Annotated in this window: 329 protein-coding genes, 3 tRNA genes and 2 pseudogenes; 143 read left to right on the top strand and 191 right to left on the bottom strand. The window is 63.7% G+C overall.

The window, feature by feature from the left end; translation table 11 throughout:
* Positions 1-332: 332 nt before the first annotated feature.
* Positions 333-1,322: a GSU2403 family nucleotidyltransferase fold protein gene (locus VRS74_RS03610; protein WP_179406799.1), complete on the bottom strand. Its 990-nt coding sequence runs from the start codon at positions 1,320-1,322 to the stop codon at positions 333-335.
* 398 nt (positions 1,323-1,720) lie between these two features.
* Positions 1,721-1,807: transfer RNA gene (locus VRS74_RS03605), tRNA-Leu, on the bottom strand.
* A 176-nt stretch (positions 1,808-1,983) separates the two neighbouring features.
* Here VRS74_RS03605 and VRS74_RS03600 point away from each other — a divergent pair.
* Complete coding sequence (locus VRS74_RS03600; protein ID WP_354143877.1) at positions 1,984-2,937, top strand: complex I NDUFA9 subunit family protein; 954 nt, start codon at positions 1,984-1,986, stop codon at positions 2,935-2,937.
* On the opposite strand, the gene VRS74_RS03595 is transcribed toward VRS74_RS03600, so the two are convergent.
* The gene (locus VRS74_RS03595; protein WP_354143876.1) at positions 2,934-3,431 is read right to left on the bottom strand and encodes an NfeD family protein; all 498 of its coding nucleotides are present in this window, start codon (positions 3,429-3,431) and stop codon (positions 2,934-2,936) included. The genes VRS74_RS03600 and VRS74_RS03595 overlap by 4 nt on opposite strands.
* The gene (locus VRS74_RS03590; RefSeq protein ID WP_354143875.1) at positions 3,431-4,432 is read right to left on the bottom strand and encodes an SPFH domain-containing protein; all 1,002 of its coding nucleotides are present in this window, start codon (positions 4,430-4,432) and stop codon (positions 3,431-3,433) included. Before VRS74_RS03590 ends, VRS74_RS03595 begins: the two co-directional genes overlap by 1 nt.
* 592 nt (positions 4,433-5,024) lie before the next feature.
* Here VRS74_RS03590 and VRS74_RS03585 point away from each other — a divergent pair.
* Positions 5,025-5,945, top strand: coding sequence for an OmpA family protein (locus tag VRS74_RS03585; RefSeq protein ID WP_354143874.1), 921 nt, complete (start codon positions 5,025-5,027; stop codon positions 5,943-5,945).
* A gap of 75 nt (positions 5,946-6,020) precedes the next feature.
* Here VRS74_RS03585 and VRS74_RS03580 read toward each other — a convergent pair whose 3' ends face one another.
* The gene (locus VRS74_RS03580) at positions 6,021-6,920 is read right to left on the bottom strand and encodes a dienelactone hydrolase family protein (protein WP_354143873.1); all 900 of its coding nucleotides are present in this window, start codon (positions 6,918-6,920) and stop codon (positions 6,021-6,023) included.
* A gap of 112 nt (positions 6,921-7,032) precedes the next feature.
* On the opposite strand from VRS74_RS03580, the gene VRS74_RS03575 reads away from it, so the two are divergent.
* A complete protein-coding gene (locus VRS74_RS03575; RefSeq protein WP_354143872.1) occupies positions 7,033-9,150 on the top strand; it encodes a PQQ-dependent dehydrogenase, methanol/ethanol family in 2,118 nt (705 codons plus the stop codon).
* 27 nt (positions 9,151-9,177) lie between these two features.
* Here VRS74_RS03575 and purU read toward each other — a convergent pair whose 3' ends face one another.
* The 6 genes from purU to VRS74_RS03545 all read right to left on the bottom strand — a co-directional run bounded on the left by purU (position 9,178) and on the right by VRS74_RS03545 (position 15,543).
* Positions 9,178-10,032 carry a formyltetrahydrofolate deformylase gene (gene purU, locus VRS74_RS03570; protein WP_354143871.1) on the bottom strand — a complete coding sequence of 285 codons (855 nt, stop codon included), beginning with the start codon at positions 10,030-10,032 and terminating at the stop codon, positions 9,178-9,180.
* Between the two features lies 1 nt (position 10,033).
* Positions 10,034-11,053, bottom strand: a complete 1,020-nt coding sequence (locus tag VRS74_RS03565) for an NAD(P)H-dependent flavin oxidoreductase (protein WP_354143870.1) — start codon at positions 11,051-11,053, stop codon at positions 10,034-10,036.
* A 42-nt stretch (positions 11,054-11,095) separates the two neighbouring features.
* Complete coding sequence (gene purT / locus VRS74_RS03560) at positions 11,096-12,277, bottom strand: formate-dependent phosphoribosylglycinamide formyltransferase (RefSeq protein ID WP_354143869.1); 1,182 nt, start codon at positions 12,275-12,277, stop codon at positions 11,096-11,098.
* Positions 12,278-12,330: 53 nt separating this feature from the next.
* Positions 12,331-13,200, bottom strand: coding sequence for a GGDEF domain-containing protein (locus tag VRS74_RS03555; protein ID WP_354143868.1), 870 nt, complete (start codon positions 13,198-13,200; stop codon positions 12,331-12,333).
* 283 nt (positions 13,201-13,483) lie between these two features.
* Positions 13,484-14,107: a helix-turn-helix domain-containing protein gene (locus VRS74_RS03550; protein WP_354143867.1), complete on the bottom strand. Its 624-nt coding sequence runs from the start codon at positions 14,105-14,107 to the stop codon at positions 13,484-13,486.
* A 155-nt stretch (positions 14,108-14,262) separates the two neighbouring features.
* On the bottom strand, positions 14,263-15,543 hold the full coding sequence (locus VRS74_RS03545; protein ID WP_354143866.1) for an aspartate kinase: 1,281 nt from the start codon (positions 15,541-15,543) through the stop codon (positions 14,263-14,265).
* Between the two features lie 53 nt (positions 15,544-15,596).
* Between VRS74_RS03545 and ubiG the strand changes: the two genes are divergently transcribed.
* Positions 15,597-16,337 carry a bifunctional 2-polyprenyl-6-hydroxyphenol methylase/3-demethylubiquinol 3-O-methyltransferase UbiG gene (gene ubiG, locus VRS74_RS03540; protein ID WP_354143865.1) on the top strand — a complete coding sequence of 247 codons (741 nt, stop codon included), beginning with the start codon at positions 15,597-15,599 and terminating at the stop codon, positions 16,335-16,337.
* Between the two features lies 1 nt (position 16,338).
* On the opposite strand, the gene VRS74_RS03535 is transcribed toward ubiG, so the two are convergent.
* On the bottom strand, positions 16,339-17,322 hold the full coding sequence (locus VRS74_RS03535; RefSeq protein WP_354143864.1) for a glycerophosphodiester phosphodiesterase family protein: 984 nt from the start codon (positions 17,320-17,322) through the stop codon (positions 16,339-16,341).
* Between the two features lie 82 nt (positions 17,323-17,404).
* Between VRS74_RS03535 and VRS74_RS03530 the strand changes: the two genes are divergently transcribed.
* A complete protein-coding gene (locus tag VRS74_RS03530; RefSeq protein ID WP_354143863.1) occupies positions 17,405-17,578 on the top strand; it encodes a hypothetical protein in 174 nt (57 codons plus the stop codon).
* On the opposite strand, the gene VRS74_RS03525 is transcribed toward VRS74_RS03530, so the two are convergent.
* From VRS74_RS03525 to VRS74_RS03510, 4 genes are read right to left on the bottom strand one after another with little or no spacing between them, the layout of a single operon-like run.
* On the bottom strand, positions 17,575-17,919 hold the full coding sequence (locus tag VRS74_RS03525; protein ID WP_354143862.1) for an arsenate reductase: 345 nt from the start codon (positions 17,917-17,919) through the stop codon (positions 17,575-17,577). The two genes, VRS74_RS03530 and VRS74_RS03525, sit on opposite strands and share 4 nt — an antisense overlap.
* Before the next feature lie 8 nt (positions 17,920-17,927).
* The gene (ruvC, locus tag VRS74_RS03520) at positions 17,928-18,401 is read right to left on the bottom strand and encodes a crossover junction endodeoxyribonuclease RuvC (RefSeq protein WP_354143861.1); all 474 of its coding nucleotides are present in this window, start codon (positions 18,399-18,401) and stop codon (positions 17,928-17,930) included.
* Between the two features lie 7 nt (positions 18,402-18,408).
* Entirely contained in the window at positions 18,409-18,759 is a 351-nt protein-coding gene (locus VRS74_RS03515; protein ID WP_354143860.1) for a DUF3147 family protein, read from the bottom strand.
* 31 nt (positions 18,760-18,790) lie between these two features.
* Complete coding sequence (locus VRS74_RS03510; RefSeq protein WP_354143859.1) at positions 18,791-19,534, bottom strand: YebC/PmpR family DNA-binding transcriptional regulator; 744 nt, start codon at positions 19,532-19,534, stop codon at positions 18,791-18,793.
* A gap of 53 nt (positions 19,535-19,587) precedes the next feature.
* Here VRS74_RS03510 and VRS74_RS03505 point away from each other — a divergent pair, with 53 nt between their 5' ends.
* Positions 19,588-20,340: a CPBP family glutamic-type intramembrane protease gene (locus tag VRS74_RS03505; protein WP_354143858.1), complete on the top strand. Its 753-nt coding sequence runs from the start codon at positions 19,588-19,590 to the stop codon at positions 20,338-20,340.
* A 9-nt stretch (positions 20,341-20,349) separates the two neighbouring features.
* Here the strand turns inward: VRS74_RS03505 and VRS74_RS03500 are convergent, their stop codons facing one another.
* The 4 genes from VRS74_RS03500 to VRS74_RS03485 all read right to left on the bottom strand — a co-directional run bounded on the left by VRS74_RS03500 (position 20,350) and on the right by VRS74_RS03485 (position 22,212).
* The gene (locus tag VRS74_RS03500) at positions 20,350-21,201 is read right to left on the bottom strand and encodes an alpha/beta fold hydrolase (protein ID WP_354143857.1); all 852 of its coding nucleotides are present in this window, start codon (positions 21,199-21,201) and stop codon (positions 20,350-20,352) included.
* A 4-nt stretch (positions 21,202-21,205) separates the two neighbouring features.
* Positions 21,206-21,553 (bottom strand): heavy metal-binding domain-containing protein, encoded by a 348-nt coding sequence (locus tag VRS74_RS03495; RefSeq protein ID WP_354143856.1) that lies wholly within the window; start codon positions 21,551-21,553, stop codon positions 21,206-21,208.
* A gap of 25 nt (positions 21,554-21,578) precedes the next feature.
* Positions 21,579-21,815 (bottom strand): DUF2312 domain-containing protein, encoded by a 237-nt coding sequence (locus tag VRS74_RS03490; protein WP_354143855.1) that lies wholly within the window; start codon positions 21,813-21,815, stop codon positions 21,579-21,581.
* 82 nt (positions 21,816-21,897) lie between these two features.
* Entirely contained in the window at positions 21,898-22,212 is a 315-nt protein-coding gene (locus VRS74_RS03485) for a DUF1244 domain-containing protein (protein ID WP_354143854.1), read from the bottom strand.
* 48 nt (positions 22,213-22,260) lie between these two features.
* Here VRS74_RS03485 and pyk point away from each other — a divergent pair, with 48 nt between their 5' ends.
* Entirely contained in the window at positions 22,261-23,748 is a 1,488-nt protein-coding gene (pyk, locus tag VRS74_RS03480; protein WP_354143853.1) for a pyruvate kinase, read from the top strand.
* 28 nt (positions 23,749-23,776) lie between these two features.
* Here pyk and VRS74_RS03475 read toward each other — a convergent pair whose 3' ends face one another.
* From VRS74_RS03475 to rpoB, 4 genes are all read right to left on the bottom strand, one after another.
* The gene (locus VRS74_RS03475) at positions 23,777-24,064 is read right to left on the bottom strand and encodes a PilZ domain-containing protein (RefSeq protein ID WP_354143852.1); all 288 of its coding nucleotides are present in this window, start codon (positions 24,062-24,064) and stop codon (positions 23,777-23,779) included.
* Positions 24,065-24,213: 149 nt separating this feature from the next.
* Positions 24,214-25,563 carry a glutamate--tRNA ligase gene (gene gltX, locus VRS74_RS03470; RefSeq protein ID WP_354143851.1) on the bottom strand — a complete coding sequence of 450 codons (1,350 nt, stop codon included), beginning with the start codon at positions 25,561-25,563 and terminating at the stop codon, positions 24,214-24,216.
* A gap of 95 nt (positions 25,564-25,658) precedes the next feature.
* Positions 25,659-29,957: a DNA-directed RNA polymerase subunit beta' gene (gene rpoC / locus VRS74_RS03465; RefSeq protein WP_354143850.1), complete on the bottom strand. Its 4,299-nt coding sequence runs from the start codon at positions 29,955-29,957 to the stop codon at positions 25,659-25,661.
* 66 nt (positions 29,958-30,023) lie between these two features.
* Positions 30,024-34,190 carry a DNA-directed RNA polymerase subunit beta gene (gene rpoB, locus VRS74_RS03460; protein WP_354143849.1) on the bottom strand — a complete coding sequence of 1,389 codons (4,167 nt, stop codon included), beginning with the start codon at positions 34,188-34,190 and terminating at the stop codon, positions 30,024-30,026.
* Positions 34,191-34,626: 436 nt separating this feature from the next.
* Between rpoB and VRS74_RS03455 the strand changes: the two genes are divergently transcribed.
* The 8 genes from VRS74_RS03455 to groL all read left to right on the top strand — a co-directional run bounded on the left by VRS74_RS03455 (position 34,627) and on the right by groL (position 40,566).
* A complete protein-coding gene (locus tag VRS74_RS03455) occupies positions 34,627-34,755 on the top strand; it encodes a hypothetical protein (protein WP_354143848.1) in 129 nt (42 codons plus the stop codon).
* A 27-nt stretch (positions 34,756-34,782) separates the two neighbouring features.
* Positions 34,783-35,340 carry a DUF2975 domain-containing protein gene (locus VRS74_RS03450; RefSeq protein ID WP_354143847.1) on the top strand — a complete coding sequence of 186 codons (558 nt, stop codon included), beginning with the start codon at positions 34,783-34,785 and terminating at the stop codon, positions 35,338-35,340.
* The gene (locus VRS74_RS03445) at positions 35,340-35,564 is read left to right on the top strand and encodes a helix-turn-helix domain-containing protein (protein WP_354143846.1); all 225 of its coding nucleotides are present in this window, start codon (positions 35,340-35,342) and stop codon (positions 35,562-35,564) included. Before VRS74_RS03450 ends, VRS74_RS03445 begins: the two co-directional genes overlap by 1 nt.
* A 296-nt stretch (positions 35,565-35,860) precedes the next feature.
* Positions 35,861-36,376, top strand: a complete 516-nt coding sequence (gene rplJ, locus VRS74_RS03440) for a 50S ribosomal protein L10 (RefSeq protein WP_354143845.1) — start codon at positions 35,861-35,863, stop codon at positions 36,374-36,376.
* A gap of 78 nt (positions 36,377-36,454) precedes the next feature.
* Positions 36,455-36,835, top strand: coding sequence for a 50S ribosomal protein L7/L12 (gene rplL / locus VRS74_RS03435; protein WP_354143844.1), 381 nt, complete (start codon positions 36,455-36,457; stop codon positions 36,833-36,835).
* 187 nt (positions 36,836-37,022) lie between these two features.
* Positions 37,023-38,429, top strand: coding sequence for an MATE family efflux transporter (locus VRS74_RS03430; protein WP_435521364.1), 1,407 nt, complete (start codon positions 37,023-37,025; stop codon positions 38,427-38,429).
* Positions 38,430-38,575: 146 nt separating this feature from the next.
* Complete coding sequence (gene groES, locus VRS74_RS03425) at positions 38,576-38,863, top strand: co-chaperone GroES (protein WP_354143842.1); 288 nt, start codon at positions 38,576-38,578, stop codon at positions 38,861-38,863.
* Between the two features lie 53 nt (positions 38,864-38,916).
* On the top strand, positions 38,917-40,566 hold the full coding sequence (gene groL / locus VRS74_RS03420; protein WP_354143841.1) for a chaperonin GroEL: 1,650 nt from the start codon (positions 38,917-38,919) through the stop codon (positions 40,564-40,566).
* A 117-nt stretch (positions 40,567-40,683) separates the two neighbouring features.
* Here groL and VRS74_RS03415 read toward each other — a convergent pair whose 3' ends face one another.
* Positions 40,684-42,963: a DUF305 domain-containing protein gene (locus VRS74_RS03415; RefSeq protein WP_354143840.1), complete on the bottom strand. Its 2,280-nt coding sequence runs from the start codon at positions 42,961-42,963 to the stop codon at positions 40,684-40,686.
* 282 nt (positions 42,964-43,245) lie between these two features.
* Between VRS74_RS03415 and VRS74_RS03410 the strand changes: the two genes are divergently transcribed.
* A complete protein-coding gene (locus VRS74_RS03410; RefSeq protein ID WP_354143839.1) occupies positions 43,246-44,262 on the top strand; it encodes a serine hydrolase in 1,017 nt (338 codons plus the stop codon).
* A gap of 102 nt (positions 44,263-44,364) precedes the next feature.
* Here the strand turns inward: VRS74_RS03410 and VRS74_RS03405 are convergent, their stop codons facing one another.
* The gene (locus VRS74_RS03405; RefSeq protein WP_354143838.1) at positions 44,365-44,598 is read right to left on the bottom strand and encodes a hypothetical protein; all 234 of its coding nucleotides are present in this window, start codon (positions 44,596-44,598) and stop codon (positions 44,365-44,367) included.
* Positions 44,599-44,865: 267 nt separating this feature from the next.
* On the opposite strand from VRS74_RS03405, the gene polA reads away from it, so the two are divergent.
* Together polA and VRS74_RS03395 are read left to right on the top strand one after the other, a co-directional pair.
* Positions 44,866-47,700, top strand: a complete 2,835-nt coding sequence (polA, locus tag VRS74_RS03400; RefSeq protein ID WP_354143837.1) for a DNA polymerase I — start codon at positions 44,866-44,868, stop codon at positions 47,698-47,700.
* A gap of 49 nt (positions 47,701-47,749) precedes the next feature.
* Positions 47,750-48,844, top strand: a complete 1,095-nt coding sequence (locus VRS74_RS03395) for a mechanosensitive ion channel family protein (RefSeq protein ID WP_354143836.1) — start codon at positions 47,750-47,752, stop codon at positions 48,842-48,844.
* A gap of 24 nt (positions 48,845-48,868) precedes the next feature.
* On the opposite strand, the gene VRS74_RS03390 is transcribed toward VRS74_RS03395, so the two are convergent.
* Both VRS74_RS03390 and VRS74_RS03385 read right to left on the bottom strand, forming a co-directional pair.
* A complete protein-coding gene (locus VRS74_RS03390; RefSeq protein ID WP_354143835.1) occupies positions 48,869-51,211 on the bottom strand; it encodes a CDC48 family AAA ATPase in 2,343 nt (780 codons plus the stop codon).
* Between the two features lie 241 nt (positions 51,212-51,452).
* Entirely contained in the window at positions 51,453-52,199 is a 747-nt protein-coding gene (locus VRS74_RS03385; RefSeq protein ID WP_354143834.1) for a class I SAM-dependent methyltransferase, read from the bottom strand.
* A gap of 202 nt (positions 52,200-52,401) precedes the next feature.
* Between VRS74_RS03385 and VRS74_RS03380 the strand changes: the two genes are divergently transcribed.
* Genes VRS74_RS03380 through VRS74_RS03370 form a run of 3 tightly spaced genes read left to right on the top strand, consistent with a single transcriptional unit; the run spans position 52,402 to position 54,952 of the window.
* Positions 52,402-53,124, top strand: coding sequence for a CoA transferase subunit A (locus tag VRS74_RS03380; protein WP_354143833.1), 723 nt, complete (start codon positions 52,402-52,404; stop codon positions 53,122-53,124).
* Entirely contained in the window at positions 53,124-53,780 is a 657-nt protein-coding gene (locus VRS74_RS03375) for a CoA transferase subunit B (RefSeq protein WP_354143832.1), read from the top strand. Before VRS74_RS03380 ends, VRS74_RS03375 begins: the two co-directional genes overlap by 1 nt.
* A gap of 8 nt (positions 53,781-53,788) precedes the next feature.
* Positions 53,789-54,952: a CaiB/BaiF CoA transferase family protein gene (locus tag VRS74_RS03370; protein WP_354143831.1), complete on the top strand. Its 1,164-nt coding sequence runs from the start codon at positions 53,789-53,791 to the stop codon at positions 54,950-54,952.
* A gap of 13 nt (positions 54,953-54,965) precedes the next feature.
* On the opposite strand, the gene metK is transcribed toward VRS74_RS03370, so the two are convergent.
* The 6 genes from metK to hisS form a co-directional block, all read right to left on the bottom strand.
* Positions 54,966-56,186: a methionine adenosyltransferase gene (gene metK, locus VRS74_RS03365; RefSeq protein WP_354143830.1), complete on the bottom strand. Its 1,221-nt coding sequence runs from the start codon at positions 56,184-56,186 to the stop codon at positions 54,966-54,968.
* A 42-nt stretch (positions 56,187-56,228) separates the two neighbouring features.
* A complete protein-coding gene (lnt, locus tag VRS74_RS03360; RefSeq protein WP_354143829.1) occupies positions 56,229-57,821 on the bottom strand; it encodes an apolipoprotein N-acyltransferase in 1,593 nt (530 codons plus the stop codon).
* A 44-nt stretch (positions 57,822-57,865) separates the two neighbouring features.
* Positions 57,866-58,522, bottom strand: a complete 657-nt coding sequence (locus VRS74_RS03355) for a DUF4167 domain-containing protein (RefSeq protein ID WP_354143828.1) — start codon at positions 58,520-58,522, stop codon at positions 57,866-57,868.
* 232 nt (positions 58,523-58,754) lie between these two features.
* Positions 58,755-59,576: a peptide chain release factor N(5)-glutamine methyltransferase gene (gene prmC, locus VRS74_RS03350; protein WP_354143827.1), complete on the bottom strand. Its 822-nt coding sequence runs from the start codon at positions 59,574-59,576 to the stop codon at positions 58,755-58,757.
* Complete coding sequence (gene prfA, locus VRS74_RS03345; protein ID WP_354143826.1) at positions 59,573-60,643, bottom strand: peptide chain release factor 1; 1,071 nt, start codon at positions 60,641-60,643, stop codon at positions 59,573-59,575. Before prfA ends, prmC begins: the two co-directional genes overlap by 4 nt.
* Positions 60,640-61,986 carry a histidine--tRNA ligase gene (gene hisS, locus VRS74_RS03340; protein WP_354143825.1) on the bottom strand — a complete coding sequence of 449 codons (1,347 nt, stop codon included), beginning with the start codon at positions 61,984-61,986 and terminating at the stop codon, positions 60,640-60,642. The genes prfA and hisS overlap by 4 nt, the downstream gene beginning before the upstream one ends.
* Positions 61,987-62,107: 121 nt before the next feature.
* Here hisS and ppa point away from each other — a divergent pair, with 121 nt between their 5' ends.
* Positions 62,108-62,638 (top strand): inorganic diphosphatase, encoded by a 531-nt coding sequence (gene ppa / locus VRS74_RS03335; protein ID WP_354143824.1) that lies wholly within the window; start codon positions 62,108-62,110, stop codon positions 62,636-62,638.
* Here ppa and VRS74_RS03330 read toward each other — a convergent pair whose 3' ends face one another.
* Together VRS74_RS03330 and VRS74_RS03325 are read right to left on the bottom strand one after the other, a co-directional pair.
* Positions 62,639-64,027 carry a mechanosensitive ion channel domain-containing protein gene (locus VRS74_RS03330; RefSeq protein ID WP_354143823.1) on the bottom strand — a complete coding sequence of 463 codons (1,389 nt, stop codon included), beginning with the start codon at positions 64,025-64,027 and terminating at the stop codon, positions 62,639-62,641.
* Between the two features lie 54 nt (positions 64,028-64,081).
* Positions 64,082-64,462 carry a hypothetical protein gene (locus VRS74_RS03325; RefSeq protein WP_354143822.1) on the bottom strand — a complete coding sequence of 127 codons (381 nt, stop codon included), beginning with the start codon at positions 64,460-64,462 and terminating at the stop codon, positions 64,082-64,084.
* Positions 64,463-64,623: 161 nt separating this feature from the next.
* Between VRS74_RS03325 and lptB the strand changes: the two genes are divergently transcribed.
* From lptB to trmB, 6 genes are all read left to right on the top strand, one after another.
* On the top strand, positions 64,624-65,415 hold the full coding sequence (gene lptB, locus VRS74_RS03320; RefSeq protein WP_354143821.1) for an LPS export ABC transporter ATP-binding protein: 792 nt from the start codon (positions 64,624-64,626) through the stop codon (positions 65,413-65,415).
* 11 nt (positions 65,416-65,426) lie between these two features.
* On the top strand, positions 65,427-66,914 hold the full coding sequence (gene rpoN, locus VRS74_RS03315) for an RNA polymerase factor sigma-54 (protein WP_354143820.1): 1,488 nt from the start codon (positions 65,427-65,429) through the stop codon (positions 66,912-66,914).
* Between the two features lie 34 nt (positions 66,915-66,948).
* Positions 66,949-67,386 carry an ester cyclase gene (locus VRS74_RS03310; RefSeq protein ID WP_354143819.1) on the top strand — a complete coding sequence of 146 codons (438 nt, stop codon included), beginning with the start codon at positions 66,949-66,951 and terminating at the stop codon, positions 67,384-67,386.
* 180 nt (positions 67,387-67,566) lie between these two features.
* Positions 67,567-68,262 carry a response regulator transcription factor CtrA gene (gene ctrA / locus VRS74_RS03305; RefSeq protein WP_354143818.1) on the top strand — a complete coding sequence of 232 codons (696 nt, stop codon included), beginning with the start codon at positions 67,567-67,569 and terminating at the stop codon, positions 68,260-68,262.
* A gap of 191 nt (positions 68,263-68,453) precedes the next feature.
* Positions 68,454-69,218, top strand: coding sequence for a sulfite exporter TauE/SafE family protein (locus tag VRS74_RS03300; protein ID WP_354143817.1), 765 nt, complete (start codon positions 68,454-68,456; stop codon positions 69,216-69,218).
* 18 nt (positions 69,219-69,236) lie between these two features.
* The gene (gene trmB / locus VRS74_RS03295) at positions 69,237-69,938 is read left to right on the top strand and encodes a tRNA (guanine(46)-N(7))-methyltransferase TrmB (RefSeq protein ID WP_354143816.1); all 702 of its coding nucleotides are present in this window, start codon (positions 69,237-69,239) and stop codon (positions 69,936-69,938) included.
* Here the strand turns inward: trmB and VRS74_RS03290 are convergent, their stop codons facing one another.
* The 3 genes from VRS74_RS03290 to VRS74_RS03280 are packed head-to-tail and all read right to left on the bottom strand — an operon-like array spanning position 69,939 to position 73,042.
* Positions 69,939-70,253 carry an SdpI family protein gene (locus VRS74_RS03290; protein ID WP_354143815.1) on the bottom strand — a complete coding sequence of 105 codons (315 nt, stop codon included), beginning with the start codon at positions 70,251-70,253 and terminating at the stop codon, positions 69,939-69,941.
* On the bottom strand, positions 70,253-70,774 hold the full coding sequence (locus VRS74_RS03285) for a glycine cleavage system transcriptional repressor (RefSeq protein WP_354143814.1): 522 nt from the start codon (positions 70,772-70,774) through the stop codon (positions 70,253-70,255). Before VRS74_RS03285 ends, VRS74_RS03290 begins: the two co-directional genes overlap by 1 nt.
* 6 nt (positions 70,775-70,780) lie before the next feature.
* Positions 70,781-73,042, bottom strand: coding sequence for an NADP-dependent malic enzyme (locus VRS74_RS03280; protein WP_354143813.1), 2,262 nt, complete (start codon positions 73,040-73,042; stop codon positions 70,781-70,783).
* 110 nt (positions 73,043-73,152) lie between these two features.
* On the opposite strand from VRS74_RS03280, the gene mutS reads away from it, so the two are divergent.
* Positions 73,153-75,777 (top strand): DNA mismatch repair protein MutS, encoded by a 2,625-nt coding sequence (gene mutS, locus VRS74_RS03275; RefSeq protein WP_354143812.1) that lies wholly within the window; start codon positions 73,153-73,155, stop codon positions 75,775-75,777.
* 77 nt (positions 75,778-75,854) lie between these two features.
* Entirely contained in the window at positions 75,855-76,175 is a 321-nt protein-coding gene (locus VRS74_RS03270) for a hypothetical protein (RefSeq protein ID WP_354143811.1), read from the top strand.
* 15 nt (positions 76,176-76,190) lie between these two features.
* On the opposite strand, the gene VRS74_RS03265 is transcribed toward VRS74_RS03270, so the two are convergent.
* The 4 genes from VRS74_RS03265 to gluQRS form a co-directional block, all read right to left on the bottom strand.
* Complete coding sequence (locus VRS74_RS03265) at positions 76,191-77,060, bottom strand: 3-hydroxyacyl-CoA dehydrogenase family protein (RefSeq protein ID WP_354143810.1); 870 nt, start codon at positions 77,058-77,060, stop codon at positions 76,191-76,193.
* 74 nt (positions 77,061-77,134) lie between these two features.
* Positions 77,135-77,710, bottom strand: a complete 576-nt coding sequence (locus VRS74_RS03260; RefSeq protein ID WP_354143809.1) for a cob(I)yrinic acid a,c-diamide adenosyltransferase — start codon at positions 77,708-77,710, stop codon at positions 77,135-77,137.
* A gap of 24 nt (positions 77,711-77,734) precedes the next feature.
* On the bottom strand, positions 77,735-77,965 hold the full coding sequence (locus tag VRS74_RS03255) for a hypothetical protein (protein ID WP_354143808.1): 231 nt from the start codon (positions 77,963-77,965) through the stop codon (positions 77,735-77,737).
* Positions 77,966-77,974: 9 nt separating this feature from the next.
* Positions 77,975-78,805 (bottom strand): tRNA glutamyl-Q(34) synthetase GluQRS, encoded by an 831-nt coding sequence (gluQRS, locus tag VRS74_RS03250; RefSeq protein ID WP_354143807.1) that lies wholly within the window; start codon positions 78,803-78,805, stop codon positions 77,975-77,977.
* A 128-nt stretch (positions 78,806-78,933) separates the two neighbouring features.
* On the opposite strand from gluQRS, the gene VRS74_RS03245 reads away from it, so the two are divergent.
* Complete coding sequence (locus VRS74_RS03245) at positions 78,934-79,542, top strand: HNH endonuclease (RefSeq protein WP_354143806.1); 609 nt, start codon at positions 78,934-78,936, stop codon at positions 79,540-79,542.
* Positions 79,543-79,945: 403 nt separating this feature from the next.
* Here the strand turns inward: VRS74_RS03245 and VRS74_RS03240 are convergent, their stop codons facing one another.
* The 8 genes from VRS74_RS03240 to dksA all read right to left on the bottom strand — a co-directional run bounded on the left by VRS74_RS03240 (position 79,946) and on the right by dksA (position 85,939).
* Positions 79,946-80,221, bottom strand: a complete 276-nt coding sequence (locus VRS74_RS03240) for a hypothetical protein (protein ID WP_354143805.1) — start codon at positions 80,219-80,221, stop codon at positions 79,946-79,948.
* Between the two features lie 207 nt (positions 80,222-80,428).
* Positions 80,429-81,658 (bottom strand): kynureninase, encoded by a 1,230-nt coding sequence (gene kynU, locus VRS74_RS03235; RefSeq protein ID WP_354143884.1) that lies wholly within the window; start codon positions 81,656-81,658, stop codon positions 80,429-80,431.
* Positions 81,659-81,662: 4 nt separating this feature from the next.
* The gene (gene kynB / locus VRS74_RS03230; protein WP_354143804.1) at positions 81,663-82,295 is read right to left on the bottom strand and encodes an arylformamidase; all 633 of its coding nucleotides are present in this window, start codon (positions 82,293-82,295) and stop codon (positions 81,663-81,665) included.
* On the bottom strand, positions 82,295-83,089 hold the full coding sequence (locus VRS74_RS03225) for a tryptophan 2,3-dioxygenase (RefSeq protein WP_354143803.1): 795 nt from the start codon (positions 83,087-83,089) through the stop codon (positions 82,295-82,297). The genes kynB and VRS74_RS03225 overlap by 1 nt, the downstream gene beginning before the upstream one ends.
* A gap of 36 nt (positions 83,090-83,125) precedes the next feature.
* Positions 83,126-83,542: a DUF4112 domain-containing protein gene (locus tag VRS74_RS03220; protein ID WP_354143802.1), complete on the bottom strand. Its 417-nt coding sequence runs from the start codon at positions 83,540-83,542 to the stop codon at positions 83,126-83,128.
* Positions 83,543-83,559: 17 nt separating this feature from the next.
* Positions 83,560-85,026: an ABC transporter substrate-binding protein gene (locus tag VRS74_RS03215; protein ID WP_354143801.1), complete on the bottom strand. Its 1,467-nt coding sequence runs from the start codon at positions 85,024-85,026 to the stop codon at positions 83,560-83,562.
* Between the two features lie 67 nt (positions 85,027-85,093).
* Entirely contained in the window at positions 85,094-85,363 is a 270-nt protein-coding gene (locus VRS74_RS03210) for a PilZ domain-containing protein (protein ID WP_354143800.1), read from the bottom strand.
* Between the two features lie 117 nt (positions 85,364-85,480).
* A complete protein-coding gene (gene dksA / locus VRS74_RS03205) occupies positions 85,481-85,939 on the bottom strand; it encodes an RNA polymerase-binding protein DksA (protein WP_354143799.1) in 459 nt (152 codons plus the stop codon).
* Between the two features lie 304 nt (positions 85,940-86,243).
* Between dksA and VRS74_RS03200 the strand changes: the two genes are divergently transcribed.
* Complete coding sequence (locus VRS74_RS03200; protein WP_354143798.1) at positions 86,244-86,573, top strand: SEL1-like repeat protein; 330 nt, start codon at positions 86,244-86,246, stop codon at positions 86,571-86,573.
* Here the strand turns inward: VRS74_RS03200 and VRS74_RS03195 are convergent.
* Genes VRS74_RS03195 through VRS74_RS03175 form a run of 5 tightly spaced genes read right to left on the bottom strand, consistent with a single transcriptional unit; the run spans position 86,570 to position 89,786 of the window.
* Positions 86,570-87,706, bottom strand: coding sequence for a GNAT family N-acetyltransferase (locus VRS74_RS03195; protein ID WP_354143797.1), 1,137 nt, complete (start codon positions 87,704-87,706; stop codon positions 86,570-86,572). The two genes, VRS74_RS03200 and VRS74_RS03195, sit on opposite strands and share 4 nt — an antisense overlap.
* Positions 87,703-88,431, bottom strand: a complete 729-nt coding sequence (locus VRS74_RS03190; RefSeq protein WP_354143796.1) for a glycerophosphodiester phosphodiesterase family protein — start codon at positions 88,429-88,431, stop codon at positions 87,703-87,705. Before VRS74_RS03190 ends, VRS74_RS03195 begins: the two co-directional genes overlap by 4 nt.
* Entirely contained in the window at positions 88,424-88,885 is a 462-nt protein-coding gene (locus VRS74_RS03185; RefSeq protein ID WP_354143795.1) for a RidA family protein, read from the bottom strand. Before VRS74_RS03185 ends, VRS74_RS03190 begins: the two co-directional genes overlap by 8 nt.
* Positions 88,882-89,511 (bottom strand): HAD family hydrolase, encoded by a 630-nt coding sequence (locus tag VRS74_RS03180; protein ID WP_354143794.1) that lies wholly within the window; start codon positions 89,509-89,511, stop codon positions 88,882-88,884. The genes VRS74_RS03185 and VRS74_RS03180 overlap by 4 nt, the downstream gene beginning before the upstream one ends.
* Positions 89,508-89,786 (bottom strand): DUF3572 domain-containing protein, encoded by a 279-nt coding sequence (locus tag VRS74_RS03175; RefSeq protein ID WP_354143793.1) that lies wholly within the window; start codon positions 89,784-89,786, stop codon positions 89,508-89,510. Before VRS74_RS03175 ends, VRS74_RS03180 begins: the two co-directional genes overlap by 4 nt.
* Before the next feature lie 65 nt (positions 89,787-89,851).
* Here VRS74_RS03175 and VRS74_RS03170 point away from each other — a divergent pair, with 65 nt between their 5' ends.
* The 3 genes from VRS74_RS03170 (at position 89,852) to spt (ending at position 91,808) form a co-directional block, all read left to right on the top strand.
* Positions 89,852-90,220 carry a response regulator gene (locus VRS74_RS03170; protein ID WP_354143792.1) on the top strand — a complete coding sequence of 123 codons (369 nt, stop codon included), beginning with the start codon at positions 89,852-89,854 and terminating at the stop codon, positions 90,218-90,220.
* 125 nt (positions 90,221-90,345) lie between these two features.
* Positions 90,346-90,585 carry an acyl carrier protein gene (locus VRS74_RS03165; protein WP_354143791.1) on the top strand — a complete coding sequence of 80 codons (240 nt, stop codon included), beginning with the start codon at positions 90,346-90,348 and terminating at the stop codon, positions 90,583-90,585.
* 5 nt (positions 90,586-90,590) lie between these two features.
* Complete coding sequence (spt, locus tag VRS74_RS03160) at positions 90,591-91,808, top strand: serine palmitoyltransferase (protein ID WP_435521363.1); 1,218 nt, start codon at positions 90,591-90,593, stop codon at positions 91,806-91,808.
* A gap of 45 nt (positions 91,809-91,853) precedes the next feature.
* On the opposite strand, the gene VRS74_RS03155 is transcribed toward spt, so the two are convergent.
* The gene (locus tag VRS74_RS03155; protein ID WP_354143789.1) at positions 91,854-92,702 is read right to left on the bottom strand and encodes a sterol desaturase family protein; all 849 of its coding nucleotides are present in this window, start codon (positions 92,700-92,702) and stop codon (positions 91,854-91,856) included.
* Positions 92,703-92,751: 49 nt separating this feature from the next.
* On the opposite strand from VRS74_RS03155, the gene VRS74_RS03150 reads away from it, so the two are divergent.
* Positions 92,752-93,435 (top strand): Crp/Fnr family transcriptional regulator, encoded by a 684-nt coding sequence (locus VRS74_RS03150; RefSeq protein WP_354143788.1) that lies wholly within the window; start codon positions 92,752-92,754, stop codon positions 93,433-93,435.
* Here the strand turns inward: VRS74_RS03150 and VRS74_RS03145 are convergent.
* Together VRS74_RS03145 and VRS74_RS03140 are read right to left on the bottom strand one after the other, a co-directional pair.
* Positions 93,432-94,076: a YqaA family protein gene (locus VRS74_RS03145; RefSeq protein WP_354143787.1), complete on the bottom strand. Its 645-nt coding sequence runs from the start codon at positions 94,074-94,076 to the stop codon at positions 93,432-93,434. The two genes, VRS74_RS03150 and VRS74_RS03145, sit on opposite strands and share 4 nt — an antisense overlap.
* Before the next feature lie 177 nt (positions 94,077-94,253).
* Positions 94,254-94,382: a hypothetical protein gene (locus VRS74_RS03140; protein ID WP_354143786.1), complete on the bottom strand. Its 129-nt coding sequence runs from the start codon at positions 94,380-94,382 to the stop codon at positions 94,254-94,256.
* Positions 94,383-94,524: 142 nt separating this feature from the next.
* On the opposite strand from VRS74_RS03140, the gene VRS74_RS03135 reads away from it, so the two are divergent.
* Entirely contained in the window at positions 94,525-95,610 is a 1,086-nt protein-coding gene (locus VRS74_RS03135) for an OmpA family protein (RefSeq protein ID WP_354143785.1), read from the top strand.
* Positions 95,611-95,705: 95 nt separating this feature from the next.
* Positions 95,706-96,236, top strand: a complete 531-nt coding sequence (locus VRS74_RS03130) for a superoxide dismutase family protein (RefSeq protein ID WP_354143784.1) — start codon at positions 95,706-95,708, stop codon at positions 96,234-96,236.
* A gap of 20 nt (positions 96,237-96,256) precedes the next feature.
* Here the strand turns inward: VRS74_RS03130 and VRS74_RS03125 are convergent, their stop codons facing one another.
* The 8 genes from VRS74_RS03125 to VRS74_RS03090 all read right to left on the bottom strand — a co-directional run bounded on the left by VRS74_RS03125 (position 96,257) and on the right by VRS74_RS03090 (position 104,774).
* Complete coding sequence (locus tag VRS74_RS03125) at positions 96,257-97,864, bottom strand: MFS transporter (RefSeq protein ID WP_354143783.1); 1,608 nt, start codon at positions 97,862-97,864, stop codon at positions 96,257-96,259.
* Positions 97,861-98,586 (bottom strand): 7-cyano-7-deazaguanine synthase QueC, encoded by a 726-nt coding sequence (gene queC / locus VRS74_RS03120; protein ID WP_354143782.1) that lies wholly within the window; start codon positions 98,584-98,586, stop codon positions 97,861-97,863. The genes VRS74_RS03125 and queC overlap by 4 nt, the downstream gene beginning before the upstream one ends.
* A gap of 58 nt (positions 98,587-98,644) precedes the next feature.
* The gene (locus tag VRS74_RS03115; protein WP_354143781.1) at positions 98,645-99,106 is read right to left on the bottom strand and encodes a hypothetical protein; all 462 of its coding nucleotides are present in this window, start codon (positions 99,104-99,106) and stop codon (positions 98,645-98,647) included.
* A 43-nt stretch (positions 99,107-99,149) separates the two neighbouring features.
* The gene (gene hslO / locus VRS74_RS03110; RefSeq protein WP_354143780.1) at positions 99,150-100,040 is read right to left on the bottom strand and encodes an Hsp33 family molecular chaperone HslO; all 891 of its coding nucleotides are present in this window, start codon (positions 100,038-100,040) and stop codon (positions 99,150-99,152) included.
* Between the two features lie 53 nt (positions 100,041-100,093).
* Positions 100,094-101,020 carry an ornithine carbamoyltransferase gene (gene argF, locus VRS74_RS03105; RefSeq protein ID WP_354143883.1) on the bottom strand — a complete coding sequence of 309 codons (927 nt, stop codon included), beginning with the start codon at positions 101,018-101,020 and terminating at the stop codon, positions 100,094-100,096.
* Positions 101,021-101,049: 29 nt separating this feature from the next.
* On the bottom strand, positions 101,050-102,240 hold the full coding sequence (locus VRS74_RS03100) for an aspartate aminotransferase family protein (protein WP_354143779.1): 1,191 nt from the start codon (positions 102,238-102,240) through the stop codon (positions 101,050-101,052).
* A gap of 122 nt (positions 102,241-102,362) precedes the next feature.
* Positions 102,363-103,088: a cold-shock protein gene (locus tag VRS74_RS03095; protein WP_354143778.1), complete on the bottom strand. Its 726-nt coding sequence runs from the start codon at positions 103,086-103,088 to the stop codon at positions 102,363-102,365.
* A gap of 264 nt (positions 103,089-103,352) precedes the next feature.
* Complete coding sequence (locus tag VRS74_RS03090; protein WP_354143777.1) at positions 103,353-104,774, bottom strand: amidohydrolase; 1,422 nt, start codon at positions 104,772-104,774, stop codon at positions 103,353-103,355.
* A 62-nt stretch (positions 104,775-104,836) separates the two neighbouring features.
* On the opposite strand from VRS74_RS03090, the gene VRS74_RS03085 reads away from it, so the two are divergent.
* The 3 genes from VRS74_RS03085 to VRS74_RS03075 are packed head-to-tail and all read left to right on the top strand — an operon-like array spanning position 104,837 to position 107,807.
* On the top strand, positions 104,837-105,256 hold the full coding sequence (locus VRS74_RS03085; RefSeq protein WP_354143776.1) for a hypothetical protein: 420 nt from the start codon (positions 104,837-104,839) through the stop codon (positions 105,254-105,256).
* Positions 105,249-106,196, top strand: a complete 948-nt coding sequence (locus VRS74_RS03080; RefSeq protein ID WP_354143775.1) for a sterol desaturase family protein — start codon at positions 105,249-105,251, stop codon at positions 106,194-106,196. The genes VRS74_RS03085 and VRS74_RS03080 overlap by 8 nt, the downstream gene beginning before the upstream one ends.
* Positions 106,197-106,220: 24 nt before the next feature.
* Entirely contained in the window at positions 106,221-107,807 is a 1,587-nt protein-coding gene (locus VRS74_RS03075) for a GMC family oxidoreductase (protein WP_354143774.1), read from the top strand.
* Between the two features lie 3 nt (positions 107,808-107,810).
* On the opposite strand, the gene VRS74_RS03070 is transcribed toward VRS74_RS03075, so the two are convergent.
* The 14 genes from VRS74_RS03070 to VRS74_RS03005 all read right to left on the bottom strand — a co-directional run bounded on the left by VRS74_RS03070 (position 107,811) and on the right by VRS74_RS03005 (position 123,404).
* The gene (locus tag VRS74_RS03070; RefSeq protein ID WP_354143773.1) at positions 107,811-108,338 is read right to left on the bottom strand and encodes a GNAT family N-acetyltransferase; all 528 of its coding nucleotides are present in this window, start codon (positions 108,336-108,338) and stop codon (positions 107,811-107,813) included.
* 67 nt (positions 108,339-108,405) lie between these two features.
* Positions 108,406-111,087, bottom strand: coding sequence for a TonB-dependent receptor plug domain-containing protein (locus VRS74_RS03065; RefSeq protein WP_354143772.1), 2,682 nt, complete (start codon positions 111,085-111,087; stop codon positions 108,406-108,408).
* A gap of 364 nt (positions 111,088-111,451) precedes the next feature.
* Complete coding sequence (locus VRS74_RS03060) at positions 111,452-112,798, bottom strand: ammonium transporter (RefSeq protein WP_354143771.1); 1,347 nt, start codon at positions 112,796-112,798, stop codon at positions 111,452-111,454.
* Between the two features lie 22 nt (positions 112,799-112,820).
* Positions 112,821-113,159 (bottom strand): P-II family nitrogen regulator, encoded by a 339-nt coding sequence (locus VRS74_RS03055; RefSeq protein ID WP_354143770.1) that lies wholly within the window; start codon positions 113,157-113,159, stop codon positions 112,821-112,823.
* 161 nt (positions 113,160-113,320) lie between these two features.
* Positions 113,321-114,019 carry an endonuclease/exonuclease/phosphatase family protein gene (locus VRS74_RS03050; RefSeq protein ID WP_354143769.1) on the bottom strand — a complete coding sequence of 233 codons (699 nt, stop codon included), beginning with the start codon at positions 114,017-114,019 and terminating at the stop codon, positions 113,321-113,323.
* Between the two features lie 12 nt (positions 114,020-114,031).
* On the bottom strand, positions 114,032-114,589 hold the full coding sequence (locus tag VRS74_RS03045) for a pyridoxamine 5'-phosphate oxidase family protein (RefSeq protein ID WP_354143768.1): 558 nt from the start codon (positions 114,587-114,589) through the stop codon (positions 114,032-114,034).
* Positions 114,589-115,458 carry an alpha/beta fold hydrolase gene (locus VRS74_RS03040; RefSeq protein ID WP_354143767.1) on the bottom strand — a complete coding sequence of 290 codons (870 nt, stop codon included), beginning with the start codon at positions 115,456-115,458 and terminating at the stop codon, positions 114,589-114,591. The genes VRS74_RS03045 and VRS74_RS03040 overlap by 1 nt, the downstream gene beginning before the upstream one ends.
* 37 nt (positions 115,459-115,495) lie before the next feature.
* On the bottom strand, positions 115,496-117,043 hold the full coding sequence (locus VRS74_RS03035; protein ID WP_354143766.1) for a peptide chain release factor 3: 1,548 nt from the start codon (positions 117,041-117,043) through the stop codon (positions 115,496-115,498).
* A 107-nt stretch (positions 117,044-117,150) separates the two neighbouring features.
* The gene (pheT, locus tag VRS74_RS03030) at positions 117,151-119,541 is read right to left on the bottom strand and encodes a phenylalanine--tRNA ligase subunit beta (protein ID WP_354143765.1); all 2,391 of its coding nucleotides are present in this window, start codon (positions 119,539-119,541) and stop codon (positions 117,151-117,153) included.
* Positions 119,538-120,638, bottom strand: coding sequence for a phenylalanine--tRNA ligase subunit alpha (gene pheS, locus VRS74_RS03025; protein WP_354143764.1), 1,101 nt, complete (start codon positions 120,636-120,638; stop codon positions 119,538-119,540). Before pheS ends, pheT begins: the two co-directional genes overlap by 4 nt.
* Before the next feature lie 64 nt (positions 120,639-120,702).
* On the bottom strand, positions 120,703-121,605 hold the full coding sequence (locus tag VRS74_RS03020) for a helix-turn-helix domain-containing protein (protein ID WP_354143763.1): 903 nt from the start codon (positions 121,603-121,605) through the stop codon (positions 120,703-120,705).
* Between the two features lie 95 nt (positions 121,606-121,700).
* The gene (gene rplT, locus VRS74_RS03015; RefSeq protein ID WP_354143762.1) at positions 121,701-122,060 is read right to left on the bottom strand and encodes a 50S ribosomal protein L20; all 360 of its coding nucleotides are present in this window, start codon (positions 122,058-122,060) and stop codon (positions 121,701-121,703) included.
* Positions 122,061-122,086: 26 nt separating this feature from the next.
* Positions 122,087-122,290 (bottom strand): 50S ribosomal protein L35, encoded by a 204-nt coding sequence (gene rpmI / locus VRS74_RS03010; RefSeq protein WP_354143761.1) that lies wholly within the window; start codon positions 122,288-122,290, stop codon positions 122,087-122,089.
* 340 nt (positions 122,291-122,630) lie between these two features.
* Complete coding sequence (locus tag VRS74_RS03005) at positions 122,631-123,404, bottom strand: inositol monophosphatase family protein (protein ID WP_354143760.1); 774 nt, start codon at positions 123,402-123,404, stop codon at positions 122,631-122,633.
* 88 nt (positions 123,405-123,492) lie between these two features.
* On the opposite strand from VRS74_RS03005, the gene VRS74_RS03000 reads away from it, so the two are divergent.
* The 3 genes from VRS74_RS03000 to VRS74_RS02990 all read left to right on the top strand — a co-directional run bounded on the left by VRS74_RS03000 (position 123,493) and on the right by VRS74_RS02990 (position 125,466).
* The gene (locus VRS74_RS03000) at positions 123,493-124,464 is read left to right on the top strand and encodes a helix-turn-helix domain-containing protein (RefSeq protein WP_354143759.1); all 972 of its coding nucleotides are present in this window, start codon (positions 123,493-123,495) and stop codon (positions 124,462-124,464) included.
* A 74-nt stretch (positions 124,465-124,538) separates the two neighbouring features.
* The gene (locus tag VRS74_RS02995) at positions 124,539-124,895 is read left to right on the top strand and encodes a hypothetical protein (protein WP_354143758.1); all 357 of its coding nucleotides are present in this window, start codon (positions 124,539-124,541) and stop codon (positions 124,893-124,895) included.
* Positions 124,843-125,466 (top strand): helix-turn-helix transcriptional regulator, encoded by a 624-nt coding sequence (locus tag VRS74_RS02990; RefSeq protein WP_354143757.1) that lies wholly within the window; start codon positions 124,843-124,845, stop codon positions 125,464-125,466. Before VRS74_RS02995 ends, VRS74_RS02990 begins: the two co-directional genes overlap by 53 nt.
* On the opposite strand, the gene VRS74_RS02985 is transcribed toward VRS74_RS02990, so the two are convergent.
* Both VRS74_RS02985 and glpX read right to left on the bottom strand, forming a co-directional pair.
* Positions 125,463-126,398 (bottom strand): ribose-phosphate pyrophosphokinase, encoded by a 936-nt coding sequence (locus VRS74_RS02985; RefSeq protein ID WP_354143756.1) that lies wholly within the window; start codon positions 126,396-126,398, stop codon positions 125,463-125,465. The genes VRS74_RS02990 and VRS74_RS02985 overlap by 4 nt on opposite strands.
* A gap of 126 nt (positions 126,399-126,524) precedes the next feature.
* Complete coding sequence (gene glpX, locus VRS74_RS02980) at positions 126,525-127,520, bottom strand: class II fructose-bisphosphatase (protein ID WP_354143755.1); 996 nt, start codon at positions 127,518-127,520, stop codon at positions 126,525-126,527.
* Positions 127,521-127,578: 58 nt separating this feature from the next.
* Here glpX and VRS74_RS02975 point away from each other — a divergent pair, with 58 nt between their 5' ends.
* On the top strand, positions 127,579-128,241 hold the full coding sequence (locus tag VRS74_RS02975) for a hypothetical protein (RefSeq protein WP_354143754.1): 663 nt from the start codon (positions 127,579-127,581) through the stop codon (positions 128,239-128,241).
* Here the strand turns inward: VRS74_RS02975 and VRS74_RS02970 are convergent.
* From VRS74_RS02970 to VRS74_RS02960, 3 genes are all read right to left on the bottom strand, one after another.
* Positions 128,201-129,511 (bottom strand): homoserine dehydrogenase, encoded by a 1,311-nt coding sequence (locus VRS74_RS02970; protein WP_354143753.1) that lies wholly within the window; start codon positions 129,509-129,511, stop codon positions 128,201-128,203. The two genes, VRS74_RS02975 and VRS74_RS02970, sit on opposite strands and share 41 nt — an antisense overlap.
* Positions 129,504-129,923 (bottom strand): acyl-CoA thioesterase, encoded by a 420-nt coding sequence (locus VRS74_RS02965; RefSeq protein WP_354143752.1) that lies wholly within the window; start codon positions 129,921-129,923, stop codon positions 129,504-129,506. Before VRS74_RS02965 ends, VRS74_RS02970 begins: the two co-directional genes overlap by 8 nt.
* A gap of 82 nt (positions 129,924-130,005) precedes the next feature.
* Positions 130,006-130,839 (bottom strand): hypothetical protein, encoded by an 834-nt coding sequence (locus VRS74_RS02960; RefSeq protein ID WP_354143751.1) that lies wholly within the window; start codon positions 130,837-130,839, stop codon positions 130,006-130,008.
* Between the two features lie 364 nt (positions 130,840-131,203).
* Between VRS74_RS02960 and VRS74_RS02955 the strand changes: the two genes are divergently transcribed.
* The 5 genes from VRS74_RS02955 (at position 131,204) to VRS74_RS02935 (ending at position 134,391) form a co-directional block, all read left to right on the top strand.
* The gene (locus VRS74_RS02955) at positions 131,204-131,854 is read left to right on the top strand and encodes an energy transducer TonB (protein ID WP_354143750.1); all 651 of its coding nucleotides are present in this window, start codon (positions 131,204-131,206) and stop codon (positions 131,852-131,854) included.
* 64 nt (positions 131,855-131,918) lie between these two features.
* Positions 131,919-132,674, top strand: coding sequence for a MotA/TolQ/ExbB proton channel family protein (locus VRS74_RS02950; protein WP_354143749.1), 756 nt, complete (start codon positions 131,919-131,921; stop codon positions 132,672-132,674).
* Positions 132,675-132,757: 83 nt separating this feature from the next.
* Positions 132,758-133,288 (top strand): ExbD/TolR family protein, encoded by a 531-nt coding sequence (locus tag VRS74_RS02945; protein WP_354143748.1) that lies wholly within the window; start codon positions 132,758-132,760, stop codon positions 133,286-133,288.
* A gap of 32 nt (positions 133,289-133,320) precedes the next feature.
* On the top strand, positions 133,321-133,782 hold the full coding sequence (locus VRS74_RS02940; protein ID WP_354143747.1) for an ExbD/TolR family protein: 462 nt from the start codon (positions 133,321-133,323) through the stop codon (positions 133,780-133,782).
* Between the two features lie 231 nt (positions 133,783-134,013).
* Positions 134,014-134,391 (top strand): ExbD/TolR family protein, encoded by a 378-nt coding sequence (locus tag VRS74_RS02935; protein WP_354143746.1) that lies wholly within the window; start codon positions 134,014-134,016, stop codon positions 134,389-134,391.
* A gap of 17 nt (positions 134,392-134,408) precedes the next feature.
* Here the strand turns inward: VRS74_RS02935 and VRS74_RS02930 are convergent, their stop codons facing one another.
* The 4 genes from VRS74_RS02930 to VRS74_RS02915 form a co-directional block, all read right to left on the bottom strand.
* Positions 134,409-136,868 (bottom strand): ligase-associated DNA damage response DEXH box helicase, encoded by a 2,460-nt coding sequence (locus VRS74_RS02930; RefSeq protein ID WP_354143745.1) that lies wholly within the window; start codon positions 136,866-136,868, stop codon positions 134,409-134,411.
* A 52-nt stretch (positions 136,869-136,920) separates the two neighbouring features.
* Positions 136,921-138,324 (bottom strand): phosphoglucomutase/phosphomannomutase PgmG, encoded by a 1,404-nt coding sequence (pgmG, locus tag VRS74_RS02925; RefSeq protein WP_354143744.1) that lies wholly within the window; start codon positions 138,322-138,324, stop codon positions 136,921-136,923.
* 70 nt (positions 138,325-138,394) lie between these two features.
* Positions 138,395-138,688 (bottom strand): molecular chaperone DnaJ, encoded by a 294-nt coding sequence (locus tag VRS74_RS02920; RefSeq protein WP_354143743.1) that lies wholly within the window; start codon positions 138,686-138,688, stop codon positions 138,395-138,397.
* Entirely contained in the window at positions 138,688-139,497 is an 810-nt protein-coding gene (locus VRS74_RS02915) for a division plane positioning ATPase MipZ (protein WP_354143742.1), read from the bottom strand. Before VRS74_RS02915 ends, VRS74_RS02920 begins: the two co-directional genes overlap by 1 nt.
* Before the next feature lie 85 nt (positions 139,498-139,582).
* Between VRS74_RS02915 and panC the strand changes: the two genes are divergently transcribed.
* Positions 139,583-140,437, top strand: coding sequence for a pantoate--beta-alanine ligase (gene panC, locus VRS74_RS02910; RefSeq protein ID WP_354143741.1), 855 nt, complete (start codon positions 139,583-139,585; stop codon positions 140,435-140,437).
* Between the two features lie 143 nt (positions 140,438-140,580).
* Positions 140,581-141,318 carry a helix-turn-helix transcriptional regulator gene (locus tag VRS74_RS02905; protein ID WP_354143740.1) on the top strand — a complete coding sequence of 246 codons (738 nt, stop codon included), beginning with the start codon at positions 140,581-140,583 and terminating at the stop codon, positions 141,316-141,318.
* A gap of 193 nt (positions 141,319-141,511) precedes the next feature.
* On the opposite strand, the gene VRS74_RS02900 is transcribed toward VRS74_RS02905, so the two are convergent.
* Positions 141,512-141,585, bottom strand: a tRNA-Gly gene (locus VRS74_RS02900).
* A 151-nt stretch (positions 141,586-141,736) separates the two neighbouring features.
* On the opposite strand from VRS74_RS02900, the gene VRS74_RS02895 reads away from it, so the two are divergent.
* From VRS74_RS02895 to VRS74_RS02865, 7 genes are all read left to right on the top strand, one after another.
* Positions 141,737-143,233 carry a CoA-acylating methylmalonate-semialdehyde dehydrogenase gene (locus VRS74_RS02895; RefSeq protein ID WP_354143739.1) on the top strand — a complete coding sequence of 499 codons (1,497 nt, stop codon included), beginning with the start codon at positions 141,737-141,739 and terminating at the stop codon, positions 143,231-143,233.
* A gap of 6 nt (positions 143,234-143,239) precedes the next feature.
* Complete coding sequence (locus VRS74_RS02890) at positions 143,240-143,839, top strand: DUF1214 domain-containing protein (RefSeq protein WP_354143738.1); 600 nt, start codon at positions 143,240-143,242, stop codon at positions 143,837-143,839.
* Positions 143,836-144,354: a DUF1254 domain-containing protein gene (locus tag VRS74_RS02885; protein ID WP_354143737.1), complete on the top strand. Its 519-nt coding sequence runs from the start codon at positions 143,836-143,838 to the stop codon at positions 144,352-144,354. Before VRS74_RS02890 ends, VRS74_RS02885 begins: the two co-directional genes overlap by 4 nt.
* Positions 144,355-144,372: 18 nt before the next feature.
* Entirely contained in the window at positions 144,373-144,651 is a 279-nt protein-coding gene (locus VRS74_RS02880; RefSeq protein ID WP_354143736.1) for an I78 family peptidase inhibitor, read from the top strand.
* 72 nt (positions 144,652-144,723) lie between these two features.
* Positions 144,724-145,236, top strand: a complete 513-nt coding sequence (locus VRS74_RS02875; protein WP_354143735.1) for a c-type cytochrome — start codon at positions 144,724-144,726, stop codon at positions 145,234-145,236.
* 359 nt (positions 145,237-145,595) lie between these two features.
* Positions 145,596-147,092 carry a glycerol-3-phosphate dehydrogenase gene (locus tag VRS74_RS02870; protein ID WP_354143734.1) on the top strand — a complete coding sequence of 499 codons (1,497 nt, stop codon included), beginning with the start codon at positions 145,596-145,598 and terminating at the stop codon, positions 147,090-147,092.
* A complete protein-coding gene (locus tag VRS74_RS02865; RefSeq protein WP_354143733.1) occupies positions 147,089-147,664 on the top strand; it encodes an NADPH-dependent FMN reductase in 576 nt (191 codons plus the stop codon). Before VRS74_RS02870 ends, VRS74_RS02865 begins: the two co-directional genes overlap by 4 nt.
* A gap of 3 nt (positions 147,665-147,667) precedes the next feature.
* On the opposite strand, the gene VRS74_RS02860 is transcribed toward VRS74_RS02865, so the two are convergent.
* Positions 147,668-147,898, bottom strand: a complete 231-nt coding sequence (locus VRS74_RS02860; RefSeq protein ID WP_354143885.1) for a M14 family metallopeptidase — start codon at positions 147,896-147,898, stop codon at positions 147,668-147,670.
* Here VRS74_RS02860 and VRS74_RS02855 point away from each other — a divergent pair.
* Positions 147,818-148,102 (top strand): annotated as a pseudogene (locus VRS74_RS02855) (transglutaminase-like domain-containing protein); the annotation flags it as partial. The gene VRS74_RS02860 and the pseudogene VRS74_RS02855 overlap by 81 nt on opposite strands.
* A gap of 27 nt (positions 148,103-148,129) precedes the next feature.
* On the top strand, positions 148,130-148,864 hold the full coding sequence (locus VRS74_RS02850) for a proteasome-type protease (protein ID WP_354143732.1): 735 nt from the start codon (positions 148,130-148,132) through the stop codon (positions 148,862-148,864).
* A 36-nt stretch (positions 148,865-148,900) separates the two neighbouring features.
* On the opposite strand, the gene VRS74_RS02845 is transcribed toward VRS74_RS02850, so the two are convergent.
* Positions 148,901-149,374 (bottom strand): baeRF12 domain-containing protein, encoded by a 474-nt coding sequence (locus VRS74_RS02845; protein ID WP_354143731.1) that lies wholly within the window; start codon positions 149,372-149,374, stop codon positions 148,901-148,903.
* A gap of 336 nt (positions 149,375-149,710) precedes the next feature.
* On the opposite strand from VRS74_RS02845, the gene ligD reads away from it, so the two are divergent.
* Positions 149,711-150,589, top strand: coding sequence for a non-homologous end-joining DNA ligase (gene ligD, locus VRS74_RS02840; RefSeq protein ID WP_354143730.1), 879 nt, complete (start codon positions 149,711-149,713; stop codon positions 150,587-150,589).
* A gap of 17 nt (positions 150,590-150,606) precedes the next feature.
* Here ligD and VRS74_RS02835 read toward each other — a convergent pair whose 3' ends face one another.
* The 5 genes from VRS74_RS02835 to argB form a co-directional block, all read right to left on the bottom strand.
* A complete protein-coding gene (locus VRS74_RS02835; RefSeq protein ID WP_354143729.1) occupies positions 150,607-151,230 on the bottom strand; it encodes a MarC family protein in 624 nt (207 codons plus the stop codon).
* Positions 151,227-151,937 carry a Cif family virulence factor gene (locus VRS74_RS02830; protein WP_354143728.1) on the bottom strand — a complete coding sequence of 237 codons (711 nt, stop codon included), beginning with the start codon at positions 151,935-151,937 and terminating at the stop codon, positions 151,227-151,229. The genes VRS74_RS02835 and VRS74_RS02830 overlap by 4 nt, the downstream gene beginning before the upstream one ends.
* The gene (folD, locus tag VRS74_RS02825; RefSeq protein WP_354143727.1) at positions 151,934-152,827 is read right to left on the bottom strand and encodes a bifunctional methylenetetrahydrofolate dehydrogenase/methenyltetrahydrofolate cyclohydrolase FolD; all 894 of its coding nucleotides are present in this window, start codon (positions 152,825-152,827) and stop codon (positions 151,934-151,936) included. Before folD ends, VRS74_RS02830 begins: the two co-directional genes overlap by 4 nt.
* A complete protein-coding gene (locus VRS74_RS02820) occupies positions 152,827-153,120 on the bottom strand; it encodes a YggT family protein (RefSeq protein ID WP_354143726.1) in 294 nt (97 codons plus the stop codon). Before VRS74_RS02820 ends, folD begins: the two co-directional genes overlap by 1 nt.
* A gap of 106 nt (positions 153,121-153,226) precedes the next feature.
* Entirely contained in the window at positions 153,227-154,123 is an 897-nt protein-coding gene (gene argB / locus VRS74_RS02815; protein WP_354143725.1) for an acetylglutamate kinase, read from the bottom strand.
* Between the two features lie 213 nt (positions 154,124-154,336).
* Between argB and VRS74_RS02810 the strand changes: the two genes are divergently transcribed.
* Positions 154,337-154,561 (top strand): hypothetical protein, encoded by a 225-nt coding sequence (locus VRS74_RS02810; protein WP_354143724.1) that lies wholly within the window; start codon positions 154,337-154,339, stop codon positions 154,559-154,561.
* Complete coding sequence (locus VRS74_RS02805) at positions 154,527-155,078, top strand: hypothetical protein (RefSeq protein WP_354143723.1); 552 nt, start codon at positions 154,527-154,529, stop codon at positions 155,076-155,078. The genes VRS74_RS02810 and VRS74_RS02805 overlap by 35 nt, the downstream gene beginning before the upstream one ends.
* 15 nt (positions 155,079-155,093) lie before the next feature.
* Here the strand turns inward: VRS74_RS02805 and VRS74_RS02800 are convergent, their stop codons facing one another.
* The 3 genes from VRS74_RS02800 to VRS74_RS02790 all read right to left on the bottom strand — a co-directional run bounded on the left by VRS74_RS02800 (position 155,094) and on the right by VRS74_RS02790 (position 156,932).
* Entirely contained in the window at positions 155,094-155,996 is a 903-nt protein-coding gene (locus VRS74_RS02800) for a sulfotransferase domain-containing protein (RefSeq protein ID WP_354143722.1), read from the bottom strand.
* A 73-nt stretch (positions 155,997-156,069) separates the two neighbouring features.
* On the bottom strand, positions 156,070-156,594 hold the full coding sequence (locus VRS74_RS02795) for a DsrE family protein (protein WP_354143721.1): 525 nt from the start codon (positions 156,592-156,594) through the stop codon (positions 156,070-156,072).
* An 83-nt stretch (positions 156,595-156,677) separates the two neighbouring features.
* Positions 156,678-156,932: an HP1242/YdcH family protein gene (locus VRS74_RS02790; RefSeq protein ID WP_354143720.1), complete on the bottom strand. Its 255-nt coding sequence runs from the start codon at positions 156,930-156,932 to the stop codon at positions 156,678-156,680.
* A 91-nt stretch (positions 156,933-157,023) separates the two neighbouring features.
* Here VRS74_RS02790 and VRS74_RS02785 point away from each other — a divergent pair, with 91 nt between their 5' ends.
* The gene (locus VRS74_RS02785) at positions 157,024-157,653 is read left to right on the top strand and encodes a hypothetical protein (protein ID WP_354143719.1); all 630 of its coding nucleotides are present in this window, start codon (positions 157,024-157,026) and stop codon (positions 157,651-157,653) included.
* 12 nt (positions 157,654-157,665) lie between these two features.
* Here the strand turns inward: VRS74_RS02785 and VRS74_RS02780 are convergent, their stop codons facing one another.
* From VRS74_RS02780 to VRS74_RS02770, 3 genes are all read right to left on the bottom strand, one after another.
* Positions 157,666-157,920 (bottom strand): HP1242/YdcH family protein, encoded by a 255-nt coding sequence (locus VRS74_RS02780; RefSeq protein ID WP_354143718.1) that lies wholly within the window; start codon positions 157,918-157,920, stop codon positions 157,666-157,668.
* A 107-nt stretch (positions 157,921-158,027) separates the two neighbouring features.
* On the bottom strand, positions 158,028-158,207 hold the full coding sequence (locus tag VRS74_RS02775; protein ID WP_354143717.1) for a hypothetical protein: 180 nt from the start codon (positions 158,205-158,207) through the stop codon (positions 158,028-158,030).
* Between the two features lie 202 nt (positions 158,208-158,409).
* Positions 158,410-159,474: a ribonucleotide-diphosphate reductase subunit beta gene (locus tag VRS74_RS02770; protein WP_354143716.1), complete on the bottom strand. Its 1,065-nt coding sequence runs from the start codon at positions 159,472-159,474 to the stop codon at positions 158,410-158,412.
* 301 nt (positions 159,475-159,775) lie between these two features.
* On the opposite strand from VRS74_RS02770, the gene VRS74_RS02765 reads away from it, so the two are divergent.
* Complete coding sequence (locus tag VRS74_RS02765) at positions 159,776-161,062, top strand: GGDEF domain-containing protein (protein WP_354143715.1); 1,287 nt, start codon at positions 159,776-159,778, stop codon at positions 161,060-161,062.
* 16 nt (positions 161,063-161,078) lie between these two features.
* Here the strand turns inward: VRS74_RS02765 and VRS74_RS02760 are convergent, their stop codons facing one another.
* From VRS74_RS02760 to VRS74_RS02720, 9 genes are all read right to left on the bottom strand, one after another.
* Positions 161,079-161,378, bottom strand: coding sequence for an LPXTG cell wall anchor domain-containing protein (locus VRS74_RS02760; RefSeq protein WP_354143714.1), 300 nt, complete (start codon positions 161,376-161,378; stop codon positions 161,079-161,081).
* A gap of 126 nt (positions 161,379-161,504) precedes the next feature.
* Positions 161,505-163,574: a ribonucleoside-diphosphate reductase subunit alpha gene (locus VRS74_RS02755; protein ID WP_354143713.1), complete on the bottom strand. Its 2,070-nt coding sequence runs from the start codon at positions 163,572-163,574 to the stop codon at positions 161,505-161,507.
* A gap of 617 nt (positions 163,575-164,191) precedes the next feature.
* Positions 164,192-164,701 carry an energy transducer TonB family protein gene (locus VRS74_RS02750; RefSeq protein ID WP_354143712.1) on the bottom strand — a complete coding sequence of 170 codons (510 nt, stop codon included), beginning with the start codon at positions 164,699-164,701 and terminating at the stop codon, positions 164,192-164,194.
* 327 nt (positions 164,702-165,028) lie between these two features.
* Positions 165,029-165,922, bottom strand: a complete 894-nt coding sequence (locus VRS74_RS02745) for an alpha/beta fold hydrolase (RefSeq protein WP_354143711.1) — start codon at positions 165,920-165,922, stop codon at positions 165,029-165,031.
* A gap of 158 nt (positions 165,923-166,080) precedes the next feature.
* A complete protein-coding gene (locus VRS74_RS02740) occupies positions 166,081-166,566 on the bottom strand; it encodes an energy transducer TonB (protein ID WP_354143710.1) in 486 nt (161 codons plus the stop codon).
* A gap of 300 nt (positions 166,567-166,866) precedes the next feature.
* Positions 166,867-167,565 carry a VIT1/CCC1 transporter family protein gene (locus VRS74_RS02735; RefSeq protein WP_354143709.1) on the bottom strand — a complete coding sequence of 233 codons (699 nt, stop codon included), beginning with the start codon at positions 167,563-167,565 and terminating at the stop codon, positions 166,867-166,869.
* 16 nt (positions 167,566-167,581) lie between these two features.
* Positions 167,582-169,261: a flavin-containing monooxygenase gene (locus tag VRS74_RS02730; RefSeq protein WP_354143708.1), complete on the bottom strand. Its 1,680-nt coding sequence runs from the start codon at positions 169,259-169,261 to the stop codon at positions 167,582-167,584.
* Between the two features lie 64 nt (positions 169,262-169,325).
* On the bottom strand, positions 169,326-170,912 hold the full coding sequence (nadB, locus tag VRS74_RS02725; protein WP_354143707.1) for an L-aspartate oxidase: 1,587 nt from the start codon (positions 170,910-170,912) through the stop codon (positions 169,326-169,328).
* Positions 170,912-171,847, bottom strand: coding sequence for an ABC transporter ATP-binding protein (locus VRS74_RS02720; protein ID WP_354143706.1), 936 nt, complete (start codon positions 171,845-171,847; stop codon positions 170,912-170,914). Before VRS74_RS02720 ends, nadB begins: the two co-directional genes overlap by 1 nt.
* Positions 171,848-171,934: 87 nt before the next feature.
* On the opposite strand from VRS74_RS02720, the gene VRS74_RS02715 reads away from it, so the two are divergent.
* A complete protein-coding gene (locus tag VRS74_RS02715; protein WP_354143705.1) occupies positions 171,935-172,189 on the top strand; it encodes a zinc-finger domain-containing protein in 255 nt (84 codons plus the stop codon).
* 91 nt (positions 172,190-172,280) lie between these two features.
* A complete protein-coding gene (locus VRS74_RS02710; RefSeq protein WP_354143704.1) occupies positions 172,281-172,745 on the top strand; it encodes a hypothetical protein in 465 nt (154 codons plus the stop codon).
* Between the two features lie 80 nt (positions 172,746-172,825).
* Here the strand turns inward: VRS74_RS02710 and VRS74_RS02705 are convergent, their stop codons facing one another.
* The gene (locus tag VRS74_RS02705; protein WP_354143703.1) at positions 172,826-173,800 is read right to left on the bottom strand and encodes an NAD(P)H-dependent flavin oxidoreductase; all 975 of its coding nucleotides are present in this window, start codon (positions 173,798-173,800) and stop codon (positions 172,826-172,828) included.
* Positions 173,801-173,973: 173 nt separating this feature from the next.
* Between VRS74_RS02705 and VRS74_RS02700 the strand changes: the two genes are divergently transcribed.
* Positions 173,974-175,224: a cytochrome P450 gene (locus tag VRS74_RS02700; RefSeq protein WP_354143702.1), complete on the top strand. Its 1,251-nt coding sequence runs from the start codon at positions 173,974-173,976 to the stop codon at positions 175,222-175,224.
* Complete coding sequence (locus tag VRS74_RS02695) at positions 175,224-175,856, top strand: TetR/AcrR family transcriptional regulator (RefSeq protein WP_354143701.1); 633 nt, start codon at positions 175,224-175,226, stop codon at positions 175,854-175,856. Before VRS74_RS02700 ends, VRS74_RS02695 begins: the two co-directional genes overlap by 1 nt.
* A 4-nt stretch (positions 175,857-175,860) precedes the next feature.
* On the opposite strand, the gene guaA is transcribed toward VRS74_RS02695, so the two are convergent.
* Positions 175,861-177,435 carry a glutamine-hydrolyzing GMP synthase gene (guaA, locus tag VRS74_RS02690; protein ID WP_354143700.1) on the bottom strand — a complete coding sequence of 525 codons (1,575 nt, stop codon included), beginning with the start codon at positions 177,433-177,435 and terminating at the stop codon, positions 175,861-175,863.
* A 425-nt stretch (positions 177,436-177,860) separates the two neighbouring features.
* On the opposite strand from guaA, the gene VRS74_RS02685 reads away from it, so the two are divergent.
* Both VRS74_RS02685 and VRS74_RS02680 read left to right on the top strand, forming a co-directional pair.
* Positions 177,861-178,025: a hypothetical protein gene (locus tag VRS74_RS02685; RefSeq protein ID WP_354143699.1), complete on the top strand. Its 165-nt coding sequence runs from the start codon at positions 177,861-177,863 to the stop codon at positions 178,023-178,025.
* Positions 178,026-178,154: 129 nt separating this feature from the next.
* On the top strand, positions 178,155-178,580 hold the full coding sequence (locus VRS74_RS02680; RefSeq protein WP_354143698.1) for a hypothetical protein: 426 nt from the start codon (positions 178,155-178,157) through the stop codon (positions 178,578-178,580).
* A gap of 13 nt (positions 178,581-178,593) precedes the next feature.
* Here VRS74_RS02680 and VRS74_RS02675 read toward each other — a convergent pair whose 3' ends face one another.
* Positions 178,594-180,132 carry a class I adenylate-forming enzyme family protein gene (locus VRS74_RS02675; protein WP_354143697.1) on the bottom strand — a complete coding sequence of 513 codons (1,539 nt, stop codon included), beginning with the start codon at positions 180,130-180,132 and terminating at the stop codon, positions 178,594-178,596.
* An 86-nt stretch (positions 180,133-180,218) separates the two neighbouring features.
* Between VRS74_RS02675 and VRS74_RS02670 the strand changes: the two genes are divergently transcribed.
* Positions 180,219-181,058: a PIG-L family deacetylase gene (locus tag VRS74_RS02670; protein WP_354143696.1), complete on the top strand. Its 840-nt coding sequence runs from the start codon at positions 180,219-180,221 to the stop codon at positions 181,056-181,058.
* Positions 181,059-181,065: 7 nt separating this feature from the next.
* On the opposite strand, the gene VRS74_RS02665 is transcribed toward VRS74_RS02670, so the two are convergent.
* A complete protein-coding gene (locus tag VRS74_RS02665; RefSeq protein ID WP_354143695.1) occupies positions 181,066-182,451 on the bottom strand; it encodes an L-serine ammonia-lyase in 1,386 nt (461 codons plus the stop codon).
* Positions 182,452-182,579: 128 nt separating this feature from the next.
* On the opposite strand from VRS74_RS02665, the gene gyrB reads away from it, so the two are divergent.
* Genes gyrB through VRS74_RS02650 form a run of 3 tightly spaced genes read left to right on the top strand, consistent with a single transcriptional unit; the run spans position 182,580 to position 186,952 of the window.
* The gene (gene gyrB, locus VRS74_RS02660) at positions 182,580-185,081 is read left to right on the top strand and encodes a DNA topoisomerase (ATP-hydrolyzing) subunit B (protein WP_354143694.1); all 2,502 of its coding nucleotides are present in this window, start codon (positions 182,580-182,582) and stop codon (positions 185,079-185,081) included.
* A gap of 37 nt (positions 185,082-185,118) precedes the next feature.
* Positions 185,119-186,204, top strand: a complete 1,086-nt coding sequence (locus VRS74_RS02655; protein WP_354143693.1) for an AI-2E family transporter — start codon at positions 185,119-185,121, stop codon at positions 186,202-186,204.
* A gap of 10 nt (positions 186,205-186,214) precedes the next feature.
* Entirely contained in the window at positions 186,215-186,952 is a 738-nt protein-coding gene (locus VRS74_RS02650) for a M50 family metallopeptidase (protein WP_354143692.1), read from the top strand.
* Positions 186,953-186,961: 9 nt separating this feature from the next.
* Here VRS74_RS02650 and VRS74_RS02645 read toward each other — a convergent pair whose 3' ends face one another.
* From VRS74_RS02645 to VRS74_RS02615, 7 genes are all read right to left on the bottom strand, one after another.
* Positions 186,962-187,591 (bottom strand): hypothetical protein, encoded by a 630-nt coding sequence (locus tag VRS74_RS02645; protein WP_354143691.1) that lies wholly within the window; start codon positions 187,589-187,591, stop codon positions 186,962-186,964.
* A gap of 123 nt (positions 187,592-187,714) precedes the next feature.
* Positions 187,715-188,512, bottom strand: a complete 798-nt coding sequence (locus tag VRS74_RS02640) for a DUF1295 domain-containing protein (protein ID WP_354143690.1) — start codon at positions 188,510-188,512, stop codon at positions 187,715-187,717.
* Positions 188,505-189,131: a 1-acyl-sn-glycerol-3-phosphate acyltransferase gene (locus VRS74_RS02635; RefSeq protein WP_354143689.1), complete on the bottom strand. Its 627-nt coding sequence runs from the start codon at positions 189,129-189,131 to the stop codon at positions 188,505-188,507. Before VRS74_RS02635 ends, VRS74_RS02640 begins: the two co-directional genes overlap by 8 nt.
* A gap of 74 nt (positions 189,132-189,205) precedes the next feature.
* The gene (locus tag VRS74_RS02630; RefSeq protein ID WP_354143688.1) at positions 189,206-189,664 is read right to left on the bottom strand and encodes a hypothetical protein; all 459 of its coding nucleotides are present in this window, start codon (positions 189,662-189,664) and stop codon (positions 189,206-189,208) included.
* A 352-nt stretch (positions 189,665-190,016) separates the two neighbouring features.
* Entirely contained in the window at positions 190,017-191,624 is a 1,608-nt protein-coding gene (locus VRS74_RS02625; RefSeq protein WP_354143687.1) for a carboxyl transferase domain-containing protein, read from the bottom strand.
* Positions 191,621-192,025 carry a barstar family protein gene (locus VRS74_RS02620; protein WP_354143686.1) on the bottom strand — a complete coding sequence of 135 codons (405 nt, stop codon included), beginning with the start codon at positions 192,023-192,025 and terminating at the stop codon, positions 191,621-191,623. Before VRS74_RS02620 ends, VRS74_RS02625 begins: the two co-directional genes overlap by 4 nt.
* Positions 192,022-193,188, bottom strand: a complete 1,167-nt coding sequence (locus tag VRS74_RS02615; protein ID WP_354143685.1) for an isovaleryl-CoA dehydrogenase — start codon at positions 193,186-193,188, stop codon at positions 192,022-192,024. The genes VRS74_RS02620 and VRS74_RS02615 overlap by 4 nt, the downstream gene beginning before the upstream one ends.
* A 149-nt stretch (positions 193,189-193,337) precedes the next feature.
* On the opposite strand from VRS74_RS02615, the gene VRS74_RS02610 reads away from it, so the two are divergent.
* From VRS74_RS02610 to VRS74_RS02600, 3 genes are read left to right on the top strand one after another with little or no spacing between them, the layout of a single operon-like run.
* Positions 193,338-193,811: a hypothetical protein gene (locus tag VRS74_RS02610; RefSeq protein WP_354143684.1), complete on the top strand. Its 474-nt coding sequence runs from the start codon at positions 193,338-193,340 to the stop codon at positions 193,809-193,811.
* A 37-nt stretch (positions 193,812-193,848) separates the two neighbouring features.
* Complete coding sequence (locus VRS74_RS02605) at positions 193,849-194,610, top strand: ATP-binding cassette domain-containing protein (RefSeq protein ID WP_354143683.1); 762 nt, start codon at positions 193,849-193,851, stop codon at positions 194,608-194,610.
* Positions 194,607-196,142 (top strand): ABC transporter permease/substrate-binding protein, encoded by a 1,536-nt coding sequence (locus VRS74_RS02600; protein ID WP_354143682.1) that lies wholly within the window; start codon positions 194,607-194,609, stop codon positions 196,140-196,142. The genes VRS74_RS02605 and VRS74_RS02600 overlap by 4 nt, the downstream gene beginning before the upstream one ends.
* Here the strand turns inward: VRS74_RS02600 and VRS74_RS02595 are convergent.
* Complete coding sequence (locus VRS74_RS02595) at positions 196,139-197,203, bottom strand: class I SAM-dependent methyltransferase (RefSeq protein WP_354143681.1); 1,065 nt, start codon at positions 197,201-197,203, stop codon at positions 196,139-196,141. The two genes, VRS74_RS02600 and VRS74_RS02595, sit on opposite strands and share 4 nt — an antisense overlap.
* Positions 197,200-198,123 carry a prolipoprotein diacylglyceryl transferase gene (gene lgt / locus VRS74_RS02590; protein WP_354143680.1) on the bottom strand — a complete coding sequence of 308 codons (924 nt, stop codon included), beginning with the start codon at positions 198,121-198,123 and terminating at the stop codon, positions 197,200-197,202. The genes VRS74_RS02595 and lgt overlap by 4 nt, the downstream gene beginning before the upstream one ends.
* A gap of 166 nt (positions 198,124-198,289) precedes the next feature.
* Between lgt and VRS74_RS02585 the strand changes: the two genes are divergently transcribed.
* From VRS74_RS02585 to VRS74_RS02575, 3 genes are all read left to right on the top strand, one after another.
* Positions 198,290-199,987 (top strand): class I adenylate-forming enzyme family protein, encoded by a 1,698-nt coding sequence (locus tag VRS74_RS02585; RefSeq protein WP_354143679.1) that lies wholly within the window; start codon positions 198,290-198,292, stop codon positions 199,985-199,987.
* Positions 199,988-199,996: 9 nt separating this feature from the next.
* Positions 199,997-202,756, top strand: coding sequence for a [protein-PII] uridylyltransferase (locus VRS74_RS02580; protein ID WP_354143678.1), 2,760 nt, complete (start codon positions 199,997-199,999; stop codon positions 202,754-202,756).
* A gap of 317 nt (positions 202,757-203,073) precedes the next feature.
* Positions 203,074-205,968: a TonB-dependent receptor gene (locus tag VRS74_RS02575; RefSeq protein ID WP_354143677.1), complete on the top strand. Its 2,895-nt coding sequence runs from the start codon at positions 203,074-203,076 to the stop codon at positions 205,966-205,968.
* Between the two features lie 75 nt (positions 205,969-206,043).
* On the opposite strand, the gene VRS74_RS02570 is transcribed toward VRS74_RS02575, so the two are convergent.
* Entirely contained in the window at positions 206,044-206,715 is a 672-nt protein-coding gene (locus VRS74_RS02570) for a YggS family pyridoxal phosphate-dependent enzyme (RefSeq protein WP_354143676.1), read from the bottom strand.
* 22 nt (positions 206,716-206,737) lie between these two features.
* Between VRS74_RS02570 and VRS74_RS02565 the strand changes: the two genes are divergently transcribed.
* Both VRS74_RS02565 and VRS74_RS02560 read left to right on the top strand, forming a co-directional pair.
* Entirely contained in the window at positions 206,738-207,274 is a 537-nt protein-coding gene (locus tag VRS74_RS02565) for a thiamine phosphate synthase (RefSeq protein WP_354143675.1), read from the top strand.
* Between the two features lie 185 nt (positions 207,275-207,459).
* On the top strand, positions 207,460-209,811 hold the full coding sequence (locus VRS74_RS02560; protein WP_354143674.1) for an FtsK/SpoIIIE family DNA translocase: 2,352 nt from the start codon (positions 207,460-207,462) through the stop codon (positions 209,809-209,811).
* A 445-nt stretch (positions 209,812-210,256) separates the two neighbouring features.
* On the opposite strand, the gene VRS74_RS02555 is transcribed toward VRS74_RS02560, so the two are convergent.
* From VRS74_RS02555 to VRS74_RS02545, 3 genes are all read right to left on the bottom strand, one after another.
* A complete protein-coding gene (locus VRS74_RS02555; RefSeq protein WP_354143673.1) occupies positions 210,257-212,941 on the bottom strand; it encodes a TonB-dependent receptor plug domain-containing protein in 2,685 nt (894 codons plus the stop codon).
* Between the two features lie 247 nt (positions 212,942-213,188).
* Complete coding sequence (locus VRS74_RS02550; RefSeq protein ID WP_354143672.1) at positions 213,189-214,232, bottom strand: substrate-binding domain-containing protein; 1,044 nt, start codon at positions 214,230-214,232, stop codon at positions 213,189-213,191.
* A gap of 119 nt (positions 214,233-214,351) precedes the next feature.
* Positions 214,352-215,731, bottom strand: coding sequence for an OprO/OprP family phosphate-selective porin (locus VRS74_RS02545; protein WP_354143671.1), 1,380 nt, complete (start codon positions 215,729-215,731; stop codon positions 214,352-214,354).
* 326 nt (positions 215,732-216,057) lie between these two features.
* Here VRS74_RS02545 and VRS74_RS02540 point away from each other — a divergent pair.
* Together VRS74_RS02540 and VRS74_RS02535 are read left to right on the top strand one after the other, a co-directional pair.
* Positions 216,058-216,944 (top strand): IS630 family transposase gene (locus VRS74_RS02540; protein WP_354143670.1). Its coding sequence is split into 2 segments (ribosomal slippage): positions 216,058-216,349 and positions 216,349-216,944, totalling 888 coding nucleotides; the frame shifts between segments, so codons are not numbered across the junction.
* 40 nt (positions 216,945-216,984) lie between these two features.
* On the top strand, positions 216,985-218,742 hold the full coding sequence (locus tag VRS74_RS02535; protein WP_354143669.1) for a GGDEF domain-containing protein: 1,758 nt from the start codon (positions 216,985-216,987) through the stop codon (positions 218,740-218,742).
* Between the two features lie 12 nt (positions 218,743-218,754).
* Here the strand turns inward: VRS74_RS02535 and VRS74_RS02530 are convergent, their stop codons facing one another.
* Genes VRS74_RS02530 through VRS74_RS02520 form a run of 3 tightly spaced genes read right to left on the bottom strand, consistent with a single transcriptional unit; the run spans position 218,755 to position 222,595 of the window.
* Positions 218,755-220,011, bottom strand: a complete 1,257-nt coding sequence (locus tag VRS74_RS02530) for an NADH:flavin oxidoreductase/NADH oxidase family protein (protein ID WP_354143668.1) — start codon at positions 220,009-220,011, stop codon at positions 218,755-218,757.
* A complete protein-coding gene (locus VRS74_RS02525) occupies positions 220,008-220,415 on the bottom strand; it encodes an acyl-CoA thioesterase (RefSeq protein ID WP_354143667.1) in 408 nt (135 codons plus the stop codon). The genes VRS74_RS02530 and VRS74_RS02525 overlap by 4 nt, the downstream gene beginning before the upstream one ends.
* The gene (locus VRS74_RS02520) at positions 220,415-222,595 is read right to left on the bottom strand and encodes a S9 family peptidase (RefSeq protein ID WP_354143666.1); all 2,181 of its coding nucleotides are present in this window, start codon (positions 222,593-222,595) and stop codon (positions 220,415-220,417) included. Before VRS74_RS02520 ends, VRS74_RS02525 begins: the two co-directional genes overlap by 1 nt.
* A gap of 131 nt (positions 222,596-222,726) precedes the next feature.
* On the opposite strand from VRS74_RS02520, the gene VRS74_RS02515 reads away from it, so the two are divergent.
* The 5 genes from VRS74_RS02515 to VRS74_RS02495 all read left to right on the top strand — a co-directional run bounded on the left by VRS74_RS02515 (position 222,727) and on the right by VRS74_RS02495 (position 228,058).
* A complete protein-coding gene (locus tag VRS74_RS02515; protein ID WP_354143665.1) occupies positions 222,727-224,532 on the top strand; it encodes an aminopeptidase P family protein in 1,806 nt (601 codons plus the stop codon).
* Between the two features lie 99 nt (positions 224,533-224,631).
* Complete coding sequence (locus tag VRS74_RS02510) at positions 224,632-225,024, top strand: VOC family protein (protein WP_354143664.1); 393 nt, start codon at positions 224,632-224,634, stop codon at positions 225,022-225,024.
* A 217-nt stretch (positions 225,025-225,241) separates the two neighbouring features.
* Positions 225,242-225,850, top strand: coding sequence for an EF-hand domain-containing protein (locus tag VRS74_RS02505; RefSeq protein ID WP_354143663.1), 609 nt, complete (start codon positions 225,242-225,244; stop codon positions 225,848-225,850).
* 55 nt (positions 225,851-225,905) lie between these two features.
* A complete protein-coding gene (locus VRS74_RS02500; protein WP_354143662.1) occupies positions 225,906-226,640 on the top strand; it encodes a response regulator in 735 nt (244 codons plus the stop codon).
* Positions 226,637-228,058 carry an ATP-binding protein gene (locus tag VRS74_RS02495; RefSeq protein WP_354143661.1) on the top strand — a complete coding sequence of 474 codons (1,422 nt, stop codon included), beginning with the start codon at positions 226,637-226,639 and terminating at the stop codon, positions 228,056-228,058. Before VRS74_RS02500 ends, VRS74_RS02495 begins: the two co-directional genes overlap by 4 nt.
* Here the strand turns inward: VRS74_RS02495 and VRS74_RS02490 are convergent.
* Genes VRS74_RS02490 through VRS74_RS02475 form a run of 4 tightly spaced genes read right to left on the bottom strand, consistent with a single transcriptional unit; the run spans position 228,055 to position 230,723 of the window.
* A complete protein-coding gene (locus tag VRS74_RS02490) occupies positions 228,055-228,234 on the bottom strand; it encodes a hypothetical protein (protein ID WP_354143660.1) in 180 nt (59 codons plus the stop codon). The two genes, VRS74_RS02495 and VRS74_RS02490, sit on opposite strands and share 4 nt — an antisense overlap.
* Positions 228,235-228,444 (bottom strand): hypothetical protein, encoded by a 210-nt coding sequence (locus tag VRS74_RS02485; RefSeq protein WP_354143659.1) that lies wholly within the window; start codon positions 228,442-228,444, stop codon positions 228,235-228,237.
* Positions 228,445-228,460: 16 nt separating this feature from the next.
* On the bottom strand, positions 228,461-229,135 hold the full coding sequence (locus tag VRS74_RS02480) for a glutathione S-transferase family protein (protein ID WP_354143658.1): 675 nt from the start codon (positions 229,133-229,135) through the stop codon (positions 228,461-228,463).
* 13 nt (positions 229,136-229,148) lie between these two features.
* Positions 229,149-230,723 (bottom strand): helicase HerA-like domain-containing protein, encoded by a 1,575-nt coding sequence (locus VRS74_RS02475; RefSeq protein WP_354143657.1) that lies wholly within the window; start codon positions 230,721-230,723, stop codon positions 229,149-229,151.
* Between the two features lie 109 nt (positions 230,724-230,832).
* Between VRS74_RS02475 and pabB the strand changes: the two genes are divergently transcribed.
* The 5 genes from pabB (at position 230,833) to VRS74_RS02450 (ending at position 234,745) form a co-directional block, all read left to right on the top strand.
* Positions 230,833-232,641, top strand: a complete 1,809-nt coding sequence (gene pabB / locus VRS74_RS02470; RefSeq protein ID WP_354143882.1) for an aminodeoxychorismate synthase component I — start codon at positions 230,833-230,835, stop codon at positions 232,639-232,641.
* The gene (locus VRS74_RS02465; RefSeq protein WP_354143656.1) at positions 232,638-233,315 is read left to right on the top strand and encodes an RluA family pseudouridine synthase; all 678 of its coding nucleotides are present in this window, start codon (positions 232,638-232,640) and stop codon (positions 233,313-233,315) included. Before pabB ends, VRS74_RS02465 begins: the two co-directional genes overlap by 4 nt.
* Complete coding sequence (gene arfB / locus VRS74_RS02460) at positions 233,297-233,716, top strand: alternative ribosome rescue aminoacyl-tRNA hydrolase ArfB (protein ID WP_354143655.1); 420 nt, start codon at positions 233,297-233,299, stop codon at positions 233,714-233,716. Before VRS74_RS02465 ends, arfB begins: the two co-directional genes overlap by 19 nt.
* A 123-nt stretch (positions 233,717-233,839) precedes the next feature.
* Positions 233,840-234,007 (top strand): 50S ribosomal protein L33, encoded by a 168-nt coding sequence (gene rpmG / locus VRS74_RS02455; protein WP_034961594.1) that lies wholly within the window; start codon positions 233,840-233,842, stop codon positions 234,005-234,007.
* Between the two features lie 72 nt (positions 234,008-234,079).
* Positions 234,080-234,745: a LolA family protein gene (locus tag VRS74_RS02450; RefSeq protein WP_435521362.1), complete on the top strand. Its 666-nt coding sequence runs from the start codon at positions 234,080-234,082 to the stop codon at positions 234,743-234,745.
* A 345-nt stretch (positions 234,746-235,090) separates the two neighbouring features.
* On the opposite strand, the gene VRS74_RS02445 is transcribed toward VRS74_RS02450, so the two are convergent.
* Complete coding sequence (locus VRS74_RS02445; protein WP_354143653.1) at positions 235,091-236,533, bottom strand: alkaline phosphatase; 1,443 nt, start codon at positions 236,531-236,533, stop codon at positions 235,091-235,093.
* A 105-nt stretch (positions 236,534-236,638) separates the two neighbouring features.
* Between VRS74_RS02445 and VRS74_RS02440 the strand changes: the two genes are divergently transcribed.
* A complete protein-coding gene (locus VRS74_RS02440) occupies positions 236,639-237,433 on the top strand; it encodes an exodeoxyribonuclease III (RefSeq protein ID WP_354143652.1) in 795 nt (264 codons plus the stop codon).
* Here VRS74_RS02440 and VRS74_RS02435 read toward each other — a convergent pair.
* A complete protein-coding gene (locus VRS74_RS02435; protein WP_354143651.1) occupies positions 237,423-237,581 on the bottom strand; it encodes a hypothetical protein in 159 nt (52 codons plus the stop codon). The genes VRS74_RS02440 and VRS74_RS02435 overlap by 11 nt on opposite strands.
* On the opposite strand from VRS74_RS02435, the gene ribA reads away from it, so the two are divergent.
* Positions 237,574-238,500, top strand: coding sequence for a GTP cyclohydrolase II (gene ribA / locus VRS74_RS02430; protein ID WP_354143650.1), 927 nt, complete (start codon positions 237,574-237,576; stop codon positions 238,498-238,500). The two genes, VRS74_RS02435 and ribA, sit on opposite strands and share 8 nt — an antisense overlap.
* On the top strand, positions 238,497-238,997 hold the full coding sequence (locus VRS74_RS02425; protein WP_354143649.1) for a GNAT family N-acetyltransferase: 501 nt from the start codon (positions 238,497-238,499) through the stop codon (positions 238,995-238,997). Before ribA ends, VRS74_RS02425 begins: the two co-directional genes overlap by 4 nt.
* 159 nt (positions 238,998-239,156) lie before the next feature.
* Here VRS74_RS02425 and VRS74_RS02420 read toward each other — a convergent pair whose 3' ends face one another.
* Both VRS74_RS02420 and VRS74_RS02415 read right to left on the bottom strand, forming a co-directional pair.
* The gene (locus tag VRS74_RS02420; RefSeq protein ID WP_354143648.1) at positions 239,157-239,357 is read right to left on the bottom strand and encodes a type II toxin-antitoxin system antitoxin; all 201 of its coding nucleotides are present in this window, start codon (positions 239,355-239,357) and stop codon (positions 239,157-239,159) included.
* A 24-nt stretch (positions 239,358-239,381) separates the two neighbouring features.
* A complete protein-coding gene (locus VRS74_RS02415; RefSeq protein WP_354143647.1) occupies positions 239,382-240,275 on the bottom strand; it encodes an SPFH domain-containing protein in 894 nt (297 codons plus the stop codon).
* Positions 240,276-240,433: 158 nt separating this feature from the next.
* On the opposite strand from VRS74_RS02415, the gene VRS74_RS02410 reads away from it, so the two are divergent.
* The 5 genes from VRS74_RS02410 (at position 240,434) to VRS74_RS02390 (ending at position 245,442) form a co-directional block, all read left to right on the top strand.
* Positions 240,434-240,715, top strand: a complete 282-nt coding sequence (locus VRS74_RS02410) for a hypothetical protein (protein ID WP_354143646.1) — start codon at positions 240,434-240,436, stop codon at positions 240,713-240,715.
* A gap of 213 nt (positions 240,716-240,928) precedes the next feature.
* Positions 240,929-242,107 (top strand): acyl-CoA dehydrogenase family protein, encoded by a 1,179-nt coding sequence (locus VRS74_RS02405; RefSeq protein ID WP_354143645.1) that lies wholly within the window; start codon positions 240,929-240,931, stop codon positions 242,105-242,107.
* Positions 242,108-242,117: 10 nt separating this feature from the next.
* Positions 242,118-243,341: a CoA transferase gene (locus VRS74_RS02400; protein WP_354143644.1), complete on the top strand. Its 1,224-nt coding sequence runs from the start codon at positions 242,118-242,120 to the stop codon at positions 243,339-243,341.
* A 17-nt stretch (positions 243,342-243,358) separates the two neighbouring features.
* Positions 243,359-244,588 carry an acetyl-CoA C-acetyltransferase gene (locus VRS74_RS02395; protein WP_354143643.1) on the top strand — a complete coding sequence of 410 codons (1,230 nt, stop codon included), beginning with the start codon at positions 243,359-243,361 and terminating at the stop codon, positions 244,586-244,588.
* 2 nt (positions 244,589-244,590) lie between these two features.
* On the top strand, positions 244,591-245,442 hold the full coding sequence (locus VRS74_RS02390) for an HTD2 family dehydratase (RefSeq protein ID WP_354143642.1): 852 nt from the start codon (positions 244,591-244,593) through the stop codon (positions 245,440-245,442).
* On the opposite strand, the gene ppk2 is transcribed toward VRS74_RS02390, so the two are convergent.
* Complete coding sequence (gene ppk2 / locus VRS74_RS02385) at positions 245,439-246,266, bottom strand: polyphosphate kinase 2 (protein ID WP_354143641.1); 828 nt, start codon at positions 246,264-246,266, stop codon at positions 245,439-245,441. The two genes, VRS74_RS02390 and ppk2, sit on opposite strands and share 4 nt — an antisense overlap.
* Before the next feature lie 34 nt (positions 246,267-246,300).
* Between ppk2 and phhA the strand changes: the two genes are divergently transcribed.
* Complete coding sequence (gene phhA, locus VRS74_RS02380) at positions 246,301-247,242, top strand: phenylalanine 4-monooxygenase (RefSeq protein ID WP_354143640.1); 942 nt, start codon at positions 246,301-246,303, stop codon at positions 247,240-247,242.
* A gap of 22 nt (positions 247,243-247,264) precedes the next feature.
* Here the strand turns inward: phhA and VRS74_RS02375 are convergent, their stop codons facing one another.
* The 4 genes from VRS74_RS02375 to VRS74_RS02360 all read right to left on the bottom strand — a co-directional run bounded on the left by VRS74_RS02375 (position 247,265) and on the right by VRS74_RS02360 (position 252,654).
* Entirely contained in the window at positions 247,265-247,498 is a 234-nt protein-coding gene (locus tag VRS74_RS02375) for a hypothetical protein (protein WP_354143639.1), read from the bottom strand.
* A gap of 107 nt (positions 247,499-247,605) precedes the next feature.
* Complete coding sequence (locus VRS74_RS02370) at positions 247,606-248,418, bottom strand: undecaprenyl-diphosphate phosphatase (protein WP_354143638.1); 813 nt, start codon at positions 248,416-248,418, stop codon at positions 247,606-247,608.
* A 115-nt stretch (positions 248,419-248,533) separates the two neighbouring features.
* The gene (locus VRS74_RS02365) at positions 248,534-250,666 is read right to left on the bottom strand and encodes a M13 family metallopeptidase (RefSeq protein ID WP_354143637.1); all 2,133 of its coding nucleotides are present in this window, start codon (positions 250,664-250,666) and stop codon (positions 248,534-248,536) included.
* A gap of 143 nt (positions 250,667-250,809) precedes the next feature.
* A complete protein-coding gene (locus tag VRS74_RS02360) occupies positions 250,810-252,654 on the bottom strand; it encodes an ABC transporter transmembrane domain-containing protein (RefSeq protein WP_354143881.1) in 1,845 nt (614 codons plus the stop codon).
* A 175-nt stretch (positions 252,655-252,829) separates the two neighbouring features.
* Between VRS74_RS02360 and VRS74_RS02355 the strand changes: the two genes are divergently transcribed.
* Positions 252,830-254,089 carry a polyhydroxyalkanoate depolymerase gene (locus tag VRS74_RS02355; RefSeq protein ID WP_354143636.1) on the top strand — a complete coding sequence of 420 codons (1,260 nt, stop codon included), beginning with the start codon at positions 252,830-252,832 and terminating at the stop codon, positions 254,087-254,089.
* Positions 254,090-254,119: 30 nt separating this feature from the next.
* Here VRS74_RS02355 and VRS74_RS02350 read toward each other — a convergent pair whose 3' ends face one another.
* From VRS74_RS02350 to VRS74_RS02335, 4 genes are all read right to left on the bottom strand, one after another.
* Complete coding sequence (locus tag VRS74_RS02350; protein WP_354143635.1) at positions 254,120-254,494, bottom strand: hypothetical protein; 375 nt, start codon at positions 254,492-254,494, stop codon at positions 254,120-254,122.
* A 98-nt stretch (positions 254,495-254,592) separates the two neighbouring features.
* Positions 254,593-255,174, bottom strand: coding sequence for a carboxymuconolactone decarboxylase family protein (locus VRS74_RS02345; RefSeq protein WP_354143634.1), 582 nt, complete (start codon positions 255,172-255,174; stop codon positions 254,593-254,595).
* Position 255,175: 1 nt separating this feature from the next.
* Positions 255,176-256,357, bottom strand: a complete 1,182-nt coding sequence (locus VRS74_RS02340) for an acetyl-CoA C-acyltransferase (RefSeq protein ID WP_354143633.1) — start codon at positions 256,355-256,357, stop codon at positions 255,176-255,178.
* Positions 256,358-256,414: 57 nt separating this feature from the next.
* A complete protein-coding gene (locus tag VRS74_RS02335) occupies positions 256,415-256,864 on the bottom strand; it encodes a MaoC family dehydratase (RefSeq protein WP_354143632.1) in 450 nt (149 codons plus the stop codon).
* A 271-nt stretch (positions 256,865-257,135) separates the two neighbouring features.
* On the opposite strand from VRS74_RS02335, the gene VRS74_RS02330 reads away from it, so the two are divergent.
* The 4 genes from VRS74_RS02330 (at position 257,136) to VRS74_RS02315 (ending at position 265,622) form a co-directional block, all read left to right on the top strand.
* Positions 257,136-257,720 (top strand): hypothetical protein, encoded by a 585-nt coding sequence (locus VRS74_RS02330; RefSeq protein WP_354143631.1) that lies wholly within the window; start codon positions 257,136-257,138, stop codon positions 257,718-257,720.
* A gap of 242 nt (positions 257,721-257,962) precedes the next feature.
* The gene (gene gltB / locus VRS74_RS02325) at positions 257,963-262,603 is read left to right on the top strand and encodes a glutamate synthase large subunit (protein WP_354143630.1); all 4,641 of its coding nucleotides are present in this window, start codon (positions 257,963-257,965) and stop codon (positions 262,601-262,603) included.
* An 18-nt stretch (positions 262,604-262,621) separates the two neighbouring features.
* Complete coding sequence (locus VRS74_RS02320) at positions 262,622-264,058, top strand: glutamate synthase subunit beta (RefSeq protein ID WP_354143629.1); 1,437 nt, start codon at positions 262,622-262,624, stop codon at positions 264,056-264,058.
* Positions 264,059-264,269: 211 nt separating this feature from the next.
* Positions 264,270-265,622 (top strand): carbohydrate porin, encoded by a 1,353-nt coding sequence (locus VRS74_RS02315; RefSeq protein WP_354143628.1) that lies wholly within the window; start codon positions 264,270-264,272, stop codon positions 265,620-265,622.
* 1 nt (position 265,623) lies between these two features.
* Here VRS74_RS02315 and VRS74_RS02310 read toward each other — a convergent pair whose 3' ends face one another.
* The 3 genes from VRS74_RS02310 to ung are packed head-to-tail and all read right to left on the bottom strand — an operon-like array spanning position 265,624 to position 267,959.
* Positions 265,624-266,409: an enoyl-CoA hydratase gene (locus tag VRS74_RS02310; RefSeq protein ID WP_354143627.1), complete on the bottom strand. Its 786-nt coding sequence runs from the start codon at positions 266,407-266,409 to the stop codon at positions 265,624-265,626.
* A 9-nt stretch (positions 266,410-266,418) separates the two neighbouring features.
* Entirely contained in the window at positions 266,419-267,261 is an 843-nt protein-coding gene (locus VRS74_RS02305) for an acid phosphatase (RefSeq protein WP_354143626.1), read from the bottom strand.
* A complete protein-coding gene (gene ung / locus VRS74_RS02300; protein WP_354143625.1) occupies positions 267,258-267,959 on the bottom strand; it encodes a uracil-DNA glycosylase in 702 nt (233 codons plus the stop codon). The genes VRS74_RS02305 and ung overlap by 4 nt, the downstream gene beginning before the upstream one ends.
* Before the next feature lie 78 nt (positions 267,960-268,037).
* Here ung and VRS74_RS02295 point away from each other — a divergent pair, with 78 nt between their 5' ends.
* The 3 genes from VRS74_RS02295 to VRS74_RS02285 are packed head-to-tail and all read left to right on the top strand — an operon-like array spanning position 268,038 to position 269,913.
* Positions 268,038-268,655, top strand: a complete 618-nt coding sequence (locus VRS74_RS02295; RefSeq protein ID WP_354143624.1) for a ribonuclease D — start codon at positions 268,038-268,040, stop codon at positions 268,653-268,655.
* A gap of 26 nt (positions 268,656-268,681) precedes the next feature.
* Positions 268,682-269,347: an LPS export ABC transporter periplasmic protein LptC gene (locus VRS74_RS02290; protein ID WP_354143623.1), complete on the top strand. Its 666-nt coding sequence runs from the start codon at positions 268,682-268,684 to the stop codon at positions 269,345-269,347.
* Positions 269,347-269,913 carry an LptA/OstA family protein gene (locus VRS74_RS02285; protein ID WP_354143622.1) on the top strand — a complete coding sequence of 189 codons (567 nt, stop codon included), beginning with the start codon at positions 269,347-269,349 and terminating at the stop codon, positions 269,911-269,913. Before VRS74_RS02290 ends, VRS74_RS02285 begins: the two co-directional genes overlap by 1 nt.
* 6 nt (positions 269,914-269,919) lie before the next feature.
* Here the strand turns inward: VRS74_RS02285 and holA are convergent, their stop codons facing one another.
* The 4 genes from holA to VRS74_RS02265 form a co-directional block, all read right to left on the bottom strand.
* Entirely contained in the window at positions 269,920-270,960 is a 1,041-nt protein-coding gene (gene holA, locus VRS74_RS02280) for a DNA polymerase III subunit delta (RefSeq protein WP_354143621.1), read from the bottom strand.
* A 7-nt stretch (positions 270,961-270,967) separates the two neighbouring features.
* Complete coding sequence (gene lptE / locus VRS74_RS02275; protein WP_354143620.1) at positions 270,968-271,468, bottom strand: LPS assembly lipoprotein LptE; 501 nt, start codon at positions 271,466-271,468, stop codon at positions 270,968-270,970.
* Complete coding sequence (leuS, locus tag VRS74_RS02270) at positions 271,468-274,002, bottom strand: leucine--tRNA ligase (protein WP_354143619.1); 2,535 nt, start codon at positions 274,000-274,002, stop codon at positions 271,468-271,470. The genes lptE and leuS overlap by 1 nt, the downstream gene beginning before the upstream one ends.
* Before the next feature lie 120 nt (positions 274,003-274,122).
* Positions 274,123-274,575 (bottom strand): DUF3576 domain-containing protein, encoded by a 453-nt coding sequence (locus VRS74_RS02265; RefSeq protein ID WP_354143618.1) that lies wholly within the window; start codon positions 274,573-274,575, stop codon positions 274,123-274,125.
* Positions 274,576-275,038: 463 nt separating this feature from the next.
* On the opposite strand from VRS74_RS02265, the gene VRS74_RS02260 reads away from it, so the two are divergent.
* Positions 275,039-275,818, top strand: coding sequence for a hypothetical protein (locus tag VRS74_RS02260; RefSeq protein ID WP_354143880.1), 780 nt, complete (start codon positions 275,039-275,041; stop codon positions 275,816-275,818).
* 172 nt (positions 275,819-275,990) lie between these two features.
* The gene (phbB, locus tag VRS74_RS02255) at positions 275,991-276,713 is read left to right on the top strand and encodes an acetoacetyl-CoA reductase (protein WP_354143617.1); all 723 of its coding nucleotides are present in this window, start codon (positions 275,991-275,993) and stop codon (positions 276,711-276,713) included.
* Between the two features lie 41 nt (positions 276,714-276,754).
* On the opposite strand, the gene VRS74_RS02250 is transcribed toward phbB, so the two are convergent.
* Complete coding sequence (locus VRS74_RS02250; protein ID WP_354143616.1) at positions 276,755-277,525, bottom strand: DUF4019 domain-containing protein; 771 nt, start codon at positions 277,523-277,525, stop codon at positions 276,755-276,757.
* 208 nt (positions 277,526-277,733) lie between these two features.
* Here VRS74_RS02250 and VRS74_RS02245 point away from each other — a divergent pair, with 208 nt between their 5' ends.
* From VRS74_RS02245 to VRS74_RS02235, 3 genes are all read left to right on the top strand, one after another.
* A complete protein-coding gene (locus VRS74_RS02245; RefSeq protein ID WP_354143615.1) occupies positions 277,734-278,678 on the top strand; it encodes an oligopeptide:H+ symporter in 945 nt (314 codons plus the stop codon).
* 54 nt (positions 278,679-278,732) lie between these two features.
* Entirely contained in the window at positions 278,733-279,158 is a 426-nt protein-coding gene (locus VRS74_RS02240) for an MFS transporter (RefSeq protein WP_354143614.1), read from the top strand.
* Positions 279,159-279,245: 87 nt separating this feature from the next.
* Positions 279,246-279,485, top strand: a complete 240-nt coding sequence (locus VRS74_RS02235; protein WP_354143613.1) for a ribbon-helix-helix domain-containing protein — start codon at positions 279,246-279,248, stop codon at positions 279,483-279,485.
* A 46-nt stretch (positions 279,486-279,531) separates the two neighbouring features.
* Here the strand turns inward: VRS74_RS02235 and murA are convergent, their stop codons facing one another.
* Complete coding sequence (gene murA / locus VRS74_RS02230; protein WP_354143612.1) at positions 279,532-280,815, bottom strand: UDP-N-acetylglucosamine 1-carboxyvinyltransferase; 1,284 nt, start codon at positions 280,813-280,815, stop codon at positions 279,532-279,534.
* A gap of 101 nt (positions 280,816-280,916) precedes the next feature.
* Here murA and galU point away from each other — a divergent pair, with 101 nt between their 5' ends.
* Complete coding sequence (gene galU / locus VRS74_RS02225) at positions 280,917-281,804, top strand: UTP--glucose-1-phosphate uridylyltransferase GalU (RefSeq protein ID WP_354143611.1); 888 nt, start codon at positions 280,917-280,919, stop codon at positions 281,802-281,804.
* Here galU and VRS74_RS02220 read toward each other — a convergent pair.
* The 6 genes from VRS74_RS02220 to glnE form a co-directional block, all read right to left on the bottom strand.
* Positions 281,801-283,096 carry a cytochrome P450 gene (locus VRS74_RS02220; protein WP_354143610.1) on the bottom strand — a complete coding sequence of 432 codons (1,296 nt, stop codon included), beginning with the start codon at positions 283,094-283,096 and terminating at the stop codon, positions 281,801-281,803. The genes galU and VRS74_RS02220 overlap by 4 nt on opposite strands.
* A gap of 1 nt (position 283,097) precedes the next feature.
* The gene (locus tag VRS74_RS02215; RefSeq protein ID WP_354143609.1) at positions 283,098-284,648 is read right to left on the bottom strand and encodes an acyl-CoA synthetase; all 1,551 of its coding nucleotides are present in this window, start codon (positions 284,646-284,648) and stop codon (positions 283,098-283,100) included.
* A 167-nt stretch (positions 284,649-284,815) separates the two neighbouring features.
* Entirely contained in the window at positions 284,816-285,517 is a 702-nt protein-coding gene (locus VRS74_RS02210) for a M23 family metallopeptidase (RefSeq protein WP_354143608.1), read from the bottom strand.
* 141 nt (positions 285,518-285,658) lie between these two features.
* Positions 285,659-286,450: a ferritin-like domain-containing protein gene (locus VRS74_RS02205; protein ID WP_354143607.1), complete on the bottom strand. Its 792-nt coding sequence runs from the start codon at positions 286,448-286,450 to the stop codon at positions 285,659-285,661.
* A gap of 22 nt (positions 286,451-286,472) precedes the next feature.
* The gene (locus VRS74_RS02200) at positions 286,473-286,946 is read right to left on the bottom strand and encodes a peroxiredoxin (protein ID WP_354143606.1); all 474 of its coding nucleotides are present in this window, start codon (positions 286,944-286,946) and stop codon (positions 286,473-286,475) included.
* On the bottom strand, positions 286,943-289,639 hold the full coding sequence (glnE, locus tag VRS74_RS02195) for a bifunctional [glutamate--ammonia ligase]-adenylyl-L-tyrosine phosphorylase/[glutamate--ammonia-ligase] adenylyltransferase (protein ID WP_354143605.1): 2,697 nt from the start codon (positions 289,637-289,639) through the stop codon (positions 286,943-286,945). The genes VRS74_RS02200 and glnE overlap by 4 nt, the downstream gene beginning before the upstream one ends.
* Before the next feature lie 110 nt (positions 289,640-289,749).
* Between glnE and VRS74_RS02190 the strand changes: the two genes are divergently transcribed.
* Genes VRS74_RS02190 through VRS74_RS02180 form a run of 3 tightly spaced genes read left to right on the top strand, consistent with a single transcriptional unit; the run spans position 289,750 to position 292,627 of the window.
* On the top strand, positions 289,750-291,438 hold the full coding sequence (locus VRS74_RS02190; RefSeq protein WP_354143604.1) for a M28 family metallopeptidase: 1,689 nt from the start codon (positions 289,750-289,752) through the stop codon (positions 291,436-291,438).
* Between the two features lie 32 nt (positions 291,439-291,470).
* Positions 291,471-292,451, top strand: coding sequence for an agmatine deiminase family protein (locus VRS74_RS02185; RefSeq protein WP_354143603.1), 981 nt, complete (start codon positions 291,471-291,473; stop codon positions 292,449-292,451).
* Between the two features lie 35 nt (positions 292,452-292,486).
* Positions 292,487-292,627 carry a hypothetical protein gene (locus VRS74_RS02180; protein ID WP_354143602.1) on the top strand — a complete coding sequence of 47 codons (141 nt, stop codon included), beginning with the start codon at positions 292,487-292,489 and terminating at the stop codon, positions 292,625-292,627.
* A gap of 4 nt (positions 292,628-292,631) precedes the next feature.
* On the opposite strand, the gene VRS74_RS02175 is transcribed toward VRS74_RS02180, so the two are convergent.
* The 3 genes from VRS74_RS02175 to VRS74_RS02165 form a co-directional block, all read right to left on the bottom strand.
* On the bottom strand, positions 292,632-293,375 hold the full coding sequence (locus tag VRS74_RS02175; protein ID WP_354143601.1) for a TSUP family transporter: 744 nt from the start codon (positions 293,373-293,375) through the stop codon (positions 292,632-292,634).
* Between the two features lie 7 nt (positions 293,376-293,382).
* Positions 293,383-295,386 carry a threonine--tRNA ligase gene (gene thrS / locus VRS74_RS02170; RefSeq protein WP_354143600.1) on the bottom strand — a complete coding sequence of 668 codons (2,004 nt, stop codon included), beginning with the start codon at positions 295,384-295,386 and terminating at the stop codon, positions 293,383-293,385.
* Between the two features lie 314 nt (positions 295,387-295,700).
* Positions 295,701-297,365: an alkaline phosphatase D family protein gene (locus VRS74_RS02165; RefSeq protein ID WP_354143599.1), complete on the bottom strand. Its 1,665-nt coding sequence runs from the start codon at positions 297,363-297,365 to the stop codon at positions 295,701-295,703.
* Between the two features lie 95 nt (positions 297,366-297,460).
* Between VRS74_RS02165 and VRS74_RS02160 the strand changes: the two genes are divergently transcribed.
* The 5 genes from VRS74_RS02160 (at position 297,461) to VRS74_RS02140 (ending at position 306,222) form a co-directional block, all read left to right on the top strand.
* The gene (locus VRS74_RS02160) at positions 297,461-298,195 is read left to right on the top strand and encodes an alpha/beta fold hydrolase (RefSeq protein WP_354143598.1); all 735 of its coding nucleotides are present in this window, start codon (positions 297,461-297,463) and stop codon (positions 298,193-298,195) included.
* Positions 298,196-298,207: 12 nt separating this feature from the next.
* Positions 298,208-299,062, top strand: a complete 855-nt coding sequence (locus VRS74_RS02155) for a tetratricopeptide repeat protein (protein ID WP_354143597.1) — start codon at positions 298,208-298,210, stop codon at positions 299,060-299,062.
* On the top strand, positions 299,059-300,042 hold the full coding sequence (locus VRS74_RS02150; RefSeq protein ID WP_354143596.1) for an LLM class flavin-dependent oxidoreductase: 984 nt from the start codon (positions 299,059-299,061) through the stop codon (positions 300,040-300,042). The genes VRS74_RS02155 and VRS74_RS02150 overlap by 4 nt, the downstream gene beginning before the upstream one ends.
* Positions 300,043-300,222: 180 nt before the next feature.
* A complete protein-coding gene (locus tag VRS74_RS02145; protein WP_354143595.1) occupies positions 300,223-304,935 on the top strand; it encodes an NAD-glutamate dehydrogenase in 4,713 nt (1,570 codons plus the stop codon).
* Positions 304,936-304,992: 57 nt separating this feature from the next.
* The gene (locus VRS74_RS02140) at positions 304,993-306,222 is read left to right on the top strand and encodes an NAD(P)/FAD-dependent oxidoreductase (RefSeq protein ID WP_354143594.1); all 1,230 of its coding nucleotides are present in this window, start codon (positions 304,993-304,995) and stop codon (positions 306,220-306,222) included.
* Here the strand turns inward: VRS74_RS02140 and queG are convergent.
* Complete coding sequence (gene queG, locus VRS74_RS02135; RefSeq protein ID WP_354143593.1) at positions 306,206-307,267, bottom strand: tRNA epoxyqueuosine(34) reductase QueG; 1,062 nt, start codon at positions 307,265-307,267, stop codon at positions 306,206-306,208. The two genes, VRS74_RS02140 and queG, sit on opposite strands and share 17 nt — an antisense overlap.
* A gap of 65 nt (positions 307,268-307,332) precedes the next feature.
* Here queG and VRS74_RS02130 point away from each other — a divergent pair, with 65 nt between their 5' ends.
* From VRS74_RS02130 to msrB, 4 genes are all read left to right on the top strand, one after another.
* Positions 307,333-308,328 carry an ABC transporter ATP-binding protein gene (locus tag VRS74_RS02130; protein WP_354143879.1) on the top strand — a complete coding sequence of 332 codons (996 nt, stop codon included), beginning with the start codon at positions 307,333-307,335 and terminating at the stop codon, positions 308,326-308,328.
* A complete protein-coding gene (locus VRS74_RS02125; protein ID WP_354143592.1) occupies positions 308,325-309,608 on the top strand; it encodes an ABC transporter permease in 1,284 nt (427 codons plus the stop codon). The genes VRS74_RS02130 and VRS74_RS02125 overlap by 4 nt, the downstream gene beginning before the upstream one ends.
* A 98-nt stretch (positions 309,609-309,706) precedes the next feature.
* Positions 309,707-311,041 carry a cytochrome P450 gene (locus tag VRS74_RS02120; protein ID WP_354143591.1) on the top strand — a complete coding sequence of 445 codons (1,335 nt, stop codon included), beginning with the start codon at positions 309,707-309,709 and terminating at the stop codon, positions 311,039-311,041.
* Positions 311,042-311,109: 68 nt separating this feature from the next.
* Positions 311,110-311,607: a peptide-methionine (R)-S-oxide reductase MsrB gene (gene msrB / locus VRS74_RS02115; protein WP_354143590.1), complete on the top strand. Its 498-nt coding sequence runs from the start codon at positions 311,110-311,112 to the stop codon at positions 311,605-311,607.
* Here the strand turns inward: msrB and VRS74_RS02110 are convergent.
* The 4 genes from VRS74_RS02110 to VRS74_RS02095 form a co-directional block, all read right to left on the bottom strand.
* Positions 311,573-312,094, bottom strand: coding sequence for a hypothetical protein (locus VRS74_RS02110; RefSeq protein WP_354143589.1), 522 nt, complete (start codon positions 312,092-312,094; stop codon positions 311,573-311,575). The genes msrB and VRS74_RS02110 overlap by 35 nt on opposite strands.
* Positions 312,095-312,574: 480 nt before the next feature.
* A tRNA-Leu gene (locus VRS74_RS02105) sits at positions 312,575-312,657 on the bottom strand.
* 103 nt (positions 312,658-312,760) lie between these two features.
* Positions 312,761-313,042 carry an integration host factor subunit beta gene (locus VRS74_RS02100; RefSeq protein WP_354143588.1) on the bottom strand — a complete coding sequence of 94 codons (282 nt, stop codon included), beginning with the start codon at positions 313,040-313,042 and terminating at the stop codon, positions 312,761-312,763.
* 195 nt (positions 313,043-313,237) lie between these two features.
* Positions 313,238-313,576 (bottom strand): GntR family transcriptional regulator, encoded by a 339-nt coding sequence (locus VRS74_RS02095; protein WP_354143587.1) that lies wholly within the window; start codon positions 313,574-313,576, stop codon positions 313,238-313,240.
* A 335-nt stretch (positions 313,577-313,911) separates the two neighbouring features.
* On the opposite strand from VRS74_RS02095, the gene VRS74_RS02090 reads away from it, so the two are divergent.
* From VRS74_RS02090 to VRS74_RS02070, 5 genes are all read left to right on the top strand, one after another.
* The gene (locus VRS74_RS02090) at positions 313,912-315,414 is read left to right on the top strand and encodes a peptide MFS transporter (RefSeq protein ID WP_435521365.1); all 1,503 of its coding nucleotides are present in this window, start codon (positions 313,912-313,914) and stop codon (positions 315,412-315,414) included.
* Positions 315,415-315,486: 72 nt separating this feature from the next.
* Positions 315,487-316,878: an amidohydrolase gene (locus VRS74_RS02085; protein WP_354143586.1), complete on the top strand. Its 1,392-nt coding sequence runs from the start codon at positions 315,487-315,489 to the stop codon at positions 316,876-316,878.
* Positions 316,875-318,164 carry an amidohydrolase family protein gene (locus VRS74_RS02080; protein ID WP_354143585.1) on the top strand — a complete coding sequence of 430 codons (1,290 nt, stop codon included), beginning with the start codon at positions 316,875-316,877 and terminating at the stop codon, positions 318,162-318,164. The genes VRS74_RS02085 and VRS74_RS02080 overlap by 4 nt, the downstream gene beginning before the upstream one ends.
* A gap of 77 nt (positions 318,165-318,241) precedes the next feature.
* Positions 318,242-318,916 (top strand): NnrU family protein, encoded by a 675-nt coding sequence (locus tag VRS74_RS02075; RefSeq protein WP_354143584.1) that lies wholly within the window; start codon positions 318,242-318,244, stop codon positions 318,914-318,916.
* A gap of 143 nt (positions 318,917-319,059) precedes the next feature.
* Positions 319,060-320,097, top strand: a complete 1,038-nt coding sequence (locus VRS74_RS02070; protein WP_354143583.1) for an MlaA family lipoprotein — start codon at positions 319,060-319,062, stop codon at positions 320,095-320,097.
* Between the two features lie 9 nt (positions 320,098-320,106).
* Here the strand turns inward: VRS74_RS02070 and VRS74_RS02065 are convergent, their stop codons facing one another.
* From VRS74_RS02065 to VRS74_RS02045, 5 genes are all read right to left on the bottom strand, one after another.
* Positions 320,107-320,904 carry a crotonase/enoyl-CoA hydratase family protein gene (locus VRS74_RS02065; protein ID WP_354143582.1) on the bottom strand — a complete coding sequence of 266 codons (798 nt, stop codon included), beginning with the start codon at positions 320,902-320,904 and terminating at the stop codon, positions 320,107-320,109.
* A 3-nt stretch (positions 320,905-320,907) separates the two neighbouring features.
* On the bottom strand, positions 320,908-322,842 hold the full coding sequence (dxs, locus tag VRS74_RS02060) for a 1-deoxy-D-xylulose-5-phosphate synthase (RefSeq protein WP_354143581.1): 1,935 nt from the start codon (positions 322,840-322,842) through the stop codon (positions 320,908-320,910).
* A 67-nt stretch (positions 322,843-322,909) separates the two neighbouring features.
* A complete protein-coding gene (locus VRS74_RS02055) occupies positions 322,910-323,377 on the bottom strand; it encodes a Fur family transcriptional regulator (protein WP_354143580.1) in 468 nt (155 codons plus the stop codon).
* 56 nt (positions 323,378-323,433) lie between these two features.
* On the bottom strand, positions 323,434-324,120 hold the full coding sequence (msrA, locus tag VRS74_RS02050) for a peptide-methionine (S)-S-oxide reductase MsrA (RefSeq protein ID WP_354143579.1): 687 nt from the start codon (positions 324,118-324,120) through the stop codon (positions 323,434-323,436).
* On the bottom strand, positions 324,120-324,290 hold the full coding sequence (locus VRS74_RS02045; protein ID WP_354143578.1) for a hypothetical protein: 171 nt from the start codon (positions 324,288-324,290) through the stop codon (positions 324,120-324,122). The genes msrA and VRS74_RS02045 overlap by 1 nt, the downstream gene beginning before the upstream one ends.
* 133 nt (positions 324,291-324,423) lie before the next feature.
* Between VRS74_RS02045 and VRS74_RS02040 the strand changes: the two genes are divergently transcribed.
* Positions 324,424-325,992: a phytoene desaturase family protein gene (locus VRS74_RS02040; RefSeq protein WP_354143577.1), complete on the top strand. Its 1,569-nt coding sequence runs from the start codon at positions 324,424-324,426 to the stop codon at positions 325,990-325,992.
* A 143-nt stretch (positions 325,993-326,135) separates the two neighbouring features.
* Here VRS74_RS02040 and purH read toward each other — a convergent pair whose 3' ends face one another.
* From purH to rpe, 3 genes are read right to left on the bottom strand one after another with little or no spacing between them, the layout of a single operon-like run.
* The gene (purH, locus tag VRS74_RS02035) at positions 326,136-327,725 is read right to left on the bottom strand and encodes a bifunctional phosphoribosylaminoimidazolecarboxamide formyltransferase/IMP cyclohydrolase (RefSeq protein WP_354143576.1); all 1,590 of its coding nucleotides are present in this window, start codon (positions 327,723-327,725) and stop codon (positions 326,136-326,138) included.
* Positions 327,726-327,733: 8 nt separating this feature from the next.
* Positions 327,734-329,608, bottom strand: coding sequence for a heparinase II/III family protein (locus VRS74_RS02030; protein ID WP_354143575.1), 1,875 nt, complete (start codon positions 329,606-329,608; stop codon positions 327,734-327,736).
* Positions 329,608-330,270, bottom strand: a complete 663-nt coding sequence (gene rpe, locus VRS74_RS02025; protein ID WP_354143574.1) for a ribulose-phosphate 3-epimerase — start codon at positions 330,268-330,270, stop codon at positions 329,608-329,610. Before rpe ends, VRS74_RS02030 begins: the two co-directional genes overlap by 1 nt.
* Before the next feature lie 255 nt (positions 330,271-330,525).
* Between rpe and VRS74_RS02020 the strand changes: the two genes are divergently transcribed.
* Positions 330,526-331,029 carry a DUF2141 domain-containing protein gene (locus VRS74_RS02020; protein WP_354143573.1) on the top strand — a complete coding sequence of 168 codons (504 nt, stop codon included), beginning with the start codon at positions 330,526-330,528 and terminating at the stop codon, positions 331,027-331,029.
* 25 nt (positions 331,030-331,054) lie between these two features.
* Here the strand turns inward: VRS74_RS02020 and VRS74_RS02015 are convergent, their stop codons facing one another.
* Together VRS74_RS02015 and VRS74_RS02010 are read right to left on the bottom strand one after the other, a co-directional pair.
* Complete coding sequence (locus VRS74_RS02015; RefSeq protein ID WP_354143572.1) at positions 331,055-331,948, bottom strand: hypothetical protein; 894 nt, start codon at positions 331,946-331,948, stop codon at positions 331,055-331,057.
* Positions 331,948-332,985: a diacylglycerol/lipid kinase family protein gene (locus tag VRS74_RS02010; RefSeq protein WP_354143571.1), complete on the bottom strand. Its 1,038-nt coding sequence runs from the start codon at positions 332,983-332,985 to the stop codon at positions 331,948-331,950. Before VRS74_RS02010 ends, VRS74_RS02015 begins: the two co-directional genes overlap by 1 nt.
* A gap of 152 nt (positions 332,986-333,137) precedes the next feature.
* Between VRS74_RS02010 and VRS74_RS02005 the strand changes: the two genes are divergently transcribed.
* Positions 333,138-334,349, top strand: coding sequence for a M20 metallopeptidase family protein (locus VRS74_RS02005; RefSeq protein ID WP_354143570.1), 1,212 nt, complete (start codon positions 333,138-333,140; stop codon positions 334,347-334,349).
* A 104-nt stretch (positions 334,350-334,453) separates the two neighbouring features.
* Here the strand turns inward: VRS74_RS02005 and VRS74_RS02000 are convergent, their stop codons facing one another.
* The 6 genes from VRS74_RS02000 to VRS74_RS01975 form a co-directional block, all read right to left on the bottom strand.
* Positions 334,454-335,743 carry a sugar MFS transporter gene (locus tag VRS74_RS02000; protein WP_354143569.1) on the bottom strand — a complete coding sequence of 430 codons (1,290 nt, stop codon included), beginning with the start codon at positions 335,741-335,743 and terminating at the stop codon, positions 334,454-334,456.
* Positions 335,744-335,855: 112 nt separating this feature from the next.
* Positions 335,856-338,237: a glycoside hydrolase family 3 protein gene (locus VRS74_RS01995; protein WP_354143568.1), complete on the bottom strand. Its 2,382-nt coding sequence runs from the start codon at positions 338,235-338,237 to the stop codon at positions 335,856-335,858.
* Between the two features lie 111 nt (positions 338,238-338,348).
* The gene (locus VRS74_RS01990) at positions 338,349-339,551 is read right to left on the bottom strand and encodes an MFS transporter (protein WP_354143567.1); all 1,203 of its coding nucleotides are present in this window, start codon (positions 339,549-339,551) and stop codon (positions 338,349-338,351) included.
* Positions 339,541-340,605 carry a LacI family DNA-binding transcriptional regulator gene (locus VRS74_RS01985; RefSeq protein WP_354143566.1) on the bottom strand — a complete coding sequence of 355 codons (1,065 nt, stop codon included), beginning with the start codon at positions 340,603-340,605 and terminating at the stop codon, positions 339,541-339,543. The genes VRS74_RS01990 and VRS74_RS01985 overlap by 11 nt, the downstream gene beginning before the upstream one ends.
* A 3-nt stretch (positions 340,606-340,608) precedes the next feature.
* Positions 340,609-341,577 carry a glycoside hydrolase family 16 protein gene (locus VRS74_RS01980; RefSeq protein ID WP_354143565.1) on the bottom strand — a complete coding sequence of 323 codons (969 nt, stop codon included), beginning with the start codon at positions 341,575-341,577 and terminating at the stop codon, positions 340,609-340,611.
* A gap of 123 nt (positions 341,578-341,700) precedes the next feature.
* Positions 341,701-345,036: a TonB-dependent receptor gene (locus tag VRS74_RS01975; protein WP_354143564.1), complete on the bottom strand. Its 3,336-nt coding sequence runs from the start codon at positions 345,034-345,036 to the stop codon at positions 341,701-341,703.
* A gap of 187 nt (positions 345,037-345,223) precedes the next feature.
* Here VRS74_RS01975 and VRS74_RS01970 point away from each other — a divergent pair, with 187 nt between their 5' ends.
* The gene (locus tag VRS74_RS01970) at positions 345,224-346,744 is read left to right on the top strand and encodes a tryptophan halogenase family protein (protein WP_354143563.1); all 1,521 of its coding nucleotides are present in this window, start codon (positions 345,224-345,226) and stop codon (positions 346,742-346,744) included.
* 297 nt (positions 346,745-347,041) lie between these two features.
* Here the strand turns inward: VRS74_RS01970 and VRS74_RS01965 are convergent, their stop codons facing one another.
* Positions 347,042-348,169, bottom strand: a complete 1,128-nt coding sequence (locus tag VRS74_RS01965) for a hypothetical protein (RefSeq protein ID WP_354143562.1) — start codon at positions 348,167-348,169, stop codon at positions 347,042-347,044.
* 304 nt (positions 348,170-348,473) lie between these two features.
* Positions 348,474-349,564, bottom strand: a pseudogene (locus VRS74_RS01960) (IS3 family transposase); the annotation flags it as partial.
* A 28-nt stretch (positions 349,565-349,592) separates the two neighbouring features.
* Between VRS74_RS01960 and VRS74_RS01955 the strand changes: the two are divergent.
* The 3 genes from VRS74_RS01955 (at position 349,593) to VRS74_RS01945 (ending at position 351,958) form a co-directional block, all read left to right on the top strand.
* Positions 349,593-350,288, top strand: a complete 696-nt coding sequence (locus tag VRS74_RS01955) for a tryptophan 7-halogenase (protein ID WP_354143561.1) — start codon at positions 349,593-349,595, stop codon at positions 350,286-350,288.
* Positions 350,289-350,757: 469 nt separating this feature from the next.
* Positions 350,758-351,291: a response regulator gene (locus tag VRS74_RS01950; protein WP_354143560.1), complete on the top strand. Its 534-nt coding sequence runs from the start codon at positions 350,758-350,760 to the stop codon at positions 351,289-351,291.
* 277 nt (positions 351,292-351,568) lie between these two features.
* A complete protein-coding gene (locus VRS74_RS01945) occupies positions 351,569-351,958 on the top strand; it encodes a PAS domain S-box protein (RefSeq protein ID WP_354143559.1) in 390 nt (129 codons plus the stop codon).
* The last annotated feature ends 463 nt before the right edge of the window (positions 351,959-352,421 follow it).

Genomic DNA, 352,421 nt, shown 5'->3' with positions numbered 1-352,421 from the left:
AATTAGCTTTCCCCATCGTCGCCTCCTGTCCTCAAATTTAGGAAAGAAGGCGTCCACAAATCTAGGGGCTATTCAACTGGAGAGCGACGGCGCAATAACCCACCCCGCTCACAACGCATGTCGGAAGACAAAATTCAGCGCGAGACTCTCGCTCCGACCAGCCTCGCGCCGCTACATGTAATATCCGTACAAATTTCCCAAAAAGCCGACAGTCCGCAATCGGCCCAGTTTCTGTCACCATCGCTACGACAGTGATCCCGGAAAGCTTAGTACGGCGACACCTACCGATGACCTGAAAGCAACCGATAACAAGGGAGCCGGCGTCGGATCGCTTAATCGCGCTGCGGTTTCTTGGCATCCCATCGTTCAAAATGCGGCTTCAATACTTCGGGCAGCTCTTTGCAGAATTCTTCATCCAATGGGTAATGCCGCATGGCAACCCAGACTGCATCAAGCACGGCATTTCCTTGCTTGCGATCCTTGGGCTTCTTTTGCGGATCGCGCTCACGCTTTTCTGCCATCCACAGTTTCTGCAAGGCGAACCATCGCGGATCGGGAACAACCATGCGCGCAGCTTCGCCGTCGCGTACACCAACGACGCGGTCGACCGGTCGTCCATTCAACAGCCATTCCTGTTCGGGTAGCGGTATGGGCCGAGGTCGGTCCTGCAAAACTTGTCCGCTAATGCGGCTAGGGGCCGAAAGAATTTCCACCTCGTATGCCTTGGCGTTGCGTGCCTGGAAAGGCCGCTCGGTGTTCACCGAGTAGGTCAAGTCGGCTTCTTTAAGCACTTTCCATAAGGTTGGTCGGTCCTCATCAGCCTCGATTCCGGTCAACGCCATGTCAAAATCCAGTGTTGTGTCGGGCGCATCTCGAATGAATCCATTTGCCTCCAAGGCATATGCAATCAGAGCGTTGGTGCCGACTACCATGGCCTGATCTCCAAGAAAACGAAGGCGGTCAGCTTCGCGCAGGATCTTGCCCGCCTCCGCCGGGAGCATTGGGAGACGCAGCGCGCGGTACAGGCTCGCTTGTTCCTTGAGCGCGTCCTTGCTTCCTGAAAGACGTTCCTTGAGCTCTGCCTTCTCAGCCTTGTAATCGTCGAATTCAGCCTGCTTTTCCTGATCGAGCGGGCCCTTGCTCTTCATCGATCCGCGCCGATCTGTAACCTCATAAAGATATTCTCGACCAGAAACCTCCTTGATGCGCATGTTGTAGGGCATCTCATTCAGCGCACGCAGGGCCTCCATCCAGACCTGGTAGGTCTGCTCGAGATTGACGATCACCCTTGCCTGTTCGTCGGAAAACGGTTTGAAGTTCATGTATTACCCTGCAATCTGCGATTTCACGAAAATGCAGGGTAAAGACCGGAAATGCAAGATTTACGCAGCATCTCCTCAATTCATACGAATTGCAGGGTAAGTTGCCTAGACCGCTCCCCAAACTTCCCCAAGCGTGGCAATCGCTCAAGAGACAGGAAAGAGGCGTTCCTCACGGGAATGACGATGCGGGCCTCCGAATTCGGATTTTCAGAAGGCCCACAGAAAGGCCCGCAAGAATTTCAAGCCAGAATGATCCGGGACTATCGATGATTCGAACGCTGGAGACCGATAGGCATTGAAAGAGAAGGGAAAAGACAAGCCGAGACAAGAATTTGGAGAACCAATGTGAGTCCTCAAAGTATCCCATTTTTTCTATGTATTTCAATGCTTTAAGCTAATGGTGCCCAGAAGAGGACTCGAACCTCCACGGGGTTGCCCCCGCCGCCACCTGAAGACGGTGCGTCTACCAATTCCGCCATCTGGGCACTCAATCGGGCCGGTCGTCTAAGTCCGGCTCGCGGTAGGCGCGGGCCAATAGCGAGTGGCGGCGCACTCTGTCAACGCAAGAAAGCACTTCTTCCAGCCTGCAACGCTTGCGGCGCACGGCGCATTGCGGCAATGCGCCCTCACACCAAGCAGAGCATTCAACAACGGACCCCCGATGGCCAAGACCAATCCTCTCGCGAACAAGCTCGTCACCATCTTCGGCGGCAGTGGATTCCTGGGCAATTATGTCGCGCAAGCGCTGCTAGAGCGCGGCGTCCGGCTACGCATAGCGAGTCGCAATCCCGAGCGGTCGTTCAACCTCAAGCCGCTCGCCAATCTCGGCCAACTGCAATTCCTGCGCTGCGACATCACCAACGAAGGCAGCCTCGCGGCAGCGATCGAGGGATCGGACGCGGTGGTGAACTTGGTCGGCGCCTTCGGAGGTGACCTGCGGCAGTTGATGGGCGAGGCGCCTGGCGCAATGGCGCGGCTGGCGAAGGCGGCTGGCGTGCAGTCATTCGTGCATGTGAGCGCAATCGGGAGCGATGCCGAATCGGAAGTCGAGTATGCGCGCGCCAAAGGCCTCGGTGAAAAGGCTGTTCTGGCGAACTTCCCCAAGGCCACGATCATTCGTCCTTCAGTGATTTTCGGGGAAGACGATAATTTCATCAACATGTTTGCCGGGCTGATCCAGATGCTGCCCGTTCTGCCTGTTTTCGGGCCCGATGCGCAATTGCAGGCGACCTTTGTTGATGATGTCGCCGAAACGATCGCCGTCGCTTTGGAAAACCCTGTCCGGCATGGTGGCAAGACCTTCGAACTGGGCGGCCCTGAAACGCTCACCATGCTTGAAATCAACCGTCGCATTGCCGCCGCGCAAGGTCGCAAGCGGCATTTCATCCCCATGCCCGATGGCGCATCCTCGTTCTTCGCCGCACTTCCCGGCACTCTCATGAGCCGCGACCAATGGGCGCTGCTCCGGCAGGGGAACGTGGCCTCAGGCGAGTGTCCGGGCTACAAGCAGTTGGGGATCGAACCGCGCCCGCTGGGCCTGTTCCTCGACAAGTGGATGATGCGCTACCGCAAGCACGGGCGCTTCACACCGGTCGCAGGCGCCGGCGCGGCCTAATCTCCGCCTCCGCCCTCACCGCTCGGGGATTCCCCGGGCGGAGGCAGCATCACAGCCGGCTCGACGATCAGGATCGCACCATCATTGCCGGTAATGCGCACGCGGGTGCCGATCCCGAGATCGGGGCCCTTTGCCAGCCATTCGCTGTCACCGTGCTTTATCCGGCCCGAGCCGCCGTCGAATGCCTGCGTCACGACTGCCGTGTCCCCGATCAGGCGAGTTCCGCGCTGGTTGAGCAAGGGGTCCGAACTTTCGATCGGCGAATCCTTCAGGAATCGGCGAGCGCTGAAGGCAGCGATCAGCGAAGCCGAAACGAAAACCACGATCTGCGAGGGAAGCGCAAGATCAAGCCCGAAAGTCAGGACACCGGTGATGATCGCCGCCACTGCCAGCCAAATCAGGTAGACCCCCGGCAAAAGCATTTCGAGTACGGCGAGGATCAGCCCGATGGCGATCCACATCCAATGCGCGTCGAGGCCTTCGAAGAGGTTCATCAGCTGTCACCAGCCCGGGGTACGCTGGTGCGCGGACGCACCGGCGGCAGCGGCTGGCCGGAAGCGGAGCTACCCGGCACGGTCACATCGCCATCCCTAGTCCCGATCGCCTCCTTCACCAGTTCGCCGATCCCGCCGAGCGAGCCGATCAACTGCGTCGCCTCGACCGGGAACAGGATGGTCTTGGCATTCGGGCTGGTGGCGAACTTGCCCACCGCTTTGGTGTATTCCTGCGCGATGAAGTAGTTGATCGCGGCGCTGCCGCTTTGCGCGATTGCATCCGACACCATCTGGGTGGCGCGCGCCTCGGCCTCGGCGGCGCGTTCGCGCGCTTCAGCGTCGCGGAAAGCGGCTTCCTTCTTGCCCTCGGCGGAAAGGATTGCCGACTGCTTCTCACCCTCGGCGCGCAGGATGCGGCTGGCGCGTTCACCCTCGGCTTCGAGGATTTCGGCGCGCTTGAGGCGTTCCGCCTTCATCTGCCGAGCCATCGCTTCGGAAATGTCATGCGGCGGGCGGATATCCTTGATCTCGACGCGCGTGATCTTAACGCCCCAGGGCGAAGTCGCATGATCGACCACGCTCAGCAGCCGCGCGTTGATCTCGTCGCGCTTCGACAGCGTCTCATCGAGATCCATGCTGCCCATCACCGTGCGCAGATTGGTCGTCGTCAGCGCCATGATCGCGGCGTAGAGATTGTGCACCTCATAGGCCGCCTTGCCCGCATCAAGCACCTGGAAGAACACGACAGCGTCCACGCCGACCATGGCGTTGTCGCGCGTGATGATCTCCTGGCCCGGGATGTCGAGCACCTGCTCCATCATGTTCACCTTCTGCCCGACGCGGTCGATGAAGGGGATGATCAGGTGCAGGCCCGGATCGGCGGCGATGGTGAACTTGCCGAGCCGCTCGATGGTATAGACAAAGCCCTGCCGCACTACGCGCACCGCCATGATAAGGAAAGTGACGAGCAGGAACAACAGCGCAAGCAGCACGAATTCCATCGAATTTTCTCCTCTGAACACCGATTGGCGACAGACTACATGGCAAGCCCGCCGCTTCCAAGGGAAACCGGACCGGCCAGGCTCCGAACTCCCATGGCGCGTTGCGCGCCACGCAAGTTGATGAAACACCTGCGATCCGCATGCCAATCAACGAACAAGACACGAGGGTTCCGCAAAGCGCCGATGGGCCGCCGCATCATCGCCCAAACCGCCCGAATGCCACGTAGGAAAACGGCGCGAGCAGGCTCCAAACCGCCCGCGGACTCGGTCAGCACACAATATCCTGCGTTACCTGGCAATGGCGCCCACAAGCTGGTGTTTGCTTGCCTGAGCGCCCCGCCCTGCACCGGTTCGCCGCACGGACGGCCCGAACCACCCCCGCAAAGGGTGCAATCAGGCCGGTTGTTAATCTGGCAGAAAGGTTGGTCTGCACACCGAGCGGCTTCATGTCGTCAATGTGTGGCCCATGTGCCGCACACGCTATGGAACGAGATGAGGGGGTCTGGCAGCCGGACACGCCATCCCGAGAACCGGCCGAACGAATGGCCGCGGACGCGCAGAGCCGGCTGAAGTAGTTTTAAGGAGTAGCGTAATGAGTGTCATTTCCACTAGGTCGGGAGCCCTGTTCCTGCTCGCCGCGCTTGCCGTGCCCGCAACGGGTGGCCTGTCGGCGCAGGAGAACGAGTCCGCGAACGCCGAGAACATCAACGTCTATGGTTCGCTTCCGACGGACCTGTCCGGCTTGCTCGAGGGGCCCGATCTCGACGGCTTCATTTCGGCGCGCAACGGCAATCGGGTGCAGATCACTGTAGCCGGCGACATCAAGGCCGTGGTCAATGTCGGCCCGGCGACCGAGATCAGGACCAGCGGCGGCTTCCTGGGCCTTGGCCGCGAAAAGCTCACCTCCAGCTCGCTGATGAACGGCCTGCCAGTCAGCGTGGAAACGGTACAATGGGAAGGCGGCCTGGTCGCCAGCAGGATCGCGCTCAAAGGCAAGGACCTGAAGACTGCGGCGATGATCCGCAACGCCACCGACCAGCGCTTTGGCGAGAATGAAGCGGCGATCTCCGAGAATCAAACCGCGATTGCCGAAAACGTCGCCGCCACCGAGGCGCTGCGCGGTCGCATGGGCGACATCGACAAGTACAACATCAAGGGCACCACCAACGTCTATTTCGACACCGGCAAGTGGAACCTTTCGCCGGCCGCCCAGCGCGACCTGTGCGATGCGGCCGCCAATGCCAAGTCGATCGACAACGCACTGCTGCTCGTGGTCGGATACACCGATTCCACCGGCAGCTATGAAGTCAACCAGACGCTCAGCGAAAAGCGGGCGGGTCGCGTCGTGAATTTCCTGCAGCAGGAATGCAAGTGGGAACCCTGGCGCATGCTTTCGCCCACCGGGATGGCCGCGTCCGACCCGCTGGCGGACAACAGCACCCCCGAAGGCAAGGCGCAGAACCGCCGCGTTTCGGTTAACATCCTCGTCAGCAAGAGCGTTGACGATATCTGAGGCTAGCGGGGTGGGCCCGGCTCACCCCCTTCCCTTTCAGCTGGCAGGGCGCGCTCCGGCAGCCCGCGAGCTTCGCTACAAGGCGTCCCCGTAAAGCTTGAGCATTTCGGCCCAGGCGCGCTCCGCCTCGGGCTCCTTGTATGCGGGGCTGTCAGGCACGCACCAGCCGTGATCTCCGGCGAAAACCTCGATCACCGCCTTGCGCCCCGCAGCGGAGGCCGCTTCGCGCAACACATCCTTTTCACCCGGCGCCTTGGCGTCGTCATCCTGCGCGATCGCGATCAGCAACGAAGCTTCCATCCGGTCGAACAGTTTGTGCGGGCTCATCGGATAGTCGGGCCGCACCAGCCCGCCGCCGTGGAAGCTGGCCGCAACTTTCACGCGCGCAGGGACTGCAGCGGCCGTCCACATGGTGAAGGGCCCGCCCATGCAATAGCCTTGCGTGCCGATGCCGCGCTTGCTGTCAACCTCGTCACGGCAATCGAGGAAGGCGACCGCCGCCGTGGCATCGCGCATGATCGCTTCGGCATCCAGCCTGGCGCGCATTTCGCGCGCGCGGGGCCAGCCGCCATTCCCGGCGAAATCGGCAAAATCCTGCCAGATCGGGGCAGGCGTATCGCGGTAATACTGGTTCACCACCAGCGCGGCATAGCCGCGATCGGCCAGCCGCCGCGCCATCGCCTTCTTGCTATCGCGCAGTCCCGCAATATCGGGCCAGATCACCACAGCAGGCGCCGGGCCGGACGTTGGCGCGACCAGCCAGCCATCCATCGTGCCGTCAGGCGTTTCGAAGGCGACTGACTGCTCGGTCCATGCCGGGAAGCCCGGCGAAGTAACCACCTGCGCGCCGCTATCCGCCTGGCCCGATTTGGGCGTGCAGGCAGCGGCGATCGCGGCCATTCCTGTGGCGAGGCCGAACTGCCGACGCGTCAGCCCCTCGCGCGCCCATTTCTCCAGATTTGCTTCGTCGCACATTTTTCCAGCTCCCATTCCCTGTCGCCGATCCTGCCCGCACTGTCATAAATGCACAATGGACAGCGCAAGCGCCAAGGGGCACTCTGTCTATCAAGGGAGAGAACTGACGATGATGGCGAAAGGTTTCATGAGCGCAGCGATCGGCGCAGTGGCACTGCTGCTGGCGGGCTGCGGAGAACGCGGCGCGGAACGCTCGCCCCTGGCGACCGAAGGCGTAACCGATTCGATGATCGCAGCGGGCGTGGGCGACGAATGGCTGACCTATGGGGGCGGCTATGACGAAAAGCGCTTTTCGCCGCTCGACCAGATCAATGCCGACAATGTGTCGCAGCTCGGTCTTGCATGGTTTGCCGATCTCGACACTGCGCGCGGGCAGGAAGCCACTCCGCTGATGCATGACGGCACGCTCTACATCTCCACCGCGTGGAGCATGGTGAAAGCCTATGACGCGAAGACCGGCGCGCTCAAATGGGAATACGACCCCCAGGTCCCGCGCTCCAAGCTGGTCGAAGTGTGCTGCGATGCGGTGAACCGCGGCGTCGCGCTCTATGGCGACAAGGTTTATGTCGCGACGCTCGACGGGCGACTGGTCGCGCTCAACCAGAAAACCGGCAAGGTGGTGTGGGACAAGCTCACCATCCCCAAGGGCTCGCACATGGCGATCACCGGCGCGCCGCGTATCGTGAAGGGCATGGTCCTGATCGGATCGGCCGGCGCGGAATATTTCACCCGCGGCTACATCGCTTCGTTCGACGCGCAGACCGGCGAGGAGCTGTGGCGCTTCTATACCGTCCCGGGGAACCCGGCCGATGGCTTCGAGAACGAAGCGATGGAAAAGGCCGCCAAGACCTGGAACGGCGAATGGTGGAAGCTCGGCGGCGGCGGCACGGTGTGGGATTCGATCACTTACGATCCCCAGACCGACCTCGTCTATTTCGGCACCGCCAATGCCGAACCGTGGAACCCGGCCTATCGCAATACCGATGGCGCGGGGGACAGCCTCTACACGGCGTCGATCGTGGCGGTGAAGCCCGATACCGGCGAATACGCCTGGCACTTCCAGGAAACGCCCGAGGATCGCTGGGATTTCGATTCCAACCAGCAGATCACCGTCACCGACCTCGAAATCGGCGGGAAGTCGCGCCGGGTGGTGATGCATGCGCCCAAGAACGGGTTTTTCTACGTTCTCGATGCGGTGACCGGCCAGTTCATCTCCGGCAAGCCCTTTGTCGATGGGATCAACTGGGCTTTCGGGCTCGATCCCGTGACCGGCAAGCCCGACGTCAATCCGGAAGCCAAGTACGAATTGACCGGCAAGCCGTGGATCGGCGTGCCCGGCGCAGTCGGCGCGCATAGCTGGTCGCCGATGAGCTACAGCCCGATGACCGGGCTGGTCTATATCCCGACCAACAACACACCGCAGTATTATGCCCACGATCCGAACTGGGAGCCGGGCGAAACCGGCTTCCAGCTGGGCATCGACGTGAGCGGCGGCAACATCCCGGCGGACAAGGCCGTGCGCGAAGCGACGAAAGAAGCGCTCAACGGCGCATTGGTCGCTTTCGACCCGGTGGCCGGCGAAGTGCGCTGGAAGGTGCCGCAGCCGAGCCCGACCAATGGCGGGACGCTGGCGACTGCGGGGAACCTCGTGTTCCAGGGCACCTCGACCGGGGAGTTCCGTGCCTACACTGCCGATACCGGCAAGCAGTTGTGGTCGTTCGAGACCCAGAGCGGCGTGCTCGCCGCGCCGATGACCTATGCCATCGACGGCGAGCAATATGTCGCCGTGCTGGTGGGCTGGGGCGGCGTGTGGGACGTGTCCGCAGGCAAGCTCGCCGGCGGCATCACGCCCAACATCAGCCGCCTGATGGTGTTCAAGCTGGGCGCCGATGGCAAGCTGCCGCCGCTCAAGCCGACGCCCGCACTTGTGCTCGATCCGCCGGCTCCAACAGGTACGCCCGAGCAGATCGCCCTCGGCGAAAAGCTCTACAGCAACAGCTGCAGTGTCTGCCACGGTATCTCTGCGGTGGCGGGCAGCCTCAATCCGGACCTGCGCCATTCAGCCACGCTCGGTCGGAAGGACCTGTGGCAGCAAGTCGTCCATGACGGGCTGCTGTCGGAAAACGGCATGGTTGCGTGGAAGGACCAGTTCAACCGCGACCAGATCGAAGCGATGCGGCTCTACGTGCTCAAGCGCGCCAATGAGGACAAGGCGCTCGAAGGGAAATAAGGGATCGAGCGGCGCATCCGGCGCCGCCTAACCCCTGAACATCACTGTGCGGGTGCCGTTGAGCAGCACCCGTTCTTCGAGGTGCAGCCGCACCGCTTCGGCGAGCACGCGACGCTCGATATCGCGGCCCTTGCGCACCAGCTCTTCAGGGCTGTCGGCATGGGTGATCGTTTCGACGTCCTGATGGATGATCGGCCCTTCGTCGAGATCGCGCGTCACGTAATGCGCAGTCGCACCGATCATCTTCACCCCGCGGGCATGCGCCTGGTGATAGGGCTTGGCGCCCTTGAAGCCGGGCAGGAAGCTGTGGTGGATATTGATGCAGCGACCGGAAAAATGCGCCGCCTGCTCGTCCGAGAGGATCTGCATGTAGCGCGCCAGCACCACCAGCTCGGCGCCGGTTTCCGCCGCAATCGCGCGCACCTGCGCTTCCTGCTCGGCCTTGTTCGCACTTGTGACCGGCAAATGGTGGAACGGCACGTCGCCAACATCAGTATGCTGGATGCTTTCACGCGGATGGTTCGAAACGATTGCGACGGGCTCCATCGGCAATTCGCCGATGCGCCAACGATAGAGCAGGTCGGCCAGGCAGTGGTCGAACTTGCTGACCATGATCAGCACCCGGCGCGCCCGGTCGCGCAGCGCCAGCTTCCACTCCATACCGTGCTCGGCCGCCAGCGGGGCGAACCCTTCGCGGATCGCTTCACGCGGGAGTACGCCCGGATCGAATTCGACGCGCATGAAGAAACGGTCGCTTTCGCGGTCATTGAACTGCTGCGCCTCGAGCACGTTGCCGCCGCGCTCGAACAGGAAGGAGGTCACCCTTGCGGTGATACCCGGCCGGTCGGCGCAACTGAGCGTGAGGACGAGCGGCTCGGCCATGTCAGCGGCGCGTCAGCGCTTCCTCGCTTTCGGCCATCAGCGCCTGGATGATGTCCACCACCGGCTCTTCTGCCTTGACCATGCCGACCGATTGCCCGGCCATGATCGATCCGTTCTCGACGTCGCCGTCGATCACCGCACGGCGCAGTGCGCCTGCCCAGAAATGCTCGATCTGCAGCTGGGCTTCGCCCATCTCGACTTCGCCGCGATCCAGCAAGCCGGCGACTTCGATCTGCTTTGCGGTGAATTCCTCGGTGCCCTTGTTCTTGAGCGCGCGGACCGGGATCACCGGCAGGCGCTGATCGACCTGCACGCTGGCCACTGCATCGCGGGCCGAAGCGCGGAAGAAGGCCTTCTTGAAATCGGGATGCGCGATGCTTTCGGTCGCGCAGGCGAAGCGCGTGCCGAGCTGCACCCCGGCGGCGCCCATCTCCAGATAGCCCGCAATCGCCTGGCCCTTGCCGATCCCGCCCGCGACGAAGATCAGGTGCTCGTCGGCCAGTTCAGGCAGCATTTCCTGCGCCAACACGCTGGTCGAGACCGGGCCGATATGCCCGCCCGCTTCCATCCCTTCGATCACCAGCGCATCCGCGCCCGAACGCAGCAGCTTCTTGGCGAGCGCGAGCGTGGGGGCGAAGCAGATCACCTTGGCGTCATTCCCGCTCTCGCCCTTGATCGCCTCGACGCTCCCCTTGGGCGGAATGCCGCCCGCGAGCACGACATGGCTCACGCCATGCTTGCGGCAAACTTCGATCAGATCGAACAGCTGCGGGTGCATGGTGATGAGGTTCACGCCGAAGGGCTTGTCGGTCAGCGCCTTCGTCGCGGCGATCTCGGTGTCGAGCAGTTCGGGCGTCATCGCGCCGCAGGCGATCACGCCGAAGCCCCCGGCATTGCTGATGGCCGAAACGAGGTTGCGTTCGGACACCCAGCTCATCGCGCCGCACAGGATCGCATATTCGCAGCCGAGGAAGTCTTTGCCGCGCTGCATCAGGCGGCTGGTCTTGGGAAAATTGCTCATGGCGCGGGCGATTAAGGCCGATGCGCGCTTACGGCAAGCTTATCAATCGCGATACTCGATCCGCACCTTGCCCGCCGCCTCGGCGGCGATCCGCCGTGCATGGTCGGTATCGCCTGCCGCCGCCAGCGCCACGCCCATGCGGCGATAGGGCCGCGTAGTCGGCTTGCCGAACAGCCTCAAATCGACCGCACCGCCCTGCACCGCCAGCGCGTCTGCCACGCCATGGAACTCGAAATCGGCACTGTCGCGATCGGCCAAGATCACCGCCGAAGCCGAAGGGCGTGCATGGATTTCGTCCGGGATCGGCAGGCCCATGATCGCGCGAGCATGCAAGTCGAACTCGGTCAGGTCCTGCGAGATCAGCGTCACCATGCCAGTATCGTGCGGGCGCGGCGACAGCTCGGAGAAGATCACTTTCTCGCCCTTTACGAAAAACTCGACCCCGAACAGGCCCCAGCCGCGGCCCGCGCCGCCAAGGTTCTCGACCACTTTGCGCGCCATGTCCTGCGCCCTGGCGATCGCGGCGTCGGTCATCGCAGTGGGCTGCCAGCTTTCCTGGTAGTCGCCACGCTCCTGGCGGTGGCCGATCGGCGAGCAGAAGGTCACGCCGCCTGCGTGGCGCACGGTGAGCAAGGTGATCTCGTAATCGAAGTCGATGAACTGCTCGACGATCACCCGCTGGCGGTCGCCGCGCATATTGGCCACGGCATAGTCCCACGCCGCTTCCAGCCCGGTTTCGTCATCGACCTTGCTCTGCCCCTTGCCCGAAGAGGACATGACCGGCTTGATCACGCAGGGAAAGCCCGTGCGCTGCGCCGCCGCGCGCACTTCCTCGAGGTTCTCGGCATAGCGATAGAGCGAAGTGGCGAGGCCAAGCTCGTCCGCCGCTACGTCGCGGATGCGGTCGCGGTTCATGGTCAGCTGGGCTGCGCGCGCCGAAGGGACGACGTTGAAGCCTTCCGCTTCGAGTTCGCCCAGCACTTCGGTGCGGATCGCTTCAATCTCGGGCACGATCAAATCGGGCCGGTGCTTATCCGCCACCGCGCGCAGTGCCGCGCCATCGAGCATCGAAAAGACCTCGCTGGCATCGGCGACCTGCATCGCAGGCGCGCCGGCATAGGAATCGCAAGCGATGACGCAGGCGCCCAACCGCTTGGCCGAGATGGTGAATTCGCGGCCCAGTTCGCCCGAGCCCAGCAGAAGGATCTTTGCAGTAAATGGCATGCCGCTGCCTTAGCGCCAGATTGCCGCGCCTCCAAGCGCCAGCGGGCCTAGGTTCAAGTGCGCCGTCCATGCCATGGCGAAGACGGGTCGCGGATTTCTGCGCGCCTCCCGCCCAGCGCGCGCGCCACCACCAGCGCACGTTCGGCATTGATCATTACCGCGTCGATCGAACCCGCGATCGTGGCGATACCGGCAGAGGCGCTGAGCCGCGTTTCGGCGCGCTGCGTGTCGCTCGACAGCCCGGCGAACGTGGCGAGAATGTCGCGCGTGATTTCGTCTGCGGCCGCACCGGTGCAGCCTGGCATGAGCACGGCGAAGCGATCGCCGTCGAGCCGCGCAAGGATGAAATCCTCAGGCAGGACGTTCGAAAGGAAGCGCCCGAAGGCCCACAGCATCTCTTGCGCTATAGCATGGCCGAAGTTGAGCTTGAGCGCGGCAAAGCGATCGATCTCGAAGATCGCCAGCGCCCCCGGCGCGCCATGCGCGAGCAGAGGCGCCAGCATGGCCTGGAAGGCGCGCCCGTTTGCGAGCCCGGTGACATTGTCGGTCATCGCGGCGGCGGCCAGCTCTTCCTCCAGCGAGCGACGCCCTTCGACCGAACGCAGCAGGCCCAGCGTGCAGTTGATCCGGCCATCCTCGTCGGGCGCAGGGCGCAGGCTGAGCGAATACCATGCCGCCTCGCCCGAAGCGGTCGACACAGGGAATTCGAGCCGGCCTGCAGTCGGGGTTCGCCCATGCAGCGCACCATCATGGAAGTCACGCACTGCGGCGGCATGAGCGCTTACCGTCAGATCGGCGATATGCGGCTTGAACAACATTTCCGCGAGGTTTAGCCCCAATGCCTCGATCCCGCGAGAGGCTTCCTCGATGAAACCTTCCGCATCGGTGCGGATGAAAATGCTGCCGACCGTTTCGGCCAGCATATCCTGCAAGATATCCCCGTATCTTGCGGAGAAACTTCCTGTCATTGCCGCTTGCCCCCGGCTCTGGCGACCAACCCCCGCCAATCCGTTCCAAACCAAGCAAATGAAGTTAACTAACTATCAGCATTATTTTACGCCAAAAACGTATATATCAGGCAATATCAATATAGACTGTTAGTTTGTTCATTTAACTTGACTAAAAAACGAATCAACTTATGGCATTGTTTACCATAATATTAGAATTTCGTAGCGATTCTATTGGGGCAATTACCTATCGCGCCGGTCAGATCTCGATCAGGATGCGGACTTGCCTGGCGTCGATCCCCAGCGCCTGGGCGATCTGTTCGCGGCTCGATTGCAGTAGTTCGGAAACGCCTTCGGGGCGCTGCGCTTCGAGCAATTCCTCCGCATCGAGGCCGAGCACATCTGCAATCGCGGGAAAGCGCTCATCCACCGGGCGCGCCTTGCCCTTTTCCCAGGCCCAGACGGTCGGCTTGCTCACGCCCAGCCGGTCGGCGACCTGCGCCAGTGTGAGCCCGCGCGCCTTGCGGCTTTGTTCGAGCCTCTTGCCCAGCGCCACTCCGCGTGCCGGTGCGCCTTCGGCATGCCCGAACAGCGGCGGAAGGGGGGCATCGGCCTTGAGCTGCACCGCGCTCAGTGCCGCCGCGCCGATCGGGCGGAGGAAGCGGCAACCGAACAGGCTGCCGCTGGTCCAGACCACTTGCGCCGCCGCCGCACCTTCGTGCGGCAGTTCGACTGTGAGTTCCACACCGCTTGCCAGTTCCAGCGCGGTTTCGATCAGCATCCCGCCTTCGGAGATATTGTGGATCGCGACATTGGCCTGCTCGCCCGAGGCAAGCCCGCCATTGGCCTCGAGGTAGAGGTGGCGCCGGTCATGGCGCCACACATCGCCCTGCGGCGCGTGCTGTTCAAGATGTCCCCTGATCGGAATCGCCTGTGCTCCTAGCTACAGGCCATGGGTGCGGGGAATACCCTTAAGTTTTGGTTAGTGGCTCGGCTTAACGGAGGGCAATACGCGGTGACGCGAAGGGGCCCGCGCGATCAGGCCGCTTCGTCCTGCGCGTCGAGCCCGTAAGCCGTGTGCAGCACGCGCACCGCCAGTTCGGTCTCGTCCTCGTCGATCATCACGCTGACCTTGATTTCGGAGGTCGAAATCGCCTGGATGTTGATCCCGCGATCCGACAGCGCGCGGAACATCGTGCTGGCGACGCCTGCATGGCTCTTCATCCCCACGCCGACCACGCTGATCTTGGCTATCTTGCTGTCGGTGATGATGCGATTATAGCCGATCACTTCGCGCTTGTCCTCGAGCAGCGCCTGCGCGCGCGCGAGATCGGCCTGAGGCACGGTGAAGGTCACGTCGGTCTCGCCCTTGTCGCGGCCCACGTTCTGGATGATCATGTCGACATTGATCGCGGCCTGCGCCAGCGGCTCGAAGATGTTGGCCACCGCACCGGGCCGGTCAGGCACCCGGGTGAGGATCACCTTGGCTTCGTTCTTGTCATGCGCGATACCGGTGACGAGCTGGCGTTCCATATCGCCGTTCTCCACTAATTGATCCATTTCTTCGTCCGACACGATCAGCGTGCCGGGCAATTGGTCGGCTGGCACGGCGTCATCGCCGAGGAAGCTCGAGAGCACCTGAACGCGCACGCCTTCCTTCATTGCCAGCCCAACCGAGCGGGTTTGCAGCACCTTGGCCCCTACCGAAGCCAGCTCGAGCATTTCCTCGTAGGTGACTGCCTTGAGCTTTCGCGCCTTGGCCACGATGCGTGGGTCGGTGGTGTAGACCCCGTCGACATCGGTGTAGATGTCGCAGCGGTCCGCATCGATCGCTGCAGCCACCGCCACTGCCGAAGTGTCCGACCCGCCGCGGCCCAACGTGGTCACGCGGCCATCGCTGCCGACACCCTGGAAGCCCGGGATCACTGCTATCTCGCCCGCTCCCATCGACGCGACCAGCGCGTCCGAATCGATCGAATCGATCCGTGCCTTTGCATGCGCCTCGATCGTATGCACCTGCAATTGCCAGCCGAGCCAGCTACGCGCCTTGCAGCCGAGCGATTGCAGCGTCAGCGCCAGCAGGCCCGATGTGACCTGCTCGCCGCTGGCAACGACCACATCGTATTCGGCCGGATCGTACAGCGCATTGGCTTCGCGGCAGAAGTTCACCAGCCGGTCGGTCTCGCCCGCCATGGCCGAAACCACCACCGCAACTTCGTGCCCGGCGGCCTGCTGCTTGCGCACGATATTCGCCACGCGACGAATGCGCTCGGTCCCCGCCATCGAGGTGCCGCCGAATTTCATCACGATACGTGCCAAGGCTTCCGTGCTCCTAGCTGGTCCGAATCCCCGCGCGCTGTTAGGGATGCCTCATGGCAAAGGCAAATGTCACAAATGTAACTATCCGCCCAGAGGAAGAAGCACATTTTTCCGGGCTGGCGCGCGAATGGTGGAACGCCAAGGGGCCGATGGCCTCGCTGCACCAGGTAAATCCGGTGCGGCTCACCTTCCTGCGCGAAGCGGTGGACCGGCATTGGAGCGGCGATGTTCGCGCCGCGCAACCGCTCGCGAGCAAGAGCGCGCTCGACGTGGGCTGCGGCGCGGGGCTGGTGTGCGAACCGCTAGCGCGCTGGGGTGCGGAGGTGACGGGGGTCGATGCTTCGGCGGAGAATGTGGGCGTCGCCAGCGCGCATGCGGCGGGCGGCGGGCTCGATATCCGCTACATGGCAGGCGAATTGGCAAGCCTCGATCTCGGCGCATTCGATCTCGTCACTTCGTTCGAAGTGGTGGAGCATGTCGCCGACAAGCGCGCCTTCGTCGCGGCGCTGGCGGAAAGCCTGGCCCCGGGCGGCCTGCTGGCCCTTTCCACCCCCAACCGCACCACCGCGAGCCGGCTGTTGCTGGTCGAGGCGGCCGAGCGGGTCGGCTATGTCCCGCGCGGCACGCATCACTGGGAAGATTTCGTCACGCCCGAGGAGCTGGACGAACTGTTGTCCGAAGCGGGGCTGGCGACGGGGGCTCCATGCGGGATCGCCTGGCGCCCGGGCAAGGGGCTGCATTTGTCGCCGAGCGACCTCTCGCTCAACTACCTGGTCACCGCGACACGCGCCTGAGCTATTCGAACAGGTCGGGCGCGTCGGTCAAGATTCCGGCGACGCCTGCACGCACGAGCATGTCCTTCAGCGCCGCGGCATTGCCGTGCGCGGCATCGCCACCTGCCCCGCGCAATGGCGCCGGCAGAAAGGCATTCTCTGGCCGCAGGGTCCACGCATGTACCTCCAGCCCCGTCGCCTTTGCGTCCGCAACCAGCGAGGTGGGCGCTCCGTCGGCTCCGAGGATCAGGCCGATATGCGCTCCCAGCACGTCGGCATATTTCGCGATTTCGGCAAGGCCCGAAGGCGCGATCATCTCGGCATAGCGCATCGCGGGCTCGTCTGCCGGGCCGTCCTCGGGCTTGACCAGCTGCACCAGTTTGAAGTCGCTGCGCCGGTCGAGCCGTTGCAGCACGCCGACTTCGAAGCTCTGGATGAACACCGGATCGGCTTCGCTCACGCCCAGCCGCCGCAATTCGCGCAGCAGCAGGTCGACCATGTCGATCCCCGCTTCCTGCAGCAGGAAATTGGGATGCTTGAGCTCGGGATAGAGGCCGATCCGTCGCCCGGTCTCGGCTTCCTTCGCGCGCACCAGCTTCACGATGTCTTCCAGCGTGGGCACCTGGTAGAGCCCGTCGAACCGCGCATTGGCCGGGCGCACCAGCGGTATCCGCTCTTTCGTACGCAGCGTGCGCAGTTCCGCCAGAGTGAAATCCTCGACGAACCAGCCCGCCACGCGCTGCCCGTCGACGGTCTTGTCGCGGCGGCGATCCTCGAATTCCTCGCGGCTGGCGACGTCGGTTGTGTCGGACAATTCGTTATCGTGCCGCGCCACCAGCACAAGGTCCTTGGTCGCGACCAGATCGGGCTCGATATAGTCCACACCCTGATCGATCGCCATTTCATAGGCCGCCAGAGTATGCTCGGGCCGCTCGGCACTCGCGCCGCGATGCGCGATGACCAGCACGTCCCCTTCCGCCGCGAGCAAGGGCGCGGGCGCACTCATTGCGAGGCCGATCAGGGTAAACAGGCCAGTCAGGCGGGATTTTAACCTGCGGTTAGGGCTGATCGCGCTAGATTCGCTAGCTATGTTCAAGAAGCTGCTCCTGGCTACTCTGATCGTCATTATCGGCCTGTGGGGGGCCGGCTATGACGTTATGGCGATCAAGGATGACATTTTGGGTGCCGCCAACAAGCAGGCCGGCAACATGAGCGGTCGCGCGCAAATCGAAGGCGGCGACTGGGGCCCCGACGCGACCTAGAAACTCGCGTCCCACTCGCTTTCCTTGAAACCGACCAGGATCGCGCCCTCGCGCTCGACCACCGGGCGCTTGATCAGCGACGGCTGTTCCACCATCACCCGCACTGCATCGCCCGCGTCGATCGCGGCCTTTTCGGCATCGGAAAGATTGCGAAAGGTGGTGCCGCGACGGTTGAGCACCGTATCAAGCCCCTTCGCCTCCACCCAGCTGGCAACGCGCGCAGGATCGGCGCCTTCCTTCTTGAAGTCGTGGAATGTGTAGGCGAGCCCCTTCGCTTCGAGCCACACGCGCGCCTTCTTCACCGTGTCGCAATTGGGAATGCCGTAAAACTCTATGGCCATTTTCTCTCCTATACCCTGGGGACCAGATGCGCGTCCGCGATCGCAACCGCCAGCGCGTCGGCGGCGTCGGCCCCGGCGATCTGCGCGCCCGGCAACAACACCTTGAGCATCGCCTGGACCTGCGCCTTGTCCGCACCGCCAGTGCCGACCACCGATTTCTTGACCAGGCGCGCGGCATGCTCGTTCACCAACAGCCCGCCCGCCGCGCAGGCCACCAGCACGGCGCCGCGCGCCTGCGCCAGCTTGAGCGTCGATTGCGGGTTCTTGTTGAGGAATATCTCTTCCGCTGCGGCGCGATCGGGCGCGTGAGCGCCGATCACCGCGCGGATCGCGTCGTGAAGATGATGCAGCCGCTCGGCGATCGGAGCCTTGGCATCGGTCTTCACTTCACCATTGGCGACGTGCGCGATGCGCGAACCTTCGGCCCGCACCACGCCCCATCCGGTGCAGCTGAGCGAAGGGTCGAGGCCGAGGATGATCACGGCGCTATCAGAACCTGATGCCGATGCGCGGCCCGAACTGAACCATCGCCAGATAGAGCACCAGCGTAAGCACACATCCGACCGCGAGCGCGACCCAGAAGCTGAAGCCCTGCCGCAGCATCATCGGGATCAGCAGGAACATTGGCAGGCTCGGCAGCACGAACCAGAAGGTCGATTGCGCATGCACCGCCATGTTCTCCGCGTCGGGCCGCGCGTGCCACAGGAAGATCATTCCCAGGATCGAGACCAAGGGGAGCGACGCGATCAGCGCCGCCATGGCCGGAAGCCGCCGTCCGACTTCCGCAATCGCCGCGATCATCACGCCGGCCAGCAGCGCCTTCGCGACGAAGCTCCACATCAGCCCACCGCTCCGCTCGTCGGGGCGGACATCAAGCCAGCTTCTCCATGATCTCGTCGCTGATCTCGTAATTGCCCCACACGGTCTGGACGTCGTCGTCATCGTCGAGCGTGTCGACCAGCTTGAGCAAGGTCGTGGCGCCCGCCTCGTCCATCGCCACGGTGATGTTGGGCTTCCACGCCAGCTTGACGTTCTCTGCCTCGCCCAGAACCGCTTCGAGCGCGGTAGCGACTGCATGGAGATCGTCCGAAGCGGTCCAGATCGTGTGGCCGTCGTCAGAGCTTTCGACATCGTCCGCGCCCGCTTCGATCGCGGCTTCGAGCACCGTTTCCTCATCGCCCGCGCTGGCGGGATATTCGATCAGCCCCTTGCGCTCGAACCCGTGCTGGACCGAGCCTTCGCTGCCCAGGTTTCCGCCGTTCTTGCTGAAGGCGGTGCGCACATTGGTGGCGGTGCGGTTGCGATTGTCAGTCAGCGCCTCGACGATCAGCGCGACGCCGCCGGGGCCATAGCCCTCGTAGCGCACTTCTTCGTAATCCTCGCCGCCGGCCATGCTGGCCTTGTCGATCGCGCGCTGGATATTGTCCTTAGGCATGGACTGCGCCTTGGCCGCGTTGACCGCCAGTCGCAGGCGCGGGTTCATGTCCGGATCGGGCATGCCCATCTTGGCCGCGACAGTGATTTCACGCGAAAGCTTTGAGAACATCGCCGAGCGCTTCTTGTCCTGCGCGCCCTTGCGATGCATGATGTTCTTGAATTTGGAATGGCCTGCCATGGGTTTTCACTTCGAAAATCTGGATGGTGGGAATCGGGGGTCGCATTAGCCGCATGATTGGTGAAACCACAAGCCTTCCCGCGCTTCCCGATGCTCGTGCGGAGTGGAAGAACTATTTCGCTTTCGTGAAGCGCCCCGCATTGCCGGAGCGTGCCGCGCCAATCGGAGCGCCCGGATTGCGCGCGTTGGGGCGCATGCTGGTGCTGGACCTCGCTATCATGCTGGTGCTGGTTTCGGCGGCGCTGGCAGCGCTGGTGGTGGGCGTCGATCTGCCCGAAACCGCGCTGGCCGGGCTCGATATAAACCTGCAACTGGCGCTGATGGTGGTGGTGGTGGCTCCACTGGCGGAAGAGACGATCTTTCGCGGCTGGCTTTCAGGCCGCCCAGGGCATGTATTGGCGCTGCTAGCGCTCCTCATGGCTGGGACAACCGCGGCAGTATTGGCTGAATCGGCAGTAGGGCACCAGGCTGCCAGCTCTGTTGCCCTAGCTTTCGCGGGAGGCATTGTGCTTGGCGCTATCGCTCTGTTCGCATTTCGCCGACACAATGCGATCGGCTGGTTCCGCGCGATCTTCCCGCTTCTGTTCTGGCTCAGCGCGATGGGCTTCGCTTCGATCCATCTGCTCAATTACGAAGAAGGTAGCCTTGCGATCCTGCTGCCGCTGGTGCTGCCGCAATTCGTGCTGGGCACGATCCTCGCCTATCTGCGGGTCAATTACGGGCTGTGGAGCTGCATCCTGCTCCATGCCGCGCACAACGGGCTGATCCTGGGGATCGTGGCGCTGGCGGCCGGTTTCGAAGCCTGACGCCCGGCGCTACACCGGCATGTGAGCCGTCAGAAAGCCGATCACCGCCGCATTGAAGGCGTCGTTCTTGTCGCCCGCCACCATGTGGCCCGCTTCGCTCACGTCGACGCATTCGGCATGCGGCACCTTGGCGCGAAACGAAGCGATGCTCGACTCCGACACAATGTCGCTCAGCTTGCCGCGCACCACCAGCACCGGCACTTCGGCCCGCTGGCCCAGCTTTTTGGTCGAACGCGCGAGCGGCTCGCGGAACTGGCTCGGGTCTTCGACCTGGAACATCACCGGATCCCAATGCCAGTACAGCCGCCCGTCATCGCGCAGCCGCAAATTCTTCATCAGCCCGCTGGGGTCTTTGGGGCGTGGCCGCTCAGGGTAATAGGCAGCAACGGCATCGGCCGCTTCGTCGAGCGAGGCAAAACCGCCGTGATGCGCGTTCATGAAACCGACGATTCGTTCGACCCCCTTGGGCTCCATGTCGGGCACGATATCGACCAGCACCAGCGCCGCGGGCGCCAGCCCTTGCCCCACCGCATGGATCGACGTGAGCCCGCCCATCGATGCGCCGACCAGCGCGAAGGGCGTGCCGAAGCCGTCGACCACGGCATCGATGTCCTTGATCCGGTCGTTGATCGTATAGGCGCGCGCGGCAGACCATTCGCTTTCGCCGTGGCCGCGCGCGTCGAGGTTCACCACGCGGTAACCCGCCGCAATGAGCGCGCGCATCGCCCCGGCCCAGCTGTGCCGCGTCTGCCCGCCGCCATGCATCAGCAGCACTAGCGGCGCGCCTTCGGGCCCGCCGATATCGCCAGCCAGCGTCAGCCCGTCGGAAGCGGTGAACTTGCGGGGCGTCGGCTCGCTCAAGCCGTCAGATCCTGACCGCAGTGCCGCTGGCGCTGACCATAAGCATCGAACCGGTGTCGCCGATCACTTCATAGTCGAGATCGACGCCGACAACGGCATTGCCGCCGCGCGCGCCGCATTCGGCCTGCAGTTCCTGGATCGCCTGTTCGCGCGCTTCGGCCAGGATGCGCTCGTAGCTGCCCGAACGGCCGCCCACGATGTCACGGATATTGGCGAAGAGGTCGCGGAAGATGTTCGCCCCCACGATCACTTCGCCGGTCACAATGCCGAGATATTGCTGGATCGGCTGCCCTTCGATCGTGGGCGTGGTGGTGACGATGATCCCGCGAGCGTCCTTCCAGGGTCCGGCCATGCTTTATCTCCCGTTACGTGTCGGATCAGGCGAACCCGAGCGCCGCCTTGTAGGTATCGAGCACCATTTCCATTTCGGCGCGGTCGTCTGGCTTCATTTTGCGCAGGCGCACGATCTGGCGCATGATCTTGGTGTCATAGCCGACCGTCTTGGCTTCGGAATAAACGTCGCGGATATCGTCGGCGATGCCCTTCTTCTCTTCCTCGAGGCGTTCGATACGCTCGATCAGCAGGCGCAGGCGGTCGTCTGTGGCTTCGGCCATGATTGTATTAGCTCCGGTGAATTGAGAATCGGTTGGCCCGTCGATAGCCAGCCGGTCGCGGGGCGTGAACCCGCTGCGGCGATTAATGCTGTGCGTTTCTTGCCAGGCTCGCCTCCATCGCTGCCAGCTGCTCCGGGGTCGCTTCGCGCTGGTGCTTCGCCTTCCACTCGTCCATCGGCATGCCGTGGACAAGTTCGCGCGCTGCGCCTTTGTCCCCGGCATAGCCTGCATCGCGGATCCAGTCGGCCAGGCAATTGCGGCAAAACCCGGCCAGCCCCATCAGCTCGATATTCTGCGCATCATGCCGGTGGCGCAAATGGCGCACCAGCCGGCGAAATGCCGCGGCGGCCACGCGATCGTCCAGATCGTCGAGCGGATCGGGCGCATTCGTATCCATTGAGACTATTCCTTGAGTTGCCACACAGCTGTGCCATAGCATCGCGCCATGTCGAGACGCGAAACTGCCAGTACCATCGCCGCCCGCAAGGTCGACCCGCGCGGTCGCAAGGTCAAGATTCTTGCCACTGTGGGGCCGGCGAGCAGCTCGCCTGACATGCTCGAGCGGCTGTTCAAGGCCGGGGCCGACGCGTTCCGCGTCAACATGAGCCACGGCGAGCATTCGGTGCATGGCGGCACGATCAAGGCGATCCGCGCGCTTGAGAAGAAATACGGTCGCCCGATCGCCATCCTGGCCGATTTGCAGGGGCCGAAGCTGCGCGTCGGCACTTTCAAGGACGGGCAGGCGGTGATCCGCCATTCGGGCCATTTCACGCTCGACCGCAATCCAGAGCCGGGCGACGAAACGCGCGTGTGCCTGCCGCATCCCGAACTGTTCGGCATCCTCGAAAAGGGCCAGCGGCTGCTGATCAATGACGGCAAGATCCGGCTCAAGTTGATCCGCGCGAGCGAAGACGAAATCCTGTGTTCGGCCGAAGTCGGCGGAGTGATTTCGGACCGCAAGGGCGTCAACGTTCCCGATGCCGAAGTGCCGATCCCGGCGCTGACCGAGAAGGACCGCCGCGATCTTGCCTTCGCGGTGGAACAGGGGGTCGACTGGATCGGCCTCAGCTTCGTCCAGCGCCCGGAAGACCTGGCCGAAGCGCGCAAGCTGATCGGTGCCAGGGCCGCGCTTTGCGCCAAGATCGAAAAGCCGATGGCGATCCGCCGCCTGCACGAGATCATCGAGATGTCCGACGGGATCATGGTGGCGCGCGGCGACCTGGGTGTCGAACTCGAACCCTATGAAGTTCCGCCGCTACAAAAGAAGATCGTCAACGCCGCGCGCACCGCGGGCAAGCCGGTGATCGTGGCGACGCAAATGCTCGAATCGATGATCGAGAACCCGACACCGACCCGCGCCGAAGTGTCTGACGTCGCGAATGCCGTTTACGACGGGGCCGACGCGGTGATGCTGAGCGCCGAGAGCGCGGCAGGCGAATGGCCCGAGGACTCGGTCGACATGATGGACAAGATCGCGACGCAGGTCGAACGCAGCGAAGACTATCGCGCGCGTGTGCGCTTCCTCGATACACCGCCCGATGCCACCACCGCCGACGCACTCAGCCATGCTTGCATGACGATCGCCGACACGGTTTCGATCAGCGCGATCACCGTGTTCACCTCATCGGGTTCGACCGCGCGCCGCGTCGCGCGCGAGCGGCCCGACACGCCGATGCTGGTGCTGACACCGTCAAGCAAAACTGCCCGGCGCGTGGCGCTGCTGTGGGGCGCGCATGCGGTGGTGACCAAGGATATCGGCAGCTTCGAAGAGATGATCGCCAAGGGCAAGCGGATGGCGTTGCGCCATGGCTATGGCAAGGCGGGAAGCAAGCTGATCGCGCTGGCGGGCGTGCCCTTCGGCACCCCGGGCGCGACCAACCTGCTGCATGTGGTGACGCTGACCGGCGACGAGCTGGAAAAGCACGGCGCCTAGGCCGCACGCGTTCGACTTTCGGGAGGCCTCAGGCCGCGAGGCGGCTGAGGTGTTCGAGCGTCGGCTCGTATAGCGGCTCTTCGAAAGCAATCCCGGCGCGCTGGTCTTCGATCCAGATCACTTCGGCAGGCTGGAAGCCCAGGCCAGGCAGCTTGACCGACACCAATTCGCCGGGGCGGATGGACCAGGAACGTGCATCGACCATGCAGCCGCCCAGGCTGATGTCGAGCACCGGCAGCTGTAGCTTCATGCCCGAACGATAGCGCACTTCGGCACTGTAGTTCGCAGCAAAGCGATCGTTCTGTCTGCGCTCCATCGCAAGGTTCCCTTAGCTTCAAACACGCTGAATTGCTTTGCCTGGAGTAACGCAACGCAATTGCCAATCCGATGACGATCATGCCCTCTAATTGGTTAACAAAGAGCGTTTCGCGGAGGTGAAGATCGGGCCGTGCGACCCGCGCAGGCTCAACCGTGCGCTGCCTTTTCCAGTCGCGCGCGCGCTTCCGCCTCGCCGATCAGCGGCAGCAGTTCGCCCATGTCCGGCCCATGGTCCATGCCGGTGAGCGCCTGGCGCAGCGGCAGGAACAGGGGCTTGCCCTTGCGCCCGGTGCTGTTCTTCAGCGCGGCGGTGAGCGCATGCCACGGATCATCGCTCCAATGGAGCTGGCGCGCGGCCTCCGCCAGATAGGCGCGATCCTCGGCGGAGAATTCCACCTGGTCGATCGGGCCGGTTACGAGCCGCCACAGCTCGATGGCCTCATGGACGGTCGATAGGTTCGGCCTCACCGCATGCCAGCCTGCCTCGTCCATTCCGGCGGGCAGGCGATCTTTGACAGTATCGAATTCCATCTGGTGGACGATAGCGGTGTTGAGGCGCTCGAGTTCGGCATCGTCGAACCGGGCCGGGGCGCGGCCGAAGGTCGAAAGGTCGAAGCTCTCGATGAGCTTCGCACGGTCGGTGATCGGCTCGACCGGCTGCGACGTGCCGAGCCGCGCAAGCAGGCCGATAAGCGCTTCGGGCTCGATCCCCTTCTCGCGAAAGGCGTCGCAGCCGAGCGATCCGAGCCGCTTCGAGAGCTTGCCTTCATTGCCCACCAGCAACGCTTCATGCGCAAACTCGAGCAGCGGTTTTGCTGCAGCAAAACCTGCAGCATAAAGTGCGGTAAAGATTTGAATTTGAACAGCTGTGTTCGAAACGTGGTCTTCGCCGCGAAGCACGTGCGTCACATCCATGTCGACATCGTCGACCGCTGAAGGAAGCATATAGAGCCAGCTGCCGTCGGCGCGGCGCACGACCGGGTCGGACAGCTGGGCAGCGTCGAATTTCTGCGCGCCGCGGATGCCGTCAGTCCATTCGATCGGTTCGTCATGGTCGAGCTTGAATCGCCAGTGCGGTGCGATGCCTTCGGCTTCCTTGGCTGCGCGCTGCGCGTCGCTCAGGTCCAGAGCACCGCGGTCGTAGATCGGCGGCAGGCCGCGCCCGAGCAGCACCTTGCGCTTGAGGTCGAGTTCCTGCGCGGTCTCGTAACAGGGATAGACCCGGCCAGCGGCCTTCAGCACCGCAAACGCTGCCTCGTAGCGGTCAAGCCGTGCCGACTGGCGCCCCTCGCCCTCAGGCTCGATGCCCAGCCAGGCGAGATCGGCGCGGATCGCCTCGACATATTCCTCGCGCGAACGCTCGGCGTCGGTGTCGTCGATCCGCAGCAGGAAGCGCCCGCCATGCTTCTTCGCGAGCATCCAGTTATGGAGCGCTGTGCGGATATTGCCGACATGCAGCCGGCCGGTTGGAGAAGGCGCGAAGCGGGTAGTTGTCATGGCAAGAGCCGTTAGCCGTATTGCTTGGAAAAACGAAGCCCCGCCGGATCGCTCCGGCGGGGCTCTTGTCCGTTAGCCGAAAGGCCAGGCGAGGATTACTCTTCGCCGTCTTCCGCAGGCGCCGCGGGCGCCATCGCTGCCATTGCCGCCTTCATCGCTTCTTCCGAAGGGATGGCGTCGGCTTCGGGCTCGGGCTCCGACTGGCCGGATGCGGTTAGCGCATCCTGCTGCTTCTTCCACGCGGCGCGCAGAGCGGCGTCGCGGCTCGAAGCGGTGACCCGCATGCGGTTCATGCCCGCGCCGGTACCTGCAGGGATCAGGCGGCCCACGATCACGTTCTCCTTGAGACCGATCAGCGTGTCCTTCTTTCCTTCGACCGCCGCCTGCGTGAGCACGCGGGTGGTTTCCTGGAACGACGCGGCCGAGATGAAGCTGCGAGTCTGGAGCGAGGCCTTGGTGATGCCCAGCAGCACCGGATTGCCGGTGGCCGGCTGCTTGCCCTTGGCCAGCTTCGCGTTGATCGCATTCATCTCTTCGAGGTCGACCTGTTCGCCCGGCAGCAGGGTGGTGTCGCCACCATCGGTGATCTCGACCTTCTGCAGCATCTGGCGAACGATCACCTCGATGTGCTTGTCGTTGATCTTCACGCCCTGCAAGCGATAGACTTCCTGGATCTCGTTGACGAGATATTCGGCCAGCGCCTCCACGCCGAGCACTTCCAGGATGTCATGCGGGTTGGGCGAACCGGAGATGAGCGTATCGCCCTTCTTCACATAGTCGCCTTCCTGCACGTCGATCACCTTGGTCTTGGGGATCAGGTATTCCACTGCATCCCCTTCCTCCGGCACAATCGCGATCTTGCGCTTGGCCTTGTATTCGCGGACGAATTCGATCTTGCCCGAAATCTTGGCGATGATCGCATTGTCCTTGGGCAGGCGCGCTTCGAACAGCTCGGCAACACGCGGCAGACCGCCGGTGATGTCGCGCGTCTTGGCGGCTTCACGCGAAGCACGGGCAAGGATGTCACCCGCCTGCACTTCCTGGCCGTCTTCGACCGAGAGCGTGGTGCCCGGAGCGAGCATGTAGCGCTGCGCTTCGGTTTCCTCGCCCTTCTTGCCCTTCTCTTCGCCGAGCAGGGTAAGGCGCGGACGCAGGTCTTCCTTCTTCTTGCGGCCGATCGCCCGGTTTTCGGTGACGACGCGCTGGGCAATGCCGGTCGCTTCGTCGACCCGCTCTTCCAGCGTCGTGCCTTCGACCAGGTCCTGGTATTTCACGATGCCCGACTGTTCGGTGATGATCGGCAGGGTGAACGGGTCCCACTCGGCCAGGCGATCGCCTTCCTTCACCTTGCCGCCATCCTTGTGCATCAGCACGGTGCCGTAAGGAACCTTGTGGATTTCGCGTTCGCGGCCTTCGGCGTCGATCACCGCGATCTCGCCGTTGCGGGCGAGCGAGAGGATCCGGCCACGCTTGTCGGTGATGGTCGGCATGTCGCGATAGACCACGGTGCCGTCCGAAATCGCCTCAAGGTGCGAGGTTTCGTTCAGCTGCGCCGCACCGCCGATGTGGAAGGTACGCATGGTCAGCTGCGTGCCCGGTTCACCGATCGACTGCGCGGCGATCACGCCGACAGCCTCGCCGATGTTGACCGGCGTACCGCGAGCGAGATCGCGGCCATAGCAGGTCCCGCACACGCCCTGTTCGGCTTCGCAGATCAGCGGCGAGCGGATCTTGGCCGACTGCACTTCGGCTTCCTCGATCGCCTTGACCATCGGCTCGTCGAGCAGCGTACCGGCCTTGACGATGACTTCGCCGGTCTTCGCGTTGACGAGGTCTTCGGCCACGGTGCGGCCGAGGATACGTTCGCCGAGCGAAGCGATCACCGAACCGCCCTGCACGATCGCACGCATTTCGAGCGCGTTCTCGGTGCCACAATCGTTTTCGACGATCACGCAGTCCTGCGACACGTCGACAAGGCGGCGGGTCAGGTAGCCCGAGTTCGCCGTCTTGAGCGCAGTGTCGGCCAGGCCCTTGCGGGCGCCGTGGGTCGAGTTGAAGTATTCAAGGACGGTCAGGCCTTCCTTGAAGTTCGAGATAATCGGCGTTTCGATGATCTCGCCCGAAGGCTTGGCCATCAGGCCGCGCATGCCGGCGAGCTGCTTCATCTGCGCCGGCGAACCGCGCGCACCCGAGTGGCTCATCATGTAGATCGAGTTGATCTGCGCTTCCTTGCCGTCGTCGCCGATCGGGCGGGCCTTGATCTTGTCCATCATGGCGTCTGCCACCTGGTCGCCGCAACGGCTCCAGGCGTCGATCACCTTGTTGTACTTTTCCTGCTGGGTGATCAGGCCGTCCTGGTACTGCTGCTCATAGTCAGCCACCAGCGCCTTGGTCTGCTCGACCAGTTCGACCTTTTCGGCAGGAATGATCATGTCGTCCTTGCCGAAGGAGATGCCGGCGCGGAATGCGTGGCGGAAGCCTAGCGCCATGATGGCGTCGGCGAACAGCACGGTGTCCTTCTGGCCGGTGTGGCGATAGACCTCGTCGATCACGTCGCCGATGTCCTTCTTGGTGAGGAGGCGATTAACGATATCGAACGGAACCTTGTGGTTCTTCGGCAGGCATTCGCCGATCAGCATACGGCCCGGCGTGGTGACGAAGCGCTTCATCGACACATTGCCGGTTTCGTCCGCCTGCGGCACGCGCGCGATGATGCGGGTGTGTAGTGTGACCGACTTGACCTCGAGCGCCTGGTGCACTTCGGCCATGTCGGAGAAGCGCGGCAGCTTTTCGATCTTCTCGCCGCCCTTTTCCTCGATGAATTCGGGCGTCTTTTCCTGGCGTTCCATCGACAGGTAATAGAGGCCCAGCACCATGTCCTGCGAAGGCACGATGATCGGCTTGCCGTTGGCGGGCGAGAGGATGTTGTTGGTGCTCATCATGAGCACGCGCGCTTCCAGCTGCGCCTCGAGGCTCAGCGGGACGTGCACGGCCATCTGGTCACCGTCGAAGTCGGCGTTGAAGGCGGCGCAGACCAGCGGGTGCAGCTGGATCGCCTTGCCTTCGATCAGCACGGGCTCGAACGCCTGGATGCCGAGGCGGTGGAGCGTCGGCGCGCGGTTGAGCAGCACCGGATGCTCGCGGATCACCTCGTCGAGGATGTCCCAGACTTCCTTGCGTTCCTTTTCGACCCACTTCTTCGCCTGCTTCAGGGTCATCGAAAGACCCTTCGCGTCGAGGCGCGCGTAGATGAACGGCTTGAACAGTTCGAGCGCCATCTTCTTGGGCAGGCCGCACTGGTGCAGCTTGAGTTCGGGACCGGTCACGATCACCGAACGGCCCGAATAGTCGACGCGCTTGCCGAGCAGGTTCTGGCGGAAGCGGCCCTGCTTGCCCTTCAGCATGTCGCTGAGCGACTTGAGGGGACGCTTGTTGGCGCCGGTGATCACGCGGCCGCGGCGGCCGTTGTCGAACAGCGCGTCAACGGCTTCCTGCAGCATGCGCTTTTCGTTGCGCACGATGATGTCGGGCGCGCGCAGCTCGATCAGGCGCTTCAGGCGGTTGTTGCGGTTGATCACGCGGCGATAGAGATCGTTGAGGTCCGACGTCGCGAAGCGGCCACCGTCCAGCGGCACCAGCGGGCGCAGTTCGGGCGGAATGACCGGGATCACTTCGAGGATCATCCATTCGGGGCGATTGCCCGATTCGATGAAGCTTTCGACGACCTTGAGGCGCTTGATGATCTTCTTGGGCTTGAGCGCGGACGTGGTGGTCGCGAGTTCTTCCAGCAGCGCTTCACGCTCGGATTCGAGGTCGAGGTCCATCAGCATGTGCTTGACCGCTTCGGCGCCGATGCCGGCGCTGAACGCGTCTTCGCCATACTCGTCCTGGTATTCGAGCAGCTCGTCTTCCGACAGCAGCTGGTACTTGTCGAGCGGGGTCAGGCCCGGCTCGATCACCACGTAGTTCTCGAAGTAGAGGATCCGCTCAAGCTGCTTGAGCTGCATGTCGAGCAGCAGGCCGATGCGCGACGGCAGCGACTTGAGGAACCAGATGTGCGCGACTGGCGCGGCCAGTTCGATATGGCCCATGCGTTCGCGGCGGACCTTGGTCACGGTCACTTCCACGCCGCACTTTTCGCAGACGACACCCTTGTACTTCATGCGCTTGTACTTGCCGCACAGGCACTCGTAATCCTTCACGGGGCCGAAGATGCGCGCGCAGAACAAGCCGTCACGCTCGGGCTTGAACGTGCGGTAATTGATCGTTTCCGGCTTCTTGATCTCGCCGAACGACCAGCTGCGGATGCGCTCGGGCGAGGCAATGCCGATCTGGATCTGGTCGAAGGTTTCCGGCTTGGCCAGGTGGTTGGTGAATTTGGTCAGTTCGTTCATTTTTCGTGTTCCCTTACGGGTGAAATCTAGGAGCGGAAGCGGAGGGGCCGAGGAGGCCCGCTCCGATTATTCCGCCGCCTCCGGCCATTCGTCCTGGTCTTCCTCGTCCTCGCCAAGCGACTTGAGTTCGACGTTGAGGCCGAGCGAGCGCATTTCCTTCACAAGCACGTTGAAGCTTTCCGGAATGCCCGCTTCGAAGGTGTCGTCGCCCTTGACGATCGCTTCGTAGACCTTGGTACGGCCGACCACGTCGTCCGACTTGACGGTGAGCATTTCCTGCAGGGTGTAGGCAGCGCCATATGCCTGCAGCGCCCAGACCTCCATTTCGCCGAAGCGCTGGCCGCCAAACTGCGCCTTGCCGCCCAGCGGCTGCTGGGTGACGAGCGAGTAGGGGCCGATCGAACGGGCGTGGATCTTGTCGTCGACCAGGTGGTGGAGCTTCAACATGTAGATGTAGCCCACGGTCACCTTGCGGTCGAACGGCTCGCCGGTGCGCCCGTCATAGAGCGTGACCTGGCCCGAAGTGTCAAGCCCGGCCTTTGCGAGCATGTCGGAAACGTCCGCTTCGCGCGCACCGTCGAACACCGGGGTGCCCATCGGGACACCAGCGGTGAGATTGCCGGCGAGTTCGATGATCTCGTCGTCCGAACGGGCCTTGATCTCGGATTCGTGGGTCTCGCCATAGACGTCCACGAGCTTCTCGCGGACCGCCTTGGGCGGCTTGGCGGCTTGCGGATCGGGGTTGGCGTCGCGCCATTCCTCGAGCGCCGCGGCAACCTGCTGGCCAAGGCCGCGCGCGGCCATGCCGAGGTGCGTTTCGAAGATCTGACCGACGTTCATGCGCGAAGGCACGCCCAGCGGGTTGAGCACGATGTCGACCGGGGTCCCGTCTTCGAGGAAAGGCATGTCTTCCTGCGGAAGGATCCGCGAGATGACGCCCTTGTTCCCGTGGCGGCCAGCCATCTTGTCGCCCGGCTGCAGCTTGCGCTTCACCGCAACGAAGACCTTGACCATCTTGAGCACGCCCGGAGCGAGTTCGTCGCCACGTTCGAGCTTCTCCTTGCGGTCCTCGAACTTGTCGTCGATGCCCTTGGCGGCTTCGTCATACTGGCTCTTGACCGCTTCGATCTGAGCCTGCCGGTTGTCGTCGGCCACCGCGAACTTGAACCATTCGTGGCGTTCGATTTCCTCGAGCAGTTCCTCGGTGATCACCACGCCCTTCTTCACGCCCTTGGGCGCTGCCGAGGCGGTCTGACCCATCAGCATGTCCTTGAGGCGGTTGTAGGTCGCACGGTTGAGGATCGCGCGTTCGTCCTTCGCATCCTTGCGCAGGCGCTCGATTTCCTCGTGCTGGATCGCACGCGTACGGTCGTCGATCTCGATACCGTGGCGGTTGAACACGCGCACTTCCACGATCGTGCCGGCCACGCCCGGGGGCAGGCGAAGCGACGTGTCGCGCACGTCGCTGGCCTTTTCGCCAAAGATCGCCCGAAGCAGCTTTTCTTCCGGTGTCATCGGGCTTTCGCCCTTCGGCGTGATCTTGCCGACCAGGATATCGCCCGGGTGCACTTCGGCGCCGATATAGACGATACCTGCTTCGTCGAGGTTGCGCAGCGCTTCCTCGCCGACGTTCGGGATGTCGCGGGTGATGTCTTCCGGCCCCAGCTTGGTGTCGCGGGCCATCACTTCGAATTCCTCGATGTGGATCGAAGTGAACACGTCGTCCTTCACGATGCGTTCGGAGATCAGGATCGAGTCTTCGTAGTTGTAGCCGTTCCACGGCATGAACGCGACGAGGCTGTTCTTGCCGAGCGCCAGTTCGCCGAGATCGGTCGACGGACCGTCAGCGATGATGTCGCCTTCCTCGATCACGTCACCAACCTTCACCAGCGGACGCTGGTTGATGCAAGTGTTCTGGTTCGAGCGCTGGAACTTCTGCAGCGTGTAGATGTCGACGCCCGACTGGCCGGGTTCGACATCGCCGATCGCGCGGATCACGATGCGGGTCGCGTCAACCTGGTCGACGATACCGCCGCGGGTCGCGGTGATCGCAGCGCCCGAATCGCGCGCCACGGTTTCTTCCATGCCGGTGCCGACAAACGGCGCTTCGGCGCGAACCAGCGGCACTGCCTGGCGCTGCATGTTCGAGCCCATCAGCGCGCGGTTGGCGTCGTCGTTCTCAAGGAACGGAATCAGCGAGGCCGCAACCGAAACGAGCTGCTTCGGGCTGACGTCCATCAGCGTGATCTGCTCGCGCGGAGCCATGAAGTAGTCGCCGTTCTGGCGCGCCGAGACGAATTCCTCTGCGAAGCTGCCGTCCTCATTGAGTTCGGCAGAAGCCTGCGCGACGGTGTGCTTCTGCTCTTCCATGGCCGAAAGGTAGATCACTTCGCTGGTGACCTTGCCGTCGACGACGGTGCGATACGGCGTCTCGATGAAGCCGTACTTGTTGACGCGGCTGAAGCTCGCGAGCGAGTTGATCAGGCCGATGTTCGGGCCTTCCGGCGTTTCGATCGGGCAGATGCGGCCATAATGCGTCGGGTGAACGTCGCGCACTTCGAAGCCGGCGCGCTCGCGGGTAAGGCCGCCCGGGCCAAGCGCCGAAACGCGGCGCTTATGGGTGACTTCCGACAGCGGGTTGGTCTGGTCCATGAACTGCGAAAGCTGCGAGGAACCGAAGAACTCGCGCACCGCGGCAACCGCGGGCTTGGCGTTGATCAGGTCGTTCGGCATCACGGTCGACACGTCGACCGAGCTCATGCGTTCCTTCACCGCGCGTTCCATGCGCAGCAGGCCGACGCGGTACTGGTTTTCGAGCAGCTCGCCGACCGAGCGGACGCGGCGGTTGCCGAGGTTGTCGATGTCATCGACTTCGCCCTTGCCGTCCTTCAGGCCGACCAGTTCCTTCACCACCGCCAGGATGTCTTCCTTGCGCAGCGTAGTGACGGTGTCTTCGGCGTCGAGGCCGAGGCGCATGTTGAGCTTGACGCGGCCGACCGCAGAAAGGTCGTAGCGCTCGCCGTCGAAGAACAGGCCTTCGAACAGCGCTTCGGCGGTTTCAAGCGTCGGCGGTTCGCCCGGGCGCATGACCTTGTAGATCGCTTCGAGGCCTTCGTCGCGGTTCTCGGCCTTGTCGACCTTCAGCGTGTTGCGGATCCACGGGCCGGTGTTGACTTCGTCGATGTCGAGCAGGTCGACCTGGTCGATGCCTGCCTTGTCGAGCATGTCGAGGTTCTCAGGCGCCACTTCGTCGCCCGCTTCGATGTAGATGCGGCCGGTCTTCTCGTCGATCATGTCGCTGGCAGCATAGCGGCCGAAGATTTCCTCGGTCGGCAGCAGCAGTTCTTCGAGACCGTCCTTGGCGGCCTTGTTGGCGGCGCGCGGGCTGATCTTCTGGCCGGCGGGGAACACTTCCTCACCGGTCTTTGCATCGACCAGCGGGAAAGCCGGCTTCTGGCCGCGCCATGCTTCAGCAACGAACGGAATCTTCCAGCCGTCCTTGGCGCGCTGCCAGGTCACGGTCTGGTAGAAATAATGCAGGATGTCTTCGCTATCGAGGCCCAGCGCGTAAAGCAGCGAGGTCACCGGAAGCTTGCGCTTGCGGTCGATACGGACGTTCACGATGTCCTTGGCGTCGAATTCGAAATCGAGCCACGAACCGCGGTAGGGGATCACGCGAGCAGCGAACAGCAGCTTGCCCGAGCTGTGGGTCTTGCCGCGGTCATGGTCGAACAGCACACCCGGCGAACGGTGCATCTGCGACACGATCACGCGCTCGGTGCCGTTGATGATGAAGGTGCCGTTCTCGGTCATGAGCGGCATGTCGCCCATGTACACGTCCTGCTCCTTGATATCGAGCACGGAGCGGGTTTCGGTTTCCTGGTCCACCTCGAACACGATCAGGCGCAGCGTCACCTTCATCGGGGCGGCATAGGTGATGCCGCGCTGGCGACACTCGGTGGTGTCGTACTTGGGCTCTTCCAGCTCGTAATGCACGAAGTCCAGTTCGGCAGTGCCGGCGAAATCGCGGATCGGGAACACGCTGCGCAGCGTCTTCTCGAGACCCGACACATAACCGGTCTGCTTGTCGGAACGCAGGAACTGCTCGTAGCTTTCGCGCTGAACCTCGATCAGGTTCGGCATCTGCACCACTTCGTGGATGTCGCCGAAGATCTTGCGGATGCGCTTCTTTGCAGTGCCCTGTGCCTTAGGGGACTTCGCCTTGGTAGCCATGGAGAGGAACGCCTCTTTATCTGTTAGGCCGACACCGCGTGGAGCCGGCGGCCGTGAACTCAATCGGTCACGCGTAGGGAAGTTCCGAATCCGGGACGCGAAAAGGCCGCAGCGAATGACACGCCTTCCCCGGCGCGCTGCTGCAGCACATCAAACGTCGCGAATATGGAACCTGCCGCTTCCATTCCTTGGTCGATTCCCGCGCATGAATCGGCCTTGCTCGAAGCGGGCTGGGAGTGGCGAAATAGGGAGCCGACTGCGCTTTGTCAAACCGCATGCGCCCTTCGCGGCCCGGCGAGAGCACCCCGATCCACTCGCGGTTTGAGCCGTTTCTCGCCAAACGATAAGCGAAATATCGTTTTTCAATATTATTGATTGACAATAAACCCGACCCGGATTATTGACTATCGATATCGCCGATCAAGGAGATCGATAAATGACTACCCCCTTGGAAAATCTCGCCGCTGCGGTTGCAGCCGTCCTCATCGTGATCGCCAGCTGGACTCCGCTGATCAACGTGCCGCCTGCCCAGGCCGCCGTGGTCACCGCTCCGGAACTGGCCTGATCGCAGAATAACTGGGAGCACCGGAACATGGACACTCACAAACGCGACCCGCTGCTGACCGCAGCGCAGTTGCTGCTCTATTTCTTCATCGGCGTGCTTTGCTTCGCCGTCGTGATGGTCGGCATCGGCATTCCAGCTGCGGTCATCTTTCAGGACCGTATCGTCGCCGAGGCTGCAGCGCATGGCGTTACCGCCGGGCCTGAACTGGTCGGGGCAATCCTTGTATTGCTCGTGGCCACCGCCGCTTTCCTCGCTCTCGCCGCCTATTTCCTGATCCTGCTGCTGCGCATCGTCGACAGCGTGAAGCAGGGCGACCCCTTCGTCGCAATCAATGCGGAAAGGCTCTCGCACATGGGCTGGGTCGCGCTGGTGGGCCAGTTGGCAGCCATTCCGCTTGGCGGGATGATCCTGTGGATCGCCGATGTGACCAAGGACGCCAAGGGTCTCGGTATGGAAGGGTTGCACCTCAGGGGCGACGTCGGGATCGACGGCTCCGGCATCCTGCTCGTGTTGATCCTGTTCATCCTCGCCCGTGTCTTCCGCAAAGGCGCCGAAATGCGCGAAGAGCTGGAAGGGACCGTGTGATGCCAGCCGAAGAAGGAGCAAACATCGTGGTCAAACTGGACGACCTGCTGCACGCGCGGCGCATGACCCTGACCGAGCTGGCCGATCGCGTCGGCCTCACCCTGGCCAATCTGTCGATCCTCAAGACCGGCAAAGCCAAGGCGATCCGTTTCTCGACGCTCGAAGCGATTTGCCGCGAGCTCGAATGCCAGCCGGGCGACCTGCTTGGTTATGAGGCGAAATAACGCCTTTTCCTTGACAGCAGCCGGAAAACCCGTAGAGGCCCGCCACCGATTGGCGGGTCTCTTCGATTCCGCCGGTCGTCCGTCCGAGACAGTTGGTGACCGGAATCTGCCGGTCTTAATTTCCAGCCTAGACGGGGAAACGAGATTTTCCGGCCTCCTCCATGGCGGCCTGTCCGATGCCTGTGCGGCATCCTCCTTCCCTTGTCACGGACTCGCCCGTGTCGCTTCGGCGGCATGGACAAACGTAGCCGGCCGCAGCGGAGCCATTCGATGCGGTCATAGTGAAGGAGTATGGCATGGATCGTTCGCAGAAAGCCGATGCGGTCGCCCAGCTCAATGCGGTCTTCAACGAGGTCGGCGTGGTGGTTGTCACCCGCAACCTCGGCCTGACGGTGGCTCAGTCCACCGAACTGCGCTCGAAGATGCGTGAAGCCGGTGCGTCCTACAAGGTTGCGAAGAACCGTCTCGCCAAGCTCGCCCTGAAGGACACCGACTACGTCGGGCTCGAGGATTTCCTCAACGGCCCGACCGCGCTGGCCTGGTCGACCGACCCGGTCGCAGCCGCCAAGGCTGCTGTCGATTTCGCAAAGTCGAACGACAAGCTGGAAATCGTCGGTGGATCGATGGGTACGCAGGTGCTCGACGAAGCAGGGGTCAAGGCGCTCGCCTCGATGCCCAGCCTCGACGAACTGCGTGGCAAGATCGTGGGTCTCATCAACGCCCCGGCGACCAAGGTCGCTCAGGTCGTCAATGCCCCGGCTGCCAAGCTGGCCCGTGTCTTTGGTGCCTATGGCGCCAAGGAAGCGGCATAAGGTTCATCGCACACAGCGATTTTTTCCGGGGCCGAGGAATGGACCGACGCCCCAGCCGAATTTTTGGAGTGAAACATCATGGCCGATATTGCCAAGCTTGTTGAAGAACTGTCGAAGCTGACCGTCCTCGAGGCGGCCGAACTTGCCAAGGCGCTGGAAGAAGAGTGGGGCGTTAGCGCCGCTGCTGCCGTCGCCGTTGCTGGCCCCGCTGCTGGCGGTGGCGATGCTGGCGCAGCTGCTGAAGAGAAGACCGAATTCGACGTCATCCTGACCGGTGACGGCGGCAAGAAGATCCAGGTGATCAAGGAAGTCCGCGCCATCACCGGCCTGGGCCTGACCGAAGCCAAGGCGCTGGTCGAAAGCGCTCCGAAGGCGCTCAAGGAAGGCGTGAACAAGGCTGAAGCCGAAGACATCAAGGGCAAGATCGAAGCAGCCGGCGGCACCGTCGAGCTGAAGTAAGCTTCGTTCAGCTCTAGCTGAATTCACGGAAGGGCGGTGCCGCAAGGCGCCGCCCTTCTTGCATGTGTGGCACGGAAACCGCAGCCACGCGCGCTTGCTGCGGCAAAGCCAACAAGGCGCTTTCCCCGCCCCTGCGACGCGCCTATCCGATCCGGCTGTCCGCCGGATTCGGGCAGCGACCCGAACGATGCATGACGGACATGCCTTGAAGCCCCTGCCCCTGCGCAGCGAAGGCTGGCGCGGCGAAATTGCCGCGACCTTCCGGCTCGCTTGGCCGCTGGCGCTCGCCAATCTGCTGCAGATGCTGGTCCATGCGGTCGACGTGATCTTCGTGGCGCGGCTGGGCGAAGTGGAACTTGCCGCTTCGGCGCTGGGCATCGCGCTGTTCGGCCTGCTGATGTGGGCTTTCTCGGGCCTCACCGGCATTGTCGCCGCGCTGATCGCGGAAGAGCTTGGCCGCCGCCGCCATGCCGTGCGCGAAGTGCGCCGCTCGGTGCGGATGGGGCTGTGGCTCGCACTCGCTTCGGGCATCGTCGGCATGGCAATCTGCTGGCATGGCGAAGCGCTGATGCTGGCGGCCGGGCAAGACGCGCATCTTTCTTCGCGGGCAGGCGATTTCCTGCGCATCATCATGTGGGCGATGGTGCCGATGATCATGGCGAACGTGCTGCGCAATTTCGTTTCGGCGCTGGGCCGGCCGGTCTTCGCTACCGCGATCACAGGGCTGGCCTTGGGCACCAGTGTGCTGGCCAACTACACCTTCGTGTTCGGCAATCTCGGCGCGCCCGCATTGGGCCTCGAAGGCTCGGCGCTTGCCAGCGTCGTGACATCGCTTTCCATCCTTGCAAGCTACCTTGTGGCGATCGCCGCGGACCGGCGGCTGCGGCGCTATCACGTGCTGGGCAATTGGTGGCGCCCCGAATGGGAAAGGCTACGCCTGCTGCTGAAGCTCGGCTCGCCGGTTATGGTCATCATCATCGCGGAGGCTGGGCTGTTCAGCGGCGCGGCGCTGCTGATGGGCCGCATCGGCGCATCCGAACTGGCTGGGCATACCGTCGCGCTGCAAGTGGCAGCGCTCGCCTTCCAGGTACCTTTCGGCATCGGCCAGGCCGCGACGATCCGCGTCGGCTACCATTTCGGCGCGGGCGACCGTGAAGCGATCGGCCGCGCAGGCTGGGTCGGGATCGTAATGGGCGGCGGCTTCATGTGCTTCACCGCCGCGCTGATGATCCTTGCGCCCGAACTGCTGCTGCGCATCTATGTCGACCCGCTCGACCCCGCCAACGCCGCGATGGTCGGCTTTGCCGTTAGCTACATGGTGGTGGCCGCCGCGTTCCAGCTGTTCGACGGGGTGCAGGCGGTGGCGGCCGGCGCGCTGCGCGGTGTGCAGGATACGCGCGTACCGATGCTCATCGCGATCTTCAGCTATTGGGTGCCCGGCTATGGCGTCGCCATATGGCTCGGCTTCTATACCCCGCTCGAAGGGACCGGGGTGTGGATCGGGCTCGCGACAGGCCTGGTCTTCTCCGCCGGGCTGCTGACTCGCCGCTGGTCGCGGCGCGAGCAGCTGGACCTGACCATCCGCACCGCCTGACCTGCCCGACCGCTGCAACCGGGTGCAAAATTTTTGCGCCCGCGCGTATTGACTCGCCGGCCAACCATCCCCAAATGCGCCGCGCTGGCACTCTCGAGGGGAGAGTGCCAAGCCAGATATTCACTCAAGCAAGAAAGGTCATCCACATGGCATTTCGTCCGCTGCACGACCGCGTTCTGGTCCGTCGCATCGAAGCCGAAGAAAAGACGGCCGGTGGCATCATCATCCCTGACAGCGCCAAGGAAAAGCCGAGCGAAGGCGAAGTCATCGCCGTCGGCGAAGGCAATCGCGACGACGATGGCGAGCGTATCCCGCTCGACGTCAAGGCCGGCGATCGCATCCTGTTCGGCAAGTGGTCGGGCACCGAAGTCAAGATCGACGGCGAAGAGCTGCTGATCATGAAGGAAAGCGACATCATGGGGATCATTTCCTGATCGCCTGAACGCAACGCTTCCGTTCCAACAATTCTAATCCAGGAGAAACACCAATGGCTGCCAAGGACGTAAAGTTCGGCCGCGACGCGCGCGAACGCATCCTGAAGGGCGTCGATACGCTCGCCAACGCGGTGAAGGTCACGCTGGGGCCCAAGGGCCGCAACGTCGTGATCGACAAGAGCTTCGGCGCACCGCGCATCACCAAGGACGGCGTTACCGTCGCCAAGGAAATCGAACTCAAAGACAAGTTCGAAAACATGGGCGCGCAGATGCTGCGCGAAGTCGCTTCGAAGACCAACGATCTCGCCGGTGACGGCACCACCACCGCCACCGTGCTGGGTCAGGCGATCGTGCGCGAAGGCATGAAGTCGGTTGCGGCCGGCATGAACCCGATGGATCTCAAGCGCGGTATCGACCTCGCGGTCGACAAGGTGGTCGAGAACCTCAAGGGCCGTTCGAAGGAAGTGGCCGGCTCGAACGAGATTGCCCAAGTCGGCATCATCTCGGCCAATGGCGACCGTGAAGTCGGCGAGAAGATCGCCGAAGCCATGGAAAAGGTCGGCAAGGAAGGCGTCATCACCGTCGAGGAAGCCAAGGGCCTCGAGTTCGAACTCGACGTCGTCGAAGGCATGCAGTTTGACCGCGGTTACCTGAGCCCGTACTTCATCACCAACCCCGAGAAGATGACGGTCGAGCTCGACAACCCCTACATCCTGATCCACGAAAAGAAGCTGTCGAACCTGCAGCCGATGCTGCCGATCCTCGAAGCCGTGGTGCAGAGCGGCCGCCCGCTGCTGATCATCGCTGAAGACATCGAAGGCGAAGCGCTGGCGACCCTCGTGGTGAACAAGCTGCGCGGCGGCCTGAAGGTTGCAGCGGTCAAGGCACCGGGCTTCGGCGATCGCCGCAAGGCCATGCTGCAGGACATCGCGATCCTCACCAAGGGCGAGATGGTCAGCGAAGACCTCGGCATCAAGCTCGAAAGCGTGACCGTGGGCATGCTCGGCGAAGCCAAGCGCGTCAGCATCGATAAGGACAACACCACCATCGTCGATGGTGCCGGTGCAGCGGAAGACATCAAGGCCCGGGTCGAACAGATCCGCGCGCAGATCGAAACCACCACCAGCGACTATGACCGTGAAAAGCTGCAGGAGCGTCTGGCGAAGCTCGCCGGCGGCGTAGCCGTGATCAAGGTCGGCGGCGCTTCGGAAGTCGAAGTTAAGGAACGCAAGGATCGCGTCGACGACGCGCTGCATGCGACCCGTGCGGCGGTCGAAGAAGGCATCGTTCCGGGCGGCGGCACCGCTCTGCTTTATGCCACTAAGGTGCTGGAAGGCCTCAAGGGCGCCAATGACGACCAGACCCGCGGTGTGGACATCGTGCGCAAGGCGATCATGGCGCCTGTGCGCCAGATCGCGGAAAACGCCGGCCATGATGGTGCTGTCGTATCGGGCAATTTGCTGCGCGAAGGCGACGAAACGCAGGGCTTCAACGCTGCGACCGACACCTACGAAAACCTCGTGGAAGCCGGCGTGATCGACCCGACCAAGGTCGTTCGCACCGCGCTGCAGGACGCAGCTTCGGTTGCCGGCCTGCTGATAACCACCGAAGCAGCGATCACCGATGCTCCGGAAGACAAGTCATCTGCCCCGGCGATGCCCGACATGGGCGGCATGGGCGGAATGGGGGGCATGGGCTTCTGAGCCCTTCCCGGCCAAACAGGCACAAAGAGGCCCGGCGGAGCGATCCGCCGGGCCTTTTCCTTGCCGGTCAAAGCGAAGACCAGGCCGCCGGTTCAAAGGCGGCCAAACGCACCTTCGTCAACCGCCCTTGCGGCTTGCCTCCAGCCGGTCGAGCGCTTCCTTCGGCCAGATCACCTGCGTCTGCGCTTGCGGGTTGAAGATGTCGCCCGGATAGATCGCCGCTTCCGCCGCCGCGATTTCCTCGGCCGATAGGAATTCGCTCGGCTCAAGCGCGAAGATATCGATGCCGCGCGTAATCTCCGTGCCGTAAATCCGGCCCTTGTACCAATAGGCAGACCAGTATCCGCCCACGACCATCTGGTCCTTGTCGACCGGCCCGCGGTCAAAATAGGCGATCTCGTGGATATTGTCCGGATCGGTGAAGTCGATCACGCTGATCCCGCCCTGGTACCATGCCTGGACGAAGATATCGCGCCCGGGCACCGGGATGATCGAGCCATTGTGCGCAACGCAGTTTTCCTTGTCGCTCTGCGGCGCGGGCAGTTTGTAGCTGCCATGATGAACCAGCTTGCCGTCCTCGATCGCGTAAAAGGCATTGGCCCCCCAGTTCATCGGATCCCCGGCCTGGCAGCGCGGTCGCCCGCCCCCACCCCACTCGTCGGTAAACAGCACCTTGGTGCCATCATTGTTGAAGGTGGCGGAGTGCCAATAGGCAAAACCCTTGTCGGTCACGTCGTCAATCCGCTTCGGCTTGAGCGGATCGCTGATGTCGAGAATGATGCCGTTGCCCGAGCATGCGCCTGCGGCAAGGTTCTTCGCCGGGAATACTGTGATGTCGTGGCACTGGTTCGTATCGCTAGTGTCCTGCGTGCCTTCGCCATGGTCGCCGCCGCGCCATAGCCCTGCAATCTGGCCGTCCTTGGCGAAAACGCGCGGACGGTCGACGATGCGCGCGGCCGCCGGATTGGCGACCGGGATCTCGATCACATCGATGCTGAACAGCGCGGTTTCGTCGCCCGCATTGCTGAAGCAACCTGCCAGTTCCTCCGCCCCGCGCACGTAAGAGGTGCCCGAATTGTAGATCACGATCCGGTTGCTGTCGGCACTGACGACCGAATGGGTATGGCTGCCACGGCAGGTCTGGACCTGGCCCACCTGGCGCGGACGGGTGATGTCCGAAATGTCGAAAATGCGTACGCCGCGGAAACGCTCGCTATCGACCTTGCCGTCGGTGCCTTCGAGCCCGCAATCGATCCGCCCGCGCTGTTCCTCGACGCTCATGATCAACAGATCGCCGACGATCGAGACGTCACCCTGCCCTCCGGGGCAAACGATCGAGCTGACCAGCTGCGGCATGCCGTCTGCGCCCAGCCGGTAAGCGTTGAAGCCGTGGTAATTGCCCGCCACCAGCAGGTCGCCGGAGAAGGCCATGTCGGTATTAGCGAAATCGAGCAGCGAACCGCGTTCGCCGAACTGCGGCTTTTCCTCTTCCTTCTCCTCGTCGCGCGGATCGGGCGGCGGCGCGCCCTTGGCGGCTTCTGCCTTGGCAGGCATGGCATGGCCGGCATGCGGATCGGCGGCGTCTACCTTCGCCGCTTCCTTCTTGGGCTTGAGCGGCTGCAGCCCAGCAGGGTTGGCCGGATCGAAGAATCCGGCCGGCTTGGGCAGCGCGGCGAGATGGCGCAAATTGCTGATCGCTTCGCCTGCGTCGCGGAAACCCGCCGCCAGCGTGGCGCGCGGATCGCTTGAAAGCCCGGCCAGAAGCTTGTTCATCCGCTCGATCTCAGCGCGCTGGTCGCTCACGACATCATTGGTGAACTGGAACATCACCGGGTCGTAGGCAGTGCCCGGCGTTCGGTGAAGATCGCTCACCATGTCGAGCGCGCCGCGGTGGTGCGCGATCATCAGCTGCAGGAACAGCCGGTCGAAGGCTGTGCTGCTGGCAGCGGCAAGTTCGGCCATCTGCGCCGGACTCGCCATTCCCATCATGCTGTGGTGCGCGTGGCCCATTCCGGCCATCTCCAGCGGCTCGCCCCGCGCTTCGAGCCATTCGCGCATGAACTTCATCTCGTCAGCCTGGCCGGCGTTGATCCGCCCGGCGACAGCGACAACGTCAGGATTGTTGGTACGCCCCTTAACCAGTGCAGCCATGTCGACCGCCTGCTGGTGGTGCACGATCATGCCCTGCATGAAGCTGACGTCGCCCGGAGCGTAAGACGTTGCAGCGAGCCTGGTCGCTTCCTCAGCGGTCAGCACCCGAGTCGGCTTGCCAGGTGCGCCGGGCTTCACGATCGGCGCGCCCTGAGCGGTGGCGATTGTGGCCGAAGTGCTCGCCAGCAGGCTGGCGGTCGCGAGTGCGATCCCGCGGAATGCGGAGAGCGAAATTTTCGAAGTCATGCAAAGCCTCATTTGCAAAGATTGAACGGGCGTAGTCCTGCCATGGACACAATCGAGGTCAAGCCGGATCGCCCGCTGAGCTATCAAAGCGCCGAATTCTTCGACGAACGACACGGCTGAGCGAAGGGAAACCATGCCCCTCGCACGCCGAATCATCGGGCCCAACATGTTGATTCTAGCGCAAGCATGGAACTTTTCATCGCAGCAAGGCATTTTCGGGCTTGCGGCGAAAAATCGCTACCCGTTAACCCTGCGCAAACCACGAACGGGTAGGGTTGGGGTATGAAACGGCCAGTCACAGCATTGTTGGCCCTGGTGCTAGGATTTGGCGGCGCATCCGCTGCGCTGGCGCAAACTCAGGACTTTGAAGCTGCTTTCGACCGCGCGCTCGGCACTGAGCTGCGCGCGCCGCAGACTTTCGAAGCCGTCTATGAAACCTCGTTTGAGCGCCGCATCGCGCAACTGGCCGATGGCAGCCGCGGCCGCATCGGCGTCGCCGCTATCGACCTGACCACCGGTGAACGGATCGGCGTGCTCGACGACCAGTTGTTCCCGATGGCTTCGACCAGCAAGGTCGCGGTCGCCGCAACTTTTCTCGAAATGGTCGAGCAGGGCAAATACTCGCTCACAAGCGAATTCCCGCTGCTGCTCCCGGTCGCATCGGCGCGCTTCTCCTCGCCCGTCGCTCCGGTGCGCGCAGGTGAATACATGCCTGCAAGCCAACTGATCGAGATCATGATCTCGCGCTCGAGCAATCCTGCAACCGACGCGTTGCTGGCGGCCGTTGGTGGACCAGCCAAGGTGAACGACTGGATGCGTCGCCACGGCTTCAAGGAATTCAGCATCAATCGCGACATCGCCACGCTGGTGCGCGACGATGGCGAATTCAATCCCGCTTCGCATATCGACAAGCGCGATGCGGCCACGCCGCGCGCCATGCTCGAATTCCTCGCCGGATTATACCAGGGCAAGTTCCTGAAGCCGGAAAGCCGCCGCGTGCTGCTCGATGCGATGTCGAAGACCCGCACCGGCAAGCGCCGCATCCCTGCGCTGATGCCCGAATTCGTCGAAGTCAGCCACAAGACGGGCTCGCTCAACAACACGTCGAGCGATATCGGCATCATCGAAGGGCCCGATGGCCGAGCGATTGCGGTGGCAATTTACGTGACCGGCCAAGGTACGCGCGCCGCGCGGGAAGACCGGATCGCCTCGATCGCCCGGGCGCTTTACGACGGCTTTGCCGAACGTGCCAAGCGACGCCAGCCCAATTGGACCAGCGCCGAGCACACCGGCGGCTGATCCATCGCGGCGGATCGAACCGCCGGATGTCCTGCAGACAAACGAAAAGGGCGGCGCCTTGCGGCACCGCCCTTCGCAAATCGAAAAATCGATTCTGCCGAATTACTCAGCCGGTGCTTCTTCAGCAGCAGCTTCAGCAGTGTCGGTAGCTTCAGCGGCAGCTTCAGCGGTCGCGTCAGCAGCTTCTTCGGTCGCTTCAACAGCGGCGTCAGCATTGGCTTCAGCGTCAGCAGCCATTGCGTCAGCGGTTTCGCCAGCTTCGTCAGCGGTTTCCGAGCAAGCAGCGAGGCCAAGAGCCGAAACGGCAACAGCGGCAGCAAGAACGATCTTACGCATAGGTTCAATTCCTTGATCAGCGAGTGTTTCTGCGCGACCCCCAAAGCAGGATCTCACACAAAGCGAACCCGGAGGATCGCTTCGAGGGCGTAAATAATGGCCATTTTGTGACCACGCAAGCGAATTTGCGTGATCCTTGCCATTTTCCTGCCTCATTTCGTCCCGAGCGGGATATGCCCTGCCCGCGCGCTGCCCTCGGTGCAAACCCTGCGCATAGCTGCCCCAAAGCAGCTTACCAGCGTGGCCCCGCGCTGCTAGCAAGGCGGCATGGCCGAGCAGCAGCATCTCTATCTCGTCGACGGTTCTTCCTACATCTTCCGGGCCTATCACCGGCTGCCGCCGCTGACCGATCCCGAGGGAACGCCGGTCGGTGCCGTCTATGGCTACACCACCATGCTGTGGAAGCTGGCGGAGGATCTCGAGAAGGCGGAAGGGCCGACTCACCTTGCGGTGATCCTCGACAAGGATTCGAAGAGCTTCCGCAACGAGATCTACGACCAGTACAAGGCCAACCGCCCGCCCGCGCCCGAAGACCTCGTGCCGCAATTCCCGCTGATCCGCGACGCCACTCGCGCCTTCAGCCTGCCCTGTATCGAGATGGCGGGATACGAAGCCGACGATCTGATCGCGTCGTATGCCCGCGCTGCGCAGGCCCGCGGCTGGAACGTCACGATCGTCTCGTCCGACAAGGATCTGATGCAGCTGGTTGGCGAGCAAAATGGCGCGCGCATCGACATGCTCGACACGATGAAGAACCAGCGCATCTTCCGCGAGGAGGTGAAAGAGAAGTTCGGCGTCGGGCCTGAGCTGGTCGGCGACGTGCTGGCGCTGATGGGCGATTCGGTCGACAATGTACCGGGCATTTTCGGGATCGGCCCCAAGACTGCTTCGAAGCTGATCGCCGAACACGGATCGCTCACCGCCGCGCTCGATGCCGCGCCCGAGATGAAGCCATCCAAGCTCAAGGACCGGTTGACCGAAGGTCGCTTTGATGCCGAGCTGAGCAAGGTGCTGGTCACGCTGAAAGAGGATTGCGAGCTGCCGGAGCCACTCGACGACTTCAAGCTCGACGGCGTGCCGGCAGCACCGCTCGCCGCTTTCCTCGGCAAGCACGGTTTCACTTCGCTGCTGCGCCGGCTCGACGGCGGACATGGCAGCCCTTCGCGCGCGACAGACCTCAACCCGCCCAAGCAGCAGGCCCAGTCGGATAAGGGCGCGCCCGAGGGCAACCGCCAGCCGCTGCCCGAGATGCCGCCAATCGACCGAAACGCCTATGAAACGGTGCAGACCATCGAACGGCTCGAACACTGGGTCGAGCGCGCCTTTGCCGCGCGGCAAGTGGCGGTCGACACCGAAACCTCGTCGCTCGATTCGGTCGCGGCGGACATCGTCGGGGTGAGCCTGGCGCTGGGCCCCAACGATGCGTGCTACATCCCTCTTGCCCACGGCGGCAGCGACATGTTCGCCGAAAAGCCGCAGCAGGTGCCGCTGGCGGATGCGATCGCCGCGCTCAAGCCGCTGCTAGAAAGCGACGCAGTGCTCAAGATCGGGCAGAACATCAAATACGACATCAACGTGCTGGCGCGGCAAGGCATCGCGGTGGCCCCGGTCGACGACACGATGATCCTCAGCTTCACGCTCGATGCCGGGCGCTCGCATGACGGGATCGGCGGCGGGCACGGCATGGACGAGCTGTCTGAACGCCACCTCGGCCACACGCCGCTCGCCTTCAAGGATGTGTGCGGCACGGGCAAGAAGCAGATTCCCTTTGGCGAAGTGCCGCTGGACAAGGCGACCGAATATGCGGCGGAGGATGCCGACGTCACCTGGCGCCTTCATCAGCACCTCAAGCCGCGCCTGTCGGTCGAGGGCGGCACGCGTATCTATGAGCGGGTCGATCGCCCGTTGATTCCGGTCGTCGCGCAGATGGAGCGCCATGGGATCAAGGTCGATCGCGCGCAGCTGGCGAGGCTATCGGAGGAGTTCGCCAGCGAAACGGGGCGGCTCGAAAAGGAAATCCACGCTCTGGCGGGCGAGGAATTCACGGTCGGCAGCCCCAAGCAGCTGGGCGACATCCTGTTCGACAAGCTCGGCTACAAGGGTGGCAAGAAGGGCAAGAGCGGCCAGTATTCAACCGACCAGAGCGTGCTCGAAGGGCTAGCCGCGCAAGGCGCGGAGATCGCGCGCAAAGTGCTCGAATGGCGCCATCTGGCGAAGCTCAAATCGACCTATACCGACGCCTTGCAGGAACAGATCAATCCTGCAACCGGGCGGGTCCACACAAGCTACAGCCTGGTCGGCGCGCAGACCGGGCGGCTGTCCTCGACCGACCCGAACCTGCAGAACATCCCGGTTCGCACGCCGATCGGGCGCCAGATCCGCGAGGCTTTCGTGCCGGAAGCGGGCAATTTGCTGCTCGCCGCCGACTATTCGCAAATCGAACTGCGGCTCGCGGCGCATATGGCCGACGTGCCCACGCTGAAGGAAGCGTTCGCCAATGGCGAGGACATCCACGCCCGCACTGCGCAGGAGATGTTCGGCGAAGTGACGCGCGACACGCGCGCGCGCGCGAAAACGATCAACTTCGCGATCCTTTACGGCATTTCGCGCTGGGGGCTCGCGGCGCGGCTCGAAGTCGAGCCGGACGAAGCGCAGGCGATGATCGACACCTATTTCCAGCGCTTCCCCGGCATCCAACGCTATATCCACGAGACGCTCGAGTCCGTGCGCGAGCGCGGCTATTCGGAAACGCTGTTCGGCCGCAAGACGTGGTTCCCGCGGATCAATTCGAAGAACCAGGCCGAACGGCAGGGCAGCGAGCGAGCCGCGATCAACGCGCCAATCCAGGGCACCAGCGCGGATATCATCAAGCGCGCGATGGCGCGGATGATGCCCGCGCTGAACGAGGCGGGCCTGGGCCATGTGCGCATGCTGCTGCAAGTGCATGACGAACTGGTGTTCGAACTGCCCGAAGGCGACGTCAGCAAAGCCTCGCCGATGATCGAGCGGGTGATGGCCGAAGCGGCCCGCCCGGCGGTCGAACTCTCGGTGCCACTGGGAGTCGATATCGGCACCGGAACCAGCTGGGACGCAGCGCATTGATTTTGCGCAGGCTTTGCAACGCCGGGCATTTCGGCATAGGTCTGGTGTGATGCTGGACAGATACAATCCATTAAATTGGGAAATCGACTGGATCGCCATCGGCGAGGGAGCGCTGCTCGTCTCCGTCGCCGTAACCGTCGCTTATCTGCTTTATCGGGCAGTCTTCGCGGTCGTTCGGCGCCTTACTTCTCTTTCCGAAACCCATGTCGACGAGATGGTGGTCGAGCGCGTCCGCCGTCCGGTCAAATGGTCATTCATTGCCATCGGCGTTACCGTGGTGGCGCAATCGGACCCTCACCTCCAGGGCGTTTGGGAACCGATCGCACGCTTCGTCCGCCCGGCGCTGCTCGGCTGGATCGCCTACACGCTGGTCAAGGCGTTCACCGCGGCCCTCGAATACCGGCTCGAGATTTCCGATGATCCTGTCGCGATGCGCAGTCGAAGAACGCGCATCGCTATCCTTTCCCGCACGGCTACCTTCGCGATCATCTTCATCACTGTCGGCCTGATGCTGATGGGCATTCCCGGCGTGCGTGACATCGGCACAACCCTGCTCGCATCGGCGGGCCTTGCCGCACTGGCCGTGGGCGCCGCCGCCCAGCCTGCGCTCAAGTCGCTGATCGCCGGGCTACAGATGGCGGTAACCGAACCCTTGCGGATCGGCGATCTTGTGAAGGTGGACGGCCAGGCGGGGCGGGTCGAGGAAATCAAGATGAGCTTCGTAACCGTGCGCACCTGGGACGAACGCGTTCTTATCGTGCCAACCAGCCGGTTTCTGGATGATGGCTTCGAGAACTGGTCGCGCAAGAGCGAAGCCCTGACCGGGCCGGTGATGCTGCACCTAGATCCGATCGCAGATGTCGGCCCGATCCGTGCGGAATTCGAACGCTACGTGCAGGAGCACGATCTGTTTGACAAACGCAACATGGCGCTGGTGATGACCGAAGCCTATCCCGAGAGCGTGGAACTGCGCATGTCGGTGAGCGCGAAGACCATCGGCGAGCTGTTCCAGCTGCGCTGCGACCTGCGCGAGCACATGCTTAAATGGCTGCGCGAGAACCAGCCCGAAGCGCTGATCCGCCACCGGCTGGAATTGCCGGGCGGCCATACCAAGGCGGGCGAGCCGGACGGTCCAAAAGCCTGACGCAGCCGGGCGGAACCGTTCCGCCTATTCGATCCCGCTTTCTTCCGGCGAGGTGCCGTGCTTTCGCCCGCGGCTCGGCTCGACCATGCCTTCATGGATGAAGCCGATCGGGCGGACCTCGGCCGCGCGCTTCTTCAACTCGCCGCGCATATTCTTGTACTCTTCTTCCATCGCTTCGGTCACGGTGGCGCGCGAATCCTCGAGTGCTTCGTCGAAATCCTGCGCCGCGACCTGCTCGACTTCACTACCCATTCGACGCATCGCATTCAGCCCGGCGCGGCGCACCACATCTTCCAGGTCGGCACCGGTGAAGCGGTCGGTCTTCGCCGCGATCGCAGCAAGGTCCACGTCGCTCGCCAGCGGCATGTCCTTGGTGTGGATCTGCAGGATGTGCTCGCGCCCGCCCTTGTCGGGCGTGCCGACATAGACCAGCTCGTCGAAACGACCGGGCCGGAGCAAGGCCGGATCGACCAGCGCCGGGCGATTGGTCGCGCCGATCACCACCACCGATTGCAGCTCTTCCAGCCCGTCCATTTCAGCCAGGATCGTGTTGACCACGCGGCCGGTCACTTGCGGCTCGCCCTGCCCGCTGCCGCGCGCGGGCACCAGGCTGTCGATCTCGTCGATGAAGATCACGCAAGGCGCGACTGACCGCGCTCGCTGGAACATGCGCGCGATCTGCTGCTCGCTTTCGCCATACCATTTGCTGAGCAGGTCCGAACTCTTCATCGAAATGAAGTTGGCTTCGGCTTCCTTCGCCACCGCCTTCGCCAGCAGCGTCTTGCCGGTGCCCGGCGGTCCATAGAGCAGGAAACCCTTGGCAGGGCGGATCCCGAGCCGGTCAAACGCCGCGCGGTTCTTCAGCGGCAGTTCGATCCCTTCCTTGAGCTTGTCGACGGCATCGGCGACCCCGCCGATGTCGCTCCAGCTGACATTGGGGATCTGCACCATGACTTCGCGCATCGCCGAAGGCTGGATGCGCTTGAGCGCCGCGAGGAAATCGTCGCGTTCGACCCGCAGGTCCTCGAGCACTTCTGGCGGGATGGTTCGTTCGTCCAGATCGAGCTTGGGCATGATCCGTCGCACCGCCTCGATCGCCGCTTCGCGCGCCAAGGCGGCAAGATCCGCACCCACAAAGCCATGCGTGGTGCGCGCGAGCTCCTGCAGGTCCACCTTTTCACCGAGCGGCATGCCGCGGGTGTGGATCGCGAGGATTTCGCGCCGCCCGCTTTCGTCGGGCACGCCGAGCACGATCTCGCGGTCGAAGCGACCGGGGCGCCGCAGCGCCTCGTCGATCGCGTCGGGCCGGTTGGTGGCGGCGATGACGACCAGGTTCGAACGCGCTTCGAGTCCGTCCATCAGCGTCAGCAGCTGTGCGACCAGCCGTTTTTCCGCTTCGCCCGGAACCTGCGTGCGTTTGGGTGCGATCGAATCGATCTCGTCGATAAAGATGATCGAAGGCGCGGCGCGCGCAGCCTCCTCGAACACTTCGCGCAGCCGCTTTTCGCTCTCGCCATAGCCCGAGCCCATGATTTCCGGACCGTTGATGGTGAAGAATTCGGCTTCGCTTTCATTGGCGACCGCCTGCGCCAGCCGTGTCTTGCCGGTGCCCGGGGGGCCATGCAGCAATACGCCCTTGGGCGGATCGACCCCCAGCCGGGTGAACAGTTCGGGATAGCGCAGCGGCAGCTCGACCATTTCGCGCAGCTGGCGGATCGTGTCGCCCATGCCACCGACATCGTCGTAATTGACCACCGCGCGCGCATCGCGCGGCTCCTCGAACTCGGCGCGCAGCTCGACTTCGGTATCCTCGTCGATATGGACGATTCCCTTGGGCGCGGTCGAGACAACCGAAAGGCGAATCTGGGTCAGCGCATAGGCGGGCGCGCGCAGAAGCTGGCGCACATCGGGCGGCATGTTCTGAACCGGTTGCTGGCCGGTGGTCGCGACGAGGTCGCCCGCCACCAGCGGGCGGCGGAAGAAGTTGCGCTTGAGCGCCTGGCCCGGCCCCTGCAGCCGCATTTCGCGCTGCGCCGGAGCGAACACCACGCGCGTCGCCGGGCGCGATTGCGCTACCGCGATGGTGACATGCTCGCCCGACCCAACCTCGGCATTGCCGCGCTGCAGCCCGTCGAGCCGCACAACATCGAGCGCTTCGTCTTCACTATAAGCTGCCATGGCGATCGCAGGCGTGCTGCGCTTGCCGGTGACTTCGATCACATCGCCTTCGGTGATGCCCAGCGCCTGGAAGGCCGAACGCGGAATGCGCGCAATACCCTGGCCCGATTCCTCCTGCCGCGCTGCGGCGACTTGGAGCCGGACTGTTTTGGGTTCCGTCTTTTTGCTGCTGGCTGGCGCATCGGCCATGGGGAACTCCCGATTACCTGGACAAACCCAAGCTAGGGAGCCGGAGGCCAATGTTCAAACGGGGATCGCGATTGCGGTGTCCTGGCCGCAGGCAAAGAAAAAGGCCCGACCAAGAGGCCGGGCCGGAAAGTCTTTGGGAGAGGATGCCTAAAAGGCCTGTTCGATATGCGGAAAACCCGATTTTTGTGCAAGTGCGAAAAGGTCATGGATAGTTGCAAGAAACGCAACTATATGCCGGTTTTCATGGAACAGGTTTCTGAAATTTCATCATAAACCTGTCAGTCTTTCCGCGCACCGACTCGTCGAACACATTCTTCGACAGGTCGTCATTGCTGCGCCGCAACACATCACTTTGCGCTTCAAGCACAAACCCCACTTGCGTCATCGCGGCCACCACATTCTCGGGCGCTATGCGATGCACGGCCTCGGTGACTTCGCGCGGATCGCCCGCCGGGCCGACATGGTCGATCACGATCACATGGCCGCCGGGCTTCACTGCGGCGAACCAGTTGGCGAGCACCCCGTCGACGTCGAGCCGCGGAAAGCCGAACCTCTCTGACTCCCAATAAAGGTCATGGAAATTGAGGTGAGTGAAGATCATGTCGACGCTGCCCGGCGCCAGCAACATGGCGCGCGGATCGACCGCCATGGTGCGGATATTGCCATGCGCGGCGACCCGTTGCGCCCATTCCTCGGCATTGTAGAATCGCGTGGGATTGATCGCGTAGACCGCACCCTTCTTGCCGGCCAGATCGGCCAGAAGCGCCGAGTAATAGCCGCCGCCCGCCATGAAATCGGCCACCGTGTCACCCGGCGCTACCCCGACAAAGCGCAATACATCGGCGGGATGGCGGCCTTCGTCGAGCGCGCGATCGGACCCGCTGCGGCTTTTCGCGGCAAGTGCGTCGTCCACTTCATCGGCCCAGGCCGGCGCAGCCTGCGCCAGCGCAAGCGCCGCCAATGCGGAGCCAAACATAATCCTGATCATATTCCCCCTCCTCTTTCCCCGAACAGGCAAACAGGATCGCTGACAGAAGCCTCGCATGCAAGCGGCCTCCGACCAAGCCGAAGCCTCAGTCGACGAGCGGCCTGCGCAGCGGTTTCTCCCAAGACAGCGGATGACAGCCCTCCGACGAGACGCTATGCGCGCCCACGGGCCACCCTCCAGCCCAGCCAGACCTGAGGATCCGATGCAGAAACTCTATCCGGATGCCGCCGCCGCGCTCGAAGGAGTGCTTCGCGACGACATGCTTATCGCCAGCGGAGGTTTCGGCCTGTGCGGCATTCCCGAACGGCTACTCGACACGATCCGCGACAGTGGCGTGAAGGGCCTCACTTTCGCCAGCAACAATGCCGGGATCGACAATGAAGGCATCGGCAAGCTGCTGCGTACGCGGCAGGTGAAGAAGATGATCTCGTCCTATGTCGGCGAGAACAAGGAGTTCGAACGGCAATTCCTTTCGGGCGAGCTCAAAGTCGAATTCTGCCCGCAGGGCACGCTGGCCGAGCGTATGCGCGCCGGCGGCGCGGGCATCCCGGGCTTCTACACCAAGACCGGCGTCGGCACTCAGGTCGCCGAGGGCAAGGAGCACAAGGACTTTCCCAATCGCGACGGAGCGATGGAAACCTATATCCTCGAGCACGGAATCTTCGCCGACCTCTCGATCGTCAAGGCATGGAAGGCCGACGAAACCGGCAATGTGATGTTCCGCAAGACCGCGCGCAATTTCAACGTGCCTGCCGCCACTTGCGGCAAGGTGTGCGTAGTCGAGGTCGAGGAAGTGGTGCCCGCAGGCAGCCTCGATCCCGACTGCATTCACCTTCCCGGCGTCTATGTGAACCGGATGATCGTGGGCGCGCCCTACGACAAGAAGATTGAATTCCGCACCACCCGTGAAAGGGAGACCGTCTGATGGCCCAGGAAAACACGGGGTGGGATCGCAACCAGATGGCCGCACGTGCGGCGCAGGAACTGGAAGACGGCTATTACGTCAACCTCGGCATCGGCATCCCCACGCTGGTCGCCAACCACATTCCCGCAGGGATGCATGTGACGCTGCAGAGCGAGAACGGCATGCTGGGGATCGGCCCCTTTCCGTATGACGACGAGGTCGACCCGGACCTTATCAATGCCGGGAAGCAGACCATCAGCGAGCTGCCGCACAGCGCTTATTTCGACAGCGCACAGAGCTTTGCGATGATCCGCGGCGGTCATATCGACCTGACCGTGCTGGGCGCGATGGAGGTGGCCGAGAATGGCGACATTGCCAACTGGATGATCCCGGGCAAGATGATAAAGGGCATGGGCGGCGCGATGGACCTCGTCGCGGGCGTCAAGAAAATCATCGTGGTGATGGAACATACCGCCAAGGACGGCAGCCCCAAGTTCATCCCCACCTGCACCCTGCCGCTGACCGGCAAGAACGTGGTCGACATGATCATCACCGACCTCGCCGTGTTCCAGCGCAAGGACCACGCCAGCCCGTTCCGCCTGATCGAACTGGCGCCCGCCGTGACCGCGGAGGAAATCGCCGCCAAGACGACGGCACATTACGAGGTGGCGCTTTAGGCTCGACGATGTGGCTAGATAAACCGCGCAACCCGAACGCTCCGCTCGCCGGCCTCAAGGTGGTCGAGTTGGCGCGCGTGCTCGCAGGGCCGTGGGCGGGGCAGATCCTGGCCGACCTCGGTGCGGACGTGATCAAGGTCGAAAGCCCCGATGGCGACGGTACGCGCAAATGGGGCCCGCCGTGGGTCGAACGCGAAGGACCAGATGGCGAAGTGCGGCGCGAGGCAGCCTATTACCACGCCACCAATCGCGGCAAGCGCTCGATCGTCGCGGATTTCGGCGATGCGGGTAACCTGGCGCGCGTGAAGGCGATGATTTCGGGTGCCGACGTCGTGCTGGAGAACTTCAAGACCGGCTCGCTCGCCAAGTTCGATCTCGACTACGCTTCGCTCTCGGCCTCCAACCCGCGACTGGTCTATTGCTCGATCACCGGCTTCGGCCAGACCGGGCCGCGCGCGCACGAAGCGGGGTACGACTTCGTGATCCAGGGCATGAGCGGCTTCATGGCGCTGACCGGCGAACCCGCAGGCCAGCCGATGAAGATGGGCATCTCCATCTCGGACCTCACCTGCGGGCTATATGGCGTGATCGGCATCCAGGCCGCGCTGGCGATGCGCGAGCGCACCGGACGCGGCCAGCATGTCGACATGGCTCTGCTCGATTGCTCGGTCGGGCTGCTGGCGAGCCAGGCGCTGCATTACCTCACCACTGGCACCAACCCGCCGCGCATGGGCAATGAGCACGCGCAAGTGAGCGCCTATGGCGTGTTCCCGACGCGGGACGATCCGGTGATCCTGGCGCCCGCCAATGACGGGCTCTTCCGCAAGCTGCTCAAGGTGCTGGGCCGCGACGATTTGCTGGGTGAACCCCGTTTCGCGACCAATGAAGCGCGGATCGCCAACCGCGCCGAGCTCGACGCGATGATCGCTGCGGAAACCGCCAAGCACGACCGCGCGCAACTGCTCGAGCAGTGCCACGAGCACGGCATACCCGCCGGGCCGATCCACGCGATCGACCAGGTATTCGCCGACCCTCAGGTGGTGGCGCGCGGGATGCAGGTGGAACTGGGCGAGCTGCCCGGCGTGCGCAGCCCGTTCACATTCTCCGAAGCCGAACTGGCGCTCGACCGTCCTTCGCCGATGCTGGGCGAGGATGATCCTGCCCGCGGCTAGGCCGCGGGGATCATCAGCCTACCGCCGCATTCAGCGCATCGACCAGATCGGTGCGTTCCCACGGGAAGAAATCGCCTTCGGGCGTGCGGCCGAAATGGCCATAGGCCGCGGTCCGGCGATAGATCGGCTTGTTGAGGCCCAAATGCGTGCGGATGCCGCGCGGGTTCAGGCGCACCAGTTCGGGCAGGATTTTTTCCAGCTGCGCCTCGCACACGCCTTTGCCGGTGCCGTGCAGGTCGACATAGATCGACAGCGGCTCCGCCACGCCGATCGCGTAGGAAAGCTGGATCGTGCAGCGCCGGGCAAGTCCCGCCGACACGATGTTCTTGGCGAGATAGCGGGTGATGTAGGCAGCCGAGCGATCGACCTTGGTCGGGTCCTTGCCGCTGAAGGCGCCGCCGCCATGCGGCGCGGCACCGCCATAGGTGTCGACGATGATCTTGCGGCCCGTCATGCCTGCGTCGCCATCGGGCCCGCCGATCTCGAAACGGCCAGTCGGGTTGATGTGATAGACGGTGTTCTCGGTCAGCAGTTCGGCCGGGAGAACATCGGCGATCACGCCCTTCACATACTCGCGCAGCTCGGCGTATTTCGCTTCGTCTCCTTCGCCGCCATGGAAGAAATACCCCGGCGCATGCTGGGTCGAAACCACGATCGCGGCAGCTTCAGCAGGGCGCTCGTTGTGATAGCGCAGCGTCACCTGGCTCTTCGCATCAGGCTCGAGGAAAGGCGCAACTCCACTCTTGCGATCGGCCGCCAAGCGCTCGAGAATCTTGTGGCTGTAGTCGAGCGTCGCGGGCATCAGGTCAGGCGTCTCGTCGCTGGCATAGCCGAACATGATGCCCTGGTCGCCCGCGCCTTCATCCTTGTTGCCGCTGGCATCGACGCCCTGCGCAATATGCGCCGACTGGCCGTGCAAGTGGTTCTGGAAGACCAGCGTTTTCCAATGGAAGCCCGACTGCTCGTAGCCGATTTCCTTCACCGTGCGGCGCACCGTCGCTTCGATTTCCTCGAGCGCACCGGGTGCCCATTCGCCGTTCTCATACACGCCCTTGCAGCGGATTTCGCCTGCCAGCACGACCAGCTGGGTGGTGGTCAGGGTTTCGCAGGCAACGCGCGCTTCGGGGTCTTTCGACAGGAACAGGTCGACGATAGCGTCTGAAATCTGGTCGGAAACCTTGTCGGGGTGCCCTTCGGAGACACTTTCGGAAGTGAACAGGAATTCGCTGCGCATGATGCCTCGATATAAAGAGTTCTTTATGTGTGAAAACGCTCCCTAGACCCGGCGGCGGCGCATGGCAACCAGCGATGCAGCGAGAATCAGCAGCGCCCAGCCAAGCGGCAACCAATTGCCCAGCCGTGCGAACAGTGTCGGCGCTTTGGCGGGCGGGATCAAGCCGTCGAGCCGCCCGGTCACTCCGGTCGGCACATGCTGGCGCACCACGCCATTGGCGTCGATCACCGCGCTGATCCCGGTAGTGGTCGAGCGCAGCACCGGCAGGCCTTCCTCGATTGCTCGCAGCCGCGCCTGCGCCACATGCTGCGGCGGTCCCCAGCTACCGAACCAGCCGTCGTTCGATGGATTGAAGATATAGTCCGGCCGGTTTGAGCGATCGACCACTTGGCCCGAGAAGACGATTTCATAGCAGATTTGGATTCCGGCCATGCCGAAACGCCCGAGATTGAACGTGCGTGGCCCGGGCCCGGGCAGATAGTCGATCGATCCGGCCACCAGCCGCGAAAGCCCGATAGGCTCGAGGATCTCGCGCATCGGCAGATATTCGCCATAGGGCACCAGATGCGCCTTGGCATAATCGCCCACGATCTCGCCGCGCCCGTCGATCGCGCTCACCGAATTGCGCGCGCTGACTGCCGTGGTACGCCCTTCAAGCTGGCCGATATCGAGATGGACGAGGCCGGTGAGCAACATCGATTGCTGCCCGATGAGCACGCCAATGCGCTGCCGCGCGAAGTCGGGATCGGCCCCGGTGGTGCGTGCGCTGTAATAGCGCTGCGGATAGCCGTTCTCGAGATAGTCGGGGATCGCCGCTTCAGGCCACAGCACCAGCCGCTCGCTGTCACTACCAGGCATGGTCAGCTGCGCGATGCGGATGAACTGATCCTCGAACTTGCCCGGATCCTCCCGCTCGGCCTGCGGAATGAGCGGTTGGACCAGCGCATAGCGGATCGAGCCTTCTGCCTGCGTCAGGCTGCCGAAGGGAAATGTCATCGCCCCGATGACGAGCAATGCCAGCACCAGCTGGCCAATGCGGCGCCCCTGCTGCACCAGCGCCGCGAAGCCGGCCGCGATCAGGATCGCCAGCCCCGAAAGCGCATAGGTGCCGAGCCAGGGCAGCAGCAATGGGATGCCCGGGCTGTCGAAATCGCCCAGCAGCATCAGGCCCAGCGGTGGCCACGGATAGCCGGTAAAGACCCAGCTGCGCAGCCATTCGGTGATTATCCACGCCGCCGCGAAAATCGCGGAGAAGGTAAAAGTCCCGGCATTTCGGCCAAGCCGGTTTGCGGTGATGGCGGCGAGCGCGGGATAGACCGCGAGGTAAAGGCACAGCAGCGGCACCGCCAGCCAGCCGAGGAACTGCGGCATTTCCGCCTGGTAGGTAAAGGCAGTCGCGATCCAGTTGTTGGCGACGGTCAGGTGCGCAAGGCCGAACAGCCAGCCCATCAATGTGGCGTGCTTCCAGCAGTTCGCCTTTCGCAGCAAGGTGATGAACAGCGCAAGCGCCGCGAGGCCGACCGGCCAGAGGCGAAGCGGGGGAAAGCCGCAAGCGGAGATTGCGCCAAGCAGCGCGGAAGCGAGGAGCGGCCGCGCCGCCATCGCTTGCCAGATCCGATCGAGCCGCGAGGTCATGCTCTTTACGTGCCCCTGCCCGATCCCGGGAATTGCGTTTGCGATCAGCCTACGGCGCGCAGTGCGTCGCCATCGTCATCCTTGGTGCGGCGGCGGCGGCGCGGCTTGCTTTCCGCGCTTTCGTCATCGCTGCTGGCGGAGATCGAAGGAGGAAGAACTGCAGCATCGAATTCGCCCGAGCCGCCCTCATCGCGCGGCGCGCGCTCCTTGCGGCGCGGTTTTTTGTTCGAACCGGCATTGCGGCGGCGCGGCTGGTAATCGCCTTCGTCGTCGCTGCCTTCGATCGCTTCGCCTTCGAAGCCATGCTCGCCTTCGTTCATGCCGTCGTTCTGATCGTCGCGGCCCTGATCGTCGCGATAGTCGCGCGATTGGCGCGAACGGCGGCGGTCGTCGCCATTGTCCTCGTAATCGTAATCGTCCTGTTGCTGGCCACGTTCGTCGGGCCGGCGACCGCGCGCTTCGTCCTGCCGCGCCTTGTTATCGGCAATCACGCGGAAATAGTGGTCGGCGAACTGGAGGTAGTATTCGGCCTGCACCCGGTCGCCATTGTGCTGGGCGTCCTGAGCGAGCTTCTTGTACTTTTCGAGCAGCTGCGGGGCGTTGCCGCGCGCGCGGCTGTCGATACGGTTGAGCTGCTGGCCGCCCCCGCCCTGATTGCGATTGCCGCGTCCGCGGCGACGATTGCTGCGATTGTTGTTCAAGGAAAAACCGTCCTCTTTGGAGGGCCCACGCGACCATTCGCTGGCGCGGGGTCAACTCACCCCTGTTCTTCACCCCGCCCAACCGGACGGAGCAACCCTATCCGCATGCCCCGGCAGGCGAGTTCGCGCTGCCCAAAAACCTTCAAATGCGGAGCTTGGCGCAATGATTTGCGGCTTTGGCAAACCAGAGACCGATTCGAAGTTAGTGCCTCAATGGCGGTTTGCCAAGTCTTTATGTCAGGATGAGCGCACGCGGCCGCTCGGCAAGGTCGCGCCGCAACGTAACAGAAAACCCAGCTTCCTCAGCAATTTGCGCCACCTTTTCCGCTTGCTCCGCCCCGATCTCCAACACCGCAGTGCCGGTTTCTGTCAACAGGCTGCGCAATTGCGGGATGATGATCCGATAGTCGTCAAGCCCCTCGGGCCCGGCGAAGAGCGCGCTGGCGGGCTCGAATTCGCGCACCGAGGGGTCAAGCCCTGCCGTGGTTTCGACATAGGGAGGGTTCGCGATAACATGGTCGAAGCGGCCCAGATCGTCCGCCCAACCGGCTTCGCGCCAGTCGCCTCGCTGCATCCGCGCCCTCTCGCCCAGACCCAGTCGCCCCGCATTCGCCGCTGCCACCGCAAGCGCGCCGAGCGACGCGTCGATCCCCACGCCGGTGAGACGCGGGCGTTCGGCCAGGATGGTCAGGAGCAAGGCGCCCGAACCGGTGCCGAGATCGAGCACCCGCCCGTCAATCGGCGCCACCTCCAGCGCCGCCTCGACCACGCTTTCGCTATCGCCGCGCGGGATCAGCACTGCCGGGTTGACGATGAAGCTGCGCCCGTAGAACTCGGCCTCGCCGAGGATATAGGCGACCGGCTCGTGCCGCGCCCGGCGCTCGACCAGTGCCGCAAAGCAGGTCGGCACGTTCGCATCCATGTGGCGCAGCAACATGTCAGACCGGCTGGCACCCAGAGCATGTACCATCAGCAATTCGGCGTCGAGCCGCGCGGTGTCGCTGGTTTCAGAGAGTTTCTGCGTCGCCGCGCGCAAGGCGTCAGCTACGGTCACTCACCCATCGCGGCGAGGCGCTTGGCCTCGTCCTCTGCGATCAGAGCATCGATCAACTCGCCCAGCCCGGTCCCGGCGAGCACTTCGTCGAGCTTGTGCAGGGTCAGGCCGATGCGGTGATCGGTCACGCGGCCTTGCGGGAAATTGTAGGTGCGGATGCGCTCGGACCGGTCGCCGCTGCCGACCATCGCCTTGCGCGCTTCGGCTTCGGCCCCCTGCGCCTGGTCGCGCATCTGCTCGTAGAGGCGCGCACGCAGCACCTGCATCGCCTTGGCGCGGTTCTTGTGCTGGCTGCGCTCGTCCTGGCAGGTCACGACGATCCCGCTCGGCAAATGGGTGATGCGCACAGCGGAATCGGTGGTGTTGACGTGCTGCCCCCCCGCGCCGCTGGCGCGGTAAATGTCGATCTTGAGGTCCTTGTCCTCGATATGGACGTCGACCTCGTCAGGCTCGGGCAGGACCGCCACGGTCGCCGCCGATGTGTGGATGCGCCCGCCGCTTTCGGTCACGGGCACGCGCTGCACACGGTGGACGCCGCTTTCGAACTTGAGCTTGGCGAACACGCCCGTGCCGCTGACATTGGCGACGATTTCCTTGAAGCCGCCGATATCGCTGGCGTTCATGCTGATCGGTTCGACCTTCCATCCCTGTTCAGCGGCATAGCGCTCATACATGCGGTAAAGGTCAGCCGCGAACAGCGCCGCTTCATCTCCCCCGGTACCGGCGCGGATTTCGAGCATGGCGGGCTTGCTGTCGGCGCTGTCCTTGGGGAGCATGGCCACGGCGAGCTGGCGTTCGAGCTCGGGCAATTCCTCCCTGATCTTGGCCAGCTCTTCTTCGGCCATGGCCTTGAACTCGGGGTCTTCCTTCATAGCGTTGAGCGCCAGCACTTCCTCGCGCATGGCGGCGACCAAGCCTGCAGCCTTCGCCACCGGCTCAAGCTCGGCATAGTCGCGGCTGGCCTTTACGAAAGCCTCGCCTTCGAGCGTGCCCGAGGCCATACGCGCTTCGAGCTCGGCGAAACGGTGCGCAATCTGGTCCAGACGTTCGGCAGGGATGGCGGTCAATCTTCGTCTCCCAACGAATTCACCGCGTCCTCCAGGTTGGTCATATAAGAATCAAATTTTTCAACGTCGCGGTCACATCGCAATTCCCAAGCGCGCTCGCGGGCCTCGTCCAAAGTTAAAGTCGACTGCTCACCCGTTCCAAGATGCTTGAACTGGAGCTGGCCAGAGGCAATTTCATCCTCGCCAATGATGATCGCGGCCATGGCTCCAGCCTGGTCTGCGCGGGCAAAGCGCTTCTTGATATTGCCGCGAGCAAAAATCTCAGCCGAGAAGCGGGAGTTGCGCAAGTCCTGCGCCACCTCGATCGCTCGCACATTGCCGACTTCACTGATCGGTATGACAGCAATCTCGACCGGTTCCTCAGCCTTGTCCCCAACCAGCATCGCCAGCCGCTCGATCCCCGCCGCCCAGCCGACCGCGGGCGTGGGTGCGCCGCCAAGCGATTCCATCAGCCCGTCATAGCGCCCGCCGCCCAGGATCGTGCTTTGTGAGCCGAGCTTGCCCGCGGCCTCGCTGCCCTCGTCCGGGATGAACTCGAACGCGGTGTGGCGATAATAGTCGAGCCCGCGCACGAGGCTTTCGGCCCGCACCCACTCCACACCAGCCGCATCGAGCCCCGAAGTCACCGTTTCGAAAAACGACTTCGCCTCGTCTGACAAAAACGCGTCGATCTTCGGAGCGGTGCCCACAAACTTGCGGTCGCGCGGGTCCTTGCTGTCGAGGATGCGGAGCGGGTTCTTCTCGAGCCGTTCCTGCGATTCCTCGCTCAATTCGTCCTTCACGGCGCGGAAGTGCTCGACCAGCGCCGCGCGCCACGCCTCGCGGCTCTCGGCATCGCCCAGAGTATTGAGGTGCAGCGTCACGCCGGTGATGCCCAGTTCGCGGATGATCTGGTCCGCCATCGCGAGCAGCTCGACATCGGCCTGTGGTTCCGCCGCGCCGATGATCTCCGCGTCGATCTGGTGGAACTGGCGATAGCGGCCCTTTTGCGGGCGCTCGTAGCGGAACAGCGAGCCGTGGGTCGCGACCTTCAGCGGCGCGTGCTGCTGCCAGCCATTGGTGAGATAGGCGCGCGCGATGCCCGCAGTGAATTCCGGGCGCAGCGTGAGCGATTCCCCGCCGCGATCCTCGAAGGAATACATTTCCTTGCTGACCACGTCGGTCGTCTCGCCGATCGCGCGGCTGAACACTTCGGTCTTCTCGAACACCGGCATTTCCACCCGGCGGAAGCGATAGAGCTTGCGCACGCGCTCGAAGGTTTCGACCACGAATGCGAAAGCTTCGGCATCGGCGCCGAAAATATCCTGGGTGCCTCTGATGGCTTGCGGGGTGTTCTTACTCATGCGGGGGCGATTACGACCAAGGAAGGGCTTTCGCAATGGCGGTCGCGCCGCTAAAGGCCGCTCCGAAACAAACCCGTGCGGCTCAGGGGGAGAGGGACCGCACCGCTTACACGAGACTGAAATGCGCATCGACAAGATCCCCACCGGCACCAACCCGCCCGAAGACCTCAACGTCATCATCGAAGTTCCCACCGGCGGCGAACCGGTGAAGTACGAGTTCGACAAGGAATCAGGCGCGCTGTTTGTCGACCGCATCCTGCACACGCCGATGCGCTATCCCGCCAATTACGGCTTTGTCCCGCACACTCTTTCGCCCGATGGCGATCCGCTCGATGCGCTGGTGATCTCGCGCAGCCCCTTCATCCCGGGTTGTGTCGTGCGGGCGCGCCCGATCGGCGTGCTCAACCTCGAAGACGAACATGGCGGCGACGAGAAGCTGATCTGCGTGCCGGTCGACACGACTTTCCCGTACTATTCGGATGTCGGGGAAACCAAGGACTTGCCTTCAATCATCTTCCAGCAGATCGAACACTTCTTCACCCACTACAAGGATCTCGAAGCCGAAAAGTGGGTGCGCGTGGGCAGCTGGGGCGACGCGCAGGAAGCACGCCGCATCGTGGTGGAAGCGATCGAGCGCGCCAAGAACGGCTGATCATTCCACCGGGCGGCTGGGATCGAGCAGGTCCTTGGCCCGCTTGCCGCTGCTGCGACGCTCAGCCTCGACCATTTGTTCGATTTCGCCTTCGGGGCGGACATCCTGGCTGAACTGCTCGGGCTGTTGCGCCGCAACACGGTCGACCCCTGCCTCGCCTTCTGCTGCAGCAGCCGCACGCCCGATCGGCAAGGCATCGCTGCGTGAATCAACCCGCAAGCGGTAGATCGGCTCGGGAATGGCAAAGCCGGCCTGTTCGAGCGCATCCTTGACCGCTCCAATGGCCAGGCTACGCGACTTGAACCAGTCCGCCTCGCGCTGATCAATCCAGCCGAGGTAAAGTACCACGATATTCGAATCGCCGACCTTCTGGACCCGCGCCGAGGGTTCTGGATCGGCGAGCACGAAATCGAGCTTTGCCAGCGCTTCGATTCCGCAAGCCATCGCCGCACGCGGGTCATCGTCGGCATCGATCCCCAGCTCGAATTCGAAGCGGCGCTGCGGGTTGCGCGTGTAGTTGAGGATAACCGCCTTGAAGACCTGCGCATTGGGGATGCGCAAATGGTTCCCGTCGAGCGTCATCAGGATCGTGGCCCTACTGGTGAGCCGGATCACGCGGCCTTCATAATGGTCGATCAAAACCCAGTCGTTGGCGCGGAACGGCTGGCGGATACTCAGCATCAGCGAAGCGACATAGTTCTCGATTGTGTCGCGCATGGCAAATCCCAGCGCGATCCCCATCACGCCCGCGCCGCCTAGCACCGCCCCCATCAACGTGCCGGCCCCGAGCATGTCGAGCGCAATGATCACGCCACCGACAACGAATACGAAGCGGATGGCGCTTCGGATCAGTTCGGCGAGGAATATGTTGGGCGCGATCCGGCTCCATAATCCCCTGATGCCGGCGATCAGATAGCCTAGCCCGCCGATCAGTATCGCGGCCAGCAGCGATACCAGGATAAGCGGCAGGGCTTTGACGAAATTCTGGGCAAGCCCCGACATCTGGCCCAGCACGGAGAGGTTTTCTTCGACCGAAAGATCGCGCTCGAGAAGGTTCTCTACCGTTACGACGCCGGAAACCCGCGCAGCGATATTGCCCGCACGATCGATTGCCGCCGGGTCCGCCACCTTGCCCGAAAGCGTTACAACCCCCTCATTCACCTCGACGCCTGCGCCCGAAAATGCGGGGAGCTCGGCGAATATGCCCTCGATCCGTTCAGCGATCAGGGCATCCTGGCCCTCGTCACGCGTCGCCTCGATTATCTGTTCGGGAACCTCTGCACTTGGCGAGGTCGTTGGAATCGATGTGGGTAGGACGGCTGATGCAGGCGCGCCAAGCGAAAGCAGCAGAACCGCCAGCAAAACCCTCAGCCAGGAATTTTCACGCATGTGGCACTCCCGCCCCGCCAGCCTACAGCGGTTCGGCGGCAGCGCAAAATTAAGTCAGAGCAGTGCGCCGATCGCCATAAACAGCGCGGTGAGCGCAAAGGGCAAGCCAATCGCCAGTGCCCAGAGCATCAGCCGATCGTGCCGGAATGCTGCGACATAGGCTAGATCGACAGCCTGCTCGTCCGAAAGATTGACCCAGCGCTTCTCGAACCAGCGGCACGCCGGGATGATCCCTGCCACCAGCACTACCAGCGCGAGATAGGGCAGCATGCTGTGCGAGCCGCCCTTGATCGCGTTCACCGTCACGAAAATCTGCAGGCCGGTATAGACCAGCAATGCGTATGCGACATGGTCGCTCATCGATTTGCGCCAGTCGCGCGCGTGACCCCCAGCGCGCGGTGACGATGCCTCGGCATGCGAGACTGCGTCATTCATCGAGGTTCTCCCCACAATGCCTCTCCGACTCCGGAGTATCACAGAGCATGGCGACTTGTGCAAGCCCGCTAACCATGAGGCCAACGCCGCCATGCACAAATCCTGCCAATTCGGCGATGACAGGGGTTTTCTGGCCCACGCGGAATGCTAAAGCAGGCGTGATGGAGCATAGCGAAACCCTGAGCGAAGCGGCCCACTCCCCGGTAAAGAGTGCGAGCGCGCCCTTGCCCAATGGCGGCCTTGAGGTGATCTCGATCGCCAAGAGCTATGAAAAGCGCAGCGTACTGAGCGACATCTCGCTGACTGTGGCCAAGGGCGAAGTGCTTGGCCTGCTCGGCCCCAATGGCGCCGGCAAGACCACCTGCTTCTATTCGATCATGGGCCTTGTGCGGCCGGATTCGGGCCGCATCCTGATGGATGGCGAGGACGTCACCAATCTTCCGATGTATCGCCGCGCGATCCTGGGCCTGGGCTACCTGCCGCAGGAAACCAGCATCTTCCGCGGGATGACCGTGGAACAGAACATCAATTGCGTGCTCGAAATGGTCGAGCCTGATGCGGATACGCGCGCACAGGAACTCGAGCGGCTGCTCGAAGAATTCGGCCTCACCCGACTGCGCGAGTCCCCGGCCATGGCGCTTTCGGGCGGTGAGCGGCGGCGCTGCGAAATCGCCCGCGCGCTGGCGGCCAAGCCTTCGATCATGCTGCTCGACGAGCCATTCGCCGGGATCGACCCGCTTTCGATCAGCGACATCCGCGACCTGGTGAAAGACCTCAAGGAACGTGGCATCGGCGTGCTGATCACCGATCACAATGTGCGCGAGACGCTCGATATCGTCGATCGCGCCTGCATTATCTATGGCGGCCAGGTGCTGTTTGCAGGCTCGCCGCAAGACCTTGTGGCCGACGAGAACGTGCGGCGCCTTTACCTTGGCGAGGGCTTCACGCTCTAGAGGTTTGGCAGATGGCGCTCGGACCGAGACTGGACCTCCGCCAATCGCAGTCATTGGTGATGACGCCACAGTTGCAGCAGGCGATCAAGCTGCTGGCGCTGTCCAATCTCGAAATCGAAGCCTTTATCGGAGAAGCGCTCGAAGCCAACCCGTTGCTCGAAGCTGGCGAGGTCAGCCGCGAGGCGGGCGAAGAGCTGCCAGCTGATGACATACCGCGCGAGGAATTTACCGCCGACGTCCTGATCGCCGAAGGCCTCGGCGAGGCCGAAGCTCCGCTCGACCTCGATCCGGCATCGCTCGATCGCGACTTCGACACCGGCGATGCCGATTGGGGTGCAGCCGCCAGCCATGGCGCCTCCGACAATGAATATTCGTCATTCGAGGAGCGCTCCAGCGCGGAGTTGAGCCTGGCCGACCATCTGCATGAGCAGGTGGGCGCGCTGAGTTCCGATGCGCGCGAGCAATTCATCGCAAGGCACATCATCGGCCTGCTCGACGAGGCCGGCTATCTCAGCTTCGACCTGCGCGAGATTGCAGCGGATCTTGGCGTCACTTTGCCCGAAGCCGAAGCCGGGCTGGCGCTGGTCCAGAGCATGGACCCCAGCGGAGTGGGGGCGCGCTCGCTTGCCGAATGCCTGGCGATCCAGGCGCGCGAAGCCGATCGCTACGATCCCTGCATGGCAAGGCTGATCGACAATCTCGACCTGCTGGCGCGCGGCGAAATCCCCCGGCTGAAGCGAATGTGCGGCGTCGACAAAGAGGATTTCGCCGAAATGCTGAGCGAGCTGCGCGGTTACGATCCCAAGCCCGGCCTCGCTTTCGGCAACCCGGGCGCGCAGGCGGTGGTCCCTGACATACTGATCGCAGCGACTGCGGACGGCGGGTGGGACATCCGGCTCAACGAAGACACATTGCCGCGCCTTGTGTTCAATCGCGGCTATTACCTCGAATTGCGACGCGGCGGCGGGGCGGACAAGGAAGCGCGCCGCTGGCTCAAGGAGAAGCTGGCCGACGCCAACTGGCTGATCCGCGCGCTCGACCAGCGGCAGAAGACCATTCTCAAGACCGCGGCGGAGATCGTTAAACGGCAGGACGGCTTCTTCCGCCGCGGCGTTTCCGAGCTGCGCCCGCTGACCTTGCGCGAAGTGGCCGAAGCGATCGAAATGCACGAAAGCACCGTCAGTCGCGTGACCAGCAACAAGTTCCTCAGCTGCGAGCGCGGTACGTTCGAACTGAAGTATTTTTTCACCAGCGGCGTGGGCAGAGTCGGGGGTGCTGGCGATGGCGAAGGCGCGTCCTCCGAAGCGGTGAAGGCGCGGATCAAGGCGCTGATCGATGCCGAGGAACCCGCGAAGATCCTCTCCGACGACACTCTGGTCGACCTGCTCAAGGCGGAAGGTTTCGACCTCGCGCGGCGGACAGTGGCGAAATATCGTGAGGCCATGGGGATCGGCTCGTCGGTCCAGAGGCGACGCGCGAAGAAGCTGCGGGGCTTGTAAGCGCCGGTTTGAATTCGGGAGAGGGAGAAGGAAGATGAGCGACGATCTGGCCGAGAGGCGCATCCAGCGCGTGCGCGACCACATGGCGCTGGAAATGGAATATGACTGGGACGCGGTGATCGCGACCTTCGACGGCCACCCGCGCTATGAAATGGCGACCGGCCAACTGTTCGACGGGGAAGAATCCGTGCGCGGCTATTTCGCCGGATCGCGCTCGGTCTTTCCCGACCAGGGCAATGAAATCATCGAGATTGCGCATGCGGGGAACACGGTGCTGGTCGAATTCTGGCTCACCGGCACACATCTGGGCGAAATCCGCGTGGGCGACCGCGCGATCCCGCCGACCGGCCGCAAGCTCAAGGCGCGAATGGCGGCGACATTCGAATTCGCTCCGGGCAGCGACCTGATCCTGTGCGAGCGGCCCTATTTCGACCAGCTGGGCATGCTGCGTTCGATCGGGATCGAGCTGTAGCTGGCGACTGGCAGCACCTAAGTAGCTGTTGCCTAATAGACTCACTGCCTGACCCAATCCGCACAGCCACCCGCTTTACGCTAAATTAACCTTTTTCGTTGAGACCTCGTGTGGTTAATTCCTGGCAACCCCTCTTGATGAGAGGTTACCGCGAGCTCTGGGGCAAAGGGGGAACCACCCATGCGCGTGCTGTTGATTGAGGACGAACCGACAACCGCCAAGGCGATCGAGCTGATGCTCACGACCGAAGGCTTCAATGTCTATTCGACCGATCTGGGCGAGGAAGGCCTGGATCTGGGCAAGCTGTATGACTACGACATCATCCTGCTCGACCTGAACCTGCCGGACATGCACGGTTATGACGTGCTCAAGAAGCTGCGCGTCGCCAAGGTGCAGACGCCGGTGCTGATCCTTTCGGGCATTTCGGAAATGGACAGCAAGATCCGCAGCTTCGGGTTCGGCGCCGACGATTACGTGACGAAGCCCTTCCACCGCGAAGAGCTGGTCGCCCGCATCCATGCCGTGGTGCGCCGTTCGAAGGGCCACAGCCAGTCGATCATCCGCACCGGCAAGCTGGCAGTGAACCTCGACGCCAAGACCATCGAAGTCGACGGCGCCCGCGTCCACCTGACCGGCAAGGAATATGCGATGCTTGAGCTGCTTTCGCTGCGCAAGGGCACCACGCTGACCAAGGAAATGTTCCTCAACCACCTCTATGGCGGGATAGACGAGCCCGAACTCAAGATCATCGACGTCTTCATCTGCAAGCTGCGCAAGAAGCTCAGCCATGCATGCAGCGGCGAGAACTACATCGAAACCGTGTGGGGCCGCGGCTATGTGCTGCGCGACGCGGACGAGGCTGCCGAAGCGGCCTGAACCAGTTCCTTTCACGAAGGAAAAGAAACTGCGCCCGGAGCTTAGGCCCCGGGCGTTTTTCTTTTCGGGCACACATTGCCATGTCCACGGCTGCGGAATTTCATTTCCACCCCGCGAGTTAAATCTATCTCGCTGGCGCCCATGCAAGCGTCTAGAAGCCTGTCGAAATCACCCAGGCAGGAAACCGCGGGATGGAATGGTTCGGCATTGATCTCGCGGCCATCGCGCCGTTCATTACGGTCGGCTTCGCCGCGCAGCTGGTCGACGGCGCGCTCGGAATGGCCTTCGGGGTGATCTCCAACACTTTGCTTGTCGGCGTGCTCAGCCTCCCTCCAGCGCAGGCATCGCAGCGGGTGCATGTCGTCGAATGCTTCACCACCGCCACTTCGGGCCTCAGCCACCTGTTCCACGGCAATATCGACAAGCGCCTGTTCGCGAGGCTGGTGATCCCCGGAGTGATCGGGGGCGTGACCGGCGCCTATCTCCTGACATCGATCGACGGCGAAGCGATCAAGCCCTTCGTCCTGCTCTACCTTGCAGCAATGGGCCTCTACCTGCTCGCACGCGGCCTGCTTTACCCGCCCAAGCTCCGCCCAGCGCGCCATATCGCGCCGCTGGGCCTTGTCGGCGGCTTCCTCGACGCGGCAGGCGGAGGTGGCTGGGGCCCGATCGTCACATCCAACCTGCTCGTGCAAGGCGCGGAGCCGCGCAAGGTGGTCGGATCGGTCAATGCCGCCGAATTCTTCGTGACGGTCGCGATCTCCGCCACATTCATCCTGCATATCGGCATTGCGGACCTCGCCGGAGCGACTCTCGGCCTGCTGATCGGCGGCATGGCAGCGGCCCCCTTCGCGGCCTTTGCTGCCAAGCATTTCAGCCCCAAGCTGATGCTGATTCTGGTGGGTGGCGCGCTGACGGTCACCAGCAGCTACGGCATCTGGACGGCATGGAGTTGAGCGCCTAGGGCGCGGACCATGTCTGCATTCAAGGAAGGCGATCCCACCACGCTCAACCGACTCTATGGCCGCAGCCAGGGCAAGCCCCTGCGCGCGCGCCAGCAGGGTCTGGTCGACAATTTGTTGCCGCAGATTGCCGTGCCCGCCGAAGGTCCGGTGACGGCGCAATCGCTTTTCGGCGACGATCGCCCACTTCATTTCGAGATCGGCTTCGGCGGCGGCGAACACCTGGCCCATCGTGCCGATCTGCTGCCCGACCACGGGTTCATCGGGGCGGAGCCGTTCGTCAACGGCGTGGCGCAGGCGCTCACTCATATCGAAGAGCAGAAGCTGGCCAATGTCCGGCTGCGTATGGGTGATGCGCTGGATGTGCTGGCCCGTGCGCCCGACGGGTCGCTGACCATGATCTACCTGCTCCATCCCGATCCCTGGCCCAAGGCCAAGCACGCCAAGCGGCGCATGATGAATGATGGGCCGGTCAAAATGTTTGCCGACAAGCTCAAGCCGGGCGGCGAATTCCGCTTCGGCACCGATCATCCCGTCTATCTGCGCCATGCGCTGATGGTGATGCAGCGCCACACCGATGCGTTCGAATGGCAGGTCAAGAACCGCTCAAGCTGGGAGGTGCGGCCTTCGGGCTGGCCCGAAACGCGCTATGAACACAAGGCGCGCACCGTCTATGGGCATGAGGTGTGGTACTTCCGCTATCGGCGCAAATAGTTACGCGGCGAGCAGGCCGGGAATGGTCATCGCTGCGGCAACCACAAGCACCACGACTAATCCTCTGCGTTTCGACTGCTTATCGTCGACCGGATTGCGCGAGAGCCGCCAATTGAATGCAAACCCCGCAAGTCCTGCGACAAGGCCACACCATCCGCTGATGGAGTTGGCACGGTACCACGCGTCTTCGGACGCGAAGGTTGCTGAAGTCCGCACGCCATAGACGCCGTTCGGCTCAATCAGTGACAGAGCAAGCGGCAGGCACACTGCCGCGAGGAACAGGGGCACGAAGTCGAGGATAGTCAGGCCGCGCATCAGCCGCCGAATGTGAAGTCGACCATGATTTCGCCCGAGATCGATTCGAGTGCTTCCTGCACCGCTTCGGGGGCTACGCCTTCGGGCAGCGTCACGAGCAGCTCAGCGCGGAACAGCCGCTCGCCGCCCCAAGCGGCGGTTTCCTCGCCGCTCGACAGGCTCTCGATGTTGACGCCCAGCCGGGCGAGGATCGCGGACACCTCACGGATAATCCCGGGCCGGTCCTGCCCGACCAGTTCGAACAACAGCGCGGTTGGCGCGATGGCGGGTTCGTCGCCTGCCGGGTTGATAACCACATTCAGGCCCGCGGTGTCGATCGCCTGCACCTGGCGCTGCAATTCACCGACGTTGGCGTCGGGCAATTCGACCAGCACCGAGCCGACATAGAGCCCGCCCAATCGGCTGAGGTGTCCCTCCTGCCAATTGCCGCCCGCCGCCAGCACGGCTTCCGCCAGTGCCGAGGTGAGGCCCGGGCGGTCGCTGCCGGTTACCGAGAGCACGATGCGAGTGGTATCGCTCATGGCGGCCTAACCCGTCACGCCTGCGGCAGCGAGCACTGCCAGAGTAAGCACATCGGGCGCGATCGCGGTCATCGGCGCAATCTGCACAGGCTTCTGCATGCCGCTCAGCATCGGCCCGATGGTCGAAGCCCCCGCGAGTTCGCGCAGCAGCTTGGCCGAGAGGTTCGCCGATTGCAGGCCGGGCATCACCAGCACGTTCGCCGGCGCCGACAGGCGGCTGAAGGGATAGCGTTCCATAACCTTCGGATTGAGCGCGGCGTCGGGCGCCATCTCGCCTTCATATTCGAAGCCCGGGTCTTCCTGGTCGAGGATCGCCACTGCGCCGCGAATGTTGTCGAGCCATTTGCCCGAGGGATTGCCGAAGGTCGAATAGGACAGGAAGGCGACCCGCGGTTCATGCCCCAGCCGCCGCGCGACTGCCGCCGTCTCCTTGGCGATATGCGCCAGTTCCGCCGCGCCGGGGCGCTCGTTGATCGTCGTGTCGGCAAGGAACACGGTGTAGTTCTTGCCGATCATCAGATGGATGCCGAAGGAAATTTCGCCGGGCTTGGGATCGAGCACCAGGTTCACTTCGCGCGCGGACTGCGCAAACGGGCGGGTGAGGCCGGTGATCATCGCATCGCCCACGTCCAGCGCCACCAGCAGCGCGGCGAAGACGTTGCGCTCCTGGTTGACCATGCGCGCCACGTCACGCTCGGTGAAGCCTTTGCGCTGCAGCCGGTTGTAGAGATACTCGTTCATCGCCGGAACGTGTTCGCTGATCTTCGAGTTGTGGATCTCGAAGCTTTCCGGATCCTCGACCGCCAGCTCGACCAGCTTTTCGCGCACCTTTTCGGTCCGGCCGACCAGCACCGGCGTGCCATAGCCGAAATCGCGGAACTGGATCGCGGCGCGCAGCACCACTTCCTCTTCCGCTTCGGCGAACACCACACGCTTGGGATTGGCCTTGGCGGTTTCATAGACCTGCGTCAGCACCGAAGTGGTCGGGTTGAGCCGCGCCTTGAGCGAATGGCGATAGGCGTCGAAATCCTCGATCGGCGCGAGCGCTACGCCCGAATCCATCGCAGCCTTTGCCACTGCCGAGGAAACGACTTCCATCAGGCGGGGGTCGAACGGAGCGGGAATGATATATTCCTCTCCGAACTGATGCGACACGCCATAGGCTGCTGCCACTTCGTCCGGCACGCGCTCGCGCGCCAGTTCGGCGATCGCCCGCGCAGCCGCGATCTTCATTTCTTCATTGATCGTAGTGGCCTGCACGTCGAGTGCGCCACGGAAGATGAAGGGGAAGCCCAGCACGTTGTTGACCTGGTTCGGGAAGTCCGAACGGCCGGTCGCGATGATCGCATCGGGACGCACTGCCTTGGCTTCGTCGGGCATGATCTCAGGAGTCGGGTTGGCCATGGCGAAGATGATCGGCTTGTCCGCCATCTTGGCGACCCACTCGGGCTTGAGCGCGCCCGCAGCGGATAGGCCGAGGAAGATATCCGCACCCACCAGCGCTTCCTCAAGGCTGCGCGCCTTGGTCGACACGGCATGCGCGCTCTTCCATTGGTCGACATCTTCGCGGCCGGGATAGATCGGGCCAGAGCGGTCGCACACGATCACGTTCTCATGCGGGATGCCCATCGCCTTGATCAGCGCGGTACAGGCCAGTGCCGAGGCGCCCGCGCCGTTCACCACCATGCGGCAATTCTTGAGCTTGCGACCGGTCAGCAGGCAGGCGTTGATCAGGCCAGCTGCCGCGATGATCGCAGTGCCGTGCTGGTCATCATGCATCACCGGAATCTTCATGCGGTCGCGCAGGGCTTGCTCAATGATGAAACACTCGGGCGCCTTGATGTCCTCGAGGTTGATCCCGCCGAAGCTCGGTTCCATCAGCGCCACCGCATTGATGAAGGCCTCGGGATCTTCGGTGTCGAGCTCGATATCGATCGAGTCGACATCAGCGAAGCGCTTGAACAGCACCGCCTTGCCTTCCATCACCGGCTTCGAAGCAAGCGCGCCAAGATTTCCCAGGCCAAGGATCGCTGTGCCGTTCGAGATCACTGCGACAAGGTTCGAGCGTGCGGTATATTTCGCCGCCAGCTGCGGATTTTCCGCAATCGCTTCAACGGGCGCGGCAACCCCCGGCGAATAGGCCAGGCTCAGGTCGCGCTGCGTCGCCATCGGCTTCGAGGGGATGATCTCGATCTTACCCGGGCGGATCGTCTCGTGATAGAATAGGGCTTCGCGGGTCGTAAAACTGACTTTGTTCTTATCGGCCAAGGCTTACCTCCTGTCTGCCGCCTCCCCTAAACGAGCCAAAGCGCGAGCGATAGGGGAAAGCTCGGCCAAGGCCGTTCCGAATCGCACCATGCAACGCTACGGCTTGGCCAATGTCCGGCCAGCCCACTCCCATGATGCAGCAATATCACGCGCTCAAGCGTGAGGCGGGTGGCAGCCTACTGTTCTACCGCATGGGCGACTTCTTCGAGCTGTTCTTCGACGACGCGCGGCAGGCGGCCGCAATCCTCGATATCGCGCTGACCAGCCGCGGCGAACATGGCGGGGAACCGGTCCCGATGTGCGGCGTGCCGGTGCATGCGGCAGAGAACTATCTCGCGCGACTAATCAAGGCCGGATGCAGGGTTGCGATCGCCGAACAGGTCGAAACGCCCGAAGAGGCGAAGGTGCGCGCCAAGCGCGAAGGGACGCCTTCGTCGAAGGCCCTCGTCAAGCGCGACATAGTGCGTTTCGTCACTGCTGGCACATTGACCGAGGAGGCGCTGCTCGAACCGCGCCGCGCGAACCTGCTGGTGGCGCTGGCAGAGGTGCGTGGCACGATCGGCATCGCCAGCTGCGATATTTCGACCGGCGAAATGGTGCTGGAAGAGTGCGAGCATGCGCTGGTCGATGCCGCACTGGCGCGGCTGACCTTCAGCGAATGCGTGGTGCCCGAAGGCTGGGAACTGGGTCCCGAAGGCGCGGTCGAGCGCGCGAAGTCGGAATTCGGCAGCGACGGAGGAGCAGCAGCATTGCAGCGCATCCATGGCGTCGCGACGCTTGACGGCTTTGGCGATTTCTCGCGCGCCATGCTGGGCGCGGCAGGCGGGCTGATCTCCTACCTTGAGCATGTCGGGCGCGGCAGCCTGCCGCTGCTGCTGCCGCCGCGCCTTCGCGATGCCGGGCAGGCGATGGCGATGGATGAAGCGACGCGCAGCAGCCTTGAAATCCTCGCCAGCCAGTCGGGCTCGCGCGAGGGAAGCCTGATCGCCGCGATCGACCGCTGCGTGACGGGCGCCGGTGCACGCCTGCTGGCCGAAGACCTCGCGGCACCGCTGCTCAACCGCGCTGCGATCGAACAGCGCCTGTCGCTGGTGCAATGGTTTCATGCCGATCCGCTCAACCGGGCCGATCTGCGCGAGGCGATGCGCAATTTGCCCGATCTCGGTCGCGCGCTGGGAAGGATCGTCGCCGGGCGCGGCAGCCCGCGCGACCTGGGCCAAATCCGCGACGGTCTCAACGACGCGCGCCGAATCCGCGACTTTCTCGCCCGTCTGCCCGACACGCCCGATCTGCTGGCAGGGCTTCTGCCTGCCCTAAGCGGACACGGCGCGCTCACCGACTTGCTCGACCGCGCACTTGTTCCCTCTCCGCCTACCGAGCGTTCGAGCGGCGGCTACATCGCCGAAGGATATGACGCCGCGCTCGACGAATTGCGCGCGATATCGGGCAATTCGCGCCGCGCCATCGCCGCAATGGAAGCGCGCTATCGCGACGAAACCGGGGTCGCCGCGCTCAAGATCAGGCACAATGGCGTGCTCGGCTATTTCATCGAAGTGCCAGCGCGCCATGCCGATGCGCTGATGGCGCCGGATAGCGGGTTTACTCACCGCCAGACCATGGCGGGCGCGGTCCGCTTCAACTCGCTCGCGCTGCACGAGGAAGCGAGCCGGATTGCAGAAGCGGGCGGCCACGCGCTCGCCGCGGAAGAAGCGCATTTCGAGGAGCTGATGGCGGAAATCGTCAGGGCGCGAGAAGCGATTGCGCGCACGGCGGCGGCGCTCGCACGGATCGATGTCAGCGCGGGTCAGGCCGAGCGTGCAGCCGAAGGCGGCTGGTGCAGGCCCGAAATCGAAGACGCTGCGCTGCTCGACATCACGGGCGGCCGCCATCCGGTGGTCGAGGCCGCGCTGGCGCGCAGCGGCGAACGCTTTGTCGCCAATGATTGCCGCCTCATGCCCGATGACCGGCTGTGGCTGATCGGCGGGCCGAACATGGGCGGCAAATCAACCTTCCTGCGGCAGAACGCGCTGATCGTGCTGCTGGCGCAGGCGGGCGGCTTCGTGCCTGCCGAAAGCGCCCGTATCGGCCTCGTCGACCGGCTGTTCAGCCGCGTCGGCGCATCGGACAATCTTGCGCGAGGGCGCTCGACCTTCATGGTCGAAATGGTCGAAACCGCTGCGATTCTGGCGCAAGCTACTTCGCGCAGCTTCGTGATCCTCGACGAAGTCGGGCGCGGCACATCGACCTATGACGGGCTGGCGCTGGCTTGGGCGGTGGTCGAAGCGGTGCACTCAACGATCGCGTGCCGCTGCCTCTTCGCGACGCACTACCACGAGCTCGCCCGCCTCGCAGAAAGCTGCGAGGCGCTCTCGCTGCACCATGTCCGCGCGCGCGAGTACAAGGGCGATCTGGTGTTGCTGCACGAATTGTCGAGCGGCCCTGCCGACCGCTCCTATGGCTTGGCCGTCGCGCGCCTTGCCGGCGTGCCCGCGCTGGTCGTCGCGCGCGCGAAGCAGGTGCTCGACAGGCTGGAGAAGAACCGTACCGAAACCGGCGGCCTGGCCGCGGGGCTCGGCGATCTGCCGCTGTTCGCTGCGATCCACGAAGAGGAAGAGCCACCGCGCGATTCGCTGGCGGAAAGGCTAAACGCCATCGACGTCGATGCGCTTTCCCCGCGCGAAGCGCTCGACCTGCTCTACGAACTGGCCGCCGAAGCCAAAGCTACGAAAAGTTAACGGCGCGGCGACTATAATCCCGACCCATGGCCAAGGGATTGTTCGAAAGTCCAAAGAAAGCTTTGCTGTTCGTCGGCATGACGCTGTTCAGCGTGGCGATGCTCGTCGGTTCGGAAGATGACCAGGGTGCACTGGTCCAGGCGGCCTCAAGCCTTTCGGAGCCTGAACCGGGAGCGTTCGATGCCCCTCCACAGGGCCAGTTCGGCTCACGGATCGACAATGATCGCGACCCCTATCGCGATGATGCTGGCGATGCCGATTTCTTCGCAGACGAAGAACTGATCGATAGTGCGGCGGGACTTGACCCAACACCGCTCAGCACCGACCCGGACATGTCCGATCCGGCCGATGGCGACACCTACATCATTTCCGACGACAGCGATCATTTCGGCGACTGACCGCCGCCTTACTCCTCAGCGCGTGGGAACCGGGGCCTCGCTCGAATAGTCGTAGAAGCCGCGGCCGGTCTTGCGGCCAAGCCAACCCGCCTCGACATATTTCACAAGCAATGGCGCCGGGCGATACTTGCTGTCGCCGGTCGTGGCGTAGAGCACCTTGATGATCTCGAAGCAGGTGTCGAGGCCCACAAAATCGGCCAGTTCGAGCGGGCCCATCGGGTGGTTGAGGCCCAGCCGGCAGCCTTTGTCGATATCCTGGATGCTGGCGGTCGACTGGCCCAGCACGAAGATCGCTTCATTGATCATCGGCAGCAGGATGCGGTTCACCACAAAGCCTGGCTCGTCCTGGCTCAGCACGACCTGCTTGCCCAGGCCTTCGGCGAACGCGGTGATCCGGTCGGTGGTGGACTTTGCGGTGGCAAGCCCGGGGATCACTTCGATCAGGCCCATCACCGGCACGGGGTTGAAGAAGTGCAGCCCGATGAAGCGGGCCGCGTCGGGCGCATAGTTCGCCATGCGGGTGATCGGGATCGAGCTGGTGTTGCTCGCCATGATGGCATCGGCGTCCAGCACCTTGCCCGCTGCTTCGAAGATCGCCTTCTTGATCTCCTCACGCTCGGTCGCGGCTTCGACGATCAGCTCAGCATCGGCCATCGGCGCATAGTCGCCAACCGCGGTGATCCGGCCCAGCAGCGCTTCGGCTTCGGCGATCTCCATCTTGCCGCGGCCCACCAGCCGGCCCAGCGCCTTGTCGATCGCGGCCTTGCCGGCTTCGGCACACGTCTGGTCGACATCGGCCAGCAGCACCTGCATGCCATGTTGCGCCACGGTCTGGGCGATACCCGTGCCCATCTGACCCGCCCCGATAACCGCAACCCTCTGCATAAACCGATCCCTTCGCAACTGCAGCAAAGGGCGCCTATTAGCGGCGCGGATGCGGCTTGGCTAGCGGCTTGCTGTCAGCGGTTGGCGCCCGGCACCCAGCGGACGTCATCGGCGCCATTCGCATTGCAGACACGCGCCAACACGAAGAGATAGTCCGACAGCCGGTTGATATAGGCCAGCGCCGCCGGATTGACCGGTTCCGCCGCGGCCAGAGCCACTACCGCCCGTTCTGCGCTTCGAGCCGTCGCCCGCGCCACATGGGTGCGCGCGGCGGCTTCGCTGCCACCGGGCAGCACGAAGCTGGTGAGCGGTTCGAGTGCCTCGTTGAGCCCGTCGATCGCCCGCTCGAGCCATTCGACCTGTGCGGGCACGATCCGCAGCACCATTTCGGACGGCGCGAAGTCGCCATCGGCCGCCGGAGTTGCCAGATCGGCGCCAAGATCGAACATGTCGTTCTGGATGCGATAGAGCGCCGCCGCGTGCGGCCCTTGCGGGTCCGCCGCCGCGGCCAGCCCGATCGCGCTGTTGGCTTCGTCCACCTTGCCGATCGCTTCGATGCGCAGCGAGGTCTTGGCTACGCGCGAGCCGTCTACAAGCCCGGTCGACCCGTCATCGCCGGTGCGGGTGTAGATCTTGTTGAGCTTGACCATAGGCGACGATGCGCGATGCGGCGCTTACTGGCTGATCGCGAGGATCACGGCGATCACCGCCACCGCCAGCGCCTGGTACTTGATGCGGGCGAACATTGCGCGGTTCTGCATCAGCTGCATTTCCTTGACGTTCTCGCCATCGCCCGATTCCAGGTCGATCTTGGTCGTCTTGAGGAAAGCCACGATGCCGCGCACCAGCGAAAAGACCACCAGCGCCATGAACACGAGCAGTACAAGGATAAGAAGAGCCGTCATGCCGCCAATCTAGGCCTTCGAAAGCGAGATACCAACCGGAAATCTATGCAACCGCAGTTGCTCTGCAAGCAACAGCCCGTCCTCCGCCACCATGCGCCGGTCGGCGAGCGAAGCGCTGTCGCGCCGCTTGGCGAGCTTTTCGCCGCTTTCGTCGAGCAGCAGCGCATGGTGGTGCCAGGTCGGCACCGACAGGCCGAGCAGCGCCTGCAGCAAGCGGTGGATATGCGTGGCGGCGAAGAGATCCTGCCCGCGTGTGACGAGCGTGACCCCGTCGGCGCCATCATCGAGCGTGGCGGCGAGGTGATAGCTCGCGGGCTCGTCCTTGCGCACCAGCACGACATCGCCGAACGCGCCCGGATCGGCCGCGATAGTCCCGGCAAGTTCGTCTTCCCACACAAGCTCCCCCGCCCGGGCGAGCGCATTTTCCATATCGAGCCGCCACGCCGCGGGCCGCGCGGGATCGAGCGGCTTGCCCTTGCAGGTGCCGGGATAGACCGGCCCGTCGGGCCCGATGCGCGGGCTGAGCGCGGCGATTTCCTTGCGCGTGCAGGTGCAGGGATAGAGCAGCCCAGCATCGCGCAGGCGCTGCGCCGCCGCTTCATAACTCGCCAGCCGGGACGATTGCGCGGGCACTTCTTCCCATTCGAGGCCGAGCCATGCGAGATCGCGGCGGAACTCGTCCGCAAGCTCGGGCCGGCTGCGCGCGCCATCGATATCCTCGATCCTGAGCAGGAAGCGCCCGCCCCGCGCCTTCGCAAGGTCATGCGCCACGATCGCGGAAAAAGCATGGCCCAGATGCAGCATGCCATTGGGGCTGGGGGCGAATCGCGTGACGATCATGCTTGACTCGAAATCCCGTTTCTCCGGCGCCTTCGTCAAACCATGCTTGTGGAAAGACATTTTGTCATGGGGTTGACGCTTTAGCCCGCAAATGATTCTTTCGCATCAATCAGGGAGGAACGCGAGCAGTGTTCAGAACCGATCTGATCGAGAAGGCAGCGCGCTTTCGCAATGCGGACGAGGACCCGACGCGCAATCTGTCGGCGTGTCCCTCGCTCGTGCTCAATGCGGACTACACGCCGCTGTCCTATTACCCGCTGAGCCTGTGGCCATGGCAGACCGCGATCAAGGCGGTGTTCCTTGACCGGGTGGACATCGTCGCGAGCTATGACCGCGAGGTGCATTCGCCTTCGCTCGACATGAAGATCCCCAGCGTGATCGCGCTGCGGCAATATGTGAAGCAGAGCGAGTTTCCCGCCTTCACCCGCTTCAACCTGTTCCTGCGCGACAGTTTCCAGTGCCAATATTGCGGCAGCCACGATCATTTGACCTTCGACCATGTGATCCCGCGGCGGCTGGGCGGGCGCACGACGTGGGAGAACATCGTCACCGCCTGCGCGCCGTGCAACATGAAGAAGGGCGGGCGCACGCCGGGCCAGGCGCAGATGCATCTCTATGAGAAGCCGATCCGGCCGACGAGCTGGCACTTGCAGCAGCGCGGGCGGCTGTTCCCGCCGAACTACCTCCACGAAACCTGGCGCGACTATCTCTACTGGGACATCGAACTGGAAGAGTAAGCGGCCTTTGGGTTGACGGCCCTAAACCCGTCATTCCTGCGCGTCACATTCCTCACCGATGCGACACATGCGACATAGTCCTAGAAGAGAAAAACCTTCTCCCTCATTGGGCCGCGAGGACTCGCGCTTGGGTGGTACGACAATGGCAAAGAGCGGCATGTTCTTGCCAGAACGCAGCCATGTAGGAAAATCGGAATGTCCGCTAACGACCCAATTCCGGATGTCACCATAATCCGCTGCCACGCGCGGTCTTTGCACACCAATTTGTTGCTGCGGATAGCGGAGGAATAACTCGAACCCCCGACACGCGGATTATGAACCCAACGAGGCGGGCCAGGAGTGTCGCACAAAATGAGAAGGGAGGCGCGGCGCCTCCCCTCCCAATTTTCAGATCGTTCGCGGGTTATTCGGCATATTCGCAGAAAGTTGCCCCGTATTCTGCCCTATCCAGACCTGCCGCTTCGGCATCAGCCTCCGAGGGGTAGCGATTGCCGTCTTCATCGCACACTTCAAACACTTCGGTGCTTGCCGTGACTGCTACATCGCTCGTAGCTTCTGTAGGGGCTGTCTCCTCCACCACTTCTTCCTCGGTGGTCTCTTCTTCCGCCGCGCCGGAACAGGCCACAACGGACAGTGCGCACACGACAGCAAAAACACTCTTCGCTGATGCTCTCATCATTCTCTCTCCTAAAAAACAGGAGAGTTATGCCGGGATTGGGCGCCGCGCAAGACAGCACGCGAGGGTGCTTCTCTCGACTGGTTTGCCAAATCGTTTGGAATGGTAGCGGAGGAGGGACATGAACCCTCGACGCTCGGACTGTGATTCTGCTGTTCGCTAGAGTTTGCTTTCGGCGTGAAAGTCCGCTTTCCACCCAATTCCGGCCAATCACGTCACCGTGGCGCGTTCCCTGAATTCCGGCCTTTTCCATTCGTCCATATGGAGCACTTCGCGCAGGTGCCCCGCGGCTTCGGCCATGTCCTCGAACCGCAAATAGGCGGGCGCAAAGCCCAGCCGCAGAATGTCCGGATCGCGGAAGTCGCCGATCACCCCGCGCGCGATCAGCGCCTGGCAGATCGCATAGGCTTCGGGATGGCGGAAGGACAGCTGGCTGCCGCGCGCATCGCCGTCGATCGGGCTGGCGAGTTCGATATCGAGGCCCCATTCGCCGAGGCAATGCAGGAAGAATGCGGATAGCGCCTGCGATTTGGCATAGAGCCGCCTGACACCGATCTCTGCGATCAAATCCACTCCCACCTCAAGCGCGGCGAGCCCGAGGATAGGCGAAGTGCCGCATTGCAGCCGGTCGATCCCCTCAGCCGGGGCATAATCGTCCGAGAATGCGAATGGCGCGGCGTGGCCGAACCAGCCCGTCAGCGGCTGGTGGAGCGCGGCGTGGTGCCGCTCGGCGACGAAAGCATAGGCCGGAGCGCCCGGCCCGCCGTTCAAATATTTATACCCGCAGCCGACCGCGAAATCTGCGTTCGCGGCATTGAGGTCGACCGGCAGCGCGCCGCAACTATGCGACAGGTCCCACAGCACCAGCGCGCCTGCCGCATGCGCAGCCTTGGTGAGTTCGACCATGTCGTGCAGCGCGCCGGTCTTGTAATGGACGTGGGTGAGCATCAGCAGAGCGACATCGCCATCCAGCGCATTGATCAAACGGTCGCGATCCGCCAGCCGACGGGCCGCCAGCCCTTGCCGCTCCAGCCCCGCGATCATGTAGAGATCGGTCGGGAAATTGCCGGGTTCGCTGAGGATCACCTTGCGCGCCCCTTGCCCCTCGCGCTGCATGTCGAGCGCGGCGGCGATCAGCTTGAACAGGTTTACGCTGGTGCTGTCAGCGGCGACGACTTCGTGCGGCTGCGCACCGATCAGCGGCGCAATTTTGCCGCCGACGCGCCGCGCGGCGCCGATCCAGTCGGCGCTATTCCATGAACGGATCAGCCCTTCGCCCCATTCGCCGCGGATCACCTGCTCCAGCCGCGCCGGAGTCGCGGCGGGCAGCGCGCCGAGCGAATTGCCGTCGAGATAAATCACGCCTTCGGGCAGCTCGAAAAGCGCGCGAAAGGCGCGCAACGGATCGGCGGCGTCGAGTTCGCGCGCGCGGGCGATCATGGCGTCACGCATCGGGCAGCTCCCGCAGGATGGCGCGCACCGGCGAAGCATCGCCACGCTCGATCGCGAGCGGCAAGGCGATCAGCTCGTATTGGCCGGGCGGGACGTCATTGAGCACCAGCCCTTCGAGCACCCGCATGTCCGCCGCAAGCACCTCGAGATGCGCCTCCATCGCCTTCGAATCCTGCGGATCGAGCGAGGGGCCGTCCATCCCGATCAGGATCACGCCGGCATCGGCCAGCGCGCGGATGGTCGCGGGCGCGATGGCGGTGTGCTGCGCATCCCACGCCTCATGCGGAAAGCGGTCATAGGTGCGGAACAGCACGCGGCGCGCACCCGCGAGGTCGGGCAGGTGTCCAGGCTCGACCAGTGCCCCGCAATTGCGCGCGTCGACCACCAGGCAGGGGCCGAGATAGGGCTCGAGCGCGACCGAAGCGATGTCGGGCGCATCGGCGGCGTAATGCAGCGGCGCATCGGCATGCGCGCCCGAATGGGTCGACATGGTGAGCGCCGAGACATTGACCGGCGAGCCTTGCTCCATCTGCCAGGTGCCGACTTGCGCGAAGGCCGTGTCGCCCGGCCACACCGGCAGATCCGGGCGCAGAACCTGCGAAATGTCCCAGATCCGGCGCGGCATCAGATCGCTGTCCTGACGCTCAGCAGCTCGGGGAAGAAGGCCTGTTTCAGCACACCGGCGAGATAGGGCACGCCCGGCGTCCCGCCGGTGCCGCGCTTGAAGCCGATGATGCGCTCGACCGTTTTCAGATGGCCGAAGCGCCAGCGCTGGAAGTGGTATTCGAGATCGACCAGCTTTTCGGCGAGCTCGTAGAGGTCCCAATGTTCCTGCGGCGCGCGGTAGATTTCCGCCCAGGCGTCCTCGACGCTTTGCGAATGCGCGTAAGGCGCTTCGATGTCGCGATTCAGCACAGCCTCGTCGATCGCGAAGCCGCGCCGTGCGAGCAGGCGCACCGTCTCGTCATAGATGCTGGGGCTCGCCGCCTCCCTGGCCAGCATGGCGGCGGCTTCGGGCAGGCGCTCGTGCAGGCTGATCATCTCCGGATTCCGGCCACCCAGCATGAATTCCATCATGCGGTATTGCCACGACTGGAAGCCGGAGGAATTGCCCAGATGCGGGCGGATGGTGGAATAGTCGTGCGGGGTCATGGTGCTGAGCACGTCCCAGCTCTGGATCAACTGCCCCTGCGCCCGCGCCACCCGCGCCAGCATCTTGAAGGCCGGGCGCAGATTGTCCGCAGCGATGTGCCGCCGCGCTTCGGTCAATTCGTGCAGGCACAGCTTGAGCCATAGCTCGCTCGCTTGGTGGACGATGATGAACAACATCTCGTCATGCGCGCCCGAAGCAGGGTGCTGCGCCGCAAGCACGCGGTCGAGATCGAGATAGCTGGTGTAGGTAACGTCGGTTTTCGCCATGAGCCGAGCCCTAGCGCGAGATTGTCACAAATGAAACTAGCCGTCGATCATCCGCGCGGCGGGATGGTGCTTGTCGAGATGGCGCTTGATGATCTTGAGGTTCATCGTGTTCGACCGGAACAGGAAGTCCGCCGCATCGCCCACCACGGGCACCAGCCCCAGCGCCGTGTCCAGCGCCACATTCGCGCCCATGCGCCACAGCTTCCACCGGGGCATGTTGAGGTTGCGCGCTTCCCATACGAGATAGGCGCCCATCACCGTGGTCACGACATCGCCCAGCACGGGGACCAGTCCGACCACGGCGTCGAGCCCGACCGGATAGTTGATTCCGGGGATGCGAAAGCTGCGTTCGAGCAGCATTTCGAGCGCTTCGACCCTTTGCCGGACCGATTGCGGATCGCCGCCCATCGGCACGACGAAACCCATCGGGCGGGGGCGCTGGTCATCGGGCATGCGTATCTCCTCCGTCTTTATCTGGTCGGCTCGACCAGCGGAAACAAGGGATGCATGCCCCATAGATTCGCTTCGAAACCCGAGATGTCTCCGCGCACGAGCGACCAGCGCACCGGTGCGCCCAGCGGGATATAGACATTGGCCGAAGCGATTTCGCGATTGGCGGCGTCAAGCAATTGCGCCTTGGCCACCGGATCGGTCTCGGTCACCGAAAGTGCGACGAGCCGGTCGGCCTCTGACGAGCACAGGCCCACCCGCAATCCGCAATTGAGCTGGTTGAGATACCAGCGCGGCGATTCATAGCGCGCCAGCCGGTCGAACAGCTCAAGATCGGCGGCATCGCCGGGCTTCGCCTGCACAGCCGTGACCCCCACCAGTCCGAAGTCGCCCGCGATCTGCGCGAACAGGCGGTCGCTGCCCGGGCCTGGCGGCATGGCGATCCGCACCACCGCATCCTTGCCTTGAGCCGCTTCCCAGGCCCGCACTCGCCCGCGCGCAATCTCGCGCCTTTGCTGCAGCGACAGGTTTTCCCAACGCTCCGCCTGAGGCCCTGAATTGCCGAACAGGCCGACGGGAACGACCCAGGTCGAACTTTGCCAGCCACCGATATTGAGCGGCTGCATCAACCCGTCGCGGTCGATCGACATCGCCAATGCCTCGCGCCGCGCCGGATCGGCCAAGAAGCCGTCATTGCTGCGCACAATCAGGCCGAACAGGCCGCGCGCGCCATCGATCCGCACGGCTCCGCGGCTGAGCGGCCCGGTGTCGGCCAGCGGCAGGCTGTCGATCTGGCCGTTGAGGACAAGGTCGACCTCACCTCCCCTGAACGCTTCGACGGCAGCTCTCGCGGGCAGCGCACGCAGGATCAGCGGGCGGACCAGGTCTTCCCAGTTCTCGCGTGCGGGCAGGCCGCGCCGTTCGGGCGGCAACGCGGTGAGACTGGCTACGCCCGACTCTTCGTCGAAGGCCAGGGTCATCGGCCCAGCGCCGGCATCATTGCGCGCGATGCCCAGTTCGGGCTGGGCCAGCAGGCGCAGGAAATCGGGCATCGGGCTGGTCAGCCGGATCTCGACCACACGCCCGGTCATGGCGCGGATTTCGGAAACCTTGCCCAGATCGAGCCCAAGCGATGTGCCGCGCAACTGTCGGATGCTTTCCCGCAGCGACTGGCGCACATCATTGGCGCCGATCTGCCGCCCGTCCGGCCAGTCGCTGTTGCGCAGGCGGAAGATATAGCTGAGCCCGTCATCGGTAACGATCCAGCGTTCCGCCAGCGCGGGAATGACTTGCCCCGTCTCGTCGAGCCCGACCAGGCCTTCGATGGTCGCCGCACGCAAGTGCTGGCCTGCGGGCGACAGGCGGACGCCTTCCTCGGTCAGGCTGCCGGGATCGCCGATGATGGCGACCTGCACCGGCCCGTCGGGGCCTGATGGCCCGCATCCACCGAGCAGCGCAAGAAGCAGGCAGGAAAACAAGAATCGCATTGCACACCGACTAGCAGCTTGTGCGCCGCCGGTCAGCGTCGATCAGTCCAATGCTTTGAAAACCCGCTCAGGCGAGCAGTTCGACCTCGTCGTCGAAAGCCACGCCAAAGCGCGGTTCCTGTACCCACACGACCGTACCCGGGACCGGCCCCACCTCGGGCAAATCGATCGTCAGCCTGGTGCCGCTGGAAACGTGGAGCGCGCCTTCGCCCATAAGGCCGCGCGCCGAGACATTGCGAACCTTGATGCGGTGCTGCGCGGGATCGCGGCCGATTTGTACATCGGCCAGCTGAACGACGTCATGGCGTTCGAGACTGCGTCGCTGGTGCCCAGTCACTGTTCGTCCTACCCTCGCGATAGCCGTTAACCACCGGCACTCCGGTATTAGCGGTCTTACCGGCAGAACTAGCCGCCGAGTGCTAAGGAACCTTTAACCTCAACCGGCGGCAGGGGCTCAATCGTCGCGCGAAATCTTTTCGCGGCGTTCGTGGGCTTCCTGCGCCTCGACGGTCATCGTCGCGACCGGGCGGGCGATCAGGCGCCGCAATCCGATCGGATCGCCAGTGACTTCGCAATAGCCATATTCGCCCGCATCGATCCGGCGCAGGGCCGAGTCGATCTTGGCGATCAGCTTGCGCTGGCGATCACGCGTGCGCAGTTCGATACCCCAATCGGTCTCGCTCGATGCGCGGTCGTTGAGGTCGGGCTCGCGGATCGGGCCGTCCTGCAGCGCGTGAAGCGTCTGGTCGGCAGCGTGGTGAATCGAGCGCTTCCATTCGAGCAGCAGCATACGGAAATAATTCTGCTGCTTCTCGTTCATATAGGGCTCGTCTTCGCTGGGCGTGTAGTCCGGGCCCAAGACACGTTTCGCCTTTTCAAGAATGTCGATTTCTTCAGATGCCGCAGTGGCCATGTATGCCTCTCACCCCAGTCAGACCCAATCAGACTGTTCCAAGTCCTGCTGCCCCGGTTTTCCGGTAGCGAGGGAGTGACCCTCTGCGCGGGCCTATAGGCTCGGGCCTTGGCACGCACAAGCCGTTTCCCGAAGCCCGCGAATAAAGCCTGAGGATTAATGTCTGGCGAACGGGAATCGGGGTGCCAGGCGACACCGAAATGAAAAAGTTGATGGTCGCGTTAACCAATTGTTGACCATGTTCTGGCGAATTCACCTTGTAGCGGACAGGCGGGGGCCATGTTCGCCAAACAGGGGACCGAACATGGAACTGAAACCGATCGATGGAATGGCGGCGAAAGAGTTGAAGCCGACCGAAGCCAACCGCATCATTGCACAATTCCTTGCGGCTGCATCGCAAGGCGAAATTGCCGCCTATTTCGATCTTGGTGTCGCCTTTTCGACCGGCATCCACGGCCTCGATTGCGATCTGGTGGAAGCGCACAAGTGGTTCAACCTCGCCGCATCGAAGGGGCATGAGGAAGCCGCCTACTGCCGCGCCGACATCTCCGAAGAGATGACTGCACGCGAAATCGCCGAAGCCCAGCGCCAGGCGCGCGAATGGCTGGCGAGCGAGCGTCGCCGGGCAGCCTAAGCCTTCCTGAAGGGAGTGCGCTGGTCGAGGTAGTTCTGATCCAGCGCGACGCCTGCGCGCTCGCGCTCGAGGAAATCGGCCACGGCAGCGCGAAAGCCCGGATCGGCGATCCAATGTGCCGACCAGGTCCTGACTGGCTCATAGCCCCGGGCGAGCTTGTGCCCGCCTTGCGCGCCAGCCTCGACCCGCTTCAACCCGCGCTCGATCGCGAGATCGATCGCCTGGTAATAGCACAGCTCGAAATGCAGGAAGCGCTTGTCGAGCGTGCAGCCCCAATAGCGCCCGTAAAGCGCCTCATCGCCGATGAAATTGAGTGCTCCGGCAATCGGCTCCCCATCCATCAGCGCCAGTATCATGACGATCCGATTGGCCATTCGTTCGCCGAACAGCGTGAAGGCCTCGCGCGTCAAATAGGGCCGGCCCCATTTCCGCGCGCCTGTGTCCTGGTAGAAAATCCAGAACGCATCCCAATGTTCGGGGCGGATATCTTCGCCTGACAATCGCAGGATTTCGACGCCCTCTTGAGCAGCCGCGCGTTCCTTGCGCAGCGTCCGGCGTTTGCGCGAGGCCAGTTCGCCAAGGAAATCGTCGAAGCTGGAATAGCCGCGGTTCTCCCAGTGGAACTGGATGTCGCTGCGCATCAGCCAGCCGGCGTCTTCGAAGAAATGCCGCTGCCCCTCCTCGATGAAGGTCGCGTGGGCCGAGGAGAGCCCGCTTTGCTGGCACACCATCTCGGCCGCCTTGAGCAAATGCGGCGCGAGGCTTTCGTCGCGCATCAGCAGGCGCGGGCCGCTGGCCGGAGTGAAAGGCGCGGCGATCTGCAGCTTGGGATAGTAATGCCTGCCCGCCCGCTGCCAGGCATCGGCCCAGGAATGATCGAACACATATTCGCCCTGGCTGTGCCCCTTGGCATAGCTGGGCATGGCGGCGAGCAATTGCCCGGCGGCATCGGTGATGACGATCGGCACCGGGTCCCAGCCCGTGCCTTCGCCCACGCTGCCCGAATCTTCGAGCGCGGTCAGGAATTCGTGGCTGACGAAAGGATAGCGATTGCCCCCGAGCGCATTCCACTCCTCTGCGGCAAAGGAGCCCACCGAAGGGGCAATGCTGACGGTGAGTTCTTCCGAACTCATGCCAGGCCATCTCCCTCCGCAATCAGGGCATCGGTGTTCGCCAGCGCGCGGGCGCGCGTTTCGGGCGAATTGACCGTCCATGTCAGGATCGGGAGCCCGCGCTGGCGCAGGCCCGCAACCCATCGGCTGGGCAGCGCGGCGATGTGGTAAGCGAGGAAATCGGGCTTCGCGATCCACAGCGCCAGCCGCCGCTGCCACGCCTGTTGCGTATAGCCGTGTTCGTCTTCGCGCATCACCAGCCCGGCGCAGGTCTGCGGCGAGTGGTGGCGGAACCAGCGCGCCACGCGCGGGTCGAAGCTCATCACGGCGTGGTGGCCCGAATAGTCGCGCAAATGGTCGGCAACGACCTCGCAGGTCCGCGCGACATTGTAACCGCGCTTCGACTTGATCTCGATCAGCAGCGGGACGCGCCCGGCCACGGCATCGAGCAATTGGTCGAGCGTGGCGGGCCTCTCCTCGCTCCCCAGGTAATGGAGCTGCTGCAGCTCAGCCGCCGTGCGGCCATCCGTTTCGCCCTCGGCACCTGTCAGCCGCTTGAGGTCCCAATCGTGGAACACCATCGGGCGATCGTCGAGGCTGCGCTGGATGTCGCATTCGATCCCCAGCCCGGCTTCGACCGCCAGCCGCGCGCCTTGCAGCGAGTTTTCCGGTACGTTGGCCCCATGCAGCCCCCGATGGGCATATTCCCATTCGGTGAGCCACGATGGGGCGTGCCGCTTAGTCACCTTTGATCGCGACCACCGCATCGACTTCGACCGCGACGCCCAGCGGCAGTGCCGGAACGCCGACTGCGGCGCGTGCGTGCTTGCCTGCCTCGCCGAACACTTCGAGCATCAGGTCGGAAGCGCCGTTGACCACCTTGGGCTGGTCGGTGAAATCGGGCGTCGAATTGACGAACCCGCCGAGCTTCACCACCCGCTCCACGCGGTCGAGCGAACCGAGCGCCGCCTTGAGCTGCGCCAGGATCATCAGGCCGCAACCGCGTGCGGCCTTGATCCCATCCTCAAGCGACATATCTTCGCCCAGCCGGCCATTGATCCGCTCTCCATCAAGGATCGACACCTGGCCTGAGACAAATGCCAGCCCGTTGTGGATCACCACCGGGACATAGCTTGCAACCGGGGCTGCCGCCTGCGGCAAGGTGATGCCCAGTTCCTGCAGGCGCGTTTCGATACTCATCTTGGATCCCTTTCCAGTTCTTCGAGCAGCCAAGGCAGCGCCTCGGCCCAATTGTCTATCCGCGCATGGGCGTGGCCCGCTTCGTGCGCGCAATCGATATGTCCGGCAATCATCGGCTCGCCGCACAGGTGCAGGCGGCTGACGCCCGGCACGATTTCGGAAACCGATTTGTGATGTTGCGCCAGATCGTCGATGAAGATCGCCTTCGAAGGCGCGAATTCTTCGACGATCGCTTTCAGCGCGGGGCCCTTTGGCCCCTGGTTGGTGAAGACGCGGGCATGCACGCCATAGGCTGCAAGCTGCTGCGCGCGCCGTTCCTGCCGTTCGTCATTGAGGTTGGTGAGGATCACGACATCGGCGTCTTCCGCCAGCCGGTTGATCCCCGCGACAGCGCCCTCGATCGGCAGCTGGCGGTGCATTTCGGTGTCGAAGAAGCCGCCCAGCATGCGCCAGATATCGTGCTGCTCCAGCGGCTTGCCGGTCGATTGCCAGCGCATCGCCGTGCCGAAATTATTGCCCTGGAGCTTGAAGGTGACGCCCTGGCTTTCTTCCAGCCATTCCTTGAAATGCGCCACCATGTGCAGCAGCACTTCGTCGCAATCGCTGATTACAAGCGGCCTGCTCATCGTGCCAACTCCTGCGCAACACCCACCAGTTCTTCGGGCGTGACCGCCAGCGCTTCCGAGCAGCGCAGCAGGTCGGGCTCATGGTTGGCGAGGAATTCCATCACAGCGCCAAGCACCGAAACATCGCCCAGCCCGGCCCGCAGCGTGTCAGGATCGAGCCCCGTCAGCGAGAGGAATCGCTGGGCGCGATCGCCGTCTTCCAGGATCCAGCCAAGCGCCGCCAATGCCAGCACCTGGGGTTCGGCGGACGTCACACTGGGGGATGAAGCTATCATACGAATTGTCAGCCGCCTTTCAGCTCGACTATTTGGGTATCCGGACAAGGGAGCACCAGAGGGCAGTGGCAAAGAGAATCCTGGTTGTCGAGGATAACGACCTCAACCGGAAATTGTTCTGCGACGTTTTGCGTGCAAACGGCTTCGAAGTGGAGCCGCTTGCCGATGGCGCTCGCGCGCTCGACACAGCACGCCGGCTTTCGCCCGACCTGATCATCATGGATATCCAGCTGCCGCATGTCTCCGGGGTTGACCTGATCGAGCAGGCGAAGCGCGACCTGCATTTGCAGGCGATCCCGGTGCTGGCTGTCACCGCCTATGCCGCCAAGGGCGACGAAGAGAAGATTCGCTCCGCCGGGGCGGCGGGCTATCTCGCCAAGCCGGTCTCGATCATGCCCTTCATGAATGCCGTGAGGGAGCTGTTGCCCGATTGAACTGGAGCCCGCCCGATCGCGCCGCTATGAGCGAGGACGCTTGACAAGCGGGCGGAAGAGCCGCTTTTCCGCCGCAACCGCATGGCACATGCCGCGCGACAGATTCTAAGGAAGGTTTTCCCCGCATGGACCGCGCCGAAGTCGATACCACGATCCGCTCGTTGATCGATCCCTTCAACAAGAAGGGTGTCGAGATCACGGATGCGACGACCTTTGCCAACGATCTCGAATTCGACAGCCTGACGGTGATGGATTTCGTCGCCGAGATCGAAGACGCGTTCGACATCATCATCAGCATGAACCAGCAGGCCGAGATCGAGAATTTCGGCCAGCTGATCGATGCCGTCACCAAGCTGCAGGGCTAATAATGATGGCAGACGGTCCGGCCACGGGAGATCTCTTCTCCAAGTTTGACGAGCTCATCGCCATGCGCGAGGGCCTGCTGGCGGGCGGGCAGGAAGATCCCTTCAGCCTGGTGATGGAAAAGGTGTTGAGCCCGACGCAGGCGATCTGCAACGGGCGCGACACGATCCTGCTCGGCACCTACAATTACATGGGCATGACCTTCGACGACGATGTGATCGCCGCGGGCAAGCAGGCCTATGACGAATTCGGTGCCGGCACCACCGGCAGCCGCGTGCTCAACGGCACATTCTACCATCACCGCGATGTCGAGAATGCGCTGAAGGAATTCTACGCCATGGATCATGCCATGGTGTTTTCGACCGGCTACCAGGCCAATCTCGGCATCATCAGCACCATCGCCGGGAAAGGTGATTACATCATCCTCGACATCGACAGCCACGCCAGCATCTGGGACGGCTGCAAGATGGGCGATGCGGAGGTCGTACCGTTCAAGCACAATGACCTCGATGCGCTGGAAAAGCGCTTGCGCCGCGTGCCCGAAGGTGCGGGCAAGCTGGTGGTGCTCGAAGGCGTCTATTCGATGCTGGGCGACATCGCGCCGCTCAAGGAAATGGTCTCCATCGCCAAGAAATACGGCGCCATGGTGCTGGTCGACGAAGCGCATTCGATGGGCTTCATCGGCGAGCATGGCCGCGGCGTGTGCGAGGCGGCGGGCGTCATCGACGATTGCGACTTCATCATCGGCACCTTCTCGAAGAGCGTCGGCACGGTCGGCGGCTTCTGCGTGTCGAACCATCCCAAGTTCGAGATCATGCGACTGGTGTGCCGCCCCTATGTCTTCACCGCAGCGCTGCCGCCTGCCGTGATGGCCTCGAGCGCCACTTCGATCCGCAAGCTCATGCACAATGGCAATAAGCGGGCGCATCTGTGGGAGAATTCGCGCACGCTGCATTCGGGGCTTCGCGCGCTCGGCTTCCAGCTCGGCACCGACGAACCGCAGAGCGCGATCATCGCGGTGGTCATGCCCGATCTCGAGCGCGGCGCCGCAATGTGGGAAGCGCTGCTGAAGGAAGGGCTTTACGTCAACCTCGCGCGCCCGCCGGCGACCCCTGCGAACATGACGCTGCTGCGCTGTTCGCTGTGCGCCGAGCATTCGTCCGAGCAGGTGCAGACCATCCTCGGCATGTTCGAACGCGCGGGCAAGGCAGTCGGCATCATCTGATCGCGGGGACGGACGGCCAAGTCCTGCCCCTGTCCATCGAAGCGATCAGGCGCCCTCGCCGGCCATTGCTCCGTCAATCTCGTCGCGGGCGAATTCCTTGTTCTCGGGGAAGATCGGCCACAACAATTGCTGGCCCAGCGTCGCCGGCGCGAGGTTCTCGACGCCGTAGCTGCGCGGATAGAGGCGGGTGATCCTGGCGGTGCCGAACAGGACATCCCAGAAGAACAGCAGGTTGCCGTAATTGCCCTTATAGTGGACCGCGGGATCGTCCGCGTGTCGGCCATGGTGGGCATGATGCGTCGCGGGGGTCGAAATGGTCCGCTCGACCACCCACATGACCGCCGAGAGCCACTTGATGCGATAGAGCGGCTTGTCCCAGGCGACGTCGGAATGCGCGCCGATGATCACCGCCATCTTGACCACGAGATAGCCGGCGTAAACCCAGCCGAGCCCCATGTAGAGCAGCGCCCCCGCGAACCACAGTCCGGGCATCATCGCGTAATATATGATGTTGTTCCGGTAGACGAGGCGCACGCTCATGTAGCGGGCATCGTGATGCGCGCGGTGGAGGTTGTAGAGCCAGGCGAAGCTGTGGCTGGCACGGTGCCACCAATATTGCGTCATGTCATCGAGGATCAGGAACAGCAGTATTGCGGCGAACACGTTCAGGCCCGCCAGCGCGCCCTGCAGGCCTGGCGCGATCAGGCCCATCAGCGCCGAAGAGGCGAAGACGATCGCCGGCTGGGTGAATCCGATCAGGACGACCATGCTGACGCCTTCGACGATTCCGTCATCGCGCGTCTGTTCGTCCTTCGCGAACAGGTTCGAGCGCCACAGTTCGAGCAGCGCAAATCCGATATAGATTCCGAGAACCGCAATCATGTAGCCGGGCATAATCCTCTCCTTTGACGGCCCTGCCAATACCAGCTAATTGCACGGCAGAATGTCGAATATCTTACATTTTGCCGAACGATCGCTCGCGACCCCGCTGTTGTTCTCGACGCTTGGCGCGGAGGCGCAGGACGAGTTGCGCCGCGGTGCGAGCAGGCACCGCTTTGCCGAAGGCGGGATCATCCAGCAGCGCGGCGACGAGGCGCGCGGCTTCTGGCTGATCGAACAGGGCTCGGTCGCGGTCGGACAGTTCCTGCCCGATGGCGAGTTCCGTGCAACCGCGGTGCTGGGGGTTGGCGATTCCTTGGGCGAGATCGCCATGTTCGCGCATCGCCCGCGCGTGGTCGATGCGGTGGCGCGCATGCCAAGCGAGCTCGCCTTCATCCGCGCCGACCGTTTCGAGGATCTGCTGGCGCGCGATCCGGGCGAAATGCGCAGCCTTCTGGGAACGCTATCCGCACAACTGCAGGACATGATCGATCTCGTAGCCGGCATTCGCCAGGGCAGCGCGAGGCGCCGCATTGCCGGGCTGCTCGCCAATTTCGCCGGGGCGTCTACCTCTCCGGTTGCGGTGGCGATCACGCAGCAGGAGCTGGGCGAACTTCTCGGGCTCTCGCGCGCGACCGTGAACAGTGCCTTGCGCGAGCTCGAAGCGGCGGGATGCGTCTCGCGCTCCTATGGCAGGATCGTGATCGACCGGCCCGAGGGGCTGACGATGCTCTCGCTGGCGGACTAGGGCGCGGAAGCCGCTGCGCAGGTCGCTTCGGGAGTTTGGCCCTCATCGCCGGCGAGCTGCGTCAGCGCGACGAAGCCGCCCACAACCAGCACCACGAACAAAGTCGTGACCGTGCCGAGATATTCGTCGATCACGCGCTTGATCGGCGCACCGAACACGCGGAACAGGATCCCCACCGTCATGAAGATCAGCGCGCGGCCGGCCAGGCTGGCAAGGATGAAGGGCACCAGCGCCATTTCCATGAAGCCCGCCGTGATCGTCAGCAGCTTGAATGGCACAGGCGTGGCCGCAGCAAAGATCACCGCCGCAACGCCATATTCCTCGAAGGTGCATTGCGCCGCCGGGAAGCTCGCGGCGAGCCCCAGCATTTCGAGCATCTGCTTGCCGACCGTGTCGTAAAGCCCCCAGCCGATCGCATAGCCGAACAGCGCGCCTGCAACCGACGACAGCGTGGCGATCGCCGCGAAGCGCACCGCCTTCTTCGGCTCGGCGAGGCACATCAGGCCCAGCAACGGGTGCGGCGGGATCGGGAAGAAGCTCGCTTCGACGAAGCAGAAGAACGCCAGCCAGCCCTGCGCATGCGGATGTGCGGCCTTGTCCATCGTCCAATTGTAGAGACCGCGCAGCGGCTTCATGATCATGAGGAAAGCGATCCCTTTGAAGATGTGCGGGGATTAGGGCAGGCCGCAGATTGAGGCAAGAATTGGAAGCTTGCTTTTTCCGCCGAAGTTTCAGGCGGCGAGGCAGCCTATGATTTTTTAATGATAATGCGGACTTCGAGGTTCGTAATGTCGTCGTCAACACCGAAAGGCGGCGCATCAATCGACGCAGAAGCCCGTATCGCAATAGGCGAGATCATCTCCTCGCTCAAACTCGCTGGGATACTCCCAAAGTAGCGCGGCAAAGTTGCGAACGAACAGCGTCGGCTCGTTGGCTAGGCCGTGCATGATTGTCGGCAAATTGTTTGGCGCCTGCCATAGCGACTAAAATGCAACAGTTATCGAAGATTGTATGCTTGCCACCACTCCAGCGAAAGGATAGAAACCCCGGCAAATCCTGCAGTTCGCAAGAAAGAAGGGGAAAGTAAAAATGCGCAAATTGGTCATGGGACTGGCGCTGGCATCGACTGCGCTTGCCACGCCCGCTCTCGCCCGTGACGGCCAATGGTACATTGGCGTCGATGGCGGTGCGATGATCGTAGAGGATACCGACGTGAACGGTGGCGATGCCACTGTCGAGCACGATACCGGTTACGACTTCGGTGGCGTCATCGGTCACGATTTCGGCGCGTTCCGTCTCGAATCGGAAGTGAGCTACCGTGAAGCACAGCTCAACAAGATCAGCATCGGGTCGGATACGTTCGCGGCCAACGGCAAGGGCAACGCGCTGAGCTTCATGCTGAACGGCCTGTTCGACTTCGGTTCGGACGATGGCCTGCAAGCCTTCTTCGGCGGTGGTATTGGCGTGGCTCGCGTCGATCTGTCGAATACGCTGAACAAAACTTCACCGGACACTGGTCTTTACAACGATTCGGACACCGGCCTCGCCTGGCAGCTGCTCGCTGGTCTGCGCGCTCCGCTCAGCGGCAATTGGGATGTCGGCGTGAAGTATCGTTACTTCAACGCGCCGAACGTCAACATCGTTGCGAATGATGGCTCGGGTCTCGAAGGCGATTTCAAGTCGCACTCGCTGATGGGCTCGCTGATCTACAACTTCGGCGCTGAAGCTCCGCCGCCCCCGCCGCCTCCGCCGCCTCCGCCGCCTCCGCCGCCTCCGCCGCCGCCTCCGCCGCCCCCGCCTCCGCCGCCTCCGCCGGCTCCGGTGTGCAACACGGGCCCGTACATCGTCTTCTTCAACTGGGACGAATCGGACATCACTCCGGAAGCGGCAACGGTGCTGGACAACGCGGTTACGGCCTACGCTGACTGCGGCACGGCAAGCATCATGCTCGCTGGCCACACCGACCGTTCGGGCACCGTGACCTACAACATGGGTCTCGCTGGTCGTCGTAACGCTTCGGTCCGCGAATACCTCACTGGCCGCGGCATCCCCGATGCCCGCATCTCCAGCGAAGCATTCGGTGAATCGCAGCCGCGCGTTCCGACTGAAGACGGTGTTCGCGAACTCCAGAACCGTCGGGTCGAAGTGACCTACGGTCCGGGTTCGGGCATGTAATCTTCGGTTACATTGAACCAAAAAATGATAAGGGGCCGGAGCTTTCCGGCCCCTTTTTAGTTGAGGGCCCAAGGATCCAGATACGGAGGCTTCCTATGAACAGACCCGTCGCTGCATTGCTGCTTGGCTCTTTCCTTGCCACCGGTTGCGCCACCACCGCAGTGCCGCCCACAGTAATCGTCGCAAACGGCAGCCTGATCCGCGCGGACGAACAACAGGCAGGACGTGCCGAATTGCTCCAGGAAGGCGACCGTCTGTACCTACACCTGGCAGGCAGCGGTTTCGACGCAGGCACACGCGCGTTTCACCTTCACCAGCAGGGCAGATGCGACGGGCCTGACTTTACGTCAGCTGGCGGGCACCTCAATCCGTTCGGCAAGACACATGGCAAGCTGAGCGAGATGGGTCAGCACCTAGGGGATCTTCCCAACCTCGAAATTCCGGCGACCGGATCATTCGACGTGACCGTCGAACTCGACGGGAATGCGAGCAAAACCCTGCCGCAGATTCTCGATGCCGACGGCACGGCGGTAATGATCCACGCCGGTCCGGATGACTACAAGACCGATCCCTCGGGCGCGGCTGGCCCGCGGATCGCCTGCGCAGTGCTGTCCCCGACTTCCTGACTCGTCGCGACTGGTACGAACTAAACGCGCGTTTCGCCTGCAGCCTTGGCCCGGGCAAGCAGGCTCTCGCTCGCTGCAGGCACAAGGCGGATGGCTGCGAGGATGAGCGCGAAACCGATCGGTGTGATCCACAGGGTTGCGATCACTCCCTTTGAAAGATCGCCGTCATTGATCGAGGAGACATAGCCGGCGAGATAGGGCCCCAATGCCAGCCCGACCAGCGTCGTGGCCAGGAAGAAGGTAGCTGTTGCGACGCCGCGCATGCGTGGAAGCACCAGCGACTGACTGGTCGCCGCAGCTGCTCCAAGCGCAGAAGCGGTCAGCAATTGTGCTACGAAGGCAAGGATGAAGAACAGCGTCATGTCGTCGGTCGTGAAGAGCCAATAGGCAACGGGAACCGGAGCCAGCAGGCCGAACATAAGCACGTAGAGACGGCCCGCGGGATCGCGTTCGAACAGCAAGTCCGCCACGCGGCCACCCAGCGTTACCCCAAGAAAGCCCGCCACAGCACTGGGGCCACCAATCCAGAAGCCCAGGCTCCCCTTGTCGATATCGAAGACGCGCTCGGCATAGGGTGCGGTCCAATAGGCGCTCGCATAGGCCATGAAGGCAACCGTGCCATAACCAAGGATAGTGCACAGGAAGGCCGGCGAACCCCAGGTCAGGCGGAAGGTCGGCAGATCGCGGCTACGGAGCGCCGTCGCCCAGCAGAACACCGCGTAGTAGCCGATCGCGAGCAGCAGCCACTGATCGGTAATCGCCTCGACAATCATGCCGTTCCCCGAATCAAGCCAGCTCGTGAGAAGGACCGCCATGGCGAGTGCCCCGGCAAGAACGAGCAGGTTTAGGACCAACGCCCCCATACCCCTACGGGCCGCACCGATGATCGTGAACGGCGGGATCACCGTCAGTAACTCGGTAACAAAGCCGCGGAAAGGCGCTGGATCGGCATGGGTTTCGATGCCGTCCATCACGCCGCGCACTGGCTCTCGCAGCGTCAGCACCCACAGTGCCAGCAACAGCCCCGGCAAGCCCACTGCAATGAACGCCGCCTGCCATCCCGCGAGGCCCAGCGGGCCACCATCGGGGTAGGCCGCGTTCCATTGATCTACGATCAGCCCGCCGATCAGCAGCGACACGCCGCCGCCGATATAGAGGCCAGAGCTGTAGATCGCCAAAGCGGTCGCGCGAAGGCGGGCAGGGAACCAGTCCGAAATGAGCGAATAGGCCGAAGGGCTGGCGGTCGCCTCGCCCACGCCGACGCCGATCCGCGCAACTGTGAGTGTCGTCGCATCGCGTGCGAAGCCCGAGAACGCCGTCATGGCAGACCAGAGCGAGAGCCCGATCGTCATCAGGCGAACTCGCTTCCAGCTGTCAGCCAGCTTGCCCAACGGGATGCCGAACAGTGCGTAGAAAATCGCGAAGGCCGTGCCGTAAAGGAAGCCGAGATAAGCGTCATCGACCCCGAGGTCGGCCTTGATGTCATTGGCGAGGATCGAGAGGATCTGGCGGTCGATGAAGTTCAGAACATAGACCAGCACAAGGACGCTGAGCGCATACCAGCTGTAAGCCGGCACGCCCTGCGGCGCTTGTTCAGGTGTAACCTGTTGCGTGGTCTCTTCGCTCATGCATCTCCCCTATTTTCTTCAGTGCTTCCAGCCGCGTAGCGCGTGCTATCTTCAACGCCGGCCTCGGCAAAACCCTTTTTTCGCAATCGACAGGAATCGCACAGGCCGCAGGCCAGCCCTTCCGGGGTCGGGTCATAGCAAGACCAGCTCCACGAAGGATCGAGCCCCAGCCGCGCGCATTCGCGGGCGATATCCGCCTTGGTCATGTGCTGCAGCGGCGCGTGGATCCGAAACGGATGCCCCTCTACCCCCGCCTTGGTCCCCAGCCGCGCTGTCTCGGCAAAGCTGGCGATGAACTCGGGCCGACAATCTGGATAGCCGGAATAGTCCAAGGCATTCACACCGATGAAAACGTCGCGCGCATGGGCAGCTTCGGCTGCAGCAACCGTCAGCGACAGGAACACCAGATTCCTCGCCGGGACGTAGGTTACCGGAATCGAATCCTCGACACCCGTCTTGGGCACGTCGATATCATCGGTCAGTGCCGAACCCCCAAACGCCCTCAAGTCCAGCCCCAGCTCCACGTGCCGCTCGGCGCCAAGACGCTTGGCTATCGCTCTTGCCGCTTCGAGTTCGCGCCTGTGCCGCTGGCCATAGTCGATCGTCAGTGCATGAAGCGCATGGCCGCGTTCAATCGCGATCGCAGCCGTCACCATCGAATCGAGACCGCCCGACAGCAGGACAACTGCAGGCCCTTTTGAGGTAATTGCGTCGACAGGCATCAGGCTGGCTTAGCGGCTACCCCGACCGATGCAATCAGAACCGCTCTTCAATTGGCGACTATTTGCAGCTTCCTGTCTGGCGCGCTTCGGCGAGGAACTGGAACGGCAAACCGTTGGCGATACCCTGGCTCTCGATCTGCACCAGCGTCGCCGTTTCCCGGCGGATGTTGGTACGGCCATAGCCATTGCCGCGGCAGGTGTACTGCACGGTTACCTCGGTCGCTCCATCCTCGACGACAAACCGGCTGCAATTGCGATCATCATGCTGAAGCTGGATCAGCTCGTCGCCACTGCGAACGCAGATCTTGCGGCTGGGCGAACCGTCGCGGAAACGGATCGTCCACTCGCCCTTGCTCAGCCCGCCAAGCATGGCGAGCGCATTGGACTGGGCATGGGCAGGCATGACCAGCGCAGCACCCGCCATCGCGAGCGTCACGAGACCGCCAACCAATCCTGCCTTGCGTCCAAACACCATCTTGCCTTTCAAGCCATACCTATGCTGCGCGAGCTTGTACGCCATGGCATCTGCGCGATAAACCGTTGCCGAATAGCGACGAAACGTTTCAAATATCGACAATGAACTCGCGAGAGCAGAACGCGCAGTCGACCACAATGTCGCCGGCGTTGTTGCGCATGGCGTCGCGCTCATCTTCCGGAAACCGAGCGAGCACGTCCTTGTAATGCGCCACGGTGCATCGACAGCCCTTGGTCAGCGCAGCACCCGGATCGACCCTGATCTCGCTTTCCTCATGGAACAGGCGCCACACCAGTGCCTCCATCGAAAGGCCGCCGTCGACCAGTTCGTCATGGCTGAGCGATCCCGCGAGCACGGCAACATGCTCCCAATCGGGATGGTCGAACCGCGCATGGAGCCGTTCGCGGCCCACCTCGCCCTGCGGCAAGTGCTGCAACAGCACCCCGCCCGCGACGCAGGACTGGCCCTGTGCACGAATCCCGACCTTCAGCAGCGTGGGTATTTGCTCTGACTGGAAGAAGTAGGTCTCACACGCCGCCGCGAGCGAATGCCCCTCAAGCGGCACGATGCCCTGATAGCGCTGGCGATTCCCGGTTTCGAAGGTGATGGCCAGGAAGCCCTGCCCGAACAGCGAAGGCAAGGAAGGATTGGCGCCAAGCTGCGCCAGCCGGTCGCGATCGAAATCGGCATAGCCGCGCATCTCGCCGCCGCGATAGTCGCAGACCAGCAGGCGAACCGGCCCATCCTGCGTTTGCGCCTGCATGGTCAGCTGCGCCCCCTCTTCCTTGAGCAGGGCACCCATTAGCGCGGCGAGGACCAGCGCTTCGGCAAGCAAGTGCGTTACCGGAGCCGGATAGTCATGCGCGCCCAATATCTCGTCGAGCACAGCGTCAAGCCGCACCGCGCGCCCACGGGCATCACGGCAGGGCAGGCTGAAGCCTAGCAAGCGGTCGGCGAATATCTCGGGAGTGTCAGTCATCGCGGTGATATGGGAATGGCGGCGGCAATCGGAAGATGCCGTCGCTCATTCCGCTAGAGTTTGCCAAGGCACCACAGGAGGACCGACTTCTGTGCGTGGATGCGGTTTTCGGCCTCATCGAACACAACCGAGCGCGGCCCTTCGAACACGCTTTCGGTCACCTCTTCGCCAACATGCGCCGGAAGGCAATGCAGGAAGAGAGCATCGGGTTTCGCATGCGCCATCAAAGCATCGTTGACCTGATAGGGCGCCATCGCCGCCAGCTTGTTGTGGGTGTGCTTCTGCCCCATCGACACCCAGGTGTCGGTCACAAGCACGTCCGCGTCCTGCGCCGCCTCTGCGGCATCGCGGGTGAGCGTTACATTGGCACCGCCGGCGCGCGTCATCTCGACGAATTCGGGATCCGGATCATAACCGGCAGGTGTCGCCACGCGCACGTTAAACTTCATCAGCCCCGCCGCCTCAAGGATCGAGTGCAGCACATTGTTGCCATCGCCGAACCACGCCAGTTCGAGCCCGGGCAGCGGCTTGCCATGCTCGATCAGGGTCAGGAGATCAGCGACGATCTGGCACGGGTGCGAACGATCTGTCAGGCCGTTGATCACCGGAACATGGGCGTAATGCGCCATTTCCTCGACCTTGGCATGATCGTCGGTTCTCAGCATGATGACGTCGACCATCCGGCTGAGCACGCGCGCCGTGTCGGCAATGCTTTCGCCGCGACCGAGCTGGCTTGACGAGGAATCGAGCACCAGCGTCGATCCGCCCAGCTGGCGCATGGCGACATCGAAGCTCACCCTGGTGCGGGTCGAGTTCTTCTCGAAGATCATCCCCAGCACATGGCCGGCCAGCGGCTGGTCCGCGTCGGGTTTCCCCTTGGGCCAACCCTGCCGCGCCGCCTTGCGATCGATCGCATCGGCGAGCATCGCGGCGAGCGCATCGCCCCCTGCATCCGAGAGGTCGAGAAAGCTGCGCACCATCGGCGCCAGGTCCAGCGGCTTGTCGGCCATCAGCTTGTCTGCGGCAGCTCGAAGCTTGCCGCCCCCGCCGAAAGCTTCTCGAAGAACTCATCGAACTCGGCGTCGTCCGCCACCAGCGGCGGCAGGATGCGCAGCGTGTTGTCACCTGCGGCCACCGTCAGCAGTTGGTGGTTGTCACGCAAATGGGCATAGAAGGGCCGGCTTTCGACCTTCATCTTCAGGCCGAGCATCAGCCCCTTGCCACGCACCAGCTCGAACAGGTCCGGATAATTGCCGATGAACTGCTCGAGGCGACTGCGCAGCCGCTCTCCCTTGTCGCGCACTTGCGCGAGGAATTCATCGTTGGCGACAGCGTCCATCACCGCCATGCCAGCTGCCATCGCGAGCGGGTTGCCGCCATAGGTCGAGCCATGCGTGCCGAGCCCCATGCCGCGCGCGGCCTTTTCGGTGGCGAGGCAGGCGCCCAGCGGGAAGCCGCCGCCAATCCCCTTAGCAGTCGCCAGGATGTCGGGCTCGATCCCGTATTGCTCATAGGCATAGAAAGTGCCGGTGCGCGCCACGCCGCATTGCACTTCGTCGAGCACCAGCATCAAGTCATGCTGGTCAGCCAGTTCGCGCAGCCCCTTCATGAAGCTGTCTGATGCCGGGCGGATCCCGCCTTCGCCCTGGATCGGCTCGACAAGGAAACCCGCCGTGTGCGGCCCCATCAGCGCCTTGGCGCTTTCGAGGTTGTCGAACTCGGCATATTTGAACCCGGCCAGCAGCGGCGAGAAGCCGTGATGCATCTTCTCCTGGTTCGACGCGCTGATCGTCGCCATCGTGCGCCCGTGGAAGGCATTGGCGAAGGTGATCAGCTCGAACCGCGTCGTGTCGCCCTGATGCTGGTGATAGGCGCGCGCGGTCTTGATCGCGCATTCCACCGCTTCGGCGCCCGAATTGGTGAAGAACACCGTGTCGGCAAAGGTCTTGTCGACCAGCCGCTGCGCCAGCACTTCGCCTTGCGGGCTGCCATAGAGGTTCGAGACATGCATCAGCGTTTCGGCCTGGCGCTGGATCGCGCCGATCAGGCCTTCGTGCGAATGGCCCAAAAGGTTCACCGCAATCCCGCTGGCGAAATCGAGATATCGCGTCCCGTCCTCATCGATCAGGTGGCAATGCTCACCGCGCACCGGCCGGACGCCACAACGCGGATAGACGGGCATCAAGGGAGTGATCGACATTTCGGGACCTCTGGCAATTTTCGAATCGGATAAACGAGAAATGGCGGCCCATCAGGACCGCCATCTCCGCGTCGTTTAGATGCTGGCACCGGGTCGGTCAAACGACCGGGCCAGTAAGGTGATCAACCCTGGACGGGAACGAGGTTGACCGCCGAGTGCTTGCCTCGTCGATCGACTTCGAGGTCGAACTCATAGCGCTCGCCTTCGTTGAGCCCCGAAAGACCCGAACGTTCGACTGCGCTGATGTGAACGAACGCATCGGGCTGGCCGTCGTCACGGACGAGGAAACCAAAACCCTTCATCGAGTTGAAGAACTTGACCGTGCCGGTCGCCTTCTCACCGGTGAGTTCGCGTTGCGGTGCCGATGCAGGCGCCGAACGCTGCGCCACGGGAACGATGTCGCCGACGATCTGCAGGTCCTGGGCAGAAACTTTCCCGCCGCGATCAACCAGGTTGAACTCCAGTTCCTGCCCTTCGGCAAGCCCTTCAAGGCCGGCGCGCTCGACAGCACTGATGTGGACGAAGATGTCTTCCCCGCCAGTTTCCTGCTGGATGAAGCCGAAGCCCTTCTGGCTGTTGAAGAACTTCACCACGCCCTTGCCGGTGCCAATGACCTGTGCGGGCATGCGGCTGAAACCGCCGCCACCACCGCCGCCAGGCCCACGGCCTCCGCCGCCACCGAACCGGTCCCCGCCACCGCCGCCACGTCCGCCGCCGCCAAAGCGATCCTGTTGTCCGAAATTGTCGCGCGGAGCGAAGCTATCGCCGCCGCCGAAAGGATCGAAGCCGTCTTCGCCGAATCCATCGCGCTTGTCCCGGCCCCGGCGGCGCCCTCTGTCGTAACCCATAACCTACTAAGTACCTTGTAACTCCGCCCGAATATCCTGGCGCCGTTGCTATGGACGGACAAAAGCAACCGGCGCAGCAGGCATTGCGGCATAATGCCGAACCCCCGTCTCTAGTACCAATATAGCGCACAAAGGCGTGAGACGCGAATGATTTAACGCCTGCCGCATCTTAGGCGCATAAATGTGACATTTTCGCATTCGAATATTTGTCTCACGCCCTCGCAAACCTTCCATCTGATGCGCGAAGTCGAAGCCTGGCGATGCCTACTTGCGATAGTCGAGCGCTGGCGCGCGATCGCCCAGCAGCGAGCGATACTGGTAATCGGGCCCGCGCGAAGCGTCGAATTCGGCCTTCGCTGCCGCGCGCAGCTCCGGATTGGTGAACAACTCGACTGCCATCAATGCCATGGCCTTTGCGGCAACCTGCGCGCCCTTGTGCCCGATTGAGTTGCCGCTCGCCGCCACCGCCTGCCAACTATGCGCAGTGGTGCCCGGGACCCAGGTGGCAGTCCTCACGCCGACAGTCGGCGTCGCCCAGGACACGTCGCCCACATCGGTAGAGCCATAACCGAGGCTCTTCGAATAGGGCTGGATCTCCGCTGCACTGTCGAGCGGCTTGGCAGCATTGCCAAACGACTTCTGGATCTCGGCCGCCCATTCGCGCTCTTCCTGGGTGTAGATGACGCCGCCAACCTGTCGCAGCTTCGCATCCATCACCTTGGCCAGCGCCTCGTTCACCAGCAGCGGGTTGTTGCCGTGGATCACTTCCCATTCGACCTTGGTGCCGGTGCCAAGCGCAGCACCGCGTGCGGCATCTTCCAGCCGCGCCCAGATTTCCTCGACGCCTTCCGGGGTCGGATGACGGACGTAATAGAAGGATTCGGCAAAGTCGGGCACCACATTGGGAGCGTTGCCGCCGGAAGTGATGACATAATGCATCCGCGCCTGTTGCGGCATGTGCTCGTGCATCATGTTCGCCATCATGTTCATCGCTTCGACCCCGTCGAGCGCCGAGCGGCCACGCTCGGGTGCACCGGCGGCATGCGCCGAGATCCCGGTGAAGCGGAACTTGGCCGATCGATTCGCAAGGCTGGTCCGCGCGGCAGCGCTGTTCTCGTCATCGGCGTGCCAGTGGATCGCAATATCGACATCGTCGAACAGACCGGCGCGGGTCATGTAGACCTTGCCCGAGCCGCCTTCCTCGGCGGGTGTGCCATAAAGCCGGATGCGGCCCGGCGTGCCGGTCGCTTCGAGCCAGTTCTTCACGGCGATGGCCGCCGTGAGCGAGCCCGCGCCGAACAGATTGTGGCCGCAGGCATGGCCCGCACCCTTGCCTTCGACCGGATCGCGGGTTGAGGATGACGACTGGTTGATGCCCGGCAGCGCGTCCATTTCGGCCAGGATCGCTATCACCGGTCCACCCTTGCCCCATTCGGCGACGAAAGCGGTGGGAATTTCGGCGACACCCGATTCGATCCGGAAGCCCTCCGAAGTAAGCTCCTCCATCATCAGCGCGCTCGAGCGCTCTTCGAGAAAGCCGACTTCTGCCCAGTCCCACAGCTGATGGGCGATACGTGCGGTACGCTCTTGCTGGGCTGCGACTTCGGCGGCGGGATCGACGCCCTGAGCTGCCAGCGGGCTGGCTGCAAAGGCGGCAATGGCGATCAGGCTGGCAAATGACTTCATCGAATCTCCCCTAGATGCGTTGCGCTTGCCGCAATCCGCGCGCCGTGCCAATGCGCAAATCGATGAATGTGTCGCCACAATTGCTCCAGTTCGCAGGATCGTTGGTCGCCATACTTGCCCTGGCTGGGATTGCGCGCGCGCTGAAGCTGGGAGGCGAGCCCAAACTCCTGCAAGACGATGACGTGCGGCGCGCGGCTGGCGAAGCGGTTGAGGGTTTCAGGCCAGTGGCGATTTCGCGCGACCGCGAAGGGCGCGGCGCGATCCTGCGCGACGCCGCCGGGCGAGTGCTGGTGCTGAAGCCGCATGGCAACTTCTTCGCGGGCCGCTTGCTGGCGGCCACGGCACGGGCTCGGCTGAACAGCCCCACCGCCCTCGAAATCGACAGCGGCGAGCGGCGCTACGGCAAGGTCAGCCTGGACATTGACGATGCAGCGGCTTGGGCCGAGGTCGTAAATGCCTTAGGAAGCACCCGACATGCCTGATTTTTCGCCCGTCGATTACGCTGTTCCCGGCTTCGTGGCCTTGGTCCTGATCGAGATGATCTGGGCGCGCTTTCGCCGGCGCGAAGCCTATGAAGCGCGCGATACTCTGGTCAGCCTCGCCTTCGGCCTCGGCAGCACCGTTTCGGGCCTTTTGACCGGCGGCTTCTTTTTCCTGCTGTTCCTGTGGACCTGGCAATTCCGCCTATTCGACATCGGCTGGGCCTGGTGGGCCTGGGCGCTGTGCTTCGTGCTCGATGACCTCAAATATTACTGGGTCCATCGCGCCGGGCATCGCATTCGCTGGATGTGGGCGGCGCATGTCAACCACCATTCGAGCCAGCATTACAACTTGTCGACCGCGCTCAGGCAAACCTGGACCAATCCGTTGACCTTCGGTTTCCTGTTCGCGCTGCCGCTGGTCCTGCTCGGTTTCCACCCGGTCATGATCGCGATCTGCGGCGGGTTCAACCTGATCTACCAGTTCTGGATCCACACCGAAGCGATCGACCGGATGCCGCGCTGGTTCGAAGCGGTGATGAACACGCCGAGCCACCACCGCGTGCACCACGCCACCAACCCGCGCTATCTCGATCGCAACTATGCCGGCGTGTTCATCGTGTGGGACAAGATGTTCGGCACGTTCGAGTCCGAGAGCGACGAGGAAAAGATTCGCTACGGGATCATCAAACAGCTCGGCAGTTTTAACCTGCTCTGGGCGGTGTTCCATGAGTGGATCGGCATCGTGCAGGATATGTGGCGCGCGCCCTGGGGCAGCAAGCTGGGCTATCTCCTGCGCGAACCCGGTTGGACGCATGACGGCAGCCGCGAAACATCCGACATGATCCGCGCGCGTTGGCTGGCTGGCCGGGAAGAGGCATCGCTAGCTGAAATTCCAGTGGCCAATCAAAACCCGATTGCGGGACAGGGCGAGCCTGCCTAACACTCTCCTTCAAGAGGAGAGATGATGGATACTTTCGATTATATCGTGATCGGCGGCGGCAGCGCGGGGAGCGCAGTGACCGGGCGGCTGGCTGAAGACGGCACCACCAGCGTGTGCCTGCTCGAAGCGGGGGGCCGGAACAACAACTTCCTGGTGAAGACGCCGGGCTTCATGCCTTTCCTGCTCAAGAATGCGAACTACCGCTATGAGACGATTCCGCAAAAGGGGCTGAACGGCCGGATCGGCTACCAGCCGCGCGGCAGGGGGCTTGGTGGCTCCTCGGCGATCAACGCGATGGTCTATATCCGCGGCAACCGTTTCGATTACGACAATTGGGCCGCGCTCGGCTGCACCGGCTGGGGCTATGACGACGTGCTGCCCTATTTCAAGCGCAGCGAAGGCAATGTGCGGGGCGACGACGATTACCACGGTGCGGAGGGCCCACTGTCCGTCTCTGACCAGAAATGGCCCAACCCCACCAGCAAGGCCTTTGTCGAAAGCGCCGCGCAATTGCAGCTGCCACGCAATGCTGACTTCAATGGCGAGCGCCAGGAAGGCTTCGGACTTTACCAGGTGACGCAAAAGGATGGCGAACGCTGGTCTGCAGCGCGCGCCTATGTCGAACCGCTTCGCGGCAAGCCCAATCTCGACATTCGCACGGGATCGATGGTCGAAAAGCTTGTGATCGAGGAAGGTCGCGTCACGGGTGTGGCAATCAAGCGCGGCGGCAAGCGCGAAGTGGTGAAAGCGCGGCGCGGTGTGATCCTCTCTGCCGGCGCGTTCAATTCGCCGCAGATCCTCATGCTGTCAGGCATCGGGCCCGGCGAGCACCTGCAGCAGAACGGCATCGAAGTGCTGCTCGACAAACCTGCCGTCGGCAGCGACCTTCAGGATCATATCGACTACGTTTCGGGCTGGGCGACCCAGTCGACCGAGCCTTTCGGCAATTCGCTTGCCGGAACCTGGCGGATGATCATGGCGATCATCGAGCACCGCCGCCAGCGCACTGGCATCATGACCACCTGTTTTGCGGAGAGCGGCGGGTTCTGGAAAGTCATGCCCGACAGCCCGGCCCCCGATGTGCAGTGGCACTTCGTGCCCGCAGTGCTCGAAGACCACGGGCGCGAGAAAGTGAACGGCCATGGCTTTTCGCTCCACGCCTGCGTGCTGCGCCCGGAGAGCCGGGGAACGGTGCGGCTCAATTCGCCCAACGCGGGCGATGCGCCGCGGATCGACCCGAACTTCCTCGATGACGAGCGCGACATGGCCGTGATGCGCGCAGGCGTGCGCCTGTCTCACCGGATTGTCGATGCACCGCCGCTATCCGATTACCAGCCGGTCGATCGCCATCCGATCGACCTCAACGACGATGCGCAGCTCGACGAGTTGATCCGCAACCGCGCGGATACGGTTTACCACCCGGTAGGAACCTGCCGGATGGGCAGCGATCCCGAGAGCGTCGTCGATACGACGCTCAAGGCACACGGGATCGAAGGCCTGTGGATCGCCGATGCCTCGATCATGCCCCGGCTGGTGAGCGGCAACACCAACGCGCCGAGCATCATGATCGGCGAGCGCTGCGCCGATTTCGTAAAGGCCGCGAGCGGCTAGAGCCTAGGCAATCCGCTTCCACATCGTAGCGAGCGGCACCGGCACGGCGCCGTTCTCGTCGAACCATTCGCTTTCGACCTGGTAGCCGCAGGATTCGTAAAGCGGCTTGCCCGACATGGTTGCAGCCATTTCGAGCTCGCGGAAGCCCTCCTTCCGCGCAGCTTCCTCGGCAGTTTCGAGGATCAATCGGCCGATGCCCTTACGCGTGTGATCGGGGTGTGTGTACATCGCCCGGATGCGCGCACGCTCGGTGGCGGGATCGAGCAGGCGCGGGTCGCGCCCGGCCGAATGGTTGCCGCCATAGAGGGTCGCACGGCGCGACCAGCCGCCGCAGCCGACCAGTTCCCCCGCTTCTTCGACGCAAAAATAGGTCCCGTCTGCGATCAATTGCAGGTCCAGCCCCATTCCGGCGCGCGAGGCAGCGATCTGTTCAGGCGAAAGGAAGCCCTGCTGCAATTCGCCGATGGCGCGATCCATCAGCGCAGCGATCGCCGCAGCATCTTCCTGGGTGGCCACGCGGACTTCAAGCATCGATCAACTCCAAATGAAAAGGGGCGACCGATGGCCGCCCCTCTCCCTTATCCGAGTTTGCTCCCGATCAGAACTGGAAGCGTGCTCGCACATAATAGCTGCCGCCGCTGAAGCCGAACGGCGAGCGTTCGCCATATTTGGCGCCGACGATGCCTGCCCACGGGTTGAGCGTGGGGTAGGTGTCGAACAGGTTCTGCGCGCCAGCGGCAATTTCGAGCCCGTCGATCACTTCATAGCCCAGCTCGGCATCAACCGTCAGCTTGGCCTTGGCATTGATCGGCAGGGTGTCGTCTTCGAGGTGCGCCTCGAAGTACTTGCCGAAGTAGTTGGCGCGAAGCAGCCCGCGGACGCGGCCTTCTTCATGCGTGATGTTGAGGAAACCCTTCCAGCGGGGCAGGCCTTCCTCGAGCTGGCGTGCACGTGTGCTCGAAATGGTCGCGCCCAGATTGGTGACGTCTGTCTTGGTGTAGTTCACCGCCAGAGTCGCCTTGGTCACGCCACTTTCGGTCACGTTGAACCGCGTGTTCGCCACGAAGTCGATGCCCTGCGTGCGGGTGTCGAAATCGTTGTTGAAGAAGGCGAACGCAACCAGATCTTCGAAGCCGGTGAAATCGGCCCGGTCGATCACGCCTGCAGCATCAAGCTGGGTCAGCAGTTCCGCCGGCGGCGGAGTGTTGCCCGGTGCGCAGCTGGTCGTCACGCCTTCGCGATCTGCCAGGTAGCAAAGCGCCGCCGGGAAATCGATCGTCGAAGAACGGGAGATGCGATCTTTCAGCTTGATGTTGAAGTAGTCGATTGTGAAGCTCACCGCGCCCACGTCACCCGCGATGCCGAGCGTGAAGCTGTCGGCCTTTTCCGGGCCAAGCGTAGGACGAGCAAGGCCGAGGCCGCCATTCGCAACGCTATCCGCGATATAGTCCGAAGCGATCAGGCCGGCCGGGCTGTTGAGCGGGAAGGTGCCTTCGTCCTGCAGTGTGCCATTGGAGAACTGCGTGGTGACGTTGATCACATTCGCCTGGCCCGCCGTCGGGACGTGGAAGCCAGTCGAATAGGTACCGCGCAGGCGGAACCCATCGGAGACCCTGTACAGTGCGCCGGCCTTCCATGTGGTGGTGTTGCCGAAGCTCTTGGTGTCTTCGTAACGGACTGCACCTTGTAGCGTGAGTGCGTCGATCAGATCGGCTTCGACGTCCAGATAGACGGCGGTGTTGTCTTCCTTCCACGAACCGGCGCTGTTGTCGGCAAAGCCGGGGAAGCCGTTCGAGCTGGTCGAGAAGCCCTGGCCGAAGGGATAGGCCGCCGTAGGCTGGGCCAGCGGGCCAAGCTCGAAGGATTCAGGATCGCCTGCGGTGATCGTGAACTTCTCGTTGCGGTGCTCCGCACCGGCCGCAATGTACACGCTGCCGCTGCCGACCGGCAGTTCGTAGCCGAGGTTGAGGTTGAAGACCTGTTCGTGCTGTGCGTAGCCGCCGGGGTTGAACTCGGTCGGCGTGTTCGGGCCGAGCGATGCGTTCACCGTGTTGCGGATCGCGAAAGTCGATTTGTTGCGACCGTTGCGATAGCTCAGGTCGAAATCGAGCCCGCCAAGCAGCTGCCCCTTTACGCCGGTCGCAATCGAGTAGTCCTCGATGTCGCCGCCGAAGCGCGGAGTAAAGCCGCCCGGGAACATTTCAACGAAGGAGAAGCAGTTCGCGCTGGCCTGGACCGCGGCGAGAACCGTCGGATCGGGCAGCAACCCGCCGCCAGCGGTCAGCGGAATGCCGGCCGGGCAATCGCCTGCAGTTGTGTTCGACATGTCGCCGACCAGGATCGATGGCACGGCATTGGCTGCGGTCGATGCGGCGCCCGTCACCGGATCGACCAACGGACCGGCATAAACCCCGCCGCGGTTGGTCGGGTTGCGGAAGAAGAAGCCGCCGTCGACATTGCGTTCGGCATAGTTGCCGAATGCGTAGATCGAGATGTCCTCAGTCACGTCGAGGCCGAAATTGGCGAAGAACTTGAAATCGTCGTTGACGTTTGGCTGGCCCCAGATCTGCGCCGGATCGGCAACCGCAGTGTTGCCAGCAGCGATCAGTGCCGCGGCGTCATCGCGCTGCACCGAACGGACGGTGGCATCGGATTCGCCATATTCCATGCTGAGATTAAGGAAGCCCGCGTCAGTGATGGGCAGGCCGATGTTCGCGGCGATCTGGTAATTGTCGCCATCGCCTTCGTAGGTCGAGCCCCACTTGCCCGAGATCTCGCCACCTTCAGCACTGTCCTTCAGGATAAAGTTGAGCACGCCCGCGATCGCGTCCGAACCATATTGCGACGATGCGCCGTCGCGCAGCACTTCGAGCTGCTTGATCGCGATCGAAGGGATCACCGAGATGTCCGGCCCCTGCGAGCCGTCGGAAATGCCGCCGCCGAGGAATGCGATGACCGAAGCGCGGTGCATGCGCTTGCCGTTGACGAGAACCAGCGTGTTGTCGGGCGAAAGCCCGCGCAGATTGGCCGGGCGCACCAGCGTGGCCGCGTCCGAAATCGGCTGTGTGCTGACGTTGAACGACGGCACCGAGATGCGCAGCGCATTGCCGATGTCATTGTCGGCCTGGTTGCTGAGTTCTGCACCCGAAACGATATCGACCGGTGCGACGGTGTCGGCAGCGGAACGATCTGCCTGGCGCGTACCTGTAACGATGATCCGCGGAGCTTCCGCCCCGTCACCATTGGCATCCTGCGCCATTGCGGGGGTCGCCGCAGTCATTGCCGCCGCACCACACAAAAGGACCGAGCGGTATGCAACCCGCATGGGGTTCCTGATTTTCATCGCCTTATCTCCCTGAATTACCACCATGGATAGGAGAATCATCGAAAGCCCGCGGCGGCGCAAGGCCATTGTCGCAGGCATCCCTGCAATGAAGCCACAGTGTCACACTGCTGCAACACAGAAAAAAGGGGCCGGAGCGGCTGGCTCCGGCCCTCATAGGCTTTACGTTCGCAGGAGGAACGTGGTGAGGCGGGGGGAGGGGAGAGAGGAGAGAAGTTCCGCCCCCCGCCAAACTTGGTATTTCTCGCTGGTCACGTCGCGAAAGGCGAAGGCCGGGCCCCACCTTTCGCGCGACGCTCCCTTAGTTGTAGGCGCGCTCCCCGTGTTCGGAGATGTCGAGGCCGTTGACTTCGGATTCTTCGTCAACCCGCAGGCCGATCAGGAGCTTGACGAGGTAGCCGGCGATCAATGTGCCGATACCGGCCCAAACAATCGTCACCAGCACACCGTGGGTCTGAGTCCAGAGCTGCTCACCGAGGCCGGTCGAACCGTCTCCCGGGCCTCCGAGGAACGGCTGGTAGACCACCGCCGTACCGATTGCGCCGACGATACCGCCTACGCCGTGGATGCCGAACGCATCGAGCGAGTCGTCATATCCGAGCTTTGCCTTGATCTTGGCCACGGCGAAGTAGCAGACGGCCGACGAAACGATGCCAAGCAGGATCGCGCCGAAGGGGCCGCTATTGCCTGCCGCCGGAGTTACCGCAACCAGGCCGGCGATCACACCCGAACAGAAGCCCAGGGCCGAGCCCTTGTGCCCAGCCAGGCGCTCGATAACCATCCAGGTCAGCGCAGCAGAAGCGGTAGCGACGAAGGTATTGATCATGGCAAGGCCTGCAAAAGCATCCGCTTCCAGAGCAGAGCCCGCATTGAAGCCGAACCAACCCACCCACAGCAGACCGGTGCCGACCATGGTCAGCGTGAGGCTGTGCGGCGGCATCGGCTCTGCCGGGTAGCCGCGACGCTTGCCCAGCAGATAAGCAAGTACGAGACCCGATACGCCGGCGTTGATGTGCACCACCGTGCCACCGGCGAAGTCCAGCGCGCCTTTCTCGAAGAGATAGCCGCCACCTGCCCACACCATATGCGCGATCGGGAAGTAGACGATCGTCAGCCAGATGGGCACGAACAGCATCAATGCGTTGAACTTCAAGCGCTCAGCCGTCGATCCGAGGATCAGCGCGGCGGTGATCGCAGCGAAGGTCATCTGAAAGCTGATGAACACATATTCGCTGATCACTTCGTCGGAGAAGGTGGCAGCGGTGCTTTCATAGGTTGAAGCAGTCAGGAACAGATTGCCCCAGCTGTAGAACGCGTTGCCTTCCGGACCGAAGGCAGTCGAATAACCCCAGATCACCCAGACGATCATGGCCAGCGCAGCGGTTGCACCGACTTGAGTCATGGTCGAAAGCATATTCTTCGAACGGGTCAGGCCGCCGTAGAACAGCGCGAGGCCCGGCAGGATCATGAGCAGGACCAGCAGGGTCGAGGTCATCATCCATGCGTTGTTGCCGGGATTGGGAACAGCTGCCGCTGCTTCGGTTGCGACTTCGGCGACCACTTCGGCCACCTCCTGCGCCATGGCAGCGGTCGCGACAAACATCGTCGCCCCGATTGCACCGGCGCCCTTGAGCATTGTTCGGATCATTGTGTTGGTACCCCTCATGAGCCTAGAGCGCCGTGTCGCCGGTTTCGCCGGTGCGAATCCGGGTGGCGGAAGCAAGGTCGAGCACGAAAATCTTGCCATCTCCGATGGCATCGGTGCTGGCGGTTTGCTGGATGGTTTCGACCACTTGCGCGGCGATGTCGTCGCTCGCGGCAATTTCGATCTTCACTTTCGGCAGCATATTGGTCGAATATTCGGCCCCGCGGTAAATTTCGGTCTGGCCCTTTTGGCGGCCGAAGCCTTTCACCTCGGACACGGTCATGCCGGCGACGCCGATGTTGCCCAGCGCTTCGCGGACCTCATCGAGCTTGAACGGTTTGATTACGGCGATGATGAACTTCATCTCTGCCCCCTACTGCTTACCGGGCGCTTCCCGGCTGTGCAGGTGCAGCAAAAGCCGTGCCAACTCGGCTAACTGTCAGGAATCCGTAGCGGAGGAGGTTCCAAAAGCCTGCCGCTCATTCAGGCAGGATAGGATCTATTGCCTAATTATTAATCTCTCGATTATTTTTTAGGCAATGTCAGGCGGGCCCATACAGGCAGGTGGTCCGATGCCTGAGCCGCCATCGCGCTGTGGTGCACCCCGCTGGCGACATAGTCCCAGTCAGGCGTGGTCACGATCCGGTCGAGCGGCGCGATCGGGCGGCGCGCAGGATAGCTCGCCCCGGGGGTGATCTGCTGCCAGGCGACCCCGAAGGCGCGCATCGCGCCGGTCAGCCTGCCCCACTGGTTGAAATCGCCCATGATCACCGTCGGGAGGCGCGGGCGCGCGGCACAATGGCCAAGCATGGCATGCACCTGATCGCGCCGCCTGATGCCCGAGATGTCGAGATGCGCGCCGAGTATGCGGAGCGGCCGGCCTTCGAGCTCCAGCTCGCCCATCACTGCGCCGCGCGGCTCAAGCGTGGGGAGGTGCAGCGCTTCGGACAGGGTGCAATGAATGTCGCGCCGCACGAGCAGCGCATTCCCATGCCAGCCGAGGCTGCGCGGCCGCTCCGACACGGCAAGCGGCCGCCAATGCGTGTCGTCGAGCATGGCACGGGGCAGCACAGCCGCGCGCTGGCCGAAGCGCCGGTCGGCTTCCTGTAGCGCGATGATATCGGCATCGAGCTCGCGCAATACGGTGATGATACGGTCCGGGTCGCGGCGTCCGTCAAGGCCTACAGCCTTATGGATATTGTAGCTGGCGAACGTCAGCTCCACCCGGCGCGCCCGCTAGTCACCCGCGATGTAGCGATCGGTCGCGCGAGTCGGCAGCCCGTCGATGCTGCTGATGCGGAGCGACATCTTGGCCGCCCATTCAGCAGGGTTGGACTGCGCATGCGCCTTCTTCAGCGTTTGCCGCTCTTCCTGGAACTCCATGAAGGGGACGCCCCAGCCACAGCTCGTCTGCACGCTCTCCACATCGATCACGAAAATCTGCCGCGTACCGGGCAACAGCGTGAAATGCACCGCCAGCGCTTTCCATTCATCGTCCTGCGGCAAAACCGCGCGCCCACGCCCGTAGATGCGCAGGATCAGCGCGGGCTGCTGGAAATTGCAGAACATGATGGTGATGCGCCCATCGGCCGCAAGATGCGCATGAGTCTCATTGCCCGAGCCGCCCAGGTCGAGATAGGCCACCTGTGTGGGCGACAGCACGCGAAAGGCGTCATAACCCTTGGGGCTCAAATTGATGCGCCCGTGCGAGGCCGCGGTGGCGACGAAGAAGACGGGCTGCTGCCGGATCATCGCGACATGCTTGTCTTCCAGCGCATCGAAGAAATCCGCCATCAGAGGAAATCCCGCAGCGTCTGCATGAAGCGGTCGAACTGGTCATGATGGAGCCAGTGCCCGGCCTTCTCGAACTCGATCACCTTGGCATTGTTGAAATATTTGATGCGACCGTCCTTCTCCGGGTTCGAAGCCCAACTGTCCGCGCCATAGAGTAGCAGAGTGGGGCAAGTGATCGCGTCCCAGGTCTGCTGGAGAAACTCGTCAGCAATGTCCTCGACGCCCCAGATGTTGAGATGCGGATCGAACTTCCAACTGAAGGTGCCGTCCTCATTGCGATTGACGCCGTGGATGGTGAGATGCCGCGCCTGTTCCTCGGTGAGGTAGGAATTCTCTTCGATCATGCGCGCGAAGGCGTCTTCGATAGAAGCATATTTGCGAGGAATGCGGCCTGAAGCTGCACGCTTCTTGCCGATCCACTCTGCGAAACGTTCGGGATAGGGCCTGGCGCGCATCTCTTCCTGCCGCGCAGGGCTCGGCCCCAGCCCCTCGATCGCAACGATCTTCCTGACCATATCTGGGAACACGCCAGCATAGCGCAGGGCGACATTGCCGCCCATCGAATGGCTGACGATCGTTACCGGCCCGACATCAAGCTGGTGTATGAACTGCGCCAGGTCATACACCATGTCATTGGCCTGGTAGTTCCCGTCCGAAACCCAGTCGCTGTCGCCATGGCCACGGTGGTCCATCGCGACGACATGCCAGTCCGCGCAGAGCGCTTCGGCCGTCCAGTCCCAGCTTCGCGCATGGTCGCGCCCGCCATGCACCAGCACCAGCGGCGGCTTGCCGCGATTGCCCCAGTCGACGTAATTGAGCCGCAGCCGCTGCGAGATGAAGGTCTGGTTGGTGGGTCCGGTGCCGTTCATGCCGCATCCATGCCGTGAAGCAGGGCGGCCTGCAAGCCTACCGTTCCTTGGTCGCCGAGAAGGTAAGCTCGGGGTTCTTCTCGACCTGATAGCTCACGTCCCATGGGCTCTTGGCCATGAACACGAGATCGCCGTCGCGGTCGCGCGCCAAATTTGCGCGGTTGAAGTCCGCAAAGCCCTTCAGCGCCGCATCCGCGCCCTTGAGCCAGCGCGCAGTGGCGAAGGGCGATGCCTCGAGCACGGCTTCGACCTTATATTCGGCTTCAAGCCGGCTGATCAGCACTTCGAGCTGGAGCTGCCCGACCACGCCGACGATCCATTGCGCGCCGATCTCCGGGTAGAAGACCTGGATCACGCCCTCTTCTGAAAGGTCGTCGAGCGCCTTGCGCAGCTGCTTGGTCTTGGTCGGATCCCTCAGCACCACGCGGCGCAGGATTTCCGGCGCGAAATTGGGCAGGCCGGTGAAGCGGAGCTGGTTCTTCTCGCTCAGCGTATCGCCCACCCGCAGCGTGCCATGGTTGGGAATGCCGATGATGTCGCCCGCCTCGGCCGTATCCGCCAGCTCGCGGTCTTGCGCGAAGAAGAGGATCGGCGAATGGACCGCGATCGGCTTGCCGAGGCCCGAAGGCGTCAGCTTCATGCCGCGTTTGAACGTGCCCGAGACCATCCGCATGAAAGCGATCCGGTCGCGGTGGTTGGGGTCCATGTTGGCCTGGACCTTGAAGATGAAGCCGGTCACTTCATCGCGCGTCGGCGGGATCTGCTCATCTCCGGCGGGCTGGGGCCGCGGCGGCGGTGCAAAGCGCGCGATCGCATCGATCAGCTCGCTGACGCCGAAATTCTTCAGCGCCGATCCGAAATAGACCGGGGTCAGATCGCCATTGCGATAGGCCTCAAGGTCGAACTCCGGATATCCTGCCTGCGCCAGTTCGATCTCTTCGGCGAATTCATCCGGGATCGCGGCATTCTCGTCGCGCGTACCGAGATATTCCTTCGACGGGCCTTCGGGGCGGCTGATCGCACCGCTGGCGAAGTCGAGTATGCCTTCGAACCGTCCACCCATGCCGACCGGCCAGCTCTGCGGCGACACGTCGAGCGCCAACATGTCGGCCACTTCGTCGAGCAGCTCGAAGCATTCGCGACCTTCGCGGTCGACCTTGTTGACGAAGGTGATGATGGGGACCGAGCGCAGACGGCAGACTTCGAACAGCTTGCGCGTCTGCGGCTCGATGCCCTTGGCCGCGTCGATCACCATGATGGCGGAATCGACCGCAGTCAGCGTGCGATAGGTGTCTTCCGAGAAGTCTTCGTGCCCCGGCGTGTCGAGCAGGTTGAAAGTGATCGTCTCGCGCCCGGAGTCCGTCTCGAACTCTTTCTCGAAGGTCATCACGCTGGAGGTCACCGAGATGCCGCGCTGCTGCTCGATCTTCATCCAGTCTGAGCGTGCGCGGCGGGCCTGCCCGCGTGCCTTGACCTCGCCCGCAAGATGGATCGCGCCGCCTTGCAGCAGCAGCTTTTCGGTCAGCGTGGTCTTGCCCGCGTCGGGGTGCGAGATGATCGCGAAGGTACGTCTGTTCGAAGTCATAAAAGCCGTTCGTGCTGAGCCTGTCGAAGTATGAACGGCCCGTTCGAGCGACCCTTCGATCCTTCGACAAGCTCAGGACTTCAGGGCGAACGGGCCTCTACCGGCGATCAACCTCTCAATTCCGCTCCCTGCTTGGCCGCCGCCGCGACGATCGCTTCGGAAATCGCCTTGAGGTCGGCATCCTTATAGCTCGCCTGCTGCGGCTGCAGCGTCACTTCGATCGCGACCGATTTCTTGCCCTCGGGGACACCCTGCCCCGCGAACACGTCGAAAACGCGCGCGTCGACGATGTTCGCCTTGTCGACGCCCTTCACGGCACGCACCAGCTCGCCCGCGGGCAGTTCGGCCGGGACGAAGAAGGCAAAATCGCGCGTCACCGCTTGCAGCGCAGGCGGCGCATAGGCACTGCGCCCGAATGTTCCCCCGCCCTTCTTGGGCGGAATCGCGTCGAGGAAGATTTCAACCGCCGCGACCGGCCCGTCGATATCGAAGGCTTTACAGGTCGCGGGATGGAGCATGCCGAAACGCGCGAGCACGTTCTTGGGCCCGAGCCGCAAGGTCGCCGACTGGCCGGGATGGAACTGCGCACCAGCTCCCCCCATCACCATCAGGTTCTGGACCGGTGCCCCGGCAATCTCGAGCAGCGCCATGGCCTCGGCCTTGGCGTCATAGGCGTCGAACTTCGTTGCCTTGCCACTCGCCCAGCCGCGCGCTGTCTTCTCGCCCGCCAGCACAACCCCCAGCGTCGGCTTCTCGTCGCTCGCCCCGCCTTGCCCGCGGAAATAGCGGCGCCCGATCTCGAAGAGCAGCAAACCATCGGCCCCGCGATCGAGGTTGCGCTTGGCGGCGCTGATCAGCCCGGGCAGTAGCGAGGGGCGCATCGCCTTCATGTCTTCGCTGATCGGGTTCTCAAGCACCCAAAGCTGCGAGCCATCGGCGAAATGCGCAGCGTCATCAGTGGGCAGGAAGGACCAGGTCACCGCTTCGTTGAGGCCGCGCGCAGCGGCGGCACGGCGCAGCTTGCGCTCCATCGCCTGTTGCGGCGTTGCGGTTGGCCGGGCGACCCCGTCCGCCCGAGACAGAGCAACGCTCGCCACCTTGTCGAGCCCGTGGATCCGGACAACTTCTTCGACGAGGTCTGCCGCGCCCTCGATATCGTGGCGGCGCAGCGGACAAGTCACATGCCAATCGGCCGAAAGCTTGAAGTCGAGGCTTTCGAGAATGCGGCGCTGCTCGGCCTCGGGTATTTCGACACCTCCCAGCTGCGCGGTGAGCGCCGGATCGAACGCGACCACCTTCGGCTCAGCGGGCGGCGCACCTGCATGCACCATCTCGCTTGCAGTGCCTCCCGCATGTTCGACGATAAGCGCGGTCAGCAGATCGAGCCCGTCATCGAGGAAGGCAGGATCGACCCCGCGCTCGAAGCGCGTGCGCGCATCGGAAGTCAGCCCCAATGCCCGACCCGTCGCACCGATCCGAGCCGGATCGAAATAGGCGATCTCGAGCAGCACATCCGTGGTGTCTTCGCTCACGCCCGAATGCTCGCCGCCCATGATGCCGGCGATGTCATGCACGTCGCTGTCATCGGCGATCACCGTCATGCTGCCGTCGAGCGCGTAGGTCTTCTCGTTGAGCGCGAGCACCTGCTCGCCGTCATTGGCACGCCGGGCAACAACCGCGCCAGTCAGCTTGGCAAGGTCATATGCGTGAGCCGGGCGTCCATAGGCCAGCATCAAATAGTTCGTGAGGTCGACCAGCAGCGAGATTGGGCGCTGGCCCGCGCTGATCAGCCGCTGCTGCAGCCATTCGGGCGAGGCTCCATTGGTGACGCCCTTGACGACGCGGCCATAGAAAGCCGGGCACCCTTCCGGATCGTCGGTGCGGATTTCGACCGGGCAAGCGCCCTTTGTTTCGAAACCAGGGATCGCGATCGGCTTGAGCGCGCCCAGGCCAGCCGCGGCCAGGTCGCGCGCGATGCCGTAGACGCCCATACAATCGGGGCGGTTGGGCGTAATCGCCACGTCGATCACTGGCGAAGCGCCGTGATATTCGGCGAAGCTGGTGCCAACCGGAGCATCTTCAGGCAATTCGATGATGCCATCGTGCTCGTCGCCGAGTTCGAGCTCGCGCACCGAGCACATCATTCCGTTCGATTCGACCCCGCGGATCGCGCTCTTGCGCAATTCCATGCCGTTGGCGGGAACGACTGCGCCGGGCAGGCCCAGCACGCCCTTCATCCCCGCGCGGGCATTGGGCGCACCGCAGACCACCTGCAGCGGATCGCCCTCGCCGGTGTCGACGGTGAGCACGCGCAGCTTGTCGGCATCGGGATGCTGGACCGCAGTCAGCACCTTGGCGACGCGGAACCCGGCGAGCTTTTCGGCCGGGTCCTCGATCCCTTCGACTTCGATCCCGATCCGGTTGAGTGCAGCCGCGATCTCCTGCACCGATGCATCGGTGTCGAGATGGTCCTTGAGCCAGGTCAGCGAGAACTTCATGCGCGCGCTCCCACACCTGCGGAGAGCGTCGGCTGGTCGAGATGCGAAAAGCCGTAGTGGTTCAGCCAGCGCACATCGCCGTCGAAGAAAGCGCGCAGATCGTCCATGCCGTATTTGAGCATGGCGAGCCGGTCGACGCCTACGCCGAAAGCAAAGCCCTGCCATTCGTCGGGATCGAGCCCGGCGAATTCGATCACCCGGCGGTTCACCATGCCGCTGCCCAGCAGTTCCATCCAGCCGTGCCCCGGCGCATCGCCGTCGCCGCCCAGCACTCGCCGACCATCGACCACTTCGAAGCCGACATCGACTTCGACCGAAGGCTCGGTGAAGGGGAAATATGACGGGCGCAGGCGCAACACGATGTCGTCACGCTCGAAGAAGGCCTTGAGGAAAGTTTCCAGCGTCCACTTGAGGTGGCCCAAGTGGATGTCGCGATCGATCACGAGCCCTTCGACCTGGTGGAACATTGGCGTGTGCGTTGCGTCGCTGTCGCTGCGATAGACGCGGCCCGGCGCGATAATGCGGATCGGGGCGCCCTGGGCCACCATGCTACGGATCTGCACCGGCGATGTGTGCGTCCGCAGCAGCATAGCGCGGCCTTCGCTGTCCTTGTCAGGGAAATAGAAGGTGTCGTGCATTGCGCGCGCAGGATGACTTTCATCCATGTTGAGCGCAGTGAAATTGTGCCAGTCGTCTTCGATTTCGGGGCCGGTCGCGACTGCGAAACCCATGTCCGCAAAGATTTCGGCGAGTTCGTCCATCACCTGGCTGACCGGGTGCACCGATCCGCGCGCAGCTTCGGGCGCGGGCAGGGTGAGATCGAGCCGCTCGCTGGCCAGCTGCGCTTCGAGTTCGGCCACCTCGAGCGCATCCTTCCGGGCGGTGAGCGCGTCGGTCACTTCGGCGCGGATCGCCTGGATCGTCGGAGCGGCCTGCTGGCGCTCTTCGGGCGGCATCGCGCCAAGCGTCTTGAGCGCAAGGCTGACCCAGCCCTTCTTGCCCAGCGCCGCCACGCGCAGTTCTTCGAGCGCATCAAGCGTATGCGCATCGGCGATCGCGGCCAGCGTGGCCTCTTTCTGTGTGGTCAGTTCGGTCATGGTATCAGATTCACTATCGGAGGGCGCCCCGCTAGCGGCAAATGGCCGCCAAGGCAAAGTGCTTTCAGGCCGGGCGGTCGAGAGTCTGGGCGGGAGAACCCCACATGCGTGCCCGCGCTTCGATGAAAGATGACAGGATGGGGTGATCCTGCGCGGCATATTCACTAGGCGACATGCTCATGAAGGCGCGGAACTCGCGCGTGAACTGCGCCTGGTCGTGATAGTGTTCGTCGATCACATCGGTCCACTTGCTGCCCTTGTGCAGCATGAAGCTGGTGAGGCTTCGCATGAAGCGCTGCCGCCGCATCAGGAGCTTGGGCGTGAAGCCGAAGTGGCGCGCACAAATGCGTTCCAGGCTGCGCATCGTCAGTTCAGCCCGGTCGGCCAATTCGGCCACACTGCCCAGATCCTCATCGACTAAGGCGCGGTGCAAATTGACGATCGTAGCTTCGTCGCGATGCCGCCGCCCCAGCCGACGCATCGCCGCGCACAGAGCATCGAATTGCTCCTCCAAGCTTGCGCCGGGATTGCAAAGGACCTCGCGGAGCGTGGCGAACTTGCGAAACACCGGATGCCGGGTTCCGTCCCATACAGTGTCGGAAAGCTCCTTCGCATCCGCATCGATATAGCGCGCCCAGCCGAGCGGAAGGAAACCGACCCCCCACATGCGAACCGTTCCGAGTTCGAATTCGGTGGGATGCGAACTGGGTCCAGTCGCGGTGAAGTTCGTATCGGTGATGGGCTCGCGGCCCGCCATGCGTGACCATGGCGCTACTCCGCAAAAGAAGCGAATGTTGCCCCACTCGGGTTGCAGATAGTCGCGCAGCCTGCCGTCGCCTTCGACATCAAGCTCAAGCCGGTAGAAGGACGTGAAGCAACCTTCGAACTCTTCTGGCGGCGCAAAGAACCGACTGCGTATCACATACGCCGCATCGTCCGCCCCATTGCCATCGCCCGACCCACGCATGGGTGCATGTTTGCCGGAGCGGCATGGAATTTACAAATGGAAAGGCGCCGGAAGTTTCCTCCCGACGCCCCCAAAACTAACAGTCGGTATCGACGTCAGGCGGGCAGAGCGCCCTTGGCCTGAGCGATCACAGCCTTGAATGCGCCTTCCTCGTTCATGGCGAGGTCGGCCATTGCCTTGCGGTCGAGTTCGATGCCGGCGAGCTTGATGCCGTGCATGAACTGCGAATAGGTCAGCCCTTCGGCGCGGACAGCCGCGTTGATGCGCTGGATCCAGAGCGCGCGGAAGTTGCGCTTCTTGATCTTGCGGTCGCGGTAGGCGTACTGGCCTGCCTTTTCGACCGCCTGGCGGGCAACGCGAATGGTGTTCTTGCGGCGGCCGCGAAAGCCCTTGGCCTGTTCCAGCAGCCGCTTGTGCTTGGCGCGAGTGGTCACGCCGCGTTTGATGCGAGGCATATCAGATTCTCCTTAAACCAGCGCGCTCAGTCGAGCCCGTAGGGGGCCCATTTCTTCACCGTCTTGGTGTCGGCTTCCGACAGAACAGTGGTGCCGCGGTTGGTGCGGATATACTTCGCATTGTGGCTGATCAGGCGGTGGCGCTTGCCGGCGACACCATGCTTGATCTTGCCAGTGGCGGTGAGCTTGAAGCGCTTCTTCACACCGCTCTTGGTCTTCAGCTTGGGCATTTTCATCTCCTAGTCAGAGACACGTTCGAACCGGCCCTGGCAGCCCTTTCAGCCAGGCAGGCGACTTGATTCGTGTCGATGAAGCGCGCGCAATTAACGGATCGGGCGCAGAATGCAAGCGCGATGCCGATCCCAGCCGCTCGGTTCCAGCGGGCATGCGCTGGACGATGCGACACATGCGACACTGTCTTAAGAAGAAAAACTCGCCCGTCCTGCCCGCCCCTTCACGGAGTGCGAGTCCGGCGGATCTGGCGGGCGGCATGGCGATCATGCGGCGACATTGGCAAGCGCGCGCCAAGTAGGAAAGCCGGGATGGAACCTTGCCGCAGGTTGCGCGATATCAGGCGTGCATCGCTTCGAGCACGTCCTCGAGCCGCGCCGGATCGCCGATCGCCAGCACTTCGCCCGTGCTGTCGGCATTGAGCGGGTCGCCGTTCCAGTCGCACATGATGCAGCCCGCCCCTTCGACCACCGGCACGAGCGCGGCGAAATCGTGCAGCTTGAGCCCCGCTTCGCACACCACATCGACATGGCCCGATGCGACCAGCCCGTAATTGTAGCAATCGCCGCCCCAGATGATCTTGCGATGAGCCACCGCGCCCGCAAGCTTCATGAAAGGTTCGACCTGCTCGCCCGAGAACAAATGCGGGCTGGTGGTGGCGAGCACTGCATCGCCCAGCTCGCGGCAGGGCGAGCCATGGACCGGCGTGCCATTGAACATGGTGGCCTGCCCCGCTGCGCCGATCCAGCGTTCACCCAGGATCGGCTGGTCGATCACGCCCAGCACCGGCCAGCCATCCTCCATCAGCGCGATCAGCGTGCCGAAGATCGGGCGCCCGGCGATGAAGCTGGTGGTGCCGTCGATCGGATCGAGCACCCATTGCCGCCCCGCGCCCGGGTTGCGGTTGCCATATTCCTCGCCGATGATCCCGTCGGCCGGGAACTCGCGTTCGATGATGGCGCGCATGGCGGCCTCGGCGGCGCGGTCCGCTTCGGTCACGAAGCTGTGATCGTCCTTGCGCTCGTGCGACCATGCGCCGCGATAGAGCGGGCGGATCGCATCGCGGGCGGCTTCGGCCAGGCGCTGGGCGCATTCGATATCGGATGAGTTCATGACAATTGCCTTGGTTGGCGATATGGAGTGACGCAACGGGTCGCGCAACACCTCCTTCCGAATTGACAGGCAAGGGTCGGAAAAGAAAATGGGGCGCGAAGGCAATCGTCTGACAACAAGCCTCGGCTTGCGTTCGCTGCTGGGTCATACCGCGGCGGGTGAGCCGCTGTCATTGAACCGCGCGCCATGCGAAGAACTCTCGCCCTGGGTGGCGCGGGTTTACGCGGTGCAGGTGGAGGCCGAACCCGATCACATAATCCATTGCGGGCTGTGCGCGGATACCCCCGTGCTGCGCGTGCTGCTCGACGGCGACTGGACGGCCGAAACGCGCGACGGGTTCGGGCGCTATCGCAGCTGCGCGATGTTCTTCGGCCCTCAAACGCGCAAGATGCCGGTGACAGTGAGGGGTAGTTTCGCTGCGGTCGGCGTGGCGCTCAAGCCCGGAGCGGTCGCCGCACTCAAGGGACCAAAGGTCGCCGACATGCTCGACCGGGCGATCCTGTACGACCATATCTATGGCGACCAGGAATGGGGCACCAGCGAGAAGCTGATCGAATGGTTCGACCCGTCCAGCCCGCCCCAGCGCTGGCTGCGCGTGGCGGAGATCCTGGTCGGCGACCTGGTCGAGCGCACGGGAGGGGCTCACCCCGATCCGATCGTGGAAGCTTTCGACAAGGCGGCCTTCGCCAATCCCAACATGAATATCGGCGATTTCGCGGATGAGCACGGGATCGAGCGGCGCAGCTTCGAACGGATGATCAAGCGCGCCTATGGCCAGACTCCCAAGCGCGTGCTGCGGCGGGCACGCGTGCTCGACATTGCGGCCAATTTGCGCGGAGTGGCCGACGATGCCGAGGCCGAGGAACTGGCGCTGCGCTATTACGACCAGTCGCACATGATCCGCGAGTTCGTGGAGTTCTTCGGCATGACCCCGAGACAGTTCGTCAACACGCCGCAGCCGATCATGACCAAGACACTCGAAGCGCGACAGGCGCGGCGGCTGGAAGTGCTGGGGCGGCACGATCCGGCAGAACGCTATCCCTGGCGTCGCGGCGACTAGCCCCGCGCTTCGAATCCGATTCGACCGGCCAGTTTTTTTGCGCTAAACATCGGAAAAATGTGGGGTTGCTCTCAATGGCTGCGGATTGGGAAGGCGAACACTGGCACCATAAATACGCGCCGAAGTCGGGCACTTCGCGCGACGGCATGCCGCTGTCGATCAATCGCGCGCCGGCAGACGACCTCCAGCCGTGGGTCGCGCGACTCGTCGCCGCCAAGATCGAAGCCGTCCCGGGATCGCTGATCCGCTGCGGCATGTGCACCGACCTTGCCTATGCACGCATAATCCTGCGCGGCGACTGGGCCGCCACTTCGGCTGACGGGACCCAGCATTATCGCGACGAGGCGCTGCTGTTCGGGCCCGGTGATGGCGATAGGCGTGGGGCTAAGGCCCGGGGCGCTGCCAATACTGACCGGCCGCGCGTCGGATGAACTGGTCGACCGCATCGAGCGCACCGATCCGTTGCACCTTGTCGAGCACGACCTGTTTGCCGAATATTCGCCCAGCGACGACCCCGAGCAATGGCTCGAACGGATCGAGGAAATGCTGCGCCGCCGGATCGCGGAACTCGCGCCAGCCCATCCCGACAGGATTTCGACCGCGTTCGAACTGGCCGGCTTTTCCGATCCCAACATGGTGCTGTCGGACTTCGCCGAGCTCCAGGGGATCAGCCTCAGAAAGCTCGAACGCATGGTGAAGCGCGATTTCGGCCTCACCCCCAAGCAGGTCTTGCGGCGTGCCCGCGCGCTCGACATCGCCGCGCAAATCTGTGGCGTGGCCGACGATGCGGAAGCCGATGAGCTGGTCTTGCGCTATTTCGACCAGTCGCACCTGATCCGCGAGTTCGCGGCCTTTTTCGGAACCACGCCCAGCGCGTTCCGCGCTTCACCGCGGCCGCTAATGACGCTCAATGTCGAAATTCGCCAGGCGCGCCGGCTGGAGGAACTGGATCGCCTGAGGCCTGGGCAAACGCGCCCGTGGTTCCATGGCGACGACAGCTAGTCGAACAGCGAGCTGACCGAGCTTTCGTCGGCGATGCGGCGCACCGCTTCGCCGATCAGCGGCGCAATGGTGAGCACACGGATACGCTGCGACTGCTCAGTCGCTTCGGTCGGGCGGATCGTGTCGGTGATCACCAGCTCTTTCAGCGCCGAACCGTCGACCCGCGCCACCGCGCCGCCTGACAGCACGCCATGGGTGATATAGGCCGCGACGCTCACGGCCCCTGCGTCGAGCAGCGCCTGCGCCGCATTGCACAGCGTGCCGCCCGAATCGACGATGTCGTCGATCAGGATGCAATGGCGCCCCTTCACATCGCCGATGATGTTCATCACTTCGCTTTCGCCGGGGCGGTCGCGGCGCTTGTCGACGATGGCGAGCGGGGCATTGTCGAGCCGCTTGGCCAGCGCGCGGGCGCGCACCACGCCGCCCACGTCGGGGCTGACGACCATCAGGTCCTGGTCGCCGTAACGCGCCTGGATATCGGCGGCCATCACCGGCGCGGCATAGAGATTGTCGGTCGGGATATCGAAGAAGCCCTGGATCTGCCCGGCGTGGAGATCGACCGCCAGCACGCGGTCCGCCCCGGCGCGGGTGATAAGGTCCGCCACCAGCTTGGCCGAGATCGGCGTGCGCGGGCCGGGCTTCCGGTCCTGCCGTGCATAGCCGAAATAGGGCACCACCGCCGTGATCCGCTTGGCCGAGGCGCGCTTGAGCGCATCGATGCAGATCAGCAGTTCCATCAGATTGTCATTGGCCGGGAAGCTGGTCGGCTGGACCAGGAATACGTCTTCGCCGCGCACATTCTCGTGAATCTCGACGAACACTTCCTCGTCGGCGAAGCGCCGCACGCTGGCATCCGTCAGCGGAAGTTCGAGATAGGCGGCGACCGCGCGCGCAAGCGGCAGGTTCGAATTGCCGGACATGATCTTCATCGCGCTGTTCCCCTTTTGCCGCATGGCGAATCGGGCATGCGGGCCTGCCGCGGGCTTAGCCGAGCGTCATCACATTGCAACAGAGCGGGCCGCGGCTTTTCCATAGCCGGCCCGCCGGTCGTGCCGTCAGGCGATGCGGTGTTCGCCGCGAATCCAGCGGACCGTTCCCGAACTTGCCCGCATCACTACGCTGTGGGTCGTCATCTTGCCGCCGCGCAGCCGCTTGACGCCATCGAGCAGCGAGCCCGAAGTGACGCCGGTGGCGGCAAAGATGCAGTCGCCCTTGGCGAGGTCTTCCAGCTTGTAGATGCGGTCGAGGTCCTCGATACCCCAATTGCGCGCGCGCTTCTTCTCGTCCTCGTTGCGGAACACCAGCCGCCCGTTGAACTGGCCGCCTACGCAGCGCAGCGCCGCAGCAGCGAGCACGCCCTCGGGCGCGCCGCCCTGCCCCATATAGAGGTCGATCGTCGTTTCAGGGTCGGTCACCGCAATCACCCCGGCCACGTCGCCATCGCCGATCAGCACGACGCCGCATCCGATCGAGCGCAACTCGGCGATCAGTTCGGCATGGCGCGGGCGGTCGAGCACGCAGACGATGATCTCGTTCGGCTCCACGCCTTTGGCCGCAGCCACCGCCTTGACGTTTTCGGTCGGACTCTTGGCAAGGTCGATAATGTCGGGCGGATAGCCCGGCCCAACCGCCAGCTTGTCCATGTAGACGTCAGGCGCGTTGAGCAGGTTCCCCTCGTCCGCTGCCGCCAGCACCGCGAGTGCATTGGGCCCGGCCTTGGCGGTGATGGTCGTGCCTTCGAGCGGGTCGAGCGCGATATCGATCTTCGGGCCGCGACCGGGCGCGCCGCCCACCTTCTCGCCGATATAAAGCATCGGCGCTTCGTCGCGTTCGCCTTCGCCGATCACCACGGTGCCGTCCATATAGAGCGTGTCGAAGGCCCGGCGCATGGCCTCCACCGCGGCGGCATCGGCAGCCTTCTCGTCCCCGCGCCCCACCATTTGCGAAGCGGCGATCGCCGCGGCTTCCGTCACACGGACCATTTCGAGCACGAGAACGCGGTCGAGCACGCTGTCGCCAGCGGGCTTCTTTGCGAGGATATCGGTATTCATGTGCGATTCAGTCCCAAAGGCAAAAGGTTTGGCGGCGCTTAGACACAAGGAGTGGCGCTTGTCGAGCATTGCGCCGGTTCCAGCCTGCAATTCACCCCAGCCCTGGAGGCAGGCATGGTTTGCCGCTGCGCTAACACTGGCGCTGGCGGGCCCGGCTCAGGCGCAGCAGGCCGAAGGGGGGAATCCCCAGGGAAGCAGCGCCGATCCGCTCACTGCGGCGCGCAGCGCCTATGGCCCGCCGCCGGAAGTGGAAGATTGCTCGGCCGAGCAAGAGGCTGCGATCATTTCGGGCGAGATCATAGTGTGTCGCCGAAAGCAGGACACGAGCGAATATTTGACCGGGAGCCGAGAGGAGTCGCAGAGTCGCTACGCGCAGGAAACAATGTATGCCAACGATCCGCAGGCGCCCGATGTCGCCGGGCCGGGCATATTCCGCGGGCCAGCGACAGTCGGCAGCCTGTGTATCCCGGGACTGCAGAAGTGCCCGCCACCACCTGCGCTGATGATCGACGTGACAGCACTGCCTCAGGCTCCGCCGGGTTCGGACGCTGACCGCATCGCCAACGGGTTGCCACCCCTTGGTCGCGACACGTCGAAGCCGCCGCCCGAGCTGGTTGCCGAACTGGGCCTGCCTGTGCCCGGCGAAGCGAGCGCGGAAGCCGAGGCGGAAAGCCCAGGCGCTAGTCAGGCAGGATCGGAAGAACCAGAGGCTGGGCAGTAAGGCTGTCTGAACCTTCGAGCAGTGCGAGAGCCTGCGTCACGCAACGTTCGGGCCCTTCATGCGTGACCATCGCCACCAGCACGTCGCCGCCGTCATCCGATCGCGCCTTCTGGATCAGGCTTTCGATCGAAACCCCGGCATCGCGCATGGCCGCCGCGATCTCGGCCAGCACGCCCGGGCGATCCGCCACGGTGAACCGCAGATAGGTCCGCTCCATCCGGTGCCCCGGCTCGGCCGGCGCCATCTTGGCAAGGCTCGCGACCGGGATCGAGAAGGGCGCACCCACTTCGTCGCGAGCGATATCGATCAAATCGGCCACCACCGCGCTGGCGGTCGGCCCTTCACCTGCACCCGCGCCCTGGAACAGCAAGCGGCCCGAGAAATTACCTTCCGCCACCACGGCATTGGTCGGCCCGTCGACGCTGGCAAGCGGGTGCGATTTGGGAACGAGGCAAGGCCGCACGCGCTGCAGCAGGCGCGGCGCGCCGCTTTCGTCGGGTTCGACGTCGGTCATCGCGATGAGCCTGATCACATAGCCTAGCGTATCGGCCTGAGCGATGTCGGCTGCTTGCACCCGGGTGATGCCGGTGGTTCGCACTGCATCGAAATCGATCCGCGCGCCAAAGCCGATCGCAGCAAGAATCGCCAACTTGTGCGCCGCGTCGATCCCTTCGATGTCGAAGGTCGGATCGGCTTCGGCATAGCCCTTGGCCTGCGCTTCGCCGAGCACTTCGGCGAAGTCGGCCCCGGTATCTTCCATGGTGGAGAGGATATAATTGCAGGTGCCGTTGAGGATGCCGTAGATCCGCTCGAGCTTGTTCGCGGAAGTGCCTTCGCGCAGGCCCTTCACCACCGGGATCCCGCCCGCAACCGCGGCTTCGAACTTGAGCGCAACGTCCCGCGCTTCGGCGAGTTCGGCCAACGCCAGCCCGTGATGGGCGATCATCGCCTTGTTTGCGGTGACCAGCGGCTTGCCTGCACCCAGCGCTGCCCGCGCCAAAGTCAACGCCGGGCCGTCCGAACCGCCGACCAGTTCGACCACCACGTCGACATCGTCGCGCTGCGCCAGCGCCGCCATGTCGTCTTCCCAGCCATAGGGAGAAAGGTCGATGCCGCGTTCGCGATGGCGGTCGCGCGCGCTCACCGCGACCAATTCGATCGGTCGCCCGGCGCGGGCGGCAAGCAGGTCGCGATTGGTGTCGAGCAGCCGGATCACCCCGACGCCCACCGTGCCGAGCCCGGCCAGCCCGATGCGAAGCGGATCAGGCATGGGCCACCTCTGCGCTGGCAAATCCATAGGCGGCGCGAACTTCGTCTTCGATGCGCAGCGGCTTTCCGGTGGCGAGATCGACCCTGACCTGGACCAGGCGGATGTCGGCGCGGTGGCTGCCATCGTCCGCACCATGCAGCGATACCAGCATGGTCATGCTGGAATTGCCAATATGCTCGACCGTCAGCCGTCCTTCGATCAGTTCGTCATGACGAATCGGAACAAGGTAGTCGACTTCCGCACGGCGAACATGGAACTCAAGGTCACCGGGCAGGTCGGCGGTGCCGCGATCGCGAAAGAATTCGGTCACCAGCACATCGGCATATTCGAGATAGCGCGAGTTGAAGACGACCGACTGCGGGTCGACTTCGGCATAACGCACGCGAAAGACATGGCGGAATGGATAGCTCATCGCCGCTGCCTCTAGCGCGAGCGACGGGGGCGAGGGAACCACTTTGTCTTGGGGCGGCGCTAGTTGGGCTTGGCCCCGGCAATCACAACGTTCGTGCGCAAGGCCCCAACTCGCCCATCACCAGTGCATAGTCGCGCGCGGCCTGCGCGCGTGCAGAACCGTCGTTCGACAGGTTCGCTTCATCGGGCAGGCGGGGCGGCAGTGCACAGGCAAGCCGGTACCATGCGATCGTCTCGGGCGCGGGCGGGCGAGCGGACTGGTCGATGATCTCGCCCCACGAGACGCCCCATGCGGGCTGGCGACCGGGCCGCCGCAGCACAGTGATCGAAACCGGGGCGCCCGCTTCGGTCTTGAGGAAAATCTGCGTCTCGGATTCGCCCGCAAGATTGCCGGGCACGGACAGCGCGTCGCTGATCCCCGTAACCACCGGCGGCGAATCGGTTGCAGCGAGCGCCGAAAGGACTGGGCGCAGCCGCGCTTCGAGCTCGGGCGAATAGGCGAGCTGCGCCGATTCGCTGACCAGCTGCAATTCGCCGGGCCGCCCCTGGACCGTCCGCGCGAAAAGCAGCACCTGCTGCTTGCGCAGCTTGGGCACCTTGCCGCGCGCGTCGAGCGGCACATCCACGAGGTAACGCAGCTGCGCGCCTACCCCGCTCGTCCCCGCGATCAGGGCTAGCGTATCCGCCTCGATAAAGAGCCGCGCGAATCCCGGTGCGACTCCCGTCGCGCGCTCCGGCTCGAGCGCGATCTGGCGCCGAATCTCCGCGCGCAAGACCAGTTCGGAAGTGTCGGCGAGATCGACCAGGTCGGCATAGGTCAATTGCGCCTCGCGGGATTCGGGCGGAGCCGGAACCTGTGCCGAAACCGCCAAGGGAAGCATTGCGAGGGAAAGAGCCAGAATCTTGATTTTCAACATTTATATCGCCTCGCATGGGAGCTGGAATGCCACCGATTACCTTCGCCGCGCGCGGTTCGTCCACGCATGGCTAAAGCGCTCTAATAGCAGACAATCAGGCCTGAATCTGAAATTAACCGATAAAGCGTTTGCCTGAGCTTGGCTTGCCCGTTAAAGCGCCGGACTTGAGCCCGGCTATGTTGGGGACAAAACAAGTCAGGCTCTTATTGCGGGTCGCATCGCTGCTAGCTCGCAATGCCTCCGGGTCGGTCGACTGCCGCCCGGTCAGGGAGGAAATGGAGTTCAAGGCTCCGCAAACCGTCGTTTGCGGTCGCCTAACTGTCGGGCTTCGGCCTGACAAAGTGAATGGAGAGAAAGCGACTGGATGGCTTACGCTGACCAAACAACAAGCGGCAACCGGATAGTCTCCATCATTCTGGTGGGACTAATTCACGTAGTTGTCGGCTATATCTTCATCAGTGGCTTGGCGATTGAAGCGGTGAAGAAAGTTGCCGAACGTGTGACCACGATCGACATCGAAGAACCGCCGCCGCCCGAGCCCGAGGATGAACCGCCGCCGCCCGAGCCGCAACAGCAGGCTCCGCCGCCGCCCGTGGCTCCGCCGCCGCCGATCAATATCGCGCCGGCACCGCCCCCGATTCAGACGAGGCCCACGATTCCGCCGCCGGCTCCGCCTGCGCTGGTCGTGCCGCCGCCGGCTCCGCCCGCACCGCCTTCGAGGGCGCGCGGCGCAACCCCGGACAACCAGCGTCGCTGGGCTGCCCGCATCCAGGAAAACTATCCCTCGCGCGCCCTGCGCGAAGAGATTCAGGGTACGGTCGGCGTCAACGTGTCGATCAGCCCGGATGGACGTGTGTCCGGTTGTACCGTTGCACGGTCGAGCGGCTCGTCGATCCTCGACGAAGCGGCTTGCCAGGGGATGCAGCGCTATGCGCGGTTCAACCCTGCGCTTGACGCAGCCGGAAACCCGACCACCGGTCAGTACTCAACCAGCATTACCTACCAACTGAATTAGGCCGCGCGGCTTCGCACCAAGCCTAAGGCCCTTTGGGGACAATTTTTTAAGAGGACTATTCGCAATGACTATCGAACTTCTTGCCGCAGCTGCCGACGTGGCGCCGAACCAGTTTGGCTTCTTGGAAGCGATGGAACAGGGCGGCCCCGTCGCCTGGTTCATTCTCACGATCATGATCATCATGAGCGTCGGTTCGTTCTACATCCTGATCACCAAGCTCTTCGAGCAAAACAAGATCATGAAGCAGTACCGCACCGAAGTGGCGGCCAAGTTCTGGCAGGCCGGCTCGCTCAAGGACGGCGCGACCAAGCTCGAAAAGAACAGCGCATGGCGCCAGGTCGTCGACGACGCCCTCAAGGCTGAAGACGAGCACGGCAAGATGACCGACAAGCTCGAAGCCCATGACTGGATGCACGGTTCGCTGCAGCGTTCGCAGGACTCGATCAACGCCAAGCTCGCTGGCGGCCTGCCGTTCCTCGCCACCGTCGGCGCGACCGCACCGTTCGTCGGCCTGCTCGGCACCGTTATCGGGATCTACCGCGCGCTGATCAACATCGGCATCGCCGGTTCGGCCTCGATCGACAAGGTCGCCGGCCCGGTCGGTGAAGCACTGATCATGACCGCGATCGGTCTGTTCGTGGCTGTGCCTGCCGTGTTCGCCTACAACTGGCTGCAGGGCCGCAACCGTCGCATCGCCGAGCACCTGTCGGCTTTCTCGACCGACATTCTTGCTAACCTGAGCTCGAATGGCGCCGTTCGCCCGGCTGTGAAGGCAGCTGCTGCCAAGCCCGCAGGCGCCCCGGCGGCTCCCAAGGCCTGATCGCTGTAGATGACCGGGGGCGGCGCCAACGCTGCCCCCGCCATCCACAACCCTCGGCGAAGTTTTACGGATAGGATTTAGCAATGGCGATTTCGATGGGAGGCGGGGGCGAGACCCCGATGTCGGACATCAACACCACGCCGCTCGTGGACGTGATGCTGGTGCTTCTGATCATCTTCCTCATCGCGGTTCCGGTGGCGATCCAGACGATCGAGAAGCTCGAGATTCCGGTGATGGAATCGGTAGAGTCGAAGGATAAGGTCGAAAACCTTCTCCTTACCGTCAGCACCACCGACGCGGCCGGACGTAGTGCCGGCGAGCCAGGCTTCGAAGGTGCATCGCGCAGTGGCGAATGCCGCGTCTACTTCAACAACATCACCCCGGTGACGTCGGAGCAGCTCTACGACCAGGCATTTGCGCGTCTCGATGCAATCGTGACCCGCGCAGGTGGCCCCGAAGCAATCATGGAAGACCCCGACCAGATTCCCCAGGTGCACATTCGCGGCGACGTGAACGCACCGTGGCGCTGTGTCGCTGGTGCGATCTACAATGTGCAGGCCGCTGGTTACCCCACGGTCGGCTTCATCTCGAACCCGGTCGAGCCCGGGATCTGACGCACCTAGAAAAGAAATAGGAGACTACGCCCATGGCAATGTCAGGTGGCAAAGACGATGGCTCGCCGATGATGGAAATGAACATGACGCCGTTGATCGACGTCCTGCTCGTTCTCCTGATCATGTTCATCATCACCATCCCTGTGGCGACGCACTCGGTCGATATCGACCTTCCGCAGCCGAGCCCGATGGACAATCCTCCGCCGATCGACCCGATCAAGAACAAGCTTGTTCTGACGGCCGACAACCAGGTTCTGTGGAATGCGCAGCCCGTCACTCTCGGCGAACTGGTCACGCTGCTGCAGGACACGCTGGCGATCCAGCCTGAGCCCGAGCTGCAGTTCGAACCCGAAGCGCAGGCGAGCTACGAGCTCTCGGCCAATGTGCTGCGCATCATCAAGGCGTCGGGCGTCACCAAGTTCGGCTTCGTCGGCAACGAGAAGTACCGCTCTTTCGGCACCGGCGGCCCCGGGGCGGTTGGCGGCCAGCAGTAAGACTGCAAGCCAAACACATATCGAAGAAGGGGCGGAGCGATCCGCCCCTTTTTTATTGCCCGGTGCGGATCGGCAAACAAGCTCAAGGCCCTGATCCAACGGCCATATTGCCAAGCGAATGTGATATGTTATGTTGTTACATCGCTCGCGCAGAGCGGGCGTGCAATCGGGAGAAATGCCATGCCATACGCCTTGCGCCGCCGCCCGCCACCCTCGCGACCGCTGAGCGACATGAACGTAACCCCCTTCATCGATGTCCTGCTTGTGTTACTGATCATGCTGATCATGGCAGTGCCCATGGCAACGCATGTGACCGAGATCGACCTGCCCAGCGGCCCGGGGCCATTCATACCGAATGATATCGAGAACACCGTGGCGATCGATGCGGCCGACCAGCTCTACTGGAACGGCAATGCGGTTAACCGCGACGATTTGTCGCGCATGGTGCAGGCGGCCACTGCATTGCCGCGCGAACCCCTGCTGCGCTTCGAACCCACTGGCTCTGCCAGTTACGACGCCTCGGCGAAGACCATCGCGCTGATCAAGGATTCGGGAGCCACAAGGTTCGCCTTCGTAGGCAACCATCTGCACAAGGACTTTGGGAAATAGGTGCTGGCGGGAAGCGGCTAATCCTCTGCCGCTTCCCGCACATCCACCCGCATCGCCTCGCCCGCCAACGTTTCGGCCTCCAGCAACAGTTCCTCGTCGATCGCGCCTTGTGGCACCGCTTCGCGCCCGATCATCGTCATCACCGGCACAGCCAAAGGGCTCACCCGGTCGAGTTCGACATGAACAAGTTCGCGGGCAGAGCGTTCGAGCAAATCCGCCAATCGTCCTACGTCGGTCATTCTCGCGCGCGCATCGGCCCAGGCCGCCTCGAGCAACACATGGTCAGGCTCGTACTTGCGCAGCACATCGTAGATCAGGTCGGTCGAAAAGGTCACTTGCTTGCCGCTTTTGCGCTTGCCCGGATGTTGCCGCTCGACCAGCCCGCTGATCACCGCAACTTCGCGGAAGGCACGGCGCAGCAAATGCGATTCCTGCACCCAGTCGACGAATTCATGCTCGAGGATATCGGGCGAAAGCAGTGGGGCCGGATCGGTCACCGGCTTCAGCCCCCACACTGCGAGCGAATAGTCATTGGCAACGAATCCGCCCGGCTGCAGCCCGCGATCCTCCATCCGCCGCGTGATCAGCATGCCCAGGCTCTGGTTCGCGTTCCAGCCTTCGAACGTGTAACAGACGCTGTAGTGCTTGCGCTCGTGCGGAAAGCTCTCGACCAGCAACATGCCCGGCCCCGGCATCCGGCTGCGCCAATCCTGCACTTCCAGCCATTCGCGCACATCGTCGGGGAAGCGCGCCCAGCCCGCCCGGTCGACCAGCATCTCGCGCACCCGCGCAGAAAGATGCGTCGTCAGCGGCATTCGCGCTCCGCCATACGACGGAATGGTGGCGCTCTTCTTCGCGGCGCGCACTACCACGTCCATGTCCTTGAGCTGTTCGACCTCCAGGCTCATTCCTGCGAAGAAGAATGTATCGCCCGGCGAGAGCGTCGCGGCGAAGCGTTCTTCCACTCGCCCCAGGCTGCGCCCGTTGCGGAACCGCACGGTGAGCATTTCGCTATCGATGATGATCCCTGCGTTCATGCGGTGGCGCTGGGCATGTTCGGGATGGGTCAGCCGCCATATGCCATCCCTGTCGCGAACGATCCGCTTGAACTTGTCATAGGCCCGCAGGGCATAGCCGCCGTTCTCGACGAAGCCGAGCACACGCTGCCAGTCATCGGGCGTGACCCAGCTATAGGCCAGCGTGGAACGGACTTCGCCCAGCAGCGCATCTTCCGCGAATGGCCCCGCGCAGGCGCATGCCATCACATGCTGCGCCAACACGTCGAGCCCGCCCGGCCGGAACTCCTCGCCGTCGCGCTGGCCTTCGTCGACCGCATCCTTGGCCGCGGTCGCTTCGAGGAATTCGAAGCGGTTTCCCGGCACAAGGATCGCACGGCTGGCTTGATCGAGCCGGTGATTGGCGCGGCCGATCCTTTGAAGCAGGCGCGAAGAACCCTTGGGCGCGCCCATCTGCACCACGCAATCGATATCGCCCCAATCGACGCCAAGGTCGAGGCTAGCGGTACAGACCAGCGCCCGCAACTCGCCGCGCGCCATCGCGCCTTCGACATTGCGCCGCGCCTCTGCCGAAAGGCTGCCGTGGTGGATGCCGATAGGCAGCTTGTCCTCGTTGACGTCCCACAACAGCTGGAAAATGAACTCGGCGAGGAAGCGCGTGTTGGTGAAGACCAACGTGGTCCTGTTGCGCTTGATCGTGTCATAGAGCTGCGGGATCGCCCAACGCCCCGCATGCCCGCCCCACGGCACGCGCTCTTCGAAGGGCAGCAGGATTTCGACCTCGGGAGCGGCGCCCTGCTCGCCTTCGACCAGCTCGACCGTATCGACATCGCCCCAGGGTGCGAGCCACCCGCGAAAGCCTTCCGGATCGGCCACTGTGGCGGAGAGCGCCACCCGCTGCATATCGGGCGCGATTGCCTGCAGTCGGCTGAGCGACAGCGCGAGTAGGTCCCCTCGCTTGCCGGTGGCGAAAGCGTGCACCTCGTCGATGACGACCCGCTTCAGCCCGCGGAACATCTCGAAGCTGTCGGGATAGCTGAGGAGGAGGGAAAGGCTTTCCGGCGTGGTCAGCAAGACATGCGGCGGCTTCACCCGCTGGCGCTTCTTGCGTTCGGCTGGCGTATCGCCGCTGCGCGTTTCGACGCGGATCGGCAGGCCGATCTCTTCGATCGGCGTGAGGAGATTGCGCTGCACATCATGCGCCAGCGCCTTGAGTGGCGATACATAGAGCGTGTGCAGCCCCTCAGGCGGGGCAGCACCATCCAGCCGGGATGCACAGAAATCCGCCAGCGTCGGCAGGAAACCCGCCAGCGTCTTGCCCGCGCCGGTATCCGCCACCAGCAACGCGTGCTTGCCCGCATCCGATGCGGCGAGCATTTCCCCCTGGTGCCGCCGCACACGCCATCCCCGCCCGGCAAACCAGGCGGTGACTTCGTGTGGGACCGGGTGCAATGCGTTCACACTCCGCAAGGAAGCAAATCGTGCGACCCGTGGGAAGCGATAATGACGGGCCCTAGTGCCCCACGCTCTCGCCGCGTTCGAGCCCGCTCAATGCCAATTGCTCGTCAATCTGCGCCAGCAGGCGAGCAAGCCCTTCCTCGCTGTCGCTTTCGGCGCGGGCGACCAGCACGTCCTGCGTGTTCGATGCGCGCAGCAGCCACCAGCCGTCATTGGTGGTGACGCGCACCCCGTCGGTCGTGTCGGCCACGGCATCGCTTTCGGCGATCCGCTGCGCAATCTCGCCGATCGCGGCAAACTTGCGGCTCTCGTCGACCTGGAAGCGCAACTCCGGCGTGTTGAGCATCGCAGGCATCTCGCCGCGCAGCTGCGTGACCGACTTGCCCAGCCGCGCGCTGGCGGCAAGCAGCCGCACACCGGCATAAAGCGCATCGTCAAAGCCGTAATAGCTGTCGGCAAAGAACACGTGGCCGCTCATCTCGCCCGCCAGCGGTGAGGAAACTTCCTTCATTTTGGACTTGATCAGCGAATGGCCGGTCTTCCACATCAGCGGGCGCCCGCCGCATTCAGCGACGCGATCGAACAATGCGCGGCTGGCCTTCACATCGGCGATCACCGTCGCGCCGGGATGCGATTTCAGCACGTCCTCGGCATAGATCATCAGCAACTGGTCGCCCCAGATCACGCGGCCCTCGCCATCGATCGCACCGATCCGGTCGCCATCGCCATCGAAAGCCACTCCGAAATCGAGCTGCTTCTCCGCGACGAGCGCCTTGAGGTCGGCCAGATTGGATTCGACCGTGGGATCGGGATGATGATTGGGGAAATTGCCATCGACTTCAGTGAACAGCAGGTGATGCTCGCCCGGCAAGCGCGCGGCGAGCTTCTCGAGTGCGGGGCCGGCAGCGCCATTGCCTGCATCCCAACCGACCTTGATGCCGGACAGCGCGCCCGGATCGATCCCGGCGAGACCTTGCAGCAGACGCTCAACATATTCGTCGAGGATTTCATGCTCCTCAACGCTACCATTGCCGTTGCCCCAGGCCCCGCGCGCCGCAAGGTCGCCCAGCAGCTGGATGTCCGCCCCGAAGAACGGACGCCCCTGGAATACCATCTTGAAGCCATTGTAATTGGCGGGATTATGGCTGCCGGTTATCTGAATGCCGCCGTGCACGTCCTCGGCTGAGGCTTCGGCGTAGTAGAGCATCGGGGTCGGGCCCATGCCAACCCGCACCACGTCGCAGCCGCTGGCGGTGAGCCCTTCGACCAGCGCGTGTTCGAGCATCGGCGAACTTACCCGCCCGTCATAGCCGACCGCGACCTTGTGCCCCCCCGCTTCGCGCAGCAGCGTGGCGAAGCCGCGCCCAATCGCGCGCGCGTCATCGGGGCCGAGCGTTTCGTCGATGATCCCGCGGATATCGTATTCGCGCAGAACGGTGGGATGGAATTTATGTGCCATGTGTAACGCCTTGAAATCTTGCAGCCGGGCCTAAGCCAGCCGCATTTGCCCTGCAATCGTGCCAATCGAACTACGACGGAATTTCGGGTGGCAGTTCTGCCAGCAACAGGTCGCGCGCGGCATTGGCCTCATGCACCTGCTCATTGGTTCCGCCGCGATCCGGGTGGACCATCGCCACCAGCCTTTTGTGCGCTTCGACGATCTGCTGCCGCTTCGCGCCCGGAGCCACCCCGAGCAATTGCCGGGCCCGTTCGACCGCGCGCTGCCGCGTGGAGGCGCCGCGCAGGTATTCCCACGGCCAGCGGCCGAAGATGAGCTTGCACCCCAGCGACAGCAGCGCCGCGATGACCAGCAGGCGCAGCATCAGGCGAGCTCGAGCCTTGGCTGCGGCGGGATGAATTCGGGCAAGGCCAGCGACTTGACCAGTTCGCGCAATTCCTGCCGCGCGACGAGGTGGCTGGTGCCGAGTTCGCCCAGATGCCCCTTGTCGAGTAGCGTCAGCCCCGAAGGGAACAACTCGCGATAGATCACGCGTTCGGAAAGGCCCTGCGCCACGCGGAAGCCGACCCGCTTCGAAAGCTCTGCCAGCGCCTGTTCGATACGCGCCATGTTGCGCGCTTCGACATGGCCGGTGCGGTTGCGCACCACCACCCAGTCCATCTGGCGGCGTTGCTGTTCGATCGTTGCGCGGCTGCGCTTGAGCCGCGCTTCCCAGATCAGCTCGGCATAGAAGCTCAGCCGCTTGACCTTGAAAGTCTCGCCTTCGACCTGCCCGATCAGGTCGAAGTCGACGAAGCTGTCGTTCATCGGCGTGACCAGCGTGTCCGCCTCGGTCGCGGCATGGCGAGCAAGCGGATCGTCGCGCCCCGGCGTGTCGAACACGACATAGTCGGCGTCGGCCCCGAGTTCGGCCACCAGCGCCTCGAGCCCGTCGACATCGCCTTCGAAGACCCGGCATTCCGCACTCGGCAAAGCCACCTGGCGGCGCTGCGCCGTATCGGTCCGATTCTCGAGATAGCGCGCCATGGTGCGCTGGCGCTGGTCGAGGTCGATCGCCACCACCCGCGCCCCGCGATAGGCCAGCGCGATCGCGATATGCACCGCCGTGGTCGACTTGCCGGTGCCGCCTTTCTCATTGGCGAAGACGATCCGGTGCGGGAGCCTGGCGGACATTTCTGGCGGGGCCTTTCGATCTGCTTGTATCGCCCGGCAGTCGGGCGCTAGGGGAGGGAAAATCCATATCGGAGGGGCTGCCCGCGTGCAAACCGCCACTACGCTCGACATGTTGAGAAATGCCCAGGCCGGGCTGCGCGCCGGGGGCGGCAGCGTAGCGCTCGTCCCGACCATGGGCGCGCTCCATGAAGGGCACCTGACGCTGGTGCGCGAGGCGCGCAAGGCATGCGATCACGTCATCGCGTCGATCTTCGTCAATCCTACCCAGTTCGGCCCGAACGAGGATCTCGACGCCTATCCGCGCCAGCTGGCCGAGGATTCGGCCATGCTTGAGGCGGAAGGCGTCGCGCTGCTCTGGGCGCCCGGGGTCGAGGCGATGTATCCATCGGGCTTCGTAACTTCGATTTCAGTCAGCGGCGTAAGCGACAATTTCTGCGGAGCGGCACGCCCGGGCCATTTCGACGGCGTGGCGACAGTGGTGTGCAAGCTGTTCAACCAGGTCATGCCTGACAAGGCCTTCTTCGGCGAGAAGGACTACCAGCAACTGGCAGTGATCCGTGCGATGGCGCGCGATCTCGACCTCACCCGGCCGCATGTGCAAGACATCATCGGCGTGCCGACCGTACGCGAGGCTGACGGGCTCGCAATGTCGAGCCGCAACCGCTACCTTTCTCCAGAAGACCGCGCCAATGCGGCTGCGTTGCCGCGCGAAATGAAGGCCGCGATCGCCGCGATCGAGGCTGGAGCCGATGTCGGCAATGCGCTGGCCACGCTCGAACGCAGGCTGGTCGAGGGCGGTTTCGCTTCGGTCGATTATGCAGCGCTGGCCGATGCGCAATCGCTCGCACCGCTCACCAGCCTGCCGCCAGCTCCAGCCCGCCTGCTGGTTGCCGCCCGGATCGGCGGAACCCGCCTGATCGACAATATGGCGGTTGGCTAGCCAATCCCTGTTTGGCCCCGTCGAGATAGTTGGTAAACACCCTGTTAGGAGTTTTGAAAGCAAGGCGCATAAGCCTTGGTTCAAACCGAGGGGATTAGACGAGGCGGATGACGAACGACTCGCGCCTTGAATATTGGGAGGCCATGGCGAAGATCGCGCAGGCGCGCACGCTCGTCGCCTTCCGCCGCGCGATCTACGAAGTGCTCAAGGCGATCGAATTCGGCGGCGTCTATTTCGTCGCCCCTGTGGTGGCTGACCGGCGTGTGGGCCGCGTGTTTTGGAACGTCGGCTTTCCCAAGGAATGGGAGGCCGCCTACAAGCAGAGCGGCCGCTGGGACGATCCCTTGCCCAACCTTGCGCTTAATCGCGGCAACGCCTTCCGCTGGTCTGATGCAGGAACGATCGCTTGCCTCGACGAATGTGGATTGGCCTATCTCCAAAGACTCGACGAAGTCGGGATGGGCGAAGGCGTGGCGGTGCATTGCACCGGTCCCTATGCACGATCGGGCTTTGTCGGTGTCGGCATGCCGAGCCATCCGGAAGCGCTCGACGATGCAATGGTGCGCCAGGTCCAGGTCGCGGCGCAGTTGTGTTTTCACCGCTATTGCGACCTCGTCGGCGCCTTCAAGGAGGAAGTGCCCGACCTGTCGCAACGCGAACTCGACGTGATTCGCTGGATCGGCGAAGGAAAGAGGAATGCCGTGATCGCGGAGATCCTCGGCATCTCGAAGAACTCTGTCGACAGCTATGTGAAGCGCATTTTCGCCAAGCTCGACGTATCCGATCGCACGGCTGCGGCGGTGCGTGCGGTGTCGCTGGGATTGATCGCGCCGGGCAAGCATTATCGCGAAGCTGCGCACCGCCCGCGCTGGCTTACCTGACAATTTTCCACTGCCCCCCAATTGAGGGACAAGCCAAATCGAACCGCCCCCGCTAGAGGCGGTTAAGAAATGGCATCAGAGCCTTTCGGGTTCCAAGCCGGGCATCACCAGAAGAACTGGGCGCCCGGATTTTTCTTTTCTGAATCAGAGGCTTGGAATGATGGCTGACAGCCGGCGTGCTCGGCGCGAGAGCTGGAGCGGGTGAAGGGAATCGAACCCTCGTCGTCAGCTTGGGAAGCTGCTGCTCTACCATTGAGCTACACCCGCACGCATCGCTTGCGGCAGGGATGCGCCATTGGCACAATCGGCGCTCGCCGGTCAATCGCAATCACCCCTTGGCAGCCCGCAATCGGACAGCGCCCTTGCAAGAGGCGTGCCTGCGCGCCATTGGGTCTGCTGAAGGAGAGACTCAGGACTCATGCGTCAGATTGATCATTTTATAGTCGGCGGCGCTGGCCCGTCTTCTGGCCGCAAGCACCAGGTATGGAACCCCTCTACGGGTGAGGTGCAGGCCGAGGTTGCGCTGGGCGATGCGGCGCTGCTGCAGCGTGCGGTCGAAGCGGCGAAGGCGGTGCAGCCGGCCTGGGCCGCGACCAATCCGCAGAAGCGCGCGCGGGTGATGTTCGAGTTCAAGCGGCTGGTCGAAGCGAACAAGCAGGCGCTGGCCGAGATGCTCGCAAGCGAGCACGGCAAGGTGGTCGAGGATGCGCATGGCGACATCCAGCGCGGGCTCGAAGTGATCGAATATGCCTGCGGCATCCCGCAGGCGCTGAAGGGCGAGTATACGCCGAGCGCAGGGCCCGGGATCGACGTCTATTCGATGCGGGTGCCGCTGGGCATCGGCGCGGGGATCACTCCGTTCAACTTTCCCGCGATGATCCCGATGTGGATGTTCGGCATGGCCTGTGCTGCGGGCAATGCCTTTATCCTCAAGCCCAGCGAGCGCGATCCCAGCGTACCGGTGCGGCTGGCCGAACTGTTCCTCGAAGCAGGTTCGCCCGAAGGCGTGCTACAGGTGGTGCATGGCGACAAGGAAATGGTCGATGCGATCCTCGACCATCCCGATATCGCGGCGATCAGCTTCGTCGGCTCGTCCGACATCGCGCACTACATTTACTCGCGCGGCACCGCGAACGCGAAGCGGGTGCAGGCCTTCGGTGGCGCGAAGAACCACGGCATCGTGATGCCCGACGCCGATCTCGACCAGGTGGTGAACGATCTGGCCGGTGCGGCCTTCGGCTCGGCGGGTGAACGCTGCATGGCGCTGCCGGTGGTGGTTCCTATTGGCGAAGACACTGCCGACAAGCTGCGCGAAAAGCTGATCCCGGCGATCAACGCGCTGCGCGTGGGTGTGTCGACCGACAAGGACGCGCATTACGGCCCAGTCGTCACCCCCGAGCACAAGGCGCGGGTCGAGCAGTGGATCACCACTGCCGAGCAAGAGGGCGGCGAGATCGTGATCGACGGACGCGGCTTCAGTCTGCAGGGGCATGAGAAGGGCTTCTTCATCGGCCCCACGCTGATCGACCGCGTGACGCCGCAGATGAAGAGCTACCAGGAAGAGATCTTCGGCCCTGTGCTGCAGATCGTGCGTGCGAAGGACTTCGAGGACGCGCTCAAGCTGCCGAGCGAGCACCAGTATGGCAATGGCGTGGCGATCTTCACCCGCAACGGCCATGCCGCGCGCGAGTTCGCGAGCCGGGTCAATGTCGGCATGGTGGGGATCAACGTGCCGATCCCGGTTCCGGTGGCCTACCACAGCTTCGGCGGATGGAAGCGCTCGGGCTTCGGCGACATCGACCAATACGGCATGGAAGGCCTCAGGTTCTGGACCAAGACCAAGAAGGTCACCCAGCGCTGGCCCGACGGCGGCGGCGACGGATCCAACGCCTTCATCATCCCCACAATGGGGTGAGAATAGATGAAGCGCGCCCTTGCCTTCCTCGTCGCCGGACTGATCGGCATCGGGATCGGGGCATATAGCGCGCTTGCCATGTCGGGCCTGTTGCCGGGCGAAACGCGCAGCTTCGCCGGACTGGATATCCACGGCTGGGTCGGCGACCTAACGACCGGCTCGGCCGATGCCTCGCCCTATGTTCGCGCAAGGATCGCAAGGCATGGCTTGCTGGCACTCGCCAAGAGCGAAGCGATCTACTTCACGCGCGAACAGGATGATCATGGCGGTTTGCTCAACGAGCGCTGCCGCTATCGCCTGTCAGGCGGGCCGATGCCGTCGCAATGGTGGTCGGTTACGCTTTACAATTCCGAGAGCTACCTGCCGGACAATAGCGACGGTGCGCTCAGCTTCGACGCCAGTCGGGCAGGCGAAGGCGCATGGTCCGCCATCGTTTCGCCGAACAAGCCGGCCGAAGGCGAGAACTGGATCTCCAGCCGCAACGCCGGTCGCTTCGACCTGACGCTGCGGCTCTATGTGCCCGATGAAGGCGTGCTCGACCGGCCGGCAGAGATGATCGAGATGCCCGTGATCGAGCGGCTCGATTGCGAAGGGGATAGCGCATGAGGAAATGGCTCGCCCCCGCCATGACCGGCCTTGCCTTGGCGATCATCGCCCATATCGCGGTTCTGCATTACGCCCCGCGCATGATCATGGACCGCGCGATGGAACGGCTTTCGGAGCGCGGGACCGCGCTTCACGCTTTTAGCCGATCGCTGCGTACGACCCCGCAGACGCAGACCGTTGTGCGCCCTTCGCCCGATCTAGCCTATTCGATCTGCCTGTTCGACATGAGGCAAGCGCCGCAGGGGCTGCGCGTGCGCATGGCACCCTATGCCAATTACGCCTCGCTGTCGTTCTTCGACGCCGAGACCAACAATTTCCTGACGCTGCGCGGCGACGGCGAGGCCCGCGAAGTGCTGCTGCTGCCACCGCAAGATGGTGCGGCCGCCGCAGGAACCGCAATCGCGCCGACCGAGCGCGGCATCATCCTGGTCAGGCGCCTTGCACCGAGCGCCGAGGAATTTGCCGCGGCCGCAGAAGTGTCTGAAGGCGACGATTGTGAACCCGTCCGCAATTGAGAAGGAGCCTTGCGCGCTATGACCAGATCGATACTTCCCGCGATATTCGTGACGCTTGCCGCCTGCACCACGCCCGGCGCGGGCAGCTCTGCAGGCATTTGCAATGCGGAGGCCGCACAGGGCCACGTCGGCCATGATGCCAGCGCCGCAATGGGTGCGGCAATCCTGCGCGACAGCGGTGCGGGGACGCTGCGTTGGGGGCCGCCCAATTCCGCATGGACGATGGATTATCGCGAGGACCGGGTGAACGTCCGCTATGATCAAGCGATGAAGATCACCGAGATCACTTGTGGTTAGGCACAAAGTGGCGAGTCGGGCGTTTGAGTTGAACAGGGCTTGGTTCCGGCAAAGATGAGAAAGGGCCTCGATTTGAAGAAATCCACCTTGGGCCTCGCAACGAGCGCCGCCGCCCTGCTTCTTGCTGCTTGCGGCGGCGAGAGTGAACCCGCAGCCACTGAAGGCACCGCGAACGAGGCTACCCCTGCGGAAACAGCGCCTGTCGCAAGCGAAGCGCCTGCTGCGCCCGCTGCGGACGACGTGTCGACTGTCGACGGCACCACGCTGGCCGACTTCACCGGCGACCCCGCGGCTGGCGCAAAGGTGTTCATGCAGTGCCGCTCGTGCCACGTGGTCGAACCCGGCGTGAACCGCGTAGGGCCATCGCTGGCGGGGATCGTGGGACATGCGGCCGGAATAGCCGAAGGCTACAGCTACACTCCGGCAAATGCCAACAGCGGCATCACCTGGACGCCCGAGAAGCTCTACCAATATCTCGAGAACCCGCGGCGGGTGATCCCTGGCACCAAGATGGCCTTTGCCGGCCTCAGGAACGGCCAGGATCGCGCCGATGTGATCGCTTATTTGCAGGCGCCGGGCGAATAGGCCCGGAGCAAGGCTGAGACACAACGCCCTGATTACCCGTTCGACACCTTCGCTGCTCACCCAACCGCTTCACGGACCTTGGACAGGTCGACATCGCGGCGCGAATTGCTTGCCCGATGACGCCACGCATGTCGATACCCAAGGCCCATGCCCACCGAGCCCCAATGGGCCCGGGCGTCATATTATTCGCTGAAATTACAGGGAAGAAGCGCCGCCGATGAACTAGTAGGTCGTGCCGCGAAGCGCACCGATGAACTCCCGTCATTTCAGCCCGCGCATGCGCCAACATACGCGACATCTGCTCATCGAACGTGCTACCGATTGAAACATTGTGCCGCTCCGAAGCTGAAACCGACTGAATGACCGATACCGGAACCGACATTTTCGACCTGGCCGTAATCGGCGGCGGTGTGAACGGATGCGGCATCGCGCGCGATGCAGCGGGGCGCGGCTCAAGGGTGCTGCTGCTTGAGGCGGGCGATCTTGCGGGCGGAACTTCATCGGCTTCAACCAAGCTGATCCACGGCGGCTTGCGCTATCTTGAGCATTTCGAATTCGGCCTGGTCCGCGAGAGCCTGTCGGAGCGCGAGCGGCTGTGGGCGATAGCGCCGCACATCGCCTGGCCCCTCCGCTTCGTGCTGCCGCATGTTCCGGGCCTGCGCCCGCGTTGGCTCGTGCGGCTGGGGCTGTTGCTCTACGATCATATCGGCGGGCGCAAGCTGCTGCCGAAGACCGAGAATATCTCGCTCTCAACGCACCCAGCTGGCGCGCCGCTCAAGCCCGAATTCACCAAGGCATTCGTCTATTCGGACTGCTGGGTCGATGACGCCCGGCTGGTGGTCCTCAACGCGCGCGACGCCGCCGATCGCGGGGCGCAAGTGCATACCCGCTGCCGCGTCTCCGCGCTTGCCCGCGAAGGTGAGCATTGGCGGATCGAGGCCGATGGGCAGGTTTTCCATGCGCGCGCCGTCGTTAATGCCGCCGGCCCCGCCGTGCTGGACCTGATCGGTCTGGCGCGCGAGCCCGCTCACCGCAACATGCGGCTGGTGCGCGGCTCGCACATTGTCGTGGGCAAGCTGTTCGACCATCCATTCGCCTATTTCTTCCAGCTGCCCGACGGGAGAATATTCTTTGCGATCCCATACGAGCACGATTTCACCCTGATCGGAACGACCGATGCCGACCACCATGGCGGGCTCGAGCACATCGAAGCCAGTACCGAAGAAATCGCCTATCTTTGCGAAGGGGCGAGCCGCTTTTTCCGTGCCCCTGTCACGCCATCGGACGTAGTTTGGACTTATTCGGGGGTGCGGCCCCTGATTGACGATGGCTCGGGCAAGCCTGAAGCGGCGACGCGAGGCTACTCCCTCGACCTGTCCGAAAAGGACGAAGGCGCGCCCTTCCTGTCGGTGTATGGTGGCAAGATCACCACCTATCGTCACTTGGCGCAGGAAGCGATCGAACTGCTGGCAGAACGGTTGCCCGGGCTCGGCGGCCCCGAATGGACCGACCATGCGCCCTTGCCCGGCGGCGACTTCCCGGTGGGGGCAGCAGCGGCGCAAATCGCCGAACTGGAAGCGCGCTATCCATTCCTCGAACGGCTCTGGGCCGATCGGCTGATCCATGCCTATGGAACGCGCGCCTTCGCATTTCTGGGAGATGCGCAGGCACTGGAAGAGTGCGGCCAACATTTCGGCCACGGACTGACCCAGCGCGAGGTGGACTTCCTCGTCGACGAAGAATGGGCCATGACGGCCGAAGACATTTTGTGGCGCCGGACCAAGCTGGGCCTGCGCTTTACATCCGAAGAAACGACCCGGCTGTCGGAATATCTCAGAGAGAAGGCTCGCGCATGACCATCAGGATCGTCGGCATCGGCGGAACGGTGAACCCAGGCAACACCACCGAAATGGCGTTGCGGCTGGCCGCTGCGCAGGCCGAGGCCGAAGGGGCGGAAGTGACGATCTTCGGCGGAGAGTATTTGGGCAAGCTGCCGCATTATCGCGGCACCGGACATGATGCCGAGCACGGCGTCGAACTGGTCGAGGCGGTGCGGCGGGCGCATGGCGTGATCATCGCCGCGCCCGGATATCACGGCACGATTTCGGGCCTGGTCAAGAACGCCCTCGATTATCTCGAAGATCTGGCGAAGGACGAACGCCCCTATCTCGACGGGCGCGCGGTCGGCCTCATTTCGACCGCCTATGGCGACCAGGCCTCGGTGAGCACACTGCTGACGCTGCGCGGCATAGTCCACGCGCTGCGCGGCTGGCCCACCCCGATGGGGGCAACGATCCGCACCCATCACGGGCTGTTCTCGCCCGAAGGCGAATGCCTGGAAGAACCTGCGAGGCTCCAGCTCGAACTGGTCGGGCAACAGACCTTCCGCGGCGCCCGCGCCTTGGCTTCGCTCGACGCGGAGAAGTGACCGCTAGCGCGCGACCAGTTCCAGCGCTGACGGCAGGCTTTCGGCAAGCGCACGTGCGGCATCTCGCGTGCCCGCCCGATCGGCATTGTCGGCGATCTCATAGGTATAGGCGGGAATGCCGTAAGTATCGTGGAACCAGTTCTTGGTGGTGCCGCTGCCGGGATTGGCATCGCCGCGCGCTATGTCAGCGGCTATTTGATGATGGACGATCGCAGCGAGCAGGAAGCGGGCCACGCATGGGCCGAAGCCTTCGCGCCCGATCTCGGCTGGGTCGGCTTCGACGTTTCGAACGGCATCTGCCCCGACGAACGTTATGTGCGGGTAGCGACCGGCTGCGACTACAGGGACGCCGCGCCGATCGCCGGCATTTCCTACGGAGCTGGGGATAGCGCGCTCGAAGTGCGCCTTTCTGTTGAACAGCACACCACGGCACAGTAGCGTAGGCTTTCCGAAGAAGAATTCGCCGTGACCTATTGTGTCGGCTTGCAGATGGATCGCGGCATTGTGCTGATGAGCGACACGCGCACCAATTCGGGCGTCGACTACATCTCCTCCTTCCGCAAGCTCTACCATTGGTCGGTGCCGGGAGGCCGCCTGATCACGCTGCTTTCGTCAGGCAATCTCGCGACGACCCAGGCGGTGATCAGCAAGCTGGAGGAACGCAGGAAGGCGCCGGGCGAGCGCCACAATTCGCTGCTCGATGCGCCCACCATGTTCCAGGTGGCGACGCTGGTGGGCGAGGTCCTGCGCGAAACAATCCGCGAAAGCACGCCTTCCGATACGCCGGAGGCCAGCGGCACCTTCACCGCCTCTTTCATCCTCGCAGGGCAGATCGCGGGCATGCCCCCGCGCCTGTTCCTGGTCTATCCCGAAGGCAATTTCATCGAGGCATCGGAAGACACGCCGTTCTTCCAGATCGGCGAGACCAAATACGGTCGTCCGATCCTGATCCGCGCCTATGATCGAAGAATGAGTTTCGAGGATGCGATCAAGCTTTTGATGGTGAGCTTCGATTCGACACTCAAAGCCAATCTCTCCGTCGGCATGCCGCTCGACCTGCTGGTGATGGAAGCAGGCAAATTCGAGCCGCTGCACCTGCGCCGGATTCCCGAAGACGATCCCTATTTCAGATCGATTTCGAGCGGATGGAGCGACGCCTTGCGCCGCGCCTTCGAGGAACTGCCCGATTATTCGATCTGAGCGAGGTCGCGCGGCCGCGCCGAGCGCGGACGTGACCTAACCTTCGTCAAATGCGGTGATAATGGCCTCGATCTGGTCGAGCGGATGGTTGGTCAGGTCCTTGGCGATCTCTGCCACGACTGCAGACTTCAGGTCGGCACCATAGGCTTGGCGCAAATTGCCCAATGTGCGGGGATCGGCGACCATCACCAGCTTCTGGAACCGCCCCTGCGAAACCCCTTCGCCAAGTCGCTCGGCGACGTGTTCGGCAAAGCGCTCTTCGGCCACCTTGTGCCAATCGGTTTCCTCAAGGCTGCTCCTGCCCCATGCCTTTCCGCCACCCGCGACGAGATGCGTCGAGTCGCTTCGACGGCCGGGCCGGTCGCTTGCCAATTCATGGGCGGGCGCATTGTCGTTCCGCTCATGCTCGACGAGCTGGAGATTGATGTACTTCGTGTCGCCGGCATTGTGCAGCAACAGGAACTTCTCGCCGTCTGCGATGACCACCCAGGTGCCGTTTTCGATTTGCACGCCTTTCCTCCTTGATTGCCCTTACCCGTTCGGGCGGCACCGCTCGGGAGGGCGGGGAACCGGTCGCGTCCCGCTCATTATTGGCCGCTCAAGGCTGTATAGACGGTTTCGCATGGAAATGCATGCCGTCCCGGCTCAGGGGCGGGCGAGGCCTTCGAAGACTTGCCGTAGGAAATATTGTAGCTTCGATTGGCCGGGCGAGGATTTCTTCCACGCGGCAATCGGGGTGAGGGTAATGAAGCAGCAGCCCGCGGCAGGAACCGACAAGCGGTCTTCGGCTGTCCCGATCTCGCTGGCCGAGCTTGGGCCAAGCCATGATAAGGGGCCCGAAACTCGATGAGCCGAACCAACCTCAAGGTCGATGGCAGGACCATCGCCATCTCCCACGCCGACAGGGCGCTTTTCCCCGATGGGCTGACCAAGCGCGATCTTGCGGAATACTACCGGCGGATCGCCCCATTCGCTCTGGCGCATTATCGCGACAGGCCACTGAGCATGGAACGCTATCCCGACGGGATCGAGGCAGGCGGCTTCTTCCAGAAGGACGTTCCCGAATTCTTCCCCGACTGGATCGACCGCATCGAACTGAAGAAAGAAGGCGGCACGATCACCTATGCCATCGCCAATAATGCCGCGACGCTGGTCTACCTGGCCAATTTGGCCTGCATCACGCCGCATCTTGCGCTTGCCCGGGCCGACCAGCCGAACCGACCGGACCGGCTGGTCATCGATCTCGATCCGTCCGACAATGATTTCTCGAAGGTCCAGAGGGCAGCGGCGCATGTCCGCGAAGTGCTGGAAGAGCGGTCCCTCAAGAGCTTTGTTCAGACGACCGGCTCGCGCGGGCTGCATATCGTTGTTCCGCTCGATCGATCGCTGGATTTCGAGGCGGTCCGCGCGTGGGCGCGCAAGTTCGGCGAAGCGGTGGCGGCGCGGGACAGCGGCCTGATGACTGTGGAACATCGCAAGGCCAAGCGGGGCGACAGGGTTTTCCTCGACCTGCTCCGAAACGCCTATGGCCAGACCTCGGTCGCGCCCTATGCGGTTCGGGCACGCCCCGGCGCCCCGGTCGCAACGCCGATCCGGTGGGACGAGGCACTGTCATCTTCCATGCAGCCGCGGAAATATACTGTCCGCAACATCTTCCGCCGTCTGGCGCAGATAGAGGATCCATGGGCGAAACTGTTCGACAGTGCCCAGAGGTTGCACGACTGACGCGCGTCCAATTCCCGCTAGGTTCCGAAGCTGCCCTTCAGCCCGTCGATCACATATTGCGCGGCGAGCGCCGCCAGCAGCACGCCGAGCAGCCGCGTGATCACCGCTTCGACCCGGTCGCCGAGCAAGCGGATCAGCGGCCCTGCCGAAACCAGCGCCGCCGCCGTGATCACCAGCACCGCGCCCAGCGCCGCCAGCACCACCAGCGATTCCTCCATGCCGTCGGCTTCGTTCATCAGCAGCATCACCGCCGCGATCGCCCCCGGGCCGGCGAGCATCGGCATGGCCATGGGGAATACCGAGACATCCTCGATTTCCGGGCTGGCGGCGACCTTCTCCGCGCGCTCCTCGCGCCGCTGGGTGCGCTTTTCGAACACCATGTCGAAGGCGATGAAAAACAGCATCAGACCGCCTGCGATGCGGAAGCTGTTGAGTTCGATATGCAGCGCCGACAGCAGGTCTTCGCCGAACAGCGCGAAGATCAGCAGGATTACCGTCGCGATGAAGCTCGCCCGCAGCGCCATGTTGCGCGCCTGCAGCGCCGGCGCACCCTTGGTCAGCCCGGCATAGATCGGCGCACAGCCCGGCGGGTCGATCACCACGAACAGGGTGATAAAGGCGGAGATGAACAGCTCGGTCACTGACTGCCCGCCGGAGGCGCGACTTCGAGCTGCAGCACTTCGACCATTTCGCCATCAAGCAGCATGGTCACGCGGAAGCGGCGCGAACGATCGAGCGATACATCCCATTCATAGGCGAGGCTGCCGTCCAGCGACCTGCCCGCGCCACGAGCCGGGATTTCGAGATCGAGGCCGGTGGCGATGGCGATTTCCCTGCCCGCGCGGCAGTCGGCCACTTCCGTGCCGATGAATTCGGGTTCGACCAGCGGCTGCGCCAGCGCGTCGCCCTGGTCCATCACCCAGCGATATGTGCGATCCTTCTGCCGCTGCCACACGGTTGTGAAATAGCCATTCGATCCGTCGGGCCGCTGCCATGCGCCCTTCGTCACCGCGAGCGAGCCGTCGCAGCTCATCCACACCTGGTGCGGCTGCCACGCTACGCTTTGCGCGGGATTGGCGCGCCCCCTGAGCCAGGACTTCGCGGCAACCGGCTCCGGCACGAACATCACCCCGTCATCCGCGGCATATTCGGCAAAGGCGCTCCATTGCCCCTTCTCGCGCGCAAGCCGCGCAAAGGCGATTTCGGTCGCGACCACATCGCTCGGCTGCGCCTGCCCCGGCGCCCCGGCCAGCGCGCGGTTGATGATGCGATCGGGGAAGCTCTGGCGCGGACCCGAAGCACATGCCGCCAGCGTGGATAGCGCAGCGAGGAGCAGGAGTTTCTTCATAGCCCCTCCGGAACCTCCAGCCCTTCATTGCGATAAGCCGCGACCAGCGAATTGCGCAGCAGCACTGCGATCGTCATCGGCCCGACCCCACCCGGCACCGGCGTGATCGCGCCCGCGACCGCGCGCGCTTCGGCAAAATCGACGTCGCCCACCAGCTTGCCCTTCTCCGCACCCGGTTCGGGCGGGAGGCGGTTGATGCCCACGTCGATCACGGTAGCGCCCGGCTTGAGCCAGCTCGCCTTGACCATTTCGGGGCGACCCACGGCGGCAACCACGATATCGGCGCGGCGCACCACATCAGGCAGGTCTTTCGTGCGGCTGTGCGCGATGGTGACAGTGCAATTCTCCGCCAGCAGCAGTTGCGCCATCGGCTTGCCGACCAGGATCGAACGTCCGATCACCACCGCGTCGAGGCCCGATAGGCTGCCAAGCTGATCCTTGAGCAGCATCAGCGAACCGAGCGGCGTGCACGGCACCAGCCCGGGCAGGCCCAGCGCCAGCCGGCCGGTGCTGGTCGGCGTCAAACCGTCGACGTCCTTGTCCGGGCTGATCCGCGCCACCACCGCCTGTTCGTCTAGATGCCCCGGCAATGGCAGCTGCACCAGAATGCCGTCGACCGCGGGATCGGCATTGAGCCGGTCGACCAGCGCGATCAGCGCGTCCTGCGAAGTGTCTTGCGGCAAGCGGTGTTCGAAGCTGGCCATGCCGCAAGCGACCGTCTGCTTGGCCTTGGAAGCGACATAGACCTGGCTCGCCGGGTCTTCGCCCACCAGCACCACCGCCAGCCCGGCCTTGCGCCCCGCCCTGGCCTCGAATGCGCCGGCGAGTTCGCCCACCTGCTCGCGCAGGCTTGCTGCAAAGGCCTTGCCGTCGATCAGTGTCGCGGTCATCATGCGCTCCGGATTATGGCTTCGAGCACAATCAGCACGATGTTGAGCACGATGATCAACACCAGCGGGCTGAAGTCGATTGCGCCGGTGCTGGGCATAAGATTGCGGATCGGCCGCAGCAGCGGGTCGAGCAGCCGGTTGATCGAATTGTAGAACGACATCAGGAAGTCGTTCGAGGCGTTCACCACATTGAAGGCGAACAGCAGCCCGATCACGAACTGGATGATGATCAACATCACCAGCACGTTGCTGAGCATCGCGATGATATCGTAGATCGTGTAGAGAGCCTGCATCTAACCTGCTTCCGTTTTCTGCGTCCCGAAGTTGCGTGTTGCCCGAGTAACACGCCAAGGGCGAGCCCCCGCCGTGCTGCCCGTCCCGATTGCGCTAGCGCATCGATCAGGCGCGCACCAGCGTTCCGGCCCCGCGCGCTGTGAAGAATTCCAGCAGCATGGCATGCGGCACCCGCCCGTCGAGCACCACCGCCGCTTCGCAGCCCGATTCGACCGCGTTTACACAGGTTTCCAGCTTGGGAATCATCCCGCCCGAGATCGTTCCGTCGTCCTTGAGCCGCGCAATGTCGCCCGGCGTCAGGTCCGTCATCAGCTGCCCCTGCTTGTCGAGCACGCCCGCCACATCGGTCAGCAGGAACAGCCGCGCTGCGCCCAGCGCCGCCGCGATCGCGCCCGCCATGGTGTCGGCGTTGATGTTGTAGGTATGGCCGTCCTCGCCTGCGCCGATCGGCGCGATGATCGGGATCATGCCCGCAGCCACCGCCGTGTCGATGATCTTGGTGTCGACACGGCTCGGCTCGCCCACAAAGCCCAGGTCGATCGCGCGTTCGATATTGCTGTCGGGGTCGCGCGTGCTGCGTTCGACCTTGCGCGCCGTCACCAGCCCGCCGTCCTTGCCCGAAATGCCGATCGCCCGGCCACCCGCCCCTGCGATCCAGCCGACCAACTCCTTGTTGATCGCGCCCGACAGGACCATCTCGGCGATTTCCGCGGTGGCCTTGTCTGTGACGCGCAAGCCGTCGACAAAAGTGCTTTCGACGCCCAGCTTCTTGAGCATGGCGCCGATCTGCGGCCCACCGCCATGGACCACAACCGGGTTGATGCCCACGGCCTTGAGCAGCACGATGTCTTCGGCGAAGTCGCGCGCGGCCTCGGGATCGCCCATCGCATGGCCGCCATATTTCACCACGAAGGTGCGCCCGGCATAGCGCTGGAAATAGGGCAGCGCCTCGATCAGTACTTCGGCCTTGGCCAGCATGTTGGGATCGCTGCTCGCGCTCATCCGCTTCACTCCACTTCGCCCCTGGTGGCGCACGGCAGCGCGCTTAGCGGCTCAAGGCCGCGCTGCATAGCGCGAAGCGCTGTGGCGTCGCTACCACGATAGCGCAAATTGCGTATTGCCCGGGTCCATTGTGCCAACTCTCAGGAAAGATCGATTGACGGTTTCGAAGCCTTGTGATTGATCGTGCATCGGGTTTGGACAGGGGTAAATTCCATGAAATTGAATACGATTCGGCTCGGCCTGATGGTCGGTGCCATGGCTCTTGGCGTGCCAGCCATTGCGCAGGATGCTCCCGAACCGGCAGCGAATGCGGAAATGGAGGCGACCACTGCAGCCGAGGCCAAGCCGTGCGAACTGCACGTCTGGCCGACAGAGAACTACATTGGGATCAAGATGGGCCTGATTGTCGGGCTTCGGCCTTGTCGGCGCCGCGATTGACCAGGCTGGCCACAAGAAGGGCGTGGCCACAGTCAAGGACCTGATGCGCGAATATCTTGGCCCGGAAGTGCAGTTGAGCGAACTTGATCGGCTCGAATATGTCAGCATGTTGGGCCTCGATCCGGCGAAATATGACGTGGTGCTGCAAGCACCCACACCGTGGAACGAGGATCTCAAAAACAATCCAGAGCTGAAGGCCGAGGTCAAGGCGCTGAACAAGAAGATCAAGGCGAGTGAACGGATCACGGAGAGCACAAACCCGTGCTATGCGGAGCTGATCACCACGCACATCTTCTATCACAAGGCGATGATGTACGGTTCAAACCTGTTCACCGGCTGGGTGTTCCGTGAGTTCGACGGCAACAAGATTACTCGCGAGGGTACCGGCCAGGTCAAGAACCCGCTCGAGAATTTCCCTCCCAAGGATGAGACAATGATTGAAGCGGCGCAGATCGAGTTGCGCGACGCCTATGCCAAGGATTTCGCCGAATACGTCGAGAAGAAGGTGCCGCGTTAGAGCCCCATCCCCGAGCTAGCGGCCGAGTTCGGCCGCCAGCTCGGCGAAGTTCCGGTGCCCGGTGACGGGTGTGACCCGTTCAGCCCACATCGCGTCGATCTGCTCTACGATCGCGGGCGGAACCACTTTCGCGTCGCTGCCGACATCATGCACCTTGGTTGATTCGAAGTCAGTTATGCCAAGCCGCGCGGTCATCGAATCGCAGATCATCTGGTGGTTGAACTTGTCCTTGTGCGCATACATGAACTCTCGGCTGGTCATGTCCTCGACCAGCGCGGCAAGCTCGCCAGTAAGCTCGATGCCCATGAAATCGGCCAGCATGCGGATCATCGCCGGGCGGTTCTTCACCACCCAGCGATAGCTCGCCAGCAGCGTATCCGGCTCGTCGCGGCGGGCCCACCAGCTGAGCAGATGGGTGTAGTAATCGCACCCGCCGGGGCCGCCCATCAGCCATAGCGGCATGGATTCGTCGAGCGAGATCGAGCCGGGTTCGAACAGGTATCCTTCGAAGAAGCGATGGAACGAGGCATAGGTTTGGTGCGGATCACGCAACGTCACGACATAGCGCATGCCAGCTGGCAGGCGCTCGTATTCGCGGTGCGACTTGAAGCCTCGCGGCGAAGCGCGTTGCTCCACCGTCATGTCGAAATCGTTCTGCAGAGCGACATCTTCCCACGGCGTCATCCGGCTGATGTCGTCGAAATCCATGTCGCCCTTGCCGGTCGCGGCGCCCATGCGCAGCTGATGGAACATCTGCTGCATCATGGTGGTGCCGCTCTTGGCCCAGCTGGTGATGAACACATCGCCCGCCTGCGGCTCATAGGCCCGGTAGTTGACCGGCTCCACCGCCTGAAGCGCCATAAGGTTCTGGCCGATTTCCTCGATCGTGCGGGCGCGGCGCCCAACTCCTGCTGTCATAGCAATTCCCTCTCCCCTGCGCCCCAAGGGAAGCTTATGCACTTTCGGCCCGGCGCGGCAAGGCAGGGCGCGATCAGAACGGGTTGATGCCGAAGCCGCGGCGCTGCAGATCGGCATGCGCGGCGGTGGCGCTGGGCGCCATCTTCACGCCTTCGAGCAAATGCGCATTGCCCACGCCGTGATATTTCGCGGCGACCCCGCACACCCAGATCTCCGCCCCGCGCGCGACCAGGTCAGCGACATTGTTGTAGTTCTGGTTGCGCATCGGCGCGCCGTCGGCGTCCTGGTATTTCTCGCCATAGCGCGCGTCGTTCACCACATCGAACACTGCCGGGCCGTGCACCACGATCGCGACCTTGACCCGCGCCGGATCGACCCCCTCGGCTTCCATCGCGCGGATGAAGGCAAGCGCGCGGGCGAAGGAGCCATTCGGCTTGCCCGCTTCGGACGGGCCGGCATCGAAGCTGTGCTTCCACTCCGCATCCGCCGGGAATTCCATCTGGTTGGTCACGGTCGCTTCGCCTGCGGCATGGTGGTCGGCCAGCGCGGGCGCAGCGAGCATGGCGAAAGCGAGTGCAAGCGGTGCGATGAATTTCATTGATGCGATGTCCCTGTTTGAATCCGTTTCGCAGGCCTTAGCGCGGCCCGCCGCAAGAGACAAAGCCGGCACGCGCTACGAGATCAGGAAAATCCGCGTGCCTTCTCGAGCAGCGCCGAAATCTCGTCGAGCATCGCCAGCCTTTGCTTCTTGAGCTCCTCGGCATGTTCGTCGCTGACAGGCTCGATCTCGGCTTCGACCCGGTGGATCGTGCGGTTGAGCTCGTGATAGCGCTCGGCGATATTGGCGAAATGCGGGTCATCGACCTTGAGCCGCGTAAGCAGCGCCACATCGTCCGGAAAAGCCTCGTGAAGTTCGTGCGGGGTATGCTGCGACATGTGAAGCTCCCTTCCTTGCATCGCCGGTGCTCCCACCATAATAGCACGGCGCGCGCGGCAAAGGGCAAGCGCAGTTGCGGAGAGGCAGCAGATGAACTCGATTACGGCCACCATGCTTGGCGCGGCGGCGGCGCTGTTCGCGGCCCCGGCCGCTTCCCATGCCGAACCCGCGCCGCAGCAGGCCTTCTGGGACGCGCTGGCGAGCCATTGCGGCAAGGCCTATGCCGGCGAGCTTGCGAGCGAGGATGAGCGCGACGCCGACTGGCGCGGCCGCGCCATGGTGGCGCATTGGGCACAGTGCGACGCGGATCGCATCGCCATCGCCTTCCATGTTGCAGACGCGCAAAGAAGCGATGGCTGGGATCGCTCGCGCACCTGGCTCGTCACCCGCACCGAGGCTGGCCTGCTGCTGAAGCACGACCATCGGCATGACGATGGCGAGGCCGATGCGATGACCTTCTATGGCGGCGACACGGCGGATCATGGATCGGCCGAAGCGCAGGATTTCCCGGTCGATGCCGAAAGCATCGCGCTTTTCGAAGCGGGCGGCCTTGCCGCCTCGCTCACCAATGTGTGGCGGATCGAAGTCACGCCCGCAGGCAGCGAAGGTGCCACCTTCACCTACCAGCTGACCCGGCGCAACGATCCGACGCGGCGCTTCCGCGTGACGTTCGATGCGAGCGAAGCGGTCGAAGCCCCTCCGCCCGCCTGGGGCTGGTGATCGAGGCCTCGATCAGGCTGCCGCGCGCGCCTTCGTCACGATCGCGGTAATCTCGTCGAGCAGCGCGAGCCGCTTCTTCTTGAGCGATTCGGTGCGCTCGTCGCTGGCCGCTTCGGCCTCGCTTTCGATGCGGTGCACTTCGCGATTGATCTCGTGATACTCGTCCGCAAGCCGCGCATAATGCGCATTGTCCTGCTTGAGCCGACTGACCAGCTCGCGATCGCGGGCGAAGATCTGGGTCAGTTCGTTCGGCGTATGCTGCGACATATGGATGCCTCTCTTTGTGCAGTGGTGATGCAGCCACGCTAGCAGATGCCCGCGATGTGACGTTGAGGCAGATCAAATTTGCCGCGCCAGCGCCGATCCCCGCGCCGCTATTTGTCCTGCTGCTTGAGCGCCCAGGGATTGAGATGCTCGTCCGGTTTTGCGGCGGGCCTGGCCTGCTGGGCCTCGTCGGGCGAAGGCACCGAGCAATAGGCCGTTAGCAGCACGCCCGACGCCCACAACAGGGCGCGCCAGCGGCTGCGGAAGATGGCCTGGTGCTTCGCGAACATGGCGCATCATATAGCCAGACACTGGTTGAGCCCGGGTTCGCGGGGCGCCATGCGACACATGCGACACAGTCATAAGAGAAAAAATTCCGGCTCAGGTACAGTAAGGGCCGGCGAGGGAAGCGGGGATGATCCGGGAGGTGACGGACGGTGCGCAAGCCCCTTCGCTATCACGCGCGCGCGGCGCGCCTATCAGCTTAGCATCCTACTCCGCCGCTTGCGTTCCTTCGCCCGCATCGCCGAACAGGCCCGGCCCGTCATCCTCGGCAGCGGCGCCTTCGTTCGCGGCTTTCGCCTTCTGGCGCTTGTCGAAGCTGGCCCACACGTCGTTCCAATTGCCCTTGGTCGCGGCCTTCGAATATTCGGTCGCGCGGGTTTCGAAGAAGTTGGCGTGCTCCACCCCGTTGAGCAGCGGTGCGAGCCACGGCAGCGGGTGGTCGTCCACCATGTAGATCGGCTGCAGGCCAAGCTGGCCCAGCCGCCAGTCCGCGATGTAGCGGATGTATTTCTTGATTTCCTTCGCGCTCATCCCGCTGACCGGGCCCATCTCGAAGGCGAGATCGATGAAATTGTCTTCCAGCCGCACCGTCTTCTGGCAGATGTCGATGATGTCTTCCTTCACCGCCTTGGTGTAGCAATCGCGCTCGCGCACGAATTCGTGGAACAGCCGCACGATGCCTTCGCAGTGAAGGCTTTCGTCACGCACCGACCAGCTAACGATCTGGCCCATGCCCTTCATCTTGTTGAAGCGCGGGAAGTTCATCAGCATGGCGAAGCTGGCGAACAGCTGCATCCCTTCGGTGAAGCCGCCGAAGGCCGCCAGTGTGCGGGCGATATCCTCGTCCGTGTCCACGCCGAACTGCTGCAGGAAGTCGTGCTTGTCCTTCATTTCCTCATATTCGAGGAAGGCCGAATATTCGCTTTCGGGCATGCCGATCGTGTCGAGCAAATGCGAATAGGCGGCGATGTGTACCGTCTCCATGTTGGAGAAGGCGGTGAGCATCATCTTGATCTCGGTCGGCTTGAACACGCGGCCATACTTGTCGTGGTAGCAATCCTGCACCTCGACGTCGGCCTGGGTGAAGAAGCGGAAGATCTGCGTGAGCAAATTGCGCTCGTGCTCGGAAATCTTCTGTGCCCAGTCGCGGCAATCCTCGCCCAGGGGAACTTCCTCGGGCATCCAGTGGATCTGCTGCTGGCGTTTCCAGAACTCGTATGCCCAGGGGTATTCGAACGGCTTGTAGGTCTTGCGGGCTTCGAGCAACGACATCTGGTGGTCTCCGTGAATCAGCACAAAATTTGAATATAGGGAATCATGGCGGCAATTCGAAGGCAAGCAGGGGTGTTTTGGCGGGGATAAGCCGTGCTTTTTTTGAGTCGGGCCGAGGCAGGCAATTGCCCGCGCCCTGGCCTGGGGAGGGCGCGGAAGGCAGGTGATTCGCGCCCCTTATATCGGCGTTAACCTTTTTCGCGCGGTCGAAGGGTGGCGATAACCATCGTGACCCGCAGAAAACCGCAAAAATACTGCTTTAAGAGATACTTAATGGGCTTTCGGCTAACTTTTGGGAGTTATGTCGCAGGAACCCTCTCCTCACTCTTTCGCCCTGCGCGAAGAGATCAACCTGGCGCTCGCCACCCGCAGCGATTACGCTGCGTGGTCGCCTGCGCTCAAGGCGCTGGAGGAAGAGCATTCGCGCGAGCGCGTGTACCAGGGCCTGCAGTTCCAGATCCTCTTCGCACTCACCATCAGCCTGGGCGCGCTGCTGTTCGACGCCTTTGCGCTGCCCGAAATGCTCGACGTGGCACTGCTGTGGCGGCTGGCGACGATCGTGCCGCTGTCCGTGGCGGGCCTGTTCCTGCTGCGCAAGCACCAGCTCGGCCAGATCAAGCTGGCGGCGGCAGGCGCGCTGATCAGCATCGGAATGCTGGCGATGTATTTCGCCAGCTTCGCCACGCCCGAAGCGATGGCGCGCTATACGCTGGCCACCACTTTCCTGCTCGGCATTTCGTGCCTGGGGCTGGCGCTGCCCTTCCGCCCCGACGAGCTCAAGCGTTTCGCGCTGGCCTTCACGCTCGCCACTTCCGCAGTGGCGATGTGGCCCAATGCGTTGCCGCCGCTCGAGCTGGGGCTCTACATCGTGCTGACTTCGCTGGTGGGCATCCCCGCATGGGCGATCGCGCGGCGCAGCTGGCAGCTCAACGCGCGCAGCTTCCTGCTCGACCAGCGCGACGAGATGACGCGGATCGAGCTTGAGCGGAACAACCAGCTGCTGCGCCAGCTTTCCGAGCAGGACCCGCTGACCGGCCTGCGCAACCGCCGCAAGTTCGAGCGCGTGGTGGGCGAGCGGCTGCGCGGGCTTTCGAGCAGCCGCGCCAAGCATGGCAAGCTGGCGGTGATGATGATCGACCTCGATCACTTCAAGGCCTTCAACGATCGTCACGGCCACCAGGCGGGCGACCGCTGCCTTGCGCTCGCCGCGGCGCAGCTGCAGGCGGTGTTCCCGAGCCGCTACGGCGTGTTGGCGCGCTATGGCGGCGAGGAATTCATCGCTGCGGTGCGCGAACGCCATCCGGGCGAGGCGCGACTGCTGGCCGAGGAAATGCGCGCCGCCATCGCCGCGATGCTGGTACCGGTGCGCGACGATGCTAAGCCGCTCATCACCACCAGCATCGGTCTGGCGCTGGCCCCGGCCAACCGCCAGCTTGACCTTGAGGACCTGATCGAGATGGCCGACGTCGCGCTCTACAGCGCCAAGCGCGCAGGGCGTGACCGGGTCGAAGTGATCGAAGCCGACGAAGGCCTCGACGCGGGCAGCCACCGGAGTAGCGAAGATCCACGCGACCGCCGCCGCGCATAAGGCTCGCTCCGCTGCGCTAGTCGCGCCGCCGCTTCTTCGAGCTGAACCAGCTGCCTCCACCGAGCACGGTGATGCCTAGGAAGAAGCCGAAATCGTACCACCTGCCGGTGTTGGGCACGGCATAGACCGCGATCCCCTCGTCGAACAACGAGCCGATCCAGGCCCAGGGGAAAATGAAGCCGTGCCACAGCCCCCACCAGAAGCCGGGCACGTCCTCTCCGGTCGCAACCCCCGCGTCAATCTGCGCGGCGCAGGCTGAAAGGAGCAGCGCCAGCGCGGCGCAGGCGAGAATGCGGGTGGCTTGTTGTGGCTTCATGGCAAGGCTCCTGCCGCTGCGCGGATCGACCGCGCCAAACGCAGCCGATCCTATGCGCAGCCGAAGCCGGGTGCAAGTTGCGGTACTTGCTGGCCTTTCAGACAGAGGCGAAGGCCCGCTCCTGCATCACTGGCAGGCGAGGCATTCCTCGTAATCGGTCTGCTCGCCGCCGGCGGTCAGTTCGATCTTCGGTGCGTCGGCGGTGTTGTCCGCTTCCACCCCGCCCGCGAAACCGGCGCGCTGCACCGACTTCGAGCGGAGGTAATAGAGCGACTTGATGCCCTTCTCCCACGCCTGGAAGTGCAGCATCATCAGGTCCCACTTGTCGACGTCAGCCGGGATGAACAGGTTCAGCGACTGCGCCTGGTCGATATAGGGTGCACGGTCAGCGGCGAATTCGAGCAGCCAGCGCTGGTCGATTTCGAAGCTGGTCTTGTAGACCGCCTTTTCTTCCGGCGTCAGGAAGTCGAGGTGCTGCACCGAACCGCCACGCTCGAGGATCGTGTTCCACACCGCGACTGAATCCTTCGATTTGTCGCGCAGCAGTTTCTCGAGATAGGGATTCTTGACGATGAAGCTGCCCGACAGCGTCTTGTGGGTATAGATATTGGCCGGGATCGGCTCGATGCAGGCGCTGGTGCCGCCGCAGATGATCGAGATCGACGCGGTGGGCGCAATCGCCATCTTGCAGCTGAAGCGTTCCATCACGCCCATGTCTTCGGCATCGGGGCATGCGCCGCGTTCCTGCGCCAGCAGCATAGAGGCTTCTGAGGCCTTGGCCGCGATGTGCTTGAACATCTTGAGGTTCCACACCTTCGCCATCGGGCTTTCGAAGCCGATCTGCTTCATCTGCAAGAAGGAGTGGAAGCCCATCACGCCAAGGCCGACCGAACGTTCGCGGCTGGCGGAATATTTGGCGCGAGCCATCTCGTCGGGCGCGCGGTCGATATAGTCCTGCAGCACATTGTCGAGGAAGCGCATCACGTCCTCGACGAAGCGCTTGTCGGTGTTCCACTCGTCCCAGGTCTCAAGGTTGAGCGAGGAGAGGCAGCACACGGCGGTGCGATCATTGCCCAGGTGGTCGATGCCGGTCGGCAGGGTGATTTCCGAGCACAGGTTCGAGGTCGAGACCTTGAGCCCCAGGTCGCGGTGATGCTTGGGCATCATCCGGTTCACCGTGTCAGAGAAGACGATATAGGGCTCGCCCGTGGCGAGGCGGGTTTCGACCAGCTTCTGGAACAGGCTGCGCGCATCGACCTTGCCGCGCACGCTGCCGTCGCGCGGCGACTTGAGTTCGAACTCGTCGCCATTGCGCACCGCTTCCATGAATTCGTCGGTCACCAGCACGCCGTGGTGCAGGTTCAGCGCCTTGCGGTTGAAGTCGCCCGAGGGCTTGCGGATCTCGAGGAACTCCTCGATCTCGGGGTGGCTGATGTCGATGTAGCAGGCAGCCGAACCGCGCCGCAGCGAGCCTTGCGAAATCGCCAGCGTGAGCGAATCCATCACGCGCACGAAGGGGATGATGCCGCTGGTCTTGCCGTTGAGGCCAACCGGCTCGCCGATCCCGCGGACATTGCCCCAATAAGTGCCGATGCCGCCGCCCTTCGAAGCCAGCCAGACGTTCTCGTTCCAGGTGCCGACGATGCCTTCGAGGCTGTCAGACACCGAATTGAGGTAGCAGCTGATCGGCAGGCCGCGATTGGTGCCGCCGTTCGACAGCACCGGGGTTGCTGGCATGAACCACAGCTTCGAGATGTAGTCGTAAAGCCGCTGGGCGTGCTCCTGGTCATCGGCATAGGCATCGGCGACGCGGGCGAACAGGTCCTGGTAGTCTTCGCCGGGCAGCAGGTAGCGGTCGGTCAGGGTTTCCTTGCCGAATTCGGTCAGCAGCGCGTCGCGGCTGGAATCGGTCACGATGGTGAAGCGGCGGTCATTGACCTTCTTGCTGTCGATTTCGGCAGCCGATTTCGCCACCGCCGCCATGGCTCCGGCGAGCGCTTCCCCGGCCTTTTCGGCCACCAGCGCTTCGGTTCCCTTGTCTTCGCTTTCCATTGCAACTGCCTTGTTCGCTTCCGGGGCATCCTGTGCCTGCGGGGACTGGCGCTTGTTCTTGGGCTGCCTGGTTTCGGTTTCGACAGCGCCTTCCGCTTCGTTATCCAACCCCATTGCCGCCTCGTCGCCAGTCCTCAAATCCATTATTTGCCCCGCTTCTCGCTTTGCGTTTCTACGTTCCCCGCGGCCATCCCTTTTTCCAAGCGATGTTCCGCATGTGTTCGATTCGGCGGGTCATCCCCACCTAGCAATTCTGAAGGCCTTCTGGGGAATTAGTTTTCCCTTTTTTGCCCACAGAGAGGGCGCGGGATTGCCGTGAATCGACCGACTCTTCCCTCTAACGCAGAGATGGTGCCTGCGCTCGGAAAAACTAGGTCTTGTGGGTGCCCCCGCAGCCTCAACCACTAGATACTGAATCAGAGGAGGGTCCGGTGCAAGAGGGTAAATTCGTATTTACTGTGGGCCGGAGGGCTCGCGAGGGGTGTATTACCATGCTGCAACGCCGCGACGCGCCGGAAATCCTTGGGTCGCGGCCCGCGCAACCCCAAAAATGAATCCGTGAAAAAATTTTTGCGGGCAAAAAGGACTGCCGGGGGTTGTGAATCAATCGAATCCCGCGGCGCAATTTTCGAATCCGGAAAGGGCGCTCGGGACGCCCCATGGTCGGCCAGGAATGCTCCGCCTGACGCCACATTGGCGCCGCGCTCCCCACCCGCAGACTGGGCAGCGCGACGCCAAGGCGTCCCGACTCACGCAATGAGTCAGGAAGGGGGATTCATCGCGATCGACAGTGCCAGCACCGGCGCGCCGGGCTTGCCTGCCGCTTGGGCGATGCGGTTTGCCTCGACCCGCTTCAACTGCTTGTTGAGGCTCGCCATCTGGGACTCGCTGCGCGCCAGGATCACATTTGCCTGGATCACCTGGTCGTCCGGATATCCGACCGGCAGTTCACCGATCGAATCGAGCCGCTCGACCGCTTTCATCGCAATGCGGTCGACTTGGGGGTCACCCGACCTGCGATAGAGCGTGACGTTCTCCGCCCGCCCTTCCGGGTCCACCTGGAAGCGAACCTGGGCAAAGCCGCCGCGGAAGCGCCAATTGTCCAGATCGATGATGCCGAGTTCGCGATCGAGATCGTGTGAGACATCGGAGATGAAGTGCTGCGTGCCGTCGGCAGTGGGAACCACCCTGATTTCCTGCGAGGCAAGCGGGGATGTGAAAGCCGCGCCCGCAAAGAGGGAGGCGAGACTGAGTGAGAGAAGCTTGTTCATGGGATCATCCTTTCGAGTGTAAAAGATGATCGGCCGCAGAGAGTACCGCACTAAGTGCGACTTTTATCATTCAGCGATGACGGTCATTGGTCGATCGGGGCGCCGTAAGCCTGCGGGCACATGCGTCGTCCTGGGCGCGATTATACGCCTATTAACCATGCTGTCAAACGACCCTTCGTATCGTGTCGCTTCCATACAAAACCATGCCGGTCGTACCCGGCGCGGCTGACTTTATGGGAGACGCAGGCCCGCGATTTGCCCCTCGCCGCAACAATAGTTCGCCCGCCAGCACGCGACTCGATGCGGCCTGCGGCGAGCGTATCGGCGCTAGGCGGGATGCGCTGCGTGGGCGTGCTCGGCGATCGCATCGGCGATCGTGTCGACCAGCTCCAGCGGCAGGTCGTGGCCCCAGCCCGGGAAGGTCTTGAGCTTGGCGCCGGGGATCGCCGCGGCGGTGGCGCGGCCACCCTCTACCTTGACCAGCGGATCGTCCTCGCCATGCAGCACCAGTGTGGGCGCTTTCACCCGCTTGAGCCGTTCGGTCCGGTCGCCATCATGGATGATCGCGGCGAGCTGGCGCTGGAGCCCTTGCGGATAGACCGAGCGGCGCACGTTCTCGATCACGCGCTGGCGCTGGGCTTCGGGATCGGGCCGATAGCCCGGGCTGCCGATCGCCGCGGAAACGCGCATGCCATGCGCGACCAGATCCGCCTCTTCCATCGAAGGCGGCGGCGTGGTGAGCGGCTCGATCGCCTTCCTGTCGGCTTGCGGCAGCTTGCGATTGCCCGTGGTCGAGAAGATCGAAATGAGGCTGTGCAGCCGGTGGCCGTGCTCCACCGCCATCAGCTGCGCGATCATGCCGCCCATCGAAGCGCCAACCACATGCGCGCGCTCGATCCCCAGCGCATCGAGCAGGCCCATCCCGTCGGCCGCCATGTCCGACAGCGTGTAGGGCACGCGCGGCCGGAAGCCGAGCCGGGTGAGCAGCATCTGCCGCACCATGCCGGGAGCCTTCGCGCCTTCGAACTTGTGGCTGAGCCCGATGTCGCGATTGTCGTAACGGATCACGTGGAAGCCGCGTTGGGCGAGGCCCTGCACCAGCTCGATCGGCCACAGCGTCATCTGCGCGCCGAGCCCCATCACCAGCAGCATCGGCGGGTTCGCCGGATCGCCGTGCGTATCGTATTCAAGTTCGATCGAATTGGCTGTGATCCTGGGCATATCTCGCGCATCTCCCTTTGGTGCAAAAGCATGGGCGCCACTCGGGCCAAAGCCCGGGCGACGCCCCATGCATATCGCGAAACGCGCGCTTGTCGAGCGCCGCAACGGGAAACGGCGGGCCGGATGGCCTGCCGTCGCCCCTTCGCGGCAAGCTGCCGCTAAAGGCCGAAGCTGACGACCTTGCCCTCGCTTTCGCTGCGGGCGAGGTGCGCGCTTTCCATCTTGGCGAGCTTCGCTTGCAGCCTGTCATGCTCGCGCATGTTGTCCGCGAAGATGATGTTCGCCTGGTAGGTCTGGCCTTCGGCATTGGCGACCGGCGCGTCATCGAGATTGCCGAGCCGACGCACTGCGCGCGTCGCCACCATGTCGGTCGAACGGTCGCCCGAGCTTGTCAGCGTCTGGAAGTTTTCTGCCCGGCCATTTTCGTCGAGCGTGAAGCGCAGCTGCACGATGCCGCTCTTGGGCGTGACGTTCGTGTCGTGCTGCGCGGCTTCGAGCCGGCGGTCGAGATTGCGCGTCACATCGGCCTGCCACTGATCCATTTCGGCTTGCGAATGGACCACGATCTGCTCGTCGGCGAGCGCGGGGGAGATTGCGGCAAGGCTCAGGGCCGCCGCGAGCGAAGTCTTGATAAGGGTCTGCATTTGATCATCCTCTCGTTAGCGTGGATGACCGGCCAGTTTGACCAGGGCCAGCGAGCACCAGTCCCATCACTCGTGCCGCGGTTTGTATGGTCGATCGGGAAGCGAGGCGCTTGGGGGATTGTCCTTGGGGGCTGTTGCACCCCGCTTCCTGTCCCCCATAATGCCGATCGGGGCGAAAGCCTCAATCCCAGATCGGCGAATGGCATGGGTGCTCGGTGCAGCGACCGGAATGCCCGACGAGCGGGCGATTGCGTCCGATGAATGGCGAGCGGCCTGCCAGCGAGCTCGAATCTTCGCGCGCTAACCCACCGCAGTGCCGAACAATTTGCCGACTCCGGCAGTGACAGCCATCGCCAGCGCGCCCCAGAACACGACACGCATGACCGGCTTGGCGAGCGGAGCCCCGCCTGCATGCGCACCCATCGCGCCGAGCAGCGCAAGCGCAAGCAGCGAGACCGCGACCACCCCTGCCGTCAGCATCGCCACCGGAACCAGCAGCACGACCAGCAGCGGCAGCGCCGCGCCCACCGAGAAGGTCAGCGCGGAAGCAAACGCCGCTTGCAGCGGGCGCGCAGCGGTCGCTTCGGACAGGCCCAGCTCGTCGCGGCGATGCGCCGCCATCACGTCATGCGCGGTCAGCGCTTCGGCCACTTGCCGGGCGAGCCCTGGTTCGAGCCCGCGATCGACATAGATGCCGGTCAGCTCGTCCAGCTCGGCTTCGGGCTGGGTCGCCAGCTCGGCGGTTTCGCGGGCGATGTCGGCCGCTTCGGTATCCGCCTGCGAACTGACCGAGACATATTCGCCTGCCGCCATCGAGAGTGCGCCTGCGGCAAGCCCGGCAAAGCCCGCAAGCAGCACGGCAGGCTTGTCTGCGGCAGCGGCGGCGACGCCGACTATCAGGCTGGCGGTAGAGACGATCCCGTCATTGGCGCCGAGCACGGCGGCGCGCAGCCAGCCGATCCGGTCGATATTGTGGCGTTCGACATGCAAGCGGCTCATCGACGACTCACGCTGCCTAAGCCTCGGCAAGCTCTTCAGGCATCAACCGCATTACGTGGTCCTCGAAATCGACGTCGCAAGCAGTCGCTTGTCCGTCGATGGAGAACCCGGAGTAGCATTCAGAGGCAATCTCGTCGCAAATGTTTCGGTAGGCCGGAAAACCGCCAAAATAGGGCAACATGACACGCGGTTTGCCCGGGATGTTCGCGCCCATGTACCAGCTGTTGGCATCCGGTAAGGTCGTCGTCGCTGCGACCGAATTATTGTGCTCCACCCATGCCAGCTCACACGCTGGCAAAGGCTCGAATTCCTGCGCGCCGCGGTCGCGCATCATCACCATCACATCTGCGATGTAATCGACATGCTGCTCGATCGAGCTGACCATATTGGTCAGTACCGATGGGCTGCCAGGGCCGGTGACCAGGAAGAGGTTGGGGAAGCCCGCACTCATCAGGCCGAGGAAGGTGATCGGCCCAGCCGCCCATTTCTCCGCCAGAGTCTGGTTTCCTTTGCCGCGGATCTCGATCCTTTCGAGCGACCCCGTCATCGCGTCAAATCCGGTTGCCAGCACCAGCGCATCGGCTTCGTAAAATCGCTCGCTGGTGCGTAAGCCATGCGCTTCAATCCGTTCGATCGGCGTCGTCTTGATATCAACCAGCTCGACATTGTCGCGATTGAAATTCTCGTAATAGCCGATGTCGACGCAAAGCCGCTTGGTCATGATATGATGCGAACGCGGTATCAGCTTCTCGGCCGTCTCGGGATCATCGACCCCTTCGCGGATCTTTTCGGCGATAAAGGCCTCCATCCGTTCCGCAGCGGCGGGATCGACAGTGATGTCGGCATAGGCACCGGTAAATCCGATCAGTCCGCCGACAGCATAGCGGCGCTCCATATCTGCACGGAAAGTCTCTTCATCTAGTTTGGTGGCAAGAACGGGCGTACGTGGTAAAATCCTGCCCGATCCGACGGCGGATTCCCGAGCGGTTGCGCGCAGCTGCGCATAATTCGCCTTAATCGCCTGCTCTTCCTCGGGCGGAATGGCGTAATTGTGCGCCGGCACGACATAATTGGGCGTGCGCTGGAATATTGTCAGCCGCTCGGCCTGTTTGGCGATGATCGGAGTGGACTGGACGGAGCTTGAGCCGGTGCCGATTACCGCGACTCTCTGGCCAGTAAAATCGACCCCTTCATGCGGCCATTGGCCGGTGAGATAGACCGGCCCCGCGAAGTCATCCAATCCGGGAATGTCGGGCCGGTTGAACGAGGAAAGGCATCCGGTGCCCATGATGCAAAAACGCGCGCTGAAGCTATCGCCGCGATCGGTCTCGATCGTCCAACGCTTCGCATCGTCATTCCATACCGCCCGTTCGACCCGGGTTTCGAACTGGATATCGCGCCTGAGATCGAACCGCTCGGCCACGTGTTGGAGATAACGCAGGATCTCGGGCTGCGGCGCATAACGCTCGCTCCATGCCCATTCCTGCTGCAAGTCCTCGTCGAAGGAATAGGAATAGTCGTAGCTCTCGATATCGCAGCGCGCGCCAGGATAGCGGTTCCAGTACCACGTGCCCCCGACATCGTCGGCCGCTTCGATCACCTTGGCTGTGAAACCTAGCCCGCGCAGCTTGTGCAGCATATAGAGGCCGGAAAATCCGGCTCCGACAACAATCGCGTCAAATTCCCGTTCCGCCATAGCGCTCTCCCTTCGCTGCGACTGCAGGAGTGTGCGCGGGGAGACGCGCCGAGTCCAGCGCGTTCTAGGGCACCAGCACCGTGTCTTCCGCGGCCGGCAAGGTTTCGGGAAAATCGAGCGTATAGTGCAGCCCGCGGCTTTCCTTGCGCCGCAGCGCGCTGGTCACGATCAGCTCGGCCGATTGCAGCAGGTTCCTGAGCTCGATCAGGTCCGTGGTAACGCGGAAGTGGCCGTAATAATCGTCGACCTCGTCAGTCAGCAGCTTGATCCGGTGCGCCGCGCGCTCGAGCCGCTTGGTGGTGCGTACGATCCCGACATAGTTCCACATGAAGCGGCGGATCTCGGTCCAGTTCTGCTTGATCACCACTTCCTCGTCGGAATCGGTGACGCGGCTTTCGTCCCAATCCTTGATCGCGGGCGGAGCGTCGAGCGCGTCCCAGCTGGCGAGGATGCCCTTCGCGGCGGCTTCGCCGAACACGAAGCATTCGAGCAGGCTGTTCGAAGCAAGCCGGTTCGCGCCGTGCAGCCCGCTTTCGGTGCATTCGCCCGCCGCCCAAAGGCCGGGCAAATCGGTGCGCGCGTCGAGCCCGATCAGCACGCCGCCGCAGGTGTAATGCTGCGCCGGGACGACCGGGATCGGCTCCTTCGTCATGTCGATGCCAAGCCCGAGCAGCTTCTCGTAGATGGTCGGGAAGTGTTCGCGCACGAATTCTGGCGGCTGGTGGCTGATGTCGAGATGGACGTAGTCGAGGCCGTACCGCTTGATCTGGTCGTCATTGGCGCGCGCCACGATGTCGCGCGGGGCCAGCTCCATCCGCTCCGGGTCGTACTTCTCCATGTAGCGTTCGCCGGTGACGGGGTTGTAGAGCCGCCCGCCTTCGCCGCGCACCGCCTCGGTAATGAGGAAGTTCTTGACCTCGAGATTGTAGAGACAGGTCGGGTGGAACTGCATCATCTCCATGTTGGAGACGCGGCAGCCTGCGCGCCATGCCATGGCGATCCCGTCGCCCGTCGCGCCGCGCGGCGCAGTCGAGAACTGGTAGACGCGCCCGGCCCCGCCCGAAGCCAGCACGGTGGCGCGCGCCAGGTGCTTTTCGACCTTGCCGGTGACTTCGTTGAGCGCATAGGCGCCCCACACGCGGCCATCGCCCCGGAAACGCTCTCCATGCCGCCCGGTGACAAGGTCGATGCAGGCGCGCCCGGGCAAGAGCGTGATGTTGGGATTTTCCTCCGCCGCCTTGAGCAGCGCGGCCTGCACTGCCCAGCCGGTGGCGTCGGCCACATGGACAATGCGGCGATGCGAGTGCCCGCCTTCGCGGGTGAGGTGGAGGTCAGCGCCTTCACGGTTGAACGGCACGCCCAGTTCGATCAGCCGCTCGATCGAGCGCGGGGCGTTCTCGATCACGAATTCCACCGTCTCGCGCCGGTTGAGGCCAGCACCCGCAACCATGGTGTCGCGGATGTGGTTCTCGAACGTGTCGCCCGCGTCGAGCACCGCAGCGATTCCGCCTTGCGCCCATGCCGTGCTGCCCGAACGCAAATCGCCCTTGGCCAGCACCAGCACGCGCTTGGTTTCGGCCAGCGCCAGCGCCGCGGTAAGCCCCGCCGCGCCCGAACCGATGATCAGGACGTCGTGCTCGGTTCCGCTCATCAGCCCGAACCTGTCAGCTGCACGAACACGTCTTCGAGATCGGGCTCACGCGTCGTCACGTCCTCGATCACATAGCCGTGCTCCTGCACCTTCGCGAGCACCTGGCCCGCGCTTGCCCGGTCGCGGTTGTAGGTGATCTCGAGCGTACGTGCGTCGAGCAAATCAGCCTTAGTGAAACCTTCTTCCATGATCGGGCCGGACAGGTCCTTGTCGACCGAGACCCGCACGATCTTCTCGCGCGCCATGTCCACCAGCTCGCGGGTCGGTTTGTTCGCAATCAGCTCGCCATGGTTGATGATGGCGATCCGGTCGCACAGCTCTTCGGCCTCTTCGAGGTAATGCGTGGTGAGCACGATGGTGACGCCGTCGTCATTGAGCCTGGAGACGAGTTCCCACAGCTGCTTGCGCAGTTCGACATCGACCCCGGCGGTCGGCTCGTCGAGCACCAGGATCGGCGGCGAATGGACCATCGCCTTGGCCACCAGCAGGCGGCGCTTCATCCCGCCCGACAGCGTGCGGGCATAGGCATCGCGCTTGTCCGCCAGCCGCACCGCTTCGAGCAGCGCCTCGCTGCGCCGCAAATGCTTGGCGATGCCATAGAAGCCGCCCTGGTTCTCCAGCACTTCGAACGGCGTGAAGAAAGGATCGAACACGATTTCCTGCGGCACGATGCCGATCGACCGTTTCGCATTGCGCGTACGCGTGTCGATGTCGAAACCCCAGATTTCGGCGCTGCCGCCGGTCTTGGTGACGAGCCCGGCAAGGATGTTGATCAGCGTCGACTTGCCCGCGCCATTGGGGCCGAGCAGGCCGAAGATCTGGCCTTGCGGCACGTCGAAGCTGACGCCCTTGAGCGCTTCCTTGCCCGGCGCCCCCTTGATGCCGGCATAGGTTTTCGCAAGGTCGCGGATCGAAATGGCGGGCGGATTGGTCATGGCCTGCGCACTAAGCCTTTATGCGAAGTCTGCAAAGGGGTTGGTGACCCGTTGCGAATCCGCGCGCTTCTTACTATTCGCCTCTCCATGAGCATTGCACCGCCCGAAGTGATCACGGTCGAAACCACCCGCGTCAGCTGCGACGGCGCCAGCGGAATCCGCGGCGGCGCCAATTATCGCCCGGCCGCGCTGGGCCATCCGCGCGTCTATTTGCAGATCGACGAGCACGGCTATGTCGACTGCGGCTATTGCGACCGGCGCTTCGTGCTCAAAGGCGGCCCGGCGGACGGTGTCGACCAGTCGCAGCTGCCCGACATTTCGGAAGGCGCCAGCCCGCAATAAGCGCTGAGTGCTAGGACGCTCCACTCATCCCCAGTTCAGCAAAATATGGTATGAATCCTTTCAGGCACTTAGCCTTGTAAGGAGTAACGCCATGCCCCGTTTATTGCCTATTGCCCTGATAGCCGGCGCTGCGCTCGGCCTGCTCGCATCGCCGGTCCTCGCCGGTGACGAACCGCAGGACCATTCGCAGCACGAACACGAAATGACCAAGGGCGAGAAGGAACTCGCCAAGCTGCTCGAAGGCCGCGTCGCGGGCGAGCCGACCAGCTGCATCCGGACGACCGGAAACCAGAGTTTCCGGATCATCGACGAAACCGCGCTGGTCTATGGCTCGGGCAATACGATCTACGTCAATCGCACCAAGCACCCCGAGGACATCGACGATGACGAGATCCTGGTGATCAGGCGCTTCGGCGGCACGCAGCTTTGCCGGCTCGACAATGTCACCATGGTCGATCGTTTCAGCCACATGTATTCGGGCGTGATCTTCCTCGACGACTTCATCCCCTACACCAGGGTCAAGGACGAAAGCGCGAAGGACGACGGCGAAGGCTGATCGCCGAAATCGCAGTCACAAGAAAGGGGGGAGCGCGTGTGGCGGGCGCTCCCCCTTTTTGATTCCGGGAAGTCGAAGCGTCAGGCGGCCTGCAAGCGATCGAGCCGCGCGATGATGTCATGCGCTTCCTGCATGATCCGGTCGATCAGCTCCTTGCAGGTCGGAATATCGTGGATCAGGCCCGCGACCATGCCGCAGCTCCATGCGCCGGCATCCATGTCGCCTTCCATCATGATGCGCGGATAGACGCCCGCGACCTCGCCGATGATGTCCTCGAACTTGAGGTCGGCGCCGAGTTTGCGCTCCTTCTCGAGCAGGCGTTCAACCGCTTCATTGGTCATCACGCGTTCGGTGTTGCGCAGCGGGCGCATGACGAGGCGGGTATCGAGTTCGGAAGCGGCAACGATCGCTTTCTTCACATTCTCATGCACCGGCGCTTCCTTGGTGGCGATGAAGCGCGTGCCCATGTTCATGCCCGCGGCGCCCATGGCGAGCGAAGCGACGAGGCTGCGCCCGTCGGCCATGCCGCCGCTCGATACGAAGGGAATCTCCAGCTCGTCCGCCGCGCGCGGCAGCAGGATGAAGTTCGGCACGTCATCCTCGCCCGGATGACCGCCGCATTCGAAACCGTCGACCGACACTGCGTCGCAACCGATTTCCTGTGCCTTGAGGCTGTGGCGAACGCTGGTGCATTTGTGGATCACCTTGATCCCCGCATCCTTCAACGCGGGCATCACCTGCGCCGGGTTGCGACCTGCGGTTTCGACCGCCTTCACGCCGCCGTCGATGATCGCCTTGACCAGCCCCGGATAGTCGGGCGGGGTGAGCGAAGGCAGGAAAGTGAGGTTCACGCCAAAGGGCTTGTCGGTCATGTCCTTGCAGCGCGCGATCTCGTTCGCGAGCTTCTCGGGCGTGCCTTGGGTCAGCCCGGTGATGATGCCCAGCCCGCCGGCGTTGGACACCGCCGCCGCCATTTCGGCGAAACCGACGAAGTGCATGCCGCCCTGGATGATGGGGTGCTCGATGCCGAACATTTCGGTGATGGCGGTTTTCATGGCGAATCTCCCTGCTGCAATTGCTGATTTTGGCGCGAGCCTCGCGGAGAATGCGCAGCCGCGCAAGGCCCGCTTTTGCGAGGCCGCGAGCCGTAGCGCCAGGCACCTGCTTGTCCGGCTCCAAAAATTAGGGCATACACCCTAATCAGAGTCTGGGAGGGAGATTATTCGCTATGGCCACAGCAGCAGATTTCAGCGTCAAGCCGTCAGAAATCGATCCGATCGATGTGTCGCGCAAGGAACTCTACGTCGAGGACACCTGGCAAGAAGCCTTCCGGCAATTGCGTGAGCATGCGCCGATCCAATGGGTGCCGGAAAGCGAATTCGGCCCCTATTGGTCGGTTTCCAAGCACAAGCAGATCCAGCATATCGAAGCGCTGCCCAAGATCTTTTCGTCGGCGTGGGACAAGGGCGGCATCGCCATTTCCGGCAGCCCGGAATTGCTCGAAAAATACAATATGCGCGAACCGATGTTCATTGCGATGGACCCGCCGCAGCACACTGGCCAGCGTCGTACCGTAGCCCCCAGTTTCGGCCCGTCCGAAGTCGCCGACATGAAGGCCGAAGTGCAGCAGCGCACTGCAGAACTGCTCGACACCCTGCCGGTCGGCGAAACCTTCGACTGGGTCCAGAAGGTCTCGATCGAACTCACCACTGGCATGCTGGCCAAGCTGTTCGATTTCCCCTGGGAAGAACGCCACAAACTAACCGAATGGTCCGATTTCGGCGGCGACGTCGAACTGATCAAGGACGAGGGCAACATCGAGCTGCGCCTGGCCAAGATGCAGGAAATGGGGGCGGCCTTTGCCGCGCTGTGGCAGGAACGCCTGGCCAATCCGGGCAAGGATCTCATTTCGGTGATGCTCCAGTCCGAAGCGATGAAGGACATGAGCCCCGAAGAGTTCATCGGCAATTTGATCCTGCTGATCGTGGGCGGCAATGACACCACCCGCAATTCCATGTCGGGCTATGCCTATGGGATGAGCCAGTTCCCCGAAGAGCGCGCCAAGCTGGAAGCCGACCCCTCGCTGATCCCCAATGCCGTGCAGGAAATCATCCGCTGGCAGACTCCGCTCGCGCATATGCGCCGAACTGTGGAAGAAAATACCGACATGTTCGGCCCCCTGATGAAGAAGGGCGACAAGGTCGTGCTGTGGTACATCTCGGCCAATCGCGACGAGGAAGTTTTCGATGACCCCGATGCGATCAAGGTCGACAGGCCCAACGCCCGCCGCCACCTTTCCTTCGGATATGGCATCCACCGCTGCGTGGGTGCGCGCGTGGCCGAACTCCAGCTACACACGCTGCTCGAGGAAATGGGCAAGCGCCGCCTGCGGGTGAATGTCGTGGGCGAGCCGACCCGGGTCCCGGCCTGCTTCGTCCATGGCTACAAGCGCCTGCCGGTCCAGCTGTCGCACTATTGATGAAGACCAGGGACCGCATTGCCCTCAAGGCGAGGCTGCTGTTCAACGAGGCCGGCTATGGCGCGGTTACCACCGCCGCGCTGGCCGAGGCCTGCGGCATCGCCGAAGGCAATCTGTGGTATCACTTCAAGACCAAGCGCGACCTGCTCGCCGCGATCGCGGAGGAGTTTGCCGATAGGATCACCGCGCGCCTGGCCATGCGGCCCGATCGGGCGAACCCGGTCGGCTCCTATTGCGCCATGCTCGAAGCGCTGATGCGCGAACTGCGCGACTATCGCTTCCTCTATCGCGACCAGCCGCATTACGGCGAGCATGTCGAACCAATCGCAAGCCGGGTGGCGGGCTGGCTGGTCGAGACCGAGGACAGCATCGAAGCGCATCTGGCCGCGCTGGTCGATGCGGGATTGCTCGACTGGCCGGTCGCGCGCCTGCGCGACCTGGCGGTCAACGCCACGATCATCATGCGTTACGGGTTGGAACACCATGCCGAGCTGGGCCAGCCGCATGGCGCGGTGCGGAAGACCCTGCTCCAGCACCTGACCTTGTTCGAGGACCGGCTGGACGACGGCGCCGCTCGCACGATCCACGCGGCGGTGGAGCGGATCGGGGAGCGCGTGAAGGAAGCGGCTTAGCCGCCTATTCCCATTCGATCGTGCCCGGCGGCTTCGACGTATAGTCGTAAACCACGCGGTTGATCCCCTGCACTTCGTTGACGATGCGCGTCGCGCAGCCGGTGAGGAAGCTCGCCTCGAAGGGATAGACATCTGCCGTCATCCCGTCGGTCGATGTCACCGCGCGCAAGCCGCACACGCTGTCATAGGTGCGGTAATCGCCCATCACGCCGACGGTCTTGACCGGGAGCAGCACGGCGAAAGCCTGCCAGATCGCATCATAGAGCCCGGCCTTGCGGATCTCGTCGAGGTAGATCGCATCGGCCTTGCGCAGGATATCGCAGCGTTCCTTGGTCACTTCGCCGGGGATGCGGATCGCGAGGCCCGGGCCGGGGAAGGGATGGCGGCCGACGAAGACTTCGGGCAGGCCCAGCTCGCGGCCCAGCGCACGCACTTCATCCTTGAACAATTCGCGCAGCGGCTCGACCAGCTTCATGTTCATGCGTTCGGGCAGGCCGCCGACATTGTGGTGGCTCTTGATCGTGACCGACGGCCCGCCGGTGAAGCTGACGCTCTCGATCACGTCGGGATAGAGCGTGCCCTGCGCAAGGAAATCGGCCCCGCCGATCTTCTGCGCTTCGGCCTCGAACACGTCGATGAAGGTCTTGCCGATGAACTTGCGTTTGGCTTCGGGATCGGTGAGCCCGGCCAGCCCGCCAAGGAACATGTCCTCCGCATCAACATGCACCAGCGGGATGTTGTAGTGGTCGCGGAACAGCGTGACGACCTGTTCGGCCTCGTTCATCCGCATCAACCCGTGATCGACGAAGACACAGGTCAGCTGGTCGCCGATCGCTTCGTTGATCAGCACCGCGGCGACCGCGGAATCGACCCCGCCCGAAAGGCCGCAGATCACGCGACCGCTTCCGACCTGCGCGCGAATTTCCTCGATCTTGGTCTTGCGGAATTCGGCCATGGTCCAGTCGCCCGCCAGCCCGCAGACATGGCGCACGAAATTGGCGATCAGCCTGCCGCCATCGGGCGTGTGGACCACTTCGGGGTGGAACTGGGTGCCGTAGAACTTGCGTTCCTCGTCGGCGATCACCGCGAAGGGCGCGCCATCGGATACCGCCACGATTTCGAAACCGGGGGCAAAGCGGGTGACCTTGTCGCCATGGCTCATCCAGACCTGGTGGCGCTCGCCGATCTTCCATAGCCCGTCAAACAGCGCGCATTCCTTGGTCACGGTGAGGTAGGCGCGGCCGAACTCGCCGCCTTCACCGGTTTCATGGCCCGGTCGGACCTCGCCGCCGAGCTGGTGGCTCATCACTTGCTGGCCATAGCAGATGCCCAGGATCGGGATCCCCGCCTCGAACAGCAATTCGGGCGCGCGCGGGCTGCCTTCCTCGGGCACGCCGGCGGGCGAGCCGGACAGGATTATGCCCTTGGGCTTGAGGCGATGGAATGCCTCTTCCGCCATGGTGAAGGGCGCGATCTCGGAATAGACGCCGGCTTCGCGCACGCGGCGCGCGATCAGCTGGGTAACCTGGCTGCCGAAATCGACGATGAGGATGGAATCGGGGAGATGCTGCGGGTCCATGTCGGCGCGTTAAGGATGCGCGGGCAACCTGTCCAGCATTCGCGGCGCGCTTTGCACCGCCGGGGCGGCAGGCGGCGAATGCGGCTATCCTCACCGCCGCAGAACAGTGCGTGCAGTTGGTTGCAGTTTTCGCAACATGTCTGCGTGTTTTCTCATTTGTGTTCAATCGAGTGAAGCATTATTTCACTGCTGCATCGGTGGCAAGAACCCTCTCCCCCTCGCGCCGAAGCAAGCCAGGCCGTGCCGGAGCCCCCAAAGCCGGCACCCCCTGGCAGGTCGCCCGCACCCCCCTCTCCCTCGGGTGCCGGTGGGCAAGGCCCGAGCGACCACAGCAGCGAGCGAGGCGCGGCCGCCACCAGTCCCCCAACCCGGTGGCCGCGCCTCACTCGCGAATACCAGCAGCTTTGGGGCGCACTTCAGGCGGGATGCAATCGCGTGGTTTAGGCCGCGTCTGTTCGCCCCTGCGCGTTCCATGGCCGCCAAGAACAAGAAGAAAGGAAAAGACCATGACCAATGTTGCCGAAAAGCTCTTCTCGCTTATCGCTGCAATCAGCCTCAGCGGCCTGATGTTCAACGCCACGATCGTCTGACGTGGGAAGCCCGGGGGCCGCAAGGGCAGCACTCGGCTAGTATGTACTAGTCGCAAAGCTGGCCTTCTCGCGGCCCCTCGGAAGTGTATGGCCCCGCGACTTGAATTCGCACCCAAGGGGCCACTCAACTTGTCAAAAATCCTCAATAGCGGCGCCTTCGCGCTCGCTGCTCTGTGCCTGCCCGCAAGCGCCGCTGCGCAATCCTACGATCCGGCCCAGCCCGAAACGCAGGTCGCCGCCGCCTTCACGCTTCCGCTCGGCCACTCGACCGAACGCAGCCGCACGGCTCCACGCCTGGAGCTGGTGACGCGCACGCGGCTTCCCGACAGCGGCCTCGAAATCGCCTATCGCGACAACGACCGGCGCTGGCAGGAGCGCCGCATGGGCCTCACACTGGATGGCAGGCAGAGCCTCATGCTCAACGGGCGCGAAATGCGCGCGCCCGATCGGCAGCACGGCGTCAGCACAGGCGTGCTGATCGCGGGCGGCGTGGTGCTGGCACTGGGGATCGGGACGCTGATCGTCTACGACATGATTGACGACGCGAGCGAATAGCGGCGTCTGTCGTTCAGAAGCGCGCGCTGCTCGCCACCACCATCTCGCGCAGCTCGGTCTTGAGCAGCTTGCCGATGTGACTGCGCGGCATCTCGTCGATCGTGTAAAGCGCGGCGAGCCGCTGGGTCTTGCCCAGCCGCGAATTGACCGCCGCGCAGATCGCATCGACATCGCGCGCGCCTTCGGCCAGCCGCACGAAACCGACCGGGGTTTCGCCCCAGCGTTCGGACGGTACGCCCACCACCGCGGCCTCGAGCACGTCCGGCTCCTTGTCGAGCTCGGCTTCGAGGTCCGAGGGGAAGATGTTGAACCCGCCCGAGATGATCATGTCTTTCGCGCGGCCGACCAGTTCGACGAAGCCTTCGGCATCGACCCGGCCGATATCGCCCATGCGCTGCCACACATCCCCCGTTTCGGGATCGGTCCAATAGCCTTCGCGCGTTTTTTCGGGCTGGTTCTGGTAGCCGCTCATCATGGTCTGCGATCGTCCGACCAGATTGCCCGGCGTGCCCGGCGGAACTTCGCAATCCTCATCGTCGAGCACCTTCATTTCGCTGCCCGGCGCGGGCCGCCCCACAGTATGCAGCTTGTCGGGGAATTCATGCGCGGCGAGCAGGCACACCACTCCGCCTTCGGTCATCGAATAGATCTCGACCAACCCGCCCGGCATGCGCCGCAGCACTTCGGCCTTGAGCTCGGCGGAGAAGGGCGCCGAAGTGCAATATTTGAGCTTGAGCGCCGACAGGTCGAACTCGTCGAAGCGCGGTTCCGCCATGAGCCGCTGGTATTGCACCGGCACCAGCATGGTGACGGTCACCTGCTCGCGCTGCGCGATCTCGAGCCAGCCGACCGTGTTGAACTTGCCCATGATGTTGACGGTACCGCCCGCCAGCAGCACCGGCAGGAAGGCGACCATGGTGGTGTTCGAATAGAGCGGGGTCGACGCCAGCGAGCGCACTGGCATGCCGGATTCGAGGAAGCTCGTCCCGGTGGTGGCGAATTGCCGCCAGCGCATCAGGTGCGAATGGACGATGCCCTTCGGGATGCCGGTCGTGCCCGAGGAATAGATGATGTTGAACGGGTCTTTCCGGCCCGGAACGAATTCGGGCGCATGCGTGCCCTTGGGCGCCATCCACGCATCGATATCCTCAAGCGCAATGTGGTCGAGCTCGGGCACGAAGTCTTCGCCCAGTTCGCCGCTTTTCGCTTCATCGATAAACAGGTGCCGCGCCCCACTGTCGCGCGCCATGCCCACCAGCTGTTCCTTCGAGGCGCTGGTGGTGAGCGGCGCGGCCACCCCGCCCGCGCGCACCGCAGCAAGGAACACCAGCGCGTAATTGACCGTCGAAGTGCCGAGGATCGCCACCGACTGCCCGCGCTCGAGCCCGGTTTCGACCAGCCTTGCGGCGAGCCGCTCGACCTTGTCGCCCAGCTCGCCCCAGCTGACTTCAGCCTGGCCGTCTCGCAGCGCGACGGCATCGGGCTGGCTCGCGGCCCATTGCCCAAGGATGGCAGGGAAATTGCCGAATTCGGACTTCAATTGCTCAAGCATGTTGCGATGTACTCTCCGTTGCCCCACCCGTTGCAATACGCCGCGCATCTATGCAGTCTCGCGGGCCGAAGCCAAGGAGATCGACGATGTTGCGCCCGTTCATTGCCGCGATGCTGGCCCATATGCCGCTGGCCGTGGCTGCGCAGGCGACAGATTCGCCCAATGCGCCGCCAAGGACACTGTCCAAGGTGCTAGTCGTGGTCGCGCATCCCGATGACGAGATCGTTTTGGCTCCGGCCATTGCCCGCGCCGCCCGAGAGGGCTCCGAGCTGGCGATCGCCTATGCCACCAGCGGCGACCAGGGGCCGGGCGTCTCAGGAATGGAAGCGGGCGTAGCACTGGCCGAAAAGCGCGAAGGCGAAGCAAGCTGCGCCGCAAGCGCGCTGGGCGCAAGCGAGCCGCGCTTCCTCCGCCTTGGCGACGGCACGCTTGGCGACATGCCGCGCGCGCCCGACAGCCCGGCGCGCAGGCTGGCTGCGGAAGTCGGCCAGATCCTGCAAGCAGGGGATTACCGTTACGTACTGACCTGGGGCCCGGATGGCGGATATGGCCATGGCGACCACCGCATGGTGAGCTCAATCGTCACTCAACTGGTCCAGGCCATGCCCGAGGGCCGCCCCGTCCTGCTCTATCCGGGGATTCGCGCTGGCACCTTGCCCCCGATCCCCGAGTTGCAGCAATGGGCGGTTACCGATCCCGCGCTCCTGACCGTTTCATACGGTTACAACCAGGCCGATCTGGCCGCGGTGCGCCGTGCGGTGAATTGCCATGAAAGCCAGTTTCCGGCCGATGTCCGCAGCCAGCCTGCCGATGTGTTCGACGCCTCGATCTGGCAAGGCGCGGTGCATTTCCGCATCGGCCTGCCGGAACTCCCGATGGAGACGCCGGAGGCGCGCGCTGCGGCAGGGGCCACGCCCCAAGACTAGAGTCCGATCAGCACTCGATCACATTGACCGCCAGCCCGCCCTGGCTGGTTTCCTTATATTTGGTCGACATGTCGAGCCCGGTCTGGCGCATGGTTTCGATGACCTGGTCGAGGCTGACGCAGCTTTCCGCTGCCGTCCGGTGCAGCGCCAGCCGCGCGGCATTGACCGCTTTCACCGCGCCGATCGCATTGCGCTCGATGCAGGGCACCTGCACCAGCCCGCCGACGGGATCGCAGGTCAGCCCCAGATTGTGCTCCATCCCGATCTCGGCCGCACTGGCGACCTGTTCGGGCGTGGCGCCCCACAGCGCCGCGAGCCCGCCCGCCGCCATCGAGCAGGCAACGCCGACTTCACCCTGGCAACCCATCTCCGCGCCGGAGATCGATGCGCGCTGCTTGTAGAGCAGGCCGATCGCACCCGCGGTGAGCAGGAAGGTTCGGCGGCTGGCTTGGCAATCCTCGTCCTGCACATTCTTGCAATAGAAGCGCATGACGGCGGGGATGATCCCGGCCGCGCCATTGGTGGGTGCGGTGACCACCCGCCCCCCGGAAGCGTTCTCTTCATTCACCGCCATGGCAAAGCAGTTGAGCCAGTCGAACAATTGCTCGCGCTCGTTCGATTGCGGATTGGCAGAAAGCTTGTCCCACAAATCGGGGGCGCGGCGCTGGACCTTGAGCCCGCCCGGCAGCACGCCGCGCCGGGAGAGGCCCCGATCGATGCAGGCATCCATCGCCCGCGCGATTGCATCGAGCCCGGCGATGGTCCTGTCGCGCGGCCGCATGGCACCCTCATTGGCCAGCACCAGCTCCGCAATCGACAGGCCGGTGCCGGCACATTGCCGCAGCAATTCCTCGGCCGACCCGAAGTCGTGCGGGACACCGGCACCCGTCGCAACGCGATCCTGGCGCGGCGGCTTCTTCAATTGCGCTTCGCTCACCACAAAGCCGCCGCCGGTCGAATAATAGGTCCGCTCGAGCAGCTTCGTGCCCGCATCATCGAAAGCCGCCAGCTTCATGCCATTGGGATGGAGCGAAGGGATGACATGACCGGCAAGCTCGATATCGCGTACCGGATCGAAGCCGATTTCCCTCACCCCGCCCAGCGGCAGCAAGTGGCCCGCGCGGATCGCTTCGAGCGCGCTGGCTGCCTGTTCGAGGTCGGTCGTTTCCGGGGCAAAGCCGCACAGGCCCAGGATCGTCGCCTCGATCGTGCCGTGCCCGACACCGGTGAGCGCGAGCGAGCCCTGCAATTCGACCGCGATTCCTGCCGTGCGCTCCAGCTTGTCGCTGCGGACCAGCGCGCGCACGAACATGGCCGCGATCCGCATCGGGCCGACCGTGTGCGAGCTGGACGGGCCGATCCCTATGCGAAAGATGTCGAGCACTGAAAGCATGGCCAGCCGCATGCGTCGGTTGGCGCAGCAAATCAAGCGATTGCAGCGCCCGCAGCCCGTCCATCAATTGTGGGTAAAAACGTGCCGGAAACTTTGGTATTCGGGCGGCGCGCGCCTATATGATGGACATGTCCGAGAACACCGAAAATACTCCCGAAAAAACCGTCCAGACGGGCGAATATGGCGCAGAATCGATCAAGGTTCTGAAGGGCCTCGACGCCGTGCGCAAACGCCCCGGCATGTATATTGGCGACACCGATGACGGTTCGGGCCTGCACCACATGGTGTTCGAAGTGTCCGACAATGCGATCGACGAGGCGCTGGCGGACCATTGCGACCTCGTGCTGATCGAGCTCAATCCCGATGGCAGCGTGTCGGTGGAAGACAACGGGCGCGGCATCCCGACCGACATCCACCCCGAGGAGGGCGTGTCGGCGGCCGAGGTCATCATGACCCAGCTCCATGCGGGCGGGAAGTTCGAGAACACCAGCGATGACAATGCCTACAAGGTGTCGGGCGGCCTGCACGGCGTGGGCGTGTCGGTGGTCAACGCGCTCAGCGAATGGCTCGAGCTGACCGTGTGGCGCGATGGCAAGGAGCACTGGATGCGGTTTCGCGGCGGTGACGCGGAAGCGCCGCTGAAGATCGTCGGCGATGCACCTCCGGGCAAGAAGGGCACGCGCGTCACTTTCAAGGCTTCGACCGAAACCTTCAAGAACGTGACCGAGTTCGACTTCGACAAGCTTGAGCACCGCTACCGCGAACTGGCCTTCCTCAATTCCGGCGTACGCATCCTGCTGCGCGACAACCGTCACGAGGAAACCCGCGAGCACGACCTGTTCTACGAAGGCGGGATCGCGGCTTTCGTCAGATATCTCGACCGCAACAAGCAGGCGCTCATTGGCGCGCCGATCTCTGTCAGCGCCGAAAAGGAGGGCATCGGCATCGATGTCGCGCTGCAGTGGAACGACAGCTATTACGAAAACGTCCTGTGCTTCACCAACAACATCCCGCAGCGTGACGGCGGCACCCACCTCGCCGCGTTCCGCGCGGCGCTGACCCGCACGGTCAACAATTATGCGACCGCATCGGGTTTGATGAAGAAGGAGAAGGTGAGCCTGTCGGGCGAAGACATGCGCGAAGGGCTTACCGCGATCGTCAGCGTCAAGCTGCCCGATCCCAAGTTCAGCTCGCAGACCAAAGACAAGCTGGTCAGCTCCGAAGTTCGCCAGCCGCTCGAATCGCTGATGGGCGAGAAGATGAGCGAGTGGCTGGAGGAAAACCCGGCCGATGCGCGGGCGATCATCCAAAAGATTATCGACGCCGCCGCCGCGCGCGAAGCGGCGCGCAAGGCTCGCGAAATGAGCCGCAAGGGCGCGATGAGCGTCGCCAGCCTGCCCGGCAAGCTGGCCGATTGCCAGGAACGCGATCCCGCCAAGAGCGAACTGTTCCTGGTCGAGGGCGATTCCGCAGGTGGCTCGGCCAAGCAGGGCCGCGACCGCAAGACGCAGGCGATCCTGCCGCTCAAGGGCAAGATCCTCAATGTCGAACGCGCGCGGTTCGACCGGATCATAAGCTCGAAGGAAGTCGGCACGCTGATCCAGGCGATGGGCACCGGCATCCGCGACGAGTTCAACCTCGAGAAGCTGCGCTATCACAAGATCGTGATCATGACCGACGCCGACGTCGACGGCGCCCATATCCGCACGCTACTGCTCACCTTCTTCCATCGCCAGATGCCCGAGATCATCAAGGCCGGGCACCTCTTCATCGCGCAACCGCCGCTTTACAAGGTGGCGAAGGGCCGCAGCGAGGTCTACCTCAAGGAGCAGGCCGCGCTCGACCGCTATTTGGTCGAAGCCGGGCTGCAGGGCCGCGTGCTCGAAACCGTCAGCGGCGCGCGCTCGGGCGAAGACCTGCGCATGATGGTCGACCATGCGCTGCGCCTGCGCAGCCTGCTCGGTTTCATTCCGCGCAAATACGATCCGGCGATCATCGAGCAGATGGCGCTGTCGGGCGCGCTCGATCCCGCGCTCGCCCCGGCGATCCGCGCGCAGGCGTTGCAACTGGCGGCGCAGCGGATGGAGCTTGGCGATCCCGAAGCGCGCTGGTCGGCGCAGATCGGCGATGACGGCACCGTGCGGTTCGAGCGGGTGTGGCGCGGCGTGACCGACGTGCACGAGATCGAAGCCAAGTTCCTCGTCAGCGCCGAAGCGCACAAGCTGCACGGGCTCGCCGGCAGCCAGGCCGAAGCCTATGCCCGGCCCGGGCGGCTGGTGAAGACCGGCGCCGAGCCCGAAATCGTGCCCGATGACGATAGCGAGGCGGACGACCTGCCTCCCGCAGCCGGCGGCGAAGCGATCTCGCGCCCGAGCGAGCTGCTTGACGCGGTGCTCGCGGCAGGGCGCAAGGGGCTTTCGATCCAGCGCTACAAGGGCCTGGGCGAAATGAACGCCGAGCAGCTGTGGGAGACCACGCTCGATCCGGAAAACCGCGCGCTGCTGCAGGTCAAGGTCGAGGATGCCGACGTGACCGACGAGATCTTCACCCGGCTGATGGGCGACGTGGTCGAGCCGCGCCGCGAATTCATCCAGGACAATGCCCTGAATGTGGCAAATCTCGACGTCTGAGCGGCGCCGCCCGGCGCCTTTGGGGAGCGGATAAGGCATGGCGAAAGACCGCGAACGCGACGGCTACGAACACCTCGGTTTCGTCCTGCTTCTGGGGTTGCTCACCGCAGGCCTCGTGTTCGTGGTTTGGCCGCTCGCCACTTCGGTGCTCTGGGCCGCGCTCGCGGCGATCATGTTCCAGCCGCTCTACCAGTGGTTCCTCGCCAAGCTGAACGGGCAAGCCAATCGCGCGGCGGTTGCGACGCTGGTGTTCATCACTTTCGCAGTGCTGCTGCCCGGGCTGTTCATCGGCAGCCTGGTGGTCAAGCAAGCGGCCAATGTCGTGATCGCGTTCCAGGACGGGAACCTCGATGTATCCGACTGGTTCATCGACGTGCTCAATGCCTTGCCGGCGCAGCTGCGCGATCCGCTCGAAAAGCTCGGCCTGGCCGACTTCACTGCGCTGCAGACACGCGCGCAGGACCTGCTGACCGAAAGCGCGGGGATGATCGCGCGACAGGCAGTGGCGATCGGCGGCGGGTTGTTCGGCTTCGTGCTCTCTTTCCTGGTCGGCCTCTACGTCACCTATTTCCTGCTGCGCGACGGCAAGGCGGTCAGCAATGCGATCCTGCGCGGCCTGCCGCTCCCGTTCGAGATCGCCCAGCGGCTCGCCGAACGCTTCGTTGCGATCGTGCGCGCCACGATCAAGGGTTCGGTGGTGGTCGGGCTGGTGCAAGGCGCGCTGGGTGCGATCACCTTCTGGATCGTGGGTGTGCAGGCAGCCGTGCTGCTGGGGCTGCTGATGGCGATCTTCTCGCTGCTGCCTGCGGTCGGCACGGGCATCGTGTGGGTGCCCGCAGCGATCTATTTGCTCGCAACCGGTTCGACCTGGGAAGGCATCTTCGTGACCGTTTCGGGCCTTGCGGTGATCGGCATGGCGGACAATGTGCTGCGCCCGATCCTGGTGGGCCGCGACACCGGAATTCCCGACTGGGTTATCCTGATCACCACTCTGGGCGGAATCGCTACCATGGGACTTTCGGGCGTGGTGCTCGGCCCGCTGCTGGCCGGGCTGTTCCTGGCCGGGTGGTCGATCGCGCAGGAATATTTGCTCCACCACAAGAACGACGACAGCGAAGGTTGAGGCGGGCGACGTGAAGCGCGTTGCCCCCGGATCGCAGGCCGAACAGGTAGGGCGGCTCTTCATCGCCGGAGTGCTCGTGGTGTTCGCGCCGCTCCTTCCTCTCGGCAATTACCTGATCTATCCCTTTATGATCGTGGGCACATGGTTCCACGAAATGGGACACGGGCTGACCGCACTGGCGCTGGGCCATGACTTCCAGAGGCTGCTTATTTTCCCCGACGGATCGGGCGTGGCCGAAAGCCTGACCCCTGCCAATATCCCGGCATGGCAACGCGCAATGATCGCGGCGGGCGGGCCGCTGGGGCCGAGCGTGATGGGCATGGCGCTGATGCTGGCAAGCGCGAGGGCGCGGCTGTGGCGCCCCGCGCTGCTGGTGCTCGCGACAATCGTCATGCTGTCCACGCTGGTATGGGTGCGCACGCTCACCGGCTGGATCGTGCTGCCCGCGATCGCGGCGGGGCTTGCGCTGCTGGCGTGGCGCGGCAAGCCCGGCATGGTGCGCTTCATGCTGCAATTCCTCGGCATGCTGGCGGGGCTCAGCATGTTCCTGTCGTGGGATTACCTCTTCACCGAGAACGCGGTGATCGGCGGCCAGCTGATGCTGTCGGACACCGGCGCGATCGAAGCGAGCCTGCTTCTGCCACACTGGGTCTGGGCGCTGCTGCTGGTCGGAAGTGCGACGCTGATGATTGGCGGAAGCCTGAAATACGCGCTGCGTGGCGAGCGGGGCCGCTTGCCGCGCAGCTGAGCTTCGGGCTCAGGTCGCCAGGCGCAGCCTGTTGATCCCGCGCGCGCCGCCTTCTTCAGCGGAAAGCCCGATGAAAATCGTATCGATGATGCGCGCCAGCTTCTCCTCGCTGAGCTTCTCGTCGATATAGATCAGCGCATCGGGCAGCGTGTAATTGGCGACCATCTGGTTGATCAGCGACAGTGTCTCGTCGATCCCCAGCCCCGGGAAGAACCCGTCGACCTGCGCCTGCGCAATCACTTCGCACAAATAATGGTCAGCCAGGTCGACGAAGCTGCGCACACGCTCGAAACGAGCGGCGCCCAGTTCGCAGATCAGCGCGAAGGCCGCCGGGTTCTGGCGATAGCGTTCGCGCGTGATGCGGAAGCGCCGGACGAAGAATTCATACATCTTGCGATTGGAAGGCAGGTCGCTCGCGACCACTTCTTCCATGATCGCGACGTGCGGCTCCATCCACAGCTCCGCCACGGCTTCGAACAGGTCGCCGTCATCCTCGAACAGCTCTTCGACCCGGTGGCGCGAAATGCCTTCTTCCGCCGCAAGCAGGAGGAGCGTGATCTCATGGCCGCGCTGGATGGTCAGCTCGAGCGCACGCGCGGCCAGCCTCTGGCGTTCGGATCGTCGCGTTTCGGCGGACATCATCGCCCGTTTCCTCCCGGTGGAACGGGGGCCTATTTAGTGCCTTCCGTGCGCAGCTTAAACCGCCAAATGCGAGATATTTTTCGCCGCGAGAGGGCCGCCTGCGATGCTCCCCTCACCCGCCTATTTCGGCGGAAGCGGCAGGAAGGCCGAGGTCCTCCGCTTGTAGTCGGCATATTTGTCGCCCTTGGAGCGATCGAGCCCCTTTTCGAGCAGCGCCACGCCCGACCATTTGGTGAGCGTGAAGGTGAGGAACACCGGCCCGATCAAGGTGTAGAGCGCATAATCCCACCCGGCCGACGCACAGACCAGCCAGATGCCCCACCATGCGGCGCAATCGCCGAAGTAATTGGGGTGGCGCGTGTAGCGCCACAGGCCGGTGTCGAGCACCTGCCCATGATTGGCTGGATCGGCCTTGAACCGGGCAAGCTGCCAGTCGCCCACCCATTCGAAGAATATGCCGACGAGGTAAATCGCCACGCCCGCCCATGCCAGCGGTGCGATCGGCGCGGGCTCCGGCGATACAAGGATGCCGACTTGCGCGGGCGAGGAGACCATGAACAGCAGCACGGCCTGCATCAGCCACACCTTGGTCAGTGCGGCGAAAGCGAAATTGCCCCTCTCGCGATCCTTCTTGAGGATCATCTTGTAGCGCTTGTCCTCGCCCTCGCGCCGCCAGCGACGCAGCAGGTAAATGCCGAGCCGGAAGCCCCAGACCGCAGCCATCGCCATCAACAGCGTGGCTAGCGCGCCCGGCTGGCCGCCGGGCACATGCAGCCAGCTGGCAATCGCAAGGATGCCCATCCCCGCGCCCCAGAAGGCGTCGATGAAGGAGACATCGTCGATCCTTACCGAGATGATCCACAGCACAAACACAATCGCGACCAGGATCGCAGCATTCACCAGCAGTGCGTCAAGCATGGCCCTTCTCCTCGATAATCCGCAGCGCTTGCGCCTCCAGCACCTTGAAGCGCTCGTAATCCGGCAGTTTCGATCGCATGAAGCGCGCGATCTTCAACAAGTCAGCTCCATAATCGCCGCTGGGCCAGACAGGTTCCCCGAAGCCCAGCACTTTGCGCTCATTGCACACCCAGGCCGGCACGATCGGCACATTGGCGGCCTGCGCGATGTGGTAGAAGCCCGATTTCCAGCTGCCGTCGGTAGTGCGCGATCCTTCTGCCGCGATCACCAGCGCAAGGTGGTCGCGCCGGGCGAACGCCTCTGCCACCTGATCGACGTAATTGGCGCGCTTGCTGCGGTCGACCGGGATGCCGCCCATGTCGAACATGAAATTCCGCATGACGCCGTTGAACAGCGTGTGCTTGCCCATGAAATTGGGTTCGACGCCTTCCTTTGCGGTGGCACCGATGAAGAACACGAAATCCCAGTTGGACGTGTGCGGTGCGCCCGCGATCACGAATTTCGGCAGATCGGGCAGGTGCCCGTCGATCTTCCAGCCCTTCCAGCGATAGAGCGCCATGATGATGCGGCGCACTATGCGCGACAATATCGAGCGCTTGCGGCCCCTGGCTTGCGACATTTCCTCTCCCTTGACGCTACGGCCTAGCAGCTATGCAGCGGAAAGCGAGAGGGTTTCGACGTCTCGACGCGCGGTCACCCCTCCTGGATTTCGCACTTGTCGAAATAGGGCATGCTGGCAAGCGTGATCCGCAGAAACTCCCAACGCTGCCCGTTGCGCCATGCTTCAGCGTGGAACACCATGCATTCCTCACCCCTGCCCGGCTCCTGCGCACTGAATCTGCGAGTAACGAGACCGTAATTGCCTTCGACCCGAACCTCCGGCGCGGCCATGCGGAACTTCGCATTGTCCGGATTGAACACTGTGAGCAGGAATGTGTGCGCCTGCTCGCCTGCCAAGGCAACCGGATCGCCCGCGCGAGAGATCGCGGTCACAACCGCCTTATCATGCAGCGCGGGCGCGCCACGAAAATTGGACTTTGGGTGTCTGAGTGCCGTCATGAAAGCGCGAGCAACCAACTCCAGATCGGCCGACGAATCTTCCGGGTGTTCCGGGCTCGCCCATGACGGGAGATTGTCGGCGTCCGTCGACATCTGCGGATTTTGAGGAGGAGCCTGAGGAGCAATAGGAGCAGCGAACGCTTGAGGAGCTGCGAGTACACTGAAGCACCAGATGGTGCAGCACAAGACGCGCGGATCCAAGTTCAAGAGCGGGCCTCCTTGGTCGAGTCGCAGGCCCGACGAATATTAGGAGGAGGCACCTTCATCAGGGGTGGCAAGGTGAAGGTCCGGGTAGCGATAGAACCCGGCTAGCCCTTTTTGGTGCGACCCAGGGCTCGGCGATGGAATGCCCGGGACTGGCCTCCTCCCGCTCCCGAAATATCTTCATGGGAAGGCAAGCGAAATCCCTTCCGGCGTAGCAGTACGTCGGAAGATCGCCCTCGTCTTACATGCGGAAAACGCCGAATTGCGGTCGTTCTGCGATCTGCGCTTCGAGCGTCGCGGCGAATGCGAGGCCAAGGACGTCGCGGGTCTGGACCGGGTCGATCACGCCATCGTCCCACATCCGCGCCGTGGCGTAATAGGGATTGCCTTCGTCCTCGTATTTCTGGCGGATCGGTGCCTTGAAGGCCTCGGTCTCGCGCTCGTCCCATTTGTCGGCGTCGCGGTGGACAGTCGCGAGCACCGATGCCGCCTGCTCGCCGCCCATCACCGAGATGCGCGCATTGGGCCAGGTGAAGAGGAAGCGTGGCTGGTAGGCGCGGCCGCACATGCCGTAATTGCCCGCGCCAAAGCTGCCGCCGATCACCACGGTGACTTTGGGCACGGTGGCGGTGGCGACTGCGGTGACGAGCTTGGCGCCGTGTTTGGCAATGCCTTCTGCCTCATATTTCCCACCGACCATGAAGCCCGAGATATTCTGCAGGAACAGCAGCGGGATGCGGCGCTGGCAGGCCAGCTCAATGAAATGCGCACCCTTCTGCGCGCTTTCGGAAAACAGCACGCCATTGTTGGCGAGGATCGCCACCGGCATGCCCCAGATATGCGCAAAGCCGCAGACGAGCGTGGAGCCGTAATGCTGCTTGAACTCATGGAACTCGCTGCCGTCGACGATGCGCGCGATCACTTCGTGGACGTAATAGGGTGCGCGGACATCCTCGGGGATGAGAGCGTAGAGGTCTTGGGCGTCGAACCTGGGCGGGCGCGGATCGCGCAGCTCCACATCCTTCGCCGCGCCGGTGTTTGCACCCAAATGGCTGAAGATATCGCGCACAATGGTGAGCGCATGCTCGTCATTCTCAGCCAGGTGATCGACCACGCCGCTCTTGCGGGCATGAAGGTCGCCCCCGCCAAGGTCCTCGGCGCTGACCTCTTCGCCGGTCGCGGCCTTCACCAGCGGCGGCCCGGCAAGGAAGATCGTGCCCTGCTCGCGCACGATCACCGTCTCGTCCGACATGGCCGGGACATAAGCGCCGCCCGCGGTGCAGCTGCCCATCACGCAGGCGATCTGCGGGATGCCGAGCGCGCTCATGTTCGCCTGGTTGAAGAAGATGCGCCCGAAATGGTCGCGATCGGGGAAGACTTCGGCCTGGTGCGGCAAATTCGCCCCGCCGCTATCGACGAGATAGATGCACGGCAGGCGGTTTTCCTGCGCGATCTCTTGCGCACGCAGGTGCTTCTTGACCGTCATCGGATAGTAGGTGCCGCCCTTCACGGTGGCATCGTTGCACACGATCATCACCTGACGGCCCGAAACGCGGCCGATCCCCGCGATCATCGAAGCGCCGTTGACGTCGCCTTCATACATGCCGTTCGCGGCGAGCTGGCCCACCTCGAGGAAGGGTGAGCCCGGATCAAGCAGCCGCTCGACCCGCTCGCGCGGCAGCAGCTTGCCGCGGCTGACATGCCGCTCACGATGCTTCTCCGGCCCGCCGAGCGCGGCTTCGGCTACACGCGCGCGCAGCTCGTCGGCCAGTGCCTTGTTATGCGCAAACCGCGCCTTTGCCTCGGGGCTTTCACGGTCGAGCTTCGTGGTGAGAATGGGTGCGGTCATGCTTGCTCAGCCTTGCCGGATCGGCGCGCGCGCTCGGCTGCGTAAAAGGGTGCGGAATACATTTCGGGATAAGACCATGTATCCTCATGGGGATCGGGCTCGAATTGTAGCTTAAGCTCAACAAAACGATCAGAGTGGCGCTGCTGCTGAAACGTGAGCAAACCCAAGATTTTCGTTATCTCCGAAAACCCGCTCCAATCGGACTTGTCAGCGTTATGCCAGATGATGCGGTAAGGTCCGCAGCGTAGAGGTATCTCTGAAACTAAGTCCTCATCCAAGGCATCGAGGTTGTTGACTAGCTCTATATCGACCGCAGCGCTCAGTTCGCGAAAGAAGTCGGCCTTCGACTGAAGCTTTGCTCCATCGAGCTCAATCGTAAACGGGTCTGTATCGGTCCTCACCCCGCCGCTCCGATCAATTCGCGCCCGATCAACATCCGCCGGATCTCGTTCGTGCCCGCGCCGATATCGAGCAGCTTCGCGTCGCGCATATAGCGTTCGACCGGCCAGTCCTTGGTATAGCCCGCGCCGCCCAGCGCCTGCACGCTTTCGGCGGCGACCTTGAACGCATTTTCGCTGGCGAGCAGGATTGCGCCCGCCGCATCGAAGCGCGTCGTCTGGCCCGCATCGCAGGCCTTGGCCACGGCATAGGTATAGGCGCGGGCCGCTTGCAGCGCGACATACATGTCCGCCACCTTGGCCTGAATCAGCTGGAACGCGCCGATCGGCTTGCCGAACTGCTTGCGCTCGCGGACGTAGGGGATCACGCAATCGAGGCAGGCCTGCATGATGCCGAGCTGCAGCCCGGCGAGCACCACGCGCTCGTAGTCGAGCCCGCTCATCAGCACGCCGACCCCGCCGTTGAGCGGGCCCATCACGTTCTCTTCGGGCACTTCGCAATCGTCGAACACCAGTTCGGCGGTGGGGCTGCCGCGCATCCCCATCTTGTCGATCTTCTGCCCGATGCTGAAGCCCGGCATGTCCTTCTCAATCAGGAAGGCGGTGATCCCGCGTGACCCGGCGTGGCCGTCGGTCTTGGCATAGACCACCAGCGTATCGGCATAGGTGGCGTTGGTGATCCAGAACTTGGTGCCGTTGAGCACGTAGCCGCCCTGCACTTGCTCGGCCTTGAGCTTCATCGAGACCACGTCCGACCCGGCGCTGGCTTCGGACATGGCGAGCGAGCCGACATGTTCGCCGCTGACCAGCTTGGGGAGATATTTGGCCTTCTGCTCGTCATTGCCCCAGCGGCGGATCTGGTTGACGCAGAGGTTCGAATGCGCGCCGTAGGAAAGCCCGACCGACGCGCTTGCCCGGCTCACTTCCTCAACCGCTATAACGTGTTCGAGATAGCCCAGGCCCAGCCCGCCCCATTCCTCTTCCACGGTGATGCCATGCAGGCCCAGCTCGCCCATGGCGGGCCAGAGTTCACGCGGGAACCAGTCGTCGCGGTCGGTCTTTTCGGCGAGCGGCGCAATCTGCTCGTCGGCGAATCGGCCAACGGTCTCGTGGATCATCTCGGCACTCTCGCCGAGCTGGAAATCGAAATCGGGGGTGGCGCGCATTTGCTATTCTTCTCCTCACTTCCGCCCATAACAGCGCGCACTGCGAGCGCAAACCGGTTGCAGATGAAATCGCCATGCTTGTGCCGAGGCTTGGCCCCGCCGCCCGGGCAGCCTAGGGTGGCGTGCACATCCATTCCGGGAGCCGAACCATGCGCCATATTCCGCTGTTCGCCTGCATCTTGCTGCTGGCCGGCTGCAACCCGCCGCAAGATACAGCCGGCAATGAAGCGGCGGCTTCGCCTTCGCCTGCGGAGGAAGCCGTAGCCGATGCGGTGGGCGCTGCCGAAACCCCTGTACCCAAGCCAAGCACCGCCGATATCGCGATGGCCAATACCGCATGGCGCGTGACCGGCGAGGAAGGCGCGATCTACACCACTTTCCTCGATCCCGACGGGCGCTATCGCGATCTCAAGAACGGCGATCCGTGGCAGGAAGGGACATGGGAGCGGCTCGCCGATGGCAGGCTGTGCTTCACCCCTGAGGACGAGACCCGCTCCGGAGCCTGCTGGACGCTCGGCAAGGAAAGCGATGAAGGCACCATGCGCGTGACCAGCGACGCCGGGCGCGAAGTCGAATTGCAGCAGGTGACCTATATCGCCGCGCTGGACGAGGCCGAGGGCTGACCTGATTCCCACGCCCGACGATAGCCGCGCATCGCCGATGATCGCGTTCGAAGCGGCGACGCGGCGGTTCGGCGACGTGACCGCCGTGGACCGCGTCGGTCTTGCGATCGCGCAAGGCAGCTTCGTGGCCTTGGTCGGCGCCTCTGGTTCGGGCAAGTCGACCCTGCTCAAGCTGGTCAATGCGATCGAGGCTCCTAGTAGCGGGCGCGTGCTGGTGCAGGGCGAGGACGTCGCCACGCTCGACCCGCCCGCGCACCGACGGCGGATCGGATATGTATTCCAGTCGATCGGCCTGTTCCCACATATGAGCGTGGCGGAAAACATCGCGATCGGGCCGCGGCTCGGCGGTGACAAACTGCCAAGCGGGCGCATCGGAGAGCTGCTCGAACTGGTCGAACTCGAACCGGCGCTCGCCGCGCGCATGCCGCACGAACTTTCGGGCGGGCAACGCCAGCGGGTCGGCGTGGCGCGCGCTCTGGCCAACGGCCCGCGCTTGCTGCTGATGGACGAACCCTTCGGTGCGCTCGACCCGGTCACGCGCGACGCGCTGGGGCGGCGCGTGCGCGCCCTGCATGACCGGCTGGGCCTGACAACGGTGATGGTCACGCATGACATGGCCGAAGCGCTGCTGCTGGCCGACCGCGTGCTGGTGATGGAGGCCGGGCGGATCGTCGCCGACGAGATCCCCGCCAGCCTGCTCGCGGGCAAGGGCGGTGATGCGGCGCAAGGGCTGGTCGCGGTCCCGCGCGAACAGGCCGAACGGCTTGCCGCAATGGAACGCGAAGGAGAGGCACCATGAACGGGGTTGGCGTTGCGCTCGCCGGCCTTGTGCCGCAGCTCGCCGCGCATGTGCTGCTGTCGGCATCGGCGCTGGCGCTGGGGATCGCCGTGGCGCTGCCGCTGGCAGTGTGGGCGAGCCGGTCGCAAGCGGTGGCGCGCGTCGCGCTCGGCTTCGCCAGCCTGGTGCAGACCGTCCCCGCGCTGGCGCTGCTCGCGCTGTTCTTCCCGATCCTGCTAAGCCTGCGTGCGGTGTTCGGTGAGGGATTGCCGACGCTCGGCTTCCTGCCCGCGCTGCTCGCGCTGGGGCTCTATGCGCTGCTGCCGATCCTGCGCAACAGCGTGACCGCGCAGGCCAATCTCGACCCCGGCCTGCTCGAAGCCGCCGATGCGGTGGGGATGACGCGGTGGCAGAAGCTGCGGCTGGTCGAAGCACCGCTTGCCGCGCCCTTCGTCATGGCCGGGATCCGCACCGCCGCGGTGTGGACCATCGGCGCGGCAACGCTCGCGACCACGATCGGCCAGCCCAGCCTTGGCGATCCGATCTTCGCCGGGCTGCAGACGCAGAACTGGGCGCTGGTGCTGGCGGGCTGCCTCGCTTCCGCCGCGCTCGCGCTGGTGGCCGATGCGCTGCTGGGGCTGGTCGAGCGCGGGCTGGCGGAGCGCAGGCCCCGGCTCGCCATCGCCGGGGTGGTGGCGGTCGCACTGGGCATAGCCGCTGCGCTGGCGGTGCAGTTCGGCGGGGGCGAGCGCGACCGCGTGCTGATCGGCGCCAAGGGCTTCTCGGAACAATATGTGCTCGCCCGGCTGATCGGGCAACGGTTGGAAGCGGCCGGGTACGATGTCGAATATCGTGACGGCCTCGGCTCGGCAGTGGCGCATAGCGCAGTGGCGAGCGGCGATATCGACCTGCTGGTCGATTACACCGGGACGATCTGGACCAACCAGATGAAACGCAGCGACAACCCGCCGCGCGATGCGATGCTGGCAGAGATCGAGCAATGGGAAGCCTCCACCAGCGGCATCCGCGTGCTTGGGCGGCTCGGTTTCGAGAACGCCTATGCCTTCGCCATGCGCGGAGACCGTGCCGCCGCGCTCGGCGTAACCGACCTGGCCGATCTTGCGCGGGTAGCCCCGCAGCTGGTCGTGGGCGGCGATCCCGAATTCTTCGAGCGGCCCGAATGGGCCTCTGTGCGCGACGCCTATGGACTGCGTTTTGCCCGCCAGCGTAATTTCTCGCCCACCTTCATGTATAACGCACTGCAGTCGGGCGAGGCCGACGTGATCGGCGCCTATACCTCGGACGGACGCATCGCGGCCGACCGGCTGCGGGTGCTGGCCGATCCGCGCGGTGCCTTTCCCAATTACGATGCGATCCTGCTGGTAAGCCCGAAGCGCGCGGGCGACGAGGCAATGCTCGCGGCGCTCCACCCACTGGTTGGCGCGATCACCGTCGATGCGATGCGCGAGGCCAATTACGCGGTCGACCGCGATGCGGACAAGCTGACGCCCGACGGAGCGGCGCGATTGCTTACGAGGCGCGCGGGGCTCTAGTTGCCGAAGCCGGGCGCTTCGGCTGGCCAGCCGGGCGCCGAAATCCCCATCACCTTGAACAGCAGGCCCATCTGGCTTTCGCCGGTCAGCCGGTCCTGCTGCCGCTTGAGTTTGTCGGCCTGGTCGGGCGCGCGGCGGCGCAATGCCTCCATCCGCATGTCGATCCCCAGCGCGGTGAGCCATTCGCCCTGCATCGTCACGCCCAGCAATTGCGCGCCTTGCCGCTTCGCAACCTTTGCCAGCGTTTCGAAATCGACATGCGCGGTGAGGTCCATCTCGCCCGGCGCGGAGAACACATCGACCTTCTTATGCGCCTTGATCGCCTGCAGCGTAGACCCGGCGCGAGTTTCGCGCGGGCCGTAATCGATCACCACCGCCGCGCCGCCTTGCGCCACCAGCCGGTCAGCCAGTTCGCTCATCACCGCCGCCGAAGCCGGGCTGGTTTCGATCACCGTGCCCTGGCTCGCCTGCCGCCAGCTTTCGGGCACCGCCGCATCCATCGGCTTGCCGCCCGACACGAACACCAGCCGGTCCTCATCGAGCCCGACCATGCGCTCGCACCAGCCCTCTGCCGAACGCACCAACTGGCGCACTGGCAGCGCGTCGAAGAATTCGTTGGCGACGATCAGTAGCGGCCCGTCGTCGGGCAGGCTGGTGAGGTCGAGATGGTGCTGCACGCCGCAGATCGTACCGCGCTGGACCTGGCGCAGCGCCTCCGATCCTTCGACGAAGTGGACTTGCGGCACCAGCCCATAGCGCGCGGCGGCGCGCAGCGCGTCGGAAGCGAGCGTGCCGCGGCCCGGCCCCAGTTCAACGTAATGGACCGGATCGGGTCGCCCGGCGCGCACCCAGATATCGGCCAGCCACAGCCCGATCAGTTCGCCGAAAACCTGGCTCACTTCGGGCGCCGTGATGAAGTCGCCGTCTTCGCCCAGCGGGTCGCGGCTGGTGTAATAGCGCGCGTTGCTCTCGCCCATATACTGGGCCAGGCTGATCGGCCCGGTTTCGCGGATCAGCCGCCGGAACGTGTCCGCCAGGCTGGCTGGCGGGTTGTCGTTCATGCCGCCGGCTTGCTCCCGCCGCTCCCGATCGGCCCGCGACTTATCGCGTAAAGCGTTACAATCAATCCAAGCAGAATTAGCGGTATTGTGAGCCATTGCCCCATCGAAAGTCCGGTTGTTGCAGCGAATTGCGCCAGATGTGCATCGGGATCGCGGAAGAATTCGTTAACAAAACGCGCTGCACCAATCCCGATGGTGAAAACGCCCACCATCAGTCCCGGGCGATAGCGCGCACCGGTTTTCCAGAACAGCACCAGCAGGATCACGAGCAGCACCAGACCTTCGAGCCCGGCCTGGTAGAGTTGGCTGGGATGGCGCACGGCAAAGGTCGTCTGGCATTCGCCAGGCAGGCTGGGCAGGTCGCAGAACACCATGCCCCAGGGCACGTCGGTGGCGCGGCCCCACAGCTCGCCATTGTTGAAATTGGCGAGCCGCCCAAGCAGCATTCCCATCGGCACGTTGACCGCCACATAGTCGGCAATGCGCAGGAAATTCAGCTTGCCCCGCAGGCTGACCCAGGCGATCGCGACCAGCACGCCGATCACTCCGCCGTGAAAGCTCATCCCCCCGTCCCACAGCCGCAGCAATTCCCAGGTGACGAAGCCGTTGCCGCTGAAGCTGGTGAACAATTCGGGGCGATAGAAAGCGGCATAGCCCAGCCGCCCGCCCAGGATCACGCCCAGCGTGCAATAGAAAAACAAGTCATCGACATGCCGATGCGCCATCGGCGCGCCGGGCGCCTTGATCATCTTGGTCAGGTGCCAATAGGCGAACAGGATCCCGCCAAGATAGGCCAGCGAATAGAACCGCAGCGTGAAGAAACCGAGGTCGATTCCCTCGACCAGCCCAAGGTCTTTCCAGTAGATCGGATCGGCAGCGCCGCTGGCGGCGATCCCCGAAGCGGCGAGTAGTGACAGCACGAAGCGAACCTCTATATAGATGGGGCCTGCCGGTCCGGCATAGCGTTCGGACGGGCTTTTGGCACAGCCGAGGTTTGGGGGAAAGCCTGTTCGGCGGGGATTAGGCCCGCCAGCAGGCCAAGGACGCGGCCGGGAAACAACCTGGGACCAAGAGGAGAGGATTTTAATGCCTACAGAGCTCGACAAGACACTTGATGCAATCATGGACACGCTGACCGCGCCCGGCGCCCCCGCCGAGCTTGTTTCGGTGACACGCGGAGGCGTCGAAATGCCCATGCTCAAGAATGCCCCGCCGAGCCTGGTGCATTACTTCGCGCATTACTGCAGCCAGCACGGCGACCAGCCTTTCCTGATCGATGGCGAGACCCGCATCAGCTTTGCCGAAGCGTGGGATGCCGCGCAGCGCGTCGCCGCGGGCCTGATCGCCGATCATGGCGTCGCCAAGGGCGACCGCGTGGGCATCGCTGCGCGCAACTCCGCCAACTGGATCATCGCCTATATGGGCATCCTCGTGGCGGGCGGCTGCGCCACGCTGCTCAACGGCTTTTCGAGCGGCGAGGAACTGGCCGAGCAGATCGAACTGGTCGGCTGCCGCCTGCTGCTTGCCGACGCCCAGCGCGCCCAGCGGCTCGACGGGCAGGCCCATGGCGCGCGGATCGTGCTGTTCGGGCATGACGGCCCGCCGTCGAACGGGCTGAGCGAATTGTGGGGCGATCCCGCCACCGCGCGCTTCCCCGAAGTCGGCCCCGACGATTACGCCACCATCCTTTACACCTCCGGCTCGACCGGCAAGTCGAAGGGTGCATGGTCGGACCATCGCGGCGTCGTGAGCGGCGCGCTGAGCTATGCGATGCAGTCGCTGATGGCCTTCAACTACCTCGATTCCGGCGGCAAGGCTCCGACTTCGCAGGCCTGTGCGCTGGTGGCAGTGCCGCTGTTCCACGTGACTGGCGAAGTGCCGGTATTCCTGCAGAGCTTCGCGCTCGGCCGCAAACTGGTGCTGATGCCGCGCTGGGATGCGGGCGAAGCGCTGCGCCTGATGGAAAAGGAAAAGGTCAGCTATTTCGCGGGCGTGCCGCTGATGAGCTATGAGATCGCGACCCATCCCGATCGTGCGAAATACGATCTCAGCTCATGCACCGGCTTTGCCGCCGGCGGGGCGCCGCGCCCGGTCGAGCATGTCGGCAAGATCCGCGACGCCTTCCCCGATGGCTTCCCGTTGATGGGCTATGGCCTCACGGAAACCAACGGCGTTGGCTGCGGCAATTTCAACGAGAATTACCTTGCCAAGCCTTCGAGCACCGGCAAGCCGAGCCGCCCGCTGGTCGATCTCGCGATCCTGGACGATGCCGGCAACAAGCTGCCGCAGGGCCAGGTGGGCGAAATCTCGATCCGCTCGGTGTGCAATTTCATGGGCTATTGGAACAATGAGGAAGCCACGAAGGCGGCCTATACCAAGGACATGTATTTCCGCACCGGCGACCTCGGGAAGCTCGACGAGGACGGCTATGTCTATATCGTCGACCGCAAGAAGGACATCATCATCCGCGGCGGCGAGAACATCACCTGCCTCGAAGTTGAGGAAGCGGTCTACGCGCATGACGCGATTGCCGAATGTTCGGTGTTCGGCCTGCCCGACGACCGAATGGGCGAAGTGCCCGCAGCGGTGTTCTACCTCAAGCCGGGCCAGAGCCTGAGCCCGGGCGAACTGCGCGAATTCCTGCTGTCGCACATCGCGCCGTTCAAGGTGCCGCTGCCCGAGCACATCTGGGTGTCGGACAAGGCCTTGCCGCGGCTCGGCACACAGAAGATCGACAAGCGCACTGTGCGCAAGATGTTCGCCGGCGACCTCCTGCCAGCCTAGAGGCCTCGCTTGAAATCGCTCAATGTCCCCAACCAGCGCGCGGTGATCGACCGGCGCGCGCTCGCCGACGCGATCCACGCGCTGGTCGAGGATCAGGGCGAGAAGGCGCGCGGGCAGATCGTGCAACTGCTGCGCGAGGCGCTGGAAAATGGCCGCGCGGAAATTGCCCGGCGGCTGACGGAGAAACCATCCGCCGGGCATGAATGCACCGGCGCGCAGGCCTTCCTGATCGACCAATTGGTGCGCGTGGTGCATGACCATGTCACCGAGCATGTCTATCCCGTGGCCAACCGCAGCAGCGCCGAACGGCTCACGTTGATCGCGGTGGGCGGTTATGGCCGCGCCGAGATGGCGCCGCATTCGGATGTCGATATCGCCTTCATCACCCCCACCCGGCGCGCGCCGTGGTGCGAACAGGTGATCGAAGCGATGCTTTATTACCTTTGGGACCTCGGCCTGAAGGTCGGCCATTCGAGCCGCACGGTCGACGACACCATGCGCATGGCGCGCGAAGACCTGACGATCCGCACCGCGCTGCTTGAAGGGCGCTTCATCTGGGGCGACCGCGCGCTTTACGATGAAACGAGCCGCCGCTTCTGGGCGGAAGTCGCCAAGGGCAGCGAGCGGCAATTCCTCACCCAAAAGCTCGAAGAGCGGAACCAGCGGCACAAGCGGATGGGCGACAGCCGCTATGTGGTCGAACCCAATGTGAAGGACGGCAAGGGCGGCTTGCGCGACCTGCAGACGCTCTACTGGATCGGCAAATACATGCACCGCGTTCGCAGCGCGGCCGAACTGGTCGACGTGGGCCTGTTCACCAGGGCCGAATATCGCAGCTTTCGCCGCGCCGAAGGCTTCCTGCTGGCCGTGCGCTGCCACATGCACATCATCACAGGCAGGGCGGAGGACCGGCTGACCTTCGACCTCCAGCGCGAAGTCGCCGCGCGGATGAATTTCGCCGACCGCCCGGGCAAGAGCGCGGTCGAGCGCTTCATGCAGTTCTATTTCCTGCAGGCGCGGCGCGTCGGCAGCCTGACCGGCGTGTTCCTGTCGCATCTCGATGACGAGTTTGCCAACAAGCGCGCGCGCACCGGCTTCTTCGCTGGATGGAGCCAGAAATCGCGCATGCTCAAGGGCTATCGCGTATTTGCCGGCAAGATCGCGGCACCGTCGGACGACTGGTTCCGCAAGGACCCGGTGCGGTTGATCGAAGTCTTCCAGCTGGCCGAGGCCAACAGCCTCGAGATCCACCCCGAAACCATGCGCCTGGCTGACCGCGACAGCGCGCTGATCAAGTCCGACGTGCGCGAAGACGCGCGCGCCAATGCGCTGTTCCTTGATCTGCTGGCGGGCCGCAACGATCCCGAAACAGTGCTGCGCTGGATGAACGATGCCGGCGTGTTCGGCCGCTTCGTGCCCGATTTCGGGCGCGTCAATGCGCAGATGCAGTTTGACATGTACCACCACTATACGGTCGACGAGCACACCATCCGCGCGATCGGCCTGCTCAACCGCATCGAGAAGGGCGAGCTGGTGTCCGACCACCCGCGCTCGACCCGGCTGATCCATCGCGTCAATTCGCGCCGCGCGATCTACGTCGCGGTGCTGCTGCATGACATCGCCAAGGGCCGCGGCGGCGACCATTCGGTGCTCGGCGCCGAGGTTGCCCATGAATTGTGCCCGCGCTTCGGCCTCAATGATAACGAGACCGACCTGGTCGCCTGGCTGGTGCGCCAGCACCTGCTGATGAGCGCGACCGCGTTCAAGCGCGACCTCACCGATCCCAAGACGATCGAGGATTTCGTGAGCCAGGTGCAGAGCCTGGAACGCTTGCGCAATTTGATGATCCTGACTGCCGTCGATATCCGCGCGGTCGGCCCCGGCACATGGAACAGCTGGAAAGGCCAGCTTCTGGGCGAGCTTTATGACGCCGCACAGGAGCGCCTGCGCCTTGGCCATATGCGCCACGGCCGCGAGCAGCGGGTCGCCGCCAAGCGCGAAGCGGTGGCGGAACGGCTGGGTTCGAGGGCTCCACTGGTGGCGCAGGTCGGCAAATTGCTCGACGATTCCTACTGGATTGCCGAACCCGAAGACGTGATCGCGCGCAATCTCGTCCAATATGAAGTCGCAAGGGAGATCGAAGAGCATCTCTCGATCCATTGCGAGTTCGACGAGGAACGCGGCGCTACCCTGGTGAGCGTGATCGCGGCCGACCACCCCGGCCTGTTCTATCGCATCGCAGGCGGAATTGCGCTGGCCGGCGCGAATATCATCGACGCGCGCATCCACACCGCACGCAGTGGCTGGGCGGTCGACAATTTCCTGGTGCAGGACCCGCTGGGCAAGCCGTTCCGCGAAGGCCAGCAAATCGAGCGGCTGAAGAAGTCGATCGCCGACGCGCTGGCGAACCGGATCGAACTGGTGCCCAAGCTGGCGGCAAGACCGCTACCGCACACGCGGGCAGGTGCTTTCGACGTGGCGCCTCGCGTCACCTTTGACAACAACGCATCGAACCGCTTCACCGTGATCGAAGTCAATGCGCGCGATCGTCCGGCGCTGCTCAACCGCCTCGCGCGGGCGCTGTTCGAGAGCAATCTCGTGGTCCAGTCCGCGCACATCACCGCCTATGGCGAACGCGCTGCAGATACCTTCTATGTTACCGACCTGACGGGCGACAAGGTGACCGCCGCGGTGCGGCTGGCAGAGATAGAGGCACGCCTGCTCGATGCGGGAAGCGATAGGCGCCAGCGGCAGCTCGAAGAAGCGTGAATCCAACTTGCTGGGACGCCGGTTAAAACTCCATTGGATTGGCCAGGAAATGTGAGGAGAGCCCCGCGGCCTATCTGGGTCACCATTTTTCTACTATGAAATTTCCTTGCCAGCTTGGGAAATATGGATGCTTTTTGAAAGCAATTGGCCGTGCATCGGCAATCCAGGGTCCGCCTCCCTTGAAATTGGGGCCCTTTCAAACTTACTTGTAGGGTAGAGGGTGTGGCGCCTGCTATAGTGTGCGCCCAAAGCAGGAGAGGATTATCAGCCAGTTTAATCTACACCACAGCTGTGCCGTCGCAGCCTTGATCGCCGGGATGGCATTCGCCAGCCCCGCAATTGCGCAGGATGAGGGCTCTGCCGGGAGCGGTGAGGAAAGCGAAGGCCGCGAAATCATCGTGACCGGTTCACTCATTCGCGGTACGCCGGAAGACGCTGCCTTGCCTGTGGACGTGGTTTCAGCGGAAGAACTGCAAAACAAGGGCATCAGTTCGCCGCTTGAGTTGATCAAGGAGCTACCTTCGGTGGGCTCTGTCCTCGGGGACACCAACCAGTTTTCTACATTTGCGCAAGGGTTCCAAGGCAATGGCTCGATCAACCTGCGCGGCCTGGGGGCCACTCGTACCCTCGTCCTGATCAACGGTAAGCGCACCATCCAGGCACCGGGTGACGGTTTCAGCGATACAAACTTTATCCCTCTCTTCGCCCTTGAGCGGGTCGAAATCCTCAAGGACGGCGCGGCCGCGACATACGGCTCCGACGCCATCGGTGGCGTTGCCAACTTCATTACCCGAAAGAACTTCGACGGGTTCGAAGTCGCCGGTGACTACACGTTCATTGACGACTCGGATGGCAACTACAATATCAGCGCGCTTATTGGGAAATCCTTCGGCGACGTGAATGTGATGATCGGTGCGGGATGGCAGCACAGGTCCGAGCTTGCAACGACCGCACGCGACTACACGAGCCAGCCGTATGATCAAAACGCCTCAGGCTACTCGGCGCTAGCCACTCCCGGTCTTTTTGCCGTCACCTACCTGGGTTCGACTGGCCTCAATACGGTCCTCTCGCAGGACAAGGGGTGTAACGAGCTTGGCGGTTTCAACACGCCACCGGTTTGCCGGTTCACCTACATCCCATTCGATAACATCATCGAAGACGAGGATCGGTACCAGGTTTACGCGCAAGCAGAGGCCGACTTGTCAGACACTGCTCGCTGGCATGCCAGCGCACTTTGGGCGAAGACCGATCTCGAGAGCCTGAATTACTCGCCCGCCTTCCCGCCGACACAGGGCCCGAAGGGATCAGGCTTCGTCAGCGCATTCAGCACTTCGCCGGCAAACCCTGCCGTGGCTGCCTTCCTGACCCAGCAGGGTCTTCCGCTTTCTGGCGGCGCAAACGGCACAGTCGTTGCCGTAACCAACGTTTATTACCGGCCCTTCGGCTTCATCGGCAATCCGCGCGATGAGGAACGTGGCGCCGGCCAGGGCCTTGCCAAGAATAATGCATGGCGTGTCACCACGGGCTTCGAATTCGATGTCAGCGACAACTTGGTCTTGGACCTCGATGGGACCTACTGGCGGTCAGCCCGTACGGCCTATGCTCCGGGCATCGTCGGTTCCCGCCTCCAAGCCGCGCTGAACGGTTTGGGTGGTACCGGCTGTACAGGTACGACGCCGGGCTCGAACGGATGCCAGTGGTTCAACCCCTTCGTGCTGGCCGGGCCTTCAAATCCGACACTGGACATCACCAACCCCTACTATCAGCCGGGCTTCGAGAACGATACCGACCTTGTCGCATGGATGCAGGTGCCGAACGGAACTTTCCAGCGCGAGAAACAGTGGATTGCTGATGCTGTGCTCTCGGGCGGTACAGGGCTTGAGCTGCCGGGTGGTGAGGTCGCTTTCGCAGTCGGCGCCCAGTACCGGAAGAACAATTTCATCAGCCGGCCGCTTAACGACCTGTCCAATCTCGACATAAACCCCTGCTTCAAGGAAGGCGACCTGAGCTGTGTGGGCACGCCGACCGATGGCGTGGGGCCGTTCATCTTCCTCGGCGGTACGCGCCCCGTGAACCTCGACCAAAGCGTATACGCCATCTTCACCGAATTGCAGCTGCCGGTTCTCGACACCCTCGAGGTTTCGGCCGCCATTCGCTACGAGGATTATGGCAGCCCGATCGGATCAACGATCAACCCGAAGGCCGCGGTCCGGTTCGAAGCCACCGATTGGCTGACCCTGCGCGGTTCGATCGGCACCACTTTCCGTGGGCCTCTGGCTAGCAATATCGACCCCAACTTCGTGACTGCCCTGCAGGGCCTGACCGCTGCTGGCGGCAACTACAAGTCGGTCGACATCTACGGCAATCCCGACCTCGATCCCGAAACCGCGCTGACCTACAATATCGGTTTCATCGTCGACACGGGTGCTTTTACGTTTAGCGCAGACTTCTGGACCTATGATTTCAAGGACCAGATCGTCATCACTCCGGCTGACGCGATCGCCAGCTTCGTGGGCAATAGTCAGACAAACGGAACCTCGCCTGTCAACTGCTCCAGCTCGCTTGCCAACCTCATTACCTTCTCGGGCAATGCCTGCGTACAGGGCACGACAACGGGCCTCGACATCGCCCGCGTGCGGACCCAATACGTCAACGGTCCCGACGTGAAGGTTCGCGGTTTCGACTTCGCCGCCAACTACGACATCGAGGCCGGCTTCGGCGTGATCTCGATTGGCGGTAACGCGACCTGGAACCTCGACTATAAGACCGACGACTTCTCCGTGGACGGCGTGCTGGTCACCCCGTCCTACGACGCAGTCGGTTTTGGCAACTACTTCCGCGATCCGGGCACGCTGCCTGAATGGCGCGCCAACGGTTACGTCAACCTGGCGACGGGCGGTCTCAATGCTCGTTACTCGGTCAACTACATCGACAGCGTGTTCGACGAACGCTGCACGAGCGATCCGTGTTTCGCCATCGCGGGCGTGCCAGCTGGCAGCAATTACGGCAAGAACAGCGGAAGCTACATGCAGCATGACCTTGTGTTGAACTACACGCTGCCTGTCACCTTTGCTGATGTTCAGCTGACCGCTGCGGTCCTTAATATCTCCGACGAAGAGCCGGCCCAGGCTTACCTGCCGCTCAGCTACAACCCCTTCATCGGCAATGCCATCGGCAGGAATTTCCGCCTCGGCATCCGTACGAAGTTCTGATCCACGCGATCAACGCAAAAGGAAAAGGGCGCTCTTCGGGGCGCCCTTTTTTGGTTTTTGTGCGCTACCGCTTCGCTACGTTTGCGCGGGCCGCTCGCCGAACAGCGCCGTGCCCACGCGCACATGGGTCGCGCCCAGCATCACAGCGGTTTCATAATCCCCGCTCATGCCCATGCTGAGGCCCAGCAGGCCGTTGTCGGCGGCCAGCTTCGCCAGCAGCGCGAAGAAGGGCGCGGGCTCCATACCGGCAGGGGGAATGCACATCAGCCCGGCGACCGGGATCCCCGCTTCGCGTGACTGCGCCAGCAGCGCGGACAGGTCCGCTATCGAACAGCCGCCCTTCTGCTCCTCCTCGCCAACATTGACCTGTGCGAAGCAAGGCACGCGCTTGCCAAGCTTGTTCATAGCGCTCGCCAGCGCCTTCACGAGGCTCGGCCGGTCGAGCGCGTGGATACAGTCGAACAGCGCCACTGCATCTTCGGCCTTGTTCGATTGGAGCTGGCCAATCAGGTGCAACTCGACATCGGGAAAGCGGGTGCGCAATGCGGGCCATTTGGCCTGCGCCTCCTGCACGCGGTTTTCGCCGAAAACGCGCTGCCCCTGCTCGAGCAGCGGCAGGATCGCTTCCGCCGGATGGGTCTTGCTGACCGCGATCAGCGTGATTTCCTCGGGCTCGCGCCGCGCGGGCTTGCAGGCGCGCGCGATCCTGCCACGAACTTCCTCGAGCGGAGTATCTGCCTTTTCCATCGCGCCGCGCTATAGCGATTGCGTGACGAAGATACAGGCCTTTCCCTCGCTCTGGCTGCTGTCCGATGCGCGAAACGACGCAATGTTGGAAGGTACACTGCTGCGCCTGCCGCGCGGATCGGGCTTCGTCTATCGCCATTACCACCTTGGCGATCACGAACGCTGGGCGCGCTTTCGCGAGCTGCGTCGCCTCTGCCATGCGCGCAGGCACCTGCTGATCCTGGCCGACAGTTCGCTCACCGCGCGCGAATGGGGCGCCGACGGCATCTACGGCGCGGCGCGCGCGCTCTGTCCGACTAGCGGCGACCTCATCACCATCGCCACAGCACACGATTTGCGCGAGATCGGTGAAGCCAACCGCGCTCGCGCCGATGCGGTGATGCTGTCGCCAGCCTTCCCCACGCGCACGCATCCAGGCGCGCAAAGCCTCGGCCCGCTGCGCTTTCGCCTGCTCGCGGCGCAGGCGCAAATGCCGGTCATCGCGCTTGGCGGGATGAACCAAGGCACGGCCGACCGCCTGCGCTGGCCGCGCTGGGCCGCAATCGACGGATTGAGTTGATATTCCGCACGCCCCTCCGGGCGCGCGATTTCCTCGCTCACGCGACTTGAAAGTCGCATCACTGCGGGCGGCCGGTCGGCCTTGCGGATGCCTTGCATCCGAAGGAGGCGCACAACAGGTCACCTCAGATTTCTTGACGCGGACTCGCGCAAGATTCATGGTGTGTTCCATCAGGAGGAACAACCATGGCAACCCGCGCTATGAGCAAGAAGGGCGCGACCGACTGGCGGGCGGCGTTTCGCCGCTCGATGCGACGTGCCGCCCAGATGGCGGGCGCGGGCGCGCTGTTTGCGCTGTTGCTGTTCCTCGGCCTCGCCATGGCGAGCTATACCCAGACCGACCCCTCGGGTTCGACCGCCGCTTCGGGCGAGGACGTGCGCAACTGGATGGGCGCGAGCGGTGCATGGGCGGCCGACAAGGTCCTGGGCATTTTCGGCCTTACTGCAGTTCTGCTGCTGCCACTGATCTATATCGGCGCGCGCAAATTGTGGCGCGATGTCGAGCAGGAAGAGGATGCCGAGCCCACCAGCTGGTGGCTGCCGCTGGCGATGCTGCTGCTGGCGATGGTGCTGCTTTCGAGCGTGCTGTCGCTGACTTTCGAAGGGCCGCTCTCGACCCTGCCCGCACAGATGGGCGGCATCGCAGGCCTGCTGGGCGCAGCGGCCATCGAGGCTGTGGCCGCACGCTTCGGCGAGGGTGCATCGGGCTGGGTCACGCTAGGCCTCGCTCTCGCCAGCCTTGCCGGCGGGATCGGACTGCTGACGCGGGTCTTCGCTATCGACTGGCGCAATCTGCTGACTCTGCCCGATTTCTTGCAGGACCGGCTGCCGCAACGCAGCCGCCGCGTGATCGCGGGCGAGGATTCCCTGCCCGAACCCAGGCGCGAGCGAAGCGGCAAGCGCGCGCAGGCTGAAAGCGGATCGCGGCCCGAACCTGCGCCGCGCCGCGCACCCGAGATCAGCGATCCTTCCGCTCCGCCCAAACCGGCGGTACTGCCAAAGGCTAAGCAGCGCGACATGTTCGCGAGCTTCGACCTGCCCAGCCTCGACCTGCTGGCAGATGCCCCGGCCAACAACGCGCCCAAGCTCGACAAGATGGCGCTCGAACGCAATGCGCGCCTGCTCGAGAACGTGCTCGACGATTTCAACGTGAAAGGCGAAATCACTGCTGTGCGCACCGGCCCGGTCGTGACGATGTATGAGCTCGAACCCGCGCCCGGGATCAAGGCCAGCCGCGTGATGGGCCTGGCCGAAGACATCGCGCGCAACATGAGCGCGATCTCCGCGCGCGTCAGCCCGATCCCGGGCAAAACCGTGATGGGGATCGAACTGCCCAATGCCGACCGGCAGACGGTTGCGTTCAAGGAACTGGCGGCCTGCGCCGCCTTTGCCGAATCCAAGGGCAATCTGCCGATCATCCTGGGCAAGGATATCGCGGGCGAACCGATTGTGGCCGACCTTGCAGCCATGCCGCACCTTCTGGTGGCGGGCACTACCGGTTCGGGCAAGTCGGTCGGGCTCAACGCGATCCTGCTAAGCCTGCTCTATCGCTTCACGCCTGCCGAATGCCGCCTGATACTGATCGATCCCAAGGTGCTCGAGCTCAAGACCTATGACGATATCCCGCACCTGCTTTCGCCGGTGGTGACCGAGCCGCACAAGTCCGTGCGCGCGCTCAAATGGGCGGTTGAGGAGATGGAGCGCCGCTATCGCATGATGAGCAGCGTCAATTCGCGCAACATCAACTCCTTCAACGAGAAGATCACCGCCGCCGCAGCCAAGGGCAAGCCGCTGGGCCGCCGAGTGCAAGCCGGGTTCGATCCGGAAACGGGTGACGAGATTTACGAAGAAGAACAGCTCGATTACGAGCCGCTGCCGCAGATCGTGCTGATCGTCGACGAACTGGCCGACCTCATGGTTACAGCCGGCAAGGAAATCGAAGTGCTGATCCAGCGCCTGAGCCAGAAATCGCGGGCGGCGGGCATCCATCTGATAATGGCGACGCAGCGCCCGTCGGTCGACGTCATCACCGGCGTGATCAAGGCGAACCTGCCCACCCGCATCAGCTTCAAGGTCACGAGCCGGATCGACAGCCGTACCATCCTGGGCGAACAGGGCGCCGAACAGCTGCTGGGCAAGGGTGACATGCTCTACAAGCCCAACACCGGCGCTTTGATCCGCGTGCACGGTCCCTTCGTGGGTGACGACGAAGTCGAGCGCGTGGCCGATTTCTGGCGCGCACAGGGCAAGCCCGAATATGTCGAAGCGGTGACCGAGGAGCCCGAAGAAGGCTATTCGCCCTATGAGGACGACTTCACTGCATCCGACAACCCAGAAGAACGCAAGTACCGCCAGGCCTGCCAGATCGTGATCGAAAACCAGAAGGCATCCGGCTCGTGGCTGCAGCGCCAGATGGGCGTAGGCTACAACACTGCCGCCAAATGGATCGAGCGGATGGAGGATGAAGGGCTGGTAGGCCCCGCCAACCATGTCGGGCGGCGCGAAATCTACCGCGATCGTGAAGGAAACCCGCTTTAGCCGAGCCACTGCGCATCGCGGAGAATACCATACGCCTTGCTCAATTCTTGCGGCGGTGCCAGCAGCGAGGCAGATTAGTGTGTTTAGGCCAAGCTTCTGATGAGGGTATAATCCGCTCTCTCCAGCTATTACTTGATGGCCGCCTCACTAGGTAATCGATGATCACGAAGCGATCCGGCTCCCAACCTTTTCCTAGTTTGAGCGTCTCCAAGCCTCCGCTGTGCAAGAACAATCACCCATGATGTGTCTTATTAGCGAGAGCACTTCACCTTTGTATTCCTCGAAGACCTCGGGGTCCGTGATCTTTTTCTCGGGAACGAAACGGGCGAACATGTTGTCATCGTTCATGCTCCCGAAACCTCCCTAATCTTATCTGCGATCGAAGCTTCGTCCAATGAAAACGGGGGGCTCTCGCCCCCCGTTGGATAGTCAGATTGGATGAAGATCAGATCTTCACACGCAGGCGAGCGTACCAGAAGCCGCCATTAAGCCCAAACGGGCCGCCAGGGCGCGGGTAAATTGAACCGTTCGAGATACTACCCGTAAGATCGTATATTGGGTTGTTGACGGTCGCCTTGATTTTGTCCGGATAGGTGTTGAACAAGTTGTTCGCCCCGACCGTCAGAGTGTACGTATCGTTGAAGGTGTAGCTCACATCGAGGTCGGTGATGAACTTGGCACCAAAACGCTGTCCATCGATAATCGCGCCGGAACTCACATTGCCTTCGCGGATCGGGTAGTCGTTGGAATCCCGCCATTCGCCATAATAGCTTTCGCGCAGGTTTACTGCCCAAGACCCAGACGACCAGTTCGCTGCCAAGTTTGCTCGATGGTTAGGAGCAAGATACTTAATGTCGATGAGCTGCGTCGGGCCGATCACGCCCGGATCGAAGTCAGTGACCTTACTCTTGTTGTAATTATAAGCGAGTGTCAGGTTGAGGCTGCCGCCGGCAAGGTCCGTGCGATAAGAACCAACGATATCTACCCCTTGGGTCTTAGTGTCGAAGCCATTGGTGAAATATTGCACTGAACCGCCTTGGCCCACCCCAGCCAGTGAAGGCAGATCTGCGAGATCCTGAGCGCTAACCGTAAAGTTTTGCGAGATCCCGATACGATCCGTGACTTTGATCGAGTAGCCGTCGACTGTGAGTGTGAACCCATTGCCGGGATCAAACACGAAACCAGCTCCGAAGTTCGTCGACTCTTCCGGGCCCAGTGTAGTCGCCCCATAGAACTGTGATATATCGCTAGTCACCGGATACGTGCCGACCTGGACCTGGTTGCCCTGAATAAAGGTCGTGGTCAGCACCTGAACGTTGTTTTGGCCTGGTGACGGCGCATGGAAGCCGGTTCCCGCGGTCGCTCGGATTGCCAGTGAATCGGTTAGCTCATAGCGGGCATTGATCTTGCCGACCGTAGTGCTGCCAAAGTTTTCATAATGCTCATAACGGCCTGCGATACCCATCGAGAAACGTTCGGACAGGTCGCCTTCGAGCCCAACATAGAAGCCATAGCTCTTTTCGCTGCTCTTGCCGGCGAACGTCGGGCTGGTGCCGCCATAACCGCTAGCAGCCGGAGGCATGGTAACTGTCGAATCGAAAGCATAAACCCCGGGCGAAGTCTGCAAATAGAGGTTCTGCACCGCATAGGGGCCCGCGCCATAGGACTGCGGATCGCCTTCAGTCGCCTCATACTCTTCGCGGCGGAACTCGGCGCCGGCCGACAGGGTCAGCGGGCTGTCGAGACCGATCTCTAACGCATAGGTCATGTCCAAGTTGAGGTTTAGCTCGCGCTGAATAAGCTTACCAAATTCGAATTCAGTCTGCGTGTCCGGGCCATAAGATGGTGCAAGCGAGTTATACATCGACAAGGCGAGTGACTGGCGTGCCAGCGAGCCCGACAGGTCGTAGGTAAAGCCCGAATCCATCTCGCCCTTGACGCCAATCACACCTATCGCTTGGTCGGTTTCACCGACAAAGCGCGGGGTGAAACCGGCTGGATAGAGCTCAGAGAAATTGAAGACGTTACTGTCCTTCACCCAGCCCCCAGAGGGACAAGTAGCATTGCTTGCGGGGCAAGGCGTCAGGTAGATCGGGTGGCGGAAGGCCGAGTTAGCGCTCAAAGTGCCAGTCGATGAAGACGTGCCGTTGAACCTGACGGCAGAAGTGGTCACTGCTTCGCGATAGTTGAAGCTCTGGTCTGCATCTGAAGCGGCGAAGTTTCCGAACAGGTAGAAGGTCGCCTGCGGCGAGAAGTCGTATTCGCTGTTTACGACAAGCTTCCACCCGTCCGAGGGCGATGTGCCCCAGATCTGCACCGGCCCAGGATAGTTGGGCAACTGGTCTGCGAGGTTCGGGAACTGGTTGGCAAAATTGATTGCCGATGGGCGCGTCACGCCGCGGCTAGTCCCTTTTGTGTCGTAATATTCGCCGGCGATGCTGATGAAGCCCCGGTCGCCCAGCGCGAACCCGCCATAGCCGGAAAGCTGCCAGGTCTCGCCATCGCCGCCGTTGTCGTAGTTCTGGCCATAGAGCGCCTGCGCTTCGAAGCCGGTGTCCTTGCGCAGCCCATAGTTGAGCACACCGCCGATAGCATCCGAGCCATATTGGGCGGTCGCGCCGTCGCGAAGGACCTGAAGGTTACCAACCCCGATGGCGGGAATCGATGAGATGTCGGCACCCTGCGAGCCAAACGACAGCGCCGTGTCGCCACCGGTGTAGACCTGCACCAACGCCGAGCGGTTGAAACGCTTGCCGTTGAGCATCACCAGGATGTTGTCGGCCGGGAGGCCGCGCAGCGATGGCGCACGCACGAAGGTCGAAGCGTCGGAAATCGTGTTCTGCGGCACGAAGAAAGAAGGAACGACGTTCTTGACTACGTCGAGCATGTTGGCTGCGGGCTGCTGCTGAATTTCGGTCGCGCTGATCACATCGACCGGGGAGGCCGAATCCGTGACGCTGCGATCTGTGCGGCGCGAACCGATAACCACGATTCGTTCGCTGTCGGAGCCTTCGCTCGCCTGTGAATCATTCGATTGGGCGAATGCAGCATCCGAGCTTGCTACGGCGATCACCGCAGTAGCCGCAGCGAGCATCGCCCGGCCAGAAACTTGCTTGCAACGCATTTGCATATAGTGAAACTCCCTAAGATTACCGCGCCAAACCGGCCTGCACTCAAGAGCGAGAAATACTACCCCTACCCGCCCTCGATCAGCAGATAACCACAAGGCTCGCGATTGCCTAATATTATTACGCTTCCACCGACAAACTGACAAAACTGTGTTCGGTCCGCAACACTGCCCATGACCAATCCCCAACGAAAACGCCGCCCCGTCACGATGACGGAGCGGCGCCTTCCACTGAAGTATCAAGGGGAGATTACTTCAGGTCATCAGCCGTGATGGTGACATATTCGGTCGCGGCCTTCTCATTCTTGGCGCGCTCGTCATCGGGCGAAGGCACGAAGCCGATCTTTGAGAGCGAACCGCCCGGCCCCCAACTCTTCACCCACTCCTGAAGGTACTGGTCGAGGCCGGGGATCGCGCGCCGATGCGCCGCCTTGACGTATACGTAGAGCGGGCGGGCGCCAGGATAGGCAAAGCTCGAGATGTTGTCATAGGTCGGCTCGACTCCGTTCATCGAGAGACCCTGCAGCTTGTTCAGGTTCTCTTCGAGGTAGGAATAGCCGAACACGCCTACTGAGCGGGGGCTGTTCTCGATCTTCTGCACGATCAGGTTGTCCTGCTCACCCTGGTCGACATAGGCGCCGTCCGAACGGACTTCGGTGCAGAGCTGCGCGAACTTGTCTTCGTCGGTTTCCTTCAGCGCCTTCATCTCGTCATTGGTCTTACAACCCACTTCGAGGACCAGCTCCTTGAGCGCGTCGCGCGTGCCTGAAGTCGAAGGCGGGCCATAGACCAGGATGGGCTCGTTCGGCAGCGAGGGATCGACATCGGACCAGTTCTTGGCGGTCTGTTCCTTGCCATAGGGATTGGCGGCGAGCGCTTCGTAAACGATCTTTGGAGTGAGTTTCATCGTGATCCCGCCCATGGCCGAAGCGAAAGCGATCCCGTCAAGCCCGACCTGCAGTTCGACGATGTCGGTCACGCCGTTCTTCTGGCAGTCTTCGAACTCGCTCAGCTTCATGCGGCGCGAAGCGTTCGTCATGTCAGGGGTGGATGCGCCCACGCCCGAGCAGAACAGCTTGATGCCGCCGCCGGTGCCGGTCGATTCGATGAGCGGCGACTTGAATTCGGGGTTCGAGCGGGCGAAGCTTTCGGCCACTGCCTTGGCGAAGGGGAATACGGTCGACGAGCCGACTGCGCGGATCGAATCGCGCGTGCTCGAAGTGCCGCTTTCGCCGCAAGCGGCCAGCGCGAGGGTCGAAAGCGCAATCAGGCAGGTAGTCTTGAAGTGACGCATGGGAAAATCCTCAAATTGGTCCCGGTTGGATCAGCTGCCCGCCTAGGACCGAAGCATGACAGGAATGTGACAAAATCGGGCGTGCGGGGCAGCGGGCAAACCGCCACCCCGACACATCGTCAGAAATCGATCTGGGCGCGCACACCGACCACATCGACCGAGTATGACCGGTCGCCGCCGGCCGCGGCGTAAACCGCGTCCGAATAGTCGAGCTTGCCGTAGTTCGCGAGCAGCATGGTGTAGTCGGTCGGCTTCCATGCCAGCGAGACGAAGTATCCGTCCTGCGTGCCGCCGACGATACCCGCATCGTTGAGGTCGAGATAGTCGTAGCGCAGGTTGAGCTGGAGCGACCCCATGCCGCCCTTGCCCATGGGGTTGGCAGGCTTGGTGCGGTCGAACTTGCCGCTCTTGTAACCGCGGGTATCGCCCTTGGTCAGGAAATAGCCCACTTCGGCATAGCCACCGAAGAAGGTCGGATCGAGCGCAACGCCCGGGGTCGAAAACTTCTGCCAGAAGCCTTCCGCAGCGACATGCAGCGGGCCGGCGATGGCGGCGGCTTCGAGGCCATAGCCCAGCTCGCTGGTGGCTGCGAAATTACCGGTGTTGATGAAGCGTTCGCCGGTGAAGTGCACCAGCGGGCGCTGGCGATACCGCACCGTCGTGCCGTCTTCCTTGATGTCATTATAGTGGATCGAGCCGCCCAGGTGCAGCTGCGCACTGCCCAGCTTGGGCATCAGCACGAAGCGGCCGTCAACGCTGCGGTTGCCCGTATCGGTATCGCTCATATTGTCGGTGAAGAAGCCGGCCTGTGCAAGCGCGATGCCCTGCTTGTAGGTCAACGAGGCACCCACGCGGCGCTCAAAACCGAAGGCATCGGTGAAGGCGGCGCGTTCGATGAAGGTGGTGTGGAGGCTGCTGGTCAGCTCTTCGAGCGACTGGAAATTGTTCTGGTGACCGACCATCACTTCCACCGGACCATCGGTGTAGGAAAGGAAGGCGTCCGCCATTTCGACTTCATTGCCCGCGAAATCGGCTTCGAACTTGTAGCCGAAGCCGCCGGGGATCGTGCCTTCGACGCCGAGGCGAGCACGGCGCGCTTCGCTTCCGAAACCGTCCGAGCGGCCAGTCGAGCCGGGTACGCTGGTGAAGCCCATATCGTACATCAGGCGGCCGCGCGGCTTGAAGCTCCAGCCACCCTCGCCCTTGATTTCGGGCGCGCCCTTGAAGGCGATGGTGGGGCCCTTTCCGGCCTTTTCGGCTGCAGCCGTGGCGGCAGTGGCGGCCTCGGTCGCTGCGCCAGCTTCGGTGCTGGCGGCTTCGGCCTTGGCTTCCGCTTCGGCCAGATCGGCCCCGAGCGCGTCGATGCGGGCCGCCATGGCAGCCATGGCTGCACGCATTTCGGCTATTTCGCGAGCCGTGTCGGAGCTGTCCTGCGCATAGGCAGGCTGAGCAAAACAGATGGCGCCTGCAGTGGCAGCCAGCAGAGTCGATCGAAGCATTTGTGAAATCCCTGTTGCAGATTTCCGACCGTCCTATGTCGCTCAAGTGACATTTTTGAGACAATCGGGAATTCTCCTGAACTGAGCGAACGCGGTGAAAAGGCAGGTGGCGGGTAAGCTGCGGATTGCGTTCAATTTTCGCGCTAACGCGCAAACCATGCTTAACGGCTTTTAGAGCGTTTTCCCCACGTTCTGACTCGGCGGGGATTCCCTTGCGGGCGCAGTTCTGATTCATCCTTTTTGCTGGATGCAGGAGGCCAGCATGGATGGCACGGACGCTTTCATAGGACCTGCGGGACAGGGTTGTCGCTGCGATCGACGGCGGCATGAGTTGCCGAGCGGCTGCGGCGCATTTTGATGTCAGCATCTCGAGCGCTATTCGCTGGAGGCGCCTTGCACTTCAGCATGGCAGGGCGGTCGCCAAGCCTCGCGGTGGTGACCGGCACTCAGGCAGGATCGAGGCGCACGGAAGCTTCATCAAGGAGCTGCTCGCCGAGCAGGGCGACATCACCCTAACCGAGATCCAGGCGCGGCTTACCGAACGCGGTGTGCCGGTGGGCATCGGCACCGTGCATCGCTTCTTCGCGCGGCATGGGATCACGCGTAAAAAAAGATCGGGCACGCGGTCGAGCAAGACCGGCCCGACGTCCTGAGGCAACGGCAGCGCTGGTTCGACGGCCAGCTCGATCTCGACCCCGAGCGCTTGGTCTTCATCGACGAGACGTGGACCGCCACCAATATGACCCGCAGCCATGGCCGCTGCCGGAAAGGTGAGCGGCTGCGGATGGGCTGCCCGCACGATCACCGCAAAACCACCACACTGGTGGCCGGCCTGCGCATGACCGGCATGGTCGCGCCCATGGTCCTCGACGGCCCGATCAACGGCGACTGGTTCGAAGCCTACGTGACGCAGGTCTTGGTGCCCGAACTTCGCCCCGGTGACATCGTCGTCATGGACAAGTTCTCGAGCCACAAGCGGGCGGACGTGAAGAAGAAGACCGAAGCAGTCGGCGCCACCCTGCGCTTCCTCCCGCCCTACAGCCTTGACTTCAACCCGATTGACAAGGCGTTCTCCCGGCTCAACGCCATGCTCCGCAAGGCTGGCGAGCGCACCGTCCGCGGCCTCTGGGATCTCATCGGCAGGCTCGTCGACATCTTCCAGCCAGACGAGTGCGTCAATTACTTCAGATCATGCGGATACGAACCGGAATGAGCGGAAAACACTCTAAATCCCCCTCAGGCTAGGGGGGCGCGTGGGTAGGGTAATTTTTCTTGCCATCGCCTTTGCGGCGATGCTGGCGACCTATGCGTCTGCCTACCTTCCGTCGCGCATGGAAACGCCGCAGCTGGCAAGTTGCGTCGTCCCTGTCGAAGCACCCGTTTCAGCCGCGACACTGGCAGGGCCGGGCCTCCATTGGCAGTGCCACGGCACGAGACAGGATGCGGCCGCACAGCATATGCTGGTCCGTTTCGACCTTTCCGCCGACAGTGAAGCTGAAGCGCCGAAATATCTGCGCAGCCGGATCGACCTGTTCGACCAGGTCGAACTGACAGTGATCGATCGTGACGGAACCACGCGCCAGTCGCGCCAGACGCAGGATAGCGTTCGCCTGATCTCAGGCGAACCGATGTTCCTGGCAGAACTTCCGGAGATCACGCCTGAAAGCCGCGCGCTGTTCGTGCGGTTTGATGGTGCTCGCCACGATGTGACCGTACTGCGATCGAAGCTGTTCAAGGCCGACCCTTCGCGCACCATGCCGCATTATCACAACATGCTGTTCCTGGCGCTGGTGCTGGGCATGATGTTGATGCCGGTGGTGTTCGACCTGGCCTTCTGGAGCGCGCTGCGCAGCCCGTTCCTGCTGTGGCACGCGGCGCTCTCGCTTGCCTTTGCCAGCATGGTCCTGCTGCGATCGGGGCTCGTCGTCGAATTCGTCGAGATAAGCATGGCGACCTGGCGCCAATTGTTGATCGTAAGCCTGGGCGTGGCAATCCTGGTCGCCGCATTCTTCACCAACGCCTTCGTCGAAGGCGGGCGGCTCGACCAGCGCCTGCGCAAGCTGCTGCTGGCGGCCGGCATCTGGGGGTTTGCCGCCTCGGCGATCCATGCGCTGGGGCTGGAAGTTCTGGCTCCGCTCGGCGGGCGGTTCCACACCTATGCACTCTTGCCGGTGCTGGCGGTATTCATCTGGGCGATGGCCGACGCCTATCGCCGCAGCTCGCGCTCGATCCGGTTCCAGATTGTCGGCTGGATCCCGCTGCTGCTGGCCTATTCGATCGAGATTGCGACCAATGTATTCCCGCTGGGAATTCCGACCGAAGCCTTGCCGCTTTTCTATATCGGGGTGCTGAGCGAAACGACGATTACCGCGATTGGTGTGGCCGACCGCTTCTTCCTGCTTCGCCGCGAGCGCGACCAGGCCCGCACCAAGGCCGAGGCGCTGGAACAGTTGAGCGAGCGCGACCCGCTAACCGGCTTGCACAACCGCCGGGCGATCGATGCGCGTTTCGACGAACTGCACCGCGCCGGTTACGAGACCTTCGCGCTGATCGACCTCGACCATTTCAAGCCGGTCAACGACACCGCCGGGCATCTGGTCGGCGACGAAGTGCTCAGGGTTGTTGCCAAGGTGATTTCGGCCGACGAGGAAGCGATTGCGATGCGGATGGGCGGCGAGGAATTCCTGCTGGTAATGCGCGGCAATGATGCGCCCGCGCGGGCGGAAAAGCTACGCAACGCCATCCCGATCCGCGTGGCGCAGGAAGTGCCCGAGCTGGAGCAGCTGGTCACGGCCAGCATGGGGCTGCTGGTGGCGCCGCGGCTGGCGGTGCCGATGGCCAATTTCGCCGACATCTACAGCCGGGTCGACATGCTGCTTTATGAAGCCAAGGGGCAGGGCCGCAACCGCACCGTTAGCGAGAGGCTGCAGACCTTCGAACGCGGCAAGATCCGCCAGTCGCCAGAGTCCGATCGCCGCAAGCGCGACCGGCGCAAGCCGCGCGCGGCCTGACAGCGAGCAGGCTCATCCCGCGCGCCAGGCGCGGTAGTTCCTGGCCCGCCGCGCCGCACGCCATTGGTCTGCGAGCAGCGCGACAATCGCGGAGCCGCCATCGCCAGGCGGCTTGCCCTTCGCCATCTTGGTGATCTGCTGCTTGGTCAGCGCCATGGTCGCCAGCCCCTTGAGCGTCGGGTTGTCGAACCCGGCCTCGGGCAGGGTCACATCGGCATTGAGCCCTTCGCGCCAATGCTGCGGCAACATCGGGTCTGCCGCCATGGCGCGCGCGATTCCGAGCAATTCGACCCCGAAGCCCTGAGCATCATGCGCCAGTGCGGCCTCGGCCACTTCGAGCCTTGTGATCCCGCCGGTGACCATGATCGGCATGTCCGCGACCTTGGCGATATCGCGCGCGAAGGTGATGAAATAGGCCTCGCGCGCGCCGGTCGAGCCTTCCTGCGGATTGCCCTGCATCGCCGGGCTTTCATAGCTGCCGCCCGAAAGCTCGACGAAATCGAGCCCATAGCCATTGAGCCATTGCACCAACTGCCGCGCATCCTCGAAGGCGAAACCGCCGCGCTGGAAATCGGCCGAATTGAGCTTGATGGCGACACCGAAGCTGAGCTTCACCCGCTGGCGCACCGCTTCGACGATCCGCAGCAGGAAGCGTGCGCGGTTCTCAAGGCTGCCGCCCCATTCGTCGCTCCGCTGGTTGGTCAGCGGCGAGAGGAACTGGCTGATGAGATAACCATGCGCGCCGTGGATCTGAACCCCGTCGAACCCGGCTTCTTCGGCCGCCTGCGCGGTGTCGGCAAAGCGCGTGATGATCGCCTCGATTTCCTGCACTTCGAGCGTGCGCACCGGCGCGAAGAGCGACGAAAACTTGCCAAGATTGAGTTCCACGCCGGAAGGCGAGACCGCGACTTCGCCCAGGCTCTTGTACAGCTGGCGCCCGGGATGGCTGATCTGCAGCCAGAACTGCCCACCGCCCGCCTTGCCGATCTCGGCCCATTTGCGGAACGGCGCCAAATCGGTGCCCTTCTGCAGCACGACCCCGCCCGGCCCCGTCAGCGCGGACGGATCGACCATGATATTGCCCGAGAGAATCAGGCCGACGCCGCCTGCGGCCCATTGGCGATAGAGCGAGAACAGCTTTTCGCCCGGATACTGCCCCGGCTGCACCGCCAGGTTCTCTTCCATGGCCGCCTTGCACAGGCGGTTGGGCAGGACGCTGCGATTGGGCAGGGTGAGCGGCTGGAACAGCGGGCTGGGGTCTGGCGTCATCGATCCTCCGATAGCTGGAACGGCGCGATTACTTCAGTCCGCACGCGCACGAGGCGCTGGGTCGCACGGTCGAGCATCGCCCATGTGGTCCGCGCTGAAACGATCACCTTGCCCGCTTCATTGCGGAAATCGACCCGGCGATCGGATTTCGCACCTTGGGCAGGCCCGTCGATCCAAGTCTCGCCCGTCACGCTCTCGCCTTCGGCGATATTGCCGCGGTAGTCGATCTCGTGCCGGATAACGACCCAGAAGAACTGGGCATTGTCCTCGGGCCGCGCCGCTGCTTCCCAATGCGCGGTGGCGATATCCTGCACCCACTGCACCCACACGGTGTTGTTGACGTGCCCGAGCTCGTCGATGTGCTCGGGCAGCGCCGTGAAACTGCGGGTGAAGCGTCCGAACATTACTTCTCGCCGGCCATGCCCATCTGCCACAGGATGAAAGCGAACTCCTCGGCCACTTCGTAGATCGAATTCCAGCGGCCCGACTTGCCGCCATGGCCCGCGCCCATATTGGTCTTGAACAGCAGCTCATTGCTTTCGGTCTTGGTGTCGCGCAGCTTCGCGACCCACTTGGCCGGTTCCCAATAGGTCACGCGCGGATCGTTGAGCCCTGCCGTCACCAGCAGCGGCGGATAGGCTTGCGCCTTCACCTGGTCATAGGGCGAATAGCTGAGCATGTAGGCGAAGGCTTCCTTGTCGGTGATCGGATTGCCCCATTCCTGCCATTCGCCCGGGGTCAGCGGCAGGCTCTCGTCGAGCATGGTGTTGATCACGTCGACGAAGGGCACATGCGCCACCACGGCGCCATATTGCGCCGGATCCTGGTTCACGACAGCGCCCATCACCTCGCCGCCGGCCGAACCGCCCGATGCCGTCACCTTGCCTTCCGCCGTATAGCCCAGCGCGATCAACCCACGCCCGACATCGACGAAGTCGTTGAAGGTGTTGCGCCGCTCGAACAGCTTGCCCTGCAGATACCAGCGGCGACCGAGATCGTCGCCGCCGCGCACATGCGCGATGGCATAGGCGAAGCCGCGATCGACCAGGCTCAGTCGCGTGGTCGAGAAGCTCGGCGGCATGGCATAGCCATAGGAGCCATAGGCATAGAGATGGAGCGGCCCACCCGGCCCGCCGTTCATCTTGTCGCGATCCTTGCGCATCACCACGCTGACCGGCACCTTGGTGCCGTCGCGCGCTTCGATCATCACCCGTTCGGTGGCGTAGAGCGAGGGATCGTAGCCGCTCGGGATTTCCTGCTGCTTGAGCAATTCCAGCCTGCCGTCGGCGAGGTGGAAGTCATAGACCGAATCCGGCGTGACCATGCTTTCATAGGCCAGTCGCAGCTTCTTGACGTCATATTCGGGATTGTTGGACAGGCCCGCGGAATAGCTCGCTTCGGGGAAAGCGATCGGCTTCGCCGAGCCCGGTTGCGCGTAGGAGCGGACCTGCACCTGGTCGAGCCCGTCGAGCCGCCCTTCGGTGACGAAGAAGTCCTTGAACAGGTCGAAACCGGTCAGGTAGAATTCGTCCGATCCCGCGATCACCGTCTGCCAGTCGCCGGGCGTTTCCAGCTTCGCCTTGGCCAGGCGGAAATTGACGTGGTCGTCATTGGTCCACACCCACACCTCGCCATCTCTTACGTCGACCGAATATTCGACTCCCTTCTGGCGCGGCTTGACAAGTATCTGTTCGCCAGTGGGATTGTCGGCGCGCACCAGCCGCACTTCGCTGGTCTCATTGTCGCCTGCGCCGATGATCAGCCAGTCGTCCTGCGCCGAAAGGCCCGTGCCTACGCCGAAGCTCTGGTCCTCTTCCTTGTAGAGCGTCACGTCGCTCTCAACCGGCGTGCCGATGACGTGCAGCTTGGCCTCGAGCGTGCGCCATTCCTCGGTCGCAGGGCCATAGACCAGCGCGGTGTCCTTCGCGACCCAGGTCAGGCCGCCGCGCAGCCCGGTCAGCTCGTCGGCCAGCAGTTCGCCGGTCTGCAAATCCTTGATGCGCGCCGTGTAGCGTTCCGAGCCGTTGGTGTCGGTCGAATAGGCGAGATAGCGCCCGTTCATGCTGATCGAGGCCGCGCCGAGGCGGAAATATTCGTGTCCTTCGGCCAGCTCGTTCTCGTCGAGGATCAGCACGCCATCGCCGCCCGCCACGGGCTTGCGGTAGTGCTTGCGATATTGCGCGCCTTCATCAAACTTCGACCAGTAGATCCAGTCGCCATCCTTCTGCGGAACGGTGCTTTCATCCTGCTTGATCCGCGCCTTCATCTCTTCGAAAAGCGTGTCGGTGAGCGCCTGCTGCGGCGCCATGCGCGTTTCGAACCAGGCGTTTTCGGCCTTGATGTAATCGAGCACGTCTTCGTCATCGACTGTGGGATAGGACTGGTCCCTGAGCCAGTGATATGGATCGGCCAGCGTAATGCCGTGGTGGGTGTAGCTGTGCTCGCGCTTCTCGGCGACAGGGGGAGAGGTCGGGGCCTCGGTGGTCACGTCGTTTTTTCCCTCATTGGCAAAGGCGGAATTGGCAGCGAAAGGCAGGGCGGCGAGGCACGCAGACAGCGTGCCGACAGTAAGCATTCTGATCATCACAGAGCGATCATCCCATGTTGCGACCCGCGCGGCTGGAAAGAGGTGCACGGTAGGACTATGTGGTAAGTCATTTAGACAAAGGTGTGCGTGCCGCAAGCGCCAAGCACAGGAAATGCAGGATCGATCAAATGCTGATGCAAACCCATGAGGCGCGGCTGGACGCGCTTCGTCAGGAACTCAAGCGCCGCGGGCTCGACGGCTTCATCGTGCCGATTTCCGACGAACACATGAGCGAATATGTCGGCGCCTATGCCCAGCGGCTGCAATGGCTCACGGGCTTCGGCGGTTCGGCCGGCAGCGCGGTGGTGATGCAGGACAAGGCGGCAATCTTCGTTGACGGGCGCTACACCGTGCAAGTGCGCGACCAGGTCGACGAAAAGCTGTTCGAACACCGCTCGGTCCCGAAGGACACGATCGGTGGCTGGATCGGCGAGCAGGCACAGCAGGGGGCGCGGATAGGCTATGACCCGTGGCTGCACAGCCGCCAGTGGGCGCAAGCCACCGCCAAGGCTGCGGCTAAGGCCGGGGCCGAACTGGTCGCGGTCGACAGCAACCCGATCGACGCGGTGTGGCAGGACCAGCCCGAGCCTTCTCCCGCGCCCGCGATCGTGCAGGACAATGCGCTCGCCGGGCGCAGCTCGCCCGAAAAGCGCGCGGAAATCGCCGACTGGCTCAAGCGCGAAGGGTATGATGCGGCAGTGATCTCAGCGCTCGATTCAGTGGCGTGGCTGCTCAATATCCGCGGCGCCGACGTGTCGCATACGCCGGTGGCGCTGAGCTATGTTATCGCGCATGCCGACGGCACGGCGGAACTGTTCATCGCTTCGGAGAAGGTCACGCCCGAACTGGCGCAGCACCTTGGCAATGCGGTTTCGGTGCGCGAGCGGGGCAGCTTCGCTTCCGCGCTGGGCGCGATGAAGGGCAAAAGCGTGGCGGTCGACCCCAATTACGGCGTCGACGCAATCACGCAGCTGCTCGAAGCGGGCGGCGCGAGGGTGAGCTTCGAGCGCGACCCCACCATCCTGCCGCGCGCGATCAAGAACCCGGTCGAACAGCAGGGGCAGCGCGATGCGCAGGCGCGCGACGGCGCGGCCGTGGCCCGCTTCCTGCGCTGGATCGAGGAAACCGCCCCGTCGGGCGAAGTCGACGAGCTCGCCGCCGCCGCAAAGCTGCGCGAATTCCGCGAGGAGCTGGGCAACCTCAGGGACCTGTCGTTCGACACGATCTCGGCTGCGGGGCCGCACGCTGCGCTGCCGCATTACAAGGTGGACGAAGACAGCAATATCCCGATCCCGCCTTCGAGCATCTACCTGGTCGATTCGGGCGGGCAGTACCCGGCGGGCACCACCGACATCACCCGCACGGTGTGGGTCGGCCCCGGCGAGCCGACGGCGGAGATGAAGGACCGCTATACCCGCGTGCTCAAGGGCCATATCCAGATCGCGCGCGCGGTGTTCCCGCAGGGGACCAGCGGCGGGCAACTTGACGGTTTCGCGCGGCAATATCTGTGGGAAGCCGGGGTCGATTATGCACACGGCACCGGCCACGGCGTCGGCAGCTTCCTGTCGGTGCACGAAGGGCCGCAGCGGATCGCCAAGCCGTCGGGCGGGCAGGCCGGTACCGAGCAGGAATTGTTCGCGGGCATGATCCTTTCGAACGAGCCGGGCTACTACAAGCAGGGCCATTTCGGCATCCGGATCGAGAATCTGGTGCTGGTCGAGAAGCGCGCGATCGAGGGCGCGGAAGGCGACTATCTCGGTTTCGAGACGCTCACTTTCGTTCCGATCGACCGGACGCTGGTCGAAAAGGACCTGCTGACCGAAAGCGAAATCGCATGGTGGAACGACTACCACGCGCAGGTCCGCGCGATCCTCGCTCCGCAGCTCGAAGGCGAGGATCTGGCGTGGCTCGAACGGCATTGCGCACCGCTCTAACTCCGGCCCGCCGGGGATTCCGCTTGTAGGGATCTCCTTGTTCCCGTAATGTTCCAATCGACGGGTCGCGATCGGCGCGGCGCGAACGGGAGATGATACATGATCGGTTATGTCACGCTGGGCACCAACGACCTAGCGCAGGCGGCGCGCTTCTATGATGCGATCGCGGCTGAAATGGGCGTCGGGCGGATGATGGAATTCGACAGCTTCATCGCCTGGGGCACGTGGGACGGCGGCGCCGGGATCGCGGCGACCAAGCCGTTCGATGGGAAGGAAGCCACCGTCGGCAATGGCACGATGGTTGCGATCGAGGCGAACGACACCGCGCAGGTCCACCGGCTGTATGACATCGCGATGGCGCATGGCGGCAGCGACGAAGGCGCGCCCGGCCCGCGCGGCGAGCCCGACCCCAATGGCAAGGTGTTCTACGCCGGCTATTTCCGCGACCCCGACGGCAACAAGCTCAACGCCTTCTGCATGGCCGACGCCTAGCGACCGCTCCGGGCTTGCGCGCGGGTGAACGCCGCGCGCAGCGCAATACAAACCGCGACAAACTCGCGCAAATCCGGCATAATCCTGCGACACGGCGGGGTTAGAACGGCAGGGTGAGTTGCGAAGGGCTACTGTCCCGATTTCACGGCCTCTTCCTCCCCCTTGGTGGCCGGGCAAGCCCTTCGCAGCTCCCCTGAAAACCGCAGGAGCAAGGATTATGCGTAAGTTCACTCTCACTCTCTCGGCTGCAGCGCTCGCGCTGGGCGGCGCAACGATCGCCCATGCCGACCACCATGGCGGCAAGCGCGGCCCAAATCCCGACGCCGATGGCGACGGCATCGTGACGCTGGCCGAACACAATGCCCAGACCGGCAAGATGTTCGACCGGATGGACGTCAATGGCGATGGCGTGCTCAACCGGGCCGACCGCGAAGCGCGCCAGGCGCAGCGTTTCGCCAAGATCGATACCGACGGCAATGGCGAGCTGAGCCAGGCCGAACTCAAGGCTGCACGCGAAGCGCGCGCCGCCAGGATGGGCGAACGTCGCGCCAAGATGGCAGAACACCGTGGCAAGCGCCCCGATGGCGAAATGCGCGGCCCCGGCGGACGTCGTGGCCCGGGCGGCCCCGGCATGATGCTGCGCGGCGCTGACACCGATGGCGACAAGTCGATCACACGCGCCGAATTCGAAGCCGCGGCTGCCAAGCGTTTCGCGCGCATGGATGCGGACGGTTCGGGCGGGATCACCGCCGAAGAACGCAAGGCCGCGCACGAAGCGATGCGTGCCCGCATGCAGGAACGCCGCCAGCAGCGTCCGGCCGACTGAGCCAGCCGTCACTTCCGGTTGAGCAGGGGCGGCTAGTGCGGCAAGGTGGCGGGGCATGACGCAAGACGCGCCCATCAAACTGCTGCTGGTCGATGACGAGCTGACCCTGTGCGAACCCCTGGCCGAGTATCTCACCGGCCAGGGGTTCAGCGTTCGCCAGGCCGAAAACGCGGCGCTGGCGCGCAGCGAGCTGGCGCGCGAACATCCCGACCTGGTGTTGCTCGACATCATGATGCCGGGCGAGGACGGGCTCTCGCTCACTCGCCATTTGGTCGAAACGCGCCAGGTTCCCGTGATCCTGCTCACCGCGCGCGGAGAAGCGATGGACCGCATCGTCGGGCTCGAAATGGGCGCCGACGATTACATCGTGAAGCCCTTCGAACCGCGCGAACTGGTCGCCCGCATCCGCTCGGTACTACGCCGCGCTTCACGCGGACACGCAGCCACCGGCATCGAGGACTGGCATTACCAGTTCGAAGGTTGGCGGCTCGACCCGCTCAAGCGCCGCCTCACCGATCCGCAAGGCACGCTGGTGCCGATCTCGACTGCCGAATTCCGCATGCTTCGTTCTTTCCTCGATTTCCCGCGCGAAGTGCTCGACCGCGATCGCCTGCTCGACATGGTGCAGGGCCGCGAGGCGCATCTGTTCGATCGTGCGGTCGACAACCAGATCAGTCGCCTGCGCCGCAAGATCGAAGTCGACAGCCGCAACCCGCAGCTGATCCTGACCGTGCGCGGCGGCGGCTATCGCTTCGCCACCGACGTCGCGCGGATCGGGCCGAACGAATGACGGCAAGGCTCGATCCCCGTCGGCTCTTGCCAAGCAGCCTGCTGGGGCAGGTCATGCTGGTGCTCGCGCTAGGCCTGCTGGTGGGCCAGGCGATCTCGGGCGTGCTGCTGTACCGCGCGGCGGAACAGCGCCGCGATGTGACCGCGATCAACGAGATTGCGCTGCGCCTGATCACTGAAGACAAGCGCTCCGCCGAACGCGAGGCGATGCGCGCGGCCATGCGGGCAGAGCGCGGCCTGCCGCCGCGCCGCATGGCGCGCATGAACCGCGACGGGATCGAACGGAGCGGCGTTTCGCCCTTGCTGCCCGGCGAACAGCGCCTGCCGCGCTATGAAGAGGCGCTGGCCGAAGTGCTGGCAGGGCAGGGCCTCACCCCGCTCGACATCGTGATCACCACAAGGCTCGCGGGTCAGGATCCGCTGGTGGTGGAAAGGCCCCGGATGCAGCGACGGCTCGGCCCGCGCGACTGGCGCGAACGCCAGATCCTGGTGGCCGGGATCGAGCGCGCCGACGGCAGCGGATGGGCCGTGGTGCGCCAGCCGCTCCCGCCCCGCGCGCGCGGCATGATCGGTTCGATCCTGCTCCAGACTCTGGTCATCTTCACGGTCCTGTTCACGCTGCTGTTCCTGGTGTTGCGGCGCATGACCCGCCCGCTCGCCGAACTCACCGACCGGGTCAGCAACTTCTCGAACGGGCGCGAGCGCGCGCCGCTGCTCCAAGAGCGCGGGCCGGACGATATGCGCCGACTGATTGCCGCGCACAATGCGATGGAAACCCGCATCCTCGCACTGCTCGACGAGAAAGACGTGATGCTTGGCGCGATCGGGCACGACCTCAAGACTCCGCTTGCCGCGCTGCGCGTCCGCATCGAAAGCGTGCCGGACGAAACCCAGCGCACGCGCATGGCGCAAAGCATCGAAGACATCACCCGCACGCTGGATGACATCCTCGAACTGGCGCGACTGGGCAGGTCGGGCGAAGCCAGCGAGCGGACCGATTTGTCCGCGCTGGTCGCTTCCGTAGTCGGCGAATATGAGGATTTGGGCGAGAGGGTCGAACTGGGCGAAGCCCCGCGCATTGCGCTGCCGCTGCGCGCCACTCTGCTACGCCGTGCGATCCGCAACCTGATCGACAATGCGCTGCGTTATGGCAGCGCCGCGTGGATCGAAATCGTGCAGGGCACCGCTTCTGCCTCGATCCGCATCGATGATGACGGACCCGGCATTCCCGAGGACCGGATGGCCGCGATGATGGAGCCTTTCGCCCGCGGCGAGGCAAGCCGCAACCGCGCCACCGGCGGCGCAGGCCTGGGCCTCACGCTGGCGCGCACCATCGCCGAGCAACATGGCGGGGCGCTGGTCCTCGCCAACCGGCCCGAAGGCGGGCTCCGCGCGGAAATCCGCCTGCCGCTGCGCTAGGGCGGGATTCCCTGCCCATAGACGTTGATCGCCTTGCCGAACGGCAGGTGATTGTCTTCGTTGAAGCCCGAGGCGGCGACTTCTCCCTCCCAAAGGATCGCGGCGTCATGATGCGGCAGCAAGGCGCGGACCCGCTCCTGCGCCTGTGCATCCAGCGCGGCAAAACCCGCCCGCAACTATTCGAGGCACCACAGCCGAAAGCGCGAAACGGGCAGCTTCGCGTAGCGGACGCCTTGCACTGTCATCGCGAAATGCGTGTCGCCGCGCGCATAGGCCGCCGCATCCTCGCGATACTGGACAAGATGCGTCTCGCAGATCTCGCGAAGCAGCGCGGCAGCATCATCGGGCACCGCATCGACGAAATGCGGCTGCGACCCCCCCCGCATTCCACATCCGCGCGACCTATTCGAACACCAGCGGCGCGCGATTGCGCATGATCTCCGCCGGAGTCGGGTCCGGCCCGAAATGGCGGAACATCGGCCCCATCATCCCGAAATCCGCCAGCGACGGCGCATCGCCCAGAAGGAATGGCCGGTTGGCCAGCATCGCAGACATCGCGTCGAGCGCCGCAAGATAGGTCGCATCGACATGCACGCGAGTAGCGTCATTCACCCCGTCCTTCATGACGAAATTTGTGAACTGGCGATGCGCGATCCGCCGCCGCTTGAGCCAGCGCGGCGCCTTGCTGAAACCGCCCACTTCGTCGACCAATATGTTGGAGATCAACAGCCGGTCATAGGCATAGCTCCAGCGATAATGCATCGCGGGGCGCCACAGCCATTCGTCGCCATAATCCTCGATCAGGCGCGCCATGAAGCCGACCACCTGGTCGCCGGGCAGGATCGCTGGCTCGGGCCGCTCGCGCTCAAGCTGCAGCAGTATCGGCGTGGTGTCCGACATCCAGCGCCCGTCATCGCGCTCGACGATCGGCATCTGCACCGCGCCGACCTTTTCCACCAGCATACGGCTTTCGCCATAGGGCGTGGGCAACGACTGGTAGGGTATGCCCTTGTAGCGCAGATAGGCTTCGAGCTTGCCGGTGTAATAGGAAACCCGCGAGCCATAGACCTTCCACATCACACGGCTCCCTTCAGCGCATCAGTCCGCCGATCAAATTGCGCACGAAGCGCCCGGCGATGCCGCCGCCGAACTCGGTCGCGATCGCGCCTGCCGCCGAAGTCGCGGCCGACTTCATCGGATTGGCGCGCGATTTCTTGCCCAGAACCGCCGCCGCCGCGATCGAAGCTGCGCTGCCCGCTGCTGCACCCATCGCGCGCTTGCCTGCCTTCTCCCAGATCGAAGTGGTCTTGCGGCTGCGCTTGCCTACTTCCTCCACGCCCTTTTCCGCCACTTCGTCAGCGGTGGATGCGGCATCGAGCGCCTTCTGCGCCAGCACTTCCTCCGCGCTCTCGCGGTCGACCAGCTGGTCGTACTTGCCGTCAAGCGGGCTGACCGACTGGATGATCGCGCGTTCCTTCGGCGTCACCGGCCCCAGCCGGCTGCGGGGCGGCTTCACCAGCGTGCGCTGCACCACCGTGGGCGCACCGTCGCCATCGAGCGTCGAGACGAGCGCTTCGCCCACCTTGAGCTCGGTGATCGCTTCGGCAACGTTGAGCTTGGGGTTGATGCGGAAGGTTTCGGCGGCGGCCTTGATCGCGCGCTGGTCGCGCGGGGTGAAGGCGCGCAAGGCATGCTGCACCCTGTTGCCAAGCTGCCCCGCCACTTCTTCCGGTATGTCGATGGGGTTCTGCGTGACGAAATAGACGCCCACGCCCTTCGATCGGATCAGGCGGACCACCTGTTCGATCTTGTCCTGCAACGCCTCGGGCGCATCGTCGAACAGCAAGTGCGCCTCGTCGAAGAAGAACACCAGCTTGGGCTTCTCCGGGTCGCCCACTTCGGGCAGCGTCTCGAACAGCTCGGCGAGCAGCCACAGCAGGAAAGTGGCGTAGAGCTTGGGGCTGCGCATCAGCCGGTCGGCGGCGAGCACATTGATATAGCCGCGGCCCTGCTCGTCCACTTTCAGGAAATCGTCGATCTCGAGCGCGGGCTCGCCGAAGAACAGGTCCGCCCCCTGCGCCTCGAAGCTCAGCAGCTGGCGCTGGATCGTGCCGACCGTAGGCTTGGTGACATTGCCGTATGTGCCCGAAAGCTCCTTGGCATTCTCCGCCGCCCAGGCGAGCACCGATTGCAAGTCGCCGAAATCGAGCAGCAGCAGCCCGTTCTCGTCGGCATGACGGAACACGATCTGCAGCACGCCTTCCTGCGTTTCGTTGAGATCGAGCAGCCGGGAAAGCAGCAGTGGCCCCATTTCGGAAATGGTGGTGCGGATCGGGTGGCCCTGTTCGCCATAGAGGTCCCAGAACACCACCGGATTGTCGGAATAGGCATAGTCGTCCATGCCCAGTTCCTTAGCGCGCGATTCAAGCTTGTCGGCATGCTTGAACTTGGGCGATCCGGGCATGGCGATGCCCGACAAATCGCCCTTCACATCGGCCACGAACACCGGCACGCCTTGAGCCGAAAAGCTTTCCGCCAGCCCCTGCAGCGTCACTGTCTTGCCGGTGCCGGTGGCCCCCGCGATCAGCCCGTGGCGGTTGGCGCGCGCGAGGTCGAGATATTGCTTTTCGCCATTGTCGGCGAGACCGATGGAGATGGTGCTCATGGGCGTGGCTGGCGTCCTTGTGGTCTCGAGTTGGAGGCCATGTGTGGAGCAGCGCGGGTGGCGCGGTCAAGTGCTCGACTTGTCGCGCGAATGCGGTAAGGCAGGGCGCATGGGCCAACCCGATCCCTTCATCCTGCTCGACGACGCGCGCGCGCATGGCGCAGCGCCTGCGCACCTGTTCGAGAACCCGCGCCGGGTCTTCGTGGCGCAGCGCGCGGGGGACGTCGCCGATGCGCTCGCCGCCGCCGATGCCGCGCGGCGCGAAAGCGGCGGCACGCTGGCGGGCTATATCGCCTATGAAGCCGGGCTTGCGCTCGAACCGAAGCTGGCGGCGCTGGCCGAAGCGCGCAGCGGAGCTGCGGGCCCGCTGGTATGGCTCGGCCTGTTCGACGACCCGCAGGAAATCCCCGCCGCCGACGTGCCCGCATGGCTCGCGGAGCGCGTCGAGGGCGAAGCCTCGATCGGCCCGATGGAGCCGCAATTGTCGACCGGCGGCTATGCCGCGGCCTTCGAACATTTGCAGGAAGCGATCCGCGCTGGGGACATCTACCAGGTCAACCTGACCTACCAGCTCGCGGGTTCCTATCGCGGCGACCCGCTGGCACTTTACGCGGCGCTGCGCCCCGCGGCCGAGGCCGGCTATGGCGGGCTGCTGTTCGACGGGTCGCACTGGCTGCTGAGCCTTTCGCCCGAGCTGTTTGTCTCGCTCAGGGGCGATGAAGCGAAGGCCAAGCCGATGAAGGGCACGCGCCCGCGCGGCGCCACCGAAGAGGCCGACCGCGCGCTGGTCGAGGAACTCGCGGGTTCGGTGAAGGACAGGGCCGAGAATTTGATGATCGTGGACCTGATGCGCAACGATCTGTCGCGCGTCGCCGAAGCGGGCAGCGTCCGGGTCGATGCGCCCTTCACCGTCGAAAGCTATCCCACCGTGCACCAGATGGTCTCGACCGTGCGCGCCCGGCTGCAGTCGGGCAAGGGCGCGGTGGACCTTGTTCGCGCGATCTTCCCCTGCGGTTCGATCACCGGCGCACCCAAGATTCGCGCGATGGAACTGATCGACGCGGTCGAGCGCGACGCGCGCGGCCCCTATTGCGGGGCGATCGGCTGGATCGACCCGAATGGCGACGCCGCTTTCAACGTCGCCATCCGCACGCTGCGGCTTACCCCGGAAGAAAACAATCGCGGGCGCGCGGTGATGGGGGTTGGATCGGCCATCGTCGCCGACAGCGCAGCCATGGCCGAACGGCGCGAATGCGAAGTGAAGGCCGGCTTCCTGCGCCGCGCGACGCCCGACCAGCATGTCGCCGATTGCGATTTGATCGAGACCATGCTGTTCGATCCCGAAAGCGGGATCGACCTGCTCGAACTGCATCTGGAGCGGATCAAGGCCTCGGCGCACGAACTGGGCTTCTCCTTCGATCGCCATGCGGCGCGCAACCAGATCCAGGCGCTGTGCTTCAACCTCGAAACGCGCAGCAAGGTGCGGCTGCTCGCATCGCGCCGCGGCGCTCTGGCGCTCGAAGCCGGGCCGCCCCCCGCGCCGCCCGAAGCGCCCTTGCGCTGCATCGCCCTGCCGCTGCCGGTCGATCCGCGCGACTGGCGCCTGCGCCACAAGACCAGCGATCGCGGCTTCTATCTTGAAGCGCTCGCCGCCGCGCATGGCGAAGGCGCGGACGAAGCGCTGCTGGTGCACCCTGACGGTTTCGTCACCGAAGGCAGCTTCACCAGCGTCTTCTTGGAACGCGACGGAATGCTGCTCACCCCGCCGCTGCAGCTCGGCCTGCTCCCGGGCGTGTTGCGCCGCTCGCTGATCGAAGCGGGCAAGGCGCGCGAAGCGGAACTGACGCTGGACGACCTCGCGAACGGATTCCTGCTCGGCAACGCAGTGCGCGGGCTGGTCAAGGCACAGCTGATATGAAGATCGACATCCTTTATGAAGACGGCGAAGCGCTGGTGATCGACAAGCCCGGCGGGCTGCCGATCGAGCGCCCGCGCAAGGGCGGGCCTTCACTCGAAGACCATCTCGACCAGCTCAAGCTGGGCTTCCAGCGCGCGCCCGTGCCGGTCCACCGGCTCGACGCCGACACCAGCGGCTGCCTGCTGCTGGCGCGCAACCCGAAGGCGCTGGCGCGGTTTTCGCGCGCCTTCGAGGAGCGTGCGGTGACCAAGACCTACCTAGGCCTCGTCGCTGGCGAGCTGCAGGAGACGGAAGGCCGGATCGAGCTGTCTCTGTCCAAGATCAGCTCGAAGGAAAAGGGCTGGCGCATGATTCCGGCGAAGAAAGGCAAGGCCTCGATCACCGACTGGCGGCGGCTGTGGGTAGGCGAAGGCGTGACGCTGGTCGAGTTCCGCCCGGTGACGGGCCGCACCCACCAGATCCGGGTTCATGCCGCTTCCGGCCTGGGTTTCGCGCTGGTGGGCGACCCGGTTTACGGCAAGCCCGATCCGCGCTGCCGCCGCACCATGCTGCATGCCTCGACCCTTGAAGTGCAGCGCGCAGGCAAGACGCCGATCGTTGCGAACAGCCCGCTGCCTGCCGATTTCGCCGCTTTCGGCATTCCCCCGGTGGAACAATGGGCGATCCCGGCCTGATCGAGCGCGCGCTGGCGCTGGCCGAGGAAAGCTTCCTCGCCGGAAGCGGGCCGGGCGGGCAGAACGCCAACAAGGTCGCGACCGAAGTCCAGCTTCGGGTCAATGCCTACAAGCTGCGCCTGTCGCCCGAAGTCTTCGCTCGGTTGCGGCAGGTCGCGGGCAGCAGGTTCACCCTTTCGGGTGACCTGCTCATCACCGCCAAGGAACACCGCTCGCAGGAAGCGAATCGGGCCGAAGCGCGCGAAAAGCTGGCACAGCTGCTCGAAGAAGCGCAGCGCGTACCCAAGAAGCGCGCCAAGAGCCGGCTCAACCGCGTGGGCAAGGTCGAGCGGCTCAAGACCAAGAAAGCGCGCGGCGCGGTGAAGGCCAGTCGCGGCAAGGTGACGCGCAACGACTGGTGAGCGCTGTCCCAGCTTGACTTTTGCCCGTGAATCGGCAAAGGCGCGCCGCGAAGAGGCGGCGCTGTGCGCGTCGCCTGTTGTTTTTTGGCCCAACGGGCCCCCATTCGATCTTAGGAATACGCCATGGCGAAGCCCGCAACCGTCAAGATCCGGCTGGTCTCGACCGCCGACACCGGCTTCTTCTATGTCACGAAGAAGAACCCGCGGAACATCACCGAGAAGATGACCTTCCGCAAGTACGACCCGGTCGTGCGCAAGCACGTCGAGTTCAAGGAAGCCAAGATCAAGTGATCTGGCATGGATTTCGGGCACGCCCGAAGTTCAGTGACGGTTCAATGCTTCGCGGCTAACAGGCGAAGCATGATGACCAAATCCTTCCCGATCAAGGCACGGCCGCTGCGCACTGCGCTAGCGGCCGCTTTGCTTGTTGCCGCTCCAGCCGCCGCGCTGTTCGCCACCCAGCAAGAGCTCGAAGCCGCCGAAGGCGATCTCGACCGCGCGGTGAGCGCGCTGCGCTCGATTTCGACCATGCAGGCCGATTTCTCGCAGACCGACCGGATGGGGCAGGTCGCAAGCGGGGTGATGACGCTCAAGCAGGGCGGAAAGATTCGCTTCGAATATGAAAAGAGCATTCCACTGCTGGTCGTTTCGAACGGGCGCTCGCTCTATCTCGTCGACTACGAGGTCAACCAGGTCCAGCGCTGGCCGATTCGCAATTCGCCGCTGGGCGCGCTGCTCGACCCCACTCGCGATATCTCGCGCTTCGGCAAACTGATCCCGACCGGCAACCCCGACGTGATCAGCATCGAAGTGCGCGACCCCAAGCGGCCCGAATTCGGCATGATCACGATGATCTTCGTGCGCGACGCCAGCGCACCGGGCGGGCTCGAGCTCAATACCTGGGTGGCGCTCGATGCGCAGAACCAGCGCACCACCGTGCGGCTGCGCAACCATCGCTACGGAGTCGGAGTGGCTGACAGCGCGTTCACCTTCAAGGATCCGCGCCAGTCGTCTCGTCGCCCGCGCTGAACGGTTCGACCCCATGCGGTTGTAAGAATGCGATAAAATGTCGCGCTCTATTCATTTACGCGAAAGCTGATCGGGAGTAGCTTGCATTTGCAAGGCGAGCGAAGGCGGGTTTCCCCCCTGTTGCCCGAACCTTCCGCAAGGATGCCTTGTACAAGCGTGACGAACGCTCAAATGAACCCTCGTGCCAATGCCCCCGGCACGAGGGTTTTTTGTTTGCATATGGCTTATGCTTGCTGCGAATTGCGGTTGGCTGCGCTTCCGGTGCTCACGTACCCAAAGGACGCTCCGCTCCGGTTCTCGCCCCTCACAATTCTCGCTGGCGCCTAAACCACATGCGGCGCCCGGCTATTCCTTCCAACCAAGCGCCTTGACGATGATGTCGTAGATCAGGTTCTGCTCGATCACGCCGCGCACGCGTTCGGCGCCCGGGCCTTGCCCATACAGCGCCACGTCTTCGCCGCCATGGGTTTCGCTACCGAGCGGGATAGTCGCCTGCTGGTGCGCCTTCACCCCGGTTTCAGGCATCGGGCGTTCGGCCATTCCCGCGATCGATCCGGGACCGTTGCCATAGCCGAGCGTGGTGTAGGGCTTGCCGTCCTCGGCCAGCGCGGGGCCGTCTTCAGCGCCGCCCGCGCCTTCGCCGCCAGCGGGCGAATGGACGTAGCCGAGGATGTCGTTGCCCCGGCGCGGATAGCCCGACATGGTGAAGACATGGCTGTGGTCGGCCGTCACCAGGATCAGCGTTTCCGCGGGATCGGTGTGCTCGATCGCATATTGGATCGCATTGGCGAACTCGACCGCTTCCTCGAGCGCATACCCGGCCTGCCCGGCGTGGTGGCCGTGGTCGATCCGCCCTGATTCGACCATCAAATAATAGCCCTGCGGATCGCCATCTAGGCGCGAGATGGCCGTAGCGGTCATCTCGGTCAGCGTCGGCTCGGTCGAATCCGCGGCGCGATCGACGGTGTAGGTCATGTGGCTCGGCGAAAAGAGCCCGAGTACCGGCTTGCCTTCGGGCGCGGCAGCCAGCTGCGCCGCGGTCTCGACATAGGTGCCGCCGCTGCGCGCCGCCCACGCGGCGGGCAGGTCCGCACCGGCGTCGAGCCGCATCCCGCGCTTGTCCTTGCCGAAGAAGGCCCCGCGCCCGCCGCCCAGCGTCAGGTCGAAATCCTTCGACACCAGCTGCGAAGCGATGTCCGTGCAGCCTTGCTCACGCACCTCGGCGGGCATGGCGGCATCGGCTTCCCAATCGCGGTTGGGCACATGCGCATAGACCGCTGCCGGCGTCGCGTGGGTTATGCGCGCGGTGGTGACGATCCCCAGCGCAAGCCCGCGTTCCTTCGCCTGTTCGCCCAAAGTTGGCAGGCGATGCGCCAGCGCGGCAGGGCAATCGCTGTGCGGCGTTTCGGGGCCGACCCCGAGCATGCCGATCCGGGTCTTGACCCCGGTGTGCATGGCGCTTGCCGTGCCGGCGCTGTCGGGCACCTGCGCATTGGTGTTGTAGGTTTTGACCAGCGCAACGTTCTGGAATCGCTCGAACGGCAGGACATATTCCTCGCCGGTCTGGCCATGCTTCTGCCCGGCATAGATGCGCGCGGCGGTGATGGTGGAAATGCCCATGCCGTCGCCGATGAACAGGATCACGTTCTTCGCCTTGGGCTCGGCCTGCGCGGCGACCGGCGCGGAAGCGCTTGCAACCGGCGCTTGCGATGCGGCCGCGGTGGTGCAGGCGGCCAGCGGAAGGGCCAGCAGGGCAGCGAAAGTGAGCGTGCGACGCGCGCGGATCATGGCAGAATCTCCTGTTTGCATGCGCTCGCTATCCGCAAACAATGTGACGGGAAAGCGAAAGGTGTGGGCTGGACCCTTTGCCCGGCGCCTCCTAAGTGCTGAGCCATGGTTTCTATCGCTACCTGGAACATCAATTCGGTGCGGCTGCGGCTGCCGATCGTCGAGCGTTTTCTCAAGGAAGAGGCGCCCGATGTGCTGTGCCTGCAGGAGATCAAGTGCCAGGAGCACCAGTTCCCTGCCGAGGCGCTGGCGGCGCTGGGTTACGAACACCAGGCGGTGCACGGGCAGAAGGGTTATCACGGCGTCGCAACGGTGAGCCGGATTCCGCTGCGCGAATTCTCCCGGCACGATTGGCAGGACAATGGGGAAGCGCGCCATGTCGGGGTCGAGCTGCTCGGCCCGGGCAAGGGAATCGTGGTCGAAAACGTCTACATTCCCGCTGGCGGGGACGAGCCAGACCGCAGCATCAACCCCAAGTTCGGGCAGAAGCTCGACTTCCTCGAACGGATGACGCGCTGGGCGGAGAAGCTCGATCGCCCCACGGTGATCGTCGGCGATTTCAACATCGCTCCACTCGAAAGCGACGTGTGGAACCACAAGCAGCTGCTCAATGTCGTCAGCCACACGCCGCTGGAGGTCGATACCTTGCAGCGCTTCAAGGATGCGCATGGCTGGACCGATATCGGGCGCGAGTTCATTCGCGATCCCGAGCGCTATTACAGCTGGTGGAGCTACCGCGCGAAGGACTGGAAGGCGAACGATCGCGGGCGGCGGCTCGACCATATGTGGGCCAGCGCCGAGCTGGCGCAGCAGGCAAGCGGTCACCGGCTGCGCGAGGACGCGCGCGACTGGGAAAAGCCGAGCGATCACGTACCGCTGATCACGGAGTTCAAACTCTGACGGGCCATGCGCCTTCGCCGTCGCGGCGTGCCGCGCAAGCGATCGATGCGCTGCGCCACGGCTGGCCGCTGGCGTTCGAAGGCGGGCCGGTGCTGCTGCCCGTGGAAACCAGCGCAGCGGCGGGAGCCAGCGCCGACCATATGCTCATCTCGGCGGCGCGCGCCGCCACGCTCAAACTGGCCAACCAGCGCGAAGCCGCAGTGCCGCATGCCCCGGTGCTGATCCGCGGCGGCGAGCCTTTCAAGCTGCTCGAAGCGCGCGCAGTGGCCGATCCGGCGCTCGATCTCGCCAACCCGTTCAAGGGCCCATACCGGGCCGAAGCGCTCGACTGGCGCGAAGTGGCCGAAGCCGCGCTCGAACTCGCGCGGATCGCGGGCATATTGCCGGCCTTCCTGGTCGATCCCGATAATGCGGGCGAAGCAGTACCGGTCGTGGCAAGCGACCTTGCTGCCTGGGCCGACCGCGCGCAGCTGTCGATCGCGACCCGCGCGCATCTGCCCGTCAGCGCCAGCGATGCCGCCGAGATCATCGCTTTCCGCAGCGCCGACGACACGCGCGAACATGTCGCGCTGGTGATCGGCGCACAGCGCGGCGACGTGGTGCCGCTGGTGCGGCTCCATTCCGAATGCCTCACCGGCGACATCCTCGGCAGCCTCAAATGCGATTGCGGCCCGCAGCTCGATGCGGCGCTGGCGGCGATGGCCGAAGAGGCCGCGCGCGGCGGCTGGGGCGCGCTGCTCTACCTGCGGCAGGAAGGGCGCGGTATCGGTCTGGTCAACAAGCTGCGCGCCTATCGCCTGCAGGACCAGGGCTTCGACACCGTCGAGGCCAACCAGCGGCTGGGCCTTCCCGACGAAGCGCGCGATTTTCCCACTGCAGCGCGCATGCTCGAATTGCTCGGGGCGCGAAAGGTGCGGCTGATGACCAACAATCCGAAGAAGGTCGCTGCGCTTCAAGCCGCCGGTATCGAAGTAACCGAGCGCGTGCCGCACCAGTTGCCTGAAAACCCGCACAATGCGCGCTATCTCGCCACCAAGCGCGATCGATCGGGGCATTTGCTCAAGTGAACGCTGTGGCGATCCGGCCCGAGGCAACAGCCGATACGCGCACGATATACGAGCTCACCAAGGCCGCTTTCCGCGACATGCCCTTCAGCGACGGGGACGAACAGGAATTGGTCGATCGCTTGCGCGCCGATGGCGATCTCACTTTGTCGCTTGTGGCCGAGGAAGCGGATCGGATCGTCGGCCATATCGCGTTCTCGCCTGTCACGATCAGCGATGGCACGGTCGGCTGGTTCGGCCTGGGTCCGGTCTCAGTCTGGCCCGAATTGCACAGCCGGGGCATTGGCAGCGCGCTGGTGCGGCGCGGGATCGCGGAGTTGCGCGAGCGCGGCGCGCGGGGAATCGTATTGCTGGGCGATCCGGCCTATTATTCCCGCTTCGGATTCATCGCCGATCCGCGGCTCTCTTATCCAGGTCCACCGCCCGAATATTTCCAGAGCCTGCTGCTCGAAGACGACATGCTGCATGGCGAGGTGCGCTACGCGGTTGCCTTCGGCTAGCTAGCGCGCTTCGAGACGCGCGGCGGCAAATGCCTCTCGTATACACGTAAAGCATTGCCAATCCGGCCAGCAGCGAAAGGATGCCAAGGCCCAGCATGATCCGGGCCATGGTAGGATTTTGCGGTCTGTTCCGGGATGGCGACATTGTCACTCTCTCCTTCAACTCTTGCTCGGCGGCCTGCCGCGGCGCGGCTTGTCGCTGGGGGTTACATTGATGCCGCGGCGGGCGAGCGCTTCGCGAAGAAGGATTTCGATCTCGGCATTGGCGCTGCGCAATTCGGCCGCCGCCAGCCGCTCGACCGCGGCGTGTACCGCCGGGTCGAGCCGCAAAGCGAAGGCCTTCTTACTTGCGCCAGACATGCGCCGCAGTTCCCTCTCGTTCGCTTAGTAGAGTGATCCTGCGTTGACGACCGGCTGGACGTCGCGCTCGCCGCACAGCACCACCATCAGGTTCGAAACCATGGTCGCCTTGCGCTCGTCATCGAGCTCAACGATGCCGTCCGCAGCGAGCTTGCCCAGCGCATCCTGGACCATGCCGACTACGCCCAGGACCACTTTCTGTCGCGCCGCAATCACCGCATCGGCTTGCTGCCGGCGCAGCATGGCCCCGGCGATTTCAGGCGCATAGGCAAGGTGAGTCAGGCCCGCTTCGTCGACCACGATCCCGGCCACGCGCAGGCGGTCATTCAGTTCCTCGCACGGCTCGCGATTGACGACATCGGCGCTGCCGCGCAGCGTCGTTTCGTCCTCGTCGCTCATGTCGTCATAGGGATGGCGCGCGCCGACCGTGCGCAGCCCGGCTTCGATCTGGATGTTCACGAACTCCTTGTAGTCGTCGACATCGAAGGCTGCTTGCGCGGTGTCCGAAACGCGCCACACGACATTGCACGCAATCTCGATCGGGTTGCCGCGCAGGTCGTTGATCTTGACCCGTTCCGAATGGACGTTGTGCGCGCGCGCCGAAATCTTCTTGCGCATCATCCACGGCCAGACCCAGCGCAGGCCCTCGCGGCGTTCGGTCCCGCGATATTCGCCGAACAGAGTGATCACCGCTGCCTGGTTGGGCTGGATCATGAAGAAGCCCGATGCGACGATCAGGATACCGAAGACCGCGCCCAGCAGCCGACCGACAAACAGCAATTTGGCGCTCTTCTCTGCACCCGTGGGCGGTGCCCCGCCGCTGACCGACCAGATTATGAGCACCACGAGCAGCGTCAGCACGACCAGCATGATATAGCCATTATAGCTGTGGGCCGCGCTTTCGCTGCTCGTCTTCATCCCTTTGAGTTCCATTGTCATAGCAATCCACCTCGTAAATGATGATATCATATTTATATCATTCGACGGCGATTGCAAGCGCGATTGCACGATCGGGCCTCAGGGGTTATCGAACCGTGTGTTTGCCCGATGCCGGGAAATTTTCAGGAGAGAATGAAATGAAGAAGACCACGCTGCTGTTCGCTCTGGCCGGCACGTTCGCGCTAGCTGCATGCGGCGGATCGGACGACGCCTCGATCGATGCCGAAGCCGACACCGTCGAAATGCCGGCCGACGCCGCACTTGAAGGCGTGGCCGACGAGCCGGTCGAAGATGCCGACGCAAACAGCGACGAAACCGCCGTGAGCGAACAGACCGCAACCGAAGCCGCCGATGCCGCCGCCGATGTCGCCGCCGCTGCGGAAGCCGCCGCCGGAACCGCTACCGACACCACCGAATAAGCCGCGCAGCGCCGCTTGCGCTGACGGACGAACAAGCGGACGGATTGCCAGCCGGCGATTCGTCCGCTTTTCCTTTTCGGCACGGGCGTTATGGAGTGGGCGCACACTCCTGCCATATTGGGCAGGCGACAGTCGAACCGCACGCTTGGATGAGCAGGCCCGAACCGAGCCAACGCCACCAAAGCTGGGCAACAGCGAGAGGACACCAGATCGATGCAGCAGACCGGCATGGACCCCGAAATCTTCGAACAGTTCATCGACCAGCTCGAACGCTATGTGCGCGAGCGGCTGATCCCGGCCGAAAAGGAAGTGATCGCCAACGACCGCATCCCTGACGACATCGTCAAGGAGATGAAGGACATGGGGCTGTTCGGGCTGACGGTGCCGGAAGAATATGGCGGCGCAGGGCTCAACGTCACGCAGTATGCGCGCACGGTGAAATGCATGAGCTATGCCGCCCCGGCCTTCCGCTCGATCTTCTCGATCAATGTCGGCATGTTCAATTCGGCGATCAAGAACGGCGCGACCGAAGCGCAGAAGGCCGAATGGTGGCCGCGCATCGCCGCGGGCGAGATCGCCTGTTTCGGCCTGACCGAACCCGGCTCGGGATCGGACAGCGCCGCGATGCAGACCTTCGCCAAGCCCGATCCTTCGGGCAATGGCTGGATCCTCAACGGAACCAAGCGCTACATCACCAATGCGCCGCATGCGAATGTCGGCCTGATCATGGCGCGCACCGAAAAGGAAAACCTGCCCAAGAACGCGCATGTCAGCGCCTTCCTTGTGCCGATGGACGCGCCTGGCGTGACTGTGGGCAGCGCCGATCACAAGATGGGCCAGTCGGGCAGCCACATCGCCGACATCATCCTGGAGGACGTTCACGTCCCGGGCGAAGCGCTGCTGGGCGGCGAGACCGGCAAGGGTTTCATCTTTGCGATGAAGAGTCTCGACAACGGCCGCATCTCGGTTGGCGCAGCCTCGACCGGCTATGCTCGCCGCGCGCTCGACAGCGCGATCCGCTATGCCAATGAGCGCAAGGCGTTTGGCGAGCCCATCGCCAATTTCCAGCTGATCCAGCAGATGTTGGCCGAAAGCGAGACCGAGATCTACGCCGCCGAATGCATGATGGCCGATGTGACCGCGCGCGCCGATGCGGGCGAGAACATCCTGCGCAAGGCCGCCGCCTTCAAGGTGTTCGCTTCGGAAATGTGCGGCCGCGTGGTCGATCGCGTGGTGCAGATCTATGGCGGCGCGGGCTACCTCGCCGAATATGACGCCGAGCGCTTCTTCCGCGATGCGCGCATCTACCGCATCTACGAAGGCACCACTCAGATCCTGCAGCTGCAAATCGCCAAGCACATGCTGCGCGAGTGGGCTGCCGAGCACGGCTGAGGATCGGCGCATGTACCAGCTGCTTTCGGGCCTATCGATCATCGAGGTGTCGAGCTTCGTCGCTTCGCCAACCGCCGGGCTCTATTGCGCGCAGATGGGCGCGGAAGTGATCCGCGTCGATCACAAGGCGGGCGGGCTCGACTACAACCGCTACATGCTAACCAGCGAAGGCCGCTCGCTCAGCTGGGAAAACCTCAATCGCGCGAAGAAGTCGGTCGCGCTCGACCTGCAATCGGGCGAAGGGCGCGAACTGCTGGTCGAACTCGCGGCGAAAACCGGCCAGTGCATCACCAATTTGCCCGAGAAGAGCTTCATGAGCCATGGCGCGCTGGCGGCGCGGCGGCAGGACATGGTCAGCGTGCGGATCATGGGCTGGCACGACGGGCGGCAGGCGATGGATTTCACCGTCAATGCCGCCAGCGGATACCCGCTGATGTGCGGCCCGGAAGAGTGGGACCCGGCGACGGCCCCGCCGGTCAACCAGGTGCTGCCCGCATGGGATTTCATAACCGGCGCCTATTCCGCCTTCGCGCTGCTGGCCGCGCTGCGCCATCGCGATGCAACCGGCGAAGGCAGCGAAGTGCGCGTGGCACTGGGCGATGTCGCGATCGGGACCATGGCCAATTCGGGCTCGCTCGCCGAAATGCTCTATCGGGGTTCGGACCGCCCGCGGCTGGGCAATGCGATATGGGGCGCCTTCGGGCGCGACTTCAGGAGCCGCGACGGCCAGCGCTTCATGGTCGCCGCGCTCACGCCCAAGCAGTGGAGCGGGCTGGTCGCCGCGTTCGGTGTCGCTGGCGAGATCGCCGCGCTCGAAGCCGAGCTGGGGGTCCGCTTCGCCGATGGCGACACACCCCGCTTCGTCCATCGCCACCGTCTGTTCGACCTGTTCCAGGCCGCCTCCGAGCGGCACGATTATGCCGATCTGGCGGAGCGACTGGCCGGGCAGGGCTGCACGTTCGAGCGCTATCGCACCATGCACGAGGCCGCCAACGATCCGGTGCTGGTGGCGAACAATCCGCTTTTCGGCCCTTCGCCCGCCAACCCCTCGGGCTTCGAATATCCAGCCACGCGCAGCTTTGCGCATATGCCCGAAAAGCAGGTCGGCGATCCCAAACCCGCCCCCTATCTGGGGCAGCACAGCGAAGAAGTCCTGGCCGAGAGGCTGGGGCTGTCTTCGGGTGAGATCGGTCGGCTGATCGATGCCGGCACCGTCGCCACCAGCGACGCCTGAGAAGACAAGGACGAAAAATGAGCAAACGACGCGCCGCCATCGTATCGCCGCTCCGCACTCCGGTCGGCAGGTTCCAAGGGTCGCTCGCCCCGCTTAACGCCGGGCAATTGGGCGCCGTGATCCTCAAGGCCCTGATCGAGCGCAGCGGGATCGATCCCGCGCGGGTCGACGATGTCGTTTTCAGCCAGGGCTATGGCAGTGGCGAAGCACCCGCGATCGGCCACTGGAGCTGGCTCGCCGCGGGCCTGCCGCTCGAAGTGCCCGGCTTCCAGCTCGACCGGCGCTGCGGCTCGGGCGTGCAGGCGGTGGCGACCGCCGCAATGATGGTCGAAACCGGCATGGCCGATGTCGTGGTCGCGGGCGGCTGCGAGAGCATGTCGAATGTCGAACATTACACCACCGACCTGCGCGGCGGGGTTCGCATGGGCGACATGGTTCTGCACGACCGCCTGACACGCGGGCGGCTGATGAGCCAGCCGATCGAGCGTTTCGGCGTGATCACCGGCATGATCGAGACTGCCGAAAACCTCGCCAAGGACTACGGCATCAGCCGCGAAGCCGCGGACGCCTATGCCGTGCGCAGCCACCGCAATGCAGCGGCGGCATGGCAGGAGGGCAAATTTGCCGAGCAGCTCGTCCCGGTCGAAATCCCGCAGCGCAAGGGCGGCCCGGTGATGTTCGACCATGACGAAGGCTACCGCGCGGATGCGAGCATGGAATCGCTCGGCAGCCTGCGCGCGATCGACCTCAAGCGCGATCCTGAAGCCATCGTAACCGCAGGCAACGCCAGCCAGCAGAACGATGCGGCGGCGGCCTGCCTGGTCGTGGCCGAAGACAAGCTTGAGGAGCTCGGGCTCGAACCCATGCTGTGGTTCCACGGCTGGGCACCGGCGGGCTGCGACCCGAGCCGCATGGGGATCGGCCCGGTTCCGGCAGTCGAGCGACTGTTCGCGCGTACCGGCATGGGCTGGGACGATATCGGCCTGGTCGAACTCAACGAAGCCTTCGCCCCGCAGGTGCTGGCGGTGCTCAAGGGCTGGGGATGGTCGGACGACGACAGCCGCATGGACATGCTCAACGTCAACGGCTCGGGGATTTCGCTCGGCCACCCGATCGGCGCGACCGGCGGGCGCATCCTTGCCGACATGGCGCATGAAATGCACCGGCGCGGGGTGCGCTATGGCCTTGAGACCATGTGTATCGGCGGCGGACAGGGCATTGCCGCGATCTTCGAGCGCGCGGCGTAACGATGGGCGAGTGGGACGCCTGGCTGGGGCGCGAGCTGGTCCAGTCCGACACGCTCGACCCCGCACTGGCGCGGCGCTGGTGCGCGACATTCGACCTGTCAACCCCGGCCGATGGCATCATGCCGCAGGGCATCCATTTGTGCCTGTGCACGCCCGAAGCGCCGCAGGCTGCGCTGGGCGAAGACGGGCACCCTGCCCGCGACAGCAGCCCGGCGAGCTTCTTCCCGCCGATCCCGCTTCCGCGCCGCATGTGGGCGGCGAGCGACATCGCTTTCGTCGCGCCCATCCGGGTCGGCGCCGCGATAGAGCGCACCAGCCGCATCGCGTCGATCGCGGAGAAGGATGGTTCGAGCGGCAAGCTCGGCTTCGTCGAGGTTGAGCATATCACCAGCGCCGACGGCGCAGTTGCGATCCGCGAGAAGCAGACGCTGGTTTATCGCGACGCCATGCCCGCCGATGCGCCGCTTAGCCCACCCCCGGCAGATGAAGGGCAATTCGACCCTTCGGGCTGGGATGCACATCGCATGATCACGCCCGATCCGCGGCTGCTGTTCCGCTATTCGGCGCTGACCTTCAACACGCACCGCATCCATTACGATTTGCCCTATGCGCGCGACGTGGAGCGCTATCGCGGGCTGGTGGTCCACGGCCCGCTGATGGCGAGCCTGCTGCTGCAGATGGCGGCACGCGAACTGGGCGAGCACGCGATCGGGACCTTCGCCTTCCGCGCGGTGAGCCCGGCGATCGCCGACGAGCCGCTGCACCTCGCGATGCGCAAGACCGACGAAGGCTATGAGTTCGGGACCTTCGCAACTGACGGTAGGCAGTGCGTTAGAGCGAACGCCACCGCCTAGTCCGGGTCCGGCACCGGATAATCCGCGATCGGCTTCAGCACGCCATAGGCCTCTTCCAGCGGCGCATGCCCCAGCGGCGGGAAATCGAGCGGCGCGGGTTCGATATGCGTATCGGGTAACCGGTCGAGCAGGTCGCGGATCAGCGTCAGCCGCCCGCGTTTCTGGTCGTTGAAATCGACCAGCGTCCACGGCGCCCATTCGGTGTGGGTCGCCGCCAGCATCGCTTCGCGCGCATCGGTATATGCCTGGTATTTCTCGCGCGCGGCCAGATCGATCGGCGAGAGTTTCCAGCGCTTGAGCGGATCGTCGAGCCGTTCTTTCAGCCGCGCTTCCTGTTCAGCCTGGTCGGCTGCGAGCCAGTATTTGAACAGCAGGATGCCGTCATCGACCAGCTGCCGTTCGAATTTCGGCGCATGCTCGAGAAAACCCGCAACCTGCGCCTCCGAGGCAAAGCCCATCACCCGTTCGACGCCAGCGCGATTGTACCAGCTGCGGTCGAACAGCACGATTTCGCCCGCGCTGGGCAGGTGCGGGACATAGCGCTGGAAATACCATTGGCTCGCTTCCACCTCGGTCGGCTTGGACAGCGCGACGATCCGGCACTGGCGCGGATTGAGCGGCTCGCTCACCGCGCGGATCGCCCCGCCCTTGCCCGCGGTGTCGCGCCCTTCGAACAGCACCACGATCCGCGCGCCAGTGGCCTTGGCCCAGCGCGCCATCGCGACCAGCTCTTCCTCGAGCGGTTCGAGCAGGTCTTCATACTGCTTGCGCTTGATCGTCTCCACCCACACCCCCAATCCCGAACCCATCGGGCGTTTGCACATCGCATCCTGCCGTGATATAGTTGCAATTGTAACTATGGCTACGATCGCAGAACCCAAGCAGGACTTTTCGATCCTGCCCGAATTGCCGGCGGATGTCTTTACTGCGCCGCTCAAAAAGCCTGCGCATGTGGGGGCTGACTGGCTGGAGCCCGCGCAGACCGACTATACGTCTGAAGACCATCAGGTGTGGGACGATCTGTTCGCGCGGCAGATGCAGGTGCTGCCCGGTCGCGCCGCCACCGCTTTCATGGAAGGGCTGGAGAAGCTCGACCTCGGGCGCGGCGGAGTGCCCGAATTCGGCAAGCTGAGCGAGGAACTGGGCGCGCTGACCGGCTGGAGCGTGGTGCCCGTGCCGATGCTGATCCCCGATCACGTGTTCTTCTGGCACTTGGCCAATCGCCGTTTCCCCGCGGGCAATTTCATCCGCACGCGCGAGACTTTCGACTACATCCAGGAACCTGACGTCTTCCACGACGTGTTCGGCCATGTGCCGATGCTGACCGATCCGGTCTTCGCCGACTACATGCAGGAATATGGCCGCGCCGGGTGGAAGGCGATGCGCTACAACCACTTGAAGGCATTGGGCGCGCTCTATTGGTACACGGTGGAATTCGGGCTGATCGAGGAAGCGCCGGACGATATCCGTGCCTATGGCGCGGGCATATTGTCGGGCCCGACCGAAGCGGTGTTCTCGGTCGAGGCGGAAAGCCCCAACCGCATCATGCTCAATGTCGACCGGGTGATGCGCACCGATTACGTGATCAGCGACCTGCAGCCGACCTATTTCGTGATCGAGAGCTTCGAAGATCTCTACCGCCAGACGGTCGAGCGCGATTTCGACCGGCTCTATCGCTCGCTGCCGCCGGCCTTCACCTATGCCAATACGGCAGTGATCGATGTCGACAATGTGATCCATCGCGGCACGCAGGAATACCTGCTGCGCGGTGGGCGCGGCAGCGGGGCGAAACCGGTCTGATTGGCAGGAACGGTGGCCCGGCTTAGGCCGAGCGGCGCTTCTCGATCATCTTGTAGGCAGCCGGAACCAGCACGCCGCCGAATATCCCTGCGGCGAGCGCGAGCCAGCTGAGCCCGCCCAGCATCACTCCCTTGTTGGCAAGCAGCCCTGCTGCAAGCGCCCCGGCAACGCCCAGAAAAAGGTCGCGGCGGATGCCCGGAACGTCTTCCACGCGGGTGACGATCGCGGCCAGCCAGCCGATCAGCGCTCCAATCAAGATAAGGCAGATAACCGACATAAGGCCCTAGTCTCTGGCACGGGCACCACGCCCGCGTTTGCTTGGAAAAACAGGCAGCGAGCCGATTGGTTCCTGCCTGCCCCCATTCATCGCATCGCCAGCCATGCCAGCGCCGCGCCGCCCAGCAGGATGCGGTACCATGCGAAGGGCGCAAAACCATAGCGGCTGACATAGGCAACAAAGGCACGGATCACGACCAGCGCGACGATGAATGCGGATACGAATCCGATCGCGATATGGCCCCAGCCGATCAGCCCGCCGCCCGAAAGCAGCTTTTCCGGCTCGGCCAGGATCTTCACCGTCGCCGCGCCGAGCATGGTCGGCACCGCGAGGAAGAAGCTGAATTCGGCGGCGGTCTTGCGGCCCACGCCCATCGCCAGCGCACCCAGGATCGTCGCGCCCGAACGGCTGGTGCCGGGAATCATCGCCAGGCATTGCATGAAACCGATCCCGACCGCCTTGCTCAGCGGCACTGCAGCGACCCCGCTGTCCTCGCCCGGGCGGATGGTCTTCTCCAGCCCCAGCATCGCGATCCCGCCGATCACCAGCGCCCAGGCCACCACAGTGGGGCTTTCGAGCATCATGTCGATCGTGTCCTTAACCGCCAGCCCGATGATCGCGGCGGGCATGAAGGCGACGAGGATGTTGCGCACGAAGCGGACCGAAGTCGGGTCCCACTTCAGCAGGCCCATGCCCATCGCCCAGAAGGTGCGGAAATAGCTGACCACCACCGCCATGATCGCGCCGAGCTGGATCACGATGTTGAACTGCGCCCATTGCGCGGCGTCATAACCGAACAATTCGGTGGCAAGGATGAGGTGCCCGGTCGAAGAGACCGGCAGGAATTCGGTCAACCCTTCGAGGATGCCGAGCAGGATCGCGGTGAGAGTGATGCTCATGAGCTTCGCGTCATGGCGCAGCGCGCCGTGAAGTCAAACCCAATACGCAACCGGTACATGCAAAAAGGGCCCCGGCAGCATGCCGAGGCCCCGTTTCGCCAGCCGGAAGAGCCGCTTACCAGATCCGCACGCGCTCTTCGGGCGGCAGGTAGAGCGCATCGCCTTCGGTCACGTTGAACGCCTTGTACCAGGCGTCGTGGTTACGGACCGGGCCGTTGACGCGGAATTCGGGCAGCGAGTGCGGGCCAAGGCCCAGCCGCCGCCGGTTGTCTTCCTCGCGGCCCATCGCGCGCCACACCTGCGCCCAGGCAAGGAAGAAGCGCTGGTCGCCGGTCAGCCCGTCGATCACCGGAGCCTCCTGGCCGTTCAGCGACATGCGATAGGCGCGGTAGGCCATCGACAGGCCGCCGACGTCGCCGATGTTCTCGCCCAGCGTCAGGCGCCCGTTCGAACAGGTCTTGCCTTCGTCATAGGGGCAGAATGCGCTGTATTGCGCTGCCAGCGCATCGCCCTTGGCGTCGAACGCCGCCCGATCCTGCTCTTCCCACCAGTTGCGCAGCGTACCGGTGCCGTCATATTTCGAGCCCTGGTCGTCGAAACCGTGGCCGATTTCGTGCCCGATCACGCCGCCGATCGCGCCGTAGTTGATCGCCGGATCGTTGCTGATCGAGAAAAACGGGCGCTGCAGGATCGCGGCGGGGAACACGATCTCGTTATAGTTCGGCGAGTAATAGGCGTTGACCGTCTGCGGCAGCATGAACCAGTCGCTCTTGTCGACCGGCTGGCCGAGCTTCGCAAGGTTGTCTGCACGCCCCCATGCCCGCGCCGCCATGCGGTTGGCGAGCGGATCGTTCGACATTTCGAGCCCTTCATAGGTTTCGAAACTGTCGGGATAGCCGATCTTGGTGTTGAACGCCTCGAGCTTGCCCAGTGCGGCCTGCTTGGTCGCGTCGGTCATCCAGTTGTTCTGCGCGATCCCTTCGGCCATCGCGAGCCGGAGGTTGCCGACCAGTTCCTGCATTGCGGCCTTGCTTTCGGCGGGGAAATAGCGCGCGGCGTATTCCTTGCCGAGCAATTCGCCCAGCTGGCCTTCGACCACATCGACCGCGCGCTTCCAGCGCGGTTCCTGCTCCTGCCGCCCGCTCAGCACTTTGCCGTAGAAACCGAAATTGGCTTCGTCGAGCTCGCTCGAAAGCACTGCGGCGTTCGATGACAGGAAGCTCTTGGCCATATAGGCCTTGATCGTGGCGAGGTCGGTGCGGGCAAGCAGCTTCATCATGCCCGGCAGGCCTTCGCCGATCCCTTCGCGGATTTCCGCGCTCAGCTTCAGTTCGGCGGCTTCTTCCTCGCTCGGCGCGATCTGCGCCGCGAGATAGAATTCCTGCCCACCCAGCCCCGATGCGTCGAGCAGCGTCTGGATCGGGAAATCTCCGGCCATCGCGGCGAGTTCCTCGGGCGTCAGGCGGTTATAGGTGAGGTCGCGGTTGCGGCGCGCCACGCGCGACCATTCGATCTTCGCCACTTCTGTTTCGAAGGCATAGACCGTTTCGGCTGCCGCGACCGGATCGGCATAGCCCGCATGGCCCAGCAGCACGGCGAGATAGTCCTTATAGGCCTTGCGGATGGCCAGGTTCTGCTCGCTGTCGACCAAATAGTAATCACGCGTGGGCAGGCCCATGCCGTCGAAGCCGAGCGAAACGGCGTGCGTGTCGGGCGCCTTCGAATCGACCGTGACGCCTGCGCCAACCATGCTGGAGAAGGCCGGATCGGCGAACATCACTGTCAGTTCTTCGAGCGAGGCAGCGCCATAGATCCTGGCGAGATATGGTTGCGCGGGAGCCAGGCCCGAAGCGTCGATCGCTTCGACATCGAGGAAGGCATTATAGGCATCGACGATGCGCTGCCCGTCCGAGCCGGGCGCGTGGGTGCCGGCGAGCAATTCGTCGATCACCTTCTTCACATTGACGCGCGCGTCCTCACCCAACGCGTCGAAAGCGCCATAGCGCGACTTGTCGGCCGGAATTTCGTTTTCGGCGACCCACTTGCCATTGACGAAAGCGAAGAAGTCATCGCCCGGCTTGACCGAGTGATCGATCGTCGCGGGGTCGAAGCCCCAGGTGCCATAGGTCATCACCGGCGCGCTGGGCGCGGTTTCGGTGGCGGCCCCGGAATTGTCATCGGCAAAGGCAGGAGTGGCGAGGGCCAGCGCCATCGCGCTGGCGCTTGCAGCAAGCAAGGTCTTGATCATGTGAATGCGTCCCCAAGAAATCCGTGAAATACGGCGCCCCGGCGCCGATTCCCGCACAACGCCTTAGCGCGCGGAAATTTCCCGCGCTGTCATTGGTCGGGCAAATTTGCAGTTGGTCGATTATTCGCCTGTGGAACGGGGCCTTACGCGGCTTCACTGGCCGCGAATTGCAGCCGCGCCAGCCGCGCATAGAGCCCGCCCGCTGCGGCCAGCGCGTCATGCGTGCCCTGCTCGACGATCCTTCCGTCATCGAGCACCACGATCCGGTCCGCCGCGCGCACGGTTGCCAGCCGGTGCGCGATCACCAGCGTGGTGCGGTTGCGCATCAGTTCGTCGAGCGCCTGCTGCACCAATTGCTCGCTTTCGGCATCGAGCGCGCTGGTCGCTTCGTCGAGCAGCAGGATCGGCGCATCGCGCAGCAAGGCGCGGGCGATCGCGATGCGTTGCTGCTGGCCGCCCGAAAGGCGGGTGCCGCTTTCGCCGAGATAGGTGTCGAGCCCTTGCGGAAGGTCGCGTAGGAAGCTTTCGGCATTGGCTGCGCGCGCCGCTTCCCAGATCTCCTCGTCGCTCGCATCCCATTTGCCGTAGCGCAAATTGTCGCGCGCATTGGCGCTGAACAGCACGCCGTCCTGCGGCACTAAGGCCATCCGCGCGCGGATATCGGCGGGATCGGCTTTGGTCAGCGGCACCCCGTCGAGCCGGATCGTGCCCGCCTGCGGATCATAGAAACGCTCGGCCAGTTGGAAGATGGTCGATTTGCCCGCGCCCGAAGGACCGACGATGGCGACCGTCTCGCCCGGTTCGACTTCGAGCGTGAAATCCTTCAGCGCGGCGGCTTCGGGCCGCGTGGGATAGCGGAAGGTGACATTGCGGAACGACAGGCTGCCGCGCGGCGGCTCGGGCAGCTTCTCGGGCCGCGCGGGCGGAGCGATCGTGGGCCGCGAATTGAGCAGCTCGCTGAGTCGGCTTGCCGCACCGGCACCGCGCAGCAAGTCGCCATAGACTTCGGTCAACGCGCCAAAGGATCCCGCCACGAGTCCGCCCGTGATCACGAAAGCCGCAATCGTGCCGCCCGAAATCGCGCCTTCGGACACTGCAATTGCGCCGCGCCACATCACCATGGTGATCCCGCCGAAGATCAGCAGGATCACGATCGAAGTCATCACCGCACGCAGCAGGATGCGCTGGCGCGCGGTGGCGAAGGTGCGTTCCACCGCATCGCCGAACCGCTGCCCTTCGCGGTTTTCCTGGCCGAAAGCCTGCACCACCTTCATCGCAGAAAGCACTTCGGTGACCATCGCGCCGACATCGGCGACGCGGTCCTGGCTCGAGCGCGAGACCGAGCGGATGCGGCGTCCGAAGAACACGATAGGCGCGATCACCAGCGGGATGCCCAGCAGCAGGCCGATAGTGAGCGTGGGCGCGAGATAGAGCAGCAGCATGGTGCCGCCGATCGCCGTGAGCGTGTTGCGCAGCGCGATCGAGACGGTGGTGCCCACCACCTGTTCGATCACCGCAGTGTCGCTGGTCATCCGGCTCGAAATCTCTTTCGGGCTGTTTTCTTCGTAGAAGCCCGGCGCCAGCCGCAGCAGGTTCTGCTGCACCCGGCTGCGGATGTCCGCGACCACGCGTTCGCCAATCCAGCTGACGAAATAGAAGCGCAGCGCCGTGCCGATGCCCAGCACCAGCACGATCATCAGCAGATACTGGAAGGCATGGCCGATTTCCTGCGGGCCGGCGGTGCCGCCAAAGGCCTCGTCGATGATCACCTTGAAACGCCACGGGATCGCCAGCGTCGCCCCGGCGGTGATCAGCAATGCGACGAGCGCCAGCGCGATCTGAGCGGGATATTGCGCCGCAGCGGTGAACACCATCTTGAGCGGGCCCAGCGTGCGCGCCTTGGGCGGATCGGCCGCGCCATTCCCCTCGCCGCTGAATGCGTCATTTGGGCGGGTTTCCGCCTGTTCCGTATCGTCCTGCCCGTCCATTGCGCGTGACAGGTAGACATCCTGCACCCAAATTTCACGTGCAAAATCCGCACCGGGCCGCGCAATCGCGGCGAACCGAATAATTGTGCATTGCACAATCGCCGGGATGGGTCCAAGAAGTGCGGCCCAAGCGCCCGCCAAGAGGCGCAGGCAGGACAATCAACAGGGGAACGCCTTGCTTTACCACGCATACGAGTTGCAGAAATCCTGGCTCAACAGCGCCAGCGCCGTTGCGTCGATCAGCGCCGAGATGCTGACCAGCCCTGCCAATCCACTGTCCTATTTCGGCATTGGCCCCATGGCCGCATCGGCACTCGATGTGTTTGCTCACGCAACCGCGGCCTATGGCAAGCCGGCTTTCGGGATCCAGCATATCGACCTCGACGGCGTACGCCATCCGGTCGAAGAGGCGACAGTCGTCAACCGTCCGTTCGGCGACCTCAAGCGATTCCGCCACACCGGCCTTCCCGTATCTTCGCCGCGCCTGCTGATCGTGGCGCCGATGAGCGGGCACTATGCCACCCTGCTGCGCGGAACGGTCGAGCGCATGCTGCAAAGCTGCATCGTGTACATCACCGATTGGGCCGATGCGAAGCTGGTGCCTTTGCATGAAGGCACGTTCGACCTCGATGATTACATCGACTACCTCATCGCATTTCTCGAACAGATCCGTGTCGAAGGCCAGGGCGAACGGCCCCATATGATGGCGGTGTGCCAGCCGTCGGTCCCGGCCTTTGCCGCGACCGCGCTGATGAACCTGCACAAGGATCCGGCAACCCCCAGGACGCTGACCATGATGGGTGGGCCGATCGATACGCGCTGTTCGCCGACTTCAGTGAACAATATGGCGATGGAACGCCCGATCGAATGGTTCCGCCACTCGGTCATCGCTGACGTGCCGATGAACTATCGGGGTGCGGGCCGCAAAGTCTATCCGGGCTTCATGCAATTGGCGAGCTTCATGAGCATGAACCTCGGCAACCACATGATGAGCCATTACGAGATGTTCAAGCACCTCACCGTGGGTGACGAGGACAGCGCGAAGGCGACCAAGGATTTCTACGACGAATATCGTGCGGTGTGCGACATGACCGCCGAATTCTATCTCCAGACGGTGGAGGAAGTGTTCCAGAAGCACTCGATCCCCAATGGCGAGTTCCGCCACAAGGGCGAGATCGTCGACCTGACGAAGATCACCGACACCGCGCTGCTCGCGATCGAAGGCGAGCGCGACGACATTTCGGGGCTGGGCCAGACAAAGGCCGCGCTAGACCTCGCCACCGGCCTCCCAGGCAAGAAGAAGCGCTATTACATGGCCGAAGGCGCCGGGCATTACGGCATTTTCAACGGCAGCAAGTGGCGCCAGACTATCGCCCCGGTGGTCGAGGAATTCATCTCCAAGCATGGGAAGGCGAAGCTGAAGGCGGTCGCCTGACATCTGCTGGCGCCCGAACCGCTCAGGGCGCTAAGCCTGCCGCCTCCTGATAATGTCTGTCGCCTTGAGCGCACAAACATGCAGCGCGCGGAATGCAAGATAGATCGCGCAAGCGAAGGCAATGGGCACGAGAGGCTGGTCGAACTCCATGGCCGCTCCCGGCCAGAATATCTTCGCCCATAAGGGTCCGGACACAAGCACGTGCAATCCGACGGCGAAAGCGATCCCGGCCACATCGCACGCCAATTGCGGCAAGACTGACTTGGCGAGCAAACGAGCCGCGCCAAGCGCTGCAGCAAAGACTGTCAACGTGGAGGCGGCGGTGAAGCCGAGCCATGCGATCGGGTGTTGAGCGAAGGGTTCGCCCGGCCTGCTGACATGATCCCAATAGTCGATCGCACTCACCCCGACCAAGAGTATACCGAGCCAAACCCAGTGCGAACGCGGATCAACGGACAAAGGGCACTCTCCCCCGAGTGTCAGCCTGCGACCAGCGCCTGCCGTCAGGCGCGCAGGTCAGGATCGGCCATGTCGCCGTCTTCGAGCTGGACGCCGAAGCTGTTCAGCAGCATCGAGACCTGGGTGTACTGCCCGACAGTGAAGACGAGGTCCATCCGGCCCCGGTCGCCCAGTTCGCCCAGCGCGGCCCAGGTTTCATCCGACACGTGATGGTTCGACACCAGCTCGTCGCTGGCGCGCAGCATGGCGGCTTCGAGCGGGGTCCAGCCGGGCGCATCCGGACCTTGCTTGATCCGCTCGATCTCCTCCGCGGTCAGGCCGCAATCCTTGCCGATGCGCGTGTGCTGCGCGAATTCATAGCCTGAGCGGCAATTCCAGCCGGTGCGCAGGATCACCAGCTCGCGCTCGCGCGGGCCAAGGCTGTTGCGGCGCGACAGGATGTAATTGCCCCAGGCGAGGAACCCCTCGAGCGCCTTGGGCGCATGGGCAAGCGTACGGAAGATGTTGAGCACCCGGCCGCCCCCGACCTTGTTGTCGGGGTTGGCGAAGGGCGCCAGCACGGCCGCCTGCTCCTCGTCGAGCCGTTCCATGTCGACCGGCTCGATGCGAGGGGCAGAAAGCCTCACGTCAAAATACCTCGAACAGTCCGGCAGCGCCCTGGCCGCCGCCGATGCACATGGTCACGACGGCATATTTCACGCCGCGGCGCTTGCCTTCGATCAGCGCGTGGCCCGCGCAACGTGCGCCGGTCATGCCGAAGGGGTGGCCGATCGAGATCGACCCGCCATTGACGTTGAGCAGCTCGTCGGGAATGCCGAGCTTGTCGCGGCAATAGAGCACCTGCACCGCGAATGCTTCGTTCAGCTCCCACAGGCCGATGTCGTCCATCTTGAGGTTGAAGCGTTCGAGCAGCTTGGGGATCGCGAAGACCGGGCCGATGCCCATTTCGTCAGGCTCGGTGCCGGCGACCGCCATGCCGACATAGCGGCCAAGCGGCTGCAGCCCGCGCTTTTCGGCCACCTTGGCTTCCATCACCACGCAGGAGGACGAACCGTCGCTCAGCTGGCTGGCATTGCCCGCAGTGATGCAGTGGCCTTCACCCATCACCGGCTTGAGGCCAGCGAGCCCTTCGAGCGTGGTGTCGGGGCGGTTGCAATCGTCGCGATCTGCAGTGACTTCCTTGAACGAGACTTCCTTGGTCTCCTTGTCGACGATTGCCATGGTAGCGGTGCAGGCGACGATCTCGTCATCGAACTTGCCTGCAGCCTGTGCAGCGGCGGTGCGCTGCTGCGACTGGAGCGAATATTCGTCCTGGTATTCGCGGCTGATGTTGTAGCGCTTGGCGACGACTTCGGCGGTGCCGATCATCGGCATGTAGATGTGCGGATGCATTTCGAGCAGCTGGCGATCGGGCTCGACGAACATCTTGCCGCTGCCGACCACCTTCGAAATGCTTTCGAGCCCGCCCGCAACGCAGATGTCCATATTGTCGATGACGACCTGCTTCGCCGCAGTGGCGATGCTCATCAGGCCCGACGAGCACTGGCGGTCGATGGTCATGCCGGGAACCGACACAGGCAGGCCTGCACGCAGCGCCGCGAGGCGAGCCACATTGCCGCCGGTCGAACCCTGCTGGACAGCGCAGCCCATGACCACGTCATCGACTTCGCCGCCCTCGATCCCGGCGCGCTCGACCGCAGCCTTGATCGACATGGCACCCAACGTCGCGCCGGTGGTGTTGTTGAATGCGCCGCGCGCCGCCTTGGTCAGCGGAGTACGGGCGGTGGAGACGATGACTGCGTCACGCATGGGTAATTCCTTGGATTGCTAAGAATGTCCGATCCTCACCGGGGAGGAGGAGGGAAATCAGACGAAGAACTGCATGATCCATTCGGTGATCAGGGCGGGCTTGTCCTCACCCTCGATCTCGATCGTGATCTCGTGCGTCTGCTGCCACTGGCCGGGGCGCTTCTCGACCAGTTCGAGCAGCTTCCAGTGGCCGCGGATGCGCTTGCCGCTGCGGACGGGAGAGATGAACCGCGTCTTGTTGCCGCCGTAGTTGACGCCCATCTTCACGCCTTCGACCTTGGGCAGGTTCGAATTGGCGGACAGGTAGGGGATCATCGAGAGCGTAAGGAAGCCGTGCGCGATGGTGCCGCCGAAGGGCGTCAGCTTCGCCTTTTCCTCGTCGATATGGATGAACTGGTGGTCGCCGGTCGCCTCGGCAAACAGGTTGATGCGTTCCTGGCTCATCTCCACCCATTCGCTGGTGCCGATGTGCTCTCCGGTCTTGGCTGCGATTTCTTGCGGGGTCATGCGCCTCTCCTCTTCGCTCTGGCGACTCTCGCCGTGTCGCCCGGCTTCATGGCGCATCGCGGCGCGTATGGCAACGAGGTTTCCGTAAACGTCAACCTGCCGCTACGGCATGGCGGAACAGCGCCGCCGACCGCGTTGTCTTGGCCTGCGCCCGGGAAGACGAATCGCGATCGAGCCCCGCAATCGCGCGTTATCGAGTGCTTTACCATGAGCCTTTAGCCTGCAGGCAAGGCGCGCCATGCGCCGGTCGCACAGAAAGATTCGCATCGCCATGGCCCGAGCTGCTCGCGCCTATCCCGCCAAGCGCTTGCCGTTGAGCTGCCACCCGGCATTCGTGCCGCTGGTGTCGCTATGGCTGACAGCGCTGCTTGGCGGCAGCGTGGCGGTGCTACCGGCGGCGCAACTGGCCGCGCTGGCGGAAGGCGACGACAGGCTGGCGCTGGCAGGCATCGCGGCGCTGGTCGGCGGGGCGCTGGGCTGGATCGCCGCGCGACTGGCAACAGCGATCCAGCAGGGGCTTGGCCGCCAGCGTCCGGCACAGCCCGCAGCCTTCGTCACCCGGTTGCTGGAGGAGGCGAACGCGGCCGAACAGGCACAAGCCGCCCTCCAGCCAGCCGACGAAGCAGAAAACGACGCCGAGACCGGCCCGCGCCACGGAAAGGCAGTCCGCCTGCTCCGCACCAGCGCGCCGAGCGAGCTGGCGATGCCCCAGCTGGTCGAGCGGTTCGCGGTCGCGCTCGAAGACCGCCGCTTGGCTGAGGGCAAACAGCCCGGCAAAGCTCTGCCGCCGGACATGGCTTTCGAGCTCCTTGCATTGCGCAATCACCTGCACCGCGCGGCATTGGCCCGGGGCTGATTCGAAGCTCGCACTGGCAAATCGCGCCGCCCCCTCAATTGCGAGGGTGCACGAATAGCTATTCCTTACAATGCTGAAAGAATGCTTCGTTCTTCGCAGTTGCAAAAATCATTTCATGTCGCCATGTGGGATGTGAGCGATGGAAAAGCTGCGTAATGCGGCCTCCATAGTTGCGCTTAATTGCCGGTTGGCGTTCCAGGAACGGTCGCACCCGCCGGCATCTGACAGGATGGATTTTGTTGATGGGATACCCCGCGCCCCAGGGCTTGTATGATCCGCGCAATGAACATGACGCCTGCGGCGTCGGTTTCGTCGCACATATCAAGGGCGAGCAATCGCACGCGATCATCACCCAGGCGCTCGAAATTCTCAAGAACATCGACCACCGCGGCGCTGTCGGCGCCGACCCGCTGCTGGGCGACGGCGCTGGCATCCTGCTGCAGATTCCCGACCCGCTGTTCCGCAAGTGGGCGAAGGACAATGGCAAGCAACTGCCCGCACCGGGCGATTATGCCGTGGCGATGTGCTTCATGCCGCGCGACGAGGCCGCGCGCGCCTTTGTGACCGAACAGTTCGAAAAGTTCACCGCCAAGGAAGGCCAGCGGCTGCTCGGCTGGCGCGATGTGCCGCTAACCTTCGACGGGCTGGGAAAGGCCGTGATCGACTCGATGCCGGTGATCCAGCAGGCGATCATCGAGCGCGGCGAGAATTGCGCCGACCAGGATGCGTTCGAGCGCAAGCTGATCGTGATCCGCAAGCAGGTGCAGAACCCGCTCCAGAAGCTCGAGGAAAAGCACGGCCTGCCGGGCCTGTCGGACCTCTACATTCCGAGCTTCTCCAGCCGCACCATCGTCTACAAGGGGCTGCTGCTGGCGAACCAGGTCGGCAGCTTCTACGACGATCTGCGCGATCCCGATTGCGTCTCTGCTCTGGGTCTTGTGCACCAGCGCTTCAGCACCAACACCTTCCCCAGCTGGCGGCTCGCGCACCCCTATCGCTTCATGGCGCACAACGGCGAGATCAACACTGTGCGCGGCAACGTCAACTGGATGAACGCGCGCCGCCGCACGATGGAATCGCCGCTGCTGGGGGCCGACCTCGACAAGCTGTGGCCGATCGTGCCGCACGGCCAGTCGGACACCGCCTGCCTCGACAATGCGCTCGAACTGCTGCTGCTCGGCGGATACAGCCTCGCGCATGCGATGATGATGCTGATCCCCGAGGCATGGGCCAAGAACGAGCTGATGGACCCTGCCCGGCGCGCTTTCTACGAATATCACGCCGCGCTGATGGAACCGTGGGACGGCCCGGCCGCTGTGGCATTTACCGACGGGCGCCAGATCGGCGCGACGCTGGACCGCAACGGCCTGCGCCCGGCGCGCTTCGTTGTCACCAAGGACGATATCGTTTGCCTCGCTTCGGAAAGCGGCGTGCTGCCTTTCGCCGAGGAAGACATCGTGCGCAAATGGCGGCTGCAGCCGGGCAAGATGCTGCTGATCGACTTCGCACAGGGCCGCATCATCGAGGATGAAGAGCTCAAAGCGGAGCTGGCTAGCGCCCAGCCCTATGCCAAATGGCTCGACAAGGCGCAGTACACGCTGGCGGATATCGACCATATCGAACCCGAACTGTCCGAAGTGCCGCAACACGAAACTTCGCTGCTGCAGCGCCAGCAGGCCTTCGGCTATACGCAGGAAGACATCAGCCGCTTCCTCGAGCCGATGATGGTCAGCGGCGACGATCCGGTCGGCTCGATGGGCACCGACACGCCGATCGCGGTGCTGTCGAACCGCTCGCGCCTGCTCTACGACTATTTCAAGCAGAACTTCGCGCAGGTCACCAACCCGCCGATCGACCCGATCCGCGAAGAGCTGGTGATGAGCCTGCTGTCGATGATCGGGCCGCGCCCGAACCTGCTGGGCATGGAAGCGGGCACCCACAAGCGGCTCGAAATCAGCCAGCCGATCCTGACCAATGACGATCTGGCCAGGATCCGCTCGGTCGAGGTCGCGCTCGACGGCGCATTCCGAACCGAGACGATCGACATCACCTGGCGCGCGAGCAAGGGCGCCAAGGGCCTCAAGATGGCGCTCAAGGAAATGTGCTGGGCCGCGACCGAAGCGGTGCTGCAGGACAAGAACATCCTTGTCCTGTCGGACCGTGCGCAAGGCCCGGATCGCATCCCCATGCCTGCGCTGCTAGCCACCGCGGCGGTGCACCACCACCTCGTGCGGCAGGGCCTGCGCATGCAGACCGGGCTGGTCGTCGAAACCGGCGAAGCGCGCGAAGTGCACCATTACTGCGTGCTGGCTGGCTACGGCGCGGAAGCGATCAACCCCTATCTCGCTTTCGAGACGCTGGAAGACTTGCGCGCGCGCAAGCACCCAGAACTGACCCCTGCCGAAGTGCAGAAGAACTACATCAAGGCAGTCGGCAAGGGCATCCTCAAGGTCATGTCCAAGATGGGCATTTCGACCTACCAGTCCTATTGCGGTGCGCAGATCTTCGACGCGGTGGGCCTGTCGAGCGAGCTGATCGACCAGTATTTCACCGGCACCGCCACCACCATCGAAGGCGTCGGCCTGGCGGCCGTGGCCGAGGAAACCGTGCGCCGGCACGCGCAGGCCTATGGCGACAACCCGCTCTACAAGAACATGCTCGATGCGGGCGGGATCTACCAATACCGGCTGCGCGGCGAGGACCATGCCTGGACCCCGCAGAACATTGCGCATCTCCAGCATGCGGTGCGCGGCAACAAGCCCAAGGACTATGAAGAGTTCGCCCGGTCGATCAACGAGCAGTCCGAACGGCTGTTGACGATCCGCGGGCTGATGGAATTCAGGAAGGCCGACCAGCCGATCCCGCTGGACGAAGTCGAACCCGCCAGCGAAATCGTGAAGCGGTTCAGCACCGGAGCGATGAGCTTCGGCTCGATCAGCCACGAAGCGCATTCGACCCTGGCGATCGCGATGAACCGCATCGGCGGTCGCTCGAACACGGGCGAAGGCGGCGAGGAACCCGAACGCTTCAAGCCGCTTCCCAGTGGCGACTCGATGCGCAGCCGGATCAAGCAGGTCGCCAGCGGCCGGTTCGGCGTGACCACCGAATATCTCGTCAATGCGGACGATATCCAGATCAAGATGGCGCAGGGCGCCAAGCCCGGCGAAGGCGGCCAGCTGCCCGGCCACAAGGTCGACAAGAGGATCGGCGCGGTGCGCCATTCGACCCCCGGCGTGGGCCTGATCTCGCCGCCGCCGCACCACGACATCTATTCGATCGAGGATCTGGCGCAGCTGATACACGACCTCAAGAACGTGAACCCGGTGGCGCGCATCTCGGTCAAGCTCGTGTCCGAAGTGGGTGTAGGCACGGTCGCGGCGGGCGTTTCGAAGGCGCGCGCGGACCATGTCACGATCTCGGGCTATGAAGGCGGCACCGGCGCTTCGCCGCTGACCAGCCTGACGCATGCGGGATCGCCGTGGGAAATCGGCCTTGCCGAAACGCAGCAGACGCTGCTGCTCAACGATTTGCGTTCGCGCATCGCAGTGCAGGTCGATGGCGGCTTGCGCACCGGGCGCGACGTTGCAATCGGCGCTCTGCTGGGCGCGGACGAGTTCGGCTTCGCCACTGCGCCGCTGATCGCGGCCGGCTGCATCATGATGCGCAAGTGCCATTTGAACACCTGCCCGGTGGGCGTGGCTACGCAGGACCCGGTGCTGCGCAAGCGCTTCACCGGCCAGCCCGAGCATGTGATCAACTATTTCTTCTTCGTCGCCGAGGAACTGCGCCACATCATGGCCGAGCTGGGCTTCCGCACGGTCGAGGAAATGGTCGGCCGCGTCGACAAGCTCGACATGCGCAGGGTGGAGCGCCACTGGAAGGCCGCGGGCGTCGACCTGTCGCGCTTGCTGGCGCGGGTCGACATCCCCGCGGACGCCCCGCTGCACCACACGCAGGAGCAGGATCACGGGCTCGAAGCGGCGATGGACAATGAGCTGATCGCGGCGTGCAAGGATGCGATCGCGCAAGCCAAGCCGGTCCAGCTCGAGCGCCCGATCCGCAACGTCAACCGCACCGTGGGCGCGATGCTTTCGGGCGAGATCGCCAAGGCGCATGGCCTCGAAGGCTTGCCGCCCGACACGATCCGCATCAATCTGACCGGCGTGGCCGGGCAAAGCTTCGGCGCATGGCTCGCCCATGGCGTCACGCTCGACCTGACTGGCGACGCCAATGACTATGTCGGCAAGGGCCTCTCGGGCGGTCGCATTATCGTGCGCCAGCCCGCCGACGTGGACCGCGATCCGGGCCAGAACATCATCGTCGGCAACACCGTGCTCTATGGCGCGATCGCGGGCGAAGCCTATCTCGGCGGCGTTGCGGGCGAGCGCTTCGCGGTGCGCAATTCGGGCGCGATCGCTGTAGTCGAAGGCGCGGGCGACCATGCCTGCGAATATATGACCGGCGGCGTGGTGGTGGTGGTGGGCCAGACCGGGCGCAACTTCGCCGCGGGGATGAGCGGCGGGATCGCCTATGTCTATGACCCCGAGGGCAAGTTCGAACAGCTGGTCAACCCGGCGCAGGTCGACCTGGTGCCGATGACCGGCGCGCGCGACGAGGAAGACGGTGCGGGCCGCCCTGCGCAGCGCCCGCGCTCGGTGCATGATTTCGGCATGGGCGACATGCTGCGGCACGATGCCGAGCGGCTCAGGATCCTGCTCGAACGGCACAAGCTGCACACCGGCAGCGCCAAGGCTTCGGCGCTGCTCGACAATTGGGACACCGAAGTCACGCGCTTCGTGAAGGTGATGCCGCGCGACTACAAGCGCGCGCTCGAACAGCTCGAAGCCGAGCGCGAAGAAGCCGCTTCGGTCGCGGCGGAATAAGGGTCAGGGACGCAGACAATGGGCAAGGAAACCGGCTTCCTCGAACTCGACCGCAGGGATCGCGATTATCTCGACCCCAAGGAGCGGGTGCACAATTACCGCGAATTCGTCGTCCAGCCCGACGAGGCGACGCTGCAGGGTCAGGCGAGCCGCTGCATGAACTGCGGCATACCCTATTGTCACAACGGCTGCCCGGTGAACAACATCATCCCGGACTGGAACCACCTGGTCTATGAAGGCGACTGGAAAAGCGCGCTCGACGTGCTCCATTCGACCAACAATTTCCCCGAATTCACCGGCCGCATCTGCCCCGCCCCGTGCGAGGCAAGCTGCACGCTCAACATCGTCGACCAGCCGGTCACGATCAAATCGATCGAATGCGCGATCGTCGATCGGGGCTGGAAAGAAGGCTGGATCGCTCCGCAAGTGCCCGCCCGCAAGACCGGCAAGACGGTCGCCGTGGTCGGCTCCGGCCCGGCTGGCCTCGCCTGCGCGCAACAGCTTGCGCGTGCGGGACACACCGTCACCGTGTTCGAGAAGAACGACCGGATTGGCGGGCTGCTGCGCTATGGCATCCCTGACTTCAAGATGGAGAAACACCTCATCAACCGCCGCGCGGTGCAGATGGAGGCCGAAGGGGTCGAATTCAAAACCAGCAAGGAAGTAGGCGTCGACATCTCGTTCAAGAGCCTGGCCGAGAATTACGACGCAGTGGTGCTGGCGGGCGGAGCGGAAGACCCGCGCCAGCTGCTTATCCCCGGCGCCGAAATGCCCGGCGTGCGGCTGGCGATGGAATTCCTGACCCAGCAGAACAAGCGCAATGCGGGCGATGACGAAGTTCGCGCCGCGCCGCGCGGTTCGCTGCTCGCCACCGGCAAGCGCGTAGTGGTGATCGGCGGCGGCGACACCGGCTCGGACTGCGTCGGCACTTCCAACCGGCAAGGCGCGACCAGCGTCGTCCAGCTCGAGATCATGCCCAAGCCGCCTGAAAAGGAAGACAAGGCGCTGACCTGGCCCGACTGGCCGCTCAAGCTGCGCACTTCGTCGAGCCACGAGGAAGGCGTCGAGCGCGACTGGGCGGTGCTGGCCAAGCGTGTGCTGGGCGATGGCGAGAAAGTGACCGGGCTCGAATGCGTACGGGTCGAATGGAAAGACGGCCAGATGCAGGAAATCGTCGGCAGCGATTTCGTGATCGAAGCCGATCTGATCCTGCTGGCGATGGGCTTCGTCGGCCCCAGGAAGACCGGGCTGCTCGACCAGTCGGGGGTCGAACTCGACCCGCGCGGCAATGTTGCGGCCGATACGGTGAGCTATGCCAGCAGTGTCGACAACGTCTATGCCTGCGGCGACATGCGGCGCGGGCAATCGCTGGTGGTATGGGCGATTCGCGAAGGGCGGCAATGCGCGCGCGCAGTCGATGAAGCGCTGATGGGCGTGACCGAGCTGCCCCGCTGACGCATAATTGGCACAGCCAGAACCAATCGGCTGTTTGTCGTATCCATACAATCCAGCGGATTCCCGCTGCCTCACTTTAGAGGCGCATTGCACTTCCGCACGGCATGCCGATGATGCGCAATCATCGTTGGATTTGCCGGTAAAAGGCTGATAAGAAATGCAAAGTCTTGGGCCTTTGCCGGGAAGCAGGCTCGCAGGACAGGGGAGAAGGATGAGGGTCGCGAAACCTGCGCCACATGCGCGCAAGGGTCGGAGCAAGGCCTGGGCGGCAAGCTTCGCAATGCTTGCCCTGCCACTCACATCGCCTGCACTGGCAGGCTCCGAAACCGAACCTGCAGACGGCTCCGCCGCTTCGGTCGCGATCACCACCAGCCATGCTGCAGCCGCACCGACCCCGGTCGCGAGCGCAGTGAGCCTCGATGGCGCCTTGCTGGCGCCCGCCGCATCGGTACCGCCAGAGGCCGCACCGACCGAGAAGGTCAAGGCGCGGATCGTCGCTTCGCAATTCGTGGACATGCCGGTCGCAGGAGACGCTGCAGACACGCTGCGATACAGCGGCCGTGTCGACGGCTATTTCGACATCAAGGGCAGCGCATTCGGCATTGACGAAAGCGTGACGCTCACGATCCGGCCCGAATTCACCTGGGGCAAGGATTCGAACGGCACGATCGGGCTGATCCCCAACAATACCGCGCTGTTCCGGGGCGAAGGCGCGGACGATTTCGACCTGTCGGTGAGCATCACCAAGCGCTGGAAGTCGGGCGCGCGGCTGACCGTGGGCAAGGTCAATGTGCTCGACCTTGGCGCCAAGCTGCCCGTGGTGGGAAGCGACGGGCATTACGGTTTCCAGAACCTCAGCATGGCATTGCCGCCATCGGCGATCATTCCCAACACGATCACCGGCGCGCTGCTGGAAGTGCCGACCGAGAAAGTACTCTACCGGCTGTGGGTCTACGATCCGGATTCGCAATATGGGCGCACCGGCTTCGAAACCTCGTTCAAGAGCGGGGTCGGCTTCCTCGGCTCGGTCACTTTCCCGGTCAAGCTGGGCGGCAAGCCGGGCTATTATGCGCTCAAGCTCTCGGGTTCGACGCGCGACGACATCAATGCGGATTCGCTGCCGGCGGTGCTGGTCCCTGCGCCGGGTTCGCGCTTTGGCAATTCGCGCGGCGAATTCGCCGCCGTGCTGGCGGGCTACCAATATCTCGCGGTTTATCCCGAAGCGCCGGGCAAGGGCTGGGGCATCTTCGGCCAGGTCTATGCTTCGAAAGGCGACCCGACCTTCCTCGATCGCAGCGCCATGCTGGGCGTGTCGGGCAATCCGCGCTTCCGCCCGCAAGACCGCTTCGGCGCGGCCTGGTTCCGCTATTCGCTCACCGACAGGCTGGTGAACGTGCTTGCTCCGCGCGTCGCGCTACAGGACGAGGAAGGGGTGGAATTGTTCTACACGCTCGGCCTGTCGAAGCAGCTTGAGCTGACCGCCGATGTGCAAGTGATCGACAGCGCAGTGACCCGGCGCGACACCGGGGTGATCGCCGGGATGCGGTTGACCGTTAGCTTCTAGCTCACCCCTGCCCGCGCCCGCGTTCCTGCACCGCGGCGCGGCGCGCCTCGACTTCCTCGGGCGTGACTTCGGAATTGGCGGCGGAGGAAATCCGCGCTTCGAGCGCCATGCCTTCGCCGAAGCTCACCGCATAACCCTCGTCGATCAGCCGCTTGTATTGCGCGAGGAATCCGGGGTCGATGCTGGCCATGTCGGCGGCGAGCTTGCGCGCGAAAGGCAGCAGTTCTTCGGGCGCGACGACGTTGTTGACCAGGCCCCATGCCTTGGCCGTTTCGGCATCGAGGAAATTGCCGGTGAAGGACAGTTCCTTCGCGCGCGAAATCCCGATCATCCGGCTCAACTTCTGGCTCAGGCCCCAGCCGGGCACGATGCCGACGCGCGCATGGGTGTCGGCGAAGCGCGCATTGGTGCTTGCGACCAGCACGTCGCACGCAATCGCGACTTCGAAACCGCCGGTGATCGCTACGCCATTGATCGCGCCGATCACGGGCTTGCGGCATTGCTCGATCGCCTTGACCGGGTTCTCGTCCGCGCCGCGCGCATTGGCCGCGCCCAGCGCGCCTTGCTGGCTGCCAAGCTCCTTGAGGTCGAGCCCGGCGGTGAAGGCGCGCTCGCCCGCGCCGGTGAGGATGGCGACGCGCACGCTTTCGTCCTGGTCGACCTGCCGCATCACTTGCGCCAGCCGCGCGCGCAGCGCTTTCGACAGCGCATTCATCGCTTGCGGGCGATTGAGCGTGACCAGCGCCACGCCGTCCGAAACTTCGAGCAGGACCGTTTCTTCGCTCATCTTCGCTCCTCAATCTTCCTGTTGCGGGCCGGCAGGTGCCATGCCTTCGCTATCGCATATTTCAGTGGCGGGTGCAGGGGAAAGCCCGCTCGCCTCTTCGCGCGCCAGAGCCATGTCTGCCCGAAACGTCTCGTCCGCCTGCAGCCGCGCGTAAGTTGCGGCAGCAAAGGCGCGCGCTTCCTCGGTATCGCTGTACCAGTGAACGTTGCACACCCAGCGGCTGTTGCCATAGCCGCGCCCGCGCGCCAGCAAATCCGCTGCGCGTTCGGGGAAGAGGCTGGCGAGCACCATGCCCGTGCCATAGCCGATCGCCGAATGGCCCGAGGGATAGGAGCCGTTGCCGCGCAGGAAAGGCTCGTCCTGCGGAGTGCAGGTCGGCGCATTGTTGGTCATGAAGGGCCGCGTGCGCTGGAATTGCGCCTTCACCGCGCCGGTCGAAGCGCCGAAATCGCTCGCCGCGCGGCGCAGCACATTGGCGATGCGCGGCGTCGCCGTGGCTGAGATCCTGACGCCTGCAGCGCAGGAGAAAGCGCGGCCATACCACCCGTCGCCAAGGTCGGCGTCGCGTGCGGCAAGCTGCCAGCGCGCCGAGCCCTGCATGGAAAGCGCGCGGGCATTGGCTTCCTCGTCGATCGTCATGCGCGTGGTGCCCGGTTCCGGCGGAGGATGGATCAGCCGTTCGCCACCCGGCAGCGGGCCGCCGAGATAGGGCTGGCCGAGGGCGAACTGCGGTGGCGGCTGGGTTTGCGCCTGGGGCGCTTCGGCCCCCAGCGGGCCAACCGCGCAGGCCGCCAGCAGCATGCACGCCGCGAGCAATGCCGGCCCTGCCCGTGCGACTCGCCTTTCGCTCATCCCTTGTCTCCCTCACCGCCCCATTCGATCGTGCCACGTCCGTGCCGTTCAAGGAAGGCGTTTGCCTGGCTGAACGGGCGCGAGCCGAAAAATCCGCGATGCGCCGAAAGCGGGCTTGGGTGCGGGCTTTGCAGCACGAGGTGGTGCCCGCCTGCGCCCAGCCCCTTTACCCGGCTCGCCTTCTTCTGGGCATGGCTGCCCCACAGGATGAATACTGTCGGCAGGCCCTGCTTCACGACCGCATCGACGCAGGCGTCGGTGATCGCGTCCCAGCCGCGCCCGGCATGGCTGCCCGCCAGCCCCGATTCGACCGTGAGCGTGTTGTTGAGCAGCAGCACTCCTTGCCGCGCCCAGCGTTCGAGATTGCCGCTCGGCGGGGCATGGACGCCAAGATCGCTTTCGAGCTCCTTGTAGATATTGACCAGCGAAGGCGGCAGCCGCACCCCGTCGCGCACCGAAAAGGCGAGGCCGTGCGCCTGCCCCGGCCCGTGGTAGGGGTCCTGCCCCAGTATTACCACGCGCACCTTGTCGAGCGGAGTCATCGCCAGCGCCGCCAGCCTTTGCCCGCGCGGGGGGAACACCTGCTTGCCCGATTCTTCCTCGCTGCGCAGCCAGCCGCCCAGCCGCCGCGCTTCAGGCGCGGCCAGCACCGGATCGAGCGCATCGCGCCAGCTGTCGGGAATTGCCTCGGCCGTCATCGGGGCAACTTACCCCGGCGCGCGCGATGCAACCACCACCCCTTTCCCTCTTTCCCCAATCGGCCTAATGGCAGAGCGATGGCTATATATTTTCACGAAGAAGACCTGCCCGAAGGCGCGCTGGGCGAAGGATCGATCGCAGTCGATACCGAAACCATGGGGCTGATCACCCACCGCGACCGGCTGTGCGTGGTGCAGCTGAGCGACGGCAGCGGCAATGAGCATCTGGTGCGCTTCGGCCCGAACAGCAGTTATGACGCGCCCAATCTCAAGGCAGTGCTGGGCGACCCGAACCGGCTCAAGCTGTTCCACTATGCCCGCTTCGACTTGGCCGCGATCGAGCACTATCTCGGCGTCACGGCCGCGCCGGTGTTCTGCACCAAGATCGCAAGCAAGCTGACCCGCACCTATACCGACCGGCACGGGCTCAAGATGCTGGTCGAGGAACTGCTCGGCGAAAGCCTTTCCAAGGTCCAGCAGTCGAGCGACTGGGGCGGCCCCGTGCTTAATGACGCGCAGCGCGACTATGCGGCGAGCGACGTGCGCTTCCTCCACCGGCTGCAGGCCGAGCTGGTCAAAAGGCTCGAGCGCGAAGGCCGGATGGAAATCGCGCAGGCCTGTTTCGACTTCCTGCCCACCCGCGCGCGGCTCGACCTCGCCGGATGGCCGGACCGCGACATCTTCAGCCACGAATAGCAGCGGAGGCCCCGAGCGCGGCAATCATGACCACCAGCGAGCGGATCGAAACCAGCGAAGCGAAGGAACTGCGCAGCAAGCGCCAGCACTTCGCCGCGCCCGGCGGTTCGCATGACAAGCTGGTGCATTTCCTCGCCCGCGCACTTCCCATGGGAGTGGGGATCATCGCCGCGCTGATGGTGATCACGCCGCTTTCGCCGCGCGGCGAAGTGAGCTTCCTGCTCGATCGCAACAAGGTGGCGATGATCGACGAGCGGCTCGCGGTGAACAATGCGATGTACCGCGGCGCGGACGACAATGGCCGCCCCTTCTCGCTAACCGCAGGCGAAGCGGTGCAGCGTTCGAGCTCCGAAGGCGTCGTTCGCATGCGCGACCTGATGGCGCAGATCCTGCTGCGCGACGGCCCGGCGCGGATCAGCGCCGATGCCGGCAGCTATGACATCGAGAGCGAAGTGGTGGCGATCGACGGGCCGCTGCGCCTTTCCGCTGCCGACGGCTATTCGATGATGGCGCAAGGCGTTTCGGTCGATCTCAAGCAGCACCGCGTGGTCGGCACCGGCGGCGTAGAAGGCGCGGTTCCCGCCGCGACCTTCTCGGGCGACCAGCTAGAAGCCGATCTCGACAAGCGCACCTTTTCCGTGAAAGGCAATGTCCGGCTGAGCATGCAGCCCGGCGAATTGAGGAAGCCCTGATGAACCGCTCGTACACCGCACCAGCGATCCGCTCCGCCGCACTCGGCTTCGTCCTCACGCTTGTCGCAATGGGCGGGATCGAACTGCACGCGCAGGGGCTGGGCGGGCATGATTCGAAAGCGCGGGTCGATTACAGTGCGTCCAACCTCTACATCGACGACCGCCAGAACCGCGGCGTGCTGTCGGGCGGCGTCACGGTGACGCAGGCCGGGCTGACGGTGCGGTCACAGCGCATGATCGTCGACTACAGCGATGCCGAACGGCTTTCGATCTCGCGCATCACCGCCACTGGCGGAGTCTATGTGGCGCGCGGCGGCGAAACCGCGCGCGGCGACGCGGCGGTATACGACCTTGACCGGCGCATCATCACCATGGCCGGCAATGTCGAGCTGCGGCGCGGTGGTGACCGGCTGTCGGGCGGTCGGCTGGTAATAGACCTTGCTTCAGGCCGCGCCAGCGTCGACGGGCGCGGCGCCACCGGCGGTCAGGCCACCGGCGGGCAGGTGACGGGCAGCTTCAACGTGCCCCAGCGCGAACGCCAGGCCACCGAAGACGACGAGCGGTAGGCGAAGTCAGCGGCGCGCGGCGAAGCGCGCGATCTCGGTCAGTCCCTGCGCCAGCAGCATTTCGGCCGCCTGGCTGTTGCCGAGCAATTGGCGATGCAATTCGATCAGCCGCGGGCCGAGCCGTTCGAGCTTGCGGCGATGCCAGCTGGCGAGCTGTTCGCGGATGTCGCGCTCGTCGCGGAAGAAGATGCCAAGCCGCGCCTTGGCCCCGCGATCGAGCCCGTCGAACGAACCGCGCGGGCCCAGCGCCGCTGCGATCTGCGCCAATTGCGCCGCGCGCCGCTCCACCGCCAGCAGCACGCCAACCGGGTTCATCCCGTGTTCGCGCATGCGCCGCAGCTCGCGGTCCAGCCGCCCGGTGTCGCCCTTGAGCACTGCGTTGACCAGCGGCATGAAGCCGTCTTCCTCGGTCGCGGCGCCGACCGCTTCAAGGTCTTCCGCAGATAGCTGCCGCGGCGATTGCGGCGAAGCGTCGCAATAGGTCGCGAGCTTGGTGATCTCCGATTGCGCCAGCCGCACGTCGAGCCCGGCGGCGCGCGCGATCCGCTCGGCCAGGTCGCCGCCCAGCCGCAGCCCCGCCGCATCGGCCATTTGCCGCACCGAAGCCGAAACCGACGAGAGATCGGGCGGATAGAACATCGCCACCAGCGCGTCCTTGCGCTTTTCGAGCAGCTTGGCGGTGCGCGACTTGTCGGTCGCGGCGCTCGCCACCACCAGCACCGGCGCAGCCTGCCCCGCCCCCGCGTCGCCGGTTTCGATCAGCACCTGCAGCGCGTCATGCGCTTCATCGCCATTGGCGCGGACATAGATGTGGCGCTTGTCGCCGAATAGCGAGCCAGACCGGGCCTCGTCGCCCAGCAGCGCGGGATCCTTGCGCAAATCCGCGCCCGACAATTCGATCCGCTCGCCCGCTTCGGGCAGCAATTGCGCGATCGACTGCGCCGCCGCCGAAGCGCCGGCTTCATCGGGCCCGCAGAAGAAGAAGATGCCGCATTGTTCGGCGGCGCGGCGCGCATTGGAAGCGAAATCGCGCTGGGTCGCCTTCACGCCCGCCTCATTGCTGCTGGCCGGCTTCGCGCAGCCTCAGCGAGATCCGGCGCACCATCCGGTCGGCCACGTCACGCGCGAGATTTTCGAGCGCGGTCTGTTCGGCGGCGATGGTGGCATATTCGCTGCTGACCACGTCGATCCCGGCGTCGGAGCCAGCGGTGGAATCGAGCAGGATCTCGTCGCTGGCGATATCGACCAGCTGGAAGCGCGCGCGCAGGATGCGGCGTTCGCGGCTGATCGTATCGTCATTGAGCACGCCCAGCCCTTCGAGCGAATCGTCGAGCATCACGTCTAGCCGATAGCGCGGGGCGGCATTGCTGCCAGTGATCCTGAGCCGGTCGTTGAGCGCATTGCGCACCAGCCAGCCGTCCTGCCCCGCAATCGGGCTCACTTCGACTTCGGCCAGCCCCTGCGCCACCGCCGCTCCGCCGCTGCCGGCATACATCGGCTGCAGTCCGCAGGCCGAGAGCGCCATGCTGGCAGCGAGGAGGAACAGGACGCGCATCAGGTGACGATATTGACCAATCTGTCGGGAACCACAATCACCTTGCGGATCGCAGCGCCATCGATCGAGCGCTGCACCTTCTCGCTGGCGAGCGCCATGGCCTCGAGATCTTCCTTCGAAGCGCCCTTGGGCGCGGTCAGCGTATCGCGCAATTTGCCCATGTGCTGGACCGCGATGGTGACCTGGTCGTCGACCAGCAGCGCCGGATCGACTTCGGGCCATGCGGCATCGGCGATCAACCCTTCACCGCCCCCGCCGACCGTCGACCATGCCTCTTCGGCAAGGTGCGGCATCATCGGGGCGACAAGGTGAACCAGCGTGACGATCGCGTTCGAACGGCTGGCCGAAGGCGCGGCCTTCTCGATCGCGGCGGTCAGCTCGTAAATGCGTGCAACCGCCTTGTTGAAGCCGAGCGCTTCGATGTCCTGCGCGACTGCGGCAACCGTTTGGTGCGTCTTGCGGTCGAGCGCCTTGTCTTCACCGGCATCGGCCCCGGCACCGCCCGCGCCGACTTGCCCGAACAGCCGCCACAGCCGCTGGACGAAACGCCAGCAACCTTCGATCCCGGCTTCGGACCACGGCAGGTCGCGCTCGGGCGGGCTGTCCGACAGCATGAACCAGCGCGCCGCATCCGCGCCATAGGTGTCGATGATATTGTCGGGGTCGACCGTGTTCTTCTTCGACTTCGACATCTTGATGACGCGGCCGATCTCGACCGGCTGGCCGTCCTGCTTCAGTGTCGCGCCATTGCCGGTGCGCTCGACCTCTTCGGGCAGGAAATAGACGGTGCGCCCGTCGACCACGCGCGAATAGGTTTCGTGCGTCACCATCCCTTGCGTGAACAGCGATGCGAAAGGCTCGGCAAAATCGAGCTGGCCGATGTGCTGCAGCGCGCGAGTCCAGAAGCGGGCATAGAGCAGGTGCAGGATCGCGTGCTCGATCCCGCCGATATACTGTTCGACCGGCAGCCACTTGGCGACTTCGTCACGATCGAACGGCTTGTCCGCCGGCTGGCTGGCGAAGCGCAGGAAATACCACGAGCTGTCGACGAAAGTGTCGAGCGTGTCGGTCTCGCGCTCGGCGGCAGCGCCGCAGTTCGGGCAAGTGGTGTGCTTCCAGGTGGGGTGGCGCAGCAGCGGGTTGCCCGGGGTCTTGAAATCGACATCCTCGGGCAGGGTAACGGGCAGCTGGTCCTTGGGCACGGGCACGACGCCGCAAGTGCCGCAATGGATGAACGGGATCGGCGTGCCCCAGTAACGCTGGCGCGAAACGCCCCAGTCGCGCAGGCGCCACACAGTGGTGCCCTTGCCCCAGCCTTCGGCTTCGGCGCGCGCGTTGACTGCGGCCTTGGCCTCTTCCACGCTCATCCCGTCGAGGAAATCCGAATTGACGCAGATGCCGTCGCCGGTTTCGGCTTCACTCATCGGATCGCCTGCCGCTTCGGCGGAAGCGGCGATCACACGCAGGATCGGGCAGCCATATTTGGTGGCAAATTCGAAGTCGCGCTCGTCATGCCCGGGCACGCCCATGATCGCGCCGGTGCCGTAATCCATCAGCACGAAATTGGCGATGAACACGGGCAGCGGCGCGCCGGTGAAGGGGTGGCGCGCAGTGATGCCGGTGTCGAAACCCAGCTTCTCGGCGGTTTCGAGCTCGGCCGCAGTGGTGCCGCCGCGCTTGCACAGCTCGATGAAAGCCGCCGCGTCGGGATTGCCCGCAGCGACGCCCTGCGCCACCGGGTGGTCTGCTGCGACTGCAACGAAGCTCGCGCCGAAGATCGTATCGGGCCGGGTCGAATAAACCGGCACGCGATCTCCGTTCGACAAGTCGAAGCTGAATTCGAGCCCGGTCGACTTGCCGATCCAGTTTTCCTGCATCAGCCGGACCTTTTCGGGCCAGTTGTCGAGCGCGCCCAGCCCGTCGAGCAAATCTTCAGCGAAATCGGTGATCTTGAGGAACCACTGGTCGAGCTTGCGCTTCTCGACCTCGGCGCCCGAGCGCCAGCCCTTGCCGTCGATCACCTGCTCATTGGCGAGCACGGTCATGTCGACCGGGTCCCAATTGACCTCGCTCTGGCGGCGATAGACCAGACCCGCCTCGTAAAGGTCGAGGAACAGTGCCTGTTCGTGGCCGTAATATTCGGGATCGCAGGTCGCGAATTCGCGGCTCCAGTCGAGCGCGAAACCGATCCGCTTGAGCTGCGACTTCATGTTGGCGATGTTCTCGCGCGTCCAGCCGCCGGGGTGGACGCCCTTTTCCATCGCGGCGTTTTCCGCCGGCATGCCGAATGCGTCCCACCCCATCGGATGGAGCACTTCATAGCCGCGCATCTTCTTGTAGCGCGCCAGCACGTCGCCCATGGTGTAGTTGCGGACGTGGCCCATGTGGATGCGCCCCGAAGGATAGGGGAACATCTCGAGCACGTAGCTCTTGGGCTTCGCCGAATTGCTGTCGGCGTGGAAAGTGCCTGCCTCTTCCCAGGCGCGTTGCCAGCGGGCGTCGGCTTGGGACGGATCGAAACGCGTGTCGGTCATGGCCAACCTGTTAGGGATTTCGCGCGCGATTGGAAGATCGCACGCTGCCGGAAAGTCGATTTGAACGCTTGCCCTGCGAAGGGCAAGGCCCGCGCGCTGCGCAGGCCTGTGTCAGCGAAATCAGGACGCCATGGTCTGGCGGCGGATCTCGCGAGCCTTGGTAAGGATGATGTCCTCAAGCTTCTGCACCGTGGCCGCCTGCACCGGCGCATCGACCCAGCCGCCGCCCTGCTGCACCTGGCGGCTCGCCGCGACGCGCAGCGCATCGGCGCGCAGGTCCTGGTCGAGGATCGTCACCGTCACCTTGACCCGTTCGCCCGGGTTCGAGGGATTGGCGTACCAGTCGGTCACGATCACGCCGCCCGCACTGTCGGCCTGCAGCAGCGGCGCGAAGCTGACGGTTTCGAGCGCCGCGCGCCAGAGATAGGAATTGACCCCGATCGTGTTGACCTGCGATGCGGCAAGGTCAGCCCGCGGGCGGTCGCGCCCCGCGCATGCTCCAAGCGTGGCCAGCGCCGCACAGGCAAGCACGAGACGGGCGGGGCGGCTGGTGGCAGACACAATCAAGCTCATTGTTGCAATCGTCCTCAAACGGAAGGGGCCCTGCCGGGCCGGTTCGTCAACAGGCTCTATAGCCCTCCCTGCGCGCGCGACAAGGCGGGAAACCGGGGTGCAGCGCAGCCATGCCCGTATTTGTGAGCCGCGCGCGGCTTTATGCTTGCTGAACATGCCCGGGAGGAAGTCGCTTTGCTTGCTCCTGCAGCGTCGATGCGCCGCCAGTCCAAGCCCGATCCAAGTCTCAGTGCAACTCCCAGTTCAAGTCATTGTGTGCTCAAGGCAACACCTCGCTGCCGCAACGTCACCACCCTGTTACTCGGCATTGCAGAATCGCGGATCAGGCTCATATTGTCATAAAGTGGTGGTCCGAGTCGTTTACGCGCGGAAAGCACGGTCAGCGGCGGTTCATCATGGTTGAGTTTAGGTAAACCAGAACCTTTACAGGTTCGTTCGTTTTCAGCCGGTCACAATGGTGGCCATGGAAAAGAGGCAGGGGATCGAAGCAATGGCGAAGGGGCACTCGGCAAGTTCGGCGCGCAAGCTGCCCTTGCTGCTGGCTGCCGTCGGCCTCGCCTTCGGTGCGCCTTCGGCAGGCTTGGCGGTCGCCGCGCTGTCAGACGATGTCGGCGCGATCGAAGCTCCCTCTTTCGCGATCTTCACCCCGACGAAAGTCGATCCGCAGCTCGCCCGCCGCGTGGCGCAGCGCGCCGACAATGCGGCGATGCGTTTCACTCCCGCCGGCAGCGCGATCAAGCGCGACCGCACGGTGACGGTGGCGGTCCGCGTCGACCAGGACATCGCGCGCGCCATCTCGGTGCGCCAGGCGCTCGACATCGCGCCGGGCGCGGGCGGCGGGCTGACCGCGCTGGCGGCAAGCCGCTACAACCTCGGCACCGCGCGCGGCTATCAGAGCTTCAAGCGGCCCGACGTGCATGTCTCGCTGGCCGGTGGCGTGCGCGAAATCGCCATGGCCGATCTTTCGACCTTCGAACCGAGCCAGCCCGGCGCTGCGGACAAGCCCAGCCGGTTCCAGCCGCGTATCGCGCTGGAAGGCGAGCAGGTGGCGGGCCGTTCGCCCAACACGCTCGATTCGCTCGCTGCACAGACGGTCGACCTCGGCGGCGCCTATCGCATCACCGGCAATCTCAACGTGACCGCGGGCGTGCGCCTGTCGCAGGAACGCGACCGGTTGAGCCCGATCACCGATTCGGTGCAGGACAGCCAGGCAGTCTACGTCGGCACGCAGTTGCGCTTCTGACGTTTCTTGCGGGAACTGCCTTGGGCAATTCCCGATTGACGGCTCCAGCCCGCTCCGCAGAACCGCAAACAATGAATTCGATTTCAGGACCCCGCTTCGGCGGGGTTTTTCATTTGCTTGACGCAATGGCGTGGTTAACCTGCCTCAACTCGATAATTTGGGAGAGTGGGATATGGCGCGCGTAGCAATCGTCACCGGCGGGACCCGCGGCATCGGCCGCGCAATCTGCGAGAAGCTGCAGGCGGACGGATTCACCGTGGTGGCCAATTACGCGGGCAATGACGCCGCGGCGGACCAGCTCAAGGCCGACACCGGAATCCGCTGCTACAAATGGGACGTGGGCGACCACGAAGCCACGATCGCGGGTTGCGCGCGCGTGGCGGAGGAAGTCGGCCCGGTCGACGTGGTGGTCAACAATGCCGGGATCACCCGCGACGCCGTGCTCCACAAGATGAGCTATGATGACTGGCACGAAGTGATGCGGATCAACCTTGGCGGCTGCTTCAACATGGCCAAGGCCTGCTTCCCCGGCATGCGCGAACGCGGTTGGGGCCGGATCGTCAACATCGGCTCGATTAATGGGCAGGCCGGGCAATATGGCCAGGTCAATTATGCCGCAGCGAAGAGCGGCATCCACGGCTTCACCAAGGCACTGGCGCAGGAAGGCGCCAAGTTCGGCGTGACCGTGAACGCGATCGCGCCGGGCTATATCGATACTGACATGGTCGCCGCCGTGCCCGAACCGGTGCTGGAGAAGATCATCGCCAAGATCCCGGTCGGCCGCCTTGGCCATGCCGAGGAAATCGCGCGCGGCGTGGCGTTCCTGTGCTCGGAAGACGCGGGCTTCGTGACCGGCTCGACCATGAGCATCAACGGCGGCCAGCACATGTATTGATGCGGCGGCGCGCGCCGGCAGGCGCGCGCTCGACCGTTGGTTCAGTTGATATAGTATCCCACGACCTTCAGGCTATCGCCTTCCTTCTGGAGGGTGAGAGTTTCGACCACCCCGGCCTTCCCGGTGAAATCGGTGCGAAAGCGGACCAGCTCGAGTCCGGCAGGCGGTGCGGGGACCTCCATGAAGCTGATCGCTTCACGCGCTAGCACCGTTCCCAATGGCTTGCGCGTCTGGATCGATGCGTCTTGCCAGTTCTCGGGGGTGTTGAGGCCGCGAAACGTCGAGCCTGCCGCTTCGTAGCTGGCATCCCAATTGCCCTGGTCCACGAGGCGCAGCCAGTTGCGTGCTGCCGTTTCGACAGCCTCGTCCGAGGTTTCCACGCGGTCGGCAACGGCTTCTCCGGCACGGGGATGTTCATCGCTTACGAGCGGCGCTGTGGCGAGCATCAATGCGAATAGTGCGGACATAATCAATCCTCCGATCAGCCAGGCGGAGCGCCGCCTGACGACTCGACCGCCACTATGGCGATCGTCCAATGGACCGGATGGATCCCCGATTCTCGCTGCGCCCGCTTCCCCTATTTCCTTGTCCACGAGCATTTCGGGGGGCGCGCCTTCCTGCTCGAGCAGCAGCCGCGCGGCTTCGCGACTGCTCGTGACCGACAGTTTGCGTCGCGCTTCGCGCAGCCGCTCATTGATGGTGTGGACCGACAGGCCCAGTTCGCGCGCAGCCGACTTGGCATCGTGCCCGCGCACGATCAGGCGCAGGGTTTCCTTCTCCTTGTCGGTGAGAATGTCGATCGCGGCGCGCATTTTTGTTAGCTAGGCGCTGTACGCTGCGCCAGCCACCCCAAAAATTTGGTGCCCGAACCGGTGCTGGAGAAAATCATCGCCAAGATCCCGGTCGGCCGCCGCATGGCATATGAATTCGCCGATCACCCGCCAAGATTGTCCGCGGCATTGACCACGGCTCCAGACTCTGCGCACTCTCCACGTGGTCGCGCGGACGGGGAGTTTCCGGATGGAATCTGGCGCGGCGGCGAAGGGCGACACCTTGTGGGGGCATCCGAAGGGACTCGCCTTCCTCGCCTTTACCGAAATGTGGGAACGGTTCTCCTTCTACGGGATGCGCGGGCTGCTGATCCTGTACATGGTGCAGGAACTGCTACTGCCGGGCCGGATCGAGAATGTCGCCGGGATGGATGCGTATCGCGGCGTGGTGGAAGCGGTGTTCGGCCCGCTGTCGACGCAGGCCTTCGCCAGCCAGACCTTTGGCCTCTATTCGGGCTTCGTCTATTTCACTCCGCTGTTCGGCGGCTTGCTGGCCGACCGTTGGCTGGGCTCGCGCAAGACGGTGATGATCGGCATCGCGCTGATGACCGCGGGCCATTTCGCGATGATCTTCGACTGGAGCTTCCTGCTAGCGCTGCTGCTGCTCGTGCTCGGCTCGGGTTGCCTCAAGGGAAATATCGCCGCGCAGGTGGGGCATCTCTATCCATGCGACGAAGAAGGGCGCCGTTCGCGCGGCTTCACCATCTTCAGCACCGGGATCAATATCGGCGCGATCCTGGGGCCGCTGGTGTGCGGCCTGCTGGCGCAGGTTTATGGCTGGCATTACGGCTTCGGGCTGGCCGGGGCGATGATGCTGGTGGCGGCGGTGGTCTATTTCACCGGCCTGCCGCATTTCGCCGCCGAGCGGGTCAAGCCCGGGGCGGGTGCGCACCATGATCACCCGCCGATGACCGGGCGCGACTGGCAGATGATGGCGCTGCTGGGCGTGGTCATGCTGATCTCGGTCATGTGGTCGCTCGCCTATGACCAGCTCGCCAATGTCGGCTTGCTGTTTGTGGCCGAACGGGTGGCGCTCGACACGCCGCTGGGCTCGATACCGGTGCCTTGGTTCGCATCCGAAGATGCGCTGGCTTCGGTGCTGATCGTTCCGGTGCTGATCGTGCTGTGGCGCTGACAGGCGGACCGCGGCAGGGAGCCGGACGATCTGAGCAAGATCGCGGCCTGTTCGGTGATCCTGGCGCTGTCGACCGGCTCGCTGGCACTGGGAGACTGGCTGGCGGACGGCGGCGAGGTGTCGATCGCCTTCCCGATCATCGCCTATTTCCTTTCGGGCGCGGGCTTCATGTGGGGCTGGCCCACCCTGCTCGCGCTGGTTTCGCGCCGGGCGCCGGCACGGATCAATTCGACGATGATGGCCTGCGTCTACTTCGTCGCCTTTGCCTCCGGGATTGGATCGGGAACGATCGCCCGCTTCTACGAAGCGATGCCGGCCTGGGGGTTCTGGCTGATGAACTCAGGCATCTCGCTGGCGGGGGCTGTAGCGATTGTGGTGTTCGGCGCGGCGCCGAGGCGGCGGATGAACGAGCTCGACCGGCAGGAGCAGGTCGAGAATGGCAGCCTCGCCGGGCCCGGACCGATCGCGGCGCCGGGCTGATCGTCGCCATTTTCCTACAGGCGTTCTGGCGCCCCTCTTTGCAAATTCCCTTAGCCTGCGCTTCGCTTGTGTCTTATCAACTTACGCGTGACGCAAAACAGCCCCCCGCCCTACCATCCGCCGGTCAAGCGTTCGGTCGAGATCGCCGGGCACAAGACCTCAATCAGCCTCGAGCCGGTCTTCTGGGACATGCTGCGCGAAGCGGCAGAGGCGGAAGGCGTGCCGATCAACGCGCTGGTGGCGCGGATCGACGCCGAGCGGATCCGCGCGGCAAACCCCTGCGGGCTGGCAGGGGCTGTGCGGATCTGGTTGGTGAGCCGCCCCTAGGGCTTACCCAACTGAGGGGCCATTTGCAGCCCAGCATGAGCAAGAGCTAATCGTCGCCGACGCGCTCGATGTCCGCCCCGACCAGCTGTAGCTTTTCTTCCAGTCGCTCATAGCCGCGATCGAGGTGATAGAGCCGCCTTACGGTCGTCTCGCCTTCGGCCGCGAGCCCGGCGAGCACGAGGCTGAACGAAGCGCGCAAGTCGGTCGCCATCACTTCGGCACCGGTCAGCCGCTGGACCCCCTTGACGATGGCGGTGCGGCCTTCTGTCTCGATATCCGCGCCCATGCGCCGCAGTTCGGGCACGTGCATGTAGCGATTCTCGAAAATCGTTTCCTTGAGCACGCTGGTGCCCTCGGCCTTGCACAGCAGCGCCATCAGCTGGGCCTGCATGTCGGTCGCGAGGCCCGGATAGGGCGCGGTGGTAAGGTTTGTCGCCTTGAGCGGGCCGCTGGCGCGCACGCGGATGCCGCGCGGGTCTTCCTCGACCTCGACCCCGATATTGCGCAGCGCGTGGATAGTGGCGGCCATCTCGTCCGCCTTCGCACCTTCGAGCCGCACCTCACCACCGGTGATCGCCGCGGCACAGGCGTAGGAGCCTGCTTCGATCCGGTCGGCCATCACGCGATAGGTCGCGCCGTGCAGCCGCTTCACGCCATGGATCGTGAGGTCGGAGGTGCCGATCCCTTCGATCTCCGCGCCCATCGCCACCAGCAGGTTGCACAGGTCAACGATCTCTGGCTCGCGCGCCGCGTTGAACAGGCGGCATGTGCCGCTGGCAAGCACCGCTGCCATCAGCGCGTTCTCGGTCGCACCGACCGAGACCACGGGGAAATCGAATTCGCCGCCGGGAAGGCCGCCATCGGGCGCAATCGCACGGACATAGCCCTGCGTCAGTTCGATCGTTGCGCCGAAAGCTTCGAGCGCTTTCAAATGCAGGTCGATCGGGCGGTTGCCGATTGCACAGCCGCCCGGCATCGAAACGGTGGCTTCGCCCATGCGCGCCAGCATCGGCCCGAGCACCAGGATCGAAGCCCGCATCTTGCGCACGAGGTCGTAAGGCGCGACCGACGAAGTGATCCGCGGAGCTTCAAGGCTCATAACGCGGCCGAAATCTTCGGGCCGGGTGCCCTGAATCACCGTGGTGACGCCGAACTGGTTCATCAAATGCTGGAACCCGTCGATATCGGCGAGGCGTGGCAGGTTCCTCAGCGTCAGCGGCTCTTCGGTAAGCAGCGCGCAAGGAATGAGTGTGAGCGCGGAGTTCTTGGCGCCCGAAATAGGGATCGTGCCTTCGAGCCGGCTGCCGCCGCGGATGACGAGTTTGTCCATGAAATGCCCTTAGCCAATCCTTGCGCCCGAGCAAATGGACAAGCGCGGCAAATGCGCGGCTTACTTGCGACGGAAACCTTTGGCTTCTATCGGATAACGCCATGACCTCTCGCAAACCGATCAAGAAAGCCGTGTTCCCCGTTGCGGGGCTCGGCACGCGTTTCCTGCCCGCCACCAAGGCGATCCCAAAGGAGATGTTGGCAATCGTCGATCGGCCGCTGATCCAGTATGCAGTGGACGAAGCGCGCGAGGCCGGGATCGAGCAGATGATCTTCGTCACTGGGCGCGGGAAGACGGCGATCGTCGAGCATTTCGACATGGCGTTCGAACTCGAAACCACGATGGGAGAGCGCGGCAAGGACATGGCGGTGCTTGAACCGACCCGCGCAACGCCGGGCGACATCATCACCGTGCGCCAGCAGGTCCCGCTAGGCCTTGGCCATGCGATCTGGTGCGCGCGCGCGATCGTGGGCGACGAACCCTTCGCGATCTTCCTGCCCGACGAGTTGATGATCGCACACAAGGGCAGCACTGGCTGCATGAAGCAGATGGTCGATGCCTATGACGAGGTTGGCGGCAACCTCATCAGCGTACTCGAAGTCCCGCACGAAGAAGTCTCGAGCTATGGCGTGATCGATCCCGGCGCGCAGGTTTCGGCTGCACTCACGGAAGTGAAGGGGCTGGTCGAAAAGCCGCCTGTGGCCGAAGCGCCATCGAACAAGATCATCTCCGGCCGGTACATCCTGCAGCCCGAAGTGATGCGCGTGCTCGAAGCGCAGGAAAAGGGTGCCGGGGGCGAGATCCAACTGACCGACGCCATGGCAAAGATGATCGGCAACCAGCCCTTCCACGCCGTGACCTTCGACGGCAAGCGCTACGATTGCGGCAGCAAGACCGGCTTCGTCGAAGCAACTCTGGCACTGGCGCTCGAGCGTGAAGACATCGGCGCAGAGGTCCGCGCGATGGCTGAGCGGTTGCTGGCGGACTAACTGGCCACAAAACGAACCGGCAGCGTCTTGAGGCCGCCGACAAATGTCGAAGTCGCACGCTTGGGCTCGCCCGCCAGTTCGATGCACTCGATCCGGTCGAGCAAAGTCTCGAACAGGATCTTCATCTCCATGCGCGCCAGGTGCAGGCCAAGGCACTGGTGCGCCCCGGCACCGAAAGCCAGGTGGCGATTGGGAGAGCGCGCCGCGTCGAACTTGCGCGGGTTCTCGAACTGCGCCGGATCGTGATTGGCCGCGACATAGTTGATCATCAACCAGTCGCCCTTCTTGATCTGCTGACCGCCAAGTTCGACATCTTCGGCAGCGGTGCGCATGAAGTGTTGCACCGGCGTCGTCCAGCGGATCGCTTCTTCGACGATGCCCGGAAGCAGCGAGCGGTCGGCCTTGACCCGGGCCCATTGCTCGGGATCCTGCGCCAGCGCCATCATTGCGCCCGCTGTCGATGCCGAAGTGGTGTCATGGCCGGCAGTGGCAACGATGATGTAATAGCCTGCCATATCGCGCGCGGGCAGCGGCGCGCCATCGACCATGGCGTTGGCGATGACACTGGCGACGTCGTCCGTCGGGTTCGCGCGGCGGTCTTCCGCCAGCTTTGCGAAATAATCTTCGAAAGTCCGGACCGCGCCTGCGACGAGTTGCACCACCTGTTCGGGCGTCATCTGGTCGAGCCCAGTGCCCGACAGATCCTTGTCTTGCCCGCCGAACAGCTGCTGGGTGAGCATCTGCATGCGCGGCTCGTCTTCCTCGGGCACACCCAGGATCTGCATCACGACATGCAAAGGATAAGGCCCCGAAACGAGCTTCACGAAATCCACTTCCGGCCCGGCGGCGACCAGTCGGTCGACCGTGGCATGGGCGATCGCGCGGATTTCTTCCTCCATCTTCTGGAGGTTGCGCGGCATGAACCAGTCCTGCGTCAGCCTGCGATACTTGGGATGGATCGGTGCATCGAACACCACCAGCGAATCGACCAGCATGTCGCTGCCGGTCGCCTGGCGCGAGAATTCGATCGCGTCGCGAAAGCTGAACACCACCGGGCGCGGATTGTTGAGGAAAGTGGCGTTGTCCTTCGAAATCCGCATCACATCTTCATAGCGCGTAACCAGCCAGAACGGATCGAACAGCTTGCCGTCATCGGGTTCGATTCGTGCCACCGGCGATTCGAGGCGCAAGCGATCGAACGTGTCGAGCAAGCCGTCCCATTCAGCATAGGAATGCGGGTCGATCACTTGCCGCGCGACGTCGGGCGGAAGGGTTTTCGCCTGGTCTGCCATGTTACGCCTGCTCCTTCGCCTTCGCGGCGTATTCATCGCGCAATTCGCGCTTGTAGAGTTTGCCATTCGCTTCGCGCGGCAACTCGGCGCGGAAGTCAAACAGCCGCGGCATCTTGATCCGCGCCAGCTGCGGCGCAAGGAAATCGCGCAGCTCCTGCTCGAACGCGGCACCGCCATCGCCAGCGACAGCGGCCATGTCGACCGGCTGGACCACCGCCACGACCTTCTCGCCCAGATCGGGATCGGGAGCGCCAATCACCGCCGCATCCATCACCTTGGCATGCGTCACCAGCAGGTTCTCGATCTCCTGCGGGTAGATGTTGACCCCGCCCGAGATGATCATGTGGCTCTTGCGGTCTGTGAGGTAAAGGAAGCCCTCTGCATCGACATGGCCGATGTCGCCCAGCGTCATCCAGCCTTCGTGATGCATCGCCTCGGCCGTCTTGCCCGGATCCTTGTGATAGCTCGGCAGGATATCGTTCTCGAAATAGATGAGCCCGTCCTGCTCTGCAGGCAGCTCCTCGCCTTCAGGGCCGCAGATGTGCAGCTTGCCATAGATCGCCCGGCCAACCGTTCCCTTGTGGGTCAACCAGTCAGGGCTGTGCACCATGGTCATGCCGATACCTTCCGATCCGGCATAATATTCGATGATGATCGGCCCCCACCATTCGATCATCGCCTGCTTGACCGGGATCGGACACGGGGCTGCGGCATGGATCGCTCGCTTGTGGCTTGAAAGGTCGTGCTTGTTCCGGATCTCCTCCGGCAGGCGGAGGAAGCGCACGAAATGGGTCGGGACCCATTGGCTGTCGGTGACGCGATACTTCTCGATCGCCGCCAACGCCGCCTCGGGATCGAACTTTTCCATCATGACCACTGTGCCGCCCAGCCGGTGCACCGTCGAACACCAGCCTATCGGCGCAGCGTGATAGAGTGGCGCAGGCGAGAGGTAGACCATGCTGCCATCGCCCGGCATGCCCGCCCCCATCTGGGCCAGCGCGACCAGAGCCACCGGCGCCGCCGGATCGGGATCTTCCGGGGGCTTGGGCCGGATGCCCTTGGGGCGACCGGTCGTGCCGGAGGAATAGAGCATGACCAGGCCTGCGCTCTGGTCGGCAATCGGATCGACAGGCTGCGCGGCCAGTGCGGCTGCAAAATCCTCTTCGCCGTTTCCGTCCATCATCAGGATCGGGATTTCGGGACATTCGGCGCGCACCCCGGGCAAGACTTCGTCGAAATAATGCGACGTGATCAGCAGCTTCGCTTCGCTGTCCTTGAGGATGTAGGCGATTTCAGGCGCGGTCAGCCGGGTCGAGATAGGCACCAGCATTGTGCCCGCGCGCTGCGAGCCCCAGATCAGCGTGAAGTATTCGATTCGGTTCTCTAGCAGGACCGCAAAGGCATCGTCCGGCTTGAAACCGCGAGCGCGCAGCAGGTGTGCGAAACGATTCGATCCGGCTTCCATTTCGCCGAAGGTCATGGACGCGCCGCTGCCTGCCATGATCACGGCGGGGTGGTTCGGGCGAGTTCTTGCGTGCTCAATCGGATGCATGGGTTTCCTCTCTCCAGCGCAGCACCTTGGCCGACTGTCTGCGATTGGAAACCTAGCTAACTAGCCAAAGGCGACAAGAAAAAAGGCGGCGGGATAACCCGCCGCCATGATCGGACATCCTCTCCTCTGTCCGAATTCCGCTTCCAGGCGGAAACTGTAACTGCGGCCTAGTCGCCCCCCTGGCCGCCTTCTTCGAAATTCTCGTCCAGCACCGCCAAACGCTGCTGGACTGTCGACTCCACCATATACGGAATTGGATTTACCGCAACACCTGCGATTCGAACTTCATAGTGCAGGTGCGGGCCGGTGGAGCGGCCGGTCGATCCGACGTAGCCGATGATGTCGCCTTTCTTGACCCGCTCGCCTTCCGCAACGTCGAGTCGCGAGAGGTGCGCGTAGCGGGTTCCAAGTTCGGCGCCGTGATTGATTTCGATGAACAGCCCGTAGCTCGAGAACCATTCGGCACGATCGACGATCCCGTCAGCGGTTGCGTAGATCGGCGTGCCAGTGGGCGCTGCCAAATCGATACCCTGGTGCTTGCGGCGGCCGCCAAGGACCGGATGGGTACGCATGCCGAAATCGCTGCTCAGCCGCGCGCCATCGAGGGGCATGCGCGAAGGAACCGAAATGGCCGTGCGGACCGTGCTGGCGTCGGGGCGGGTTTCCAGCGCTTCCCAAGTCGTGAACAGCTGGCGGAAGCCCTGATCGCCGGCGATCAGCGAATCGTCCTGCGCGTCACGCACCGTGTCGGTGATTTCGACGGCAACGGCGTTGCTGTTGGCGAGCACCGGGCTGGCGGCGATCGAAAGGCAGCCGGCAACGAGCGCAAAGCCCACCCGTAAGCCGTATTGCTTGAAATGCGATCCCACCAAAACCCGTTCCTCGCGGCAGCTCCTGAAACGAAGCCGCCTTATTTCTTAGCTAACCCGAAGGGGGGTGCCCCCGCGATCCCGGCGGAGGCCCCAATGCCCAACCGCCTTTGTGTGATGATTGGTTAAGCGGCGAAGAATTTACGAAGCAATAGCGGCGTAGAAGTCGCGCGACAGACCGGCTGCAAGACGCGCCGAGTCGTTGAACGGTGGCTTAACCGCCCCCCGAAAGTGGCGCGACACCAGCTCCTGCCAGCATTTCTGCGGAGAATCGCCCGCTGCTTTGGCCAGCGCAAGAAAGTGCTTGGTGCCGATCGCGACATGGCGGATTTCGTCGTCAAGGATTCGTTCGAGAATCCTTGCGCCATGCTCGTCGCCCTGTGCGCGAACCCGCTCGAGCGTTGCCGGCGTGACGTCAAGCCCGCGCGCCTCCAGCACCATCGGTACAATCGCGAGTCGCGCACGCACGTCATCGCGCGTTTCATATGCGGCCTGCCACAGCCCGCCATGCGCGGGCAGCGCGCCATAGTGGCTGCCCAGGCTTTCGAGTTTTCGGGCGAGCAAGGCGAAGTGCATCGCTTCGTCGGCCGCGACCGAGAGGAAGTCCGACACGAATTCCTCACCCATCGCTTCCCCGAAGCGGCCCGCCATGTCCAGTGCGAGGTCGATCGCGACGAATTCGATATGTGCCAGCGAATGCCACAGGGCAATCCGCCCGCGCTCCGAGCCGCCCTTCCCGCGCTTGGGCATACGATTCGGTGGCAGAAGCTCCGGTTGGGCAGGGCGGGCCGGTTCATCCGGCATAGTGACGTCAAACCGCCAGGCCAGCCGCCCAAGCCGCCATCTCCGCGCAACGTCGCGCGTCGCCATCGCCTTGCCGCGCGGATCGGCGGTGAGCAGCGCAACGCGGATCGCACCGGCAAGCGAAGGCATTTCGGGTGACGTCAATCCCGCCTCACAGCGCCTTGGCAGCGGCGAGCACTTCCTCGGCGTGGCCCATGACCTTCACCTTGTCCCACACCCGAGCGATCTTGCCGTCGGTGCCGACCAGATAGGTAGTGCGCACCATCCCCATATAGGTTTTCCCGTACATGCTCTTCTCGGTCCAGATGCCGAGCGCGTCCGACAGGCCGCCTTCGAGCGCATCGCTCGCCAGCGGCGCGGCAAGCCCGTGCTTGGCGATGAACTTGGCATGCTTGGCTGGCGGATCCTTGCTGACGCCAAGCAGCGCCACGCCCGCTTTGGCAAAATCGCCGGCCAGCGCGGAGAAATCCTTGTTCTCGGTCGTGCAGCCCGGCGTGTCGTCCTTGGGATAGAAGAACAGGACCAGCTTCTTGCCCTTGAAGTCGGACGGCTTCACCGTGCCGCCATCGGGGGTTTCCAGCGCGATATCGGGCAGGGCGTCGCCGGTTGCGGGAAATTTGCTCATTCTTCCATCTCCAGTTCCAATCCGAACACATGCTGCCATGCGGCGGCCACCGCATGGCGTGCCTCGCCCAGACTACGCAAGAGCGCGTCATAGGTTTCGCAGCGGCAAGCTCGCGCCAATGCCCGTGCCGCAGCGGGCGGCGGTTCGGCGAGGTCGGGGGCGAGCAGCCTGGTCGATACGAGCAGCCGCGTCATGAAGTCATGCGCCTCGCGCAGCTCCGGTGGGAGCAACCCGGCTGCAACGAGCACGTCGATCGCGTCAGCCAAATTAGGCGATAGTCCCACGCCTTCGCGCAATTGCAGGAAGTGAATGATGAACTCGAGGTCGACCAACCCTCCGCGTAGCAGTTTGGCGTCGAGCGGACCGCCCGGCACCTTGTGCTGCGCCATTTCGCTGCGCATCGCGAGCACGTCTTCACGCAGCTTGTGGGGTTCGCGCTCCTTCGCGAGCACTTCCGATATGATGGCTTCAAGCTCGGCGCGCGCCTCGTACGAAGCGACCAGTACACGCGCCCGGGTGAGCGCCATATGCTCCCATGTCCAGGCATCTTCGCGTTGGTATCTGGCGAAGGCGTCGATCGTCACGCTGAGCGGGCCCTGCGCCCCCTGTGGCCGCAATCGCGTGTCGATGTCATAAAGCGCGCCATGCGCCGTCGGCACCGAAAGCGCGGCACTTAGCCGCTGCGCCAGCCGGTTATAGTAATGTGTGCCGCCAAGCGGGCGCTCGCCGTCGGACTCCGCGCCGGACTCGCCGCTGAAAAGGTAGATGATGTCGAGGTCGGAGGCGTGGGTAAGCGCGCCTCCGCCAAACCTGCCGAGCCCCAGCACCACCAGCTCGCTATTGGCAATGCGGCCATGCTTGCAGGCAAACTCCTCGCAAGCCGCGCGGTGCGCCACTTGAAGCGCCGCTTCTGCCGTGCGCGACAACGCGGCCGCGATGTCGAGCGGATCATGCACGGCCTGGATCAACTGCAGCCCCAGCGCGAAGCGCAGCTCACCCGTGACGATGCGGATCCGGTCAAGCTGCCGTTCGTAGTCGCGCGAGGCGCCCCCCGCTTCCATACGCGCCGCGATATCGTCGACATCGCCAGGCAAGTTGAGTGCGCTTGCGTCGATCAGCGTGTCCAGCAGTCCCGGCCGCCTTCCCAGGTCTTCGGCCAGCGTGGGCGCCAGCGTAAGCACCGCCATCAACTGCTCGAGCATGCCGGGGCGTGCTTCGAGCAAGCGGAAAAGGTTGATCGCGGACGATGCATTGGCCAGCACGCCTTCCCATCGCAACAGCGCCCGCTCGGGATCGTCGGCATGCGCGAAAGCCTCGACCAGCGCGGGCAGCATGGCGTCAAATGCCTCAAGCGCGGCGGGCGATCGCAGCGACTGGTAGCGGCCATCGCGCCACTCGGCGATCCGTTCCGCCACCTTTTCAGGCTCGGCAAAGCCAAGCTGGCCAAGCCGCTGCGCAAGCGGCGCCGGGGCGGCATCCACCGGCTCGGCATGGCTCCCGCCATCGAGCAGCCGGTCATAGGCCTGCGCCACGCGGGCGGTGATTGTCCGCAATTCCTCGACCAGAGCAGCGCCGTCGCTGAGCCCGTCGAGCCGGGCGACCGAATCGAGCGCCGCCCCGGCAGGCAAGGCGTGAGTCTGGTGGTCTTCCACCATCTGAAGCCGGTGCTCGATCACGCGCAGCCGGTCGTAGGCCTCACCCAGTATCACCGCCTCTTCTGCTTCGATCCGTCCCGCTGCGGCCAAGGCGTCGAGCGCGGCGCGGGTGCCACGCAGGCGCAAGGACGGATCGCGACCGCCGTGGATCAACTGGTGCGTCTGCGCGAAGAATTCGACTTCGCGGATCCCGCCGCGCCCGTGCTTGAGGTTGAAGCCGGGCCCCACGTCGCGCGGGCCCTTGTAGTTCGAGCGAATCCGCGAGGTGAGCCGCCGGATTTCATCGATCGCGCCGAAATCGAGGCTTGAGCGCCAGACGAAAGGACCGATCATGTCGAGGAAGAGCTCACCCGCGGCAATGTCGCCTGCAGCCGCGCGCGCACGGATAAAGGCCGCGCGCTCCCACGCCAGAGCAGAGCTTTCGTAATGCGTCAGCGCGGCATTGACCGAGATCGCCAGCGGGCTCACTTCGCTCGCTGGCCGGAGCCGCAAATCGACCCGGAAGACATATCCTTCCTCGGTGTTCTCCGACAGAGTCCTGACCACTTCGCGTGCATAGCGCTGCGCTGCTTCGCCCGGCTCGTCCCGCTCGCGCCGCGGCAATGTTTGCGGATCGTAGAGCAGGATCGGGTCGATGTCGGAGGAATAGTTGAGTTCGTGCGCGCCATGCTTGCCCAGCGCCAGCGCGATCATCCCCGCCGGCTCTGCCCCTTCGACCCGCCGGGTGATCGCATCGGTGATCGCGATGTCGAGCGCGCGGTCCGCGAGATCCGACAGTTCGACCATGACCATGTCGAGCGGGAATGCCTCCGCAAGGTCGCCAATCGCCAGCGCGGTCGCATAGGCGAGCCGCTCGCGCCGCAATGCCAGCCCAACCGAAGCGCAATTCTCGCCTGCCCGGCGCGCCCATTCCAGCGCCGCATCGGCGTCACCGGCCTCAAGCAGCGAAGCGAGTGCCGGCTGGCGATCGAGCGCGCGCGCAAGGAAAGGCGCCTCTGCCCGCGCCCGCGCCAGCGCATTGTGCCATTCGCTCGCCATCTGCGCTCCCTGCCCGCAGCCGCGCGGCTGCGCAAGCGCGATGGCTTGCCCCGCGCTCGCGGCTCTGCGATGGAGGCGCCGCAGCTTTCCCGAAGAGGATACACCTGACGATGATCATTCCACGCAACCGCATGGCCTCCCTTGCCGCCGTGCTGATGCTCACCGCATGCAGCGGACTCAGCGGCGATGCCGGACTGGACATTCCCGATGTTGCCGATGGCGATATTTCAGAAGCGACGATGAAGGATGTGACGCGCCAGCTGGCATCGGACGAATTCGAAGGGCGCATGCCCGGCACGGCGGGCGAGGAAAAGACTGTCGCGCTGTTGATCGAGCGCTTCAAGGCGGCCGGTCTGGAGCCGGGCAACAATGGCTCATGGGTGCAGGAAGTGCCGCTGGTCGAAATCACCGGCAAGGACTTCGCGCCGCTCACGATCAAGGGCGATGGCGTGAACCTGTCGTATGATTTCGGGACCGAATGGGTCGGCGTGACCTATCGCGAGGATGCCAAGACCGACCTCAAGGACAGCGATCTGGTGTTCGTGGGTTACGGCATCAACGCGCCCGAACGCGGCTGGAACGATTACGAAGGCGTCGACGTCAAAGGCAAGACTGTGGTCATACTGGTCAACGACCCCGATTGGGAAACGCCGGGGCTGACCGGCCCCTTCAACGGCCGCGCGATGACCTATTACGGGCGCTGGACCTACAAGTATGAGGAAGCCGCCCGGCAAGGCGCTGCCGGTGCCCTGATCGTGCATGACACCGAACCGGCGGCCTATGGCTGGAATGTGGTCGAATCCTCCTGGACCGGCCCGCAAGCCTATGCCCAGCGCGGCGAGAACGCTCCGCCGCTGACCGCAATGAACGGGTGGGTGCAGAAGGACGTCGCGCGCGCAATCCTCGGCGCCGCCGGGCAGGACCTCGATACACTGAGCGCGGCGGCGAAGCAGAAAGGCTTCAAGCCGGTCCCGCTTGGCCTGAAGGCCGGGACCAGCTTCGCCAACGACATCCGCTCCTATGCCTCGAAGAACGTGATCAGCTTGATGCGCGGCACCAAGCGGCCCGATGAATATGTCATCCACACCGCCCATTGGGATCACCTTGGCCGCTGCACACCGGCCGAGGATGGCGACGATATCTGCAATGGCGCGGTCGACAATGCCACTGGCACCGCGGCGCTCGTGGCGCTGGCCGAAGCCAATGCCAAAGCAGGCGCGCCAGCGCGCAGCCTGGTGTTCCTGGCGGTCACGGCTGAAGAACAGGGCCTGCTCGGCGCCAATTACTATGCCGAGAACCCCGTCTTCCCGCTGGCGCAGACCGTGGGCGGCCTGAACATGGACGCCTTCCAGGTGATGGGCGAAGCGCGCGACGTGACTGTTGTCGGCGGCGGCAAGTCGCAGCTCGACGATTTCCTCGCGGCGGGCCTCAAGGCAGTCGGAAAGGTCGCGACGCCGGACCCGACCCCCGAGGCGGGCTACTATTATCGCTCGGACCACTTCGCGCTGGCCAAGAAGGGCGTGCCGATGTTCTATTTGCGCGACGGGCAGGACCTGATCGACGGCGGCAAGGAAGCCGGGGCAGCAGCCAACTCAGACTATCGCGCCAACCGCTACCACGGACCGAAGGACGAGTTCGACGAGAATTGGGACTGGTCGGGCGTGATGAGCAATCTGCAGCTCGTCTATCGCTTGAGCCGGATGCTGGCCGAAAGCACCAGCTGGCCCAATTGGAACGAAGGCGATGAATTCCGCGCCACCCGCGACGCGGAATGCGCGGCGAGCAATGTCGGCTGCTGAGCCGATAACGCGCAGTTGCTGAAGACCGTCCGATGACCCGCAATGTCATGCCGCCCGAATGGGCGCCACAGGAATGGCTGTGGATCGGCTTTCCGCACCTGGCCGATGAATGGCCGGGCTGGCTTGAGCCCGCACAGGAGCAAATCGCCGCCTTTGCCAACGCCGTGGCCGAAAGCGGGCAACAGGTGCGGCTGCTGGTGCGCGACGAAGCCAATGAAGCGCGCGCGCAGGCACTGGTGTCGAGCAAGGTAACGCTCGAGCGACGGGCCTATGGCGACGTGTGGCTGCGCGACACCGGCCCGCTGGTGCTGGGTGATGGTACAGCACTGCGCTGCCGCTTCAACGGTTGGGGCGGCAAGTATCTGATGCCGGGCGATCAGACGATCGGTGCCGAGCTGGCGCACGATACAGGCCTGAAGGTCGTCGAATCCGATTGGGTCTTGGAAGGCGGCGCGGTCGACGGCGACGGGACCGGCACGGTGCTGACGACAGAGCAATGCCTGCTTAATCCCAACCGCAACCCGCAGCTTTCGCGAAGCGAGATCGAAGATCGGCTCGCGCGCGACCTCGGCTTCACCCGGACGGTGTGGCTCGGCGATGGGCTCATCAACGACCATACCGATGGCCATGTCGACAATCTCGCGCGCTTCGTGGCTCCGGGCCAAGTCGTGCTGCCGCGCGCGACCGGGAGCGACGATCCCAATGCCGCGATCTATGCCGATGCGAAGGCACGCATCCTGGAAGCAGGGCTCACGCTGCACGAAATCCCTTCACCCGGCCTGATGACCCGCGATGGAGCGATCGAACCGGCAAGCTATGTCAATTTTGCCATCACCACGCACCTCGTCATTGTACCGACCTTCGGCTCGCCGCACGATGAGGAGGGGGTTGCGGCAATCGCCGCGCTGTTCCCCGACCGGGATACGGTGGGCTTGCCCGGCGATGCCGTACTCGCAGGCGGCGGCGGCTTCCATTGCGCCAGCCAGCAGATGCCCCTTCTGACGGGAATTTAACGACCCGTTAGGATTCAGGCGCGCATACTCTGGCCATGTCCAAGGTCATTACCCTTACGCGCGCGGTCCGGTTGGCGGACAAGGTCGCAGAGGCCCGGATCGAAGTGCTCCGCTCCATGCTGGTATGCACTTGCGCCGTGGCACTCATCGCTGCCGACCGCGCGCTTCCTTTCTGACCCGTCAGGACAGGCGCGCAAGCGCGGCGATAGCCGTGCCGCCCAGAATCACAGCCACCAGGAAACGCCAGGTCGCATCGCCGATCGCGTCCGACGCCTTTTCGCCCAGCCAGTTGCCGAGCAGGATTGCCGGGAACAGCACAATCGCGAGCAAGGCGATGCTGAGGTCGAAATGGCCCAGCGCAATGCCCGCTAGCGAGCCCGACACCGACGCGATCGTGAAAACCAGCAGCATCGAGGCCTTCACCACCTCGCGCGGGAGCTCGCGCCCGACATAATAGGGCACGACTGGCGGGCCCGGCATTCCGGCGAAACCCGTCAGCAAGCCCGCAACGGTCCCCACGCCGGCTGTCGCGAACATCCCCGGCGCAGTGGATGACCTGCGCGGAAGGAAGATCGCCGCGAAGGCGAGCAGCGCTATCATTGCGATCACCAGCCTCGCCAGTGCCGGATCGGTCGCCGCCAGCAGCCACAAGCCGACAGGCGTCGCCAGCATGATGAAGCCACCGATTATCCAAGCCGACCGTTCCGAATGGCCGATCAGGCGGCGCAATTCGACCAGCCCGATCATCACCCCCAGCGCATTGGCGACCAGCACTGCATGGACGGGGTCGAGCGCCAGCGCGAGCACCGGCACCAGCAGGATCGCCATGCCGAAGCCGGCAAGCCCGCGCACCACCGCGGCTCCGAAAGCGGCGCCCAGCCCGGCGAGGAGCTGCGCCGTGCTATAGGCGTTGAGCAGCTCCAAGCGGCGTTCAGGCCTGCGCGAGGTCCGGCGGCGTCGCCGCCGCCGTCAGCATGGCAATCGCGTCATCGAGGCTCATCACCTTCTGGTGCTCGACGCCGAGCGTGCGCACTGCAACGCTGCCTTCCTCGGCCTCGCGCTTGCCCACCACCAGCAGGTGCGGAACCTTGGCGAGCGAGTGCTCGCGCACCTTGTAGTTGATCTTCTCGTTCCTGAGGTCGCTGTCGACGCGGATCCCGGACGCTTCAAGCTTGGCCACCACGTCCTTCGCATAGCCGTCAGCATCGGACACGATCGTCGCCACCACCGCTTGCACCGGCGCAAGCCACACCGGCAACCGCCCGGCGAAGTGCTCGATCAAAATGCCGATGAAGCGTTCGTAGGAACCGAAGATCGCGCGGTGCAGCATCACCGGGCGGTGGCGCTCGCCATCTTCGCCGACATAGCTTGCATCGAGCCGTTCGGGCAGCACGCGGTCGGACTGGATGGTGCCGACCTGCCAGGTGCGGCCGATCGCGTCGGTCAGGTGCCATTCGAGCTTGGGCGCATAAAAGGCGCCTTCGCCCGGCAGTTCTTCCCAGCCATACTCTTCGGTCGCCAACCCGGCGTCGATCACCGCCTGGCGCAGCTCGGCTTCGGCCTTGTCCCAATCCGCGTCCGAGCCGTAACGCTGGTCAGGGCGCAGCGCGAGCTTGATCTGGTAGGTAAAGCCGAAGTCCTTGTAGATCCGGTCGGCGAGTTCGCAGAACTTGCGCACTTCTTCGACGATCTGGTCCTCGCGGCAGAAGATATGCGCATCGTCCTGCGTGAACTGGCGCACGCGCATCAGCCCATGCAGCGCGCCATGCGGCTCGTTGCGGTGGCAGCAGCCGTTTTCATAGAGGCGCAGCGGCAGGTCGCGATAGCTCTTGATGCCCTGGCGGAAGATCAGCACATGTGCCGGGCAGTTCATCGGCTTGAGCGCCATCCACTCGGCGTCGTCCGACACCAGCGGGCCTTCATCCTCGGTATTGGGCACTTCATCGGGGATGACGAACATGTTCTCGCGATATTTGCCCCAGTGGCCGGACTGTTCCCACTGGCGCGCGTCCATCACCTGAGGCGTCTTGACCTCCTGGTAGCCGGCGGCGTCGATCGCGCGGCGCATATAGGCTTCGAGCGCGCGCCACACCTTGTAGCCATGCGGGTGCCAGAAGACCGAGCCGTGCGCCTCTTCCTGCAAATGGAACAGGTCCATCTCGCGGCCTAGCTTGCGGTGGTCGCGCTTGGCGGCCTCTTCAAGGCGCGTCAGATGCTCGTCGAGTTGCTTCTTGTTGAGCCAGCCGGTGCCGTAGATGCGCGTGAGCTGCGCATTGCGCTGGTCGCCGCGCCAATAGGCGCCCGCGACACGCATCAGCTTAAAGGCCTGCGGATCGAGCTTGCCGGTGCTGGCGAGGTGCGGGCCGCGGCACATGTCGAGCCAGTCGTCACCCGACCAATAGACCGTCAGTTCCTCGCCTTCGGGAAGTTCGGCGGCCCATTCGGCCTTGAAGCTTTCGCCATCTGCCTTCCACTTGGCGATCAGGTCTTCCCGGCTCCACACTTCGCGGCGCAGCGGCTTGTCGGCGCGGATGATCTCGCGCATCTTTTCCTCGATCGCGGGCAGGTCATCCATCGAGAAGGGATCGCGGCTGGCGGGCGCCATCACGTCATAATAGAAACCGTCGTCGGTCGCCGGGCCGAAGGTGATCTGCGTACCGGGCCACAGCGCCTGCACCGCTTCGGCGAGCACATGGGCATAGTCGTGGCGAACCAGCTCGAGCGCATCGGCCTCGTCGCGCGCGGTGATCAGCGCCAGCTCGGCATCGCCATCGAAGGGACGGCCGATATCGCGCACTTCGCCGTTCACGCGCGCTGCCAGCGCCGCCTTGGCCAGGCCTGGGCCGATCGCAGCCGCGACGTCCGCCGGGGTCGAACCCCGTTCCATTTCGCGCACCGAACCATCGGGCAGGCTGATCTTGAGCATTTCCGTCATCGAACTCGTCCGTTTCCTTGTCGCGCGGCGCTTGTTGCGGCTCGCACTTGGCGGCGCCATGGCACAGAGGCGCGCGCGCTTGAAGAGCGGTGTCGGTCAATTTGCAAATTTTCGGGAGGCTGACACCCAGGCCACCCGAAACCGGGTGGCGGGATCTGCGATTAACGCGCGACCATCCGCCCCCGGGCATCCGAGGTGGTAGTGGTCACTGTAGTGGTCAGCAGCTTGGCCATGCGCGCCCATTAGCAGGGTAATGGTTGCGAGTCACTTACTTCGGCAACCGACCCTTGTTGCTTTCGCCTCCCGCTGGAAAGCTAGCCAGAAAAGGACTGCGAGCCGGCATTGCTCACCATGCGATGCGTTCCCGCAAGCCGCGTGGAGCGCTGGCGGATAGTGTCCACAAAGCGAAACTCGTTGCTCGCAGCCCCGGGCGTCAATTCGAGCACCATATAGCCACGCTGCGAAGTGTCCGCCCATTTGAGCTGCGGGCTCGCGGCAACGACCATTTTCGCGAAATCATCCGGCTTCAGCATGGGCAGCGAGCTTTCGAGGCCCGGTGAGGCAACCGACTGCACGCCGAACTCGACGCCCGCTTTCGTGCCGTCATGTTCAAGCTCGAAGGCCCAGGCATTATGTGTATCGCCAGCGAGCACTACCAAATTCGCGTCTGCGGCGAGCGAAGCTTCAAGCAGCCGCTCCCGCGCCGCCGGATAGCCGTCCCACGCATCCATGTTGGAGGGTAGGCCCACCTTGCTGGCAAGCCCCGCGAGCGCCACCCGGCGGCGGGCATAGTCGGGCACGCCATCGCCAAGCCCTTCGGCGAGGCCCGGCGGGCTCAACAGCGGGCCCATCAGCACTTGCTGGACCAGCACCTGCCATTGCTTGCCCGCGCCGCGCGACGCCTTGAGCCCTTCACCCAGCCATGCCTCCTGCGCCGCGCCGAGCAATTGCCGCTTGGGATCGCCATAGGGGCCGTCGCGAAACGCCGTCAGCGCTGCCGCCACCTGTTCGGGCGACCTTGCACCGGCAACGACAGCGCCAAGATCGAACTGCTGCTCGCGCCCTTCCAGCCGCGTATCGAGCCGGAACAGAGTGGCGAGATCGCCCACCTCATATTGCGTATAGGTCTCGTCGGACACCGGCAGCCACTCGCGCCAGGCGCGCTTGGCGGCGGCCTTGCGCATTTCCCAATCGCCTTCAATGTCGCTCTGGTGATTCTGCGCGCCATCCTTCCAGCTGTCATTGGCGGTTTCGTGATCGTCCCAGATGCAGATCATCGGCAGCGACTGGTGGATGCGCCGCAGATCGGGATCGCTGCGATAGGTGGCGTAGCGCAGCCGGTAGTCCGCCAGCGCAACGATCTCGCCTTCGGGCCAGAGCAATCGGTCCGGGTGCGCTTCCTGCGCGGACGGATAGGTGCCGCGCCCATATTCGTAGATATAGTCGCCGAGGTGCAGCGCCAGCTCGACATCGTTCGCTTCGGCGGCGTGGGCATAGGCGTTGAACCAGCCGAATCCGTAATTCGAGCAGGAGAACACGGCCATGCGGAAGCGATCGAGCTTGCCTTCGGGCAGAGTGCGGGTGCGGCCGACGTCGGACATCGACCCATCCGCCGCGATGAAGCGGTAATAATACCATTGCCCGCTGCGGAGGCTGTCAGCCCAGGACTTTGCGCACCAGTCGCTCTCAGCTCGGGCCAGCGCACTGCCTTCTGCCACCACATTGGCGAAATCGGCATCCTCGCTGACTTGCCATTCGAGCGCCACGTCCTGCTGACCGACATAGCGGGTCCACAGCAGCACCTTGTCCGGACCGGGCTCGCCGCTGGCGACGCCATGGGTGAAACCCGTGCCGAAACTCTGCGCGGCGAGCGGCGCAGCAGCGCTTGCAGCTGCCAGCCCGCCGAGCCTGAACAGATTGCGCCGGGTGAGTTGTGCGGCGGGAAGCATAGGCGAAGCGGGGGTGTCATTCTTGATCATTGGATGGCGATACGCCGCGGGAATGGCGCGTCAATGACAATCGCAAGCGCGCAGCCCCTTGCGCTGGAGCCAGGGGCGCGGGCATGAAGCGCGGCATGAACGACATCCAGTTCCACTCGATGCTCGATGGGCGCCGCATCGCCTATCGCTTCACGCCCGGCACCGGCCCCGCGCTGGTGTTCCTGCCCGGCTATATGTCGGACATGGAAGGCGGCAAGGCGACCGCAGTGTTCGATAAGGCACGCAGCGAAGGGCGTGCCTGCCTGCTGCTCGATTATTCGGGCTGCGGCGCGAGCGACGGGGACTTTGCCGATGGCACATTGTCGCGCTGGCGCGACGAGGTTGTGGAGCTGGTCGGTGCGATCGTCGATGGCCCGGTGGTCCTGATCGGATCGTCGATGGGTGGCTGGCTCATGCTGCTCGCGGGCAAGAAACTGGGCGAAAGGCTGGCCGGCCTGGTCGGGATCGCCGCCGCGCCCGACTTCACCGATTGGGGGCGCAGCGAGGCCGACAAACAGCGTCTGGCTGTCGGCGAGACCGTGCTCGACGACAATCCCTATGGCCCCGAGCCCACGCCGATGCACCCGGGCTTCTTCGCCGACGGGCAGGGCCAATTGCTGCTCGACAGCGAGATTCCGCTCGATTGCCCGGTGCGGCTACTCCACGGCCAGCGCGACGAGGTTGTGCCGTGGGAAATCAGCATGCGGCTGGCGCAGGCGCTCCGTTCGGACGATATACAGGTAACGCTCGTCAAGGACGGCGACCACCGCCTGTCGCGCGACAAGGACATCGCCTTGCTGCTGCGCCAGGCATGGAGCCTGTTCGATTAGGAAATGCCCGCAATGCCCCTAACCACCGTGCTGTTGCCGCTGCTCATGCAAGTCGGGTTCGATCCGACCCAGGGCGCGATTCCCGACTATTCGGCCGAAGTGCAGGATCGCCCGCCGCGCGCCTCGTCGGTGATCGATGCCCCGCAACCAACCAGCTGGCTCGGCCAATGCCTCGCTCAACTGGACGAAGATCCGGCACGCGCGCATGTGCAGGCGCAGATTCGCCGCGACACGACTTCCGGCGACGAGCGCGTCTACGCCAATCACTGCCTGGGGCTGGCTTCGACCGAGCTTGGCCGCTGGGAAGAGGCGCGCGCCGCTTTCACCGCTGCCCGGCAGGAAACCCCGGATGACGATCCGCGGCTGCGCGCCCGCTTCGGCGCGATGGCGGGCAATGCCGCGCTGGTAACCGGCGACATGGCGGGCGCACTCGACCTGCTCGGCGCCGCGCGCACCGATGCCATCGCCGCCCAGGCCGGTACTTTGCAGGCGCTGATCGCGCTCGACCGAGCGCGGGCACTGGTCGGCGCGGGCGAGCTCGAAGCCGCTGAAGCGAGCCTTGCCGAAGCACGCCAATTGCAACCCGAAGACAGCGAGACACGGCTGCTTTCAGCCACGCTGCTGCGCCGGATGGACCTGCTCGAAGAAGCCCAGGCGCAGATCGAGGAGGCCGCGCGGCTCGCTCCGCTCGACCCGTCGATCGGGCTCGAGGCAGGCGTGATCGCCATGCTGTCGGGACGCGAAGCGGCGGCGCGCACAAGCTGGCAGTCGGTGATCGATATCGACCCGCAAGGCGAGGAGGCCGGCACTGCGAAGCGCTATCTCGAACAGCTTGGGCCACCCGCCGCGCAGGAACCGCAGCCATGACTGCGCTTTCGGTACTCGACCTCGTCCCCGTACGCGAAGGCGGCACCGTGGCCGAGGCCCTTCAAGCCGCGACCGAGCTGGCAAAGGCGGCCGAGCGCTGCGGCTACAAGCGGTTCTGGGTGGCCGAGCACCATGCGATAGACGGCATCGCGGGCGGCGCGACCTCGGTCGTGCTGGCGCATCTCGGCAATGCCACCAGCACGATCCGGATCGGTTCGGGCGGAATCATGTTGCCCAATCATACTCCGTTCCAGATTGCCGAACAGTTCGGCACGCTGGACGCGCTGTTTCCGGGCCGCATCGATCTGGGCCTGGGCCGCGCGCCTGGCGCCGGGCCGGAACTGCAGCGCGCGCTGCGCAAGAATTTGCACCAGGCCGCCGAGATGTTCCCGCAGGACGTGCTGGAACTGCGCGCACTCATCACCGGCGATGTCGAACTGCCGATCCATGCCACCCCGGGGCACGGCGCCAATGTCGAATTCTGGATGCTCGGATCGAGCCTGTTCGGCGCGCAGCTAGCGGCACGGCTGGGGATGCCCTATGCTTTCGCGGCGCATTTCGCACCCGACCAGCTTGATGACGCGCTGGCGCTCTATCGCCGCGATTTCCAGCCGTCCCAACAGCTCGATCGCCCGCATGTGATGGTGGCGATGAATGTTTTTGCGGCGGAAACCGATGCTGAGGCCGAACTGCTCGCCACCAGCCAGCAGCAGAGCTTCGTGCGCTTGCGGACCGGCAATCCCGGCAAGCTGCCGCCGCCGATCGAAGGATATCGCGAAGCCCTGCCTGCAAATGCGCAGGCGATGCTCGACCATCTGGGGCAAGCTGCGGCAGTTGGCAGCGTCAGCACCGTGCGCGCGAAAGTGGCGGCTTTCATCGAACGCACCGGGGCCGACGAAATCATCGTTTCGGGTGCGACTTTCGATCCCGCAGCGCGGATCCGCTCGCTCGAGCTGACCATGGAGGCGATGCGTCGCTGATCTCACACGCTTCGCGCCGGCGCCGTAAGGGAAAGGCCATGCAGATCGGGCCATTCTGTTGTACGGATGAGCACGCCTGCAGGGCGATTTTGTCGCTTGCGGGTGCGCAGCCATGAGCCTATCGGCGCATGATTGCTACACGAGAAGAGAATAAAATTTCTCTCGCAGGGGAGCAGGACGATGGCTTCGAAGACCAGTGGTGTTCCCGGGAAAACTGCCAAGGCGAGCGCCGCGCCTCCCGACTCACCCATGGCGGCAGAACTGGCGCGATGCATGCGCGACTCGATCCTGCCCGGCGACACGCCCTTCTCGCCAACATCGCTGAAGCGAGCGGCGCAATTCGTACTCGATGCCGCGAGCGTGCGCGAGGCCGGACGCTCGGCGCTGTCGATGGTCTCTATCGCGGGTGACCGGCGCTTCCTGCGGATCGCTGTCATCAATGATGACATGCCTTTCCTGGTCGATTCGGTTGCAGCCGCGATTTCGGCGCAAGGCCTTGCGATCGACCGTCTGGTTCATCCGGTGATCCCGGTGGAGCGCGATGCGTCCGGAAAGCTGGTTGCGCTGCCCAAGGGCAAGGACGCCGAAGGCGCAGCGCGCGAATCGATGATCTATCTCGAGACCGAGCGGGTCGACGCGCGCCAGCGCCGCGAGCTTGAGAAGCGGTTGCGCATCACCCTCACCGATGTTCGTGCCGCTGTGCAGGACTGGGGGAAGATGCAGGCAGCAATGGCCGAGGACAAGGAGCAGCTGGCCGATCCGGAGAACGTCGCGCTGCTCGAATGGTTCAACTCGGGCATGCTTACCCAGCTTGGCCATCTCACTCGCAAGCGCGATGGCAGCAATTCCAACCTGCTCGGCATATGCCGCAAGAGCGCAAAGGAACTTCTGGCAGACAATTCCTTTGAGCGCGCCTTCGCCTGGTTCGAGCAGGGCCGCCGCGACGGCAGGCTGTGCGATCTTCTGATCGTCAAGTCCAACCGCGTGGCGAATGTCCATCGCCGGGTGCCGCTTGACCTCTTAATCGTGCCCATCCGCGAGAATGGAAAAATCACGGCACTTTCGGTCCACGCCGGATTGTGGACCAGCGCCGCGCTCGCCAGCCCGCCGGACAAGATACCGCATTTGCGCCATGCGCTGGGCGAAGTCGGCACCAAACTCGGTTTCCATGCGGGCGGCCATGCCGACAAGGCATTGGTGCATGCCTTCACCGCGCTGCCGCACGACCTCCTGATCGGCTTCAAACCTACCGATCTAGAACGCATCGTCACCACCATGATGAGCCTGGTCGATCGGCCGCGACCGCGCCTGGCGCTGGTCGAAGCGCCGCTGGCCCGCCACTTGTTCGCTTTCGTATGGTTCCCGCGCGACATGGTTTCGACGCAGGTTCGCCAGCAGATCGAAGGCATGCTGGCTCATCACGAAGGCGTCGAACTGCTCGACTGGAGCCTTGAGGTCGAAGGCGGCAATCTGGCGATGCTGCGCTTCGTGCTCGACATTCGCGGTTCGACGTCGCCGCTCGACGAAGCTATGCTCGAAACGCATCTGCAGGACATGCTGCGCGGCTGGCGCGAAGCGGTCGAACAGCACCTTGCCGAAATCGACGATCCTTCGCGCGCCGCGGCGATCGCAGCGCGCTATGCGCCGGCATTCCCTGTCAGCTACCGGACCGAGCATGGTGCAGTCGAAGCGGCGATCGACATCTGCCGGTTGCGCAGGCTGATCGCCAACGAAACGCGCACGCGCGACGCGCGGCTGTGCCACTTGCCCGGCGATCCGTCAGGCCAGCTGCGGCTCAAGGTGTACCAGCAGCAGGGCGCTCTTCCTCTGTCCGATGCGGTCCCCGCGCTCGAGAATTTCGGATTCCGCGTGCTTACCGAAGTGCCGACCTCGCTCGACCGTGGCGAGCTCGGCACGATCCATGACTTCACGCTTGGCCTGCCCGAGGGCGAAGACGGTGACGCGTTGCTCGAGCGCTCAGCGATCATCGAGGAAGCGATCGCTGGCGTACTGAGCGGCGAGAACGAGAACGATCCGTTCAACCGGCTGGTCATCGGCACCGGTCTGTTCGCGCATGAGGCGGACTGGCTGCGTGCCTTCTATCGCTATTTGCGGCAGGCCGGGATCAGCTACACGATCTATACTGTGGTTGATGCGCTGGCGCATGCCCCGCAAGTGACGCGGGAGATGATCGCGCTGTTCCGCGCGCGCCACGATCCCAATTTTGGACCCGACCGCGAAAAGGCCGCGCAATTCGCGCGCGATGGCATCCGCCGTGGCCTTGCCAAGGTCAATGCGATCAATGACGACCGGTTGCTGCGGTTGTACCATGCATTGGTCGAAGCGATCCTGCGCACCAATGCCTTCGCCCCCGCGGCCGAAGAGGCACTGGCGTTCAAGATCGATTCCTCGCTCGTCCCGAACCTGCCCAAGCCCGTGCCATGGCGCGAGATCTGGGTCTATTCGCGGCGAGTCGAAGGCATCCATTTGCGGGCCGGCCCGATTGCCCGCGGCGGCCTGCGCTGGTCCGACCGGCGCGACGACTTCCGCACCGAAATCCTAGGGCTGTTGAAGGCGCAGAAGGTCAAGAACGCCGTGATCGTGCCTTCGGGCGCGAAGGGCGGCTTCTATCCCAAGCTGCTGCCTTCGCCGCAAAAGGACCGGGCGGGCTGGGCCGCTGAAGGCCAGGCCAGCTACGAAGTGTTCATCCGTACGCTGCTGTCGGTCACCGACAATCTGGTGCGCGGCAACGTCGTGCACCCCGAGCGCGTTCAAGTGCTCGACGGCGAAGACCCCTATTTCGTGGTCGCGGCCGACAAGGGCACCGCACGCTTTTCGGATGTCGCCAACGGCATCGCGCAATCGCGTAATTTCTGGCTGGGCGACGCTTTCGCCAGCGGCGGCTCGAACGGCTACGACCACAAGGCGATGGGCATCACCGCCAAGGGCGCGTGGGTGTCGGTGCAACGCCACTTCCTCGAAATGGGCGTCGACGTGCAGCGCGATCCGGTCCGCGTGGTCGGCTGCGGCGACATGTCGGGCGACGTGTTCGGCAACGGCATGCTGCTGTCGAAGGCAATCAAGCTGGTGGCCGCATTCGACCACCGCCACATCTTCATCGATCCCGATCCGGATCCGGCGAAGAGCTGGAAGGAACGCCAGCGGCTTTACGACCTGCCGGCTTCGAGCTGGGAAGACTACAAGGCTGAACTGATCTCGAAAGGCGGCGGGGTCTATCCGCGCAGCGCCAAGAGCATCAAGCTGTCGAAACAGGCGCGCGAGGCACTCGATATCGAAGCGACCGAGCTCGATCCCGATGCGCTGATCAATGCGATCCTGAAGAGCCCGGTGGACCTGATCTGGTTCGGCGGCATCGGCACCTACATCAAGGCCGAAAGCGAAAACAATGTCCAGGTCGGCGATCCGGCCAATGACGCGCTGCGGGTCGATGCGGGGCAGCTGCGCGCACGGGTGATCGGCGAAGGCGCGAACCTCGGCGTGACGCAGGCAGGCCGCATCGCCTTCTCGCTAAAGGGCGGGCGCATCAATACCGACTTCATCGACAATTCGGCAGGCGTCGATTGCTCGGACAATGAAGTCAACATCAAGATCGCGCTGGCTGCCGCCGAACAGGCCGGGAAGCTGACGCCGAAGAAGCGCAACAAGCTGCTCGAAGACATGACCGACGAGGTCGCGGCGATCGTGCTCGAAGACAACCGGCTGCAAGCGCTGGCGCTGTCGATCGCCGAAATGGGCGGGGTGCAGGCAACCGCCTCGCACGTCCGTCTGATCGAGAAGCTCGAGGAGATGGGCGCGCTCGATCGCAAGACCGAAGGGCTGGCCGATCACGAAACCTTCTCGCGCCGCGCGAGCGAAGGAAAGGGGCTGACTCGCCCCGAGCTGGCGATCCTGCTGTCCTCGGCGAAACTGGTGCTGCAGGATGCGATCGAGCAGAGCGAACTGGTGCGCGACAAGGCACTGGAGCCGCTCCTGATCGGCGCTTTCCCGCAAGCTCTCCAGCATTCCTACCGCAAGGAAATCCTCAGCCACCGGCTGCGCAATGAATTGATCGCAACCAAGCTGGCCAATCGCATCGTCAACCGCATGGGGCTGATCCACCCGTTCGAACTGGCCGAGGAGGAAGGCGTAAGCCTGGCGCAGGTCGCGTCTGCCTTTGTGGCGGTCGAAGACCTGCTTGGCCTTGGAGAGATCTGGCCGGCGATCGAACGCGCCGACATGTCCGAAACCGCACGACTGACGCTGCTCGAACGCGCCGCCGCCGCGATGAGTTCGCATATGGCAGACCTTATTCGCCATAGCAGCGCGAGTGTAGCTCCCAGCGAACAGGTCAAGGCGCTGGGCAAGGGCATGGCCTTGCTTGAACAGCATTCGGAGCAATTGCTCTCGCCTGCGATCCGCAAGCGCTCGGCGCAGTCGTGCGAGCATTTCGTCGACCTTGGTTCGCCGCGCACGCTTGCGAACAAGGTGGTCCACCTGTTCGAGATCGACGGCTCGATCGGCCTCGCCGGGCTGGCGCGCGACAGCGGCATCGCGCCGCATGTGCTGACGCATGCCTTTATCGAACTCGGCGCCAGGCTGGGGCTCGACTGGGCGCAGCAGACCGCCGAAGACATGGCCCCGTCCGATCCGTGGGAGCGCCTGCTGGTCAACGGGCTGGCGCGTGATTTCCAGCACATGCGGCTCGATTTCCTGCGGCGGCGGGCCAATCGCAAGGCCGGCCCGGCGGCTGCGGTGCAGCAATGGCTCGAACAGCATGAGTCGTCCGTGTCGCAATTCCGTTCGATGATCGGACGGGCGCAATTGCACACGCCGGTGGCTCCGGCGGTACTGGCGCAGATCTCGATCCAGGCACGCAACCTGCTCGACCGCTGACCGCGCGCCACATCGCAGACTTGACGGCGCGGGCTTTTGCAGCGAGCCAGTGTCGCCATGGATAAAGCAGACGTCGTAATCGTGGGTACGGGCCACGGTGCAGCGCAGGCGGCGATCGCGCTGCGCCAGCAGGGGCATGATGGAACGATCATCATGGTGGGGCGCGATTCCGAGGCGCCTTACGAGCGCCCGCCGCTCTCCAAGGAATACCTTGCCGGGGAGAAACCGTTCGAGCGGATCATAATCCGCCCGGCGCAGTTCTGGGCGGACAAGAACATCGAGCTGAGGTTGGGTCACGCGGTCACCGAAATCGACCCGGCGGCGCATGAAATCGGGCTCAGCGACGGGTCGCGGATCGGCTACCGCAAGTTGATCTGGGCTGGCGGGGGCGACCCGCGCCGCCTTTCCTGCGCCGGAGCGACCCTTAAAGGCGTGCATGCAGTTCGCGACAAGCGCGATGTCGATGCGATCATGGCGCAGCTTGAAGGCGGCGCGAAACGCTTCGTGGTGATCGGCGGCGGCTATATCGGGCTGGAAGCGGCTGCCGTGCTGCGCAAGCTCGACTGCGAAGTGACGCTGCTCGAAGCCCTGCCGCGCGTGCTCGCAAGGGTTGCGGGCGAAGAACTGTCGCGCTTCATCGAAGGCGAACACCGCGCGCATGGCGTCGACCTGCGGCTGGGGGCCATGGTCGAAGCGATCGAGGGCGAGGATGGCCATGTCACGGGAGTCCGCATCGGCAGCGGCGAGACGATCCCCTGCGATGCGGTGATTGTGGGGATCGGCATCGTTCCGGCGGTCGGCCCGCTGATCGCCGCCGGTGCCGCGGGATCGAACGGGGTCGACGTCGACATGTATTGCCGCACTACGCTCGATGACGTTTTCGCCATCGGGGACTGTGCCGCGCACGCCAATCCCTTTGCCGACCAGGCCGTGATCCGGCTGGAATCGGTGCAGAACGCCAATGACATGGCGAACACCGTCGCGCGTGCGATCATGGGCGACAAGCAGCCCTATCATGCGTTGCCATGGTTCTGGTCGAACCAGTACGACCTCAAGCTGCAGACCGCCGGCCTGTCGATCGACCATGACCAGACAATCGTCCGCGGCGATCCGGCGGAGCGGAAGTTCAGTGTGGTCTATCTCAAGGAAGGCCGCCCGATCGCCTTCGACTGCGTCAACAACACCAGGGATTACGTCCAGGGCCGCAAGCTGATCGAAAGCGATGTGCGCGAAGTCGATCTGGCTTTGTTGGCGGACCCCGAAGCTCAGCTCAAGGAACTGCTCTGAGCCTCTCGGCGGCCCAACCGGCGGCCTCCGCCACCACCGGATCGGGATCGTCCAGCAAGGGTTCCACCTGCGCCAACAGCGCAGGGTCGGCGCTGTTCCCCGCCGCATAGAGGCAATTGCGGACGAAGCGATTGCGCCCGATCCGCTTGATCGGCGAGCCCGAGAAAAACGCACGAAAGCCCGCATCGTCGAAGGCCAGGAAGTCGGCAAGCCGCGGCGCGACAAGTTCCGCGCGCGGCAGGAAATCGCGGTGGGCATGCGCCGTCGAAGCGAACTTGTTCCACGGGCAAACGCTGAGGCAATCGTCGCAGCCATAGATGCGATTGCCCAGTGCGGCCCTGAATTCTTCCGGAATCGGCCCCTTGTGCTCGATCGTGAGGTAGGAAATGCAGCGCCGCGCATCTAGCCGGTAAGGCGCGGGAAATGCCGCTGTGGGGCACGCCATCTGGCAGGCGTTGCAGGAGCCGCAACGGTCGCCATGCGGCGCATCGGCTTCCAGTTCGAGCGTGGTGTAGATCGCCCCCAGGAACAGCCAGCTGCCATGGGTGCGGCTGACCAGATTGGTATGCTTGCCTTGCCAGCCGAGGCCCGCCGCCTGCCCCAGCGGCTTTTCCATCACCGGCGCGGTGTCGACGAAGACCTTGAGCTCGGAGCCGGGCGCTTGATCCACCAGCCAGCGCGCCAGCGCCTTGAGCCGCTTCTTTACGGTGTCGTGATAGTCTTTCCCCCGCGCATAGACCGATATGCGCGCTTTTTCCGGATGGGCTTCGAGCGCCAGGGGGTCATCGGCAGGGGCATAGCTCATGCCCAAGGCAATCACGCTTTTGGCTTCGGGCCAGAGCGATTGCGGCCCGCGCCGAACATCCGGCCGGCTTTCCATCCACTCCATCGTGCCGTGGAAGCCTTCGCCCAGCCACTCGTCAAGCCGGCGTGCGGCAAGCGGATCGTCGCGGGCCGGGGCAATGCCGATCGCCGCGAAGCCGAGTGCTCTGGCTTCCGCCTTCAACCTTTCCGTCAGATCGGCATTTGTTGCGGCGTTAACCACGCTTGGGGTTGCTCCCGTTTAGCCCTCACAGTTAACAGGGCTCAATGGACAATGCGTTTGGCGACATGGCGGTAGGCGATCAGGCAGAGCTGGGCAATCGTGCCGATGCGGCGCGTCCGCTGGCGATCGAGGCGCGCGGGCTGGTGAAGCGGTTCGACGGCACGGTGGCGGTGGACGGGGTCGACATCTCAGTGCCCGAAGGCGCGATCTATGGCGTTCTGGGCCCGAATGGCGCGGGCAAGACCACGACCCTGCGCATGCTGCTGGGCATCATCGACCCCGACGAAGGGGTGCGCCGCGTGTTCGGGCATGACCGGCCGCACGATATTGCGCGCATGATCGGCTATCTGCCCGAGGAGCGCGGGCTCTATCCCTCAATGAAGGCGATCGACGCAATCGCCTTCATGGGCGCGCTGCGCGGCTTGCCGCTGGCCGAAGGGCGCCAGCGCGGCCGCGAGCTGCTCGAACGGCACGAGCTTGGCCATGCTGCCGAGCGCCAGATCCGCCAGCTGTCGAAAGGCATGGCGCAGACCGTCCAGCTGCTCGGTACGCTGGTACACCAGCCACGGCTGGTAGTGCTCGACGAGCCATTCAGCGGGCTCGACGCGATCAACCAGGGCAAGCTCGAGCGAATGATCCGCGCCCTGGCCGAGGACGGGGTGACGGTAATCTTCTCGACCCATGTGATTCACCATGCGGAGCGGCTGTGCGAAGGCGTGGCGATCATTGCCGGGGGCAAGGTGCCCTATGCCGGTTCGGTCGAAGCGGCGCGCGACCGGATCCCGGCGCAGGTGCGGCTGGAAACTCGGGCCCGCGAAGGCGCCTGGCTGAATGCGCTTCCGTCGGAAGCCCGCCGCGAAGGCGATTTCTTCATGTTCGCACTGCCCGAAAGCGGGATCGAGCCGCTGCTGCGCCAGCTGATCGAAGGCAATGCGGGCATATTGTCGCTTTCGATCGAACGCGCCGGACTGCACGACGCGTTCGTGCACATCGCGGGCGAAGCGGCAGCGCGTGCACTCGAAGAAGAATCGACCGCCGATCTGGCAGGAGGGCGCCGATGAGCGACGCCACACACCCAAAGTCGCGCCTGTCCGCGCTGCAAGCCGCCTGGGTAATCGCACGCCGCGATTTCGTGGCGGTGCTGTTCAGCCGGGCGTTCTTCTTCTTCCTGCTCGGGCCGCTGTTCCCGGTGATCGTGGGCGGGCTCGCTGGCGGAATCGGCGGGCAAGTGCAGCGCGAAGCGATGAGCAGCGAAGTCGGCCTAGCCATGAGCGCCGAGGATAACGCCGCCATGCTTGCAGCAAGGGCCCACCTCCGTCCGCAGTTGGGCGGGGCCTTGCCCGACCTGGTCGAGATCGAAACTGCGCGAGGAGATCCGGATTTCGACGCGCGCGCATTCCTGCAGGAAAAGCGCGGCAATTACGCCGCCATCGTCGCGGGTTCGCTCGACGAGCCGGAACTTTTCGGCACGCCCGGGCAGGTCGCGCGCTGGGAAGGGCCGGTAGCGCTGCTTGCTGCCAATGCCGCCGCACCCGAACCCGCCAGCCTGCCGACGGTAAAATCGCAGCTGGTTACCACGACCGCAGTGGCGGTGCGGAGCGACCGGATTCGCACCGCGCAGGCTGCCCAGATGATGCTGTTCCTGCTCACCATGCTGCTGGCCGGCATGGTTCTGTCGAACCTCGTCGAGGAAAAGGCCAACAAGATCATCGAAATCCTTGCCGCCGCGATCCCGATGGATGCGGTGTTCCTGGGCAAGCTCTTCGCCATGCTGGCGGTCTCGCTGGTCGGGATCGGCGTATGGGGTGCGGTCGGCTTCGGCCTGTGGAGCGTAGGAGGAGACGCGATCACCGCCGCGACCGGCTTCAACCCCGCCAATCTGCCTGCGCCCGCGGTTGGCTGGCCAATGTTCGTCCTGCTGGGCGTGCTCTATTTCGCGATGGCCTATCTGCTGCTCGGGGTGCTGTTCCTGACCATCGGGGCAATGGCGGCGACGGTGCGCGAGGTCCAGACTCTGTCGATGCCGGTCACCATGATGCAGCTGATGGTGTTTTTCCTTGCTGCCTATGTGATCACTCAGCCCGGTTCGGCGCTGGAGATGCTGGCCATCGTCTTCCCGCTTAGCTCCCCTTTCGCCATGCTTGCGCGTGCGGCGCTGCAGGAGACGTTGTGGGTCCATGCCGCGGCGCTTGCCTGGCAAGGGCTGATGGTGGCGCTGATCGTCAAGGGCGGCTCGACCCTGTTCCGCCGCCGCGTGATGAAATCGGGCGCTGCGGGGCGCGACAAGCCGGCCCGGCGCCGCTTCGCATTCGGGAAGCGAGCGGCCGATGCCGCAAAATAGGTTCCGAATCGCAACTCACTATTGACATTGCTGTCAATAGCGGCAGGATGGAGCCAGAAACGCAGCGACCGCCAGAGTCGCTCAGCACGGAGAGAAGAATGGCCACGATCGCCCCCGAACGCCCGCAAGTGCGTCGCTCGCCCACCGCCTTCGAGGCTTTGCGCGAACATTTGAAGACGCATCCTGACGACAGGCTGGTGCACACGCACAAATGGGACGTGAGCCGCTCCGACATCTATTTCGAGGACACCTGGCAGCCGATCTTCAAGGAAATGCGCGAAGCCGGCCCGCTGCATTACATCCCCGAAAGCCCTTTCGGCCCCTATTGGGCGGTGGTGCAGCACAAGGCGATCCAGCATATCGAAGCCTTGCCTGAAATCTTCTCGTCGAGCTGGGAGCATGGCGGGATCACCATCCTTGAGCGGCTGAGCGACGAAGAGCTTGCGGCGCGTGGTGCCGAGCGCCGCGAACTGCCGATGTTCATCGCGATGGACCGGCCGCAGCACACCGGCCAGCGCCGCACCGTTGCGCCCAAATTCACCCCCAGCTCGATCACCGACATGGAAGCGGAAATTCGCCAGCGCACCGGCGAATTGCTCGACACGCTTCCGCGCGGCGAAGTGTTCGATTGGGTCGACAAGGTCTCGATCGAACTGACCACCGGCATGCTGGCGATCCTGTTCGGCTTCCCCTGGGAAGACCGCCGCCTTCTGACTTTCTGGTCGGACTGGTCGGGCGACACCGAACTCGCCACCGTGCGCGAGCTCGACGAAATGCGCTGGGGAATCCTGCAGGAGATGCTGGCCTATTTCCAGTCGCTGTGGATCGAACGGACCCATCAGGACGGCGGCGAAGACCTGATCTCGATGATGATCCATTCCGACGCTATGAACCAGATGAGCCCGCAGGAATTCATGGGCAATCTGATCTTGCTGATCGTGGGTGGCAACGACACCACCCGCAACACTATGAGCGGGATCATCCATGCCTTCGACAAGTTCCCCGACCAGCGCAAGCTGTTCGAGGAGAACCCCGACCTCATCCCCAATGCGGTGCAGGAATGCATCCGCTACCAGACGCCGCTCGCGCACATGCGCCGCACCTGCACCGAAGACACCGAAGTGTTCGGCCAGCATGTGAAAAAGGGTGACAAGGTGGTGCTGTGGTATCTCTCGGCCAATCGCGACGAGGAAGTGTTCGACAATGCGGACAAGCTCGACATCACGCGCGAGAATGCCCGCCGCCACATCGCCTTCGGCTATGGCATCCACCGCTGCGTCGGGGCTCGCCTTGCCGAACTGCAGCTGCGGGTTCTGCTTGAGGAAATGCACAAGCGCCGCATGCGAGTGCATGTAGCAGGCGACGTAGAGCGGGTCCGCGCCAACTTCGTGCACGGCTTCCGCAAGCTCGAAGTCGAGATCACCAGCTTCTGATAATTTGAAACCATTCCGGCGTCCGGTTCGTATATACTGTCATGAGACCTCTATACGGACCGCATGCCATGAACGCATTCGTCACCCATCGCCGCCAGTTTCTCGCCGCGCTCGGCATAGGGGCCGCGCTGCCGGTTCTGGCCGCTTGCGGATCGTCGCGCGCCGAAGCCAAGAGCTATCGGGTCCAGCTGAGCGATGCCGAATGGCGCAGGAAACTGACCAAGGACCAGTACTGGATCCTGCGCGAAGCCGGGACCGAGCGCCCCTACAGCTCTCCGCTCAACAAGGAAAAGCGGGCGGGGACTTTCCACTGTGTCGGCTGCGGCAACGCGCTTTATTCCTCGCGCACCAAATATGACAGCAAGACGGGCTGGCCCAGCTTCTGGGCGGCGATCGACAAGGGCGCGGTGGGCACTTCGACCGACTACAAGATCGGCTATCCGCGGACCGAAGTGCACTGCGCCGATTGCGGCGGGCATCTGGGGCACATCTTCAGCGACGGGCCCGAACCGACGGGCCAAAGGCACTGCATCAACGGGCTGGCGCTGGATTTCCGCCCGGCGTAGCTTCAGGGGCGGCCACATCGGCTGCGCGCGCTTCGGCAGGAGTGACGACACGCCAGACCTTGAGCGTATCCGGACCGCCCACATCGACCGGTTCGAGCCATGAGGGAATGTCGCCCTCGTAAAGCCTGTTCATCAACCCGCCGTTCCCGCCACCCCTGCGGAAGTTCGCCACCTCCGCCAGGTCGAGGCACGCCACGACATATCCGGCACGATAGGCTTCGACATATTTGCGCGCATCATCGGGGCTGTGCGTGAAGGCGTAGATCACATCGTGCATCGCCTTTGCCGCGCGGTGGTGGTTCGATGCCGCCACCGAGTGATGCGTGTCCAACAACAGCGCCGGGCCAAGGTCGAGTGGTGCGAAGAGTGTGGAAGGCGGCAGTCGGTCAAGCAACTGCGCGTTCTTGCTCAGCTCGCAGCTGGATTCGGCGATCTTGAATGTCCGGGATACAGGCTCAGGCTCCACGAATTTCTGAAGCGGGAGCATCAGCGCGCCCGGCAGGAAAACGACCTAGAGCACGATTGCGAGCGCGGCCTTGGGCAGCAGGTGCTCGTAGCTGCGCCAGCGCTTGATTATCCGCGCCACGAACCAGCCCATCGGAATCGCGGCAAGCACACCCGCAAACGCCATCGAGCGTATAGGTCGCGCAGGCGGGCAGGCTGTGGAACAGCCTGGTGCTGACGCCGGTGCTGGAAACATCGCGCAGGATGCAAACGAACTCGCCTTGCGGGGACAGCAGCTTGGCAGGGCGAATCAGCAGCGAATAGCGTTGCGCATTGCGCTGGTCCGCCGGTTCGGCATGATCCGTCTGCACATCTCGCGGAAAAACCGCATGATCCATCGCTGGAAACCCCTGTCCTATACGCCCCGAACTGGCCGCATGCAGTCGTTACCACGGCCTTGCTTATCGGATTCGATCTAGGGGCATAGGGGTTAAAACGGAGCTAATTGTGCTCCGGAACCGCGTGCGGGTGGTGGGACTCGAACCCACACGAGGGAAACCTCAGGGGATTTTAAGTCCCCGGCGTCTACCATTCCGCCACACCCGCGCGTCGAGCCTCCTAGCGACAGCGGGCGGGCGCGACAACGCATCAGCGCAATCGCTACATATTTTGCATTGGCAGTGAGCGGTTTTGCCGTTGCCGCTTTCGCTCAGGCGTCGTTGATGCGCTTGCGCATCTCCTTGCCGGGCTTGAAATAGGGAACGCGCTTCGAAGGCACGTCCACCGTTTCGCCAGTGCGCGGGTTGCGCCCCTGGCGCGACTCGCGTTGCCGCGTGGAGAAGGCACCGAAGCCGCGCAGCTCCACCCTTCCGCCTTCGGCAAGCCGTTCGGCGATCTCTTCGAAGAAGATGTCGACCACCTGCTCGACTTCTTCCGCGCGCAATTCAGGATTGTCCCTGTGAAGCGCCTGCAGCAATTCGGATCTGATCATGTGCACCTCCCGCCTGCGTACCCTCGCCGATCAAAAAACCGGCGAGCCTATCCTGTGGCAATCCTGACGGCACTGCTTCGACCCAAAAGCAGCTCCGACCCCCATTGTTATCGTGCCAGATAACAGGCGCGGTCGCAAGGTCGGCAGGCGATTTTTTGCTTTTTCAATAGGTGCTTGGCATAAGCCGCAGAATTGTCAGGCTTCCTCGAGGAGCTCAGCCAGGTCGATTCCGAGGCGTTCCATCCGGGCCCGGATTTCGGGCCATTCATTGCGCAGGAAGCTGTCGCGTTCGCGATTACGCAGCCGGTCGGCCGCGCCGGCGACCACATACATGCCGACGCCGCGCTGGACTTCTACCAGGCCGTCGTTCTGGAACTGCTGGTAGGCCTTGGCCACGGTCAACGGATTGGCGCCCTCCTCGGCTGCAAGCGCCCGCACCGACGGCAGCATGTCGCCTTCGGCATAGCGCCCTTCGATGATGGCAGCCGCGATCTGGTCGCGCAGCTTCAGGTAAACGGGTCGGTTCTGGCTCATAGTTCCCTCGCGATAAGTGCTTCAGTGCCATAATACAGCCATGCGCGTCAAGTTTCCGGTCTTTCGACGAACGACATTCGCAGAGGTGGTTTCGCCTGCAACTAAGGCTTCACATGAGCGATTGAGGCGTTAGGGTGCCGCCCGAAGGGGAGGCATGCCGCGCGCTGCCTTAAGGACTATCGGGGAGGGCCTTCGTGTCGCTTGAAGAAATCATCGTCGCCATTGCGGCGTCGTTCCTGCTGCTGCTGCTGATCGGCGGCGCAACCATCGTTACTTCGTCGAAAGCAGAATTTGCCGGGCACCCCAAAGGGCTGTTCGTGCTGTTCTTCGCGGAGATGTGGGAGCGCTTTTCCTATTACGGCATGCGCGCGCTGCTGATTTTCTACCTGACGCAGCACTGGCTTTTCAACGACGAGAAGGCCTCGGTCATCTACGGCGCTTATACGGCGCTGGTCTATATCGCGCCGGTGCTCGGCGGCTATCTCGCGGACAAATATCTCGGCCAGCGCAAGGCAGTGCTGTTTGGCGCGGTCCTGCTGACGATCGGCCACTTCCTGATGGCCTTCGAAGGCGAAGGCACGCTGGGCCAGAACAACCCGATGATCGACATCTTCTGGGCGGCGCTGGCCTTCATCATCGTCGGCTCGGGCTTCCTCAAGGCCAATATCTCGGTGATCGTGGGCCAGCTCTACCCGCGCACCGACATCCGCCGCGACGGCGCCTACACCATCTTCTACATGGGGATTAACGTCGGCGCCGCAGTCGGCACGATCATCGCCGGCTATCTCGGCCAGACCTATGGCTGGGCCTATGGCTTCGGCGCGGCGGGCATCGGCATGCTGCTCGGCCTGGTCGTGTTCGTTGTGTTCAAGCCGCTGCTGCTGGGCAAGGGCGAAAGCACCGTTCCGGAAAAGCTTGCGGCGCCGTTCATGGGCATGAAGTTCGAATGGTTCCTCTACCTCGTCGGCTTCGCTGCGGTGGCAGTGACCTGGTGGCTGGTGCAGAATCAGGCAATCGTCGGGACCATCCTCGGCGTGTTCGGCCTTGCGCTGGTCGCTTTCGTGGTCTGGGAGGCGATCAAGATCGGCGGGCACGACCGTGACCGCATCTTTGCCGCAATGTTCCTGATCATCGGTTCGGTCCTGTTCTGGGCGCTGTTCGAACAGGCTGGTTCTTCGCTCAACCTGTTCACCGATCGCTATGTCGACCGGCAGGGCGTCTCAGCCTCGATCTTCCAGTCGATCAACCCGATCTACATCATCATGCTGGCGCCGCTGTTCGCGGGCCTTTGGACCTGGCTTGGCAAGAAGGGGCTCGAACCCTCGACCCCGGCCAAGTTCGGCCTGGCACTGATCCAGCTTGGCGCAGGCTTCCTGGTTCTGGTGCTGGGCGCCAACACGGTCGGCATGGAGAATATGACCCCGGTCATCTTCATCTTCCTGATCTACCTGCTGCACACCACGGGCGAGCTCTGCCTCAGCCCGGTCGGCCTATCGGCGATGAACCGACTGGCCCCCGCGCATATGGCCTCGCTCATCATGGGCACCTGGTTCTTCGCTTCGGCAACCGGCAATTTCGTAGCCGGGCTGATCGCAGCGGCGACCGGTTCGGAAGCGGCATCGGGCGAAGGCGCAGCGAAGGAAACGGTGCTCGCGGTCTATAGCCAGATCGGCTGGATCACGGTTGGCGTGGGTATTGCGGTGATCGTGATAAGCCCGCTGATCAAGAAGCTGATGCACCTCGATACGCTGAGGGACGACACGCTGGAAGGCGCTGCGGAAGCGGGCCTCGAAGCGCAGGAAGCCGGGGTTCACCCCACTTCGCGCCCTTCATCCTGATAGTATGAATGCAATGCGGAGCCCGGTACGCCGGGCTCCGCAAATCTGGTCGCAATCTTCAAGGGGACGCACATGCCACGCGTGACGCGCGCACTCGCAGGCCTCGGGAGCGCACTCGCGCTCGCCGCCTGCGCTACAACTTCAGGGGCCGAAGCCGGCGCGGAGACAGCCTCTGCATCGAAGCCGGTTTCGCCGCAATTCGACAAGAATCCCTACCCCTCTACCTATCGCCCCTACCCCGGCGTGCCGACCGCGCTGGTCGGCGCGACGGTGTTCGACGGGACCGGGGCACAGCTCGACAATGCCACCGTGCTGCTGCGCGACGGCAAGGTCGAAGCGGTGGGCGCGGGGCTCAACACGTCGGGCTATGCGGTGATCGACGCGCGCGGCAAGTTCGTGACGCCCGGGGTGATCGACATCCACTCGCACCTTGGCGACTATCCGACCCCGTCGGTACCCGCGCATTCGGACGGCAATGAAGCGACTTCGCCGAGTACGCCCGACGTCTGGTCTGAACATTCGGTGTGGCCGCAGGATCCGGGCTTCACTCGCGCGCTCGCCAATGGCGGTGTCACTTCGCTGCAGATCCTGCCCGGCTCGGCCAACCTTGTCGGCGGCCGTACGGTCACGCTCAAGAACGTGCCCAGCCGCACGGTGCAGGGAATGAAGTTCCCCGGCGCGCCCTATGGCATGAAGATGGCATGCGGCGAGAATCCCAAGCGCGTCTATGGCTCGCGCAACCGCATGCCTTCCACACGGATGGGCAATTTCGCGGTCAATCGCCAGACCTGGCTCGACGCCAAGGCCTATGCCAAGGATGATAAGAAGAAGCGCGACCTCGCCAAGGAGACGCTGCAGGGCGTGCTCGAGGGCGAAATCCTGGTCCACAACCATTGCTACCGCGCCGACGAAATGGCGCTAGTGATGGATATGGCCAAGGAGATGGGATACCGCGTCACCGCTTTCCACCACGCGGTCGAAAGCTACAAGATCGGCGACCTGCTGCGCGAAAACGACGTATGCAGCGCGATCTGGGCCGATTGGTACGGCTTCAAAATGGAAAGCTATGACGGGATTCCCGAAAACGCCGCTTTGCTGCAGCAGGCGGGCGCTTGCGTGGTGATCCATTCGGATGACGAGAACGGCATCCAGCGCCTCAACCAGGAAGCCGCCAAGGCGCAGGCTGCGGGTGCCCGCATGGGCATCGCCATTCCTGATGGCCAGGTGGTCCGCTGGTTCACGCTCAACGCCGCCAAGGCGATGGGGATCGATTCCATGACCGGCAGCCTCGAACCCGGCAAGATGGGCGATGTGGTGCTGTGGAACGGCGACCCGCTGAGCGTCTATTCGCGACCCGAAAAGGTGTGGGTCGACGGCGCGCTGCTGTTCGATGCGGACGATCCGGAGCGACGCCCGGTGAGCGACTTCGAGCTCGGCCAGCAAGGCGAAGGAGACGTGAAATGATCCGCGCTTCGCTTCTAGCAGCCAGTGCTACCGCAATCGCTCTCGCAGCGCCTGCCATGGCGCAGGACTTCGCGATCACCAACGCCACTGTCGCCACCGGTGACGGCAGCGCACCGATCGCCAACGCCACCGTAGTGGTGCGCGGCGGCAAGATCGCGGCTGTTGGCGCCGACGTGCGACCCGATCCTTCGCTCCCGACAATCGACGGGACAGGCCGCTGGGTCACGCCCGGACTGGTCGCGGCCGTCACCACGCTTGGCCTGGTTGACGTGAACGGCGTGGAATCGAGCAATGACACCAGTGCGAGCCGGGCGCGCTTCAATGCCGCGCTCGACGTGACGCCCGCGATCAATCCCGCCTCGCAGCACATCAAGGTCGGGCGCGCCAACGGTATCACCCGCGCGGTGGTCTCTGGCGGTGCGTCGAACTCGATCTTCGCGGGCCAGGGTGCGGTGATCGACCTGGGTGACGATCCTTCGCCGGTGACGAAGGCAAAAGCGTTCCAGATGGTGACCCTGTCCGAAAGCGGCGCGCGGATCGCCGGCGGCAGCCGCAAGGCGAGCCATGCCGAACTGCGCAACGCGCTTCGCGAAGCGCAGGATTTTGCCGCCGGGCGCTGGAGCGGCGATGGCAACCTCCTTACCCGCGCAGATGCCGAAGCGCTGGGTCCGGTCGTCGCGGGCACGCAGCAGCTCTTCATCGAGGCGCATCGCGCTTCCGACATCCGTACGGTCATCGCGCTGGGCAAGGAATTCCCGCGGCTTCGCCTCGTGCTGGTTGGCGCGACCGAAGGCTGGCTGGTGGCGCAGGAACTGGCGGCTTCGGGCATTCCGGTGATGGCCGAAAGCCTGCAGGACTTGCCCGAACGGTTCGAACAGATCGCCGCCACGCAGAGCAATATCGGCCGCATGCGCGCTGCCGGGGTCAATGTGTCGATCAATGCGGATTCGATCCGCTTCACCGACCATCTGAAGCAGCACGCGGGCAATCTGGTCGCGCTTGGGCGCATGTCCGGCGCTGCCGGGCTGAGCTGGGGCGAAGCGCTCGCCACGATTAGCTCGCGGCCAGCCGAAGCGGTTGGCATGGGCGGCAAGATCGGCGTGCTCAAGCCGGGCGCGGCCGGCGACGTCGTGATCTGGGACGGCGATCCGCTTGAAGTGTCGAGCGGGGCTGTGCAGGTGTTCATCGATGGCGTCGAACAACCGCTCGACAACCATCGTACTCGCCTGCGCGACCGCTATCGCGACCTCGATGAGAGCGACTTGCCCAAGGCCTTCGACTGGTAGCATCCACGGTGAGCCGGCAGCGCCGGCTTGCCTTTTGCGGCTCCATGTGACCAATTCCCTGCAAGGGGGAATTGGTCATGGACAATGCCTTGGTCGAAGTGGTCGCAGCCAATGTGGCTTTTGTCGGTTCGCATTTCGCGATGTCGCACCCGCTGCGCGCGCCGATGGTGAAGCTGCTGCGCGAGGGCGGCTTCAGCTTCGCCTACACGCTGGTCAGTTTCGCCACGCTCTATTGGGTCTATGCCGCCTTCACCAAGGCTCCGGCGGGCGATCTTGGTGGCTCGGGCGAAGCGGGATGGATCATCGCAACTGTGCTGACCTTGCCGGCAATGGTGCTGTTCGCCGGATCGATGGCGGGTAATCCTGCACTGCCGACGCCTGCCGCCGCCAAGCAGGCGATGGCTGAGCCCAAAGGCGTGTTCCGCGTCACCCGGCACCCGATGATGTGGGGCTTCGGCCTGTGGGCGCTGTCGCACATCGTGCTGTGGTGGAGCTGGCGCGGAGTGATCACCGCGCTTGCGATGGGCATATTGGCGCTGGTCGGGGCGCATCTGCAGGATCGCAAGAAACGCGAGCAGATGGGTGACGCCTGGGCAAGTTGGGAAAGCCAGACCAGCTATTGGCCGAAGCTGGACAAGCTGTTTTCGGTCGGCCTGCTGTGGTGGGCGATCGGGCTGGGCCTGTGGCTGGCGATAAGCTGGGCGCACGGCCCGCTGGGCGGCATCGAAGGCGGGATCTGGCGCTGGTTCTGACATCCCGGAAGTGCGACTTCGCCAGCGGCAAGGTGTCTCCCCTGCGCCAGCGGTAATCGTATTCAGATAACGGATACTAACCTTTTATTTGTCTTAGCAGCCAATAGCCTACAGATAGGCCGCCGGGGGCAGAAAGGTTAGGCATGACAATTTCGCTCGCATCCGTGGCCCTGATGGCATCGTCGGCCCCGCTTGCGTCTGCACTCCCCCAGCCGGTTTTGGTACAGGCGGTGCAGGAAGTTCCCCCCGAGGAGCTGCCCGAGGAGGCGCCCGCCGAGGAACGGCCCGCCACAGCCGAGCCCCAGGCGGAGGCTCAGGACCCGACCCAGGGCAATGTCATCGTGGTCAGCGCCGAAGCGCGCGACCCGCTCAAGGACCCGCTCGAGAACGTCAACGCTGCAACCTTCGAACTTACGCAGAAGGTGGACCAGGCCGTGGTCGCGCCGATTGCCGAGGTTTACGAGGAAGATCTGCCCAGCCCGTTGCGCAAGGGCCTGCGGAATTTCTTTCGCAACCTGATGGAGCCGGTCAACGCGCTCAACTTCCTGCTGCAGCTGAAGCCGGGCAAGGCCGTTGAGACTGTCGGTCGCTTCGCGATCAACACCACCGTCGGGGTGGGCGGGCTGTTCGACGTCGCAAAGAAGGAACCGTTCAAGCTTCCCCATCGCCGCAACGGCTTCGGCAATACGCTGGGCTATTACGGGGTCGGGCCGGGGCCATTCCTGGTGGTACCGCTGGTGGGCGCGACCACGCTGCGCGACCTGATCGGCACCGGGATCGACCAGTCGATCCTGCCCTTCGCAGTCGGCAAGCCGTTCAACACGCCCTATTACGCGATCCCCGCCTTCACGGTGAATTCGCTCGAATACCGGATCAACTTCGACGACCAGATCACGCAGATCAACACGAGCGACGATCCCTATTACGCGATGCGCGAGACCTATCTGTGCCAGCGCGAAGCCGAGATCGCCGCACTCAAGAACCGCCCGCCGCCGCGCGATTGCAGCATCGAGGCGATCATGGCGGGCCCGCCGCTTCCCGAAGGGCCGCTGGCCGAGACCGTCGAAACGATCATCGCAGAGCCGGTCGAGCAAGTGGAGCCCGAAACTGTAGCCGAGCCGGAACCGCCAGCGATCGTCTATATCAGCAAGGAAGTGGTGCAGCCTCTGCCCGAGAGCTGATCTGCCGGGCTATTTGCCTTTGAAATCGGGTGCGCGCTTCTCGATCAGCGCGTCGACCCCTTCCATATGGTCTTCGGTCAAATGCATCAGCGCCTGCGCATTGGCGGCGAGTTCGAGCGCGGTGTCGTAACTCACCTCGCGCCCTTGCCGCATCAAGTTCTTGGCGTGGCGCAGCGCATGCGGCGGCATAGCGGCGACCTTGGCGGCGAGCGCCTGCGCCTCGTCCATCAGCGCTTCGGGCGGCACCACCCGGCTAACGAGACCCCAGTCGAGCGCGGTTGCCGCATCGATCACATCGCCGGTGTAGAACAGCTCTGCCGCGCGCGCCTCGCCGATGATGCGCGGCAGGGTCCATGTGCCGCCATCGCCGGGGACCAGCCCGAGCTTGAGGAAAGTGACGCCGAATTTTGCCTTGTCCGACGCGATCCGGAGATCGCCGAGGCAGGCGACATCGCAGCCGAGCCCGATCGCGGGCCCGTTGACCGCCGAGATCAGCGGCACGCGCAGACCATACAGCGCGCGGAGCATGCGATGGATATTGTCGCGATAGCTGTCTGAAATGCCCGGCGGAGTGCCGCCGAAGCTGCCGCTGCGCGATTTCATCGCCTTGATGTCACCGCCAGCGCTGAAGGCTTGCCCCGCGCCGGTGAGGATCACGCAGCGCACATCGAGATCGCGATTGATCGCATCGCAGGCTGCTGCGAATTCGTCCCCATCGCCTGCCTGCCCGAGCGGGTTCATGATTTCCGCACGGTCGATCGTGAGGGTGGTGACGTGATTGGCGGTTTCGATCTGGAGGAGCGCCACCCCTTAAGCCCGCGCTTCTTCCACGCGTTCGTCTTCTCCGGCCGAATTGTGCCGCAGTGCGCGTAGCACGGTCGCGACGATATCGGGCGCGTTGAGCCCCGCTTCGTCATATTGCCGCTGGGGATCGTCATGGTCCTGGAAGATGTCGGGCAAGCGCATGGTGCGCACCTTCAGCCCGGCATCGGTCAGCCCTTCGTCCGAAGCGAAGGTCAGCACATGCGCGCCGAGCCCGCCGATCGCGCCTTCCTCGACCGTAACCACCACTTCGTGGCTGCGCATCAGGCGTTCGATCAGTTCGGTATCGAGCGGCTTGGCAAAACGCATGTCGGCAACGGTGGTCGGCAAGCCCTTGGCCTCGAGCTGGTCTGCCGCTTTGAGCGCTTCGGCCAGCCGCGTGCCGAGCGACAGGATCGCCACCTTGCTGCCTTCGCGTACCACGCGCCCCTTGCCGATTTCCAGCTTCTGGGGAACCTCAGGCAGCGGCACGCCCACGCCATTGCCGCGCGGATAGCGGAAGGCGATCGGGCCGTGATCATATTCGGCAGCGGTATAGGTCATGTGGACGAGTTCGGCCTCGTCCGCCGCGGCCATCACCACCATGTTGGGCAGCGTCGCTAGATAGGCGATGTCGAACGCGCCCGCATGGGTGCAACCATCGGCCCCGACCAGCCCGGCGCGGTCGATCGCGAAGCGGACCGGCAGGTTCTGGATCGCAACATCGTGCACCACCTGGTCATAGGCGCGCTGGAGGAAGGTGGAGTAGATCGCAGCAAAGGGCCGCATGCCCTGCGCGGCAAGGCCCGCAGCGAAAGTCACGCCGTGTTGCTCGGCAATGCCGACGTCGAAGCTGCGTTCCGGATGCGCCTTGGCAAAACGATCGACCCCGGTGCCCGAAGGCATGGCGGCGGTGATCGCGCAGATCCTTTTGTCGGTTTCCGCCAGCTTGGCCAGAGTCTCGCCGAACACGTTCTGATAGGCCGGCGGACCGCCCGCGCTCTTCTTCTGCTCGCCGGTGATCACGTCGAACTTGGCGACGCCATGGTACTTGTCGGCGCTGTTCTCGGCCGGGGCATAGCCCTTGCCCTTCTGCGTCACGACATGCACCAGCACAGGGCCCTGGTCGGAATCGCGCACGTTCTCGAGAACCGGAATCAGATGATCGAGATTGTGCCCGTCGATCGGGCCGACGTAGTAAAAGCCGAGCTCTTCGAACAGCGTGCCGCCGGTCACCATGCCGCGCGCATATTCCTCGGCCTTTTCCAGCCCATGGTGGACGCGGCGGCTGAGCTTGCGCGAAATGCGCGAAGCGAGGTTGCGCAGGCCGAGGTATTCGCTCGAGGAAACCATCCGCGCGAGATAGGCCGAAAGCCCGCCCACCGGCGGTGCGATCGACATGTCATTGTCATTGAGGATCACGATCAGGCGATTGCCTGCCTGTTCGGCGTTGTTCATCGCCTCATAGGCCATGCCCGCGCTCATCGCGCCGTCGCCGATCACGGCAATACCGCGGCCGGGCTTGTCGTTGAGCTTGTTTGCGACAGCAAAGCCCAGCGCGGCCGAGATCGAGGTCGAGCTGTGCGCCGCGCCAAAGGGATCGTATTCGCTTTCGGCACGCTTGGTGAAACCCGACAGGCCACCACCTTGGCGCAAGGTGCGAATGCGGTCGCGCCGGCCTGTGAGGATCTTGTGCGGATAGCACTGATGGCCCACGTCCCACACCAGCCTGTCTTCAGGCGTGTTGAACACATAGTGGATCGCCACGGTCAGCTCGACCACGCCCAGACCCGAGCCCAGATGCCCGCCGGTGGTGCCGACGGCGTCGATCGTTTCGGCCCGCAACTCATCGGCAAGTTGGCGCAGCTCGGACTTGTCGAGCTTGCGCAGGTCCGAGGGGTAGGTAACCGTATCGAGCAGTAGAGTATTCGGTGATTGACTCATGGATCAGGGGCTTACACGCGAATTGGGGAAGTGTCGATCAAGGCTTGGCCGTCCAGCAGGCGGAGTTTCAGGCCTGGCAAGCAGAGCAGACGCCGCGGATTTCGATCACCGGCCGGCGCGCCTGGAAACCGCGCGCCTTGGCCAGTTCGCGCACCCGGCGCGACACGTCATCATCGTCGACATGCGTCGCCTCTCCGCATTCGTCGCAGACCAGGAAGATGCAGTCGTGCTCGCAACCCGGGTGAGTGTTGGCGAGGAAGGCGTTGGCGCTTTCGACCCGTAGCGCGAGGTTGTTCGTCACGAACAGGTCGAGGATGCGATAGACGCTGTTGGGCGCCACTCTTTTGCCGCGGCTGCGCGAGAGATTGTCGGCAATGTCATAGGCTGAGACGGGGCAGTCGTGCCGCGCCAGCTCTGCGAAGACCGCTTCGCGCATGCCGGTCCATTGTTCGCCCGCATCGGTCAGCGCCGCGCGCGCCGCACCGAGAAGGTCCGGGCCCGAATGTTCGTGATGTGCATGATCGTGTCTGGCCATGGCGCACATATAGTCGCGCTGCACGGCGAGCGCCACTCCTGCAGCTTCGCTAAAAATTAGCTGTGGTCGCGCAGGAAGCTGGTTCGATAGTGCTCCGGAAAGAGCCGGGCGAGTGCTTCGACCTTGGGCTTGTCCCAGCGCACGATGTAGCCATGGCGCGGATTGCGGGCCATGAAATCCTGATGGTAGTCCTCGGCCTCGTAGAACGCGCGATAGGGTTCGATCCTGGTCGCCACCGGCTTGTCCCACAGCCCCGAAGCGCCGAGCTGCTTGAGATAGGCACGCGCCACCCGCGCCTGCTCCTTGTTCATCGGAACGATCGCACTGCGATATTGCGTGCCGACATCGGGCCCCTGCCGGTTCTTCAGCGTGGGATCGGCCACCACCGAAAACAGGATCTGCAGCAGCTCGTCATAGCGCACTTCGCGCGGGTCATAGACGATCCGCACCGCTTCGGCGTGATCGGTCAGCCCGGTGACGATCTTGTCGTAACTCGCGGTGGCTGCCGTGCCACCGTGAAACCCCGAAACCGCCGCTTTCACGCCCTTCACATGGCTGAAGACGCCTTCGACGCCCCAGAAGCACCCGCCCGCGAATATCGCGACCCGCAGCTTATCGGGCTCCTGCGCCTTCACGCTCGCCTCCGGCGCTTCGACCACTTTCTCGCCCGCTGCGGACGCGACCTGGCAGCCGCTCAGCGCCAACGCGCCGGCAGCAGCCAGAAAGGCGAAACGAATATTCATCAGGGGGTAGGGGCGGAAACGCCTTCGTCCTGGGTGTCCGCCGTCGCAGCCTTGGCCGGCGTTGCGAGGTCGGCTTCGAAATGCGGAGCAAGGCTGGCGCCAACCAGAAGCGCACCGATGCCGAAGCCGATGCCGAAGTTGCGGTAGAGGTCAGGTTTGAAGAGGCGCATGGCTTGATTGCTCACGAATCGAAACAATTTGTCGTCGGGGTCTTGTTAGCCCCGATTGATTGAGGCGCGGTGAACACGGTTTACAGCAAAAGTCTATTCGCGCTGCGGCAGGATGTGTTTACAGCCTGACAGAATGATTGATGCAGTGATTATCGGCGGTGGGCACAATGGCCTCACCTGCGCTTTCTACCTCGCCCGGGCCGGGCTCAAGGTGACCGTGTGCGAAGCGCGCGACGTGTTGGGCGGCGCGGCCGTGACGGAGGAATTCGCCCCGGGCTTCCGCAATTCTACCGCCAGCTACACCGTCAGCCTGCTCCAGCCGAAGGTGATCGCGGACATGCGGTTGCCCGAACGCGGATACCGCGTGATCGAGCGGCCAGTGTCGAACTACCTTCCGCTCGACGGCGACTATTTGCTGATGGGCGGCGGACTTGAGGCCTCGCAGGCCCAGGTTGCGCGCTTCTCGAAATCCGATGCCGAACGGCTATCCGCCTATTTCGACATGCTCGAAGATGCAGCCGAAGTGCTGCGCACCCTTGCGCTCAAAGCTCCGCCCGATCCCAAGGGCGGGCTGCGTTCGCTGGTCGATGCGGCCATGCAGGCGCGCGGCCTCGCCCGACTCAGCGTCGAGCGCCAGCGGCAAGTGCTGCAATTGTTCACCCGCTCGGCGCGCGAAGTGCTCGACGACTGGTTCGAGAGCGAGCCGGTCAAGGCGGCGTTCGGCTTCGATGCCTGTGTCGGCCATTACGCCTCGCCCGACGAGCCGGGCAGCGCCTATGTGCTGCTCCACCACGTGTTCGGCGAAGTGAACGGCAAGAAGGGCGCGTGGGGCCATGTGATCGGCGGCATGGGCGCGATCACCCAGATGATGGCGGCCGCCGCGCGCGAGCAGGGCGTCGAGATCCGCACCGGCGCGCCGGTGAGCGGAGTACTCGTCGAGCGTGGCAAGGCGGTCGGCGCGCGTCTGGCGAATGGCGAAGAACTGCGCACCAGGCGTGTCATTTCGAACATGGGCCCCAAGCCATTGTTCGACCGGCTGGTGCCGCGCGACGCGCTGCCGGATGATTTCGCGCGCGCGATGGATGGCTATCGCGGAGGTTCGGGAAGCCTGCGCATGAATGTCGCGCTGAGCGGCCTGCCGCGTTTCCGCCATGCGCCCGAAGGCGATGCGCATTTGCGCTCAGGCATCATCATGGCGCCTTCGGTCGATTACATGGACCGCGCCTGGCTCGATGCGCGCGTGCAAGGCTTCAGCGGCAAGCCGATCGTCGAGATGCTGATCCCGAGCCTGGTGGATGACAGCCTTGCACCCGAAGGCCAGCACGTCGCGAGCCTGTTCTGCCAGCATGTCGATCCGGATATGCCCGAGGAGCAGGAGGCCGCTGCGGTGGAACCGGTGTTTGACGTGATCGAACATCACGCCCCCGGGTTCCGCGAACTGGTTCTGCATCGGCAAATCCACACGCCGCGCGCGCTCGAAGCCAAGTTCGGCCTGTGGCGCGGCGACATCTTCCACGGAAGGATGAGCCTCGACCAGCTGTGGGCGGCGCGCCCGGCGCTAGGTGCGGGCAGCTATCGCACCCCGCTCGAAGGGCTGTGGCTATGTGGGGCGGGCACGCATCCGGGCGGCGGTGTGACCGGTGCGCCGGGGCATAACGCGGCTCATGCGATACTGAAATCGAAGCGTTTCTGGGCGAAATAGTGCTGTAACGGCGCAAAGCGCCGCAAGCCCGACCGGGCGCCCGCAGGTACTCGAGCGCAGCGAGAAACAGCACCGAGGGCGAGCGCGCGGAGGCGCGCTCGCAAAAAGGTCACGTCCTCAAGTAGCGAAGAGGTAGGACAGAATTAATGCCGGAAATGCCGCATTCCGGTGAAGGCCATCGCCAGCCCGGCCTCGTCGGCCGCCGCGATCACTTCGTCGTCGCGGATCGAACCGCCTGGCTGGATCACCGCGGTTGCGCCCGCTTCGGCCGCCGCCAGCAAACCATCGGCGAACGGGAAGAAGGCGTCCGACGCAACCGCGCTTCCTACGGTGCGCGGCGCGCCCCAGCCATAGGTCTCGGCGGCTTCGGCAGCCTTCATCGCGGCGATGCGCGAGCTGTCGCGGCGGTTCATCTGCCCCGCGCCGATGCCTGCGGTTGCGCCATCCTTCGCATAGACGATCGCGTTCGACTTCACATGCCGCGCCACGGTCCAGGCGAACATGCAATCCTTCAATTCCTGCTGCGTCGGCGCGCGTTTGGTCACGACCTTGAGATCGGCTTCGGTGATCGCGCCATTGTCGCGCGTCTGCACCAGCAAGCCGCCGGTGATCGGCTTGACCAGCAAACCGCCGCGCCGCGGATTGGGCAGGTCGCCCACAGTCAGCAACCGCAGGTTCTTCTTCTTGGCGAAGACCTCGCGCGCCTCGTCGCTCACTGAAGGGGCGATCACCACTTCGGTGAAGATCTTCGCGATCTCCTCCGCAGTCGCGCCATCGAGTTCCTGGTTGACCGCCACGATCCCGCCAAAGGCGGATACGCTGTCGCATTGCAGCGCCGCTTCCCATGCTTCGCTGAGCGATGCCGCCTGCGCCACGCCGCATGGGTTGGCGTGCTTGACGATCACCACTGCCGGATCGCCGCCGCCGAATTCGGCAACCAGCTCAAGCGCGGCATCGGCATCGTTGTAATTGTTGTAGCTGAGCTCCTTGCCCTGCAGCTGCTCGGCCTGTGCGATCCCGCGGCCATGCGGCCCGACCGGGGTGTAGAGCGCGGCCTGCTGGTGCGGGTTCTCGCCATAACGCAAGATCACCAGCGAACGGCCGTTGATCGCCAGCATGTCGGGGAACAGCTGCTGCTGGTCGGCAAAGGCGAACCACTGGCTGATCATGCTGTCATAGGATGCGGTGGCGGCGAAGGCCTTGGTCGCGCATTTGCGGCGGAAGTCGAACGAGGTCGCGCCGCCATGCGCATCGAGTTCGCCCAACAGTTCGGCATAGTCCGCCGGGTCGGTCACGATTGTGACGAAGGCGTGGTTCTTGGCCGAGCTGCGCACCATCGACGGCCCGCCGATATCGATATTCTCGATGATCTCGTCACGGTCCGCGCCTCGCATCACGGTCGCTTCGAACGGGTAAAGGTTCACCACCACCAGGTCGATAGCGCCGATATCGTGTTCCGTCATCGCCGCGGCGTGCTCGGGATTGTCGCGCACAGCCAGCAAGCCGCCATGGACCTTGGGATGGAGCGTCTTGACCCGCCCGTCCATCATCTCGGGGAAGCCGGTGAGGTCCGAAATGTCGCGCACGTCCAGCCCCGCATCGCGCAGCGCCTTGGCTGTGCCGCCGGTCGAAACCAGCTCCACTCCGCGCGCGGCCAGCGCCTGGCCCAGTTCCACCAATCCGCTCTTGTCGGACACTGACAGCAGTGCCCGCTTGATCGTCACGTCCGTCACTTTGGAACCTACCCCATTTTCTTGAGCAGCCAGGAGAATTGCCCCCCGCCGCGCGATGCCATGCCCTGGATCACCAATTGCTCGATCGCATGCGGCCGTCCGTCGCCGTCGACCCACATGCTGTCCTCGATTTCGACTCCAGCGCCGGCGTCATTGCCGCCAAGCCGGAATTGCCACAAGCCCCCATCGGGTAGAACCAGGCTGGCGCCGCGCCGGTCTTCGGCCAGCCGTGCCTCGACCCCGCGCCCGAGATGGAAGCGGATCGCAAAGCCGACCTTGCCGCGCTGTCCCTTCTTCGCGGGCGGCAGCAATATGTCTTCGCCGAGCAATTCGGTGCCGTCACCGCGCAGCATCAGTATGCGGCGATGGATCAGCCCATAGCGCGCGAGATAGCCGTCATGGCTGGCTTCGATCCGCTGGACTTCGCCGCTGGCGCGCGCGATCTCTCCGCGTTCGACCTCGACCTGCTCCACGCCCTTGCCGAGCTTGCCGCCCAGCAGCACTGCGGTCGAATTGGCATTGTCGAGCACCAGCGCCGAATGTGCTGCCGTAGCGCGCAGCCCCTGTTCGATCCGCGCGGGAACCTGCCCGCCAGCCAGCGCAGCGCCGCCGCAATTGACGATCAGGCGGTGCGGCCCGTCCGACATTTCGAAGGCCAGTGTCGAAGCGCAGCCCCAGCGCGCGTGGCGCGCGCGCGGCGGCGGCGCGGCATCGATCTGCACCACGGTCTTGCCGCCAGCCAGCCGGTGATAGCCCCAGTGCCGCACATCCTTGAGCGGTCGCGTCCGCACGCCGCTGGCGTCGAGCAGCGCGGCCAGCCGGTCGGCCCGCGTCGCGCCATTGCCCTGCCAGCTGCCCAAGCCGCCATCGCCGTGGCGCATCGCCAGGAGCGGCGGCACCAGCAATTCGCGCATCAGGCCGAGCGACGCGGGAAGGTCGCGCCCGGTAGCCTTGTAGCAGGCCTCGAGGTCGGTCAGCATGGCGATCGCGTCCATCTGTGCCATCGGGCTGCGCGACAGCGCGCCGCCATCTTCGCCGACGAAATCGCCCAATGCGGCGATCAGGCCCGCCTCGCCATAGAGCCGGCGCGGCTTGCCTTGCGGCATCAGCAGGCCGGCGGCAGTGATTGCGCCCCAGCCGAGAACCTCGCTCAAGGGGTCGGGCGCGCGGCGGACTTCGTGGTCGAGCCAGCGCGCAGTGTCGTCGATCGCGGCAAGCAGGCGCGGGCGCAATTTCTCGTTCTGGCCCGACAGCACAAGCGGCGCATGAACCAGCCAGGCGATCAGGCGGTGCGCCGCATGTTCGACCTGCCAGGCGGCGCATTTGCCCGGCTTCGGATTGGCGTCGAGCCACAGCCTTGTGATCCGCTCCGCCGTGTCCACGCATTGCTCGCGCTGGCCCGCAGCGGCAAGGTCGCGCAGCCACGCAAAGCCATGAATCACCCGCTCGAATGGCGGGGCCATGCGCGAGGACGAAGCATAGTCGACCTCGCCGATCGGCGCCTTGACCCCGTGGATGAGGAAATGGCCCGCGCGCAGCGCCATGCCCGCCGTGCGGTCGCCCGCTAGCGGGCTCTCGACCGTAGCCAGAAGCCGCGGGCGCGCAGGCTTGCGGAACGGCGCGGTCAGCGTGGCCCCGCCGACACCGAAGCGATAGGCAAAGCGCACCAGCTTCTCGGTGAAATCGGCCTTGGGCGGCACGAAATCGCTCAGTACCAGCGCGCGCACCTCAGTCACCGGCGGGGCCGCAGCCTCATCCGTTACCCTCGCAACCGGCTGCGCATCGCGGCGCTTCAGCGGCAGCGCGGGCGCATCGGCGTGGATCTCGCCGAACAGGTCCTCCTCCGGCTTGTGCTCGCTTTGGCCAGAGAGCAGCGCGTCCATCAGCCGAGCCCCTTCAGCGCGGCGATATTGGCTGCGTAGTGATCGGGCCCGCCCTTGAATGTGGCCGAACCCGCCACCAGCACATCGGCCCCCGCCTCGACGCACAGCTTGGCCGTTTCGGCATTGACCCCGCCATCGACTTCGAGGTGGATGTCGCGACCGCTGGCGTCGATCATCGCGCGCACGCGGCGGATCTTGTCCAGCTGCGAATGGATGAAGCTCTGCCCGCCGAAGCCGGGGTTCACGCTCATCACCAGCACCAGGTCGATATCCCCGATCAGGTAATCGAGCACTTCGACCGGAGTCGACGGATTGAGCGAAATGCCCGCCTTCTTGCCCAGTGCCTTGATCGCCTGGACCGTGCGATGCGCATGCGGCCCGGCCTCAGGGTGGATCGTGATGATGTCCGCCCCCGCCTCTGCGAATTCCTCGAGGTAGGGATCGACCGGCGAGATCATCAAATGGACGTCAAACACCTTAGCGCTGTGCGGCCTGAGCGCCTTCACCACCATCGGGCCGATGGTGATATTGGGCACATAATGCCCGTCCATCACGTCGACATGGATCCAGTCCGCACCGGCCGCGTCGATCGCGCGCACTTCCTCGCCCAGCCGGGCAAAATCGGCCGAGAGGATCGAAGGTGAAATGAGCGGTGCCGCCATGGTGTGCTTTCGGATCGCGCGAATTCCTCCAGTAACGAAGCGCACACCCAACTCACAAGCGGCGCGCCGTCCTTTTCCACACGCGCAGAGCGCCGTTGCACCCCGACCAGAGGGCGGCGCGCATTAAGCCAAGCCGACAGCGCAATTCAGCGGCAATTCAGCCCCTCTCGTGCAATTGCTTGGCCGAATTTCCAGTGCCGCCTATATGGCGGCCGTAAGGGGCTCACCGGAACGAAGATGATTATGCGATCGGAAATGGCGAAGACGAGCGCAATGCTTGCCAGCCTGGCGCTTGCCCCGCTGGGCGCGGCCGGCTGGGCGCAGGCCGCTGAAAGCGCGGTCGACTATCGCCAGGAAATCACCAACGACATGCGCAAATGCGCGCCCGGAGGCGGGCCAGCGGTGCGGGTGACCGTGCACGGGGTCAAGGCCGCCGAGGGCCTTGTACGCGTACAAAGCTATCGCGGCACCAAGGCCGAATGGCTCGAGAAGGGCAAGTGGATCAACCGCATCGAAACCCCGGCCCGCGCGGGCACGATGACCTTCTGCCTGCCCGTGCCGCAGGCAGGCACCTATGGCATCGCGGTGCGGCACGATGCCAATGGCAATGGCAAGACCGATATCAGCAAGGATGGCGGGGGCATGTCGAACAACCCCTCGATCAACATCTTCAATCTCGGCAAGCCGAGCTACAGGAAGACTGCATTCGAAGTTGGCCCCGGGGTCACTTCGATCACCATCAACATGAAGTACCTGTAAGTCGGCCTGGGCCGGTTGAGGCTCGTCAGCGCTCCTGCTTCTGCGCCCGCCATACGCGCCACAGCACCCCCGGCGCAGCGAGCACGGGATGCTTCTCGCGCCATGGCGTCAGTTCCACCCGTACCCCTGTGTGGCGCTCGATCTTCCACGCGGCATAGCCCGCGGCGCCATCGAAGGTCGTGCTCGCCTTCACCAGCCGCAGGATGTTGAGCGGCTTGCCCAGTCGCCGCCGCTTGCGCCACCAGCCTTCGATCCTGCTGCGCTCGCTCGCCGCCATCTCAGGAGTGAGCACCGGGCCATCCTGCGCGAAACCGATCCCCTGCGCTTCGAGCGCCAGCGGCAACAGCCCGTCGAAATGCGCAGCATTGACCGTCAGGATGCTGTCTTCACGCCCCGGTTGTTCGACGCGAAATTCGGCCTGGTAAGTGGCGCGGAACAGCGCCCGCCAATAATCTTCGACAATGCCGCGATCGGGGCCGAGCGCAACCGCCAGCCGCGCCGCCGTTTGCGCTGCATCGGCCAGCGCGCCCAGCACCGCTTGCGCTGCCTGCTCGTCCCGCTTCCAAACCAATGCACAGGGCTGGACGAAGCGCGCCCAGATCGTCGTGTCGATCAACTCGCCGCGGGCCGCCTCACCGAATGTCGCCAGCGCCATGGTCGCAATCTTGGCGCGCAGCACTTCGCCACCATGCTCCCATTCGCGATAGCTTACCCGCGGCCAGATTTTCTCGCGCTGCGCCCCCGGCAGCAGCACATAATAGTCGAGCACGCCTTCGCGCGAACCGGTGCGCAGGTTCGAACCGTAGAACAGCACCGCCAGCGCGCCGCTTTCCTGCGCCAGCCGCGCCGCGAAATCGGCCACCGCCGGGTCGACCAGCGCGGCACAACGGGCGGCAATGCGCGCAGCGAGCGCGCCCATCAGGGAGCGACGAATTCGAGCTCGGGCCCCGGCTCGATGCGGTAGCGGCCGGCCGGAAAAGCTTCGCCGTCGAGGATGAACTGGTCGTCCAGTTCCATCTCGAACTGTGCGGCGCTGACCTGGTGGAACCCGCGATCGCGCAGCTTGGGATTGGTCCAGCCCATCATCACAATCGGCACAAGCAGCGTGGTGCGCCGATCGAGCTGGTCGAGCACGGCGAGCTTGAGCCCCTTGCGCAAGGCGCCGAAAGGCTTGAGCCGGGCGGGCAAGCGCTCGAGCGTCGAAGCCAGCAGGAATTGGCGCCGCGCCACATCGCCCTTGCCGCTGTGCTGGAACGGCGCGCGCGCCTGGCCCAGCAGCAGCTCCATCCTCACGCCGCTGCGCCAGGGGTTGCGGCGCGTGCCGAATACGGTCTGCAACACGCCCCACAGCGTCGTGACGCCAACCGCGAGGCTGTTGAACGCGCCCAGCCGGTGCGCGCTTTGCCCGGCGCGCGTTCCGATGGTGAAGGCGCCCGCGCCAAGGATGAAGCCAAGCACGCGATTGCCGGGCTGGTCGAGCGGAGTGATGGCGATCGGGCTGCGCACGATCCTGCGACCGTTCTCGAAAGCATCGATCGCGCCCTGCAGCGTCCAGTCCCCCGGTGCGTCGAGATCGACCGTCAAGGCATTGGTCTTGCCCTTGGGCAAAACCGCGATCGCGGGCCAGTCGTCACCGAAAATCGCATCGCCGCAGGTCAGCACGTCGCGCACGGTGCCGTCGCCGCCATTGATCACCAGCAGGTCGATCCCGCGTTCTGCCAGACGCGCCAGCGCTTCGGGCAATTGCGAGCGGTCGCCCGGCTGCGCCACGATCACATCGGGCGCGACGCGGCTGTCGAGGTCCTGCCCTTTGTTGCGGTGGCTGCGCGGGTTGTAAATCAGGCCGACCGTGGGCGCCGCGCCTTCGCCGCGCGCAGCAGTGCGTTCGCGCCAGGCCGGCGCGCCTTCCGCCCGCTTGCGCGGCAAATTTGCGAATTCATGGATCGGACTGGCCATCGCGCCCCGCCTTTAACTCCAAACGACCGGTGACCACTAGGGTTTTCTTGGAATGCGGGGGATTTCGCGAAGCTGGCGTGACCCGGAAACACCGCTGCCATGCAGCTTGTGAAATCGCTGTTCAACGCGGCCTGATCGGATAGATTGCACGCATGCTGACAGAAAACCTGCTCGATTCCGCCCTTGGCCTCAGCGACGGCATCGTCGCCCTGCGCCGCGCCATCCACGCCGAGCCCGAACTGGGCCTGCATACGCCAAAGACCATGGCAAAGGTCCGCGCGGCGCTGGCGGACTTGCCGCTGACATGGCGCGAAGGCCCTTCCACCACAGGGCAAGTGGCTACGCTCGAAGGCGGCAAGCCCAGCGACGGACAGCGCCGTCGTGTCTTGCTGCGCGGCGACATGGATGCGCTGCAGATGGATGAGAAGACCAATCTCGACTTCGCTTCGACCATCGAAGGGAGGATGCACGCCTGCGGCCATGACACGCACACCGCCATGCTGGCGGGCGCGGCACGGCTTTTGTGCGCGCGACGCGACGAGATCGCGGGCACGATCGATTTCATGTTCCAGCCGGGCGAAGAGGGCTATCACGGCGCGCGCTTCATGCTCGAGGACGGGCTGATCGATCCGCTGCCCGATGCCGCCTTTGCGCTGCACATCATGCCCAATGCGCCCTTCGGCGTGCTGGCCGGGCGCGCCGGGCCGCTGCTGGCGGCGGCGGACCAGTTCACCATCACGCTGAGCGGGCAAGGTGGCCATGCCTCGATGCCGCATGACTGCGTCGATCCGATCCCCGGCGCGGCGGCGCTGGTTGGCGCGATCCAGGCGATGGTGACGCGCCGCTTCAATGCCGCGAGCGCGGTGGTTGTCACCGTGACGCAGGTTCATGCGGGGACTGCGTTCAACGTCATCCCCGACGATGTGATGCTGGCGGGCACGATCCGCACTCTCAGCCCCGAACACCGGCAAAAGGCCGAAGCGCTCCTGCGCGAAACTTCCGATCATGTCGCGCGTGCTTATGGCCTCACCGCCGAATGCACGGTGAACCGGGGCTTCCCGGTGACGATCTGCGACCAGCGAGCAGTGGCATTGGGCAAATCGGTAGCGACCGAGATCGGCGGCGAGGCTGGCTGGCGCGACCTTGCCGACCCGATCATGGGAGCGGAAGATTTCTCCTACGTGCTGGAGAAAGTGCCCGGCGCGATGTTCTTCCTTGGCGTCGCCAATGAAGGCGAGGATTGGCGGCAATGCTGCGCAATCCATTCGCCGCGTATGCATGTCGACGAGAAGGCGCTGCCGAAAGGGACCGCAATGCTGGCAGGCTGCGCGCTCAAATTCCTAGAGAGCGGCTGGGAAGGCTAAGCCCCCAGGCCAATTTGCGCAGATAAGCGAAGACCGGGGCCACCCTTGGGCGGCCCCGGTCGAGGGTACTTGCGCTCCCCCCGAAGCGCAAGCAGGAGAAATTGTCAGGCCGGCTTGCGGGCGAATATCCCGAATCCGGCGATGATCGCATAGCATAATGCCGGCAAAGCCAGTGCAGTTGCAAGGCTCGTAGCGTCTGCAAGCGCACCGTAGATGGTCGGGATCACTGCGCCGCCTGCAATCGCGACATTGATGATGCCCGATCCGTCGGCAGCGCGCGGCCCCAGCTTCTCGCAAGCGAGCGAGAAGATCGTGGGGAACATGATCGAGTTCATCAGGCCTACCGCCAGCAGCGAATAGCCTGCCACTTCGCCGGTCGAATTGGCGGAGATCGCGATCAGCGTGATCGCGCCGGTTGCCACGGCCGCCAGCAGCAGGCCGGGGCTGACCATGCGCAAGAGGCCCGAGCCGATGAACCGGCCGACCAGCGCACCGCCCCAGTAGAGCGAAATGAGCTTGCCCGCTTCCTGCTCCGGAATGTTCAGCACCTCGGCCTGCATCAGATAGTTCACGATGAAGCTGCCGATCGCCACTTCCGCGCCGACATAGAGGAAGATGCACGCCGCGCCGTAACCGAAGCGCGGGCGCTTGAGCAGAGTCAGCCCTTCGCTGAAGCTGGTTTCCTCATGCCGTTCGCCCTTGAGCCGGTTGCGGAACATCCACACGACCCCCGCAACCACAGCCAGCGCTGCGGCAAGACCGAGGTAGCCATTCACGATCGCTTGCGTTTCGGCGGTGCGATAGGCGTCGAGCTCAGCCCCGGACAGCTCGGCAGCAGTGATGGAGGCAAGGCTGCCAAGGATGAGGATCGACCCGAAATAGGGGAAGATCGTAGTGCCCAGCGAGTTGAACGCCTGCGCGAAGGTCAGGCGGCTGTGGGTCGTCTTGACCGGGCCGAGCAGGCTGATCAGCGGATTGGCCACGATCTGGACCAGCACAACGCCGGTCGCGAGGATGAAATAGGCGAACAGGAACACGCCGAACACGGCCGACTGGCTCGCCGGAATGAACAGCAGGCACCCCACCAGCATCGTCAGCAGCCCGGCCACTGCCCCGCGCATATAGCCGATCTTCTTCACGAAACGCGCGCCCGGAATGCCCACCACCGCATAGGCGATGAAGAAGCAGAACTGGACGAGGCTCGCTTCAAAGAAGCTCAGCGTGAACAGCTCTTTCAGCTTGGGGATGATCACGTCGTTGAGCGAAGTTATCCCACCGAAGATGAAGAACAGGCCGAAGACGAAGTAATTCAGGCCGGGCGCGTCGATCGGAGTGCCGTGTTCCTCGACAGGAACCGGATCCGTACTCGACGCGACGTCAGGTACCAATGCCATTCAGATTCTCCCCCAAAGACCGGTCGTTGCCGGCCTTGATCTATTGGTCCGGCAAACTAGCGGCGCCGGTGCCGCAGTCTACCTGTATACGAATGCACCACTGTTTCCCTGTTCAGAACGAACATTCGGTCCCTTCGGGCATATCCTGCCGCGCAATCGCTGCCACGCTCAAGGTCACAGCGCCTTCAGAGGCGATCGTGATGCCGTCGCCCAGGCCCGGAGCGCATTTCGCGGTGATCACCATCTCGCGCCAGTCCTTGCCCTCGGCATGGGCAAGCTGGCTGGTGATGTCGATTGCAGTTTCGCCGATCTTCAGCGTGACAGCCACGCGCGGGCGCTCGGCAATCGCATAGAGTATGCGGAAGCCGCCCACTCCTTCGCCATCCTGCGCGATGGTGAGCTCGGCACCCGGCTCGAACGCGATTTCGCGGGCATCCTCCTGCCGATCCTTGTCGATGCCGCGCGCGGTTATGCCGCCGCCCTGGCCACGCAGGTTTGGCAATTCCACGCCGCCTGCTTTCGCGACAATTCCGGCGGCAAGCCTGCCGTTGCCATACCAATCGGTGGCCGCGGCGCCGTTCTGCAACGCGCAGCTTTCGTCAAGCTGCGAGAACCCGCCGCGATCGGACAGCGAGAGGCCGTATCCGAGGCGGAACAGCGCGCCATCCGCGCCATTGACCGGCGCGCCGGTGCATTGCGCAGGCCAGCTGAACGAGAGCCGCCCGGTCGCTTCGCGCTTGCCGAACAGCACATCGGCCACGCCTGCCCCCTCGCTGCCCGGCAGCCATGAAGCAACAAAAGCATCGGCGGCATTGAGCTCGCGGTTCATCCACAATGGGCGGCCCGAGAGGAACACTGCGACCGCGGGAATTCCATCGGCCTTGAACTTGCGCAGCAGCTCCAGCCCCTCTTCGTCGTCGAACAGGAGGTTCTTCCTGTCGCCCGCGAACTCAGCATAGGGCTGTTCGCCGAACACCACGATCGCGATGTCGGGGCGGGACTGGAAGCTGCCATCCTCTGAAAGCAAGGCAGTTCCACCGGCTTCGGCTGCCGCCTGTGCAATCCCAGCAAAGATGGAAGTCGCGCCGGGGAAATAGTCATTGGTCAGCTCGCGGCCGCCCTGCCAGGTCAGCGTCCAGCCGCCTGCGGCCTGCGCAATACTGTCTGCCGCGCGCCCGGCCACGAGGATCGAAGCGCCCTGCTTCAGCGGCAAGACGCCATTGTTCTTGAGGATCACCTGCGACTTGGCGACGGCTTCGCGCGCGATGGCGCGGTGCTCGGCAGAGCCCAGCTTGCCCATGTCCCCTGCGTTCGGCCGAGCCGAGGGCTTGACCGCTTGAGGGCCGATGATCCCGGCGCGCAGCTTGACCCGCAATACGCGCCCGACCGCCTCATCGAGTCGCGCCATCGGGATCGTTCCGTCGTTCAGCTGCGCGACGAGGCTTTCGAGCAGGCCCTTCCAATCGTCAGGCACCATGTAGATATCGAGCCCGGCGAGCAGCGCCTGCGGGCAATCGGTAACGGTGCAGCCCGCGATCTGGCCGTGCCCGTTCCAATCGCCCACGACCAGCCCGTCAAAGCCCATTTCCTCGCGCAGGACGCCGGTCAGCAACGGCTTGTTGCCATGCATCTTGACGCCGTTGATCGAATTGAAGCTGGCCATGACCGCTTCCACGCCAGCGTCGATTGCGGCAGGATAGGGAACGGCATGGATCGCCTTCAACGCCTCGATGTCGCCGTTGACTTCGCCCTGGTCGACGCCCTGGTCGGTCCCGCCATCGCCGAAGAAATGCTTGGCGGTGGCGATCACCCTTCCGCTGCCGAGGAAGTCGTCTGCGCCCTTGCGGCCTTGCAGCCCTTCGACCAGCGCCGCGCCCATGCGGGCCACGAGCAAGGGGTCTTCGGAATAGCTTTCGTAAGTGCGGCCCCAGCGGTCATCGCGCGCCACGGCTACCGTGGGCGAGAAGTTCCAGTCGATCCCGGTCACTTCGATTTCAGTCGCGGTGGCGGCGCCGATCTGCCGCACGATATCGGGATCATGCGTCGCGCCTAGCCCGATGTTATGCGGGAAGATCGTGGCCCCGAACACATTGGTGTGGCCGTGGACGGCATCGGTGCCCCACATGGTCGGAATGACGGGTCCATTGCCGGCAAGTGGCTTTGCCGATGCTTCCCACATCTCGTCGGCCAGCCGGAGCCATTCCGAAGCCGGGGCGAACTCGTCGCCATAGGGCCCGCCATTGCCGCCATTGAGGTAGCTGCCGAAGCGATAACGCTCCATGTCCTTGGCGGTGAAGGAATTGATCTGCGGCTGGATGAGCTGGGCGACCTTGCGCTCAAGGCTCATTCGCGCGAGCAAATCGGCGACTTGCGCATCTTCAGTAGACGCAGCCGAAAGCGGCGCGGGCCGGGCAGGCTCTGCCAGTGTATCCAGCGCTGACGTGCAGCCACCCAAGCCAAGTGCGCCCGCAAGAATCAGTGCACGAAATCGCATCGAAACATCCCCTCCCGAAGGACGAACTCATCCCATCCCATTTATAGGAACGTTAAATGAGAACGTTCTCAATGGCAAGAGCCGATGAACGATTGGCGCAAAATCAACCGACTAGATGGGCCGCGCGATCGCAGCGACCAGCAGCGAGGCCAGAGCGCAAAGCGCCGCCAGCACCCAGAACAATCCGGCGAAGCCGAAGAGCGGCACGAGCGACAGCGTGAGCCAGGGGATGATCATCGAAGGCACGGTATTGGTGAGGTTGAACAGGCCGAGATCGCGCCCGCGCGTTTGCGGCCGCGGCAGGACCCGCAAGGTCTGGCTCGAATGCAGGGCCAGGAACAGCATCGAAGCGACGCCGAACAGCATGTAGCCCGCGATGGCGAATTCGAGGCTCGGGGCGAGCGCCATCATCGCCAGCCCCGCTGCAGAAGTGCCCGCGCTGACAGCCAGCGGCAACATCGGCCGGCGCACACGGTCGGACCATCGCCCGGCGACCAGCGCCAGCGGCACCGCCACGACCAGCACCGAGCTGAAGAGCCGCGCCGCGTCGTTCCCGCCATAGCCGGGCGCGAGCGAGCGGAGCCAGAACAGCAAGAAGGCGAACAGTGCGGCTTCGGCAATCTGCACCAGCAACCGCGCCAGCCACATACGGGCGACAGCCGAGCGCGACCGCCACGGTTCGACCGGTTCGCCTGCGATAGGAGCTGTCGGCTGCATCAGTCGCGGCAATTCGTGGCCGCGCCCAACGATCAGGACCGGGGCGACCATCGCGACCACCAGCATCGCCACCACAACCAGTCGCGCGTCATCCCCCGCAAATCCCGGCGTCGTCACCAGTGCCGCCGACAGCGCTCCGAGCGCAGGAGCGAATGCGAACAATCCGCCGAGCAGCCCCTTTTGCTCATCGGGCACGCAGTCCCCGGCCCATGCCGCGAGCGGGCCGAGCATCATGTTGAGGCAAAGCTGCCAGGCCATGATCACGACGATCAGCCCGGTGACGCTGTCGGCGTATCGAACCGCGACCAGCAGCGCGCTCGAAAGCAGCAGCCCCGCCGCGATCCACCCCGGGCGGCTGCCGCTCCGGTCGCTGAGCCAGCCGAAGCCGATATTGGCGAAGCTGGCCACGATCGCCCCGGCGAAGGTCGCATAGGAAAGCGCCGCGATATCGTCGCTGCCGGTCAAATCGGCAATCCGCACCGGCAGCAACACGGTCAGGAAAGGAACATAGGCGACCGCGCCGCCAGCGGCTGCAAGCGCCAGCAGCAGGATGAACCACAGCGGCTGGGGCGCTGGCGGCGAAACCTCAGGCGTCATTCGTGTCCGGCGCCGGTCCGATCGAAGCGCGTTCGACAAAGGCGGCGGCGACATTGACCGGTTCGCTTGGCATCGGCTCGCCGCCCGCAGCCTGGATCAGCAGCTCCACCGCGCGCGCAATCGTGGCGGCGATGGGCTGGTCGATGGCAGCCAGCGGCGGCTCGGTGAAGCGCACGATGGGCGTGTTGTCGAAACTGATCAGGGAAAGGTCGTCGGGAATGCGCAGGCCCCGCTCGCGCGCGATTTCAACCGTCGCCGTGGCCATCTGGTCGCTCGAAGCGATGATCGCCGTGGGCCGGTCGGCAAGGTCGAGCAGCTTGCGCGCCGCGGCAAGGCCGCTGGTGAAGCCGAAATCACCGCGTTCGCACAGATCGTCGGTGGCAAGGCCCGCCCCCTCCATCGCGCTGCGCCAGCCGTCGATGCGCCAGTCGGCAATGTGGTAATCGGTCGGCCCGGCAATGAACCCGATGCGCTTGTGGCCCAGTTCGATCAGGCGGCGGGTTGCGAGCCGGGCCGCCCCTTCGTCATCCATCGTCATCGGCAGGCCCGGGCCGGGCTCGCGCGAACCGATCCGCGCGAAAGGGATCTTTTGCGCCGCGAGCAGGCCCGTGATCAGCGCATTGTCGGAGTGCGGCGGGGTCAGGATGATCCCGTCCGGCTGGAGCGCGGCGATCGCCGCCTTGAGTTCGCGCTCGACGTGGTCGTTATGCGTGTCGACCAGTTCGAAGATCATGCGATAGCCATGCTCCGCACATTTGAGCATGCCGCCCAGCAGCATCTGGTCGACCCAGTCGGTACCCTGGCGCGACTTCCAGTCCTCGATCGTGCGCTCGCGGTCGTTGAGCGCAAGGATGAGGTAGGAACGCGATCCGCTCATCCGCTGCGCCGCGATCGAGGGGACATAGCCCAGCCGGTCGATCGAATCCTGCACCCGCTCCTTCATCGCGGGGCGGACATTGGGCTCATTATTGATGACGCGACTGACCGTTTGCAGGGAAACCCCCGCATCCTCGGCCACGTGCCGAATTGTTACTGCCTGCCGCCTGCGCGCCATTACTTACTGATCTCCATCCCGGATACAGGCCTTGCCGGTAGCGATATCTTCCCTGCATTGCCAGATGCGAACCCAATCGACCTCCATCTGCTTGGGAAAACCTTCCTCCGAAACGCCGCCCAGGCCGCGCCTTTCGGGCAGGCCGCCGCCTATGGCGAGGTTGAGGATCAGGTGGAAGCGCTGGTCGAATGGGGCATTCGGATCGTCGCTTTCGGTGGTGAACCATTCGTCGGCAGTACGACTGGCAAAGGGCTTGCCGTCAACAGTCCAAGTGAAGCTGCCTTCCGCCCAGATCACGCCGAAAGTGTGAAATCCGCCGTCGAGCACGGGGGGATAGCTGATCTCGGTGCTGGCCAGCTTGTTGTCCGGCCAGCCGCCGCCGAAATGCAATGTGCCCAGGATCGTGTCCTCGCGCCCGCTTTTGCAGCTCTCGCATGGCACGCCGAGATTGACCGCCTCGAGGATGTCAATCTCTCCCGAGCGCGCCCATCCGCCATAGACATTGTCTTCCGGCAACATCCAGATCGCTGGCCAGGTGCCCTGGCCTTGCGGTAGTTTCGCGCGGACTTCGATCTTGCCATATTTCCAGGCGGCCTTCCCGCGTGTGACCACCCGCGCACTGCTGAAGGGCTGGACCTTGGTTGCTTGCGGATCCCCGAATTGCGCCGCGAGGGCCGGTGGACGGGCTGGCCCTTTGCTCCGCTCCTTGTGCGCGGTGATCACCAGCTTGCCATCCTCGATCGCCGCGTTGCGAAGGCGGTCAGTATAGCATTGGCGCTCGTCATTGCCGCCACCCCAGCAATCGACATCGAAGTCCCACTTGGCACGGTCGATTTGCGGTCCCTCGAATTCGTCCGACCACACCAGTTCCCAGCCGGCGCCAGGGTTGTCGTCGGGCTCGATTGCCGATGCCCAGCTAGACGCAAGCAGCATCGCGCCGAGTGGCAGCAAAGCGAATTTCTTCATATTCATCCCCCCAAATGGCCCGACGAGAAGCGGCAGGGCAGGGCGCTTCCAATCGCGCGGGCCACAATGCCGAAGCGGGCCCCCACCCAATGGCAGGAACCCGCTCGGCTTTCAGCATAAAGGCCCTGTTTAGAAGTCGAAACGGGCCATGAAGCTAAAGCGCCGGTCGTTCCGAAACGCAGAGCGCGTGATCCGATCTCCATCGAAGTTCACCACCTGCGAAGTACGAGTGACTTCGTCCAAAAGGTTCACCGCCTGCACGCCAACCTTAATTTGATCAGTAACGGCATAAAATACCGACGCGTCAAGCTGCCCGGTCGACTCCTGCCAAATCGGGGAATAGGGCCAAATATCGTCACGTGCCGTAATTAGGAAGTCATCCCTCCAATTATAGGCGGCTCGCATCGCAAGTGGGCCTTTTTCATAAAAGATCGTCGCGTTAATCGTATGCTCCGAAATCCCAGCGAGAGGCTGAAGGGCAGAGAAAATGCCATTCCGGTTATTGATGTCAGAGTTTCCAAACGCACCGCCATCCACGTAGGTATACGTGAACTGCGTTCCCAACCCACTTAGCAGCCCGGGAAGGAAATCGTATGTCTGCTGGTAAGTAAGCTCAAATCCCTTCAGCGTGCCGCCGGTGTTGTCATCAGGGCCGTTAACTTCAACCGGTGTAGCGACGCCACTCGGGCTGGTATACTCGACGAGGTCCACACCGCTGTTAACGATCCCGGATATATCTTTAACGAACAGGTTCCCGGTAAGTGAGCCAACATCCGCAAAATACCATTCCAAAGATAGGTCGTAATTCCACGACTCAATCGGACGAAGATTGCGGTTACCAGTGAAGAGCTGGAACAACGGCCCGGTTTCAAGATTGCCCCCTGCCAGAAGGTCGGCGGTATTATCACCTATCGTCCCGCCAGCGCGATAAAGTGTCAGGTCAGGCCGCGAAATACCCTTCGAGACTGCGGCGCGGAGAAGCAGCCCGTCGCCGAAGTCAAATTTAACATTAAAGCTAGGTAAGAAGTGGCTGTAATTAATGTCTCTGTTATCTACGAGAATTTCGCCAGTGTGCGCGGCGACAAATTCCTGCTGGCGCGCCTCGGAGAGATCGCAATATCCGCGTACTGCACCGGGCTGGCCCGGCCCGACGCATGCGGCTTGCAATTCCGCGAGGGTGAGTACCCCGTCTTGGTTGCCTTGAGGGCCCTGATCAATGAAATCTGGGCTTGGAAATGCAAGAATTCCCTCCGTTTTAACAGTCGTATGGATGTAGCGAAGGCCAAAGTTGCCCTCCATCACTACACCACCAGGGAAGTCGGTGCCGAAGTCCACGCGTCCGTAGAGGGCCTTGGTCTCTTCGCCCACGGCATTGATTTCTGCGGGGCAGAATGGGGCGCATGCCACAGGGTCAGTTTGGCCAAGAACTTGTGCCTGCCTTCCATTCACGCCGAAGAATGGGTTCGGGGTCTGGGAGAAGGCATTAATTTCAGAGGCAGCTTGCTTGGAGAGACCCGAAAGGTACTCCCCGAGGAGGTCATCGCTTCCGCCAAAGAAGTAAGCCGCGCCATCAGGTATTGGTTGGCCGACATTTCCACGCATGAAGCCGTTACCAAATGGATCACGTTGACGCGAATATTGCGGGAATTCGTCGGTAAAGGCGCCGCCGCCGGTCGCGAAGAATTGATCTGGCAGGCCTGTATATAATCGGCCTGGTGTAAACCCAGCCCAATCTGGAACAAATGGGCCTCCGCCCGTATAGCAGCCTGGCTGTCCGCCCCAAGGGGCGCAGCCCGCGCGACCAGCCCAAGGCGCCGACAAGTTGCCCCAAGTGCTAAACGCAGTATCGCGGGTCGTTCGGTCGCGGTCCGACCAGCGCGCACCGAAGCGTGCCTTTTTAAAGAAAGCGTCGTCGCTAATATCGTATTCAACGTCGAAGCGAGCGCTATCAAGCTCGCCATCGTTCTGCTCGACGCTATCGAGCAAGAACCAATAGTAGGTGTTGAGATCGTAATAATTAGCCGGAGCCGTCTCGCCAGAACGCGTTCCGGTTGCGCTGCCGCCAGGCGTCAAAAACTGAACACTTGGAACCTTGCCCGATAGGTCCAGGGCCAAGTCAGACCAAGTGTTCATGGCGCCGATTACAGCGTCAAGACGCTTGTCTGATTTGATGTTCTGGAATTCAAAATTGAAGCGGAGACGATCGGTCGCCGCAAAATCGATATCGACCGAAAAGTCCTCGGTATCAGCTTCTGTGCGTCGCTGGAAATTGAGGGTCTCCTGACGCAGGCCACCGTATAGGCTGCCGTATCCGCCAAAGTTACTGAGCGTGAGGACGCCACTTTCGAATACGCCGTTCTCATCGAAGGTCCAGGTCGACCCTGCAGCTGGCTCCGGGGTCTCGCCGTCGTTGTTAACTTGGGCAAGCAGGGCGTACTCATCGGTAAAAAACTCCGTATCAGCACGGAGATATTCTGCCGTAATCAGCAGGCGCTCGTCGCTGCTTTCAAACTGCGCAACGGCCGAGAATGCCTGACGCTCGCGATCAAGCGTAGTCGTGCGGACGCCGGCGCCTTTAGGAATGAGGAGCGCCCCTTCGGGAGGGAAATTACTGGCATTGAAGTTTGGCTCACCGTCAAACCCGCCGTCAACAACTGTTAACGCGCGGAGACAGGCATCACCGCCAGTGGTGCCAAGGCGATAGCAGGGGTCCGTCACCTGCGCCGCATCGGTGCGACTTTTCAATTCCGAATACGCATAACCGAGCTGCAGACCGAACCGGCCGGCGCCCGTCTCCCATGTATTGGAGACAAGGCCCGAAAACTCGGGGGTCCATTTCTCCCTGAGATCGCCATAGGTGGCGCCAATTGTACCGGCTACCTTCAGGCCGTTGGTATCAAGAGGCTTGCGGGTCACCAGGTTCACTGTTCCGGCCACGCCCCCATCGATCATATCCGCGGTAACGTTTTTGAAAACTTCGACGCGGCCCAAAAGCTCTGGAGAGACATCGTTGAAGCTCAATTCGCGCCCGCCCGTAGCGGAAAAAATATCCCTGCCATTGAGCTCAGAGCGCACAAATGGAAGTCCGCGAACGATGACGCCCGTCCCCTCAACTGAGAAACGGTCCGGATCAGAAGGCTTCTCGAAGCGCCCGATATTAACACCGGGAACGCGCTGCAATGCCTCCGAAACAGATCGGTCCGGCAGTGCGCCGATATCCTCTGCCGTGATGGCATCGACGAACGTATCCGCATCACGCTTGATATTTTGAGCGCTTTCGAGGGAGGCCCGGAAGCCTGATACGACAATTACATTGTCGCCCTCCGAGACCTCTTCTCCAACGGCCTCAGCTTCTTGAGCACGCACTGGCGAGACTATCATCGACGAAAGGGCAATGCTTGATGCAGTGGTGAGTGCGAGAAGGCGTGGCGACAATGCGGCTTTCGCTTGCGTTTGCTTAGACAAGATTAAACTCCCCCAGAATGCGCGCGGAATTTTCCATTAGACACCCTTTCTCTTAGCCGCTTATGTTAGCGTTCACAATAGTAAAAATGAACGTTCACAAATTACTCGTGGATTGCTTGCCGGCCATGGCCTTATTGCAGCGATCGCGGTATGAATGACGAGATCAAACAGAGGGTCCTTGCAAGAAATGAACTACGGCAGCGCCATCAAGCACATCGTGATCGTCGGGGGGGGAACTGCTGGCTGGATGGCGGCGGCGGTTTTATCGAGGCTCAAAAAGGGTGGGCCTCTCGACATAACTCTAATTGAATCGGAAGAGATCGGCACAGTTGGTGTAGGCGAAGCGACTATCCCGCCATTCGTCGAATTCAATCGACTGCTGGAAATCGATGAGCGCGAGTTGCTTTCCGAGGTACAGGGGAGCTTCAAGCTCGGTATCCAATTCCAGAATTGGGCACGCTTGGGAGACAGTTATATTCACCCGTTTGGCGCGTATGGCTATCATATGGGCGGGATTTCATTTCACCAAGTTTGGCGCCGGATGCAGCAAGCCGGCGATAAAAGGCCGATACAGGCCTTTAACCTTGAGACTATGGCGGCTTATTTTGGCAAGTTTGCACGAACTGAGGACTATGCCCAAGAGGATCTACCTCCCGTTAATTATGCCTACCATTTAGATGCGGGGCGCTATGCAGCATTCCTGCGGAAATATGCGGAGGCCCGTGGCGTAACCCGGCGAGAGGGCCTGATTAGGGATGTTTCGCTTGCCGATGAAACCGGATTTGTGACTTCAGTACAGCTGCAGAGCGGGCAGGAAATCGCCGGGGATCTGTTTGTGGACTGCTCTGGGTTTCGGGGTCTGCTTATCGAGCAGGCGCTCGAGACAGGGTATGAAGATTGGACCCATTGGCTGCCATGCAATCGCGCAGTAGCCTTGCCGTGTAATCGTGATGACGGCAGCCCACCCGCACCCTTTACCCGTGCGACAGCGCATTCGGCTGGCTGGCAATGGCAAGTGCCCCTTCAACATCGCAATGGCAATGGGCATGTATTTTGCGATGCTTACATGTCGGCCGATGAGGCCCATGCAATCCTAGTCAGCAATATTGCAGGAAAGCCGACCGCAGAACCAAACCATCTGCGGTTCGTGACAGGCCATCGCAAGAAATTCTGGAACAAAAATGTGGTGGCGCTCGGTTTGTCGGCGGGCTTCATGGAGCCGCTCGAATCAACTTCGATCCATTTGGTTAATACCGGCGTGAATAAGCTTCTAGCGTTGCTAACGTTAGAAGGGATCAGTCCAACCCAGGTCGAGGCTTTCAACCGCCTTACAATTAAAGAATATGCTAGAATTCGTGATTTCCTGATCTTGCACTACAATGCCACAGAGCGAACAGATTCGGAGTTTTGGAATTATTGTCGCACAATGAGTGTGCCAGAAACGCTGACCGAGAAGGTAGAGCTTTTTAAGGCTAACGGACAGATCTTCCGCGAAGAGGACGAGCTGTTTACGGAAACTAGCTGGGCGGCGGTAATGATGGGCCAAAGGATCGCCATGGGAGGGCATAACCCCATTGCAGATACCTTCGATGTCCCCCGCACTCGGAGCGAACTTGACGAGATGGAAAAATCGATCCGGTTTGTTGTCAACCATATGCCCGGGCACGGCGATTATTTGAACCGATATTGCCCGGCACCATCAATTTGAAAACTCGATATGTGCTTTTATTGACTGGTTTGCGCAAGTCCGTAGGCGCCCTGCCGTATCCAGAGTTGCTGCAGTTGCCGATCCCCGGCGCAACCAGAAGGCAAGCCCGCGATTGCGCTGAAAATCTCAAGAGGTAGGTGTCCCGATCGAAGGCAACGGGCTCTCGGGACGAGGGGCGCTTTGCATTCGGCGCGCGACTTAATCGCCTTACTAGATCCAAGCGCTTTGCCATTGGGAGAGGATTTCAGCCGCTCCCGCTTCAGCCAACAAGGCCTTAACCACCATAAGGCGGGCAAGCTACTCCTCCGATTTGAGGAAGTAGACCGGGCCGATGTCGAGCGTCTGGTCGGGATTGCGGAGCTGCAGAATAAGTTGTGCCCCGCCGATCGGAATAGCTACTGGAGCCCGGGTTTTAAGTCTCACCAGCTGCCAGTTATCAGTAACGGCAATTCGACTTTGCGCAAACCTGACGGCTTCGCCGCCCCCAGTCTCGACATAAATTTCCAGCCTGGCCTTCCCATCATCAAATGCTGATTGCACTGTCTTGGCGGCAACCGCAATTACGAGAACATCGCCCTCTTCGATCCGGCCTTCGATCGGCAGTTTCGCAACAATTTTCGGCGCCCCCTCGGGGCCATTAAGCGAAGTAAGTCGAGTGGCCCTTCCAAGCCAAATCGTTTCATCCTCGCGCACCTCGTAGCTTCCGCCGGGCGCTTCAAAATTCCAACTTCGGTTACCCGGATTATTCAGCAATGTTCCCACTCCTCTCAGAGCTTCCGGAAGCTCAAGCGGCGAGGGCAGATTGAGCGGCCCCGGTGGAGGCGGTTTAGCGCCCGAAAGAATTGACGTTGCGCCAGTAACAATAATAGCTTGGCCGATTTCCAGGATTTGGCGCGTACGCCCGAATTGAATTGCCACGATGCCGTCTTTAGGTCGCAACCCCATTTCAGCCTTTGCATTCACTTCGTACCACTCCCACTCACGGCCGATTTCGAGTGTCTCCTCGCCAAAGCCGGGATAAGGCGGTTCATTTTTTTGAAAACGAACACGTAAGATGCCTTTGCCATTATCGGTCTGAGCCTCAATGGTTCGAGCATAAAAGCCTATCGTAACATCTTCACCGCGACGGATGCTTTTTGTGGTCGGGAGGTTTGTCCCGGCGGCATAGATGAATTCATCCGCGCGCCTGACCTCGAAACGACGAGCCGCACCCCCCCCGGGTATATTGGGATCAACAACCGCGCTTGCCACTAGGTCCGCGCCATAACTTTCCCAGTCGATACGGGAGGGATCGTTCGCAAGTTCGCCAGGAAGTTGGGCATCAAGAGCTTCAAGAGCCGCCCCGCCACTTTGAGCCATTAGGGCATTTGTTGTATTCAAGCCAAAGGCCGCACAGAGGGCGGTCAATGCAATCAAGCGGGTCACGAAATCCCTCCCTAGTCTTTGTGGAATGGGTGCTGACTTGTAGGCGATGAGAACGTTAACAAAATAAAGGCCAGTTCGCAAGTCAGAGCCGGCGCCAAGCGCTGGATCCCGAGCTGAATTAAACGCACTCCGTGAATGCGCAATGCATGTCCCCCGTCAGCGCCAATGGCGCAGATTTGAGGTTGTGATTTAAGGAGGATTTGGGCCTCGTCGTAGTGACGAAGGAACGAAGATGAAGCCCAAATCCTCCCTTCCTCAAGTCCCACATACTGACCGGCCCCCACCGAGTGGTCCGTGTTGATTGTTAGTGCAAGATTGTCTCCGGCGCCATGGCTGTCCGGAGGTGGAGCGTAGCGGAACCGGAGGGCAGCCATGGCGATGGCGATGTTTCTGGGGCCGGTGGCCGATAACCGAGCGAGCTGTGCGGCCTGACGGTGTTGTAGTGACGCCGCCAGGCTTCGATCAGTATCTTTGCCTCAGCCAAGGTGTAGAAGACCTCGCCATTCAAGAGCTCGTCGCGCATCGAGCCATTGAAGCTTTCACAGTAGCCGTTCTCCCAAGGGCTACCTGGAGTGATGTAGAGCGTGTTCACGCCGATCTTCGCCAGCCACTGCTGCACGGCGTTGGCGATAAACTCGGGGCCGTTGTCTGACCGTATATGTGCTGGCGGGCCGCTTGTGACGAACAACTCAGCCAGTGCTGCCAACACGTCCTCGCTTCGCAACCGTCCCGCGACCGGCAAGGCCAGGCATTCTCTGCTGGCCTCATCGATGATCGACAGGATGCGGAACTTGCGCCCATCATGGGTGCGACCCTCGACGAAGTCGTAAGACCACACGTGCCCCGGATACTCGGGCCGCAGCCGGATACATGAGCCGTCGTTGAGCCAGAGCCTGCCCCGCTTCGGTTGCTTCTGCGGCACTTTCAGGCCCTCACGGCGCCAGATGCGCTCCACCCGCTTGAAGCTCACATGCCAACCTGCCTCGCGCAGCAGGGCAGTCACCCGACGGTAGCCGTAGCGACCATATTGTCGAGCCAGGGCTATGATATCCTCGGTCAGCGCCGCTTCGTCATCTGCCCCGCGCGGCACCTTGCGCTGTGCCGATCGATGTTGCCCGAGCACGCGGCAGACCCGCCGCTCGGAGACCGGCATCATGGTCCTGATATGATCGATAAAGCGCCGTCGGCGCGCGGGGCTCAGAAGTTTTCCCTTGCAGCCTCCTGCAGGATCAGCTTGTCGAGCGTCAGGTCCGACACCGCTCGGCGCAACCGGGCGTTCTCCCTCTCCAGCTCTTTCATACGCCGAGCCTGATCCATCTTCAGGCCGCCATATTCCTTGCGCCAGCGGTAGTAGCTCTGCTCGGTGACGCCGATCCGACGACACGCATCCGCCACCGCGCACAGCGCCGGGTGGCAATGGCAAGTGCCGCTGCAGCACCGCAACGGCAACGGCCACGTCTATTGCGACGCCTTCATGTCGGCCGACGAGGCGCATGATATCCTCGTCAACAATATCACCGGCAAGCCCACCGCCGATCCCAATCACCTGCGCTTCGTTACCGGGCGGCGCAAGAAGTTCTGGAACAGGAATGTCGTCGCGCTAGGCCTGTCGGCGGGCTTCATGGAACCGCTCGAATCAACATCGATCCACCTCATCAACACAGGCATCAACAAGCTGGTGTCGCTACTCTCGCTCGATGGCGTAACCCAGGCTCAGGAAGACGCCTTCAACCGGCTGACAGCCAAGGAATATACGCGGATCCGGGACTTCCTGATCCTGCATTACAACGCCACCAGCCGCGACGATTCCGAGTTCTGGAACTACTGCCGCACGATGAGCGTGCCCGACACGCTGACCGAGAAGATCGAGCTTTTCAAACTCAACGGGCAGATTTTCCGCGAAGAGGATGAGCTGTTCACGGAAACCAGCTGGGCGGCCGTGATGATGGGGCGGGGTATCTCGATGCGCGGCCACAATGCGATGGCCGACACGCTGGATCTGGGCAGGGCCAGGCAAGAGCTCGACGAAATGGAGAAATCGATTCGCTTCGCCGTGCAGCATATGCCGGCCCACATCGACTATCTTAAGCGGTATTGCCCGGCACCCGCCTCGGCCTGAAACCGAACTCCACGGGAAGAATGACGCACCCGACAGGATTGCCCTCGCCCTCCGACCCCGTTCGTCCCGGCTACCCCTCCACTCCGTACCAGCTTCGAATTGCCATCGCACGCCAATGGAAGCGTAGCAAAAGGCTTGCGGAGTTGCACGAAATTAAGGCACTATCATACTCGTTCGGGCTAGCACCCCAAAAGAACCCCCGCTGGCTGAGTAGGAAGCCCAGGAGGTAGCGGACGAATGAATCTCACTACCCTCGTGCTACTCTATGCGCTTTGCCCGCTCCTATTGCCTCACGAGGCGCTCGCCCCAGGAGCCCAGTGAGTGTATTTTGCTCGGCATAGTGATGCTGGGAAAGTCTTTTCTAAAGATGACCATCCGATCCGCACGGCAGATTACTGCGAAAGAATCTGGGCGTGCGATTCGCACGATGATCGCCACCGGCATGCACGGGAGCTTATGGAGATACAAGATGCGTAAGGTTTTAGTCGTAGACGACGATGCCATTGCCTTGGATGTGTACCAAGCCGCTGTATCTTCTTTAGGATACGCGTGCTTGACCGTAGATAATGGTCAAGGGGCATTGCAAATATTAAGCGACATACAAGACGTGAACATTATTATATCTGATATCAATATGCCTGGTTTGGATGGAATAACATTACTCAAAGAGATAGAGGCGCGGTTTATGGATCATAGGCCTATTGTTTGTATACTTATAACTGCGCAAACTAGCTTAGATAAGGCTGTCGAGGCTATACGGCACAGTGCTATTGATTTTTTATCAAAATCTGATGTTTTGAGTGAGATCGGGTCAGCGTTACGCAGGGCGTCCCTTAAGTTATCACGGCTCGAATCTCGCTTGCCCAAATCGGGGAATGATGGGCTTTATAAGAATAAATATGCGCCATCTGAAGAGTTCGAATCTGTAATAAAAGGCATTATGGCATCAGAAACAAATTCAAATAATGAAGCAATTCAAAATTTGCATAGAAAAAAATGGTAGCCCTATAATTTAATTATATGTGACGATCTTTCTCGGATTGAGCAGGTGCTTGGCGCGCTGGCGCATCAAGCGCGGATTGGGCTCAAGGCCCGCGCCGACTGTAGTTAGTTATAATCAATAAGCCCAAAGCTGGGCAGGCTTACAAATTCTGATGGCAGAAGTTCATGGAGAGATGAGATTTCGCAAATATGTCTCCGTGCGGGAATATCGCACAATAAACCTTCGCCGGTAAATTTCGAATTATATGTTTATCTAAAATAATATTACAGGAATTGCCATGGACCAAAAATATAAATGGGCTGAAGCAGATATATATAAAAGACTAATCGATACGTCGCCAAGCGCAATAGTCATTGTCGATGAAGATGATAAGCTCATCTCTTGGAACGAATCTGCCGTAAAGATCTTTGGGCACTCCCAGAATGAAGCTCTCGGTCAGAGTTTACATATTATTATTCCCAAAATACATCGCGACGCTCACGATATCGGCATTAATCGCGTCCGAAATGGGGGTAGGAAGAAATTGATCGGCAAACTGACAATTATCGAAGCTCTTCACAAGGAGGGCCACCACTTTGATGTGCAGATTGCACTTTCTGACTGGTCGTTTTTGGGTAAAAAATATTATTCTGCAATAATAAATCAGATTTTTTCGCGGCCTGAATGATCCACCACCCCCACTTAGTGGCCTATTGTCTATTTTAGAATTGGCTGAGAAGAAGGAATGGAATTGCAGGAAGCGCCAGCCGGAAGACATCATCGGCAAGCTGCGGAAAGCGGAGATCGTGCTGGCGCAGGGCGGAACGGTTGCAAATGTTGCCAAACGACCGGCCTCAACCGGCCACGCCACCTTACGCTACGCTTCAGGCCACCTAGTGGGGCGACCATAAATGCCGGAGCTCTAACTGAACCGGTGGACCACTCTAATGTGGCGAGTCAGCCCTTCAGGCCCTTGGCGTTGCGAGTGGTTGTCAGCCCGAAAATCCTGAACTCACTCGATTTCCAAAAACCAATTAGGACCTCAAAGGCACTATTGGGCCATGAGCCAAGGCGGAGGCCAACACTTCGCTGATCAACGCTTTTGCCAGAGGTTCTTGGGCTGCCCGCTCATCACGGCTTGATGTGGGCGA

Origin of the sequence: Altererythrobacter litoralis (genome assembly GCF_036324225.1) — a bacterium.
In the GTDB taxonomy this organism is placed as follows: domain Bacteria; phylum Pseudomonadota; class Alphaproteobacteria; order Sphingomonadales; family Sphingomonadaceae; genus Erythrobacter; species Erythrobacter litoralis_A.
This window is presented reverse-complemented; position numbering and strand designations above follow the sequence as displayed.

Bases quoted from the DNA above. Each gene is read 5' to 3' on its own strand.
- VRS74_RS03610 (WP_179406799.1), bottom strand. From the start codon at position 1,322: ATGAACTTCAAACCGTTTTCCGACGAACAGGCAAGGGTGATCGTCAAT.
- VRS74_RS03600 (WP_354143877.1), top strand. From the start codon at position 1,984: ATGGCCAAGACCAATCCTCTCGCGAACAAGCTCGTCACCATCTTCGGC.
- VRS74_RS03595 (WP_354143876.1), bottom strand. From the start codon at position 3,431: ATGAACCTCTTCGAAGGCCTCGACGCGCATTGGATGTGGATCGCCATC.
- VRS74_RS03590 (WP_354143875.1), bottom strand. From the start codon at position 4,432: ATGGAATTCGTGCTGCTTGCGCTGTTGTTCCTGCTCGTCACTTTCCTT.
- VRS74_RS03585 (WP_354143874.1), top strand. From the start codon at position 5,025: ATGAGTGTCATTTCCACTAGGTCGGGAGCCCTGTTCCTGCTCGCCGCG.
- VRS74_RS03580 (WP_354143873.1), bottom strand. From the start codon at position 6,920: ATGTGCGACGAAGCAAATCTGGAGAAATGGGCGCGCGAGGGGCTGACG.
- VRS74_RS03575 (WP_354143872.1), top strand. From the start codon at position 7,033: ATGGCGAAAGGTTTCATGAGCGCAGCGATCGGCGCAGTGGCACTGCTG.
- purU (WP_354143871.1), bottom strand. From the start codon at position 10,032: ATGGCCGAGCCGCTCGTCCTCACGCTCAGTTGCGCCGACCGGCCGGGT.
- VRS74_RS03565 (WP_354143870.1), bottom strand. From the start codon at position 11,053: ATGAGCAATTTTCCCAAGACCAGCCGCCTGATGCAGCGCGGCAAAGAC.
- purT (WP_354143869.1), bottom strand. From the start codon at position 12,277: ATGCCATTTACTGCAAAGATCCTTCTGCTGGGCTCGGGCGAACTGGGC.
- VRS74_RS03555 (WP_354143868.1), bottom strand. From the start codon at position 13,200: ATGCTGGCCGAAACGGTCGGCAGCATTTTCATCCGCACCGATGCGGAA.
- ubiG (WP_354143865.1), top strand. From the start codon at position 15,597: ATGGCAAAGGCAAATGTCACAAATGTAACTATCCGCCCAGAGGAAGAA.
- VRS74_RS03535 (WP_354143864.1), bottom strand. From the start codon at position 17,322: ATGAGTGCGCCCGCGCCCTTGCTCGCGGCGGAAGGGGACGTGCTGGTC.
- VRS74_RS03530 (WP_354143863.1), top strand. From the start codon at position 17,405: ATGTTCAAGAAGCTGCTCCTGGCTACTCTGATCGTCATTATCGGCCTG.
- VRS74_RS03525 (WP_354143862.1), bottom strand. From the start codon at position 17,919: ATGGCCATAGAGTTTTACGGCATTCCCAATTGCGACACGGTGAAGAAG.
- VRS74_RS03515 (WP_354143860.1), bottom strand. From the start codon at position 18,759: ATGTGGAGCTTCGTCGCGAAGGCGCTGCTGGCCGGCGTGATGATCGCG.
- VRS74_RS03510 (WP_354143859.1), bottom strand. From the start codon at position 19,534: ATGGCAGGCCATTCCAAATTCAAGAACATCATGCATCGCAAGGGCGCG.
- VRS74_RS03505 (WP_354143858.1), top strand. From the start codon at position 19,588: ATGATTGGTGAAACCACAAGCCTTCCCGCGCTTCCCGATGCTCGTGCG.
- VRS74_RS03495 (WP_354143856.1), bottom strand. From the start codon at position 21,553: ATGGCCGGACCCTGGAAGGACGCTCGCGGGATCATCGTCACCACCACG.
- VRS74_RS03490 (WP_354143855.1), bottom strand. From the start codon at position 21,815: ATGGCCGAAGCCACAGACGACCGCCTGCGCCTGCTGATCGAGCGTATC.
- VRS74_RS03485 (WP_354143854.1), bottom strand. From the start codon at position 22,212: ATGGATACGAATGCGCCCGATCCGCTCGACGATCTGGACGATCGCGTG.
- pyk (WP_354143853.1), top strand. From the start codon at position 22,261: ATGTCGAGACGCGAAACTGCCAGTACCATCGCCGCCCGCAAGGTCGAC.
- VRS74_RS03475 (WP_354143852.1), bottom strand. From the start codon at position 24,064: ATGGAGCGCAGACAGAACGATCGCTTTGCTGCGAACTACAGTGCCGAA.
- gltX (WP_354143851.1), bottom strand. From the start codon at position 25,563: ATGACAACTACCCGCTTCGCGCCTTCTCCAACCGGCCGGCTGCATGTC.
- rpoC (WP_354143850.1), bottom strand. From the start codon at position 29,957: ATGAACGAACTGACCAAATTCACCAACCACCTGGCCAAGCCGGAAACC.
- rpoB (WP_354143849.1), bottom strand. From the start codon at position 34,190: ATGGCTACCAAGGCGAAGTCCCCTAAGGCACAGGGCACTGCAAAGAAG.
- VRS74_RS03455 (WP_354143848.1), top strand. From the start codon at position 34,627: ATGACTACCCCCTTGGAAAATCTCGCCGCTGCGGTTGCAGCCGTCCTC.
- VRS74_RS03450 (WP_354143847.1), top strand. From the start codon at position 34,783: ATGGACACTCACAAACGCGACCCGCTGCTGACCGCAGCGCAGTTGCTG.
- VRS74_RS03445 (WP_354143846.1), top strand. From the start codon at position 35,340: ATGCCAGCCGAAGAAGGAGCAAACATCGTGGTCAAACTGGACGACCTG.
- rplJ (WP_354143845.1), top strand. From the start codon at position 35,861: ATGGATCGTTCGCAGAAAGCCGATGCGGTCGCCCAGCTCAATGCGGTC.
- rplL (WP_354143844.1), top strand. From the start codon at position 36,455: ATGGCCGATATTGCCAAGCTTGTTGAAGAACTGTCGAAGCTGACCGTC.
- VRS74_RS03430 (WP_435521364.1), top strand. From the start codon at position 37,023: ATGCATGACGGACATGCCTTGAAGCCCCTGCCCCTGCGCAGCGAAGGC.
- groES (WP_354143842.1), top strand. From the start codon at position 38,576: ATGGCATTTCGTCCGCTGCACGACCGCGTTCTGGTCCGTCGCATCGAA.
- groL (WP_354143841.1), top strand. From the start codon at position 38,917: ATGGCTGCCAAGGACGTAAAGTTCGGCCGCGACGCGCGCGAACGCATC.
- VRS74_RS03415 (WP_354143840.1), bottom strand. From the start codon at position 42,963: ATGACTTCGAAAATTTCGCTCTCCGCATTCCGCGGGATCGCACTCGCG.
- VRS74_RS03410 (WP_354143839.1), top strand. From the start codon at position 43,246: ATGAAACGGCCAGTCACAGCATTGTTGGCCCTGGTGCTAGGATTTGGC.
- VRS74_RS03405 (WP_354143838.1), bottom strand. From the start codon at position 44,598: ATGCGTAAGATCGTTCTTGCTGCCGCTGTTGCCGTTTCGGCTCTTGGC.
- polA (WP_354143837.1), top strand. From the start codon at position 44,866: ATGGCCGAGCAGCAGCATCTCTATCTCGTCGACGGTTCTTCCTACATC.
- VRS74_RS03395 (WP_354143836.1), top strand. From the start codon at position 47,750: ATGCTGGACAGATACAATCCATTAAATTGGGAAATCGACTGGATCGCC.
- VRS74_RS03390 (WP_354143835.1), bottom strand. From the start codon at position 51,211: ATGGCCGATGCGCCAGCCAGCAGCAAAAAGACGGAACCCAAAACAGTC.
- VRS74_RS03385 (WP_354143834.1), bottom strand. From the start codon at position 52,199: ATGATCAGGATTATGTTTGGCTCCGCATTGGCGGCGCTTGCGCTGGCG.
- VRS74_RS03380 (WP_354143833.1), top strand. From the start codon at position 52,402: ATGCAGAAACTCTATCCGGATGCCGCCGCCGCGCTCGAAGGAGTGCTT.
- VRS74_RS03375 (WP_354143832.1), top strand. From the start codon at position 53,124: ATGGCCCAGGAAAACACGGGGTGGGATCGCAACCAGATGGCCGCACGT.
- VRS74_RS03370 (WP_354143831.1), top strand. From the start codon at position 53,789: ATGTGGCTAGATAAACCGCGCAACCCGAACGCTCCGCTCGCCGGCCTC.
- metK (WP_354143830.1), bottom strand. From the start codon at position 56,186: ATGCGCAGCGAATTCCTGTTCACTTCCGAAAGTGTCTCCGAAGGGCAC.
- lnt (WP_354143829.1), bottom strand. From the start codon at position 57,821: ATGACCTCGCGGCTCGATCGGATCTGGCAAGCGATGGCGGCGCGGCCG.
- hisS (WP_354143825.1), bottom strand. From the start codon at position 61,986: ATGAGTAAGAACACCCCGCAAGCCATCAGAGGCACCCAGGATATTTTC.
- ppa (WP_354143824.1), top strand. From the start codon at position 62,108: ATGCGCATCGACAAGATCCCCACCGGCACCAACCCGCCCGAAGACCTC.
- VRS74_RS03330 (WP_354143823.1), bottom strand. From the start codon at position 64,027: ATGCGTGAAAATTCCTGGCTGAGGGTTTTGCTGGCGGTTCTGCTGCTT.
- VRS74_RS03325 (WP_354143822.1), bottom strand. From the start codon at position 64,462: ATGAATGACGCAGTCTCGCATGCCGAGGCATCGTCACCGCGCGCTGGG.
- lptB (WP_354143821.1), top strand. From the start codon at position 64,624: ATGGAGCATAGCGAAACCCTGAGCGAAGCGGCCCACTCCCCGGTAAAG.
- rpoN (WP_354143820.1), top strand. From the start codon at position 65,427: ATGGCGCTCGGACCGAGACTGGACCTCCGCCAATCGCAGTCATTGGTG.
- VRS74_RS03310 (WP_354143819.1), top strand. From the start codon at position 66,949: ATGAGCGACGATCTGGCCGAGAGGCGCATCCAGCGCGTGCGCGACCAC.
- ctrA (WP_354143818.1), top strand. From the start codon at position 67,567: ATGCGCGTGCTGTTGATTGAGGACGAACCGACAACCGCCAAGGCGATC.
- VRS74_RS03300 (WP_354143817.1), top strand. From the start codon at position 68,454: ATGGAATGGTTCGGCATTGATCTCGCGGCCATCGCGCCGTTCATTACG.
- trmB (WP_354143816.1), top strand. From the start codon at position 69,237: ATGTCTGCATTCAAGGAAGGCGATCCCACCACGCTCAACCGACTCTAT.
- VRS74_RS03290 (WP_354143815.1), bottom strand. From the start codon at position 70,253: ATGCGCGGCCTGACTATCCTCGACTTCGTGCCCCTGTTCCTCGCGGCA.
- VRS74_RS03285 (WP_354143814.1), bottom strand. From the start codon at position 70,774: ATGAGCGATACCACTCGCATCGTGCTCTCGGTAACCGGCAGCGACCGC.
- mutS (WP_354143812.1), top strand. From the start codon at position 73,153: ATGTCCGGCCAGCCCACTCCCATGATGCAGCAATATCACGCGCTCAAG.
- VRS74_RS03270 (WP_354143811.1), top strand. From the start codon at position 75,855: ATGACGCTGTTCAGCGTGGCGATGCTCGTCGGTTCGGAAGATGACCAG.
- VRS74_RS03265 (WP_354143810.1), bottom strand. From the start codon at position 77,060: ATGCAGAGGGTTGCGGTTATCGGGGCGGGTCAGATGGGCACGGGTATC.
- VRS74_RS03260 (WP_354143809.1), bottom strand. From the start codon at position 77,710: ATGGTCAAGCTCAACAAGATCTACACCCGCACCGGCGATGACGGGTCG.
- VRS74_RS03255 (WP_354143808.1), bottom strand. From the start codon at position 77,965: ATGACGGCTCTTCTTATCCTTGTACTGCTCGTGTTCATGGCGCTGGTG.
- gluQRS (WP_354143807.1), bottom strand. From the start codon at position 78,805: ATGATCGTCACGCGATTCGCCCCCAGCCCCAATGGCATGCTGCATCTG.
- VRS74_RS03240 (WP_354143805.1), bottom strand. From the start codon at position 80,221: ATGATGAGAGCATCAGCGAAGAGTGTTTTTGCTGTCGTGTGCGCACTG.
- kynU (WP_354143884.1), bottom strand. From the start codon at position 81,658: ATGATCGCCCGCGCGCGCGAACTCGACGCCGCCGATCCGTTGCGCGCC.
- kynB (WP_354143804.1), bottom strand. From the start codon at position 82,295: ATGCCGCGCCGGATCTGGGACATTTCGCAGGTTCTGCGCCCGGATCTG.
- VRS74_RS03225 (WP_354143803.1), bottom strand. From the start codon at position 83,089: ATGGCGAAAACCGACGTTACCTACACCAGCTATCTCGATCTCGACCGC.
- VRS74_RS03220 (WP_354143802.1), bottom strand. From the start codon at position 83,542: ATGCCCGATGACCAGCGCCCCCGCCCGATGGGTTTCGTCGTGCCGATG.
- VRS74_RS03215 (WP_354143801.1), bottom strand. From the start codon at position 85,026: ATGCGATTCTTGTTTTCCTGCCTGCTTCTTGCGCTGCTCGGTGGATGC.
- dksA (WP_354143799.1), bottom strand. From the start codon at position 85,939: ATGGCCACTGCGGCATCTGAAGAAATCGACATTCTTGAAAAGGCGAAA.
- VRS74_RS03200 (WP_354143798.1), top strand. From the start codon at position 86,244: ATGGAACTGAAACCGATCGATGGAATGGCGGCGAAAGAGTTGAAGCCG.
- VRS74_RS03195 (WP_354143797.1), bottom strand. From the start codon at position 87,706: ATGAGTTCGGAAGAACTCACCGTCAGCATTGCCCCTTCGGTGGGCTCC.
- VRS74_RS03185 (WP_354143795.1), bottom strand. From the start codon at position 88,885: ATGAGTATCGAAACGCGCCTGCAGGAACTGGGCATCACCTTGCCGCAG.
- VRS74_RS03180 (WP_354143794.1), bottom strand. From the start codon at position 89,511: ATGAGCAGGCCGCTTGTAATCAGCGATTGCGACGAAGTGCTGCTGCAC.
- VRS74_RS03175 (WP_354143793.1), bottom strand. From the start codon at position 89,786: ATGATAGCTTCATCCCCCAGTGTGACGTCCGCCGAACCCCAGGTGCTG.
- VRS74_RS03165 (WP_354143791.1), top strand. From the start codon at position 90,346: ATGGACCGCGCCGAAGTCGATACCACGATCCGCTCGTTGATCGATCCC.
- spt (WP_435521363.1), top strand. From the start codon at position 90,591: ATGGCAGACGGTCCGGCCACGGGAGATCTCTTCTCCAAGTTTGACGAG.
- VRS74_RS03155 (WP_354143789.1), bottom strand. From the start codon at position 92,702: ATGCCCGGCTACATGATTGCGGTTCTCGGAATCTATATCGGATTTGCG.
- VRS74_RS03150 (WP_354143788.1), top strand. From the start codon at position 92,752: ATGTCGAATATCTTACATTTTGCCGAACGATCGCTCGCGACCCCGCTG.
- VRS74_RS03145 (WP_354143787.1), bottom strand. From the start codon at position 94,076: ATGATCATGAAGCCGCTGCGCGGTCTCTACAATTGGACGATGGACAAG.
- VRS74_RS03140 (WP_354143786.1), bottom strand. From the start codon at position 94,382: ATGCACGGCCTAGCCAACGAGCCGACGCTGTTCGTTCGCAACTTTGCC.
- VRS74_RS03135 (WP_354143785.1), top strand. From the start codon at position 94,525: ATGCGCAAATTGGTCATGGGACTGGCGCTGGCATCGACTGCGCTTGCC.
- VRS74_RS03130 (WP_354143784.1), top strand. From the start codon at position 95,706: ATGAACAGACCCGTCGCTGCATTGCTGCTTGGCTCTTTCCTTGCCACC.
- VRS74_RS03125 (WP_354143783.1), bottom strand. From the start codon at position 97,864: ATGAGCGAAGAGACCACGCAACAGGTTACACCTGAACAAGCGCCGCAG.
- queC (WP_354143782.1), bottom strand. From the start codon at position 98,586: ATGCCTGTCGACGCAATTACCTCAAAAGGGCCTGCAGTTGTCCTGCTG.
- VRS74_RS03115 (WP_354143781.1), bottom strand. From the start codon at position 99,106: ATGGCGTACAAGCTCGCGCAGCATAGGTATGGCTTGAAAGGCAAGATG.
- hslO (WP_354143780.1), bottom strand. From the start codon at position 100,040: ATGACTGACACTCCCGAGATATTCGCCGACCGCTTGCTAGGCTTCAGC.
- argF (WP_354143883.1), bottom strand. From the start codon at position 101,020: ATGGTGCGCAGCTTTCTCGACCTCTCGGATGCAGGGGGCGATGCGCTC.
- VRS74_RS03100 (WP_354143779.1), bottom strand. From the start codon at position 102,240: ATGTCGATCACTCCCTTGATGCCCGTCTATCCGCGTTGTGGCGTCCGG.
- VRS74_RS03095 (WP_354143778.1), bottom strand. From the start codon at position 103,088: ATGGGTTACGACAGAGGGCGCCGCCGGGGCCGGGACAAGCGCGATGGA.
- VRS74_RS03090 (WP_354143777.1), bottom strand. From the start codon at position 104,774: ATGAAGTCATTTGCCAGCCTGATCGCCATTGCCGCCTTTGCAGCCAGC.
- VRS74_RS03085 (WP_354143776.1), top strand. From the start codon at position 104,837: ATGAATGTGTCGCCACAATTGCTCCAGTTCGCAGGATCGTTGGTCGCC.
- VRS74_RS03080 (WP_354143775.1), top strand. From the start codon at position 105,249: ATGCCTGATTTTTCGCCCGTCGATTACGCTGTTCCCGGCTTCGTGGCC.
- VRS74_RS03075 (WP_354143774.1), top strand. From the start codon at position 106,221: ATGGATACTTTCGATTATATCGTGATCGGCGGCGGCAGCGCGGGGAGC.
- VRS74_RS03070 (WP_354143773.1), bottom strand. From the start codon at position 108,338: ATGCTTGAAGTCCGCGTGGCCACCCAGGAAGATGCTGCGGCGATCGCT.
- VRS74_RS03065 (WP_354143772.1), bottom strand. From the start codon at position 111,087: ATGACTGCGGCGACCCCCGCAATGGCGCAGGATGCCAATGGTGACGGG.
- VRS74_RS03060 (WP_354143771.1), bottom strand. From the start codon at position 112,798: ATGATCCGAACAATGCTCAAGGGCGCCGGTGCAATCGGGGCGACGATG.
- VRS74_RS03055 (WP_354143770.1), bottom strand. From the start codon at position 113,159: ATGAAGTTCATCATCGCCGTAATCAAACCGTTCAAGCTCGATGAGGTC.
- VRS74_RS03045 (WP_354143768.1), bottom strand. From the start codon at position 114,589: ATGGCGGATTTCTTCGATGCGCTGGAAGACAAGCATGTCGCGATGATC.
- VRS74_RS03040 (WP_354143767.1), bottom strand. From the start codon at position 115,458: ATGAACGGCACCGGACCCACCAACCAGACCTTCATCTCGCAGCGGCTG.
- VRS74_RS03035 (WP_354143766.1), bottom strand. From the start codon at position 117,043: ATGACTTCGAACAGACGTACCTTCGCGATCATCTCGCACCCCGACGCG.
- pheT (WP_354143765.1), bottom strand. From the start codon at position 119,541: ATGAAGTTCTCGCTGACCTGGCTCAAGGACCATCTCGACACCGATGCA.
- pheS (WP_354143764.1), bottom strand. From the start codon at position 120,638: ATGACCGAACTGACCACACAGAAAGAGGCCACGCTGGCCGCGATCGCC.
- VRS74_RS03020 (WP_354143763.1), bottom strand. From the start codon at position 121,605: ATGCGTGGGTCGGGCGATGGCAATGGGGCGGACGATGCGGCGTATGTG.
- rplT (WP_354143762.1), bottom strand. From the start codon at position 122,060: ATGCCTCGCATCAAACGCGGCGTGACCACTCGCGCCAAGCACAAGCGG.
- rpmI (WP_354143761.1), bottom strand. From the start codon at position 122,290: ATGCCCAAGCTGAAGACCAAGAGCGGTGTGAAGAAGCGCTTCAAGCTC.
- VRS74_RS03005 (WP_354143760.1), bottom strand. From the start codon at position 123,404: ATGAACTCATCCGATATCGAATGCGCCCAGCGCCTGGCCGAAGCCGCC.
- VRS74_RS03000 (WP_354143759.1), top strand. From the start codon at position 123,493: ATGGGGCGCGAAGGCAATCGTCTGACAACAAGCCTCGGCTTGCGTTCG.
- VRS74_RS02995 (WP_354143758.1), top strand. From the start codon at position 124,539: ATGGCTGCGGATTGGGAAGGCGAACACTGGCACCATAAATACGCGCCG.
- VRS74_RS02985 (WP_354143756.1), bottom strand. From the start codon at position 126,398: ATGAAGATCATGTCCGGCAATTCGAACCTGCCGCTTGCGCGCGCGGTC.
- glpX (WP_354143755.1), bottom strand. From the start codon at position 127,520: ATGAATACCGATATCCTCGCAAAGAAGCCCGCTGGCGACAGCGTGCTC.
- VRS74_RS02970 (WP_354143753.1), bottom strand. From the start codon at position 129,511: ATGCCTGATCCGCTTCGCATCGGGCTGGCCGGGCTCGGCACGGTGGGC.
- VRS74_RS02965 (WP_354143752.1), bottom strand. From the start codon at position 129,923: ATGAGCTATCCATTCCGCCATGTCTTTCGCGTGCGTTATGCCGAAGTC.
- VRS74_RS02960 (WP_354143751.1), bottom strand. From the start codon at position 130,839: ATGTTGAAAATCAAGATTCTGGCTCTTTCCCTCGCAATGCTTCCCTTG.
- VRS74_RS02955 (WP_354143750.1), top strand. From the start codon at position 131,204: ATGGCTTACGCTGACCAAACAACAAGCGGCAACCGGATAGTCTCCATC.
- VRS74_RS02950 (WP_354143749.1), top strand. From the start codon at position 131,919: ATGACTATCGAACTTCTTGCCGCAGCTGCCGACGTGGCGCCGAACCAG.
- VRS74_RS02945 (WP_354143748.1), top strand. From the start codon at position 132,758: ATGGCGATTTCGATGGGAGGCGGGGGCGAGACCCCGATGTCGGACATC.
- VRS74_RS02940 (WP_354143747.1), top strand. From the start codon at position 133,321: ATGGCAATGTCAGGTGGCAAAGACGATGGCTCGCCGATGATGGAAATG.
- VRS74_RS02935 (WP_354143746.1), top strand. From the start codon at position 134,014: ATGAACGTAACCCCCTTCATCGATGTCCTGCTTGTGTTACTGATCATG.
- pgmG (WP_354143744.1), bottom strand. From the start codon at position 138,324: ATGGCACATAAATTCCATCCCACCGTTCTGCGCGAATACGATATCCGC.
- VRS74_RS02920 (WP_354143743.1), bottom strand. From the start codon at position 138,688: ATGCTGCGCCTGCTGGTCATCGCGGCGCTGCTGTCGCTGGGGTGCAAG.
- VRS74_RS02915 (WP_354143742.1), bottom strand. From the start codon at position 139,497: ATGTCCGCCAGGCTCCCGCACCGGATCGTCTTCGCCAATGAGAAAGGC.
- VRS74_RS02905 (WP_354143740.1), top strand. From the start codon at position 140,581: ATGGCGAAGATCGCGCAGGCGCGCACGCTCGTCGCCTTCCGCCGCGCG.
- VRS74_RS02895 (WP_354143739.1), top strand. From the start codon at position 141,737: ATGCGTCAGATTGATCATTTTATAGTCGGCGGCGCTGGCCCGTCTTCT.
- VRS74_RS02890 (WP_354143738.1), top strand. From the start codon at position 143,240: ATGAAGCGCGCCCTTGCCTTCCTCGTCGCCGGACTGATCGGCATCGGG.
- VRS74_RS02885 (WP_354143737.1), top strand. From the start codon at position 143,836: ATGAGGAAATGGCTCGCCCCCGCCATGACCGGCCTTGCCTTGGCGATC.
- VRS74_RS02880 (WP_354143736.1), top strand. From the start codon at position 144,373: ATGACCAGATCGATACTTCCCGCGATATTCGTGACGCTTGCCGCCTGC.
- VRS74_RS02870 (WP_354143734.1), top strand. From the start codon at position 145,596: ATGACCGATACCGGAACCGACATTTTCGACCTGGCCGTAATCGGCGGC.
- VRS74_RS02865 (WP_354143733.1), top strand. From the start codon at position 147,089: ATGACCATCAGGATCGTCGGCATCGGCGGAACGGTGAACCCAGGCAAC.
- ligD (WP_354143730.1), top strand. From the start codon at position 149,711: ATGAGCCGAACCAACCTCAAGGTCGATGGCAGGACCATCGCCATCTCC.
- VRS74_RS02830 (WP_354143728.1), bottom strand. From the start codon at position 151,937: ATGAAGAAACTCCTGCTCCTCGCTGCGCTATCCACGCTGGCGGCATGT.
- folD (WP_354143727.1), bottom strand. From the start codon at position 152,827: ATGACCGCGACACTGATCGACGGCAAGGCCTTTGCAGCAAGCCTGCGC.
- VRS74_RS02820 (WP_354143726.1), bottom strand. From the start codon at position 153,120: ATGCAGGCTCTCTACACGATCTACGATATCATCGCGATGCTCAGCAAC.
- argB (WP_354143725.1), bottom strand. From the start codon at position 154,123: ATGAGCGCGAGCAGCGATCCCAACATGCTGGCCAAGGCCGAAGTACTG.
- VRS74_RS02810 (WP_354143724.1), top strand. From the start codon at position 154,337: ATGAAATTGAATACGATTCGGCTCGGCCTGATGGTCGGTGCCATGGCT.
- VRS74_RS02800 (WP_354143722.1), bottom strand. From the start codon at position 155,996: ATGACAGCAGGAGTTGGGCGCCGCGCCCGCACGATCGAGGAAATCGGC.
- VRS74_RS02795 (WP_354143721.1), bottom strand. From the start codon at position 156,594: ATGAAATTCATCGCACCGCTTGCACTCGCTTTCGCCATGCTCGCTGCG.
- VRS74_RS02790 (WP_354143720.1), bottom strand. From the start codon at position 156,932: ATGTCGCAGCATACCCCGCACGAACTTCACGAGGCTTTTCCGGACGAT.
- VRS74_RS02785 (WP_354143719.1), top strand. From the start codon at position 157,024: ATGAACTCGATTACGGCCACCATGCTTGGCGCGGCGGCGGCGCTGTTC.
- VRS74_RS02780 (WP_354143718.1), bottom strand. From the start codon at position 157,920: ATGTCGCAGCATACGCCGAACGAACTGACCCAGATCTTCGCCCGCGAT.
- VRS74_RS02775 (WP_354143717.1), bottom strand. From the start codon at position 158,207: ATGTTCGCGAAGCACCAGGCCATCTTCCGCAGCCGCTGGCGCGCCCTG.
- VRS74_RS02770 (WP_354143716.1), bottom strand. From the start codon at position 159,474: ATGTCGTTGCTCGAAGCCCGCAAGACCTACAAGCCGTTCGAATACCCC.
- VRS74_RS02765 (WP_354143715.1), top strand. From the start codon at position 159,776: ATGTCGCAGGAACCCTCTCCTCACTCTTTCGCCCTGCGCGAAGAGATC.
- VRS74_RS02760 (WP_354143714.1), bottom strand. From the start codon at position 161,378: ATGAAGCCACAACAAGCCACCCGCATTCTCGCCTGCGCCGCGCTGGCG.
- VRS74_RS02755 (WP_354143713.1), bottom strand. From the start codon at position 163,574: ATGGATTTGAGGACTGGCGACGAGGCGGCAATGGGGTTGGATAACGAA.
- VRS74_RS02750 (WP_354143712.1), bottom strand. From the start codon at position 164,701: ATGAACAAGCTTCTCTCACTCAGTCTCGCCTCCCTCTTTGCGGGCGCG.
- VRS74_RS02745 (WP_354143711.1), bottom strand. From the start codon at position 165,922: ATGCCCAGGATCACAGCCAATTCGATCGAACTTGAATACGATACGCAC.
- VRS74_RS02740 (WP_354143710.1), bottom strand. From the start codon at position 166,566: ATGCAGACCCTTATCAAGACTTCGCTCGCGGCGGCCCTGAGCCTTGCC.
- VRS74_RS02735 (WP_354143709.1), bottom strand. From the start codon at position 167,565: ATGAGCCGCTTGCATGTCGAACGCCACAATATCGACCGGATCGGCTGG.
- VRS74_RS02730 (WP_354143708.1), bottom strand. From the start codon at position 169,261: ATGGCGGAACGGGAATTTGACGCGATTGTTGTCGGAGCCGGATTTTCC.
- nadB (WP_354143707.1), bottom strand. From the start codon at position 170,912: ATGAGCGGAACCGAGCACGACGTCCTGATCATCGGTTCGGGCGCGGCG.
- VRS74_RS02720 (WP_354143706.1), bottom strand. From the start codon at position 171,847: ATGACCAATCCGCCCGCCATTTCGATCCGCGACCTTGCGAAAACCTAT.
- VRS74_RS02715 (WP_354143705.1), top strand. From the start codon at position 171,935: ATGAGCATTGCACCGCCCGAAGTGATCACGGTCGAAACCACCCGCGTC.
- VRS74_RS02710 (WP_354143704.1), top strand. From the start codon at position 172,281: ATGCCCCGTTTATTGCCTATTGCCCTGATAGCCGGCGCTGCGCTCGGC.
- VRS74_RS02705 (WP_354143703.1), bottom strand. From the start codon at position 173,800: ATGAAAACCGCCATCACCGAAATGTTCGGCATCGAGCACCCCATCATC.
- VRS74_RS02700 (WP_354143702.1), top strand. From the start codon at position 173,974: ATGGCCACAGCAGCAGATTTCAGCGTCAAGCCGTCAGAAATCGATCCG.
- VRS74_RS02695 (WP_354143701.1), top strand. From the start codon at position 175,224: ATGAAGACCAGGGACCGCATTGCCCTCAAGGCGAGGCTGCTGTTCAAC.
- guaA (WP_354143700.1), bottom strand. From the start codon at position 177,435: ATGGACCCGCAGCATCTCCCCGATTCCATCCTCATCGTCGATTTCGGC.
- VRS74_RS02685 (WP_354143699.1), top strand. From the start codon at position 177,861: ATGCAATCGCGTGGTTTAGGCCGCGTCTGTTCGCCCCTGCGCGTTCCA.
- VRS74_RS02675 (WP_354143697.1), bottom strand. From the start codon at position 180,132: ATGCTTGAGCAATTGAAGTCCGAATTCGGCAATTTCCCTGCCATCCTT.
- VRS74_RS02670 (WP_354143696.1), top strand. From the start codon at position 180,219: ATGTTGCGCCCGTTCATTGCCGCGATGCTGGCCCATATGCCGCTGGCC.
- VRS74_RS02665 (WP_354143695.1), bottom strand. From the start codon at position 182,451: ATGCTTTCAGTGCTCGACATCTTTCGCATAGGGATCGGCCCGTCCAGC.
- gyrB (WP_354143694.1), top strand. From the start codon at position 182,580: ATGTCCGAGAACACCGAAAATACTCCCGAAAAAACCGTCCAGACGGGC.
- VRS74_RS02655 (WP_354143693.1), top strand. From the start codon at position 185,119: ATGGCGAAAGACCGCGAACGCGACGGCTACGAACACCTCGGTTTCGTC.
- VRS74_RS02645 (WP_354143691.1), bottom strand. From the start codon at position 187,591: ATGTCCGCCGAAACGCGACGATCCGAACGCCAGAGGCTGGCCGCGCGT.
- VRS74_RS02640 (WP_354143690.1), bottom strand. From the start codon at position 188,512: ATGCTTGACGCACTGCTGGTGAATGCTGCGATCCTGGTCGCGATTGTG.
- VRS74_RS02635 (WP_354143689.1), bottom strand. From the start codon at position 189,131: ATGTCGCAAGCCAGGGGCCGCAAGCGCTCGATATTGTCGCGCATAGTG.
- VRS74_RS02630 (WP_354143688.1), bottom strand. From the start codon at position 189,664: ATGTCGACGGACGCCGACAATCTCCCGTCATGGGCGAGCCCGGAACAC.
- VRS74_RS02625 (WP_354143687.1), bottom strand. From the start codon at position 191,624: ATGACCGCACCCATTCTCACCACGAAGCTCGACCGTGAAAGCCCCGAG.
- VRS74_RS02615 (WP_354143685.1), bottom strand. From the start codon at position 193,188: ATGCGCGCCACCCCCGATTTCGATTTCCAGCTCGGCGAGAGTGCCGAG.
- VRS74_RS02610 (WP_354143684.1), top strand. From the start codon at position 193,338: ATGCGCCATATTCCGCTGTTCGCCTGCATCTTGCTGCTGGCCGGCTGC.
- VRS74_RS02605 (WP_354143683.1), top strand. From the start codon at position 193,849: ATGATCGCGTTCGAAGCGGCGACGCGGCGGTTCGGCGACGTGACCGCC.
- VRS74_RS02600 (WP_354143682.1), top strand. From the start codon at position 194,607: ATGAACGGGGTTGGCGTTGCGCTCGCCGGCCTTGTGCCGCAGCTCGCC.
- VRS74_RS02595 (WP_354143681.1), bottom strand. From the start codon at position 197,203: ATGAACGACAACCCGCCAGCCAGCCTGGCGGACACGTTCCGGCGGCTG.
- VRS74_RS02585 (WP_354143679.1), top strand. From the start codon at position 198,290: ATGCCTACAGAGCTCGACAAGACACTTGATGCAATCATGGACACGCTG.
- VRS74_RS02575 (WP_354143677.1), top strand. From the start codon at position 203,074: ATGGCATTCGCCAGCCCCGCAATTGCGCAGGATGAGGGCTCTGCCGGG.
- VRS74_RS02570 (WP_354143676.1), bottom strand. From the start codon at position 206,715: ATGGAAAAGGCAGATACTCCGCTCGAGGAAGTTCGTGGCAGGATCGCG.
- VRS74_RS02560 (WP_354143674.1), top strand. From the start codon at position 207,460: ATGGCAACCCGCGCTATGAGCAAGAAGGGCGCGACCGACTGGCGGGCG.
- VRS74_RS02555 (WP_354143673.1), bottom strand. From the start codon at position 212,941: ATGCAAATGCGTTGCAAGCAAGTTTCTGGCCGGGCGATGCTCGCTGCG.
- VRS74_RS02550 (WP_354143672.1), bottom strand. From the start codon at position 214,232: ATGCGTCACTTCAAGACTACCTGCCTGATTGCGCTTTCGACCCTCGCG.
- VRS74_RS02545 (WP_354143671.1), bottom strand. From the start codon at position 215,731: ATGCTTCGATCGACTCTGCTGGCTGCCACTGCAGGCGCCATCTGTTTT.
- VRS74_RS02530 (WP_354143668.1), bottom strand. From the start codon at position 220,011: ATGACGCCAGACCCCAGCCCGCTGTTCCAGCCGCTCACCCTGCCCAAT.
- VRS74_RS02525 (WP_354143667.1), bottom strand. From the start codon at position 220,415: ATGTTCGGACGCTTCACCCGCAGTTTCACGGCGCTGCCCGAGCACATC.
- VRS74_RS02520 (WP_354143666.1), bottom strand. From the start codon at position 222,595: ATGATCAGAATGCTTACTGTCGGCACGCTGTCTGCGTGCCTCGCCGCC.
- VRS74_RS02515 (WP_354143665.1), top strand. From the start codon at position 222,727: ATGCTGATGCAAACCCATGAGGCGCGGCTGGACGCGCTTCGTCAGGAA.
- VRS74_RS02510 (WP_354143664.1), top strand. From the start codon at position 224,632: ATGATCGGTTATGTCACGCTGGGCACCAACGACCTAGCGCAGGCGGCG.
- VRS74_RS02505 (WP_354143663.1), top strand. From the start codon at position 225,242: ATGCGTAAGTTCACTCTCACTCTCTCGGCTGCAGCGCTCGCGCTGGGC.
- VRS74_RS02500 (WP_354143662.1), top strand. From the start codon at position 225,906: ATGACGCAAGACGCGCCCATCAAACTGCTGCTGGTCGATGACGAGCTG.
- VRS74_RS02495 (WP_354143661.1), top strand. From the start codon at position 226,637: ATGACGGCAAGGCTCGATCCCCGTCGGCTCTTGCCAAGCAGCCTGCTG.
- VRS74_RS02485 (WP_354143659.1), bottom strand. From the start codon at position 228,444: ATGCGGGGGGGGTCGCAGCCGCATTTCGTCGATGCGGTGCCCGATGAT.
- VRS74_RS02480 (WP_354143658.1), bottom strand. From the start codon at position 229,135: ATGTGGAAGGTCTATGGCTCGCGGGTTTCCTATTACACCGGCAAGCTC.
- VRS74_RS02475 (WP_354143657.1), bottom strand. From the start codon at position 230,723: ATGAGCACCATCTCCATCGGTCTCGCCGACAATGGCGAAAAGCAATAT.
- pabB (WP_354143882.1), top strand. From the start codon at position 230,833: ATGGGCCAACCCGATCCCTTCATCCTGCTCGACGACGCGCGCGCGCAT.
- VRS74_RS02465 (WP_354143656.1), top strand. From the start codon at position 232,638: ATGAAGATCGACATCCTTTATGAAGACGGCGAAGCGCTGGTGATCGAC.
- arfB (WP_354143655.1), top strand. From the start codon at position 233,297: ATGGGCGATCCCGGCCTGATCGAGCGCGCGCTGGCGCTGGCCGAGGAA.
- rpmG (WP_034961594.1), top strand. From the start codon at position 233,840: ATGGCGAAGCCCGCAACCGTCAAGATCCGGCTGGTCTCGACCGCCGAC.
- VRS74_RS02450 (WP_435521362.1), top strand. From the start codon at position 234,080: ATGACCAAATCCTTCCCGATCAAGGCACGGCCGCTGCGCACTGCGCTA.
- VRS74_RS02445 (WP_354143653.1), bottom strand. From the start codon at position 236,533: ATGATCCGCGCGCGTCGCACGCTCACTTTCGCTGCCCTGCTGGCCCTT.
- VRS74_RS02440 (WP_354143652.1), top strand. From the start codon at position 236,639: ATGGTTTCTATCGCTACCTGGAACATCAATTCGGTGCGGCTGCGGCTG.
- ribA (WP_354143650.1), top strand. From the start codon at position 237,574: ATGCTCATCTCGGCGGCGCGCGCCGCCACGCTCAAACTGGCCAACCAG.
- VRS74_RS02435 (WP_354143651.1), bottom strand. From the start codon at position 237,581: ATGAGCATATGGTCGGCGCTGGCTCCCGCCGCTGCGCTGGTTTCCACG.
- VRS74_RS02420 (WP_354143648.1), bottom strand. From the start codon at position 239,357: ATGTCTGGCGCAAGTAAGAAGGCCTTCGCTTTGCGGCTCGACCCGGCG.
- VRS74_RS02415 (WP_354143647.1), bottom strand. From the start codon at position 240,275: ATGAAGACGAGCAGCGAAAGCGCGGCCCACAGCTATAATGGCTATATC.
- VRS74_RS02410 (WP_354143646.1), top strand. From the start codon at position 240,434: ATGAAGAAGACCACGCTGCTGTTCGCTCTGGCCGGCACGTTCGCGCTA.
- VRS74_RS02405 (WP_354143645.1), top strand. From the start codon at position 240,929: ATGCAGCAGACCGGCATGGACCCCGAAATCTTCGAACAGTTCATCGAC.
- VRS74_RS02400 (WP_354143644.1), top strand. From the start codon at position 242,118: ATGTACCAGCTGCTTTCGGGCCTATCGATCATCGAGGTGTCGAGCTTC.
- VRS74_RS02395 (WP_354143643.1), top strand. From the start codon at position 243,359: ATGAGCAAACGACGCGCCGCCATCGTATCGCCGCTCCGCACTCCGGTC.
- VRS74_RS02390 (WP_354143642.1), top strand. From the start codon at position 244,591: ATGGGCGAGTGGGACGCCTGGCTGGGGCGCGAGCTGGTCCAGTCCGAC.
- ppk2 (WP_354143641.1), bottom strand. From the start codon at position 246,266: ATGTGCAAACGCCCGATGGGTTCGGGATTGGGGGTGTGGGTGGAGACG.
- phhA (WP_354143640.1), top strand. From the start codon at position 246,301: ATGGCTACGATCGCAGAACCCAAGCAGGACTTTTCGATCCTGCCCGAA.
- VRS74_RS02370 (WP_354143638.1), bottom strand. From the start codon at position 248,418: ATGAGCATCACTCTCACCGCGATCCTGCTCGGCATCCTCGAAGGGTTG.
- VRS74_RS02365 (WP_354143637.1), bottom strand. From the start codon at position 250,666: ATGATCAAGACCTTGCTTGCTGCAAGCGCCAGCGCGATGGCGCTGGCC.
- VRS74_RS02360 (WP_354143881.1), bottom strand. From the start codon at position 252,654: ATGGACGGGCAGGACGATACGGAACAGGCGGAAACCCGCCCAAATGAC.
- VRS74_RS02340 (WP_354143633.1), bottom strand. From the start codon at position 256,357: ATGCGTGACGCAGTCATCGTCTCCACCGCCCGTACTCCGCTGACCAAG.
- VRS74_RS02335 (WP_354143632.1), bottom strand. From the start codon at position 256,864: ATGACCCCGCAAGAAATCGCAGCCAAGACCGGAGAGCACATCGGCACC.
- VRS74_RS02330 (WP_354143631.1), top strand. From the start codon at position 257,136: ATGGCCCGAGCTGCTCGCGCCTATCCCGCCAAGCGCTTGCCGTTGAGC.
- gltB (WP_354143630.1), top strand. From the start codon at position 257,963: ATGGGATACCCCGCGCCCCAGGGCTTGTATGATCCGCGCAATGAACAT.
- VRS74_RS02320 (WP_354143629.1), top strand. From the start codon at position 262,622: ATGGGCAAGGAAACCGGCTTCCTCGAACTCGACCGCAGGGATCGCGAT.
- VRS74_RS02315 (WP_354143628.1), top strand. From the start codon at position 264,270: ATGAGGGTCGCGAAACCTGCGCCACATGCGCGCAAGGGTCGGAGCAAG.
- VRS74_RS02310 (WP_354143627.1), bottom strand. From the start codon at position 266,409: ATGAGCGAAGAAACGGTCCTGCTCGAAGTTTCGGACGGCGTGGCGCTG.
- VRS74_RS02305 (WP_354143626.1), bottom strand. From the start codon at position 267,261: ATGAGCGAAAGGCGAGTCGCACGGGCAGGGCCGGCATTGCTCGCGGCG.
- ung (WP_354143625.1), bottom strand. From the start codon at position 267,959: ATGACGGCCGAGGCAATTCCCGACAGCTGGCGCGATGCGCTCGATCCG.
- VRS74_RS02295 (WP_354143624.1), top strand. From the start codon at position 268,038: ATGGCTATATATTTTCACGAAGAAGACCTGCCCGAAGGCGCGCTGGGC.
- VRS74_RS02290 (WP_354143623.1), top strand. From the start codon at position 268,682: ATGACCACCAGCGAGCGGATCGAAACCAGCGAAGCGAAGGAACTGCGC.
- VRS74_RS02285 (WP_354143622.1), top strand. From the start codon at position 269,347: ATGAACCGCTCGTACACCGCACCAGCGATCCGCTCCGCCGCACTCGGC.
- lptE (WP_354143620.1), bottom strand. From the start codon at position 271,468: ATGCGCGTCCTGTTCCTCCTCGCTGCCAGCATGGCGCTCTCGGCCTGC.
- leuS (WP_354143619.1), bottom strand. From the start codon at position 274,002: ATGACCGACACGCGTTTCGATCCGTCCCAAGCCGACGCCCGCTGGCAA.
- VRS74_RS02265 (WP_354143618.1), bottom strand. From the start codon at position 274,575: ATGAGCTTGATTGTGTCTGCCACCAGCCGCCCCGCCCGTCTCGTGCTT.
- VRS74_RS02260 (WP_354143880.1), top strand. From the start codon at position 275,039: ATGGAAAAGAGGCAGGGGATCGAAGCAATGGCGAAGGGGCACTCGGCA.
- phbB (WP_354143617.1), top strand. From the start codon at position 275,991: ATGGCGCGCGTAGCAATCGTCACCGGCGGGACCCGCGGCATCGGCCGC.
- VRS74_RS02250 (WP_354143616.1), bottom strand. From the start codon at position 277,525: ATGCGCGCCGCGATCGACATTCTCACCGACAAGGAGAAGGAAACCCTG.
- VRS74_RS02245 (WP_354143615.1), top strand. From the start codon at position 277,734: ATGGAATCTGGCGCGGCGGCGAAGGGCGACACCTTGTGGGGGCATCCG.
- murA (WP_354143612.1), bottom strand. From the start codon at position 280,815: ATGGACAAACTCGTCATCCGCGGCGGCAGCCGGCTCGAAGGCACGATC.
- galU (WP_354143611.1), top strand. From the start codon at position 280,917: ATGACCTCTCGCAAACCGATCAAGAAAGCCGTGTTCCCCGTTGCGGGG.
- VRS74_RS02220 (WP_354143610.1), bottom strand. From the start codon at position 283,096: ATGGCAGACCAGGCGAAAACCCTTCCGCCCGACGTCGCGCGGCAAGTG.
- VRS74_RS02215 (WP_354143609.1), bottom strand. From the start codon at position 284,648: ATGCATCCGATTGAGCACGCAAGAACTCGCCCGAACCACCCCGCCGTG.
- VRS74_RS02205 (WP_354143607.1), bottom strand. From the start codon at position 286,450: ATGCCTTCGCTTGCCGGTGCGATCCGCGTTGCGCTGCTCACCGCCGAT.
- VRS74_RS02200 (WP_354143606.1), bottom strand. From the start codon at position 286,946: ATGAGCAAATTTCCCGCAACCGGCGACGCCCTGCCCGATATCGCGCTG.
- glnE (WP_354143605.1), bottom strand. From the start codon at position 289,639: ATGGCGAGCGAATGGCACAATGCGCTGGCGCGGGCGCGGGCAGAGGCG.
- VRS74_RS02190 (WP_354143604.1), top strand. From the start codon at position 289,750: ATGATCATTCCACGCAACCGCATGGCCTCCCTTGCCGCCGTGCTGATG.
- VRS74_RS02185 (WP_354143603.1), top strand. From the start codon at position 291,471: ATGACCCGCAATGTCATGCCGCCCGAATGGGCGCCACAGGAATGGCTG.
- VRS74_RS02180 (WP_354143602.1), top strand. From the start codon at position 292,487: ATGTCCAAGGTCATTACCCTTACGCGCGCGGTCCGGTTGGCGGACAAG.
- thrS (WP_354143600.1), bottom strand. From the start codon at position 295,386: ATGACGGAAATGCTCAAGATCAGCCTGCCCGATGGTTCGGTGCGCGAA.
- VRS74_RS02165 (WP_354143599.1), bottom strand. From the start codon at position 297,365: ATGATCAAGAATGACACCCCCGCTTCGCCTATGCTTCCCGCCGCACAA.
- VRS74_RS02160 (WP_354143598.1), top strand. From the start codon at position 297,461: ATGAACGACATCCAGTTCCACTCGATGCTCGATGGGCGCCGCATCGCC.
- VRS74_RS02155 (WP_354143597.1), top strand. From the start codon at position 298,208: ATGCCCCTAACCACCGTGCTGTTGCCGCTGCTCATGCAAGTCGGGTTC.
- VRS74_RS02150 (WP_354143596.1), top strand. From the start codon at position 299,059: ATGACTGCGCTTTCGGTACTCGACCTCGTCCCCGTACGCGAAGGCGGC.
- VRS74_RS02145 (WP_354143595.1), top strand. From the start codon at position 300,223: ATGGCTTCGAAGACCAGTGGTGTTCCCGGGAAAACTGCCAAGGCGAGC.
- VRS74_RS02140 (WP_354143594.1), top strand. From the start codon at position 304,993: ATGGATAAAGCAGACGTCGTAATCGTGGGTACGGGCCACGGTGCAGCG.
- VRS74_RS02130 (WP_354143879.1), top strand. From the start codon at position 307,333: ATGGCGGTAGGCGATCAGGCAGAGCTGGGCAATCGTGCCGATGCGGCG.
- VRS74_RS02125 (WP_354143592.1), top strand. From the start codon at position 308,325: ATGAGCGACGCCACACACCCAAAGTCGCGCCTGTCCGCGCTGCAAGCC.
- VRS74_RS02120 (WP_354143591.1), top strand. From the start codon at position 309,707: ATGGCCACGATCGCCCCCGAACGCCCGCAAGTGCGTCGCTCGCCCACC.
- msrB (WP_354143590.1), top strand. From the start codon at position 311,110: ATGAACGCATTCGTCACCCATCGCCGCCAGTTTCTCGCCGCGCTCGGC.
- VRS74_RS02110 (WP_354143589.1), bottom strand. From the start codon at position 312,094: ATGCTCCCGCTTCAGAAATTCGTGGAGCCTGAGCCTGTATCCCGGACA.
- VRS74_RS02100 (WP_354143588.1), bottom strand. From the start codon at position 313,042: ATGATCAGATCCGAATTGCTGCAGGCGCTTCACAGGGACAATCCTGAA.
- VRS74_RS02095 (WP_354143587.1), bottom strand. From the start codon at position 313,576: ATGAGCCAGAACCGACCCGTTTACCTGAAGCTGCGCGACCAGATCGCG.
- VRS74_RS02090 (WP_435521365.1), top strand. From the start codon at position 313,912: ATGTGGGAGCGCTTTTCCTATTACGGCATGCGCGCGCTGCTGATTTTC.
- VRS74_RS02085 (WP_354143586.1), top strand. From the start codon at position 315,487: ATGCCACGCGTGACGCGCGCACTCGCAGGCCTCGGGAGCGCACTCGCG.
- VRS74_RS02080 (WP_354143585.1), top strand. From the start codon at position 316,875: ATGATCCGCGCTTCGCTTCTAGCAGCCAGTGCTACCGCAATCGCTCTC.
- VRS74_RS02075 (WP_354143584.1), top strand. From the start codon at position 318,242: ATGGACAATGCCTTGGTCGAAGTGGTCGCAGCCAATGTGGCTTTTGTC.
- VRS74_RS02070 (WP_354143583.1), top strand. From the start codon at position 319,060: ATGACAATTTCGCTCGCATCCGTGGCCCTGATGGCATCGTCGGCCCCG.
- dxs (WP_354143581.1), bottom strand. From the start codon at position 322,842: ATGAGTCAATCACCGAATACTCTACTGCTCGATACGGTTACCTACCCC.
- VRS74_RS02055 (WP_354143580.1), bottom strand. From the start codon at position 323,377: ATGGCCAGACACGATCATGCACATCACGAACATTCGGGCCCGGACCTT.
- msrA (WP_354143579.1), bottom strand. From the start codon at position 324,120: ATGAATATTCGTTTCGCCTTTCTGGCTGCTGCCGGCGCGTTGGCGCTG.
- VRS74_RS02045 (WP_354143578.1), bottom strand. From the start codon at position 324,290: ATGCGCCTCTTCAAACCTGACCTCTACCGCAACTTCGGCATCGGCTTC.
- VRS74_RS02040 (WP_354143577.1), top strand. From the start codon at position 324,424: ATGATTGATGCAGTGATTATCGGCGGTGGGCACAATGGCCTCACCTGC.
- VRS74_RS02030 (WP_354143575.1), bottom strand. From the start codon at position 329,608: ATGGACGCGCTGCTCTCTGGCCAAAGCGAGCACAAGCCGGAGGAGGAC.
- rpe (WP_354143574.1), bottom strand. From the start codon at position 330,270: ATGGCGGCACCGCTCATTTCACCTTCGATCCTCTCGGCCGATTTTGCC.
- VRS74_RS02020 (WP_354143573.1), top strand. From the start codon at position 330,526: ATGGCGAAGACGAGCGCAATGCTTGCCAGCCTGGCGCTTGCCCCGCTG.
- VRS74_RS02015 (WP_354143572.1), bottom strand. From the start codon at position 331,948: ATGGGCGCGCTCGCTGCGCGCATTGCCGCCCGTTGTGCCGCGCTGGTC.
- VRS74_RS02010 (WP_354143571.1), bottom strand. From the start codon at position 332,985: ATGGCCAGTCCGATCCATGAATTCGCAAATTTGCCGCGCAAGCGGGCG.
- VRS74_RS02005 (WP_354143570.1), top strand. From the start codon at position 333,138: ATGCTGACAGAAAACCTGCTCGATTCCGCCCTTGGCCTCAGCGACGGC.
- VRS74_RS02000 (WP_354143569.1), bottom strand. From the start codon at position 335,743: ATGGCATTGGTACCTGACGTCGCGTCGAGTACGGATCCGGTTCCTGTC.
- VRS74_RS01995 (WP_354143568.1), bottom strand. From the start codon at position 338,237: ATGCGATTTCGTGCACTGATTCTTGCGGGCGCACTTGGCTTGGGTGGC.
- VRS74_RS01990 (WP_354143567.1), bottom strand. From the start codon at position 339,551: ATGACGCCTGAGGTTTCGCCGCCAGCGCCCCAGCCGCTGTGGTTCATC.
- VRS74_RS01985 (WP_354143566.1), bottom strand. From the start codon at position 340,605: ATGGCGCGCAGGCGGCAGGCAGTAACAATTCGGCACGTGGCCGAGGAT.
- VRS74_RS01980 (WP_354143565.1), bottom strand. From the start codon at position 341,577: ATGAATATGAAGAAATTCGCTTTGCTGCCACTCGGCGCGATGCTGCTT.
- VRS74_RS01970 (WP_354143563.1), top strand. From the start codon at position 345,224: ATGAACTACGGCAGCGCCATCAAGCACATCGTGATCGTCGGGGGGGGA.
- VRS74_RS01950 (WP_354143560.1), top strand. From the start codon at position 350,758: ATGCGTAAGGTTTTAGTCGTAGACGACGATGCCATTGCCTTGGATGTG.
- VRS74_RS01945 (WP_354143559.1), top strand. From the start codon at position 351,569: ATGGACCAAAAATATAAATGGGCTGAAGCAGATATATATAAAAGACTA.